Annotated in this window: 416 protein-coding genes, 2 tRNA genes, 1 other RNA gene, 7 pseudogenes and 1 riboswitch (1 of these 427 running past the window's edge); of the genes and pseudogenes, 242 read left to right on the top strand and 184 right to left on the bottom strand. The window is 58.6% G+C overall.

The window, feature by feature from the left end; translation table 11 throughout:
- Both betC and choX read left to right on the top strand, forming a co-directional pair.
- A protein-coding gene (betC, locus tag BMZ10_RS20755) for a choline-sulfatase (RefSeq protein ID WP_093466756.1) crosses the window boundary here: on the top strand, window positions 1–831 show its 3' portion. It extends 675 nt beyond the left edge of the window; 831 of the gene's 1,506 nt are visible here — the last part of the coding sequence; the start codon falls outside the window, past its left edge; it ends in the stop codon at window positions 829–831.
- A 38-nt stretch (window positions 832–869) separates the two neighbouring features.
- Window positions 870–1,796 (top strand): choline ABC transporter substrate-binding protein, encoded by a 927-nt coding sequence (gene choX / locus BMZ10_RS20750; RefSeq protein WP_093466579.1) that lies wholly within the window; start codon window positions 870–872, stop codon window positions 1,794–1,796.
- Window positions 1,797–1,849: 53 nt separating this feature from the next.
- Here choX and aroE read toward each other — a convergent pair whose 3' ends face one another.
- Together aroE and hemF are read right to left on the bottom strand one after the other, a co-directional pair.
- On the bottom strand, window positions 1,850–2,674 hold the full coding sequence (gene aroE, locus BMZ10_RS20745; protein ID WP_093466577.1) for a shikimate dehydrogenase: 825 nt from the start codon (window positions 2,672–2,674) through the stop codon (window positions 1,850–1,852).
- Window positions 2,675–2,762: 88 nt separating this feature from the next.
- Window positions 2,763–3,689: an oxygen-dependent coproporphyrinogen oxidase gene (hemF, locus tag BMZ10_RS20740; protein WP_093466575.1), complete on the bottom strand. Its 927-nt coding sequence runs from the start codon at window positions 3,687–3,689 to the stop codon at window positions 2,763–2,765.
- 208 nt (window positions 3,690–3,897) lie between these two features.
- Between hemF and BMZ10_RS20735 the strand changes: the two genes are divergently transcribed.
- A complete protein-coding gene (locus BMZ10_RS20735; RefSeq protein ID WP_093466573.1) occupies window positions 3,898–4,875 on the top strand; it encodes an NADPH:quinone reductase in 978 nt (325 codons plus the stop codon).
- A 125-nt stretch (window positions 4,876–5,000) separates the two neighbouring features.
- Here the strand turns inward: BMZ10_RS20735 and BMZ10_RS20730 are convergent, their stop codons facing one another.
- The 3 genes from BMZ10_RS20730 to BMZ10_RS20720 form a co-directional block, all read right to left on the bottom strand.
- Window positions 5,001–5,558 (bottom strand): L-threonylcarbamoyladenylate synthase type 1 TsaC, encoded by a 558-nt coding sequence (locus BMZ10_RS20730; RefSeq protein ID WP_093466571.1) that lies wholly within the window; start codon window positions 5,556–5,558, stop codon window positions 5,001–5,003.
- Between the two features lie 39 nt (window positions 5,559–5,597).
- On the bottom strand, window positions 5,598–6,725 hold the full coding sequence (gene dprA, locus BMZ10_RS20725; protein WP_093466569.1) for a DNA-processing protein DprA: 1,128 nt from the start codon (window positions 6,723–6,725) through the stop codon (window positions 5,598–5,600).
- A 124-nt stretch (window positions 6,726–6,849) separates the two neighbouring features.
- Entirely contained in the window at window positions 6,850–7,875 is a 1,026-nt protein-coding gene (locus tag BMZ10_RS20720) for a LysM peptidoglycan-binding domain-containing protein (RefSeq protein ID WP_093466567.1), read from the bottom strand.
- A 142-nt stretch (window positions 7,876–8,017) separates the two neighbouring features.
- Between BMZ10_RS20720 and def the strand changes: the two genes are divergently transcribed.
- The 5 genes from def (at window position 8,018) to BMZ10_RS20695 (ending at window position 12,796) form a co-directional block, all read left to right on the top strand.
- Window positions 8,018–8,524, top strand: coding sequence for a peptide deformylase (gene def, locus BMZ10_RS20715; RefSeq protein WP_093466565.1), 507 nt, complete (start codon window positions 8,018–8,020; stop codon window positions 8,522–8,524).
- 133 nt (window positions 8,525–8,657) lie between these two features.
- Complete coding sequence (gene fmt / locus BMZ10_RS20710; RefSeq protein WP_093466564.1) at window positions 8,658–9,617, top strand: methionyl-tRNA formyltransferase; 960 nt, start codon at window positions 8,658–8,660, stop codon at window positions 9,615–9,617.
- Window positions 9,614–10,936: a 16S rRNA (cytosine(967)-C(5))-methyltransferase RsmB gene (gene rsmB, locus BMZ10_RS20705; protein WP_093466562.1), complete on the top strand. Its 1,323-nt coding sequence runs from the start codon at window positions 9,614–9,616 to the stop codon at window positions 10,934–10,936. The genes fmt and rsmB overlap by 4 nt, the downstream gene beginning before the upstream one ends.
- A gap of 161 nt (window positions 10,937–11,097) precedes the next feature.
- Window positions 11,098–12,471: a Trk system potassium transporter TrkA gene (gene trkA, locus BMZ10_RS20700; protein ID WP_093466560.1), complete on the top strand. Its 1,374-nt coding sequence runs from the start codon at window positions 11,098–11,100 to the stop codon at window positions 12,469–12,471.
- Between the two features lie 34 nt (window positions 12,472–12,505).
- Window positions 12,506–12,796, top strand: coding sequence for a hypothetical protein (locus BMZ10_RS20695; RefSeq protein ID WP_177182182.1), 291 nt, complete (start codon window positions 12,506–12,508; stop codon window positions 12,794–12,796).
- A gap of 119 nt (window positions 12,797–12,915) precedes the next feature.
- Here BMZ10_RS20695 and BMZ10_RS20690 read toward each other — a convergent pair whose 3' ends face one another.
- Complete coding sequence (locus BMZ10_RS20690) at window positions 12,916–13,803, bottom strand: lysophospholipid acyltransferase (RefSeq protein WP_093466556.1); 888 nt, start codon at window positions 13,801–13,803, stop codon at window positions 12,916–12,918.
- 395 nt (window positions 13,804–14,198) lie between these two features.
- On the opposite strand from BMZ10_RS20690, the gene BMZ10_RS20685 reads away from it, so the two are divergent.
- Both BMZ10_RS20685 and BMZ10_RS20680 read left to right on the top strand, forming a co-directional pair.
- Window positions 14,199–14,714 (top strand): DUF2778 domain-containing protein, encoded by a 516-nt coding sequence (locus BMZ10_RS20685; RefSeq protein WP_093466554.1) that lies wholly within the window; start codon window positions 14,199–14,201, stop codon window positions 14,712–14,714.
- Window positions 14,695–15,222, top strand: coding sequence for a hypothetical protein (locus tag BMZ10_RS20680; RefSeq protein WP_093466551.1), 528 nt, complete (start codon window positions 14,695–14,697; stop codon window positions 15,220–15,222). The genes BMZ10_RS20685 and BMZ10_RS20680 overlap by 20 nt, the downstream gene beginning before the upstream one ends.
- 73 nt (window positions 15,223–15,295) lie before the next feature.
- On the opposite strand, the gene BMZ10_RS20675 is transcribed toward BMZ10_RS20680, so the two are convergent.
- A complete protein-coding gene (locus tag BMZ10_RS20675) occupies window positions 15,296–15,847 on the bottom strand; it encodes a DNA-3-methyladenine glycosylase I (protein ID WP_093466548.1) in 552 nt (183 codons plus the stop codon).
- 82 nt (window positions 15,848–15,929) lie between these two features.
- Between BMZ10_RS20675 and glyQ the strand changes: the two genes are divergently transcribed.
- From glyQ to BMZ10_RS20655, 4 genes are read left to right on the top strand one after another with little or no spacing between them, the layout of a single operon-like run.
- Window positions 15,930–16,877 (top strand): glycine--tRNA ligase subunit alpha, encoded by a 948-nt coding sequence (gene glyQ, locus BMZ10_RS20670; protein ID WP_093466546.1) that lies wholly within the window; start codon window positions 15,930–15,932, stop codon window positions 16,875–16,877.
- Entirely contained in the window at window positions 16,874–18,928 is a 2,055-nt protein-coding gene (gene glyS, locus BMZ10_RS20665; protein WP_093466544.1) for a glycine--tRNA ligase subunit beta, read from the top strand. The genes glyQ and glyS overlap by 4 nt, the downstream gene beginning before the upstream one ends.
- 23 nt (window positions 18,929–18,951) lie before the next feature.
- A complete protein-coding gene (gene gmhB, locus BMZ10_RS20660) occupies window positions 18,952–19,503 on the top strand; it encodes a D-glycero-beta-D-manno-heptose 1,7-bisphosphate 7-phosphatase (RefSeq protein WP_093466542.1) in 552 nt (183 codons plus the stop codon).
- A gap of 55 nt (window positions 19,504–19,558) precedes the next feature.
- On the top strand, window positions 19,559–20,329 hold the full coding sequence (locus BMZ10_RS20655; RefSeq protein WP_093466540.1) for a lysophospholipid acyltransferase family protein: 771 nt from the start codon (window positions 19,559–19,561) through the stop codon (window positions 20,327–20,329).
- Between the two features lie 179 nt (window positions 20,330–20,508).
- Here BMZ10_RS20655 and BMZ10_RS20650 read toward each other — a convergent pair whose 3' ends face one another.
- Window positions 20,509–21,690 (bottom strand): MFS transporter, encoded by a 1,182-nt coding sequence (locus BMZ10_RS20650; protein ID WP_093466538.1) that lies wholly within the window; start codon window positions 21,688–21,690, stop codon window positions 20,509–20,511.
- 66 nt (window positions 21,691–21,756) lie between these two features.
- Window positions 21,757–24,402, bottom strand: coding sequence for an MGH1-like glycoside hydrolase domain-containing protein (locus BMZ10_RS20645; RefSeq protein WP_093466536.1), 2,646 nt, complete (start codon window positions 24,400–24,402; stop codon window positions 21,757–21,759).
- 501 nt (window positions 24,403–24,903) lie between these two features.
- Between BMZ10_RS20645 and BMZ10_RS20640 the strand changes: the two genes are divergently transcribed.
- A complete protein-coding gene (locus tag BMZ10_RS20640; RefSeq protein ID WP_143070315.1) occupies window positions 24,904–26,106 on the top strand; it encodes an acyltransferase family protein in 1,203 nt (400 codons plus the stop codon).
- A 66-nt stretch (window positions 26,107–26,172) separates the two neighbouring features.
- On the opposite strand, the gene gyrB is transcribed toward BMZ10_RS20640, so the two are convergent.
- Genes gyrB through dnaA form a run of 4 tightly spaced genes read right to left on the bottom strand, consistent with a single transcriptional unit; the run spans window position 26,173 to window position 32,394 of the window.
- Complete coding sequence (gene gyrB / locus BMZ10_RS20635) at window positions 26,173–28,590, bottom strand: DNA topoisomerase (ATP-hydrolyzing) subunit B (RefSeq protein ID WP_093466531.1); 2,418 nt, start codon at window positions 28,588–28,590, stop codon at window positions 26,173–26,175.
- A 4-nt stretch (window positions 28,591–28,594) separates the two neighbouring features.
- Window positions 28,595–29,698, bottom strand: a complete 1,104-nt coding sequence (gene recF / locus BMZ10_RS20630) for a DNA replication/repair protein RecF (RefSeq protein WP_093466529.1) — start codon at window positions 29,696–29,698, stop codon at window positions 28,595–28,597.
- Between the two features lie 15 nt (window positions 29,699–29,713).
- Window positions 29,714–30,817, bottom strand: a complete 1,104-nt coding sequence (gene dnaN, locus BMZ10_RS20625; protein ID WP_093466527.1) for a DNA polymerase III subunit beta — start codon at window positions 30,815–30,817, stop codon at window positions 29,714–29,716.
- Window positions 30,818–30,852: 35 nt separating this feature from the next.
- Entirely contained in the window at window positions 30,853–32,394 is a 1,542-nt protein-coding gene (dnaA, locus tag BMZ10_RS20620; protein ID WP_093466754.1) for a chromosomal replication initiator protein DnaA, read from the bottom strand.
- A 585-nt stretch (window positions 32,395–32,979) separates the two neighbouring features.
- Between dnaA and rpmH the strand changes: the two genes are divergently transcribed.
- The 21 genes from rpmH (at window position 32,980) to glmS (ending at window position 53,190) form a co-directional block, all read left to right on the top strand.
- Complete coding sequence (gene rpmH / locus BMZ10_RS20615) at window positions 32,980–33,114, top strand: 50S ribosomal protein L34 (RefSeq protein ID WP_002551315.1); 135 nt, start codon at window positions 32,980–32,982, stop codon at window positions 33,112–33,114.
- Window positions 33,115–33,130: 16 nt separating this feature from the next.
- Entirely contained in the window at window positions 33,131–33,529 is a 399-nt protein-coding gene (gene rnpA / locus BMZ10_RS20610; protein ID WP_093466525.1) for a ribonuclease P protein component, read from the top strand.
- Complete coding sequence (gene yidD / locus BMZ10_RS20605) at window positions 33,522–33,767, top strand: membrane protein insertion efficiency factor YidD (protein WP_062386233.1); 246 nt, start codon at window positions 33,522–33,524, stop codon at window positions 33,765–33,767. Before rnpA ends, yidD begins: the two co-directional genes overlap by 8 nt.
- A 2-nt stretch (window positions 33,768–33,769) precedes the next feature.
- On the top strand, window positions 33,770–35,449 hold the full coding sequence (yidC, locus tag BMZ10_RS20600; protein WP_093466523.1) for a membrane protein insertase YidC: 1,680 nt from the start codon (window positions 33,770–33,772) through the stop codon (window positions 35,447–35,449).
- Window positions 35,450–35,527: 78 nt separating this feature from the next.
- On the top strand, window positions 35,528–36,898 hold the full coding sequence (gene mnmE / locus BMZ10_RS20595) for a tRNA uridine-5-carboxymethylaminomethyl(34) synthesis GTPase MnmE (protein ID WP_093466521.1): 1,371 nt from the start codon (window positions 35,528–35,530) through the stop codon (window positions 36,896–36,898).
- 509 nt (window positions 36,899–37,407) lie between these two features.
- A complete protein-coding gene (mnmG, locus tag BMZ10_RS20590; RefSeq protein WP_093466519.1) occupies window positions 37,408–39,306 on the top strand; it encodes a tRNA uridine-5-carboxymethylaminomethyl(34) synthesis enzyme MnmG in 1,899 nt (632 codons plus the stop codon).
- Window positions 39,303–39,947, top strand: a complete 645-nt coding sequence (rsmG, locus tag BMZ10_RS20585) for a 16S rRNA (guanine(527)-N(7))-methyltransferase RsmG (protein WP_093466517.1) — start codon at window positions 39,303–39,305, stop codon at window positions 39,945–39,947. Before mnmG ends, rsmG begins: the two co-directional genes overlap by 4 nt.
- An 18-nt stretch (window positions 39,948–39,965) precedes the next feature.
- Window positions 39,966–40,760, top strand: a complete 795-nt coding sequence (locus tag BMZ10_RS20580) for a ParA family protein (RefSeq protein ID WP_093466515.1) — start codon at window positions 39,966–39,968, stop codon at window positions 40,758–40,760.
- 9 nt (window positions 40,761–40,769) lie between these two features.
- Complete coding sequence (locus BMZ10_RS20575; protein ID WP_093466513.1) at window positions 40,770–41,642, top strand: ParB/RepB/Spo0J family partition protein; 873 nt, start codon at window positions 40,770–40,772, stop codon at window positions 41,640–41,642.
- Between the two features lie 146 nt (window positions 41,643–41,788).
- Window positions 41,789–42,196 (top strand): F0F1 ATP synthase subunit I, encoded by a 408-nt coding sequence (locus BMZ10_RS20570; RefSeq protein ID WP_093466511.1) that lies wholly within the window; start codon window positions 41,789–41,791, stop codon window positions 42,194–42,196.
- A gap of 16 nt (window positions 42,197–42,212) precedes the next feature.
- Window positions 42,213–43,082, top strand: coding sequence for a F0F1 ATP synthase subunit A (gene atpB / locus BMZ10_RS20565; RefSeq protein WP_093466509.1), 870 nt, complete (start codon window positions 42,213–42,215; stop codon window positions 43,080–43,082).
- Window positions 43,083–43,218: 136 nt separating this feature from the next.
- Window positions 43,219–43,476: a F0F1 ATP synthase subunit C gene (atpE, locus tag BMZ10_RS20560; protein ID WP_002555987.1), complete on the top strand. Its 258-nt coding sequence runs from the start codon at window positions 43,219–43,221 to the stop codon at window positions 43,474–43,476.
- 57 nt (window positions 43,477–43,533) lie between these two features.
- Entirely contained in the window at window positions 43,534–44,004 is a 471-nt protein-coding gene (locus BMZ10_RS20555) for a F0F1 ATP synthase subunit B (protein ID WP_062386210.1), read from the top strand.
- A 12-nt stretch (window positions 44,005–44,016) separates the two neighbouring features.
- Window positions 44,017–44,553 (top strand): F0F1 ATP synthase subunit delta, encoded by a 537-nt coding sequence (locus tag BMZ10_RS20550; RefSeq protein ID WP_037016920.1) that lies wholly within the window; start codon window positions 44,017–44,019, stop codon window positions 44,551–44,553.
- 21 nt (window positions 44,554–44,574) lie between these two features.
- Complete coding sequence (gene atpA, locus BMZ10_RS20545) at window positions 44,575–46,119, top strand: F0F1 ATP synthase subunit alpha (RefSeq protein ID WP_062386207.1); 1,545 nt, start codon at window positions 44,575–44,577, stop codon at window positions 46,117–46,119.
- Between the two features lie 50 nt (window positions 46,120–46,169).
- Entirely contained in the window at window positions 46,170–47,030 is an 861-nt protein-coding gene (gene atpG, locus BMZ10_RS20540; protein WP_093466507.1) for a F0F1 ATP synthase subunit gamma, read from the top strand.
- A gap of 28 nt (window positions 47,031–47,058) precedes the next feature.
- Window positions 47,059–48,435 (top strand): F0F1 ATP synthase subunit beta, encoded by a 1,377-nt coding sequence (gene atpD / locus BMZ10_RS20535; protein WP_062386203.1) that lies wholly within the window; start codon window positions 47,059–47,061, stop codon window positions 48,433–48,435.
- A 44-nt stretch (window positions 48,436–48,479) separates the two neighbouring features.
- Complete coding sequence (locus BMZ10_RS20530) at window positions 48,480–48,905, top strand: F0F1 ATP synthase subunit epsilon (RefSeq protein ID WP_043192055.1); 426 nt, start codon at window positions 48,480–48,482, stop codon at window positions 48,903–48,905.
- Window positions 48,906–49,026: 121 nt separating this feature from the next.
- Entirely contained in the window at window positions 49,027–50,394 is a 1,368-nt protein-coding gene (glmU, locus tag BMZ10_RS20525; protein ID WP_093466505.1) for a bifunctional UDP-N-acetylglucosamine diphosphorylase/glucosamine-1-phosphate N-acetyltransferase GlmU, read from the top strand.
- 180 nt (window positions 50,395–50,574) lie between these two features.
- On the top strand, window positions 50,575–51,345 hold the full coding sequence (locus BMZ10_RS20520; RefSeq protein ID WP_177182181.1) for a DeoR/GlpR family DNA-binding transcription regulator: 771 nt from the start codon (window positions 50,575–50,577) through the stop codon (window positions 51,343–51,345).
- Window positions 51,346–51,354: 9 nt separating this feature from the next.
- Window positions 51,355–53,190 (top strand): glutamine--fructose-6-phosphate transaminase (isomerizing), encoded by a 1,836-nt coding sequence (gene glmS / locus BMZ10_RS20515; protein ID WP_093466501.1) that lies wholly within the window; start codon window positions 51,355–51,357, stop codon window positions 53,188–53,190.
- A gap of 75 nt (window positions 53,191–53,265) precedes the next feature.
- Here the strand turns inward: glmS and BMZ10_RS20510 are convergent, their stop codons facing one another.
- Window positions 53,266–54,189: a LysR substrate-binding domain-containing protein gene (locus BMZ10_RS20510; protein WP_093466497.1), complete on the bottom strand. Its 924-nt coding sequence runs from the start codon at window positions 54,187–54,189 to the stop codon at window positions 53,266–53,268.
- 184 nt (window positions 54,190–54,373) lie between these two features.
- Window positions 54,374–55,297: a DMT family transporter gene (locus BMZ10_RS20505; protein ID WP_093466495.1), complete on the bottom strand. Its 924-nt coding sequence runs from the start codon at window positions 55,295–55,297 to the stop codon at window positions 54,374–54,376.
- 153 nt (window positions 55,298–55,450) lie between these two features.
- Between BMZ10_RS20505 and gcvA the strand changes: the two genes are divergently transcribed.
- From gcvA to BMZ10_RS20460, 8 genes and pseudogenes are all read left to right on the top strand, one after another.
- Entirely contained in the window at window positions 55,451–56,359 is a 909-nt protein-coding gene (gene gcvA / locus BMZ10_RS20500; protein ID WP_093466488.1) for a transcriptional regulator GcvA, read from the top strand.
- Window positions 56,360–56,750: 391 nt separating this feature from the next.
- Complete coding sequence (locus BMZ10_RS20495; RefSeq protein ID WP_093466485.1) at window positions 56,751–57,194, top strand: cupin domain-containing protein; 444 nt, start codon at window positions 56,751–56,753, stop codon at window positions 57,192–57,194.
- Window positions 57,194–58,702 (top strand): methionine--tRNA ligase, encoded by a 1,509-nt coding sequence (locus BMZ10_RS20490; RefSeq protein WP_093466482.1) that lies wholly within the window; start codon window positions 57,194–57,196, stop codon window positions 58,700–58,702. Before BMZ10_RS20495 ends, BMZ10_RS20490 begins: the two co-directional genes overlap by 1 nt.
- An 18-nt stretch (window positions 58,703–58,720) precedes the next feature.
- Window positions 58,721–59,845: an NAD(P)/FAD-dependent oxidoreductase gene (locus tag BMZ10_RS20485; RefSeq protein WP_093466480.1), complete on the top strand. Its 1,125-nt coding sequence runs from the start codon at window positions 58,721–58,723 to the stop codon at window positions 59,843–59,845.
- Window positions 59,842–60,789 (top strand): ABC transporter substrate-binding protein, encoded by a 948-nt coding sequence (locus BMZ10_RS20480; protein ID WP_093466478.1) that lies wholly within the window; start codon window positions 59,842–59,844, stop codon window positions 60,787–60,789. Before BMZ10_RS20485 ends, BMZ10_RS20480 begins: the two co-directional genes overlap by 4 nt.
- A 52-nt stretch (window positions 60,790–60,841) precedes the next feature.
- Window positions 60,842–62,200 (top strand): SidA/IucD/PvdA family monooxygenase, encoded by a 1,359-nt coding sequence (locus tag BMZ10_RS20475; protein WP_093466476.1) that lies wholly within the window; start codon window positions 60,842–60,844, stop codon window positions 62,198–62,200.
- Window positions 62,197–64,216 (top strand): annotated as a pseudogene (gene sbnA, locus BMZ10_RS27750) (2,3-diaminopropionate biosynthesis protein SbnA). Before BMZ10_RS20475 ends, sbnA begins: the two are co-directional and overlap by 4 nt.
- Window positions 64,207–66,024, top strand: a complete 1,818-nt coding sequence (locus tag BMZ10_RS20460; protein ID WP_093466467.1) for an FAD/NAD(P)-binding protein — start codon at window positions 64,207–64,209, stop codon at window positions 66,022–66,024. The pseudogene sbnA and the gene BMZ10_RS20460 overlap by 10 nt, the downstream one beginning before the upstream one ends.
- A gap of 87 nt (window positions 66,025–66,111) precedes the next feature.
- Here BMZ10_RS20460 and BMZ10_RS20455 read toward each other — a convergent pair whose 3' ends face one another.
- From BMZ10_RS20455 to BMZ10_RS20440, 4 genes are all read right to left on the bottom strand, one after another.
- A complete protein-coding gene (locus BMZ10_RS20455) occupies window positions 66,112–67,395 on the bottom strand; it encodes a hypothetical protein (RefSeq protein WP_093466464.1) in 1,284 nt (427 codons plus the stop codon).
- 15 nt (window positions 67,396–67,410) lie between these two features.
- Window positions 67,411–68,715 carry a hypothetical protein gene (locus tag BMZ10_RS20450; protein ID WP_177182174.1) on the bottom strand — a complete coding sequence of 435 codons (1,305 nt, stop codon included), beginning with the start codon at window positions 68,713–68,715 and terminating at the stop codon, window positions 67,411–67,413.
- A 483-nt stretch (window positions 68,716–69,198) separates the two neighbouring features.
- A complete protein-coding gene (locus BMZ10_RS20445; RefSeq protein WP_093466461.1) occupies window positions 69,199–70,818 on the bottom strand; it encodes a glucan biosynthesis protein D in 1,620 nt (539 codons plus the stop codon).
- A 180-nt stretch (window positions 70,819–70,998) separates the two neighbouring features.
- Complete coding sequence (locus tag BMZ10_RS20440; RefSeq protein WP_093466458.1) at window positions 70,999–71,628, bottom strand: LysE family translocator; 630 nt, start codon at window positions 71,626–71,628, stop codon at window positions 70,999–71,001.
- Between the two features lie 133 nt (window positions 71,629–71,761).
- On the opposite strand from BMZ10_RS20440, the gene BMZ10_RS20435 reads away from it, so the two are divergent.
- Window positions 71,762–72,253: an Lrp/AsnC family transcriptional regulator gene (locus BMZ10_RS20435; RefSeq protein ID WP_093466456.1), complete on the top strand. Its 492-nt coding sequence runs from the start codon at window positions 71,762–71,764 to the stop codon at window positions 72,251–72,253.
- 61 nt (window positions 72,254–72,314) lie between these two features.
- Here BMZ10_RS20435 and lpdA read toward each other — a convergent pair whose 3' ends face one another.
- Window positions 72,315–73,715, bottom strand: a complete 1,401-nt coding sequence (lpdA, locus tag BMZ10_RS20430; RefSeq protein WP_093466453.1) for a dihydrolipoyl dehydrogenase — start codon at window positions 73,713–73,715, stop codon at window positions 72,315–72,317.
- Window positions 73,716–73,932: 217 nt separating this feature from the next.
- A complete protein-coding gene (locus BMZ10_RS20425; protein ID WP_093466450.1) occupies window positions 73,933–74,541 on the bottom strand; it encodes a hypothetical protein in 609 nt (202 codons plus the stop codon).
- Window positions 74,542–74,821: 280 nt separating this feature from the next.
- On the opposite strand from BMZ10_RS20425, the gene hflK reads away from it, so the two are divergent.
- The 5 genes from hflK to cfaB all read left to right on the top strand — a co-directional run bounded on the left by hflK (window position 74,822) and on the right by cfaB (window position 82,294).
- Window positions 74,822–76,786 carry a protease modulator HflK gene (hflK, locus tag BMZ10_RS20420; RefSeq protein WP_093466447.1) on the top strand — a complete coding sequence of 655 codons (1,965 nt, stop codon included), beginning with the start codon at window positions 74,822–74,824 and terminating at the stop codon, window positions 76,784–76,786.
- Window positions 76,787–76,797: 11 nt separating this feature from the next.
- Complete coding sequence (gene hflC / locus BMZ10_RS20415; protein WP_093466444.1) at window positions 76,798–77,823, top strand: protease modulator HflC; 1,026 nt, start codon at window positions 76,798–76,800, stop codon at window positions 77,821–77,823.
- Window positions 77,820–78,887 carry an SPFH domain-containing protein gene (locus BMZ10_RS20410; RefSeq protein ID WP_093466441.1) on the top strand — a complete coding sequence of 356 codons (1,068 nt, stop codon included), beginning with the start codon at window positions 77,820–77,822 and terminating at the stop codon, window positions 78,885–78,887. Before hflC ends, BMZ10_RS20410 begins: the two co-directional genes overlap by 4 nt.
- Window positions 78,884–80,827, top strand: a complete 1,944-nt coding sequence (locus BMZ10_RS20405; protein ID WP_093466438.1) for a cation-translocating P-type ATPase — start codon at window positions 78,884–78,886, stop codon at window positions 80,825–80,827. The genes BMZ10_RS20410 and BMZ10_RS20405 overlap by 4 nt, the downstream gene beginning before the upstream one ends.
- 282 nt (window positions 80,828–81,109) lie before the next feature.
- Window positions 81,110–82,294: a C17 cyclopropane fatty acid synthase CfaB gene (gene cfaB, locus BMZ10_RS20400; protein WP_093466435.1), complete on the top strand. Its 1,185-nt coding sequence runs from the start codon at window positions 81,110–81,112 to the stop codon at window positions 82,292–82,294.
- A gap of 123 nt (window positions 82,295–82,417) precedes the next feature.
- Here the strand turns inward: cfaB and cls are convergent, their stop codons facing one another.
- A complete protein-coding gene (gene cls, locus BMZ10_RS20395) occupies window positions 82,418–83,857 on the bottom strand; it encodes a cardiolipin synthase (protein ID WP_093466432.1) in 1,440 nt (479 codons plus the stop codon).
- A 172-nt stretch (window positions 83,858–84,029) separates the two neighbouring features.
- Between cls and BMZ10_RS20390 the strand changes: the two genes are divergently transcribed.
- Window positions 84,030–84,551 carry a DUF3617 domain-containing protein gene (locus BMZ10_RS20390; protein WP_093466429.1) on the top strand — a complete coding sequence of 174 codons (522 nt, stop codon included), beginning with the start codon at window positions 84,030–84,032 and terminating at the stop codon, window positions 84,549–84,551.
- Window positions 84,552–84,791: 240 nt separating this feature from the next.
- Window positions 84,792–86,033, top strand: coding sequence for an N-acetylmuramoyl-L-alanine amidase (locus tag BMZ10_RS20385; RefSeq protein WP_093466427.1), 1,242 nt, complete (start codon window positions 84,792–84,794; stop codon window positions 86,031–86,033).
- Between the two features lie 35 nt (window positions 86,034–86,068).
- On the opposite strand, the gene BMZ10_RS20380 is transcribed toward BMZ10_RS20385, so the two are convergent.
- Window positions 86,069–86,470 (bottom strand): glutamine synthetase, encoded by a 402-nt coding sequence (locus tag BMZ10_RS20380; RefSeq protein WP_093466424.1) that lies wholly within the window; start codon window positions 86,468–86,470, stop codon window positions 86,069–86,071.
- Window positions 86,471–86,557: 87 nt separating this feature from the next.
- Between BMZ10_RS20380 and zigA the strand changes: the two genes are divergently transcribed.
- On the top strand, window positions 86,558–87,760 hold the full coding sequence (gene zigA, locus BMZ10_RS20375) for a zinc metallochaperone GTPase ZigA (protein WP_177182173.1): 1,203 nt from the start codon (window positions 86,558–86,560) through the stop codon (window positions 87,758–87,760).
- 37 nt (window positions 87,761–87,797) lie between these two features.
- Here the strand turns inward: zigA and BMZ10_RS20370 are convergent, their stop codons facing one another.
- On the bottom strand, window positions 87,798–88,169 hold the full coding sequence (locus BMZ10_RS20370) for an NADH:ubiquinone oxidoreductase (protein ID WP_093466418.1): 372 nt from the start codon (window positions 88,167–88,169) through the stop codon (window positions 87,798–87,800).
- A gap of 53 nt (window positions 88,170–88,222) precedes the next feature.
- On the opposite strand from BMZ10_RS20370, the gene BMZ10_RS20365 reads away from it, so the two are divergent.
- Window positions 88,223–89,185: a CobW family GTP-binding protein gene (locus tag BMZ10_RS20365; protein WP_093466415.1), complete on the top strand. Its 963-nt coding sequence runs from the start codon at window positions 88,223–88,225 to the stop codon at window positions 89,183–89,185.
- A gap of 20 nt (window positions 89,186–89,205) precedes the next feature.
- Here BMZ10_RS20365 and BMZ10_RS20360 read toward each other — a convergent pair whose 3' ends face one another.
- Window positions 89,206–89,598, bottom strand: coding sequence for a DUF3301 domain-containing protein (locus BMZ10_RS20360; protein WP_093466412.1), 393 nt, complete (start codon window positions 89,596–89,598; stop codon window positions 89,206–89,208).
- 133 nt (window positions 89,599–89,731) lie between these two features.
- Here BMZ10_RS20360 and pdxY point away from each other — a divergent pair, with 133 nt between their 5' ends.
- Window positions 89,732–90,598, top strand: coding sequence for a pyridoxal kinase PdxY (gene pdxY, locus BMZ10_RS20355; RefSeq protein ID WP_093466409.1), 867 nt, complete (start codon window positions 89,732–89,734; stop codon window positions 90,596–90,598).
- 151 nt (window positions 90,599–90,749) lie between these two features.
- On the opposite strand, the gene BMZ10_RS20350 is transcribed toward pdxY, so the two are convergent.
- Window positions 90,750–91,235 (bottom strand): acyl-CoA thioesterase, encoded by a 486-nt coding sequence (locus BMZ10_RS20350; protein ID WP_093466406.1) that lies wholly within the window; start codon window positions 91,233–91,235, stop codon window positions 90,750–90,752.
- A 309-nt stretch (window positions 91,236–91,544) separates the two neighbouring features.
- Between BMZ10_RS20350 and BMZ10_RS20345 the strand changes: the two genes are divergently transcribed.
- Window positions 91,545–93,308: a cation:proton antiporter gene (locus BMZ10_RS20345; protein WP_093466404.1), complete on the top strand. Its 1,764-nt coding sequence runs from the start codon at window positions 91,545–91,547 to the stop codon at window positions 93,306–93,308.
- Between the two features lie 31 nt (window positions 93,309–93,339).
- Here the strand turns inward: BMZ10_RS20345 and BMZ10_RS20340 are convergent, their stop codons facing one another.
- From BMZ10_RS20340 to uvrD, 3 genes are all read right to left on the bottom strand, one after another.
- Window positions 93,340–93,747 carry an SMI1/KNR4 family protein gene (locus tag BMZ10_RS20340; protein WP_093466402.1) on the bottom strand — a complete coding sequence of 136 codons (408 nt, stop codon included), beginning with the start codon at window positions 93,745–93,747 and terminating at the stop codon, window positions 93,340–93,342.
- A gap of 130 nt (window positions 93,748–93,877) precedes the next feature.
- Window positions 93,878–94,729 (bottom strand): Tim44 domain-containing protein, encoded by an 852-nt coding sequence (locus BMZ10_RS20335; RefSeq protein ID WP_093466400.1) that lies wholly within the window; start codon window positions 94,727–94,729, stop codon window positions 93,878–93,880.
- 448 nt (window positions 94,730–95,177) lie between these two features.
- Complete coding sequence (gene uvrD, locus BMZ10_RS20330) at window positions 95,178–97,361, bottom strand: DNA helicase II (protein ID WP_093466398.1); 2,184 nt, start codon at window positions 97,359–97,361, stop codon at window positions 95,178–95,180.
- 223 nt (window positions 97,362–97,584) lie between these two features.
- On the opposite strand from uvrD, the gene BMZ10_RS20325 reads away from it, so the two are divergent.
- From BMZ10_RS20325 to BMZ10_RS20315, 3 genes are all read left to right on the top strand, one after another.
- Window positions 97,585–99,624 carry a putative bifunctional diguanylate cyclase/phosphodiesterase gene (locus BMZ10_RS20325; RefSeq protein ID WP_093466396.1) on the top strand — a complete coding sequence of 680 codons (2,040 nt, stop codon included), beginning with the start codon at window positions 97,585–97,587 and terminating at the stop codon, window positions 99,622–99,624.
- Between the two features lie 145 nt (window positions 99,625–99,769).
- On the top strand, window positions 99,770–100,636 hold the full coding sequence (hexR, locus tag BMZ10_RS20320) for a transcriptional regulator HexR (protein ID WP_074754821.1): 867 nt from the start codon (window positions 99,770–99,772) through the stop codon (window positions 100,634–100,636).
- Window positions 100,637–100,862: 226 nt separating this feature from the next.
- Complete coding sequence (locus BMZ10_RS20315; RefSeq protein ID WP_093466393.1) at window positions 100,863–101,093, top strand: PA3496 family putative envelope integrity protein; 231 nt, start codon at window positions 100,863–100,865, stop codon at window positions 101,091–101,093.
- Here the strand turns inward: BMZ10_RS20315 and BMZ10_RS20310 are convergent.
- Complete coding sequence (locus BMZ10_RS20310) at window positions 101,047–101,997, bottom strand: LysR family transcriptional regulator (protein WP_093466389.1); 951 nt, start codon at window positions 101,995–101,997, stop codon at window positions 101,047–101,049. The genes BMZ10_RS20315 and BMZ10_RS20310 overlap by 47 nt on opposite strands.
- 195 nt (window positions 101,998–102,192) lie before the next feature.
- Here BMZ10_RS20310 and BMZ10_RS20305 point away from each other — a divergent pair, with 195 nt between their 5' ends.
- The gene (locus BMZ10_RS20305) at window positions 102,193–103,608 is read left to right on the top strand and encodes an acetyl-CoA carboxylase biotin carboxylase subunit (RefSeq protein WP_093466386.1); all 1,416 of its coding nucleotides are present in this window, start codon (window positions 102,193–102,195) and stop codon (window positions 103,606–103,608) included.
- Between the two features lie 11 nt (window positions 103,609–103,619).
- Entirely contained in the window at window positions 103,620–105,428 is a 1,809-nt protein-coding gene (gene oadA, locus BMZ10_RS20300) for a sodium-extruding oxaloacetate decarboxylase subunit alpha (protein ID WP_093466382.1), read from the top strand.
- Window positions 105,429–105,541: 113 nt separating this feature from the next.
- On the opposite strand, the gene BMZ10_RS20295 is transcribed toward oadA, so the two are convergent.
- The 4 genes from BMZ10_RS20295 to BMZ10_RS20280 form a co-directional block, all read right to left on the bottom strand.
- Window positions 105,542–106,141 carry a hypothetical protein gene (locus BMZ10_RS20295; protein ID WP_093466379.1) on the bottom strand — a complete coding sequence of 200 codons (600 nt, stop codon included), beginning with the start codon at window positions 106,139–106,141 and terminating at the stop codon, window positions 105,542–105,544.
- 129 nt (window positions 106,142–106,270) lie between these two features.
- Window positions 106,271–106,942, bottom strand: coding sequence for a GNAT family N-acetyltransferase (locus BMZ10_RS20290; protein ID WP_093466376.1), 672 nt, complete (start codon window positions 106,940–106,942; stop codon window positions 106,271–106,273).
- An 18-nt stretch (window positions 106,943–106,960) separates the two neighbouring features.
- Window positions 106,961–107,407, bottom strand: a complete 447-nt coding sequence (locus tag BMZ10_RS20285) for a GNAT family N-acetyltransferase (protein ID WP_093466373.1) — start codon at window positions 107,405–107,407, stop codon at window positions 106,961–106,963.
- Window positions 107,400–108,041 carry an FMN-binding negative transcriptional regulator gene (locus BMZ10_RS20280; protein ID WP_093466370.1) on the bottom strand — a complete coding sequence of 214 codons (642 nt, stop codon included), beginning with the start codon at window positions 108,039–108,041 and terminating at the stop codon, window positions 107,400–107,402. The genes BMZ10_RS20285 and BMZ10_RS20280 overlap by 8 nt, the downstream gene beginning before the upstream one ends.
- A gap of 89 nt (window positions 108,042–108,130) precedes the next feature.
- On the opposite strand from BMZ10_RS20280, the gene BMZ10_RS20275 reads away from it, so the two are divergent.
- Both BMZ10_RS20275 and BMZ10_RS20270 read left to right on the top strand, forming a co-directional pair.
- Window positions 108,131–109,690, top strand: a complete 1,560-nt coding sequence (locus BMZ10_RS20275) for a MocR-like pyridoxine biosynthesis transcription factor PdxR (protein WP_093466367.1) — start codon at window positions 108,131–108,133, stop codon at window positions 109,688–109,690.
- 141 nt (window positions 109,691–109,831) lie between these two features.
- Window positions 109,832–111,043, top strand: a complete 1,212-nt coding sequence (locus BMZ10_RS20270) for a YeeE/YedE family protein (protein ID WP_093466364.1) — start codon at window positions 109,832–109,834, stop codon at window positions 111,041–111,043.
- Between the two features lie 120 nt (window positions 111,044–111,163).
- Here the strand turns inward: BMZ10_RS20270 and tkt are convergent, their stop codons facing one another.
- Window positions 111,164–113,260 (bottom strand): transketolase, encoded by a 2,097-nt coding sequence (gene tkt, locus BMZ10_RS20265; protein ID WP_093466361.1) that lies wholly within the window; start codon window positions 113,258–113,260, stop codon window positions 111,164–111,166.
- Window positions 113,261–113,443: 183 nt separating this feature from the next.
- On the opposite strand from tkt, the gene BMZ10_RS20260 reads away from it, so the two are divergent.
- Complete coding sequence (locus tag BMZ10_RS20260; RefSeq protein ID WP_093466358.1) at window positions 113,444–114,322, top strand: bestrophin family protein; 879 nt, start codon at window positions 113,444–113,446, stop codon at window positions 114,320–114,322.
- A gap of 176 nt (window positions 114,323–114,498) precedes the next feature.
- On the opposite strand, the gene BMZ10_RS20255 is transcribed toward BMZ10_RS20260, so the two are convergent.
- From BMZ10_RS20255 to BMZ10_RS20245, 3 genes are all read right to left on the bottom strand, one after another.
- Window positions 114,499–115,503 (bottom strand): asparaginase, encoded by a 1,005-nt coding sequence (locus BMZ10_RS20255; RefSeq protein WP_093466355.1) that lies wholly within the window; start codon window positions 115,501–115,503, stop codon window positions 114,499–114,501.
- Between the two features lie 30 nt (window positions 115,504–115,533).
- A complete protein-coding gene (locus tag BMZ10_RS20250) occupies window positions 115,534–116,988 on the bottom strand; it encodes an alanine/glycine:cation symporter family protein (protein ID WP_093466352.1) in 1,455 nt (484 codons plus the stop codon).
- A gap of 252 nt (window positions 116,989–117,240) precedes the next feature.
- On the bottom strand, window positions 117,241–118,665 hold the full coding sequence (locus BMZ10_RS20245) for an aspartate ammonia-lyase (protein WP_093466349.1): 1,425 nt from the start codon (window positions 118,663–118,665) through the stop codon (window positions 117,241–117,243).
- Window positions 118,666–119,003: 338 nt separating this feature from the next.
- On the opposite strand from BMZ10_RS20245, the gene BMZ10_RS20240 reads away from it, so the two are divergent.
- The 5 genes from BMZ10_RS20240 to BMZ10_RS20220 all read left to right on the top strand — a co-directional run bounded on the left by BMZ10_RS20240 (window position 119,004) and on the right by BMZ10_RS20220 (window position 122,780).
- Entirely contained in the window at window positions 119,004–119,915 is a 912-nt protein-coding gene (locus BMZ10_RS20240) for a LysR substrate-binding domain-containing protein (protein ID WP_093466347.1), read from the top strand.
- A gap of 211 nt (window positions 119,916–120,126) precedes the next feature.
- Window positions 120,127–120,618, top strand: a complete 492-nt coding sequence (purE, locus tag BMZ10_RS20235; RefSeq protein ID WP_074754780.1) for a 5-(carboxyamino)imidazole ribonucleotide mutase — start codon at window positions 120,127–120,129, stop codon at window positions 120,616–120,618.
- Between the two features lie 7 nt (window positions 120,619–120,625).
- The gene (locus BMZ10_RS20230; RefSeq protein WP_093466345.1) at window positions 120,626–121,708 is read left to right on the top strand and encodes a 5-(carboxyamino)imidazole ribonucleotide synthase; all 1,083 of its coding nucleotides are present in this window, start codon (window positions 120,626–120,628) and stop codon (window positions 121,706–121,708) included.
- A gap of 211 nt (window positions 121,709–121,919) precedes the next feature.
- Window positions 121,920–122,165 carry a GlsB/YeaQ/YmgE family stress response membrane protein gene (locus tag BMZ10_RS20225; RefSeq protein WP_093466343.1) on the top strand — a complete coding sequence of 82 codons (246 nt, stop codon included), beginning with the start codon at window positions 121,920–121,922 and terminating at the stop codon, window positions 122,163–122,165.
- Window positions 122,166–122,243: 78 nt separating this feature from the next.
- Entirely contained in the window at window positions 122,244–122,780 is a 537-nt protein-coding gene (locus BMZ10_RS20220; protein ID WP_093466341.1) for a DUF3299 domain-containing protein, read from the top strand.
- A gap of 80 nt (window positions 122,781–122,860) precedes the next feature.
- On the opposite strand, the gene BMZ10_RS20215 is transcribed toward BMZ10_RS20220, so the two are convergent.
- Window positions 122,861–123,772, bottom strand: coding sequence for a D-hexose-6-phosphate mutarotase (locus BMZ10_RS20215; RefSeq protein ID WP_093466339.1), 912 nt, complete (start codon window positions 123,770–123,772; stop codon window positions 122,861–122,863).
- Window positions 123,773–123,871: 99 nt separating this feature from the next.
- On the bottom strand, window positions 123,872–124,273 hold the full coding sequence (locus BMZ10_RS20210) for an acyl-CoA thioesterase (protein ID WP_093466337.1): 402 nt from the start codon (window positions 124,271–124,273) through the stop codon (window positions 123,872–123,874).
- Between the two features lie 381 nt (window positions 124,274–124,654).
- On the opposite strand from BMZ10_RS20210, the gene BMZ10_RS20205 reads away from it, so the two are divergent.
- The 8 genes from BMZ10_RS20205 (at window position 124,655) to BMZ10_RS20165 (ending at window position 135,228) form a co-directional block, all read left to right on the top strand.
- A complete protein-coding gene (locus tag BMZ10_RS20205; RefSeq protein ID WP_093466335.1) occupies window positions 124,655–125,947 on the top strand; it encodes an MFS transporter in 1,293 nt (430 codons plus the stop codon).
- 142 nt (window positions 125,948–126,089) lie between these two features.
- Complete coding sequence (locus BMZ10_RS20200) at window positions 126,090–127,061, top strand: phosphate ABC transporter substrate-binding protein PstS family protein (protein ID WP_093466333.1); 972 nt, start codon at window positions 126,090–126,092, stop codon at window positions 127,059–127,061.
- A 194-nt stretch (window positions 127,062–127,255) separates the two neighbouring features.
- Entirely contained in the window at window positions 127,256–129,541 is a 2,286-nt protein-coding gene (locus BMZ10_RS20195) for an ABC transporter permease subunit (RefSeq protein ID WP_093466331.1), read from the top strand.
- Window positions 129,542–129,556: 15 nt separating this feature from the next.
- Complete coding sequence (gene pstA / locus BMZ10_RS20190; RefSeq protein WP_093466328.1) at window positions 129,557–131,227, top strand: phosphate ABC transporter permease PstA; 1,671 nt, start codon at window positions 129,557–129,559, stop codon at window positions 131,225–131,227.
- 109 nt (window positions 131,228–131,336) lie between these two features.
- Window positions 131,337–132,170 (top strand): phosphate ABC transporter ATP-binding protein PstB, encoded by an 834-nt coding sequence (gene pstB, locus BMZ10_RS20185; protein ID WP_093466326.1) that lies wholly within the window; start codon window positions 131,337–131,339, stop codon window positions 132,168–132,170.
- A 54-nt stretch (window positions 132,171–132,224) separates the two neighbouring features.
- Window positions 132,225–132,983: a phosphate signaling complex protein PhoU gene (gene phoU / locus BMZ10_RS20180; protein ID WP_093466324.1), complete on the top strand. Its 759-nt coding sequence runs from the start codon at window positions 132,225–132,227 to the stop codon at window positions 132,981–132,983.
- A gap of 186 nt (window positions 132,984–133,169) precedes the next feature.
- A complete protein-coding gene (locus tag BMZ10_RS20175; protein ID WP_093466322.1) occupies window positions 133,170–134,066 on the top strand; it encodes a response regulator in 897 nt (298 codons plus the stop codon).
- A gap of 253 nt (window positions 134,067–134,319) precedes the next feature.
- The gene (locus BMZ10_RS20165) at window positions 134,320–135,228 is read left to right on the top strand and encodes a peptidoglycan DD-metalloendopeptidase family protein (protein ID WP_093466318.1); all 909 of its coding nucleotides are present in this window, start codon (window positions 134,320–134,322) and stop codon (window positions 135,226–135,228) included.
- A gap of 89 nt (window positions 135,229–135,317) precedes the next feature.
- Here BMZ10_RS20165 and BMZ10_RS20160 read toward each other — a convergent pair whose 3' ends face one another.
- The 3 genes from BMZ10_RS20160 to phoB all read right to left on the bottom strand — a co-directional run bounded on the left by BMZ10_RS20160 (window position 135,318) and on the right by phoB (window position 138,796).
- Window positions 135,318–136,658, bottom strand: coding sequence for a hemolysin family protein (locus BMZ10_RS20160; RefSeq protein ID WP_093466316.1), 1,341 nt, complete (start codon window positions 136,656–136,658; stop codon window positions 135,318–135,320).
- A 98-nt stretch (window positions 136,659–136,756) separates the two neighbouring features.
- Complete coding sequence (gene phoR, locus BMZ10_RS20155; RefSeq protein WP_093466314.1) at window positions 136,757–138,058, bottom strand: phosphate regulon sensor histidine kinase PhoR; 1,302 nt, start codon at window positions 138,056–138,058, stop codon at window positions 136,757–136,759.
- Window positions 138,059–138,106: 48 nt separating this feature from the next.
- Window positions 138,107–138,796 (bottom strand): phosphate regulon transcriptional regulator PhoB, encoded by a 690-nt coding sequence (gene phoB / locus BMZ10_RS20150; RefSeq protein WP_062379821.1) that lies wholly within the window; start codon window positions 138,794–138,796, stop codon window positions 138,107–138,109.
- A gap of 172 nt (window positions 138,797–138,968) precedes the next feature.
- On the opposite strand from phoB, the gene BMZ10_RS20145 reads away from it, so the two are divergent.
- Window positions 138,969–139,349, top strand: coding sequence for a COG4315 family predicted lipoprotein (locus tag BMZ10_RS20145; protein ID WP_093466312.1), 381 nt, complete (start codon window positions 138,969–138,971; stop codon window positions 139,347–139,349).
- A gap of 31 nt (window positions 139,350–139,380) precedes the next feature.
- Here the strand turns inward: BMZ10_RS20145 and ubiA are convergent, their stop codons facing one another.
- Both ubiA and BMZ10_RS20135 read right to left on the bottom strand, forming a co-directional pair.
- Entirely contained in the window at window positions 139,381–140,271 is an 891-nt protein-coding gene (ubiA, locus tag BMZ10_RS20140; protein ID WP_093466309.1) for a 4-hydroxybenzoate octaprenyltransferase, read from the bottom strand.
- Window positions 140,271–140,846 (bottom strand): chorismate--pyruvate lyase family protein, encoded by a 576-nt coding sequence (locus tag BMZ10_RS20135; RefSeq protein ID WP_093466307.1) that lies wholly within the window; start codon window positions 140,844–140,846, stop codon window positions 140,271–140,273. The genes ubiA and BMZ10_RS20135 overlap by 1 nt, the downstream gene beginning before the upstream one ends.
- Before the next feature lie 425 nt (window positions 140,847–141,271).
- On the opposite strand from BMZ10_RS20135, the gene BMZ10_RS20130 reads away from it, so the two are divergent.
- The 4 genes from BMZ10_RS20130 (at window position 141,272) to BMZ10_RS20115 (ending at window position 143,748) form a co-directional block, all read left to right on the top strand.
- On the top strand, window positions 141,272–141,439 hold the full coding sequence (locus BMZ10_RS20130) for a rubredoxin (RefSeq protein WP_093466305.1): 168 nt from the start codon (window positions 141,272–141,274) through the stop codon (window positions 141,437–141,439).
- A gap of 33 nt (window positions 141,440–141,472) precedes the next feature.
- Window positions 141,473–142,621, top strand: coding sequence for an NAD(P)/FAD-dependent oxidoreductase (locus BMZ10_RS20125; RefSeq protein ID WP_093466303.1), 1,149 nt, complete (start codon window positions 141,473–141,475; stop codon window positions 142,619–142,621).
- Between the two features lie 189 nt (window positions 142,622–142,810).
- Entirely contained in the window at window positions 142,811–143,122 is a 312-nt protein-coding gene (locus BMZ10_RS20120; RefSeq protein ID WP_093466301.1) for an HU family DNA-binding protein, read from the top strand.
- A gap of 251 nt (window positions 143,123–143,373) precedes the next feature.
- Window positions 143,374–143,748, top strand: a complete 375-nt coding sequence (locus BMZ10_RS20115) for a helicase (RefSeq protein WP_093466299.1) — start codon at window positions 143,374–143,376, stop codon at window positions 143,746–143,748.
- A 176-nt stretch (window positions 143,749–143,924) separates the two neighbouring features.
- On the opposite strand, the gene BMZ10_RS20110 is transcribed toward BMZ10_RS20115, so the two are convergent.
- The 6 genes from BMZ10_RS20110 to exbB all read right to left on the bottom strand — a co-directional run bounded on the left by BMZ10_RS20110 (window position 143,925) and on the right by exbB (window position 150,657).
- Complete coding sequence (locus tag BMZ10_RS20110) at window positions 143,925–145,319, bottom strand: HDOD domain-containing protein (protein ID WP_093466297.1); 1,395 nt, start codon at window positions 145,317–145,319, stop codon at window positions 143,925–143,927.
- Between the two features lie 86 nt (window positions 145,320–145,405).
- Window positions 145,406–147,481: an ATP-dependent DNA helicase RecG gene (gene recG / locus BMZ10_RS20105; RefSeq protein ID WP_093466295.1), complete on the bottom strand. Its 2,076-nt coding sequence runs from the start codon at window positions 147,479–147,481 to the stop codon at window positions 145,406–145,408.
- A gap of 8 nt (window positions 147,482–147,489) precedes the next feature.
- A complete protein-coding gene (locus BMZ10_RS20100) occupies window positions 147,490–148,419 on the bottom strand; it encodes a hydrogen peroxide-inducible genes activator (RefSeq protein WP_093466293.1) in 930 nt (309 codons plus the stop codon).
- A gap of 91 nt (window positions 148,420–148,510) precedes the next feature.
- The gene (locus BMZ10_RS20095; RefSeq protein WP_093466291.1) at window positions 148,511–149,254 is read right to left on the bottom strand and encodes an energy transducer TonB; all 744 of its coding nucleotides are present in this window, start codon (window positions 149,252–149,254) and stop codon (window positions 148,511–148,513) included.
- Window positions 149,251–149,676, bottom strand: coding sequence for a TonB system transport protein ExbD (gene exbD, locus BMZ10_RS20090; RefSeq protein ID WP_093466289.1), 426 nt, complete (start codon window positions 149,674–149,676; stop codon window positions 149,251–149,253). Before exbD ends, BMZ10_RS20095 begins: the two co-directional genes overlap by 4 nt.
- 3 nt (window positions 149,677–149,679) lie before the next feature.
- On the bottom strand, window positions 149,680–150,657 hold the full coding sequence (gene exbB, locus BMZ10_RS20085; protein ID WP_093466287.1) for a tonB-system energizer ExbB: 978 nt from the start codon (window positions 150,655–150,657) through the stop codon (window positions 149,680–149,682).
- Between the two features lie 210 nt (window positions 150,658–150,867).
- Between exbB and BMZ10_RS20080 the strand changes: the two genes are divergently transcribed.
- The gene (locus tag BMZ10_RS20080; RefSeq protein WP_093466284.1) at window positions 150,868–151,725 is read left to right on the top strand and encodes an NAD-dependent epimerase/dehydratase family protein; all 858 of its coding nucleotides are present in this window, start codon (window positions 150,868–150,870) and stop codon (window positions 151,723–151,725) included.
- A gap of 144 nt (window positions 151,726–151,869) precedes the next feature.
- On the opposite strand, the gene BMZ10_RS20075 is transcribed toward BMZ10_RS20080, so the two are convergent.
- The 6 genes from BMZ10_RS20075 to BMZ10_RS20050 all read right to left on the bottom strand — a co-directional run bounded on the left by BMZ10_RS20075 (window position 151,870) and on the right by BMZ10_RS20050 (window position 157,246).
- On the bottom strand, window positions 151,870–152,607 hold the full coding sequence (locus BMZ10_RS20075) for a hypothetical protein (RefSeq protein ID WP_093466282.1): 738 nt from the start codon (window positions 152,605–152,607) through the stop codon (window positions 151,870–151,872).
- A gap of 62 nt (window positions 152,608–152,669) precedes the next feature.
- The gene (locus BMZ10_RS20070) at window positions 152,670–153,050 is read right to left on the bottom strand and encodes a RidA family protein (RefSeq protein WP_093466280.1); all 381 of its coding nucleotides are present in this window, start codon (window positions 153,048–153,050) and stop codon (window positions 152,670–152,672) included.
- A 24-nt stretch (window positions 153,051–153,074) separates the two neighbouring features.
- The gene (gene spoT, locus BMZ10_RS20065; protein ID WP_093466278.1) at window positions 153,075–155,183 is read right to left on the bottom strand and encodes a bifunctional GTP diphosphokinase/guanosine-3',5'-bis pyrophosphate 3'-pyrophosphohydrolase; all 2,109 of its coding nucleotides are present in this window, start codon (window positions 155,181–155,183) and stop codon (window positions 153,075–153,077) included.
- 60 nt (window positions 155,184–155,243) lie between these two features.
- Window positions 155,244–155,507: a DNA-directed RNA polymerase subunit omega gene (gene rpoZ / locus BMZ10_RS20060; protein WP_025257879.1), complete on the bottom strand. Its 264-nt coding sequence runs from the start codon at window positions 155,505–155,507 to the stop codon at window positions 155,244–155,246.
- Window positions 155,508–155,748: 241 nt separating this feature from the next.
- A complete protein-coding gene (gene gmk, locus BMZ10_RS20055; protein ID WP_093466275.1) occupies window positions 155,749–156,369 on the bottom strand; it encodes a guanylate kinase in 621 nt (206 codons plus the stop codon).
- A 13-nt stretch (window positions 156,370–156,382) separates the two neighbouring features.
- Window positions 156,383–157,246 (bottom strand): YicC/YloC family endoribonuclease, encoded by an 864-nt coding sequence (locus BMZ10_RS20050; protein WP_093466273.1) that lies wholly within the window; start codon window positions 157,244–157,246, stop codon window positions 156,383–156,385.
- Window positions 157,247–157,538: 292 nt separating this feature from the next.
- Here BMZ10_RS20050 and rph point away from each other — a divergent pair, with 292 nt between their 5' ends.
- Entirely contained in the window at window positions 157,539–158,261 is a 723-nt protein-coding gene (gene rph / locus BMZ10_RS20045) for a ribonuclease PH (protein WP_093466271.1), read from the top strand.
- 49 nt (window positions 158,262–158,310) lie between these two features.
- Window positions 158,311–158,679 (top strand): DUF4870 domain-containing protein, encoded by a 369-nt coding sequence (locus BMZ10_RS20040; protein ID WP_177182172.1) that lies wholly within the window; start codon window positions 158,311–158,313, stop codon window positions 158,677–158,679.
- 112 nt (window positions 158,680–158,791) lie between these two features.
- Here the strand turns inward: BMZ10_RS20040 and BMZ10_RS20035 are convergent, their stop codons facing one another.
- Window positions 158,792–159,571, bottom strand: a complete 780-nt coding sequence (locus tag BMZ10_RS20035) for an exodeoxyribonuclease III (RefSeq protein ID WP_037016693.1) — start codon at window positions 159,569–159,571, stop codon at window positions 158,792–158,794.
- Window positions 159,572–159,653: 82 nt separating this feature from the next.
- On the opposite strand from BMZ10_RS20035, the gene pyrE reads away from it, so the two are divergent.
- Both pyrE and BMZ10_RS20025 read left to right on the top strand, forming a co-directional pair.
- Window positions 159,654–160,295 carry an orotate phosphoribosyltransferase gene (pyrE, locus tag BMZ10_RS20030; protein ID WP_093466265.1) on the top strand — a complete coding sequence of 214 codons (642 nt, stop codon included), beginning with the start codon at window positions 159,654–159,656 and terminating at the stop codon, window positions 160,293–160,295.
- 22 nt (window positions 160,296–160,317) lie between these two features.
- Window positions 160,318–160,932, top strand: a complete 615-nt coding sequence (locus tag BMZ10_RS20025; RefSeq protein WP_177182171.1) for a DUF4124 domain-containing protein — start codon at window positions 160,318–160,320, stop codon at window positions 160,930–160,932.
- An 82-nt stretch (window positions 160,933–161,014) separates the two neighbouring features.
- Here BMZ10_RS20025 and argB read toward each other — a convergent pair whose 3' ends face one another.
- The 4 genes from argB to coaBC form a co-directional block, all read right to left on the bottom strand.
- Window positions 161,015–161,920 (bottom strand): acetylglutamate kinase, encoded by a 906-nt coding sequence (argB, locus tag BMZ10_RS20020; protein ID WP_062379782.1) that lies wholly within the window; start codon window positions 161,918–161,920, stop codon window positions 161,015–161,017.
- A 23-nt stretch (window positions 161,921–161,943) separates the two neighbouring features.
- Window positions 161,944–163,341 carry a phosphomannomutase/phosphoglucomutase gene (locus tag BMZ10_RS27850; protein WP_218147270.1) on the bottom strand — a complete coding sequence of 466 codons (1,398 nt, stop codon included), beginning with the start codon at window positions 163,339–163,341 and terminating at the stop codon, window positions 161,944–161,946.
- 1,311 nt (window positions 163,342–164,652) lie between these two features.
- Complete coding sequence (gene dut, locus BMZ10_RS20010; protein WP_093466258.1) at window positions 164,653–165,108, bottom strand: dUTP diphosphatase; 456 nt, start codon at window positions 165,106–165,108, stop codon at window positions 164,653–164,655.
- Window positions 165,109–165,114: 6 nt separating this feature from the next.
- Entirely contained in the window at window positions 165,115–166,323 is a 1,209-nt protein-coding gene (gene coaBC, locus BMZ10_RS20005; protein ID WP_093466255.1) for a bifunctional phosphopantothenoylcysteine decarboxylase/phosphopantothenate--cysteine ligase CoaBC, read from the bottom strand.
- A 133-nt stretch (window positions 166,324–166,456) separates the two neighbouring features.
- Between coaBC and radC the strand changes: the two genes are divergently transcribed.
- Window positions 166,457–167,134, top strand: a complete 678-nt coding sequence (gene radC, locus BMZ10_RS20000; protein WP_093466252.1) for a RadC family protein — start codon at window positions 166,457–166,459, stop codon at window positions 167,132–167,134.
- Between the two features lie 54 nt (window positions 167,135–167,188).
- Here radC and BMZ10_RS19995 read toward each other — a convergent pair whose 3' ends face one another.
- Complete coding sequence (locus BMZ10_RS19995; protein WP_093466249.1) at window positions 167,189–168,778, bottom strand: ABC transporter substrate-binding protein; 1,590 nt, start codon at window positions 168,776–168,778, stop codon at window positions 167,189–167,191.
- 363 nt (window positions 168,779–169,141) lie between these two features.
- Between BMZ10_RS19995 and rpmB the strand changes: the two genes are divergently transcribed.
- Window positions 169,142–169,378, top strand: coding sequence for a 50S ribosomal protein L28 (rpmB, locus tag BMZ10_RS19990; RefSeq protein WP_037016669.1), 237 nt, complete (start codon window positions 169,142–169,144; stop codon window positions 169,376–169,378).
- Between the two features lie 11 nt (window positions 169,379–169,389).
- A complete protein-coding gene (rpmG, locus tag BMZ10_RS19985; RefSeq protein ID WP_062379766.1) occupies window positions 169,390–169,545 on the top strand; it encodes a 50S ribosomal protein L33 in 156 nt (51 codons plus the stop codon).
- 131 nt (window positions 169,546–169,676) lie between these two features.
- Here rpmG and BMZ10_RS19980 read toward each other — a convergent pair whose 3' ends face one another.
- On the bottom strand, window positions 169,677–170,039 hold the full coding sequence (locus BMZ10_RS19980; RefSeq protein ID WP_093466246.1) for a cupin domain-containing protein: 363 nt from the start codon (window positions 170,037–170,039) through the stop codon (window positions 169,677–169,679).
- A gap of 266 nt (window positions 170,040–170,305) precedes the next feature.
- Here BMZ10_RS19980 and BMZ10_RS19975 point away from each other — a divergent pair, with 266 nt between their 5' ends.
- Together BMZ10_RS19975 and BMZ10_RS19970 are read left to right on the top strand one after the other, a co-directional pair.
- On the top strand, window positions 170,306–171,799 hold the full coding sequence (locus BMZ10_RS19975) for an aldehyde dehydrogenase (RefSeq protein ID WP_093466244.1): 1,494 nt from the start codon (window positions 170,306–170,308) through the stop codon (window positions 171,797–171,799).
- A gap of 136 nt (window positions 171,800–171,935) precedes the next feature.
- Window positions 171,936–173,081: an MFS transporter gene (locus tag BMZ10_RS19970; RefSeq protein ID WP_093466242.1), complete on the top strand. Its 1,146-nt coding sequence runs from the start codon at window positions 171,936–171,938 to the stop codon at window positions 173,079–173,081.
- Here BMZ10_RS19970 and BMZ10_RS19965 read toward each other — a convergent pair.
- Window positions 173,078–174,655: a phospholipase D family protein gene (locus BMZ10_RS19965; RefSeq protein WP_093466750.1), complete on the bottom strand. Its 1,578-nt coding sequence runs from the start codon at window positions 174,653–174,655 to the stop codon at window positions 173,078–173,080. The genes BMZ10_RS19970 and BMZ10_RS19965 overlap by 4 nt on opposite strands.
- Before the next feature lie 59 nt (window positions 174,656–174,714).
- A complete protein-coding gene (locus BMZ10_RS19960) occupies window positions 174,715–176,142 on the bottom strand; it encodes an aminotransferase-like domain-containing protein (RefSeq protein WP_093466240.1) in 1,428 nt (475 codons plus the stop codon).
- 178 nt (window positions 176,143–176,320) lie between these two features.
- Between BMZ10_RS19960 and BMZ10_RS19955 the strand changes: the two genes are divergently transcribed.
- The gene (locus tag BMZ10_RS19955; protein WP_093466748.1) at window positions 176,321–176,554 is read left to right on the top strand and encodes a DUF1127 domain-containing protein; all 234 of its coding nucleotides are present in this window, start codon (window positions 176,321–176,323) and stop codon (window positions 176,552–176,554) included.
- Window positions 176,555–176,687: 133 nt separating this feature from the next.
- On the opposite strand, the gene BMZ10_RS19950 is transcribed toward BMZ10_RS19955, so the two are convergent.
- Window positions 176,688–177,998, bottom strand: a complete 1,311-nt coding sequence (locus BMZ10_RS19950; RefSeq protein ID WP_093466238.1) for an NAD(P)/FAD-dependent oxidoreductase — start codon at window positions 177,996–177,998, stop codon at window positions 176,688–176,690.
- 141 nt (window positions 177,999–178,139) lie between these two features.
- On the opposite strand from BMZ10_RS19950, the gene BMZ10_RS19945 reads away from it, so the two are divergent.
- A complete protein-coding gene (locus BMZ10_RS19945) occupies window positions 178,140–178,493 on the top strand; it encodes a YkgJ family cysteine cluster protein (protein ID WP_093466235.1) in 354 nt (117 codons plus the stop codon).
- Between the two features lie 63 nt (window positions 178,494–178,556).
- Here BMZ10_RS19945 and dadR read toward each other — a convergent pair whose 3' ends face one another.
- Window positions 178,557–179,045 (bottom strand): transcriptional regulator DadR, encoded by a 489-nt coding sequence (gene dadR, locus BMZ10_RS19940; protein ID WP_093466232.1) that lies wholly within the window; start codon window positions 179,043–179,045, stop codon window positions 178,557–178,559.
- Between the two features lie 156 nt (window positions 179,046–179,201).
- Here dadR and dadA point away from each other — a divergent pair, with 156 nt between their 5' ends.
- From dadA to BMZ10_RS19905, 7 genes are all read left to right on the top strand, one after another.
- Complete coding sequence (dadA, locus tag BMZ10_RS19935) at window positions 179,202–180,503, top strand: D-amino acid dehydrogenase (RefSeq protein ID WP_093466229.1); 1,302 nt, start codon at window positions 179,202–179,204, stop codon at window positions 180,501–180,503.
- Complete coding sequence (locus tag BMZ10_RS19930; RefSeq protein WP_093466226.1) at window positions 180,475–180,828, top strand: RidA family protein; 354 nt, start codon at window positions 180,475–180,477, stop codon at window positions 180,826–180,828. The genes dadA and BMZ10_RS19930 overlap by 29 nt, the downstream gene beginning before the upstream one ends.
- A gap of 146 nt (window positions 180,829–180,974) precedes the next feature.
- A complete protein-coding gene (alr, locus tag BMZ10_RS19925) occupies window positions 180,975–182,048 on the top strand; it encodes an alanine racemase (RefSeq protein ID WP_093466223.1) in 1,074 nt (357 codons plus the stop codon).
- 160 nt (window positions 182,049–182,208) lie between these two features.
- Window positions 182,209–182,757 carry a cupin domain-containing protein gene (locus BMZ10_RS19920; protein ID WP_093466220.1) on the top strand — a complete coding sequence of 183 codons (549 nt, stop codon included), beginning with the start codon at window positions 182,209–182,211 and terminating at the stop codon, window positions 182,755–182,757.
- Window positions 182,758–182,937: 180 nt separating this feature from the next.
- A complete protein-coding gene (locus BMZ10_RS19915; RefSeq protein ID WP_093466217.1) occupies window positions 182,938–183,357 on the top strand; it encodes a c-type cytochrome in 420 nt (139 codons plus the stop codon).
- A gap of 32 nt (window positions 183,358–183,389) precedes the next feature.
- Window positions 183,390–183,692 carry a DUF2845 domain-containing protein gene (locus tag BMZ10_RS19910; RefSeq protein WP_093466215.1) on the top strand — a complete coding sequence of 101 codons (303 nt, stop codon included), beginning with the start codon at window positions 183,390–183,392 and terminating at the stop codon, window positions 183,690–183,692.
- 155 nt (window positions 183,693–183,847) lie between these two features.
- Window positions 183,848–185,773, top strand: a complete 1,926-nt coding sequence (locus BMZ10_RS19905) for an acetyl-CoA hydrolase/transferase C-terminal domain-containing protein (RefSeq protein ID WP_093466211.1) — start codon at window positions 183,848–183,850, stop codon at window positions 185,771–185,773.
- Window positions 185,774–185,902: 129 nt separating this feature from the next.
- On the opposite strand, the gene BMZ10_RS19900 is transcribed toward BMZ10_RS19905, so the two are convergent.
- From BMZ10_RS19900 to rep, 4 genes are all read right to left on the bottom strand, one after another.
- Window positions 185,903–186,718, bottom strand: a complete 816-nt coding sequence (locus BMZ10_RS19900; RefSeq protein WP_093466208.1) for a sulfite exporter TauE/SafE family protein — start codon at window positions 186,716–186,718, stop codon at window positions 185,903–185,905.
- Window positions 186,719–186,781: 63 nt separating this feature from the next.
- On the bottom strand, window positions 186,782–187,666 hold the full coding sequence (locus BMZ10_RS19895; RefSeq protein WP_093466205.1) for an MBL fold metallo-hydrolase: 885 nt from the start codon (window positions 187,664–187,666) through the stop codon (window positions 186,782–186,784).
- A 156-nt stretch (window positions 187,667–187,822) separates the two neighbouring features.
- Window positions 187,823–188,395, bottom strand: coding sequence for a xanthine phosphoribosyltransferase (locus BMZ10_RS19890; RefSeq protein ID WP_093466202.1), 573 nt, complete (start codon window positions 188,393–188,395; stop codon window positions 187,823–187,825).
- A 69-nt stretch (window positions 188,396–188,464) separates the two neighbouring features.
- Entirely contained in the window at window positions 188,465–190,474 is a 2,010-nt protein-coding gene (gene rep, locus BMZ10_RS19885) for a DNA helicase Rep (RefSeq protein WP_093466199.1), read from the bottom strand.
- A 203-nt stretch (window positions 190,475–190,677) separates the two neighbouring features.
- Between rep and BMZ10_RS19880 the strand changes: the two genes are divergently transcribed.
- Window positions 190,678–192,348, top strand: coding sequence for a putative bifunctional diguanylate cyclase/phosphodiesterase (locus BMZ10_RS19880; RefSeq protein WP_093466196.1), 1,671 nt, complete (start codon window positions 190,678–190,680; stop codon window positions 192,346–192,348).
- A 17-nt stretch (window positions 192,349–192,365) separates the two neighbouring features.
- On the opposite strand, the gene BMZ10_RS19875 is transcribed toward BMZ10_RS19880, so the two are convergent.
- Window positions 192,366–193,748 (bottom strand): NorM family multidrug efflux MATE transporter, encoded by a 1,383-nt coding sequence (locus BMZ10_RS19875; protein ID WP_093466193.1) that lies wholly within the window; start codon window positions 193,746–193,748, stop codon window positions 192,366–192,368.
- Window positions 193,749–193,904: 156 nt separating this feature from the next.
- Between BMZ10_RS19875 and BMZ10_RS19870 the strand changes: the two genes are divergently transcribed.
- The 3 genes and pseudogenes from BMZ10_RS19870 to BMZ10_RS28375 all read left to right on the top strand — a co-directional run bounded on the left by BMZ10_RS19870 (window position 193,905) and on the right by BMZ10_RS28375 (window position 197,007).
- A complete protein-coding gene (locus BMZ10_RS19870) occupies window positions 193,905–194,825 on the top strand; it encodes a LysR substrate-binding domain-containing protein (RefSeq protein ID WP_093466190.1) in 921 nt (306 codons plus the stop codon).
- 205 nt (window positions 194,826–195,030) lie between these two features.
- Window positions 195,031–196,104, top strand: a pseudogene (locus tag BMZ10_RS28380) (Cache 3/Cache 2 fusion domain-containing protein); the annotation flags it as partial.
- Window positions 196,105–196,146: 42 nt separating this feature from the next.
- A complete protein-coding gene (locus BMZ10_RS28375) occupies window positions 196,147–197,007 on the top strand; it encodes a methyl-accepting chemotaxis protein (protein WP_371266024.1) in 861 nt (286 codons plus the stop codon).
- Window positions 197,008–197,446: 439 nt separating this feature from the next.
- Here BMZ10_RS28375 and BMZ10_RS19860 read toward each other — a convergent pair.
- Window positions 197,447–198,742, bottom strand: a pseudogene (locus BMZ10_RS19860) (YifB family Mg chelatase-like AAA ATPase); the annotation flags it as partial.
- Between the two features lie 510 nt (window positions 198,743–199,252).
- On the opposite strand from BMZ10_RS19860, the gene BMZ10_RS19855 reads away from it, so the two are divergent.
- From BMZ10_RS19855 to BMZ10_RS19840, 4 genes are read left to right on the top strand one after another with little or no spacing between them, the layout of a single operon-like run.
- The gene (locus BMZ10_RS19855; RefSeq protein WP_093466181.1) at window positions 199,253–200,584 is read left to right on the top strand and encodes a tyrosine-type recombinase/integrase; all 1,332 of its coding nucleotides are present in this window, start codon (window positions 199,253–199,255) and stop codon (window positions 200,582–200,584) included.
- Window positions 200,581–202,215, top strand: coding sequence for a hypothetical protein (locus BMZ10_RS19850; protein ID WP_093466178.1), 1,635 nt, complete (start codon window positions 200,581–200,583; stop codon window positions 202,213–202,215). Before BMZ10_RS19855 ends, BMZ10_RS19850 begins: the two co-directional genes overlap by 4 nt.
- Entirely contained in the window at window positions 202,212–204,278 is a 2,067-nt protein-coding gene (locus tag BMZ10_RS19845; RefSeq protein ID WP_093466175.1) for a hypothetical protein, read from the top strand. Before BMZ10_RS19850 ends, BMZ10_RS19845 begins: the two co-directional genes overlap by 4 nt.
- Complete coding sequence (locus BMZ10_RS19840; RefSeq protein WP_093466172.1) at window positions 204,238–204,693, top strand: hypothetical protein; 456 nt, start codon at window positions 204,238–204,240, stop codon at window positions 204,691–204,693. The genes BMZ10_RS19845 and BMZ10_RS19840 overlap by 41 nt, the downstream gene beginning before the upstream one ends.
- Window positions 204,694–204,899: 206 nt before the next feature.
- On the opposite strand, the gene BMZ10_RS19835 is transcribed toward BMZ10_RS19840, so the two are convergent.
- Window positions 204,900–205,241 (bottom strand): hypothetical protein, encoded by a 342-nt coding sequence (locus BMZ10_RS19835; RefSeq protein ID WP_093466167.1) that lies wholly within the window; start codon window positions 205,239–205,241, stop codon window positions 204,900–204,902.
- A gap of 350 nt (window positions 205,242–205,591) precedes the next feature.
- Here BMZ10_RS19835 and BMZ10_RS19830 point away from each other — a divergent pair, with 350 nt between their 5' ends.
- Window positions 205,592–206,656 carry a beta family protein gene (locus tag BMZ10_RS19830; protein ID WP_093466164.1) on the top strand — a complete coding sequence of 355 codons (1,065 nt, stop codon included), beginning with the start codon at window positions 205,592–205,594 and terminating at the stop codon, window positions 206,654–206,656.
- Here the strand turns inward: BMZ10_RS19830 and BMZ10_RS19825 are convergent.
- Complete coding sequence (locus tag BMZ10_RS19825) at window positions 206,653–207,282, bottom strand: sce7726 family protein (protein ID WP_177182170.1); 630 nt, start codon at window positions 207,280–207,282, stop codon at window positions 206,653–206,655. The two genes, BMZ10_RS19830 and BMZ10_RS19825, sit on opposite strands and share 4 nt — an antisense overlap.
- 558 nt (window positions 207,283–207,840) lie before the next feature.
- Here BMZ10_RS19825 and BMZ10_RS19815 point away from each other — a divergent pair.
- From BMZ10_RS19815 to nhaA, 9 genes are all read left to right on the top strand, one after another.
- Window positions 207,841–208,104, top strand: coding sequence for a hypothetical protein (locus BMZ10_RS19815; RefSeq protein ID WP_093466155.1), 264 nt, complete (start codon window positions 207,841–207,843; stop codon window positions 208,102–208,104).
- Entirely contained in the window at window positions 208,101–208,853 is a 753-nt protein-coding gene (locus BMZ10_RS19810; RefSeq protein WP_093466152.1) for a hypothetical protein, read from the top strand. Before BMZ10_RS19815 ends, BMZ10_RS19810 begins: the two co-directional genes overlap by 4 nt.
- A 100-nt stretch (window positions 208,854–208,953) precedes the next feature.
- On the top strand, window positions 208,954–210,552 hold the full coding sequence (locus tag BMZ10_RS19805) for an ATP-dependent nuclease (RefSeq protein ID WP_093466149.1): 1,599 nt from the start codon (window positions 208,954–208,956) through the stop codon (window positions 210,550–210,552).
- On the top strand, window positions 210,545–211,633 hold the full coding sequence (locus BMZ10_RS19800; protein WP_093466146.1) for a UvrD-helicase domain-containing protein: 1,089 nt from the start codon (window positions 210,545–210,547) through the stop codon (window positions 211,631–211,633). The genes BMZ10_RS19805 and BMZ10_RS19800 overlap by 8 nt, the downstream gene beginning before the upstream one ends.
- A 571-nt stretch (window positions 211,634–212,204) precedes the next feature.
- Complete coding sequence (locus BMZ10_RS19790) at window positions 212,205–213,125, top strand: Abi family protein (protein WP_093466140.1); 921 nt, start codon at window positions 212,205–212,207, stop codon at window positions 213,123–213,125.
- A 1,503-nt stretch (window positions 213,126–214,628) separates the two neighbouring features.
- Window positions 214,629–214,690: riboswitch (Fluoride riboswitch) on the top strand.
- A gap of 138 nt (window positions 214,691–214,828) precedes the next feature.
- Complete coding sequence (crcB, locus tag BMZ10_RS19780) at window positions 214,829–215,212, top strand: fluoride efflux transporter CrcB (protein WP_093466137.1); 384 nt, start codon at window positions 214,829–214,831, stop codon at window positions 215,210–215,212.
- Between the two features lie 10 nt (window positions 215,213–215,222).
- The gene (locus tag BMZ10_RS19775; protein ID WP_093466134.1) at window positions 215,223–215,576 is read left to right on the top strand and encodes a DUF190 domain-containing protein; all 354 of its coding nucleotides are present in this window, start codon (window positions 215,223–215,225) and stop codon (window positions 215,574–215,576) included.
- A gap of 2 nt (window positions 215,577–215,578) precedes the next feature.
- Window positions 215,579–216,109: an inorganic diphosphatase gene (gene ppa / locus BMZ10_RS19770; RefSeq protein ID WP_093466131.1), complete on the top strand. Its 531-nt coding sequence runs from the start codon at window positions 215,579–215,581 to the stop codon at window positions 216,107–216,109.
- A gap of 308 nt (window positions 216,110–216,417) precedes the next feature.
- On the top strand, window positions 216,418–217,620 hold the full coding sequence (nhaA, locus tag BMZ10_RS19765; protein ID WP_093466128.1) for a Na+/H+ antiporter NhaA: 1,203 nt from the start codon (window positions 216,418–216,420) through the stop codon (window positions 217,618–217,620).
- Between the two features lie 112 nt (window positions 217,621–217,732).
- Here nhaA and BMZ10_RS19760 read toward each other — a convergent pair whose 3' ends face one another.
- From BMZ10_RS19760 to BMZ10_RS19750, 3 genes are all read right to left on the bottom strand, one after another.
- Complete coding sequence (locus tag BMZ10_RS19760; protein WP_093466125.1) at window positions 217,733–218,266, bottom strand: NUDIX hydrolase; 534 nt, start codon at window positions 218,264–218,266, stop codon at window positions 217,733–217,735.
- A 92-nt stretch (window positions 218,267–218,358) separates the two neighbouring features.
- Entirely contained in the window at window positions 218,359–219,210 is an 852-nt protein-coding gene (locus BMZ10_RS19755) for a universal stress protein (RefSeq protein WP_093466122.1), read from the bottom strand.
- Window positions 219,211–219,221: 11 nt separating this feature from the next.
- The gene (locus BMZ10_RS19750; RefSeq protein ID WP_093466119.1) at window positions 219,222–220,709 is read right to left on the bottom strand and encodes a SulP family inorganic anion transporter; all 1,488 of its coding nucleotides are present in this window, start codon (window positions 220,707–220,709) and stop codon (window positions 219,222–219,224) included.
- Between the two features lie 470 nt (window positions 220,710–221,179).
- On the opposite strand from BMZ10_RS19750, the pseudogene BMZ10_RS19740 reads away from it, so the two are divergent.
- Both BMZ10_RS19740 and BMZ10_RS19735 read left to right on the top strand, forming a co-directional pair.
- A pseudogene (locus tag BMZ10_RS19740) lies at window positions 221,180–221,505 on the top strand (multidrug efflux SMR transporter).
- Between the two features lie 21 nt (window positions 221,506–221,526).
- Window positions 221,527–222,078 (top strand): arsinothricin resistance N-acetyltransferase ArsN1 family B, encoded by a 552-nt coding sequence (locus BMZ10_RS19735; RefSeq protein ID WP_093466746.1) that lies wholly within the window; start codon window positions 221,527–221,529, stop codon window positions 222,076–222,078.
- Window positions 222,079–222,101: 23 nt separating this feature from the next.
- On the opposite strand, the gene BMZ10_RS19730 is transcribed toward BMZ10_RS19735, so the two are convergent.
- From BMZ10_RS19730 to BMZ10_RS19700, 7 genes are read right to left on the bottom strand one after another with little or no spacing between them, the layout of a single operon-like run.
- Window positions 222,102–223,178: an ArsO family NAD(P)H-dependent flavin-containing monooxygenase gene (locus BMZ10_RS19730; protein ID WP_093466116.1), complete on the bottom strand. Its 1,077-nt coding sequence runs from the start codon at window positions 223,176–223,178 to the stop codon at window positions 222,102–222,104.
- 29 nt (window positions 223,179–223,207) lie between these two features.
- Window positions 223,208–223,630 (bottom strand): arsenate reductase (glutaredoxin), encoded by a 423-nt coding sequence (gene arsC / locus BMZ10_RS19725; protein ID WP_093466114.1) that lies wholly within the window; start codon window positions 223,628–223,630, stop codon window positions 223,208–223,210.
- Between the two features lie 20 nt (window positions 223,631–223,650).
- Entirely contained in the window at window positions 223,651–224,364 is a 714-nt protein-coding gene (gene arsH, locus BMZ10_RS19720; RefSeq protein WP_093466111.1) for an arsenical resistance protein ArsH, read from the bottom strand.
- A 47-nt stretch (window positions 224,365–224,411) separates the two neighbouring features.
- Window positions 224,412–224,882, bottom strand: coding sequence for an arsenate reductase ArsC (locus tag BMZ10_RS19715; RefSeq protein WP_003395039.1), 471 nt, complete (start codon window positions 224,880–224,882; stop codon window positions 224,412–224,414).
- A 16-nt stretch (window positions 224,883–224,898) separates the two neighbouring features.
- Window positions 224,899–226,182, bottom strand: a complete 1,284-nt coding sequence (locus tag BMZ10_RS19710; protein ID WP_093466108.1) for an arsenic transporter — start codon at window positions 226,180–226,182, stop codon at window positions 224,899–224,901.
- Between the two features lie 24 nt (window positions 226,183–226,206).
- Window positions 226,207–226,551: a metalloregulator ArsR/SmtB family transcription factor gene (locus tag BMZ10_RS19705; RefSeq protein WP_174244831.1), complete on the bottom strand. Its 345-nt coding sequence runs from the start codon at window positions 226,549–226,551 to the stop codon at window positions 226,207–226,209.
- A gap of 8 nt (window positions 226,552–226,559) precedes the next feature.
- Window positions 226,560–226,982, bottom strand: a complete 423-nt coding sequence (locus BMZ10_RS19700) for an arsenate reductase ArsC (RefSeq protein WP_093097704.1) — start codon at window positions 226,980–226,982, stop codon at window positions 226,560–226,562.
- A gap of 140 nt (window positions 226,983–227,122) precedes the next feature.
- Between BMZ10_RS19700 and arsN2 the strand changes: the two genes are divergently transcribed.
- The 4 genes from arsN2 (at window position 227,123) to BMZ10_RS19680 (ending at window position 230,358) form a co-directional block, all read left to right on the top strand.
- Entirely contained in the window at window positions 227,123–227,572 is a 450-nt protein-coding gene (arsN2, locus tag BMZ10_RS19695; protein ID WP_256214540.1) for an arsenic resistance N-acetyltransferase ArsN2, read from the top strand.
- A gap of 87 nt (window positions 227,573–227,659) precedes the next feature.
- A complete protein-coding gene (locus BMZ10_RS19690; RefSeq protein WP_086793504.1) occupies window positions 227,660–228,007 on the top strand; it encodes an ArsR/SmtB family transcription factor in 348 nt (115 codons plus the stop codon).
- Window positions 228,008–228,044: 37 nt separating this feature from the next.
- Entirely contained in the window at window positions 228,045–229,130 is a 1,086-nt protein-coding gene (locus BMZ10_RS19685) for a flavin-containing monooxygenase (protein ID WP_093466099.1), read from the top strand.
- Window positions 229,131–229,167: 37 nt separating this feature from the next.
- Window positions 229,168–230,358, top strand: a complete 1,191-nt coding sequence (locus tag BMZ10_RS19680; protein ID WP_093466097.1) for an MFS transporter — start codon at window positions 229,168–229,170, stop codon at window positions 230,356–230,358.
- 182 nt (window positions 230,359–230,540) lie between these two features.
- Here the strand turns inward: BMZ10_RS19680 and BMZ10_RS28370 are convergent, their stop codons facing one another.
- From BMZ10_RS28370 to BMZ10_RS19655, 5 genes are all read right to left on the bottom strand, one after another.
- Entirely contained in the window at window positions 230,541–230,807 is a 267-nt protein-coding gene (locus BMZ10_RS28370) for an antitoxin Xre/MbcA/ParS toxin-binding domain-containing protein (protein WP_093466093.1), read from the bottom strand.
- A 134-nt stretch (window positions 230,808–230,941) separates the two neighbouring features.
- Complete coding sequence (locus BMZ10_RS19670) at window positions 230,942–231,571, bottom strand: HAD family hydrolase (protein WP_093466090.1); 630 nt, start codon at window positions 231,569–231,571, stop codon at window positions 230,942–230,944.
- 81 nt (window positions 231,572–231,652) lie between these two features.
- Window positions 231,653–232,150 carry a hypothetical protein gene (locus BMZ10_RS19665; protein ID WP_093466087.1) on the bottom strand — a complete coding sequence of 166 codons (498 nt, stop codon included), beginning with the start codon at window positions 232,148–232,150 and terminating at the stop codon, window positions 231,653–231,655.
- A gap of 98 nt (window positions 232,151–232,248) precedes the next feature.
- Window positions 232,249–232,566, bottom strand: coding sequence for a hypothetical protein (locus tag BMZ10_RS19660; protein WP_093466084.1), 318 nt, complete (start codon window positions 232,564–232,566; stop codon window positions 232,249–232,251).
- A gap of 75 nt (window positions 232,567–232,641) precedes the next feature.
- Entirely contained in the window at window positions 232,642–233,376 is a 735-nt protein-coding gene (locus BMZ10_RS19655) for a metallophosphoesterase (RefSeq protein WP_093466081.1), read from the bottom strand.
- A gap of 176 nt (window positions 233,377–233,552) precedes the next feature.
- On the opposite strand from BMZ10_RS19655, the gene BMZ10_RS19650 reads away from it, so the two are divergent.
- Complete coding sequence (locus BMZ10_RS19650) at window positions 233,553–234,029, top strand: helix-turn-helix domain-containing protein (protein ID WP_093466079.1); 477 nt, start codon at window positions 233,553–233,555, stop codon at window positions 234,027–234,029.
- A gap of 52 nt (window positions 234,030–234,081) precedes the next feature.
- Here BMZ10_RS19650 and BMZ10_RS28045 read toward each other — a convergent pair whose 3' ends face one another.
- A complete protein-coding gene (locus BMZ10_RS28045) occupies window positions 234,082–235,278 on the bottom strand; it encodes a hypothetical protein (RefSeq protein WP_256214539.1) in 1,197 nt (398 codons plus the stop codon).
- A 311-nt stretch (window positions 235,279–235,589) separates the two neighbouring features.
- Window positions 235,590–235,796: pseudogene (locus tag BMZ10_RS19640) on the bottom strand (magnesium chelatase domain-containing protein); the annotation flags it as partial.
- A gap of 50 nt (window positions 235,797–235,846) precedes the next feature.
- Between BMZ10_RS19640 and BMZ10_RS19635 the strand changes: the two are divergent.
- The gene (locus BMZ10_RS19635) at window positions 235,847–237,085 is read left to right on the top strand and encodes a heparin lyase I family protein (protein WP_093466076.1); all 1,239 of its coding nucleotides are present in this window, start codon (window positions 235,847–235,849) and stop codon (window positions 237,083–237,085) included.
- 134 nt (window positions 237,086–237,219) lie between these two features.
- On the opposite strand, the gene BMZ10_RS19630 is transcribed toward BMZ10_RS19635, so the two are convergent.
- On the bottom strand, window positions 237,220–237,483 hold the full coding sequence (locus tag BMZ10_RS19630) for an accessory factor UbiK family protein (RefSeq protein ID WP_093466074.1): 264 nt from the start codon (window positions 237,481–237,483) through the stop codon (window positions 237,220–237,222).
- A gap of 419 nt (window positions 237,484–237,902) precedes the next feature.
- Here BMZ10_RS19630 and glnK point away from each other — a divergent pair, with 419 nt between their 5' ends.
- The 4 genes from glnK (at window position 237,903) to sutA (ending at window position 240,715) form a co-directional block, all read left to right on the top strand.
- Window positions 237,903–238,241: a P-II family nitrogen regulator gene (gene glnK / locus BMZ10_RS19625; RefSeq protein WP_002555808.1), complete on the top strand. Its 339-nt coding sequence runs from the start codon at window positions 237,903–237,905 to the stop codon at window positions 238,239–238,241.
- A 33-nt stretch (window positions 238,242–238,274) separates the two neighbouring features.
- A complete protein-coding gene (locus BMZ10_RS19620; RefSeq protein WP_093466071.1) occupies window positions 238,275–239,612 on the top strand; it encodes an ammonium transporter in 1,338 nt (445 codons plus the stop codon).
- A gap of 248 nt (window positions 239,613–239,860) precedes the next feature.
- Window positions 239,861–240,292: a secondary thiamine-phosphate synthase enzyme YjbQ gene (locus tag BMZ10_RS19615; RefSeq protein WP_093466068.1), complete on the top strand. Its 432-nt coding sequence runs from the start codon at window positions 239,861–239,863 to the stop codon at window positions 240,290–240,292.
- A gap of 93 nt (window positions 240,293–240,385) precedes the next feature.
- Window positions 240,386–240,715: a transcriptional regulator SutA gene (sutA, locus tag BMZ10_RS19610; RefSeq protein ID WP_093466065.1), complete on the top strand. Its 330-nt coding sequence runs from the start codon at window positions 240,386–240,388 to the stop codon at window positions 240,713–240,715.
- Window positions 240,716–240,981: 266 nt separating this feature from the next.
- On the opposite strand, the gene BMZ10_RS19605 is transcribed toward sutA, so the two are convergent.
- Genes BMZ10_RS19605 through BMZ10_RS19580 form a run of 6 tightly spaced genes read right to left on the bottom strand, consistent with a single transcriptional unit; the run spans window position 240,982 to window position 245,579 of the window.
- Window positions 240,982–241,677, bottom strand: a complete 696-nt coding sequence (locus BMZ10_RS19605) for an HAD family hydrolase (protein ID WP_093466062.1) — start codon at window positions 241,675–241,677, stop codon at window positions 240,982–240,984.
- On the bottom strand, window positions 241,667–242,572 hold the full coding sequence (xerC, locus tag BMZ10_RS19600) for a tyrosine recombinase XerC (protein ID WP_093466060.1): 906 nt from the start codon (window positions 242,570–242,572) through the stop codon (window positions 241,667–241,669). The genes BMZ10_RS19605 and xerC overlap by 11 nt, the downstream gene beginning before the upstream one ends.
- A 2-nt stretch (window positions 242,573–242,574) precedes the next feature.
- On the bottom strand, window positions 242,575–243,312 hold the full coding sequence (locus tag BMZ10_RS19595) for a DUF484 family protein (protein ID WP_093466057.1): 738 nt from the start codon (window positions 243,310–243,312) through the stop codon (window positions 242,575–242,577).
- A 13-nt stretch (window positions 243,313–243,325) separates the two neighbouring features.
- On the bottom strand, window positions 243,326–244,156 hold the full coding sequence (dapF, locus tag BMZ10_RS19590) for a diaminopimelate epimerase (protein WP_093466054.1): 831 nt from the start codon (window positions 244,154–244,156) through the stop codon (window positions 243,326–243,328).
- A 4-nt stretch (window positions 244,157–244,160) separates the two neighbouring features.
- Complete coding sequence (gene lysA / locus BMZ10_RS19585; RefSeq protein ID WP_093466051.1) at window positions 244,161–245,408, bottom strand: diaminopimelate decarboxylase; 1,248 nt, start codon at window positions 245,406–245,408, stop codon at window positions 244,161–244,163.
- A gap of 9 nt (window positions 245,409–245,417) precedes the next feature.
- Window positions 245,418–245,579, bottom strand: coding sequence for an LPS translocon maturation chaperone LptM (locus BMZ10_RS19580; protein WP_037016591.1), 162 nt, complete (start codon window positions 245,577–245,579; stop codon window positions 245,418–245,420).
- Between the two features lie 239 nt (window positions 245,580–245,818).
- Between BMZ10_RS19580 and cyaY the strand changes: the two genes are divergently transcribed.
- Both cyaY and BMZ10_RS19570 read left to right on the top strand, forming a co-directional pair.
- Window positions 245,819–246,175, top strand: coding sequence for an iron donor protein CyaY (gene cyaY / locus BMZ10_RS19575; RefSeq protein ID WP_093466048.1), 357 nt, complete (start codon window positions 245,819–245,821; stop codon window positions 246,173–246,175).
- A complete protein-coding gene (locus tag BMZ10_RS19570) occupies window positions 246,175–246,393 on the top strand; it encodes a DUF1289 domain-containing protein (RefSeq protein ID WP_093466046.1) in 219 nt (72 codons plus the stop codon). The genes cyaY and BMZ10_RS19570 overlap by 1 nt, the downstream gene beginning before the upstream one ends.
- Before the next feature lie 149 nt (window positions 246,394–246,542).
- On the opposite strand, the gene BMZ10_RS19565 is transcribed toward BMZ10_RS19570, so the two are convergent.
- From BMZ10_RS19565 to argH, 4 genes are all read right to left on the bottom strand, one after another.
- On the bottom strand, window positions 246,543–249,392 hold the full coding sequence (locus BMZ10_RS19565) for a class I adenylate cyclase (protein WP_093466043.1): 2,850 nt from the start codon (window positions 249,390–249,392) through the stop codon (window positions 246,543–246,545).
- Between the two features lie 203 nt (window positions 249,393–249,595).
- The gene (locus BMZ10_RS19560; protein WP_093466040.1) at window positions 249,596–249,844 is read right to left on the bottom strand and encodes a TIGR02647 family protein; all 249 of its coding nucleotides are present in this window, start codon (window positions 249,842–249,844) and stop codon (window positions 249,596–249,598) included.
- Between the two features lie 541 nt (window positions 249,845–250,385).
- On the bottom strand, window positions 250,386–250,679 hold the full coding sequence (locus BMZ10_RS19555) for a hypothetical protein (RefSeq protein WP_093466037.1): 294 nt from the start codon (window positions 250,677–250,679) through the stop codon (window positions 250,386–250,388).
- A 60-nt stretch (window positions 250,680–250,739) separates the two neighbouring features.
- A complete protein-coding gene (argH, locus tag BMZ10_RS19550) occupies window positions 250,740–252,134 on the bottom strand; it encodes an argininosuccinate lyase (RefSeq protein ID WP_093466034.1) in 1,395 nt (464 codons plus the stop codon).
- Between the two features lie 143 nt (window positions 252,135–252,277).
- On the opposite strand from argH, the gene BMZ10_RS19545 reads away from it, so the two are divergent.
- From BMZ10_RS19545 to rsd, 8 genes are all read left to right on the top strand, one after another.
- Window positions 252,278–253,360 (top strand): sensor histidine kinase, encoded by a 1,083-nt coding sequence (locus tag BMZ10_RS19545; RefSeq protein WP_093466031.1) that lies wholly within the window; start codon window positions 252,278–252,280, stop codon window positions 253,358–253,360.
- Window positions 253,357–254,103: a LytR/AlgR family response regulator transcription factor gene (locus BMZ10_RS19540; protein WP_093466028.1), complete on the top strand. Its 747-nt coding sequence runs from the start codon at window positions 253,357–253,359 to the stop codon at window positions 254,101–254,103. The genes BMZ10_RS19545 and BMZ10_RS19540 overlap by 4 nt, the downstream gene beginning before the upstream one ends.
- A gap of 255 nt (window positions 254,104–254,358) precedes the next feature.
- The gene (hemC, locus tag BMZ10_RS19535) at window positions 254,359–255,300 is read left to right on the top strand and encodes a hydroxymethylbilane synthase (RefSeq protein ID WP_093466025.1); all 942 of its coding nucleotides are present in this window, start codon (window positions 254,359–254,361) and stop codon (window positions 255,298–255,300) included.
- Window positions 255,297–256,070, top strand: a complete 774-nt coding sequence (locus BMZ10_RS28040; RefSeq protein WP_256214538.1) for a uroporphyrinogen-III synthase — start codon at window positions 255,297–255,299, stop codon at window positions 256,068–256,070. The genes hemC and BMZ10_RS28040 overlap by 4 nt, the downstream gene beginning before the upstream one ends.
- A 51-nt stretch (window positions 256,071–256,121) precedes the next feature.
- Window positions 256,122–257,264 carry a uroporphyrinogen-III C-methyltransferase gene (locus tag BMZ10_RS28035; protein WP_256214537.1) on the top strand — a complete coding sequence of 381 codons (1,143 nt, stop codon included), beginning with the start codon at window positions 256,122–256,124 and terminating at the stop codon, window positions 257,262–257,264.
- Complete coding sequence (locus BMZ10_RS19525) at window positions 257,261–258,508, top strand: heme biosynthesis protein HemY (RefSeq protein WP_093466022.1); 1,248 nt, start codon at window positions 257,261–257,263, stop codon at window positions 258,506–258,508. Before BMZ10_RS28035 ends, BMZ10_RS19525 begins: the two co-directional genes overlap by 4 nt.
- A 251-nt stretch (window positions 258,509–258,759) precedes the next feature.
- Window positions 258,760–259,287, top strand: a complete 528-nt coding sequence (locus BMZ10_RS19520) for a disulfide bond formation protein B (RefSeq protein WP_093466019.1) — start codon at window positions 258,760–258,762, stop codon at window positions 259,285–259,287.
- Window positions 259,288–259,470: 183 nt separating this feature from the next.
- On the top strand, window positions 259,471–259,929 hold the full coding sequence (gene rsd / locus BMZ10_RS19515) for a sigma D regulator (RefSeq protein ID WP_093466016.1): 459 nt from the start codon (window positions 259,471–259,473) through the stop codon (window positions 259,927–259,929).
- 94 nt (window positions 259,930–260,023) lie between these two features.
- Here rsd and BMZ10_RS19510 read toward each other — a convergent pair whose 3' ends face one another.
- Window positions 260,024–260,701 carry an FKBP-type peptidyl-prolyl cis-trans isomerase gene (locus tag BMZ10_RS19510; protein WP_093466013.1) on the bottom strand — a complete coding sequence of 226 codons (678 nt, stop codon included), beginning with the start codon at window positions 260,699–260,701 and terminating at the stop codon, window positions 260,024–260,026.
- A 180-nt stretch (window positions 260,702–260,881) separates the two neighbouring features.
- Between BMZ10_RS19510 and BMZ10_RS19505 the strand changes: the two genes are divergently transcribed.
- The gene (locus tag BMZ10_RS19505) at window positions 260,882–262,006 is read left to right on the top strand and encodes an AlgP family protein (RefSeq protein ID WP_093466011.1); all 1,125 of its coding nucleotides are present in this window, start codon (window positions 260,882–260,884) and stop codon (window positions 262,004–262,006) included.
- Here BMZ10_RS19505 and BMZ10_RS19500 read toward each other — a convergent pair.
- Window positions 262,003–262,476, bottom strand: coding sequence for a TIGR02444 family protein (locus BMZ10_RS19500; protein ID WP_371265992.1), 474 nt, complete (start codon window positions 262,474–262,476; stop codon window positions 262,003–262,005). The two genes, BMZ10_RS19505 and BMZ10_RS19500, sit on opposite strands and share 4 nt — an antisense overlap.
- A 40-nt stretch (window positions 262,477–262,516) precedes the next feature.
- Here BMZ10_RS19500 and BMZ10_RS19495 point away from each other — a divergent pair, with 40 nt between their 5' ends.
- From BMZ10_RS19495 to BMZ10_RS19480, 4 genes are all read left to right on the top strand, one after another.
- A complete protein-coding gene (locus tag BMZ10_RS19495) occupies window positions 262,517–264,427 on the top strand; it encodes an ATP-binding cassette domain-containing protein (protein ID WP_093466007.1) in 1,911 nt (636 codons plus the stop codon).
- On the top strand, window positions 264,427–265,029 hold the full coding sequence (locus BMZ10_RS19490) for a mechanosensitive ion channel family protein (RefSeq protein WP_093466005.1): 603 nt from the start codon (window positions 264,427–264,429) through the stop codon (window positions 265,027–265,029). Before BMZ10_RS19495 ends, BMZ10_RS19490 begins: the two co-directional genes overlap by 1 nt.
- Window positions 265,030–265,137: 108 nt before the next feature.
- Window positions 265,138–265,764, top strand: a complete 627-nt coding sequence (locus BMZ10_RS19485; RefSeq protein ID WP_093466003.1) for a LysE family transporter — start codon at window positions 265,138–265,140, stop codon at window positions 265,762–265,764.
- A 370-nt stretch (window positions 265,765–266,134) separates the two neighbouring features.
- Window positions 266,135–266,584 (top strand): YaiI/YqxD family protein, encoded by a 450-nt coding sequence (locus BMZ10_RS19480; RefSeq protein WP_093466001.1) that lies wholly within the window; start codon window positions 266,135–266,137, stop codon window positions 266,582–266,584.
- A gap of 54 nt (window positions 266,585–266,638) precedes the next feature.
- Here the strand turns inward: BMZ10_RS19480 and elbB are convergent, their stop codons facing one another.
- On the bottom strand, window positions 266,639–267,319 hold the full coding sequence (gene elbB / locus BMZ10_RS19475) for an isoprenoid biosynthesis glyoxalase ElbB (protein WP_093465999.1): 681 nt from the start codon (window positions 267,317–267,319) through the stop codon (window positions 266,639–266,641).
- 188 nt (window positions 267,320–267,507) lie between these two features.
- Between elbB and BMZ10_RS19470 the strand changes: the two genes are divergently transcribed.
- Window positions 267,508–268,746 carry a sterol desaturase family protein gene (locus BMZ10_RS19470; RefSeq protein ID WP_093465997.1) on the top strand — a complete coding sequence of 413 codons (1,239 nt, stop codon included), beginning with the start codon at window positions 267,508–267,510 and terminating at the stop codon, window positions 268,744–268,746.
- Here BMZ10_RS19470 and BMZ10_RS19465 read toward each other — a convergent pair.
- The gene (locus BMZ10_RS19465; protein WP_256214536.1) at window positions 268,724–269,341 is read right to left on the bottom strand and encodes a DedA family protein; all 618 of its coding nucleotides are present in this window, start codon (window positions 269,339–269,341) and stop codon (window positions 268,724–268,726) included. The two genes, BMZ10_RS19470 and BMZ10_RS19465, sit on opposite strands and share 23 nt — an antisense overlap.
- Window positions 269,342–270,043: 702 nt before the next feature.
- Between BMZ10_RS19465 and ppk1 the strand changes: the two genes are divergently transcribed.
- The gene (gene ppk1, locus BMZ10_RS19460; RefSeq protein WP_371266022.1) at window positions 270,044–272,215 is read left to right on the top strand and encodes a polyphosphate kinase 1; all 2,172 of its coding nucleotides are present in this window, start codon (window positions 270,044–270,046) and stop codon (window positions 272,213–272,215) included.
- Here ppk1 and ppx read toward each other — a convergent pair.
- The 5 genes from ppx to BMZ10_RS19435 form a co-directional block, all read right to left on the bottom strand.
- Complete coding sequence (gene ppx, locus BMZ10_RS19455; RefSeq protein ID WP_093465993.1) at window positions 272,202–273,704, bottom strand: exopolyphosphatase; 1,503 nt, start codon at window positions 273,702–273,704, stop codon at window positions 272,202–272,204. The two genes, ppk1 and ppx, sit on opposite strands and share 14 nt — an antisense overlap.
- Before the next feature lie 501 nt (window positions 273,705–274,205).
- The gene (locus BMZ10_RS19450) at window positions 274,206–274,940 is read right to left on the bottom strand and encodes an amino acid ABC transporter ATP-binding protein (protein ID WP_093465991.1); all 735 of its coding nucleotides are present in this window, start codon (window positions 274,938–274,940) and stop codon (window positions 274,206–274,208) included.
- Complete coding sequence (locus tag BMZ10_RS19445) at window positions 274,927–275,577, bottom strand: amino acid ABC transporter permease (RefSeq protein WP_177182180.1); 651 nt, start codon at window positions 275,575–275,577, stop codon at window positions 274,927–274,929. The genes BMZ10_RS19450 and BMZ10_RS19445 overlap by 14 nt, the downstream gene beginning before the upstream one ends.
- A complete protein-coding gene (locus BMZ10_RS19440) occupies window positions 275,574–276,239 on the bottom strand; it encodes an amino acid ABC transporter permease (RefSeq protein ID WP_093465987.1) in 666 nt (221 codons plus the stop codon). Before BMZ10_RS19440 ends, BMZ10_RS19445 begins: the two co-directional genes overlap by 4 nt.
- A gap of 41 nt (window positions 276,240–276,280) precedes the next feature.
- On the bottom strand, window positions 276,281–277,066 hold the full coding sequence (locus BMZ10_RS19435) for a transporter substrate-binding domain-containing protein (protein ID WP_093465985.1): 786 nt from the start codon (window positions 277,064–277,066) through the stop codon (window positions 276,281–276,283).
- Window positions 277,067–277,323: 257 nt separating this feature from the next.
- On the opposite strand from BMZ10_RS19435, the gene BMZ10_RS19430 reads away from it, so the two are divergent.
- From BMZ10_RS19430 to BMZ10_RS19400, 7 genes are all read left to right on the top strand, one after another.
- On the top strand, window positions 277,324–278,028 hold the full coding sequence (locus BMZ10_RS19430) for a FadR/GntR family transcriptional regulator (RefSeq protein WP_093465982.1): 705 nt from the start codon (window positions 277,324–277,326) through the stop codon (window positions 278,026–278,028).
- Window positions 278,029–278,195: 167 nt separating this feature from the next.
- Window positions 278,196–278,525, top strand: a complete 330-nt coding sequence (gene trxA, locus BMZ10_RS19425) for a thioredoxin TrxA (RefSeq protein WP_093465979.1) — start codon at window positions 278,196–278,198, stop codon at window positions 278,523–278,525.
- 228 nt (window positions 278,526–278,753) lie between these two features.
- Window positions 278,754–280,013: a transcription termination factor Rho gene (rho, locus tag BMZ10_RS19420; protein ID WP_027979976.1), complete on the top strand. Its 1,260-nt coding sequence runs from the start codon at window positions 278,754–278,756 to the stop codon at window positions 280,011–280,013.
- 91 nt (window positions 280,014–280,104) lie between these two features.
- A complete protein-coding gene (locus BMZ10_RS19415; protein WP_093465976.1) occupies window positions 280,105–282,066 on the top strand; it encodes an acyltransferase family protein in 1,962 nt (653 codons plus the stop codon).
- A gap of 73 nt (window positions 282,067–282,139) precedes the next feature.
- Entirely contained in the window at window positions 282,140–283,606 is a 1,467-nt protein-coding gene (gene ubiD / locus BMZ10_RS19410) for a 4-hydroxy-3-polyprenylbenzoate decarboxylase (protein WP_093465973.1), read from the top strand.
- Window positions 283,606–284,574: a CDP-6-deoxy-delta-3,4-glucoseen reductase gene (locus BMZ10_RS19405; protein WP_093465970.1), complete on the top strand. Its 969-nt coding sequence runs from the start codon at window positions 283,606–283,608 to the stop codon at window positions 284,572–284,574. Before ubiD ends, BMZ10_RS19405 begins: the two co-directional genes overlap by 1 nt.
- 186 nt (window positions 284,575–284,760) lie before the next feature.
- Window positions 284,761–285,435 carry a gamma-glutamylcyclotransferase gene (locus BMZ10_RS19400; protein ID WP_093465967.1) on the top strand — a complete coding sequence of 225 codons (675 nt, stop codon included), beginning with the start codon at window positions 284,761–284,763 and terminating at the stop codon, window positions 285,433–285,435.
- Window positions 285,436–285,534: 99 nt separating this feature from the next.
- On the opposite strand, the gene glpT is transcribed toward BMZ10_RS19400, so the two are convergent.
- Window positions 285,535–286,884 carry a glycerol-3-phosphate transporter gene (glpT, locus tag BMZ10_RS19395; RefSeq protein WP_093465964.1) on the bottom strand — a complete coding sequence of 450 codons (1,350 nt, stop codon included), beginning with the start codon at window positions 286,882–286,884 and terminating at the stop codon, window positions 285,535–285,537.
- A gap of 328 nt (window positions 286,885–287,212) precedes the next feature.
- Here glpT and BMZ10_RS19390 point away from each other — a divergent pair, with 328 nt between their 5' ends.
- Complete coding sequence (locus BMZ10_RS19390) at window positions 287,213–287,818, top strand: energy transducer TonB (protein WP_177182169.1); 606 nt, start codon at window positions 287,213–287,215, stop codon at window positions 287,816–287,818.
- Window positions 287,819–287,936: 118 nt separating this feature from the next.
- Here BMZ10_RS19390 and BMZ10_RS19385 read toward each other — a convergent pair whose 3' ends face one another.
- Window positions 287,937–288,914: an NADPH:quinone oxidoreductase family protein gene (locus BMZ10_RS19385; RefSeq protein WP_093465958.1), complete on the bottom strand. Its 978-nt coding sequence runs from the start codon at window positions 288,912–288,914 to the stop codon at window positions 287,937–287,939.
- A 135-nt stretch (window positions 288,915–289,049) separates the two neighbouring features.
- Here BMZ10_RS19385 and BMZ10_RS19380 point away from each other — a divergent pair, with 135 nt between their 5' ends.
- Window positions 289,050–289,460, top strand: coding sequence for a flagellar basal body-associated protein FliL (locus BMZ10_RS19380; RefSeq protein WP_093465955.1), 411 nt, complete (start codon window positions 289,050–289,052; stop codon window positions 289,458–289,460).
- Between the two features lie 84 nt (window positions 289,461–289,544).
- On the opposite strand, the gene BMZ10_RS19375 is transcribed toward BMZ10_RS19380, so the two are convergent.
- Window positions 289,545–289,994, bottom strand: coding sequence for an EVE domain-containing protein (locus BMZ10_RS19375; protein WP_093465953.1), 450 nt, complete (start codon window positions 289,992–289,994; stop codon window positions 289,545–289,547).
- Window positions 289,995–290,188: 194 nt separating this feature from the next.
- Between BMZ10_RS19375 and BMZ10_RS19370 the strand changes: the two genes are divergently transcribed.
- On the top strand, window positions 290,189–290,338 hold the full coding sequence (locus tag BMZ10_RS19370; protein ID WP_093465951.1) for a hypothetical protein: 150 nt from the start codon (window positions 290,189–290,191) through the stop codon (window positions 290,336–290,338).
- Window positions 290,339–290,464: 126 nt separating this feature from the next.
- Here the strand turns inward: BMZ10_RS19370 and BMZ10_RS19365 are convergent, their stop codons facing one another.
- From BMZ10_RS19365 to BMZ10_RS19350, 4 genes are all read right to left on the bottom strand, one after another.
- A complete protein-coding gene (locus BMZ10_RS19365; RefSeq protein WP_093465949.1) occupies window positions 290,465–291,091 on the bottom strand; it encodes a 5-formyltetrahydrofolate cyclo-ligase in 627 nt (208 codons plus the stop codon).
- A gap of 99 nt (window positions 291,092–291,190) precedes the next feature.
- Window positions 291,191–291,369: non-coding RNA, 6S RNA (gene ssrS / locus BMZ10_RS19360), on the bottom strand.
- Window positions 291,370–291,400: 31 nt separating this feature from the next.
- A complete protein-coding gene (locus BMZ10_RS19355) occupies window positions 291,401–291,718 on the bottom strand; it encodes a cell division protein ZapA (protein ID WP_093465947.1) in 318 nt (105 codons plus the stop codon).
- Window positions 291,715–291,924 carry a TIGR02449 family protein gene (locus BMZ10_RS19350; protein ID WP_062379587.1) on the bottom strand — a complete coding sequence of 70 codons (210 nt, stop codon included), beginning with the start codon at window positions 291,922–291,924 and terminating at the stop codon, window positions 291,715–291,717. Before BMZ10_RS19350 ends, BMZ10_RS19355 begins: the two co-directional genes overlap by 4 nt.
- 149 nt (window positions 291,925–292,073) lie before the next feature.
- Between BMZ10_RS19350 and BMZ10_RS19345 the strand changes: the two genes are divergently transcribed.
- The 8 genes from BMZ10_RS19345 to gcvH all read left to right on the top strand — a co-directional run bounded on the left by BMZ10_RS19345 (window position 292,074) and on the right by gcvH (window position 301,128).
- Window positions 292,074–292,628 (top strand): YecA/YgfB family protein, encoded by a 555-nt coding sequence (locus BMZ10_RS19345; RefSeq protein WP_093465945.1) that lies wholly within the window; start codon window positions 292,074–292,076, stop codon window positions 292,626–292,628.
- A 79-nt stretch (window positions 292,629–292,707) separates the two neighbouring features.
- Complete coding sequence (gene pepP, locus BMZ10_RS19340) at window positions 292,708–294,042, top strand: Xaa-Pro aminopeptidase (protein WP_093465943.1); 1,335 nt, start codon at window positions 292,708–292,710, stop codon at window positions 294,040–294,042.
- The gene (ubiH, locus tag BMZ10_RS19335; protein ID WP_093465941.1) at window positions 294,039–295,226 is read left to right on the top strand and encodes a 2-octaprenyl-6-methoxyphenyl hydroxylase; all 1,188 of its coding nucleotides are present in this window, start codon (window positions 294,039–294,041) and stop codon (window positions 295,224–295,226) included. Before pepP ends, ubiH begins: the two co-directional genes overlap by 4 nt.
- Before the next feature lie 49 nt (window positions 295,227–295,275).
- Window positions 295,276–296,496 (top strand): 2-octaprenyl-3-methyl-6-methoxy-1,4-benzoquinol hydroxylase, encoded by a 1,221-nt coding sequence (locus BMZ10_RS19330; RefSeq protein WP_093465939.1) that lies wholly within the window; start codon window positions 295,276–295,278, stop codon window positions 296,494–296,496.
- A 187-nt stretch (window positions 296,497–296,683) separates the two neighbouring features.
- Window positions 296,684–297,685: an extracellular solute-binding protein gene (locus BMZ10_RS19325; protein WP_093465937.1), complete on the top strand. Its 1,002-nt coding sequence runs from the start codon at window positions 296,684–296,686 to the stop codon at window positions 297,683–297,685.
- Window positions 297,686–297,825: 140 nt separating this feature from the next.
- Window positions 297,826–299,442, top strand: a complete 1,617-nt coding sequence (locus BMZ10_RS19320; RefSeq protein WP_093465935.1) for an ABC transporter permease — start codon at window positions 297,826–297,828, stop codon at window positions 299,440–299,442.
- A 155-nt stretch (window positions 299,443–299,597) separates the two neighbouring features.
- Entirely contained in the window at window positions 299,598–300,680 is a 1,083-nt protein-coding gene (gene gcvT, locus BMZ10_RS19315) for a glycine cleavage system aminomethyltransferase GcvT (protein ID WP_093465933.1), read from the top strand.
- A gap of 64 nt (window positions 300,681–300,744) precedes the next feature.
- Complete coding sequence (gcvH, locus tag BMZ10_RS19310) at window positions 300,745–301,128, top strand: glycine cleavage system protein GcvH (protein ID WP_093465931.1); 384 nt, start codon at window positions 300,745–300,747, stop codon at window positions 301,126–301,128.
- A 122-nt stretch (window positions 301,129–301,250) separates the two neighbouring features.
- Here the strand turns inward: gcvH and BMZ10_RS19305 are convergent, their stop codons facing one another.
- The 4 genes from BMZ10_RS19305 to BMZ10_RS19290 all read right to left on the bottom strand — a co-directional run bounded on the left by BMZ10_RS19305 (window position 301,251) and on the right by BMZ10_RS19290 (window position 304,090).
- On the bottom strand, window positions 301,251–301,568 hold the full coding sequence (locus BMZ10_RS19305; RefSeq protein ID WP_074754503.1) for a DUF2388 domain-containing protein: 318 nt from the start codon (window positions 301,566–301,568) through the stop codon (window positions 301,251–301,253).
- 79 nt (window positions 301,569–301,647) lie between these two features.
- Window positions 301,648–302,094, bottom strand: coding sequence for an NfeD family protein (locus BMZ10_RS19300; RefSeq protein ID WP_093465929.1), 447 nt, complete (start codon window positions 302,092–302,094; stop codon window positions 301,648–301,650).
- Between the two features lie 2 nt (window positions 302,095–302,096).
- The gene (locus tag BMZ10_RS19295; protein WP_093465927.1) at window positions 302,097–303,035 is read right to left on the bottom strand and encodes an SPFH domain-containing protein; all 939 of its coding nucleotides are present in this window, start codon (window positions 303,033–303,035) and stop codon (window positions 302,097–302,099) included.
- Between the two features lie 146 nt (window positions 303,036–303,181).
- Window positions 303,182–304,090, bottom strand: coding sequence for a LysR substrate-binding domain-containing protein (locus BMZ10_RS19290; protein WP_093465925.1), 909 nt, complete (start codon window positions 304,088–304,090; stop codon window positions 303,182–303,184).
- A 162-nt stretch (window positions 304,091–304,252) separates the two neighbouring features.
- Here BMZ10_RS19290 and BMZ10_RS19285 point away from each other — a divergent pair, with 162 nt between their 5' ends.
- On the top strand, window positions 304,253–305,023 hold the full coding sequence (locus BMZ10_RS19285) for a glucose 1-dehydrogenase (protein ID WP_093465923.1): 771 nt from the start codon (window positions 304,253–304,255) through the stop codon (window positions 305,021–305,023).
- A 14-nt stretch (window positions 305,024–305,037) separates the two neighbouring features.
- Window positions 305,038–306,084: an L-idonate 5-dehydrogenase gene (locus BMZ10_RS19280; protein WP_093465920.1), complete on the top strand. Its 1,047-nt coding sequence runs from the start codon at window positions 305,038–305,040 to the stop codon at window positions 306,082–306,084.
- 121 nt (window positions 306,085–306,205) lie between these two features.
- Here BMZ10_RS19280 and BMZ10_RS19275 read toward each other — a convergent pair whose 3' ends face one another.
- On the bottom strand, window positions 306,206–307,990 hold the full coding sequence (locus BMZ10_RS19275) for a type IV pilus assembly ATPase TfpB (RefSeq protein WP_093465916.1): 1,785 nt from the start codon (window positions 307,988–307,990) through the stop codon (window positions 306,206–306,208).
- Window positions 307,991–308,099: 109 nt separating this feature from the next.
- Entirely contained in the window at window positions 308,100–308,447 is a 348-nt protein-coding gene (locus BMZ10_RS19270; protein WP_093465913.1) for a hypothetical protein, read from the bottom strand.
- Window positions 308,448–308,608: 161 nt separating this feature from the next.
- Here BMZ10_RS19270 and BMZ10_RS19265 point away from each other — a divergent pair, with 161 nt between their 5' ends.
- Complete coding sequence (locus BMZ10_RS19265) at window positions 308,609–309,079, top strand: Lrp/AsnC family transcriptional regulator (RefSeq protein ID WP_093465910.1); 471 nt, start codon at window positions 308,609–308,611, stop codon at window positions 309,077–309,079.
- 196 nt (window positions 309,080–309,275) lie between these two features.
- Here the strand turns inward: BMZ10_RS19265 and BMZ10_RS19260 are convergent, their stop codons facing one another.
- Window positions 309,276–310,643, bottom strand: coding sequence for a CYTH domain-containing protein (locus tag BMZ10_RS19260; protein WP_093465907.1), 1,368 nt, complete (start codon window positions 310,641–310,643; stop codon window positions 309,276–309,278).
- A 166-nt stretch (window positions 310,644–310,809) separates the two neighbouring features.
- Between BMZ10_RS19260 and argE the strand changes: the two genes are divergently transcribed.
- On the top strand, window positions 310,810–311,958 hold the full coding sequence (argE, locus tag BMZ10_RS19255; RefSeq protein WP_093465904.1) for an acetylornithine deacetylase: 1,149 nt from the start codon (window positions 310,810–310,812) through the stop codon (window positions 311,956–311,958).
- Between the two features lie 142 nt (window positions 311,959–312,100).
- Window positions 312,101–313,399 (top strand): amino-acid N-acetyltransferase, encoded by a 1,299-nt coding sequence (argA, locus tag BMZ10_RS19250; RefSeq protein ID WP_093465901.1) that lies wholly within the window; start codon window positions 312,101–312,103, stop codon window positions 313,397–313,399.
- Window positions 313,400–313,499: 100 nt separating this feature from the next.
- On the opposite strand, the gene gshA is transcribed toward argA, so the two are convergent.
- The 3 genes from gshA to BMZ10_RS19235 all read right to left on the bottom strand — a co-directional run bounded on the left by gshA (window position 313,500) and on the right by BMZ10_RS19235 (window position 318,005).
- On the bottom strand, window positions 313,500–315,086 hold the full coding sequence (gene gshA, locus BMZ10_RS19245) for a glutamate--cysteine ligase (protein WP_177182168.1): 1,587 nt from the start codon (window positions 315,084–315,086) through the stop codon (window positions 313,500–313,502).
- Window positions 315,087–315,297: 211 nt separating this feature from the next.
- Window positions 315,298–315,681 carry a PaaI family thioesterase gene (locus BMZ10_RS19240; RefSeq protein ID WP_093465897.1) on the bottom strand — a complete coding sequence of 128 codons (384 nt, stop codon included), beginning with the start codon at window positions 315,679–315,681 and terminating at the stop codon, window positions 315,298–315,300.
- Window positions 315,681–318,005 carry a Tex family protein gene (locus BMZ10_RS19235; protein WP_093465895.1) on the bottom strand — a complete coding sequence of 775 codons (2,325 nt, stop codon included), beginning with the start codon at window positions 318,003–318,005 and terminating at the stop codon, window positions 315,681–315,683. Before BMZ10_RS19235 ends, BMZ10_RS19240 begins: the two co-directional genes overlap by 1 nt.
- Window positions 318,006–318,286: 281 nt before the next feature.
- Here BMZ10_RS19235 and ompR point away from each other — a divergent pair, with 281 nt between their 5' ends.
- Both ompR and BMZ10_RS19225 read left to right on the top strand, forming a co-directional pair.
- Window positions 318,287–319,027: an osmolarity response regulator transcription factor OmpR gene (gene ompR, locus BMZ10_RS19230; RefSeq protein ID WP_093465893.1), complete on the top strand. Its 741-nt coding sequence runs from the start codon at window positions 318,287–318,289 to the stop codon at window positions 319,025–319,027.
- Window positions 319,028–319,193: 166 nt separating this feature from the next.
- A complete protein-coding gene (locus tag BMZ10_RS19225; protein ID WP_093465891.1) occupies window positions 319,194–320,507 on the top strand; it encodes an ATP-binding protein in 1,314 nt (437 codons plus the stop codon).
- Between the two features lie 116 nt (window positions 320,508–320,623).
- On the opposite strand, the gene rimK is transcribed toward BMZ10_RS19225, so the two are convergent.
- Genes rimK through BMZ10_RS19210 form a run of 3 tightly spaced genes read right to left on the bottom strand, consistent with a single transcriptional unit; the run spans window position 320,624 to window position 322,794 of the window.
- Window positions 320,624–321,529: a 30S ribosomal protein S6--L-glutamate ligase gene (gene rimK, locus BMZ10_RS19220; protein WP_093465889.1), complete on the bottom strand. Its 906-nt coding sequence runs from the start codon at window positions 321,527–321,529 to the stop codon at window positions 320,624–320,626.
- On the bottom strand, window positions 321,526–321,981 hold the full coding sequence (locus tag BMZ10_RS19215) for a retropepsin-like aspartic endopeptidase RimB (RefSeq protein WP_177182179.1): 456 nt from the start codon (window positions 321,979–321,981) through the stop codon (window positions 321,526–321,528). The genes rimK and BMZ10_RS19215 overlap by 4 nt, the downstream gene beginning before the upstream one ends.
- A gap of 42 nt (window positions 321,982–322,023) precedes the next feature.
- Window positions 322,024–322,794, bottom strand: a complete 771-nt coding sequence (locus BMZ10_RS19210) for a S6 modification regulatory phosphodiesterase RimA (RefSeq protein WP_093466740.1) — start codon at window positions 322,792–322,794, stop codon at window positions 322,024–322,026.
- Between the two features lie 118 nt (window positions 322,795–322,912).
- On the opposite strand from BMZ10_RS19210, the gene BMZ10_RS19205 reads away from it, so the two are divergent.
- Window positions 322,913–323,314, top strand: coding sequence for an RNA-binding S4 domain-containing protein (locus BMZ10_RS19205; RefSeq protein WP_093465886.1), 402 nt, complete (start codon window positions 322,913–322,915; stop codon window positions 323,312–323,314).
- A gap of 98 nt (window positions 323,315–323,412) precedes the next feature.
- Here the strand turns inward: BMZ10_RS19205 and BMZ10_RS19200 are convergent, their stop codons facing one another.
- Window positions 323,413–324,222, bottom strand: coding sequence for a phosphatase PAP2 family protein (locus BMZ10_RS19200; protein WP_093465884.1), 810 nt, complete (start codon window positions 324,220–324,222; stop codon window positions 323,413–323,415).
- Window positions 324,223–324,320: 98 nt separating this feature from the next.
- On the opposite strand from BMZ10_RS19200, the gene hslO reads away from it, so the two are divergent.
- The 3 genes and pseudogenes from hslO (at window position 324,321) to BMZ10_RS19185 (ending at window position 327,840) form a co-directional block, all read left to right on the top strand.
- Window positions 324,321–325,223: an Hsp33 family molecular chaperone HslO gene (hslO, locus tag BMZ10_RS19195; protein WP_093465882.1), complete on the top strand. Its 903-nt coding sequence runs from the start codon at window positions 324,321–324,323 to the stop codon at window positions 325,221–325,223.
- 192 nt (window positions 325,224–325,415) lie between these two features.
- Window positions 325,416–326,957 (top strand): phosphoenolpyruvate carboxykinase, encoded by a 1,542-nt coding sequence (locus tag BMZ10_RS19190; protein ID WP_093465880.1) that lies wholly within the window; start codon window positions 325,416–325,418, stop codon window positions 326,955–326,957.
- Window positions 326,958–327,196: 239 nt separating this feature from the next.
- Window positions 327,197–327,840, top strand: a pseudogene (locus BMZ10_RS19185) (hypothetical protein).
- 312 nt (window positions 327,841–328,152) lie between these two features.
- Here the strand turns inward: BMZ10_RS19185 and BMZ10_RS19175 are convergent.
- The 3 genes from BMZ10_RS19175 to BMZ10_RS19165 all read right to left on the bottom strand — a co-directional run bounded on the left by BMZ10_RS19175 (window position 328,153) and on the right by BMZ10_RS19165 (window position 330,451).
- Window positions 328,153–328,578 (bottom strand): DUF1493 family protein, encoded by a 426-nt coding sequence (locus tag BMZ10_RS19175; protein ID WP_093465875.1) that lies wholly within the window; start codon window positions 328,576–328,578, stop codon window positions 328,153–328,155.
- A 164-nt stretch (window positions 328,579–328,742) separates the two neighbouring features.
- Window positions 328,743–329,459 carry a hypothetical protein gene (locus BMZ10_RS19170; protein WP_093465873.1) on the bottom strand — a complete coding sequence of 239 codons (717 nt, stop codon included), beginning with the start codon at window positions 329,457–329,459 and terminating at the stop codon, window positions 328,743–328,745.
- Window positions 329,460–329,641: 182 nt separating this feature from the next.
- On the bottom strand, window positions 329,642–330,451 hold the full coding sequence (locus tag BMZ10_RS19165) for a hypothetical protein (RefSeq protein WP_093465871.1): 810 nt from the start codon (window positions 330,449–330,451) through the stop codon (window positions 329,642–329,644).
- Between the two features lie 244 nt (window positions 330,452–330,695).
- Here BMZ10_RS19165 and BMZ10_RS19160 point away from each other — a divergent pair, with 244 nt between their 5' ends.
- Together BMZ10_RS19160 and BMZ10_RS19155 are read left to right on the top strand one after the other, a co-directional pair.
- Window positions 330,696–332,630 (top strand): RecQ family ATP-dependent DNA helicase, encoded by a 1,935-nt coding sequence (locus tag BMZ10_RS19160; protein WP_093465869.1) that lies wholly within the window; start codon window positions 330,696–330,698, stop codon window positions 332,628–332,630.
- A 64-nt stretch (window positions 332,631–332,694) separates the two neighbouring features.
- Complete coding sequence (locus tag BMZ10_RS19155; RefSeq protein WP_093465867.1) at window positions 332,695–333,123, top strand: acyl-CoA thioesterase; 429 nt, start codon at window positions 332,695–332,697, stop codon at window positions 333,121–333,123.
- Window positions 333,124–333,180: 57 nt separating this feature from the next.
- Here BMZ10_RS19155 and BMZ10_RS19150 read toward each other — a convergent pair whose 3' ends face one another.
- From BMZ10_RS19150 to yrfG, 5 genes are all read right to left on the bottom strand, one after another.
- Entirely contained in the window at window positions 333,181–333,654 is a 474-nt protein-coding gene (locus BMZ10_RS19150; protein ID WP_177182167.1) for a glycine zipper domain-containing protein, read from the bottom strand.
- 375 nt (window positions 333,655–334,029) lie between these two features.
- Entirely contained in the window at window positions 334,030–336,360 is a 2,331-nt protein-coding gene (locus tag BMZ10_RS19145) for an FdhF/YdeP family oxidoreductase (RefSeq protein WP_177182178.1), read from the bottom strand.
- Between the two features lie 2 nt (window positions 336,361–336,362).
- Window positions 336,363–337,202 carry a formate dehydrogenase accessory sulfurtransferase FdhD gene (gene fdhD / locus BMZ10_RS19140; protein WP_093465861.1) on the bottom strand — a complete coding sequence of 280 codons (840 nt, stop codon included), beginning with the start codon at window positions 337,200–337,202 and terminating at the stop codon, window positions 336,363–336,365.
- Window positions 337,203–337,297: 95 nt separating this feature from the next.
- Window positions 337,298–338,185: a LysR family transcriptional regulator gene (locus BMZ10_RS19135; RefSeq protein WP_093465858.1), complete on the bottom strand. Its 888-nt coding sequence runs from the start codon at window positions 338,183–338,185 to the stop codon at window positions 337,298–337,300.
- Window positions 338,186–338,311: 126 nt separating this feature from the next.
- Complete coding sequence (yrfG, locus tag BMZ10_RS19130; RefSeq protein WP_093465856.1) at window positions 338,312–338,974, bottom strand: GMP/IMP nucleotidase; 663 nt, start codon at window positions 338,972–338,974, stop codon at window positions 338,312–338,314.
- A gap of 96 nt (window positions 338,975–339,070) precedes the next feature.
- On the opposite strand from yrfG, the gene nudE reads away from it, so the two are divergent.
- Together nudE and cysQ are read left to right on the top strand one after the other, a co-directional pair.
- Window positions 339,071–339,637: an ADP compounds hydrolase NudE gene (nudE, locus tag BMZ10_RS19125; RefSeq protein WP_093465854.1), complete on the top strand. Its 567-nt coding sequence runs from the start codon at window positions 339,071–339,073 to the stop codon at window positions 339,635–339,637.
- Window positions 339,634–340,476, top strand: coding sequence for a 3'(2'),5'-bisphosphate nucleotidase CysQ (gene cysQ / locus BMZ10_RS19120; protein ID WP_093465852.1), 843 nt, complete (start codon window positions 339,634–339,636; stop codon window positions 340,474–340,476). Before nudE ends, cysQ begins: the two co-directional genes overlap by 4 nt.
- 411 nt (window positions 340,477–340,887) lie before the next feature.
- Here the strand turns inward: cysQ and BMZ10_RS19115 are convergent, their stop codons facing one another.
- The 7 genes from BMZ10_RS19115 to rfbB all read right to left on the bottom strand — a co-directional run bounded on the left by BMZ10_RS19115 (window position 340,888) and on the right by rfbB (window position 348,007).
- On the bottom strand, window positions 340,888–341,358 hold the full coding sequence (locus BMZ10_RS19115) for a YiiD C-terminal domain-containing protein (protein ID WP_093465850.1): 471 nt from the start codon (window positions 341,356–341,358) through the stop codon (window positions 340,888–340,890).
- A complete protein-coding gene (locus BMZ10_RS19110) occupies window positions 341,345–342,724 on the bottom strand; it encodes a sigma-54-dependent transcriptional regulator (protein WP_093465848.1) in 1,380 nt (459 codons plus the stop codon). Before BMZ10_RS19110 ends, BMZ10_RS19115 begins: the two co-directional genes overlap by 14 nt.
- Window positions 342,721–344,535 (bottom strand): sensor histidine kinase, encoded by a 1,815-nt coding sequence (locus BMZ10_RS19105; protein ID WP_093465846.1) that lies wholly within the window; start codon window positions 344,533–344,535, stop codon window positions 342,721–342,723. Before BMZ10_RS19105 ends, BMZ10_RS19110 begins: the two co-directional genes overlap by 4 nt.
- Window positions 344,536–344,635: 100 nt before the next feature.
- On the bottom strand, window positions 344,636–345,517 hold the full coding sequence (rfbD, locus tag BMZ10_RS19100; protein ID WP_093465844.1) for a dTDP-4-dehydrorhamnose reductase: 882 nt from the start codon (window positions 345,515–345,517) through the stop codon (window positions 344,636–344,638).
- Window positions 345,514–346,059 carry a dTDP-4-dehydrorhamnose 3,5-epimerase gene (gene rfbC, locus BMZ10_RS19095; RefSeq protein ID WP_093465842.1) on the bottom strand — a complete coding sequence of 182 codons (546 nt, stop codon included), beginning with the start codon at window positions 346,057–346,059 and terminating at the stop codon, window positions 345,514–345,516. The genes rfbD and rfbC overlap by 4 nt, the downstream gene beginning before the upstream one ends.
- On the bottom strand, window positions 346,056–346,931 hold the full coding sequence (rfbA, locus tag BMZ10_RS19090; protein ID WP_093465840.1) for a glucose-1-phosphate thymidylyltransferase RfbA: 876 nt from the start codon (window positions 346,929–346,931) through the stop codon (window positions 346,056–346,058). The genes rfbC and rfbA overlap by 4 nt, the downstream gene beginning before the upstream one ends.
- Window positions 346,928–348,007, bottom strand: coding sequence for a dTDP-glucose 4,6-dehydratase (gene rfbB, locus BMZ10_RS19085; protein ID WP_093465838.1), 1,080 nt, complete (start codon window positions 348,005–348,007; stop codon window positions 346,928–346,930). The genes rfbA and rfbB overlap by 4 nt, the downstream gene beginning before the upstream one ends.
- A gap of 281 nt (window positions 348,008–348,288) precedes the next feature.
- On the opposite strand from rfbB, the gene BMZ10_RS19080 reads away from it, so the two are divergent.
- The 7 genes from BMZ10_RS19080 (at window position 348,289) to BMZ10_RS19050 (ending at window position 356,590) form a co-directional block, all read left to right on the top strand.
- Window positions 348,289–351,207 (top strand): aminotransferase, encoded by a 2,919-nt coding sequence (locus BMZ10_RS19080; protein ID WP_093465836.1) that lies wholly within the window; start codon window positions 348,289–348,291, stop codon window positions 351,205–351,207.
- 154 nt (window positions 351,208–351,361) lie between these two features.
- Window positions 351,362–352,468, top strand: coding sequence for an agmatine deiminase (gene aguA / locus BMZ10_RS19075; RefSeq protein WP_093465834.1), 1,107 nt, complete (start codon window positions 351,362–351,364; stop codon window positions 352,466–352,468).
- A gap of 177 nt (window positions 352,469–352,645) precedes the next feature.
- Window positions 352,646–352,861, top strand: coding sequence for a hypothetical protein (locus BMZ10_RS19070; RefSeq protein WP_093465832.1), 216 nt, complete (start codon window positions 352,646–352,648; stop codon window positions 352,859–352,861).
- Between the two features lie 254 nt (window positions 352,862–353,115).
- The gene (locus tag BMZ10_RS19065; RefSeq protein ID WP_093465830.1) at window positions 353,116–354,384 is read left to right on the top strand and encodes an OprD family porin; all 1,269 of its coding nucleotides are present in this window, start codon (window positions 353,116–353,118) and stop codon (window positions 354,382–354,384) included.
- A gap of 122 nt (window positions 354,385–354,506) precedes the next feature.
- Complete coding sequence (locus tag BMZ10_RS19060; RefSeq protein WP_093465826.1) at window positions 354,507–355,283, top strand: AraC family transcriptional regulator; 777 nt, start codon at window positions 354,507–354,509, stop codon at window positions 355,281–355,283.
- Window positions 355,284–355,416: 133 nt separating this feature from the next.
- On the top strand, window positions 355,417–355,590 hold the full coding sequence (locus BMZ10_RS19055; RefSeq protein WP_093465824.1) for a DUF1427 family protein: 174 nt from the start codon (window positions 355,417–355,419) through the stop codon (window positions 355,588–355,590).
- A 40-nt stretch (window positions 355,591–355,630) separates the two neighbouring features.
- Window positions 355,631–356,590: a quinone oxidoreductase family protein gene (locus BMZ10_RS19050; protein ID WP_093465822.1), complete on the top strand. Its 960-nt coding sequence runs from the start codon at window positions 355,631–355,633 to the stop codon at window positions 356,588–356,590.
- 39 nt (window positions 356,591–356,629) lie between these two features.
- Here BMZ10_RS19050 and BMZ10_RS19045 read toward each other — a convergent pair whose 3' ends face one another.
- Together BMZ10_RS19045 and BMZ10_RS19040 are read right to left on the bottom strand one after the other, a co-directional pair.
- Window positions 356,630–357,379, bottom strand: coding sequence for a substrate-binding periplasmic protein (locus BMZ10_RS19045; RefSeq protein WP_256214535.1), 750 nt, complete (start codon window positions 357,377–357,379; stop codon window positions 356,630–356,632).
- Window positions 357,380–357,514: 135 nt separating this feature from the next.
- A complete protein-coding gene (locus tag BMZ10_RS19040; RefSeq protein ID WP_093465820.1) occupies window positions 357,515–357,835 on the bottom strand; it encodes a hypothetical protein in 321 nt (106 codons plus the stop codon).
- 322 nt (window positions 357,836–358,157) lie between these two features.
- Here BMZ10_RS19040 and BMZ10_RS19035 point away from each other — a divergent pair, with 322 nt between their 5' ends.
- The 4 genes from BMZ10_RS19035 to BMZ10_RS19020 all read left to right on the top strand — a co-directional run bounded on the left by BMZ10_RS19035 (window position 358,158) and on the right by BMZ10_RS19020 (window position 362,841).
- Window positions 358,158–359,069 (top strand): LysR family transcriptional regulator, encoded by a 912-nt coding sequence (locus tag BMZ10_RS19035; RefSeq protein ID WP_093465818.1) that lies wholly within the window; start codon window positions 358,158–358,160, stop codon window positions 359,067–359,069.
- Window positions 359,070–359,175: 106 nt separating this feature from the next.
- Window positions 359,176–360,369, top strand: coding sequence for a CaiB/BaiF CoA transferase family protein (locus BMZ10_RS19030; RefSeq protein WP_093465816.1), 1,194 nt, complete (start codon window positions 359,176–359,178; stop codon window positions 360,367–360,369).
- Window positions 360,366–361,304, top strand: a complete 939-nt coding sequence (locus tag BMZ10_RS19025; RefSeq protein WP_093465814.1) for a hydroxymethylglutaryl-CoA lyase — start codon at window positions 360,366–360,368, stop codon at window positions 361,302–361,304. The genes BMZ10_RS19030 and BMZ10_RS19025 overlap by 4 nt, the downstream gene beginning before the upstream one ends.
- 199 nt (window positions 361,305–361,503) lie before the next feature.
- A complete protein-coding gene (locus tag BMZ10_RS19020; RefSeq protein ID WP_093465812.1) occupies window positions 361,504–362,841 on the top strand; it encodes an MFS transporter in 1,338 nt (445 codons plus the stop codon).
- Between the two features lie 77 nt (window positions 362,842–362,918).
- On the opposite strand, the gene BMZ10_RS19015 is transcribed toward BMZ10_RS19020, so the two are convergent.
- Entirely contained in the window at window positions 362,919–363,287 is a 369-nt protein-coding gene (locus BMZ10_RS19015) for a DUF3597 family protein (protein WP_093465810.1), read from the bottom strand.
- Between the two features lie 538 nt (window positions 363,288–363,825).
- On the opposite strand from BMZ10_RS19015, the gene BMZ10_RS19010 reads away from it, so the two are divergent.
- The 4 genes from BMZ10_RS19010 (at window position 363,826) to BMZ10_RS18995 (ending at window position 366,975) form a co-directional block, all read left to right on the top strand.
- Window positions 363,826–364,212, top strand: a complete 387-nt coding sequence (locus BMZ10_RS19010) for a hypothetical protein (protein WP_093465807.1) — start codon at window positions 363,826–363,828, stop codon at window positions 364,210–364,212.
- A 278-nt stretch (window positions 364,213–364,490) separates the two neighbouring features.
- Window positions 364,491–364,916: a DUF1493 family protein gene (locus BMZ10_RS19005; RefSeq protein WP_093465804.1), complete on the top strand. Its 426-nt coding sequence runs from the start codon at window positions 364,491–364,493 to the stop codon at window positions 364,914–364,916.
- An 89-nt stretch (window positions 364,917–365,005) separates the two neighbouring features.
- Window positions 365,006–366,349, top strand: a complete 1,344-nt coding sequence (locus BMZ10_RS19000) for a DUF6861 domain-containing protein (protein ID WP_093465802.1) — start codon at window positions 365,006–365,008, stop codon at window positions 366,347–366,349.
- Window positions 366,350–366,366: 17 nt separating this feature from the next.
- Window positions 366,367–366,975 carry a GAD-like domain-containing protein gene (locus BMZ10_RS18995; RefSeq protein ID WP_093465799.1) on the top strand — a complete coding sequence of 203 codons (609 nt, stop codon included), beginning with the start codon at window positions 366,367–366,369 and terminating at the stop codon, window positions 366,973–366,975.
- Window positions 366,976–367,148: 173 nt separating this feature from the next.
- Here the strand turns inward: BMZ10_RS18995 and BMZ10_RS28365 are convergent.
- A pseudogene (locus tag BMZ10_RS28365) lies at window positions 367,149–367,328 on the bottom strand (hypothetical protein); the annotation flags it as partial.
- A gap of 346 nt (window positions 367,329–367,674) precedes the next feature.
- On the opposite strand from BMZ10_RS28365, the gene drt3a reads away from it, so the two are divergent.
- Together drt3a and drt3b are read left to right on the top strand one after the other, a co-directional pair.
- Window positions 367,675–368,940 (top strand): antiviral reverse transcriptase Drt3a, encoded by a 1,266-nt coding sequence (gene drt3a, locus BMZ10_RS18990; protein WP_093465797.1) that lies wholly within the window; start codon window positions 367,675–367,677, stop codon window positions 368,938–368,940.
- The gene (drt3b, locus tag BMZ10_RS18985; RefSeq protein WP_093465795.1) at window positions 368,937–370,919 is read left to right on the top strand and encodes an antiviral reverse transcriptase Drt3b; all 1,983 of its coding nucleotides are present in this window, start codon (window positions 368,937–368,939) and stop codon (window positions 370,917–370,919) included. Before drt3a ends, drt3b begins: the two co-directional genes overlap by 4 nt.
- Before the next feature lie 1,172 nt (window positions 370,920–372,091).
- On the opposite strand, the gene BMZ10_RS18975 is transcribed toward drt3b, so the two are convergent.
- The 6 genes from BMZ10_RS18975 to BMZ10_RS18950 form a co-directional block, all read right to left on the bottom strand.
- Window positions 372,092–372,167 (bottom strand) — tRNA-Thr (locus BMZ10_RS18975).
- A 295-nt stretch (window positions 372,168–372,462) separates the two neighbouring features.
- Entirely contained in the window at window positions 372,463–373,668 is a 1,206-nt protein-coding gene (locus BMZ10_RS18970) for a methyltransferase (RefSeq protein ID WP_093465789.1), read from the bottom strand.
- Window positions 373,669–373,766: 98 nt separating this feature from the next.
- Window positions 373,767–374,456 (bottom strand): ABC transporter permease, encoded by a 690-nt coding sequence (locus BMZ10_RS18965; RefSeq protein ID WP_093465787.1) that lies wholly within the window; start codon window positions 374,454–374,456, stop codon window positions 373,767–373,769.
- Window positions 374,453–375,148: an ABC transporter permease gene (locus BMZ10_RS18960; RefSeq protein ID WP_093465785.1), complete on the bottom strand. Its 696-nt coding sequence runs from the start codon at window positions 375,146–375,148 to the stop codon at window positions 374,453–374,455. Before BMZ10_RS18960 ends, BMZ10_RS18965 begins: the two co-directional genes overlap by 4 nt.
- 67 nt (window positions 375,149–375,215) lie before the next feature.
- Window positions 375,216–375,980, bottom strand: a complete 765-nt coding sequence (locus BMZ10_RS18955) for an ABC transporter substrate-binding protein (RefSeq protein WP_093465783.1) — start codon at window positions 375,978–375,980, stop codon at window positions 375,216–375,218.
- Window positions 375,981–375,993: 13 nt separating this feature from the next.
- On the bottom strand, window positions 375,994–376,767 hold the full coding sequence (locus BMZ10_RS18950; RefSeq protein WP_093465781.1) for an ABC transporter ATP-binding protein: 774 nt from the start codon (window positions 376,765–376,767) through the stop codon (window positions 375,994–375,996).
- A gap of 422 nt (window positions 376,768–377,189) precedes the next feature.
- Between BMZ10_RS18950 and gabP the strand changes: the two genes are divergently transcribed.
- Window positions 377,190–378,581, top strand: coding sequence for a GABA permease (gene gabP / locus BMZ10_RS18945; protein WP_093465778.1), 1,392 nt, complete (start codon window positions 377,190–377,192; stop codon window positions 378,579–378,581).
- Window positions 378,582–378,708: 127 nt separating this feature from the next.
- Here the strand turns inward: gabP and BMZ10_RS18940 are convergent, their stop codons facing one another.
- Entirely contained in the window at window positions 378,709–379,251 is a 543-nt protein-coding gene (locus BMZ10_RS18940) for a cytochrome b (RefSeq protein ID WP_093466736.1), read from the bottom strand.
- A gap of 95 nt (window positions 379,252–379,346) precedes the next feature.
- A complete protein-coding gene (locus BMZ10_RS18935; RefSeq protein ID WP_093465775.1) occupies window positions 379,347–379,838 on the bottom strand; it encodes a hypothetical protein in 492 nt (163 codons plus the stop codon).
- A gap of 503 nt (window positions 379,839–380,341) precedes the next feature.
- Between BMZ10_RS18935 and BMZ10_RS18930 the strand changes: the two genes are divergently transcribed.
- From BMZ10_RS18930 to BMZ10_RS18900, 7 genes are all read left to right on the top strand, one after another.
- Window positions 380,342–381,277, top strand: a complete 936-nt coding sequence (locus BMZ10_RS18930) for a hypothetical protein (protein ID WP_143070312.1) — start codon at window positions 380,342–380,344, stop codon at window positions 381,275–381,277.
- A gap of 113 nt (window positions 381,278–381,390) precedes the next feature.
- The gene (locus tag BMZ10_RS18925) at window positions 381,391–381,744 is read left to right on the top strand and encodes a hypothetical protein (protein WP_143070311.1); all 354 of its coding nucleotides are present in this window, start codon (window positions 381,391–381,393) and stop codon (window positions 381,742–381,744) included.
- Between the two features lie 782 nt (window positions 381,745–382,526).
- Window positions 382,527–383,030 (top strand): transglycosylase SLT domain-containing protein, encoded by a 504-nt coding sequence (locus BMZ10_RS27845; RefSeq protein ID WP_218147269.1) that lies wholly within the window; start codon window positions 382,527–382,529, stop codon window positions 383,028–383,030.
- 31 nt (window positions 383,031–383,061) lie between these two features.
- A complete protein-coding gene (locus tag BMZ10_RS18915) occupies window positions 383,062–386,727 on the top strand; it encodes a transglycosylase (RefSeq protein WP_218147268.1) in 3,666 nt (1,221 codons plus the stop codon).
- A gap of 77 nt (window positions 386,728–386,804) precedes the next feature.
- A complete protein-coding gene (locus BMZ10_RS18910) occupies window positions 386,805–387,245 on the top strand; it encodes a phage protein Gp13 family protein (protein ID WP_093465767.1) in 441 nt (146 codons plus the stop codon).
- Window positions 387,246–387,253: 8 nt separating this feature from the next.
- Window positions 387,254–387,829, top strand: a complete 576-nt coding sequence (locus tag BMZ10_RS18905) for a virion core protein, T7 gp14 family (RefSeq protein ID WP_218147266.1) — start codon at window positions 387,254–387,256, stop codon at window positions 387,827–387,829.
- Between the two features lie 286 nt (window positions 387,830–388,115).
- Window positions 388,116–388,667, top strand: coding sequence for a Rha family transcriptional regulator (locus tag BMZ10_RS18900; protein ID WP_093465764.1), 552 nt, complete (start codon window positions 388,116–388,118; stop codon window positions 388,665–388,667).
- A gap of 167 nt (window positions 388,668–388,834) precedes the next feature.
- Here the strand turns inward: BMZ10_RS18900 and BMZ10_RS18895 are convergent, their stop codons facing one another.
- Complete coding sequence (locus BMZ10_RS18895; protein WP_093465762.1) at window positions 388,835–389,968, bottom strand: hypothetical protein; 1,134 nt, start codon at window positions 389,966–389,968, stop codon at window positions 388,835–388,837.
- Between the two features lie 400 nt (window positions 389,969–390,368).
- On the opposite strand from BMZ10_RS18895, the gene BMZ10_RS18890 reads away from it, so the two are divergent.
- Window positions 390,369–390,998 carry a recombinase family protein gene (locus BMZ10_RS18890; protein ID WP_093465760.1) on the top strand — a complete coding sequence of 210 codons (630 nt, stop codon included), beginning with the start codon at window positions 390,369–390,371 and terminating at the stop codon, window positions 390,996–390,998.
- A gap of 269 nt (window positions 390,999–391,267) precedes the next feature.
- Here BMZ10_RS18890 and BMZ10_RS18885 read toward each other — a convergent pair whose 3' ends face one another.
- From BMZ10_RS18885 to BMZ10_RS18865, 5 genes are all read right to left on the bottom strand, one after another.
- On the bottom strand, window positions 391,268–392,998 hold the full coding sequence (locus BMZ10_RS18885) for a site-specific integrase (protein ID WP_256214534.1): 1,731 nt from the start codon (window positions 392,996–392,998) through the stop codon (window positions 391,268–391,270).
- Window positions 392,999–393,103: 105 nt separating this feature from the next.
- Window positions 393,104–393,179, bottom strand: a tRNA-Phe gene (locus tag BMZ10_RS18880).
- A 101-nt stretch (window positions 393,180–393,280) separates the two neighbouring features.
- Window positions 393,281–393,553 (bottom strand): oxidative damage protection protein, encoded by a 273-nt coding sequence (locus BMZ10_RS18875; protein WP_093465758.1) that lies wholly within the window; start codon window positions 393,551–393,553, stop codon window positions 393,281–393,283.
- Window positions 393,550–394,617: an A/G-specific adenine glycosylase gene (gene mutY / locus BMZ10_RS18870; RefSeq protein WP_093465754.1), complete on the bottom strand. Its 1,068-nt coding sequence runs from the start codon at window positions 394,615–394,617 to the stop codon at window positions 393,550–393,552. Before mutY ends, BMZ10_RS18875 begins: the two co-directional genes overlap by 4 nt.
- 103 nt (window positions 394,618–394,720) lie before the next feature.
- Window positions 394,721–396,949: an AsmA family protein gene (locus tag BMZ10_RS18865; RefSeq protein WP_093465752.1), complete on the bottom strand. Its 2,229-nt coding sequence runs from the start codon at window positions 396,947–396,949 to the stop codon at window positions 394,721–394,723.
- Between the two features lie 477 nt (window positions 396,950–397,426).
- Between BMZ10_RS18865 and BMZ10_RS18860 the strand changes: the two genes are divergently transcribed.
- The 7 genes from BMZ10_RS18860 (at window position 397,427) to BMZ10_RS18830 (ending at window position 403,626) form a co-directional block, all read left to right on the top strand.
- Window positions 397,427–399,088, top strand: coding sequence for an OFA family MFS transporter (locus tag BMZ10_RS18860; RefSeq protein ID WP_093465750.1), 1,662 nt, complete (start codon window positions 397,427–397,429; stop codon window positions 399,086–399,088).
- A 284-nt stretch (window positions 399,089–399,372) separates the two neighbouring features.
- Window positions 399,373–399,966: an imidazoleglycerol-phosphate dehydratase HisB gene (gene hisB / locus BMZ10_RS18855; RefSeq protein ID WP_062379429.1), complete on the top strand. Its 594-nt coding sequence runs from the start codon at window positions 399,373–399,375 to the stop codon at window positions 399,964–399,966.
- Complete coding sequence (gene hisH, locus BMZ10_RS18850) at window positions 399,966–400,604, top strand: imidazole glycerol phosphate synthase subunit HisH (protein ID WP_093465747.1); 639 nt, start codon at window positions 399,966–399,968, stop codon at window positions 400,602–400,604. The genes hisB and hisH overlap by 1 nt, the downstream gene beginning before the upstream one ends.
- Window positions 400,604–400,861, top strand: coding sequence for a DUF2164 domain-containing protein (locus BMZ10_RS18845; RefSeq protein WP_093465745.1), 258 nt, complete (start codon window positions 400,604–400,606; stop codon window positions 400,859–400,861). Before hisH ends, BMZ10_RS18845 begins: the two co-directional genes overlap by 1 nt.
- Window positions 400,862–400,957: 96 nt before the next feature.
- Complete coding sequence (gene hisA / locus BMZ10_RS18840; protein WP_093465742.1) at window positions 400,958–401,695, top strand: 1-(5-phosphoribosyl)-5-[(5-phosphoribosylamino)methylideneamino]imidazole-4-carboxamide isomerase; 738 nt, start codon at window positions 400,958–400,960, stop codon at window positions 401,693–401,695.
- Window positions 401,696–401,813: 118 nt separating this feature from the next.
- Window positions 401,814–402,584 carry an imidazole glycerol phosphate synthase subunit HisF gene (gene hisF / locus BMZ10_RS18835; RefSeq protein WP_093465740.1) on the top strand — a complete coding sequence of 257 codons (771 nt, stop codon included), beginning with the start codon at window positions 401,814–401,816 and terminating at the stop codon, window positions 402,582–402,584.
- Between the two features lie 286 nt (window positions 402,585–402,870).
- Window positions 402,871–403,626: a substrate-binding periplasmic protein gene (locus BMZ10_RS18830; RefSeq protein WP_093465738.1), complete on the top strand. Its 756-nt coding sequence runs from the start codon at window positions 402,871–402,873 to the stop codon at window positions 403,624–403,626.
- Between the two features lie 49 nt (window positions 403,627–403,675).
- Here the strand turns inward: BMZ10_RS18830 and BMZ10_RS18825 are convergent, their stop codons facing one another.
- The 5 genes from BMZ10_RS18825 to gpmI all read right to left on the bottom strand — a co-directional run bounded on the left by BMZ10_RS18825 (window position 403,676) and on the right by gpmI (window position 411,127).
- Entirely contained in the window at window positions 403,676–405,637 is a 1,962-nt protein-coding gene (locus BMZ10_RS18825) for an acyltransferase family protein (RefSeq protein WP_218147264.1), read from the bottom strand.
- Window positions 405,638–405,954: 317 nt separating this feature from the next.
- The gene (locus BMZ10_RS18820; RefSeq protein WP_093465734.1) at window positions 405,955–406,755 is read right to left on the bottom strand and encodes a divergent polysaccharide deacetylase family protein; all 801 of its coding nucleotides are present in this window, start codon (window positions 406,753–406,755) and stop codon (window positions 405,955–405,957) included.
- Window position 406,756: 1 nt separating this feature from the next.
- Entirely contained in the window at window positions 406,757–408,088 is a 1,332-nt protein-coding gene (locus BMZ10_RS18815; protein ID WP_093465732.1) for a S41 family peptidase, read from the bottom strand.
- Between the two features lie 30 nt (window positions 408,089–408,118).
- A complete protein-coding gene (locus tag BMZ10_RS18810; protein WP_093465730.1) occupies window positions 408,119–409,429 on the bottom strand; it encodes a murein hydrolase activator EnvC family protein in 1,311 nt (436 codons plus the stop codon).
- Between the two features lie 162 nt (window positions 409,430–409,591).
- Window positions 409,592–411,127: a 2,3-bisphosphoglycerate-independent phosphoglycerate mutase gene (gpmI, locus tag BMZ10_RS18805; RefSeq protein ID WP_093465728.1), complete on the bottom strand. Its 1,536-nt coding sequence runs from the start codon at window positions 411,125–411,127 to the stop codon at window positions 409,592–409,594.
- Window positions 411,128–411,272: 145 nt separating this feature from the next.
- Here gpmI and BMZ10_RS18800 point away from each other — a divergent pair, with 145 nt between their 5' ends.
- The 3 genes from BMZ10_RS18800 to secB are packed head-to-tail and all read left to right on the top strand — an operon-like array spanning window position 411,273 to window position 412,466.
- Window positions 411,273–411,686, top strand: a complete 414-nt coding sequence (locus BMZ10_RS18800; protein ID WP_093465726.1) for a rhodanese-like domain-containing protein — start codon at window positions 411,273–411,275, stop codon at window positions 411,684–411,686.
- Window position 411,687: 1 nt separating this feature from the next.
- Complete coding sequence (gene grxC, locus BMZ10_RS18795; RefSeq protein ID WP_093465724.1) at window positions 411,688–411,942, top strand: glutaredoxin 3; 255 nt, start codon at window positions 411,688–411,690, stop codon at window positions 411,940–411,942.
- A gap of 38 nt (window positions 411,943–411,980) precedes the next feature.
- The gene (secB, locus tag BMZ10_RS18790; protein ID WP_093465722.1) at window positions 411,981–412,466 is read left to right on the top strand and encodes a protein-export chaperone SecB; all 486 of its coding nucleotides are present in this window, start codon (window positions 411,981–411,983) and stop codon (window positions 412,464–412,466) included.
- A 223-nt stretch (window positions 412,467–412,689) separates the two neighbouring features.
- Here secB and trmL read toward each other — a convergent pair whose 3' ends face one another.
- A complete protein-coding gene (trmL, locus tag BMZ10_RS18785; protein WP_093465720.1) occupies window positions 412,690–413,145 on the bottom strand; it encodes a tRNA (uridine(34)/cytosine(34)/5-carboxymethylaminomethyluridine(34)-2'-O)-methyltransferase TrmL in 456 nt (151 codons plus the stop codon).
- On the opposite strand from trmL, the gene BMZ10_RS18780 reads away from it, so the two are divergent.
- Complete coding sequence (locus BMZ10_RS18780) at window positions 413,144–413,584, top strand: hypothetical protein (RefSeq protein ID WP_093465718.1); 441 nt, start codon at window positions 413,144–413,146, stop codon at window positions 413,582–413,584. The genes trmL and BMZ10_RS18780 overlap by 2 nt on opposite strands.
- Window positions 413,585–413,903: 319 nt before the next feature.
- On the opposite strand, the gene tauD is transcribed toward BMZ10_RS18780, so the two are convergent.
- From tauD to tauA, 4 genes are all read right to left on the bottom strand, one after another.
- Window positions 413,904–414,737 carry a taurine dioxygenase gene (tauD, locus tag BMZ10_RS18775; RefSeq protein ID WP_093465716.1) on the bottom strand — a complete coding sequence of 278 codons (834 nt, stop codon included), beginning with the start codon at window positions 414,735–414,737 and terminating at the stop codon, window positions 413,904–413,906.
- A gap of 65 nt (window positions 414,738–414,802) precedes the next feature.
- A complete protein-coding gene (tauC, locus tag BMZ10_RS18770) occupies window positions 414,803–415,651 on the bottom strand; it encodes a taurine ABC transporter permease TauC (RefSeq protein WP_093465714.1) in 849 nt (282 codons plus the stop codon).
- Window positions 415,648–416,439: a taurine ABC transporter ATP-binding subunit gene (gene tauB / locus BMZ10_RS18765; RefSeq protein WP_093465712.1), complete on the bottom strand. Its 792-nt coding sequence runs from the start codon at window positions 416,437–416,439 to the stop codon at window positions 415,648–415,650. Before tauB ends, tauC begins: the two co-directional genes overlap by 4 nt.
- Window positions 416,440–416,493: 54 nt before the next feature.
- On the bottom strand, window positions 416,494–417,471 hold the full coding sequence (gene tauA, locus BMZ10_RS18760; protein WP_093465710.1) for a taurine ABC transporter substrate-binding protein: 978 nt from the start codon (window positions 417,469–417,471) through the stop codon (window positions 416,494–416,496).
- A gap of 813 nt (window positions 417,472–418,284) precedes the next feature.
- Between tauA and BMZ10_RS18755 the strand changes: the two genes are divergently transcribed.
- The 7 genes from BMZ10_RS18755 to BMZ10_RS18725 all read left to right on the top strand — a co-directional run bounded on the left by BMZ10_RS18755 (window position 418,285) and on the right by BMZ10_RS18725 (window position 425,341).
- Complete coding sequence (locus BMZ10_RS18755; RefSeq protein ID WP_093465708.1) at window positions 418,285–419,649, top strand: OprD family outer membrane porin; 1,365 nt, start codon at window positions 418,285–418,287, stop codon at window positions 419,647–419,649.
- 181 nt (window positions 419,650–419,830) lie between these two features.
- The gene (locus tag BMZ10_RS18750; RefSeq protein WP_093465706.1) at window positions 419,831–420,469 is read left to right on the top strand and encodes a peroxiredoxin; all 639 of its coding nucleotides are present in this window, start codon (window positions 419,831–419,833) and stop codon (window positions 420,467–420,469) included.
- Between the two features lie 408 nt (window positions 420,470–420,877).
- Complete coding sequence (locus BMZ10_RS18745) at window positions 420,878–421,843, top strand: sulfonate ABC transporter substrate-binding protein (RefSeq protein WP_093465704.1); 966 nt, start codon at window positions 420,878–420,880, stop codon at window positions 421,841–421,843.
- Window positions 421,844–421,870: 27 nt separating this feature from the next.
- The gene (gene ssuC / locus BMZ10_RS18740; protein WP_093465702.1) at window positions 421,871–422,659 is read left to right on the top strand and encodes an aliphatic sulfonate ABC transporter permease SsuC; all 789 of its coding nucleotides are present in this window, start codon (window positions 421,871–421,873) and stop codon (window positions 422,657–422,659) included.
- A complete protein-coding gene (gene ssuB / locus BMZ10_RS18735; RefSeq protein WP_093465700.1) occupies window positions 422,656–423,465 on the top strand; it encodes an aliphatic sulfonates ABC transporter ATP-binding protein in 810 nt (269 codons plus the stop codon). Before ssuC ends, ssuB begins: the two co-directional genes overlap by 4 nt.
- A 51-nt stretch (window positions 423,466–423,516) precedes the next feature.
- Window positions 423,517–423,732 (top strand): TOBE domain-containing protein, encoded by a 216-nt coding sequence (locus tag BMZ10_RS18730; protein WP_062379390.1) that lies wholly within the window; start codon window positions 423,517–423,519, stop codon window positions 423,730–423,732.
- A gap of 265 nt (window positions 423,733–423,997) precedes the next feature.
- Window positions 423,998–425,341 (top strand): hypothetical protein, encoded by a 1,344-nt coding sequence (locus BMZ10_RS18725; protein WP_093465698.1) that lies wholly within the window; start codon window positions 423,998–424,000, stop codon window positions 425,339–425,341.
- Here BMZ10_RS18725 and BMZ10_RS18720 read toward each other — a convergent pair.
- The gene (locus tag BMZ10_RS18720) at window positions 425,312–425,971 is read right to left on the bottom strand and encodes a TetR/AcrR family transcriptional regulator (protein WP_093465696.1); all 660 of its coding nucleotides are present in this window, start codon (window positions 425,969–425,971) and stop codon (window positions 425,312–425,314) included. The genes BMZ10_RS18725 and BMZ10_RS18720 overlap by 30 nt on opposite strands.
- Before the next feature lie 150 nt (window positions 425,972–426,121).
- Window positions 426,122–427,498 carry a glutamine synthetase family protein gene (locus BMZ10_RS18715; protein ID WP_093465693.1) on the bottom strand — a complete coding sequence of 459 codons (1,377 nt, stop codon included), beginning with the start codon at window positions 427,496–427,498 and terminating at the stop codon, window positions 426,122–426,124.
- A gap of 277 nt (window positions 427,499–427,775) precedes the next feature.
- Here BMZ10_RS18715 and BMZ10_RS18710 point away from each other — a divergent pair, with 277 nt between their 5' ends.
- The 8 genes from BMZ10_RS18710 to BMZ10_RS18675 all read left to right on the top strand — a co-directional run bounded on the left by BMZ10_RS18710 (window position 427,776) and on the right by BMZ10_RS18675 (window position 437,194).
- On the top strand, window positions 427,776–428,570 hold the full coding sequence (locus BMZ10_RS18710) for a gamma-glutamyl-gamma-aminobutyrate hydrolase family protein (RefSeq protein ID WP_093465691.1): 795 nt from the start codon (window positions 427,776–427,778) through the stop codon (window positions 428,568–428,570).
- 42 nt (window positions 428,571–428,612) lie between these two features.
- Window positions 428,613–429,971, top strand: a complete 1,359-nt coding sequence (locus BMZ10_RS18705; protein WP_093465689.1) for a glutamine synthetase family protein — start codon at window positions 428,613–428,615, stop codon at window positions 429,969–429,971.
- Window positions 429,972–430,043: 72 nt separating this feature from the next.
- Window positions 430,044–431,408, top strand: coding sequence for an aspartate aminotransferase family protein (locus BMZ10_RS18700; protein ID WP_093465687.1), 1,365 nt, complete (start codon window positions 430,044–430,046; stop codon window positions 431,406–431,408).
- Between the two features lie 265 nt (window positions 431,409–431,673).
- Window positions 431,674–432,771: a polyamine ABC transporter substrate-binding protein gene (locus tag BMZ10_RS18695; protein WP_093465684.1), complete on the top strand. Its 1,098-nt coding sequence runs from the start codon at window positions 431,674–431,676 to the stop codon at window positions 432,769–432,771.
- Window positions 432,772–433,093: 322 nt separating this feature from the next.
- On the top strand, window positions 433,094–434,191 hold the full coding sequence (locus tag BMZ10_RS18690; RefSeq protein ID WP_093465682.1) for a polyamine ABC transporter substrate-binding protein: 1,098 nt from the start codon (window positions 433,094–433,096) through the stop codon (window positions 434,189–434,191).
- A 56-nt stretch (window positions 434,192–434,247) separates the two neighbouring features.
- Window positions 434,248–435,390, top strand: coding sequence for a polyamine ABC transporter ATP-binding protein (potA, locus tag BMZ10_RS18685; protein ID WP_093465679.1), 1,143 nt, complete (start codon window positions 434,248–434,250; stop codon window positions 435,388–435,390).
- Window positions 435,387–436,307 (top strand): ABC transporter permease subunit, encoded by a 921-nt coding sequence (locus BMZ10_RS18680; RefSeq protein ID WP_093465677.1) that lies wholly within the window; start codon window positions 435,387–435,389, stop codon window positions 436,305–436,307. The genes potA and BMZ10_RS18680 overlap by 4 nt, the downstream gene beginning before the upstream one ends.
- The gene (locus tag BMZ10_RS18675; protein WP_093465675.1) at window positions 436,304–437,194 is read left to right on the top strand and encodes an ABC transporter permease subunit; all 891 of its coding nucleotides are present in this window, start codon (window positions 436,304–436,306) and stop codon (window positions 437,192–437,194) included. The genes BMZ10_RS18680 and BMZ10_RS18675 overlap by 4 nt, the downstream gene beginning before the upstream one ends.
- Before the next feature lie 379 nt (window positions 437,195–437,573).
- Here the strand turns inward: BMZ10_RS18675 and BMZ10_RS18670 are convergent, their stop codons facing one another.
- The gene (locus tag BMZ10_RS18670) at window positions 437,574–439,961 is read right to left on the bottom strand and encodes a penicillin acylase family protein (RefSeq protein ID WP_093465673.1); all 2,388 of its coding nucleotides are present in this window, start codon (window positions 439,959–439,961) and stop codon (window positions 437,574–437,576) included.
- 173 nt (window positions 439,962–440,134) lie between these two features.
- Between BMZ10_RS18670 and BMZ10_RS18665 the strand changes: the two genes are divergently transcribed.
- Window positions 440,135–441,049: a ParB/Srx family N-terminal domain-containing protein gene (locus BMZ10_RS18665; protein WP_093465671.1), complete on the top strand. Its 915-nt coding sequence runs from the start codon at window positions 440,135–440,137 to the stop codon at window positions 441,047–441,049.
- A 15-nt stretch (window positions 441,050–441,064) separates the two neighbouring features.
- On the opposite strand, the gene BMZ10_RS18660 is transcribed toward BMZ10_RS18665, so the two are convergent.
- The gene (locus BMZ10_RS18660) at window positions 441,065–441,649 is read right to left on the bottom strand and encodes a DUF6436 domain-containing protein (protein WP_093465669.1); all 585 of its coding nucleotides are present in this window, start codon (window positions 441,647–441,649) and stop codon (window positions 441,065–441,067) included.
- A 107-nt stretch (window positions 441,650–441,756) separates the two neighbouring features.
- Between BMZ10_RS18660 and BMZ10_RS18655 the strand changes: the two genes are divergently transcribed.
- A complete protein-coding gene (locus tag BMZ10_RS18655) occupies window positions 441,757–442,704 on the top strand; it encodes a phospholipase BipL (protein WP_093465667.1) in 948 nt (315 codons plus the stop codon).
- Between the two features lie 33 nt (window positions 442,705–442,737).
- On the opposite strand, the gene BMZ10_RS18650 is transcribed toward BMZ10_RS18655, so the two are convergent.
- Entirely contained in the window at window positions 442,738–443,478 is a 741-nt protein-coding gene (locus BMZ10_RS18650; RefSeq protein ID WP_093465665.1) for a DUF2059 domain-containing protein, read from the bottom strand.
- Between the two features lie 194 nt (window positions 443,479–443,672).
- Between BMZ10_RS18650 and BMZ10_RS18645 the strand changes: the two genes are divergently transcribed.
- Together BMZ10_RS18645 and BMZ10_RS18640 are read left to right on the top strand one after the other, a co-directional pair.
- Complete coding sequence (locus BMZ10_RS18645) at window positions 443,673–444,311, top strand: 2OG-Fe(II) oxygenase (RefSeq protein WP_093465662.1); 639 nt, start codon at window positions 443,673–443,675, stop codon at window positions 444,309–444,311.
- A 190-nt stretch (window positions 444,312–444,501) separates the two neighbouring features.
- Complete coding sequence (locus BMZ10_RS18640) at window positions 444,502–444,939, top strand: DUF4399 domain-containing protein (RefSeq protein ID WP_093465658.1); 438 nt, start codon at window positions 444,502–444,504, stop codon at window positions 444,937–444,939.
- A 76-nt stretch (window positions 444,940–445,015) separates the two neighbouring features.
- Here the strand turns inward: BMZ10_RS18640 and serA are convergent, their stop codons facing one another.
- Entirely contained in the window at window positions 445,016–446,245 is a 1,230-nt protein-coding gene (gene serA / locus BMZ10_RS18635) for a phosphoglycerate dehydrogenase (RefSeq protein WP_093465655.1), read from the bottom strand.
- A 204-nt stretch (window positions 446,246–446,449) separates the two neighbouring features.
- On the opposite strand from serA, the gene BMZ10_RS18625 reads away from it, so the two are divergent.
- The 4 genes from BMZ10_RS18625 to BMZ10_RS18610 all read left to right on the top strand — a co-directional run bounded on the left by BMZ10_RS18625 (window position 446,450) and on the right by BMZ10_RS18610 (window position 450,687).
- A complete protein-coding gene (locus BMZ10_RS18625) occupies window positions 446,450–447,844 on the top strand; it encodes an FAD-binding oxidoreductase (RefSeq protein WP_177182166.1) in 1,395 nt (464 codons plus the stop codon).
- A 48-nt stretch (window positions 447,845–447,892) separates the two neighbouring features.
- Window positions 447,893–448,558, top strand: a complete 666-nt coding sequence (locus BMZ10_RS18620) for a fumarylacetoacetate hydrolase family protein (RefSeq protein ID WP_093465647.1) — start codon at window positions 447,893–447,895, stop codon at window positions 448,556–448,558.
- Between the two features lie 183 nt (window positions 448,559–448,741).
- On the top strand, window positions 448,742–449,665 hold the full coding sequence (locus BMZ10_RS18615) for an SdiA-regulated domain-containing protein (protein WP_093465644.1): 924 nt from the start codon (window positions 448,742–448,744) through the stop codon (window positions 449,663–449,665).
- A 113-nt stretch (window positions 449,666–449,778) separates the two neighbouring features.
- The gene (locus BMZ10_RS18610; protein ID WP_093465642.1) at window positions 449,779–450,687 is read left to right on the top strand and encodes an SdiA-regulated domain-containing protein; all 909 of its coding nucleotides are present in this window, start codon (window positions 449,779–449,781) and stop codon (window positions 450,685–450,687) included.
- 103 nt (window positions 450,688–450,790) lie between these two features.
- On the opposite strand, the gene rpiA is transcribed toward BMZ10_RS18610, so the two are convergent.
- On the bottom strand, window positions 450,791–451,462 hold the full coding sequence (gene rpiA / locus BMZ10_RS18605; protein ID WP_093465639.1) for a ribose-5-phosphate isomerase RpiA: 672 nt from the start codon (window positions 451,460–451,462) through the stop codon (window positions 450,791–450,793).
- A 250-nt stretch (window positions 451,463–451,712) separates the two neighbouring features.
- Between rpiA and BMZ10_RS18600 the strand changes: the two genes are divergently transcribed.
- Window positions 451,713–452,363 (top strand): pyridoxal-phosphate dependent enzyme (locus BMZ10_RS18600; RefSeq protein WP_143070309.1); only part of this gene is annotated, 651 nt, incomplete at its 3' end.

Below are 452,363 nucleotides of genomic sequence, written 5' to 3'. Positions count from 1 at the left end.
GACCCGCACTCCCAGCGCCTGCTCAAGGTTTATGACCTGTGGGACAAGCCGCTGCCGGAGAACAAGATCCGCGATGCGCGCCGTGCCTATTTCGGCGCGTGCAGCTATATCGATGACAACATCGGCAAGCTGCTCAAGACGCTCGAAGACACCGGCCTTGCCGATGACACCATCATCGTATTCTCGGGCGATCATGGCGATATGCTTGGGGAACGCGGTCTCTGGTACAAAATGCACTGGTTCGAGATGTCGGCTCGCGTACCATTGCTGGTGTACGCTCCGGGTCAGTTCAAGGCCGGTCGGGTGAAGGCCGCCGTGTCCACCGCTGACCTTTTGCCGACGTTCGTTGCGTTGGCCGAAGGCGAACTCGAGCCCGGTCTGCCGCTGGACGGGCGCTCGCTGCTGCCGCATCTGCAGGGCGCACCGGGCCACGACGAGGTGTTCGGTGAGTACATGGCCGAAGGCACCCACAGCCCGCTGATGATGATTCGTCGCGGGGCTTACAAATTCATTTATTCGGAACAGGACCCATGTCTGCTGTATGACGTGTACAACGATCCGAAGGAACAGGAAGAACTGAGCCATTCAGAGGCTCATCGCGACCTGTTCAACGCGTTCCTGGCCGAAGCAAAGGCCAAGTGGGACATTCCGGCGATACACCATCAGGTGCTCGCCAGCCAGCGTCGCCGGCGTTTCGTCGCGCAATCGCTGGCCCTCGGCAAGCTGAAGAGTTGGGATCACCAGCCGCTGGTAGACGCCAGTCAGCAATACATGCGCAACCATATCGATCTAGACGATCTGGAGCGCAAGGCCCGTTATCCACAACCTTGAACCCTGCCAACACCTAGAAAACCAAAAAGGGGCACACCATGAATAAGTTGTTCGCTACGCTGGCGGTTGGGGTCATGAGCTTGAGCAGCGTCATTGCATACGCCGCTGACGCAAGTTGCAGCACAGTGAAGATGGCCGATCCGGGTTGGAGCGACATCGCCGCGACCAATGCCACGGCAGGTTTCCTGCTCGATGGCATGGGTTACAAGACCAAGGTGGATACGCTGGCAGTACCGATTGCCTATGGTGGTCTCAAAGACGGGCAGATGGACGTGTTTCTGGGCAACTGGATGCCCGCGCAGCAGGGTTTCTACGACAAGTTCATCGCCACGGGCGATGTCACCCAGTACGCCAAGAACCTGGAAGGCACCGAATTCACGCTGGCCGTGCCGGACTATGTCTACGACGCCGGCGTGCATGACTTTGCCGACCTGAGCAAATTCGCCGACAAGTTTCACAAGAAGATTTACGGCATCGGTTCAGGGGCTCCGGCCAACGCATCGATTCAGGAAATCATCAAGAAGAACGAGTTCGAGCTGGGCGACTGGAAGCTGGTGGAATCCAGCGAGCAGGCGATGCTGGCCGAAGTGCAGCGCAACGTGAAGAAGAAGGAGTTCGTGGTTTTCCTGGGCTGGACGCCGCATCCGATGAACGTCCAGATCAAGGGCATGCACTACCTCAAGGGCGGCGAGAAGTACTTCGGTGACACCGGCAGCGTTTACACCGTGACCCGCAAGGGCTACGCCGAAGCCTGCCCGAACGTCGCCAAGCTGTTCTCCAATCTGACGTTCACGCAGGATATGGAAAACACCATCATGAAAAACGTGGTGGACAACAAGATCAGCAACACCGAAGCGGTAAAGGCGTGGATCAAGGCAAACCCGGCCGTGCTTGAGAAGTGGTTGAGCGGCGTCAAAACCATCGACGACAAAGACGCACTGGCGGCAGTCAAGGCCAAGCTTTAAGCGTCCTCCCACCTTGAGATCGATTCGATCTCAAGGTGGCTGATCGACGTGGATCAGGCCTCAGCCATCAAGCGCCGCAACTCGGCCAGCACCGGGGCCGAGTCCGGGCGCACGCCGCGCCACAGGAGAAACGCTTCGGCAGCCTGTTCCACCAGCATTCCCAAGCCATCTACCGCCCGTCCGGCGCCGTGCTCGGTCGCCCAGCGGCAGAACGCGGTCGGCTCCTTGGCGTACATCATGTCGTAGCAAAAGGTCTGGCCTGGCTGAATCAGGCTCGGCGCGATCGGTGGGACCGCCCCCGATAAACTGGCGGACGTTGCGTTGATGATGATGTCCACCGGCTCTTCGAGCCAGTCGTAACCTGCAGGCAGTACCGGCCCGAGCTCGGCAAATTCCTGCGCCAGCTGCTCAGCTTTTTCCACCGTGCGATTCGCGACGACAAGCACATAAGGCCCTTCGGCCAGCAGCGGTTCCAGCGCCCCACGTACAGCCCCGCCCGCGCCCAGCAGCAGCACGCGCTTGTCCTTGAGTGTCACGCCATGGTTGACCTTCAAGTCACGCACAAGCCCTGCGCCGTCGGTGTTATCACCCAACAAACTGCCGTCCGCCTGTCTTGCCAGGGTATTTACCGCAGCGGCGCGACGGCCGCGCTCGGTCAGTTGATCTGCCAGGCGATAGGCTTCTTCCTTGAACGGCACGGTGACGTTGGCGCCACGGCCTGTGGCGAAAAACTGTCTGGCGAACTCGGTGAAGCCCTCAAGCGGAGCCAGTGCTGTCTGGTAATCCAGTAACTGACCGGTCTGCTCGGCAAACAGGCGGTGAATCAGCGGCGACTTGCTGTGCGCGATCGGGTTGCCGAAGACGACGTAGTGGTCCATGCGTATTCCAGAACTGGAGTCAGCCTCCAGAGAGCGGTGGTCTGTGCAGCCCTGCTCGCGAACTAGCTCGCGAACAGGGCGATGAGTTTCAAGCCGACGGCGGCAGCAGGCCCAGCCAGTCGCGGTCCTGTAGGAAATACTCGGTCAGGCGCGCTTCCTCGCTGTTCGGCGCAGCTTTCCAGTCGTAGCCCCAACGAACGTGAGGCGGCAGCGACATCAGGATCGACTCGGTGCGGCCGCCCGACTGCAAGCCGAACAACGTGCCGCGGTCGTAGACCAGATTGAATTCCACGTACCGGCCACGACGGAATTCCTGAAACTCCCTTTGCTGCGGCGTGTAAGGCGTCCCTTTGCGGCGCTGCACGATGGGCAGGTAAGCCTCCACGAAGGCATCGCCGATTGCCCGCAGAAACGCAAAGCTGGTGTCGAAGTCCCACTCGTTCAAATCGTCGAAAAACAGACCGCCGATTCCGCGCGGCTCATTGCGATGCTTGATGTGGAAATAACGGTCGCACCAGGCTTTGTAGCGTGGGTAAACGTCGGCACCGAACGGCGCACACGCCTGCTCCGCGATCCGGTGCCAATGCACGCAGTCTTCTTCGACGCCGTAGTAGGGCGTGAGGTCGAAGCCACCGCCGAACCACCAGACCGGCTCTTCACCATCTTTTTCAGCGATAAAGAAACGCACGTTGGCGTGGGAGGTCGGAACATGTGGGTTGTGCGGATGCATGACCAGTGAAACGCCAAGGGCCTCGAAGCCACGTCCGGCAAGCTCGGGACGGTGCGCGCTGGCCGAGGGAGGCAGACCAGCCCCGAACACATGGGAGAAGTTGACTCCGCCTTTCTCGATAACGTGGCCGTTTTCGATCACGCGCGTGCGGCCACCGCCACCTGCAGGGCGCTCCCAGGCGTCTTCCACAAAACGGCCGCTGCCGTCTTCGTGTTCCAGAGCGGCGCAGATCCGGTCTTGCAGATCGAGCAGGTAGGCTTTGACAGCATCGGTGCGACAGGACATGGCAGTACCTTGAAGGTGAAACGGGGTTTTGAGCGGGCCGCGTACGTTGCCGGGTTGCAACAGCTGCCGCTGAACAAAACGCGACTGCGAAAATTGGCGCGTAGTCTATCACTGGCTAGCCGGGTGCCGCAGTTGACGAACATCAAGCGAAGGAGTCCGATAGAGCCCTTTCGCATTTTCTTGTTTCGATCCATGACGGAGAAAGCAAATGGCAAAGCGTATCCAGTTCCGCAGCTACGGCGGCCCTGAAGTTCTTGAGTACGTCGATTTCGAACCGGCCGCGCCGGGGCCGAACGAAGTGCTCGTGCGCAACAAAGCAATTGGCGTCAACTTCATCGAAACCTACTTCCGCAGCGGCTTGTACCCCGCCCCGGCCTTTCCTTCAGCGCTGGGCAATGAAGGTGCGGGCGTGGTCGAGGCTGTCGGCAGCGACGTCACCCACGTCAAGGTCGGCGACCGCGTGGTATACGGCACTGGGCCGCTGGGCAGTTATGCGGAGCTTCACCTGATACCGGCGGCGAACCTTGCGCTGCTGCCTGACGAAATCAGTTTCGAGCAGGGCGCGGCGGTCATGCTCAAAGGTCTCACGGTGCAATATCTGTTTCGCCAGACCTACGAAATTCGTCCTGAAGAAACCATTCTTTTCCATGCCGCCGCCGGTGGCGTAGGCTCCATTGCCTGCCAATGGGCCAAGGCTGCGGGCGTCAAGCTGATCGGCACGGTCAGCTCGCCGGAGAAGGCCGCGCACGCCAAGGCGCTCGGGGCATGGGAAGTGATCGACTACAGCAAGGAAGATGTCGTCAGCCGCGTGCTGGAATTGACCGGCGGCAAAAAAGTGCCGGTGGTGTACGACGGCGTCGGTAAAGACACTTGGGAAACGTCACTGAACTGTCTGGAACTGCGCGGACTGCTGGTCAGCTTCGGCAATGCATCGGGTGCCGTGTCTGGCGTGAATCTCGGCATTCTGGCGCAGAAGGGCTCGCTCTACGTCACGCGTCCTACGCTTGGCTCCTATGCCAACAGCCCGGAAACCCTGCAGGCCATGGCCGACGAGGTGTTCGGGATGGTTTCGAGCGGCAAGGTCAAAGTCGATGACATCCGTAAATTCGATCTGAAAGATGCGGCACAGGCGCATACCGAACTGGCGGGACGTCGCACGACCGGCTCAATCATTCTGGTGCCTTGAGCCTCGTTCCCGTCTGAAGAGCCTGCTCGCGAAGAAGCCGGTCCATCCGACACAACGTGTCGGCCTCTGCCTCGGCATTCGCGAACAGGCTCGTTTTCAGCGGGATGATGAGTCTAACCGTTAGCTCACCCCGCCCGCACAACCTCAGCCGTCACCAGATCACGGATCACACTGGGATTACGACGCCCGCCGAGCGCGCCGCCGAGCACCATGTCCACCTGCTGATGAAAGTACTGCTCGACGCGAAGGCGTGACCGCGCGGCGGGTCGACCGGCAGGGTTGGCGGAGGTGGAAACCAGAGGGCCGGTCAACGCGCACAGCTCGCGCACCTGCGGATGATCGCTCACACGCAGCGCGACAGTGTCGTGTTTGCCGGTGATCCATTCGGGCAGAAGACCCTGATGCGGGACCAGCCAGGTGTTCGGGCCCGGCCACGTACTGGCCATGCGGTCGATCCACAGCTCGGGGAAATCTTCGAACAGAAAATCGAACTGGCGAATGTTGTCGGCAATGAGGATGAGCCCTTTATCCACAGGACGCGCCTTGATCGCCAGCAGACGGTAGACCGCCTCGGCATCCCAAGGATCGCACCCCAGCCCCCAGACCGCTTCGGTTGGATAGGCAATGACCGCCCCGGCCCGAACCTCTCGTGCGGCTTGTTGCACTCGCCAACTGCTGACCATCGTTCACTCTCCAAAATAACGCTGATCGGCAGTTTAACCTCAGCGCGCCCGGGCAAACCATCGTCCCGCTTCACACGACACGCTGCTGTCCAGCTCAAGCTCCGTCAACGCGGCCAGCACTTTGGGCAGTGGCCAGCCGCTGCTGATCGCCAGCGCCTCCCCCGTCTGCGGTGCGGCGTGCAACAACGCGAGCAAGGGGTGCGATGTGGCGGGCACGGTTTTTTGCGTCGGCTCCGGCGGTGTGGCATTTGAAGAACCGATGTTCTTCCAGCCTTGCAAGGCCTCGAGGATGTGATCGATCGTCTCCACCAGCACGGCGCCTTCGCGAATCAACTGATGACATCCCCGGGCGCCGGGATGATGAATCGAACCCGGAATCGCATACACCTCACGTCCTTGCTCGGCGGCAAGGCGCGCCGTGATCAGGGATCCGCTGGCAACGCTCGCCTCAACGACCAGCACGCCGAGGGACAGTCCGCTGATGATCCGATTGCGTCGGGGAAAGTTGCTCGCATGGGGACCGGCGTCCAGCGGCAACTCGGAAATCACAGCGCCACCCTGCGCCAGCATTGCCGCTGCCAGTTGACGGTGCCGCTGTGGATAAAGTTTTTCGATGCCCGTCCCAAGAACACCAATCGTGGCTCCATTGACGTCAACTGCTCCTTGGTGAGCGGCACCGTCGATACCCAGAGCCAACCCGCTGGTGATGACAAATCCGGCGCCCGCCAGACTCCGGGCGAACGCGGCAGCGGTATCGAGTCCGGGGCGCGAAGCGCGTCGACTGCCCACCATTCCGAGCTGGGGCCGATCAAGCAATGACCGATTTCCGGCGACAAACAACAAAGGCGGCGGATCTGCAATTTCTGCGAGCAGGGCGGGGTAGTCAGGGTCGTCCCACATCAGCAAATGCTGGCCCGGCCGCTCTAACCAGGCCAATGCGGCGCTGGCGCCGTCGCGTACTTCAGGGCTGCGTCGGGCCTCGGCGCTGGCCGCGGGCAAACGCAAAGATCGCCACGCGGAAGCCGGCGCGCTCAATGCGGCAGACGCGCTGCCGAATGCCTGGATGAGAGACTGAAAACGTTTGGGGCCGATTTCCGGCAAGCGATGGAGTCGCAAACGCGCTTCCAGCTCGGCAGGGGACTGACCGGCTTTCTCGAACAGCGGCATGAGATCTTCCTTGATCCGCGGCCCGCTCTATCGAGCGGGCCAACCTGTGGATAACTCTGTTGACAACAATTTGATAAGTGAAGCATGCCGGTGGAGAAAAGTGTTTTACAGCTGATACATAGCATTACGGATTGCTGACTTTATCCATCACCGCCAAAGATCTGGACGCCTGCAGCACCATCGCATAGCTGAGCCTGTCGTAAGTGCGGAACACCATGAGCAAGCCTGAGCGCTCATCCGGGATTTTCACAGGCTCCCCGGTAATGCGATCGCGAACAGTCTCTCCGGTCTTGAGAATTGCGAGGACATTGCCTTCTTCAAGGCCGTCCAGACGGCCACGGTCAAGGGTTACCACGTCAAATTCACCGATCTGCGTCACGCCCCGCGGGACATCGATGATCATGCCGTTCACCGGCTGCCGAGGCTCGCTGGGGACAAACGTTGAATTGATGCCGCGCTCTTCGCTGACGAACAGCCGGTCACCCAGGCGCACTTCCTGAGTCGATCGCTGCATTTGCAACGTCGCGACATCGCCTTCGCTGGCGATCACGTCGCCGCTGCCGATGTCATCGGCATTGATGCCCAGCAACGTGCCGGTGTCCGGATCCACATAGCTCTTGCCTTTGCGGAAAATTCCGTAGGACACATGGCCCGGTTCGAAATACCCGCGCGCATAGATCCGGTCACCGGCGCCGCTGAGCACTCGCTCGCCGTTGCCGGCAACAATGTATGGCGCGGTGTCGAATTGCTCGGGCGTGTCCACGATCCGGTTATTGAGCAGAAATGCATTGATTGCGCCCAGAGGAATGGTGGGGATTGCTTCGGCAATCGGCGTGCTGCGCACACGCGGTGACAATTTGATGGTGCCGCGGGATTCGCCGCGGTTCACGACAATTCTTGGCTGACCGTCGACGTAAATCAGGTTCAACGTGTCGCCGGGGTAGATCAGATCTGGGTCATGGACCTGAGGATTGGCACGCCAGATCTGTGGCCATTTCCAGGGCTGGCTGAGAAATTTGCCGGAAATGTCCCAGAGTGTGTCACCGGCGACAACGGTGTAACTCTGTGGATGACCTTCCCTGAGTTGTACTTGCGCCTGGGCAAAGCCTGTTGCGGCCAGCAGCAGCAGGGCGAGTAGTGATTTCCTCATGCGGTGAATCCCTTTATCATATTGGCTTCGCGTGAAACATAGAGTCTTGCGAGACTTCGGTTTTACAAGGGCTGCCCGCTCGTGACGTCCCTAGCCTAGCAGCCGATTTTGACTTTACCCTACAAGTGCAGCTCAAACGTATATGGCCATTTTAAACATTCTCGAATTTCCAGATTCGCGCCTGCGCACCATCGCCAAGCCGGTGGCCGCTGTGGACGACGGCATTCGCCAGTTGGTCGACGACATGTTTGAAACCATGTACGAAGCGCCTGGCATCGGCTTGGCGGCGACGCAGGTTAACGTACACAAGCGTGTCGTGGTCATGGACCTTTCCGAAGACCGCAGCGAGCCTCGGGTCTTCATCAACCCTGAGCTCGAGCCACTGACTGACGAGATGGATCAGTATCAGGAAGGCTGCCTGTCGGTTCCCGGGTTCTATGAAAACGTCGACCGTCCGCAGAAGGTCAAGGTCAAGGCGCTGGACCGTGAGGGTCAACCTTACGAACTGATCGCCGAAGGCCTGCTCGCGGTGTGCATCCAGCACGAGTGCGATCACCTGAACGGCAAGCTGTTCGTCGACTACCTGTCGAACCTCAAGCGTGACCGGATCAAGAAGAAGCTGGAAAAACAGCACAAGCAGAACGCCTGATCCGGCCGTCTCTCATTATCGTGCAGGAGCGCGCTGACCCGCGATCGCGACATGTCCGTGACACCTTCGTCGACTGACACAACGCAATCGCCGGCCGGCGCGCTCCTGCAGTCATTTTCAGAACGAGAAGTCCATGACTGAGCCACTGCGCATCGTCTTCGCCGGCACCCCGGAATTTGCGGCCGAACACCTCAAAGCCCTGCTCGACAGCCCATACGAGGTGATCGCGGTCTATACCCAGCCCGACCGCCCGGCGGGCCGCGGCCAGAAGCTGATGCCCAGCCCGGTCAAGCAACTCGCTCTGCAACACGACATTCCCGTGTTTCAGCCGCCGACCTTGCGTGCACCCGAAGCACAGGCCGAACTCGCTGCGCTCAAGCCTGACCTGATGGTCGTGGTCGCTTACGGGCTGATTCTGCCGCAAGTGGTGCTCGACATCCCGCGGCTGGGGTGCATCAACAGCCACGCCTCATTGCTGCCTCGCTGGCGCGGTGCAGCGCCTATCCAGCGTGCGGTACAAGCCGGTGATGCTGAAAGCGGCGTGACCGTGATGCGCATGGAAGCCGGCCTGGACACTGGCCCGATGCTGCTCAAAAGCACCACAGCGATCACCGCCGAAGACACAGGCGGCACCTTGCATGACCGCCTGGCAGAACTGGGCCCAGTCGCCGTGCTGAAGGCCATCGCCGGCCTGGCAGATGGCTCCCTGGTCGGTGAAGCACAGGACGACTCCCAAGCAACTTATGCGCACAAGCTCAATAAAGACGAAGCGCGTATCGATTGGTCGCGGCCCGCCGACGAGCTTGAGCGTCTGGTGCGCGCCTTCAATCCGTGGCCGGTCTGTCACAGCACGCTCAACGGCGAAGCCTTGAAAGTGCTGGCCGCTGAGGCGAGCGAAGGCGAGGGCGAACCGGGCACAATTCTCAGCGCCAGCAAAGATGGTCTGATCGTGGCCTGCGGGCAAGGGGCCTTGCGCCTCACGCGCCTGCAATTGCCAGGCGGCAAACCGCTGGGCTTCGCTGACCTGTTCAACAGCCGTCGTGAGAAGTTCGCGACGGGGACGGTGCTCGGCGCACTGGCGGACAGCCAATGAATCCGCGCCTGGCCGCAGCCAAGGCGTTGGCAGCCGTGCTCAGCGGCAAGGCTTCGCTGAACAGCTCTTTGCCCGCTCAATTGGATAAGGTCGAGGACCGTGATCGCGGCCTGACTCAAGATCTCGCGTTCGGCACTGCACGCTGGGAGCCTCGATTGTCCGCATTGGCGGCCAAGTTGCTGCAGAAGCCGTTCAAGGCTGCCGATACCGACGTTCAGGCGTTGCTGCTGGTCGGTCTTTATCAGTTGTTCTACTCGCGCATTCCCGCCCATGCGGCAATTGGCGAAACCGTGGGCTGCGCCGACAAGTTGAAGAAGCCGTGGGCCAAAGCCCTGCTCAATGCGGTCCTGCGCCGCGCGCAGCGTGAAGGTGAAGCGCTGCTGCTCGAGCTGGAACACGATCCTGTCGTGCGCACCGCGCATCCACGCTGGCTGCAAAAAGCATTGAAAGCCGCATGGCCGGAACATTGGGAAGGCATCTGCGCGGCCAACAACGCGCACCCGCCGATGATTCTGCGGGTCAACCGCCGTCACAAGACGCGTGATCAGTACCTTCAGCTGTTGCAGGACGCAGGCATTTTCGGCGTTGCCAGCACGTTCAGCCAGGACGGCATCGTGCTGAACGAGCCTGGTGATGTTCGCGCGCTTCCCGGCTTTGCAGAGGGCTGGATCAGCGTTCAGGACGAGGCGGCGCAACTGGCTGCGGATCTGCTGGAGCTGGCGCCAGGTCAGCGCGTGCTCGACGCGTGCTGCGCGCCGGGCGGCAAGACGTGCCACTTGCTGGAAGTCCAACCGGGTCTGGCGGGTGTCGTCGCTGTGGATCTGGAGGCCAAGCGCATGGTGCGGGTCAGAGAGAACCTTGATCGCCTGGGCCTGAGCGCAGAACTTATCGCCGCCGATGCCCGCGCCACTGATCAATGGTGGGACGGCAAGCCGTTCCAGCGCATCCTGCTCGACGCACCCTGTTCGGCGACCGGCGTCATTCGTCGTCACCCGGACATCAAGCTGACACGGCAAGCGGACGACATTCCGGCACTGGCGACACTGCAGGGCGAACTGCTCGACGCACTGTGGCCGACGCTTCAAGTGGGCGGCATGCTGCTTTACGCGACCTGCTCGACACTGCCGACCGAAAACACGGAAGTCATCGATGCGTTTCTCGCCCGCACCCCCGGCGCTCGGGAGCTGGACATCGCCGGTCAGCAAGGTAATCCGCCGCCGGGGCTGAAGCAGCCTCACGGGCGTCAACTGCTGGCTCAGGAAGGCGGGCATGACGGGTTCTATTACGCGAAGTTGATCAAGATCGCGGCAGCGTCATAATCCCTGTCTGCCGCGTGCGCGGCAGCTGCAATGACGGGTTTTCGACCAAGGCTGTCGAACCCGGTTTCACTCATTACTGCCACTTGGCGGCAGATCGCGGGACGAGCCACGTTCCTGTACAGGGGATGTGGCGCAGCGGCATCAATTCAAGGAGAGATTGATTGAAGATCATCATTCTCGGTGCAGGACAGGTGGGCGGCACCCTGGCGGAGCATCTGGCCAGCGAGGCCAATGACATCACTGTCGTGGACACCGATCAGGATCGCTTGCGTGCACTGGGTGATCGCCTGGATATTCGCACCATTCATGGACGAGGCTCATTTCCCACGGTTCTGCGTCAGGCCGGTGCCGACGACGCTGACATGCTGGTTGCCGTGACCAGCAGCGATGAAACCAACATGGTTGCCTGCCAAGTCGCCCACACGCTTTTCCACACGCCGACCAAGATCGCACGGGTGCGTGAGTCGGCCTACCTGACGCGATCCGGTCTTTTCAACAACGACGCCATCCCTGTGGACGTGTTGATCAGCCCCGAGCAAGTTGTCACCAATTACATCAAACGCCTGATCGAGTACCCAAGCGCTTTGCAGGTGATCGACTTCGCCGAGGGTAAAGTTCAGCTGGTCGCGGTGAAAGCGTATTACGGCGGGACGCTGGTCGGTCAGCAACTGCGCCAGCTGCGCGCCCATATGCCCGACGTGGATACCCGGGTGGCGGCAATCTTCCGGCGTGATCGTCCGATCATTCCGCAGGGCGATACAGTCATCGAAGCCGACGACGAAATCTTTTTCATTGCGGCCAAAGCCGATATCCGGGCAGTGATGGGAGAAATGCGTCGGCTGGAGCAAAGCTATAAACGCATTGTCATCGCGGGCGGCGGGCAGATCGGTGAGCGTCTGGCCGAGGCCATCGAAAACCGCTACCAGGTGAAGATCATCGAGATGAACCCGGCGCGCTGTCGCTATCTGTCGGACACCCTAGACAATACGGTGATCCTGCAGGGCAGCTCTTCCGACCGCGACTTGTTGATGGAAGAGAACATCGACAACGCAGACCTGTTTCTCGCGCTCACTAACGATGACGAAGCCAACATCATGTCGTCGTTGCTGGCCAAGCGCCTCGGCGCGAAAAAAGTGATGACGATCATTAATAATCCCGCCTACGTGGATCTGGTGCAGGGCGGGGAGATCGACATCGCCGTCAGCCCTCAGCTAGCCACCATTGGCACATTGCTGGCGCACGTGCGCCGCGGCGACATCGTCAGCGTGCATTCACTGCGCCGCGGTGCAGCGGAGGCTATTGAAATCGTGGCGCATGGCGACGCGAAGTCGAGCAAGGTGATCGGCAAGGCAATCATGCATATCAACCTGCCGCCCGGCACTACCATCGGCGCGATCACACGGGATGAGCAGGTGATCATCGCTCACGACAGCACCGTGATCGAATCCGGCGATCATGTGGTCATGTTCCTTGTGGATAAGAAATACATCCGCGACGTAGAGCGGCTGTTTCAGGTGGGGTTGAGCTTTTTTTAACGAGGAGATCGGCGTGCTCGAATCGCTGGAAAAAATGCTCGCCAAGGGCATGGACAACGCGCTGCTGCGCTTCGGCCTGGGCAAGGGTTATCTGGACTTGGGTGACAGCGCCAAGGCGATCGAACACCTTCAGTGCTGCGTCGAATTCGACCCGAAATATTCGGCAGCGTGGAAGCTGCTCGGCAAGGCATGGTTGGCGGCGCAAGACGCTGCTCAGGCGCGACAGGCGTGGGAGCAAGGCATTCAGGCCGCAATCGGCCACGGGGACAAGCAGGCCGAGAAAGAGATGACAGTGTTTCTGAAGAAGCTCGGTCCGCAGGGCTGACACATGTGATTGTACCTACGCTCTGCGTGGGTACGCAGCCCGGGCGCTCCGCGCCCATGTGACGCAGAGCGTCACGGGAGGTGTTCCCACGCGGAGCGTGGGAACAATCAAAGGGTGAATCAATACCAGCGCTTCTCGCCTTCGGGCCGCTTCTTGAAGCGCTTCATGGTCCACATGTACTGGCTCGGATACGCCCGCACATATTTCTCCACCACCTTGCTCATCGCCGCGGCCGAGGTTTCGGTGTCGGTGCTGTACATGTCTTCAGGCGCAGCCTCCAGCACCACTTTATAGCCCGAGCCATCGTCCAGGCGCATGGCATGCAGGAAGACGCCGACGGCCTTGCCGCCTGCCAGCATATTGGGTACGAATTTGCTCGTCAGTGCCATGGTCCCGCAAAACGGCACGAATACACCGGCAGATTCAGCAGGCTCAGGATCAGCAGGAATCCCGACCGAACCGCCTTTGCGCACCTCCTTGATGACACTGAGGATGCCTTCCTTGGTCGACGCCGCGACGCGATTGCCCAGCTGTACGCGCTGTTTGCGCAATAATTCATCGACGGCTTTGAGCTTGGGCGGACGATAGAAAATGATCGGCTTGCACTGGCTGCAATAGAAGTGGTTCAACACTTCCCAGTTCCCCAAGTGGCTGGTGATACCCACAACGCCTTTGCCGGACGCCAGTGCGTCCTTCAGCACCTGCAGGCCTTCGACTTCGCGCACCAGATTGATCGATTTCTGAGCAGGCCAAATCCAGGCGCAGGCGCTTTCAGTCAGCGTCTTGCCGATGTCCATCAAGCTACGGCCGACCAAAGCCTCGAGCTCGGTGGAGCTCAACTCGGGAAAGCATTTGGAAAGGTTGATCCGCGCGACCTCGCGAGAACGGTTGGGGAGCTTCCACATCAGCCAGCCAATGCCGGTCCCAACCCATTGCACGGCGCGCCACGGCAGCAGCGCAAACAGTCGCAACGCCCCAACCATCATGGCGCCTTTGAACTTATCCACTGATCACTCCTGAATCGATGAGGCAGGCATTGTAACCGTCAGTTGCCCTCATGAGGGGAGTTGCAGCCCTATTGCAAGACCGCACTCGTCCGCCCTCAACCACCCACCGGCAACCTCAATGGTGCCAATCCACCGCAATCACGGGCACGCGCGCCCTACAGACACGCGTCAACCCCCAAGCTCGGCTTGAAGAATCGGGCTGACAGCCCATGACACGGAATACGACTACAGGACCAGCGGAATTCTCTGATTGTCTCCGTGCACCATCGATCCCCAGACTCTCGCTGACTCCCAAAGGCTGATGCAAGGAAGCATGCAAACGGGAATACAAAAGACATCGGCAAATAACTCATCAAGCCTGAAATCTCAAAAACACACGCAGGGAGCAAGCAATCATGGCAATGGAAGGTCATTTTTTTATGAAGGAAGCGCTGTTCGGTGATTTGACTTTTCCGGAGCTTGGTACATTTCAGGCATTCTCTGGAAAAGGTACATACAGGAACCGCGGTGGATGTCGCGCCATTCCAAACGGAGGTCCTATACCGCCAGGTAAATACTGGATCGTCGATCGAGCCGAAGGCAGCGTTTCATCAAGAATACAAACCGGTTTGAAAGACATGTACAACCGCGTCATGAGGGATGCCAATTTTACTCACGACGAGTGGTTCGCGTTATATCGAGCCGATGAAAAGATTGATGACTGGACGTGGATTGACGGAATCCGACGGGGATACTTTCGGCTGCACCCTGGCAGAATTTCAGAGGGCTGCATAACCCTGCCCAATGATGGCGACTACACGACGATCCGAAACACGCTGCTCCAAACCCCAAAGACGCTAATTCCCGGTACGAACAATCTGATGACTTACGGAACGATAGAGGTCATTTCTCATGATCGAAGCTGTCTTTAAATCAGCGGGGAAATTCCTGCTACTCTCAGGGTTGTTCGCAGCACTCGCGATGTTTTCGTATCAATTTTCCGATTGCTTGGTTGATCGTTATATTTCACTCGAAGACGCGATGATCATCTCAACGTTTTTTAACGGCGATCAAATATCAGAGGCTTTCGATGTGACACGCGACTACTTGGCGTTTTTGATCAACCTGTCGTTTAGCATCATTATCTACAGTGCGATAAAGGCAATGCATGCGAAGTTTATACACCGCAATACCCCCCAGGAAAACCGTCCTCGGCTGACTAATGTTCTTGTCTACGCAACAATGCTTCGGTTGATCAAAGCACTGTTTGTGTTGGGTATATTCTGGGCATTGCTTAAGTTTCTGCCCTACAAACATTTCATAGTTGAGCGCGGTGCACTGCCCCCGCAAACGGTGCTTACCATAGGCTTGACGAATGCGTTCTCGACCGTGGCCATCTATCTAGGGGTGAAGCGCCTTTGGGGAAAGAAATTTCCTTGATTGCGACGCAGAAACCGGTCAACCGCGAACCGGTTTCAAGTGTCAGAAACACAGCCCAGAAGAGGCCTCTTCATTACCCCGCCAGCTCGGCGTATCGATCGCAATCCACCGTGTGGTCCATGACCATGCCGGTGGCCTGCATGTAGGCGTAGCAGATGGTGGGGCCGACGAAGGTGAAGCCGGCCTTTTTGAGGGCTTTGCTCATCGCTTCGGCTTCCGGTGTGATGGCAGGCACTTCGCTGCGGTCCTTGAAGTGGTTGATTCGGGGCTGGCCGCCGACGAAGGACCAGACGAACGCGACCGGATCCTCCAGCCGTAACCAGGCCTGGGCGTTTTTGCGCGCGCCGTTGAGTTTCAGCCGGTTGCGCACGATGCCAGGCTCTTGCATCAGCGTTTCGATCTCGGCATCGGTCATGGCGGCGATGCGCTTCACGTCGAAGTCGAACATCACCTCACGGTATCGCTCCCGCTTCCTCAGGATCGTGATCCACGACAGGCCAGCCTGGAACCCTTCGAGCAATAGAAACTCGAACAGCATCTGCGCGTCGCGCAGTGGCACGCCCCACTCCTGATCGTGATAGTCCATGTAAAGCGGATCTTCGTTGCACCAAAAGCAGCGTGGCATAGGGCTCCCAAGGGTGGAGGCGCTGCTGAATCGGGTATACTCCCGCTCTTTAAATCGCAGCCCCCCAGTACAGGTGAATTTCGTGAGCCAGCCTACGCCAGCCGTGCGTACCTTCCAAGACTTGATCCTCGCCCTCCAGCAATACTGGGCTGAGCAAGGTTGTGTGGTACTTCAGCCCTACGATATGGAAGTGGGCGCCGGCACTTTCCACACTGCCACGTTTCTGCGCGCCGTCGGCCCGGAAACCTGGAACGCAGCCTACGTACAACCGAGCCGTCGTCCTACCGATGGCCGCTATGGCGAAAACCCCAACCGCCTGCAGCATTACTACCAGTTCCAGGTCGTCCTGAAGCCTAACCCGGACAACTTTCAAGAGCTGTATCTCGGCTCGTTGAAGCACGTGGGTCTGGATCCTCTGGTGCACGATGTGCGCTTCGTCGAGGACAACTGGGAATCGCCGACCCTTGGCGCCTGGGGCCTGGGTTGGGAGATCTGGCTCAACGGCATGGAAGTCTCGCAATTCACCTACTTCCAGCAAGTGGGCGGCATCGAGTGCTATCCGGTGACCGGCGAAATCACCTACGGCCTCGAGCGTCTGGCGATGTATCTGCAAGGCGTGGAATCGGTCTATGACCTGGTCTGGACAGACGGCCCTTTCGGCAAAGTCACTTACGGCGATGTGTTCCACCAGAACGAGGTGGAGCAATCGACCTACAACTTCGAGCACGCCAATGTCGACAAACTGTTCGAGCTGTTCGATTTCTATGAAAGCGAAGCGGTACGCCTGATCGAAGCCGAGCTGCCATTGCCGAGCTACGAAATGGTCCTCAAGGCCTCGCACACCTTCAACCTGCTCGATGCCCGCCGCGCGATCTCCGTGACGGCGCGTCAGCAATACATCCTGCGCGTACGCACCCTGGCCCGTTCCGTGGCTCAGGCGTACCTGATGGCCCGGGCCCGACTTGGCTTCCCGATGGCCGCACCCGATATTCGCGATGAAGTGTTGGCTAAGCTGGAGGCTGCACAATGAGTGCTCAAGATTTCCTGGTTGAACTGGGCACCGAAGAACTGCCACCCAAGGCACTGAATACCTTGGCCGAAGCATTCCTGGCCGGTATCGAAAAAGGCCTGCAGGCCGCTGGCCTGACTTACAACGCCAAGCAGGTTTACGCAGCACCGCGTCGTCTGGCCGTGTTGATCACCGAGCTTGCGACCCAACAGCCCGATCGCAGCGTCAACCTGGACGGCCCGCCGCGTCAGGCTGCATTCGACGCCGACGGCAATCCGACTCAAGCGGCACTGGGCTTTGCCAAGAAGTGCGGCGTTGACCTGAGCGAAATCGACCAGAGCGGCCCGAAACTGCGCTACAGCCAGAGCATCGCTGGCAAGCCGACCGCCAGTCTGTTGCCGACCATCGTCGAAGACTCGTTGAACGATCTGCCGATTCCCAAGCGCATGCGCTGGGGCGCGCGCAAGGAAGAGTTCGTGCGGCCGACCCAGTGGCTGGTAATGCTGTTCGGCGAACAGGTCATCGACTGCACGATCCTCGCTCAGACAGCGGGTCGTGAATCGCGTGGTCACCGCTTCCATCATCCGGAAAGCGTGCGCATCACTTCGCCTGCAAGCTACGTCAGCGACCTGCGTGCCGCCCACGTGCTCGCGGATTTCAACGAGCGTCGTCAGCTGATCAGCAAGCGCATCGACGAGTTGGCGACTCAGCACGAAGGCACCGCAATCGTGCCGCCGGCACTGCTCGACGAAGTGACCGCGCTGGTCGAATGGCCCGTGCCGCTGGTGTGCTCGTTCGAGGAGCGTTTCCTTGAAGTGCCGCAAGAAGCCCTGATCACCACCATGCAGGACAACCAGAAGTATTTCTGCCTGCTGGACGCCGAAGGCAAGCTGTTGCCGCGTTTCATCACGGTCGCCAACATCGAGAGCAAGGATCCCTCGCAGATCGTCCTGGGCAACGAGAAAGTCGTTCGTCCTCGTCTGACCGATGCCGAGTTCTTCTTCAAGCAGGACAAGAAGCAGAAACTGGAGACCTTCAACCAGCGTCTGCAGAACGTCGTGTTCCAGGCGCAACTGGGCACCGTGTTCGACAAAGCCGAGCGGGTTTCCCGACTGGCCGCGTTCATCGCACCCCGCATTGGCGGCGACGCTCAGCGTGCCGGCCGTGCGGGCCTGCTGTCCAAATGCGACCTGGCGACCGAAATGGTCGGCGAGTTCCCGGAAATGCAAGGCGTGGCGGGTTACTACTACGCGCTGGCCGACGGCGAGCCACAGGACGTCGCACTCGCGCTGAACGAGCAATACATGCCGCGCGGTGCAGGCGCTGAACTGCCATCCACATTGACGGGCTCGGCGGTAGCCATCGCTGACAAGCTCGACACGCTGGTCGGTATCTTCGGCATCGGCATGCTTCCAACCGGCAGCAAAGACCCGTATGCACTGCGTCGTGCAGCGTTGGGCATTCTGCGTATTCTGATCGAGAAGAAGCTGGACCTGGATCTGATCAAGACCGTGCAATTCGCCGTCACCCAGTTCGGTGCCAAGGTGAAATCAGCCGGTCTGGCCGAGCAGGTCCTGGAATTCATCTTCGACCGCCTGCGTGCGCGTTACGAAGACGAAGGCGTCGACGTGTCGGTGTACCTCTCGGTGCGTGCCCTGCAGCCAGGTTCGGCGCTGGATTTCGATCAGCGCGTGCAAGCCGTTCAGGCGTTCCGCAAGTTGCCTGAGGCCGCTGCACTGGCCGCGGTGAACAAGCGTGTGTCGAACCTGCTGAGCAAGGCCGAAGGCAACATTGCCCAGACCGTCGAGCCAAAGTATTTCGACAACGCCAACGAGTTCTCGCTGTATTCGGCGATTCAGCAGGCTGACCAGGCCGTAGCGCCGATGTCCGCAGGCCGTCAGTACAACGAAGCGCTGGCACGTCTGGCTGCATTGCGCGAGCCTGTCGATGCGTTTTTCGAGGCTGTAATGGTCAACGCGGAAGATGCAAGCGTGAGAGCCAACCGTTATGCGTTGCTGGCACGTCTGCGTAATCTGTTCCTCGGCGTCGCTGACATTTCCCTTCTGGGTTGAGCCGCTGAGGCAGGAGAACAGCTTTGAAACTGGTGATTCTCGATCGGGACGGGGTGATCAACGAAGATTCCGACGCTTACATCAAGTCGGTGCAGGAGTGGATTCCGATTCCCGGCTCGATCGACGCAATCGCGCAACTGAGCAAAGCCGGCTGGACGGTGGCAGTGGCCACCAACCAGTCCGGCATCGCTCGCGGTTACTACGACCAGGCCACTCTCGATGCCATGCACGCGCGTTTGCGCGAACTGGTGGCGGAGCAGGGCGGCGAGGTCGGTCTGATCGTCTTCTGTCCACATGGCCCGGACCAGGGTTGCGATTGCCGCAAACCTCGGCCGGGCATGTTGAAGACCATCGCCGATCATTACGGTGTGGCATTACGCAACCTCTGGTTCGTCGGTGACAGCAAGGGTGACCTGGAGGCGGCGGCAGCCGTCGACTCTCAACCCGTTCTGGTCATGACGGGCAAAGGTCAGAAGACGCTAGGCGGTCCGCTGCCTGGGGGAACGTTGATTTTTGACGATCTGGCGGCAGTTGCCGCAGAACTTATCCACAAAAGCGCCACGTCTACCGACTGATCGTCGGCCTACGGTGCGCTACATCCGGGCAACGCCCGTAACGGTAAAAGCAGCTATGTCGATAGTGCAGGCCATCAGGATTTTCTTCTTTTACCTGCTGCTGGGCACCAGCGCCCTGCTATGGTGTTCGTTGAGTTTCTTCGTCGCGCCTTTCCTGCCTTTCCGCATTCGTTATCGCTTCATCAATGTCTATTGGTGTCGCTGCGCGGTATGGCTGACCAAGGTGCTGCTCAACATCCGAGTCAATGTCACCGGCCAGGAAAACGTCCCCAAGACGCCCTGCGTCATTGTTTCGAACCATCAGAGCACGTGGGAAACGTTTTTCCTTTCGGCGCATTTCCAGCCTTTGAGCCAAGTGCTCAAACGCGAACTGTTGTACGTACCCTTTTTTGGGTGGGCCATGGCGATGCTGCGTCCGATCGCCATCGATCGCAACAACCCCAAAGCCGCGCTCAAAGTAGTCGCCAAGAAGGGCGATGAGTTGTTGAAAGATGGTGTCTGGGTGCTGATCTTTCCTGAGGGAACACGCGTGCCTTATGGCCAGATCGGCAAATTCTCACGCAGTGGATCAGCGATGGCGGTCAATGCGGAGCTCCCGGTGCTGCCAGTGGCGCACAACGCGGGCAAATATTGGCCAAGAGAAGGCTGGGCCAAAAAGCCAGGCACCATCGAGGTCGTCATCGGCGAACCGATGTACGCCGAAGGCACAGGCCCTCGCGCAATCGCTGCGCTCAATGACCGAGTGGCCGCTTGGAACGAAGAAACGCAAAAGGCATTGGGCTCACCGGTCACACCAGCAGCCGTACCCGAGAAATCACCGGTGTGAATTGTGGATAACCTGTGCACCAAATGTGTGAGATTTTTGAGAATCTGAGCTAAGTCATTATTTCTATTACTTATTTCTGACAGCGACAAACGGCACCCAAACGTGCATAAGTTTTTTTGAGCCTACGTTTGATCCGCTGAAAACATCGGTCTTGAGCCTTCTTGGTCAAGACCGATTTTTTATGCCTGAGCGCTTGCTTGGCGCACGCTGCACAACGTCGCTATTCCGATCAAGACCAATCCTCCGCAAGCGGCGGCGACAAACCCCATCGAAGGCGACACATTGTCGATCGCGAAACCTACCAGCGGCATAGATAGCGTCTGTCCCATCCGGTTGGCCGAATCTTGCAGACCCATCACCTGACCACGCACGCTAGGAGGCGCCAGCTCAGCGACCGCTTCAGAGCTCGCAGCGAGGGTCGGCGTACACAGCAGGTTGGTCGGCAGCAACGCCAGCAATAGCCACCACCAGACATGGTCGAAGAACGCCACGGGGAGCAGCAACACGCTCATGGTCACGGCCAGTCGCGTCAATGACCAGGAGCGGTGAACGATGCCGTGGACAAAGCCACCGGCGATTGAGGCGATTGAGGTGGCGGCGATAACATAACCGGTGAACGCAATTTCCCCGTTTTCGCGCAGCACCGCAATCAAGGCCAGCTCTGTGCCGAACAGCACGAACAGCGCCCCGGAGCTCACCAGCAAGACGCCGATCAGCCGGGCACTCAACCACTCCCGCCATTTCAACCTGACCGGCTCTTCAACTGCAACGGCTTCATGGGGATTGCGTATCGGCCAGTTCAACAGGTAAAGCGCGACGTAGGACAACGCTCGCCATACGCCGATACCCACCAGCATCGAGGTCGCTGAGTAGTGTGTGATCAACAGAATGCCCACGGCGGGCGTAATCACGAAAGACAGCTCCATGAGCATCGTGTTGAGCGAATATGCAGCCCGGCGGTAATCTTCCGGCACCAGGCTGGCGATGAACTGACGCGACAGGGATCCCGTCGGCACGGTGAACATACCGGCAGCGAATGCCAGCGCCACGAAGAGCGTGAAATCCACCAAAGGCAGCGTGACCCACGCAGCGGTAGATACCGTTCCGCAAACCGCAACCACGGGACGAAGACCGTGACGGTCCATCATGCGGCCCAACAGCGGCGAGCCCACTGCGAATCCCAATGCAGTGGCGGTGCCGACCAGCCCCGCATCGAAGTAACTGCGGCCCATTTCATTGAGCACGTGAAGGCTAAGGGTGAGGGTCATGATCGTAAGCGGCAAGCCTGCAACGAACATGAACAGCGTTGCGGACATCACACGAGGGATGCCCAGCACTTTCTGATACCTGCGAAACGACATTGGTTACAGCTCCTTGAACCCGTTTCTTTCCTGTGGGTAAACATATCGCCAGGCCAACCGCCCGGCTTATTCCTTCGGTTGCAGCAGCAACGCAACCAACGCACTCCAGCCAGTCTGATGAGACGCCCCTAGACCCCGGCCGTTTTCTCCATGGAAGTACTCGTGAAACAGCACCAGGTTCCGGCTTTGCGGGTCCAGCTCCAGCTGTGGATAACCGGCCATTGACGGACGGTTTCCCTGCTCATCACGTAGAAAGAGCCTGCAAATGCGTAGGGCCAGTCCGTCAGCCACTTCTCCCATTGAGGCCAGATAACCTGAGCCGGTGGGGTATTCCACGGAGAAATTCGTATCGTAATAGCGATGAAACTCACGCAGTGACTCGATCAGCATGTAGTTCAGCGGCATCCAGACAGGGCCGCGCCAATTGGAGTTCCCGCCAAACAGCCGGGAATCGGACTCCGCGGGCTCGTAGTCTGCGCACAAGGTGTTGCCGTTAATGTGCATGCTGAACGGCTGATCGGCATAATGCCGCGAGAGCGAACGCACGCCGAAGGTCGAGAGAAACTCGGTCTCATCGAGCATGCGCCTGACCAGATCCTTGGTCCGCTGACCACGCAGCAGGGCGAGCAGTAATCGGTTGCCCTTACCTGGTTCTGTCCACCGAGAGACCAGTGCGGCGAGATCCGGTCGGTGTTGCAGGAACCCCAGCAGTCGCTCGCGCAGCCCGCTCAACCCCTCATGTTCCCGCTGTTCGAGCACGCGAACGGCGAACAACGGGATGAGCCCGACAAAAGAGCGCAGTCGCACTGACTCACGCAGTCCGTCTGGGCGATGCAGTACGTCATAAAAGAAGCCGTCATGATCGTCCCAGAGGCCTGCGACATCTTGATTGTCGACTTGATTGATCGCGCCCGCGATGTACAGGAAGTGCTCGAAAAACTTCACCGAGATATCCACATACACCTCATTGTGCTGCGCCAGCTCCAGCGCGATCCTCATCAGATCCAGCGCGTACGCGGCGACCCACGCGGTGCCGTCTGCCTGATCGAGCTGATAGCCCGGGGCGAGGGCGGCAGAACGATCAAACAGTCCGATGTTGTCGAGCCCAAGGAAACCGCCCTGAAATATATTGTGGCCTTCCGTGTCCTTGCGATTCACCCACCATGAAAAATTCAGCAGCAGCTTGTGGAAAACCCTCTCCAGGAAAGCCAGGTCGCCTTCGCCTCGCTGAGCTTTTTCCATCTGATAGACGCGCCAGCAGGCCCACGCGTGCACCGGCGGGTTGGCATCGTCGAAGCGCCACTCGTAAGCAGGCAGCTGCCCGTTCGGGTGCATGAAGCGATCTTTGACCAATAGCAGCAACTGATCCTTGGCGAAATCTGGATCGATCATCGCGAACGCAACTGCCTGAAATGCCAGATCCCATGACGCATACCACGGGTATTCCCATTTGTCCGGCATCGACACAATGTCGAAGTTGCACAGATGCCGCCATTGGCTGTTACGAACATCGGCACGCTGAGCGGGCACAGGATCGTGGGTCGCATCACCTTCCAGCCAGGCTTTGACGTCGAAGTGATACAGCTGCTTGGACCACAGCAATCCGGCCAGCGCCTGACGTTGAACGTTGCCGGCGTCATCATCTTGAAAGCCGTGTTGCAGCACGCCGAAGTACTCGTCCGCTTCAGCGCGACGTTGTTCAAACAATGCCTTGGCGTTGACGCGGGGCGAGCCGACGGGGGCGAAGCGAAGATACACCGCCTGCGATTCTCCCCCGGCCAGATTCAGAACGAAGTGTGCAGCTGCCTTGGTCCCGGCATCTCGCCGGACGGCCTGGGAATCGGCTCCCACGAGGCATTCGTTTATGCCGTCCTTGAACGGGCCATCGGCGGGCTTGCCGAAAAGCTTGGGCATGTTGGTGGCGTTCTCACAGAACAACCATTCACACGCCTCGCGTCCCCAGGCAGCGACTTCCTTGTCCGCCTCGCGAGGATGGCGCGCAATGATTCGGGTTTCATCCAGCGTAAGGGCAGGGCGCTCACATGCTTCGCGATTCCAACTCCATATATCGCGCGCCCAGATCTGCGGTAAGACGTGGAGACTCGCAGCGCATTCGGACCGGTTGACCACCGTCACGCGCATGAAGATATCGTCAGCGGTGTGCTTGGCGTACTCGATGCTGATATCGAAATAGTGGTTGTCATTGAATACGCCGGTATCGAGCACTTCATACTCTGGATCGTTCAGCCCCCTGCGAGCGTTTTCCTCGACGAGGTCGGCATAGGGAAAAGCCGCGTGCGGGTATTTGTACAGCATCTTCATATAGGCATGGCTGGGCAGTCCGTCGACGTGAAAATACAGCTCCTTCACATCTTCCCCATGATTCCCCTCGACATTGTTGAGTCCGAACAGCCGCTCTTTGAGAATCGAGTCGCGGCCGTTCCATAGCGCCAACGCGATGCACCAATGTTGCGATTTATCCGAGAAACCGGCCAGCCCGTCTTCGCCCCATCGATAGGCCCGGCTGCGCGCATGATCGTGCGGGAAGTAATCCCAGGCATTGCCGTCCGGGCTGTAGTCCTCGCGAACGGTGCCCCACTGACGATCACTGAGATAGGGCCCCCATTCACGCCACTGCGCTGCATCCGGTCCTTCAAGGCGCGTGCCTTCAACCGTGTCCTTCAAATTCTGACGTCTCGAATCATCGGGCATGTCGACTTCCACACTTAACGGACGCGCACGACGCTGATATTTCAAAATCTATCGATCAGCGACGTCGGTCAAATTATTGGCTAGCACGTTATTCACCTGCCCATTACCGATGGCAATTAGACGGGCCATACCTCAGGTGTATTGTCTCAAGGTCGAAACACGGTTTTGGTAAAGCAAGTTGTCAGGACGAGCAGCACCACCGCGGTGAATGGATCGAAACGTTGTCGGCCGGATCGCGAGAGGCGGTATGAGTATTGGGTGACCTTACCTCCAGGCAAAACAATAACGTCAATCTGATCCAGATGCTCGCTGCAAGCGCGTTATGTTTTCACGGTAGTCCAGTCGACAGCGGCACCCATACTGTTGAACCGCCTTGCCGCGCCATTCATTGAACAGCCTGCGATGTCGGATGGCAGGTTTTTGCAGCGTATTTCGCATCACGGCTCAACGGGTTGACGGCGTTTAGGGTGGGAGCAGGGAAGGGCACCGCATGAAGGCTCATTGACGAAAAGCTGTGCCAAAACCCAACAGGATATTGCAGGGAAGGAAGTAGGCATGAAGAGGTTCCAGGTGCTGGACAGTTTCCGCGGGCTGTGTGCGCTTAGCGTCGCGATCTACCATGTGCACATTTCACAAAGCTTCGGCGAGTGGGCGTTCTTTCGCAATGCTCATTATCTGGTCAGTTTCTTCTTCGTACTCAGCGGCTTCGTCATGTGTCACACATACGGTCGACGGCTGAAAGCGAACGGGCAGTTCCGGCATTTTTTCATAACGCGAACCATGCGCCTCTACCCCTTGCATGTCTTTGTGCTTGCGCTCGCTATCGGCCTCGAGTGCGTCAAACTGGCAGCCGAACATTCAGGGCTTACGTTCAATCAGGGCAGCTTTACAGGACAGCGAGCGCCGCAGGAAATCATTCCAAACCTATTGCTCTTGCAATCATGGTGGCCGGGCTTCAATCCGCAGTCCTTCAACTTCCCGGCGTGGAGCATCAGCGTCGAGTATTACATTTACATGATCTTCGCCGGCATTCTGCTGCTTTCGCCCGCTTCAGCGTTCAAGATTTTCGCCGTGATGTCACTCATCGCGACGGTCATGCTTTTTTTCGGCAGTGCGCCTCTGGCCGAACCGGTGCTGCAAGGACTCTCCTGTTTTTTTGCCGGCGTCATGACCTACCAAATCTACCTGATGATTCAGGAATGGCGTGGCTCCGCATGGTTGTACACCGTGGCGGAAGCCACCGCGATCATACTCGTGACCATCGCCATGGTTTCAGATCTGCCACAGAAACAGATCATGCTGACTCTGCTGTTCTGCGCGGTGATTCTGATGTTTTCGTTCGAAGGCGGTCTGTTGTCGAAGGCATTGAAGGCAAGGCCCTTTGAGCAACTGGGAACGCTGTCTTACTCGATCTACATGACGCACGCGATGATTCTGTTCACCGCTACGCTGAGCCTTCTTATGGTTGGGAAGTTCACCGGGCAATCCTGGGTGACTTACACAACCGAAGGGCCCGGACCTTACCTCTCGTTCAGTAATCCGATTCTGAACAACCTGCTGTTGGTGACCTTGCTGGTGGTCATCATTGCACTCTCTGCATTGACGCACCACTTTGTCGAGTTGCGCGGGATTCGATGGGGGAAACGTTGGGCCAGGAAGGGTGATTTGATGCCTGGCGCAAAGCCGGCCAATACGCCGGTTTAGTCAGTGCACAACAAAAAAGCCCCGAATGACGCGAGTCATTCGGGGCTTCTGTTGACGCATCCGGGATCAGAAATCCAGGTTGGAAACCGCCAACGCGTTGGCTTCGATGAAGTCGCGACGTGGCTCGACCGCATCGCCCATCAAGGTGTTGAAGATCTGGTCCGCTGCGATAGCGTCTTCGATCGTGACCTTGAGCATACGGCGAACAGTTGGGTCCATGGTGGTTTCCCACAGCTGATCCGGGTTCATTTCGCCCAGCCCTTTGTAGCGCTGGATGGTGTGGCGCTTGGTACTTTCCGCCATCAGCCAGGCCAGCGCTTCCTTGAACTCGGTCACTGGTTTCTTGCGCTCGCCACGCTGAACGTAAGCGCCTTCCTCCAGCAGGGTGCTGATCTGAGCGCCCAAGGCAGTGACTGTTTTGTAGTCATTACTGCCGAAGAAGTCGCGGTTGAACGTTACGTAATTCGACAAGCCGTGGGAGATCAATTCGACCTCTGGCAGCCAGACATTCCGCTCACGGTCTTCACGCAGGCTGGCCTTGTATACCAGACCGGACTTCTCGCCGACGCGCAGACGCTCGTCAAACTTGGCGAGCCAGTCCTGCATCGCAGCGTGATCAGACAGTTGCTCCATGGCCACAGGTGGCAGGTACACGAAATGCTCGGTCAGCTCCTGCGGATACAGGCGAGACAGACGCTTGAGCGTTTTCATCACCATCCGAAAATCGTTGACCAGTTTCTCCAATGCGGCGCCAGAGATACCAGGGGCGGACTCGTTCAGGTGCAGGCTTGCATCTTCCAGGGCCGACTGCGTCATGTATTCTTCCATGGCGTCGTCGTCTTTGATGTACTGCTCTTGCTTGCCCTTTTTAACTTTGTACAACGGCGGTTGCGCGATGTAGATGTAGCCGCGTTCAACCAGCTCCGGCAACTGACGGAAGAAGAAGGTCAGCAACAGGGTACGAATGTGCGAACCGTCGACGTCAGCATCCGTCATGATGATGATGTTGTGATAACGCAGTTTGTCGATGTTGTACTCTTCGCGGCCAATACCGCAGCCGAGCGCAGTGATCAACGTCCCGACTTCCTGCGAGGAAATCATCTTGTCGAAACGGGCTTTCTCAACGTTCAGGATCTTGCCCTTGAGCGGCAGGATCGCCTGAGTCTTGCGGTTGCGCCCCTGCTTGGCCGAACCGCCAGCAGAGTCACCTTCCACGAGATACAGTTCAGAAAGGGCAGGGTCTTTCTCCTGGCAGTCAGCCAGTTTCCCCGGCAGGCCAGCGATATCCAGAGCGCCTTTGCGGCGTGTCATCTCGCGCGCCTTGCGAGCCGCTTCACGTGCGCGGGCGGCGTCGATCATCTTGCCCACGACGGCTTTGGCTTCGTTCGGATTTTCCAGCAGGAAGTCGGAGAAGTATTTACCCATCTCCTGTTCAACCGCGGTCTTCACTTCGGACGAGACCAGCTTGTCTTTGGTCTGGGAACTGAATTTCGGATCCGGCACCTTCACCGAAATGATAGCGGTCAGACCTTCACGAGCATCGTCACCGGTGGTGGCGACTTTATGCTTCTTCGCCAGACCTTCCTGCTCGATGTAGTTGTTCAGGTTGCGAGTGAGCGCCGAACGGAAACCAACGAGGTGAGTACCACCGTCGCGCTGAGGGATGTTGTTAGTAAAACACAACAGGTTTTCGTTGAAGCTGTCATTCCATTGCAGGGCAATCTCGACCCCCACGCCATCGTCACGCTGAACGTTGAAATGGAATACCTGGTTGACCGCAGTCTTGTTGGTGTTGAGGTATTCGACGAAAGCGCGCAAACCGCCTTCGTACTTGAACAGCTCTTCCTTGCCGCTGCGCTCGTCCTTGAGAACGATGCCCACGCCGGAGTTCAGGAAGGACAGTTCGCGAATACGCTTCGCAAGAATGTCCCAGCTGAAGTGAATATTCTTGAAGGTGTCGGCAGATGGCTTGAAGTGGATCTGCGTGCCGGTGGTGTCGCTGTCACCCACGATTTTCATCGGTTCCTGTGGAACACCGTGAACGTAGGTTTGCTCCCAGATTTTCCCGCTTCGACGCACTGTCAGTTTTAGCTCTTCCGACAGGGCGTTCACAACAGAAACGCCGACACCGTGAAGACCGCCAGACACCTTGTACGAGTTATCGTCGAACTTACCGCCCGCGTGCAGGACCGTCATGATGACTTCTGCTGCCGAAACGCCTTCTTCTTTATGCACATCCACCGGGATGCCGCGACCGTTGTCGCGTACGGTGATCGACTCGTCCGGATGGATGATGATGCTGATGTCATCGCAGTGACCTGCGAGCGCTTCATCGATCGAGTTATCCACCACTTCAAAAACCATGTGGTGGAGACCGCTGCCATCGTCCGTATCGCCGATGTACATACCGGGACGCTTGCGTACGGCATCAAGTCCTTTCAGCACCTTAATGCTGGACGAGTCGTACGTTTGATTTTCGCTCATGCATTCACTCCCGATGGTCGTGGGTCTGGGTGATACAGCCGTGTTCCACGTGGAACAAAGCAACCGGCGTATCCGTCTGCCAGCCTTCCCTCAACAATTCATGATCTACACAGGTGATGAACACCTGGCAGCGTAATTCTTCCAGCAAGCGACATAACGCGCTGCGGTGATGCTCGTCGAGTTCTGAAGGCAGATCATCGACGAGATAAATACATTGGCCGCGGCGGGCCTGGCTCACTAAATGGCCTTGGGCAATACGTAGCGCGCAGACCACCAGCTTCTGCTGACCGCGCGACAGGATATCCGCTGCGTTGTGACCGCCGAGCCGCAGCCGCAAATCAGCCCGCTGAGGTCCCGCCTGGGTATGGCCGATCTGCTGATCCCGATGAAGAGACGAAGCGAGCACCGAGCCGAGATCTTTCTCTTTGTCCCAGCCGCGGTAGTAACTAAGGGTCAAGCCCTCGAGCTGGACTAACTCGCTAAGGGTTTGCTCAAAAACCGGCTTGAGTGCTTTGATGTACGCGCGCCGAAATTCGTCGATGTCATCGCTCGCCAAACACAGTTCTCGGTCCCACGCAGCTTGTGAAGCAACGTCAAGTGTACCATGTCGAAGCCACGAGTTTCGCTGCCTCAGGGCCTTCTGCAAGCGCTGCCAGGTGGCCATAAAACGAGGTTCCACGTGGAACACTCCCCAATCCAAAAACTGCCGACGGATCTTCGGGGCGCCTTCCAACAGTCGAAAACTGTCAGGATTGATCAACTGGAGTGGCAGGGTTTCCGCGAGCTGCGCTGCGCTTTTGGCGTTCTGCCCGTCAATGCGGATTTGAAATTCGCCTTGGCGATCGCGCGAGATTCCAAGACTGCTATGCCCACCTTCGGCTAACTCGACCTGTCCAAACACGGTGCAGGCAGGCTGCTCATATTGAATGACGGGTTGCAGGCGTATGCTTCGAAATGATCTGGCGAGACCAAGCAGATGTATGGCTTCAAGGACACTGGTTTTACCACTGCCATTGGCGCCATAAAGGATGTTGATTCGGGGAGAAGGAGAGAAGGTCACCGGTTGCAGATTGCGCACCCCGGTGACCGAGACGCGACTGAGAGACATCTATCGTCTGCTGATTTATAGGCGCATCGGCATAACGACATAAGCCGAATCGTCGTTGCCGGATTCTTGCACCAACGCGCTGCTGTTCGAGTCGGACAGAATCAAACGCACTTGCTCGGTGGTCATGACGCCCAATACGTCCAGCAGGTAGCTGACGTTGAAGCCGATCTCCAGAGAACTGCCATTGTAATCGACGCTGATTTCTTCTTCCGCTTCTTCCTGTTCAGGGTTGTTCGCCTGAATCTTCAGCTGACCGCTTGCGAGCTGCAGGCGAATACCGCGGTACTTCTCATTGGAGAGAATCGCGGTGCGGCTGAACGCTTCGCGCAGTGCCTGGCGATCGCCAACAACCAGCTTGTCGCCACCCTTAGGCAACACACGTTCGTAGTCGGGGAATTTGCCGTCCACCAGCTTTGAGGTAAATGTGAACTCACCCGTCGTTGCACGAATGTGATGCTGACCCAGGACAATGCTGACCAAGCCATCCTGCTCGGTCAGAAGACGCGCGAGTTCCAGGATGCCCTTACGTGGAACGATCACCTGATGACGATCGGCCTGCTCGATTTCCGCCGCCATCGAACACATTGCCAGGCGGTGACCATCAGTTGCGACCGCGCGAAGAACGCCCGACTGCACTTCAAGCAGCATGCCGTTGAGGTAGTAACGGACGTCCTGCTGGGCCATCGCAAAGCTGGTGCGTTCGATCAAACGACGCATCTTGCTCTGCACAAGGTTGAAGGTCAGTGAGCCCGGGCCTTCTTCAACCGTCGGGAAATCGTTGGCTGGCAGCGTGGACAGGGTGAATCGACTGCGACCTGCTTTGACAACCAGCTTCTGTTCATCGACTTTGACGTCGATCAGCGCGTCGTTCGGCAGGCTTTTGCAGATGTCCATCAGCTTGCGCGCAGGGACAGTGATTTCGCCCGGTTCTGCAGGCTCTTCCAGTTGGACACGACCTACCAGTTCGACTTCCAGGTCAGTACCCGTCAAGGACAGTTGCTGGCCCTCGACGACCAACAGCACGTTCGACAGAACCGGCAAGGTCTGGCGGCGTTCGACAACGCCTGCGACCAGTTGCAGGGGTTTCAACAGGGCTTCGCGTTGAATGGTGAAATGCATGGTCTAGTCCCTTGCCTTGATAAGCTGCGTCGGCATCACGTAGTCAAAGTACGCAGCAGGTTCTTGTAGTCCTCGCGGATGTCCGCATCGGATTCTTTAAGCTCGTTGATCTTGCGGCATGCGTGCAGCACGGTGGTATGGTCGCGGCCGCCAAACACATCGCCGATCTCCGGGAGACTGTGGTTGGTCAATTCCTTGGACAACGCCATCGCCACCTGCCGTGGCCGCGCGACCGATCTCGAACGACGTTTCGACAAAAGGTCGGAGATCTTGATCTTGTAGTACTCAGCGACTGTACGCTGAATGTTATCCACGCTCACCAGCTTGTCTTGCAATGCCAGCAGGTCCTTGAGGGACTCGCGGATTAGTTCGATGGTGATGTCCCGGCCCATGAAGTGCGAGTGAGCGATGACGCGCTTGAGCGCACCCTCGAGCTCACGCACATTGGACCGGATCCGCTGGGCGATGAAAAACGCGGCGTCGTGGGGCAGTTCGACCTTAGCCTGATCCGCCTTTTTCATCAGGATTGCCACGCGAGTTTCCAGCTCGGGCGGTTCCACAGCTACCGTCAGTCCCCAGCCGAAACGCGACTTGAGACGTTCCTCGAGCCCTTCGATTTCTTTTGGATAACGGTCACTGGTCAGGATCACCTGCTGACCACCCTCAAGCAACGCGTTGAAGGTGTGGAAAAACTCTTCCTGAGAACGCTCCTTGCGCGCGAAGAACTGGATATCGTCGATCAGCAATGCGTCGACAGAGCGGTAGAACCGCTTGAATTCGTTGATCGCGTTCAGCTGCAGCGCCTTGACCATGTCGGCAACGAAGCGCTCGGAATGCAGATAGACAACCTTCGCGTTCGGATTCTTCTTAAGCAGATGATTGCCGACAGCGTGCATCAAGTGCGTCTTACCCAGGCCAACACCGCCATAAAGGAAAAGCGGGTTATAGCCATGCTTGGGGTTATCCGCTACCTGCCAGGCGGCCGCACGGGCCAGCTGGTTGGATTTACCCTCGACGAAATTCTCGAAGGTAAACGTGCGATTCAGGTAGCTGGTGTGCTTGAGCGCGCCTTCAACCTGAACATTACGCTGCTCGGCACGCGCCGGAGCCTGCTGAGAGCTGGCACCCGCCATAGGGTCGAAGCTTGCGCGCGAAGGCTCGTCATCCACATCCAGAGAGGCTTGAACGGTAGGAGCAGGGGCCACAACGGGTGCAGTGACAGGCGCAGAGGCGCTGACTTCGCTGCTCGCGGCGGCCTGCGCGGCTTGAGCCTGAGAAGCAGCGGCGGCGGCAGCCAGTGGTGCGTTGGGCGCAGCCCGGGGCGCAGAACTGCGTTTGCTGCCTATTAATAAGGAAAGCGCAGGCGCGATGCCCTGACCGTGCTCACCCAGCAATTCAAGCAGCCGGCTCAGGTACTTCTCGTTGACCCAATCGAGCACAAAACGGTTGGGCGCGTAGACACGCAATTCGTCGCCTTCGGCTTCGACCTGTAGCGGACGGATCCAGGTGTTGAATTGCTGGGCAGGCAGCTCATCGCGCAATAGCTCTACGCACTGCTGCCAAAGTTCCACTGACACGGACATCCCCTAAGTTCAAAAGCCGGTGAGGCAAAATCAAGCGCCCATTGTAACCACCCGACGTGGACTTATCCACATGTAGGACGCTAAGAGATACCTCAAAATCAAGCGTTTATCGAAAAGAAAGCCGACAAACGGCACGCTCGTAAGCTATGTGGATAACTCGATCTCAGGGCTTTGCATAAGTCGGGGTTGAAATCTGTGGATAAGCGCGCTGTGGATAAATAGCCTTTTCACCCACAGGTTTTCCGACTGCGGAGCACAGCCGCCGCACCGCTTGTGGACAGAGTTTAGTTTCTCTGTACATCAGGCACAATGGGACTCTCAGAATGTTATCAACAGACCGGCGGTGCCTAAGCTTTTATAAGCTTTACAGAAAAGCTTTAAATACTCTCCTTCTTTATTTCTATGTCTATGTCGTGTTCGGGGTGCGCTCGGTTTGCAGCGGGCCTCAGAATCCCTATAAGAAGTAAATGCAGGAAACGCTGGTTGGAAATTGACCTACGGGCGTGCTTTCTCTAGAATCCCCGGTCTCTTAAAACGGGGGCCATTCCGGCCCGTTGTGGACGAACCAGGTAACACGCCATGAAACGTACTTTCCAACCCAGCACTATCAAGCGCGCTCGCACCCACGGTTTCCGTGCTCGCATGGCCACCAAGAACGGTCGCGCAGTTCTGTCGCGTCGTCGCGCCAAAGGCCGTAAGCGTCTGGCAGTTTGATTAATCGGCACAGGTGGTGAGTCGAGACTTCAGTCGGGAAAAGCGTTTGCTGACACCCCGGCATTTCAAGGCAGTCTTTGACTCCCCTACCGGCAAGGTTCCGGGGAAAAATCTCCTGCTCCTTGTGCGCAACAACGACCTTGATCACCCCCGTCTCGGATTGGTGATCGGTAAAAAGAGCGTCAAGCTCTCCGTCGAGCGCAATCGCTTGAAGCGCCTGATGCGCGAATCGTTTCGCCTCCACCAGGACAACCTGGTTGGTTGGGATATCGTCGTTGTCGCGCGTAAAGGCTTGGGTGATATTGAAAACCCCGAATTGATTCAGCATTTCGGCAAGCTCTGGAAACGTCTGGCGCGCAGCCGGCCAACAGAAGTCAAAACCGAAACTGCGGGGGTAGACAGTCCTGATGCGTAAACTGGCGCTCGTTCCGATCCAGTTTTACCGCTATGCCATTAGTCCCCTGATGGCCAGTCATTGTCGTTTCTACCCCAGTTGCTCCTGCTACGCGTACGAAGCCATCGAAAATCATGGCCTGGTACGCGGCGGCTGGCTGACCTTACGTCGCTTAGGTCGCTGTCATCCGTGGAATCCCGGTGGTTTCGACCCGGTTCCACCAGCTCCCACCTCCCGTTCCTCTTCGATGGCCGAGTAATCATGGATATTAAACGCACGATCCTGATCGTCGCCCTGGCAATCGTGACCTATGTCGGTGTCCTCAAATGGAACCAGGACTACGGTCAGGCAGCCTTGCCGACTCAGAATGTTGCTGCCAACACCAATACATCCGCTATTCCCGATGCTCCACAAGGTTCTACTGCTGCAAATGCAGACGTTCCAAGTGCCACCGGAGAAGTCGCTGCGCCAGCTGAAACCCCTGTGGTTGCCAGCAAAGATCTCATCCAGGTGAAGACGGACGTTCTGAATCTGGAAATCGACCCGGTCGGCGGTGACGTGGTGCAGCTTCGCCTGCCGCTTTACCCACGCCGTCAGGACCATCCTGAGATTCCATTTCAGTTGTTTGATAATGGTGGCGAGCGCGTTTTCCTCGCGCAGAGCGGTTTGACAGGTGTTAATGGTCCTGATGCCCGTGCCTCTGGTCGCCCTGTTTACGCCGCCTCTCAGAAAAGTTATCAACTGGCCGATGGTCAGAATGATCTGGTCGTGGATCTGAAATTCAGCGATGCCGGCGTCAACTACATCAAGCGATTCACGTTCAAACGCGGCTTGTATGACCTGACCGTCAGCTATCTGATCGATAACCAGAGCGCTCAGGCCTGGAACGGCAATCTGTTCGCGCAACTGAAACGCGACGCCAGTGCCGACCCTTCGTCCACCACTGCCACCGGTACCGCTACTTACCTGGGTGCTGCCATGTGGACACCTTCGGAACCTTACAAAAAGGTTTCGATGAAGGACATCGACAAAGGCTCCATCAAAGATACCGTTCAAGGTGGCTGGGTTGCCTGGCTGCAGCACTATTTCGTGACCGCCTGGATCCCGAACAAGGCTGACAACAACACTGTCACCACGCGTAAAGACAGTGCCGGCAATTACATCATCGGTTTTACCGGCCCGGCAGTGACCGTAGCGCCTGGCGCCAAGGCTGAAACAACGACCACGTTGTACGCCGGTCCTAAAAGTCAGGCTGTCCTGAAAGAGTTGTCCCCAGGTCTGGAGTTGACCGTCGACTACGGCATTCTATGGTTCATTGCCCAGCCTATTTTCTGGCTGCTGCAACATATCCACAGCATTGTGGGTAACTGGGGCTGGTCGATCATCTTCCTGACCATGCTGATCAAAGGGCTTTTCTTCCCTCTGTCGGCCGCCAGCTACAAGTCGATGGCCCGCATGCGTGCTGTTGCACCTCGTCTGGCCGCACTGAAGGAGCAACATGGCGATGATCGTCAGAAGCTTTCTCAGTCGATGATGGAGCTGTACAAGAAAGAGAAGATCAACCCGCTGGGCGGCTGCTTGCCGATTCTGGTTCAGATGCCAGTGTTCCTCTCGTTGTACTGGGTACTGCTGGAAAGCGTCGAGATGCGTCAGGCGCCTTGGCTGCTGTGGATAACCGACCTGTCGATCAAGGATCCGTTTTTCATCCTGCCGATCATCATGGGTGCGACCATGTTCATTCAGCAGCGACTGAACCCGACACCGCCGGATCCGATGCAGGCCAAGGTGATGAAGCTGATGCCGATCATCTTCACCTTTTTCTTCCTGTGGTTCCCTGCAGGTCTGGTGCTGTACTGGGTTGTGAACAACACCTTGTCCATCACGCAACAGTGGTACATCACCCGCAGCATCGAGGCGAAAGCCAAGAAAGCCGCTGCCTGATCTACCCTGTTGATAAGTAAATCAGAACGCCCCCTCGTGGGGCGTTTTGCTATCTGACAGTTATTCAGGAGCAGGACCATGAACGTCCCTCGTGAAACCATTGCAGCGATCGCGACTGCCCAAGGCCGCGGCGGCGTGGGCATCGTGCGTATATCCGGTCCGTTGGCCAGCACGTGCGCCAAAGCGATCGTGGGCAAACAGCCCCAGCCGCGTCACGCGCATTACGGCCCTTTCCACGACCAGCAAGGCCAGGTGATCGATGAAGGGATTGCGCTTTATTTCCCGGGTCCGAATTCTTTCACCGGGGAAGACGTCCTTGAGCTGCAAGGGCATGGCGGACCCGTGGTGCTCGATATGCTGCTGCAACGCTGCGTACAGCTGGGCAGCCGACTGGCGCGTCCGGGAGAGTTCAGTGAGCGAGCCTTCCTCAACGACAAGCTCGACCTGGCTCAGGCGGAAGCCATCGCGGATCTGATCGAAGCAAGTTCTGCACAGGCGGCCCGTAATGCGCTGCGATCTCTGCAGGGCGCCTTCTCCACCCGTGTGCATAACTTGACCGAGCAGCTGATCAGCTTGCGGATCTATGTAGAAGCGGCGATTGATTTTCCTGAAGAGGAGATCGACTTCCTTGCAGATGGCCACGTCCTGCGCATGCTCGATGACGTGAGGGAGCAGTTATCCACAGTCGTGCGCGAAGCCAGTCAAGGCGCCTTGCTGCGTGACGGCATGACCGTGGTGATTGCAGGGCGACCCAACGCCGGTAAGTCGAGCCTGCTCAATGCCCTGGCAGGCAGGGAAGCGGCGATCGTCACGGAAATCGCGGGCACGACGCGGGATATCCTCCGTGAACATATCCACATCGATGGCATGCCCCTGCACGTCGTTGACACTGCCGGCCTGCGCGACACTCAGGACCAGGTCGAACGGATCGGCGTCGAACGCGCATTGAAAGCGATCGGTGAAGCTGATCGCATTCTGCTGGTCGTTGACGCGACCGCGCCGGAGGCCACCGATCCATTCGCGTTATGGCCGGAATTTCTTGATCAACGCCCTGATCCGTCGAACGTTACGCTCATTCGAAACAAGGCAGATCTGAGCGGTGATCCAGTAGGTCTGCTAGTGAGCAGCGATGGTCATGTGACGATCAACCTGAGCGCCAAGGCTGGCGGTGAGGGCCTTGAGTTGCTTCGTGAGCATTTGAAGGCCTGCATGGGTTATCAACAGACCTCTGAAAGCAGCTTCAGCGCACGTCGACGTCATCTGGAAGCGCTCAACAGGGCCGGTGCGTCCCTCGAACATGGCCGGTCTCAACTGACGCTTGCAGGCGCCGGTGAGCTGTTGGCCGAAGATCTGCGACTGGCCCAGCAATACCTGGGTGAAATTACCGGCGCGTTCAGTTCCGACGATCTGCTGGGACGCATCTTCTCCAGCTTCTGCATCGGCAAATAAGTATCCCCTCCTCAGCAGGCCCACATCCCGGGCCTGCTTTCTTTCTCCTATGACGCCCTGTTCGCCAGCTCCATGGCTGAGGACGTCTGCACGTTTTTTTTGACTCACCCCGAAATATCCACCGCAGGAGCCCTGTGCATAACCGGCATTCAGCTCAGTTGATAACCGGCCTACGGACCTGAGGATAATCGGGTCTGTGGGTAACCCTCCATTTAATCCACAGGCTTAAACATGTTATCCAAGCCCCTCATGCTGAGCTGACCACAGGCTTTTGATTCTCTGTACATAACGTATCTTAAGGCTTGTAGCTGTTTATCCACAGTTATCTGCCTCTCTAAACATAAACATAAAAACAAAGATTTTATAAATTTCTTTCTTTTTTACTTTTTTAACCGCCTTTCATCCACAGCTGGTTAAATTTTGCGCAAAAGGTTCCTTTCAGGGGGGCGAAGTCCCTATACTTGCCGCCAATTTCCTATTCCCCCCAAAAAACAGGCACGAGGTGCGTGGTGGATTTCCCTTCCCGTTTTGAAGTGATCGTCATCGGCGGCGGTCATGCCGGTACCGAGGCAGCACTTGCGTCTGCTCGCATGGGTGCAAAGACCCTGCTGTTGACGCATAACGTGGAAACCCTCGGGCAGATGAGTTGTAACCCCGCCATTGGTGGCATTGGTAAAAGCCATCTGGTTAAAGAAATCGACGCCCTGGGCGGTGCGATGGCAACGGCTACCGATTTGGGCGGCATTCAGTTTCGCGTGCTCAATAGCCGCAAAGGCCCGGCTGTGCGCGCTACGCGTGCACAGGCAGACCGCATTCTCTATAAGGCGGCGATTCGCGAGATCATCGAGAATCAGCCGAATCTGTGGATATTCCAGCAATCCTGCGATGACCTGATTGTCGAGCAGGACCAGGTCCGTGGCGTTGTGACTCAGATGGGCCTGCGTTTCATGGCGGATTCCGTGGTGCTGACGACCGGAACCTTCCTCGGTGGACTTATCCACATCGGTTTGCAGAATTACTCCGGTGGTCGCGCCGGCGATCCTCCGTCGATCGCGCTTGCTCGTCGCTTGCGTGAACTACCGTTGCGCGTTGGCAGGCTGAAAACAGGTACACCTCCGCGCATCGACGGTCGCTCTGTGGATTTCTCGGTAATGTCCGAGCAGCCTGGCGATACACCGATTCCGGTGATGTCGTTTCTGGGTTCCAAAGAACAGCATCCGCGCCAGGTCAGTTGCTGGATCACCCACACCAATGCCCGAACGCACGAAATCATCGCCGCGAATCTTGATCGCTCGCCAATGTATTCCGCAGCCGGGGAAATCGAAGGGGTCGGTCCTCGCTACTGCCCGTCGATCGAAGACAAGATTCATCGGTTCGCCGACAAGGAAAGCCATCAGGTTTTCATCGAACCGGAAGGCCTGACCACCCATGAGCTGTACCCGAACGGCATCTCGACGTCGCTGCCGTTCGATGTCCAGCTGCAGATCGTCCGTTCGATCCGCGGGATGGAAAACGCGCACATCGTGCGTCCGGGCTACGCCATCGAATACGACTATTTCGATCCTCGAGATCTGAAGTACAGCCTGGAAACCAAGGTCATCGGCGGTCTTTTCTTCGCCGGACAGATCAACGGCACCACTGGTTACGAAGAAGCCGGTGCGCAGGGTCTGCTCGCCGGGGCCAACGCCGCTTTGCGCGCCCAAGGCAAGGAAAGCTGGTGCCCGCGCCGGGATGAGGCTTACATCGGCGTGCTTGTGGACGATCTGATCACGCTGGGCACACAAGAGCCTTACCGCATGTTTACCTCACGGGCCGAATACCGTCTGATCCTGCGCGAGGACAATGCCGACCTGCGCCTGACCGAGAAGGGCCGCAAACTGGGCCTGGTCGATGATGCGCGCTGGGCAGCGTTCTGCGCCAAGCGCGAAGGCATCGAACAGGAAGAGCAGCGTTTGAAATCCACCTGGATTCGTCCGGGGACCGAGCAGGGTAATGCGGTTTCTGCCCATTTCGGAACACCGCTGACTCACGAGTACAACCTGCTCAACCTGCTGAGCCGTCCTGAAGTGGACTACGCCAGCCTGGTAGAACTGACCGGAAACGGCTCGACCGACCCACAGGTCGCCGAGCAGGTCGAGATCAAGACCAAATACGCCGGCTACATCGACCGCCAGCAAGATGAGATCGCTCGGCTGCGCGCCAGCGAAGACACCAAGCTGCCTGTCGATATCGACTACACCGGTATTTCGGGACTTTCCAAAGAGATCCAGAGCAAGCTGGGGATAACTCGTCCGGAGACCCTCGGTCAGGCGTCCAGAATCCCGGGCGTCACGCCTGCGGCAATTTCTCTGTTGATGATTCACTTGAAAAAACGCGGCGCGGGCCGTCAGTTGGAGCAAAGCGCTTGAGTTCGTTGGTCACCCCGCAGCACGCAGAAGAACTGACCCGAGGCGCCCTCGAACTGGGCGTCGAGTTGAGCGACAGCCAGCATAGCCTGTTACTTGGCTATCTGGGCTTGCTCATCAAATGGAACAAGGCCTACAACCTGACCGCCGTCCGCGATCCCGATGAAATGGTCTCGCGTCATCTGCTCGACAGCCTGAGCGTCGTGCCCTTCATCGAGGGCGAGCGTCAACTGGACGTCGGCAGTGGCGGCGGTATGCCCGGTATTCCTCTGGCCATCCTGTTCCCGGACATGAACGTCACCTGTCTGGACAGCAACGGCAAGAAGACCCGCTTTCTCACCCAGGTCAAGCTTGAGCTCAAACTCGCAAACCTGGAAGTTATCCACAGTCGTGCGGAAGCCTTCCAGCCCGAGCTGCCGTTCACAGGCATCATCTCCCGCGCATTCAGCAGCCTTGAAGACTTCACGCAGTGGACTCGTCACATGGGCGACGGCAAAACGCGTTGGCTTGCGATGAAAGGTCTGCATCCGGCGGACGAACTGGTAGCATTGCCCGCAGATTTTCATCTGGAAAGCGCGCAAGCCTTGGCCGTACCGGGTTGCCAAGGTCAACGGCATCTGCTGATACTGCGCCGCACGGCATGACAGGGAACACACGCAAGAATGGCTAAGGTATTCGCGATAGCGAACCAAAAAGGGGGGGTGGGTAAAACCACCACCTGCATCAACCTCGCTGCATCGCTGGTGGCTACCAAGCGTCGGGTGTTGTTGATCGATCTCGATCCACAGGGCAACGCCACGATGGGTAGCGGTGTGGATAAACACGCGCTGGAACACTCTGTCTATGATTTGCTGATCGGAGAATGCGACCTGAATCAGGCCATGCATTTTTCGGAGCACGGCGGTTATCAACTGTTGCCTGCCAACCGCGACCTCACTGCAGCGGAAGTCGTTCTGCTGGAAATGCAGATGAAAGAAGCGCGGCTGCGCACGGCGCTGGCGCCGATTCGCGATAATTACGATTACATCCTCATCGACTGTCCACCGTCGCTGTCGATGTTGACGCTTAACGCATTGGTCGCCGCAGACGGCGTGATCATCCCCATGCAGTGCGAGTACTTCGCACTCGAAGGTCTGAGTGACCTTGTGGATAACATCAAACGCATCGCCGAACTGCTTAATCCACAGCTGAAGATCGAAGGTCTGCTGCGCACGATGTACGACCCGCGTTTGAGCCTGATCAACGACGTGTCTGCGCAGTTGAAAGAGCATTTCGGCGATCAGCTGTATGACACCGTGATCCCGCGCAACATTCGGTTGGCCGAGGCTCCGAGCTTCGGTATGCCTGCTCTGGCGTATGACAAGACTTCCCGTGGCGCGCTCGCATATCTGGCGCTGGCCGGGGAAATGGTCCGCCGTCAGCGTCGCTCTTCACGCGCCGCAGCGCAGCCCACTTAAGGAAATCCCATGGCCGTCAAGAAACGAGGACTCGGACGTGGGCTGGACGCACTCCTGAGTAGCCCCACCGTCAGTGCGCTGGAAGAACAGGCCGTACAAGCCGATCAGCGCGAGTTGCAACACATCCCGCTGGACCTGATTCAGCGTGGCAAGTATCAGCCGCGCCGCGATATGGATCCGCAGGCGCTGGAAGAACTGGCCAATTCGATCAAGGCTCAGGGCGTGATGCAGCCGATCGTGGTGCGACCGATCGCGGACAATCGTTTTGAAATCATTGCGGGTGAGCGTCGTTGGCGAGCCAGCCAGCAGGCGGGAATCGATACCATTCCTGCCATGGTGCGCGATGTGCCGGACGAAGCGGCCATCGCCATGGCGCTGATCGAAAACATCCAGCGCGAAGACCTCAATCCGATCGAAGAAGCCATCGCGCTGCAGCGACTGCAGCACGAGTTTCAGCTCACCCAGCAACAAGTCGCCGAGGCTGTGGGCAAGTCCCGTGTGAGCGTGGCGAACCTGCTGCGCCTGATCGCCCTGCCTGAAGTCATCAAGACGATGCTTTCCCACGGCGATCTTGAAATGGGCCATGCCCGCGCTTTGTTGGGATTGCCGGAAGATCAACAGATTGAAGGGGCGCGACACGTTGTCGCACGTGGACTGACCGTGCGCCAGACCGAGGCGCTGGTTCGTCAGTGGCTGAGCGGCAAACAGGAGGCTGCGGCCCCGGTCAAAGCCGACCCGGACATCACTCGCCTGGAGCAGCGTCTGGCCGAGCGCCTAGGCTCTGCGGTGCAGATCCGCCACGGACAGAAGGGAAAAGGCCAGTTGGTTATTCGTTATAACTCGCTGGATGAACTCCAGGGTGTCCTCGCTCACATTCGCTGAAACATATCGTCCTTAACGCGTAGTCGGAAATCACTACCCGGCAGTTGAATAGGGGCTGAACCGCCCCTATACTCTGCGCGCATTTTGTCGGCACAAATTATGCCAAGTTATTGATTTTGGCGGCCGGCTTACGAGGAGCCCATGTGATGGAGACACGCACGCCAAACCGCTTGCCGTTCCATCGTCTGGCTGTTTTCCCGGTACTGCTGGCTCAAGTGATTGTCCTGCTGCTGGCAGCAGTGGCGCTCTGGCAGTGGCACGGAGTCGTAGCTGGATACTCAGGACTTTGCGGAGGCCTGATAGCGTGGCTGCCCAATGTGTATTTTGCCCATAAGGCTTTCCGGTTTACCGGTGCCAGGGCAGCGCAAGCCATCGTTCGGTCGTTCTACGCCGGCGAGGCGGGCAAACTGATTTTTACGGCAGTGCTGTTTGCACTGACCTTCGCAGGTATAAAGCCGCTGGCTCCGCTGGCGGTTTTTGGCGTGTTCATGCTGACCCAGTTGGTCAGCTGGTTCGCACCCCTGCTAATGAGAACAAGACTTTCGAGACCTTAGGGCGTTTGAGGCAACCATGGCAGAGCAGACAGCTTCGGGCTATATCCAGCACCACTTGCAGAACTTGACCTTCGGTCATTTGCCTGACGGCACTTGGGGCTTCGCGCATTCCGCAGCAGAAGCAAAAGAAATGGGCTTTTGGGCTTTCCACCTCGATACTCTCGGCTGGTCGGTGGCTCTGGGTCTGATTTTCGTCCTGATCTTCCGCATGGCAGCCAAGAAGGCGACCTCCGGTCAGCCTGGCGCTCTGCAGAACTTCGTTGAAGTGCTCGTCGAGTTCGTCGATGGCAGCGTGAAAGACAGCTTCCACGGTCGCAGCGCCGTCATCGCCCCGCTGGCGTTGACCATCTTCGCCTGGGTGTTCCTGATGAACGCCGTCGACCTCATTCCGGTCGACTGGATTCCTCAGTTGGCAGTCATGATCTCCGGTGATCACCACATCCCGTTCCGCGCGGTGTCGACCACCGACCCGAACGCGACACTGGGTATGGCGTTGTCCGTTTTCGCTCTGATCATTTTCTACAGCATCAAGATCAAGGGCATTGGCGGCTTTATCGGTGAACTGACCCTTCATCCTTTCGGCAGCAAGAATATTTTCGTTCAGGCGCTGTTGATTCCGGTCAACTTCCTGCTTGAATTCGTGACTCTGGTTGCTAAACCGATCTCTCTGGCACTGCGTCTTTTCGGCAACATGTATGCCGGTGAGCTGGTGTTCATCCTGATCGCGGTCATGTTCGGCAGCGGCCTGCTCTGGCTGAGTGGCCTGGGCGTGGTCCTGCAGTGGGCTTGGGCTGTGTTCCACATCCTGATCATCACCCTGCAAGCGTTCATCTTCATGATGCTGACCATCGTTTACCTGTCGATGGCTCACGAAGATAACCATTAAGACACGCCTGGCGAGTCTGATGATCCCCTCGCCAAGGTGAGGGGGTGCCCGCAAGGGCTGATGTAAAAAACGATTTTGTTTTACCGCTTTAATCTAAGAAAACCTAACCAATACGACGTAAAAGTCGGGAGGAAAGATGGAAACTGTAGTTGGTCTAACTGCTATCGCTGTTGCACTGCTGATCGGCCTGGGCGCTCTGGGTACCGCAATCGGTTTCGGCCTGCTGGGCGGTAAATTCCTGGAAGGCGCAGCGCGTCAGCCAGAAATGGTTCCAATGCTGCAAGTTAAGATGTTCATCGTGGCTGGTCTGCTCGACGCCGTAACAATGATCGGTGTTGGTATCGCTCTGTTCTTCACTTTTGCGAACCCCTTCGTTGGTCAACTCGCTGGCTGATCGCTCGAATTTTCGAGTTGATTGGTGTGATGGACAACGAACGAGCGAGGTGTTGGCGTGAACATTAATGCAACCCTGATTGGCCAGTCCGTTGCGTTCTTCATTTTTGTGCTGTTCTGCATGAAGTTCGTGTGGCCTCCGGTCATCGCGGCTTTGCACGAACGTCAGAAGAAGATCGCGGATGGACTGGACGCTGCCACCCGAGCAGCTCGCGACCTGGAGCTGGCCCAAGATAAAGCGGGTCAGCAACTGCGCGAAGCAAAAGCTCAGGCAGCTGAAATCATTGAGCAGGCCAAGAAACGCGGTACTCAGATTGTCGACGAAGCCCGTGAACAGGCTCGTGTCGATGCTGACCGCATCAAGGCTCAGGCTCAGGCCGAGATCGAGCAGGAACTGAACGGCGTCAAAGACGCGCTGCGCGCCCAACTGGGCAGCCTGGCAGTCAACGGCGCAGAGAAGATCCTGGGTGCCACAATCGATCAAAACGCGCACGCGGAGCTGGTTAACAAACTGGCTGCAGAAATTTAAGCGAGGGCGATCATGGCAGAACTGACCACGTTGGCCCGACCTTACGCTAAGGCAGCCTTCGAGCATGCCCAGGCCCACCAGCAGCTGGCCAATTGGTCAGCCATGCTCGGCCTGGCTGCTGCAGTGTCGCAAGACGACACAATGCAGCGCATGCTCAAGGCCCCGCGACTGACGAGCGCAGACAAGGCCGCCACTTTTATTGAAGTGTGCGGCGACAAGTTCGATGCCAAGGCACAGAATTTCATCCACGTCGTTGCTGAAAACGACCGTCTCCAGCTTCTGCCGGAGATCTCCGAACTGTTCGAGCTGTACAAGGCCGAGCAGGAAAAATCGGTAGATGTGGATGTGACCAGTGCTTTTGCATTGAACCAAGAACAGCAAGACAAACTCGCCAAGGTTCTCAGTGCACGGCTCGGCCGGGAAGTGCGCCTGCACGCTGCGGAGGATGCTGCCCTGATAGGTGGTGTCATCATCCGCGCCGGCGACCTGGTTATCGATGGCTCAGTTCGCGGCAAACTCGCGCAACTAGCCGAAGCATTGAAATCTTGAGTTTGAAGGGGCAGCAGAGCAATGCAGCAACTCAATCCTTCCGAAATAAGTGAAATCATCAAGGGTCGCATCGAGAAACTCGATGTGGCTTCCCAAGCCCGTAACGAAGGCACTGTCGTCAGCGTGTCTGACGGTATCGTGCGGATTCACGGTCTGGCCGACGCTATGTACGGCGAAATGATCGAGTTCCCGGGCGGCGTTTACGGTATGGCACTGAACCTGGAGCAAGACTCCGTGGGTGCGGTGGTACTGGGCGCTTACACCTCTCTGGCTGAAGGCATGAGTGCCAAGTGCACCGGCCGCATCCTGGAAGTTCCGGTTGGTAAGGAACTGCTGGGTCGCGTTGTCGACGCACTGGGTAACCCGGTCGACGGCAAAGGTCCGCTGAACAACACCGAGACCGATGCGGTCGAGAAAGTTGCTCCAGGCGTGATCTGGCGTAAGTCGGTAGACCAGCCTGTACAGACTGGCTACAAGGCTGTCGATGCGATGATCCCTGTCGGCCGTGGCCAGCGTGAGCTGATCATCGGTGACCGTCAGATCGGTAAAACCGCTCTGGCGATCGACGCGATCATCAACCAGAAAGACAGCGGCATTTTCTGCGTCTACGTAGCTGTTGGTCAGAAGCAATCGACCATCGCCAACGTGGTGCGCAAGCTGGAAGAAAACGGCGCTCTGGCCAACACCATCATCGTGGCTGCCAGTGCTTCGGAATCTCCTGCGCTGCAATTCCTGGCACCTTATGCCGGTTGCACCATGGGCGAATACTTCCGCGACCGCGGTGAAGACGCGCTGATCGTTTATGACGATCTGTCCAAGCAGGCTGTGGCTTACCGCCAGATCTCCCTGCTGCTGCGTCGTCCACCAGGACGTGAAGCTTACCCAGGTGACGTGTTCTATCTCCACTCCCGTCTGCTGGAGCGCGCATCCCGCGTTTCGGAAGAATACGTAGAGAAGTTCACCAACGGCGCAGTGACCGGCAAAACCGGCTCCCTGACCGCACTGCCGATCATCGAAACCCAGGCTGGCGACGTTTCCGCGTTCGTTCCGACCAACGTGATTTCCATCACCGACGGTCAGATCTTCCTGGAATCGGCCATGTTCAACTCCGGCATCCGCCCGGCAGTGAACGCCGGTGTTTCGGTATCCCGTGTGGGTGGTGCCGCTCAGACCAAGATCATCAAGAAGCTGTCCGGTGGTATCCGTACCGCTCTGGCTCAGTACCGTGAACTGGCGGCATTCGCCCAGTTCGCTTCTGACCTGGACGAAGCGACCCGCAAGCAACTTGAGCATGGTCAGCGCGTTACCGAGCTGATGAAGCAGAAGCAATACGCGCCAATGTCGATCGCTGACATGTCGCTGTCGCTGTATGCCGCTGAGCGTGGGTTCCTGACTGACGTCGAAATCGCCAAGGTCGGCAGCTTTGAACAAGCGCTGATTGCTTACTTCAACCGCGATCACGCCGATTTGATGGCCAAGATCAACGTGAAGGGTGACTTCAATGACGAAATCGATTCTGGCCTCAAAGCCGGTATCGAGAAGTTCAAGGCCACCCAAACCTGGTAAGCCGCAGCGGGAGCCGCGAGGCTCCCGCTTGCTAACCTGATAGGTGTTACATGGCAGGCGCAAAAGAGATTCGCAGCAAGATTGCGAGCATCAAAAGCACGCAAAAGATCACCAGCGCCATGGAAAAAGTGGCGGTCAGCAAAATGCGCAAGGCTCAAATGCGCATGGCTGCTAGCCGTCCTTACGCGGAGCGCATCCGCCAGGTGATTGGTCATCTTGCCAACGCTAACCCGGAATACCGCCACCCGTTCATGATCGACCGCGAAGTAAAGCGTGCCGGTTATATCGTGGTGAGCAGTGACCGTGGTCTTTGCGGTGGCTTGAATACCAACCTGTTCAAGGCTTTGGTCAAGGACATGGCGAAGAACCGTGAAAACGGCGTAGAGATCGATCTGTGCGTGGTCGGCAGCAAAGGTGCGGCGTTTTTCCGCAACTTCGGCGGTAACGTCGTCGCTGCGATCAGCCACTTGGGCGAAGAGCCATCGATCAACGATTTGATCGGCAGCGTCAAGGTGATGCTGGATGCCTACCTGGAGGGCCGTATTGACCGCCTGTCCGTGGTATCCAACAAGTTCATCAACACCATGACTCAGCAGCCAACGGTGGAACAGTTGATTCCGTTGGTCGCCACCCAGGATCAAGAACTCAAGCACCACTGGGATTACCTGTACGAACCCGACGCCAAAGAGCTGCTGGACGGCTTGATGGTCCGTTACGTGGAGTCGCAGGTCTATCAGGCGGTGGTCGAGAACAACGCGGCTGAACAAGCTGCGCGGATGATCGCAATGAAGAACGCCACTGACAACGCCGGTGACCTGATCAGCGATTTGCAGCTGATCTACAACAAGGCGCGTCAGGCAGCGATCACCCAAGAGATCTCGGAAATCGTCGGCGGCGCTGCCGCGGTTTAACGGTTCAAATATTCAGAGGATCCAGCTAATGAGTAGCGGACGTATCGTTCAAATCATCGGCGCCGTGATCGACGTGGAATTTCCACGCGACAGCGTACCGAGCATCTACAACGCGCTGAAAGTACAAGGCGCGGAAACTACCCTGGAAGTTCAGCAGCAGCTGGGCGACGGCGTAGTTCGTACCATTGCGATGGGTTCCACCGAAGGCTTGAAGCGCGGTCTGGACGTCATCGACAGCGGCGCAGCCATCTCCGTACCGGTCGGTAAAGCGACGCTGGGCCGGATCATGGACGTTCTGGGTAACCCGATCGACGAAGCCGGTCCGATCGACACCGAAGAGCGCTGGGGCATTCACCGTCCTGCGCCTTCGTTCGCTGACCAGGCAGGCGGTAACGACCTGCTGGAAACCGGCATCAAGGTTATCGACCTGGTTTGCCCGTTCGCCAAGGGCGGTAAAGTCGGTCTGTTCGGTGGTGCCGGTGTCGGCAAGACCGTAAACATGATGGAACTGATCCGTAACATCGCCATCGAGCACAGCGGTTATTCCGTGTTCGCCGGTGTGGGTGAGCGTACTCGTGAGGGTAACGACTTCTACCACGAGATGAAGGACTCCAACGTTCTGGACAAAGTGGCACTGGTATACGGCCAGATGAACGAGCCGCCGGGAAACCGTCTGCGCGTTGCTTTGACCGGTCTGACCATGGCCGAGAAATTCCGTGACGAAGGTAACGACGTTCTGCTGTTCGTCGACAACATCTACCGTTACACACTGGCCGGTACCGAAGTATCCGCACTGCTGGGCCGTATGCCTTCGGCAGTAGGTTACCAGCCGACTCTGGCTGAGGAGATGGGCGTGCTGCAAGAGCGCATCACTTCGACCAAGGAAGGTTCGATCACCTCGATCCAAGCGGTATACGTACCCGCGGACGACTTGACCGACCCGTCGCCAGCGACCACCTTCGCCCACCTGGACGCCACCGTCGTTCTGTCCCGTGACATCGCTTCCCTGGGTATCTACCCGGCGGTTGATCCACTGGACTCCACTTCGCGCCAGCTGGACCCGAACGTGATCGGCCAGGACCACTACGACACCGCTCGCGGCGTTCAGTACGTTCTGCAGCGTTACAAAGAGCTGAAAGACATCATCGCGATCCTGGGTATGGACGAGCTGTCGGAAACCGACAAGCAGTTGGTATCCCGCGCTCGTAAGATTCAGCGCTTCCTGTCGCAGCCGTTCTTCGTGGCTGAAGTCTTCACCGGTGCATCGGGTAAATACGTTTCCCTGAAAGACACCATTGCTGGCTTCAAAGGCATCCTCGCCGGTGAGTACGACCATCTGCCAGAACAAGCGTTCTACATGGTCGGCGGCATCGAAGAAGCGATCGAGAAAGCCAAGAAACTGTAATCCAGGCGCCCGGCAACGGGCGCTAATCAGGTTGAGGCAGGCAAATGGCTATGACAGTCCATTGCGATATCGTCAGCGCGGAAGGAGAGATTTTCTCCGGTCTGGTCGAGATGGTGATTGCACACGGTAACCTGGGTGATATCGGTATTGCTCCAGGTCACGCGCCGTTGATCACTGATCTGAAGCCAGGTCCGATCCGTCTGATCAAGCAGGGTGGAGAAGCCGAGGTGTTTTACATCTCCGGTGGTTTCCTTGAGGTTCAACCGAACATGGTCAAAGTGCTTGCCGATACCGTGCAACGCGCTGCCGACCTGGACGAAGCCTCTGCTCAGGAAGCCGTCAAGGCGGCCGAGAAAGCCCTGAATGAAAAAGGCGCAGATTTCGACTACGGATCTGCTGCTGCACGTCTGGCGGAAGCCGCAGCCCAGCTGCGCACCGTTCAGCAAATTCGCAAGAAGTTTGGCGGCTAAGGCCGGCAGCTTTCATGCGCGATTGAGTAAAAGGGTAGCCTCGGCTACCCTTTTTCTTTTTTGGCTTTCTTCTGAATACCAGCCCGGATATTGCCGCGGCTCGCCTGCCTGGAATCTCTTCATGTCACTCGATATCGTCATTCTCGCGGCCGGTCAGGGCACTCGTATGCGCTCCGCTTTGCCCAAGGTTCTGCATCCTGTTGCTGGCAACAGCATGCTCGGCCATGTTATCCACAGCGCTCGCCAGCTTTCGCCTCAGGGTATTCACGTCGTCATCGGTCATGGCGCTGAACGAGTGCGCGAACAGCTGGCAGCCGAGGACCTGAATTTCGTGCTGCAGGATAAACAGCTGGGCACTGGCCACGCCGTGGCTCAAGCGCTGCCGGTGTTGAGTGCGGACACTGTGCTGATTCTTTACGGCGACGTGCCGCTGATCGAAGTGGAAACCCTGCAGCGTTTGCTCACCCTGGTGAATGACCGGCAGCTGGGCCTGCTGACCGTCAGCCTCGATGACCCTACAGGCTATGGCCGGATCGTCCGCGATGAGCAAAACGATGTTTCGGCCATTGTGGAGCACAAGGACGCAACCGAGGCGCAGCGGGCGATCAAGGAAGGCAACACCGGCATCCTGGCGGTGCCTGGCAAGCGCCTGGCCGATTGGCTCGGTCGTCTGTCGAACAACAATGCTCAGGGTGAGTACTACCTGACGGACGTCATCGCGATGGCCGTCAATGATGGTTTGAGGGTCGCGACAGCCCAGCCGCATGATGCGATGGAAGTGCAAGGCGCCAATGACCGCAAGCAATTGGCCGAGCTCGAACGTCATTATCAGCTGCGCGAGGCACGCCGTCTGATGGCGCTAGGGGTCACGCTGCGTGATCCGGCTCGTTTTGATGTACGCGGAGAAGTCACAGTCGGTCGAGACGTGATGATCGACGTGAACGTGATTCTCGAAGGTCGTGTGGTCATCGAGGACGACGTCTCCATTGGCCCGAACTGCGTGATCAGGGACTCGACGCTGCGCAAAGGCTCGATGATCAAGGCCAACAGTCATCTGGAAGGTGCTGTCGTTGGAGAAGCAGCCGATGCGGGCCCGTTTGCCCGACTGCGACCGGGCAGCGTTCTTGAAGCGCGAGCGCATGTGGGTAACTTCGTCGAACTCAAGAATGCTCACCTGGGCGAGGGCGCCAAGGCCGGGCATCTCACTTATCTGGGAGACGCAGTGATCGGAGCGCGAACCAACATTGGCGCCGGCACCATCACCTGCAACTATGACGGCGCTAACAAACACAAAACCGTGATGGGCGAGGATGTGTTCATCGGCTCCAACAATTCACTGGTAGCGCCTGTGAATATCTCATCCGGCGCCAGCACGGCTGCGGGCTCGACCATCAATCAGGACATCGCGCCCGCGCAACTGGCCGTGGCCCGTGCTCGTCAACGCAACATCGACGGCTGGAAGCGGCCGGTCAAGATCAAGAAAGACTGACTTATCCACACGCGAATCTGGCCTGACCCCAGTTATGCACGTCAGGCCTATTCACCTCCCAGCCGGATCGTAAGTTATTCACAGCCGTCCGCTGAGCATAATCGCCCCCTCGACACTTGACGAATACCATTCGATAGGTTTCTATTGCCTTCGTTATCTTTCGAAACGAAACTTAAGCTCATCATGTCGAAACGCAATACGCCCCAGCGTCGCCATAACATCCTCGCGCTGCTTAACGAGCAGGGCGAGGTCAGTGTGGATGAACTGGCCAAGCGTTTTGAAACCTCCGAAGTTACGGTTCGAAAGGATTTGGCTGCGCTGGAGAGTAATGGCCTGCTACTCAGGCGTTACGGCGGCGCGGTGCCCATGCCTCAAGAACTGATCGGCGAGCCTGGCCAGCCGGTTTCTCGCCATAAGCAAGCCATCGCCCGGGCTGCTGTTGCCCGAATCCGCGAACATGCTCGAATCATTATCGACAGTGGCAGCACGACCGCCGCAATGATTCCAGAACTGGGGTTGCAGCCGGGCCTGGTGGTGATGACCAACTCGTTGCACGTCGCCAATGCGTTGGGCGAGCTGGAGCATGAGCCGGTGTTGCTGATGACGGGAGGCACCTGGGACCCGCATTCGGAGTCGTTCCAGGGCCAAGTCGCCGAGCAGGTGTTGCGTTCCTACGATTTCGATCAGTTGTTCATTGGCGCCGATGGAATCGATCTGGCGCGTGGCACCACCACCTTCAACGAGCTGTTGGGTCTTAGCCGCGTCATGGCTGAGGTCGCCCGCGAAGTGATCGTGATGGTCGAAGCCGACAAAGTCGGCCGCAAAATTCCCAATCTGGAGCTGCCCTGGAGCAGCGTCCATACCCTAATTACCGATGATCGCCTGCCTCAGGAGGCGCGCGACCAAATTCAGGCTCGCGGCGTGACGTTGATCTGCGCCGCTGTTTCCTAGGAGAAGACCATGTGTGGAATTGTCGGCGCCGTCGCTGAACGTAATGTCACTGCCATCCTGCTCGAAGGCCTCAAGCGCCTGGAGTACCGCGGCTACGATAGCGCCGGTGTAGCGCTGTTCAGCAACGCCGGTGTGCTTGAGCGCCGTCGCCGCGTGGGCAAGGTCAACGAGTTGGAGCAGTCGCTGGCGGGCGAACCGCTGGGCGGCCGTCTTGGCATCGCGCATACCCGCTGGGCCACTCACGGCGCGCCGGTTGAACACAATGCTCACCCGCATTTTTCCAGCGGCGAGCTGGCTGTCGTCCACAACGGCATCATTGAAAACCACGAGCCACTTCGTGAGCGCTTGAAGGGATTGGGCTATCTGTTCACTTCCGACACCGACACCGAAGTCATCGTGCATCTGCTGCACCATAAGCTGCAGGACACGCCTGATCTGACTGCCGCGCTGAAGGCGACGGTCAAGGAACTGCATGGTGCTTATGGCCTGGCGGTGATCAGCGCCAAACAACCGGATCGTCTGGTTGCAGCGCGCAGCGGCAGCCCGCTGGTGGTGGGCCTGGGGCTGGGCGAAAACTTTCTGGCATCGGATCAGCTGGCGTTGCGTCAGGTGACTGACCGCTTCATGTATCTGGAGGAGGGCGACATTGCCGAGATCCGCCGCGACAGCGTGCAGATCTGGACCGTTGCGGGCCTGCCCGTCGAGCGTGAAGTCGTGCAGTACCGCGAAGGTGCCGAAGCCGCCGACAAGGGCGAGTTCCGCCACTTCATGCTCAAGGAAATCCACGAGCAGCCAAAAGTCGTACAGCGCACGCTGGAAGGACGTCTGGGTCAGCAGCAGGTGCTGGTTCAGGCGTTCGGCCCGCAGGCGGCGGAACTGTTCGCCAAAGTGCGCAACGTGCAAATCGTTGCCTGCGGCACCAGTTACCACGCCGGGATGGTCGCGCGTTACTGGCTGGAAGGGCTGGCGGGCATCCCATGCCAGGTCGAAGTCGCCAGCGAGTTCCGTTATCGCAAAGTCGTGGTTCAGCCGGACACGCTGTTCGTGTCGATCTCGCAGTCGGGTGAAACCGCCGACACGCTGGCAGCGCTGCGCAACGCCAAGGACTTGGGTTTCCTGGCCAGCCTCGCAATCTGCAACGTCAGCATCAGCTCGCTGGTTCGTGAGTCCGACCTGACACTGCTGACTCAGGCCGGACCGGAAATCGGTGTCGCTTCAACCAAAGCCTTTACCACCCAATTGGTTGCGCTGATGCTGCTGACGCTGTCGCTGGGTCAGGTCAAAGGCACGCTGGCTGCCGGCGTAGAGGCGGAACTGGTCGAGGAGCTGCGTCGCCTGCCGACGCGTCTGGGCGAAGCGCTGGCGATGGACAGCACTGTGGAAAAAGTGGCCGAGCTGTTCGCAGAGAAAAACCACACGTTGTTCCTGGGTCGCGGCGCGCAGTTCCCAGTGGCGATGGAAGGGGCGCTGAAGCTCAAAGAGATCTCCTACATTCATGCCGAAGCCTACCCCGCCGGCGAGCTGAAACACGGCCCGTTGGCATTGGTGGACAGCGACATGCCGGTGGTGACGGTCGCCCCGAACAACGAACTGCTGGAAAAGCTTAAATCCAACCTGCAGGAAGTCCGCGCCCGTGGCGGCGAACTCATCGTGTTCGCCGATGAACAAGCTGGCATGATCAACGGCGAAGGCACCCACGTCATCTCGATGCCGCACATCCTCGATGCCCTGACACCGATCCTGTACACCATCCCGCTGCAGCTGCTGTCGTACTACGTCGCCGTGCTCAAAGGCACGGATGTGGACCAGCCTCGCAATCTGGCGAAGTCGGTGACGGTGGAGTGAGTTATCCACAGTGAGGGAATGAAGGAAAAAAAAGCCCACCATAAGGTGGGTTTTTTTCACCTGTGGATAAACCCGTCACGCGACCTGTCCCACCTCACGTACCGGCCCGTTTGCGGTTTTTCCTGCCTGTAACACCGCCCATTTCATGAACTCGACAATCGCCCATTCCTCGCGCCGCTCTTTTGCGCAGTACACGAAATAGTCGAATTTCAGCTCTGACGTCGCATTGGTGACTTGCACCAGGCGTTTGGATTGCAAGGCTTCAGAGGCGAATACGTTGTTGACCAGAGCGATGCCTTGCCCCGCGCAGGCGGCACTTATCAACAGCGATTCGTCGCCATAACTTGAACCCTGGATCATTTTGCGGTTATTCATCCCGAATGCATTCATCCACACCTTCCAGTAGTTGCGTTCGGTGTCCTGCAGCAAAGGGAAAGTCAGGCAGTCCTGCGGGCTTTCGATATTGCGCTGTTTGCTGAGCAGCTCGGGGCTGCAAACGGGGATGAGATAGGACGACCAGAGCCGAGTGGCGTGGTTGTCCGGGCTGGCGGCCATTTCGCGCTGGATGGAGATATCCACATGCCCGTGCTTGAGGTCCGACAGACCGTTGCAGATCTGGATGGAAATTTCGACGTTCGGACAGCGTGCCTTGAAATCGCCCAAGGCCGGAATCAACCAGGAACTGGCGATGGTGGAGGTCGTGCTGATGACCAGACGGGTTTGCCGAGTCTGTTTAAGCGACGCGCCTGACCAGGCTTTCTCGATCACGTCGAATGTGTCTGCAAGCTCGTCGTACAGAGCACGGCCGCTGGCAGTCAGCTGAATGCCTTTGGCGTCGCGCTCGAACAGGCGCTTGCCGATCTGATCCTCCAGACCCTTGATCTGCTGGCTCACGGCAGCAGGCGATACGCACAAATGGTCAGCCGCGCGCTTCATGCTGCCGACTTTGCACACTTCCACGAAGGTGCGAAGGGCTATCAACGGGATCGCTCTGCTCATCCTGCATACTCCGCCGAAGTCTCACAGCCCATTTGCCGAGGGATCAACGCGCTTGTGTGTGTCGCCATGTCAGTCTTCCGAAAGCCTGTTCATGTCCCTGTCGACGCTTTTCGAGGCACAGCCATGCCCCGTCTGGTCAACGCCACCAGACAACTGCGTATCAACATTGTGGATAAGTTTTGAATCAGGTGGTCGCAGGCGTGTCCTGCGTCTGGGGTGCCGGTTTGGGTTTGCTCTTGCTTAGCACGAACCAGACCGCCAGGCATATCAGCCCGCCGCCGTAGAGGTGCCCGGCAGACAGACTTTCGTGAAGAAACATCACGCCCCAGAGCACGCCAAAAGGCGGGATCAGGAATGTCACGGTCAAGGAGCGAACAGGTCCGATGTCGGCGATCAACCGGAAGTACAAGATGTAGGCGCAGGCCGTGCAGATGAAGCCAACTGCAGCGAGCGACATCCAGACGGTCGCGTCACCCCAACTGGCAGGCGGATTGACCGTTGCTGAAATGGCGAAGAAAGGCGCCAGGAATAACGTTGCTCCGATCTGACTGCCGAACGCGACCAGCTTCGCATCCAGTCCGCCCTTGTCGGCAATCCACTGACGCGTCAGGAATCCTGCGGCGCCGTAGCAGCTGGTCGCAACCAGACACGCCAATGCGCCCATCACGACGGTGCTGGTGAAAGTCATCGGCCCTGTGGTGGTCAATAATGTGATGCCGACCAGACCGGTCAGTACACCTGCCGCTTTCTTCGGCGTCAGCGAGTCATTGAAGAACATCGAGCCAATCAACACACCCATCAACGGCGTCGTGGCATTGAGAATCGCCGAGTACCCGGCGGGCAGTAACATTGCCGCCATGCTGTACATCAAAAACGGAATGCCAGAGTTGATCACGCCGAGAATAAGCGTCGCTCTGAGTTTCCCGTGGAATTCGTGTCGGGTTTTCAGAATGGCCAGAATGACCAATAGACCGATGGCGCCGAGTAATACCCGGAAGAATGCGGTAGGTAAGGCGCCGAGCACAGGGGCGGCAACGCGCATGAACAAAAAACTTGCTCCCCAGATAGCGGCGAGGACAAGTAGTCGAACATAGTCGGATAATTTCATCGCACTTCCCTTTGAATCACTTCGTCGAACCCTCGCCGCAAAGTTGTCGATTGACGCTTGTCGAGGCAGGGTGTGATGATTTGAGCAGTGTCTGAAGCCGTGCTCAAGCGAGCTTTTCTAACGCACATTAGATTTTCTTAACTGAGGACAGGCATGAAATTCCCGCCCCTTTACGCGCTGTTGTGTTTTGAAGCGACGGGGCGTCACGCCAGCATGAAAGGCGCGGCGGGGGAGCTTTTCGTCACGCCGGCGGCAATCAGTCAACAAATCGCCAAACTGGAAAAAGCCGTCGGTGTCACGCTGTTCATCCGCAACACCAAGCGCCTGGAACTCACGCCTGAGGGGAAGATTTACCTGCGCGCGATTCGCCCTGCGCTAGGGCAGATTTCCGATGCCACCCAGCGACTCATGAATGACAACGGGCCGAACACCATCACCGTCAGTTGCACCAGCGGATTTGCGATGCAGTGGTTGCTGCCGCGTTTGCCGGATTTTCAAGCCATATGCCCAGGCATCGAAGTGCTCATCAGCACGACAAACCGGCTCGTTGACCTATTGGGCGACGGCGTCGATTTTGCCGTGCGGCATGGCTTGGGTCGCTATCCGGGGCTTGAGGTGGAAATGCTCATCAATGACCGGCTGCAACCCGTATGCAGCCCGAGCCTGCTCCCGGATTCACGCTATCTGTCATCGCCCATCGACCTGAAGAGCTACAACCTGCTGCACGATGAGCACCGTGAAGATTGGGCGTTGTGGTTGCGTGCAGTGGGTATCGAAGATGGTGAAGCCGCAGTGCATCGAGGGTCGGTTTTCGTCGACTCCAACGGCGTGATCGAAGCCGCTCTGGCGGGAATGGGCATCGCGCTGGTGCGCCGTTCGCTGATACGCGAAGAACTGGCGTCGGGGCGCTTGGTCGTGCCGTTTCGCGCCACCATCGATACACCGATCGCGTACTACCTGGTTTACGACGAAACCGCGATTCTCCCGAAATCCAGCCGCCAATTTCGCGACTGGCTGGTGTCTCAGGCAATTGCCAGCCAGCGGGAATTCACCACGCGCTGATCTGCACGCACGTTCGATGCACATGTGGTCGAGATTATTCAAACGGCGTTGTTGCGTCTGACCAGGCGCTACCGACAGCGGACTTTACTGCTGTATGACAAGAAGCCGCTGACTCCATCGACTGCTGTTTATTACTGTTAATCCCAGCAGTTAAGTCCTACTTCAGTGTCCGGTGGCGTAACACAATCATTGGTCAAATCATTTAACTGATTGATAAATATCCCGATTAAGAAAAGTTCGGTTAAGTCAGACTTAACCGTCGATTGCGTATTTCTAGTTTGCTCGCTTTCGTGATTTTCTTCAGTTTATCCCTCAACCGGCAGGCGTCGATTGGTACTCGCTGACGCCAATAAACAACGAGCAAGGATGCTCCGGGCTGAAGGAGAACCTCATGACTGAATTCCAAATATTACGCCCCATGGCCTGGGACAAACTGGTTCATGAATATGATCTGGACGGGTCCAGGCTCTTGCCGTGGGATGGCTATCCAACGCCAATTGGCGGCGGTTGGTGTGTGGTCCGGCCACACACTAAATCGCTGTCGCACACCCAGATTGACCAGGAATTTTTCATTGGTATCAAGGGGACAGCCAAGTTGGTGGTGGGGGATCAGACGTACCCATTCACCATGGGCGATATCGCCGCCATTCCCAAGCACACTGATCACTATGTGCTTAACGACACCGATGAGGACTTTCATTTTTACGTGGTGTGGTGGGATCGAGATTCTGCCAACCGGTTTCTCGATGAAGACGCCCAACAAGCTGTCGCCTTGAATGAGTTTGCGTTGCAGAAGGCGACGATTCACGACGTGTCCGATCAGAGGGCTTCGTAATGGGTAAGTTGCTTGTCACCATCACGCCGCCGACGCCAAACGGCGACTTGCACATCGGTCATATGGCCGGTCCATTCCTGGCCGCTGACATCTACACCCGCGCACAGCGCCAGCGCGGCCACGACTGCACGCTGGTCTCCTATTCCGACGACTATCAGTCCTACATGCTTCGCCGCGGCATTGAACTGGATCGCCCAGCGCAAGAGCTGGCGCTGGAGAACACCGACAAGATCAACGACACGTTGAAGAAGATGGGTATCCAGGTCGATTTCTGGATGCGGCCATACCGCAACAACTACTTCAAGAGAGCCGTCGAAGAGATGTACGAATTCGCGGTGAAAGCCGGGGCGATCTACAAGAAAGTCAGCCAGGAACCCTACTGCGAGCATTGCGATAAATGGGGTTACGAAGCGTTCGGGCGTGGCAACTGTGATCACTGCGGGTCCGACTCCGACGCCAGCCAGTGCGAAGAATGCGCGCACACGCCCAATGCCTCGAAGATGTCCCAATTCCGCTGCAAGCTGTGCAGCGCGCACATGATCTGGCGCCCTGTAGAACGTGAATTCCTGGCGCTGTCGAATTTTCGCAGCCATCTGAAAAACACATTCGAACATGCGCCGCTGCGGCCTTTCATCCGCCGCTTTCTCAATGAAGAGTTCGAAATCGGGCCCGTTGACTGGGGCATCACCCGCCCTCACGACGGCGGTCTGGACCTCAAGCCCGATGGCAGTCGGCGTATCCACACCTGGGTCATGGGACTCTCGGGCTATCTGGCGGCTTTCCGTGAATACCTGAACGAGCACAAACACGCGCCCTGGGAGTACGACGAATACTGTCGTTCCGGTAAAGGGCGGCTGGTGCACTTTCTGGGATACGACTGCGCATTCAGTCACATGATGGTGTATCCGTCGCTGCTGCAGACCATGCACGGCTACCGCATGCGCCAGACCTTCTACACCAACCAGTTTCTGACACTGAACGGCAAGAACCTGTCCACCAGCCGGAATTACGCCATCTGGGCGCGGGATCTTGTTGCACAAGCCTGTACCGACAGTGCCCGTTTTTATCTGGCGCTGATCGCACCCGAGCAGGACACGGACGATTTCGACGTCGAGAAATTTGCTGCCTGGCGTGAACAGACCTTCAACGAGGTGCTGGTCAAGCTCGCGGCGCAGGCCGAACGCGAACGCGTGGACGGCGACAGCCTGAAAGTGAGCTCGGCGGATGCGGCCGCGATCAAGATTCTCGTGGCGCGCTGGTTTGAAGTGACCTCCGTGGATCACTTCAGCATGAAAGGGCTGGCGGTGCTGCTATCGGACGTGATCAACGCCGCACGAGACCGCCAGTTGCTGGGCAAGCGGATCCTGCCGTTCATGGCATTGATCGGTGCCATTGGTGCTCCGGTATTCCCGGATCTGGCCCGGCAGATCCTGCGTTACTGCCGCTTTACCGAAAACGAAGTGTTTCACCAACTGGTTTACGTCAGTGCCGTCGAGTACGAAATCTGATCGGGGAGGTGCACGGTGATGAAAACTTCATTCGATGTGATCGTGATCGGCGCCGGTGTCATGGGAGCTTCGATTGCCGCTGCACTGGTTGAAAACGGTCTCGATGTCGCCCTGATGGAGAAGGGAGTCGCCGCAGGCCAGGGCGCAACCCGTGACACCGGCGGCATTGTCCGGGGGCTGGAGTTGGACCCCGCGCTGCGTCCTCTGACACGTCGCGGCGCGCATCATGGCAGCACCGGCATCGTTCACGCGATGTTCGAGCAGGCGCTGAGCCGCAGTGGCGTTGCCTACATCGCCAGCGCCGAGGTCTGCGGCAAATACCTGGAAGCATTCGGCAACGAAGGTTCGGAAAACATCGAGCTGCACGCGTCGGTGGATGCTCTGGATAACGGACGTTATTCAGCGTACTGCCCCGGCGAATGCCTGCTCATTGAACGCAGCGGCGGGACCGTCGATGCACGCACCGCCGTGTCGAATCTCTCTCGGTACGTCAGCGAGAAGGCCACTTATCTCGATCATCTGGCGGTTGATCGGTGTGTCGAGCTGGACGGTCATGTGCAGGTCCATGCAGGCAAGCTCTGCCTGGAGGCAACATGGGTGGTGGATGCCTGCGGCGCCAGCGGACCGCTTACTCGGCCGCGTAATGCCGTGCATGCACGCACGATTCCTTTCACGCGGTTCGGCTGTGACCAGGCGCCGAGTATGCCGATCATTGCTCACAATCTGAACACCTACCTGCTGCCGCTCGGGCGCAACCTGGTTCAGGTTGGAGGTCAGCGCCGTCAGCGTGCCGCCCACGCCGATCAGCTCAACCTGGCGCCACTGGATAATGAGCAAGACGTGATGGATCGCGTCGCCCGGCTCGGCTATGACAAACACCACAGTCTGCCGGTGGTGACGCAGATAGCCTGGGACGCTTACACCGATGACGGCCGGCCGCTGATTGGCCGCTCCAGTGCCAGAAGCCACATTTATCTGGCAACAGGCTTCTGTGGCATCGGCTTCAAGATGGCGCCCAGTGTTGCAGAGCTACTTGCATTTGAACTCGGCGGACTGATGGCAGGTTTGCCAATGGACGCCGACCATCGTTCGATCATGGAGGCGTTTTGCCCGTCACGGTTCGCTGAGGTGGCGTTGTCATGATGCGAATAGGCATATGCGCAGCGCTGGACGTCGGCACGACCTTGCATGCTCGCAGCTTCCTGCGCGGGGTATACCTCTCCAGTCACTTGTTCGGCAATGTTCGCCGCGCGCGACATTTTTATTTCGACGACGGCGCGAGCGCGGAGGGTGGCCGTGCAGCGGCCAGGCATTTCATCGATGCCCAAGTGGACGCCGTCATTGGTCACTTCGCTTCCGACTCCGCCGCTGCTGTTGTCGAAAGTTATGCACAGGCAGGCATTCCCCTTATTCTGCCCGCTTCCACCTGTGCAGCTTTAACGCAGGACGGCAGCACAACATTTCGCGTCTGCGCATCGGACAAAGTGCTCGCGGAACGGTTATTGAGCTTCGCCCAACAGCAAGGCCTCATGCGGCTGGCGTTGTTTGCAGACGCCAGCCTGCATGGACAGCAGCAAATGCACGAAATACAACAGGCGCTGAAGTTATCCACAGTGCAGCTGGCTGGGAAGCTGGAACATGCTGACGCTGTAGTGTTCTGCGGGCGACTGAAGGCCAGCCATCAGTTCCTTGTGGAAAACCGCGCCGCCGGTTGTGGATTACCGATGATTTTCACCGATGACGCGGCCTCGCCCGCACTCGTCAGTGGACTTGAGCAGACCGGCACGGTGTATGTCATCAGCTTTCCGGTCGCCAGCGATTTGCCCGAAGCGCAATCAGCAGAGCTGGCGTACCACCGCCTCTATGGCGAGCCCGCGCCAGTTTACGCCATCGAAACCCTTGCGGCCTTTGCCCTTGTGGAGGGTGCCGCCGGCCAGCGTCGCGGCCTGCTTCACGCCCTGCGTTTCAATCAGTTTTCCACACCTGCCGGCCCCGTCAGTTTCAGCAACGGGGAGAACGATCATGCCCGGGTTTCGTTGTGGGTCTACGCCGACCAGCACGTCCGTGAACGACGTCTGCTGTGTTGAAACGGGCCACTTCAGGGCTCGCCACGTCTTTGTACTTTCAGGAAGGACCACCATGAATCAGTTTGAAATCGAGGGTTTGCGCCAGGAGCTGGACGTCATCTCGGTCGGCTTCGGCCCCGCCGGTATCGCACTGGCGTGTGCGCTGGAAGACGAGGCGGAGGACAACGGCAAGAAGCCGTTCCAGCGCGTGCGTTTTTTCGAGAAGGGTCGGGATTCCACGTGGCATGGCGCGTTTCTTCTGGCAGGGACCGACATCAACCATCATGTGTTTCGTGATCTGGTCACGCCTCGCAATCCTCGCAGCCGTTTCTCCTTCGCGATGTACTTGAAGGAGAAAGGCCGCCTGTACAAATTCGGTCTGTTGGGGCGGCCAGCCAGTCGCGTGGAATGGTCGGATTACATTTCCTGGGTGGCGGGGCAGCTCAAGGAATATGTCTCCTACGACGAAGGTGTCCTCGAGGTTCTGCCGGTGGCGGAAAAAGGGACCTTGCGCGCAGTCGATGTCGTTACCTCGCAAGGGACTTATCGCACGCGGCGTCTGGTGCTGTCCCATGGCAGCCTGCCAAGAATTCCTGAAGCGTTTGCGCCTCACCTTGGCGGCCGGGTTTTCCACACCTCTCAGTACTTGAAAAACATCCACCTTGGCGGTGGTCCTATCGCGCAGCGCTGGCTCGTACTGGGCTCGGGCCAAAGCGCCGGCGAGGCCGTTACGCACCTGCTCGGCGCCGCGCCGACGACGCAGGTGCATTCGGTTCATCGCGGTGTCGGTTTCCGCGTCGGTCAATTGGGGCAGTTCCCCAACATGGCCTTCCTCCCGGAGCAGGTGGACTATTTCCATCAACTGCAGCCGGCGAGCCGCAACAGAGTCTTCGAGGCAATTCGTTCGACCAACTACGCAGGCATCGACGCCGATGAGAGCCAGGCGCTCTACTCATTCATGTACGAAGGTGAGGTGAGTGGGCACCAGCGGCTCAACCTGCATACATGGTCCAGCGTGCAGAGCGTAGAGAAGGTTGGTGACGCTTACTCGGTGGTGCTGCGGGACAGCAACACAGGCCTTGAAACCACGCTTTATGTCGACGGCATCGTGCTGGGCACGGGTTACGAACAGCTCGCGGTGCCACCTTTGCTGACCTTGCTGCAGCCTTGGCTATTGCGCGATGAAGACGGCAGCCTGGCAGTGGACCGGCACTATCGCGTGGGCTTGCAGAACAGTGAAGGCCTACAGATTCTGGCCAACGGGACGTCGGAGAAGACTCACGGCATCAGCGATGCTCAGTCGTTTTCCATGGTCGCCCTGCGTGCGCAGCACCTGACGGACGCTTTGCTCGCCACCCAGCCTCGGCAGCTCGCGCCTGTCGTGGCGCATCCGGCGTTATCGATGCCTGCACGCGTGGAGGCACGGCCATGAACTTCATCTCCCACATCGTAGGCGACTCGAACTTTGTCCGGCTCAAGGGGCTGGGGTTCGAAAACCTGCATTTGAAGCTCGAATCATGCAATCCGGCGGGCTCGATCAAGATGAAGACTGCGATCGGCCTGATCGATTCCTACGCCGAGCGCCGACTTATCCACAAGGACACCGTGTTGATCGAGTCATCGTCGGGCAACCTCGGCGTGGCGCTGGCGATGATCTGCGCAGAGCGTGGCTACAAGTTCTGCTGCGTGGTCGATCCCAACACCAACCTGCACAACATCAAGATGATGGAGGCTTTCGGTGCGCAGATCGTGATCGTCACTGAGCGCGACGACAACGACGGGTATCTGGGCACCCGGATCCGCTATATCCGTGATGCAGTCGCCCGCGATCCGCGTTACCTGTGGCTCAATCAGTACAGCAACCCTGCCAATGCGCGTACTCATGAACACACCACGGCGCGTTCGATTCACATCGCCTTTCCGGCGCTGGATTACCTTGTGGTGGGCGCGGGCACGACAGGTACGCTGATGGGCTGTGTGCAGTACTTTCGCAAGCATTCGCCTCGCACCAAAATCATCGCGGTCGACAGCGTGGGGTCCGTGACGTTTGGCCAGGCGCCGGGCAGCCGCTTCATCCCAGGGCTGGGTTCCAGCCAGATGCCGCCGATCTTCCGCGCCAACCATTTACACAAACAGCAAGTGGTGGATGAGAGGGCAACCGTCGCCATGTGTCGCTGGCTGGCGAAGTCCAATGGCGTGCTGGCGGGCGGCTCCACCGGGACGGTGGTCGCGGGGCTGGCGGCACCCTCGCTGGGCATTCCGAAGGATGCGGTGGTGGTAGCAATCTCTCCGGATGCCGGCGAGCGGTACCTGGAAACCATCTACAACGATGAGTGGGTCATGCAGAAGTTCGGGCGCGCCGAACTCGTCGCGCTGGGCAGCCAACCCATCAGCCGCTATCTGAGGAACTACGTCCACACCTTCGAAGGGGAAGCCGTCAATGCCTGACTTCCACGTCATTCCCGGCGCTGTGATCAAAGAGATTCTGGAACGCCATGCTGACAGCATGGTTGCGCGAATCGAACACGTCTATCTGCAGCATCATGATGGGCAAACCCTCAATCCCGACAGTTACTTTTTGCGTTTTCCACAGCAGCCCGCCAACCGGATCATCGCGCTACCTGCGGCGCTCGACGGAGACGACGCAGTGGCTGGCATCAAATGGATCTCCAGCTTCCCAGGCAATGTGGCGCATCAGCAGCCGCGTGCTTCGGCTGTGGTCATCCTCAATGATCGCCAAACCGGTTATCCCTACGCCTGCCTGGAAGGTGCGCAGATCAGCGCAGTCAGAACCGCAGCGTCGGCCGTGTCAGGCGCGTACTGGCTCAACGGTCAGTCAAGAAAGGCGCGATCTGTAGGATTCGTCGGCGCCGGAGTGATTGCGCGCAACATCGCTCGAATGCTTTGTGTAGAGGGCTGGGAATTCACCGACGCAGTCGTGCATGACTTCGACGCAGCATCGGCAAATGCGCTTACAGGCTTCATTGAGCAGAACGACTTATGCACAGCCCGCATCGGCTCCCTCGAGCAAGCGCTGGCGGCGGACCTTGTCATTTTCGCAACGACAGCGGGTGAGCCTTATGTGCGTGCGCCGATGGTCTTCAGGCCGGGTCAGGTGGTATTGAACATTTCGCTTCGCGACATCGCGCCAGAGCTGCTGCTCAAGGCCAACAACCTCTGCGATGACGTTGAGCACTGCATGAAGGCCAACACATCGCCTCATCTGGCTGAACAGCTCACCGGCAACCGTTCGTTCATGAACGGCACGTTGGCCGGGCTGATCCGCGGGGAAGTCGAACTGGATCCGGCCAGGCCATCCATTTTCTCGCCTTTCGGCCTGGGTGTGCTGGACCTTGCGCTGAGTAAATTCATCGTCGACATGGCGCTGTCGGAATCGCGCGCAGTCGTCATCGATTCGTTCTTTGGAGAGACACTGAGATGGAACTGAGCCCGGCACTGCCCATAGAGAAGTTATCCACATCAGGCGCGCCGAGCACGCCATCGATCAGAGTGGGTATTGTTGGTTGCGGCTCTCGGGGTCTCACCGTTCTCGAGCGGCTGTGTGCACTGGCTGGTGATATCGGGCGTCAGGTCGAAATCAGCGTATTCGATCCTCAAACGCCGGGACCGGGGCTGCATTCGGTCGATCAACCCGACTATCTGATGCTCAATACCGTCGCGTCGCAGATCTCCATGTTTCCCGACCCAGCCGCACTGGCGGGCCTGACCGGCCGACGCGGACCCAATTTCTATGAGTGGTGCCTGCGTTACAAGTCCGCGGAGCGCAGCGTCAGGCCGAACGAGTTTCTGCCCCGCCGGTGGCTCGGCGAGTACCTGCGCTGGACGTATGCGGAGGTTATCCGACACCTGCCCGCCAATGTGACGGTCAGGCATCATGCCTGCGTTGTGGATAACGTTGAGCACACCGATATGGGCGAGTTCATACTTTCCACAGGGAGTGCGGGAAAGCATCCGGTCGACTGGCTGCTGATCACCGTCGGGCACTCGCAGCCGGCTCCGAGTGTGGAAAACAGCTCAGACTCGGATGTGATGGCTCCTGTTTATCCACAGTTACACGATCTAACCAATATTTCATCCACAGACGCGATTGCTATACAAGGCCTGGGCTTATCGGCAATGGACGCGGTTGCGACACTGACGGTGGGGCGAGGAGGTCGCTTCGTGCACGGGCCTCAAGGGCTTGAGTACGTGCCCAGCGGGCATGAGCCGCGGCTGTTTCTGTACTCGCGGAAGGGTCTTCCCTATCGCACGCGCCCTGATATAGCTGCTCATCGAGTGAATCCTCCCGCTTTGATTTTTACCCTGTCGGCGGTGGCCGCACTTCGAGCTGATCATCCAGAAGGCCTCGATTTCGAGGCGCAGGTGCTACCGCTCATCAAAGCAGAAATGCTCGCCGAATATTTCGGTATGTTCGCGTCGCTCAAAGGTGAGTCGCCTCAGCGAATCAAATCAGAAATCGCCCATGCCTTCCTGGTGGGAGACGTGGATAGAAGAGCTGGCGAGTTAGCCGCACGGTTTTCCGCTCCAAGCCTGGACGAGGCTGTGTATAACCCTCACTTTCAACGTCCACCGATGGAAAACTATGGTGCATGGATGCGTGGCTTCATAGAGCGCGACATCGCTGAGAGTATCGCTGACCTTGACCACAGCCCTCTTAAGGCTGCCGCAGAAGTGTGGAGAAGCTGCCGGGAACAGATTCGTCGCGTTGTGGATAACGGAGGTCTGAAGCCTGAATCCCATCGCATTTTCTTTTTGGAATACGCCCCACTGGTCAACCGCATGGTCGCCGGGCCGCAAAAAGAACGCCATCAGGAGCTGCTGGCATTGTCCAACGCCCGCCTAGTCGAGTGGGTGCACTGCGCTCAAGTTATCCACAATGAAGCGGCTGACGTGACATTTATAGAGCTCGGCTCGGGAGACAGAGTGAAGCTGACACAGGTCATCAAGGCTCATGTGAGCAGCAACTCAAAGGCTGACACCCAGCCGGTGGTCATCAGGCAACTGCGTGAGACTGGAATTATCCACAGCCTCGACGGTTCCGGAAACGGCATTCACGTCGACAGCCACGGCAGGGCGCTACCGAACTTGTGGATAACTGGACCGGTCGTGGAGGGCGCCACGTATTACAACCACTATGTGCCTTCTGCTGGCAGCTACTCCCGAGCCTTCATCGACGCCGACCGAATCGCCCGAGAAATGCTGGGCGTTCATGTGCAGGCTGGGGTGGTTGCGTAAGTTCCTGTCGAGAGGCCGCATTTGGTGGCTTAGTAGAAACAAAAAAGCCCGCGCTGACTACGTCAGGCGGGCTTTTGCAGGGCGGGATCAAGGGTCGGGGCTTGCCCGAATGATCTTGGGAAACTCATCGAGCGTCACGGACGTCGCGCATCGATCAGCGTTGCACGACCAGTGTTGCTGGGTTTCGGTCATGCCTTTGTCTGCAGACTGAGTGTCCAGCGCGGTGACGGGGCGGTTGTTCATTGCCTGGGCGGTGATCTGTACGTCTCTCGCCCGGCCCAACGCCCAGGCCACCCATATGCGTTCGCTGCCATGGGTAAAGGCCAGTGTGTAGATGCCGTCTTTTTGCAGGCTGTTGGCAGGGTCGTACGTAAAGTCCCGTACGTAGGGGCTGATGGCTTTGAGCACCGAATACGCCGGCTTTGCGCTCAGGTCGCTGTTGAGCAGTCCGAAGTTGTGCTCCTGTTCATCCCGAGCGTCGCCATCGTTAATCAGGTCGTACCACCACATGCCTTTGACGTTGGGCAGGGTGCGAACCAGAAAGTAGGTTCGCGCCAGATACGCCGATTGACGAACGACGCTGATGCCACAGTTTCCATCATGGCTGGGCCAGCTCATCTCGGTCAGATAAAGCGCGATTGGCTTGCCGGCTTTGGAGCTGATGCTGTGGTCCACATCGCGCAGCCACGTAATCCAGCTTTCCGGGGTGTTGCGGTCTGCGCCTTCACAGTGCACATAAGGGTGAAGCGAAATCCCGTCGGCATCCTTGAACACACCCGCGGCCACCATGCGGTCGACGAATCCTCCCTTGATGCCTGCTGTCGTCACCGCGCCGGCCAGCACCTTGGCCTGTGGATTGTTTTTGCGAATGATGGGCGCGGCATCGCGGACCAGCTTCACGTAGTCCGTGCTCAGGCGAGAGTCGGTCGGACTGTCCAGGTCCCACTCGTTCCAGACTTCATAGAACTTCACCGGGCTGCCTAACTGACGGGAGATGTAATCCACATAATTCAGATAGGGCGCTTTGACTTCAGGCGTGCGCGGTTTCACATTGCCGGTGTACGACGTGCCGTAGCCCAGGATGATCATCGAGCTCATGTCCAGCCCTTTCGCCGTCCCCAGCCACGCGCGCCATAGCGGGATGATGCGGTGTTGATTGCGCTCCGGTTCAGAAGTCGACCAGAAGGCATCATCGCGCACCGAGGCAATGCCGGCGGCTTTTGCCAGCTCCAGGCTGCGCAGTGGCTGCTGTGAATTGTTCATCGAATGGGTCGCGACGCCGACGATGAACGGTTCGGCGAACGCGGTGCTGGCCAATGACAGCGCCAGCAACATGGACAGGCTGACACCGCGGCAGATTGAAAAGCGCATGCGTGTGATCCCTGTTCAGCTCAGCCCCGGCAGCGGGTTCCATCGCGGCAGCTCAAGTGGCTTTGGGAGGGCGTTTCTCACTTGCGACTTCACGGCCAGCACATGCCCTACGGCCATTCCGAGGAAGAGGTTGGCCAGGGTGACTTCCAGCGTGTCGGTGGTCCAGCTGACGATGCAAATGCAAAAGCTGGTGCCCAGCATGGCGCGGCCATAACGCGTGGTGCTGTCGGCGAGGATGAAGAACAGAGGAATGTGCAGAGCGTATAAAAACAGCCCCGCCAGGCCGAAGATCGCCCAAAGATAAACCACGGTACTGTCGGAAATCATGAAGACGTCCGCGTCTATGACCGGGAACGCCGCCACAGAGCTGCCTACCAGCCCGAAGCCTGCGCCGGTGATCGCACGGTCTTCACTGATCAGCGCCTTGATCACATTCGGCCAGGTGTTGATCAGCCGGTCGTAAATGGACGCAAGCGCACTGGTCGCGGAGATCTTGTTGGGGTCGAAGTCGACCATCAGTGCAAGGAACGGCAGCGAAATCCCCAGTACGACGGCCACGACAACGGCCGCGCGAGTGGTCCAGCGGAACCGGCAGATCATCAGCAGACCCACAGCGCCGATGAAACCCAGTGCCGGCGCTTTGCTGGTGGTCAATATCACGCCCCCCAACCCGATCGCGCAGACCAGCAGGCCAAGCAGCCTGGAGCGCAAGGTCGCGATCAGGTACAGGCTGAAGATCGAGATGATGATCGCCAGCGCGCTCGAGATTCGCGCAAACCCTGCCGGCCGGTCCGCATCCTCCGCTGCCCACGCGGTGTTTGCGCTCAGCTCGGTGCCGGCGATGGTGTAGCTGTAGCCCTTCCATGGCAAGTTGATGTAGCGATCCAGGGCGATACCCGCCAGCGAAGCCATCAGGCAGAACGCGATAGCCCACATGAACAGGCGCTTGTGGCGAATGATCTGGTCGCCACAGGCAAGGCCGAACAACAAGGGGCTGATGCCATACAGTGCGAACGCGAAGTTGCCCGCGCCTGCACCGTTGAGTCCCGCCCACGCCGCTGACAGGAGCAGCCCCAGCAGGCACAACCACACCGCCGGACTTGCCTTGAAGTTGCGCAGTTCCAGAGCAAACAGAATGAGGCAGGCGACCTTCGGGCCGTACAGCATCACCGAAATGCCGGCCTGATCCAGATAGAAACGCAAAGCGCCGGAGAAGGTTTCGACCACCATCAGGCTGATCGCCACCAGGACGATTGCTGTGGATTTGTCAAAAGAGAGCAGGGACGGTTTTTCAACGTAAACGGGGGAAGTCGACATCATGGTACAGCCCCTCGGGAGCGTTTGAGCGGAGAGTGAATCGCAAGACTTTTCGCGTGGAACGCGCACTGCGTTACGGCAAAGCTACCGCCAGCCGATGTCGGCAATGGCCGTCGGTCCGCATGTGAATTTGCCGTGATCAATAGGCCGTCGAGAGAGAGCAGAAGGCCGAAAGGCCTGCTGTCGAACGGCGAGACAAGGGATATATCAGCCGCAGACGTGGGGGCTGTCAATCAAATAGTCAAAGTTTCGGACATGATTTCACACTCAAAAAAATCCATGTTCATAACTGATTGATTTAATTGATGGATAGAAAATTGACGCTGGCTTATGGGGTATCGGGCGGGCGTTTAAAGCGACCCTCTATGACTCATTTCTGGTACACAAACCGCTGCTGTGAGCAAAAAATGATCAATTGAGAACGCGATAGAAACGTGAGGTCACCCATTTTTCTGAGTGACTTCACGTCTTTCACGGCTCCGTCGCTTAGGTGTAGCGACGCTTGTCGGGCGCTGGCGGGAAGTACTGATACAGCCAGGTCTCGCTGAGCGTGCGATCACCGGTCTTGATGAACATCCGCATTTCCACAGGATCGACCGAATCGCTCGTCGGATACCAGTCAAACGTGACCCTGAAGCCTTTGATATCGGGCAATACCAGCACATTGAAGTCTTGCACTTTGCCATTTGAAACGGTCACCACAGGCTCGATGCCAGACCCTTCGGGCAAGCGATCAATACCGCCGCCGTTGAAGTCCACAGCGAAGCGCCGCGCCCAGACGTCCGGATAGTGCTCGCCCGGCGCCCAGCCTTCGATGAAGCCACCCATGCCGGAGCGCGTTGCGTGGACTTGAGCCAACGGCGTGCTGACCGGTGGCAGAGGGCTCCAGTACAGTTTGTAGCCGTAATTCATCGACATCCCGGCTTTGACCGGCACTTTCGGGTTCCAGAACGCGACGATGTTATCCAGGGTTTCGCCGGTGGTGGGCAGTTCCAGCAGATCGATCGAGCCTTCGCCCCATGCCGTGGTCGGCTCGACCCACAGGCTCGGCCTGCGGTGGTACCAGTCGACGGTGTCCTGATAGGTCTTGAAGTCGTGGTCGGTCTGGACCAGGCCGAAGCCTTTGGGGTCCTTATCGGCGAATGCGTTGAATTGCAGCTTGGCGGGGTTATTCAGCGGACGACAGATCCACTCGCCGTTGCCGCGCCACATGGCCAGACGGTCGGAGTCATGGATTTCCGGGTGAAGGGTGTCGCACATGCGGCGTTCGTGGGTGCCACAGCTGAACATGCTGGTCATGGTCGCGATGCCGAGTTGTTCGATGTCGGCGCGCGCATTGATGTGCGCGTCGATATCCATCACCACGCGGTCAGCCTGGCAGTCGATATCGAAACGATAAGCGCCTGTCGCACTCGGCGAGTCGAGAAGGGCATAGACCACGAAGCGGGTGGCGTCCTTGGTCGGCTTCTCGAACCAGAATTTGGTGAAGTCGGGGAATTCTTCAGGGCGATGGGCGTAGGTGTCGATCGCCAGCCCGCGAGCCGAAAGACCATACTGTTTGTTGCTGTCGATCGCCCGGAAATAGCTGGCGCCCAAGAACGACAGAATGTCGTTGATCGCGATTTCCGGCGCCTTGAACAGTTTGAACCCGGCGAAACCCAGATCGCCTTTGAGCTGCGACTGGTCGATACGACTGGCTTCGTAGTTGAAAAGCTCAGGTCGGAAATGCACTTCTCGCGCTTCCTGGCTGGCGGGGTCGACGCTGTACATGCGCACGGGCGTCTTGAAGCCGGCGCCGACGTGGAAAAAGTGCACGTCCAGCTGACCCTTGACGTCATTCCACAGGGAATGACCCGCGTCGTATTTGATCGCATTGAACTGCTGAGGCGTCATGTTCGCCAAGGTAGGTGGCAAGTTCTGCTTGGTGCTCACATAAGGCTTGCCGGCCAGCTGTTTTGCGGTTTGTTGCAAAGTCTTGAAGTCGAAATGTTCAATCTCGCCATCGGCCGCCGTAGCCAGGGCACGCGCCGCATACAGACCCGAGGCTGGCAGCGCGCTATAGGCTGCCAGCGCCATGGAAGCTTTCAGGAGATTCCTGCGATTCATAAGGTGAAGCCTCTGAAGAAATGCTGTGCCTTCCTGCACGAAAAAGTGCGCTTTCCCAATCCTTGCCGAACGCAAATTACCAACAAACAGATAACAAACTCGGCATCTTGTTCGCAAAAAAGATAAAAAATCGTTTCAGGTCGCGACTTGGGTGTCTTCAGAGTGTTACGAGTTAGGTGTTCATGCCTGCTGGATGAGCGCCAGGCGCACAGCGAAGCCAATCAGCAGGCTGCCAAAAAGCCATTGCTGGACGCGTTGTGCAGCATGACTGCGAGCCAGCCAGCGACCCAGCCAACCGCCCGTCATGGCGTAAACGCTGTCGAATGCCAGCCCGAGCGTCACCAGAATCACGCCTAACTTCAAAAACTGACCCATCACCGAGCCATCCTGCAGATCGATGAATTGCGGCAGCAGCACGGAGCAGAACAGCAGCGCTTTCGGATTGAGCAAGTTGGTGAACAGGCCACGCAGAATTGCGGTTCCCCATGAAATCCCGAGTTCACTCGAAACGCCCGGGACGGATGAATCCGTTGAACCGGCGCGGAACATTTTCAAGCCCAGCCAGAGTAGATAACCAGCGCCCATGACGCGCACCACTTCGAACGTCCAGGGCGAGACTTTGAACAGTGTCGCAAGACCCGAGGCCGCCAGCGCAACGTGAAGTCCCCGCGCAATGGCGAGGCCAACGGCAGTCGCCAGCGCCTTGCCTCGACCCTGCCGTGCGCCGGTTTGTAGCAGCAGAATCATGTCCGGACCCGGCAGAAGCAAGACCATCGACAGGGCAACAATGAACAAGGCGATGCCTTCCATGTTTCAGCTCCAGAGCGAAAGTGATGGAAGAAATTCTACGGCCGAAGGGTGAAGCAGGTGCTTGCGTCTTCAACTACAAAAGCGATAACTATTGGCATGTCCTGCCACTTTCAGCTTGCAAAAGGTACCGCTTATGCCAACTTCACTCACTTCGCGTCTCGATGCTTATGATCGGCGCATTCTGACCGCACTGCAGCGGGATGGTCGTTTGACGAATGTCCAATTGGCCGATGAAATCGGACTTTCGGCATCGCCATGTCTGCGAAGGGTCCGCAATCTGGAAGAGGCGGGCGTGATCCGCGGCTATCAGGCAACGCTCGATGCCGAGGCGTTGGGATTGGGGCTCACGGTGTTCGTCGGGGTGAAAGTCGATCGCCATCACGAAGATGAAGCGCAGAAATTTCACCAGGCGGTGTCGACACTGCCTGAGGTGATTTCGGCCTATCTGGTGTCAGGAGAGTCGGATTTTTTACTGCACGTTGTCGTACCGGACCTGCGTGGCTACGACCAGTTTTTGAGCGACACGCTGCTGAAAATGCCAAGCGTCAGGGATATCCGCAGCAGCTTCGCCATCCGCACGCTCAAGGCGCAAGGGCCTTTGCCGCTGGGGCATTTGCCGGTTTGAGCGCCGCACTCCTGCAGGCGTGAGCACGCTCACGCCTCAGTTCATTTCAGGGCATCGGAAACTACGCCTGCGTCGTGTGGCCACCAGCACCCATCGCTGCCTGACGTAAGGCCTCCGAACGCGTCGGGTGAGGGTGGCAGGTCAGGGCGATGTCCTCGGCGGAAGCGGCAAACTCCATCGCAACGCAGTATTCGGCGATCATCTCGCTGACACTCGGGCCTACCAGATGAACACCAAGGATTTCGTCGGTCTTTTCATCGGCCAGTACCTTGGCGAAACCGTCGGTCTCGTGATTGACCTTCGCCCGGCTGTTGGCGCTGAAAGGAAATTTTCCTACCTTGTATGCGCGGCCTTCTTCCTTCAACTGCTCCTCTGTCTTGCCCACGCTCGCCAGTTCCGGCCAGGTGTAAATCACGTTGGGGATGAGGTTGTAATTGAGTTCGCCCTTCTTGCCGACGATACGTTCGACGCACACTCCCGCTTCGTCCTCGGCTTTGTGCGCGAGCATCGGCCCGGACGTCACGTCGCCGATCACCCAAATGCCGTCCACGGCCGTGCGATGACCTTTGTTGGCCAGCACCCCTCGTTTGTCGACTTCCAGGCCGACTGTTTCCAGGCCCAGCCCCTTCGTAACAGGCCGACGGCCGATGGAGACCAGCACGTAATCCGCTTCGATGACTTCTGCTTCGCCACCGGCTGCAGGTTCCACGGTCAGACTGACACCCGCATCGCTGGCGACGGCGGAAGTGACTTTCGAGCTGAGCTTAAAATTCATGCCCTGACGCGACAGTGAGCGATGCAGCGTTTTGCCGGCTTCCAGGTCCGATCCATGTGCCACGTGGTCGAGGAACTCCACGACAGTGACTTTGGCGCCGAGCCTGCGCCAGACCGAGCCCAGTTCCAGACCAATGACGCCTGCGCCAATCACTACCAAATGCTTCGGTACTTCGCTCAACGACAGCGCGCCGGTCGAGTCGAGGATGCGCTTGTTGTCGATGGTCACACCTGGCAGCGGCGTCGGCTCAGAGCCGGTAGCGATGATGATGTCCTTGGCGGTGAGTTCGGTCTCGCTGCCACTGGCGTCGGTGACGATGACTTTGCCGGGGCCAGCGAGACGCCCCCAGCCTTTTATCCATTCGGCTTTGTACTTGCGAAACAGAAATTCGATGCCCTTGGTCAGGCCGGTCACGCTCTCGGCTTTCTGCGCCATCATCTGCCCCAGATTCAGAGTGGGCGTGACCTCGATTCCCAGCTTTTTAAATTCATCTCCGGTGGCGGCTTCATACAGTTCCGAAGCGTGAAGCAGCGACTTGGAAGGGATACATCCGACGTTCAGGCAGGTACCACCCAGTGTTTCCCTGCCCTCCACGCACGCGACTTTCAGACCTTTCTGACCTGCATGAATGGCCGCGTTGTAGCCGCCTGGGCCGCCGCCAATGATGACCACATCGTAATTACTCATGAAGCGCACTCCTGGAGAGAAAATCGACAATGGAGGGAAGCGTAGACCGCTCTTCGGAAAAGTCCCGGAAGACCGGAATTGGCAATATTATGATCATAATATTCTCTGTTCGGCAAACGGTGCCGTATGCAGTGGCTGCAAATGAACCCTGTGGATAAATTGTTAGCAGTGTGTATGCAAGATCATTGAACAGAGCAGTGAGGTGCCGATTCGCCATTTATGAGGTAGGCGCCGGCGGCGTGACTTCATGCAGCGCGTGACGGATCCGTCTGCCGATCGTTATCACCAGCAACACGGCCATAACGGCCAGCACGATATTGATTGCGGCCGTGGGCAGGTACCCAAGCGCCAGAGTGGTCCCGAACACGGCGAATATCAGCAGTCGAATGCTGCCAGGCAGAGGCCCCTCCCGACGCCGTGAAGCCTTGACAAGGGGACCGAGCAAGCCAGCGAACTCACTCAGGATCGACAGCCATGCCACGAGCAGGACCAGCAGCAGACTGATCTTGGGCACCACTGAAAACGGCAGTGCCAGAGCCGTTTCAGCCACCACGCGGCTCAGTTCGCGGGCGCAGGTGGCTGCCCTGGATGATTGGCCGAACTCACTCACCAGCTGTGTTTCGATGACGCCGAAAATCATGCGGATGACGATCCAGATCGGGATTAACGCGAAGATCCATAGGTGAAAGGCGAACGCTGCCACGAGCGCGCCCACGGCCACTGAAATCAGTCCGGCGCAGAGCGTGACATGCACGGCGCGGACACCGTCGTCGAACAACATTCTGGCCAGCGGATGCAGCCATTTCTGCAGCGTGGCGGTTGTCATCGCAGGTCTGCTCCCTGTGGATAACTTTGTGGCAGCTTAGTGCAGATTTCCGAGGATTTCTGCGTGACTGATGGCACTTTGAATCTTGTAGTCAAAGGGCACCTGTCTGCTTGCTGTCCGCCGCTGAAATTTGAGGGCTAACCCGGGTAATCAGGACGAAAATTTCACGATTTTTGTTATATCGTAACGCCCCTATTCAAGTGTATCGGCGTGTTTCATCAATGCAGCATGGGTGGCAGGACAGTAATGACAACAGCGGTTAGCGGTTTATGGAGTATCGATGCGGGTTGATCTTGATAACGAGGACGTATCGCCTGTCAGTCTGCCGCGATTTCAGCGCGCTGCTTTCCATGGCAAACGGCTTTCTCGTCTGACGCTGATCCTTGGCGCCATGGGCATGCTGGGCCTGGTAGTGTCGCTGTTCGTTGATCTTTTTTCCCCCGATTCTCTGTGGACTGCCGTCATCACCAACAGCGCCGCGAGCCTGCTGGTGCTTGCATCTGCGCTGCAGTCGGCAGAAGTGGTCAGCCTCTGGCGCGCCCGGGTCATCTCGCCTGAGCAGTCGCCGGAAGGTCCGCAGGACGGATTGCTTGAAGGCCCGGAGCCGGGTTGGTACGACCGGTTGCTGGGACGCATCAGCGAGTCGGGTACTTCAATGATCGGGCAGATCGGCTTGCCGGTTTTCTGGCTGGCCGGTTGGACGTTGCTGGCCCTCATCAGCATCCTGATGGTCTGGAATTTCTCGCTGGTCGGCAGCAATGTCGGCCTGGTGGGGAATGTGGTCGGCGGGCTGTTGCTGCTCATCGGCTTCGGGCTGCTGGTGATCGAGCGTCAGCTCAGCAACGAGGCAAAGGCCAGTTGGCCCGAGGCAGAGCAACTGGGGCAGATCACGCGAATGGCTATTGGCACGCTCCTGATCGCAGCGTTCTGCCTGTTTTTCGCCTCGGCTGATCGCGTCTGGCCGACTCGCCTGGCGGTGTTGATCGGCGTGCTGCCTGGGCTGGTTGCGGTCGAACTGTTGCTGCGCGCGCTGCTGTCGATTTTCAGTCCGCGCAACGAACGCATGGAGCCTCGGTTTGTCGCGCACAGCTTCGTGGCAGGGTTGCTGCGCTGGCCGCCGCAACCACTGACCGCGCTGCAGGACGAACTGCACAACCGTTTCGGCATCGACTTGCGGCAGATCTGGGCGTTTACCTACATGCGCCGGGCCTTCCTGCCGGTGTTTGGCGTCATCCTCGCGCTGGGTTGGGCGTTGAGCGGCGTGCACGAGATACCGATGCAGGGCAGGGGCATCTATGAACGCTTTGGCAAACCCGTGGAAGTCATGGGGCCAGGCCTTCACGCTGGGCTGCCCTGGCCCTTCGGGACAGTGCTGCCAGTAGAAAACGGCGTGGTTCATGAATTGGCGACCAGCACTGAAGGCGGCGCAACGACGCAGACGCTTAATCCGGCCGAAGGTCCGCCTCCGGCCATTGCCAATCGTTTATGGGACGCCACCCACATCAACGACAAATCTCAGGTGATCGCCAGCGGCTCCGGGGACAAGCAGAGCTTTCAGATCGTTAACATGGACGTGCGCTTCGTCTACCGCATCGGTTTGACCGATCAGGCAGCCCTGGCGGCGACCTACAACAGTGCCGATATTCCAAGCCTGATTCGCAGCACTGCCAGCCGGGTGCTGGTGCATGATTTCGCTTCCCGGACGCTCGACGAGTTGCTGGGTGAGCAGCGAACCGATCTGTCCGCCGACATCGGCGACGCCGTACAGCGCGATCTGAAAAAGCTCGACAGCGGCGTGGAAATTCTTGCGACAGTCGTGGAGTCCATTCACCCGCCCGCCGGAGCGGCCAATGCTTATCACGCTGTCCAGGCCGCCCAGATCAGTGCTCAGGCATTGATTTCCCGCGAGCGCGGCGCCGCTGCCGATCAGGCTAATCTGGCGCAGTTGCATGCCAGCGTCGCTCACGATCAAGCGGCTGCCAGTTCTCGCGAGGTCATGGCCACCGCGCAAAGTGCAGACTTGCGCTTCAGCGCGGAACAGCAAGGTTATGCCAAGGCCGGCCAGGCGTTTCTGCTCGAGCAGTACCTGAGTCAGCTCACTCAAGGCCTGACCCACGCCAAAGTGCTTGTCCTCGACCACCGCCTCGGTGGCAGCAGTGCCCCCACCATCGATTTGCGTACCTTCACTCTCCCGGCCGACCCAGCGGCGTCGCCTAAAGCGATTGACCAGCCACTGGCTGAATAAGGAGTCGTCCCTTGAGTCTGTTTCATTCCCACGATCATCACGACCATGCCGGTCATAGCCACGGCGGTCATCACCATGGCCATCATCACGACGACGCGTCCAGCCCGGTCGGATTCCCCTGGCGCCGTGCTGCGCTGGCGGCGGTGCTCATTGCCTTTGCCGTTGCGGCCGCCAGCCTGGTGCAGGTGCGCTCGGGGGAGGCAACCGTTGTCACGCGCTTTGGCAATCCCGCGCGGGTGTTGCTCGATCCTGGCCTGAGCTGGCGCTGGCCTGCGCCGTTCGAAGCGGCGATCCCGGTCGATCTGCGTCTGCGCACGACCTCAAGCGGTCTTCAGGACGTCGGCACGCGGGACGGGTTGCGCATCATCGTTCAGGCGTATGTCGCCTGGCAGGTCCAGGGTGATCCGGACAACGTGAAGCGCTTCATGCGTGCCGTGCAAAATCAACCTGACGAAGCGGCGCGGCAGATCCGCACCTTCGTCGGCTCGGCTCTTGAAACGACGGCCGCCAGCTTCGATCTGTCCAGCCTCATCAACACCGATTCCAGTGAGGTGCGCATCGCCGATTTCGAGAACCAGCTGCGCCAGCAGATCGATAAGCAGTTGCTGACGACCTATGGTGTGCGCGTCCTGCAGGTGGGGGTCGAGCGCCTGACACTGCCCTCTGTGACCCTCAATGCAACCGTCGACCGTATGCGCGCCGAACGTGAAACCATCGCCACCGAACGTACGGCGATCGGCAAGCGCGAGGCGGCGCAGATCCGCTCGGCAGCCGAGCGCGACGCTCGTATCGTCGAGGCTGACGCGACCGTCAAAGCTGCGGACATCGAGGCGCAGTCCCGTGTTGAGGCCGCGCAGATTTATGGCCGCGCGTACGCAGGTTCGCCACAGCTCTATAATCTGCTGCGCTCGCTGGACACGCTGGGAACGGTGGTTGGACCGAGCACCAAGTTGATTCTGCGCACCGATGCCGCGCCTTTCAGAGTGCTGGTCGACGGCCCGCCGACCCTGGACGGCAAGGCTGGAACGCAACCATGAGTGAGCAGGACTCGGTGCAGATCGATCGTCCGGTGGTCAACAGCCCTTGGCTGCAAGCCAGCCGGTTGGCTTTTCTGGGGTTGTACGTGGTGACACTGCTGGCGGCGCTCGGCTGGGCGGTTTCCAACGTCAGGCAAATCGATCCCCAGAACCGCGCCGTGGTGTTTCGTTTTGGCGAACTGGATCGTGTGCAGAATGCCGGATTGTTGCTGGCCTGGCCGCAACCCTTCGAACAAGTGGTGCTGCTGCCGTCGGCAGATCGGGTGATCGAACGTCACGTGGAAACGCTGTTGCGTTCGCCCACTGCGCTGGCCGCCGACAAAGTCACCAGTTTCGCGACGCCGATGAGCGACGCGCTGGCAGGCTCCGGCTATTTGCTGACCGGAGATGCCGGTGTCGTGCAACTGGATGTCACCGCTTATTACAGGGTCACCGACCCTCGGGCGTATGTGCTTCAGGGCGAGCATGTGCTGCCGGCGCTGGACCGTCTGGTCAATCGCAGTGCGGTCAGCCTCACGGCTGCGCGGGATCTGGACACCATCCTGGTCGCGCGGCCCGAGCTGGTGGGCTCCGACAGTCAGTCCGCCGAACGCCGTGAGCGTCTGCGCGGCGATCTCGTTCAGGGCATCAACGCGCGTCTGAGCGACCTGACTCAAACCGGCGCAGGGCTGGGCGTGGAGATCGTGCGGGTGGACGTGCAATCCAGCCTGCCTGCCGCTGCCGTCAATGCGTTCAATGCAGTCCTGACCGCCAGCCAGCAAGCCGATCAGGCGGTCGCGAACGCTCGCACCGACGCCGAAAAGCTCAAGCAGACGGCGAACCAGCAGGCTGACCGCACGTTGCAAGTGGCGCATGCACAGGCATCGGAGCGACTGGCCAAAGCCCAGACCGACACCGCGACGGTCACCGGGCTGGCGCAATCGATCCAGAACAAGAGCGATCCAGGCCTGCTGCTGCGCATTTATCGCGAGCGTGTTCCGGGCATTCTCAGGCAGGCAGGTTCGGTGACCACAGTCGATCCCCATGACGATTCACGCCTGATCATTCAGGGAGCTGACAAATGAGTGGCGAAGCCGTTCACACACACGACCATACCCACGACGATGCGCCTGCTCAGGCAAGCATGCTCACGCGCAGCGAACAGCGCAGCGCCGCTCGCCAGTTGACCCTCGCGATGCTGGCGCTCGGTTTGCTTGCGCTGGGGCTGGTGTGGCGCTTTTTCGCGCCTGAGCAAGTGGGCGTCAGCCAGCTGCTGCTTGGCGCCGCATCGCTGCTCGTCGCCATTCCCGTCGTCAGCGCCGGCTGGCATAGCCTGCGTTATCCGAGTCTGCATGGCATTACTGATCAACTGATTGCTCTGGCCATGCTTGGCGCCTGGGCGACTGGCGATCTGATGACCGCGGCACTGCTGCCGATCATCATGATTTTCGGCCACGTCCTCGAAGAGCGCAGCGTGATTGGTTCACAGGAAGCGATCCAGGCGTTGGGAAAACTGACCCGCAGTCACGCGCGTCTGATTGCGGCCGATGGCTCGATTCGTGAGGTCGACAACGGATCGCTGGTGGCAGGTGATCGGGTGGAGGTGCGAGCCGGTGATCGTGTGCCCGCCGACGGCCTGGTGATCTCCGGTCAGGCGAGCCTCGACACTGCGCCTATCACTGGCGAGTCGGTGCCGCTGGAGGCGCGCGCGGGGATCGAGGTGTTCGGCGGAGCGATCAACCTCGATGGTCTGCTGCGGATCGAAGTGACGCGCATCGGCAATGAGTCCACGCTGGGCAAGGTCATTGCGCTGATGCAGAGCGCCGAGCGCTCGAAGCCACCGATCACCCGGCTGCTGGAGCGCTATGCAGGCAGTTACATGGTGTTGGTTTTGCTCATCGCGGCTGTCACCTGGTTCATCACCAATAATGCGCAAGCGATGCTGGCGGTGCTGGTGGCGGCGTGCCCGTGCGCGCTGGTGCTGTCGGCGCCCGCCACGGCGATTGCCGGCATTGCAGTGGCCGCGCGACACGGCATTCTGATACGCAGCTCGGCGTTTCTCGAAGAACTGGCCGACCTCACGTCATTGGTGGTCGACAAGACCGGCACGCTGACCTACGGCAGCTTGCGCCTGCAATCGGTTCAGGCCGAGGAGGGCGCCGATGACGATCTGACCGCGCTGGCAGCGAGCCTCGGATCGGCAAGCAGCCATCCCGTCAGCCGGGCGCTTGCCGGGTTGGTCGAGAAGGATCGGTTACTGGCGCTTGAAGACATTCGCGAGCGGCAGGGGCTGGGTGTCGTAGCGCGGACCCCGCGTGGCGAGGCGGCGCTGGGGCGGCCCGAGCTGTTCGCACAGTTGGGTATCGTCACCTCGCCAGTGCCCAGCCACGACGGTCCGATTGCAGGCCTTGCGGTCAACGGCGTGTTCCAGGCGTGGTTGCTGTTGGCTGACAGCCTCAAGCCCGAAGCTCGTCAGGCCTTGAGCGAGCTGCGTGAGCTGGGCATGGGACGTCAATTGCTGCTGACCGGCGACCGCCAGAGCGTCGCCGACAGCCTCGGCCGCGAGGTCGGTATCGGTGATATCCATGCTCAGGCGCTGCCTGAAGACAAACTCAACCGCGTCATGGGTGAGATCAAAAGCGGTTTTCGGCCGATGGTGGTCGGTGACGGCATTAACGACTCCCTCGCCTTGAAGGCCGGGGTCGTTGGCGTGGCCATGGGCGCAGGCGGTGCCGATATCGCGCTGGCGTCCGCCGATATCGTGCTGATCGGCAGCGACCTGCGTCGCCTCGGTACGTGCGTCCGCCTGAGCCGTCAGTGTCGGCAGACGCTGCAGGTCAACGTCATCATCGGCCTGGGCTGGACGCTCGCCATCGTCGCCTTGGCTGCATTCGGCGTTCTGGGTGCTGCCGGCGCCATGATTGCGGCTGTGCTGCATAACCTCAGCACGCTGCTCGTTCTGGGCAATGCCGGCCGTTTGTTGCGTTTCCATGAGCCCATCGGAAAATTTCACAATCCCTCGTAAGCCTTGAAACCCGGCGCTTACGCTGAGAGCGGCGGGTTAGAGGTGCCGGCTAAGTATAAAAATTCGCTTGAGCTTTGAAGGACTCTGTAACAAATTAAGATTCAGTCATGAAGAGGGTGCTCCATCGCAGGCTTCAAATTGGCTCGAATTCCGGGGAGCAGCGCAGTACCCGTTTCAGATTCGTGATCTTCATTTGCAGTAAGCCGATTGCCTGACGGTTCCTACTCTGGAGCCGGTTTTGGACTACCCTTTTCCGTGTTTCTGGATCAGGGGGATTTCTCAATGCTCGCGCAACTTCCACCGGCGTTACAGAAGCTTCATCTACCACTGCGGCTCAAGCTTTGGGATGGCAACGAAGTCGAATTGGGGGCCGACCCCAGCGTCACGATTGTCGTCAAGGATCCCTCGCTGGTGTCCGATTTCACTCACCCAAGCCTGGACCTTCTGGGCAGCGCGTTCGTTGAAGGGCGGCTTGAGCTCGAAGGCTCGATCAGCGAAGTCATGCGGGTCTGCGACGAGTTGACTGCCGCGCTGGTGGACGAGGACGACGACGTCGCGCCGGTCCGGACCGAGCACGACAAAGAAACCGACGCCAAGTCCATCTCCTACCACTACGACCTTTCCAACGATTTCTACCAGCTATGGCTGGACAAGGAGATGGTCTATTCCTGCGCCTACTTCAAGACCGGCAACGAGACGCTTGAGCAGGCGCAACAGGATAAATTTCATCATCTGTGCCGCAAGCTGCGTTTGAAGCCGGGCGAATATCTGCTGGACGTCGGCTGTGGCTGGGGCGGTCTTGCGCGCTTTGCGGCGCGTGAATACGGCGTCAAAGCGTTCGGCATCACCTTGAGCCGCGAGCAACTGGCGCTGGCGCAGGAGCGGGTCAAGGCCGAAGGTCTGGAAGGTCAGGTTGAACTGCAACTGCTCGACTATCGCGATTTGCCCAAGGATGGCCGGTTCGACAAAGTCGTCAGTGTCGGTATGTTCGAGCACGTGGGCCACGCCAACCTCGACCTGTACGCCAAGTGCCTGTTCGACGCAGTGAAGGAGGGCGGCCTGGTGATGAACCATGGCATCACGGCCAAGCACACGGATGGTCGTCCTGTCGGGCGCGGCGCAGGGGATTTCATTGATCGCTACGTTTTCCCTAACGGTGAATTGCCTCATCTGTCGATGATCACCGGTTTCATCAGTGAAGCAGGACTGGAGGTGGTGGACGTGGAAAGCCTGCGTTTGCATTACGCCAGGACGCTCGATCACTGGAGCATGCGGCTGGAAGAAAAGCTCGATGTCGCTGCGGCGATGGTGCCTGAGCAGGCGCTGCGGATTTTCCGCCTGTACCTGGCCGGGTGTGCTTACGCGTTCTCCAAGGGCTGGATCAATCTGCACCAGATTCTTGCAGTCAAACCGCGCGCCGATGGCGGCCATGACCTGCCCTGGACGCGAGACGATCTTTACGCCTGATACGTCGGCCATGAGTTCAAGCGGCAGTCAGCTTCAGTCGTGAGGGGATGCACAGTCGACCGAAACGGTTCGGCTGTGCTCCGGCAACGCGGGAAGCGCTCCTGCCGCTGACCCCTCAAGCCATCAGAGAATCGGCGATATCAAGCGTGCCACGCGCATCCCCAATTGCTGCAGATGGTGAGTCTCCTTGCTTTCCTCGATCGAGATTTCGTGCGCTTGGGCGAAGTCATCGCTGAGCATCGCCTCTACCTCGCGGGCGAAATCTTCATCGACCGTCAGCAGCATCAGCTCGAAATTCAGCCGGAATGAACGATTGTCCAGGTTGGCGCTGCCGATCGCCGAGATCGCGTTGTCTACCAGCACTACTTTCTGATGCAGGAATCCTGGTTGATAACGAAACATCCGCACACCTGCTCGCACGGCTTCGAAGGCGAACAGGCTGGAAGCGGCGTACACGGTGTAATGATCGGGGCGCGAGGGCAGCAACAGGCGCACATCGACGCCTCTGAGCACTGCCAGGCGCAATGCCGCTGACACGGCCTCGTCTGGAATGAAATACGGCGTGGTGATCCACACGCGCTCCGTGGCGGCATGAATCGCCTCGACAAAGAACAGTGAACAGGTTTCCTGCGCGTCCGCCGGCCCGGTTGCAAGGAACTGGCACAGCACGCCATCCTCCGGATAGCTGTCCGGCAGTATCAGCGGCGGCAACTGGCGGGTTGCCCAGAACCAGTCTTCGGCGAACGACTCTTGCAGACATGCCACCACCGGACCGACGACCGCCACGTGGGTGTCACGCCAAGGCGCCAGCGGCGGCTTGAGGCCCAGATACTCGTCGCCCACGTTATGCCCGCCCACGAAGCCCTTCACTCCGTCCACCACGACAATCTTGCGGTGGTTGCGGAAGTTGATCTGGAATCGATTGAGCCACCCGCCGCGTGTGGCAAAGGCTTTGATCTGGACACCGCCGGCGCGAAGTTTTTCCACATACTTTGCCGGCAGCGCATGACTGCCGATCCGGTCATATAGCACGAAGATTTCAACGCCTTCTGCAGCCTTTTCCAGCAACACGGTTTGCAAACGACGTCCGAGGTCATCGTCATGAATGATGAAAAACTGTACGAACACCGCTCGTTTAGCGGCACGGATAGCGTCGAAAATCGCGGCGAAGGTCGCTTCACCGTTGATCAACAGTTTCACTTCATTGTTGGCCAGGCACGGCATGCGCCCCAACTTGGGCATCGCGCGCAAGGAGGCATAGGCGTCCGAGCGTCTGGCGGCCACCGCTTCCTCGATCCAGGGTTTCCAGTTGAAGTCGACAATGGCGTTGCGCATCTCGTTGTTCGCCTGACGACGCGCCTTGATGTACGCATCGAATGTGCTGCGGCCAAAAACCAGATACGGAATAAGCGTGATGTAGGGGATGAATATCAGCGGCATTGCCCAAGCGATCGATCCTTGAGCGGTGCGCACCGTCAATAGGGCGTGTATCGCTGCTACGATGCCCAGAAGGTGAGTGAAGCCAATCAAATAGCCAAAGAAATACGGGCTGTGATAATCCATGCGCAACCTTGAGCTTATGGCGTATTGGTGTTTAACAGACCACAGTGCGCGGGGATTGTCGCTATTTTCTTGGTGCTGCAACTGGTTATCCGATTCGTCGTCTAAAGCTCATCGTCCGACGGCTCCAATGGGCCGCGTTGAAACTGCCTCAGAGCAAAAAGGAATCCGATTCATGAAAAAGCGCGTATTGGCGTTGATGGTATGTCTGGCTGCGCCGTTCGCTCAAGCGCAGGTGCTGCAGCCGGGACTGTGGGAGCTGACCTCGAGCAACATGCAGGTCGATGGGCAACAGATGCCCGACATGCAGGTCATGCTCGCTCAGCTGCAAATGATGGCGCCGCAACAACGAGCGGCTATGGAACAAATGCTGGCAAAACAAGGGATTACGCTCGGTGGGCAAGGCGTTCGCGTTTGCTTGACTCCTGAGCAGGTGAAAAATGAGCAGATTCCCCTGACAGATCCCAAGACCGGCTGCACGCAGCAGATCACCGACAAGAATGGCCCGACCTGGAAATTCAAATTCAGCTGCCCACGTGCTCAGGGTACGGGCACTGCGCAGTTCTTGAGTGATCGCGCGTTTAACACCCACGTCGTTGGCTCTTTCAACGCTACGGGTCAACAGCAGAATGGCAGCATGGATACCAAGGCCGTCTGGCTGGGGCAAAACTGCGGCACTGTCAAACCTCGCACCTAATTATTCACACCGATCTGCGCCCCGCCAGCCGGGGCGTCTTAGCTTCTATCCCGGCCGTGTTCCACGTGGAACATCTTGTTGTTTTATCTGATGTTTTACCCGTTACTCATTGTTTGATCGGCTAAAACAGGCCCCATTTCTGTAAAAAGCTTCATCTTTGGCCTTGTCTCGGCATGTTATATTATTACTAATAATGACCTGCTTATTCGAGCCTGATGCTCACTTTGTCTGGAATGTGTCATGCATCGACGTCAAATGCTGCTCAACATGCTCTTAGCCAGCGTTGCTTGTGCGCTCCCGTTTTCAGTCAACGCAACGCAGATTCGCAGCGCACGACTCTGGCGCTCCGATAGCAAACTGCGGCTGGTCTTCGACCTGAGCGGTCCTGTGCAGTACAAGACCTTCACCCTCAGCGCGCCCGAGCGGATCATCATCGACGTCAGTGGCGCACGGCTTGAAGGCAACTTCAGTCAGCTGGCACTGGAGAACACCCCCATCAAAGCGATTCGCTCGGGCCATTTTGGTCAGGGTGACACGCGCATCGTCCTGGACCTGCAGTCGCCGGTGCAGCTCAATAGTTTTCTGTTGGGGCCAGAAGGCGCGCAGGGCAACCGTCTAGTATTGGATCTTGGAAGTGACGCGGCCGCTCATTCGCCCGTTCAACTTGCGGCTGCCGCGCCGCTGGTCAAGCAGCCATCTGCTCCCGTCGTCGACAAACAGCACCCCAAGCGCGACATCATGGTGGTGGTCGATGCGGGTCACGGCGGAAAAGATCCTGGTGCCGTGGGCTCAAAAGGCGAGCGTGAGAAAGACGTCGTGCTGTCTATCGCGCAACTGCTGGCCAAGCGATTGAAGCGCGAAAAGGGCTTTGATGTGCGGCTGGTGCGCAATGATGACTTCTTCGTGCCGCTGCGCAAACGCGTGGACATCGCCCGCAAATATAACGCCGACATGTTCATCTCCGTGCATGCGGACGCTGCACCTCGGCTCACGGCGTCGGGTGCTTCTGTATTCGCGTTGTCCGAGAATGGCGCCACCTCGGCGACGGCGCGATTCATGGCGCAGCGTGAGAACGGCGCGGACCTCATCGGGGCGAACAGCCTGTTGAACCTGAAAGACAAAGACCCGATGCTGGCGGGGGTCATCCTCGACATGTCGATGAACGCCACTATTGCTGCCAGCCTGCAACTGGGACACACCGTGCTCGGCAGTCTGGAAGGCGTCACCACGCTGCACCAGAAACGCGTGGAACAGGCCGGATTTGCCGTGCTGAAATCACCGGATGTTCCGTCCATCCTGGTTGAAACCGGATTCATCTCCAACAGCCGGGACAGCCAGCGACTGGTCACCGCACGGCATCAGCAGGCCGTTGCCGACGGCTTGTTCGAGGGCATGAAGACGTATTTCGAGCGCAATCCTCCGGCGGGGTCCTTCATCGCCTGGCGCCAGGAACAAAAGGCCGCTGAGCAAGCCATCGTCTGATCAGCGTACGGCCACGCTTCGAATTGGGCTGGTGTTCAGCGACAGCCCGTCACGCGACTGCAAGTGATCTTGCTCCGGCTGCCGCTGGAGCTTGAGACTCGGCTGACTGTGGTCCAGCCGACCTTCAGGGTGTATCCGACCCAGACTTCGCCATCCGAGGCGAGCCCGGTGAAAAACGTCATCGAGCCATAGCGGCTGTTGGTCTGCGCCCAGCGGCGCTTGGCTTCGCCTTCATAACCGCGCAAAAACATCGTTTCTCCCGACATCGCCACGCTGTAGCTGTTGTCGTAGGCATCGGCACACGCCAGCAGCGTTGCCGTGCGAGTGCACAGCGCCTGATCGAGCCGAGCCGATGGCACTGCGGCTGAAACCTGCGTGCCTGAGAGCACGGTCAATGCCGCCATCATTCCCGCCACAACACCTGAAACCCTGAGCATCGCATCAACTCAAAAAAGTATTAGCACGTTTGTATTGTTATACTATAACGTAAAAAGCGTCCCAACCTGCTATCTGATGAGATGCCCATGAATCGCCTTCCTGTAACCGTGCTGTCCGGCTTCCTGGGTGCCGGCAAAAGTACGCTGCTGAACTATGTGCTGCGCAACCGTGAAAATTTGCGCGTCGCTGTCATCGTCAATGACATGAGCGAAATCAATATCGACGGCAGCGAGGTGCAGCGCGATGTCAGCTTGAACCGGGCCGAAGAAAAGCTCGTGGAAATGAGCAACGGCTGCATCTGCTGCACCCTGCGTGAAGACTTGCTGGAAGAAGTGAGCCGGTTGGCGCGTGACGGCCGTTTCGACTACCTGCTGATTGAATCGACCGGGATTTCCGAACCGCTGCCCGTGGCCGAGACCTTCACTTTTCGAGACGAGGAGGGACGCAGTCTGGCGGACGTCGCTCGGCTCGACACCATGGTGACCGTTGTTGATGGGTTGAATTTCCTTCAGGACTATCAGGCTGCGGAAGGCTTGGCGACGCGCGGCGAAACATTGGGCGAAGAAGATGAACGTTCCATCACTGATCTATTGATTGAGCAGGTCGAGTTCGCGGATGTGATTCTGGTCAGCAAGATCGACCTGATCAGCGCCGCCGATCGGCAAGAGTTGATGGCAATCCTCAAGCGCCTCAACAGTCAGGCGCACATTCTGCCGATGGTCATGGGTGCCGTGCCGCTGGGCAGAATCCTCGACACCGGGCTGTTCGACTTCGAGCGCGCGGCACAAGCGCCAGGATGGCTGCGGGAACTGCGTGGTGAACACACGCCGGAAACTCAGGAGTACGGCATTGTATCAACGGCCTATCGCGCACGTCGACCTTTCCATCCACAGCGCTTTTTCGACTTCATCAACCAGCCGTGGACCAACGGCAGGCTGTTGCGCTCCAAGGGGTTCTTCTGGCTGGCGAGCAAGCATCAGGACGCTGGCAGCTGGTCACAGGCGGGAGGGCTGATGCGTCACGGATTTGCCGGGCGCTGGTGGCGTTTCGTGCCCAGGGCGCAGTGGCCGCAGGACGACGAAAGCACGCAAGTGATCATGCGAAGCTGGACCGCTCAAACCGGAGACTGTCGTCAGGAGCTGGTCTTCATTGGTCAGCACATCGATTTTGGTCTGCTTAAAGCGTCGCTGGATGACTGCCTGCTGACCGACGCGGAAATGAGCAGGGGCGTCGAGGGCTGGAGTGAGTTCGCCGATCCGTTCGGTGACTGGTATGGCGAGGTGGCCTGACGCCGACGGCTGCGGTGGGTCGTGTGGCAAGCGATAGTTACTGTTCTTTCCACACGCCCTTGCTCTGTTGCTCGCAAAACGGCTTGAGGAAAGCAGCGTCGCTCGCTACGCCGTAATAGTGAATGTTCTGCCGATAAGGCATATTGGCGACTTGCGCGTTGCTGCACTGGCCGAATGAGCCGGTCGGGCATTGCTGCATGTAAGTGACTTCGACTTCCTGATCCTTGAGCTGCGGTTTGCAGAAGCCATCGTGGAACAGGTCCGCCGGAATGGTCAGGTTCTCCTGACACACCTTGACGTCCAGTCGCTCGCCCTGACTGTGCACGACGCACGACTCGGAGTGCGCCTGAACTGAAACGGCTGCCAATACCACCAATGTCAGCCGCACGGGCAGCCAGTTTGCTCGCATTTTTACCTCCGTCTTCGCTCGGTTTCGTGAGCGACGTTCAACAATGGCCGGACATGCTGCAGAACATTCCCACACATGTCATTGCTGGCCCTTTGGGTGCAGGCAAGACCAGTCTGATCAGACAACTGCTGGCGCAAAAGCCTGCTGGCGAGCGCTGGGCAATCCTCATCAATGAATTCGGCCAGATCGGGCTCGACGCTGCGCTGTTGACCACCGCGCAGGATGGTATCGCACTTGGCGAAGTGGCTGGCGGGTGTCTGTGTTGCGTCAATGGCGCACCCTTCCAGATCGGCTTGGGTCGCCTTTTGCGCAAAGCCCGGCCGGATCGTCTGTTCATCGAGCCTTCCGGGCTGGGCCATCCGGTTCAACTGATGGCGCAGCTGCGGGAAGCGCCGTGGGTCGGCGTGCTGGCAATTCAGCCCAGCGTAGTGGTGCTGGACGCTCAGGCGCTGGCGAGCGGCAAGCCATTGCCACGATCCCAGCAGGAGGCGCTGAGCGACGCAGGGTTGCTCGTGCTGAATAAGTCGGCGGGACTCGCGCCTGTTCAGCGCAAGACGATCATCGACGCCTTACCGTCTCGACAGCTGCACTGGACCGAGCAGGCGTTGCTGCCCCTTGAACGACTGCCAGGCATCAACTCGCGGGCCAATGAGGGTGTGGATAACTTCGTCGCACCGAAAACCTTGGCGCAACTGCCTGCGGACTGGTCCGATCCGATGCAGCCGATCTGCTTGAGTCAGCATCAGGCCGAGGGCTGGAGCATCGGCTGGCGCTGGCATCCGGACAGGGTGTTCGACGCAGCAAAGGTCGAAACCTGGCTGCAAGGCCTTCAATGGCGCCGCGCCAAGCTGGTGATTCACAGTACGTCGGGCTGGCGGTCAAGGAATGCGCTGGAAGGGGAGGAATGGGCCTGGCGTACGACTGAGTGGCGCAAGGATTCGCGTCTTGAACTCATCTGCAGCGAACCTCACGATGCTGCGCAACTTACCGCGCAGCTCGCGGCCTGTCTGGCCTAGCGCGGCTTATCCACAGCGCGTTATTGCTTCCATTTGTTGTGTTCCTGGCGCCACTCACTGAGCTGGATGATCTCGGCCGTCGGCTTCGGATTCTTGATCTCGAAGGGGTAGGGCGCCAGTTCGATCTGCGCCGTGTGTGCGCCGAACATCGTGATCGAGCCCGGATGACGCTGTTCGCCGGTTACCGTGAACTCAAAGTTATACACCCGCGCCAGACGCTTGCGGCCGTCGTTGTCACGTTTGAACGTGATACGCCGCAGCGCGACGTTGCCGTCCAGTAACTCGATGTCCAGCTTGGCACAATGTTGTTTGACGCGTTCAAGTGCACGCTCACGCAGACCGTGGGAATGCCACAGCCAAGCGCCGGCGGTGGCCAGCAGCATCAGGACGAAAATGTTGCCCAGGGTCAGCATGCAAGAGAGCTCCAACAGAAGGTGTTCAGCTTAACTGCGTCGGGTGATCGACAGCCATACTCCGAAAGCTTAATTTCGCTTCACTTCGTCCGGCATCGCTACTACTGTGCTTTCCCGGCCTCAGGAACCTGTCATGAAACGCTCGCCTCATCTTCTCGCCATCCAGTCCCACGTAGTGTTTGGCCACGCCGGCAACAGCGCTGCGGTGTTCCCTATGCAGCGTATCGGCATCAATGTCTGGCCGCTGAATACCGTTCAGTTCTCCAACCACACTCAGTATGGTCATTGGGCAGGCGAAGTGTTGGCGCCGCAGCAGATTCCTGCGCTGGTCGAAGGCATTGCCGCGATCGGTGAGTTGGGCAACTGCGACGCCGTGCTCTCCGGTTACCTGGGCAGCGCGGCGCAGGGACGGGCTATTCTCGACGCCGTTGCCCAGATCAAGCGCGCCAATCCTCGCGCGCTGTACTTGTGCGATCCCGTCATGGGACACCCGGAGAAAGGCTGCATCGTGCCGCAGGAGGTCAGCGATTTTCTGCTCGACGAGGCCGCTGCGGTCGCCGATTTTCTCTGCCCCAACCAGTTGGAACTGGACAGTTTTTCAGGTCGCAAGCCGAGCTCCCTGCTCGACTGCCTGAGCATGGCGCGTGCGTTGCTGGCCAGAGGCCCGAGGGCGATCGTGGTGAAACATCTGGATTACCCTGGCAAACCTGCCGATGGTTTCGAGATGCTTTTGGTCACGCAGCACGAGAGCTGGCATCTGCGCCGTCCGCTGCTTGCGTTTCCACGCCAGCCGGTGGGCGTGGGCGATCTGACGTCAGGGCTGTTTCTGTCCAGGGTGCTGTTGGGAGACGACCTGCGCACTGCCTTCGAGTACACCGCGTCTGCAGTGCATGAGGTGCTGCTGGAAACCCAGGCGTGCGGCAGTTACGAGCTTGAGCTGATCAGGGCGCAGGATCGTATCGCGCATCCGCGAGTGAAGTTTGAGGCGACTCGCCTGTAACTGAGTGTGCAAAAACGTGGCGTGTCCAGCGATCGACGGGGCACCTGCGGCACGCTCGACTGAGCACACAACGTTCCGCTACGGCTGCCCGGCAGATCACCGGGCACGCCGCGTTCTTACAGCGAGCTCGCTTTGGACTTAAGTCTGACGATCAAACGCCGTCTTCTCTGATTTCGCGATACCGCTTTTCCAGTTCTTGACGAATCTGACGACGCTGCTGCGCCTGGACATAGCGACGCTTGTCTTCGCTCGTGGCGGGAGTCAGGGGCGGCACGCTGGCCGGTTTGCGTTGGTCGTCCACGGCAACCATCGTGAAGAAGCAGCTGTTGGTGTGACGAACAGAGCGCTCGCGGATGTTCTCGGTCACAACCTTGATGCCCACTTCCATGGATGTGTTGCCGGTGTAGTTCACCGAGGCCAGGAAGGTCACCAGCTCACCTACATGGATCGGCTCACGAAAAATCACCTGATCCACGGACAGGGTAACGACGTAGCGACCGGCGTATCGGCTCGCGCATGCGTACGCAACCTCGTCCAGGTACTTCAAGAGTGTGCCGCCGTGCACGTTGCCAGAGAAGTTGGCCATGTCCGGGGTCATCAATACAGTCATCGACAGCTGGGCGTTTCCGGGTTCCATAGCATGCTCACGGTCATTTGAGTCAATTTGGCACCTTGTGTAGGTGCTCGGATGCAGATCGGCTTTAAAACCGACGATATCGGGACGCCGGCAGCGGGTTCGCCGTCACGCACTCGCCTATCTGTTTCCATATATTGCACCGGCTTTATCCGCTTTTGTGCGGTGTTAACCTGCGAAAACCCTTGGATTGGGTAATTCCTGCGCTTCTTCCGGAAATTTCTGGCTTCGCTGATGATATTTCGTACAGCCATCATCGATCTTTCAGGCAGAAGCGCGCATTTTCGCTGTCGTCACAAGGAGCCCGCGCCCATGCATGCCATCAGTTTCATTCAGGATCTGGCAGTCATCATGCTGGTCGCAGGCGTGGTGACAGTCGTCTTTCATCGGCTCAAGCAGCCCGTTGTACTCGGTTACATCGTCGCCGGCTTCATCATTGGGCCGCATACCCCGCCGTTCGGCCTGATTCATGATGAAGACACCATCAAGACCCTTGCCGAACTCGGTGTGATTTTCCTGATGTTCTGTCTCGGACTGGAGTTCAGTCTGCGCAAGCTGTTCAAGGTCGGTGCGACGGCCTTCATTGCCGCTTTCCTCGAAATCATGCTGATGATCTGGATCGGCTATGAAATCGGCCAGTTTTTCGCGTGGAACACCATGGATTCACTGTTTCTGGGTGCGATCCTCGCCATTTCCTCGACCACGATCATCGTCAAGGCACTCAATGATCTGAAGATGAAGAACCAGCGTTTCGCACAGCTGATCTTTGGTGTGCTGATCGTCGAGGACATTCTGGGTATCGGCATCATTGCGTTGCTGTCAGGCATCGCGGTCAGCGGTACGGTCAGCTCGGGCGAGGTGTTCTCCACCGTCGGCAAGCTCTCGCTGTTCATGATTGTGGCGCTGGTCATCGGCATTCTGGTGGTGCCGCGACTCTTGGCGTATGTGGCGAAGTTCGACAGCAACGAAATGCTATTGGTCACGGTGCTGGGACTGTGTTTCGGTTTCTGCCTGCTCGTGGTCAAGCTTGAATACAGCATGGTGCTCGGGGCGTTCCTGATCGGCGCCATCATGGCCGAATCCAGACAACTGGCAAAAATCGAGCATTTGGTCGAGCCGATTCGGGACATGTTCAGCGCGATCTTCTTCGTTGCCATCGGTTTGCTGATCGATCCGCAGATCCTGCTCGATTACGCCTGGCCGATCGCAGTCATCACGGTGGCGGTGGTGTTGGGCAAGATGCTGTCCTGCGGGCTCGGCGCATTTATCGCCGGTAACGACGGCAAAACTTCACTGCGCGTGGGAATGGGGCTGTCACAGATCGGCGAGTTCTCGTTCATCATCGCGGCCCTGGGAATGACACTTCAGGTCACCAGCGATTTCCTGTATCCGGTGGCGGTTGCAGTATCGGCGATCACAACCTTGCTCACGCCTTATCTGATCCGGTCCGCTGATCCGCTTTCCCACAAACTGGGCAGTATCGTGCCGACGAGAGTCGCCCGGGTTTTCGGCATGTACGGAGAGTGGCTGCGCAGCATCCAGCCACAGGGCGAGGGCGCGCTGCTGGCTTCGATGATCCGTAAAATCCTGCTGCAAGTCGGCGTGAATCTGGCACTTGTCGTGGCGATCTTCTTCTGCGGGGCATTTTTCGCCGAGCGCATCGGCGAGTATTTCAGCGAGTGGGTCACCGAAGTCGGACAGCAGAAAGCCTGGATCTGGGGTGCGTCGTTGTTGCTGTCGTTGCCGTTTCTGATCGCGGCGTATCGCAAGCTCAAGGCGCTGTCGATGCTGCTGGCGGAGATGGGCGTGAAGCCCGAAATGGCCGGGCGGCATACCGCGCGGGTCAGGCGTGTGATTGCGGAGGTCATCCCATTGGTGTCGTTGCTGGTGATCTTCCTGCTGATCGCTTTGCTGTCGGCGAGCATGCTGCCCACCAGTGAGTGGCTGCTGTTGATCGTCGCGGTGGCGGGGGTGGTGGCGGCCGTGTTGTGGCGCTGGTTCATCCGGGTGCATACGCGCATGCAGATCGCGCTGCTGGAAACACTGGGTAATCATCAGGAGCCTTCAGAGCGTTAAGCTCCGAAGGCTTAGCTGCTGCGGGACGGTTTCAGCTTTCGAGCCAGACGTCTCGCGCCCAGTGCCAGACCGATTCCCAGCTCTCTTCGGTGACGATTTCTTCCTCGCCCGACCACAGCACGACCGTGCCGTCCTCCTCGACGCAATAGTAATCTTCACCGTCCTGACAGATCGGGATCAGCTCGCGCGGAACGCCGATGTCCCAGGCGTTCGCCGCCACATCCGGCAGATAGGTGTGCGATTGCGGGTCGGTGACGGTCACCGGCTCCAGGCTGCCGTACACCACGTCGCTGACGGTCAGCAGAAATTCTTTGAAGACAAAGGGGATGTTGATGAACAGCTGCTCTTCGATTTCGACGAGCTGATCTTCGTCCGGCAGCTCCAGCGGGACGGGAACTGGCTCATTGGCTTCACGGAGTTGTTCGATGACTTCTTCCACGACGTGGATCCTCTAACGATTTACGCGGGTTATACAGTAGCTCAAAGGCATCGCCAAATTAACCGCGGGCTCAGAAAAACAAAACCCCGAACAGTGTCGGGGTTCTGGATTAACCATGCCGCAAAGCGTTTCAGCCGTTCTGGCGGATACCGGCAACCAGCCAAGGCTGGTTTTCGCCCGGTGCGCGTTCCATGTTCCAGCTCTCGCTGAACACTTCGCCCTGGTCGAAGCGGGACGTTTTGGAGACACCCGAGAACGTCAGGGTCGCGATGGTCTTGTCGGCGCGATCATCCAGGCCGTCCAGCTGCACGGTCAGGTTGTCGATGTAGGTCGACTGGAAGCCGTCGCCCAGATCCGCACGTTCCTTTTTCAGGAATTGCAGCATCTGCGGGGTCACGAACTCGGCGATCTTGTCCATCTCGTTAGCATCCCAGTGCTGCTGCAGCGACTGGAAGTGCGTGCGAGCGGCTTCAAGGAAGCGTTCTTCGTTGAACCAGGCTGGCGCATTGATCACAGGGCGAGCTGCCGCAGCAGGCGCAGCACCACCGAAGATCGAAGTGTTCTGAGCCGGCTGCTCGAACGTTTCACGCTGGTAAGGCGCGCCAGCGGGTGCCATGTGCGGCTGTTGCTTGCGTCGACGTGCCGCGATGAAGCGGAAGATCACGAATGCGATGACCGCCATGATCAGGATGTCGAAGAATTGCATGCCCTGGAAACCACCGCCCATGAACATGGAGGCCAGCAGGCCACCGGCGGCGATACCGGCCAGTGGGCCCAGCCACTTGGAAGCACCGCCTGCAGCAGGCGCAGGACGACCGGCGGCATTAGGTGCAGCGGCAGGAGCAGAAGGAGCTGTCTGGCGCGCCTGGTGACTTGGCGCCGAGCCCATGCTCTTGCCACCACCGAAACGCGCGGCGTTGGCATCCAGGCTCATGGTGAGACCGATGACCAGCGCCAAAGCGATGCTTAGAAAACGTTGCATATTGGGAATTCCCGTTTGTGGATTGCACGCGCGCCATGTTGCACAGGACAAATGTGTCTGACCAGCAGCCATATGTTTCTGGCTTTTGCGTGGATCTCAACAGCGCCCGTACTACTTGGGTTGTGGGGCGATGGAGAAAGTTCTGTAGGAAAGATGGGGGCCCGATGTAGGAATGCAAGAGCGCAGGGGTTTAAGGCCATTGGTTCTCCACCGTATGCGCGGCCTCTTCCCGGCTAAAAGCTAATCCTACAGACGCCGCGAGCTTTCCCTGTCCGGCTGAATCCGGCCCTCCAGACGCTGAAAGCTTTTCTTCCCGGCTGAAGCCGGTCCTACAAACGCTGGGAGCTTTCGTAGGACCGGCTTTAGCCGGGAAGGCGTCAGGTGTTGCGACGGTGATCGACAGGGGCGGTAAGACAGTCAGCTCACACCTGCAACATACTGGGCAGGATCAGACGGGTTCCAACTTTGCGTAGCCCAGCATCAGCCATTTGCTGCCTTCGGCAAAATTCACCTGAACCCGAGCCTGTGCACCTGAGCCCTCGAAATTGAGGATCACGCCCTCGCCAAAGACCGCATGTTGCACGCGCTGGCCCAGCGAAAACTGGCTTTGCGGGATACCTTCACCGTCGAACAAGCGGCTTGGCGCCATCGTTTTGGAGCCACCGAAAGGACGCGTCACGCTGTTGGAGAGACGCACTTCCTGAATCAGATTCGGTGGGACCTCACGTACGAATCGTGAAACCTTGTTGTAGGTCTCGCTGCCGTACAGGCGCCGGGTTTCGGCGTAGGTCAGGACCAGATGCTGCATCGCGCGTGTAATGCCGACGTACGCCAGGCGTCGCTCTTCCTCAAGACGACCCGGTTCTTCCAGGCTCATCTTGTGCGGGAAAAGGCCTTCTTCCATGCCTACGAGGAACACGTAGGGGAACTCAAGACCTTTGGCGCTGTGCAGCGTCATCAGCTGAATGCTGTCTTCGTGCTCGTCCGCCTGCGTGTCGCCTGCTTCAAGCGACGCGTGGCCGAGGAACGCGGCCAATGGCGTCAGGTCTTCCTCTTCTTCGCTGTTCTCGAAGGCGCGGGCGGCGCTGACCAGTTCTTCAAGGTTTTCCACCCGTGCCTGGCCTTTCTCACCCTTTTCTTCCTGGTGATACGTGATCAACCCGGATTGCTCGATGACGGTCTGAGTCATCAAGTGCAGCGGCATCTCCATGACTTTGGCAGAAAGGTTTTCGATCAGCTCGATGAACGCGCCCAGCGCACTGGCAGCACGTCCGGTGAGACCTTTGTTTGCAACCAGCTGACGCATGGCTTCCCACATCGAGACATCGGCGTGGCGGGCATGCTCGCGTATTGCCTCGACGGTCTTCTCGCCGATACCACGGGGTGGCACATTGATGACCCGCTCAAGCGCGGAATCGTTGCCGCGACCGTCGAGCAGGCGCAGATAAGCCATGGCGTTCTTGATTTCGGCGCGTTCGAAGAATCGCTGACCGCCATAGATGCGGTACGGAATCCGCTCACGCAGCAAGGCCTCTTCCAGAACCCGCGACTGGGCGTTGGACCGATAGAGAATCGCGATATCGCTGCGCGACAGGCCTGTCTTGATGGCGCTTTCGATGGTTTCAACCACATAACGCGCTTCGTCGTGCTCGTTGAAGGCCGCGTACAGGCTGATCAACTCGCCGTCGCCGACATCGGTCCACAGCTCTTTGCCCAAACGGCCGCTGTTATTGACGATCAGGCCGTTGGCCGCTTTGAGAATGCTCGCCGTGGAGCGGTAGTTCTGCTCAAGACGGATGACCTCGGTGTCCGGGAAGTCATCGGAATACTGATGAATGTTCTCGATCTTGGCGCCGCGCCAGCCGTAAATCGACTGATCGTCATCGCCCACCACCATCAGGCTGTCGCCGCCCTTGGCCAGCAGACGCAGCCAGGCGTACTGCACGGCGTTGGTGTCCTGGAATTCGTCCACCAGCACATGGCGGAAACGCCGCTGATAGTGTTGAAGCAGGCCTGGATGGTCCCGCCACAAGTCGAGAGCGCGCAGCAGCAGTTCGGAGAAGTCAATGACGCCGGCGCGCTGGCAGGCCGCTTCATAGGCTTCGTAAATGCTGCGCATGGTTGCCAGGAACAGGTCGCCACTGGCCTGAATGTGTTGCGGGCGAAGCCCTTCGTCCTTCTGGCCGTTGATGAACCACTGCGCCTGACGCGCAGGCCAGCGCTGTTCATCCAGACCCAGCTCGCGGATCACGCGTTTGACCAGACGTTGCTGATCATCGCTGTCGAGGATCTGGAAGCTCTGACTCAGTCCCGCTTCCTGCCAGTGCGCGCGCAACAGGCGATGCGCCAGACCGTGGAAGGTGCCGACCCACATTCCGGCCGGGTTGATACCCATTAACTGCTCGATGCGGTGGCGCATCTCGGCAGCGGCCTTGTTGGTGAATGTCACCGACAGGATCGAGTGCGGCGAGGCATTTTCGACCTGGATCAGCCAGGCGATACGATGCACAAGCACGCGGGTTTTGCCGGAACCAGCGCCGGCCAGGACCAACTGACGACCCAGCGAGGCGGCTACGGCCTGACGTTGGGCATCGTTGAGGGAATTAAGCAGAAGGGAGAGATCATCGCGCATCGGCGCATTCTAGGGTGCCGGGGTGGAGTGGGCAAACTCTTACGCCGGTCGGTCGCAAAGTCAGACCGTCACTCGCACAGAATGCGGTGTCAGACTGCGGATCTGTTGTTCGATGAAAAGCGCGATCCGACCGTCCATACAATTTATTTTTCTGACTGTTTGGTCTGTTGGGTGGCTTGTGTATGCTCCGCTGACGCTCAAGGCCCTAACTATAAGAACTGCCATGATCTCCAGCTCCGAAGCCCCGGCCGACTCTGTGGCGACACGACGTGTCATCCGCAGCCAGTTCGCTACCCAGCTTGCAGTCGAGCGCACACGCCTTCTATATCAAGGGTCGCTGCTGCCGACTCTGTTCATGTTCATCAATGGTCTGCTGTGCGCCTGGCTGCTCTGGAGCCCGGAACGCTACGTGCTGGTCAGCGTCTGGCTCGGCTGGCTGTCGGCGCTGGTCTGTCTGCGGGTGCTGCAGGTGGCGGCGTTTCGCGCGGCTTCGCCGCAGCGCCAGGCGCATCCGGTCTGGACGCGCATGTTTCTGGCCGGCGCCTGCGTCAGCGGGCTCACGCTGTCGAGTGCGGCGCTGGCGCTGGTGCCTGTGGAAAACTTTATTCAGCAAGCGTGGGTGTTCGGCCTGATCGGTGCGGCGACACTGTCAGCCAGTGTGGCGTACGCCGTGAGCATCCCGGCGTTTCTGACCTTCGCCGTGCCTTGTCTGCTGCCTCCGATCATCTATCTGTTCTGGGGCGCAGAGGTGCCGATGCGGGGTTGGGGCTGGCTGGGCCTGATCCTTCTGCTGGCGCTCATCGTCGTGGCCATTCAGGTCAACAGGCTGATTCAGCGCGGCCTCATCCGCCGTTTTCAAAACCTTGCGCTGATCGAGCACCTGCAACAGGCGCAGGCGAAAAGTGATGAGCTGAATCGCGAGCTGGCGCGACAGTACGAAGAGCGCACGCGATTCCTCACTCATTACGACGAACTCACCGGGTTGGCCAATCGTGCGCTGTTCAACGAGCGTCTGCGCGAGGCTAACCAGCGCGTGCGGCAGGGCGGTAAGAACCTGACGCTGCTGCACATCAACCTTGATCGCTTCAAATTGCTCAATGACAGCCTGGGTCATGACATCGCCGATCAGCTACTGCGCTTGGTCGCTCGGCGCTTGAGCGCGGAATTGGCCGGCGCCGACACCGTCGCCCGGCTGTCTGCTGATGAATTTGCGGTAATCCTCGACAGTCACGCAAATCTGACCACGCTGGCGCGGCTGACCACGCGACTGCTCAGCAAATTGCGCTCGCCGATCACGGTTTCCGGACATGATCTGGTGATCAGTGCGTCGATCGGGATCGCGCTGTTGCCTGACTCGGCGCGTGACCTGGCGGCTTTGGTCAGTCAAGCGAACATGGCCATGCAATACGCCAAGCACTTGGGCGGCAACAACGTCCAGTTCTATACGGAAAGTCTGCAGGCGCGCACGCTCGAGCGTTTGCAACTGGAAATCCAACTGCGCCGCGCGATTGAAGACGGCCAGCTTGAGGTGTTCTATCAGCCCAAACTGGAATTGGTCTCCGGACGAATGAACTCAGCAGAGGCCCTGGTGCGCTGGCGCCATCCTGCGCGCGGTATGGTGCCGCCCGGCGAATTCATCGGGTTGGCGGAAGAAACAGGACTGATCGCCGATATCGGCGAGTTCGTGTTGCGTCAGGCTTGCCGCCAGGCGTGTGAGTGGGTGCGGGACGGAATCGCGCCGATCCGGGTGTCGGTCAATCTGTCGGTGCATCAGTTGCGGCAGGGCAAGCTCGTCAGCCTTGTGCGTCAGGTGCTGGATGAAACCGGGCTGCTGCCCGAATACCTAGAGCTTGAGCTGACCGAGAGTCAGTTGCTCGATAGCGTCGAGCACATCATCACGACCTTCCAACAGCTGCGTGAGCTGGGCGTAAAACTTGCGATCGACGACTTCGGCACGGGCTATTCATCGCTGAGTTACCTCAAGCGTTTCCCGGTCGATTACGTGAAGATCGATCAGTCATTCATTCGCGGCCTGAGCGAGGGCACGGAGGACGCAGCGATCACCCGGGCGATCATCGCGATGGCGCATAGCCTTGAGCTCAAAGTGGTGGCAGAGGGCGTAGAAGACTGCACACAGCTGGACTTCCTGAAATCCCATGGCTGCGATGAAGTGCAAGGTTATTTGATCAGTCGTCCTGTCGAAGCCGACGCGATGGGCGAGGTGTTGCGTAATCGGGTGGGCGAGGCCTGGAGTCCCGTGTAAAAAGTCCTACACTGCAAGGCGACCTGTCATTCAGCTGTGATCGGTTTGCCGACGGCGAGCTCGTTTAGCTGTGCGGTTTGCAGGTCATGTAGTATAACTACAAAAAAGCTACAGCCCGGCCCATCCTTCTATTGAGTCCTGTCCTTTGAATCTGTTGCAGCACATCGCCCAGTCACGCCATCTCTTACGCAAGTCGGAGCTGAAAGTAGCAGACCATGTGCTGCTCGATCCGGCGGCCGTGATGCACAGCTCCATGGCCGATCTGGCCCACAGCGTCGGCATCAGCGAGCCCACTATCGTGCGGTTTTGCCGCGCCATCGGTTGCACCGGTTTTCAGGATCTGAAACTCAAGCTGGCCCAGAGCCTGGCCGCAGGCGCGAGTTTTGGTCAGTTTGCGATCCATGAAGATGACTCGGTTGCCGACTACAGCCTGAAGATTTTCGACACCACGCTGCACACGCTGATGGAAGTGCGTGAAAAGCTCGATCCCCATGCGTTGCAGGCTGCTGTCACGGTGATGGCGGCAGCGCATCGCGTGGAGTTCTACGGATTCGGTGCATCGGGCGCAGTCGCTGCCGACGCTCAGCATAAGTTCTTCCGATTGTTGCTGACGGCGGCTTCCTACTCTGATCCGCACATGCAGGCGATGTCCGCAGTGACGCTCAAGCCAACCGACGTCGCCGTGTGTATCTCGCAGTCGGGCCGCTCGAAGGATCTGCTGATCACCGCCAATCTGGTGCGTGAGAGCGGCGCCAATTTGATTACGCTCTGCCCGAGTCAGACACCGCTGGCCGAATTGTCGACAGTCAATCTGGCGATCGATGTGCATGAGGACACAGAAATCTATACCCCGCTGACCTCGCGCATTGCCCATCTGGTGGTCATCGACGTACTGGCGATGGGCGTTGCCATGGCCCGCGGCCCGAGTCTGGTCAACCATCTCAAAAGCGTGAAGCGCAGCTTGCGCAGCCTGCGGTTGTCGCCGAAGTCGATCAAATCCGCTGAGGATTGAGCGATCTGTTCAGCATCGATTCTGTGGGAACGAGCTGGCTCGCGAAGGCGCAGAGGCGAGCGGCGAAGGTGTAAATTTCCAGGCATCTTCGCCAGCAAGTTCGTTTCCACAGGCGATGCATCGATCGGCCGGTCTTCAGCGTTCACCAACTTGTAACCCACGCGCCACCTGATCGTCACGGCTCAGGGCCACTCTGTACTCCCGCACACGCAATGGGAGACAGGATATGCCTCGGCACTACGATGACTCGCAGCAGCACAGCAGCTCAAGCGCCAAAACCCGCCGTCAGCAGGAAGATCAACGCCGCATGGCGTTTCGGCGTGCGATCGAAACCTACTCCGAAGAGCGCCGCTTGAATCAGGAGCTCTCAGACTACCTCGATGCCGCGTCGGCCAATTTCTGGCAGAGCGCTAACGTTTCGGAAGGCGGCCATCAAAGCGCGCGACCAGCTCGCTGATCTGCGCCCGCTCGGTGCGAATGAACGCAAGGAATGCGTGAGCCACCGGCGACAACCGCTTTTCTCGCGCCTGGACCACGCACCAGCTCCGATACAGAGGCAACTCGGCCACTGGCAACTCTTTGAGCGTGCCCGTGGCCAGTTCCAGGCTCAGCGCATGCCGGGTCAGCAGCGCGATACCCAATCCCGCCACCACACACTCACGCTGCGCCTCGGCTGAGGACACCTCCAGCGAGTGTTCAAAGTGGATGCGCTTCTCCTTGAAATACTCCTCGCACGCCTTTCGCGTCCCCGAACCCGATTCGCGGATAACCAGCGTATGACCTTCCAGGTTCTTCAACGAAGGGTTGTCCAGCTGTGCCAGCGGATGATCGGGTCTTGCGACCGCAACGATCGGGTTATTCAGAAAAGGCAGGAATTCCAGGTTCATGTCCTGTGGGACCATCGACATCACCACCAGGTCATCCCGGTTATCGGACAGTCGACGGATCACCTGCGCTCGGTTGACAACTGTCAGGTTGAGCATGACTTCGGGATACTGGCGCCTAAAAGCGGCGAACAGGTGTGGAACGAAGTACTTTGCACTGGACTCGATCGCAAGCTTCAGTTGACCCTGCAGTGAGCCCTGCATGTCTGAAAGCTGCATGTCGAGGTTTTCCAGCCGGCCAAAAATGTCACGGCTTGCCATCTGCAGCGCCTCAGCGGCCTCGGTCAGGTAGAGCTTTTTACCGACGTATTCAAAAAGCGGCTGGCCGATCAGTTCTTCCAGTTGCCGAATCTGCAGGCTGACGGCAGGTTGCGTCAGCGACATTTCCTCTGCCGCACGGCTGTAGGAGCGCAAATCGCAGACCTCATTAAAGATTCGCAATTGCCGCAATGTCATACGCATCAATGACTTACGCATGATTCACACTCTCCCGAGTCATCTCGAACAAGCACTATAAGGTTTTACTTATGTTTAACCCAATTTTTACTCATTTTTATTAATTGATGATTGGTCTTAGGGTGGCTTCATCGCAGCGGCGTAACACTCGGTAACGGTTGTCGCTACGAACTGACCGGTTTCCGGTCCGTCTGCTCATCGGTCGAGGAAATGCCAGTGATAACAAAAATCCTGATCGCCAACCGCGGAGAAATTGCTGTCCGGATCGTGCGAGCCTGCGCAGAAATGGGCATCCGTTCGGTGGCGATCTATTCCGACGCGGACCGCCACGCGCTCCATGTAAAGCGCGCGGATGAGGCTTACGGCATCGGCGCTGAACCGCTGGAGGGTTATCTCAACCCGCGCAAGCTGGTGAATCTGGCTGTCGAAACCGGCTGTGATGCGCTGCACCCAGGGTATGGTTTTCTTTCGGAAAACGCCGAACTGGCGGAAATCTGCGCCGAACGCGGGATCAAGTTCATCGGCCCCTCCGCGGAAGTGATCCGCCGCATGGGTGACAAGACCGAAGCGCGCCGCAGCATGATCAAGGCTGGCGTACCGGTCACACCCGGCACCGAAGGCAATGTGGCGGACGTCGCCGAAGCGTTGATCGAAGGGGATCGCATCGGTTACCCGGTGATGCTCAAGGCCACTTCTGGCGGCGGTGGGCGCGGTATTCGGCGCTGCAACAGCCGCGATGAGCTCGAACAGGCGTTTCCCAGGGTCATTTCCGAGGCGACCAAGGCGTTCGGCAAAGCGGAAGTCTTCCTCGAAAAATGCATCGTCAATCCCAAACACATCGAGGCGCAGATTCTTGGCGACAGCTTTGGCAATGTCGTGCACCTGTTCGAGCGCGACTGCTCGATTCAGCGCCGCAACCAGAAGCTCATCGAAATCGCGCCAAGCCCGCAACTGACCCCGGAGCAGCGCGCCTATATCGGCGATCTGTCGGTGCGCGCAGCCAAGGCGGTGGGCTACGAGAACGCCGGCACCGTGGAGTTTCTGCTCGCCGAGGGCGAGGTGTACTTCATGGAGATGAACACCCGCGTGCAGGTTGAGCACACGATTACCGAAGAAATCACCGGGATCGACATCGTTCGCGAACAGATCCGTATCGCCTCGGGGCTTCCGCTGTCGGTCAAGCAGGAAGACATCATTCATCGCGGCTTCGCGTTGCAGTTCCGCATCAACGCGGAGGACCCGAAGAACAACTTTCTGCCCAGCTTCGGCAAGATCACCCGTTACTACGCGCCCGGCGGACCTGGCGTGCGGACCGACACGGCGATTTACACCGGCTACACGATTCCGCCGTTCTACGACTCGATGTGCCTGAAGCTGATCGTCTGGGCGTTGACCTGGGAGGAGGCGATGGACCGTGGCTTGCGTGCGCTGGATGACATGCGTCTGCAAGGGGTGAAGACCACCGCCGCCTATTACCAGGAAATCCTGCGTAACCCGGAATTTCGCAGCGGCCAGTTCAACACCAGCTTCGTTGAAAGCCACCCTGAACTGACCAATTACTCGATCAAGCGCAAACCCGAAGAGCTGGCCTTGGCCATCGCCGCCGCCATTGCCGCCCATGCAGGCCTGTGAGGAACACGTAAATGTCCAAGAAGATCTTCGTTACTGACACCATCCTGCGCGACGCCCACCAATCGCTGCTGGCCACCCGCATGCGCACCGAGGACATGCTGCCGATCTGCGAGAAGCTCGACAAAGTCGGCTACTGGTCGCTGGAGGTCTGGGGCGGCGCGACATTCGATGCTTGCGTACGTTTTCTGAAGGAAGACCCTTGGGAGCGCCTGCGTCAGCTGCGCGCCGCGCTGCCGAACACCCGTCTGCAGATGCTGCTGCGGGGTCAGAACCTGTTGGGATATCGCCATTACAGCGACGATGTGGTGAAAGCGTTCGTCGCCAAGGCTGCGGTCAACGGCATCGATGTGTTCCGCATCTTCGATGCCATGAATGACGTGCGTAACCTGCGCGTTGCTATCGAGGCGGTGAAAGCGGCGGGCAAGCATGCTCAAGGCACCATCGCTTACACGACCAGCCCGGTGCATACCATCGAGGCCTTCGTAGCGCAGGCCCGGCAGATGGAAGCCATGGGCTGCGACTCCGTCGCGATCAAGGACATGGCCGGTCTGCTGACCCCCTATGCGACAGGCGAGCTGGTCAAGGCGCTCAAAGCCGAGCAGTCACTTCCGGTCTTCATTCACTCTCACGACACGGCCGGTCTGGCTGCGATGTGCCAGCTGAAGGCTGTTGAGAACGGCGCCGACCACATCGACACCGCGATCTCCAGCTTTGCGTGGGGCACCAGCCATCCAGGCACTGAGTCGATGGTCGCCGCTCTCAAGGGCAGCGAGTTCGACACGGGGCTGGACCTGGAACTGCTGCAGGAAATCGGTCTGTATTTCTACGCCGTGCGTAAGAAATATCATCAGTTCGAAAGTGAGTTCACCGCCGTCGACACGCGCGTGCAGGTCAATCAAGTGCCGGGCGGGATGATTTCCAACCTCGCCAACCAGCTAAAAGAACAGGGCGCACTCAACCGGATGGGCGAGGTGCTGGCTGAAATCCCACGCGTGCGCAAAGACCTCGGTTATCCGCCTCTGGTGACGCCGACTTCGCAGATCGTCGGCACGCAGGCGTTTTTCAACGTGCTGGCGGGCGAGCGTTACAAGACCATCACCAATGAAGTGAAGCTTTACCTCACTGGCGGCTACGGCAAGGCGCCGGGTCAGGTGGACGAAAAGCTGCGTCGTCAGGCCATCGGTAATGAAGAGCTGATCGACGTCCGTCCAGCGGACCTGCTGAAACCGGAAATGACCAAGTTGCGCGGTGAAATCGGCGCGCTGGCAAGATCCGAGGAAGACGTGCTGACTTATGCCATGTTCCCTGACATTGGGCGCAAGTTCCTCGAAGAACGCGCTGCGGGCACCTTGTCACCAGAGCCGCTGTTGCCGATCCCTGAGCCTGGCACAGTCGCCAAGGCGGGCGGCGAGGGCGTGCCGACCGAGTTCGTGATTGACGTTCACGGCGAAAGCTACCGCGTCGACATCACTGGCGTGGGCGTCAAAGCCGAAGGCAAGCGTCATTTCTACCTTTCCATTGATGGCATGCCGGAAGAAGTGGTGTTCGAGCCGCTCAACGAATTTGTCGGCGGTGGCATCGGCAAGCGTGCGCAGGCAAGCAAACCGGGCCATGTCAGCACCACCATGCCTGGCAATATCGTCGAGGTGCTGGTCAAGGAAGGCGACACCGTCAGAGCAGGTCAGGCAGTCTTGATCACCGAGGCGATGAAGATGGAAACCGAAGTGCAGGCAGCGGTTGCTGGCAAGGTCGTGGCGATCCATGTCGCCAAAGGCGATCGCGTGAATCCAGGCGAAATCCTGGTCGAGATCGAAGGTTGATCTCGATGCTCAAGAAATGAACAGCCTCCTGCGCCTTGACGCAGGAGGCTGAGGTTTACCTCTGGGGGAGCACTCGTTGCTCCCCTTTTTTTGCCTGTCGAACAGGCTGACTGTTAGTGCGGCTTGTAGTGTTTCTGAAATACGTGCAGCACTTCCTTGAACGACATTTTGCCCTTGCCGATCTCCACCATCTGGTCTTCAGGCAAGTAGCTGAATTTCACGTAGAGCATCTTGCCTTTGGCTTTGTCCGAGTGACTCAGCCCGTTGATGGCTTTCTTCAGGGCTTCGAGCTGCGCGGGAGCGCCAATGATGTTCGTCCAGTCCGGTGCGGGAATCAGGCTTCCGAGAAAGCCTGCGACGGCGGACAGCAGTTCGTTGGCCGGAAACACCCCAGAGAAGCGCTGATTGGGCGCGTACGGGCTGATGCCCATGTAGAGCTTGGGCAGGGTTTTGATCTGCGATTCCAGACCGCGTTGCGGGTGGGCGAGCAGGAACTCGACGACTTGCACGGCGGTACCGACGATGACCAGAGACTGGACGCCGGCTCCCGTCTCGGAAAAAAGGTAGTGATTATTCGAACCGGCAACTGCTTTTTTCAGCTGCCCCCGGTCGATGATGATGCTTCCATACTTGCCCGATTTCAGAACGGGTTCAGGAACGCGCCATGGATTTTCAGGCGCTGCGGTTGCACGGAATTGATTGAGATCTTGCATGGGACTCTTCCTTGAATGAGTAGGGACATTCACTTCCTGTGAACATCCTTAAAGTAGGCCCGGAAGCGTCTCCGCGTGGCCATCCTGCACGATTTTCGGAATCGTCCGACCCGTGTGCGAGATCGGAAGCTACGCCGATCGCAACTGCGCCAGGGTCTTGATCTGCTCGCCATCATTGAAATTATCCACATCCAGCCAAGCCTTGAACGCCTTTCCTAATGCCGGCCACTCGCTGTCGATGATCGAGAACCACGCCGTATCTCGGTTTGCCGCTTTGACCACCATGTGCTGACGGAACGTGCCCTCGAAGGTAAACCCGAACCGTTGCGCGGCCTTCATCGAGCGTGCGTTGTCAGCGTTACATTTCCATTCGAGCCGACGGTTGCCGAGCGCGAACGACTCCTTGGCCAGCAGATAAATCGCCTCGGTGCCTTTGGGTGTGCGTTGCATGGACGCGCCGAACGTCACGTGACCGATCTCGATACGGCCTTGGGCGGGGACAATGGACATCAGGCTCAGAAAACCATCGATGGTCCCGGTTTCCTGATCGATCACGGTGTAGAACCACGGATCGGTAGAGTTCTGCAGTCCGGACAAGTAATCACCAAACACGGCGCGCTCGGCAAACGGTCCCACAGCCAGGTAATCCCACAGTTTGGCGTCTGAGCCAGGGCCTTGCAACGCTGCCCAGAGCCCGTCGCCATGGCGCGCAGCGTCGAGCTTTTCAAGACGAATGAAACGTCCGTCCAGTGTTCGTGCGTCTGGCAATTTTGCCGATTGCCAGTGTTCAAGATTCGACATATTTATGATTCCCGGGCCTTACAACGGTTTGCGAAACTGGATGAAACCTGGACGCTCGGCGATGCGCTCGTAGAGCTGTATGGCGGTGGCATTGCTCTCATGAGTCAGCCAGTGAACCTTATCGGCGCCCGCTGCCCTCGCGACCGCGTACACGTATTCGATCAGCTTGCGACCGACGCCGGTGCCACGCTGCTCCGGCACCACCAGCAGGTCCTGCAGATAGCACGCGTTGTGGATGCTCCAGTTAGAGCGGTGATAAATGAAGTGAACCAGGCCGACCGCTTTGCCGTCCTGCCAGGCGAGCGCCGCGTTAGTCGGTTCGCTGCTGTCCAAAAACCGCTGCCAGGTGCTTTGCGTCACGGCATCGGCCAATTCGGTTTTGTAGAACGTCAGGTACGCCTCCCACAGCGGCAGCCAGGCGTGTTCATCGGCGGCCGTCACCGTCCGGATGTGTAAATCAGACACTGGATTCTCCTTGGCTCATCAATCGAGCGATTTCCTGATCATTGGGGTCCTGGCTGCCGGCCAGCCCTTGGCTTACGCCGGCGATGTCTTCAGGGCTGCGGTTTTGATTGAGTTTGCGCTTGCCCTCGAGCCGCTCGATGGGAATGGCAAAGCCAACGATGCCGCTGAGCATTTTCTGGATGTAATCGGCAGGGGCGTCGCTGACCGCCCAAGGCTCGGACCGCACCGCTTCGTGCTTGTCCGTCAGGCCGGACACGATCCGCAACAGGCGCTCGGGGTCAGAAAAAACCTCTGGCCGGCCATACGCATGGATCGCCACATAATTCCAGGTAGGCACCACTTTGCCGTGCTCGGCTTTGGCGGCGTAGAAGGACGGGCTGATGTAGGCGTCCGGCCCCTGAAAAATCAGCATCGCTTCGGCGCCTGAAGCGAGGGCTTTCCACTGCGGGTTTGCCCTGGCGAGATGGCCGGACACCGTGCCGTTGGGTCCTTCTGCCGCATTCAGTAACACCGGGATATGGCTGGCCTGCAGCCCGGTTTCGTCGAACGTGACCAAGGTTGCCAGGCGCGCGTTGTCGATCTGCCGATGGAGGCTGGCGAGATCCTCGTCTTTGAAATAGTTGGGCGTATACATGATATTTCCCTTGGCGACTGAGCTAATCGTAGGCAGCCTATTGGTTCGATGTAAGAGCCATTAATGGTCGATTTCATAGAGCCAATGACATGCCTGATGTGACGCCGTCTCTCACGTTCGACTTCGCTGGCATTGAGCTGGACCGGCGCCACGGACTAAGTCGTCAGCTCTATCTGGCGCTGCGCCAGCGAATTCTCGATGGCCGTTTAAGCAGCGGTACGCGGCTGCCTGCGAGCCGTGATCTCGCCGGGTCTTTGTCGATTTCGCGCAACAGCGTGATGCGCGCATACGATCAACTGTACGCGGAGGGTTTCACCCAGGGGCGCATTGGTGATGGGACCTATGTCGCGCTTCTGCCGGAAGAATCTACAGCCGCCAAGTCGCAGTCGCAAAAACTATCCACAAAACTGTCCACAGGCTTATCACCAAGCTTATCAACAGGTTTATCCACAAAATCCGCAGAAATGGCTGGTGATTTATCCAGTGAAGTTATCCACAGTGTTTCCATGGAGAGGCTGAAAACCCATCATCTGACGGTACCTAAAGCCGGCCTTCCTTGCGCATTCCGAGTAGGAGTACCCGCATTCGACCTGTTCCCATTCGACGTATGGAGCAGGCTGCACGCGGCTTTCTGGCGCAAGCCCGGGCTGAATCACTTGGGTTACGGAGACCCGGCGGGTGAGTGGCGGCTTCGCGAGCTGATCGCTGTTTATTTGAGAACTTCCCGTGACTTACAGTGCACCCCTGAACAAATTGTGATCACCAGTGGTGCGCAGCAGGCAATTACCCTTTGTGCACAGCTGTTGTTGAACCCCGGCGATGCGGTCGCGATCGAGAATCCGGGTTACCGGGCCGCCGGCCATGCATTCGCCATGGCGGGTGCAACGTTGCGCGGCATGCCGGTGGATGTCGACGGCATGCGAAGTCCCGATGTCGACGACCTCAGTTGCAGATTCGCCTACGTCACGCCGTCCCATCAGTATCCGCTGGGTGTAACCATGAGCCTGGCGCGGCGGCTGGAATTATTGGCGTGGGCTGAGCGCACTCAGGGCTGGATCGTCGAAGACGACTATGACGGTGAATACCGCTACAGCGGTGCGCCTCTCACGCCGCTGGCCGCACTGGATCGGAACGGTCGAGTGCTCTACGTCGGCACGTTCGGCAAAGTGGCCTTCCCGGCGTTGCGTCTGGGGTATCTGGTGCTGCCGCGAAATCTGGTCAAGCCTTTCAGCCAGCGGCGCGCCGTGGACATGCGCCACTCTGAGGTTGGCACGCAGATGGTCATGGCCGAATTCGTTGCTGCCGGCCACTTCCAGCGGCACATCCGCCGCATGCGTCGCGCGGCCCTGAATCGTCGCGATGCATTGCTTGCTGGATGGCCGCAGGACTTGCCTGGCTGCGGCCCGATGCCCAAGCCGTTGGCGGGTCTGCATGTGTCCGTGAAGGTCGACAGCATCGAGCGCGAACGGGAACTGATCGCCAAGGCCCAGGGCGTGGGGGTCGAGGTGTCGGCGTTGAGCGATTATTGGCTGCCCGACTCAGAAACGCCTGTGGATAACCGCGCGGGATTAGTATTGGGATTTGCGGCGGTGCCCGAGGCGGATATTGCTTCGGCGCTTGAAAGGCTTCGCAGTGTCTGGCGGGATTAATGCCCGATCTGCCTGGCGCATTGACTGACCCGCGAGTGCATTGAGCCGTTGAGTGTCGGACTGTGCAGTGGGCATATTGCTTAAACCCCCGCATTGACGGGCGTATACTCGCGCCATTGCAACCTTCCTTGAGATACGTCCATGAGTCTTCCCCTTTCTGCGACGCCGGAACGCAAGTTCGGCACGCCGTTGATTGCTTTCATCTTGCTTGTCGTGGGTGCGCTGTTCCTTCAGTCCGCCGTGGGTGGCAAGCAGGTCCTGTTGCTGATCGTCGGTGCGGCACTGGGCCTGACCCTGTACCACGCGGCATTCGGTTTCACCTCGGCGTGGCGGGTGTTCATCAACGAGCGTCGTGGCGCCGGTCTGCGCGCACAGATGGTCATGCTCGCCATTGCTGTCGTGTTGTTCTTCCCAGCCTTGGGCGCGGGCACGTTATTCGGCAACCCGGTCACTGGACTGGTCGCGCCGGCCGGCGTGTCGGTAGTGTTCGGCGCGTTCATTTTCGGCATCGGCATGCAGATGGGCGGTGGCTGCGCGTCTGGCACGTTATTTACGGTGGGCGGCGGCAACGCCCGAATGCTGGTGACCTTGCTGTTCTTCATCATCGGCTCGGTCATCGCCACTCATCATGCTGACTGGTGGTTTTCGCTGCCGTCGTTTCCGGCGACTTCCATCGTCAAAACATTCGGCGTGTTTCCTGCGTTGATTATGAGCCTGGCGCTGTTCGCGGTGATCGCCCTGATCACCGTGAAGCTAGAAAAGCACCGCCATGGTGAACTGGAAGCTGCCGTCACCAGTGAGCACGTCGGGTTGCGCCGTTTCCTGCGCGGTCCCTGGCCGCTGGTATGGGGCGCGATTGCACTGGCGTTGTTGAACTACGCCACCCTGGCACTGGCAGGGCGTCCGTGGGGCATCACGTCGGCCTTTGCCTTGTGGGGCGCGAAGGTTGCGAGCGCGATGGGCGTGGACGTTGGCAGCTGGGTATTCTGGCAGATGCCGGCGAATGCCAAGGCTCTGGCCGCCCCTGTGTGGGAGGACATCACTACGGTCATGGACATCGGCATCATGTTGGGTGCGGCAGTGGCCGCGGGTCTTGCGGGACGTTTCTCGCCAAGCCTGAAGATTCCGACCCGATCCTTGATCGCGGCGGTATTAGGCGGGTTGCTGCTCGGTTATGGCTCGCGGCTGGCGTACGGCTGCAACATCGGCGCGTACTTTAGCGGCATCGCATCCGGCAGCCTGCATGGCTGGCTGTGGCTGATCGCGGCATTTGCGGGCAACGCAGTGGGCGTGCGCATTCGCCCGTTCTTCTTTGAAGGCGAGCGTCGTCCGGTTGCGCTGACGGGCTGCTGAGCTCAGTTCAAGGCGATCTCTACAGGCGCGCGCCTGCCCGCGATGGCGGTGTGTCGATGACGGGTTTCCCGCCTGACACAACGCGAACGCGGGCGAGCGCGGTTCTGCAAAGAAACCGCATTAACCCTTCAATTGATCTTTCGCTACTTTTGCGATGTTCTCGGCTGTAAACCCGAATTTCGCCTGCAGCTTGTCGATCGGAGCGGAAGCGCCGAAGGTGTTCATGACAATCTTCGCGCCGCTCTGGCCCACGTAACGATCCCAGCCCACGGGTCCAGCCTGTTCCACTACAACGCGTGCGGTAACGCTCGGCGGGAAGACGCTGTCGCGGTAGGACTTGTCCTGATCTTCGAACAATTCCCAGCTCGGCATCGACACGACGCGCGCGGCAATCCCTTCGGCCTTGAGCTTCTCGAACGCTTCGACGGTCATGCCGACCTCACTGCCAGTGGCGATCAGAATCACCTCCACTTTGTCCTTCACGGCATCGGCCAATACATACGCGCCTTTCGCGACGTTCTCGGCGCTGGCGTACTTCGAGCGATCCAGTGTTGGCATCGGCTGGCGCGACAGGATCAGGCTGCAAGGGCGATGCGTCTGCGCCAGCGCGACTTTCCACGCTTCTGCGGTCTCGTTGGCGTCACCCGGACGCAGCGTCACCAGACCCGGCGTGGAACGCAGTTGCGTGAGGTGCTCGATAGGCTGGTGAGTGGGACCGTCCTCTCCAACGCCGATTGAGTCGTGGGTAAACACGAAGACCACCGGCAGCTCCATGATCGACGCCAGGCGGATCGGCGGCTTCATGTAATCGCTGAACACCAGGAAGGTTGAGGTGTAGGGGCGGATGTAGGAGAGCGCCAGACCGTTCGCAATCGAACCCATGGCATGCTCACGCACACCGAAGTGCAAGTTGCGGCCGCCGTAGCTGCCTGCTTCGAAGCTGCCTGCACCCTCAAAGGTGAGATTGGTTTTGGTGGACGGAGAAAGGTCCGCCGATCCCCCGATCAACCACGGAATCTGCTGGGCGAAACCGTTGAGAACCTTACCGCCGGACGCACGTGTGGCCTGGCCTTTTGCATCCGCTTCAAAGCTCACCGCCGTGTTACGCCATCCCTCCGGCATCTCCCCGGCACGCATCCGCTGCAGTTCATCGGCCAGCGCCGGATCATCTTTCTCGAAGCGGGCGAAGGTCTCCTGCCAGGCCTTGAAGTCGCCGCCGTTGCGCTCCAGCAATGCGTCCCGCAACACGTGACGGGCTTCTTCAGGAACCAGAAAACTGCTGTTTTCATCCCAGCCGTAGGCTTTCTTGGTCAGCTTGATTTCGTCCTCGCCCAAGGGTTCGCCATGGGCGGCAGCCGTGTTGTGCTTGTTCGGCGAACCATAGCCGATGACGCTGTCGACCACGATCAGCGTGGGTGCATCGTCGGTGCGCTGGAATGTCCTGATGGCCTCGGCCAGCGCCGCGGCATCGTTGGCGTCCTTCACGTGAAGGGTTTTCCAGCCGTAACCTTCGAAGCGCTTCTGCGCATCGTCGCTGTAAGCCAGCTCGGTGTGACCTTCGATGCTGATGGTGTTGTTGTCGTAGATCCAGCAAAGGTTGGAGAGCTTCAAATGGCCCGCAATCGAAGCCGCCTCTGCCGTTACGCCCTCCATCATGTCGCCGTCGCCGCACAGGACGTAAACGTTGTAATCGAACAGCGTGGTGCCCGGTTTGTTGAAGCGTTCGCCCAACCAGCGCTCGGCCATGGCCATCCCCACGCTGTTAGCGCAGCCCTGACCCAGCGGACCGGTGGTGGTCTCGACCCCGGTGGTCATGCGGTATTCAGGGTGACCAGGCGTTTTGGAGTCCAGCTGGCGGAACAGCTTGATGTCTTCGAGACTGACGGCAGGTTTGCCGGAAGGTGTGCCGTGGGCATCGATCTCCACCACCCCGGCCAGGTGCAGCAAGGAGTAAAGCAGCATCGAGGCATGCCCGACAGACAGTACAAAGCGATCGCGGTTTGGCCAGTCAGGATGTTCCGGGTGATAACGCAGGAAATCTTTCCACAGCGTGTAGCCTACTGGCGCCAAGGCCATGGGCGTGCCGGGGTGACCGGAGTTGGCCTTTTGCACAGCGTCCATCGCCAAGGTACGAATCGTATTGATGGTCAATTGGTCGCGGTCGGTGTGCGCTGTGATAGGTCGGTCGGTGGAGTGAGAGGTGGCAGACGAGCTCATTAACTTTCTCCTCGTGACGTAGGGCTTGAACATCCAGATAGGTGTTGAGCCCGATGAGGCGCCGTTCGTTCCATGAATAATCTGTCAGCTGGACGGCGAACCAACCGGTCCATTTGTTCTCGAACCTTTGGGGTTTGTGCATGTTGCCGTCCCGCAATTCAGAACCGGTATCGGGGGTGGCTTTTGCAGGAAACGATCATCAGGAAGTATCGAGCCATGATCAGGACTTTCACCTACATCGGTTGGTCACTGTTCTGGCTTCTGATCTGGGACGTCATCGTCACCGTTGATTTCATGCTGTACCTGGAGCGCAAGATAACCTTGCCCTCCATGCCTCTGACCCTGCTGGGTTCGGCGCTTGTGGTACTGACCAGTTTTCGCAACAGCAGCGCGTACAACCGATGGTGGGAAGCGCGCACGCTTTGGGGTGCGCTGGTGAATAATTCCCGCAGCTTCGCCCGGCAGGTGCTGACGCTGATCGACGATGAGGATGAGCTCAATCCGGTCAAAGCCGTACTGCTGCGCAGACATGTGGCTTTCGTCGAATGCTTGTCCGCCCATTTGAAAGGCAGCGAATGCGGTGAAGACATCACCGCCATGATCCCGCGTGACGAGTACGAACGACGCAAGCGTACCAACAACTTTCCCAACTCGATCCTCAATGAATCCGCCGCCATCATCGCTGCCGAATACAAGGCAGGCCGGCTGGATAGCATTCGCCTGGAGCGGCTTGAAGCCACACTCGTGGAAATCTCCAATTGCCAGGGCGGCATGGAGCGTATCGCAAACACACCGCTGCCTTACCCGTACGTGACCTTCCCGCGATTGTTCATCACGTTGTTCTGCATCATCGTGCCCATCGGCCTGGTTGAGACCTTGGGCTGGTTCACGCCTCTGGCGTCGACAGTCGTAGGATTCATGCTGCTGGCCATCGAGAAGATCGGCACGGATCTGCAAAGCCCGTTCAAGGCTTCCGAGCATGAGATCCAGATGAAAGCGCTGTGTGAAAACATCTCCGGCAACCTCAACTCCATGCTGCAGGACGCCATGGAAAAGCGATAAGCCGGGATTGCGCAAGGACCGTTCAGATCTGCAGGCGCTGGCCTGCGGATCTGGACGCAGATGAGTCAGCAGCCCATGCGGACAGATGCGCGATTGCATTGCTGGTTGACATCGTACTGCGAGACTGCGGAAAGAATCGCGATCGGTACTGCGTCTGGTTTTGAGCGCTGACGCCGTTAGCGCAGTTCACCACAGACATCCAGCTCTACCAGCCGGCGGATTTCGTCTTTGGCCAGTCCCGCGCCGAGCAGCGCGTGCAGTTTGCCGAGCGCGGCTTCGCGCGTCATGCCGCCGCCGGACAACACGCCGGCGCCGCGCAGCCGACTGCCGGCTTCGTAGATGTCCAGCTCCACGCCACCTTCGTGACACTGAGTAATCGCGACCACCACGATGCCTTGACGATGCGCCCGTTGCAGGCTTTCGAGGAAGGCCGGATTGTCGCTTGGCCCTGTGCCGCTGCCGAAGCATTCCAGGACCAGACCCTCGATGCCGCTGTCGATCAACGCGTCCAGCTGAGCGGCACTCATGCCGGGAAACAGCGGCAGCACCGCGACATTTGCCAGTGTTTTCGGCTGCCGGTAGTCCAGCGCTGCGGGCAGCGCGGACACTGCCTCGCCGCCCCGGGAGCGATTCAGTGCCGCGAAGGGATTGCGCCCAAAGCTGCGAATTTTCGCGCAGCGCGTGGGTTCAAGCACTTCGCCATGAAAGTACAGGTGCACCCCCGACGTCAGGCCTTTGCCCAATGCTTGCAGCGCGCCGTTGACGTTCTCCCATGCATCGCTGTCAGCCACACCGGCAGGCAACATGGACCCGGTGAACACCACTGGCGCCGTCAGGCCCAACAGCTGAAAGCTCATGGCGGCCGCGCTGTAGGCCAGCGTATCGGTGCCGTGCAGGACGAGCACGGCATCGCAGCCCTGAGCGTCGACCGCATCGACGACCGCTTCGCGCAGGCGCTGCCAGTAGGCAGGCGTCATGTTGGCGCTGTCGATCAGGGGCGACATTTCGCGAAAAGTCCACTGCGGCACCGTAAGCCCAGGCAACGCCGCGAGCTGTCCGGCCATGCGGGACTCGAAGCCGGACGCCGGCGCCAGCCCATTTTCGCTGGCCTGCATGCCGATCGTCCCGCCGGTGTAGAGCACCATGACCTGCCGGGCCGCCGTGAGTTTTTCGCGATTCATGCCTGTCTCCCTGGACTGACTGTCAACAGATTAAGGTGTTTCAGTGGCCGGCTTGCCGCTCGCAGCCGCAGGCGTGGCGACCGGTTGAGCGTGGCCGGGCTTGGGCCAGGCTTGCAAGTCCAGATCCAGATCCGGGAACTGACTGGAATCGAAGACCGGCGTATCGATGCCTGCCTTACGCTGTGCATCGTAGTCCTGCAGGATACGCAAACCGACTTTGAACAGCATTGCCAGGGCGATCAGGTTGACGAACGCAAGCAGTGTCATCGTGATGTCGGCGAATGCAAACACGGTTCCAAGGTCCTCGACCGCACCCCACAGGATCAGCGCCAGGACCAGCGCGCGATAGCCTATCAGCGCCTTGCGGTTTTCACCGAGCAGGAAGCGCAGGCTGTTTTCGCCCAGGTAGTAGTTGTAGAGGATCGAGGTGAACACGAACAAGGCCAGCGCCACGCTGATGAACAGCTTGCCCCAGTCACCAACAACGGCTGCCAGCGAGTTCTGCGTCAGCGCGATGCCGTCGCCCTCGAAGCCTGGCGTGTAGAAGCCCGACAGCAGAATCAGTAAAGCGGTACAGGTGCAGATCACGAATGTATCGAGGAACACGCTGAACGCTTGAACCACACCTTGCGCAACCGGATGCTGAACCTCAGCCACCGCCGCGACGTTGGGCGCGCTGCCCAGGCCTGCTTCGTTGGCGAATACGCCGCGCTTGACGCCCATGACGATAGCGCTGCCGATCAGGCCGCCGAATACTTCATCTAGCCCGAATGCACTTTTGACGATGGTCATCAGCATCTGCGGGACGTGTTCGAACTGCACGCCGATCACATAGAGCGTCACGGCGATGTAGACCAGCGTCTTGATCGGAACCAGCAGATCGGCCACCGCCGCGATACGTTTGATACCGCCGATGAAAACCAGGCCCAGCAGCACCGCCAGGCCGATACCGGCATAGCCCGGGGAAATCTTGAACGCGTCATTGAGCGAGTGGGTGACGGCGTGGGACTGCAGGCCATTGAAGGCGAAACCGAATGTCACCAGCAGCAGGACAGCCATGACCATGCCCAGCCAGCGTTTGCCCAGCCCGTGCTGGATGTAATACGAAGGTCCGCCGCGATACTGGCCTTCTGCGTCGCAGCGTTTATACAGCTGGCCGAGGGAACATTCGAAGAAACTGCTGGCCATGCCGACCAGAGCCGTGACCCACATCCAGAACACTGCGCCAGGTCCGCCGAGGGTGACCGCAATGCCAACGCCGGCGATATTGCCCGCGCCGACGCGCCCGGCCAGGCTGAGCATCAGGGCCTGAAACGAGCTCAGCTGTCCCGAGCTGCTGCGCAGGCTCTCGCGAAAGACCGCGAACATGTGGAAGAAGTGGCGTAACTGAACGAAGCGCGAGCGAATTGTGAAGTATCCACCGAGCCCGACGATGAGCACGATGAGCAGTTTTCCCGAGAGGAAGTCGTTGATGACTTCAAGCATTGAATGTTCCTCGCTTTTTTAGAGGGGCCGCACTATACCGGTGCGCGTTATTGGAGTCTGTAAACCATTTCCTGCTTTGCGGGCGCACATTGCCCTTCAGAAGGCCGCAGGCAATTGTGACTCGCGTGAAGTTGAACAATTCCGGGCAAAAAAAAGGGCCTGAAGTGTTTACTTCCGGCCCTCAAAAGGGTGAGGGGTGTCTAGGCCCTCAGCCTGGTGATCGTGTTGCAGTTAAAGCGTCAGCGTCCGGAATCAGGCCTTCAGAGGCACCAGTCTCGGCGCGATCATGTTTTCGGGGCGCAGAATGTCGGCGAGCATGACGTCGTCGAGCAGGCCTTCTTCACGCACCAGTTCCAGTACACCGCGGCCTGTTTCCAAGGCAACGCGGGCGATACGCGTGGCGTTTTCATAGCCGATGTAAGGGTTCAGTGCGGTGACCAGGCCAATCGAGTGCTCGACCAGTTCACGGCAACGGACTTCGTTGGCGGTGATGCCGACGATGCAATGTTCGCGCAGCATGTCCATGGCGCGTTGCAGCAGGCGGATCGAATCAAAGATCTTGTAAGCGATCAGTGGCTCCATCACGTTCAGCTGCAGCTGGCCGCCTTCGGCTGCGACAGTGAGCGCCAGATCGTTACCCATGATTTCGAACGCGCACATGTTCACGGCTTCCGGAATCACCGGATTGACCTTGCCCGGCATGATCGAGCTGCCCGGCTGGCGCGCTGGCAGATTGATTTCGTTAATACCGGTACGCGGTCCGCTGGACAGCAGGCGCAGGTCGTTACAGATCTTCGAGAGCTTGACGGCTGTGCGCTTGAGCATGCCCGAGAACAGTACAAAGGCGCCCATGTCCGAAGTCGCTTCGATCAGGTCAGCCGCAGGGACCAGCGGCTGACCGCTGATGGTCGCCAGACGCTGTACCGCCAGATGCTGATAACCAGGGTCGGCGTTGATGCCCGTGCCGATCGCGGTACCGCCCAGGTTGACCTCGGTCAGCAATTCAGGGGCCAGACTGCGCAGGCGGTTGAGGTCCTCGGTCAGCGTGGTGGCGAAGGCCCGGAATTCTTGGCCCAGCGTCATCGGCACGGCGTCCTGCAACTGGGTGCGGCCCATTTTCAGGACGTGGTTGAATTCCTGACCTTTGGCCGCGAATGCCTGAATCAGGCTGTCGAGGCTGGCGAGCAAGGCGTCGTGACCCAACAGCAGGCCCAGACGGATCGCCGTCGGGTAGGCGTCATTGGTCGACTGCGCCATGTTCACGTCGTTGTTGGGGTGCAGGTATTTGTATTCGCCTTTGGCATGGCCCATCGCTTCAAGCGCGATGTTGGCGATGACTTCGTTGGCGTTCATGTTGGTCGAGGTGCCAGCGCCGCCCTGAATCATGTCGACGACGAACTGCTCGTGGAAATCGCCCCGTATCAGGCGAGCACATGCTTCGCTGATTGCCGCGTGCTTCTCGTTGCTCAAATGCCCCAACTGATGGTTCGCATCGGCAGCCGCTTGCTTGACCATCGCCAGTGCCACGACCAGCTTGGGATAGTGCGAGAGCGGAACGCCGGACAGGTGAAAGTTGTTCACCGCACGCAGGGTCTGAATGCCGTAGTACGCTTCAGCGGGTACTTCGAGGACGCCAAGCAGGTCTTTTTCGATGCGAAATGATGCAGCGCAGGACATGATAGAGAAAGTCTCAAGAGAGGCACGGACTAAGCCGGAACGCCTTTAATACTAGGCCTGTGGACGATTGCGAACCAATGCTGTTAAGCGCTAGCCTATGCGCAAACGGCATAATGCGGATGTGACGTTCGGATTGTGACGAGCGTGTTAACGGATATTCAGAATGCTCTGCGGTCCTGTGGGCGTGAGCTTGCTCGCGATTGCTGTTTGCCTGCAACGAGTGGGTTGTCTGGCAGACATCCATCGCGAGCAAGCTCACTCCTACAGCCGGCGCATTCCGACCGAATGACACGGCGTGCAGCGAAACTCGCCGAGACCGGTAGCCTCTGGAGAACACGATGAACCTGGAAAGCAAATGGCTGGAAGATTTCAGCGCACTGGCCGCGACCCGCAGCTTCTCCCAGGCGGCAGAGCGGCGCTTCGTCACACAGCCGGCGTTCAGCCGACGCATTCGTAGCCTTGAGGCCGCGCTTGGGCTGACGCTGGTCAACCGGTCGCGCACTCCGATCGAGCTGACGGCGGCCGGGCAATTGTTTCTGGTCACTGCTCGCACTGTAGTCGATCAGTTGGGCGAAGTGCTGCGCCACCTGCATCATCTGGAAAGCGGGCAGGGCGAGGTCATGCAGATCGCCGCCGCACACTCGCTGGCGTTGAGCTTCTTCCCGCGGTGGATCGCGCAGTTGCGTAACGAGGGATTGAACATTGCGACCCGTCTGGTCGCCACCAACGTTGGCGACGCGGTGCACGCGCTGCGCGAAGGCGGCTGCGACCTGATGCTGGCGTTCTATGACCCGGACGCTGCGTTGCAGATGGACGCCGAAATATTTCCGTCGCTGCACCTTGGCATGACCGAAATGCTGCCGGTCTGCTCGGTCGACGCCGACGGCCAACCGTTGTACGACCTGGAAAGCGAACAGAGCGTACCGCTGCTGGCCTACAGCGCGGGGGCGTTTCTGGGGCGTTCGGTCAACTTGCTGTTGCGTCAGCGCGCGCTGCGCTTCACGACGGTGTACGAGACCGCCATGGCCGACAGCCTGAAGGGCATGGCGCTGCAGGGTCTGGGTATCGCATGGGTGCCCCGACTCAGTGTCACTGCCGAGCTTGAACGCGGCGAGCTGGTGATCTGCGGCGGCCCACAGTGGCACGTGCCACTGGAGATCCGCCTGTATCGCTGCGCGCTCGTGCGCAAGGCAAACGTGCGCCTGCTGTGGCGCAAGCTTGAGGGCGGCGCATCACAACCCGGCGTTTGACCTTAGAGTCAGTAAATACGCGGGATCCGGCCCTTGATGATCGGCTGACAGGAGGTCGTCAGCGTTCTGTCAAACAGCACTCTTTGCGGTATACTGCGCGGCCTTTGGCCGGTTCGACTGGTCATAATTCGTACGACAAGCCACGCCGGTCCTCCCGCGTGGCTTGTTGTTTTTAGACGCGCCTGCGGGCGCCCGATGAAGAGGCACGACGATGAGCGCACTGGTTGGCGTGATCATGGGCTCCAAGTCCGATTGGTCCACCCTTAGCCACACCGCCGACATGCTGGAAAAGCTCGGCATTCCGTACGAAGTCAAAGTGGTTTCGGCTCACCGCACGCCGGATCTGCTGTTCCAGTACGCCGAAGAGGCCGAAGGCCGTGGCATCGAGGTGATCATCGCCGGTGCCGGTGGCGCCGCCCACTTGCCGGGCATGTGCGCAGCCAAGACCCACCTGCCGGTGCTGGGCGTTCCGGTTCAGTCTTCCATGCTCTCGGGCGTCGATTCGCTGCTGTCGATCGTGCAGATGCCAGCAGGCATTCCGGTTGCCACTCTGGCCATCGGCAAGGCAGGCGCAATCAACGCTGCGCTGCTCTCGGCGAGCATCCTGGGCGCCAAACACCCGCAATTCCACGCGGTGCTGAAGAAATTCCGCACTGAGCAGACAGACAGCGTTCTGGACAATCCAGACCCACGCGAGGCCTGAGGTTTTCATGAAGATCGGCGTAATCGGTGGCGGCCAGTTGGGCCGCATGTTGGCTCTGGCGGGCACACCGCTGGGAATGAACTTCGCTTTTCTCGACCCCGCGCCGGACGCTTGTGCTGCCGCACTGGGTGAGCATCTGCGTGCCGATTACGGCGATCAGGATCATTTGCGTCAGCTGGCTGACGAAGTGGATCTGGTGACCTTCGAATTCGAAAGCGTGCCGGCTGAAACGGTCGCGTTTCTGTCGCAGTTCGTGCCGGTCTATCCGAGTGCAGAAGCCCTGCGTATCGCCCGTGATCGCTGGTTCGAAAAAAGCATGTTCAAGGACCTGGGCATTCCGACGCCTGCGTTCGCCGACATCCAGTCCCAGGCGGATCTGGACGCGGCGGTGGCCAGTATCGGCCTGCCTGCCGTGCTGAAAACCCGCACACTGGGTTATGACGGCAAAGGGCAGAAAGTCCTGCGCGAGCCGCAAGATGTAGTCGGCACCTTCGCCGAGCTGGGCAGCGTGCCGTGCCTGCTCGAAGGCTTCGTGCCCTTCACCGGCGAAGTCTCGTTGATCGCCGTACGCGCGCGTGATGGCGAGACCCGTTTCTATCCGCTGGTGCACAACACCCATGACAGCGGCATCCTGCGCCTGTCCATCGCCAGCACCGATCACCCGTTGCAGGGATTGGCAGAAGACTACGCCGGCCGTGTGCTCAAGCAGCTGGACTACGTCGGCGTGCTGGCTTTCGAGTTCTTCGAAGTCGACGGTGGCCTGAAAGCCAACGAGATTGCCCCACGTGTGCATAACTCTGGGCACTGGACCACTGAAGGCGCCGAATGCAGCCAGTTCGAAAACCACCTGCGCGCTGTGGCTGGCCTGCCGCTGGGCTCGACGGCCAAGGTGGGCGAGAGCGCAATGCTCAATTTCATCGGCGAAGTGCCTGCAGTGGATAAAGTCATCGCCATCGAAGACTGTCACCTGCATCACTACGGCAAGGCGTTCAAGACAGGCCGCAAGGTCGGTCACGCGACCGTGCGCAGCAAAGACCGCGCAACCCTGGATCAACAGGTGAAGCAGGTCGAGGCGCTGATCAAAAACTGACCAGCGCAGTGCTAATGATAGAAGCGCGCTTGCCCGAGACAGGGGTGGGTCAGACACCCACAAGTTTGACCCTTATCGCAGCCCAGGCAAGCCGCACTCCTGCAAGTCCGCGTTCATTGCGTTGAACCATTCCTCCCCCGCGCCCCTCTCATAGCGTGTTGCCGATCGCCGACCAGGCTTTGGCATATTCATTCAAACAGAGGGACATGGCATGGGAATCATTGGAACCATCTTCATCGGCCTGATCGTGGGTCTGCTCGCTCGTTTTCTGAAACCGGGCGACGACAGCATGGGCTGGATCATGACCATTATTCTGGGTATCGCCGGCTCTCTGGTCGCGACCTATGGTGGTCAGGCGCTGGGTATTTATCAGGCAGGCGAGGGTGCTGGCTTCCTCGGCGCGCTGGTGGGCGCAATTGTGCTGCTGGTGATCTACGGCCTGATCAGAAAGAAATGAAAATGACGCTGGCCCTCTGCGTTATTGCGGCGCGGAGGGCTAGAATGCCCGGCACATCATCCTCAGCCGAGCCTCTCAATGCGTCGCCTTCTTCTCGTTTCCCTGCTGCTGGTCTGTGGACTGGCACGCGCCGCTGAACCGCCTGAAACCGACTGGCTGGAGCTGATGCCCAAGTCGGACCAGAAAGCCCTCGAAGCCATGCCCGAAATCGACCACAACTCCCCGGAGGCTCAAGGGACGTTCGACAGCAAGGGCGGTTTGAAACAGAGCAAGGGCTTGCCTGCGGTCATGTATTCGACCAAAACCGTAGCTGCCATGAATGACAAAACCATTCGTCTGGGCGGTTACCCGGTGCCGCTGGAAACCGACGCCAAAGGCCACAGCACGCTGTTTTTTCTGGTCCCTTATCCTGGGGCCTGCATCCACGTACCGCCTCCGCCGCCAAACCAGCTGGTCCTCGTTCGATATCCCAAAGGCCTGAAGATCGACGATATCTACACGCCGCTGTGGGTGATCGGCACCTTGAAGGTCGAAAAGGTCAGCAACGACCTGGCCGACGCCGCCTATGCGTTGGATGCATCGAAGGTGCGAGTGGTGACCGAGGCGGATTTGTAACGCTCTCTGGCAGAAGTTGCAGCTGGGGCAAACCTGTGGGAGTGAGCACGCTTACTCCCACAAAGCTGATCAGCGTCTGATCAATCGTCTGTCAACGGCTCTGCCCAGATGCTCACGCTCATCACATGCATGTCGTTGGGCTTGAGCGTCACGATGTCGCCCATGACGTTCGCGGTTTCGACACATACCATGTTCTGCCAGCCGTCAGCCTCCATGTCACTGAAGGTCTTGGTTTTCTCGATCCACGGGTTCCATACCACCGAAGAGTTCGAACCGATGGTTTGAATCTGGATTCGGCGTTTCCACGCGGGATCGACAATGGAAATCAGGTCGGGTGTGTCTTGATAGATGCGGTCTGTTTCGCCAGTGAAGGTGATGTCACCTGCCTGCACATTCTGTTTTTCCCAGCTTTCCAGCGTGTTCAGGTAGCTGACGCCGTCCAGGCCTTCGATGCTGACCTGTTTGATGTCGCTGATGGCGAAATAACTGTGCAGCGCCTGGCTCAGGGTGACGTCTTCGGAGCCCGCGTTAAAGCTGACCAGGCTGACGTTCAGTGCTGCATCAAGGCGAATCTGCAGCTTCAGGCCGACGGTGTGCGGCCAGCCGGGCAGCTGCCCTTCAGCCTTGGGCTGAATGAACTCGACGATCAGCGCTTCGCCGTCTTCGCCCATGCCCATCAATTCCCAATCGATCGCGCGGACCTCACCGTGGGCGTTCGCTGGTTCGCTACTCTGGCGCATGGCCTGAACGCTTTGCGGGTTACGCTGGAAGTTGCCGAACCAAGGCCAGCAAATCGGCATGCCGCCACGAATCGCCTTACCTTTGTGGAAGACTGCGCCCGGATTGGACCAGATCAAAGGCTGATCGCCATCGACCTGGTAGCTGACGATGTGCGCGCCTTGCTGGGCGACAACCAGTTCGGCCGTGCCGTGGCTGATTCGCCAGCAATTAAGCTCACCGAGCTGGATGGATTCGACTTGTGGCGTAGGCATAGGGGCTCTCACTCAAAGGACAGTGACTGAATCAGACTGTGCCAAGCTTGATGAGTTTAATGCCCAAAGCCAAGTGCCGCGCTGCTGAAGCGTGATCCGTCAGCGCCGCGCAGGAACCGAGCGGGTGCGGCCGCTACCGTCGATGGCCACGAATACAAACACGGCCTCGGTGACTTTGCGCCATTCGCTGGACAGCGGATCGTCGCTCCAAACCTCCACCATCATCTGGATCGAGCTGCGGCCGATTTCCAGTGTCTGGGTATAAAAGGACAGTTGTGCGCCCACGGCGACTGGCACCAGGAACGCCATGCGGTCGATCGCGACGGTTGCAACGCGCCCGCCCGCCACTTTGCTGGCCATGGCTGTACCGGCCAGGTCCATCTGGGCCACCAGCCAGCCACCAAAAATGTCGCCGAAGCCGTTGGTTTCGCGCGGAAGCGCGGTGATCTGCAATGCCAGATCGCCTTGCGGAATAGGATCTTCTTGTTCGAGCTCAATCATGCCGGGGTCCCTCTGACCCATGACTCTCAAGTCTTCATTACGTTGAAAAGGGAAACTCTGCGAAAACGACTTGTTGAAAAATGGCTTCGCACAATTTCCCTGAATGATGGGTGGAGTCGCGGCTGGCAAGTATATCGGCCGATGCCCCGAGACACGACCGTTGGGTTCCCATTTAATCTCTCTCTCATTGCAATCCATGTGCACCTGCACACAATTTGCTATCGTGCCGAACCGATTTGGCACACTAAGCCTTTATTGGTACGCAATTTTGATGCCCGATTGCACAGTCGAGTCGATAAATCGCGTATGGAGCCGTTACCCGCGGCCTTTTTCGCTGTTGATCATTCGTCTCAAGAGAGCCTCAAAAGAGAAGTCATTGTCATGTCCTCTGTGTCTTCAAGTGCTGCGCAACCCTCGCGCCCACTGACCCGTAACGATTACAAAACCCTGTCGCTGTCCGCACTGGGCGGCGCGCTGGAGTTCTACGATTTCATCATTTTCGTGTTCTTCGCGGCAGTGGTGGGCAAGCTGTTTTTCCCCGCGGATATGCCGGAATGGCTGCGTTTGATGCAAACGTTTGGCATTTTTGCCGCGGGTTATCTGGCTCGACCGCTGGGCGGCATCGTCATGGCGCATTTTGGCGATCTGCTGGGTCGCAAGAAAATGTTCACGCTCAGTATCTTTCTGATGGCAGTGCCTACGCTGATCATGGGCTTGCTGCCGACCTACGAACAGATCGGAATGTTCGCACCGCTTTTGCTGCTATTGATGCGCGTCATCCAGGGTGCTGCGATCGGAGGTGAAGTGCCGGGTGCGTGGGTATTCGTTTCCGAACACGTTCCCGCACGTAACGTCGGTTACGCCTGCGGTACCCTCACTTCCGGACTGACTGCCGGCATTCTGCTCGGTTCACTGGTCGCCACCTGGATCAACAGCATCTATACACCGGCTGAGGTTTCGGATTACGCATGGCGTATTCCTTTCCTGCTGGGCGGTGTATTCGGTCTGATGTCGGTTTACCTGCGCCGCTGGTTGCACGAGACGCCGGTATTCGCTGAGCTGCAACTGCGCAAACAACTGGCTGAAGAAGTCCCGCTCAAGGCCGTGCTGCGTGATCATCGCGGTGCTGTGGTGTTGTCGATGGCACTGACCTGGCTGCTGTCGGCGGGCGTTGTCGTGGTCATCCTCATGACGCCGACGCTGCTGCAAACCAACTTCGGTTTCGCGCCGGCGGTCACGTTGAAGGCCAACAGTCTGGCCATCGTCCTGCTGAGCCTGGGCTGCATCGGCGCGGGCGCACTGGCGGATCGTGTTGGCGCAGGCCTCGTGTTCCTGGTCGGCTCGCTTGGGCTGTTGGTCACGTCGTGGACCTTCTATCACACCGTTGGCGATCATCCAGACTTGCTCTATCCGCTCTACGCACTGACCGGCCTGTTCGTTGGCACCATCGGCGCGGTGCCATTCGTGATGGTCAAAGCCTTCCCACCAGTTGTTCGCTTTTCCGGACTGTCCTTTTCCTACAATCTGGCCTATGCAATCTTCGGCGGACTGACCCCGATGGTGGTACAGGGTATGAACAAGGTGAACCCGATGGCGCCCGCCTGGTATGTGGCCATTCTGTGTGCATTGGGAATGGTGATCGGGGTGTATCTGCTAAAAAATAAAATCGCCTGAAATCTTTAGTGCAGTTAAATGGCTGATCAAGGCCGCCACCTGAAAAGGATGGCGGCCTTTCATTTTTTTGTCATACATCAGTCATAGAGTAGTCACATGGCCATCACCCCGGCCAGCACCCTAATCTCGCCAGGAGCAAGGCATGACACTCAAGCGTTTGATGACCGCACTGACTTTCGTCGCTGCTGGCTTTACCGCCGCGGCAGCGATTGCTGCTGTTGATCCGGCGATCAAGGCGTACGAAAAAACCAGCGGGGTGTCGGGCAATCTGTCCAGCGTCGGCTCGGATACGCTGGCGAACCTGATGACGATGTGGGCTGAGGCCTACAAGAAAGAATACCCCACCGTGAACATCCAGATTCAGGCTGCCGGTTCCTCGACAGCGCCGCCTGCGCTGACCGAGGGCACGGCAACGCTCGGCCCGATGAGCCGCAAAATGAAAGACGGCGAGCTGTCTGCGTTCGAGCAGAAGCATGGGTACAAGCCGACTGCCATTCCGGTTGCGGTGGATGCGCTTGCGGTGTTCGTCCATAAGGACAACCCGATCAAAGGGCTGACGCTGCAGCAGGTCGATGCGATCTTCTCGGCAACCCGCTTGTGCGGCGCCAAACTCGATGCGAAGACCTGGGGCGACGTGGGCGTGACGGGTGACCTTGCGGGTAAGTCCATCCAGCTGTTTGGCCGCAATTCGGTGTCCGGGACCTACGGGTATTTCAAAGAAGAAGCGCTGTGCAAGGGTGACTTCAAACCCAACGTCAATGAGCAACCGGGCTCGGCTTCGGTCGTCAGCTCGATCAGCAGTTCGCTGAACGGCATCGGTTATTCGGGGATTGGTTATAAAACGTCCAGCGTGCGCACCGTGCCGCTGGCGAAAAAACCCGGTGGCGAGTTCGTCGAGGACAACGAAGCCAATGCGCTCAATGGCACGTATCCACTGGCGCGCTTCCTTTATGTTTACGTCAACAAGGCGCCCAATAAACCGCTCAATCCTCTTGAGGCGGAGTTCGTAAAACTGATGCTGTCCAGACAAGGTCAGGAAGTTGTCATGAAAGACGGGTACATTCCTTTACCAGCCAAGGTCGTCAGCAAGGCATTGGCTGATCTGGGGCTATAACAATGGGCTGCGCGCCGTGCAGCCAGATAACCCTGAGCGGGGTGACAGGTTCGTCCCGCATGAAACCAGAAAGGCCTTATGGAACGAGGCTTGCGAGACAATGAACAGTCCGTTGCCACACACCTGAGGCGACGGGCTTTTTTGCGTCACCACGTTGTAATGTATTTGTCATACAGAGCGACTAGGGTGTGCGCATGAATGATTTGGCCAATTCATCGATGACCGAAAAACCCCATCCCGAGCGCATTGATTTCAACGCGCCCGAGCTGCAACGCAAGCGTCGTATTCGTGCGCTCAAAGACCGTCTGACGCGCTGGTACGTGTTGGTGGGTGGTCTCGCCGTGCTGGCCGCAATCACCCTGATTTTCTTTTATCTCGCTTACGTCGTGGCGCCCCTGTTTCAAGGGGCCAGGCTGACGGTCGCGGACGCGCAAACCCCCGCATGGTTGCAGACTGCCGGCAAACCCATGGTTCTGGTCATCGAGGAGCAGAACCAGGTCGGCATGCGTGTGTCGGACAGCGGCGAGGCAGTGTTCTTCGCCCTGGAGGACGGGCATGAATTGTCCCGCGTCAGGCTGCCGGTTCCCGATGGCGCCCGTGTCACGTCAGTCGCTCAGGATCAGCCGGGCAAACCCCTGATCGCGGTGGGCCTGTCCAACGGACAGGTGCTGGTGTTCAAACATGCCTATCCCATTACCTATCCCGGCAACAAGAAGACCATTACACCGACCATTACCTGGCCATATGGCGACACGCCGCTGTTGCTGGATGAGGAAGGGCGGGCGCTCGAGCACGTCAACCTCAACGCCAGCGATTCGACGCTGATTCTGGCAGGTGCTACGGGCACCCAGCTGCACGTGCTGGCGCTGACGCAAGCTGAAAACCTGATGACTGGCGAGGCTGCCAGCGAGCTGACCCGTATCGATCTGCCGCAACTGTCGGCCGCGGTGAAGGCGATCTACGTCGATCCACGGCAGCAATGGTTGTACGTGATCAACGGTCGTGCGCAGGCCGACGTCTTCGACCTTCACGACCGAACGCTAAACGGCCGTTACAAACTGCTTGAAGACGCCAACGCCGAAACCACCGCCAGCGCGCAGCTCGTTGGCGGGATATCGTTGGTGATCGGCAGCTCCAAGGGCAACATCGCTCAATGGTTCATGGCCCGCGATGTCGATGGCGAGATGCGTCTTCAGCACATCCGTGACTTCAAGATGAATGGCGCGCCGATCGCGCAGATTACTGCCGAGCAGCGCCGCAAAGGCTTCATCGCGATGGACACCTCCGGCAAGCTCGGCGTGTTCCACAGCACGGCTCATCGCACGCTGTTGGTAGAGCCTGTCGCCAGCGGCCCTGCCGTGATGGGGATGTCGCCCCGGGCAGACCGCATCATTGCCGAAGACAGCGGCAGACTGCTGCCGATGACCCTGAAAAATCCGCACCCCGAAGTGTCCTGGAGCGCTCTCTGGGACAAGGTCTGGTACGAGAATTACGACGAGCCCAAGTACGTCTGGCAGTCGACCGCCTCCAACAGTGACTTCGAGCCCAAGCTCAGCCTGGCGCCGCTGACATACGGCACGCTCAAGGCTGCCTTCTACGCCATGCTGCTCGCCGCGCCGCTCGCCGTCGCCGCTGCCATCTACACCGCGTATTTCATGGCCCCGGGCATGCGTCGCAAGGTCAAGCCGGTGATCGAGCTGATGGAAGCGATGCCGACCGTGATCCTGGGTTTCTTCGCCGGCTTGTTTCTCGCGCCCTACCTTGAAGGCCATCTGCCAGGCATATTCAGTCTGCTGATCTTCACCCCGATCGGCATCCTGCTGGCAGGGTTTTTGTGGACGCGCTTGCCAGATTCGATTCGCCTTCGTGTGCCTGATGGGTGGGAGAGCGCGATCCTGATTCCGGTCATTTTGCTGATCGGCTGGGTCTCTCTGGGCATGAGCTCGCACCTGGAGAACTGGTTCTTCGGCGGCGACATGCGCTCCTGGATCACCAACGATCTGGGCATCGCCTACGATCAGCGCAATGCACTGGTCGTTGGTCTGGCAATGGGCTTCGCTGTCATTCCCAATATCTACTCCATCGCCGAAGACGCGGTGTTCAGCGTGCCGCGCGGTCTGACGCTGGGCTCATTGGCGTTGGGCGCAACTCCATGGCAAACCCTCACGCGTGTTGTGATCCTGACCGCCAGCCCAGGGATTTTCTCGGCATTGATGATCGGCATGGGTCGCGCCGTGGGTGAAACGATGATCGTGCTCATGGCCACCGGCAATACGCCGATCATGGACATGAACCTTTTCGAAGGCATGCGCACGCTGGCGGCCAACGTCGCCGTCGAAATGCCGGAGTCGGAAGTGGGTGGCAGCCATTACCGCGTGCTGTTCCTGGCTGCCCTCGTGCTGCTGATGTTCACGTTTGTCATGAATACCTTGGCAGAGCTGATCCGTCAGCGCCTGCGCAAGCAGTATTCGTCTCTCTAGGGCAGGTAGAAACAGATGAAAAAAACCTCCCTCAAGCGTTGGTTCAAAAGTGGCGGCCCCGGCGTCTGGCTCAGCGCGGGGGCTGTTTCCGTTGCCGTCATCATGACCATCGGCCTGCTGGCGGTTATCGCCGTGCGTGGTCTGGGGCATTTCTGGCCCGCAGACGTGATCTCTGCCCAATACGATGTGCCAGGTCAGGACCGCCACGTATTGGTCGGTGAACTGGTTGAGTCCGAAGAAGTGCCGCGCGCACGGCTTAAGGGCGCGGGCCTGCCTGTCCCGGACAAAGGACCGGAATTCATGACCCGCGACCTGTTCAAGGTCGGCAATCGGGACATCAATGCCACCGACTTCAGCTGGATCATCGGCGAATGGCTGACGGATCAGCGCAAACCGGCAGAGTTGATGACGCTCGAGCGTCGGGAGTGGGGCAACTTTTACGGTTACCTGGTCAACGTCAAGGAGAACGGACAGGTCGTAGCGCAAGGTGAGGCGGCATGGCCGCAATTGCAGGAGCGCATCAAGCGCATCGAGAAAATCTCCGATGAGCTCGATAGCCTTGAGAAGTCGGACATTGGTGCGATCAACCACGGCATCGAGCGCTTGCGCCTGCGCACGCGTCAGCTTGAGCTCGACGGCAAGCTCGATGCTGCCGCTCAGGCTGATCTGGCGACTGAACGTGCCGAATACGACGCGCGTTACAAGGACATCGAAGCGCGTCTTGGCGCGCTGCGTGCCGACTTCAACCGCGACAGCCTGACGGCCCGCGATGCCAATGGCAAAGAGGTCGAAATTGCGCTGGGTAAAGTTGTGCACGCCTACCAGCCCAATGCGATGGGCACGTTGACCAAGCTGGATTTCTACTTCCAGAAGCTGTGGGAATTCTTGAGTGACGACCCGCGAGAGGCGAACACCGAGGGCGGGATTTTCCCGGCGATCTTCGGCACCGTGATGATGACCCTGATCATGGCGATCATCGTCACGCCGTTTGGCGTGCTCGCTGCTGTGTATCTGCGCGAATACGCGCGTCAGGGGCCGATGACGCGGCTGATCCGCATTGCCGTGAACAACCTGGCAGGCGTTCCGGCGATCGTCTACGGCGTCTTCGGGCTGGGCTTTTTCGTCTACGTTTTGGGCGGCTCGCTTGACCGGCTGTTCTTCCCCGAAGCGCTGCCAGCCCCGACCTTTGGAACGCCTGGTCTGCTCTGGGCCTCGCTGACCCTCGCATTGCTGGCGGTGCCGGTAGTGATCGTGGCGACCGAAGAGGGGCTGGCGCGCATTCCGCTGACCCTGCGTGAAGGTTCGCTTGCGCTGGGTGCGACAAAGGCCGAGACGCTCTGGAAGATCGTCCTGCCGATGGCAAGTCCCGCGATGATGACCGGACTGATTCTGGCTGTGGCCCGGGCGGCCGGTGAAGTCGCGCCGCTGATGCTGGTGGGTGTGGTCAAGATGGCGCCATCGCTGCCGGTGGACGGCAATTATCCCTACCTGCATCTGGATCAGAAGATCATGCACCTTGGCTTCCATATTTATGACGTTGGCTTTCAGAGCCCCAACGTCGAGGCTGCGCGACCGCTGGTGTATGCCACGGCGCTGTTGCTGGTGCTGGTCATTGCCCTGTTGAACCTGTCGGCGGTGACGATCCGTAACCGCCTGCGCGAGAAGTACAAAGCGCTGGAAGAATGATTGAAAGCCGCAAGCGGCGAACCACACGCGGCCAGTAAAACGCCGCACGCCGCTTCTGCTCGAACTGGCGGCTGCAGCTCGATGCTGCGGCTACGAACGGAGTGAGACCATGCAGCAAGAACCCCACACCCACGGCATCAACATGTCTGCCTTGGGTCGCAAGCGCCAGGGGCTTGATCTGGCCAGCGAAAACGTCGCTCTGGAAGTGCCGGGCCTGAACCTTTTCTATGGGGAAAAGCAGGCGCTGTTCGACATCCAGATGAATATCCCGAAACAGCGGGTAACGTCGTTCATCGGGCCGTCGGGCTGTGGCAAGTCGACCTTGTTGCGCACGTTCAATCGCATGAACGATCTGGTGGACGGCTGCCGCGTGCAGGGCGAAATCAAGCTCTACGGGCACGACATCTATACCAAGGGCGAGGATGTGGCAGAGCTGCGTCGTCGCGTCGGTATGGTGTTCCAGAAGCCCAACCCGTTTCCCAAGACCGTCTACGAAAATGTGGTCTATGGCCTGCGGATTCAGGGCATCAACAAAAAGCGCGTGCTCGATGAAGCGGTCGAGTGGGCGTTGCGTGGCGCCGCTCTGTGGGACGAGGTCAAGGACCGCCTGCACGAATCGGCGCTGGGGCTTTCCGGTGGTCAGCAGCAGCGTCTGGTGATCGCCCGCACTATCGCCGTCGAACCCGAAGTCCTGCTGCTCGATGAGCCGTGCTCCGCGCTCGACCCGATTTCGACGTTAAAAGTCGAAGAGCTGATCTACGAACTGAAATCCAAATACACCATTGTGATCGTTACCCACAACATGCAGCAGGCGGCGCGCGTGTCGGACTACACCGCGTTTCTGTACATGGGCAAGGTGGTCGAATTCGGGGACACCGATACGTTGTTCACCAATCCGACCAAAAAGCAGACTGAAGACTACATAACCGGTCGTTACGGCTAGCACGTGTTTCGTCAGCCCTGAACCACCGCGCAATCAATCGGACGGACACTCAGCATGATCAAAGACAGCCATACACATCACATCTCCCAGCAGTTCAACGCTGAACTGGAAGAAGTTCGCAGCCACCTGCTTGAAATGGGTGGTCTGGTCGAGAAGCAGGTCAACGACGCGGTCACCGCGCTGATCGACGCCGACTCGGGCCTGGCCCAGCGGGTTCGCGAAGTCGACGACCGCATCAACCAGATGGAGCGCAACATCGATGAAGAATGCCTGCGCATTCTGGCTCGTCGTCAGCCCGCCGCCTCCGACCTGCGTCTGATCATCAGCATTTCCAAATCGGTGATCGATCTGGAGCGCATCGGTGATGAGTCCACCAAGATCGCCCGTCGCGCCATTCAGCTGTGCGAAGAAGGCGAATCGCCGCGCGGCTATGTGGAAGTGCGCCACATCGGCGATCAGGTCCGCAGCATGGTGCGTGACGCCCTGGACTCCTTCGCCCGCTTCGATGCGGATCTGGCCTTGTCCGTTGCGCAGTACGACAAGACCATCGACCGCGAATACAAGACCGCTTTGCGGGAACTGGTCACCTACATGATGGAAGATCCACGTTCGATCTCCCGCGTGCTCAATGTCATCTGGGTGCTGCGTTCGCTTGAGCGGATCGGCGATCATGCCCGCAACATTTCCGAACTGGTGATCTACCTGGTGCGCGGCACCGACGTGCGTCACCTGGGCCTCAAGCGCATGCAGGAAGAAGTCAAAGGCCTGTCCGCCGAAAAGCCTAATGTTCCGGACGCTCCTGACGATAAATAAGATTGCCTGATAAAAAACGCCTGGCGAACGCCGGGCTTTTTTTTGGGAGAAAAGGCCGTTTTCAAGGCCACCTAATTCCTAAGTCACCCGCGAATAAATGTCCCGGTGTCGTCAAACAGTTTGGCAGCTGGCTACCCGCCAGCGATATGCTCGCCATTTGCGGTGCACACGCCATCAGGAGCGTCGATGAGTAAAGTCAGTGTTTTGGTGGTGGATGACGCGCCGTTCATCCGCGACCTCGTCAAGAAAGGGCTGCGCAACGCTTTCCCCGGAATTCACCTCGAGGATGCAGTCAACGGCCGTAAAGCCCAGGTATTGCTGACCCGTGAGGTCTTCGACCTGGTGTTGTGCGATTGGGAAATGCCGGAAATGTCCGGGCTTGAGCTCCTGACCTGGTGCCGTCAGCAGGACAGCCTGAAAACCATGCCCTTCATCATGGTCACGAGCCGTGGTGACAAAGAAAACGTGATTCAGGCGATCCATGCCGGCGTTTCGGATTTCATCGGCAAGCCGTTCACCAACGAACAATTGCTGACCAAGGTGAAGAAAGCGTTGCACAAAGTGGGCAAGCTGGATGCGTTGATGAGCAGCGGTCCTGCGCGCGCGAACGCAGCGTTCGCCAACGACTCCCTCAGCGCCTTGACCGGCAACCGTCCAGAGGTCGTGAGCGCCACGCCAACCGCGTCGGCGCCGGCTCAACCGCTGGTCAAGCCGATGGCCAAACCGGCAGCACCGTCTGAGCCGACAGGACGTGGTCAGGGTCAGCTGCGGCTGTCCAGTGGCAACCAGCAGTGTGTGATCAAAGCGCTGACGCTCAAGGAAGCGCTGCTGGTGGTGCGTCGCGGTGAAGTGCTGCCGCAGATTCTCGACAGCGCCGTGCTGGATCTGGAGCAGGGCGACAATGCCGAGGTCGCGCGCTTGAACGGCTACCTGCACGCCATCGCGGCGTTCGAGCAGAAACCCGACAGCGACTGGCTGCAACTGACGTTCCGCTTCGTCGACCAGGACACCCAGAAGCTCGACTACCTGTCGCGCCTGATTGCCCGCGGCACGGCGCAAAAGCATTTCGTGCCTGGCGCATAAGCTCGCCACAACCCCCTGTAGGAGCGCGCTTGCCCGTGAATGCGGCTCAACGCAAAGCGCGCTCCCACAATGGCTCCGTCTCTGCCTGACGAAGCGCATCCTCATCCTGCATAGAATTTGCAAATTGCTTCGCAGCTGACCCTGACGCGATTTCCTTGACGCTTCGTCTATTACCGATTGATACGGATGAGTCCTTTTCCATCGGCATCGCTGCTAGGCTTGCCCCCATTGTCTTCATACCAGGCCTATCCAGATGTTAGAGCGCTTGCTGGTTGTCTGTGCATTGCTGCTGGCCGCGCAGACTGCTGCAGCTGTGACCATTTACAGATTCACCGATGCCAATGGAGTGGTTTCGTTTACCGACCAGCCCGTTCCTGGCGCCCAGGTGATGAAACTGCGCGAGCGCATGGTCGAACGCATCGACAGTCAGGTCCGGCTCAACGTCAAGAAAACCAAGGGCGCCGACAATCTATACGTGCGTAATGATCTGTTCGCGCCTGTGGAGATCGAGCTGCGCCTGTCGGGCGTGAAAAACGTTGTCGGCGTTGCCGATCAGGTGATCCGTCGGACCATTCCTGCCCGCAGCAACGAACGCCTGATCGCGCTGAGTCCGCAGATTCCAAGCAGGGCGATGGCTTACAAACCGAGTCTTCGCTCGATCATGGGCGACCCGCAGCGCAGCGTGAGTGCAAGCGGCCTGGGTTATCGCTATCCGTTGCCTTGGGTCGGCGGACCGTTTCGTATCAGTCAGGGCGCAAACGGCTCATACAGCCATGTGGGCGCCAAGAGCCGTTATGCGATCGACATCGCCATGCCTGAAGGCACGCAGATCATTGCGGCACGGGGCGGGACCGTGATCAAGACTGAAAACACCCAGTCCGGACGCGGCGCGAATCCATCCGGCAACTTCGTGCGCATCCTGCACGACGACGGCACCATGGGCGTCTATCTGCACCTTCAACAGGGTTCGGTGAGCGTCAGGGAAGGGGATAAAGTAACCGTCGGCACCCCGCTCGGACGGTCAGGCAATACCGGCAACAGCACCGGGCCGCATCTGCACTTCGTGGTGCAGCGCAATGTCGGGTTGGCGCTGGAATCGATTCCTTACGAATTCTCGCAGCCGGTCCAAAGCCTGCCGAACTTCGCCATTGGCGGGAATTGATTCAACGACCGGATCGTTCGCGTAGCGCTCCTGGCTGAACTCCTACGGCCTGCGGCCAGAATCAAATGCGACGCTGGCCAGGCTGTTGATCAATCCAGCTTCAACACCTTCGCCAGCACGATCTTCGGGCCTTTCATCTTCTTGATGATGATTCGCAGGCCTTCGACCTCCATGACTTCCTCTTCCTCAGGCACGCGCTTGAGGCTGTCATAGATGAGGCCTGCAAGGGTTTCGGCCTCTACATGGTCCAGATCAATGCCCAGCAGGCGCTCGACCTTGAACAACGGCGTATCGCCCCGCACCAGCAGCTTGCCGGGCTGGTAGGCGAGAATCCCGCGTTCGGCCTTACGGTGCTCATCCTGAATGTCGCCGACCAGCACTTCCAGCACGTCTTCCATGGTCAGATAGCCGATGACTTTGCCGTCCGCTTCCTCGACCAGCGCAAAGTGCGCGCCGCCTTGGCGGAACTGCTCCAGCAGCCGTGACAGCGGCATGTGCTTGGACACGCGTTCGAGCGGGCGAGTCAGCTCCGCGAGGTTGAACGATTCGGGAATGTGATCCAGCGCCGCCAGCTCTAGCAGCAGGTCCTTGATGTGCAGCAGGCCTACGAATTCGCCGCGATCGGCGTCGTACACCGGATAACGGCTGAATTTGTGCCGGCGGAACAGCGCCAGGATCTCTTTGAGTGGCGCATTGAAATCCAGCGTCACGAGGTCTTCGCGGGAGTTGGCCCAGTCCACGACCTCCAACTCACCCATCTCAACGGCAGACGCCAGCACGCGCATACCCTGATCGCTCGGGTCCTGACCCCGGCTGGAGTGCAGGATGAGTTTGAGTTCTTCGCGGCTGTAATGATGCTCGTGATGCGGCCCGGGCTCGCCCTGGCCGGCAATGCGCAGGATACCGTTGGCACTGGCGTTCAGCAGGTAGATCGCCGGATACATGACCCAGTAAAACAGGTACAGCGGCACCGCGGTCCACAGCGACAACAGTTCAGGCTTGCGGATGGCCCAGGATTTAGGAGCCAGCTCACCGACCACGATGTGCAGGTAGGAAATGAGGAAGAAGGCCGTGAAGAACGACACGCCCTTGACCACTTCAGGCGAATCCACGCCCAGGGTCTCCAGAAGCGGCGCCAGCAGATGGGCGAAGGCGGGCTCACCGACCCAGCCAAGACCCAGGGAGGCCAGCGTAATACCCAGCTGACACGCCGACAGATAGGCGTCCAGTTGGCTGTGTACCGTGCGCAGGATACGGCCGCGCCAGCCGTTTTTCTCGGCGATCGACTCGACACGAGTGGAGCGCAGCTTGACCATGGCAAACTCTGCGGCAACGAAGAAACCGTTGAGCAGGACCAGAATCATTGCGAAGAGAATCATGCCGAAGTCGGCGAAAATTGAAGCCAGGCTAATACCAGGGGAAGGGTCCATGATGGAGTTTTGCAGGTTCCGTATTACAGAAGAATGAAATAAACCCTCACGAATGGAGGGCATAAGCGACGCAATTTAGCCGCTATCCGTGGGCTTGCCTAGGCCTTGGTCATCTGGATGGGAGCGAAGTTGCAGATGAACACGCTGCCTTTGCCCGGAACGCTGTTGATTTCCAGCGTTGCGCGATGACGCAGCAAGACGTGCTTGACGATCGCAAGGCCCAGCCCGGTGCCGCCAGTGTTCGACGCGCGGCTTGAGTCGACGCGGTAAAAGCGCTCGGTCAGGCGAGGAATGTGCTTGCTGTCGATGCCGATACCCGAGTCCTGCACGCTCAGATGCGCGCCACGCGCGTCGGCCCACCAGCGGATGCGGACCTTGCCTTCGGCGGGCGTGTATTTCACCGCGTTGAAGATCAGGTTGGAGAACGCGCTGCGCAACTCCGCTTCACTGCCCTTGAGGCTGTAGTCGCTCTCGAGATCCAGGGTGATCTGCTGATTCTTGCTGCCCGACAGCGCCTGGGCATCGTTCTTGATGCTCTGCAGCAGCGTCGGCACGTCGACGGGCTGGTTGTCCGATGGATAATCGGTGGCTTCCAGCTTGGCCAGCAGCAACAGGTCGTTGAGCAACGTCTGCATGCGGCCGCCTTGTTGCTGCATCTGCTGCAGCGCGCGGACCCAGCGCGGGTTTACGTCATCGACGTTATCCAGCAGGGTTTCCAGATAGCCACAGATCACCGTCAGCGGCGTTCTCAACTCATGGGAGACGTTGGCGACGAAGTCTTTGCGCATCTGCTCCAGTTGATGAATGCGCGTGACATCACGCACCAGCATCAAGTGTTCGTTATTCCCGTAGCGGGTGATGAGCATCTGAATGCGCAGGCGGTCGTTGACCGGCGAAGGAATCTCCAGCGGCTCGGCGTAATTGGCGTGTTCGAAATACTCCTTGAAACGCGGATGACGCACCAGGTTGGTCACCGGCTGGCCGCTGTCTTGAGGCGTCTTGAGCCCCAGCAGCGTCTCGGCGGCCCTATTCCACCACTCCAGATTGCCTTCGCTGTCGAGCATGATCACCGCGTCTCTCAGCGCCGCCGTGGACTCCTGCACCCTGTCGATAACTGCTTGCAGGCGTCCGCGCACACGTTGATCGCGCTTTTGCAGATGATAAATGCTGTCGAAGACATCGCCCCACAATCCGTAGCCATCCGGCGGCGGCTCATCGGGTTTGTGGTGGCGGAGCCAGTCATGCAGGCGCAGCAACTGCTTGAGGGTCCAGGCCAGGTACAGACCCAGACCGATAGCCAGGCACCAGCCGTAATGGCCGCTGATAAGGCCGGCCAGCAGCGAGGCCGTGACCAATAGCAGCAGGTGGCGGATCAGAGTGCCATGCCAGTTGTGGTTCAATTAACGCGTCCTTGTTTTCAGCGGTCTGAGTCGCTGCCAAACGCTTTTTCAGCTTTTGGTGGAGAAACGGTAGCCAGTACCGCGGACGGTTTGTACCAGATTTTCATAAGCGTCGCCGAGGGCTTTGCGCAGACGGCGGATGTGGACATCGACCGTGCGCTCCTCGACGTATACGTTGCCGCCCCAGACCTGATCGAGCAATTGGCCGCGGGTGTAGGCGCGCTCCTGGTGGGTCATGAAGAATTGCAGCAGGCGGTATTCGGTCGGCCCCATTTCAGCAGGCTTGCCGTCGATGGTCACGCGATGGCTGATCGGGTCTAACAGCAGGCCGCCGACTTCAATCGGCGATTCGCCATCGTTAGGGCCTGCGCGACGCAGTACCGCCTTGAGGCGCGCTACGAGTTCGCGAGGAGAGAAGGGTTTGGTGATGTAATCATCGGCGCCGACTTCAAGACCCTGGATCTTGTTGTCTTCCTCGCCCTTGGCAGTCAGCATGATGATCGGAATGTCGCCGGTCAGTTCGTCGCGTTTGAGGCGGCGGGCCAGCTCAATGCCGGATGTGCCCGGCAGCATCCAGTCGAGAAGAATAAGGTCAGGCTTGCGGTCGACGATGACGGCATGGGCTTGCTGCGAGTTCTCTGCCTCCATGCAGTCATAGCCAGCCATTTCCAGTGCGACGGCAATCATCTCGCGAATGGGCGCTTCGTCGTCGACGATCAGAATGCTCCTGCCAACCATGCCTCGAACCTCATGTCATTTAACTGTCTTGGGGCGCATTAGATAACGGAATTATTGCAGTCGTGTGACAGGTTAGTTCGGGCTAGGCGTATTGCTGGGTCTAGCGCTAAGCTTGTCGACTTGTCCTACAAAGAATGTCCATAAAAACGACTTACAAAAAGAGGATTGATCTATGGCTAAAATTTCTTCCGCACTGATGAGCCTGTTGGCAGCCGCGGCGCTCGCATCCTCGGGCATGGCTTTCGCTGCCGCGCCTGCCATGACCACCGGTGGCGTGCTCACTACCCATGACGGCATGACTCTCTATACCTTCGACAAAGACACGTCCGCCGGCAAGTCCGTGTGCAAAGACCAGTGCGCGACCAACTGGCCGCCACTGACCGCAGGCGCAGAGGACAAGGCCGAAGGCGACTGGACCATCATCAAACGCGAAGACGGCGCATCCCAGTGGGTCTACAAAGGCAAACCGCTCTATACCTTCAAGGACGACAAGGCCGCTGGTGACAAGACTGGCGACGGTAAAGGCGACGTCTGGCACGTAGCCAAACCCTGACTGATCGTGTGCTGCGTTGACCGTATGACGGTCATCGCAGCGCGTAATCGACCACAATCCCCACGAAGATCGCCAGTCCCGCCCAATGGTTGTGCAGGAAAGCCTTGAAGCACGCCTGCGGCTCCTTGTTGCGGGTCGACCAGAACTGCCACGCAAAGCATCCTGCGGCCACCAGCAATCCGAGGAAGAAATACAGACCCAGCTCAAAGCGCGACCCGGCCAGCATCAGGCAGAACAGCGCCAGCCCCTGCAGCGTCAGGATGATGACCCGGTCGGCATCGCCGAACAGCACGGCCGTGGATTTCACGCCGATCTTCAAGTCATCTTCGCGGTCAGTCATCGCGTAGTAGGTGTCATACCCCACCGTCCACAACAGATTGGCGATGTACAGAAGCCAGGCAGCGGCAGGCAGTTCGCCGGTCTGCGCAGTGAACGCCATCGGCATGCCCCACGAGAACGCAGCGCCCAGCACCACTTGGGGGTAATAGGTATAGCGCTTCATGAAGGGGTAGCAGGCCGCCAGCGCCAAACCACCGAACGACAGCCAGACGGTCGTCGAGTTAGTCAGTAGCACCAGTAGAAAGCTCAGTCCCACCAGCACCGCAAACAGCACCAAGGCCTCTTTCGAGCTGACCTTGCCGCTCACCAGAGGGCGCTGCTCGGTGCGTTTGACGTGACCATCGACCTTGCGGTCAGCGAAGTCGTTGATCACGCAACCTGCAGCCCGCATCAGAAACACGCCGATGATGAAAATCAGGACGTTGCTCAGAGAGGGCGAGCCCTTGCCTGCGATCCAGACCGCCCAGAGCGTCGGCCACAGCAGCAGATAGATACCGATGGGTTTGTCGACACGGGTCAACTGAATGAAATCCCAGGCGCGCGGATGCAGGCGGTTGAGGGATTTGAGCAACGACAGATACATCAACGGCGCTCCTGGTTCGTCGAATCGGCGGCATCAATGGCTCGCCACACGGTTGGCAGAAAAACCTCTGCGACCAGAATGCTCAGCGCGGCGCGGGTGAAACACGAGCGGCGTCCCCACAGACCTTGATCCCGATCTGCCGACGGCAACCACGATGCGGGGTAATGGCAAATCTGCAACGGCCCTCGGCTGAACGCTTTGTCGCTGAACAGCAATTCACCCAGCGAACGGGTGCCCAATTCGTCCATGTGCAACCCGTCCTGCTCCAGTGCGCTGCGTGCCGCGACGCTGCGCGCGAACACCCACTGTTCGCCGTGCCCCAGCAAGTAGACTTCGCGCACCCAGCCCTCGCTGCTTTCAGGCAGCTGCAGCGCCGCGCACTCGTCGGCCCGCAGGCATTGCCATCCCTCGAACAGCGGCAGAACGCTGAAACCTTCGTTGGAAAGCCGAGTCAGCCGTCGAGTCAGGGAGTCTTCGTGGAACAGCCATTCAAGAACAACAGGCTCTGGTGCGTCGATCAGTTCTTCGCGCGAACGCCATTCAGGCAGCGCACATGCTGGTTTTTGCTGGATCACGGTCTGCAGATATTGGCGGCAATCGAGGCGGCGAGCTTAACATGATTGCGGATTCTGGCCGACGACCGGAGCATTCACCCTCTTTGCGTTGAGGCACCCTGAGTCTTCCCGGCTATAGCCGGTCCTACGGGGCGCGGGCAGTGGGTGGTAGGTAGGACCGGCTTCAGCCGGGAAGAGGCCGGGGTGAGCGTCATCCATTTGCGGTGTTGCCACGGGCGCCTTCCCGGCTATAGCCGGTCCTCCCAGGACATGCGGCGTTAGTAGAACTGGCAAAACCAGCGCTCACCGGAAAAGTGCAGCGGCTGTGAATCGATGAAACTTGCGTCATGGCGCTGTGATCAGTAAAAGGCCTGACCCATTCGATAAACTTCGCGACGACAGCGAAGCGTCTGGGACGTCCAGCCTGAAACCAAGAGAACCGAGCGATGAAAAAGTGGCAATGCATTGTCTGTGGCCTGATTTACAACGAAGCAGACGGGTGGCCGGACGACGGTATCGCGCCCGGCACTCGCTGGGAAGATGTGCCTGAAGACTGGCTGTGCCCCGACTGCGGCGTGGGCAAAATGGACTTCGAGATGATCCAAATCGGCTGAGAAGCTGCTTTCCCCAACTGTATGGAGAAATGAATGAGCGCACCTGTCGTGATCGTCGGCACCGGCCTTGCCGGCTACAACCTGGCGCGAGAGTTTCGCAAGCTGGACAGCGAAACACCGTTGTTGCTGATCACCGCCGATGACGGCCGCTCCTACTCCAAACCCATGCTTTCGACCGGCTTCGGCAAGAACAAGGAAGCCGACGGACTGAGCATGGCCGAGCCCGGCGCGATGGCTGAGCAACTCAACGCAGAGGTGCGCACCCACACCCGTGTCAGCGGTATTGATCCGGGACACAAACGTCTGTGGATCGGCGAGGAGTCGGTGTATTACCGCGATCTGATTCTTGCCTGGGGCGCGGAAACCGTGCGCGTTCCGGTGGACGGCGATGCAGCAGACGCGATCTTCCCGATCAACGATCTGGAAGACTACGCGCGATTTCGCGCAGCAGCCGCTGGCAAACGTCGCGTGCTCATTCTGGGCGTCGGCCTGATCGGCTGTGAGTTTGCCAACGACCTCATGCTGGGCGGCTACGAAGTCGACCTCGTTGCGCCGTGTGAGCAGGTCATGCCGACGTTGTTGCACCCGGCTGCGGCAGGCGCTGTAAAGGCCGGGCTGGAAAGTCTTGGCGCGCGTTTCCACCTCGGGCCAGTGCTGACGCGGCTGGCGCGCGTTGAGGACGGTCTTGAGGCGCATCTGTCCGATGGCGAGGTGTTGCGCTGTGATCTGGTGGTCTCGGCCATCGGCTTGCGGCCTCGCACCGATCTCGCCGCCGCGGCCGGCCTGGAAATCGGGCGTGGCGTTGTTGTTGATCGTCATCTCAAGACTTCCCACGCCAACATTTACGCCTTGGGCGACTGTGCCGAGGTCGATGGGTTGAATCTGCTCTACGTGATGCCGTTGATGAACTGCGCTCGCGCCCTGGCACAAACCCTTGCTGGCACCCCGACACCTGTGAAATACGGGCCGATGCCGGTGACGGTCAAAACGCCGGTTTGCCCGTTGGTCGTGTCGCCGCCCCCTAAGGGCTCGGCGGGCGAGTGGAGCGTTGAAGGTGAGGGCGCCGACATCAAGGCCCTGTGCAGGGACAGCAGCGGGAATCTTCTGGGATACGCGCTGACCGGCGCCGCTGTCATGGAGAAACTCGCGCTCAACAAAGCCCTGCCTGCCTTGTTGGCATAAATAACGGTCGTTCTGTCGGATAAGCCACGTTTTTGATCAAACAAACGTGGCCCACGTACTGGCGCGGGCCTCGGCGGCATGCCATCCTCATTCCCGTCTGCCGCAACGTAGAGCCGTTGCGGCACCTGCTCGCTGCCCTTCATCGGCAGCACGGGACATAAAAACAAAAAACCGTAAAAGAGGCTTTATATGCGTAAACCAGAACTCGCAGCCGCTATTGCTGAAAAAGCAGATCTCACCAAAGAACAAGCCAATCGTGTTCTCAATGCCGTACTCGATGAAATCACAAACGCCTTGCACAAAAAGGACAGCGTGACTCTGGTTGGCTTCGGTACCTTCCTGCAGCGTCATCGCGGGGCGCGCACCGGTAAAAACCCTCAGACGGGTGAGCCCGTCAAAATCAAGGCCAGCAACACGGTGGCATTCAAGCCTGGGAAATTCCTGAAAGACAGCGTCAACCCCGAGACGGTGAAAAAAGCGCCTGCGTCGAAGAAAAAATAAATCGCTGCACGCCTTGCGGAGGGCGAACAGCATGAAATGGGCACGCCAATCGAATTGGGTGCCCAATTTTATGCCTGCGATACAGGCGTTATCTCGCCAGCGCAGGGCGAGATAACTACCGCGACATCATGCTGAGGACGCGTCTGGCTCGCCATTTTGCGACCGGCCGGTTCTCCTCGTTCGTGTCACGTCCAAGCTCGTTACACTGCCGCCTGTGCGCTGTCCGCACGTGATCGCATGAGGCGTCGAACATGAAATTTCGCTTTCTACTCTGGATGCTCGGCCTGCTGATGGTTCGCGCCAGCCGCAGAAACCCGGCTTTCCAGCAACAACTGGTGGGCAAAGACCTGGTTTTCCAGTTGCAGACCACCGACGGAAAGGTTGCGCGCCATTACGTGGTGCGCGACCAGCGCGTCAGCAGCCACGGCGGTACAGTTCCGTCGCCCGCGTTTGCAATCTCGTTCAAGGACGCCGCTTACGGCTTCGCCACGATGCAGGCCAAAAACAAGCAGCTGGCATTCATGCAGGGCATTCAAGACAAAAACATCCAGATCGTCGGCAATACCGGGCTGGTGATGTGGTTTCAGGGCTTGATGAAGTATTTGCAGCCGAGGAAGAAGAAGTAGCGCTTAGGGCAACGCCAGCGGGTCACTCGCCGGTTTGCGCTGGGCGCACGGCGTGTGCGGGGCAGGGTTGCTCGCGACGGGGCAAGCACATCTGACGAGGATGTGTCGCTCATGCCGCCGCCTTCGCGAGCAGGTGTTTCCAACCGCCAGGTATCACAGACGGTTGGCTAAGACGCTCAATGAAACTGAGAAGCCAGTTCGCGCAGCAACACTTCGGCTTCAAGCACCTTCTGCACAACATCCTGAGCTTTTTCGCGCGGCAGTTCGAGGCGCTCGAACAGTTCGTCCGGAATGCTTTCCATCGGGCCTGATCCGATCCCTTCCTTGCGCAGCATGCGCACAGCCAGGCAAACCAGGTTCGCATACTCGTAATGCTCGCCCGTGTAATGCGGATCGTGCTGGAAGCGCAGCGCGGTGGCCAGCTCTTCTGGCATGTCCCAGTTGCGCATCAGCCAGGAGCCGATCTGTTCCCGAGTGATGCCCAGCAAGTGCTGCTCGACAAAACTGTGATGCAGGTGCGGGTTCACCTCGATCTGACGGCAGATCAGCGAAAAATGAGGTGGGAACACATGCGCCAGCAGCAGGTAGCCGAAATTGTGCAGCAGACCCGCCAGGTACGTCAGGCCGCTTTCAGGGCGCTTGGCGCGTGGCATGGCGCGGGTCAGGCCTTCGATGACCGCTGCGGTGTAGATCGACTGCTGCCAGTAAGGCGTTGCGTGCTGCGGATGGTCCTTGGGCAGCGCCAGGGTTTTGCCCAGCGCCAGACCCAGCGCGAGATTGATGACCAGATCAAAACCCAGTACGCGAACGATGGCGTCTTCGACCGAGCGAATCTTGCCGGCAGAGCCGTAATAAGGCGAAGCCGCCCAACTGACGACTTGGGCAGCGAGCGCCGGATCGGTTTCCACGACGCCCGTGATGTCATCGATCGTGGCGTCCGGATCGACTCGCAGCTTGATGATTTTCTGCGCCGTGTCGGCCAGTGGCGGAATCTCCACGGTCGCTTCCAGGCGCTGCTGGATGCGTCGGGCAGTGAAGTTCTGCACGGCCTTGGTGATTTCTTCGCGGTCGTCATCAGGACGTGTCAGGTTTGGCTGCACCAGCGTGACTGGCTCGCCGAACGTGGCGGCGCTGGCTTTGGTCAACAGGCTCTTGAAATCGTCTTTGCCGATCTCCAGCAACAGGCCCGGTTCGCCGGAATCGATCAGTACGCAAGGTTCCTGCAGAATGCGCTCTTCATACAGGCAAGGGGAGCTGGTCAGTGCCGGAAGGGCGGGCAGGGTGTGCAGGTTGTTCTTGCCGAGCATCTGGTCCAGGTGCTCTTGCGACACGGCGGTCAACTTGCGCCCGGTCAGTTCAGTGATGCGGTTGAGGTCCAGCAGCTGGTTTTGCGGGAACAGGATCAGCAGCGCGCCGACAGAGTCATGCACCAGAATGGCCTGCACTTTCTGTGCGGATGGCAGCGATTCGTCGTCCATGACTTCGCGGTAGTTGATGGCAGACTTGCCAAGCAACTGCCGGATGACAGACGGGGCGTGTTGGGCGGCGTCGATGTGGGCAACTTCTGTCATGGCTGTATCCAGATTCCTACAATTGCTGAAGTATAACCAGCTTAGTTGTTATATAGGTGAGACACTCGTTTATAGCGCAGACTGCTTCACACTTGCCCGTATTGCTGGCCGTGGCGCAACCAGCGCTCCAGCAACGGGCTGACATGTTGAGGCCAGCGTTCAAGCAAAGCCTGGGCTGCATCCCTCACTGCCGGGAGTAGATCGGCATCGCGCATCAGGTCGGCGACCTTGAACTGTAGCAGACCGGTCTGTCGTGTTCCGAGCATCTCTCCAGGCCCGCGAAGCTCCAGGTCTTTCTCGGCGATTACAAAGCCGTCGTTGGTTTCGCGCATGATCCCCAATCGCTGGCGACCGATCTGGGAAAGAGGAGGATGGTACAACAGTACGCAATGGCTGGCAGCACTGCCGCGCCCCACTCGACCGCGTAATTGGTGGAGCTGCGCCAGGCCAAGTCGCTCCGGGTTTTCAATGATCATCAGGCTGGCGTTGGGCACATCGACGCCGACCTCGATAACAGTGGTCGCCACCAGCAGCTGCAAATGGCCTTGCTTGAATTCAGCCATGACCGCCGCCTTTTCCGCAGGCTTCATGCGCCCATGGATCAGGCCGACTTTAAGCTCGCCCAAGGCGCTGGTCAGCTCTTCAAACGTGGTTTCCGCGGCCTGACAGGTGAGTTCTTCAGACTCCTCGATCAGAGTGCAGACCCAATAAGCCTGGCGGCCTTCGGCACAGGCATTTCGCACCCGCTCGACCACTTCGATGCGACGGCTGTCGGCCACCAGCACGGTGTTGACGGGCGTGCGGCCTGGCGGCAGCTCGTCGAGAATCGAAGTGTCGAGATCGGCATACGCACTCATTGCCAGCGTGCGTGGAATCGGCGTCGCCGTCATGATCAACTGGTGCGGGCACATCATCCCGCCCACGCCTTTCTTGCGCAGGGCCAGACGCTGCTGAACGCCGAAACGGTGCTGTTCGTCAATGATCACCAGCGCAAGGTTTTTGAACTGCACTTCGTCCTGGAACAGCGCGTGCGTGCCGACGACCATGGGCGCGCCATTGGCTATCTGCTCCAACGAGGCGGCCCGGGCTTTGCCCTTGAGTTTGCCGGCGAGCCAGGCTGTCTCGATGCCGAGCGGCTCCAGCCAGCGGGTGAAGTTGATGAAGTGCTGCTCGGCGAGGATCTCGGTCGGTGCCATCAGTGCGACTTGATAACCCGCTTCGAGGGCTTGCAACGCGGCAAGCGCCGCGACCACCGTTTTGCCTGCGCCCACGTCACCTTGAATCAGCCTGAGCATCGGCTCTTGCTGACTGAGGTCGTAGGCGATTTCCTTACCGACACGCTGCTGAGCGCCGGTCGGCGGAAAACCCAGGTTGGCGAGAAATTGCTTCGGCAAGCGTTTGGCGAGCGGCAATGCGGGCGCCCGCTGTGACCGCAGGCTTTCGCGCAGGCGCTGCTGGGAAAGCTGATGCGTGAGCAGTTCTTCGAACGCCAGTCGGTGCTGCGCCCAGTGATGACCCAACGCGAGTTCCTCGACGTCGGCATCGGCGGGCGGGTTGTGCAGGTAGTGAATAGCGTCAGCCAGCGGCGCCAGTTGATAGTCCCGCGCCAGCTCATCCGGCAGCCAGTCAGGCAGGCTTTTAGGGCCCAGCATGCCGAGGCTTTGCTGGCACAGCTGGCGCAGGCGTTGCTGCGTCAGCCCCTCGGTCGTTGGGTAAATCGGCGTGAGCGTCTGCTCCACGGCGACATGTTCATCGCCAGTGATGGCGCGGTATTCCGGATGATAGATCTCCAGACCTGACGCACCGGGGCGCGCTTCGCCGTAGCAACGCACGTGCGTGCCGCGTTTTAGGCCATCCTTCTGCGCATTGCTGAAATGATAGAAACGAAGACTCAGCACGCCGGTCCCGTCGCCCAGCCTCACCAGCAGGCTGCGGCGCTTGCCCATTACCACATCAGCGCCGCTGACCACCCCTTCGATGACCGCATCCTGTCCGGGGCGCAGCGCACCGATCGGCACCACGCGGGTGCGGTCCTGATACCGCAACGGCAGGTGGAACAGCACGTCCTGAATATTCTCCAGGCCGACCTTCGCCAGCTTTTCGGCCATTGCCTCGCCGACGCCCTTGAGCGCCGTAACCGAGACGTGGGACAGCTCCGTCATACCGCCACTTAGCTCGCTTGCGCCTGGGCTTTAGGGCGAGCGACTGAACACAGACGAATCGAATCCGCGAGGATTTCGATGGCTTTGGGCCGAGGGAAGCTGGCGCGCCAGGCGATGGCGACGGTGCGGAAAGGCACCGGCGGCGACAGCGGGCGGACTTCGATCACGCCAGGGGCGTAATGATGGCTGTCGACGGCGGACATCGGCAGAATGGAAACGCCCAGACCCGAAGCAACCATGTGGCGAATGGTTTCCAGCGAGCTGGATTCGACCGTGGTGTGCTTGGCACTGTCGCCGCCTTTGACCAGCGTCGGGCAGGCTTCAAGCACCTGGTCCCGGAAGCAGTGGCCTTCACCCAGCAGCAACAAGCTCTTGTCGTTGAGCGCCGAGGCGTCGATGGTAGCTTTCTGAGTCCAGGGATGGTCGGCCGGCATCAGCACATAGAACGGCTCGTCGTACAGCGACATCGTCAGTACGTCGGCTTCGTTGAACGGCAGGGCAATGATGATCGCATCGAGCTCACCGTTGCGCAGCTTGTCACGCAGCACGTGGGTGAAGTTTTCTTCGATGTACAACGGCATTTGCGGGGCGACCCGATGTAGTTGCGGAATCAGATGAGGAAACAGGTAAGGACCGACGGTGTAGATCGCGCCGACTTTCAGCGGAGCCGTCAGTTGGTTTTTGCCGGTTTGAGCCAGCTCGCGAATGCCTTGCGCCTGTTCGAGCACTTTCTGAGCCTGAGCCACGATGCCCTCGCCAACCGGCGTAAGGCGTACCGCACTCTTGCTGCGCTCGAAAATCAGCACACCGAGTTCATCTTCCAGCTTCTTGACGCCCACCGACAAAGTCGGCTGGCTGACATGGCAGCGCTCGGCCGCGTGGCCGAAGTGCTGCTCTTGAGCGAGGGTAACGATATAGCGCAATTCTGTGAGGGTCATAGCGTGCGTCCATGAAGTTGCGGCCCCAGCATAGCGGGTGCAATCGATAGACGCACGTTATCAGACCCTCTGATAACACAAAATCAGCGTTTCAACGTTTATCCAGCGAATAAACGAAGGGCGCGACCACTTCCAGCGTGCCATTGTTGAGCAGTTCTGCAGGCGGCTTGGGCAAGGGTTGTGCTCGGCGAATCATCTCCAGCGTTGCGCGATCCAGCGCTGCGCTTCCTGAACCCCCGGCGATTTCGTAGGACAACACCCGGCCCTCCGCATCGACCACAAAACGCAATCGGTTAATGCCTTGCATCCCCCGACGACGAGCGTCTTCCGGATAACGCTTGAATTTACTCAAATGGCGCAACAGGTCACCCTGCCAGCTTGGCAATGCCGTGCTCGGCGGCGTAGGTGGCGCGGGTTCCGGTGCAGCCGATTTCTCAGGCTTGGCATTCGACGGTGGCGTATCCACTGGCTTCTCGTCAGCGGGCTTTTCCTCCTTCGGTGGCTCAACCTTCTTCACAGGCTTGGGCGGCTGTGGTTTGGGCTTAGGCTTGACCGGCTTGGGAATCGCAATTTCCGGCTTGGGCGCTTCGGCGATCGGCGGAATCGGCAATTCTTCTTCCGGCGCTGGCGGCTGCGGCGATTGCACCACTTGAGGTGGCGGAGGCGGAGCGGGCTCGGGTACGGGCGCCAGTTCGACCATCATCGCTGCCGGCGGCAGCTCGATGGCCTGCGAGGAGGGCCAGCGCAGCGCGACGACAATCGCAATGGCGTGCACCGCCAGCACCAACAACAGACTACCGCTATAGCGCGTCAGTTTTTGGCGCGTATTGATCATTTCTTACCAACCGTCTCAAGACCCACCAGACCGACCTTCAGATAGCCGGCGCCTCGCAGCGCGTTCATCACGTCCATCAGGTCGCCGTAATCAACGCCCTTGTCAGCCTGGAAGAAGATCGTTGTGTCCTTCTTGCCTTTGGTCTTGGCGTCCAGCACCGGCCCAAGCTGCTCTCGAGCGACTTTGTCGTCGCCCAGGTACAGGCTTTGGTCAGCCTTGACGCTGAGGAAGATGGGTTTCTCGGGTCGGGGCGCCGGCTTTGCCGTGGAGGCAGGCAGGTCGACCTTGATATCGACCGTGGCCAGCGGCGCTGCCACCATGAAGATGATCAACAGCACCAGCATGACGTCGATGAACGGCGTCACGTTGATTTCGTGGTTCTCGGCGAGGTCGTCGCCACCTTCGTTAAGATGCAGGCCCATGGCTTACCCCATTTTTACCATGTGCGGCTGTTGGCTACGATCGGCGGCAGGCTGGTGATCCAGATCGCGGCTGACGAGCAACAGAACTTGCGCCGAGGCGTCCGACACTTGAGCCTTATAGCCTGCGATAGAGCGGGCGAAGACGTTGTAGATGACCACCGCAGGAATCGCTGCGACGAGGCCCAAAGCCGTTGCCAGCAACGCCTCGGCGATACCGGGCGCAACGACCGCAAGGTTGGTGGTTTGGGTCTTGGCGATACCGATGAAGCTGTTCATGATGCCCCACACCGTACCGAACAGACCCACGAACGGGGCGGTCGAGCCGATCGTCGCGAGCACGCCGGTGCCCATGCTCATGTTGCGGCCGCAAGCTGCAACCAGACGCTCGAGGCGGAAGCTCACACGCTCTTTGATACCCTCGCGCTCGCGGCTGTTGACCGACAGGTGCATTTCTTCGAGGGCGTCATGCACGAGTAGATTGGCCAGCGTGCCTTCTTTTTTGGCGCCGGCACTGGCTTCATCCAGGGTGCGCGCGCGCTTGAGGGCCGCGATTTCGCCTTTCAGGCGACGCTTGGCGCCCAGCAGTTCGAAGCCTTTGGCGATCCAAATGGTCCAGGTGATGATCGACGCAATAGCCAGACCGATCATGACGGCTTTAACAACGACGTCGGCATTTTTGTACATCCCCCACGGCGACAGGTCGTGTGACATGCCGAGGCTGTTGTCTTCGGCAGCCGCCTCAAGTGTCTCGGTCGGCGTGGTTGAAGAAGCGTCTTGAACCGCCGGAGCGGCCGTGGAGTCAACAGGAGTGGCCGCAGGCGCAACGGATTGTGTCGCGGGAGCGTTCTGCGCCGGAGCATTGGAGTCAGCCATCGCCACCGGCGTCAGCACCAGGCTGAACAGCAAGGCGGCAATGACGCGCCCTGCGCGTGGCAGACCTTTAGACGTGATAGACGAAGCAGGGGATTGGATAGGTGTCATGCTGGCCCGACCTGAGATGAAAATAGGTGTTCGTTCTAAGTGCGTCACGCTGGCGCGAGGCGAGCGGAGGAGAACAAAGGGTCGTTATTATTGCAAGTAATTCTTGTTAACAAAAGTAATAGAGTATCTTTTTTCCGTAGAGCGCGTTCCAACGGTCGTCTGAAGCGCCGGTTTTACGGGTCCGAACGTATTTTCATGTGGAGATTGTTCATGGCAGGGCCTTCCGTTTTGATTGCTGGATGTGGAGATATCGGAGGTCGGCTGGCCACTCAACTGCTGCCACTGGAGTGGACGGTCTATGGCTTGCGCCGGTCTGTGGGGAAGCTGCCCAGGGGCGTGCTCGGTGTGAGTGGCGATCTGTTCGACGCCCGCATCCCGGATCAGTGGCCTGAAGGGCGCATCGATTACCTCGTGTATTGCGCCACCCCGACCCAGCGTGACGAGGCCGGATATCGCGCTGCATATATAGAGGGCCTGCAGCATGTCCTTGGATGGACTCAGCGCAGCGGCCAGCGGCCCAAGCGCGTCGTGTTCGTCTCAAGCAGCAGCGTGTACGGACAACAGCAGGGCGAGTGGATCGATGAGACCTCGCCTGCACACGCCACTGGATTCTCCGGGCAAGTCATGCGGGAAGCGGAGCAAGTGGCGCTCACCAGCGGGCTTCCTGCCACGGTCGTCAGGCTCACAGGTATTTATGGACCAGGGCGCAGTGACCTGATGAACCGTGTGCGTCAAGGGTACAGCGTTGCCCAAGAGCCGCCGCTGTATGGCAATCGGATTCATGCGGACGACGCTGCCGGTCTGCTGGCATTTCTGCTGCAGGCAGCATCGGAAGGCGCGACGCTGGATGACTGTTATTTGGGCGTGGACGATGCGCCTGTGCCACTGTCCGAGGTCGTCGACTGGATGCGCCAGCGTCTGGGCGTCACGCAATGGTCGGACGAAAACAGCGTCCGCCGCGCGGGCAGCAAGCGTTGCAGTAATGCCCGGGCCCGCGCGCTGGGATGGGCGCCGCGTTATGCGAGCTATAGAGAGGGGTATGAAGCGATGTTGGCTCAGGAGCATTGAGCCCGCTTGCGACCTGTTGATTTCGGCCGGCACCGGTGGGGTCAGCTTGCTGACGGTTGCAGCGTATCTGTCAGTGACATTTGTCTGAGCTGACAGATTCGTGAGCAAGCCCACCCCACAGGTCGTCGTCGCGGCTGCTTAGGACTAGTTTTTCTCCAGCACCCAATGCCGCTCGCCGGGACGCAAATCAGGCATTTCGCTAGGCTGCGCGTTATTAACGGCCTGGAAAATTTCCAGCTGTTTGCCGTTGCGAACAAAGATCCACGGATTGCCGCGCTCGTTACGTTCCAGCCACATGCTGTCGTATTCCCCGCTCATGGCCGCGCAATCGCCCGCAAGGCAAAGCGCGTAGCGATCATTGCCTGGCAGGCCGCTTACGCTGCCGTCGGGTTGAAACTCGACGGTGCTGCCTTGGCCTTCACCGCTGACGATGTTCCATTTCCCGCCCAAATAAGCGGTATAGAGCGCCCGCTCAAAACTGGTGCCGGGCTGGGCACCCGCTGGCGCGGCTTCCTTGGGCGCCCGGAAATGCTGCTCGGGGCCGGTATCGCTCGCACTCTGCACCAGGTCGTCGCCCTTGAGTGCCAGCGTTTCGGAGGAGTTGCCGTAGAAATCGACCCGCAGCGCGCCTTCGGCGTTGCTGGCAATCTTGCCTTCGCTCAGCTCGAAGCCATTGGAAGCGGTAGCCTGACCGGCTTTGGTGTTGATGTTCCATTCCAGGTTCGGGCCGTACGCCAGCAGTGCCTGACGCAGGTTGCCGCCTTCGGCTGCGGCGTCGATGGCGGCCTGATTGATCCAGGTGCCGTCCGGGCTTTTATTGGAGTGGCTGGCGCAGCCGCTGAGCAGCGCGGCCAGCAGTGAGAGGGCGAACGCAACGCGCATAAGCGGAGTCCTTCCTTTTTCTCTGAGGAGATGGCGGAGCGTGGATGCGCTCCGCAAGACGATTACTCGATGACCAGGATCGCGTCCATTTCAACCTGAGCGCCGCGAGGCAGAGCCGCTACGCCGATGGCCGCACGAGCCGGGTAAGGCTGTTCGAAGTACTTGCCCATGATCTCGTTGACCTTGGCGAAGTGGCTCAGATCGGTCAGGAAGATATTCAGTTTGACGATGTCCTTGAACGAACCGCCTGCCGCCTCAGCCACCGCTTTCAGGTTCTCGAACACCTGGGTCGTCTGAGCCTCGAAGCCTTCGACCAGCTCCATGGTTTTCGGGTCCAGCGGGATCTGCCCGGACATGTAGACGGTATTGCCAGCTTTGATCGCCTGAGAATACGTGCCGATGGCGGCAGGGGCTTTGTCGCTGGAGATGACGGTCTTGCTCATGAAGAACTCCTGTTTGCGGTTTGGCTACGCGCGCATCCGTGTGATGCGGATCACGCCGGTGAGGGCGCGTAGTTTCTTGATCACGCGGGCCAGATGCACACGGTCGTGCACGCTGACAACCAGTTGAACCACGCTGATGCGGCCATCGCGTTCGTCCATGCTGATTTTTTCGATGTTGCCGTCGGCGGCGTTGACGCTGCTGGCCAGCAGTGCGATCAGGCCGCGCTGATGTTCCAGCTCCACACGCAACTCGACGTTGAACTCGCCTGTGACGTCTTTGGCCCACGACAGCTGAATGCACTTTTCCGGGTTATGACGGATTTCACTGATGTTCCGGCAATTGTCCAAGTGCACGACCATGCCCTTGCCGGCAGACAGATGACCGACGATCGGATCACCGGGAATCGGCGTACAGCATTTGGCGTAGCTCAGCACCAGACCTTCGGTGCCGCGGATTGCCAGCGGGCCTTCAGCGCTCGGCAATTCGTCACCTTCGCTCGCAAGCAGTCGACGGGCAACGACATACGCCATGCGGTTGCCCAGCCCGATGTCTTCGAGAAGGTCCTCGATAACTTCTACCCGGTACTCGGCAAGAATCAAGCGCACCCTTTCAGTCGGGATCTTGTCCAGGCTGCTGTCGAAACCGTTGAGAACCTTGTTCAGGAGGCGCTCGCCCAGGCTGATGGACTCGGAGCGGCGTTGCAGCTTGAGCGCGTGACGAATATGCGTGCGTGCCTTGCCGGTGACCACGAAATTGAGCCACGCAGGATTTGGCCGAGCGCCGGGGGCACTGACGATCTCGACCGTCGAGCCGCTTTGCAAGGGTTCGGAAAGCGGGGCGAGCCTGCGATTGATCCGACAGGCAATGCAGCTGTTGCCGACGTCTGTGTGCACGGCGTAGGCAAAGTCGACGGCCGTGGAGCCTTTGGGCAGCTCCATGATTCGGCCTTTGGGCGTAAAGACATAGACCTCGTCCGGGAACAGGTCGATCTTCACGCTTTCGATGAATTCCAGCGAGTTGCCGGCGCGCTGCTGCATTTCAAGCACGCCTTTGACCCACTGACGTGCGCGAGCATGGGTGCCTTTCGGTTGCTCATCGCCGGAAGATTTGTACAACCAGTGCGCCGCGATGCCGTTGTTGGCCATCTCTTCCATTTCGCGCGTGCGAATCTGGATTTCGATCGGGACGCCGTGCATGCCGAACAGTGTCGTGTGCAGCGACTGATAGCCGTTGGCCTTGGGGATCGCAATGTAATCCTTGAAGCGGCCGGGCAATGGCTTGTACAAATTATGTACAGCGCCGAGTACGCGATAACACGTATCAACCTTGTCGACGATGATCCGGAACGCGTAGACGTCCATGATCTCATTGAAGGCGCGACGCTTGCCGCGCATTTTCTTGTAGATGCCGTACAGGTGTTTCTGGCGACCGCTGACCTCGCCTTCGATGCCGTCAACGGCGAGGCAGTGGCTCAGCGACTCTTCAATCTTGTTGACCAGTTCCTTGCGATTGCCACGAGCGCGTTTCACGGCCTGGCCAATGCGGGAGGAGCGCATCGGATACATCGCCTTGAAACCCAGATCCTCGAATTCGATACGCACGCTGTGCATGCCAAGGCGATTGGCGATGGGGGCGTAGATTTCGAGAGTTTCTTTGGCAATGCGGCGGCGCTTCTCGCCGGACAGGACTTCGAGCGTGCGCATGTTGTGCAGGCGATCGGCGAGCTTGACCAGGATCACGCGAATGTCGCGCGCCATGGCCATGGCCATCTTCTGGAAGTTCTCGGCCTGCGCTTCGGCCTTGGTCTCGAAATTCATCTGGGTCAGTTTGCTGACCCCGTCGACCAGTTCAGCCACGGTTTCGCCGAACTGCGCACAAAGCGCTTCCTTGGCGATGCCGGTGTCTTCGATCACGTCATGCAGCATCGCGGCCATCAGGCTTTGATGGTCCATGTGCATGTCGGCAAGGATATTGGCCACCGCCAGCGGATGCGTGACGTAGGCTTCGCCGCTGCGACGGCGCTGGCCGTCGTGGGCTTGTTCGGCGTAGAAATACGCTCGGCGAACCAGATTGACCTGGTCTTTGCCGAGGTAGGTCGACAGGCGATCGGCGAGGGCGTCTATGCTCGGCAAGATAAGACTCCTTGCCGATGGCGTTGACCCTGCGCCTTGCTACGTCGACCGGGCATAGGCTTAGACGGCCTCGCTGGACTCGTCCTCGAACGCTGCGAACAATGGTTCATCTTCAACGATTTCAGCTTCTGCGATGACAGCGTAATCCATCAGGCCCGCTGCGATTTCGCGCAGGGCAACAACGGTAGGCTTGTCGTTTTCCCAGGCCAGCTTTGGCTCTTTGCCGCCGGTCGCCAGTTGACGCGAACGTTTGGTGGCGAGCATGACCAGCTCAAAGCGGTTATCTACATGTTCCAGGCAGTCTTCAACGGTCACGCGGGCCATGGGTATTCCTCGTAGCAAATGCGATATGCGCGGTGCCCGGATGGGCGAGCGGACTCGGTAGTTTACAAGCGGAGCGCTCAAAGCTTCAAGCGGCATGCCACGAGCGGTCGGTTTTGGCGCTGTTTCGATGCGCTTTGTACCGTCCCTGTAGGAGCGCGCTTGCCCGCGATGGCGGTATGTCTGGCAATGAACGTGTTGAATTTACCGACGCCATTGCGGGCAAGCGCGCTCCTGCACTTGATTATGCAAGGAGCTGTTTCAGCAACTCGGTGTGGCGCTGCTGTTGGTGTTCCTGGCTAAGCAGGTTGGCGCGGAAAATCGCTTTCAGATCTTCAAGGGCGGTGGCGAAATCGTCGTTGATCACGATGTAATCGTATTCGACATAGTGGCTCATTTCGCTGACGGCTTCGCGCATACGGCCTTCGATGATTGCATCGCTGTCCTGACCACGGTTGGTCAGGCGCTGACGAAGTGCCTGCTGAGTCGGCGGCAGGATGAAGATCGATCGTGCGTGCGGCATCAGTTTGCGCACCTGCTCGGCGCCCTGCCAGTCGATCTCCAGGATCAGGTCGTGACCCTCGTCCAGCGTCTGCTGCAGGCGGCTTTGCGAAGTGCCGTACAGGTTGCCGAATACTTCGGCCTGTTCAAGAAAGTCGCCGTGCTCAATCATGCGCACGAATTCTTCGCGGTCGACGAAGTGGTAATTCACGCCGTCCGCTTCACCCGGGCGCATGGCCCGAGTGGTGTGGGAAACGGAGACGCGAATCTGTGGCTGAGCATCGATCAGGGCCTTGACCAGGCTGGTCTTGCCCGCGCCCGATGGGGCGGAAATGATGTACAGGGTGCCGGTGCTGTGGGTCATGTCGGGGTAGGCCTTACTCAATGTTTTGCACTTGTTCGCGCATCTGCTCGATCAACACCTTGAGGTTGACCGCGGCTTGCGTGCTTCGAGGATCGAAGGCTTTGGAGCCCAGTGTATTGGCTTCTCGGTTGAGTTCCTGCATCAGGAAATCCAGGCGGCGCCCAGCCTGTCCACCGGCTTTGAGCACGCGGCGCACTTCAGTGACGTGAGTGCTCAAGCGGTCGAGTTCTTCGGCGACGTCGCTTTTTTGCGCGAGCAGCACCATTTCCTGCTCCAGTCGTTGCGGATCCAGCTCGGCCTTCATGTCGGCAAAGCGGTCGAGCACTTTCTGGCGCTGGGTCGCGAGCATCTGCGGCACCAGGGTGCGCAGCGTGGCCACTTCGGTTTTGATCGAGGTGAGCCGTTCATCGAGAAGTTTCGCCAGATCGGCACCTTCGCGGGCGCGTCCGGCCTTGAGCTCGTCCAGTGCCTGGTTGAACAGCGAAAGCGCGTCGTTGTTCAGCGCTTGAGGATCGGCTGCATCGGCGACCAGAACACCCGGCCAGGCAAGCACCTCGAGCGGATTCAGCGCGGCAGGTTGCTGGATCAGGCTGGCAACGAGCTCGGCCGCAGCGACCAGTTGCCCGGCGCGTTCTCGATTGACCTGCAACGGCTTGCCGGCGGTTTCCTCGGTGAAGCGCAAGGTGCATTCGATCTTGCCGCGTGATAGCCCCTGACGCAGTGCTTCACGCACGGCGCTTTCCAGATCGCGAAATGATTCCGGCAGACGCAGGTGGGGTTCGAGGTAACGATGGTTGACCGAGCGCAGTTCCCAGCTCAGCGTGCCTTGTGGGCCTGCTCGTTCAGCGCGGGCAAAAGCCGTCATGCTGTGCACCATGGGAAGGACCTCTATAAAGTCAGGCGTTGGAAATAGCCTGCTCGGGGCGGTGATCTGCCCGGTTGAGTGTCGTGAAAAAACGACAGGCTATAAAGGCGCAGGATTGTAGCTCAGTGCGAGGTTGGCGCCCAAATGCAGCATTGTCGCAAGCGATGCGCGGTGCCGCGGCTTCACTGCCTGGTCGCGCGTTTTCGCGCGGCCGATGGTCATCGATCGCGCATTAGATGCCCCAAGGGCATGCTTGCGCCTCTATAATGCACGTCAGTTTTCCGTCTCAGTACAGGTATCCCGAATGAAACGTCCAAGTGGTCGCGCTGCCGATCAGCTCCGCTCGATCCGCATCACCCGCAACTACACCAAGCACGCCGAGGGTTCTGTGCTGGTCGAGTTTGGTGATACCAAAGTCATCTGCACCGTCAGCGTCGAAAACGGCGTTCCGCGTTTTCTGAAAGGTCAAGGTCAAGGCTGGCTGACCGCCGAGTACGGCATGCTGCCGCGTGCGACAGGTGAGCGTAACCAGCGCGAAGCCAGCCGTGGCAAACAAGGTGGCCGTACCCTGGAGATTCAACGCCTCATTGGTCGTTCTCTGCGCGCCGCGCTGGATATGTCCAAGCTCGGCGACGTCACGCTGTATGTCGATTGCGACGTGATCCAGGCCGACGGCGGCACTCGCACCGCGTCGATCACAGGCGCCATGGTTGCGCTGGTCGATGCGCTTAAATCCATCAAGAAGCGCGGCGGCCTCAAGGGCGGCGACCCGCTCAAGCAGATGATCGCCGCTGTGTCGGTGGGCATGTACCAGGGTGAGCCGGTGCTGGATCTGGACTACCTGGAAGACTCGGCTGCCGAAACCGACTTGAACGTCGTCATGACCAGCGCTGGCGGCTTCATCGAAGTTCAGGGCACCGCCGAAGGTGCGCCGTTCCAGCCAGAAGAGCTGAACGCGATGCTGGCTCTGGCACAGAAGGGCATGAGCGAGCTGTTCGAGAAGCAGCTTGCTGCACTGGCCGACTGATTGCCGTTTCAGCGAGTCTTTTGAATACCGTCATAACAGGGAAAGCATGATGATTGACAGTCAGCCGCCGCTACCGGCACCCGGCAAAGAAGTTCGTCAATGGGCGATGCTGTGCCACTTTTCAGCGTTTTTCGGACTGATCTTTCCGTTCGGCAATCTGTTGGGGCCGCTGATTGTCTGGCAGCTGAAGAAGGAGGCTGACCCCTTCATCGACGCGCAAGGCAAGGAAGCGCTGAATTTTCAGATCACCGTGGCCATTGCCGCGATGATCTGCTTCCTGCTGATGATCGTCGTGATTGGCTTTCCGTTATTGATGCTCGTGGGCGTAGGCGCGCTGGTGCTGACGATCATTGCAGGCATCAAGGCCAATGACGGGGTCGCGTATCGTTATCCGTTTACCTGGCGGTTGATCAAGTAGTCCTTGCCTGATCGGACGCTTTCGCGAACCGGCCCGCTCCCGCAGGTAAACGTTCAGGGCGCAGAAAAACAAAAGCCGACTTCACGTCGGCTTTCTTTTGAGCAACTGAACGTCAGATGGTCAACGTCCAATCGTAGTCCACGATCAGCGGCGCGTGCTGGGAGAAGCGCGGCTGGCGTGGCAGGCGTGCGCTGCGGACGAAGCGGCGCAGACCCGGGGTCAACAACTGATAGTCGAACCGCCAGCCCAGATTGAGCATCTCGGCCTGTTCGTTATCGGGCCACCAGCTGTACTGGTCGCCTTCACGGCTGACTTCGCGCAGGGCATCGACGTAGCCCATGTTGCCCACGATCTCGTCCATCCAGGCACGTTCAGGTGCCAGGAAGCCCGGAGATTGCTGGCTGTCGCGCCAGTTCTTGATATCCAGTTTCTGCTGCGCCACGTACAGCGAGCCACAATAAATGTACTCGCGACGCTTGCGCCGCTGCTTGTCCAGATACTTGCCGAAATCGTCCATGAGCTTGAATTTCTGATTCAAGTCCTCATCGCCGTTCATCCCGGACGGGAGCAGCAAAGTCGCAATACTGACTTTATCGAAATCTGCTTGCAGGTAACGCCCGTAACGGTCGGCTGTCTCGAAGCCGAGACCGTTGATTACCGCCTTCGGTTGCAGCCGCGAGTAAAGTGCCACGCCACCTTGGGCAGGGACTTCGGCATCGCAGGCATATAGGAAGTAGCCGTCCAGTTGGAAGGCTGGGTCGTCCAGTTCAAAGGCGGAGGCGCGGGTGTCCTGAAGGCAGATGACGTCGGCATTCTGGGCTTGCAGCCAACTGAGCAAACCACGCTCGACTGCAGCCTGAATACCATTAACGTTCACACTGATGATCCGCATAAATGGCCCCAAAAATCACGTGCGTGTATGATACCCGAGCTCTACCTAATTAGCTAAATCCGTGGTATTCGGGGCTTTTTTCATGCAGGCGTATCAGCGCGATTTTATTCGTTTTGCCATCGATCGCGGGGTTTTGCGCTTCGGTGAATTCACTTTGAAGTCAGGGCGCACCAGCCCTTACTTCTTTAATGCCGGTCTTTTCAACAGCGGTTCGGCGCTTGCCCAGTTGGGCAAGTTCTATGCGGCCGCGGTCGTCGAAAGCGGTATTTCGTTCGACGTTCTGTTCGGGCCAGCCTACAAGGGCATTCCGCTGGCGGCCGCGACCGCCGTGGCGTTGGCCGATCATCACAACCTGGACCTGCCGTGGTGTTTCAACCGCAAAGAGGCCAAGGCTCATGGTGAAGGCGGCAGTCTGGTCGGCGCGCCGTTGACCGGCAATGTGCTGATCATCGACGACGTGATCACTGCCGGCACCGCGATCCGTGAAGTGATGCAGATCATTCAGGCCCAGGGCGCCAACGCGGCAGGCGTATTGATTGCGTTGAATCGTCAGGAACGTGGCAATGGCGAGCTTTCCGCGATTCAAGAGGTCGAGCGCGACTTCGGCATTCCTGTGGTGAGCATCGTTTCGTTGAATCAGGTTCTCGAGTTCCTGGCCGATGATCCGCAGCTCAAACAGCACTTGCCAGCGGTCGAAGCCTATCGCGCGCAGTACGGCATCTGAGTCGTCTAGGGATCTCGCTTTTATGCTCAAGCTGGGCACATTAGGTCTTTGTCTGTCGCTGGGTCTGGGCTGCGTCACTGCCGTTCACGCTGATGATGCGCCGGGTATCGTGTTCTATCGCTACGTCGACAGCCGTGGAGTGACGGTCCTCGATCGGCAGGGCGTACCTGCTGAATACGCCGGCAAAGGTTATGAGGTGCTCAACCAGCGCGGCCGTGTGGTTCAGGTCGTTCCGCCAGCGCCGACAGCCGATCAGGCGCGTGAAGCTCAGGCCGCCGCCCAGGCTGCGAAGCTGCAGGCTGACGCGGACGCCCAGTTGCTGCATCTTTACAGCAGCGTTGCCGATGTCGACCGCGCCAGAACGCGCAAACTGGCTGAGCTGGACGCGCTGATTTCCGTGGCGCAAGGCAACATTCAGGGGCTGACGACCCAACTCGGCACGCTTCAGAGCCAGGCTGCGGATCAAGAGCGCGCAGGGCATCCGGTGTCCCAGAACCTGATCGATCAGATGAACGACGTGCGCGATCAGCAGCAGAACCTGAAAGTGGATATCTTGCGCTATCAGACCGCGCGGCAGCAGGCTGATCGTGATTTCGCGCAGGATCGGGCGCGCTTGCAGCAGCTGATTCCGCAATAACGGCCGTCGTCTCCGAGGTCGTAAAATGAAAAGGCCCCGCCGGTTGTCGCCGACGGGGCCTTTCTCATTCTGCTTGGTGCGATCAGTGACGCTTGCGGTTGCTGATCAGCGTACCGACGCCGGTATCGGTGAAGATTTCCAGCAGCACGGCATTCGGCACGCGACCGTCGATGATGTGCGAGGTGGTCACGCCGCCCTGTACCGCTTCAAGCGCGCAGCGAATCTTCGGCAACATGCCGCCGTAGATGGTGCCGTCGGCGATCAGGCCATTTACTTGCTCGGTCGTCAGCCCGGTCAGAACCTTGCCTTCCTTGTCCATCAGGCCGGCGATGTTGGTCAGCAGCATGAGCTTTTCGGCCTTCAGCGCTTCAGCCACTTTGCCGGCGACCAGGTCGGCGTTGATGTTGTAGGACTCGCCGTCTGCGCCCACGCCAATTGGCGCAATGACTGGAATGAAATCGCCCTTGACCAGCATGTTCAGCAGGTCGGTATTGATGCCCACGACTTCGCCGACGTGGCCGATGTCGATGATTTCAGGCTTGGTCATTTCCGGCGTCTGGCGAGTGACATTCATCTTCTTGGCGCGGATCAACTGGGCATCCTTGCCGGTCAGGCCGATCGCACTGCCGCCGTGGCGGTTGATCAGGTTGACGATGTCTTTGTTGACCTGGCCGCCCAGGACCATTTCGACGACGTCCATGGTCTGTGCGTCGGTGACGCGCATGCCGTCGATGAAGTGGCTTTCGATGGACAGACGCTTGAGCAGATCGCCGATCTGTGGACCACCGCCATGAACCACGACCGGGTTGATGCCTACCGCCTTCATCAGCACGATGTCGCGGGCAAAGCCGGTCTTCAGCTCTTCGCTTTCCATGGCGTTGCCGCCGTACTTGATGACCAGCGTCTTGCCGACAAAACGGCGAATGTAGGGCAACGCTTCGGAAAGAACCTTGGCGGCATTGGCTGCGGCATCACGTTCGAGGGTCATTTGGGCTCCACTCAAAAAATTGGTCAAAAAGGAAGTTCTAAGTCCGGTGCTACGTTGTTCAGCTGGGCGCGGAACACATCCTTGATCCGCTGCAGTTCGGCTTCGGTTTCGGCTTCGAAGCGTAATACCAGCACTGGGGTGGTATTGGAAGCGCGAACCAGACCCCAGCCTTTCGGATAGTCGACGCGTACGCCATCGATGCTGGTCAGGTTGGCGTTGCCCCACTGTGCATCGCGCTCCAGAGCCTCAATGATGCTGAATTTGCTGGTTTCGGTGACGTTGACATTGATTTCCGGAGTCGACAGATCGTTGGGAAACGTTGCGAACAGTTCTTCGGCGCTGAGTTTTTCCTGGCTGAGGATCTCCAACAGACGTGCAGCACTGTAAATTCCGTCGTCGAAGCCGAACCAGCGCTCCTTGAAGAAGATATGCCCGCTCATCTCACCGGCCAACAATGCGCCGCTTTCCTTCATCTTCTTCTTGATCAGCGAGTGACCAGTTTTCCACATTACAGGCCGGCCGCCGTATTCCTGGATCAACGGTATCAGTCGGCGTGTGCATTTCACGTCGAAGATGATGTCGGCACCCGGATTGCGCTTGACTACGTCGCGGGCGAACAACATCAGCAGGCGATCGGGGTATACGACGCTGCCTGCATTGGTGACGACACCCACGCGGTCGCCATCGCCATCGAACGCCAGCCCCACATCCGCGCCGGTTTCCTTGACCCTGGCGATCAGATCCTGAAGGTTTTCCAGCTTGCCCGGATCGGGATGATGGTTCGGAAAGTTGCCGTCCACTTCGCAGAACAGCGGGATGACTTCGCAGTTCAGGGCTTCGAGCAATTGCGGCGCAATCACGCCAGCCGCGCCGTTACCGCAGTCGACCACCACTTTCATGCGGCGAGCGAGAACCACGTCATTGGTGATCTGGCCGGCGTACAGGTCGAGGATGTCGACCTGCGTGATGCTGCCTTTGGCGGACGGCAAATGGTTGCTTTTGATCCGCGCATGCAGTGCCTGAATCTGCTCGTTGGCGAGCGTGTCGCCAGCGATCACGATCTTGAAGCCGTTGTAGTCCTTCGGGTTATGGCTGCCGGTCAGCATGACCCCGGTTCTGCCCGCCAGAACGCAGGCCGCGTAATACAGAGCAGGCGTCGGGACAAGACCGATGTCGCTGACATGGCAGCCGCTGTCATACAGACCTTTGATCAACTGGGCCACGAGCGTCGGCCCTGACAAGCGACCGTCGCGGCCGACGGAGACGTTCGGTTCGCCTTGCGCCAGACTCTGCGCCCCCACGGCGCGTCCGATCCAGTAGGCGGTCTCGGCCGTCAGCGTTTCGCCCACGATGCCGCGGATGTCGTATGCGCGGAAGATGCTGTCCGGAAACTCCGGTGCGATGGAAACGGTGCTGCTCATAGCGTGAAAATGCTCCGACTCCGGCAGGTCTTGTGGTTCATCGAGCAGGTCGATGTCGAGAATGTCGGTGTCTTGAAACAACGGGTCAGTCAGGTCGCTTTCTTCTGAGATCACGGACGAAAAAGTCGCGGCGTCGCTTGTTGAGCCCGGTGCTGTGGTGGGTAAGGTGTTGTCTGCCGACAGAGTGGTTGTCGCAGGCCCTGCTGCGCGCAACGAGAATCTGGCCATGCTTTGCGCCAGTCCGTTCAGGGCCGGCAAGCTGAGGCCGAAGGCTTTGACGGCTTTGCCACCGGAGAGTTCTTGCAGCAATTGCTCCAGCTGCCGGGCATCGGCGGCGACGCGGCGCTTGATCGCGCTTTCATTGAGATAAAGCCCCAGCAGCACGCTGCCAATGGCGACCAACAGCGCCAGCAGCAACATTAACCAGGGTGTTGAGCCTTGCAGCGCGGGACCGGCCGCGAACGTCAGCTTCCAGTTGGGGTAGCCGGTGGCGAAGTCGACCGCTGGACCACCGTCGCTTTGCCCTCGCGTCAGGAAGATTTGCGCCGCCGCTGTGCCGAATTGTTGGCCAAGGACGATCTGGCCCACATCTGCAGGTGCGTCCGGCAGCGCGCTGGTCAGACGTTGAAGGTTGTAGGCCAGCAGCAGTGTGCCGGTGATCGGGGCGTCCGGCGCGCTCCGCAGCGGTGCAACGCTGTAAATCAGCCAGGCGTCGCCGACCTTGCGCGCTTCAGGCGCTGGCGTTTCGCCTTTGCCGGCCTTGGCGAGCATGTCAAGCGTGGCGAAGCTGACAGGAATCGCGCCCTGGTTGTCGACGTTGTTGAACCCCGGCGGATTCAGGCGGGCGCCGACCACGCCGTCTCTGAAGCGCAAGCGATTCTGAGCGCTTTCGACTGTCGTCGGATCGCTGTTTTGCAGCGCCTGCGCGAGTGTGCCGTCGGTGGCGGCAGCTTGGGTTTCGGCGTTGATCTGGCGCAACGCTCTGTTCACTGCGCCAGCCTGCGTGCTGCCCCAGGCTTGCAGCAGTTGGTCATGCTGTTGCGGCTGGCTCTGAATGGCAAGCCAGACGAGCACGGCGGAGGCGAGCAGGCCGATGAGCGAAGGAACGAGGCCCGGGCTTGCCAGGCTCAGACTGGGGTCCTTGCCTGGGGTGTCAGGGGTGTCCTGAATGGAGGTCGCCTTGGCTGTGCGCTTGATGCCTTTCAAACTTCACTCTCCCTGCTCGATCTGCCTTAGGTGGCCTTGAGTTCTCGCATTCGCTCAAGACCTGAACGGCCATGAGCGATTGTTGCCAAGGTTAAGTCGGGTCAATCAATGGCTGCCAGAGTGACCGAAGCCGCCAGCACCGCGCTGGCTCTCGTCGAATTCCTGGACGATGTCGAAATGCGCCTGAACCACCGGCACCAGGACCAACTGCGCAATACGTTCGCCGATGGAAATCTTGAACGCCGTCTGGCCGCGATTCCAGCAGGAGACCATCAGTTCGCCCTGGTAATCGGAGTCGATCAGGCCAACCAGGTTGCCCAGCACTACGCCGTGCTTATGGCCCAGGCCTGAGCGCGGCAAAATCAGCGCGGCAAGGCCCGGATCTGCGATATAGATCGACAGTCCGGTCGGAATCAGAAGGGTCTGACCCGGTTCGAGCACCGTGTCCTCTTTGAGCATGGCGCGCAGGTCCAGGCCGGCGGAGCCGGTAGTGGCGTAGGCGGGGAGTGGAAATTCGCTGCCAATGCGAGGGTCGAGGATCTTGGCTTGTAGAGCATGCATGCGTGATTAAACCTGGTTCATACGATCAGCGATAAAAGTCACCAGCTGGCGGGCTATCTTGGCCTTGCTGGTCTGGGCGAAGAGCGTTTCCTGCAACGCTCGGTCGATCACGCTGCACGCGTTTTCTTCGCTGTTGAAGCCAATGCTGGGATTGGCCACGTCATTGGCGACGATCAGGTCCAGGTTTTTATCCTTGAGCTTGCGTGCGGCGTAGTCGAGCAAGTGTTCGGTCTCGGCGGCAAAGCCGACACTGAACGGGCGATCTTCACGTTGGGCGATGGTGGCGAGAATGTCCGGATTGCGGACCATCTGCAGGAGCAGGCCATCACCGTTGGTAGGATCTTTCTTCAATTTTTGTGGCGCAACGACTTCCGGGCGGTAGTCGGCAACCGCAGCAGAGGCGATGAACAGGTCGCAGGGCATGGCCGCCTCGCACGCGGCGAGCATGTCGCGGGCGCTGACGACATCGATGCGCGACACGCGATCCGGGGTCTGAAGATTGACCGGGCCGGTGATCAGTGTGACCCGCGCGCCCGCTTGCGCAGCCGCCTCGGCCAGGGCAAAGCCCATTTTTCCGGAACTGTGGTTGGTGATGTAGCGCACCGGATCGATGTTTTCCTGCGTTGGCCCGGCCGTGATCAGGACGTGCTTGCCGGTCATCGTCAGGCGCTGAAAACAGTCGGCAGCCGACTGTGCAAGATCATTGGGCTCAAGCATGCGTCCGTAGCCCACATCGCCGCAGGCCTGGCTGCCACTGGCCGGCCCGAACATGCGAAAGCCACGTGTTTCGAGGGTTTGCAAGTTGGCTTGTACCGAAGGATCGCGCCACATGGCCTGATTCATGGCAGGCGCTACCGCCACAATGGCGTCGGTCGCCAGTACCACGGTGGTCAGCAGATCATTGGCGATGCCTTGGGCCAGACGCGCGATGAGGTCGGCGGTGCCCGGGGCGATCAGCACCATGTCCGCCCATTTCGCTAGTTCGATGTGCCCCATGGCCGCTTCAGCTGCAGGGTCGAGCAAGTCCAGATGCACCGGGTGCCCGGACAATGCCTGCATAGTCAGTGGGGTGATGAACTCGGCTCCGCCCTTGGTCATGACGACCCGGACCTCGGCACCGTGGTCGCGTAACCGGCGGACCAGTTCGGCGCTCTTGTAGGCCGCGATGCCTCCGCCGACGCCGAGAACGATGCGTTTCCGATACAGCCGCTGCATAGGCCTGCCTTTTGGTCGAGTTAACACGCGGCAATCATGACGCCTCCCCAGGCCTGAATGTCGCGTTGAAAAGAGGGCTAAGATAGCACAGCGACCGCACGGGAACAGCGGCGCCCACATACAGGGAGGTGCTATGAGTATTCGTGATTGGCCCATGGCTGAACGGCCGCGGGAGAAGCTGCTCGAGCGAGGAGCCGCGAGTCTGTCGGATGCCGAATTGCTGGCGATTTTTCTGCGCACCGGGGTCTCGGGGAAAAGCGCGGTCGATCTGGCCCGGCACCTGTTGAATCAGTTTGGCAGCCTGCGATCCTTGCTCGAGGCGAACCTGACTGCGTTCAGCAAAGAGTTGGGGCTGGGCCCCGCCAAGTACGCGCAGTTACAAGCGGTCATGGAAATGGCCCGGCGCAACATGGGTGAAGACCTCAAGCGCGATTCGGTCTTGGAAAACCCCAGTCAGGTCCGCCGCTACCTCAAGGCGTTGCTGCGACACGAACCCCATGAGGTGTTCGGGTGCCTCTTCCTGGACAGTAAAAACCGCGTGCAGGCGTTCGAGGTGCTGTTCCACGGAACGATCAACATGGCTCACGTGCATGCCCGCCAGGTCGTCAAACGCGCGCTGGCGCACAATTGCGCGGCCCTGATCCTTTGTCACAATCATCCGTCCGGCGTGCGCGACGCCAGCGAGGACGACATCGAGCTTACCCGGCACCTGAAACAGGCGCTGGCGCTGGTCGATGTGTTGGTGCTGGATCACCTGATCATTGGCGACGGCGATCCGCTGTCGATGGCCGAGCATGGCCTGATCCGGTAGAGGAGGGCGATGACTTGAAGCAGCCCGATGGCGGAACTGCTTCAAGGTGCTGGCTTATTTGAGGCTTACTTTCGAGAAGTCCTGACGCCCGAACGGGCTGACAATGTAGTTCACGACGTTCTTGCGCGTGAGGGCGAAGGCGGTCGGGTGCGCGAGTGGCAGCCAGAGCGCCTGCTTCTGGATCTGCTCCTGGGCCTGGTGATAAAGCTTGGCGCGCTGACCCTGGTCGGTCACCGCTTTGCCCTGGCTGATCAGCTTGTCCAGGCCGTCATCGCAATAGCGGGCAAAGTTGGTACCCGACTTGACCGCCGCGCACGAGAACTGCGGCGTAAGGAAGTTATCCGGGTCTCCGTTGTCGCCTGCCCAGCCCATGAACAACAGGTCATGCTCGCCTGTTTTGGCGCGACGGATGAGTTCACCCCATTCGATGACCTTGATCTCCGCCTTGATACCCACGGCCGCCAGATCGTTTTGCAGCAATTGCGCGCCCGCGCTCGGGTTCGGATTAAGCAGGCTGCCGGAAGGGCGAGTCCAGATCGTGGTTTTGAATCCGTCTTTCAACCCTGCGCTGGCGAGCAATGCCTTGGCCTTGGCCACGTCGTGCTTGTAGCCGGGCAAGTCGCTGGCGTAGCCCCAGGTGTTGGGCGGGTACGGGCCGTTGGCCGCTCTGGCAGAGCCCTCGAAAACTGCTTTGAGGTAGGTGTCCTTGTCGAACGCCAGGTTGATCGCCTGACGAACCTGCGGCTTGTCGAGCGGCGGGTGCTGGCTGTTGATCGCCAGGAATGCGGTCATGAAAGCGTCGGTTTTTTCGACTTTGAGGTTCTGATCCTTGCCTGCTTCAGCCACGTCCAGCGGCTTGGGGGACAAGGCAATCTGGCACTCATTCTGGCGAAGACGCTGCAAGCGCACGTTGGCGTCCGGTGTGATCGCGTAGATCAGCGTGTCGACCGCCGGCTTGCCCGCGAAATAATCCGGGTTGGCCTCGTAACGCACCACCGAATCCTTCTGAAAACGCTTGAAGACGAACGGGCCGGTGCCGATTGGCTGGCTGTTGAGCTTCTCAGGCGTGCCGGCTTTCATCAGCTGGGCTGTGTATTCAGCAGAATAAATAGAAGCGAAACCCATGCTCAGGGTGGCAAGGAATGTCGCGTCCGGGTGATCGAGGGTGATGCGCACGGTATTGGCGTCGGCTGCTTCGATTTTCTTGATCAGCGACGGCCACTGCATCGACTGCGCGTGCGGGAAGCCCTGCGCGGCGACCTTGTTCCACGGATTGGCCGGGTCGAGCATGCGCTGGAAGCTGAACACGACATCTTGCGCGTCGAGCGCACGAGTCGGTGTGAAGTAGTCGGTGTGATGGAATTTCACGCCTTGGCGCAGCTTGAAGTCATACGTGAGGCCGTCGGGCCATACGCTCCAGCTTTCAGCCAGGCTCGGGACCAGCTTTCCGGTCTGGGCGTCGTAGTCCACCAGCCGGTTCATCAGCACATCTGCCGATGCGTTGGTGGTGGTCAGCGAGTTATATTGCACCACGTCGAAGCCTTCGGGGCTGGCTTCCGTGCACACGCTCAGAGCCGTTGCCGCCTGAGCCATCAACGGCGCGGACAAGGACGCGAGCAAAAAGGGTAAAACGGCTAGGCGCATGGCGATTTTCCTTTCAGAGATAGCCCATCTGCCGGCGCAGTCTGGTGAGGGAGTTACCCTAGACCATGGATAGGCGCAGGACAATCGCTGCGGCGCGACGAGTGGTATATTTCCCGTCGCGCCCGATGCTGCTGGCGCTGCCAGACTAAAAGCCCTGAGTTTCTTGCAGGTAATTCGTCGTTTCTGTTGTTGCACCCGAGGCTTTCTGGTATAAAGCAGCGCTCTTTTCTAGGGGCCCGCTGCCTTCACCGCAGGTGTGGCCGGTAAGACCCCTGAAGAAACGCGGCGCCTGGCGCCAAATGACTGAGAGATTAAGCGGCCAACCCATGCCGGGTTGGGCATGTGGTTTTAGAGGGCTGAGGCATGTCGAGAGTCTGTCAAGTTACCGGTAAGGGTCCGGTAACCGGGAATAACATTTCCCACGCGAACAACAAAACCCGTCGTCGTTTCCTGCCAAACCTGCAGCATCACCGCTTCTGGGTTGAAGAAGAGAAACGCTTTGTACGTCTGCGCGTATCTGCCAAAGGCATGCGCATCATCGACAAGCGTGGCATCACGGTCGTTCTGGCCGAAATCCGCCGCGCTGGCGCTAAGGTTTAAGGGAGAGAATCATGCGTGAATTGATCCGTTTGGTGTCGACCGCTAACACCGGCCACTTCTACACCACCGACAAGAACAAGCGCACTACTCCGGATAAAATCGAAATTAAAAAATTCGATCCGGTTGCTCGCAAGCACGTGATCTACAAAGAAGCCAAAATCAAGTAATTGATTTTCGCCTCTTACGAAAAAGCCCGCAGTGATGCGGGCTTTTTTGTGGGCGATGTTTTCGCGTTGCGATGGCGCTGTCTGGGTCAACGCGCAATCGCGACACGCATGCTCCGCAGTGAAAGCTCGCTTCATGCCTTCTGTTCGAACACCACATAAATCTTGCGGCACGGCTCCAGCACTTCCCAGGTGCCCTTGAATCCGGCCGGAATCACAAAACGGTCGCCAGCGCGCAGAGTCTTCGCACCTCCGGCCTCGTCACGCAGCACCGAAACGCCCTGAACGATTTCGCAATATTCGTGTTCGGTGTAGTTGACCGTCCACTGTCCGATTTCACCTTCCCAGACGCCCGCATTCATCTGCCCGCACGGGCTGTTGTAATGGTTGTAGATCGTTTGTCCAGGGTCACCTTTCAGGATCTTCTCGTGGGCGGGCTTGAAACGCTCCGCTGGCGTGGTGGCTTCGCTGAAATCGACGATGCTTTCGATGCTCATGTCCCATGGCTCCTGGATAGACGATGCGAGATTTCGTTAGACGGAAATCGGCGCGGAGAGTGCCGACGCTGGTTTCTCGGGCTGTTGAATAAAATGCACGATCTCGCGCCGTTTTACCCGTTTTTGTCCAATATATTGGAAATTACCGGTGTGCTGGTTTAGGGTGACGAATGCCTTTGGCCGAGTCCGTCGTGCTTCGGACGGCGTTCTGTCGCAGTCGTCACGCGCGCCAGGGCGGGCCCCATTTCATAAGAGGAGGACATTTCATGACCACCCTGACTCATGCTGACTGGGAAAAACGCGCCCAGGATTTGAAGATCGAAGGTCGCGCTTTTATCAACGGTGAATACACCGCCGCCGCTTCCGGCGCCACGTTCGACTGCATCAGCCCGGTCGATGGCCGCTTCCTCGCCCATGTTGCCAGCTGCGATGCCGCCGATGCGCAACGCGCGGTCGAAAACGCTCGCGCTACCTTCAATTCAGGCGTCTGGTCGCGTCTGGCGCCCGTCAAGCGCAAGGCGGCGATGATTCGCTTCGCCGCGTTGATCAGAGAAAATATCGAAGAACTGGCGCTGCTCGAAACCCTCGACATGGGCAAGCCAATCAGTGACTCCTACGGCATCGACATCCCGGGCTCCGCGCAAGCGTTGAGCTGGAGCGGTGAAGCCATCGACAAACTGTATGACGAAGTCGCTGCGACCCCACACGACCAACTGGGCTTGGTGACTCGCGAACCGATTGGCGTCGTCGCGGCCATCGTGCCCTGGAACTTCCCGCTGCTGATGGCTTCCTGGAAGCTGGGCCCGGCGCTGTCCAGCGGCAATTCCGTGATTCTCAAACCTTCGGAAAAATCCCCGCTGACAGCCATCCGCGTCGCTCAATTGGCCATCGAGGCCGGTATCCCGGCAGGCGTGCTGAACGTTTTGCCAGGTTACGGCCACACCGTTGGCAAGGCCTTGGCGCTGCACATGGACGTCGACACCGCCGTGTTCACCGGCTCCACCAAAATCGCCAAGCAGCTGCTGGTCTACGCGGGCGAATCGAACATGAAACGCGTCTGGCTGGAAGCGGGCGGCAAGAGCCCGAATATCGTCTTTGCGGATGCACCGGATCTGCAAGCGGCCGCCGAGTCCGCCGCCAGTGCCATCGCCTTCAACCAGGGCGAAGTGTGCACGGCCGGTTCGCGTCTGTTGGTCGAGCGCTCGATCAAGGACACATTCCTGCCGATGGTGGTCGAAGCACTGAAGGCGTGGAAGCCCGGGAACCCGCTGGATCCGGCTACCAATGTGGGCGCGCTGGTCGACACGCAGCAGATGAATACGGTGTTGTCCTACATCGAGGCCGGTCACAGCGATGGCGCCAAGCTGGTCGTGGGCGGCAAGCGCATTCTGCAGGAAACCGGCGGCACGTATGTCGAGCCGACGATTTTCGACGGCGTGACCAACGCCATGAAAATCGCTCAGGAAGAGATTTTCGGCCCGGTGCTTTCGGTGCTGACGTTCGATACCGCTGAAGAAGCGGTGCAGATAGCCAACGATACGCCGTACGGCCTGGCGGCTGCGGTCTGGACGGCGGATCTGTCCAAGGCGCATCTGACGGCGAAGGCCCTGCGAGCCGGCAGCGTGTGGGTCAACCAGTATGACGGCGGTGACATGACTGCGCCGTTCGGCGGCTTCAAGCAGTCGGGCAACGGTCGCGACAAGTCGCTGCACGCGTTCGACAAGTACACCGAGCTGAAAGCGACCTGGATCAAGTTGTAAGTCCGCAGGGCATCGCCCGGCCATAGCCGGGTCAGACCCTGGAACTCGACTCAAGCACTTCAGCTGCATCAGACAGCCGGGTTTTCGAAGAGCCCGGCTGTTTTGTCTCAAGCCTTTGAGCCACAGGAGCGTGGTAATGCGTTGGGGAAGCTATTTCGCCGTGCTGGCGTCGGTCTTGAGCGTCGGCCTGGCGCTGGGCGTCAGCATGCCGCTGGTCTCGCTGCGGCTGGAAGCCTGGGGCTACGGCGCGTTCCCCATCGGCGTCATGGCGGCGATGCCGGCAATCGGCGTGCTGCTGGGTGCAAGCCTCGCCAACCGGCTGGCCTCGATGCTCGGCACGGCAAACCTGATGCGCTTGTGCTTGTGGGGCGGTTCCGTTTCGGTCGGTTTGCTCGCGTTGCTGCCCGATTACTGGGTCTGGCTGGTCCTGCGGCTGATGCTGGGCGTGATTCTGACGATGGTGTTCATTCTCGGTGAGAGCTGGATCAATCAACTGGTCATCGAGCGTCTGCGCGGCAAGCTGGTTGCGCTCTACGGCAGCAGCTATGCACTCAGCCAACTGGGCGGGCCTTTGCTGTTGGGCGTGATCGGTACCGAGGCCGATTACGGCTTCTGGGTGGGTGCGGCGTTACTGGCGATTTCGCCGTTTCTTCTGCTGGGCAGATCCGGCGCGCCGAGTGCGGAGGCCAGCCACGTCTCGCTTCGGGATTTGGGCGGGTTCTGTCGCGGGCTTCCGGCAATCGCGTGGGCAATTGCGCTATTTGCAGGGTTTGAAGCGATGATTCTCACCCTACTTCCGGTGTATTGCCTGCAGCAGGGTTTCACGCCGGAAATTGCGCTGGCGATGGTCAGTACGGTTGTGGTGGGTGACGCGCTATTACAGCTGCCGATCGGCGCGCTGGCAGACAGAATGTCCAGACGTCGCCTGTTCTCTGGCTGCGCTCTGTTGCTGATGTTGTCGAGCCTGGTCATTCCGCTGCTGGTCGACACGATCCTGATCTGGCCGTTGTGGGTGCTGTTCGGTGCCAGTGCGGGCGGGCTGTTTACCTTGTCGTTGATCCTCATCGGGGAGCGTTACCGCGACGACGCGCTGGTACGCGCCAATGCCCACGTCGCTCAGCTGTGGGGCATCGGATGCCTGCTGGGGCCGCTGGCGGCCGGGGCGGGAAGCCAATGGGTGAGCGGTCAGGCGCTGCCGCTTTTGATGGCGGCCGGTGCTTTTGGCCTGGTGTTATTGTCGCGCCGTGAGCGCGCGTTCGGTGCGCAGCCCGTGGCCGTCTAGAGCATTCTTTCCAGACCTACCGCGCTGCTGAACCAGGCGTTCAAGCGTCGCCACCAGTCGCCCGGCTCTTTGTACAGCGTGTGTATCTTGCCGTTGTCCTCGGTCACCCAGACGACTCTGTCGTTCTCCAGTCGCGCCTGATAACTGATGGCCGGCGCCATACCCTGCAAGGCCAACTCGCGCAGGTATTCGGTCAATTCCGGACTGTCCACCAGCACCCCCACTTCGGTGTTCCAGAGCACCGAGCGGGGGTCGAAGTTGAATGAGCCAACGAAGGTTTTCTGGCGATCAAAGATCATCGCCTTGCTGTGCAGGCTCGATTCGGAGCCGCCCTTGAGTGTCCGGGTGCGCAGGAATGCCGGGCCGCTGCCTCGATTGCTTGGATCACCCGGCTGACGCCGCAGCTCGAACAACTTCACTCCGTGCTCGAGCAGCGCCTTGCGATAAGGCGCATAACCGCCATGCACCGCAGGCACGTCCGTGGCCTCCAGAGAGTTGGTCAACAAGCTTACCGACACGCCCTTGTCGGACAGGCCGGTCAGGTAAGTGAGACCTTGCGGGCCCGGCACGAAGTACGCCGAAATCATCATCAATTCCTGGTGCACGTTCAGCAGATCAGGGCTCAGTTGGGTGGTGAGCAGCAGATGCGGGTCCGGCTCACCGCGAGACAGCACTTTCGTGGGAGCGTCCCACAGCGCCTGGTTGTGCGCCCAGATCAGCTCGTTGAGCCATGTTTTCATGCGCGGCTGGGTCTTGTAGGCCATCAGTCGCTCGTACAAATCCTTCTTTTCTACATGCGCCTCGTTGAGCGAATGGGTCAGCCGCTGGCGGGCTTCGGCCAGGTCTTTGGCGTCCGGCGTCCAGTACATGAAATCATCGATGGGCTTGCTCAGCGTGCTGTTCCAGTACTGATCGAAGCTGTGGCTCAACTGCTCGGCAACCGGGCCAACGCTGAGCATGTCGATGTCGGTGAAGTTCAGATTCGGCTCGGCGTCGAAGTACTCGTCGCCCAGATTCCGCCCGCCGACGATGGCCACTGCGCTGTCTGCCAGCCAAAGCTTGTTGTGCATGCGTCGATGCTGTTGCGACAGATTGAACAGCCGCCCCAGGCTGCGCGTCGCGCCAGTGCTGCGACCCAGATTGAGGGGATTGAACAGGCGGATCTGAATGTTCGGGTGTGCAGCAAGGGTGGCGATGACTTCATCCAGGCCGTCACTGGTGGTGTCGTCCAGCAGAATGCGCACGCGAACGCCGCGATCGGCGGCCTGCAGCAATTCATCGATCAGCGCGCGGGTGCTGAGCCCGTCATGCACGATGTAGTACTGCAAATCGAGGCTGGTTTTGGCATTGCGGATCAGTTCGGCCCGAGCCATGAACGCTTCGGTGCTGTTGGGCAGCAGGCGAAAACCCGAGCGGCCGTCGTGTGGTGCCGCCTGGGCCATGATCGAGCGGCCGAACGACGACTGCGCCGAGGGCAGCGCCTGGCTCGGTTTGTCCGCAACGGGCGCATGCGCGCAGCCGCCAACGCAAAGGGCTAATGCCAGAAGGAAGGGCAGCGCCCATTTATTCGTCAACGCAGTCATCCGGAAGTCAAACCATGGCGATATGACCGCACATTCTGCAAAAGGTTATGTCAGGCGGAATCGGCGTGTGCCAGCAGTTGTTTTGCCGCTGCGCCGACTTTGCGAACCGCGTCTTCGATTCGGGCTGTCGGCTTGGCTGCGAAGTTCATGCGCAGGCAGTTCCGGTATTTGCCCGACGCGGAAAAGATGCTGCCGACCGCGATCTGGACTCCCTGACCTTGCAAGGCGCGGTTGAGCTTCAGCGAGTCAAAATCTTCCGGCAGTTCGACCCAGAGCATGAAGCCGCCCTGTGGCCGGCTGACCCGAGTGCCTTCGGGAAAATAGCGCGTCACCCAATCGGTCATGACGTCCCGGCTGCGCTGATATTGCCCGCGCATGCGGCGCATGTGCGGCTCGTAATGCCCGGCCTGAAGAAACTCCGCGATCGCGAGCTGCGGTTGAGTCGCGGTGGAGCCGGTGCTGATGTATTTCATGTGCAGCACGCGATCCAGATAACGGCCCGGCGCTACCCAGCCGACGCGCAGGCCGGGCGCCAGGGTTTTCGAAAACGAGCTGCACAGCAGGACGCGGCCGTCTTCGTCGAAGGATTTGATCGTGCGCGGGCGCGGATAGGTGTAGGCCATGTCGCCGTACACGTCGTCTTCGATGATTGCCACATCAAAGCGCTGCGCCAGAGTCAGCAACGCGCGCTTGCGCTCCTCCGGCATAATGTAGCCCAGCGGGTTATTGCAGTTGGGCGTCAGCTGTATGGCTTTGATGGGCCACTGTTCGAGTGCCAGCTCCAGCGCGTCCAGGCTGATGCCGGTAATGGGGTCTGTCGGGATTTCCAGGGCTTTCATGCCGAAGCCCTTAAGCGCTTGCATGGCGCCATGAAAGCTCGGGGAATCCACTGCCACGATATCGCCCGGCTGACAGATAGAACGGATGCTCACGGCGAGCGCCTCTTGAGCGCCGGTCGTGATGACCAAATCTTCGGGATCGATGTTGGTGCCTGAGTCCAGCAGCAGCCGGGCGATCTGTTCGCGCAGGCATTGAGTGCCATGAATGTTGTCGTAATACAGGCCCGGCATGTCCATGCGGCGGCTGATCTTGCCCAGTGCCTGTGTCAAGGGACGCAACGTCGGGCTGGTGATGTCCGGCATGCCGCGCGCCAGTTGCACGACGTCAGGGCTGGGAATGGCTTCCGCCAGCTCAAGCACCTGTTCCCACTGCGAGATATCCACAGGGCGCTGCGCGGGACGTCCGACAGCGGGCAGCGCCGGCGTGGTGCGTCCGGCTGGCACGAAGTATCCCGATTTCGGACGTGGCGACGCCAGGCCGTTGTCTTCCAATAACCGATACGCCTGCTGCACGGTGCTCAGGCTGACCCCGTGTTCAAGGCTCAGGGCGCGAACCGAGGGCAGTCGATCGCCCGGCCGGTAAAAGCCGTTCTCAATACGAGTGCCCAGCAGTTCGGCAAGATTGACGTAAAGGGTCATGGCGTACTCCAAGGATTCAGTCTGGGGGGCTGACCAACACAGATAGGGCGAAAATACAGCATTCAGGCGCCACTGTGCGGAATCTGTATGCAAAAAATTGGAATTCTTTGGATCTGTAATGGTTTTGAGTACAGACGCATCATGGAATCACACGAAACCCATGATGAGGTGTCTGGAAATGAGCGGTATAAGCGATGTTCGGTTAAGTCTGTATGCAGGCGAACTTCAACGCGGCCAGGAAGACGTGGTCAAGACTAACGCCCCCCGCGGGCTGGGACTCTGGGGGTTGTACCAACATCGCCGCAGGACGCGGCAAGCATTGTTGAACCTGAGCGCCGACCAGCTCAAGGACATCGGTCTGAGCTACGAGCAGGCGCGCCAGGAAGGGCTCAAGCCGTTCTGGAGGGAGTAATACCAATGAGTTTTTCAGCGTGAATTGCAGTTCTTGTGAGAGCGAATGCACTCGTGAACGACTGTCCGCAACGATGCAGGTCCATGTCCGACGTAGTGTCGTAAAGGCATTCGTTCTCACGGATGAGCCGGGATTACAGCAGCTCTTTCATCCGGTGCCACAGCATTCCCAGGGCCAATAACGGGGAGCGCAGATGCTTGCCGCCGGGGAACGTCATGTGCGGGACCTTGGCAAACAGGTCGAAGCCGCCGCTGTGCTGGCCGCTGATGGCTTCACCCAGCAATTTACCCGCCAGATGCGTGGCATTCAGCCCATGCCCGGAATAGGCCTGAGCGAAATACACATTCGGATGACGCTGCAGTCGCCCGATCTGCGGCAAGCGGTTAGCGCCAATGCCGATCATTCCGCCCCATTGATAATCGATCTTCACATCCCTGAGCTGCGGAAACACATTCAGCATCTTGGGCCGCATGTACGCGCCGATGTCTTGCGGGTCGCGCCCCGAATAGTGACAGGCCCCGCCGAACAGCAGCCGCCGGTCCGCTGAAAGGCGGAAATAATCCACCGCCACTCGCTGGTCGCACATCGCAGTGTTGCGCGGGATCAGTTGCCGGGCGAGCTCTTCTCCAAGCGGCTCGGTGGCGATGACGTAACTGCCGGCCGGCAAGACTTTTCCGCTCAAATCGGGATCAAGCTCATTGAGATATGCGTTGCATCCCAGCACCAGGGTCTGCGCCCTGACCAGACCTTGTGCCGTGTGAATCCTGACCTGCGCGCCATACTCCAGGCGCGTCACGGCTGAGTGCTCAAACAGCTGCACCCCCAGAGACTGCGCGACGGCGGCTTCGCCAATGGCCAGGTTCAATGGATGTAAATGCCCCGAGCCCATGTCCAGCATCGCGCCTGCATAGTTGTTCGAGCCGATGACGCTGCCAAGTGCTTTGGCGTCGATCAGTTCCAGCTCATGGCGATACCCCAGGCCCCGCAGTTCCTGGGCATCTTCGGCAAACCCGTCGAATTCTCTGGGCTTGTTAGCAAGGTCGCAGTAACCCCATGTCAGATCGCAATCGATCTGGTGCCGAGCGACGCGCTGACGAACGATTTCCACCGCTTCAAGCCCCATCAGCTTGAGTTCGCGAACCCCTTCGCTGCCGATCACGTTCTGGAAGCGCTCGACATGGTGGCCGACGCCGCGGATCAACTGCCCACCGTTGCGTCCGCTGGCGCCCCAGCCGATGGTGCGCGCTTCGAGCAACACGACGCTCAGCCCTCGCTCGGCCAACTCGATGGCGGTGTTCAACCCCGAAAACCCGCCCCCTACCACGCACACATCGGCGACGACTTCGCCTAGAAGCACCGGATAGGCAGGTTGAATGTGACTGCTGGCGGCGTAGTAGGACGCTACGTGGCTGGATGAGCCGGGCTGCGGAGGCCGAGCATTCATGTTGGATATCCCGAGAGCACTGTTTGGAAAATTTTACGGAGGGTAGCCGCGCTGCGCTGGAGGGGCAAGGAACGCCGGCGACTGTCGAGCTGGGCGACAGTGGGGCACAATGACGGCTCAAGCACAGGGAAAAATCACGCAATGGGCTGCAACAGCCAGAAAATCCGCGATCTGCGGCGACAGATTCCATCGTTCGAATGCGTGCCCGGCTGCCACGATTGCTGTGGTCCAGTGACCACGTCGTCTGAAGAAATGGCTCGACTGCCGCGTAAGACAAGGGCAGAGCAGGACGCTGCGCTTGAGGCGTTGAACTGCGTTCACCTGGGGCCCGACGGATGCACTGTCTACGAAGAGCGACCGCTGATCTGCCGTCTGTTCGGAACCACGGAACGCCTGCCATGCCCCAATGGGCGCCGCCCGGAAACGCTGATCCATCCGCGAGTCGAGAAACAGGTGCATGAATTCATCGCATCGACGCGGCAGGTCCTGGTTTGATGCATTGAAGGCGGAGCAGCCCTTTCTGTGGGCGCGAGCCTATCCTGTTGTTCGCAGGGGCCGTCACTCCGGGATTGGCAGGCTCAGGCTCTCTTTCACTTCTTCCATCACGATGTAGCTCTTCGATTCACGCACGTGCGGCAGCTTCAGCAGGATGTCGCCCAGCAGTTTGCGGTATGAAGCCATCTCCGAAATTCGAGCTTTCACCAGATAGTCGAAATCTCCCGACACCAAGTGGCATTCCAGCACATGCGGGAGCTTCAGGACCGCCCGGCGGAATTCCTCAAAGGTGTCGCCCGATTTGTAATCCAGACTGATCTCGACGAAGACCAACAGGCTAGCCTTCAGGTTCTGCGGATTGAGCCGGGCGTTGTAGCCCATGATGATGCCCTCACGCTCCAGCCTGCGGACGCGTTCAGTGCATGGCGTGGTGGACAGGCCCACGCGCTCGCCCAGCTCGGTAAAGGAGATTCTGCCGTCGCTTTGCAGGATGCGCAGGATGTTGCGGTCGATCTTGTCGAGTTCACGCTTTGATTGATGCTGAGTGCGCATCGAACTACCTCCTCTGCCAAAACGATGGTTGCCAAGATATAAATCCGAATATAGGCGTTTATATAGTGAAATGCACTGCTCGATGCTTTTTATACTGCGCACATTCTTGCTTTAAATATCAAAACGTCAGCGGATATCCGCGATGAGGGAATCAACATGCGCGTTCTGGTCCTTGGAAGTGGCGTAATCGGTACCACCAGTGCTTATTATCTGGCTCGTGCAGGCTTCGAAGTGACTGTCGTGGACCGTCAACCAGCCGCAGCCATGGAAACCAGCTTTGCCAACGCCGGCCAGGTTTCGCCGGGTTATGCGTCGCCCTGGGCTGCTCCGGGTGTTCCCCTCAAGGCCATCAAGTGGTTACTGCAACGCCACGCGCCGCTGGCGATCAAGGCGACTGCCGATATCGATCAGTACCTGTGGATGGCGCAGATGTTGCGCAACTGCACGCAGAATCGCTACGCGGTGAACAAGGAGCGGATGGTGCGTCTGTCCGAGTACAGCCGCGATTGCCTCGACGAGTTGCGTGCCGAGACCGGCATCGCATACGAGGGGCGTACGCTGGGCACGACTCAGCTGTTCCGCACGCAGGAGCAACTGGACAACGCGGCCAAAGACATCGCCGTGCTGCAGCAGGCGGGCGTGCCTTACGAAGTGCTCGACCGCGCGGGTATCGCGCGCGTCGAACCCGCTCTGGCCAGTGTCAGCAATATTCTCGCTGGCGCCTTGCGTCTGCCCAATGATCAGACCGGCGATTGCCAACTGTTCACCACTCGCCTGGCCGAGATGTGCGTGAATCTGGGCGTCGAGTTCCGGTTCGGGCAATCCATCGAGTCGATCGATTTTGCCGGCGACCGCATCAACGGTGTGCGCATCGACGGCAAGCTGGAAACGGCCGATCGTTATGTGCTCGCCCTCGGCAGCTACTCGCCGCAGTTGCTCAAGCCGCTGGGGATCAAAGCGCCGGTTTACCCGCTCAAGGGTTATTCGCTCACCGTGCCGATCACCCGGCCTGAGATGGCGCCGACCTCCACCATCCTCGATGAAACGTACAAAGTCGCGATCACCCGTTTCGACAACCGCATTCGCGTAGGCGGCATGGCGGAAATCGCGGGCTTCGATCTGTCGCTCAATCCTCGCCGGCGCGAAACGCTGGAGATGATCGTCAACGACCTCTATCCTCAGGGCGGTGATCTGGCCCAGGCCAGTTTCTGGACCGGCTTGCGGCCGACGACGCCGGACGGCACGCCGATTGTGGGTGCCACGCCGTATCGCAACCTGTTCCTCAATACCGGGCACGGTACGCTTGGCTGGACGATGGCCTGCGGTTCGGGCCGATTGCTGGCCGACCTGATCGCGCGCAAGAAACCTCAGATCAGCGCCGAAGGCCTTGATATTTCTCGTTACGGCAATTCCAGGGAGATCGCAAAACATGTCAATCCTGCGCCAGCTCACCAATGAGCGCATGAGTCAGCTCGTTGTCCACAACGGCACCGTTTACCTTGCCGGGCAAGTGGCTAACGATCTGAATGCGGGAATCGAGCAACAGACCCGCGAAGTGCTGGGCAATATCGAGCGCCTGCTGGATCTTGCGGGTACCGACAAGAGCCGGCTGTTGTCGGTGACGATCTACCTGAATGACATCGGCACGCAATTCGCCGCCATGAACGGCATCTGGGACACATGGTTGCCGAAGGGGTTCGCGCCTGCCCGGGCCACCGTCGAGGCGAAGATGGCCGCGCCGAATGTGCTGATCGAGATGTCGGTCATCGCCGCATTGCCTTGAATCGCTGACCCAACACCGCCCTGTGGGAGCGAGCTTGCTCGCGAAGGCGTGCTGAGAGACGACGCGGATGCGTTGTCCTCCTTGCCGCATTCGTGAGCATTCTCACTCCAGCAGGTTCTCAACTTCCTTCACAGAATTTCACCGCCATGCGTCCAGCTCGCGCCCTTATCGATCTCTCCGCCCTGCGCCACAACTACCAACTCGCTCGCGAAACCACAGGCGCAAAAGCGCTCGCCGTGATCAAGGCCGACGCCTACGGGCATGGGGCGGTGCGTGTGGCGCAGGCTCTGGAATCCGAAGCGGACGGTTTCGCCGTGGCGTGTATCGAAGAGGCGCTGGAGCTGCGTCAAGCGGGTATCAACGCGCCGGTTCTGCTGTTGGAGGGCTTCTTCGAGGCCGATGAGCTGGCACTGATCGTCGAGCACGACTTCTGGTGCGTGGTGCATTCGCTGTGGCAGCTTGAAGCCATCGAAAAAACTGCGGTCGGCAAGCCGCTGAACATCTGGTTGAAGATGGATTCGGGGATGCATCGCGTCGGCATTCACCCTGACGACTATCAAGCCGCCTATCAGCGCCTGCTGGCGAGTGGCAAGGCTTCGAAGGTCGTGCTGATGACCCACTTCGCCCGTGCCGACGAGCTGGACAGCGTGAGAACCGAAGAGCAGGTGGCGATTTTTCAATCAGCCCGCGGAGCATTAGCGGCGGAAGTCAGCCTGCGTAATTCGCCGGGTGTCATGGGCTGGCCGAATGTACCGAGTGACTGGGTTCGCCCGGGCATCATGCTGTACGGCACAACGCCCTTTGATCAGCCGCAGGCGGTTGCGGATCGACTTCAACCTGTCATGACGCTGGAATCCAGTGTCATTTGCGTGCGCGATCTGCCAGCCGGCGAGCCGGTGGGCTACGGCGGTGCGTTCGTTGCCGAGCGCACTATGCGCATCGGCGTTGTGGCCATGGGCTATGCAGACGGCTATCCCCGTCAGGCACCGACCGGAACGCCCGTCATGATTGACGGACATCGCAGCCAGTTGTTGGGTCGAGTGTCGATGGACATGCTCTGCGTCGACCTGACCGACGTACCGGGCGCAGGCTTGGGCAGTCGCGTGGAATTGTGGGGCAAGAACGTGCTGGCGAGCGATGTCGCAGCCCGTGCCGGCACCATCCCTTATCAGATATTGTGCAATCTGAAACGCGTGCCGAGGCTCTATTCCGGGGCTTGACCACGCGCGCGCGAGCTGACTGTTGTTCACCTTCGGCGGCGCATGGCGGCCGCTAGTCCCTTTGCTGATCGGGTAAGGGGCTCAAGTGTTGTAAATACTGAACGCTGTTGCGATGATGGCGACCACTTGACCCCACTCGATCATCAGGAGGACTCCAGCATTGGACGTCGGTGAACGACTGCAATCCATTCGTAAACTCAAAGGTCTGTCCCAGCGTGAACTCGCCAAACGAGCGGGCGTGACCAACAGCACCATTTCAATGATCGAGAAGAACAGCGTCAGTCCCTCGATCAGCTCGCTGCGCAAGGTGCTGGGCGGCATACCGATGTCCATGGTGGAGTTCTTTTCCGAAGAGCTCGAGCCAGAAAATCCGACCCAAGTGGTCTACAAAGCCAGCGAACTGATCGATATCTCCGACGGCGCTGTCACCATGAAACTGGTGGGCAAATCCCATCCGGGCCGCGCCATTGCGTTTCTATCCGAGGTCTATCCGCCGGGCGCCGACACCGGCGACGAGATGCTCGTGCACGAAGGCGAGGAGACCGGAATTCTGGTGGAGGGCCGACTCGAACTGGTGGTGGGCCTCGATACTTATGTGCTCGAGGCGGGCGACAGCTACTATTTTGAGAGCACCCGACCGCACCGCTTCCGCAACCCGTTCGACGTCCCGGCGCGTCTGATCAGCGCCGCCACGCCGGCGAACTTCTGACCCGCATCACCTTGCATGCTCGGGCCTTAAGGCAGGCCTGGGCATGCGAAGCCTCTGGTCGCGGCGCCGATAACCCTGCTGGTTTCAGGGACGTTGAGGCCGCCGGGCGACCCGCTATACTTTCGCAACCTGCCGATACCGTGGCCGCGGGCGCTGTATAGCCACCATGAGGGTGAGAGCGTGAACATAACTAATAAGATCCTGGCTGTCGTGGCACTCCTTTCGTTCTGGGCATTCGCGGTCCAGGCCGCCACCCGTGATGACCTCGCCAAACGGCTCGAACCTGTCGGACAAGTCTGTGTTCAAGGCAAGGAATGTCCGGGCATGGATGTCGCCGCGACCGCAGGTGGCGGTGGCGCAAAAAGTCCGGACGATGTCATCGGCAAACACTGCAACGCCTGTCATGGCACCGGTCTGCTGGGCTCGCCGAAAATCGGCGACAACGCGGACTGGGGCAAGCGCGCCAAGGAGCAGGGCGGGCTCGACGGGCTGCTGGCCAAAGCCATCACCGGTATCAACGCCATGCCACCTAAAGGCACCTGCGCCGATTGTTCGGATGACGAGCTCAAGGGTGCGATCAAGAAGATGTCCGGGCTGTAACACGCCGGGAATATCACCAGAAATGAGGCTGCATGTTCAGAAAATCACTGCTGCTGTCGGGGCTTTCGTTGCTGATGTTCACAGGCGTTGCCAGCGCGACCATGCGCTGCGGGACAGCGCTGGTCAGCCTGGGAGACACGGCGAGCGTCGTGCGCGAGAAGTGCGGGGCGCCTGATCGCAGCGAGGACCAGAATCCGGTCGCCCGAGTCAACGGAGTGCCCAAGCTCAATGCCGTAAAGGTCAGTTTCTGGGTCTACGGGCCACGCAACGGCGCCTCTCAACATCTCAAATTCATTGAAGACAAGCTGGTGGCGATTGATACCCGCCGGGATTGATGCACCAACTGTTCGACGACGGTCCTGCGCCGCAGGGTGAGTTGCGCGTGCGCAAGCCACCCGGAATCAAATCCGCTTTCCTCCCTGGCAGTTTGCAGCAAATCCCGCCGATGCCCGGTCCAAGCACCATCGAATAACAAACCAGGAGAGGCCGGATGCCGCATTCCTGCTCGATCGAGCAAGCTGTCGATCATGTACTGGCCGAGCTACCTGCGCATATTCGTCTGGGCATGCCGCTGGGACTGGGCAAGCCCAATCGGTTTGCCAACGCGCTTTACGCGCGCATCAAAACGCTTCCCGAGCGGCAACTCACGATCTATACGGCGTTGTGTCTGGGTCGCCCGGATGCGGGCGATGGCTTGCAGGGCCGGTTTCTGGAGCCTTTTCTGGAGCGGGTGTTTGGCGACTACCCCGAACTCGACTTTCTGGCCGATCTGCGCAAGGACAACCTCCCTTCCAACGTCCAGGTCGAGCAGTTTTTCATGCAGCCCGGCAGCCTGCTCAATAGCGCGTCGGCGCAGCAGAACTATGTCAGCAGCAACTACAGCCACGCGGCCCGGGACATCAATGCCAACGGTTTGAATCTCGTTGCGCAACTGGTGGCGGCCGACCCGGCACGTCCGGACACCCTTAGCCTGAGCTGTAATCCGGACATCACCCTCGACCTGCTGCCGATGCTGGAAAAGCGTCGAGCGGCAGGAGAAAGCATTTTGCTGCTGGGTCACGTTCATGCCGATCTGCCTTACATCCCGGGTGATTCGGAAGTCGATATCGACACGTTCGACCTGCTGATCGAGCACGAAGAACGCAGCACGCTGTTTTCGACGCCGAATATGCCCGTTGGTTTTCAGGACCATTTCATCGGTTTGTACGCCAGTACGCTGGTGCGCGATGGCGGCACCTTGCAGATCGGCATCGGTTCGATGGGCGATGCGTTGACCGCCGCGCTGCTGGCACGTCAGGCAGACAACGAAACCTACCGCGCATGCCTCGCCGAGCTGGACGGCATTTCCACATGGCGGCCGCTGATTGAAGCGCAGGGCGGGGTGATGCCATTCGCCACCGGCCTTTACGGCTGTAGCGAGATGCTGGTGAACGGGCTGTTGGTGCTGCTCGACGCCGGGATCATTCGGCGCAAGGTTTACCCGGACGTCGCGCTGCAGCAACTGGCAGACAGCGGTGTGCTGGACGAATCGGCGCATCCGGAGGGCGTGCTGATCCACGGCGGATTCTTTCTGGGGCCGCGCAGTTTCTATGAGCGATTGCGCGAGCTGCCCAGCGCGCAGTTGGCGCAGATCAACATGACGGCCATCAGTTACATCAATGAGCTGTATGGCGATGAAGCGCTCAAGCGTGCGCAGCGTCGCGATGCACGGTTCATCAACAGCGCCTTCACAGTCACGCTGCTGGGCGCGGCGGTGTCGGATCAACTGGCCGATGGGCGAGTGGTCAGCGGCGTCGGCGGGCAGTACAACTTCGTCGCTCAGGCCCATGCGCTGGAAGGTGCGCGGTCGGTGCTGATCCTACGCAGCTGGCGCGAATCTGCCGGGGAAGTCAGTTCGAACATCGTGTGGGATTACGCGCACACCACCATCCCTCGGCATCTGCGGGACATCGTCGTCACCGAGTACGGCATTGCCGACCTTCGCGGGAAAACCGACGCAGCGGTCATTGAGGCGCTGCTCAATATCAGCGATTCACGCTTTCAGCCCGGCCTGATCGATCAGGCGCAGAAGGCTGGCAAGTTACCAAAGGGTTTCCGTCTCGACCCGCTTTTTACGCAGAACACGCCGGAGCGTCTGAAAGATATTCGTGGCCGGTTTGCCTCGCTGTTCATCGAATATCCGCTGGGCACAGACTTCACGCCCGAGGAGCGTGATTTGCTGCGCGCTTTGAACTGGATCAAAAGCAAATTCAAGCTCACTGAAATCATCGAGCTGGGTAAAGCGACGCTCGAAGCGCCCGAGGGTGAGGCGTTTCCCGAGCACTTGCAGCGCATGGGGCTGGATCGGCCACAGGGCTTGCGCGAGGAGCTGTACCAGCGCCTGTTGCTGGCAGGGTTGCAGGCCACTCATGTCTGAATTTTCCCCGCACCCGTAGGAGCGACCGGCGTGGCAATCCACCTTGCCCGCGAATGCGATATCTCAGTCAACGAGGCTGTGACAGACATGCAATCATCGCGGGAAGCGCGTTCTTACCGATGTGGAGGATCAGGACAGGGTCTTGATGATCAACAAGACCGCCGCGCAGAACCCGCTGATCGCAAACAACTGCTGTAGCCGAGGGCCTGCCAGAAAGCCTGCCAGCTGCCGTCCAGCCAGCAATCCAGCCACTGCGCCTGCGGCGAAGGGCAGGCCGACGGTCCAGTGCATGACGCCACTGACGCTGGCGGTCACAACACTGGCAGTGGAGACCAGGGCAATCACGGTCAGCGACGTGGCGACGATGCTTTTGACGTCCAGATCGGTGTAACGGGTCAATGCCGGGACAATGACAAATCCGCCGCCGACGCCCAGCAATCCGGATAACACGCCCGAGCACACGCCCGTGATTGCCAATGAGCGGGCGCAAGGCAGCGTCCAGCGCAGTCGGCCTTCAAGCGGGTTCAGCACGCAAGGCAGGAAATCCGCTCGTTCCTGCGGCTTGCCGTGACGCAGTTCATGAGCGGCCTTGCGATAAATGCGGCTGCACGCGTACGTCAATATCAGCGCAAATCCCAGCGCCAGCGGCGCATTCGGCACCTGATGGGCGAGCCACAGCCCCAAAGGCGCAAAGCAAATACCGATCATCGCGATGAACAGCGCGGCACGATAACGCACGATGCCCTGGCGCAGGCCGAGCAGCGCGCCAACCGCCGCGGCCAGCCCCACCGCCAGCAGTCCCACCGGGGCGGCTTCGACCATCGACAAATGCAGGGCAAATACCAGCAGCGGAACCGCAAGAATGCCGCCGCCTGCGCCGGTCAGTGCCAATATCGCTCCGATGATCGTGCCGAGGCCGGCTCCGATCAGTTCGTGTTCATCCATAGTTGAGAGAGACTTTCAGGTGGGCGATGACAAGGTTATTCAATCGGTCTGTACGCCAGTTATTCACAACGCGTTGATCGGAATCTTCAGATAGCGCACGCCGTTGTCCTCGGCTTCCGGCAAATGACCTGCACGCATATTGATCTGCACCGAAGGCAAGATCAGCACCGGCATCTCAAGCGTAGCGTCGCGTTTTTCGCGCATTTCGACGAACGCATCTTCATCGATGCCTTCGCGGATATGGATGTTGCTGGCGCGCTGCTCGGCGACGGTCGTCATGTACATCAGCTCCCGGCCGTTTGGCAGGTAGTCGTGGCACATGAACAGCCGTGTCTGCGGCGGCAGGCTGAGTATCCGGCCGATCGAGCGATACAGCGTGCGGGCGTCAGCGCCCGGGAAGTCGCAGCGGGCGGTGCCGTAGTCCGGCATGAACAGCGTGTCGCCGACGAACGCGACGCTCTCATCTTCGGTCTCGATGAGGTACGTCATGCATGCCGGCGTGTGACCGGGCGTGTGCATCGCCTTGCCCCGAAGCGTACCGATGCCGAACGAGGCGTCGTCTTCCAGCAGTTGGTCGAACTGGCTGCCGTCGCGTGCGAACTCACCCTTCGCGTTGAACAGCGTGCCGAAGACCTTTTGCACGCGGGTGATATGGCTGCCGATGGCGATGCTGCCGCCGAGCTGTTCCTTCAGGTAAGCAGCAGCAGAGATGTGATCGGCATGAACGTGGGTTTCCAGTATCCACTCCACTTCAAGCGCCAGTTCACGCACGCGAGCAATGAGCTTGTCTGCGGATTCCGTACGGGTACGGCCGGATTTCGGATCGTAATCCAGCACGCTGTCGATCAGCGCGGCTTTGCCTGTCGAGCGGTCGATGACCAGGTAGCTGATGGTCGAGGTCTGCGGGTCGAAGAAGGCTTCTACGCTCAGTTTTTCGCCGATGTTCATAAGCTATCTCCAGTTCTACTTGCTACACAGGACCTGAGGGGCCGGGTGTGCTCACGAAGGGACCGTTACGTTCACAGATGCGTCAGCGTCCGAAGGCCAGCTTTCGTGAGCTACTTCCCTCACACTGGGTGTGAGGCGCTGTACGAGCGCGGGGTATCATTCGACGAAGGTGACTACCCCACCGTTCAACGATTTCACCCGCGCGAGCGATTCCACGCGGTAGCCCTGCGAATCCAGCTCGGCACGGCCACCCTGGAATGACTTCTCGATCACAATGCCCAATCCGGCGACCGTCGCACCCGCTTGTTTGATGATCGAAATGAGCGCCTGCGACGCCTTTCCGTTGGCCAGAAAGTCATCGATGATCAGCACGCGATCACTGCTGTTCAGGTGACGGGTGCTGATCGCGATGGTGCTTTCCGTCTGTTTGGTGAACGAATACACCGTTGCCGAAAACAGGTTTTCGGTGAGCGTCAGCGACTGATGCTTGCGCGCGAAGATCACCGGAATGCCGAGCTTCAGACCGGTCATTACCGCTGGCGCGATGCCTGAGGCTTCGATAGTGACGATCTTGGTGATCCCTGAGTCTGCGAACAACGTGGCGAACTCGTCACCGATCTGCTGCATCAGGACCGGATCGATCTGATGGTTGAGAAACGCGTCGACCTTCAATACCTGGTCGGAAAGTACGATGCCTTCCTCGCGAATTTTCTTGTGCAGTGCTTCCACGTGGGTGGTCCTCAGGGCGCAAATGCGCGAAATAAAAATTTGAACGGTGGTTTTGGGGTCTGTCAAAGCTTAGCGTTTGAGCATGGCCCGTATGTCCGCCAGCGCAGTGTTGCCGCGTACGGCTTTCACTTCGGTCGGCGTATCGTCGTTGCCCTCCCAGGCGAGGTCATCCGGCGGTAACTCGTCGAGAAAACGGCTCGGCAGGCAGTCGATGATTTCCCCGTACTGCTTGCGTTTGGCGGCGAATGTGAACGCCAGCGTCTGACGGGCGCGGGTGATGCCCACGTAGGCGAGACGACGTTCTTCTTCAATGGTGTCGGCCTCGATGCTGGAGCGGTGCGGAAGGATTTCTTCTTCCATGCCCATGATGAACACGTAGGGGAATTCCAGGCCCTTGGACGCGTGCAGGGTCATCATTTGCACACCTTCGGCGCCATCTTCCTCTTCCTGCTGACGTTCGAGCATGTCGCGCAGGACCAGTTTGCCGATCGCCTCTTCGATGGTCATGCCACCTTCTTCGTCCTTCTCCAGCGTGTTCTTCAACGCTTCGATCAGGAACCACACGTTACCCATGCGGTAATCGGCGGCCTTGTCGCTGGAGCTGTTCTGACGAATCCAGTTTTCGTAGTCGATGTCCATCACCATGCTGCGCAGCGCCGCAATCGGATCCTGGGTCGCGCATTGCTGACGCACACCGTCCATCCAGTGTTTGAAGCGCTTGAGGCGGTCGGTGAAACGGCTGTCCAGGTGTTCGCCAAGTCCGATTTCGTCCGTGGCGGCGTACATCGACACTTTGCGCTCGGTGGCGTAGTTACCCAGTTTTTCCAGTGTGGTCGAGCCGATTTCCCGGCGCGGCACGTTGATCACCCGAAGGAACGCGTTGTCGTCATCCGGATTGACCAGCAGGCGGAAGTAGGCCATCAGGTCCTTCACTTCCTGACGCCCGAAGAAGCTGTTGCCTCCCGACAGGCGATAGGGAATCTGGTGGTGCTGCAGCTTAAGCTCGATGAGCTTGGCCTGATAGTTACCGCGATACAGAATGGCGAAGTCGCTGTAAGGGCGGTCGGTGCGCAGGTGCAGACTGAGAATCTCGACCGCCACGCGCTCGGCTTCGGCGTCTTCGTTCTTGCAGCGGATCACGCGGATTTCATCGCCGTGGCCCATTTCGCTCCACAGCTGCTTCTCGAACGCGTGAGGGTTGTTGGAGATCAGCACGTTGGCGCAGCGCAGAATGCGGCTGGTCGAACGGTAGTTCTGCTCCAGCATCACCACTTTGAGCGACGGATAATCGTCCTTGAGCAGCATGAGGTTTTCTGGCCGCGCACCACGCCATGCGTAGATCGACTGGTCGTCGTCGCCCACCACGGTGAACTGGCAACGCGTGCCGATGAGCATTTTCACCAGCAGATACTGGCTGGCGTTGGTGTCCTGGTATTCGTCCACCAGCAGGTAGCGGACCTTGTGCTGCCATTTTTCGAGGATGTCGGCGTGTTCCTGGAACAGCTTCACCGGCAGCAGGATCAGGTCGTTGAAGTCCACCGCGTTGTACGCCTTGAGCGTGCGCTGGTAGTGGGTGTAGACGATGGCGGCGGTCTGCTCCTTGGGGTTGCGCGAGTTGGCCAAGGCTTCTGCAGGCAGGATCAGATCGTTTTTCCAGGAATCGATCATGTTCTTGATCTCGTCGACGCCGTCGTCGCCCGAGTATTCCTTCTGCATGATGTCGGTCATCAGCGCCTTGACGTCAGTTTCGTCAAAAATCGAGAAACCGGGCTTGTAGCCCAGGCGTGCGTGCTCCTTGCGGATGATGTTCAGACCCAGGTTGTGGAACGTCGACACTGTCAGGCCGCGCCCTTCGCCGCTGCGCAGCAGGGTGCCGACCCGCTCTTTCATTTCGCGCGCCGCCTTGTTGGTGAAGGTCATGGCCACGATGTATTGCGCGCGAATGCCGCAGTTCTGGATCAGGTGAGCAATCTTGCGCGTGATCACGCTGGTCTTGCCGGAGCCTGCACCGGCGAGCACCAAAAGAGGGCCGCCGACGTAGTTCACGGCTTCTTGTTGCCGGGGATTGAGTCGGGACATGAGGAAAAATGGGATCGCTTGTAAAAAGGGCGGGCATTTTAACAGGGTCGGCGGATTGTGCAGCGACCGTCCGCCACTGTGATGCGTCACGCTATCTATATTTCGCCGTTTTGTTACATTTGCGCATCGCGCGATTCATACTCGCGTTTGACGACCCTCGTTTGAGGTCTCGCCAATGTCTTTCGTTTGTGTGGGGAGCTAGCTTGTCTACGCCTGTCGAACCCTTGCGTTTGCTGCTTCTGGCGGAATCGCCCGAATGGCTGGCATTGCTGCGCGAGTGCATGGCGCCGCTTGGAGACGCCGCGATCCTTGACTGCGCGTCGAGCTGGGAAGCTATCGCCCATCCAGACGAGTCCCGTCAATCGCGCATTCTGCTCACCACCGTGGCGTTGCAGCCGGCCGCCGGCCAATGCAATTGGCCGACAGTGCTGCTGCTCGATGATGAACCCGATCACGATCCCATCGGCGTCAGCGACTGGCTCGTACGTGACACGCTCACGACTCAAAGCCTGCGGCGCTGCCTGCGTCATGTGCGCGAGCGCGGTGTACTCGAAAACACGCTCAATCGCCTCGCCGAGCAGGATCCCCTGACCGGCATCGCCAACCGGCAGGGCTTTCAGACGCTCCTCGCCGCGCGCCTGGCCGAATTCAATGGCCGTGGCCTGGCATTAGGGCATCTGGATCTGGATAACTTCCGCCGTGCGAATGATGCGCTGGGTCATCAGGCGGGCGATCGTTTGATTCTGCAGGTGGTCGCGCGCCTGAAAAGCCAGCTGGAAGCATGCGATCAACTGGCCCGTCTGGGCAGCGATGAGTTCGCCCTTTTGATCGACACGCGACGCGCGTCAGGCCGGGCCGAATGTGTCGCCGAGCGTATCACCGAGGCATTGTCAGAGCCTTACTGGGTCGATGGAGAAAGCCTTTTGATCGGCTGCAGCCTGGGCATCGCTCACGCTCGCGCCGATGGCGGTGCCGACCCGCTGATGTGGCACGCGCACATCGCGATGCAACAGGCCAAGGGGATTCAAGGCTGCACGTTTCATGTCTTCAACGAACGCATCAACCGTAACGCCCGCAGTCTTGCCGATCTGGAGGGTGAGTTGCGTAGAGCGCTGCGTCGCGACGAGCTGGAGCTGCATTATCAGCCGCGGCTGTGCCTGAAAACCGGGCATATCCTGGGGCTGGAGGCGCTGGTACGTTGGCGCCACGCAGAGAGAGGCCTGCTGCCGCCCAGCGAGTTCGTGCCGCTGGCCGAGCAGAGCGGGCTGATCGTTCCGTTGGGATACTGGGTCATTTCGCGCGCGCTGCGCGACATGCAGACCCTGCGCGAGAAAGGCCTGCCGCCGCTGCACATGGCGATCAATCTGTCGTTCCGCCAGTTCCAGGACAACCAGCTGCTAGCTACGTTGAGCCGGCTGATAGCCGAACGCGGCATCGACGCGCAATGGCTGGAGTTCGAGCTCACTGAAACGGCAGTCATGCGTCGCAGTGATCTGGTCAAACAGACCATGGACGCGTTGGGCAGACTGGGCGTGCGTTTCTCGCTCGATGATTTCGGCACCGGTTTCTCGTCGTTCGTCCACTTGAACAGCCTGCCGATCACGCTGTTGAAGATCGACAAAAGCTTCGTCGGGGAAATGGAGCAGCGCGAGGAAAACCGCAAGCTGGTGCACGCCATGATCAACCTGGCGCATAACCTCAGTCTGGAAGTTGTCGCCGAGGGCGTCGAAACACCCCAACAACTGGCGCTGCTGCGCAGCTTCAACTGCGATCAGGCCCAGGGTTATCTGATCAGCCACCCGCTGGCGCTGCCGGAACTGCTCAACTACCTGATGTTCGATCAGGGCAAAGCGCGGTTGAGTCAAGGCTTGTAAGCCCTGCCGTTCGTGTGTCAGCCCATCACGACTACGCCCGTGGCTTCTTTGCGCAGTAATTGCGCGCTCTTGCGCTCGAACGCGTAGGTCAGCGCCACCGCCGAGCACAGCAGGCCCACCGCCAGACCCCACCAGACGCCAACCGCGCCTTGATGAGCGGGAAACCCGAGGCCCCACGCCAGCGGCGCGCCGACCATCCAGTAGCTCGCCAGCCCGATCAGGAAGGTAGTCTTCGCATCCTTGAAGCCCCGAATCGCGCCCATTGCGATGGTTTGTGTGCCGTCCAGTATCTCGAACCAGGCGGCAATCGCCAGCAGCTTGACCGCCAGTTCCACCACGCCTTGATAGGTTGGGTCATTGATGTCCACGAACAGGCCGATAACCGCATGGGGCGCTACCCAGAAGAGCAGCCCAAACAGCAGCATCAGCAATCCGCCGAAGCCGATCCCCATACGTCCCGCCGTGCGCGCGAGCAGCAGATTGCCCGCGCCGTAATGCAGTCCGATGCGCATGGTAACCGCGTAAGAGATACCCACGGGAACCATAAATGCCATGGACACCGATTGCAGTGCGATCTGGTGAGCAGCCATCTGCGTGCTCCCCATGGCACCCATGCAGAACGCAGCGAAGGTGAAAAGTCCGACTTCTACCGCATAGGTGCCGCCAATCGGCAGACCCAGCCGCCACAGTTCTTTGAGGCAAGTGCGTGACAGATTCATCAGACCCTTGTGAATCGGGTACGCGGCGTAAGCATCGTGGTAGCGGATATGCAGCGCGAGCGCCAGTGCCATGCTGTTGGTGACAATGGCCGTGACGAGGCCAATGCCCATCAGGCCCCAGTGCGGCAGGCCGAACAGGCCATGAATGAAGGCATAGTTCAGGCCGAAGTTGACGGCGACGCCCACCAGACTGATGACCATGACTGGCGTGGCGCGTCCCAGAGCGCTGGTGAAACCCCGCAGCGCCATGAAGCTCAGCAGGCCCGGAAGCGCCAGCGGCAACGTGATCAGGAACTGGCTGGCCATGTGAACGTTCGCTTCGTCCTGACCGAAATTAAGCAGGATCGGCTCCAGATTCCAGAGAATAAGTGCCGCGATCAGCGCCATCCCCCATGCCAGCCACAGCCCGGCCTGCGTCAGGCGGGTTGCCCCGGCGGCATCGTTGGCGCCGTGACGAATAGCCACGAGCGTACCGACGGCTGCCATCACGCCCACGCAAAAGAATGAGACAAAGTTGTAGCTGGCTGCGCCCAGGCCGCCGCCGGCCAGCGAGTCCGGGCCAAGCTTGCCCATCATCACTGTGTCCGTGAAGACCATCAGCATGTGCGCCATCTGCGATGCAATCAGCGGCCCGGCAAGACGCAGGATGATCCACAGTTCTTTGAAAGCGTGCTGATGCATGTTTATGGCGCTCAGGAAGAAGGCGTTTTAGAGCAGCCCATTCTGGTGATTCGGGCGCCAATGCACAAAGGGATAAATACGATCATTAGCATGAGTAAAACTCATCCTGGAATTTTGCGTTAGAGTCTTGGCCTGCCGAATCAGAAGGAGAGCCACATGTCCCGCAGTCTTCCGCCGCTCTATGCACTGCGCGCCTTCGAAGCGGCCGCGCGACATGCATCCTTCACCCGCGCCGCTGAAGAGTTGTCGATCACGCAGAGCGCGGTCAGTCGGCATATCCGCACGCTGGAAGAACACTTTGCCTGCCGTTTATTTCGTCGCAACGGGCGCAACCTTCAGTTGACGGAGGCCGCCCGGGAGTTGCTGCCGGGGATACGCGAAGGTTTCTCTGCGCTGGAGAGGGCCTGCAGCGCCTTGATGGCCGAGGAAGGCATTCTGCGCATGAAGGCGCCGTCGACGCTGACCATGCGTTGGCTATTGGCGCGCCTGAGCCGGTTTCGTCACCTTCAGGTCGGCAATGAAGTGCAGCTGACCAGCGCCTGGATGGACATCGACAATGTCGATTTCACGCAGGAGCCGTTTGACTGTGCCGTGCTGCTCAGCCGAGGGCACTTTCCGCCGGACTGGGAGGCGACCTATCTGTTCCCGGAATTGCTGATCCCTGTGGGGGCGCCCAATTTGCTGGATGACAGCCCCTGGGATGTCCAGCGTCTGGCGAGCGCCGAGCTGCTGCATCCCACGCCAGACCGTCGCGACTGGCGCAGCTGGCTTGAACGCATGGGGTTGTCCGATCAGATCTCGCTCAAGGGCGGTCAGGTTTTCGACACGCTGGAGCTCGGTATGATCGCTGCGGCGCGAGGCTACGGCGTCTCTATGGGCGATCTGTTGATGGTCGCAGAGGACGTGCTACAGGGTCGCCTCAGCCTGCCTTGGCGAACGGCGGTCGTCAGCGGCGAGAATTACTACCTCGTCTGGCCAAAAACCCGGCCCGGCGGCGAGCGTCTGCGTCGGTTGAGCGACTTTTTGCAGGGTGAAGTGCAAGCGATGGAGCTGCCGCAGGTTACGATTCTGCAGTGATGGCCATTAGGCAGTTAAAGCGCTGCAAAATACGGTTACACCTTTTGTCCTAAGACCACACGTAGGACTCAAGTATTTCTTGCGTCAGCCGAATGTGTAATTGCAGACCGATTGTTCTGATCGGTTCATCGATTTCATCTATCAGAAAAGATCCGAATGGTGTTCCTGAGATCAGGATGATCCGGTCCTTCGGAAAGGAGCTTCCATGCCACAGCCTCGCGCCCGAATTGCTTCGCAACTGGGTATCGCCCTGGCCGTAATCCTCGCCGTCGTCATCAGCGGCAGCACCTTGTTCGCTTTGCGCTCCCTGGATTCGGCGAACCTCACCATTCGCGAAGAGCACATGGGCAGCGAAGCCCGGTTGCTGGCGGATCAACTGAACACGTTCCACAGCACGTTGCGCGACAGTACCCAGCGCCTGAGCGGGCTGTTCGAAAAGCGCTTCGGCAGCGGACTGACCGTTCAGAACGATCAACAGATAGCCGTCGCGGGTATGCAGACGCCCGCGTTGCTCCTCAATGGCAATGCGCTGAACAACGATTTCGCCGAGGTCGACGATTTCCGGAAGATGACCGCGGGTGTCGCGACGGTTTTCGTGCGCAATGGCGATGACTTTGTCCGGATCAGCACTTCCCTGAGCAAACAGGACGGCTCCCGTGCCATTGGCACCGTGCTCGATCACAAACATCCGGCCTATGAACGCCTGCTGGCGGGGCAGGGCTATGTGGGTCGTGCTTCGCTGTTCGACCGTTTATACATGACCCAATACACCCCGGTGCGTGACGCGAGTGGCAAGGTCATCGCGGTGCTGTTCGTAGGCTTCGATTACACCGATGCCCAGAAAGCCCAGTTCGACAATCTTAAGAGCTTCCGCATCGGTTCGACTGGCTCGTTGGCGTTGCTGGACGAGCAGAACAAATGGCTCGTGCCGCCTGCAGGCGTGAAGGATCTGGACCGGGCAAGCAATACCTTGGCTGACCTCGTCAAAACGCCCGGTAAAGGCCAGTTCTGGGAAGACGGCGGCGAGCAGTTCTACACCGTCGCCGAGCCCTTCGCCGGTGGGCCATGGTCGATCCTGGCGATCATGCCGAAGGCTGAAATCAGCGCGGTCACATGGAATGTCGGTACCCAACTGGGGATTGGCAGTCTGCTGGCGATGTTGATCGCCGTCGGCGCTGCGATCTGGTTGCTGCGCAGCAAGCTGCGTCCGCTGTCGGAACTGGTGAATCAGGCCGAAGCGCTGGGCGCGGGTAATCTCAGCGTGCGCCTGAACGTTTCCAGCCACGACGAGATTGGTCAGCTGGCGAACAGCTTCAACAAAATGGGGCAAGCGCTGGAGACCATGGTTTCGCACATTCGCACTGCTGCGCAGGAAGTCAGTGGTCGTGCGCATGCGCTGTCCGGACTGTCCGGCGGTGCATATGAAGGCATGGAGCAACAGTCGGGCGAGATCACCAGCATGGCGGGTGCCGTCGAGGAATTCAGTGCCACGGCGCTGACCATCGCCGACAACATGGGCAGCACCGAGCGCATGGCCCAGGGCAACGCGCAGCAAACCCGTATCGGTCGTGCATCCATGGAAGAGGCGTCCGCGTCGCTGGAACAGATTGCAGGGTCGCTGGGCAGCACGGCAGCCGTCATCGACACGCTGGGTCAGCGCTCGCAGGAGATCGGCGGCATCGTCAGCGTGATTACCTCCATTGCCGAGCAGACGAACCTGCTGGCGCTCAACGCGGCCATTGAGGCAGCGCGTGCGGGCGAGCAAGGGCGCGGTTTTGCCGTGGTTGCCGACGAAGTACGCAGCCTCGCGTCGCGCACACGCCAGGCCACTGATGAAATCTCCGGGATGATCTCCAGCATTCAGCAAGAGACCAGCAATGCCATCAGCACCATGGAGCAAGGCAATGCGCTGATGCAGGAAGGCCTGGCGCGTAACGCCAAGGTGGCTGCAGCGCTGGCACAAATTGATGAGCAGAGCCGCTCGGCAGGCGAGCAGTTCGCTTCGATCACCACGGCGACCCAGGAACAAAGCAACACCGCGACCTTGCTCAGCGCAAATCTGCAAAGCATCGCACTGGCGAACAGCGAGCAGCGCGAAGTGGTGTCGAACCTCGCCGTCACGGCTCAGGAACTCAATGCGCTGGCGGCAGACTTGCGTAAGGAAGTGGATCGGTTCCGGTGATTACCCTACCAGGAAAAGGCCACTGAGGCGTTGATCGCCTAGTAAATTGTGGGAGCGAGCTTGCTCGCGAAGAGTGATTATCATCCGCTGAAGTTGCAGCGAATGTGCCGGCATCTTCGTGATCATGCTCATCGCTACCTATTTCGCCGGTGGTACAGTCTGGCGAAACACAACAAACCTTGTGGGAGCGAGCTTGCTCGCGAAGATTGCGCTGCCTCTGTACAGCATGTACCGGCTTCTTCCCGGCTGACGCCGGTCCTACAGATGCTGCAAGTTTTTCGTAGGACCGGCTTTAGCCGGGAAGGCGTCGGGTGTTACGCCGTTGGTCGAAGGTAGGTTCATAGGCACTTGGCTCACTCCCCAAGAGCACGGTAGTTGTGGGCCCATGGTAGTCCAGTAGCTCCTCCATATGCGGCGCCGAACCCAAAGAGCCTTGATCTCAGTCCGTCGAGGGCCGGTACTGCAAAGCCTCGGCGATGTGACTTCGGGATATGGCATCCGCTTGCTCCAGATCGGCGAGCGTGCGCGCGACCTTCAGCAGTCGATGGGCCGCACGTAGGGAGAGGTTCAAGCGTTCGCAGGCGTTTTCAAGCCAGGCCTCGTCCTCTGGCTGCAACGCGCAATGCTGGCGCAGGGCCGGAAGATCGAGAAACGCATTGGCGCAGCCTTGACGCTTGTATTGTCGTTCGCGCGCGTCGGACACCACCTGCGCCGCGCTGGCGCTGGTTTCCCCACCTTGCGTCACGGCTGCAAGCGACGTGGTTTCCCGTGCGACGGTCAGGTGCAGATCGATCCGGTCAAGCAGCGGGCCAGACAACTTGTTGCGATACCGCTGGATCTGGTCGGTTGAGCAGCGGCAACGGCCGGTCGGCTCGCCGTGATAGCCGCATGGGCAGGGATTCATCGCAGCGACCAGTTGAAAGCGCGCCGGAAACCGCACGCGATCGCGCGCGCGGGAAATGACGATATGACCCGATTCCAGAGGCTCTCGCAAAACCTCCAGCACGCGGCGGTCGAATTCCGGGAGCTCGTCGAGAAACAGCACGCCGTGATGAGCCAGGGTGATTTCGCCCGGTTGCGGCCGGCTACCTCCTCCCACCAGAGCAGGGCCGGATGCCGAGTGATGAGGCTGACGGAAAGGTCGCTGCGGCCAGCTCGTCAGCGGCTCATGGCTGGCGACCGATTGGATCGCCGCGACCTCCAGTGCCTCGAACTCGTCGAGCGGGGGCAGCAACCCCGGCAGGCGACTGGCGAGCAGCGTTTTACCCGTGCCCGGAGGGCCGCTGAACAGCAGATTATGGGCGCCCGCTGCCGCGATCAGCAGAGCGCGTTTGGCGGCGGTCTGTCCTTGTACCTCGCTCAGGTCGGGATAGGGTTGCGTCTTGAGAATCAAACCGTTGGATTTGTACGGCGGAATGACGGTGTGGCCATTCAGATGGGCCACCAGCTCAAGCAGATGACTGACCGCGATCACTTTGAGACCGGACGCCAGGCACGCTTCTTCGGCATTGACGGCTGGCACGATCAACGTGTGCCCGGCAGCCCGTGCAGCCAGCGCGGCGGGTAAAACGCCTTGAACGGGGCGTATGGCGCCTGACAGTGCAAGCTCACCCAGGCATTCGACGCCGTCCAGGGCGAGGGTTGGCACCTGCGCGCTGGCGGCAAGAAGTCCGAGAGCGATGGCCAGGTCGAAACGCCCGCCGTCCTTGGGCAGATCGGCCGGCGCCAGATTTACAGGTCAATACCGGGGTATGGACATCTAGAGTACAAATGTCCATATGGACGTCTTCCAGCCCAGCCTTAATTAACCAATAAAGTTTCGATGATCCCAAGGGATTTCCAGTGACCCAAACTGAAGTGTTGTCGCTGCGATAACTGGCAGCTTTTGCTGGAGATGAGGATCGAGATGACCCAGCAAGCAGATCTAAGAAGCTCTGTAGATGGGTTGGGGGTGCGGAGGGCAAATATCGTCAGGGTCGACGAGCTTCCTAGCGAAAGCCGCGTGCCTGAATTCTGGATGGCTACTGCACAAAGGCGGCGAGGCGGGGGAGCGTAATGGGAATGCGGAGCGGCATATCAGGCTTTTCTCAAGCCAAACCCTTGATTTTGATATAGAAGTCAAGGGAATTACAAGATTGACGAGGAGTGAATCTGGCGTAAAATACACGTTTCTTTGGTCGAGAAAATGCCTCCAGAATCGACCGGATAACTTAATAGTACGGTAAGGGTATGGCGTTGTCAATATATGGCTAAAGGTTCGAAATGCGTGGCTTACGTGGAGTTCATTACCCTCACCCTTTTTCACATCACAGTGGCTCCAGGTGTCGCCTCCTACGCCCTTCCATTCGCGCATGACCTCAAGCGGCAGAAGAATTACGTCGTCCTAGGGTTCCCGATCCTGCGGTGGTCGACAGGCGGGTTATGGGATGAGGCGAATCTTTGGCTAGGTGCTCTTGCCCAAAGCATCCCTACTCAGGGCATACGAATTAAGTCTATAAGGTCTTTGGCCTATGCCCTGATAACTTTTATGCGATTTGTAGAGAGCGAAGGGCGCCCATGGAATTATCTTCCCTTGATTCCTGCAGATAGGACAATAAACAGGTACAGAAAGCACCTGATCGACGCCAGAGAGAGCGGTGAGCTAGCACCATCAACTGTCTCCGCAAAAATGTCTGTCGTGCTGCGCTTGTTTAGATGGGCTCAGATAAACAAGATCATTAGCGCCGTTGCTTTTGAGGTAACCGGAGTTAAGGTAGTTAAGGTTCCTGACCAATATGGCCGGGAGTTAGCCGTAAGTGTAAGTTTTTCGAACTTGGCTATTCCTAATCGCAAAGCCTCGGCAGATCGAGTTGAAGGCGGGCTGATGCCAGTTTCGATAGACTATAGAAATGAGCTGATTGGTTTTGCGCGCGATCATCTAAGTTATGACCTATATCTAATGCTTAGAATTGCGTTTGAATCTGGTCTACGGATTGAGTCGATCTGTAATTTAAAAGTCAATACTGTCAACTGGGGCACTCCTGATTTTTTTGATGCGGAGCTGTCTTGGTTACAGGTGGGGCCCAATGTGGATGGCGCGCCTGTTGCAACTAAGTTCGGGGTGCAGGGGGCCGTCATGATTGGCACAGCGCTTTTAGATGAGCTGAAAGAATATTGCAAATCCATACGGCGAATCACTAGAGAAAATAGAGCATCTGAGGATTGTGGCGAGCTGTTATTCATAACAAAAAATGGAAACTCCTACGGTCGTCGTTCGGATACTGAAGGCAGCGCCATAAACTCTCTTGTTTTTGCGGCAAAAGAAAAGGCGAGAAAGATGGGTTTGAACTTCGATGATTTTCACTTCCATCGAGCTCGTGCAACCTTCGGTGTGGCGATAGTTCAGTGTGGGATGGAATGCGAACCCAGCATACCACTGTCAGATATCTTGAGCTTCGCAAGAGACTGTCTTCTCCATAAAGACGTCGAAACCACAATGAAATACGTTAGGTTTCTGCAAAATTCAAAAATCAAAGCCAAATATGCCAATGAATACACTGCAGCAATGATGGGCAGATATAACGAGCGCAGTAAATGATAGACGATCTTGAATTTGACGGTGTGGTTTATGGGGAGGAGCGAATCCCACTGACGTTGAGGTCTTGCCTTTACGTGAATGGCGCTGGCTGCCATACAAAGAAATTTGAAGAATATCGTCTGGGTAACGTCCTTGGGCTCGTGGTGACTGCACGCATCCCGCTCGTCTACGCCCTTCATTCGGAATTGAACGGGATTGTTTCATCAGGGGGTAGTCCCAGAACTTTGGAAGGCGGTGTGTCTCGTGTACGGGCTTTTTATATGTACAGTGACGGACTAGGTATCGACCCAACCAAGGCAAATGCTTGCAGCCTATATTGTGGATGGGTCAAAAGCCTCTATAAAAGTGTTAATAGCGGTGATGCTAAAGAGGACGGCTGTTACGGGAAAGCTAGTGGCATGGCGACGTTGCTCGGAAACGCTACAGGCCTGGGCCGGGAATTTTTTGTATTAAATGCTGGGCTAACGGCCCCTAGCAAAAAAAATGCATTCCCCCAAATAGATAAGCAAAACCTTGGCAATGCTAAGCGCTTTATCGATGACTTGATGGATATTCGTAACTGCTTAGGAGTCGAAGCATTTCAGCGACCTCTGCCAGCGCAGCTTAAGATGTCAAATGGTCAGGAGATAATGCTGTACAGTGGCCTAACTCAGCATGAACAATTACTGGCTGATAAGCTTGCAAATGTAAGTTTAAGAGTTCGGTATGCCTTATATAATGTCCGAGTGGAAACTGAATTGATGTTATTTATAAGTCAGACGTCCATGAACTTGTCGGACGCTGCAGGGCTCAAATTTCAGGAGCTAAAGTTCTACACAGTTGGTGCCAGTTTTGAAGCGCGCACATACAAAGGCCGAAAACAAGGCGAAGTTATATTCACGGCTTACGGTGAGTATAAGCCTTATTTCTTGGATTTTCTTGCGTTCAGAAAAGCGCTGGGCATCAGCGAACATACCAACCTGTTATTCGGTAAGTTGCCACAGGCCGGAAGAACTGTTAGCGACAATCCTAACCCTCGTTCACTAATTCGTTTGATGAAGAAGCTGGAGCGTCCGTTTGTTATAGCGGGAGAGCTCCGGAAAACCCGGCAGAACTGGTTAGCCCGAAAAGCAGGTGACCCCGCCCTCGCCGCTGAGATAGGCCAGCATGATTTGGAAACTTTCGGTAGATATTATGAGCGCCCAAATCACCAGACAGCGACCACTGAGTGGTCGAACTACTATAGAAGTAGTGCGAAGGCTAAGCGTGCTGCACTCGTGGGAGAATGTACTGGCCAGCCTATTCCTGTAAAAGAATTACCAGCGGGTTTTGAGGAACCAAATTGCGTCAATCCGAATCTTTGCATTTTCTGTATTAGTTACAAAGGCATAAAAACATATTCTTATATATGGTCTATTGTTTCTTATAAGGTTTTACGCGAGCGTGAAAAGTTGGTTTCTCTGCGCAGTCATGCGGATGTTTCTGGGTTGGAATCTGCAATAAGTCGCCTTGACCAAATCATTGGCGCGTTTGAGACCGCTGGAAAGAAATGTGCGGGATGGTTAGCAAAAGCTGCGCAGCAGACGCAGATGGGAAATTACCACCCTCGGTGGAGCGGCTTTATTCATTTGTTAGACGTGGCCAGTTTATGAGTGCGTTAGATCCTGAGTTGTTCGATAGTCTTGAAAGCCCAGAAAGCCCAGAAAGCTCGGAAGGTCTAGAGAGCCTGGAAGTCTTGCAAGGCATGGGGATAGGGCTCAAGTTTCCGCTAGATAATGACTATCCTATTTTGGTGAAAAAGGATGAGTCCACGGGACAGGATCAGGTGCTTGTCACCTATAGTCAAGATCGATGGGATTTTTCAAGTGTGTCTGGAACAATTAAAAACTTCTATTTCTATAGGGTTTCAAATTCAGCGAAGGGGGAAATTTCTGCTTCGGGATGGAAAGCATTTAAGATGGTAATGGCGTACTTGTGGATTAACCGTGGGCACTCGATCTCGATTGAGACTTACAGCTACTACTACAAGCAGTTTCGTGCCCTTTTCGTCATAATGACTTCGCATAATGTGGATGTGCTTGAAGCCCCAATGAATGAGGATCAGGCCTACAAGGTGTTTGGGCTCCACCGTCGCGCTAGCGTGATGCTTCAGCTCATTGCCGTTTTGTATGTTGGGCGTAGTCGCTTAGGCTTTTATTTTTTGGCACCGTGGGAGAGCACCTTGGTGCAGCGAATGCTTGAGCCAGTAGAGTTTCAACAAACGCCATGTATTCCATGGCGGATTTGGGAGTACCAGAAAGATCGGCTTAAGGAGTTTATGGATGATTTCATCTCGTCATCAGAGCGGCTAGATAGGCTCCAAAACCGTTTGATCGATCTTTACGAAGGGTCTGATTATAAGCGAAAGCGGGTTAAGGGGCGCGTCACCAGCGACACGCATAATATCAAACCATTGGGTAAAGATGGTCATAGGTATTTAACCTTTCACCATTATTCTACTTTCTATAGATTGTCTCCGTTATTGAGAAAGTGGATGGTACCTTTTGGGAGAGATCTTGATACGATTATCTCTCAAGATGGGGCGAGAATTTTTTCATCATATTTGACCGCTGTTTCTTATGTGGGCTTGCTCTATCTTGCTAACTATTCCGGCATGCGAAGAGGCGAGCTTTCTAAGTTGAGAGCAAACTGCTTTATTTCAGATGATGATGAAGTTCTAGGTAAGGCTTACTTTCTTTGTGGCGGCACATCAAAGACAATCAATGACCCCAATGCTCTTTGGGTAACTGATGAATATAGTGGTGAGGTCGTAAAGGCGCTGGGTGCCGTTTCAGCAATGAGATTGAGGTGCGCAAAAATTTTTAATCGGGGCAATGTCGTAGGCGCCGATATGCTCAACCCTCTTCTGCTCCTACGTGCTTATGAGCCTTGGGGCCGTGCTAGGGGTGAAGCATTAGATAAGAGCGTCGAACTCTGTAAGGATTTTTCCTACAATGGCTGGCAGGGGGTATGCCCTAACCTTTTTGATACAAGAGTGCTTACTATTACTGAAGAAGACTTCCTGTTGGCCAAAAAATATACCCCGTCATTGGACATACAAGAATTTGCCGTTGGTAATATTTGGCCTTTTGCTCTTCATCAGCTGAGACGTACGCTACTGATAGACGCCACTGAATCTGGGGTAAGCAGGTCATCAACTCAGTATCAAGCGAAACACCGGGATACATCGATGACTCGCTATTATATATCAAATTTTCAGAGCAATCTTAGCGCTGAAATGCGTAAGGGCTTAATGGCTGAAATTGTTGCAAGTTTATCAAGAGCTGCTGTGGGCCTTAAAGAGAACCATTTTGTTTCTGTCTATGGTCAGGAGCATAAAGCGAAGCTCATCGAATTCGTAGATTTGACCGACATCAAAGACCTGGGCGAGACTGCCGACACAAGGTCTTTTTCGATCCGAGAAACATTCTTCGGTATATGTTTGAAAAAAGGCTATTGTTCATCAGGTGGAATTACTTTTGTAGGCGATTGCGGTACCTGCGCAGAGGGTCTGGGGGATAAACGTAAAGTTGCTGTATTAGTCGCTCTTAAAGATGACCTAACTTCTCGCCTCGTTGATTTCAAGTCAGGTGATTTGGATTATATTTCCATGGAGTTCCAAATTAAGGCTATAGATGCAGCCCTCAAAACTCTCCGGGGTGATGATAATGGGTAAGGCGGAGCTTGGTTTCAGTGCGTCCTTCGAGAGGCTTAAGTATGGAAACACCCTGATCCTTCCACCCGGCAGCCCGGTCTCTCAGAATAACGTTGCTAGGGAGGCCGGGAGAGACCCTTCTGCCTTGAGGAAGTCGCGATATCCTAAGCTTGTCGCAGACATCCAGGCTTGGATTGTAATGAAGGCCTCCATAACGACGGGCACGTCCACAAAGGTGGTGATTGCGGAGGAGAAGGATCCACATTTTGAATCCCAGCTAGCGGATGCAATGCTCCAACTGGACTCCCTTCGAGAAGAACGCGACCTACTGCTGTCCAAGCTTTTGATAGCAAATGACAGAATCCTACTTCTGACATCAAAAATCAAAGAAGACGGCAATGCGAGCAAAGGCTCGGCTCCTATTGTGTTCACCTAGGTTATGTCGAGTGCGCCAACCGACAAGGTGAGTGATACCGACTTGCCGTCCAGATCCGTCCAGCTGTGCCGCTCGAAGGAGGCGCAGAGAGTTTCGCAGCAAGGCCAGCTGACGGCACTTGTGGCCGTCAGGCCTGATTCATCTGGCTGAGCCGTCCGAGCGTCCTGCCATACCGGACAGGAAGCTTTTCCCGATAGACTCAGAGGTCAAACAGGCAGCGTCATCTGTACCAGCCAGACAAGAGCCTCCAGGGCTTGTGTGTGGTAGGAGGCGAGGATCAGCAAGGCCGCGCCATTCAGATATCTCCCAGCCGCGATGCCTGCCTTCCACGTAGGCTTCACCTTGAGGCCATGCTCACGCTTCAGTCGTTTGATCAGCTGCTTCTGAGGCCGCTTTGACAAGGCAGCCAAACGCGAGAGCCCCAGGAACACCACCGCGAGCAACTGCATGTGGTCGCTTAAGTAGCGTTCGCCGGCGCCGAAGCCTTCAGGCAGGAAAGGCGGGGGCCCCGAGAAGGTGGCTGTAACCGTGAGGGTCGCGATCAGCACCCAAACGCTGCCTCGGCATCCTGACCAGTACGTCACCCTCCCTTTGAGATCTTGGATGGTGACCTCATGATCGGACTGTTTGGTGAACTCCCCTATGAGTAACTCACCGACTCATCGGCCATAGGCGCACCCCATATCCCAAAATAGCGCATTAAAGCTTTTATTGAGTGGCCAAGTGCTATCTTACTAATCTCCACCTGCCGTCCCGCTGAAAGCATGACGTCGCCAGTGGCAGTGAGCAAAACCGATATGTTCCGCATGTCGACGCTCGCTGATCGCCGGGGCCCTTTACTCGCTATGCAAACAGCGTCACGGCGAAGCCGTTTTTCACAGCATGCAAGGAGTGCAAGATGCAATACGTGGCTTGTTTACGAGTTGGTCAGAACGACGTTAAGGCTCTGATAAATCTGGAAGACCACAGGCGGGACGTGGTAGCTCCGCTTTTGGACATGCGAGGCGACGAGGACAGACACCTACAAACATTCCTGGCGAATTGGACTGAGCATCCTTTTTTTCTGGACGTTTCAAGAGTGGCAAAGGACGTTGCTGAGGCCTTCATTACTACGAATGACCTGCATAATCCTCATGGTGCCTTTGAGAACAAACGTCAATTCTTCTCAGATGTGGCAGGCATCAACCAGAACGTTATACCAGTGGTTTCCTGGGTTGATGATGACCCCCAACGAGCAGTCATCCAAAGTGCACTCGCTCTTCAACGCGATTTCCCACAAATAGCTATCAGGGTTACCTGTCCGGAAAACCCGACTGCGACTTCGTGGAACAGATTACTATCAATCCTGGATGCTCTTGAAAGCCCAGACACCGCGACGGTGATTTTGGATTTCGGCGCCACAGCCCCGGCCAATACTGCCTCAGGTTCGGATTTCAATGTATCGTTGCGTCAACTGAATACCTATCAGATACCGAATCTGGTTCTGATGAGCACCTCCTTCCCTATCGATAAGCCGGCCTCAAACACTTCACGTTCCTCCGCCTGTTACGACGTTGCGTGGCAAGCAAGGGTCGATACCAGCGGCATAGCCTCGGATATTGTCTATGGGGATTACGCCGCCACTAATCCAACCGCCTCGATGGAATACATACGAGGCATGCCTGTGCTTCCTTTCGCCTGCTATTACACACCAACAGAATGGTGGCAACGACGCAAAGGTTCGGACAAGGAATTTGTGCGGTACATTGAAATCGCCCAAGAAATCAGAGGGCTGCCGGGTTACCACGGTGATGATTTTTGCTGGGCTACTCGTGAGTACAGCAGAATTGTCGCCACATCTACCGGCTACGGGAACAACGGAACATGGAATGGATACAGGATCAATCAGCATATCTGCGCCATGATCCAGTCCATCGTAGATACTGACGGCTTCGATGACCTCGATGCCGATGACTTGCTCTAACGGTAACGTTGTTTCAGGCTGACCAATACATGTGACCTGATCACATTCATGGGGAGGGCGTCGCTGAGCTGGCGGCGCACTTCTTTTATGAGGTCGCGACTTTTCGTTGGCACCCCATGCTGGTTCGCGAGTGCGTCCAACTCACTACGCCATAAAAACCCCGTAAGGTGGAATTTATCCTGGAGCTTGTTGGGCTTCGCCTTTCGAATCATCGCCATGCCGGAATAGTCATCGACGACGAGTACGCCAACATGCGGCAGACATGACTCAAGAGCCTTCACCAAGTGCTTTGAATGGCAGCATAGCCAGACTTCGTCAAAGCACGCCATATAGGCCCGCTGCTGACCCTCCCAGCGTGTCAAGGTGTCAGCATGGGACTTGATTTCGAAAGCGGTTAGCTTCCCATTGGCATGAACGAGATCGGCGCGTCTGGCCTTATCGATGAAGCACAGCTCCTCGATGAAGACGTCACTCTCTTCATGGGGCATCGCTTTCGCGACCCACTGCTTGAGGATTGGGCGGATTTCGGTTGGATTCAACATGCGCGGATTATAGACAGACAGTTGAGGCTTCTCACGCGAAAAAGCATCCGGTCGTCGACGGCCACAAGCCCGTACCTGCATCATGACCATTTTGCCAGAGGTTGGGGCGCCCGATAGAAGCTTGGGCCAGTGTTTACTATCCTCACCTGCTCATCCCTGGCCGACCTTACTCAGTGATGCTGCGCACCGCTAGGCATGGCACGCTCGCGCCGAAATAGCTGGACTCATAGGGGCCATTGATTCGAAATTATTTGCCATCATAATGGCACCACCTGCGGAAGCAGCCCAAAGGTCTGCTGTTGCTTGCTGTAAGAAACCCGCTACCTATCCCTCGCTGCCGTGCATTTAGGGAATAACATCGAACAAGGACGCTTTATGACTGCAAACCAAGAACTAGCACACGCCCTACGTATGCGATTCGGCCTTCCACCTACCCAGCCTACAGACTCTCAGCTTGCCATCATCAAAGCTGCTATCAAGCGGATCAAGGATCAAGGGCGGACAGCTACTCAGACAGATTGGGCTGAAGTGGTTAAGACGTACTGCCCTGGGTTCGGTGAATGGGCCTATCGGGGTGCGGACAACTCAGACCTTAACACGTTACTCGCCCTGGCACTGGCCGACGCGAGGAGGGGGTAGCCCATGGAGGCCAACAACCTGGCGGCGTTCAAAGCCAAGATCGAAAGAATTCTTCATCCGTGGCAATGGAATCCGGCTCTAGATCAACTGGCCCGTCTGGCAGCAGATTTTGCTCAAAAGGCCCCTAAAACACAGATACAGGCTTTAATCATCTTTCAACGGCATTTTCCTGGCCACAAGTTTTTAGCCGTTGGTGGAGCTGACAATTCGGACTACAACACACTACTAACTTTGGCACTTGCCGATGCCAAGGCAGCATCAAGATGACCAAAGAGCAAGAAGTAGTTGGAATTCGTGCAAAACTCAGCGAGTTTCGGAGCGATGTAATGACCTCACTACATCGCTTTCTTTCTGAAGACCGAACCAACAAGAGCAAAAAACGCGATGCTCTTCTGGACTATCAGAGAACAGCTACAGCCTATTTCAACAGCGCTGAAACTTTTGTAGGCGACAGCGAACTGTTAGGTGCAAGGGAAAGCAAGCACTGGGCCCAGGGTTTTGCGGAAGATTGCTTTGCAATACTCGAATCGATACCGCAGCACCTAGAGCTTCTTAGAACTGAATTTAAAAATTTCGGATTAAACGACCTTTCTAGCATAGAGCCAACTCCAACAGCTTATGCCAACATGCAAAGAATGGTCTGCCTGTATCTTACGCCCGACAAAAAAGAAGCACTGTATAATAAATTTAAAGACAACCAACTCCCAGTGTACGGCTTTGAACAAAAGGCAAAAAACTTTATCATGGTAGACAAAATTCTGGCGTTTTTCTTTGGCGCCATTTTCCTAACCGCCATTCTGGTAATCGCACTATTTGTCCCTTCACCGACAGATTTTCAATACAACGTCTTTAGGACTACCCTAGCGTTGGCAGGTGCAGGTATAGGCGCAGTGATCCCAGGCTTTATGGAAATTCGCTTTCAAAAATGGCTACGGGCTGGCGGTGCTCTGGCTGTTTTTGCTGTGTTGTACTTCTTCAGCCCAGCGAATTTGGTTGTCCAAGCAGCTGTTTCTTGACACTGGCTTTTAACATCATGCAAAGCGCATGAGAAAATTAGAGATCTGAAATCAAGACACCCTAACTCCCAGTCCTCCACTCACCGCCTAAGGACAGCAGATGATCACGAAGATCAAAATCCAGGGCTATCGGATCTACGGCGATTTCACGCTGCTGCCCAACAAGGATCTCAACATCCTTGTGGGCGGTAACGACGCGGGGAAGTCGACTCTGATGGAAGCGATTGGTCTCGCGCTAAACGGGCGTATCGGTGGTCGCTCCGCTCAAGAGGAGCTGAACCCGTATTGGTTCAACAAAGAGCTGGTTAATCAGTTCCTGGAAGACTGCGCCTGGGATGAAAAACCAGCGCTGCCAGAGATCCTGATTGAGCTGTTCCTAGAGAATCGGCCTGAGCTGCAATTTCTCTGTGGCGCGATCAATAGCGATAGGAAGACAAATGCCTGCCCGGGCATCTCATTCAAGGTCATTCCCAACCCTGAGTATGACGACGAACTTACCCAGTGGCGTATCAATCCCAGCACGCTGATCCCCGTCGAGTACTACAAGATTGAATGGCGTACCTTTGGGGATGAGGTACTGACTAGGCGCCCCCGGCAGCTCGCCGTTGCGACTATCGATTCCCGTACCGTCCGCTCGACCTCAGGCGTCGACTACCACTTGCGCCAAATCCTAAGTGACCATTTGGAGCCGGGCGAGAAAGCCAAGATCTCCCAGCATTACCGCGAGATCAAAGAGTCCATGACTTCTAACTCCCTGGGTGGCGTGAATGATCGCCTCAAGGATATTCGAGCGCCACTGGATAACCAGGTGATGGCCCTGGCCATGGATCAAAGCGCTCAATCCTCCTGGGAGGGGTCGGTCACACCACATGTGGATCATGTGCCTTTCGCGCTGGCAGGCCAAGGGCAGCAAGCCTCGATCAAGATATCGCTGGCCATGCAGCGCCTGTCCGAGCAGACCAGCATCGTGATGATTGAAGAGCCAGAGAATCATCTGTCACATACAAGCTTGACCACGCTGCTGTCGCGCATCGAGGAGGCTGCAGGTGAGCGTCAACTGTTCATCTCGACCCACAGTGCCTATGTGCTGAATCGCCTCGGCCTGAGCTCCTTGCTCCTCCTGCATCGCGGCAAGGCATCTCACATAGAAACGCTTGATCCGGACACCGTCGGCTATTTCCAAAAGCTCCCAGGCTTCGACACGTTGCGGATGGTGCTGGCTCACAAGCTCGTCCTAGTGGAAGGCCCCTCGGACGAGATCTTGTTTGAGCGCTTCTTCAAAGACCTCTACGGTAAGCACCCGATGGAGCTGGGGATTGATGTGATGAGCATGCACGGACTGACATTGAAGCGCTGCCTGGAACTGTGTACTGCCATCGATCGCCCAGTTGCAGTGCTTCGAGACAACGACGGGGAAGACCCAGAAACCCTTAAGGAAACTGTCAGCGAACTGCTCGAAACAGGAAAGCGCGAACTCTTTATTGGTGCAAAGGAAGCGGGCAGGACGTTGGAACCACAATTGAGGGCGTGCAACAGCGAAGAGTCTCTGCGCAAGATTCTTGGAGCCACTGATAGGGCCAGCCTTGAGAAATGGATGTCGAGAGAGAAAACGGAAGCAGCACTTCTCATCGCCAAATCCAAGGAGACGGTCACACCGCCACCATATATGGCTGCGGCTGCGGCGTTCATTCATGGCTAAAAACTACCTGACCCTGGCAGTTGCGGGCGCTCGCAAGACTCAAGGCCTGGTGGAACATTGCAAAGCATTAGCAGCCGATCGCAAAGTTCTGCTCATCACCTTCGCCCAGGCCAATCAGATCGAGTTGCGCGAGCGCGTAAGGCGGTATGCCGGCGATCGACCCGGCTTGGAAGTCTCTGGCTGGTTCAGCTTTTTGCTGCGTCATTTCGTCAAACCCTTTGTCCCATTCGCATTCCCCGGCAAGCGCTGCAGGGGCTTCAATTTCGAAGGTGATCCAGGACGATATGCCAGCGGTGAGAATCGATTTTTCGATTCGTCGGACAGTGTGTATGCGAAGGAATTAGCACGCTTGGCCCACCAACTGATTGGCCAAAGCGGCGGGGCCTTGATTCAACGCCTCGAATGCCTTTACGACGAAATACTCATCGACGAGGTTCAGGATCTTTCAGGTTACGACTGGGACATCCTGGAGGCGCTGTTCGGCACAAGCATTGAGATACGGCTCGTCGGGGATGTCCGGCAGGCAGTCTTGTCCACCAATCCTCGTGGTCAAATGAAGAAGGCCTTTGCCTACTCGAAATCCATTGCATGGTTCAAAAAACAGCAGAAAGCAGGCCGCCTGGAAATCAACTACAGCTCTGTTACGTGGAGGTGCTGCCAGACAATAGCTACCTTTTCCGACACCATCTTCGAGGCAATCTGGGAGTTTCCGGAAACGACCTCACAGAATCACGCGATCACACCCCACGACGGCGTTTTCCTTGTGAAGAAGACTCACGTCCATCAGTACGTTGAGACATTCCAACCCCAGTGCCTGCGCAACAGCATTCGCTCGGGGACGGAGTTCGACCTCAACTACATGAACTTTGGGGTATCCAAAGGGCAGACCTTCAACCGCGTGCTGATTTATCCAACCGAACCTATCGGCAAGTTCATCAGCAAAGGGGAGTATCTCCTGCCCCTCTCCGCAGCCGATTTCTATGTGGCGGTCACACGGGCCGAGCAAAGCGTGGCGATTGTCTTGGATAAGCCAGGGGCATCACAGATCCCCTACTGGCATCCAACTGTCGCCGCTGGGTAATTGCATGGACTTGACGACCCACTTGCATACGACTTGACCAGTCGTTTGCGTCGGATTGACCAGTCCGCTGGTCGACCCTGATCGGCCAAATGCAGACGTTGAGCTCCGGTAGCTTGACCTTTCGTGCGGTGCTTGATCAGCACATATCAAAGCCTTAGAGCGCCAGATTCGACGTGGCGAGCGCATTGTCTACACGATTGAGTGAAGGCAGCTGAGAGTGATCGGCACCGCATTCTGAGGTTGGACGCGAGAAAAGCAGCATCTCGTCGCCCACCGAGAGAGGCTTAAAATTGATTCGGTTTGATTTGAACGCAAACGACTGTGAGAGATTGTTCAGACCTCGTGTGGTCACCGACGCAGTCAAGAACATGGGGAGGGTATACGCCAGAAACGAAAACCCCGGCTCTAGGCCGGGGCGGATGTTTCGTGGTCTTTGCAAAGAGTCGTAAGCTTTCGCTCATTGGAGCTCAGTGCCAACCGTAAATCGTAAATCTGGGATCAATGTTACAGACGGGTTGACACTCGCGTCAACCCCCCTTTATACAGGCGCCTCGCCAGAAGGAAGCCGAGCATGCCTCACACCGTCCAGTATAGACCGATTCTGATCGATCAGTTGATCAGCACCAATCGAATTGCAAGCTACAGCAGGGTATTTTCCACACAGAATGATGCCGAATTGGTGGGTGCTTATCTTTGGAATTCGCACGTTTGCTCAGCGTTATACCCTCTATTGAGCGCGGTAGAGGTCACCCTCAGAAACTCGATAGATGCTGCTCTGACGGCGGATCTCGGTAAATTTTGGTGGAAAAAAGGGAAATTGCAGTACAAGAGCTTCGCCCTTGGTGCTGCTAAAGCACCTTATCCCGTGGATTTTCTGGCTAATAATTTTTCTTCGGCCTTCAACACCGCAAAAAAAGAGCGATCGAAACGCACAGGGCAATCCTTCTACGCCTGCGTCCCAGATCATCACGAGGTTGTCTCAAAAACCGAGTTCTCGACTTGGGAATTCATCCTTGAGGATGAATATATGGGCAATAACCTGATCTGGCCGAAAAATTTGGGTCAAGCATTCAGGGGGGCATGGCCTACAAGCGCAAACATGCTGTTGACCTGCAAGGATCGTGTCTCACTCGTCCGGAATTTCCGCAATCGGGTCTTCCATCACGAGCCGGCCTGGAAACGCTATGGCGTCACCAATGAGCAGCAGGCAGTGAGTCATCTGCATGAAAAAATCGGCAAAATTACCGAACTGATTTCTTGGATTTCGCCGGAAAAAATCGACCTGCTCGAAAAAAGCGGCGTGGTCAAAACTGCCTACCGAGCATGTTCGGTCGCGGAGATTGAACGCTTCAAGTATCAATCAAAGCCAAGCACGATCAACAGTATGGCCAAGCTCATTAAGGTCACTGATGCCGCTAGCTTTGGCAACGAGGCGTTCAAAATCGCGGTTTATGGCAAGCGCAAGTCGGTCTACACCCTCCAGCCGGCATGACAACGATGACGATAGCCGGGAATGAACACCCTTCTTCCTAGGTGCCGTGCATCCCTCACCCATGGAGTTCGCAGAAATGATGCAAGAATTCAGCGAAGCGGGCGAGTGGATGTCCGCACAGCTGCCATCGAAGTCGGGCAGAGAGGCCGACACGACTGATGACGATCAGGATCGTATCAACCCAATGGTCGACTAAGTGTCTCAACAGGACAAACTCAAAGCCCCAGGTCTGCCGCAAAACTCTGGTCGCGGATTGAAGCAGGGGCATGCCCATCGATTATCAGCTTCTGCTGCAGATGGCGTACGAGATGCCAAGCCAAAGGTTCACGGATTTCCAAGCAACCGTCGAGCTGATGGAAACCATTGGAGCGCTGTGTAACAAGGGCCTCTCGAAGCGCTGTAAAGCCATCAACGCCGATAACCGACCTGTGAACACGGATAGGATTATTCAGCCCAGGACGACGCTCGTAGGCGCTTAAAAGCGATCGAAGGATTACAGGGAGATCATACCCATAGGCTTCGCAGGCAAGAGACCAGAGCTGACCATCAGACAGTGGGGTCATAGGATCCGATGTCGGGCTCGCATTATCCATAAATTGGCAACATAGCCCCAAGCGCGGCCCGAATCCAGATCCACCTGTAAACCAATTTTTTGACGTGTTAACCGCCGGGGTTTACAGATTAAGAATTTAGTTTACAGAACCGAATTTTCGAAGCGCGCAGCAGGTCACCGAGTGCGTCTTGCTAGAACATTGAAGGCGACGAACGCTAGCCGAGCCTGTTGTCCGAGACGGGTGGGATTTCAGACGGACTGATCCCAGCAAAAGAGCCCTATTGGCTTGACGTCAAAGCGTAAGCAGCAGCCTGCGGCTGCAAAGGAAAGCGATTTCTCCTTGGCCCCCGGCCCACCCATTCCAACCTCAGCTTCACACCAGACCCTCAAACCGTGTGATCTAGAAGCCGTAAATATCAGACCTAAAGCCGGTGGGATCCTGTGAGAAAAGCGGTGCCTGGGCCACTGCCGCTTTTATCTTGCTCTCAAATATAAGAACTCCGTCTCGCTTAAAAATTTTCAAGAGGGGGGGGATGAAAATAAAATGGACATTGCCGACGAACGGTAAATAAATTGCCTATTTGTCAATCTGAGTTTTCACTCAAAAATCCTCGAAAACCTATAAAAAATGCTTTAAATCAGGCTAAAACGCTAACATTTATGAGTTTCGATTCACCAAATTCGAATTTTGATCGCCTACAACCGCGCCCAGTAGCAGATACATTGGCCATGTCGATCATTTGTAACCGTCCGGCCAACTCACTTTCCTATCCACAATTGCTGGGACACAAATCAGCAATCCTCCCTGGGTCAATTTTCAATCGGCAGGATGGGTCAGTTTTCAATCAGCGCCAACAATCAAACATCTTGCCTAGCCAAAAGGGCCTTCAGATCGCTTGCATGCAGCTGCTCTTAATGCCTATTGATACCATTGGCGCTGACGCTATAGGATCAGATCAGGAGATGGCATTCCTCCTTTAACCGCCTTCGTGCTGATGATGCCTACGTGAACCCTGGACAGGGTGCGTAGGTGCGCCTCCCTGTCCTCCATTTTAGGACAGGCTATGATCTTACCCTCCGAGTTTCCCTTTTCTTTCGGCGCGAGCCGCTTGCGAGTTAGTCCACTCAGGTCTGATGAGGTGGGCTCGCCATGCTGAAGTCATTAATGGTCATCGCCGTTGGTGCTTCACTTGGAGCCTGGTTGCGATGGATATTGGGCATGAAACTGAATGCTCTGTTTCCTACGATTCCCCCAGGTACTGTGGTCGCGAACATGGTTGGGGGCTACATCATCGGCCTGGCCATCGCCTTCTTGGCCGCTTCCCCTACCCTCAGTCCAGAGTGGCGTCTCCTAATCATCACGGGCTTCTGTGGTGGGCTTACCACCTTCTCTACATTTTCAGCCGAAACGGCTGCCTTGATTCAGGAAGGCAGACTGGTCTGGGCGCTTGGCTCAATTTCGTTGCACGTTGCAGGCTCGTTGGCGATGACCGCTGCGGGGCTTCTGTCCTACCAAATGATTGGTACTCGCTGAGGAGATAGAAATGAAAGGCTATATGGTCGTTTTCTTCACCCAACAAAACCGTCGTTATCAGGGAAAGATGCTAGGCGAATGGATCGTCGACGTGTCTAAAGAAATGGGGTTGCGAGGCGCCACGCTCTGTACTGGAATCGAAGGGTTTGGGCACACCGGAAAACTGCATTCATCGCACTTTTTTGAGCTGGCGGATCAACCCACGGAGATTCGCTTGGCAATCACGGAAGATGAGGCAGAACGGTTGTTCACACGACTGGACTCCGAGGAGATATCGGTGTTTTTCACTAAGACGCCAATCGAGATGGGCACCCTTGGAAAAACGCCTTCCAGCGGAGCCCCCTCCACAACTTCGGAGCTGTGAACATGAGCTACGCGGACATCCCAGCTGGCAACGCCATCCCCGATGACTTTTTCACCGTTATCGAGATTCCTGCAAACCACTCGCCGATCAAGTACGAGGTGGACAAGTCGAGCGGACAAATTTTCGTTGACCGCTTCCTCAGTACACCGATGTTCTATCCGGCCAACTACGGGTTTATCCCGAACACGCTGAGCGACGATGGCGATCCGCTGGACGTCCTGGTGGTTTGTCCATATCCCGTCTCACCTGGAGTTGTTATCCGCAGTCGCCCGGTTGGTGTGATGTACATGACTGACGAAGCCGGAGCCGATGCCAAGGTGATCGCAGGGCCTCATGAAAAACTCAGCTCCATGTACATCGACGTAAAGGAGTGCTCAGACCTCCCTGCGTTACTCCTCGCACAGATCCAGCACTTCTTCGAAAACTACAAAGCATTGGAACCGGGTAAGTGGGTGAAGATGGGCCGCTGGGGCAGCGCCGATGAAGCGCGGGAAGAGATTCGCAAGTCGGTAGCTGCGTATATCCCCAAATAGACTTACGCCAGATTCAAATGCCTGTGTCGGAGGATCGCGCTGAGGTTCTTGCATTATGCTGGGCCTCAGTTGCTCCGATCATCAAATATCCGAGGAGCCACACGCCTGTAAAGAAGGATCGATGCTCGCTCGCCTAGGAGGCTATGTGCATGGAGCGCGCTCCTGCGTTTCATGAGCGAGCCCGTGCCGGGGAACACACTGAAGGCTGATTAAGGCTCGGTGTAAATCGTTACAGGCTATGTGCCCTGCCGCGCTGGTAAACCTCGGATGTTAAAATAATCGCTTTGGATCAAAGCGCAAGGACACTGATGACTCATAGTAGAGCTCCCGCAGAAACCCCTAGAGCAGCCGCGATTCTGGCTCGCTTCCTATCGTCGGAGTCCGCTGGCGGTCTTGTATTGATGGGCGCAGCACTCGCGGCCCTGATCGTCGCGAACTCGCCTCTCTCGCAAGGTTATTTTGCCGCCTTGCACAGTGTCTGGTTGGGCATGTCTGTGGAGCATTGGGTCAATGATGGCCTCATGGCTATCTTCTTCCTGATGGTCGGCCTAGAGATCAAAAGAGAGGTTCTGGCAGGTGGGCTTTCCACTTGGGGCCAGCGCGCCCTGCCGGGGTTTGGTGCTTTAGGTGGCATGGTTGTGCCTGCGCTGATCTACATCGCAATCAACTGGGGTAGTTCTGAGACTTTGAAGGGGTGGGCTATCCCAGCCGCTACCGACATCGCATTCGCCTTGGGCGTCTTGTCGTTGCTGGGGAAGCGAGTCCCTACGTCGCTGAAGGTCTTCCTCGCCGCCCTGGCGATCATTGACGACCTGGGTGCTGTAGTCATCATTGCCTTTTTCTACACCTCTGGTCTTTCCATGCCGATGTTGCTGGCATCGCTCGCAACCCTGGTCATTCTGATCGCAATGAATCGATTGGGCGTCAGACGATTATTCCCATATTTGCTGGTCGGTGGTGTGCTGTGGTTCTTCGTGCTGCAGTCGGGGGTGCATGCCACTCTTGCGGGTGTTGCCGTTGCACTGTGTGTCCCAATGGGTAAGCCAGAAGAGGAAGCCAGGTCTCCACTGCTCTTCCTAGAAGAGAAGCTGCACATGTGGGTAGCATTCGCTGTGGTGCCGATTTTCGGCTTCGCCAATGCGGGTGTTTCATTGGCCGGTATTTCGATGGAAAACCTAGTCGATCCGGTTCCGCTGGGTGTTGCGCTCGGCTTGTTGGTGGGCAAGCAGATTGGCATCTTCCTATTGGCTGCTCTGGCCATCCGTATGGGCTTGGCCAAACTGCCGGAAGGCAGCAATTGGGCACAGCTTTACGGCGTTGCGCTCTTGTGTGGCATCGGCTTCACCATGAGCCTGTTCATCGGAAACCTGGCGTTTGCTGGATCAGCTCACCTGATCGATGAGGTAAAAGTCGGCGTGTTGATTGGTTCGACCCTGGCTGCAATCGGTGGAGTCCTGATTTTGCGACGCAGCGCTGCGCCCGCCATTATCGCCGCCACTGTTTCTAAATAAGCGTAAGCGAGCCGGCCACGGAGTTTCTCCCTGACAGAAATCCTGTGGCCGGAACAACGTCTCGCGAAGCGAGGTCATCGTGTTTTACGCCACAAGTTGCTGAGATATCCCCTCAAAGGCTGATTGGCGGCATCAACTCGGACGCGACTTTTTTCAGCATGAACGTTTCGCGCTGAATTGACTGCCCCATCGACAACTCCTGACGCTGCATCACGGCTTCGTTGTGCGATATGGCCTCATACAGGTTGATCCAGACGGGCCGCATTCCATTAGCGATTTCGTGGTTTTCCATCCTGACTGGCTCTAGCTGAGTCGCTACTTCGCATAGATAAAAATGCGACGTCATGTGCATCAGGTCATATTGTGGCTTCCAGTAGGGCCGGTACTCCTCAATGTAACCGTAGTGCTGGAGCACCTGAATTTCACGAGCACCAGTCTCTTCCTCAAGCTCGCGCTTCAGGCCTGTGACAATGTCCTCGCCGGCATCAAGGCCGCCGCCAGGAAAGCTAAAGTCGTTATAGCGCTCCGTGAACAACAACAGGATCTGGTCGTCCCGCAACACGATGCCGCGTGCGGCATGACGTCGGAACACTCTGCCTTGTATAGATTTTAGCTCTGGGTGAACTATTTCAGTTATGAGTTGCATGTGGTTTCGTTACCGCAAGATCAGTTAGTCATCGTCCAGGGTGACCACGGCATTTCCGCAGCTCTGGAAATACTGTGGCCAGTGGCACTGGCTCAGCGAAGCAGCAATACGGGTAAAGTGGATGTTCGCAGCATCGTCGTGGTCGTGCTGCCCACCAGAAACTGCCTGATGCGTGAGTGCCCGTACGCCCCCATGACCAAGAGGTCAATGCCGTGCTCTGCCTGATACGCATGCAGCACCGAGTCTACTTCGCCTGGGCGGATCTCGGCATGCACCAGCGAGCCAGAAGAGGCAAGTGTGGTTCGTGCTTTCTCCAGCTCATTCTGGTTTTCTTTAGAGTCCGTACCAACCATGACGATATGAATTGGCAGGCCTTCGCACAGCGGGCTCGAAGTAAGCATCTGTACGGTCTTGTGGCCTGTAGCGCTGCCGTCAAATGCCACCATGACCGTTTCAGGTTTCCTGAAATGGCTGGTTGTAATCAGGATGGGGCGGTGGATAGTTCGGACTACCGCTTCAATCTGGCTGCCAAGACTTTGGGCACTGCGCGTGCTGTCCTCTCCGGCTCTTCCGATCACCAGTAATCGAATATCGTTTTGGAGATCGCTCAGGCTCTCGACTAGATGTCCATGGCGCTGCTTCAGATCAGGTGACATGGCGCCAGAGATGACTGTTCGTTCGCGAGCTTTTTCAAGCATGTGCTGCCCATGCTCCAAGGCCAGTTTTGCCCGCTGCGCATCCAGCGTGGCCAACTCTTCCAGTAGATGTTCTCTGCTACCGAGACCGATATTGCCGCTGAGGTCAGCGGATGCAGGATATTTCTCCTTATCCAGCACATGAAGCAAGGTCAGGGGAGCGCTGAGTCGTTGCGAGGCCCATGCTGCGTAATCGCAGACCGCCAATGAGGATTGTGAGTTATCAATGCATGCCATTACGTAGGTCATTGTCGTTTTCCTTAGTGGCTCATGAGCTTGTCGATGGCACCGGGTTTGTCATGGACGCCGAAACGGTCAACGATTGTCGCGCTGGCTTCATTGAGACCGAGCACTTCAACCTCCGCGCCTTCACGGCGGAACTTGATCACGACCTTATCCAGCGCTGCGACGGCGGTGATATCCCAGAAATGCGCCTGTGTGAGATCGATGGTGACTTTGTTGAGAGCTTCCTTGAAGTCAAAAACTTCAGTGAACTTGTCCGCAGAGCTAAAGAACACCTGGCCCACGACGTGGTAAGTCCGATGCGATTCCGTCTCTTCCAGAGTGCTCTTGATATCCAGGTAGTGCCCAACCTTATTGGCAAAGAACAGCGAAGCCAGCAGCACACCTACCAGTACGCCGTAGGCTAGGTTGTGAGTGGCCACGACGACCACGACGGTCGCCACCATGACGAGGTTGGTCGACAGCGGATGCTCTTTCAGATTGCGCAAGGAATCCCAGCTAAAGGTGCCGATGGACACCATAATCATCACAGCCACGAGTGCCGCCATAGGGATTTTTGAGAGCCATTCGCCAAGAAATACCACCATCAGCAGCAGGAAAACGCCGGCACACAATGTCGAGAGACGGGTGCGGCCACCAGACTTCACGTTGATGATCGACTGGCCGATCATGGCGCAACCTGCCATGCCGCCAAGCATGCCGGCAGCGATGTTGGCCACACCCTGGCCTTTGCACTCGCGGTTTTTGTTACTGGTGGTATCGGTCAGGTCGTCGACGATGGTCGCGGTCATCATTGATTCGAGTAGACCCACCACTGCCAACGCAGCCGAGTACGGGAAAATGATGCGCAGGGTTTCAAAATTCAGCGGAACTTCAGGCCAGAGGAAGATCGGGAGAGTATCAGGCAGTTGGCCCATGTCACCGACGGTGCGGATATCCAAACCGAGGTAAATGGCGATGGCAGTCAGCGTCAGAATGCACACCAATGGAGAGGGAATCAGCTTGCCGATCTTCGGTACGTATGGAAACAGGTAGATGATCCCGAGGCCCGCTGCCGTCATGGCGTAGACGTGCCAGGTGACATTCGTAAGTTCCGGCAACTGCGCCATGAAAATCAGAATCGCCAATGCGTTTACGAAACCGGTGACTACCGACCGTGAAACGAACCGCATCAACGAGCCAAGCTTCAGGTAGCCGGCAAGGATTTGAAGTACGCCACATAGTAGAGTCGCTGCCAGCAGGTACTGGAGTCCATGCTCTTTTACCAGCGTAACCATCAGCAGTGCCATGGCGCCTGTCGCCGCCGAGATCATCCCGGGACGCCCGCCGACAAAGGCGATAACAGCACAGATACAGAAGGAGGCGTAGAGACCGACTTTGGGATCTACCCCGGCGATGATGGAAAAGGCGATGGCTTCCGGGATCAGCGCGAGTGCGACCACCAGCCCCGCGAGCACGTCGCCACGGACGTTGTAAAACCACGTTTGTCTAAGTTTTTGCAGCATAGAAAATATCCAAGGCAAAGCATCGCGCACGCCAAGGGAATGGCGAGCGAATCGATACAAATTCAAATTTTGAGGATTTTTTTGCTGTGTGCTTTAGGTGTAAAACCAGGCGTACAGCAGTGCGCACCCGCGAGCGAGGCTAGCGGAAGCAGGATGTTGCGAGGGGGCGTAGCGCTAAGGCGGCGTAGGCTGCCAGTAGATCGTTTGGAGTACAGTCATGCTGATGTTCCTGTAGCTCAAAGGTAAGGCTGAGCAATAAGTATACAGCCGAGTTATCGTCGATTGCCACCCGCCGACTCGATTTGGTTGGTTTCCCTAGCGCCCGCCCTGATGAACCAGATTGAAAAGCAGCGCCAAGCGGAACCGCTGCTGCGGTGTGCACCGTGAGCTGGGGTTGGGTACCATCATCGGGCCTGCCAGTAACTTTTCATCATGAATCGAGGGCATAATTTTCAGTAAGGATGGTATTTGTGGGTTGGATTTTTTTGTTACTAGCCGGCGGTTGTGAGATTTTTTACGCAGCTGCTATGCCGCGTACCGATGGCTTTACCCGGCTCTGGCCGAGCATCTTTTGTGCAGTTTCATTTGCCTGAGCATGTATCTCCTGTCATTGGCAACCCGCACTATTCCGGTCGGTACAGCCTACGCAGTATGGGTTGGGATCGGAGCGTTAGGTACGGCTGTGTATGGGATTTTGGTGCTCGGCGAGGATCGCAGCGCAATGCGAATCTTCTGTTTTTTTCTGATTTTGGCCGGAATTGTTGGACTCAAATTTCTTTCGGCAAAAGAACACTAAATTGAAACGGGGATGACCTGCATGGCTTTGAAAATCCGTACGGCAGCGGTAGCAGATGCTGTAGCTATCCAAGGCATTTACGCTCCCATCGTTTCGACAACGGCGATCTCGTTTGAAGAGACTCCGCCAAGCGCTGAGGAAATAGCTCAGCGGATAGCCACGACACTTCAGACATATCCCTACCTTGTAGCCGAAGAAGATGGGGAGATCAAAGGCTACGCCTATGCAGGCCAGCACCGCGCACGTCCGGCCTACCGATGGGCAGTTGACGTGACGGTGTACATAGCAGAGTCAGCTCGCCGTCAGGGTGTTGGCCGTGAACTCTATGAGACCTTGCTTCCGACTCTTGATAAGCAGAGATTTCGCGCAGCGTACGCCGGAATTGCGCAGCCAAACGAAGGCAGTGTGGGCCTGCACGAGTCGCTGGGCTTCGTCCACATCGGCACCTATCCGGAAGTAGGCTTCAAACTTGGGAAATGGCACGACGTCGGCTATTGGCGGCTCGGGCTGTGTCCGGCAACTCCTCCACTGGAGCCTATTCTCTTTCCTGAGCTTGAAGTCGCATCACAGTAGTCCACTGGAATTCTGGGCGTGAGCTATCGTGCTGCATCTGTGAGATAGCTTTGCACTTGCTTGACTACATCCCGAGCGGTGCGGGTTACTCCGATCAATGTCGCAGAGGCGAGCCCCGTCCAATCGCCGTAACCCACCAGCCACAAATTGGGTGACGCAACACTTCGATTTTCGTCCACAGCCACTTTACCGTCCAGGCCTACAACGCCCAGGCTGCTCAGGTGGTCGAGCGCGGGAGAAAATCCCGTGCACCAGATGACAACGTCCACCTTTGTTTCGTCTCCTGATGACCACACAACGCCTGTCGAAGTGAAGCGCTTGAATGGTCGTACGGCATTCAGCACGCCGCGTTCGCGAGCGTCCCTGACCGACGGAACCATAACGATGTCTCCGAGCCCTCCTGGCGGCTGCTGAGGTTCCAGGCCCTCCTGCTGCGCCTTCAATCGAGCAGTAGCTCGCTCGAACAGGACGCGGCCATCGACCTCATCAGGCAGAAACTTCGGGGCCTCTTGAGTTACCCAGGTTGCCTGAGCCACTTTGGAAACCTCGGCGTAAATCTGGGCTCCCGAGTTGCCACCACCGACGACAAGGACAGTTTTCCCCTCAAACTCATCCGGCCCAACGTAATGAGCGGAATGAAGCTGCTGCCCTAGAAACAATTCCTGTCCGGGATAGCTTGGTATATATGGGCGGTTCCAGGTGCCTGTTGCACTGATAACCGCTTTGGCCTCCCAGGCTCTGCCCTCGGAGACAACCCGTAATCCGTCTTCGATTTTCTCGACACGGTTTACCCGCGTGGATCGGATGATGGGAAAGTCATATCGACGCTCGTACAGAGTTAGATAGTCGATAACATCGTCCCGCCCAGGAGTCCCCCCGGATACTGCTGGCATGGGCCAGCCGGCAATAGAGCTCCAAGCAGACGGCGAGAATAGTAGGAGAGAATCCCACCCATGCCGCCAGGCCCCTCCCGGTGCTGACTCGGCGTCGAGTAATACATAGGAAAGGCCTGTACGCCTCAAGAAATAGGCTACGGTGAGCGCGGATTGGCCACCGCCAATGACCACTACATCAAATTTCGAGTTTTGATTCACCAACATCCCCCCAGGCCCATCTGCTTTACATCGGTTTAAACCCTACGGCCATTCTCATCAATGACGACTTGTCCGTCTTCTTTGACGAAGCTGCCGCGCTGCTCTTGCGGCAGAAGGTCGAGGACGGCCTCTGACGGACGACACAAGCGTGTGCCCAAGGGCGTCACGACGATAGGACGATTGATCAGGATGGGGTGAGCCATCATGGCATCGATGAGCTGATCATCAGTAAGTGACGTATCGCCCAGTCCCAACTCCTCGTAAGGAGTGCCTTTGATGCGAAGCAGGGCCCGCACCTCAATACCCATATCCTCGATCAACCTGACAAGCGTGGTGCGGTCAGGTGGGGTCTGTAGGTACTCGATAACAGTCGGCTCTTCTCCGCTGTTGCGGATCAGCTCCAAGGTGTTGCGAGAAGTGCCGCATTCGGGGTTGTGGTAGATCGTGATCTGACTCATATCGCTTCCTCGTGCTGACGTTAGATGGAGCGCTGGTTGACCCGCTTCGAAAGCTCTTCGGCGGACTCTTTACGCTCGGAGTACCGATCAACCAAATAATCCTGGCGATCCCGCAGCAGCAGGGTGAACTTCATCAGCTCTTCCATCACGTCCACCAGTCGGTCGTAGTACGAGGAAGGCTTCATACGGCCTGCCTCGTCGAACTCGGTGAACGCCTTGGCCACCGAAGATTGATTTGGGATGGTGAACATGCGCATCCACCGCCCCAATACCCGTAGTTGGTTGACCACGTTGAAAGATTGCGAGCCGCCACAGACCTGCATTACTGCAAGGGTCTTTCCTTGCGTAGGTCGAACAGCACCAATCGCAAGCGGAACCCAGTCGATCTGGGCCTTGAATACTGCGCTCATGGAGCCGTGCCTTTCAGGCGAACACCACACCTGTCCTTCAGACCATTGCATGAGTTCGCGCAACTCCGCGACCTTAGGATGTGTATCCGGAGCATCGTCCGGCAGCGGCAAACCCGAGGGATCGAAGATTTTGGTATCGGCGCCAAACTCTTCCAACAAGCGTGCTGCTTCCTGAGTCACCAACCGGCTGAAAGAGCGCTCTCGCGTCGATCCATACAGAAGCAAGATTCTAGGCTTATGGAGTGACGGTGTACGCGGCTCCAGTTGTTCCAACGACGGAATGTCGATCAGGTCGGCGTGTACGTTCGGCAATGTGTCTTGCATATAAACTCCTACGGCGGCGCCAGATTGGGCACCGCCTCGGTTGATCTTTAAAGCGAACCGATGCGATTCAGTTCAGCTTTCAACTGTTCAGCGCTGATGGTCTTCAGTGGCAGCGCAAGAAATGCGCTCACGCGCTCGTGAATTTTGGCCAGTGTGGTTTCAAACGCTGCGGTGATCTCGGCTTCCGACCCGCTAGCGTCAGACGGGTCGGCCAGACCCCAATGCGCCTTCAAAGCTGGCCCAAAGAAGATTGGGCATGCCTCACCCGCTGCCCGGTCACAGACAGTGATCACGATGTCTGGAGGCGAGCCTTCAAAAGCATCCGAAGCCTTGCTGCTCAAGCCCGCAGTGGAGATACCCGCCGCCTCCAGCGTTTGCAATGCCCGTTGATTCACCCGGCCACTGGGAAAGCTTCCTGAGCTGACCGCTTCTACACCCTCGGGCGCCAAGTGGTTGAAAAGCGCCTCGGACAGAATGCTGCGGCAGCTGTTGTGGGTGCACATGAACAAGACTTTCATCAGGCGATTCCTTGATTCAGAAACTGAGGCGCAGTGCCAGGGCGGACAATGTGGCGACGAGGATGGGCACGGTCAGCACGATCCCGGTCTTGAAGTAATAACCCCAACTGATCGTTATGTTTTTCCGTGCGAGCACGTGCAGCCACAACAGAGTTGCCAAGCTCCCAATTGGGGTGATCTTCGGGCCCAAGTCGCAGCCGATGATGTTGGCGTAAATCATCGCTTGCTGGACTACACCATCGACTTCAGCGGCATGAATGGATAAGGCGCCTACCAGAACGGTGGGCATGTTGTTCATGATCGAAGACAGCAACGCTGTTAGCAGCCCTGTACCAAGGGACGCGCCCCAAACGCCATAACCGGCGAACACGTTCAGGATCTGTGCAATGTGGTCGGTCAGGCCGGCGTTCTTCAGACCATAAACAACCAGGTACATACCCAAAGAAAAGATCACTACCTGCCATGGCGCCTCTTTGAGTACCTTGCTTGTATTGATGGCGTGACCACGAGCCGCGATGACGTAAAGAATGAATGCACAGACTGCTGCAATGGCGCTGATTGGCACCCCCAGTGGCTCAATGACAAAGAAGCCGATCAGGAGTAGTGCCAACACCCACCAACCGGCTACAAAAGTGGCCCGATCGTGGATGGCCTCGTCCGGATTGTCCAGTTGGTTGAGGTCATAGGTCTTTGGTAAATCTTTGCGGAAAAACCACAGCAGCATGGCTAATGTCGCCGCCACGCTGACGATGTTTACCGGCACCATGATCGAAGCATATTCGTTGAAGCCGATATCGAAGTAGTCGGCAGAAACGATGTTGACCAGGTTGGAAACCACCAGCGGTAAGCTCGCCGTATCCGCGATAAAACCGGCTGCCATGACGAATGCCAACGTAGCAGCAGGAGAAAAACGCAACGCCAGCAACATCGCGATCACAATGGGTGTGAGGATCAACGCTGCTCCGTCATTAGCGAACAGGGCAGACACCGCTGCGCCCAGCAGGACGATAAATGCGAACAGCTTGCGGGTGCTCCCGCCTCCCCATCGGGCCACATGCAGCGCAGCCCACTTGAAAAAACCTGCCTCATCAAGCAGCAGACTAATGATGATGACCGCGATGAAAGCCCCAGTGGCATTCCAGACAATGCGCCAAACCTCTGGTATGTCGGCAAGGGTAACGACACCTGCCAGCAACGCCACGATGGCACCGAACATCGCACTCCAGCCAACCCCAAGCCCCTTGGGCTGCCAGATGACAAGGACGATGGTGGCGATAAAGATCAATACGGCAATCAGCATTTCATTAATCCGGTTGGGCGTGAATCAGCTACACACGGCTTGGTTGATCGGACGGTCGTTCATGCTGCAGAGGCGCTTAGCCTCGGTTTCCAGCCATTGCTGATTGGCGTCTACCACTTCCTTCAAAACTGCAGTCACCCACGCGGGCAAATCAGGATTCAGTCGGTAGTACACCCATTGGCCTTGGCGACGATCCAACAACAAACCGGCAGAGCGCAGCAGCGCCAAATGACGAGAAATCTTCGGCTGACTTAGGTCGAGTGCTGCCGTTAGCTCGCAAACACACAGCTCACCTTCACTCACGACGAGCAGCGAAATTTTTGCTCGGGTGTCATCCGCCAGGCACTTGAATAAGGTGGTGGGGTTCATGGGTTCTGTCACAGATCCTCCAGGTGTTTGGTCTTGACCAAAACGAAGAGCTTGATGCGCTCGTGGATGTCGTGGAGCGTGTGGCGAAATGCGCCAGGATCATCGCTGGTTACTGGGTCAGGAAAATCCCAGGCAATGACTTCACCTGCATTGGGCATTGGTAGGCACTCGCTTGCGGATTTATCACAAAGAGTGATTACGTAATCGAATCGATCAGCTTGAAACTCGCTGAGGGACTTGCTGCGCAGGCCCGTTGCATCGACTCCAACTGCCTCCAATGCCTGAGTCGTGCGCGGATCAACCTCAGACGGTTCAGATCCTGCGCTGAAGGCCTCGAAGCGCGGGTCGGTGTGCCGCAGCAAAGCCTCTGCAAGCAGGGAGCGGGCTGAGTTGGCAACGCACACGAAAAGCACTTTGATAGCAGGGCTCATGGTGGAACTCGATGCATATGGAAAATCGAATATACGTTTCAGCGAATATTCGGTAAAGCGAATATGATGTCTGCTGTTTGGCATGTGCCCTAACGTTCCATGCGTGTCGGCATAAAGGAGATGAGAGGATGGAGGGGAAGATGATGATCCAGGCAAAGGAAATAGCCGGAGGACAGTGGCAGCGCTTTCGCGATGCGCTGAAATCTGCTGACCTTCCAGCAGACGATATTGATCTTCCAGGCCGAACCTTTTTTGAGTTCTCACGGGATGGTGAGACTGTTGGATGGGGAGGGTTTGAAACGCATGGGACAGATGGATTGCTGCGCTCCATGGTCGTAGAACCGGCGTACAGATCGAAAGCGGTTGGGGCTGAAGTGCTTCGAGTCATTGAAGCAATAGCTGCCGAGCAGGGAATCGCTCGATTTCATTTGCTGACAACAACTGCTTCAGGCTTTTTTAAGCAGCAGGGCTATGCAGTAAATCAACGAGGCTCTGCGCCACCTCTTATTTCTCAGACGGAGCAGTTCAGGGGGCTTTGCCCTGGCTCGGCTTGCTACATGTGCAAGGCGTTACCATTCGACAATGGCTGATAGTCTGCCCATCCGATAGCCTGGGAGGTAGTGTCCAGTTTCGACCTAGCCTTTACATGTGCACATACATGCACATATAGTTCCTTTATGACTACATCACTAACCCGAACCCAAGCCATTGAGGCCGCCATCGAATCGTTGGACGGCGCATTCTTCAAGGCTCTGTGTGAGCCACCGCGAATCGCCGTGCTGAAGCGAGTCATGCTATTAGGTCGCGCTGATGTAACTGAAATTGCGGCTGAGCTGCCTCAGGAGCGTTCGGTTGTATCTCGTCATCTTCAGGTGCTACTGGAAGCAGGGATTGTTCGAGCTGCTAAGGTAGGGCGCCAGATGTTCTATGAAGTGGACGGCCCAGCCATTATCAAACGTCTAGAAGCCATCCTCCTCCACACCAAAAGCATCGCCCCGCTGTGCTGTCCAGGCAAAAAGGACTGATCCTTTTTTGTATAAATACGTGCATGAGTGCGCATATATGAACGCAAAAAATCAGATGTTTGATGTTGTTGTCATTGGTGCTGGCCAAGCAGGGTTGGCTAGCGGTTGGCACCTGAAGCAGCAAGGCCTCAATTTCCTTATTTTTGATGAGCAACCGCAGCCTGGGGGGAACTGGCGTAATTACTACGACAGCCTTGAATTGTTCTCACCAGCAGCATATTCCTCTCTTCCGGGGCTTCCTTTCCCTGGAGCAGCAGGTCACTACCCTACTAGAGATGAAGTCGTGCGTTACCTCGAACGGTATGCCGACTTCTTCCGGTTACCTATTCTCCAAGGGATTAGGGTCGCAAACGTATGTCAGGAAGGCGAAGGATTTCGGATCACTGCCACGAACGGACAATGCTTTTCGGCGAGAGCAGTTGTCGTGGCTTCAGGAGCCTTCAGTCGTCCCTACGTACCCGATATCCCTGGGCTCAAAAACTTCAGCGGCACTCAGCTTCACAGTGCTCATTATCGGAATGCAGAAGCATTTAGTGGGCAACGCATCGTCGTAGTTGGCGCTGCTAACTCCGCTGTACAAATCGCTTACGACTTATCCATCGTTGCAACAGTGACTCTGGCCACGCGAGAGGCGATTCGATTCGCGCCACAACGGATATTAGGAGCAGATTTTCATACTTGGTTGAAATGGACAGGCCTAGAGAAAACTAAGTGGCTAAACGATCAAAGCACGCCTGTACTGGACGACGGCACGTACAGAAAGGCTCTGAGATCCGGATACTTCAATCAAGCAGCAATGTTCTCCGAGGTCACTTCAACAGGCGTGATTTGGGCCGAAGGTCAGCATGAAACCGTTGATAGCCTCGTTTTTGCCACTGGCTTTCGTCCGAACCTGCCATTTCTCCAAGGCCTTCCAGTAACGGATGAGCAGGGACGAGTGGCGCAACGCCACGGGCGAGCAGTTCATGTCCCAGGCTTGTACTTTGTAGGCTTGCCCAAACAACGCAACTTCGCCTCTGCAACCCTACGAGGCGTGGGGCCTGATGCCGAGCACATACTCCCGTATTTGCTAAAGCGAGTTCGAAATTTGGAAGCCGCTCCCACGCCTGTAACGCAAAACTGAGCAGCTTACGTCTGAAAAACACAAGAGCCCGTAGCTAGTGAAAAACCTAGAAAGCAGCCAGCAACCTATCAACCGACTCAGACTTGTGTGGGCATTAGGCATCGCACAAATTCTCGCTTGGAGTTCGACCTATTACCTGCCAGCAGTTCTTGCAACACCAATCACCAAAGAAACAGGATGGTCAGTTACGAGCGTAGTGATTGGATTGTCTTGGGGACTGCTGGTCGCAGGAGCTTGCTCGCCCATGGTGGGACGATGGATCGATCAAAATGGGGGACGCCCCGTGTTGGCAGCTAGCTCGTTATTTTTGGCGATGGGTATGCTGTTGATGGGCTTGGCCAGTAACTTGGCCGTTTATTACCTAGCATGGACGCTGATCGGCGCGGGTATGGCTGCTGGCCTTTATGACGCAGCGTTTTCGACACTCGGACGACTACTTGGCGACCACGCACGCGCCTCGATGACTGGTCTAACCTTGCTAGGTGGGTTTGCCAGCACCTTAGGCTGGCCACTGATCGCAGGCCTAGAGCACCAGATCGGGTGGAGGTACAGTTGCTTTGCCTTAGCCGCAATGCACCTGGTAGTTGGACTACCAATCCATCTTCTGACAATTCCCAGCGAGAAAGGCCCCCCAGCCGAATCTGCACCTCTTACAAGTTCCCCGTCCATTCCTAGTTACAGCAAATTAACCAATCGCATATTTATCCTGCTGGCAGCGCTGCTGACATTCCAGTCGCTGGTTATTTCTTCCGTCTCAGTCCACCTACTTGATGTGCTAAAACTGCTTGGCATCGCAACTTCAACAGCACTGGCCATAGGAATGATCATTGGGCCATCTCAAGTCATGGCACGCCTTGCAGAGTTTTCGATTGGGCGAAACTTACACCCTACCTGGTCGGCTCGTATCGCCATCCTGCTATGCGGGGTGGGTATTGCGCTGCTGTTACCGGCCATCCCGTGGCTGGCCTTCGTAGCCTTGGCGCTTTACGGAGCAGGTAATGGAATTCTGACCATTGCTCGCGGAACATTACCCTTGGCTCTATTCGGCGCGGATGGCTACGGAGCACGTATGGGGCTGCTGGCTCGCCCGATGCTGATTGGCCAGGCTGTAGGCCCCATAGCAGCAGCACTTGCTCTAGAAAGATTTGGATCAATTCCGCTGTTACTTGGAATGTGCACTCTAGTAGCAATAAGCTTTATTACGAGCCTTGCTCTCCCAGCCAAATGACTTCTTAAGCCTGACGCAAATTTGTTCGCAGAAAATCCGCCTCTATCTTCCCTAGCAAACCGTTACTTACAACCAGATCGGAAAAATGCGGCAGTGAGGCTCGGCACACATGATCACAAATCGCATAGCTTCTGGGATGGCGACCACTAACTCGATAGAGAGCAACAGCGGGCTAGATGGGATTAGGCACGTATGCCGTGATCAAGCCGCATAATCTCGTCATGGATAATTGTGAATCCCATAGGTGTGCACAGCACCCTGCAGGGTGTCTGACGGCCTACACCTACTACAGATTTTACAAGCCATCGCTGCGCCTTCTTTCGGCTTCCAAACACTTCCAGCGCGATTGAGAAGACCTGCTCGTAACGCGTCTGAAAACAGCGATGCCTAGCACTCCAGCAGCCGATCGGGGAGCGAACGCATCGCCCGACAATCCTAAGCTCATTCATGCTTCACCCTCTGGTGATACTGGTCTGGTCGCCCCTCGTACTCTGTGCAAGGGGCATCCCGGCAGGGCCACCTCGTGGCGCGGCCCTTTAGCTCAGACGCAACGCTTACCATCGAATTGAAGATCTGCTCGCAGCTACCTATCACTCAGCACTGATCGTGCAAAGTGGGAAAGATTGGAAACCCCGTCTCCATTCCTGCGCAACAGGTAACCCTTGATACCAACATGGCCAGGCCCATCCCGATCACACCTTTCTGAGTCGCCAATCATGACGATCCGCCTCTGACCGCAGAGCTCATTTTCTGGCCGGACATTAAGCAGATCGCAGGTGTGCTGGTAGATGGCGGCTTGCGGTTTCATAACACCAACGCGATAGCTGAAACCATAGGCCCCAAGGTGCGGGAAAATCCTTTCCACTACGGGGCCGTAGGCCATTGCCAGGTTTGAACATACGGCCAGTCTCACCCCTGCAGCTTGCAGTAGCCCAACGGCCTCAACCGCGTCTGGATAAGGCTGAATGCTTGCCAGCTCTTCCTCCAAGCATTGATCAAGAAATGCGAGTTGGGAGGGCGAGATCTTGATACCAAAGGCCAGCGCAGCCTCGCTTAGAGAAAGGCAACGGGTCATGATCGTTCGAATGTCATCAGCGCGAGGCAAGCGGCCTTGGCGTCGCCCCTCTCGAAGCAACTGTCGAAACGGATGTGTCGGCTGCTGTATCTCGACCAGCGTTCCGAAGGCGTCAAAGATAACGACATTGGTCTTCATCTGAGTTTCCTTCGCTGTTCAGCGTCCGCAAGACAGCCAGCCACTCTAACGAGAATCAAGTTCAACAACCAAAAAACCAAGCTACCGAAGAGTAACGCCAAATTTTGAAAAATCATCCACCAGCGTTTTTCGACCCAGCATTTTCGGAAGCTTGAAGACGTTCCTGTACCCATACCACAAAAACATAGGAATAATGACAAGCCCAACTCCAAAGGTTGCCGTTGCAGCAATAATTCCAGCTGGAACCGCTGCTAGCGAAATAACCACACCCTTTACCAAAGTCGACCTTGCAATAATTCGCAGATCATCCAAGTCGCACTCAACTTTCCCACCAGCCTTCTCAAAAGCGACAACAATTATCGATTTCTTTGAGGCATGCTTATAGTACCAAGTTCGCGGAACATCAGTCGCCAAAGCACCATGCTTCACAAGGTACTTCAGCATCACAACCTCTTTGAAATAGAGCGTAGCGCCGTGTTCATCTTCATATCTAACACGTCGATAGAGAGCGTCTAGATCACCGCTCGCTTGAGCATCATAGTTCTTAACAGTCAATGTCAATTTCTTTAACTCGGACATGCTTCTTCCCTTAAACACACATTAACTATTAATGGAGTAGATGACGGTGGGGCCTAATGAAGCAGGCTGAGACAGCGGCCTCGACGACGCGGGGGCACTCAAGCGGCGGCAGGCAATCGGCTGACCATGACGTAATGATCGTTGCCTGACACTGTCCGCAATAACGCCATGCCTTCAACCTCCGCTATCACCTCACTAGGTGGTGTGACAATTGTCATCCCATCAACCAGTTGCCCTGAAAGATCGCCATACACATACGCAACGAAACGATCGCCAACTTCAGCTGCATCTACCAGGTACGCGTCCACTAGTGCACCCCAATCATGGGCCTGCGCGATCGCCAACTTAGCTGACACCAGACTGGGCAGTCGTATTACGCCCTCAACCATCCAGTCCTGGGAATTCAGACAACTCATGGATTCTCCATCACGTTCGAATTTGAAACCTACTCACTTACTGAAAAAGCTAAACGACGGCAGCCAAATCAGTCTTCATACACTGACAACTAGGTCTGGCCGAAAGCCAGTTTCTTCGGTGGGATAACCACGAGGATTACTCACAAACCGGACGCCATTAACAACCTCATCCACAGCTTCGTGGGTATGGCCAAAGATCCATAGATCGATCTTGAAATCCATCAGGCCATCCCAATTGTTTCCATAGGCTGCTCGCAAGTGAGGATCGGCTCCTTGGTCACTCACGAACTTCATAAGGGGCGGATGGTGAGTCACAACTACACGCTTACCGTTGAATGGCAGCGACAGCTGAGCCTCTAACCACTCCTTCGTCTCTCGATTTCTCGCGATCAGGTCGTCAGGGCGCAAACGCCGATACTGTTCACCGACACGGATAGCGCGAAAGTCATTCAGTGAGCCACGAGCACACCAAGAAGCAGCTACTGGGTCTCCGGTTGCGGCCAGGCTTGTCCAAGCCGTAGCGCAGAGAAACTGCACATCACCGTACTCTAAAATCTGATTTTCCAAGACGTGGACGTGCTCCTCAGCAGCGTCAAGCAGCTTGCTGTGGGTTCGATCTATATTCCCGCTGTAGTGCTCATGATTGCCCATGGCATATACGACAGGCGTGCTGAAGGTCAGGCTGGCCCATCTGGCCCCCCTGGACTTCACATGGATGTCGCCGGCTAATACGACCACGTCACAGTCCACCACAGGGGGGACGAAATCGGCGAACTCACAATGTAAATCAGACAGTATGTGAAGCTTCATCCCTAGCCTGCTGACGTCGACTTTCTAATAAATTGATCACTCCCTGGCCGGTCGCCCGGACGCGGCGAGGCTGTCATCTGTAGGCCCACGATAAACGATGACCGCCATTATTGCCAGCTTTCGATATTTATAGACGCATGGCGCTGTGGCCCTATTCTTCGTTTTGAGCGCTCAGCATGCAGAACGAGATAGCAGCAATAGTCCGAGCTCTGCGCGACCTTAGAGGATCGGCCCAGGAGGAGCTCGCCGAGATCAGTTCCCAAGCCAATCTGTCGCGATTGGAGCAAGGGAAAACGCAGGTCTCTTTGGTCAAGCTGAGCAAGATCGCGCTGACCCTAGATTTCGACCTCGTGGCTCTGGTCGCACTGTGTCAGGCCCTCCAAGATGGGTCATCACCTATCGATGTCATGGCGAAGGCTTCGCAGGATTTGGAGGGCTTCATAGCCCTGGGAGGCTTGCAGGGCCTGAAGAAGCACTGGGACGCTGGTGAAGGGCTGGTAAAGCGCACGCGAGGCAAACCCAGCAGCCCAGATCGAATCCGAGCCGTGCTAGAGCTCAAGGCCAGTGGCATGTCGAAGGCGGAGGTGAGTCGAGCGCTGGGTTTGCCTGAAGCGACTGTCAGGCGTTACTGGCTCAAAGAACTGCCTGGCTAGAAAGGGAGTTGTGGGGTACGAGCAGAGAAGCTCTCCACTTGTCCGATTCGATTTAGCGCGGCGGCATATCCGTGAAGCGCAGCCTCGGATAGATGCGCCTTTCCTCAGCGCATTTGGAAATTTGGAAGAACGCTGACAGCAGTGCATCTTCCGAAGGGCAGTGGCGGGTCATGACCTCGAACTCATTGTAATCGAAGGCTAGGACGCGGACACCGACCTCATCCATGAACTTCAAAATCATGGTGCTGTATTCATCGTAGTTGTCGATAAAAAACTCTCTGACCACGACAACTCCCACTAGGGGGCGTGCAGCAAGATCAATATCCAAGGGCGTGCCGTCCACAAGCGCCAAGGCTGGATTGCCTTCTCGCCTGATCGTTGAGATAGCACCGCGTAGTTGCTGAAGGCCGTTCTTCAACTGACCTATGGCCTTCTTCCGCTTTCTCTCAAGCGTTGTGTTCATCATCGCTGGCGTATTGGGACTGTCCTTCGCCTGCAGCAATAAAGTCACTTCATCGCCCATCACCACTACGTCAGCCAGCTCCTCGCCATCGGAGACCTTCAAGGGGCCATGGATGATCCGCTTGGAGGTATATGCCCGCTGGAGCAGATAGATGATATCTAGCTCCTGAAAGGTACCCGGCTCAGTGCGCTCCAACTGTGTATTGGAGAAGCCTTTGGAGCCTCGAAAGTCCTGGCGGGTAAGGTCGGTGATCAAATAGTCCGAAGGGAACAGATCCTCCTCTAGGAACACCGTTGTGGCACGAGCGTCGTCCTCATAGGTCGTGAGGCTGAACCATCTGTCCGCCTGCTCATACATCTTGGGCCAGTGATCTGCACCAATGGGGCTGAGTGTACCGAGCTCCTTGCGGAGCTGACCAAGCTTCGCCTGGGCCTTACAACTGAACAGCTCACGGTTGTGCTCGTCGAAAAAGCACACACTGAACTCGTCAGGGAGGCTCTGCAGTGCCTCGGTGAGAGGGTCACCAGGGATGAGTGGGGTTTTGATCAATAGCGGGCTTTGTGGGTCATCAAAGCAGGCAGTGAGAAGCGTAAGTCCCGTCGTTTCGTCTGCCTTGTATGGCGCGAGGTAAAGCTTCAGTTCACGCCTTTGCTGAGCGGCCAGGATCAGCTCTTTCCCTGCCTTGATTACCAGCACGGAGCCCTCAGGGCCTTCAACGATCCATAACCCACGGGCTAATACAGCGATTTGCTGAAGCGCTTGTGGCTTCATGATCGTGAGGTACATGTGAATTCCTTGACGGTTGCCTGATTGCGTCCTGCATAACCTGAAGCCTACGCTGGAGGTCGCCCGAGAGATAGCAGCTCACTGGTACATCAAGATCGAAGTAGCCACTTGGAGCAGGCGTGCCCGGCTATGCCTACCTGAAGGATGTGTTGACGCGCCTGCCTACGCAGCGAGCTAGTGAGATTGGCTATCTCAATATTACAGAAATCAGCGTGGACGTCGCCGCAGCCATTGACGTCCATACCTAAGATGCTACGGCCCCTGAGTGCGGGCTCAAAACCGTGTCCATACCCCCTCATTGATGACCTTTAGACGTTCAAGGTGATGCGCCGCGCCGGGAATTCCAGTCGACAGTTGACGATGGCGCTGCGCACCCGATCCTTGCTCTCCTTGACTGCGCCCTCGGGTAAACCCACCAGCGTCAGCGTCGGCAAACCGTTGGCCAGGTGCGTCTCGACTGTGACGGCGGGAGCCTCGACGCCGACTTGGGCGCGGCTCAGAACGATAGCGAGCGACATGACTTTCCTTGATAACGGCACCGCGTCCTGCGGCGTGTTGAAGGATAACCATGACCAGCGGGCCGGGCTGCGAGGCGCATCCTACGGCGTGTGTCCGAATCGGGAACCAGAGCAGCGGAACAACCACTCAATTCCCACAGCGCGTTGTCTGCTCAGACGTAGGCAGCTTCCGATTCCTGCGACAGGACAAGATCATGAATTCAATAACCCCATCGATTCGCACAACGCCGCTCGATCTGTCGAGTACTCAGCCACGACCCTCTGCTGACCAGCAGCCTGGAAGCAGGTTGGCTGGAGGGACAGGCAATGCGGTTTCCTTTATGTCCCAGCCTCAGAACTCACAGATCAATTTCGGACCAGCCAACGCGCTGCAACAGCCTCAGAGCAGCAATGCACTGGCAAGCGGCGCTCAGACCGATCTGCTGACGCAGTTGGTCTCGCTGATTCAAGAAATGATTCAACGTCTGCAGGCGCTGATGCAGGGTGGGACGAGTCCCGCCGACGGTCAGGGTTCGGGCCTCAAAGGCGTCGGTGGCAATGGTGGGGGCGGCAGTGGCGCGGGCCAGATCGGCGGTGGCTCAGGGAGCCATTTCTCCAGCAAAACAGCCGACCCAGAAGGCGCCTCGCCGACGGGCAAGAGCAGCGGCGTCAGCCCGGCAAGTGGCAATTTCTCCGAGCATTCGCTGGGCAACCAACTCAGTGTCCAGAAGTCTCCCGAAGACCATATCGCAATGGCCAAAGACCCTGAGCGCGGCGACGTGATCAAGGTCGACTTCAATAAAGGCCATTACACCGAACACTCAACCAGTCCGCGCGCCGAGATCAAGGACGGCACAAAGCTCCAGGAAGGGCAGCCGTACAGCTTCAAGTTCGGGATGAAGCGCGAATCGAATAACGACGGCACTTTTTTCCAGGTGCTCGACCATAACAATGCCAAACCCAGTCCGCGCGCGTGGCTGGCAACCAAGGACGGGCAGTATCAATTGCACCTCAAGACCAGTGAAGACAGCAATGCGCCGTCCAAGGTGTTCAACATCGGCAAGCCGGGGGATGCCGCGAAGGACGTGGGTAAGTGGGCGGACTTTCAGATTGATTTCAAACGCGGCGTCGGCAACGGTGAAATCTCGGTCAGCAAGAACGGCGAGAACGTCTTCGACAAGAAGGGCATCTCCACCATGTTCGATACCCACAGCAGCGATTCGTACGCCAAATTCGGGCAGTATCGCAATGAAGGCGATCACAACCCGGCGACAAGTCTGTTTTCTGGGTTCAGTGTGGCAAAAGGCTGAGGCGAGGCCCCGCAATTGGCGGCTTGAGCGATCATGAGCCACGCGGGAACGACCATAACGGCGCAGGCTCGACGCGTGGCGCACTGCGCTTGAACACACCGACATGCCCGGCCGCGCCGGTGCATGTCTTGGCATCACTCCTTCGGTTGCGCCGCCAGTTGCGCTTCCAGTTCAGCCATCTTTGCTTCCAGTGCCTCAAGTCGGGCACGGGTGCGGGCAAGGACGATCATCTGGCTGTCGAATTCTTCCCGGCTGACCAGATCGAGCTTGCTGAAGCCGCTCTGGAGCAGCGCCTTGAACTGGGTTTCGAACTCATTGCGTGGGACCGGGGTTTCGCCGTTGAACAGACGCGAGGCGTGGCCGCTCAGGGCATCGAGAAAAGCTTTGGGCGCGAGCATGGTCATATTCCAGAATCAGATGGGCGGCAGTGTAGCACGCAGCGTCTACAGTCTTTTTGCCCTGGAAATGTTGCACGGTTTTCGCGCATCGAGTCGTGCACGTGCGCACTGTTGTTGTGCGGGCACAATGCATGGTGGCGATCTATACGTGCATGACTGCGATCAACGCGCCGTAATTCGCGGGATTTCACGAAATGGCAAGCTTTCTGCTTAGTGGCTTATGACCCATGCACTGATGCAGTCGCTGTGACGAATGCAGTGCGGCAGGCGGAGCGGGGAAGTGTTTCGTCAGAAGCGGTTTTCTGGAGTTGGTCAGGTCTGTTTCGGGCCATCGACGCGTTACAAAGCCAGACACTGCGCTTAGACTTGAGTCGGGTTTGTTTTCCTGGGGCAAGTCCACCAATTCGGGAGAAAGTTTCATGAAGCTAGTCACTGCCATCATCAAGCCGTTCAAGCTGGACGACGTACGCGAGTCGTTGTCCGAAATCGGCGTGCAGGGCATCACGGTAACTGAAGTCAAAGGCTTCGGACGTCAGAAAGGCCACACCGAGCTGTATCGCGGTGCGGAATATGTAGTCGACTTCCTTCCCAAGGTGAAGATCGATGTTGCGATTGATGACAAGGATCTGGACCGCGTTATCGAAGCGATAACCAAAGCGGCCAACACCGGCAAGATCGGTGACGGAAAGATCTTCGTGGTCAATCTGGAACAGGCTATCCGCATCCGTACCGGCGAAACCGATACCGACGCAATCTAAGCCGCCCAACACAACGCCCCAGGAGAAAACAATATGACTCTGCGTCAACTCGCAGGGCTAGGAGCCCTGTTGTCCCTCGTAACCCCTGGCCTGGCCATGGCGGCAGACGAAGTGGCAGCCCCTGTACTCAACTCAGGCGACACCGCCTGGATGCTGACTTCCACAGCTCTGGTTCTGTTCATGACCGTTCCAGGCCTGGCGCTGTTCTACGGCGGCATGGTCCGCTCGAAAAACGTTCTTTCGGTAATGATGCAGTGCTTCGCCATCACCGGCCTGATCAGCATCCTCTGGGTCGTCTACGGCTACAGCATGGCGTTCGACACCACCGGTATGGAAGCCAACGTCGTTAATTTCAACTCCTTCGTGGGCGGTCTGTCGAAGGCGTTCCTTGCAGGCGTCACCCCTTCAAGCATCACCGGCGCTGCAGCTCTGTTCCCGGAAGCTGTCTTTGTGACCTTCCAGATGACATTCGCAATCATCACTCCGGCCCTGATCGTCGGTGCATTCGCAGAACGCATGAAGTTCTCCGCGATGCTGATCTTCATGGCCATCTGGTTCACTCTGGTCTACGCGCCAATCGCGCACATGGTCTGGAGCGGCGTGGGCGGTCTGTTGTGGGACTGGGGCGTACTCGATTTCGCGGGCGGCACCGTTGTTCACATCAACGCCGGTGTGGCCGGTCTGGTAGCGTGCCTGGTACTGGGCAAGCGTAAAGGTTTCCCCACCACTCCGATGGCTCCGCACAACCTGGGTTACACCCTGGTCGGCGCAGCGATGTTGTGGGTAGGCTGGTTCGGTTTCAACGCCGGTTCCGCCGCTGCGGCCAACGGCACTGCCGGCATGGCAATGCTGGTCACCCAGATCGCCACCGCCGCCGCTGCGCTGGGCTGGATGTTCGCTGAGTGGCTGACCCACGGTAAGCCAAGCGCTCTGGGCATTGCCTCGGGTGTGGTTGCCGGTCTGGTTGCCATTACGCCAGCCGCCGGTACCGTCGGTCCGATGGGCGGTCTGATCATCGGTCTGGCTGCAGGCGTGGTCTGCTTCTTCTGCGCCACCAGCCTGAAACGCAAGCTGGGCTACGACGACTCCCTGGATGCCTTCGGCGTCCACGGTATCGGCGGTATCCTCGGCGCGATCCTGACCGGTGTCTTCGCAGCACCGTCGCTGGGTGGTTTCGGTACTGTCACCGACATCGCCGCTCAAGTCTGGATTCAATGCAAAGGCGTAGGCTTCACGATCATCTATACCGCGATCGTGACCTTCATCATCCTCAAGGTGCTGGACGCGGTCATGGGCCTGCGTGTCACCGAGGAAGAAGAAGCGGTGGGTCTGGACCTTGCGCAACACAACGAGCGTGGCTACAACTTGTAATCACGGCTGTAAAAAAATGCCCGGTTCTCCGGGCATTTTTTTGTCTGGCGTTTGTCGATAGGGAGATCGGTCAGCAGAGGCGTTCAAGCCTTCAGCAAGCGTGCTCGTTTTCGGGTCGTCGCGGCTTTATTCAAGGTCTTGCGCTGCAATTGCTGTCCGTGTTCCGGGCGTGTTGAAAACGTCACTCATTGCACGCTTTGTTTTTTTTTTCAGCGCGTTAGAATGCGCGCCGAAGGGCGGAGAAGCGTATGTGGCAACAGACCAGAATCACGCTGCGGGCAAGGCCTCGCGGATTTCATCTGGTAACCGACGAGATCATTGCAGGCCTTCCGGGTCTGAGGGATTGTCGGGTTGGGTTGTTGCACCTGTGGCTGCAACATACTTCGGCCTCGTTGACCATCAATGAGAATGCCGACCCGGCAGTGCGTCGCGACTTCGAGCGTTTCTTCAACCGGCTGGTGCCTCAGGGCAATGGCGGTTATGAACACGATGACGAAGGTCCGGACGACCTGCCAGCGCACTTCAAAGCCAGCCTGCTGGGTTGTCAGCTGCTAGTACCGGTAACGGACGGGCGCCTGGCGATGGGAACCTGGCAAGGTGTTTATTTAGGAGAGCATCGCGATGCAGGCGGTGCGCGTAAAGTCCTCGCCACCCTTCAGGGAGAGGGGCAAGACCGCTGATTGTCGGCGGTGGTTGAATTTTTTCCGGCTGTCTTAGAAATTAAGCGCAGCTGGGCTATAACTAATCTGCTTTCGCAAGTCATGAGGTAGAACATGAGCGACGATGACAACGACGATCTGGTTGAAGACGGTCTGGAAGACGAAGAGGACGGTGAGGAGCTTGCTGCTGCTCCCGATGACGACGTCGCGGACATAGAAGACAGCCCCGAAGCTGCGGCTACGCCAGCCAAAGGCAAGGCCAAGGCCGCTGTCTCGGTCGATGAGTTGCCCAGCGTTGAAGCCAAAAACAAAGAGCGTGATGCTCTGGCTCGCGCAATGGAGGAATTCCTCGCGCGTGGCGGCAAGATTCAGGAAGTGGAGGCCAATGTGGTCGCCGATCCGCCCAAGAAGCCTGACAACAAGTACGGCAGCCGCCCTATTTAAGGGTGTTGGCTACCTGCTGAAAGAGGCCCGCTGTCGCTGCGGGCTTTTTTTTGGCCGGGTGTTTGAGGGCAGCGTTTTGCTTCTCGGGTTTGAGGTTCTGGATTTTCGGATTTCAGCTTGGAATGCTTACTTTGATGCCCTGCGGGCCATTCGCGAGCAAGCTCGCTCCCACATTTTTTGCACCGTGCCATGGCTTGATGCACCGGGTTGCCAGCCCTTGCACAATGACTTAAATGGTTTGTCGCCTCGAGAAGAACCCCAACCCGTCATCCCCAGCGCGCCAGAACATCGGGCAGTTGCGTCAAACTGCTGATCTGCGCGTCAGGCAATGCGTCCGCTTCCCACGCCTTGCCGCCCGGGTTGTACCAGATCGCGCGCAAGCCCGCTTGTTGCGCCCCGGCAATGTCATCGCCAGGATGATCGCCCACATGAACGGCATGGCGCGGGTCGGCATTGCCGCGCTTGAGCGCTTCGAGAAACGGCGCCGGGTCCGGTTTGCCGATGCCCAGATCCTCCGCACAGAGCGCGAAGGCGAAATAGTCGGCCAGACCCAGTCGACGCACGTCGGCGTTGCCATTAGTCACAACGCCCAAAGTGTAGGACTTGGCCAGGATTTCCAGCGTCGGCACGACTTCCGGGAAGATATCCAGCTGGTGACGCCCTTGCAGAAACACTTCGAAACCCTGATCCGCCAGGTCCTGGGCCTCTGCGTGGGCGTATCCGGCGCCTTCCAGCGCGTGAAACAGCACGCGGCGGCGCAGTGCGCTGATGCGATGCTTGAAGCTCGAATCAGCCTCCACCAGCCGGGAGCGGATTTCCCACAAGTGCTCAACGGGCACCGGTCCCAGTTTCGGCGCGTGTTCAGCCAGCCACTCGCGCAGCATGGTTTCGGCGCCGACGATCGCAGGTGCGGTTTCCCACAGCGTGTCGTCCAGATCGAACGTGATCAGCTTAATGCTCATTGTCAGAAGAACCTTTGCGTTTGGCCCTTGGATGGGCGCTGTCATACACCGTGGCCAGGTGCTGAAAGTCCAAGTGGGTGTAGATCTGGGTCGTGGCGATGTCAGCGTGCCCGAGCAGTTCCTGCACGGCACGCAGGTCTTGCGATGACTCGAGCAGGTGGCTGGCAAAAGAATGACGCAGCATGTGCGGGTGCAGGTTTTGCCCCAGCTCGCGCTTGCCTGCGGCTTTGACACGCAGTTGAATCGAGCGAGGCCCCAGGCGCCGGCCTTGCTGGCTTATGAATACCGCATCGTCCTGAGGATTGGCCAGCGCTCGCAGCTTCAGCCATTCTTCCAGCGCTTCTCGGGCTTTCTTGCCGACCGGCAACACTCGCGTCTTGCTGCCCTTGCCGAGCACCTGGACGAGGCCGTCGGCCAAGTCGAGCTGCTCGCAGTTCAGTCCTGTCAGCTCGGACAGGCGCAACCCGGAGGAGTAAAACAGTTCGAGAATCGCCTGATCGCGCCGCGCAAGGAAATCATCTTCCACGCCACCCTCCAGCAACTGAAGCGTGCGGTCGGCGTCGAGTGTCTTGGGCAGCCTGCGTTCGCCTTTGGGCGGCGACAGGCCGTTGGCCGGATCGTGATCGCAAATGCCTTCGCGGTTCAGATAGTGATAAAAGCCCCGCACCGCAGACAGCAGGCGCGCCAGACTGCGCGACGACTGGCCCTGCTGATGCAGGCGCGCAACGAGGCTGCGCATGGCCTGAATATCCAGCGCCTTCCAGCTGTCGATGTGGTGTTTTTCACAAAACGCCAGAACCTTGCTCAGGTCCCGGCGATAAGCCTCAAGCGTATGTCCCGACACTTGGCGCTCACTGCGCAAGTGCGTGCAGTAAGCATCCAGCTGCCGTTCCATGACTAGCGGACCGAGCGCAGCGAATTGGTGAAGCGCGGCAGCAGACGGCTCAACACGTCAGCGATGTAGCTGAGGAACAGCGTGCCCACCGAGCTTTTATAGTGCTGCGGATCGCGGCTGCCGATGGCGAGCACGCCGTGCAGACCTTGATGGCTGAGGGCTGCGATCGCGGTCGAGCCGACTTCCTTGCTCTGTTCGCTGCCGAACAGGAATTCCAGCTCATGCTCGCGCAGTGCGCCGCTGACGGTTTTGCCGCCGGAGATCAATCCGCCGATGGCTTTCTGGGCATCGGCGCCGGTCACCCAGCGGCCTACCGTCATCGGGTTGTCGCTGAACAGAATCAGGCTGACGAAGGGCACCTGAAACTCCTGGCGAAGGCTGTCTTCCACAGCGATGACGATTTCTTCCAGGCTTGTAGCGTCCATCAGGTCGAGGATCAGGCGGCGGGTTTTCTCGAACAGGCGATCGTTGTCCCTCGCCACGTCCATCAATTGCGACAGCCGATGGCGCATCTCGATGTTGCGCTCGCGCAGCAGTTTCAGCTGACGCTCCACCAGCGAAACCGTGTCCCCACGCTGATGCGGGATGCGCATGCTGGTGAGCAGCTCGTCGTGCTCGGCGAAAAAATCCGGGTGTTGCTGCAGCCAGGCCGCGACTGCCTCGGCTTCAAGGGCAGGCACTGCTTTGTCAGCGTCAGGAGCGCCGGGCGTGTCGGTTGAAGTCTGAGGCTGGTCGGTCATTGGATATGCTCACTCATAGACGTACTTGGCCTTCGTAAACCCGAACGGCCGGGCCTGTCATCACCACCGGATGACCAGGGCCGGCCCACTCGATGGTCAGGCGCCCGCCGGGCAGGTCGATCAACAGGGGTGAATCCATCCAGCCCTGACTGATCGCGGCGACCGCGGCAGCGCAGGCGCCAGTGCCGCAGGCCTGGGTTTCCCCGGCGCCGCGCTCCCAGACGCGCAACTGCGCGCGCTGACGATCGACGACATGAAGGAAGCCCACGTTCACCCGTGCGGGAAAACGTGGATGGTTTTCGATCTTGGGGCCCAGAGCGTGCACCGGCGCATTGTTGATGTCGTAAACGCGCAGGACCGCATGGGGATTGCCCATCGACACGGCCGCCAGCTCGACGCGTTCGCCTTCGACGTCCAGCGTGTAGCTGGTCGCCTGCTGCGGTGCATCGAACGGAATGTCGGCAGGGACCAGACGTGGCGCACCCATGTCGACGCTGATCTGGCCGTCGTTGCGGACGTCCAGCTCGATGATGCCGCTTTTGGTCTCGACGCGAATCTGCTTCTTGGCGGTCAGGCGTTTGTCCAGCACGAACCGGGCAAAGCAGCGCGCGCCGTTGCCGCACTGCTCGACTTCGGAGCCGTCGGAATTGAAGATTCTGTAACGGAAATCGACGTCCGGGTTGCTCGGCGCCTCAACCAGCAGCAACTGATCGAAACCGATCCCGGTGTGGCGATCGCCCCATTGCTTGGCATGCTTGGGCAGGATGTGCGCGTGCTGGCTCACAAGGTCCAGCACCATGAAGTCGTTGCCCAGCCCATGCATCTTGGTAAAACGCAGCAGCATGGGATTACTCCGGCAGCAGGCTTTCGCCGGCAAACAGCTCAGTCACGGTTTCACGACGACGCACTTCAAAGGCTTGATCGCCATCGACCAACACCTCAGCGGTACGGCCGCGGGTGTTGTAGTTGGAGCTCATGACAAACCCATAGGCGCCAGCGGAGTGCACGGTTAGCAGATCGCCTTCGGCCAGCGCCATTTCGCGCTCTTTGGCCAGGAAGTCGCCGGTTTCGCAGATCGGGCCGACGATGTCGTAGGTGCGAGCTGCGCCATCGCGCGGCTTGACGGCCTTCACATCCATCCATGCCTGATACAGCGCGGGCCGGATCAGGTCGTTCATGGCCGCGTCGACAATGGCGAAATCCTTGTGCTCTGTGTGCTTGAGGTATTCGATGCGGGTCAGCAGCACGCCGGCATTGGCGACGATGAAGCGGCCTGGCTCGAACATCAGCCCCAGATCGCGGCCTGCCAGACGCTCGCGCACGGCCTTGATGTAATCGCCGGCCAGCGGCGGCTCTTCATCGCGATAACGTACGCCCAGGCCACCGCCCAGATCGAGGTGGCGCAGCTGGACGCCGCATTCGCTCAGGCGATCGACCAGGTCGAGCAGGCGATCCAGCGCGTCAACGAATGGCGATAGCGTGGTGAGCTGAGAGCCGATGTGGCAATCGACGCCGATGACTTCCAGGTTCGGCAGCTGGGCGGCGCGGATGTACACGTCTTCGGCGTCGGCAATGGCGATGCCGAACTTGTTTTCTTTGAGACCGGTGGAGATGTAAGGGTGCGTACCGGCGTCGACGTCCGGGTTGACGCGCAGGGAAATCGGCGCGCGGACGCCCATTTCGGCGGCAACCACTTGCAGGCGTTCCAGCTCGTCGGTGGATTCGACGTTGAAGCAGTGCACGCCGACTTCTAGGGCGCGGCGCATGTCATCGCGGGTCTTGCCGACGCCGGAAAACACGATCTTGTCCGCCTGACCACCTGCGGCCAGCACGCGCTCTAGCTCACCACGGGAAACAATGTCGAACCCGGCGCCCAGACGCGCCAGCACATTGAGAACGCCCAGATTGGAGTTGGCTTTGACTGCGAAACAGACCAAGTGCGGCATGCCACTCAGAGCATCCGCATAAGCGCGGTATTGCGCCTCGATATGGGCGCGGGAGTAGACATAGGTCGGCGTACCGAAGCGCTCGGCAATGGCAGACAATGCAACTCCCTCCGCGAACAGCTCACCGTCGCGGTAGTTGAAGGCGTCCATGGCTGATTCCTAGTAAGTCGAGGTCTGGTGCTTGTGCGAGTGCGATTTGGTCTGGCTGCTGCCATCGGACGAATCATCGTCGGGCAGGTACAGCGGACCTTTTTGACCGCAGGCAGAGACCAGGCACGCGACAGCGAGGAGCGCGGCCAGGGAGGAAATCAGGCGCTTCATGGCGAAATCCTTTGTATAAGCATTAATTGCGCCCGAGTATACCGGCCACCCGTGAGATTGCCTATGCGCCACAGTTCCCGTCCGGCGGGGCTTTGACGCAACTGCTGTATATGCGTGCTGCCAGCGAGCGGATTTTTGGCGCAGGGCACGGCAGTTGGGCGGGTATGCTTTGCAATTGCCGGGAAGCGACCGTATCTTGCGTCGCTGCGCCATCCGTAGACACTTTCGAGGTTCCTGCAATGAGTTTGACCGAAGCCCGCTTTCACGACCTGGTAGATGCCACCCAAGAAAAGCTCGAGGACATCTTCGACGAGAGCGATCTGGATCTGGACCTTGAGAGTTCGGCCGGTGTGCTGACCGTGAAATTCGAGAACGGCACTCAGTTCATCTTCAGTCGTCAGGAGCCTCTGCGTCAGCTATGGCTGGCGGCCGTGGCCGGCGGTTTCCATTTCGATTACGACGAAGAAGAGAAACGCTGGGTGTGCGACAAGAGCGAAGAGTTGCTCGGCGAGGTGCTGCATCGCCTGGCCTTGCAGCAGGCCGGGGTCGAAATCGAGTTCGACGCTGTCGACGGTCACTCCGACGGAAACCGGTAGTGAGCGGTACTGCCCCTGTCAAAGCGCCCAAGCCGTTGTTCAGCAACGTCAGCCCGGCGGTCCCATCGCCCTGCATCAGCGTTTGCCGGCTGGATGAACAGAAGGTGTGCACAGGCTGTCTGCGTCACGTCGAGGACATCCGTGAGTGGCGCGCGGCCACGGACGAGCGCAGACGAGAGATTGTGCAGCAGGCCGATCAGCGCCGGGCGCAACGCTGAATCTTTCGGATGAATTCGCCCCCTGTAGGAGTGAGCTTGCTCGCGAAGACTGACTTTGGCCTCTGAACATCTATTGGATGCGCCGGCCTCTCGCGAGCAAGCTCACTCCTTCAAGGTCTTGTCAGGCATGATGCTGAATCGAGCGCCCCTCAAGCCTCATCCATCGCCTCATTCAGCGATTTCTCCAGCTCCGCTTTGTAGCGCAGGAACAGAATCGTCTGCCCGCGCGTATCGCCCAGTATTCCTGAAAGATCCAGGTCCGTGATGTAACAGCGATAACGTTGCGGCTCGCGGCGTTGCTCGAGGATTTGTCGCGCCACGACGCTGAACAACTGCTCGCCGAATTCGAGCTCGGAATATTCCATTCCATCGCAGTACAGCGTCACGCTGACCTGACCGGGCGATGCTTCCTCGATGATTGCCTGAACGTCATAAAACGGTTTGTCGGTAGGCGTCACCGGCGTCAGTCGCTGCTCGATGCGCCGCGCCCTTGCGCCGCCATCGGGAGAAATCCGGTAATACAGCGTCTCCAGTGATGACGGTTCCAGCGGGTTGTCCAGCGGCAGCAGCGCGCCGCGCCTATACATCAATGACTGCAGAAAGCGCTGCAGCGGCATCAGCAGGCTGGGTTCGTCGTGGTAAGGCAAGCGTTGATGCCACAGCGCGTTGTGTTCATCGAGAACATACAAGTCGGCGTGCGGCTCGTTGATCCGGAAGAACACCTGGATGCACTCAGGCTGGCCATGGGGAATGATCAGCGACAGATCCGAGTCGTCCAGTGCCTGCGGATCGAGATGAATCGGGCTGTACGCGGGCAGTTCTTCGCCCAGATAGTCGTAAAGAGCAGTCAGGCTGTCGAGTGCAACGTGGCTGATCTGGCCTGGAACCATCTCCAGCACGTGATAGTGCTGCTGGACTTGAATGAGATAACGGTGATTCAGGCGACGCTCGAGCAACAGTTGCGCGGTGCTGACCAGTTCTTCGACCCGCTGGGCAATCGCCTGTGCCCGGTTGTGACAGAAACAGCGCACGCGGATGACCGGTTTGCTGCCAGTTGCCGGCAGGCTGTTGAGCAGTTCGGTCAGGCAGTCGAGCAGCGCGTGCGGGCCGTCGAAACGGTTGACCAGCACTTCATTCCAGCTGTTGAGCGTGATCTGGTCGAAGGTCAGCACCAGATTTTCCCGCACACCGGCGTAACTGAGTGAATCAGTGCGTTCGGTGGTCATCAGGATGTTCAGGTCTTTGTGGTGCTTGAGCGGATCGACGCCGACATTGACCAGCAACAGAATCTCACTCGGCACGCTGGGCTTGAGCAGCGCAACTTCGTCGACCATGCCCAATGGCAGGGCGATTGACTGCTGCAGCGCACCCTGCAGGTTGAACAGCTCGAATTCGCTCAGGTCGCTGGCGCCGGGATGCAGCGCCAGTCGGGTACTGCTGTCGATGATGTTGTTGCGATGACACCAGGTCAGTAATTCAAGCAGTTCGCGGCTGCGCTTGATCGGCGCGAAAGCCTCCCACTCATGCACGCCGAGGTTGCCGTTGTACAAGCCCCACTGATATTTGCCGGGTTCGCGCTTGTTCGGCGATTGCACCAGCGTCAAGGTGTCCTCGGCAAGGTCGGGTGCAATGCCCGGATTGACGAACTCGACCTTGCCCGCCTTGCGCTCGAACGCAGCGTACAGGCGACGTCCCAGCACATTCAGGTCACGCTTGTTGATCGAGCTGGCGGCATTCTGCGTGCGGGCGAATTGAGTCAGGAACCGATAGCTGTAGTTGAGCTCGCCCACCAGGGTCCGACGCTCGCTGGAGACCTGGCGCACTTTCCACTGGCTGCGGCTGTCGAGCAGCGCGAGCTGACGTTCGTCCCATTGCCACTCCTTCACCAGGCGCTCCAGCAACGAGCGTTGCCAACTGGCGTTGCGCAACCGCGAGGCGCCAGTGAGCTTTTTGTTCACCTTCAGGTACAGGCTGCGACGCACCAGCTCAAGTCGTTCCGGCTCGCCCCGGGCGATGAGGTATTCCTCGATCCGCCGGTACACCATCATGTAAGGGTCAAGCTCGTCGAGGTCGACCCGGTTGGCGAATACCTGCTTCTTAAGCCGCATGCTCAGACACTGCACCTGTGGGTGCTCGCTGGCGTAGACCTCGGTCAGGAGGAGTTTGAGCACTGACTTGTAGGGCGATTCGATGCCTTTGAACAGTTGCCAGAGTCCCGCGCCGATGAATTCTCCCGGCGGGATGTGCGACATGTTTCCCAGGTCGAGGACTTCATCGGCCCGAATGAAACGCTTGGACAGCAGTGTGTGGGTGTATTCGGCGTAGCGGCTTTCTTCATACACCGGCACCAGCCACCACATGGGCGTGCGCCCGGCGAGCCAGATCGCGGTTCGATAGAACTCGTCGAGCAGCAGGTAATGCTGAGTCGTGCCGCAGTCATCGCCACTGAGCTGCGCGTCGCGTTCGCCAAGGACAAAACGCTGGGGGTCGATCAGGAAGAAATGCGCTTCGGCGCCTTGCGTGGCCGCCCAGGTTTCCAGGGCCTGGCATTTTTTGCGCAGTTCCTGGACGTCTTCGGCCGACAATGCCGAGTCGTGGCAGATCCATACGTCCATGTCGCTTTGATCGGCTTGCGCCAGCGTGCCCAGGCTGCCCATCAGAAAAATGCCGTGAATCGGTTGGGGCGGATTGCCTCGACGCGGTTTGTAGGAAAAAGACCGGGTCAGCCGCTGGGCTTCTGCCAACGCATGGGCATCGGGTTCATAGTGAGAAACGCCCGCCGGCGTGGCGCTCGACACGTAGCCGGGCAGCAGCGGGTGATTGACGTGAAAAAACAGCGGCAGCAGCGTCAGCACGCTTTGCTGGCGCGTGGACAGTCCGTCGTTGGCGCGACTCAGTCGCCCTTCGTTAAGGGTCAGAAAGCGGTTGCGCAGCTGGCTGAGAACCTTGCGGTCAATGCCCTCATCCAGGTCGGGGCGAATTTCGAAACTACGCGTCATCGCGACTCGAAGCCGGCGAGCGGCACTACTTGGGGTGGCGAACAGGGCAACAGTAAAGGAAGGGCACCATCGGGCTTCGGGGCTCAGGTGGCTGCGTGTCTTTTTTCTGGCGCCATAATTTTATCGGCGCAGCATCTTACAAAAGAAGGGTTCGCGAAACCTTTATTTCACGCTTCCTGGCGAAGGTTTCGCGAGCGGCCATATCAAGCCGCTTCCTGACTCACGGCGAGAATGGTCAACAGTGATTGGGCGTGCTCAGCGGCGTCCAGTCCGAGACTGGTCAGATAGCCTCCGTCGACCTGAGTGGTCAGGCCTTTTTCAAAAAGTCGTTTGGCGGCCGCGATGGCCGAGGGCGCAGCGACGTGGTGGACCTTCAAACCCTCCTGGGTATTGCTCAGATTGAACAGTGACAGGATTTCCAGTTCAGCAACCAATTCCGGGGTAAACGACATAGGTGCTCCAGACTTTTTCTATTTGAATGACGCGACGAAGGAATCGCAGACATGACGGCCCCGTGGTCAAGCGGCAGCGAGGCATCTGGAGTGTAGTAAGCGTCTGGAGGTTTTGCAGAAAGTATCTGGCCGGTCGTCAGATCACGCCGGAAGATGATTGCCGCAGCTCGGAATAATGGGTTGATGCGGATCGTTGGGGGTGAGCCATCCGTCTCCAAAGCCCCCTTCGATCTACGGCGTAACACCCAATGCCTTCCCGGCTAAAGCCGGTCCTACGAAAAACTCGCGGCGTCTGTAGGACCGGCTTCAGCCGGGAAGAGGCCGGTGCACGCGGTGGAGAGGTAACGTCTGGAACTCAGTCTTCGCGAGCGAGGTCGCTCCCACAGGTTTTGGGGGCGGCCCCGAAACCTGCAGCGCTACAAATCCCGGTGGGAGTGAGCTTGCTCACGAAGAGGCCGGTACATCCACAGCCTATGCAGCATCTGTGCACCAGACTTTGCGAGCACAGGGGATCGGGCAAACCATACAAAGCGGCGGGGCGTTACTCGTCTTCTTCCAGCTTCACGCCTGGCGGCAGTTCTGGCAGCGCGCGCAGGGCTTGTTCGTACCACTCGGTGTTGAACGGACGGTCCTCTTCCAGGATGCCGTCGATTTCCACCGCCAGCACGTGAGCCATCATCACCAGGATTTCCTCGCGCTCGTAGCCGACCAGTGTCAGCTTATTGAACGTGGCCTTGGCCGCTGGTGGGTTATCGCTTTCGATCTGGTTTTCAATGGCTTGGATCAGGGTCGACTCAGCGAACTCTTCTTCGTCGTTTTCGATCTTGTCGCTCATGATGTTCTCGATGTCCTGACAATGAGGGCCGCTCGATGACAACGGCCCGTTTGATGGGGCTTAGCGGCTGGCGAGCAACTGCTGGCCGCGGACCACGGCAGCCTTGACCTGCGCTGGCGCCGTGCCGCCGATGTGGTCACGCGCGTTGACCGAGCCTTCGAGGGTCAAAACGGCGAACACATCCTGCTCGATCTGATCGCTGAACTGGCGCAGCTCGTCCAGCGTCATCTCGGCCAGATCCTTGCCGGTCTGGACGCCGTATTTCACGGCATGTCCAACGATCTCGTGGCAATCGCGGAATGGCAGACCGCGGCGAACCAGATAATCCGCCAGGTCGGTCGCAGTGGAGAAGCCGCGCAGGGCAGCTTCACGCATGATCGCGTGCTTAGGCTTGATCGCCGGGATCATGTCAGCAAACGCGCGCAACGAATCGCGCAGAGTGTCGGCGGCGTCGAACAGCGGTTCCTTGTCTTCCTGATTGTCCTTGTTGTAGGCCAGAGGCTGGCCTTTCATCAGGGTCAGCAGGCCCATCAGCGCGCCGAATACGCGGCCGCTCTTGCCGCGCACCAGTTCCGGGACGTCCGGGTTTTTCTTTTGCGGCATGATCGAGCTGCCGGTGCAGAAGCGATCCGGCAAATCAATGAACTGAAATTGCGCGCTGGTCCACAGCACCAGTTCTTCAGAAAAACGCGACAGGTGCATCATCGCAACGCTGGCCGCGGAGCAGAATTCGATGGCGAAGTCGCGATCGGACACGCTGTCCAGAGAGTTGCCGCCGACCGCTTCGAAGCCCAGCAACTGACACGTCAACTCACGATCGATCGGGTAGGTCGTGCCCGCCAGCGCAGCGCTGCCCAGTGGCATGCGGTTGGTGCGCTTGCGGCAGTCGACCAGACGCTCGTAATCACGGCTGAGCATTTCGAACCAGGCGAGCATGTGATGGCCGAAGGTTACCGGTTGCGCGGTCTGCAGGTGCGTGAAGCCCGGCATGATGGTTTCGGCTTCGCGCTCGGCCAGGCCCAGCAGACCTTCTTGAAGGCGGGTGATCTCGGCCAGGATCAGATCGATTTCATCGCGCAGCCACAGGCGAATGTCGGTTGCGACCTGATCGTTGCGGCTACGGCCGGTGTGCAGCTTTTTGCCGGTGATGCCGATGCGGTCGGTCAGACGCGCCTCGATATTCATGTGCACATCTTCCAGATCCACACGCCAGTCGAACGTACCGGCTTCGATTTCGCTCTGAATAGTCTTCAGGCCGTCGATGATGGTGTCGCGTTCGGCATCGGTCAGCACGCCGACTTTCGCCAGCATCGTAGCGTGGGCAACGGAGCCCATGATGTCGTGGCGATAAAGGCGCTGATCGAAAGTGACGGAGGCGGTGAAGCGTGCGACGAAGGCGTCGACGGGTTCACTGAAGCGGCCGCCCCAGGACTGGTTGGTCTTGTCGGTGCTCATGGATTCGCTCGCTGCTCTACTGGTTACTGTGCTGATGAAAGTGGCGTGGCCGATTTAAAAGGCGCGGGCGATGATAACAGCATTGCCGGTTTTTTATTCCGGGCTGCTTGCCCGAACGGGTACGAGCGCGGAGACTCTGAATCATGCAAATCGAGCGCAATACACCGGGCCAGAGCGCCTCGCCCGGCAAAGAGTTCTTCCTGCCGGAACTGTGCCTGCCTCAGGCGCTGCTGGTGCTGGTCGTGCTCGCCGAACTGCTGGTGCTGGTTCTGGTGCTCATCGAGCCCATGCATCCCGACTTCAATTGGGTGCGGCTGGCGCTGATATCGATGTTCGTGCAATGGATCGTGCTGCTCTCTGCCGCCTTGCTCTGCGGATTGCGGCCATGGCTGGCGCGTCTGAAGGCCGGCGTGGCAGGCGCTATCGGCTGTCTGCTGGTGGTCGCGGTGACGCTGGCCTGCACGGCGGTCACTGACTACTGTCAGGTGACGGCGGCCACGTCTCTGGATGGCGTGATCGAGCGCTATATTCGCTATTCATTGATTGCGCTGATCATGTCTGCGCTGATGTTGCGCTACTTTTATCTGCAGAGTCAGTGGCGCAAGCAGCAACAGGCCGAGTTGCGGGCGCGGATCGAGTCGTTGCAGGCGCGAATCCGGCCGCACTTTCTGTTCAATACGCTCAACAGCATCGCCAGTCTGGTCACCAGCGATCCGGCGAAGGCCGAGCAGGCGGTGCTGGACCTTTCCGACCTGTTTCGGGCCAGTCTGGGCAAGCCCGGAAGCCTGACTACGTGGGGCGAAGAACTTGAGTTGGCCAAACGATATCTATCGATTGAGCAATATCGACTTGGCGAGCGTCTACAGTTGGACTGGGACGTCAATGCAATTCCCGACGATTTGCCGATTCCCCAGCTAACCTTGCAGCCATTACTTGAAAACGCGTTGATTTACGGTATCGCGCCCCGTGTCGAAGGAGGCGTGGTCAGAGTCGAGGCGGACTACGAACGGGGAGTATTCATATTGCGTGTCAGTAATCCCTACGACGAGGTCGCTCTGCGACAGACTTCAAACGGCACCCAGCAGGCATTGGCAAATATCGGCGCCCGGATCACGGCACTTTTTGGACCTCACGCGAGTCTGAGCGTGGAGCGCCGTGACGGTCGTCACTTCACCTGTCTACGCTATCCTTGTGCGAGACTCACGCAGGAAGCCAGAGCAATATGAATGTCCTGATCGTTGATGACGAACCCCTAGCCCGCGATCGCCTGAGCCGTATGGTTGGAGATCTTGAGGGTTATCGGGTCCTTGAACCCAGCGCCACCAATGGCGAAGAAGCCTTGACGCTGATCGATAGTCTGAAGCCCGATGTGGTGTTACTCGATATCCGCATGCCGGGGCTGGATGGGCTGCAAGTCGCAGCCAAATTGTGCGAGCGTGATACGCCGCCTGCCGTGGTGTTCTGCACTGCGCATGACGAGTTTGCCCTTGAGGCCTTTCAAGTCAGTGCCGTGGGCTATCTGGTCAAACCGGTGCGTCCGGAAAACCTTCTCGAAGCCCTTCGCAAGGCCGAACGGCCCAATCGTGTGCAGCTTGCAGCGATGACCCGTCCGGCTGCTGAAAGCGGTAATGGTCCGCGCAGCCACATCAGTGCCCGGACCCGCAAAGGCATCGAGCTGATTCCGCTGGATCACGTGATCTATTTCATTGCCGATCACAAGTACGTGACCCTGCGTCATGAGGACGGCGAAGTGTTGCTGGATGAGCCACTCAAGGCACTGGAAGATGAGTTCGGTGATCGTTTCGTGCGAATTCACCGCAATGCGCTGGTGGCCCGCGACCGTATCGAACGTTTGCAACGCACGCCGCTTGGGCATTTCCAGCTGTTTCTCAAAGGTTTGAACGGTGATGCACTGATCGTCAGTCGCAGGCACGTGGCGGGCGTGCGCAAAATGATGCAGCAACTTTGACTGATCGCTTACCACTGTAGGAGCGCGCTTGCCTGGGATTGCGAAGTATCTCAGACAAGACTCTCGACTGAGACGATGCGCTTGCGGGCAAGCGCGCCCCTGCAGGGAGATCTGACAAGCCCGGCGAGCGACACGCCGCCGCATGGCGTCCATCCCGTGATTGAGATCATGATGCGTGCAGATTGAATACAGTCATTCGGCCCTGTGAGGCCGAGCTGTTATTATCCGCCGCATTCACTCAGTACGGATTGATTCATGTCTTCTCGCAAGATCCGCATCGCCACCCGCAAAAGCGCCCTTGCCCTATGGCAGGCCGAGTACGTCAAAGCCCGGCTGGAGCAGGCGCATCCTGGGCTTCTCGTCACGCTGGTGCCGATGGTCAGCCGTGGCGATAAACTGCTCGACTCGCCGTTGTCGAAAATCGGCGGCAAGGGTCTGTTCGTCAAGGAGCTGGAAACCGCGCTGCTCGAGCACGAAGCCGATATCGCCGTGCATTCGATGAAAGACGTGCCGATGGATTTCCCGCAGGGGCTGGGCCTTTTCTGCATCTGCGAACGCGAAGACCCGCGCGATGCCTTCGTTTCCAATACCTTTGCCAGCCTCGATGAACTGCCCGCCGGCAGTGTAGTGGGTACATCGAGTTTGCGCCGTCAGGCCCAGTTGTTGGCCCGGCGGCCGGATTTGAAGATCCATTTCCTTCGCGGCAACGTCAATACGCGTCTGGCCAAGCTGGATGCCGGCGAGTACGACGCAATTATCCTCGCGGCTGCCGGCCTGATCCGTCTGGGATTCGAAGACCGGATCACCGCGCCTATCAGTATCGAACACAGCCTCCCCGCCGGCGGGCAAGGCGCCGTCGGCATCGAATGCCGCAGCGTTGATGTGGAGCTGCACGCGTTGCTTGCTCCTCTGCATCATGCCGACACCGCCATGCGAGTGACCGCCGAGCGTGCGCTGAACAAACACCTCAACGGCGGCTGCCAGGTGCCAATCGCCTGTTATGCCGTGTTAGAGAACGATCAGCTATGGCTGCGTGGACTGGTGGGCGACCCGAGCGGCAGCGTGTTGCTGCGCGCTGAGGCCCGCGCTCCTCACGTCGACGCGCAGGCGCTGGGTGTTCAGGTTGCCGAGGAGTTGCTGGCGCAGGGCGCCGCCAAAATTCTCAAGGCGGTTTACGGCGAGGCGGACGAAGAGTGAAGGGTTGGCGCCTGCTGCTGACCCGGCCGGCAGAAGAATCACAAGCCGTCGCCGACGTGCTGGCCGAGCAGGGCGTGTTCAGCTCCAGCCTGCCGCTGCTTGAGATCGAACCCCTGCCGGTGTCTGAAGAAAGTCGCTCGATCATCTACAACCTTGCCACTTACTGTGCAGTGATTGTCGTCAGCAAACCTGCCGCCCGGCTCGGGCTTGAGAGGGTCGATGAAGTCTGGCCGCAGCCACCGATGCAAAAATGGTTCACCGTCGGTGCAGCCACGGCGCAGATCCTCGACGACTATGGCTTGCAAGTGTTCTTCCCCGAGCACGGCGACGACAGCGAAGCGCTGCTTGAGCTCGCGCAACTGGAACAGGCTATTTCCGGCTACGACCCCAAGGTGCTGATCATGCGTGGCGAAGATGGCCGAGAACTGTTGGCAGAGCGCTTGCGCGAGCGAGGTGTTACTGTCGATTATCTGCCGCTGTATCGCCGAAACCTGCCGCGTTACCCCGCTTCGACGCTGGTGCACAGAGTTGGGGCGGAACGCTTGAACGGGCTGGTGGTCAGCAGTGGACAGGGTTTTGAGCATCTGCGTGAAATGGCCGGCGACGCTTGGCCTGTGCTTTCGCAGTTGCCGTTATTCGTACCGAGCCCCCGGGTTGCTGAACTGGCACGTGCTGCCGGCGCTTCGACCGTAGTGGACTGCCGGGGCGCCAGCGCTTCGGCCTTGCTGGCAGCGTTGCGGGAAACGCCCGCACCTGCCTCACAGGCGTAATGATCGACGAGTCGGATTACGCGATTACGCCCAAATGCAAAGGATGGATACGTGAGCGAAACAGTCTTGCCAAAAGATGACGTTGAACCGGTGCAGGCCCACTCCGAGCCCGTGCCTGATCCAGCGCACAAAGAACCGTCCAGCCGCCGCAGCAGTAATGGTCTGGCAATCCTGGCCCTCTTGCTCGGCGCAGCAGGTGTCGCCGTTGGAGGCTGGAGCGTGTGGCAGTTGCGCGCGATTCAGGCCGGCACCCAGCAGCAGTCTGGCCAGTTGCAGGACATCGGGTCGCAAACCCAGATGCTCAAGCAAAGCGAACAGCAACTGTCAGCTCGGCTGGCGCAGCTGCCGCCGGCTGAAGAACTGGAAGACCGGCGTCGACTGGTCACGCAGTTGCAGGGCGATCAGCAGCGTCTGAGTCAGCGTCTGGAAACAGTGCTGGGCGCGAGCCGCAAGGACTGGCGTCTGGCAGAGGCCGAGCATTTGCTGCGTCTGGCGACGCTGCGCCTGTCTGCGTTGCAGGACATCAACAGCGCGCAGGCGCTGGTGCAGGGCGCCGATGAGATCCTGCGCGAACAAGACGATCCAGGCGCATTTGCCGCGCGCGAGCAGTTGGCCAAGAGCCTCGCGGCGCTGCGCAGCGTCGATCAACCGGACCGCACGGGATTGTTCCTGCAACTGGCTGCTTTGCGCGATCAGGTTGGTGAGTTGAACGCCCTGGCTCCGGAATACAAAGACAAGGGCGACTCTCTGTTCAGCCTTACTGACGGCAGCGAAGACAGCTACTGGGCGAAGTGGTGGGACAAGATCTCTCAGTACGTGCGCATCGATTTTCATGCCGATCGCAACATTCGTCCTCTGTTGGCGGGACAGAGCCTGACCCAGGTACGTCTTGCGCTGAGTCTTGCGCTGGAGCAGGCGCAGTGGGCAGCCTTGAATGGAGAGGCGCCGGTTTACAGTAAAGCGATTGCTGAAGCGCGAAGCGTGCTGGATACCAACTTCAACCGCGACAATCCGCAGAGCAAAGTCATTGGCCAGCGCCTCGACGAGTTGGCCGGCAAACCCGTGTCTGTCGTCACGCCCGATCTGAATCAAAGCCTCAGCGCGGTTCAGGCCTATCTGCAGCAGCGCCACTCGCCGGTGGGGGGCGCGCTGGACAACCAGGCTGACGGGGCGCAGCCGGGGAGTCGCCCATGAAGCGCGCCTATGTGATCGTCTTCGTACTGATCGTGGTCGCGGCGTTGATCGGTCTCGCTATTTCGCATCATGCCGGGTACGTGTTGATCGCTTACGATACGTTCCGCTATGAGTCCAGCCTCTGGGCTGCGCTCGCCTTGCTCGTCGCGATCGGCTTCATTATCTGGTTCGTTCGCGGCCTGATCCGGCTGCTGACGACCTCTGGTGGCGTAGTCAATCCGTGGTCCCGTCGTAATCGCAGCCGCCGTGTGCAGATCGCGATCGAACAGGGCCAGATGGATCTTGCCGAAGGTCGCTGGGCCAGTGCGCAAAGGCACCTGCATCGTGCCGCCGAGGCCGATAGCCAGCCGCTCTTGTATTACCTCGGCGCTGCCCGCGCGGCAAACGAACAGGGCCGTTATGAGGAGAGTGACAACCTGCTGGAACGCGCGCTGGAGCGTCAGCCGCAAGCCGAGCTGGCAATCGCGCTGAATCATGCACAACTGCAACTTGATCGCGGCGACAGTGAGGGTGCTCTGGCGACCTTGCAGGCCATGCAGGAACGTCACCCGCACAACCCGCAGGTGTTGCGTCAGTTGCAGCGGCTTTATCGTCAGCGCGGCGAGTGGTCCGAGCTGATCCGCCTGATGCCGGAGCTGCGCAAAGACAAAGTGCTGCCCGCCCAGGAGCTGGCCGAACTCGAGAAGCGTGCCTGGGGTGAAAATCTGTCCCTGGCGGCCTATCGCGGGGCGGACGGCGAAGCGGGAGCGACCGGATTGCCTGCGTTGGAGAACGCCTGGCAGCAACTGTCGTCCGCCCAGCGTCAGGAGCCTGCGTTGGTTCTGGCCTACGCCGAGCAACTGCGTCGCCATGGTGCCGACGTTCAGGCCGAAGAAGTGCTGCGCAACTCGCTTAAACGTGAATACAGCAGCCATCTGGCGCGTCTCTACGGGCTGGTCCGCGGCAGCGATCCCGGCAAGCAATTGCAGACCGCGGAAGGTTGGCTGAAGAACCATCCCGACGATCCAGGCCTGTTACTGACCCTTGGACGGCTGTGCCTGCAAAGCAGTCTGTGGGGCAAGGCGCGGGACTATCTCGAGAGCAGCCTGAGGTTGCAGCGCAATCCTGAAGCGTGTGCCGAACTGGCGCGCCTTCTTGGGCAGCTGGGTGAAACTGATCGCAGCAATCAGTTGTTTCAGGAAGGCCTCGGATTACTGGATGAGCGTTTACTGGCAAGACCGTTGCCGGCATTGACCAGCGTCTGATCGAGCGGGTCGCCTTCACAGAACTTAAGGCCCCATCAGGGGCCTTTTCTGTATTGCTTTGTTGGAGATGTGGGAAGTTTCCTAATGTTATGTAGGGCTTTAGAATGCGTTCCGCGATGCCGGTATAACGTCTTAGGGCGAGCGTCGGGATTTCCCTACACCAACTAAGAAATATCCTCCGCTGGTTGCCTTGAAAGCGACTCTCGCTTTCCTCTACCGTAGCCGCCTTCGTCTTTTGTTACGGATTTTCCATGCATCTGGCTCGCACGCGCTCCCTGTTCTTTCTGGCGTTTCTGGCCTGTGCATCGATTACAGGAGCGGTTGTCTATCTCGGCTTCACATTGACCTTCGCGCCTTGTCCGCTGTGCGCTCTGCAACGCGCGCTGCTGATGACCTTCGCGGGCGTTTGCCTGATCGCCGCCTGTCATGCGCCAGCTCGCACTGGTTGGCGAATCTATTCCGCCACGCTCCTGCTGCTTTCACTGATCGGTGCATCAGTTGCCGCCCGGCAAGTCTGGTTACAAGCATCGCCTCCGGAAAACATGTCGGCGTGTCTGGAGAACCTTCACTACCTGCTGGATACGCAACCGTACGCGAAGGTTCTTTCCCTGGTGCTGGCTGGCAATGCAGGGTGCTCTGAAATCACCTGGTCGTTGTTTGGCATCAGCCTGCCGGAGTGGAGTCTGCTGGCGTTTTCGGGCATGAGCCTGTTCGCGCTGTACTGCCTTTTGATCAAGTTTCGTCGATTCGGACCAATGGAATCGGGCAGCTCTGATTAAACACTTGTATGAACTTTCTCTCCTGCGTACCTTGAAGGCCTCGTCATGCGGGCATAATCTGGGCCGCACGCATCATCGGAATAATGCTGCCATCGACGGTTTTTCTGAGCCGGTTTTCATACGCATCGGCCGGATCGCCAGGCGATTCAAGGCAGCATGCCCCTGAAGGGAAGAGAGAACATCATGCTGGAAAGTTGTCAGAATGCTCAGGAACGCTGGGGCGGAGTTCACAAGCTGATCGATCGCTGGCTGCAAGAACGCAACGAGCTGATCAAAGCCTACGATGTGCTTGGTGCAGAGCCAGAAGCGTTGTCTGAAACACGCAAGCAGCTGCAGGAGTTCTGCGGCACATTGGTCGATTACGTATCGGCCGGTCATTTCGAAATCTACGAGCAGTTGACGGGCGAAGCCAAGGCTTTCAACGATCAGCGCGGTCTCGAACTCGCAGACACCCTCTATCCCCGAATCGACGTCATCACTGAGAAGCTGCTGGCGTTCAATGATCTGTGCGATGAAGGGAAATGCGTGGCAGAGAAATTCAAAGAATTAGGCGGCTTGCTGCATGAGCGCTTCGAGCTTGAAGACTGCCTGATCGAAGTGTTGCATACCGCACACAAAGACAAGCTGGCTGTTCAGGCCTGACCCCGTTCAGGTCGCAAAAAAGGGTGCCTCGGGGCACCCTTTTTTATTGCTTTGCGCACAGCGGCTCTCCACTGATGCGTGCCCGAATCCGACGTTATTGGGACACTGCGATCAGCTCGATCTCGAACACCAGCGGCGTGTAGGGATCAATCAGGTCGCCTGCGCCCTCAGCGCCGTAGGCCTGGGCCGACGGAATCACCAGACGCCACTTGGCGCCTACGGGCATGTCCACCAGCGCGGTGGTCCAGCCGGCGATTACGCTGTCCAGTCGAAACCATTGAGGCTGCTGGCTCTGGTCGAAGATGGTGCCGTCAGGCAGTTTGCCGACGTACTTGACCTGAACGCGACCATTGATGTCAGGCTTGGGACCGTTACCGGGCGCCAGCTCGGTCATCAGGATTCCGTCGGCCAGCTGACGAACGCCTGGCTTGGCTTTTTCGGCCTCCATGAATCGACGTTCTTCCTTCAGCGCAGCCTCGGTCTGTGGCTCGGATTGCCCGGAATTTTCAGCCTGAGCGAGCGCGGCATCGTGGTCACTGAGGATCTGTTCCATGCGTTCCGGCTTGATCGCCAAAGGCTTGTTCTGATACGCCTGCTGAAGACCTTCGATCAGCGCAGGCAATTGCAGATCCGGCGCTTCCTGACGCAGACGTTCGCCAAGACTGGCGCCCAGGCTGTATGCCAGGTCGTGTGCGTTATCGGACGGCGGGGCATCGGTCGCGTGAGCAAGGGGTACCAAGAGGAACAACGACATAAACAGGTAGCGCGACATGAATGCTCTCCGGCCTGGGAAGTGAGCGATTATGCCAGCGCCGCGCGCCGAATGTGATGGGGAATGCAGCGATTTTGCCCGACTTGCAACAGACCGCGAACGGTAGTGTCAAGATGCCCTAGCGGCGGTGCGGGCAGAGGTCTAGTATGAGCCGCATTCAAATCAGCCAGGAGGTAAGTCATGTCGGCCACCAAGAAGCCAGTAAACACTCCGTTGCATTTGCTCCAACAACTCTCGGGCAGTCTGCTTGAGCACCTTGAAAATGCCTGTTCTCAAGCGCTCGCAGACGCCGAAAAATTGCTCGCCAAGCTGGAAAAGCAACGCGGCAAAGCCCAGGAAAAACTGCATAAATCCCGCATCAAATTGCAAGACTCTGCCAATGCCGGTAAAGCCAAAGCACAGACCAAAGCCAAGAGCAGCGTTGCTGAGCTTGAGACCCTGCTCGATGCATTGAAAGATCGTCAGACCGAAACTCGCGCCTACATCCTCAACCTCAAGCGTGACGCGCAGGAAAGCCTGAAGCTCGCGCAGGGCGTGGGTCGCGTGAAAGAAGCTGTTGGCAAAGCGCTGAGTGATCGCGCGGCCAGAGCTGCCACCGAGAAGACTGCCGCCAAGGCTGCTGTCAAAGCATCCAGCAAGCCGGCTGGCAAAACGACGGTCGCCAAGCCCGCTGTCAAAACTGCAGCTGCCAAGCCTGCCGCCAAAGCCCCGGTGAAAGCCTCCGCCAAGGCTGTTGCTAAATCTGCGGTCGAAGCGCCGGTTAAAACCGCTGCTGCCAAACCTGCCGCAAGCAAGACGCCGGTTGCCGCAAAACCAGCCGTCAAAGCTGCAAGCAAGCCAGCCGCGAAACCCGCTGCGAAGGCGCCGGTCGCGAAGGCTCCCGTCAAGACCGCGGCCGCCAAGCCTGCCGTTAAGCCTGCTGCGAAAACCGCTGCAGCCAAGCCGGCGGCCAAAGCACCTGCTGCAAAACCTGCGGCTACCAAAGCGCCTGCCAAACCTGCCACGGCCAAGCCTGCTGCCAAGGCGACTCCGGCTGCCAAGCCAGCGGTAACCAAACCTGCTGCTGCCAAACCTGCCGCCACCAAAGCCGCCAGCAAGCCTGCGGCAGCCAAGCCCGCGGCAAAGCCTGCCGCCGCCAAGCCTGCCGCGAAACCTGCGGCCAAGCCTGCAACGCCGGCTGCCGCGACTGCCGCCAAGCCAACGGGTCCAGCATCAGTAGCACCCGCATCGACTACCGCCACAGCGGCGCCTGCCGCTCCTGCAGCGACGCCGTCGACTGGCACGACCTCGAACAGCGCTTCCTAAGCAATCTCGGTCCCGGCGCGCAACAAAACCTGAAGCGCGTCGGGACTTTCGTTCGCCGCTCGCCCTGCGAGCGCCGCCAGCCAGGCGCCTGTCTGGCTCGGGCCGTCTTCCGGCCAGTCTTTGGTCAAACGCTCAAGCCTCACCAGCAGCTCGCGCTCGGCATCCAGCTCAAGTGTTTTCACCCTGTCGCGCAGTGCCTTGAGCTCCTCATCGTTCGTTGAATCGGCTTTCCAGCGTGTGCGAACCGCTCGCAATGGCCCCACCACCTGATCGTGCCACGGGGTCGCCAATTGTCCGATTTCCTCGGCACGTCGCTGATCGAATGGAACGCCGCGTTGGTCCATCCAGACGCCGCACAGCAGCGCACAAACGTTGGCGCCGCTGGCCTGCAGCGTCAGGCAGGCTTGCTCGACACCCGCTCGGGCATAGAAATCCAGGGTGAAACTCCATAGGTCGCAAGGCATAGTCATCTACCTGTTCCGGACGAAGCTGGTAGACTCCGCCGCCATTATGATCAGACTTCAAAGCCTTACCTTACAGCGTGGTCCGCAACGTCTGCTAGAAGACGCCGAGCTGACGCTGCACGCCGGCCAGAAAGCCGGCCTGATCGGCGCGAATGGCGCCGGTAAATCCAGCCTGTTCGCACTGTTGCGGGGTGAGCTGTCTCCCGACAACGGTGACTGCTCGCTGCCTGCAGACTGGCGTATCGCGCACATGCGTCAAGAGGTCGACACCCTTGACCGTCTGGCTGTGGACTATGTGCTCGACGGCGATCTGCGTTTGCGTCAGGTGCAGCGTGATCTTGCGGCCGCTGAGGCCGCACACGACGGCGCGGCTCAGGCGCGATTGCATTCGGAGCTCGACAGCGCCGACGGCTACACCGCGGACGCACGGGCCCGCAAGTTGCTGGCCGGTCTGGGCTTTACCAATGAACAGATGGAGCGGCAGGTAGGAGACTTCTCCGGCGGCTGGCGGATGCGTCTGAACCTGGCGCAGGCCTTGATGTGCCCATCGGACCTGTTGCTGCTCGATGAGCCAACCAACCACCTGGATCTCGACGCCATCCTTTGGCTTGAGGACTGGCTCAAGAGCTATCCCGGAACACTGCTGCTGATCTCCCACGACCGCGATTTTCTCGACGCTGTGGTCGATCACGTCGCTCATGTCGAGCAAAAGAAAATCACGCTTTATCGCGGCGGTTACAGTGCCTTCGAGCGTGCCCGTGCCGAGCGTCTGGCGCAGCAGCAACAGGCGTATGAGAAGCAGCAGGCGCAGCGCGCGCACATGGAAAAATTCATTGCGCGCTTCAAGGCACAAGCCACCAAGGCTCGTCAGGCGCAGAGCCGTATCAAGGCGCTGGAACGCATGGAGGAGCTGTCGGCGGCGCATGTCGATTCGCCATTCGATTTCACCTTCCGCGAGTCCGACAAGATTTCCAGCCCGTTGCTGGATCTGTCTGATGCGCGCCTGGGCTACGGCGAAAAGGCCATCCTGCAGAAGGTCAAGCTACAGCTCACGCCGGGCGCTCGCATTGGTTTGCTGGGCCCGAACGGCGCGGGTAAATCCACGTTGATCAAGAACCTTGCTGGCGAGCTTGAGCCGTTGAGCGGTCGCCTGGTTCGTGGTGAGAACACAGTTGTCGGTTATTTCGCCCAGCATCAACTCGATTCACTTGATGCCAAGGCCAGCCCGCTGCTGCACCTGCAGCGTATTGCGCCGACCGAGCGGGAGCAGACGCTGCGTGATTTCCTGGGTGGCTTCGATTTTCGTGGCGCTCGGCTGGATGAGCCGGTCCTGAATTTCTCGGGTGGCGAAAAGGCCCGGCTCGCGTTGGCGCTCATCGCCTGGGACAAGCCGAACCTGTTGCTGCTCGACGAGCCCACCAACCACCTCGATCTGGAGATGCGCCTGGCGCTGACCATGGCGCTGCAAGAGTTCAGCGGCGCGGTGCTGGTGGTCTCTCACGATCGCCACCTGCTCAAGAGCACGACCGATAATTTCCTGCTGGTCGCCGATGGCGTCGTACAGGAATTCGACGGTGACCTGGACGATTACGCCCGCTGGCTGGTGGATTATCGCTTGCGCAACGCGCCGGTGAGCACATCGCCGGTCAATGCCGACAAGACCGACAAGAAAGCCCAGCGTCAGCAGGCGGCTGCGTTGCGCCAGCAACTGGCGCCGCACAAGCGCGAAGCCGAGAAGCTGGAGAAAGAGCTGGGGACGCTTCACGAAAAGCTGGCGAAGATCGAGTCCGCTTTGGGCGACAGCGCCATTTATGAAGCGGCCAATAAGGACAAGCTACGCGATCTGCTTGCGGATCAGGCGAAGCTCAAGGTCCGTGAATCCGAGCTTGAAGAAGCCTGGATGGAAGCCCTGGAGTTGCTCGAATCGATGCAGGCCGAGCTGGAAGCGTTGTCCTGATGGAATCGCTGGCACTGCCTGTTCCCGCTTATTGGATCGAGCCGATTCTGGTCGGCCTGCAGATTCTGTTGATTCTGCTCGTTGGCTACACTCTGCAGCGCATCGTCGCGCGTTTTCTGACGGGGTTGGCCGAGCGCTATCCGCTGTTACCGCCAGAGTTGCTGGTGATGCTGCGCGGCGGCCTTCGCTGGTTGATCATGGGCACTGCGTTCGTTGCGGTGCTGGGCCGGCTGGGGGTTTCGGCCTCGGTGTTGTGGGCGGCGCTGTCCGGCTTCGTTGCGGTCGCCGCCGTCGCGTTTTTCGCGATGTGGAGTGTGTTGTCCAACCTGCTCTGTGCGGTGTTCATCTTTACGATGGGGCCGTTCAGGATCGGGGATATGGTCGAGCTGGTAGACACTACGGACAAGCCTGGCATCAAAGGGCGCGTTACCGCGATCAATCTGATGTTCACCACCTTGGTCGAGCCCGCTGAATTGGGCGGCACATTGGTGCAGGTGCCCAACAGTCAGTTTTTCCAGAAGTCGATCCGCCGCTGGCGCGGCAATGACGGCACTCCGATCATCTCCGGTGAAAAGCGCGCTGGCGAACCCGCACAGCACTGACGACGACCTGCACAGCTATCTGCGAAGTCACAGCAACAGTTAGAAATAATTGGTTTTTGAAGCGCATAAACCTTAGGTTAAGCGAAGATTTTCGTCGCCGAGGTGCATATGTCGCTTGAAACATGGCTGGCTTTCTTTGCAGCTTGCTGGGTCATCAGCCTGTCGCCGGGCGCCGGTGCCATTGCATCGATGTCCAGTGGTCTGCAATACGGATTCTGGCGCGGCTACTGGAACGCACTGGGTCTCCAACTGGCGCTCATCGTTCAAATCGCAGTCATCGCCGCTGGCCTGGGCGCGGTGTTGGCGACGTCCGCGCTGGCGTTCACGCTGATCAAATGGTTCGGTGTAGCCTATCTGGTCTATCTGGGCGTCAAGCAATGGCGCGCGCTGCCCGGCGACCTGTCAGATGATTCGGCGATTCGCCCGATCGGCAAGCCGCTCGCGTTGGTGGCGCGAGGTTTTCTGGTCAACATCAGCAACCCCAAAGCGCTGGTGTTCATGCTCGCGATCCTGCCTCAGTTCATCGACACGCACCTGTCCCTGATGCCTCAGTACCTGACCATCATGGCGACAATGGTCAGCGTTGATCTGGTCGTGATGGCCGGCTACACGGGGCTTGCCTCGAAGGTCCTGCGCCTGCTGAAAACGCCCAAGCAGCAACGGCGCATGAACCGCACGTTTGCCGGGTTGTTCGTCAGCGCAGCGGCGTTCCTCGCGACATTGCACCGTGCGTAACTGATCGCCCGTTGGTCTGACTGAAGCAGTGGGTGAGCCAATCTGAGCGCTCCCTGTGTTTTCATCGCGCGCAACAGCTGGAGAACGGCGATCCATTCACGCATCATCATCGCTCCGTGGTCTTGCGGATTCTTGATCGTTCATCCATTCGGGCAACCCGGATTCGACATCGATCAAATGCACCTGCATGAGGTGCAGCAAGGCTTGAGCGCCAACACTGCCGCAGGAACAATGGCCGCTTCTTGCTCCCGTATGTCGAGCCAGGCAGCTTTCGAGCCCGTCAGCGCTTGGCGGCGACAACGTGATACCAAGTGATCCCTCAGCAAGACGGCTGCGGGATGGTCTCAAACCTGATTGCGGAGTATGAGTCATGCGCGTCTGGATCGATGCCGACGCCTGTCCGAAGGCGGCCAAGGACCAAGTCATCAAATTTGCCCTCAAGCGGCAGTTCGAAGTCGTACTGGTTGCGGGTCAAAGTCAGATCAAGCCAAGCTTCACCCTGGTCAGGCTGATCGTCGTGCCTAGTGGGCCTGATGCTGCCGATGATTATCTGGTGGAACATGCCGTGCCGGGCGAGCTGGTGATCTGCAGCGACGTGCCGCTGGCTGACCGGCTGGTAAAAAAGGGCGTGTCGGCTCTGGACCCCCGAGGCAAGGAATTCGACGCACAGAACATGGGCGAGCGGCTTGCCGTGCGCAACCTGTTCACCGATCTGCGCGAGCAAGGGCAAGCGAGCGGCGGGCAGGGCGCTTACGGCGACCGGGAAAAACAGGCGTTCGCCAACTCACTGGACAGGATTCTGACCCGACTCGCACGTTGAGCGGCTTGCGCTGAGTGTCGAACTGCAGCGGTCAGCGATCAGGCGATGCGCGAATCAGGCGGTGACCTGTTCTTCGTTTTCCTGAACCAATTCCAGTATGCGGTCCACCAGCTTGTTGATCCCGGACGCCGCTTCGCCGATCGACTTGGCGACCATGTAAGCGGGGGTACTCACCAGCTTGCGGTCTTTGTCTTCGACGATGTCGCTGACGTCGCATTCCTGATGGGTGCCTCCCATTCGGGTGATCGCCGCGGCGGTGTCCGCGTCGTTGCCGATGGTGCAGGTGACGCCCGGGCCATAGATTTTCGCGGCTAGAGCCGGTGATACGCAGATCAGACCCACCGGTTTGCCCGCTTCAGCAAACGCCTCGGCCATGGCCAGCACCTGCGCCTGTACCTTGCAGCCAGCGCCTTGTGCGGCGAAATCCGAGAGGTTTTTCGCAGCGCCGAAGCCGCCTGGGATGATCAGCGCGTCGAATTCGGTGATGTCGGCTTCGCGAATGTCTTCTATGGCGCCGCGGGCGATGCGCGCCGACTCAACCAGCACATTGCGCGTTTCCGGCATTTCCTCACCCGTCAGATGATTGATGACGTGATGCTGCGCGATGTTGGGTGCAAAACACTTCACCTGAGCGCCGCGTTGGTCCAGGCGCAGCAGGGTGAGCACGCTTTCATGAATTTCCGCGCCGTCGTAGACGCCGCAGCCGGAAAGAATAACGGCAACTTTTTTGCTCATGCGTGTGCTCCCTCTCTTGGGCGACCCGGCTGCACATCCGGGCGCCGGTTCTGTCGTTTTCCATGGCGCTGCGCAGCCAGCCGCGTCGCCAACGATGTCGTCAAATGTCTACTAATTTGTCATTCGGTGCCATAGGGTTTTGCCCGGAGCACGCCTAGTCTTCGATGTTTCGTCGCCAGGTGACGTTAATGAATTTCATTCTGTACGCAGTGCCTTTTTTCTTCGTGCTGATCGCAGTTGAGCTGCTTGCGGACCGTTGGCGAAAGGTCAGCAATTACCGTGTCGCAGACGCAATCAACAGCCTCAGTACCGGTGTTCTGTCGACCACGACCGGGCTGCTGACCAAAGGCGTCGGACTCGTCACCTACGCCTTTGCCCTCGAGCATCTGGCGTTGTGGCAGTTGCCGGCGCAAAGCCTGTGGGTCTGGGTCTTTGCGTTCGTGGCGTATGACCTCTGTTACTACTGGCTGCATCGAATGGGGCATGAGCGGAATATTCTCTGGGCGGCTCACTCGGTGCATCACCAGAGCGAGGACTACAACCTCTCCACTGCCTTGCGGCAGACCAGCACGGGTTTCCTGCTGAGTTGGATCTTCTACCTGCCGCTGGCCGTGATCGGCGTGCCGCTGGCGGTGTTCGTCGCGGTGGCATCGCTCAACCTGCTGTATCAATTCTGGGTGCATACCCGGCACATTCCCAAGCTTGGCTGGTTCGAGCAGGTTTTCGTCACGCCGTCCAATCATCGAGCCCACCATGCGCAGAATCCTATCTACATGGATCGCAACTATGGCGGGGTGTTCATTGTTTGGGACCGGCTGTTCGGCACATTCCAGGAGGAGCTGGACAGTGATCCTCCGGTTTTCGGCGTGACCACGCCGTTGCGCAGCTGGAATCCGGTCTGGGCGAACCTGCAGTTCTATGCCCGGCTGGCCTCGGACGCGCGCCACACTGCATCGTGGAAAGACAAGCTGAGGATCTGGTTCATGCGCACCGGTTGGCGGCCAGCGGATGTGGCGCAAATGCATCCAATTGAAATGTTTGACCTCGGTCATTTCTGCAAATACGAAGTGCCGATAAGCCTCGCCCGCCAGCTGTATGTGGGCGTGCAGTTTTCGCTGTACACGTTACTCGGCAGCTATCTGCTGTCCAACGGCGAAAAGCTGCCATCACCTGCGTTGATGCTCGGATGGGGCTGGGTGGCATTCGGTTTGTTTGTTTTCGGCGCCGCGCTGGAGGACCGGCCGTCTGCGGTGAAGCTGGAAGGATTGAGGCTGGTGGCGCATCTGCCACTGATGGCTGTGGCGCCCCTGGTGGGCCTTTGGCAAGTCAGCGCGCTCGGCTGGGCGATGACGCTGACTTACATGGCACTGAGCGCAGCCGCACTGTATGGCGCCCGAGTGCGCTTCACTCGTCTGGAGGGTTCTTGACGTCGGCATTCGCCGCAACGGCGAGCCTGGCTTCTTTGGCGATTCGCGCGTTCTTGATGCGGCGCCGGATCCAGAGCAGCACGCCAATGACCAACAACAGGCTCAGCACCCACAACTCGTATTTCTTGACGTTGCCCAACAGGCCCTCAAGCACGGCACCGAATTTGTAAGCGGCCGCGCCCAGTGCCGCTGCCCAGACCGCCGCGCCGATACCGTTGAGGAGCAGGTAACGGCCTGGCGGATAGCCCGAAAGGCCAATGGCGACTGGCATGACGGTGCGCAGGCCGTACACGAAACGGAAACTCAACACCCAGATGTCGGGGTGACGGCGGATGTGTTCCAGCGCGCGATCGCCCATCATTTGCCAGCGTGGCTTGCGTGCCAGTAGCTTGCGGCCATGCTTGCGTCCCATGAAGTACCAAAGCTGGTCGCCTGCGTAACTGCCAAAAAAGGCGACGACGACGACCAGATTGATGTCCATGTATCCACGGAACGCAAGAAATCCGGCGAGAACCAGAATGGTCTCACCTTCGAAAAAGGTCCCGAGGAAAAGGGCGAAGTAGCCAAATTCTTGTAAAAAATGCTGGAGCATCATGTAGGTGCTGGCGAAATGAACGCGCAGCCTAACTCGCCGAAGACATTCAGGAAAGTGTGGAAATGTGTCTCCTCGTTAAAGTTTCCTACAGGTTTGAGGGAATGATCGTCTGGAAAGCAGGTTTGAGTCCTGCAAGATAAGTCGGAATCATAGCTGTCACACAAGCGTCATACTCCCAGCTTATAAATGTCACGCTTGCCCGTATGCATGGGCCCGGGAGCATTCCGTGCGCGTTGCCCTCATCCTCCGATCACCGCCTTTCGAGTCGTCAGGCCACGCCGATCTGTTCTGCCGAACGGTTCCAAGGAACCGGCTTTCGGCGCTTACGCCTTGCTTCCTCCGATCATCGGCTCACCTCATGGAGTCGGCCGAGCAACCGCTCGTCGCGCTGCCGATGGCCCGTTTGGGGTTGCAGGCCGCGCAGAAATGCGTAGCGTGGGGAGTCATCGTGCGTACTTCGTCCCTTGGGCAGGCCCACCCCGTTTTTACGTTCGTGCCGCTTACTGCCCGATCCTGGCGTCACCCTACTGATGGCGTGACCGGACCGGGACGCTGGACGTCACCATCGTTGTGGCGCACACGGCACGTCGATCGGATTCGCCGTTTGCGCGGCCCAACTGTTACAAGGCCAATTGCCTTACAGGATTATTCATGAGCACCGAAGGATCTACCGAAGCAGCAGTTGAACTTGACCCCCAGGCCATGACGCAGGAAATCACTGCCGTGGTCGAGCCGAGCATTGAAGTGCTGCCGGCCATCGAGCCGCATCCTCCTGCCGCGCCAGCCGTGGTGATTCCCAATCTGGATGACAGCAGCCTCTACATTCATCGCGAGCTGTCGCAGCTGCAGTTCAACATTCGTGTGCTGGAGCAGGCGCTGGACGAGTCCTATCCGTTGCTCGAGCGGCTCAAGTTCCTGCTGATCTTTTCCAGCAATCTGGATGAGTTCTTCGAAATCCGAGTAGCGGGCCTGAAGAAGCAGATTACATTCGCCCGCGAGCAGGCGGGGGCCGATGGTCTGCAGCCGCATCAGGCGCTGGCGCGTATCAGCGAACTGGTGCACGGGCATGTTGATCGCCAGTACGCGATCCTCAATGACATCCTGCTGCCTGAGCTGGAAAAACATCAGGTGCGCTTCATTCGTCGCCGGGCCTGGACGACCAAGCTGAAAACCTGGGTGCGGCGCTATTTCCGCGATGAGATTGCGCCGATCATTACACCGATCGGCCTGGATCCGACGCACCCGTTCCCGTTGCTGGTCAACAAGTCGCTGAACTTCATCGTCGAGCTGGAAGGTGTCGATGCGTTCGGTCGCGACTCGGGCCTTGCAATCATTCCGGCGCCCCGCTTGCTGCCGCGCATCATCAAGGTGCCGGAGGACGTCGGTGGTCCTGGCGACAACTACGTGTTCCTGTCGTCGATGATCCATGCTCACGCCGATGACTTGTTCCAGGGCATGAAGGTCAAGGGCTGCTATCAGTTCCGCCTCACCCGCAACGCCGATCTGGCGCTGGACTCCGAAGACGTCGAAGACCTGGCCCGCGCGCTGCGTGGCGAGTTGTTTTCCCGGCGTTATGGTGACGCCGTGCGCCTGGAAGTGGCCGATACCTGTCCCAAGCACCTGTCGGACTATCTGCTCAAGCAATTCAACCTCAGTGAAACCGAGTTGTATCAGGTCAATGGTCCGGTGAACCTGACCCGGCTGTTCAGCATCACCAGTCTGGACAGCCATCCGGAGCTGCAGAACGCGCCGTTCACACCGGCGATTCCCAAGCTTTTGCAGAACAGCGAGAACATCTTCAACGTCATCAGCAAGCAGGATATTTTGCTGCTGCACCCCTTCGAGTCGTTCACCCCGGTGGTCGACCTGCTGCGTCAGGCCGCGAAGGACCCTCACGTTCTGGCCGTGCGCCAGACGCTCTATCGCAGCGGCGCCAACTCGGAGATCGTCGACGCGCTGGTGGATGCTGCGCGAAACGGCAAGGAAGTCACTGCCGTCATCGAACTGCGCGCGCGTTTCGATGAAGAGTCCAACCTGCAGCTCGCCAGTCGCCTGCAAGCAGCCGGCGCGGTGGTGATTTACGGCGTCGTCGGCTTCAAGACCCACGCGAAGATGATGCTGATCCTGCGTCGTGAGGCCGGCGAGATCGTGCGTTATGCGCATTTGGGTACGGGCAATTACCATGCGGGCAACGCGCGCCTGTACACCGACTACAGCCTTCTGACCTCCGATGATGCGTTGTGCGAGGACGTCGGCAAGCTGTTCAGTCAGCTGATTGGCATGGGCAAGACGCTGCGCATGAAAAAGCTGCTGCACGCGCCGTTCACGCTCAAGAAAGGCATGCTCGACATGATCGCCCGCGAGACGCAGTTCGCGGCCGAGGGCAAGCCTGCGCACATCATCGCCAAGTTCAACTCGCTGACCGATCCCAAGATCATTCGCGCGCTGTACAAGGCCAGTCAGACCGGTGTGAAAATTGATCTGGTCGTGCGCGGCATGTGCTGCCTGCGTCCTGGCGTGCCGGGCGTTTCCCATAACATTCAGGTGCGCTCGATCGTCGGCCGCTTCCTTGAGCACACGCGGGTGTTTTATTTCCTCAATGGCGGCGACGAGCAGATGTTCCTGTCCAGTGCCGACTGGATGGAGCGCAACCTCGACAAGCGTGTGGAGACTTGCTTCCCGGTCGAGGGCAAGAAGCTGATCCTGCGGGTTAAAAAGGAGCTGGAAGGGTATCTGACCGACAACACCCACGCCTGGCTGCTGCAACCGGACGGGCGCTACATCCGCAGCACGCCGACCGGCAACCAGAACGCCCGCAACGTGCAGGCGATGTTGCTTGAGAAGTTGAGCAACCCTGTCCTCAGCGTACGCTGAGGACGATACCGACTCGGGTCAGCCACTCCGCTTCCAGCGCGAAGTCGGCCTGAGTCAGTTGGTTGTTTTCCAGCCAGCCATCGGGGAAAAGGATGTCCAGATGGTTATCGTTGGCAGTCAACACAGGCTGCGGCATCTCTTGAGTGCCGCGAATGTGATGGAACAGAATCGCAAAGCGCAGCAGCACGCACAGCCGAATCAACTTCACGCCTTCATCGCCGAACTCGGCGAACTTGTCCTTGGGGATATTGCGACGGTGTCCACGCACCAGTAGCGCCAGCATCTGCTGATCCTCGCGCGAAAATCCCGCCAGATCCGAATGCTCGATCAAGTAAGCGCCGTGCTTGTGGTAGTGATAGTGGGCGATGTCCAGCCCCACTTCATGCACCTTGGCGGCCCATCGCAGCAGTTCGCGGTACAGATCGTCTTCCAGCTCCCAGGCCTTGGCCACCTGCTCCAGCGCGGACAACGCCTTGCGCTCGACGCGTTCGGCCTGTTTCAGGTCGACATGGTAGCGATCCATGAGCGAGCTGAGCGTGCGCTCGCGGACGTCTTCATGGTGATGACGCCCGAGCAGGTCATACAACACGCCTTCACGCAGCGCGCCTTCACAGTGATCCATGCGGTTGAGTTCCAGCGCGTCGAAAATCGCTTCCAGAATCGCCAGACCCGCCGGGAAGATTGCGCGACGGTCCGGTTTGATGCCGTCGAAATCGATCTTGTCGACCTCTCCAAGCTTCATCAGCTTGCGTTTGAGCCAGGCAAGGCCGTCCGCATTGACTTCGCCGTTGCCGTGTCCGCCGGCCTTGAGCGCCAGGCCGATGGCCCGAATGGTGCCCGATGAGCCGATGGCTTCATCCCAGGTCAGGCGGTGCAGGGCGTGCTCGATGCTCATGATCTCCAGCCGCGCTGCCGTGTACGCCTGGGCGTACCGAGCCGGGGTGATCTTGCCGTCTTTGAAGTAACGCTGAGTAAAGCTTACGCAACCCATCTGCAGACTTTCGCGCAGCAGGGGTTCGAAGCGTTGCCCGATGATGAATTCGGTACTGCCGCCACCGATGTCGGCCACCAGACGTTTGCCCGGCGTGTCCGCCAAGGTGTGAGACACACCCAGATAGATAAGGCGCGCTTCTTCGCGACCAGAAATGACTTCAACCGGGTGCCCGAGGATTTCTTCGGCGCGATGAATGAATTCGTTGCGGTTACGAGCCTCGCGCAGGGCGTTGGTGCCGACGATCCGTACGGCGCCGGGCGGCATACCGTTGATCAGTTGGGCAAAACGCTTGAGGCAATCGAGCCCGCGCTGCATGGATTCTTCGTTGAGACGGCGCTCATCGTCGATCCCGGCGGCCAGCTGCACTTTTTCGCCCAGCCGCTCAAGGATGCGTATCTCCCCTTGGTGGGCTTTGGCGACGACCATATGAAAGCTGTTGGAGCCCAGGTCGATCGCGGCGATCAGCGAGAGGTTTTTGGCTGTTGAGTGCGGCATGGTCAAAAGATCTCGGTCGATAACCCCGACATCGTGCCACGATCCATCACTGCCGCCAAACCGACAACACCTTGCCGACACTGTTGCACGGCATGTACGACCGGCATCAGCCGGGAAGAACTACGTGCGCCATCGATTTGCGGTAAGGCCACTGACGTCTTCCCGGCTAAAGCCGGTCCTACAAAGCGCCCTCGTTAGGTAGATGGGTAGGACCGGCATCAGCCGGTAAGAGGCCAACGTGTGCGCCATCGATTCGCGGTGGGCGACTGACGTCTTCCCGGCTAAAGCCAGTCCTACAAAGCGCGCGGTAGAAAGGTAGGACCGGCATCAGCCGGGAGGCAGTGTGTGCGCCATCGATTTGCGGTGGGGCGACTGACGTCTTCCCGGCTAAAGCCAGTCCTACAAAGCGAGCGGTAGAAAGGTAGGACCGGCTTCAGCCGGGAAGAGGCCGGTATGTACGCCGTCAGTCACGGGTTGGCTGCAAACATCAGCCGCCAGAAGTCACGCCTGCTCAACCGACCCAATGAAATTCGCCAGCTCGGGCGTCTTCGGGTTGGCCATCAATTCCCGCGGGTCGCCCACCTCGTGCACCTTGCCTTGGTGCATGAACACCAGCTTGTCGCCAACCTCGCGGGCGAAGCGCATTTCGTGGGTCACCATGATCAGGGTCATGCCATCTTTGGCAAGCTGACGCACGACGCTGAGCACCTCGTTGACCAACTCCGGGTCCAGGGCCGAAGTGATCTCGTCGCACAGCAACACCTTCGGCGACATTGCGAGCGCGCGAGCGATCGCCACGCGTTGCTGCTGTCCGCCTGACAGACGGTCAGGGAATGCGTCGAATTTCTCGCCCAGCCCAACGCGATCGAGCATTTCTTTTGCCAGCCGGGCGGCTTCAGCCTTGGACGCCTTCTTCACAACTTGCGGCGCCAGCATGACGTTCTCGCCCACCGTCAGGTGAGGAAACAGGTTGAATTGCTGAAAGACCATCCCGACCTTCTGCCGCAGGGTGCGCAGGTCGGCACGGGCTGCGTCGAGGTACTCGCCGTCGACCTCGATCACGCCGTCGTTGATCGACTCCAGCCCATTGAGCGTGCGCAGCAGCGTGCTCTTGCCCGAGCCGCTGCGACCGATGATCGCCACGACCTGACCTTCCTCGACGCTCAGGTCGATCCCTTTGAGGACGTGGTGGTCGCCATAATATTTGTGCAGGGCGGAAATTCTAAGCAGAGGCATGAAGTCTCCTTTCCAGGTAGCGCGCGCTGAGTGACAACGGGTAGCAAAGCAGGAAGTAGCCCAAGGCAACGAAGCCGTAGACCATGAAAGGCTGGAATGTGGCGTTGGCCAGCATGCCGCCGGTTTTGGTCAGCTCGGTAAAGCCGATGATCGAGGTCACGGCGGTGCCCTTGACGACCTGCACCGAGAAGCCGACCGTCGGCGCGACCGCAATGCGCAGCGCTTGCGGGAGGATCACGTAGCGCAGTTGCTCCAGAGGCGTCAGCGCGAGGCTCGCGGACGCTTCCCACTGACCATTGGAGATCGACTCGACGCAGCCACGCCAGATCTCCGCCAGATAGGCACTGGTGAACAGCGTTAGCGCAAGCGCTGCGGCGAACCACGGTGAAATATCGACGCCCATCAGCGCGACACCGAAGAACACCAGAAACAGCTGCATCAGCAGGGGCGTGCCTTGAAACAGTTCTATATAGCCACGCGCGACGCTGCGCCAGAACGAAGTGCTGGAAATGCGCATTGTCATGACCAGCAGGCCAATCACGCCGCCGCCGATGAACGCCACCAGCGACAGGGCCAGCGTCCATTGCAGGCCCGTGAGCAGATTGCGCACGATGTCCCATAGAGTGAAATCCATCAGCGACTCCTCGCGATGTAACGTCGGCCGACCCACGCCAGCAACTGGCGGATGAGCAGCGCCATGGCCAGATAAATCAGAGTGGTGACGATGTAGGTCTCGAAGGCGCGGAAATTACGCGACTGGATGAAGTTGGCGGCGAAGCTGAGCTCCTCCGTCGCAATTTGCGAGCAGACCGCCGAACCCAGCATGACGATGATGATCTGGCTGCTCAGTGCGGGCCAGACCTTGCCAAGGGCGGGGATCAGCACCACGTGACGGAAGGTTTCGTAACGGGTCATCGCCAGCGCAGCCGATGCTTCGAGCTGACCGCGTGATATCGCCTGTATGCCGGCGCGGATGATTTCCGTCGAATACGCGCCCAGGTTGATCACCATCGCCAGCACCGCGGCCTGCCACTCGGAAATCTGCAGCCCGAGCGAGGGCAGGCCGAAGAAGATGAAGAACAGCTGCACCAGAAACGGTGTGTTGCGTATCAGCTCGACGTAAACCCCGAAAAGCGCCGAGAACGGCTGAATCTTCCAGGCCCTGACAATCGCGCCGACGACGCCGACGCTTACGCCCAACAGCGTTCCGATGGCCGTCAATTCCAGTGTGAACAGCGCCCCGCGCAACAAAATATCGGCGTTCTGCAGAACCGGAACGAAGTCGAACTGATAAGCCATCTAAATCCCTCGAATCAGGTGGGTTTGCCGGAGAACGGCGATCAGAGATCGGCAGGCAGCGGCTGCTTGAGCCAAGTCTGCGAGTTCTTTTCCAGCGCGCCGTCTTTCTTCGCCGCTTCAAGGATTTCGTTGACCTTGGCCAGCAGTTCGGGCTGACCTTTGTTGACACCGACATACACCGGTGAATCCTTGAGCTTGACCTTCAGGGCCGGGATACGCTTCGGATTCTTCTCGCTGATGGCAACCATCACCACGTTGCCGCTGGCGATCAGGTCAGTCTGGTTGGCCAGATAAGCTGCGATGGTGGAGTTGTTGTCTTCGAAGCGTTTAATAGTGGCTTCCTTGGGCGCAACGGCGGTCAGCTCGATGTCTTCAATGGCGCCGCGGGTCACGCTGATGGTCTTGCCTTTCAAGTCATCCACGCCGTTGATGGAAGCATCAGGCGGCCCGAATACAGCCAGATAAAAGGGCGCGTAGGCACGGGAAAAATCGATGACTTTTTCGCGATCCGGGTTCTTGCCGAGGCTGGAGATCACCAGATCGACCTTGCCGGTGGTCAGGAACGGGATGCGGTTAGTGCTGTTGACTGGCGTCAGCTCAAGCTTGACCTTCAGTTGATCGGCGATCAGCTGTGCGGTGTCGATGTCCAGCCCGCGCGGCTTCATGTCAGGACCGACTGAACCAAACGGCGGGAAATCCTGGGGAACGGCGACCTTGAGCGTGCCCCGCGCAGTCACGTCTTCCAGGCCATTGGCCTGAGCGGGGGCCTGGCCGAGCATCAGGCTGGCAAACAAGGCAGCAAGCAGAGCGTTGTAACGCTTGGTCATGTGACGTCTCCGGATCGATCGTAGGGTTAGGCGGATGCCGGACGACATTTGCACAGCCCATGCCACCCACACGGACGCGACCACAGAATGCGGGCTGCAGCGCCGAGGCGGTCTAACTGGTCTGAACAGTCGGTCGATGGTTCGCCCTCCTTTGGCGCGCTGCAAAGCCCCGGCGCCCCTTGCCTGGGCGTGACTTGCCGAATCCGGTGGATGACTATAAAAGAGGAATTTCCAACCGTTATCGCCTCCGGACAGTCATGCATCCGAGTCCCATTGCAGTACCTGAAGCAGCCTTTCAGGCGATCCGCAAACTGATCGTCGAGCAGGGCTACGCGCCCGGTGACAGCCTGCCATCGCAGCGGGATCTGGCGGTTCGCCTCGGCGTGAGCCGTGCCTCACTGCGAGAGGCGTTGTCGTCTTTGAGCGCGTTGGGCGTTGTCAGTGTGCAGCCCGGGAAAGGCGTTTTCGTGCAGGCCGTTTCTGAACCAGAACAGCGCACGAGCGGTTTTTCATGGCCTTATGCGGCCCACGCGTCGCCGTCAGAAACCTTCCAGTTGCGCTACGCGCTCGAAGGCTTCGCCGCAGGCCTCGCTGCGGTGACATTGACGGCCGATGAGCGCGATGTGCTTGAAGACAATGTGGAGGCCATGCGTCTGGAGCTGAAGGCCGGTGACTTCGATTGCGCCGCCAGGCTCGATTTCGACTTCCATCGACGCATTCTGGTGGCCAGCGGCAATCAGGCGATTCTCAGCATCATTACTGCGAGCGCAGACATTTTTCTCGAGAGCCAGAAACTGCCCTTCATTCGCGCGGGCAGGGCCATGGAAACCTGGCAGGAGCATCGCAAAATCCTCCGCGCGCTGGCCCGAAACGCCTCAGGTCCGGCGCAGAAAGCGATGCAGGAGCACATAAGAGGTGCGGCGTTGCGTACCGGAATCGTATTCGTCGCGCCTTCTGCATGAGGGAGCCATTTCCTTCAGGCAGTCGGGCCGTGTAAAGGTGCCGCGTCACTTCAATAAAGCTAGTCATTGATGTTCATAGCAAGAGACAATCGCCCGCGCCTTCCTGTCACGGCGTGACACAGTTATGATGGTCCACGTTTTTTTGCCTATGACCTCGGAGAAATCTCATGAGTAGCGACCTTATCAAACACGTCAGCGACGCGAGCTTCGAAGCCGAAGTCCTGAAGGCTGCTGGTCCTGTGCTGGTTGATTACTGGGCTGAGTGGTGTGGCCCGTGCAAAATGATCGCCCCGGTTCTGGACGACATCGCCGGCACCTACAAAGGCAAGGTGACCATCGCCAAGCTGAACATCGACGAAAACCAGGAAACTCCGGCCAAGCACGGCGTTCGTGGTATTCCGACGCTGATGCTGTTTAAGGACGGTGAAGTGGCTGCCACCAAGGTCGGCGCCCTGTCCAAGTCTCAGCTGCAAGCGTTTCTGGACGCCAACATCTGATGGCGCTAAAGCCCCGCAAATAGCGGGGCTTTTTTCTGGCGTTGCACTAGACGCTTGGAAAATCAAGTGGTACATTCGGCCCCGCAACGGCTTCTCCGTTGCCCCCTGCTAGCCGTCGCCGACGCTCTCCTTTCGATTTGTACGCGATCCTGTCGCCTTCTCTGCGGCGCGGCCTCATTAAGCCAAAAGCTTAATTTCCCCCTCCATACATGATTACGTCATTCCTATATGAACCTGACTGAACTCAAGCAAAAGCCTATTACCGATCTGCTCGAAATGGCCGAACAGATGGGCATAGAAAATATGGCCCGTTCGCGCAAGCAGGATGTGATCTTCTCCCTGCTGAAAAAGCACGCTAAAAGCGGCGAGGAAATCTCGGGTGATGGCGTGCTGGAGATCCTCCAGGATGGCTTCGGCTTCCTCCGCTCTGCAGACGCCTCCTACCTCGCCGGCCCAGACGACATCTACGTCTCGCCGAGCCAGATCCGCCGCTTCAACCTTCGCACGGGCGACACCATTGTCGGCAAGATCCGCCCGCCGAAAGAAGGCGAGCGTTACTTCGCACTGCTCAAGGTCGACACCATCAACTTCGACCGTCCAGAAAACGCGAAGAACAAGATCCTGTTTGAAAACCTGACGCCGCTGTTCCCGACCGTGCGCATGAAGATGGAAGCCGGTAACGGTTCCACCGAAGACCTCACCGGTCGCGTGATCGACCTCTGCGCCCCGATTGGTAAAGGTCAGCGTGGTCTGATCGTTGCTCCGCCAAAGGCGGGCAAGACCATCATGCTGCAGAACATCGCGTCGAACATCACCCGTAACAACCCTGAAGTCCATCTGATCGTTCTGCTGATCGATGAGCGTCCGGAAGAAGTGACCGAAATGCAGCGTACCGTGCGCGGCGAAGTGGTCGCCTCCACATTCGACGAGCCACCGACCCGTCACGTGCAAGTCGCCGAAATGGTGATCGAAAAGGCCAAGCGTCTTGTCGAGCACAAGAAGGACGTGGTCATCCTGCTCGACTCCATCACCCGTCTGGCGCGCGCCTACAACACCGTTATTCCGAGCTCCGGCAAGGTATTGACCGGTGGTGTCGACGCCCATGCACTGGAAAAGCCAAAGCGTTTCTTCGGTGCGGCTCGTAACATCGAAGAAGGCGGCTCGCTGACCATCATCGCCACCGCGCTGGTTGAAACCGGCTCGAAGATGGACGAAGTGATCTACGAAGAATTCAAAGGCACCGGTAACATGGAACTGCCTCTGGATCGCAAGATCGCTGAAAAGCGCGTCTTCCCGGCCATCAACATCAACCGTTCCGGCACGCGCCGTGAAGAGTTGCTGACTGCCGATGACGAGCTGCAGCGCATGTGGATTCTGCGCAAGCTGCTGCATCCGATGGATGAAGTGGCTGCCATCGAATTCCTGGTCGACAAGCTGAAACAGACCAAGACCAACGATGAGTTCTTCCTGTCGATGAAGCGCAAGTAAAGCGCTCCACCGAACCGGCTGTAAAAAAATGGTGTCCCTTGGGGCACCATTTTTTTAGTTTTCATTCGCACATCAGGAGACAGGGAGCGTCATGCATACGTTTGGCAACCGTCGTGACATCGACGGGTTGAGGGCTCTGGCCGTAATACCGGTCGTGCTCTTTCATTTCGGCCTTGGTTTCAGCGGGGGGTTCGTCGGTGTAGACGTATTCTTCGTCATTTCCGGCTATCTGATCACCTCCATCATTTTTCGTGAGATCAGCGCGGGGCGTTTCAGCTTCGTCGATTTCTGGGCAAGACGTGCGCGTCGTATCCTGCCGGCGCTCAGTGTGGTGCTGCTGGCCTGCCTTGTCGTGGGCTGGCTGTTACTGACCCCGAAGGATCTGTCGCAGTTGGGAAGGGCGGTTCGTTATCAGGCCACCTTCATGTCCAACATTCTGTTCATGAGGCAAGACGGTTATTTCAATCCGGCTTCGGATTTCAAGCCACTGCTGCATACGTGGTCGCTGTCGGTCGAAGAGCAGTACTACGTGTTCTTCCCGATGCTCATGGTCCTGCTCACCCGCTTCTTCAAGCATTGGCGCATGGTCCTCGGCGGCCTTTTGCTGCTGTCCTTCGGCCTGAATATCTGGATTATCAATCGCAACCCCGACGCTGCTTTTTTCCTGCTGCCGATGCGAGCATGGGAGCTGCTGTGTGGCGCGATGCTCGCGGTCGTCCCGGCAACCTCCACTAAGCTGCGGCCTTGGGTCTACGAGGCGGTGAGCTGTCTGGGGCTGTTGTCGGTGCTGTATGCGATGTTCGCGCTGGACAAATTCACGCCGTTTCCCGGGAAGGCTGCGCTGCTGCCGGTACTGGGCGCAGCAGCAATGATCTGGGCCAATGGTCATCGCAGCACGGTAGTGGGCCGCGTGCTCAGCCATCCGGCGCTGGTGGGTGTCGGGCTGATTTCCTACTCGCTGTACCTGTGGCACTGGCCGGTTTTCGTTTATGCGAATGCGATATCGGTAGACGCCATGGTGTGGAGTGAGTCAGTGCTCTGGATTGCGTTAAGCGTGATGCTGGCCGTCCTGAGCTGGAAATTTGTCGAGCTGCCGTTCCGCGACAGGCGTGTGCTGGCCACTCGTAAATCGATATTGGTCGGCGGGCTGGCGGCGATTGTCGTGTTAGGCACGACCGGGCAGGTCATTCGCTCGGCCGATGGCGTACCGGACAGGCTGTCCGGGCTTGCCAAGGCGTATGCCGATTCCCGCGAGTGGCAGGCAGGTCAGCTACAGTGCCTGATGGACAGCGACAGCAGAGAGCCGATGAAAGTGTGCCGTTTCGGTCCCGAGTCGCACGATACCCCTGAACAGCTGGTGTGGGGCGACAGCCATGCGGCGCACTTGCTTCCTGCGATCAAGTCGGACGCAGAACTGTACAACCAGCCGGTCTGGCTCATATCGCTGTCCGGGTGCCCGCCGATTCCGGGCAAGGTTTCTCGAAAACAATGCGCGGACTTCAACAAGCGGGTGGCGAGCCTGATTCAGGAAAAGCGTATCCACGACGTGGTTCTTGCCGCGCGCTGGAGTCTGTACCTCTACGGTGCCGAGGACGGTGACATGCGCAACGCCATCTATAAGCATGAGAGCCGCGAGGTTGCCGAGCAGCGAGTGTCAGCGCAGATTCGCGAGACCGTCGCCAGCATTCGTCAGACCGGCGCCCAGGTATGGCTGGTCAAGGAAGTACCTTTGCAGCGTCAAGGGACGATCGCGCGGCTGAGCAGCCTGGCGATGGTGGGGCGATCGGCGGCGGACGTGGGTCGCCCGATCACCGATCACCTGGCTCGACAGCACTTCATCAGCGAGTTGTTCGCCAGCCTCAGCGCGGCCGATCCGAACGTGCATGTACTGGACCCTGCACCGATCCTGTGTCCGGACGGCATCTGTCGTGCTGCGCTTAAAGGGGTTTCCCAATACAAGGACGAAGATCACCTGTCCGATCACGGTGGAGAGCGCATGAAGCCGCTGCTGGCGCCGGTCTTCCTTGGTGAAAACACGCTTCGGGGCGGCTGATTGCGTGTTCGACAGCTGCTGTCGGCCGCCAGAGCAGGTAGGATGTGCATCTATTTGTTAAGTGGCCGGGTTAATGAAATTCAAGGATCTACGGGATTTCGTGCAGCAGCTTGAGCAGCGCGGAGAGTTGAAACGCATCCAGGTACCCATTTCCCCTGTGCTGGAGATGACCGAAGTCTGCGACCGGACCTTGCGTAACAAGGGCCCGGCACTATTGTTCGAGAACCCGACCGGCTATGACATTCCGGTGCTTGGCAACCTCTTCGGCACGCCCGAGCGTGTCGCGATGGGGATGGGCGCCGAATCCACCGAAGAGCTGCGGGAGATCGGCAAGCTGCTGGCCTTCCTCAAAGAGCCCGAGCCTCCGAAAGGCCTGAAAGACGCCTGGTCGAAGTTGCCGATCTTCAAGAAAGTCATCTCCATGGCGCCGAAGGTCGTCAAGGACGCGCCGTGTCAGGAAGTGGTCATCGAAGGCGATGACGTCGACTTGGGCATGCTTCCCGTCCAGACGTGCTGGCCGGGAGATGTCGGTCCTTTGATCACCTGGGGACTGACCGTCACCAAAGGCCCGAACAAAGAACGCCAGAATCTGGGTATCTACCGTCAGCAGGTCATCGGCCGCAACAAAGTGATCATGCGCTGGCTGAGCCATCGTGGTGGCGCGCTGGACTTCAAAGAGTGGTGCGACAAGCATCCGGGTCAGCCATTCCCCGTCTCCGTGGCTTTGGGCGCAGACCCTGCGACCATCCTTGGCGCCGTCACGCCGGTGCCTGACAGCCTGTCCGAGTACGCGTTCGCCGGTTTGCTACGTGGCAATCGGACCGAACTGATCAAATGCCGTGGCAACGATCTTCAAGTGCCGTCCAGCGCCGAGATCGTCCTCGAGGGCGTGATTCACCCCGGCGAAATGGCTGACGAGGGTCCCTATGGCGACCATACCGGTTACTACAACGAGGTCGACAGCTTCCCGGTGTTCACCGTCGAGCGCATCACCCACCGCATCAAGCCGATTTACCACAGCACTTACACCGGCCGTCCACCGGATGAGCCCGCGATTCTGGGTGTGGCGCTGAACGAAGTGTTCGTGCCGATCCTCCAGAAGCAGTTTCCGGAAATCACTGATTTCTATCTGCCGCCAGAGGGTTGCTCGTATCGCATGGCGGTCGTGACCATGAAGAAGCAGTATCCCGGCCACGCCAAGCGCGTGATGTTGGGTGTCTGGTCGTTTTTACGACAGTTCATGTACACCAAGTTCGTTATCGTCACCGATGACGACATCAATGCTCGTGACTGGAATGACGTCATCTGGGCGATTACCACGCGCATGGACCCCAAGCGCGATACGGTGATGATCGACAATACGCCTATCGATTACCTCGACTTCGCCTCGCCGGTCTCCGGCCTGGGTTCGAAAATGGGACTCGATGCCACCCATAAATGGCCAGGCGAGACCACCCGGGAATGGGGGCGCGCCATCGTCAAAGACGACGCCGTGACTCGCCGGATCGATGACATCTGGAATCAGCTGGGAATAGATTGATGCGCGTAACCTTGCAGCCGTCGGGCGCAGTAATCGAAACGTTGCCTGGCGAGCGGATCCTCGACGCCGCTCAGCGCCTGGGCTACGAATGCCCGCAAAGCTGTCGCAACGGCAACTGCCATATCTGCTCGGCACTGCTGGTCGAAGGCCGCGTGCTGCAGGCGGGTGAAGTGCTTGAGCACGGCGAAATCTACACCTGCCTGGCGGTGCCGCAGGCGGACTGCGTGGTCCTCTGGGACAGCGTTCTGGCCCTTGGTGAATTGCCGGTGCGCACGTTCGCCTGTCAGGTCAGCGAGTGTGTCGAGGTAGGCGGCGATGTCTGGCGTGTCATGCTGCGTGCCCCGGCCGGCAAGCCGCCGCGCTATCACGCGGGTCAGTATTTGATGATCGAGCGGGACGACGGCGAGAAGTCGGCGTTTTCCATGGCATCGGCGCCTGAGAGCGGTCGCGATCTTGAATTTCACGTGCTGGCGAGAGAAGCCAGCGCTCAGAATCTGATCAAGCAGTTGCAACGCGAGGGCATGGCGCGCGTCGAGCTGCCCTTTGGCGATACACACCTGGGCGAGCTCCCGGACGGTCCGCTGGTATTGATCGCCGCCGGCACCGGCATGGGGCAGATGCACAGTCTGATCGAGCACTGCCGGGCCAAAGGTTTTCCGTATCCGGTGCATGTGTATTGGGGCGTTCGCCGTCCGGAAGACTTTTACGAGCTCAAGCACTGGGATGAGTGGAAGACGCTGCCCAACCTGCATCTGCACAAGATCGTCAGTGACCTGTGTAGCTGGGAAGGACGCTGCGGGATGCTGCACGAAGCCGTGTGCGAGGATTTCAAGGACCTCAAGTCGATCTACGTCTACGCCAGCGGTTCGCCGGCGATGGTCTATTCCACGCTTGATGCGCTGGTGCTGGCCGGGATGGACGCGCATCAGATGCGTGCTGACGTATTTGCCTACGCGCCGCGCGCCTGACCGTCCGCCCAATGGCGGCAGCCGTGGAGAGTTAATTGCATCAGAATAGGTGCGGGGTCGGTTTTTCGGCGTCACGGCCCGCACGTTGCTCGCAACAGTGTCTGAATGTTGATTCGCTGTTGCGTGAGTCGCTTCAAGCAGTACTTAGCACTACGCTGGCGTCATATTGGCCAGCGGGGGAGCCAGATGGGGAATCAAATCAATAGCTTGGTGGAAGCTGTACACGACGGCCTCGGGTTGTCATATCCACCCGTTATCGACCTTGGGCCTAAACTGACCCGCGAGCAACTTCTCGCCTCCATGCATGCCACCATGAGCCGCCACAAGGGCGGGCCTGTCTGGCTGTTCGCTTACGGCTCGTTGATCTGGCGTCCGGAATGCTCCGCCGTGGAGCGTCAGCGCGGTCGCGTGCATGGTTACCATCGCGGCCTCTACCTCTGGTCCCATGAGCATCGCGGTACCCCGGAGCAACCCGGTCTGGTTTTCGGTCTTGATCGCGGCGGTTCGTGCAGCGGTTTCGCTTATCGCTTGCCGGATGAGAACATCGAGGAATCGTTGCTGGCATTGTGGCAGCGAGAAATGCCGTTTCCGTCCTATCGTCCTCATTGGCTCAGTTGCCGCCTGGAGGATGGCACCAAGGTGCAAGCGCTCGGATTCGTGCTGGATCGCCACCTGCCCAGCTACGCAGGCAATCTGCCGGACAGCGTGCTGACCCAAGTGTTGGCAAGCGCCAGCGGCCGCTATGGCACGACGTGGGAGTACGTTGAACAGACCATCCACGCCTTGCGCAGCCACGCAATGCCGGACTTGAGCCTGGAAGAGCGGTTCAAACGGTGCAAACCGATTTTGCTGGCGGTTTAACAGCTGGTTGCGAAGGCTGTTTTCATGCGATGCCGATGAGGGTTTTCGCCCGCCGGCTTGATAAGCGTTGAAGCCTATCAAGCCGTTCTTCCGGATGTTTTACGCCGCAGCCTCACGCGACTGACTCGCGACTCGTGTGTGCTTGAGTGTCGGCGCCAGGAACACGATGGACAGCACGCACGCAGCCACCAGCATGATGAAACCGCCGTTCCAGCCGAAGTGGTCCACGGTGTAACCCATCAATGCGCTCGCAGCTACTGAACCGCCCAGATAACCGAACAGCCCTGTAAAGCCCGCCGCGGTGCCTGCTGCCTTTTTTGGAGCGAGCTCGAGCGCTTGCAGGCCGACCAGCATGACCGGTCCATAGATGAGAAAGCCGATGGAGATCAATGCAATCATGTCGATGGTCGGGTTGCCCGGCGGGTTAAGCCAGTAAACCAGAGTGGCGACGGTCACCAACAGCATGAACACAATGCCGGTCAGGCCGCGGTTGCCCCGGAATATCTTGTCCGACATCCAGCCGCACAACAGCGTGCCGGGGATGCCTGCCCACTCATAGAAAAAGTACGCCCAAGACGTCGTGTCTACCGTGAAATGCTTGGCTTCCTTGAGGTAGGTCGGTGCCCAGTCCAGCACGCCATAGCGCAGCAGGTAAACGAACACGTTAGCCAGCGCGATATACCAGAGCATCTTGTTGCGCAGCACGTATTTGACGAAGATTTCCTTGGCGCTGAATTCTTCCTCGTGGCTCGCATCGTAGCCTTCCGGGTAGTCGTTCTTGTACTCCTCAACCGGCGGCAAGCCGACCGATTGCGGGGTGTCGCGCATGGTGATGAAAGCAAACAGTGCAACGAACAAGGCCACCGCCGCAGGGACGTAGAACGCCGCATGCCAGTCGTTGGTCCAGCCCAGACCCAACAGGAACAGCGGGCCGATCAGACCGCCGCCGACGTTGTGGGCCACGTTCCATACCGACACCACGCCGCCACGCTCTTTCTGCGACCACCAGTGCACCATGGTCCGGCCACTCGGCGGCCAACCCATGCCCTGAGCCCAGCCGTTGATGAACAGCAGAATGAACATGATGGTCACGCTCGACGTCGCCCAAGGCGCGAAACCGAAGACGAACATGACCAGCGCGGAAATCAGCAAGCCGAACGGCAGGAAATAGCGCGGATTGGAGCGGTCGGACACCAGCCCCATCAGAAACTTCGACAGGCCGTATGCGATGGCAATGGCCGAAATCGCCACACCCAGCTCGCCACGCGTATAGCCCTGATCGATCAGATAAGGCATCGCCAGCGAGAAGTTTTTGCGCAGCAGGTAATAGCCCGCGTAGCCGAAGAAAATACCGGCGAAGATCTGCCAGCGCAGGCGACGGTAGGTTTTATCGACGCGCTCGGCAGGCAGCGGAGCCTGATGCGCGGCTGGGCGGAAGAAGGCAAACATCGAGACACTCCAGTTTTTGTATTGTTATGCGAAAGTGAATATTACATTTTCATTACAGAAAATAGGAAGGCTTCTCATCGGGAAATGTCCCGATTTCAGGCGGGTTGGCGTGTTGGATTACGAACATGGCGCGGATGTGTAACTGGGTGTTCGGCGTTTAGGATCGGTCCTACTCGCGTACAGGAATCGATAACCTTAACCGGGCGCCAGGGAGCGCCTACCATCGCCGCCGTCTGCCGAAAGGTGTCTGGATGTCGAGAAAGCTGTGCGGTTATTAGCGTTCATTCTGTTGTTGCTTTGCGCCTTGGAGGCTCACGCACGGGAGCCATTGACTGCCGTATTTGCCCCCAAGCCCGAGTTTCCTCCCGATCTGGCAGAAGCTCGTTACGCCGGCAAGGTCCGGGTCAGGCTCACCGTGGGGCCGAGCGGCACCGTGCAGGCCACACGTGTCGTCGAGAGCGGGCATCCCGAGCTGGCCCTCGCCGTTCAGCGGGCGGTGGTGCAATGGCGCTTCAAATCCTGGAATGCACAGGGCAGCGGACCCAATAAAGAGGAATTCATGGTACTGGTCCTGTTCGGCGCTCGCGGCGTCGAGCCTTTCTCGCGCGAGATCACGGTCGGCCTGAACCAGACGCTCTGCGCCTACCTGAACCATGAGATCAAGGCCAGCAAACGAGACTTTCCCGAGGCGCCGCTGAGCGACGTTGACGTCTTCTGGTACATGGCTGAATTTCTTGCCAGCGACTACGTGGCGTCGAGAGTGCCGGATGAAAACCAGCGCAATGCGTTACTCGTGCAATTCAAGAAGTCGATTCCACAAGTCGCCACCCTCTGTCGGGGCAAGCCGAACAGCCGCTATGCCGATCATTTGCCCGAGGCCATTCGCAGGTTGATCGTAAATCTGCAAATCGATAAGGCAATCATCGATAAATAGGGCGTTGCAGCGTCAGCGGTTTAAATCGGGGGCGGACTGGGTAAAAGATTAATGACTCAGCTCGAATGTCTGCAGGGCTGACCCCACACATTGGCAGGGCCATTTTGGCAGGTATCAGTTATCGAATCCCAATCACCACCTTCCCAACCGCCTTCCTCTGACCCAACGAATCAATCGCTTCCCCTGCCTGTTCCAGCGGATAAACCTTCGATACCAGCGGCTTTAACTTCCCTTCGCTATACCACTTGAACAGTTGTTGAAAATTAGCCGCGTTGTCCTGGGGCTGGCGCTGGGCGAATGAGCCCCAGAACACGCCGACCACGGAGGCGCCTTTCAGCAAGGCGAGGTTGGCGGGGAGTTCGGGGATTCGCCCGCTGGCGAAGCCGACGACGAGGAGGCGGCCATTCCAGGCAATGGCGCGGATGGCCTGGTCGAAAAGGTCGCCGCCAACGGGGTCGTAGATGACGTCGACACCGTTGCCGTTGGTCAGGCGCTTGAGTTCGTCCTTGAGGCTGGATTCGCTGTAATTGATCAGCTCGTCTGCGCCTGCGTTTCGGGCGACTTCGAGTTTGTCGGCGCTGCTGGCGGCGGCGATGACGCGGGCGCCCATGGCTTTGCCAATTTCCACTGCGGCCAGGCCGACTCCGCCTGACGCGCCGAGCACGAGGAGGGTTTCGCCTGGCTGCAGGTTGGCGCGTTGTCTGAGCGCGTGCATCGACGTGCCGTAAGTCATGCTGAAAGCGGCAGCTGTAGTGAAGTCCATTGCCTGTGGAATTGGCAGGACGTTGTACACGGCGACGGCGATCTGCTCTGCGAAACTGCCCCAGCCCGTGAGGGCCATGACTCTGTCGCCGACTTTCAGGTGACTTACCTTCTCTCCTACGGCGGCCACGACGCCGGAAGCTTCTCCGCCTGGTGAGAAGGGGAAGGGCGGTTTGAACTGGTATTTGCCTTCGATGATCAGGGTGTCCGGGAAGTTGACCCCGGCAGCGTGCACGTCCAGAAGGATTTCGTTTTTCTTCGGTTCAGGCGCCGGAATGTCTTCCAGCACCAGATTTCTGGCAGGACCGAAGGCTTTGCAGAGCACGGCTTTCATCGAGGGCTATTCCTTTTCCGGTGATGGCCGATAAGTGTAGGTAGCGGGGTTGTCGGGTCAATGAGCATGCCCCGGCCTGATAGGTGTGCATAAGCTGCAGTAAGCTATGCGTCGAATCGGATTGAGGAGTGGACTGTGAAAGCGTGGATTCTGATGTTGTTGGCGTTGTCGATGCCCGTGGTGGCAATGGCCGAAGAGGGCGGTGAGAAGGATGACCCGAACAAGGTCTCTTACGTGGCGCTGACGCCACCATTCGTTGGCAACTACGCGTTGGATGGCAGTCCGAAGCTGCATGTCTACAAAGCCGACGTCGCATTGCGCGTGACGGGCGCCGAGGCGCAGAAACTGGTGAAACAGAACGAGCCGCTGATCCGCAATCAACTGGTCGCGCTATTCACACAGCAGACGGTCGACAGCATGAGCAATGTCGAAGCCAAGGAAAAGCTGCGTCAGGAAGCCCTCAAGCAGACGCAGGAAGTACTGACCCAAGAGACCGGCAAGCCTGTCGTTGACGATCTGCTGTTCAACAACTTTATTGCGCAATGACCCACTCAGTTGTGTAAGCGCCCCTGATGGGATAAGCAACGAGGCGGTCAGCGTGTTGCTGCTGGCACCGAGCGTTCAGGCCCCTCAGCGCAATGCCAGCACTGCGGCCCATTGATCGGCCGTCACTGGCATGACTGATAGCCGACTGCCTTTTTGCACCAGCGGCAACTGTTCGAGCGCGGTCTGTTGTTTCAGAAAACCGAGGCTGAGAACGCGTGGAAAGGTTTCGACGAAAGCCACGTCGATGGCGCTCCAGGGATTCTTTTCCTGAGATGCTTTGGCGTCGAAGTAGTGGCTCTTGTCATCAAGTGCGGTGGGATCCGGATACGCGGCCTGGATGATTTTGCCGATGCCGGCGATGCCTGGCTCCGGGCAGCTTGAATGATAGAAAAAGAACTCATCACCCACTGCCATCGCGCGCAAAAAATTACGTGCCTGATAGTTGCGGACGCCGTCCCAGCGGGTCTGGCCAAGTTTTTGCAAACCGGTAATCGAGAGCTCATCGGGCTCGGATTTCATCAGCCAATAGGCCATTTTTGTGGCTCCTGAATGGGGTCTGGACAGTTTGTCCTACGCTTTTATGACAACCCGACGGTCGGTTGACGCCAGTATTTGCGTGTTGCGTCACGTTGTCGGAGAATGCCGGGATTTTAAGGGCTACACCGTTACGCGGCCCACTCAAAACGTCGCGAACGTCGAGTTTTTGATTCGCTAAAGGGGAGCAATCAATGCAACGCAAGCCGGATTTACTATGGATTTTGGCTATTTTGTTCGGCTTGGGTATTGTCACCACCGGTTACGCGCAGAGTCTGTGGGCCGCGAAGGCGGATGCGCCGGTTGAAGTCACTCAGCAACAGCAGCAACAGTCCCGCCGCTAGTTCTCTCAGGCATTCCTTTCTTGTAGGAGCGCGCTTGCCCGCGATGGGGCCCGCGCGTTTGCCGCACGTATGCTGCCCGAGCGATGTTTCGAGGGCTGGCGCGCGCCTGCAAAATCAAAATCTGGATCAGGCCATGTACCAGCGCTTGTCCGACACCGTTCCCTGCAGCGGCACATCCCAACTGGCGACGGCCAGTCTTGCGACCTTCTGACATTCATGAGCCAGACCGAGTAACACCGGTTTCTGCCAGGCCTTGCGTCGGCCCTGATAGGCCAGGCTGCGATCGTAGAAGCCGCCGCCCATTCCGAGTCTGCCGCCCTGATCATCGAACCCCACCAGCGGCATCAGAATCAGATCCAGCGCCCAGATTTTGCGCTGCTGTCGGGGATTGATGTGCGGCTCCGGAATCCGGAAGCGATTGGGTCGCAGCTTCTCGCCACGACGCACGCGCTGAAAGACCATCTTGGTCCGTGGCCATGCGCTGAGCACTGGCAGATAAGTCGCTTTGCCACGGCGTTGAGCTTCACGCAGCAGCAGCTGCGGGTCTATCTCGCCGTCCATCGGAAGATAAAGAGAAACATGCCGTGCGCGACGAAAAAGCGGGTTTTGCGCAAGCTGACGATACAAGCCTTCAGCCGCCTGTCGCTGTTGTGAGCGCGTCAATGCACGACGAGCCTTGCGTAATTGGCGTCGCAGTTGAGGGCGGGTAAGGCTGGAAACATCGGTCAGGGAGTCGGCGCCAGAAGAAGTCATGCAGGCGGGTCCGTGAGACATTTAAGGGCGAGGGGTGAATCAGGGCCGATTCACGATCCCACCGCCAGACATGGCGTCTGGCGTTGGGTAGAAGATTCGAGACTCCCCGACGAACCGCTGTCGGTGTAGCCCTTGAACCCGAAAGTTCAAGGTGGAGATTGCAGGAGGCTTTAAGGCTTTCCGTCGAGCGGACATGCACACCAACCCCAACGTGCAACCCCCGTGGTTGTGCGTATCGGCTCAGGGACATGACCGACTGGCAAGCACTCCAGGGAGCGGTCGCAAGTATACCGAATCATGTCGGAACAATCAGCCTTGTGCTTTTGGCTCATCCGTGGCAAGGACCAGATCCACACGGTCCAGAAGGTCGCGCACCTGCTCGCGGGTCGAGCCGCTGGTCTGCGCTTCAGGCAATTCCTGCTTGTGCAAGAGATCGTGGGTGATGTTCAGTGCAGCCATCACTGCAATTCGGTCGGCACCGATGACTTTGCCGCTGCTGCGAATTTCGCGCATTTTGCCGTCCAGATAACGCGCAGCGCTGACCAGATTGGTGCGCTCCTCTTGTGGGCAGATGATCGAATATTCTTTGTCGAGGATTTGCACGGTGATGCTGTTGCCATTACTCATGAGTCTTGCTCCAGGGCCTTGAGGCGCGAAATCATGGACTCGACCTTCTGCCGGGCGATTTCGTTTTTTTCAATGAGATGAGCGCGTTCCTCGCGCCAGGTTTTTTCCTGAGCTAATAGGAGTCCGTTTTGACTTTTTAGTTGCTCGACACGATTGATCAATAACTCCAGTCGAGCCATCAGCGCTTGCAGGTCGTTGTCTTCCATTGTTTTCCACTGATTACTTTCAGATGAGTGGTGCAGGAGCTGGCGTCTGGACCGCCTTGGAATATCGCCGGATAGCTTGGGCGCGTCTGCCGGTGCTACGATACAAGGCCTTCATTCTAGACATTGCGCCGCTTGGCGCCTAGTTGCCCATGCCTAATCAGAATTCCCCGTACAACGCATTCGCCACTCTGCTCAAAAGCAGTGGCCACCCTGTCTCTCCTGCCGAGCTGCACGGCCTGTTGCTGGGCCGCAGTTGCGCGGGTGCAGGCTTCGACGCAGAAGGCTGGTTCGCGGACGCGTCCATGCTGCTGGAGAAGGAGCCTGAGGATAACGTGCGCCAGGCGCTGATTGGCCTGCAAGAGATGGTCAAAGGCGAGTTGACCAGCGATGACATGACGGTCGTGCTGCTGTTGCCCGGCGACGATGAGCCGCTGACCACCCGCGCTGCGGCGCTGGGTGAATGGTGTCAGGGCTTCCTTGCCGGCTTCGGACTGGCAGGCGGCAATAACTCGCTCAGCGCCGAGGCCTCCGAAGTGCTTCAGGATCTGGCAGCCATCGCACAGGTTCAGGACGCGCTGGAAGAGTCCGAGGACGGCGAAAGCGACTACATGGAAGTCATGGAGTACCTGCGCGTTGCCCCCTTGTTGCTGTTCACCGAGTTCAACAAGAAAGCGGTCCCTGAAGCGAAGCCTTCTTTGCATTGATCGCACTCGTTACCAGCCGGTCGGCGTCGCTCGCCAGCGCCTCCGGCCGGATAGCCCACCCGGAGGACCGCAGTTGCCCATGATCCGCATCCCGAAAGCCGAATACGCCCGTCGTCGCAAGGCGCTGATGGAACAGATGGAGCCCAACAGCATTGCTATTCTGCCAGCAGCTGCAGTGGCTATTCGTAATCGTGATGTCGAACATGTGTACCGCCAGGACAGCGATTTCCAGTACTTGAGCGGCTTTCCCGAACCTGAGGCAGTGATCGTGCTGATCCCGGGCCGGGAATATGGCGAGTACGTGTTGTTTTGCCGTGAACGCAATCCCGAGCGTGAGTTGTGGGATGGCCTGCGAGCCGGCCAGGACGGCGCGATCCGTGACTTCGGCGCCGACGATGCCTTTCCGATCACGGACATCGACGACATTCTGCCGGGCCTGATCGAGGGCCGGGATCGTGTGTACTCGTCGATGGGCAGCAATCCCGAATTCGACCGCCATGTGATGGAGTGGATCAACGTCATCCGCTCCAAGGCGCATCTGGGCGCTCAGCCGCCGAAGGAATTCGTTGCGCTGGATCACCTGCTGCATGACATGCGCCTGTATAAATCGGCGGCGGAAGTGAAGGTCATGCGCGAAGCGGCGCAGATATCGGCGCGAGCACATGTGCGCGCCATGCAGGCGAGTCGCGCCGGCTTGTATGAGTTCAGTCTGGAAGCCGAACTGGATTACGAGTTTCGCAAGGGCGGCGCGAAGATGCCCGCCTATGGTTCGATCGTCGCTTCCGGTCGCAATGCCTGCATCCTGCACTATCAAGAGAACGACGCAGCACTCAAAGACGGGGATCTGGTGTTGATCGACGCCGGCTGTGAAATCGACTGTTACGCCAGCGACATCACGCGGACCTTCCCGGTGAGCGGCACGTTTTCCGCTGAACAGAAAGCGATCTACGAGCTGGTTCTCAAGTCTCAGGAAGCTGCTTTTGCGGCGATCAGGCCCGGTAATCACTGGAACCAGGCGCATGAGGCAACGGTGCAGGTGATCACCGCCGGGCTGGTGGAATTGGGGTTGCTGCAGGGCGAGGTCGATGAACTGATCGCCGCCGAAGCGTACAAAGCTTTTTACATGCACAGGGCCGGGCACTGGCTGGGCATGGATGTGCATGATGTCGGCGAGTACAAAGTCGGCGGCGAATGGCGAGTGCTTGAGGTTGGCATGGCGCTGACGGTCGAGCCCGGGATTTATGTGTCGCCGGACAATCAAAGCGTCGCTAAGAAATGGCGTGGAATCGGCGTACGAATCGAGGACGATGTCGTGGTGACCAAAAAAGGTTGTGAAATCCTGACAGGCGACGTACCCAAGACCGTCGCCGAAATCGAGGCCCTCATGGCCGCAGCCCGAACTCAAGCCGCATGAGCCGTTTCAATCTGGCAATTGTCGGCGGTGGCCTGGTTGGCGCCAGTCTCGCTCTGGCCCTCCAGGCCGGGGCGAAAGAGCGAGGCTGGAAGATCGTGATGATCGAACCGTTCGCTCCCGGCGACACGTACCAGCCCAGCTATGACGCCCGTTCTTCGGCGCTGTCGTTCGGGGCTCGGCAGATTTACGAGCGTCTCGGCTTATGGCAGCAGATCAGCCGCCGGGCCGAGCCTATTCTTCAGATCCAGGTGTCCGACAAGGGTCGATTCGGCGCGGCTCGTCTATCGTCGATGCAGGAAGGCGTGCCGGCGCTGGGTTACGTCGTCGAGAACGCCTGGCTGGGCCAGTGCCTCTGGCAGGGCCTGGACAGTGATGTGATCAGTTGGCGCGTGCCGGCCGAGGTGAAACAGATGCAGGCGCTGGCCGACGGTTATCGCCTCACGCTCAGCGATGAAACCCAGGTGGACTGCGATTTGGCAGTGCTTGCCGACGGCGGTCGTTCCAGCCTGCGCGAACAGCTGGGTATCGGCGTTCGGACCACGCCTTATGACCAGAGCGCGTTGATTGCCAATATCACGCCGGGCGAAGCCCACTGCGGTCAGGCGTTCGAACGCTTCACTGAGGAAGGCCCGATGGCGTTGCTGCCGCTGCCGGAAAACCGCTGCGCGCTGGTCTGGACCCGCACCGGTAACGACGTGCAGCGGCTGATGGCGCTGGATGATCGTAGTTTTCTCAACGAATTGCAGGGCGTGTTCGGCTACCGGTTGGGCGCGCTGAAACAGGTGGGCGTGCGCCATGCTTATCCGCTCTCGCTGATCGAGGCTGAGGAGCAGGTGCGCTCGCATCTGGTGGTTCTGGGCAACGCCGCACACAGCCTTCATCCAATTGCCGGACAGGGCTTCAATCTCTCCCTGCGCGACGCTGCTTCCCTCGCCGAGGCGCTGCTGGCCAGCGATGCGACGCCGGGTAATCTGGCGACTTTGCAGAACTACCGCGAGCGCCAGCGTCTGGATCAAAAGCTGACTGTCGGCTTCTCCGACCAGGTCACACGCCTGTTCGGCAGCCAGCAGCCTGTAATCACCGCGGGTCGCAATCTGGGGCTTCTCGGTCTGGACCTGTTGCCTTCCGCCAAGAGCTGGTTTGCTCGCCAAGCCATGGGCCTGGGAACGCGAGCCGATGTCTGAGCCCTTCATCCATACGTGGCACTTGCCCAACGCGAGAACGATTTAAAGCATGGAAACGCGCGCAGATCTGCTGATTGTCGGGGCCGGAATGGTCGGTAGCGCACTTGCGCTGGCGCTGCAAAACAGCGGATTGAACATCCTCGTGGTGGACGGCGGCCCGCTGACCGTGAAGCCCTTCGATGACAACGCCGCTTTCGAACCGCGTGTCAGTGCATTGTCTGCTGCCAGTCAGCGGATTCTCGAGCGATTGAACGTGTGGGAAGGCATTGTCTCGCGCCGCGTCAGCCCTTATGCCGACATGCACGTCTGGGACGGAAGCGGCACAGGCAATGTGCACTTCTCCGCCTCCAGCGTGCACGCCGACGTGCTGGGGCACATTGTCGAAAACCGTGTCGTGCAGGACGCCCTGATCGAGCGCCTGCATGACAGCGATATCGGCCTGCTTGCGAATGCGCGGCTGGAGCAAATGCGTCGTTCCGGCGACGACTGGCTGCTGACGCTGGCGGACGGTCGCACCTTGCGCGCGCCCCTGGTGATCGCTGCCGATGGTGCGAACTCGACGGTACGACGCATGACCGGTACTGCAACGCGCGAATGGGACTACATGCATCACGCTATTGTCACCAGCGTACGCACGGCTGATTCCCACCGAAAAACCGCGTGGCAACGCTTCACCGATGACGGCCCGCTGGCCTTTTTGCCACTCGAGCGCGAGGGCGAACATTGGTGTTCGATTGTCTGGTCGGTGACGCCCGACGAGTCAGAGCGCTTGATGAAGCTGGACGACGAGGCTTTTTGTCGTGAACTGGAGCAGGCGTTCGAGGGATGCCTTGGGCACCTCATTTCAGCCGACCCGCGCCTGTGTGTTCCCCTGCGTCAGCGGCACGCCAAGCGCTATGTCGCTGAAGGCCTGGCGCTGATTGGCGATGCGGCGCACACCATTCACCCACTGGCGGGACAGGGCGTCAACCTGGGTTTCCTCGACGCCGCAGTGCTCGCCGAAGTGCTGCATGCCGCAGCTGGGCGGGGTGAGCGGCTGGCTGACGAGCGCGTGCTGAGTCGCTATGAACGTCGACGCATGCCGCACAACCTGGCATTGATGGCGGCGATGGAGGGCTTCGAGCGGCTGTTCCAGGCCGACGCCTTGCCTGTGCGCTGGCTGCGCAACACGGGCCTGAAACTCGTCGATCAGTCTGCAGAAGCCAAGGCGATGTTCGTGCGCCAGGCGTTGGGGTTGAGCGGGGACTTGCCAGCGTTGGCCCGGATCTGAATGGGTTGCGGCACTGGCGATGGCGGAAGCACTGAAAAATCGGAGAGCAAGCTCGTTCCATCAGAGATGCATTGCAGGGCATTTGGCGAGAACAGCGCGTTTCGTAACATCTGGTAACGGCTAGGTCCGGACTTCGTTGATGCGATTCACTACCATTTCGCCTCATTTCTCAAAGACGAGGCCCCGCATGCTGGCGAGCAAGCGTATTCTGGCTGCCCTGGTACTGACCGTGCTCGGCGGAACCGCTCAGGCCGCGGACGACATCGTGGTGTATTCCTCTCGCATCGACGAGCTGATTAAACCGGTGTTCGATGCTTACACCGCCAAGACCGGCGTGAACGTGAAATTCATCACCGACAAGGAAGCGCCGCTGATGCAGCGCATCAAGGCCGAGGGGCAGAACGCGACGGCCGATCTGCTGCTGACCGTCGACGCGGGCAACCTCTGGCAAGCGGAACAAATGGGCATCCTGCAGCCCTTCACCTCGCCTGTCATCGACGCAAATATCCCGACGCAATACCGATCTTCCACCCACAGCTGGACTGGCCTGAGCCTGCGCGCTCGTACCATTGCGTACTCGACCGACCGCGTGAAGCCTGAAGAGCTGACGACGTATGAAGCGCTGGCGGACAAGCAGTGGGAAGGGCGTTTGTGCCTGCGCACAGCGAAGAAGGTCTACAACCAATCGCTGACCGCGACGCTGATCGAAACCCACGGCGCCGAGGCATCGGAAAAGATCCTCAAAGGTTGGGTCAATAACCTTTCCACCGATGTGTTCTCTGACGACATAGCGGTGCTTGAGGCGATCAACGCCGGTCAGTGCGACGTCGGTATCGTCAACACGTATTACTACGGCCGCCTGCACAAACAGAACCCGGATCTGGCTGTGCGTCTGTTCTGGCCGAATCAGTCGGATCGAGGCGTGCACGTCAACCTTTCAGGCATCGGCCTCACCAAATACGCGCCGCATGCGGAGGCGGCCAAAGCGCTCGTCGAGTGGATGACTTGGCCGGAAGCACAGGCGATTTTCGCTGGCACCAACCAGGAATTCCCGGCCAACCCTAAAGTGGCGCCTTCCGAGGAAGTGGCCAGCTGGGGCGCGTTCAAAGCCGACACCATTCCCGTGGAAGTCGCCGGACGGCGTCAGGCCGAAGCGATTCGAATGATGGATCGTGTGGGCTGGAACTGACTCCGTACGCTACCCAACGGTAGGAGTGAGCTTGCTCGCGATTGCTTTCGTTCAGTGCCAACTGCATTGATTGACATGACCCAATCGCGAGCAAGCTCACTCCTACAGGTTCGTAACCAAGCCAAATCGAGATTCTCCCCTTGGCCCATCCCGCCCAGCGTCGCTGGTATCCGTTGGTCTTCACCATTGCTGCACTGGTGCTGCTGCCTCTGAGCGTGCTGCTGTTCTCCTGGCAGACCATCGACCACGAAATCTGGTCGCATTTGTGGGCAACCCAGATGTCGCGGTTGTTGGGCAACACGCTGACACTGGTCGTCGGGGTCGGGCTTGGCGTGACGCTGCTGGGTGTGAGCCTGGCCTGGCTGACTGCGTTGTGTGAGTTTCCGGGGCGGCGCTGGCTGGACTGGGCGTTGATGCTGCCGTTCGCGATTCCGGCCTATGTGCTGGCATTCGTTTTCGTCGGGCTGCTCGACTTTGCCGGCCCCGTGCAAACCCTGATGCGTGAATGGTTTGGCAGCGGAATTCGCCTGCCGCGTGTGCGTTCCACCGGTGGCGTGATCATCGTGCTGGTGCTGGTCTTTTACCCTTACGTTTACCTGTTGGCGCGCACGGCGTTTCTGGCACAAGGCAAAGGCCTGATGGAAGCAGCGCGCGTACTGGGTCAATCGCCGTGGCAGGCGTTCTGGCGTGTTGCGTTGCCCATGGCGAGGCCTGCGATCGGCGCCGGGGTTGCGCTGGCGCTGATGGAAACCCTCGCGGATTTCGGCGCCGTGTCGGTGTTCAATTTCGATACCTTCACCACGGCGATCTACAAGACCTGGTACGGCTTCTTCAGCCTGTCGAGCGCGGCTCAACTCGCGAGCTTGCTGCTGCTGGCGGTGATGCTCGTGCTGTACGGCGAACATCGGGCGCGAGGTGCAAGTCGGCCAGTCAACGAGCGCCCGCGCGTCAAGGCGCTGTATCACCTGCACGGCATCAAGGCGATCGCGGCGAGCACAGGGTGTGGTCTGGTGTTCGCCTGCGCATTTGTGGTGCCTTTGCTGCAACTGATCGTCTGGGTCTGGCAGCGTGGCCGCTTCGACCTGGATGAGCGTTATAGCGGACTCATTGTGCATACGCTTTATCTGGGCGGGATCGCGGCGCTGGTGACCGTCGGCGTCGCCATGATTCTGGTATTCGCCCGGCGTCTGGCGCCCACCCGGGCCATACGCTCGGGGGTAAGTCTGGCCAATATCGGCTACGCACTCCCGGGATCGGTACTCGCTGTGTCCATCATGCTGGCGTTCAGTTACCTCGACCGAGAGGTGGTCGTCCCGCTGTCCCAGTGGACGGGCGGAGCAGGCAGGCCATTGTTGCTCGGCAGCCTGGCGGCGCTGGTGCTGGCCTATCTGGTGCGTTTCATTGCAGTCGCGTATGGCCCGCTCGAAAGCAGCCTCTCCCGCATCCGGCCGTCGTTACCCGAGGCGGCACGCAGCATGGGCGTCAGCGGCCCGCGATTGTTTTTCAGGATTTATCTGCCGCTACTGGTTCCAGGCACGCTGAGTGCGGCGCTTCTGGTGTTCGTCGATGTGCTCAAGGAAATGCCTGCCACCCTGCTGATGCGCCCGTTTGGCTGGGACACGCTGGCCGTGCGCATTTTTGAAATGACCAGTGAAGGCGAGTGGGCCCGCGCCGCATTGCCGGCCCTGACACTGGTGCTTGTCGGTTTACTCCCGGTGATTGGCTTGATCAGACGTTCGGCAAGACCGATCGGCTAGGTGCGGGGTCACTACCTTGCGGCTACAATGCGCCGCAATCGACGTGGTCTGTCAGATAATTCCGCAAATTAGCAGAGGTATGAGACCCCAAGTCACGGGGGATTTGCCGATGTCGTGTCTGACTGCGTCTTCGCCAAGCCCGGAAGGAGAAACCCATGGGACAGCGTACGCCCCTCTTTGACCTGCACCTCGCGCTGGGCGCGAAGCTGGTCGATTTTGGTGGTTGGGATATGCCGTTGCACTACGGCTCGCAGGTTGAGGAGCACCATCAGGTGCGCCGGGACTGTGGGATTTTCGACGTGTCGCACATGCACGTCGTCGACGTGTCCGGCAGCCAGGCCAAAGCCTGGTTGCAGCACCTGCTGGCCAACGACGTCGGCAGACTGCAGCACACAGGGCGCGCGCTCTACAGCGCGATGCTCGACACCCGGGGCGGTATCGTCGACGACATGATCGTCTACCTGACCGACGCGGGTTACCGGCTGGTGGTCAACGCCGCTACCGGCGCTAAGGACTTGGCGTGGATGAAGGCTCATCTCGACGGTTTCGACGTGCATCTGACGCACCGATCCGAATTGGCGATGCTGGCGATCCAGGGCCCCAACGCCCGGCAGAAGATTGCCGAACTGGTCAACCAGTCCCGTGCTGAACTGATCCACACCCTGCGACCGTTCGAAGGTCAGCAAGAAGGCGACTGGTTCATCGCGCGCACGGGGTACACCGGCGAAGACGGCCTGGAAATTATCCTGCCTGCCGAGCATGCCTGCAGTTTTTTCAACGACATGGTTGGCGCCGGTATTTCGCCGATCGGCCTGGGCGCGCGTGACACGCTGCGTCTGGAGGCCGGTATGAATCTGTACGGTCGGGAAATCGACGAACAGGTGTCGCCGCTGATTTCCAACATGGCCTGGACCATCGCCTGGCAGCCCGAAGACCGTGACTTCATCGGCCGTACCGCGCTCGAGTCCGAAAAAGCCAGCGGCGTCGCCTCACGGCTTGTGGGTTTGGTGCTCGAAGAACGAGGTGTTCTGCGCGCGCATCAGGTTGTCCGAATAGCGGAAGTTGGCGAAGGAGAGATCACCAGTGGTAGTTTCTCTCCTACGCTAAGCAAGTCGATTGCCTTGGCGCGTGTCCCGATGGCGACCGCCGACCGTGCCGAGGTGGAGATTCGCGGCAAGTGGTACCCGGTTCGTGTGGTTCAGCCAACGTTCGTGCGCCATGGCAAGGCCCTGATTTAATAACCGTTCAAAGCAACCCCTGGCGGGTTCTCCGCTGACCTGATGATGTAGAGAGGATAAAAACATGAGTGATATTCCCGCCGAACTGCGTTTTGCCGAAAGCCATGAGTGGGCCAAAAAAGAAGGTGGCCTGATCGTTGTCGGTATTTCCGATCACGCGCAGGAAGCGCTGGGCGACGTGGTATTCGTAGAGCTGCCGGAGATCGGTAAGGTTTTCGCGGCTGGCGATGCTGCTGGCGTTGTGGAATCTGTAAAAGCCGCCTCCGACATTTATTCTCCAGTCGCCGGCGAAGTGGTTGAAGTCAACGAACGCTTGGGCGAATCGCCGGAAGAGCTCAACGACACGCCTTACCAGTCGTGGATTTTCAAGGTCAAGCCAAGCAATGCTGACGCCGACCTGGCCAAGCTGCTGGACGCTGCCGGTTACAAGGCCGCCATCGGCGAATAAGCCAATGCGCCGCGTGCCGATAGGCGATGATGGCTGAAACAAAAATGCCGCCCCTGAGGGCGGCATTTTTTATGAAACGATGATCCTGGTGTGGCGAGCAAACGAGTTCGCGCTTGACGGGATCACTGCTCGGCGACGAGGTTCTTTGCCAGAATCGCGTTGGCCAGATCCATGTCCGAAGCATTCAGGCCAGGGTTGTCTTTGCGTACTTGATCCATGGCTGCTTCCAGGTACGGGCCACGAATGGCGCCGTTGCTGGCGACGAAGCTGCCTGCGTCATCCTGAGCGGCAACGATCAGTTTGTGATGCCGAAAGGTGAGGTAGGTAGAGCCGGTGGTCGCACCGGAAGAGATGACGTCGCGCAGGAAGCCGTCAGCCATTGCTGAACCGACAGGCAGGGAAAGCAGAGCTAACGTGGCTACAGCAAGTTTTAGACGCATGACGGGGTACTCCGACTTTTGGGTTGTTCTGACACGATTTGATACGTCCTCCTGCGAGGTAGTTCCGTGGCCCGGTGACTCACGCCGCTTCGACCTTCAAAATAACGCCGTCCTGCGAGACCACGCGCACGTGCGCGCCTGCCGGAGCATCAGGCCCGGCGACCATCCAGACACCATCGCCGACCTTGATTTTGCCGCGTCCGCTGACAATCGCGTCGTGCACCACGAAGGTCCGGCCGATCAGTTCCGAGCCGCGCAGGTTCAGTCCCGGCTGATCCGACTGGCGCAGCACGTTGCGCTGGCGCCGCCACCAGTACAGCGCGGTCAGCACCGACAGCACGGCGAACAGCAGAAACTGCAGCTCCCAACCCATGTCCTGAAACACATACGTGAGAATGCCGACGCCGGCGGCGGCCACGCCGATCCACAGCAGGTAACCGCCTGCGCCGAATACTTCCAGAATCAACAGCACGGTGCCTAGTCCGAGCCAGTCCCAGAACGACAGACCGTGAAGATATGCCCACATGGTCAGACTCGCTTTCCGGTTTCGGGCCTGGGCGTGTCGAAGGTGGCCTTGACGATTTCGCCGATCCCGCCAATCGCGCCGATCATCTGGCTGGCTTCCAGCGGCATCAGGATCACCTTGCTGTTATTGGCTGAAGACAGTTTGCCCAGCGCATCGATGTACTTCTGCGCGACGAAATAATTGATGGCCTGTACGTCGCCGGCGGCAATTGCTTCGGAGACCACTTGCGTCGCCCGAGCCTCGGCCTCGGCCTGCCGCTCCCGTGCCTCAGACTCGAGGAACGCCGCCTGACGTTCGCCTTCGGCTTCCAGGATCTGTGCCTGCTTCTTGCCTTCGGCAGTCAGAATGGCCGAAGCCCGTAGGCCTTCTGCTTCGAGAATCTGCGCGCGTTTGATGCGCTCGGCTTTCATCTGGCCCGACATCGCTGCCATCAGATCGGCAGGCGGGCTGATGTCCTTGATCTCGATGCGGGTGATCTTGATGCCCCAGGGCGCCGTCGCTTCATCGACGATACGCAACAAGCGTTCGTTGATCCCGTCGCGTTGACTGAGCATGGCGTCCAGTTCCATCGAGCCCAGCACGGTGCGGATGTTGGTTTGAAGCAGATTGCGAATCGCATGCTGCAGGTTGTTGACCTCATAGGCCGCTTGCGCGCAGTTGACCACTTGATAGAAGCACACGGCGTCGATCTGCACCGTGGCGTTGTCCGAGGTGATGACTTCCTGCGGCGGGATGTCCAGCACGGTCTCCATCATGTTGATCTTGCGCCCGATGCGGTCCACGACCGGCACGATGATGTTCAGACCGGGCTTGAGCGTGTTGGTGTACCGTCCGAACCGTTCGACCGTCCATTGATACCCTTGCGGCACGACCTTGACGCCCATGTAGACGATGGCGAGAGCCAGCCCCACGAACAGAAAAACCACAATACCGATTTGCATGACCTGTCCCTGTTGATTGCTGCTGCGTGAATGGTGTGCTGCACCATAAGCCGCCCGGAATTCGCCGCGCGAATGTTTCGTGTATCAAATCACATCACCGGCGCCTCCAGCGCAGTTGACCCTTGAGCCGCTTCAGTGGCGCATGATCAGACGGCGACGGAATCCGCCTGGCCGTGGATGAAGAATAGCTCGCGCATGAGCTCGAAGACCGTGCTCTTCACAGCGGTGTCGAGTGACGTCCACGCCAGGCCTGTCGCTGCTCGATAATTCCCCAGTCGCAGTGGCCGCGATACGACATTCGGGGGCAGGGCGCTGGCGGCGAGATGAGGCAGCAAGCCAATCCCCAGTCCCGCCGAGACCAGCGCCAGCATGGTGGTGAATTCGCCCAGTTCGTCAGCAACTTCCAGCCGACTGCCCTGTTCGGCGATCGCCCGCATCACGCCATCGTGAAAGCCCGCCGCGTAGCGACGCGCCAACACCAGCACCGGCCATTGCGCGAGCGCGTCGACGTCGATGACCTGATGGTCAAGCAGTGGGTGGTCGCGGGGCAGCGCCACGACGATCGATTCTTGCAGCACCACGCGCGTCTGGACGCCCGCGTGTGGCGCGGGGAGGCGCAATAGGCCAAAGTCCAGCTGGCCGTTTTTCAGGGCATGAATCTGATCCGGGCCCGGCATGTCCTTGAGCTCCAGTGCGATGCCGGGAAACCGCTGATGTGCCGCGCGGATCAGCGTGGGCAACAGTTGCGGCAGGACCGACGATACAAAACCCAGCCGGACTCGCCCTGACTCTCCTCGGCCAAGCCCTCGCGCCACGTCAGCGCAATGCTGTGCCTGATGCAGCGTCACTCGCGCCTCTTCGAGAAACAGCTGACCGACTTCTGTCAGCGACACCGAATGACGATTGCGATCCAGCAGCCGCACGCCAAGCCAGCTTTCGAGCGCTTTGATTTGCATGCTCAATGCCGGTTGGACGATGGCCAGCCGCTGCGCAGCCCGTCCGAAATGCAGCTCTTCAGCCAGCGTGACGAATGCCCGTAAATGCTTGAGTTCCATATCCGCTCGTTCGGTCATCAAAATCGATGATCAGGCTATCAGTAATGAGCATTGGACGACGCCCGCTGCCTGAGCTGAAGTTGATCCGTCCGATGATGCGTCGTCATCCGCCTCATCACAACAGATGATCCAACCCATAGCCGCATGAAAAGGGGTAATCACATGGCTGTTCTGGAGAGATTTCGACTGGACGCGAGGGTCGCGCTGATCACCGGCTCAAGTGCCGGAATCGGTCTCGCTATAGCACGCGGACTGGCCGAGGCGGGCGCAACCGTGGTGCTCAACGGGCGCAATGCGGACACGTTGCAATCAGCGACAGCCGCATTGGCGGGTGAAGGCCACGACGTCCACTCGCAATGCTTCGATGTCACCGACAGTGCAGCCGTCAGCGCCGCGATACTGGACATCGAGAGCCGAGTCGGTCCGCTGGATATTTTGGTGAACAACGCCGGCATGCAGCGGCGCGGACCGCTGGAGCAGTACGCTGAAACCGACTGGCGCGAGTTGATGCGGACCAATCTGGACAGCGCATTTCTTGTGGGGCAGGCCGTCGCACGCTGCATGATTCCACGTGGCCGCGGGCGCATCATCAATATCTGTTCGGTGCAGAGTGAACTGGGCCGGCCCGGCATTGCGCCCTACGCTGCGAGCAAGGGCGCGTTGAAGATGCTGACCAAGGGCATGGCCATCGATTGGGGGCCGGCTGGCTTGAACGTCAACGGAATCGGCCCGGGCTATTTCAAGACTGAACTGAACGCGGCCCTGGTTGCCAACCCTGAATTCAGCGACTGGCTCGTCCAGCGCACGCCCAGTCGCCGCTGGGGCGAGGTGTCTGAACTCGCGGGAGCGGCGGTTTTCCTGTCGTCCGACGCCTCGAGCTTCGTCAACGGCCACATTCTTTACGTCGACGGCGCTATCACGGCGTCGCTGTAAACCGGAGATACTTCATGCAAGCCATTGTTTGCCACGCCCCCAAGGACCTTCGCATTGAAGATGCGGGTGACGCGTTGCCGCTCGCTCCCGGTCAGTTGCGCGTGCGCGTGGCCCGAGGCGGGATCTGCGGTTCGGATCTGCATTACTATCAGCATGGCGGTTTCGGTGCGGTACGCCTGAAGGAGCCGATGGTGCTCGGCCATGAAATCTCGGCGGTCATCGAAGAAACCGGCAGCGCACTGGAGCGCTTCACGGCAGGGCAGCGGATTTCCGTTTCGCCTTCGCGACCTTGCGGGGGTTGCAAATACTGTCACGAGGGGATGCCGAATCATTGCCTGAACATGCGGTTTTACGGCAGCGCCATGCCGTTTCCGCACATTCAGGGCGCTTTTCGCGAGAGCCTCGTGATCGAAGCCAGCCAGGCTCACCTGCTCGCGCCGACGACGACCCTGGCCGAAGGCGCGCTGGCTGAGCCGTTATCGGTGGGTCTGCACGCGATTCAGCGAGCGGGCGGCGTATTCGGCAAGCGGGTGCTGGTGACCGGGTGCGGTCCGATCGGCAATCTGCTGATTGGCAGCTTGCAGGCAGCGGGTGCGTCGCAGATCGTCGCGGCGGATCTGAGCGACAGCGCTTTGGAATGCGCCCGACGGATGGGCGCCAGCGAGACGCATAATCTGCGCGACGAGCCCCAGGCACTGGCGCGCTACAGCGCCGAGAAAGGCCATTTCGATGTGATGTTCGAGGCCTCCGGCAGCGCCCAGGCGTTGCGCGACGGCCTGACCTGCGTTCGTCCGCGAGGCGTTATCGTCACAGTGGGTTTGGGAGGCGATGTTTCCATTCCATTGAATCTGGTCGTGGGCAAAGAGATCGATGTGCGGGGCACTTTCCGCTTTCATGCCGAGTTCGCTCAGGCGGTCGATCTGCTCAACCGCAAACTGATCGACGTGACCCCGGTGATTTCCCACACCCTTGCGTTCGGCGAAGCCGTGCAGGCTTTCGAGCTGGCGGGCGACAAGCAGCAGGCCATGAAGGTTGTGCTGGATTTCGGAGTGCCCGATTAATCGGCGGACTCTGCCCGTAAGCTGCGAGCGCGCTTGTCCGCGATGGCGACGTGTCAGGCAACGAATTGTGCCTGACAATGCGATGGCGGACGTTGTGCGCTGACCGGTCATCGACGCTGGATCAGCGCTGTTCGCTTTGCGGCGTGACGCGCAAGACTTCCTCGACCGTCGTGAGCCCGACCGCGACCTTCTGCGCGCCCGATAGCCGCAAACTGCGCATCCCGTCCTTGAAACCTTGTCGGCGCAGGGCCGTCAGGTCCAGATCGGCAGCGATCAGCGATTTCACCGCGTCGGACATCAGCATGATTTCGTAAACGCCCGCGCGCCCTCGATAACCGGTGTCCCGGCATTCCGCACATCCCACTGCGCGATGCGCTCCGGTGGGCACCGGCGCTTGCCAGGGCCGCGTCAGGGTTTGCCAGTCGGTCTCGTTGATGTCAACAGGGGCTTTGCAGTGCGGGCACAACGTACGCACCAGACGCTGCGCCATCACGCCCAGAATCGTCGCTTTGAGCAGATAGTGCGGCACGCCCAGTTCCAGCAGACGACTGATTGCGCTGGGGGCATCGTTGGTGTGCAGCGTCGACAGCACAAGGTGACCAGTAAGTGCGGCCTGAATTGCCATTTCGGCTGTCTCCAGGTCGCGAATCTCGCCGATCATGATGATATCCGGATCTTGCCGCATCAACGCGCGCACGCCGCTGGCGAAGTTGAGGTCGATGTTGTGCTGCACCTGCATCTGATTGAACGCGGGTTCGACCATTTCAATCGGGTCTTCGATGGTGCACAGGTTCACCTCCGACGTCGCCAGCTTTTTCAGCGTGGTGTACAGCGTCGTGGTCTTGCCGGATCCGGTGGGACCGGTTACCAGAATGATGCCGTTTGGCTGATGCACCATGCCTTCCCAGCGTCGCAGGTCGTCACCGGAAAAGCCCAACTGATCGAAGTCCTTGAGCAGCACCTCCGGGTCGAAGATCCGCATCACCATCTTCTCGCCGAACGCGGTCGGCAGCGTGGACAGGCGCAGTTCCACTTCGCCGCCATCGGGCGTCTTGGTCTTGACCCGGCCGTCCTGCGGCTTGCGCTTCTCGGCCACGTTCATCCGGCCAAGGCTTTTCAGGCGACTGGTGACGGCCATCGTCACCTGTGGCGGAAATTGATAAACGTTGTGCAGCACGCCGTCGATGCGAAACCGCACGGTGCCGGCCTCGCGACGAGGCTCGATGTGGATATCGCTGGCGCGCTGCTGATAAGCGTACTGGAACAGCCAGTCCACGATATTGACGATATGCGCGTCATTCGCATCAGGCTCCTGATCGCTTGCACCAAGCTTGAGCAACTGCTCGAAGTTGCCCAGATTGCTTACTTTTTGATCACTTGCGCTGGCGCCGCTCACCGATTTCGCCAGCCGGTAGAATTCGACGGCCAGTTTCTGCACGTCCACCGGATTGGCGACTACACGCTTGATCGGCATCTTCAGGACGTGAGTCAGATCTGCTTCCCACGCATTAACGTAGGGCTGCGCGCTGGCGATGGTGACGGCGTCGCGATCAACGGCGACGGCCAGAATCTTGTGCCGCTGGGCGAAGGCATAAGACATCAACGGCGTCACGGCCGCGACGTTGATCTTCAGCGGGTCGATGCGCATGTAAGGCTGGCCAGCCTGTTCGGCGAGCCAGGCGGTGAGGGTTTCCAGATCGAGCTTCTTGCCCGGCCGCTTGAGATTGTCGAATTGCTGGACGCCGATGAATTCAAGCGGGTGAGTGTGCACGTTCTGCGCGGTTCGGCGCAGATTCAACGCAAAGTCGGCGTTATCCTGGTCCAGATAACCTTGGGCGACGAGGTCGCGCAGCAGTTCGTTCAGGTCCAGCCAGCGGTCCTGGGAGGATGGGGCGAGGACGGACATGCGGGCTCCTTTGGACGATACGGCTTACTTCGGTAAGCAAGAGTAGTCCCAAGCGTGCCAGTTGTTGCGTCCTGCAGGTAGCGAAGCGTTGCCAATATTTTCGGCGCGCTCAACCGACAGCGAGTGAGACGGGCTCGGTTAGGACGTTGAAATCGCCCATCGGTTCCAGATCGACTGAGCAGACATTGACCAGGTTGCGCATTTTTTCGCCAATCACTTGCGCGCGATGCCACGTCATCCCGCCGACCTCCACTTGGATCATCAACATGTCTTCCTGTTGCAGAACGCTGACTTGCTGAGGAATCAGGTACTGCATCGCGAACAGGTTCAGCACTCGGCAGATCAGGTCGGGCTCGGCTTCGGCCAGGATCTGGTAGCGCGACAGGCACAGGGCGTTATCGACGGACCAGGCGTCGTGGCGGAGCGGGGGGCAGTTGACGGCTTCAAGATGCGGCATGCTGGTCTCTCCGGTTCAAGACGGCTGCGCAGGAGCAGCGGCGAGCGATTGGTGTGGGAGAAATCTTTACATGACAGAAAAGAAATTTCTGATCCAACTTCGGCTGTATTACGCTTGATAAGACTTGTTGATGCGCAATGGTTGATAATCAGGAATAAATTATGCAAATCGAGCTGGACGCATACGATCGGAAGATTCTTGCTCTGTTGCAGGAAGACGCCTCGCTTTCCAGTGCCCAGATTGCCGAGCAGGTCGGGCTGTCCCAATCGCCGTGCTGGCGCAGGATTCAGCGGCTCAAGGATGAGGGGGTGATCCGGCGGCAGGTTACGCTGCTGGATCGCAAGAAGATTGGGCTCAACACGCAGATTTTTGCGGAGGTCAAACTCAACGCTCATGGTCGGTCGAACTTCACCGAGTTCACCGAGGCGATTCGCGGATTTCCGGAGGTTCTGGAATGTTACGTGTTGATGGGCTCAGTCGACTTTCTGCTGCGCATCGTCACGCCGGACATCGAGGCGTATGAGCGATTCTTCTTCGAAAAGCTGTCGCTGGTGCCGGGGATTCAGGAAGTGAACTCCACAGTGGCCCTGTCGGAGATCAAATCGACAACGAGCTTGCCGATCGTGAGGTAGGAAGCCATGCACATCGACCAGGGCCGGCGATGAGCCTGTCGATTAGGAGGTCGGGAGTCGCGCACATCGAGCATGACCGGCTTTAGCCGGGAAGGCGTCGGTAGGCCCACCATAAAACTAGTGGTGGTCAAACCGGCCTCTTCCCGGCTAAAGCCGGTCCTACCGAAATATCAGGCCTGTCCTGCTGACAGGGGCCTTACAACTTCATCAGTGTCTTCCACGCGCGGCTTTGCAGCACGGTGATGGTCTGCTGAATGCGGGCTTCGAGGATTTCGTCGCTGATATCCAGATGCGCCAGTTGCTCCAGCTTGTTCAGCTCGCCATACAGACGGTCTAGCTCGGGCAGATCCAGTGCCTGACGGGCGTAATGCAGCCAGACCTGTATGCGTTCGATGCGCGGCAGTTGTTCGGCGAGGTCTTCAGGCTGCTGCTGGTAGCGCGCCAGATTCAACGCGGTCGCCTCGTCACCCAGGAAGCGCGGAACCCAGCTGCTGACCATCGCGTGGCCCTGGCGGTTACCCCGGTTGTTGCGCTCGACCGTCCAGCTGCGTTCCATCAACCAGCGCGATGTCGTCAACGAAAACAGGCCCCAGCGTGGGTCTTCCAGTTCCTCGATAAACTGCTCATGAGCCGCAGCACGAACATCGCTGTCTTCCTGACCGGCCTGAACCAGCGTGCGCCAGTCTTCGAGCAGCGCATCAAGGGCTGCGCGCAGGTCGTGAGTCGTCGCGCGAGGCGCGGCCTGACCGAGGCTGCCGGTCAATGCGCGCAACTCGGCGAGCACCTCGACCCATTCCTGCAGCAGGCTCCAATGACCATTGAAGCGGTATTGTTCCGCCAGACGCTGGCTGCTGCCCAAGAGGAACCACGCCAAGGCGCTGTAGGCATCGTCCACCGACATCTCGGCGTGGAGCTCCGGCGTCGGCAGTTTGATCGAATAACTGCTGGCGTCGAACAGGCGATACCCACGTTCTGCCTTGCTGATGTCACACGGCATCAATGCCAGTTTCTCGGCAAGCTCGGCGGCCAGTTCGAGCAAGGCAGCGGGTTCGCCTTCGCGCAGCTCCAGCTCCAGCTCACAGATTTCTTCTTTCTGCTTGCCGACGATGACGTTGCCCAGATCCAGCGCTGCTTCAATCACGACCTTGGTCTTGCCACGGCCCCATGCGATCTCCGCCTTTTCGCGGACAAAGTCAGTCGTGAACAGAGGTTTGATGGTCTTCTTGTCCAGATCGGCCAATTGCTCGGGCCAGCAATCGCCATCGAGTTTCTTCAGGTCCAGTTTGGCTTTGGGAACGTCCCAGTTGTATTCGTTACGCTCGGACAGCCCGGCAACGCTTTGGCCGCGTGTTTTCAGCGTCTGGATGATGGCGTCGCCGTCACGACGCAGGCGCAGCGCGACTTTGGCCTGAGCCAGCTCACGCTCAGGCGTGTCGAAATACTGGTTGAACAGCTCAAGCCGCTCCCAGCCACTTTTATTGCGCTTCTTCAGCAACGGGTGCTCGCGCAGGGCAATGAGGGTTTCGCGGCTGACGCGGAGTTTGATTTCGGTTTCTTTCTGCATGGCCGGGAATCCAGGCGCTCTATCGCTGATAAACGTTGGGCGCAGCCGGAATCGACACAGCTGCGTGGGTCGTGCAGTGTACAGGACATCAACCGTGACAGTTTATTCCTGCAAGCCAATGACCCTATCATGGTCCGCGTGTCGTATCCGCACCGAGGAGTCGCTTATGCCGTTACCGTCCATGAAAGAGCAGTTCGCAGCGTTGATTGCTGCACCGTCGGTGAGTTGCACGCAACCCTCGCTGGATCAATCCAATCGTCCGGTCATCGATCTGCTTGCCGGCTGGCTCGGCGATCTGGGTTTCGCTTGTGACATCCAGCAAGTCAGCCTCGGCAAGTTCAATCTGGTGGCGACCTACGGCACCGGTCCTGGCGGCCTTGTGCTGTCTGGTCACAGCGACACTGTTCCGTATGACGACGCCCTGTGGAAGACCGATCCTTTGAAGCTGACGGAAGTGGACGGCAGTTGGGTAGGGCTGGGCAGTTGCGACATGAAGGGGTTTTTCGCGCTGGCGATCGAGGCGCTGCAGCCATTGCTCGATCAGCCTTTCAAGCAGCCGCTGATCATTCTGGCGACCTGCGATGAGGAGAGCTCGATGTCGGGCGCCAAGGCGCTTGCCGCAGCGGGCGCTCCGCTGGGGCGGGCAGCGGTGATTGGCGAGCCGACCGGGCTCAAGCCGATTCGCTTGCACAAAGGCGTGATGATGGAGCGCATCGACATCCTCGGGCGAAGCGGCCATTCGTCGGATCCGAGCCTGGGCCACAGCGCGCTCGAAGCGATGTACGACGCGATCGGCGAGCTCAAGGGGTTGCGCCGCGAATGGCAGGAGACATTCCGGAATCCGCAATTCAGCGTGCCCCAACCGACCATGAACTTCGGTTGCATCCACGGAGGCGACAACCCGAACAGAATCTGCGGCCAGTGCTCGCTGGAGTTCGATCTGCGGCCGCTGCCGGGCATGGATCCCGAGATGCTCCGCGCTGCCATTCGCCTGAAGCTTCAGCCGCTGGCCGAGCTGCATCAGGTGCAGATCGACTACGCGCCGTTGTTTTCAGAAGTCGCGCCGTTCGAGCAAAACGCTGACGCGGAACTGGTGCGGGTTGCCGAGCGTCTCACGGGTCATACGGCCGAAGCAGTGGCATTTGGCACCGAAGCGCCTTATCTTCAGCGCCTTGGTTGCGAAACCATCGTGTTGGGGCCGGGAGATATCGCCTGTGCGCACCAGCCCGGCGAGTATCTGGAAATGTCACGTTTGCAGCCTACAGTGCGTCTGCTACGTCAGTTGATCGAACACTACTGCCTGAATACCCATTGAGTGCTGTCGAGTGAGACGGCGCCATTATTAAGAATCACACCAGAAGGAGAGTACGCGTGTTGCGATGCCTGTTCCGACGATAAAGCTCACGCCGTTTTGAGCGTTTCACCCTTCGTCCATCTTCTTACAGGCTTTTTCGGATATGCCCGATTACGTTAATTGGCTCCGCCACGCGTCTCCTTACATCAATGCCCACCGGGACTGCACCTTCATCGTCATGCTTCCGGGCGACGGTGTCGAACACCCCAACTTCGGCAATATCGTTCACGACCTCGTGTTGCTGCACAGTCTGGGCGTTCGCCTGGTGCTGGTTCATGGCTCTCGCCCGCAGATTGAAAGCCGCCTGGCTGCACGCGGGCTGACGCCGCATTTTCATCGCGACATGCGCGTCACTGACGCGGCAACACTGGAGTGCGTGATCGATGCGGTCGGCGCGCTGCGCGTGGCCATCGAAGCGCGCCTGTCGATGGACATGGCGGCCTCGCCGATGCAAGGCTCGCGTCTGCGCGTGACTGGAGGCAACTTTGTCACCGCCCGGCCCATCGGCGTGCTGGAAGGCGTCGATTATCAGCACACCGGCGAAGTGCGCCGGATCGACCGCAAGGGCATCAACCGTCTGCTCGATGAGCGCTCCATCGTGCTGCTGTCACCGCTCGGTTACTCGCCCACCGGTGAAATCTTTAACCTCGCCTGCGAAGACGTCGCCACGCGTGCGGCTGTCGACCTTGGGGCAGAGAAGCTGCTGCTGTTCGGCGCCGAGTCAGGCTTGCTGGACGAGCAGGGACGTCTGGTGCGCGAGCTTCGTCCGCAGCAAGTCCCGGCGCATCTGCAGCGGCTGGGCAACAATTATCAGGCCGAACTGCTCGACGCCGCCGCCCAGGCCTGTCGCGGCGGCGTGGCGCGCAGCCATATTGTCAGTTATGCCGAAGACGGCGCACTGCTGTCCGAGCTGTTCACCCGTGCCGGCGGCGGTACGCTGGTGGCGCAGGAGCAGTTCGAACTGGTGCGCGAGGCGTCGATTGGTGATGTCGGCGGCCTGATCGACCTGATCACGCCGCTTGAGGAGCAGGGCATCCTGGTGCGCCGTTCGCGTGAGGTGCTTGAGCGCGAGATCGAGCAATTCAGTGTGGTCGAGCGTGAAGGGCTGATCATTGCCTGCGCAGCGCTGTATCCGATTGCCGATTCTGAAGCGGGCGAACTCGCGTGCCTGGCCGTGAACCCTGAATACCGCCACGGCGGGCGTGGCGATGAGCTGCTTGAACGCATTGAGGAGCGCGCGCGGGCTCAGGGCCTCAAGACCCTGTTTGTCCTCACCACGCGCACCGCTCACTGGTTCCGCGAGCGTGGCTTCGAACCAAGCAGCGTTGATCGCCTGCCCAGCGCGCGGGCCTCGCTGTACAACTATCAGCGCAATTCGAAGATCTTCGAGAAGGCGATTTAAGCTCCCGGCAGATCGTGAGGCCTGTGCTACTCCAGTCGATCGGACGCTTCAGAAACAAAAACGGCGCGCCTCAGGCGCGCCGTTTTTATTCATGTGCGGATCAGTTACTGATCGCCAGAATGCTCGCCTGATAAGCACCGACGAAGGTGTCGAAATCCACCGGTTCTTCGGTCTGTTCCAGCTCGGACTGTTGCGCCAGGGATTCCCGCGCTTTGGTCTCGAAGCCGGTTTGCTCCTCTGCGCTCAAAGGGCGGCTACGGAAATACTCGGCGTGAGCCTGCGCCTGACGCAGAGAGAACGCCGTAAAGCCCTCCTTGTGCTCCGTCATGCTGGCCAGCACCTGCGCTGATGGCGTCAGCGCCGGGTCGGCGACCTTGGCACGCTGAGCGTCCAATGACCGGGCGTGTTCATCGATACCTTGGCTCTTGTCCAGCAATTGGCTGATCGGCGCAATCTTGTCGAGCAACTCATTGGCCCATTCCTTCAGGTCGATGGTCTCGGTATTGCGGCTCAGCTGCAGCCCCGGCCGACGACCTTCTTTGACCACGGTCAGGAAGTTGGTGCTGGCGTTGCCGCACTCGCAGTCGGCCAGTTGCGAGCTTTCCTGCAGCGCGCAAAACAGGATGAACGCATCGATGAAGCGCGACTGTTGCAGATCGATGCCGACCGGCAGGAACGGGTTGATGTCCAGGCAACGAACTTCCACGTACTGCACGCCGCGCGCCATCAGCGCCTGAATCGGACGCTCGCCGGAGTAGGTCACGCGCTTCGGGCGAATGGTCGAGTAGTACTCGTTTTCGATCTGCAGCACGTTGGTGTTGAGCTGAATCCACTCGCCGTCCTTGTGCGTGCCGATCTCGACATAGGGCGCGTAAGGCGTGGCAACTGCGCGACGCAGGCTGTCGGTGTAAGTCAGCAGATCGTTGTAGCAAGGCGTCAGGTCGGCTTGAGCGCTGCTCTGATAACCCAGATCACTCATGCGCAGACTGGTGGCGTACGGCAGATACAGCGTGTCGGCGTCGAATTGATCGAGCTGATGAGAGCGGCCGCGCAGGAAGCTGGCGTCCAGCGCTGGCGAGGCGCCGAACAGGTACATCAGCAGCCAGCTGTAGCGACGGAAGTTGCGGATCAGACCAATGTAGCTTTCTGACTGGAAATCTCGGTCGCTGCCTTCGAAGTTGGCGGTGTGCTTGAGCAGCGGCCAGACCGCTTCAGGCAAGGAAAAATTGTAGTGAATTCCGGCAATGCATTGCATCGTCTTGCCGTAGCGCAGCGCCAGGCCCTGGCGGTACACGTACTTGAGCTTGCCGATATTGGATGTGCCGTAATAGGCGATCGGGATGTCTTCCTCGGCCGGCAGCGGGCACGGCATCGAAGGGCTCCAGATGTATTCGCTGCCCAGCTTGCTGTAGGCAAAGCGATGGATTTTCTCGAGACTGTCCAGCGTGTCGGCGGGATTGGTCAGTGCAGGCGTGATGAACTCCAGCAGCGACTCGGAATAATCCGTGGTGATCTGTTCGTTGGTCAGTGCAGACCCGAGCGCTTCGGGGTGCGGGGTCTGGGCCAGACGACCTTCGCCTGTAACGCGCAGGCATTCGCGCTCGATACCATGCAAGCACTTCTCCAGAAGGGAGAGGTTGGAGTGCTCGCCAAGCAGAGCCAGGCGGCGGTTGAGAAGTTCGCTCAAGTTGGATTCCTTCACGCGTCAGTCGGCCCTATATGGGGGCGATATGGCGGTCTACAAGGGTGAAGAAAGGAACTGGCGTTTTCGCCTCGTTTTTAGCCCTAACGCCGACGCCTGTCGCCTGGTCATTCAATAGGCTGCCATCAGTCAAACAGGCAGTTGATTTCGACACTGTCGAACAGTGCCGAAATTAACCCATATCGGTATCGGACAGCTAGACGATCGCGAACGTGCCTTGTGCTTTAGCGACCAGCTTGTCGTCCTGGCGAACCTCGGCCTCGACCACCAGCGTGCGGCGTCCGGCATGCAGCACGGTGCTGGTGCACAGGACCTCGCCTTCGGACACGGCGCGCACGTAGTTGATCTTGCATTCCACGGTCACGCTGCGCTGATCGAAGCCGTGGGAACTGGAGCAGGCCAGCCCCATGGTGATGTCCACCAGGCTGAACAGCGCGCCACCGTGCATCACGTTGCCGCGATTGCGCAGGTGCGCTTCCAGCGGCAGGGCGACTTGCGCGACGCCCTCGTCCAGTCGCACCACCCGGCAGCCAAGGGTCTTGAAGTAAGCGCTTTGGGTCAGCTCGTCTGGAATATCCATCAGCGTTTCTTCAGTTGCTTGGCGTTGGCGAACAGAGAAGCCATGGCGTTATTGGCCGGGGCGGCTGTCGCGGTTTCCTTGCGCGGGGCGCTGCTCTGCTGCTGACGAGGCGCTGCGCCAGGGCGAGCACCCCGAGCGCCGTCGACTTTCTCACCCGGCGTGTCGCTCATGCGCATCGACAGTCCTACACGCTTACGCGCGATGTCGACTTCCATTACCTTGACCTTCACCACATCACCGGCCTTCACGGCTTCACGCGGGTCCTTGATGAACTTCTCGGAAAGCGCGGAGATATGCACCAGACCGTCCTGATGCACGCCGATGTCGACAAATGCACCGAAGTTGGTGACGTTGGTCACGACACCTTCCAGAATCATGCCCGGTTGCAGGTCCTTGAGATCTTCGACGCCATCCTGGAACTCGGCGGTCTTGAACTCGGGACGCGGGTCGCGGCCAGGCTTTTCGAGCTCCTGAAGAATGTCGGTCACCGTCGGCAGGCCAAAGGTCTCGTCGGTGAACTTCTTCGGATCAAGGCGCTTGAGGAAGCTTGCATCGCCGATCAGCGAACGAATGTCGCGGTCGGTTTCAGCCGCGATGCGCTGCACCAGTGGATAAGCTTCCGGGTGAACCGCAGAAGAATCCAGCGGGTTGTCGCCGTTCATGACGCGCAGGAATCCTGCGGCCTGTTCGAAGGTTTTTTCGCCCAGACGCGCCACTTTCTTCAGCGCGGCGCGGGTTTTGAACGCGCCGTTCTCGTCGCGGTGCGAAACGATGTTCTGCGCCAGCGTGGTGTTCAGGCCGGAAATCCGCGCCAGCAAGGCGACAGAGGCAGTATTCACATCGACGCCAACGGCGTTCACGCAGTCCTCTACGACCGCATCCAGGCCGCGCGCCAGCTTGAGTTGCGACACGTCGTGCTGGTACTGGCCGACACCGATGGATTTCGGATCGATCTTCACCAGCTCCGCGAGCGGATCCTGCAAGCGGCGAGCGATCGACACCGCGCCACGGATCGAAACGTCCAGATCCGGGAATTCTTTGGCTGCCAGTTCCGACGCCGAATACACCGACGCGCCAGCTTCGGAGACCATGACCTTGGTCATCTTCAGGCCTGGGTATTTTTTGATCAGTTCCGCTGCCAGTTTGTCGGTTTCGCGGCTGGCGGTGCCGTTGCCGATCGCGATCAGGTCCACCGAATGTTTGGCGCACAGCGCGGCCAGTACCGCGATGGTCTGATCCCACTGGTTCTTCGGCACGTGCGGATAGACCGTGGCGTGATCCAGCAATTTGCCTGTCGCATCGACCACCGCGACCTTGCAACCGGTACGCAGGCCCGGGTCCAGGCCCAGTGTGGCGCGAGGTCCGGCAGGCGCGGCCAGAAGCAGATCGTGCAGGTTATGAGCGAACACGTTGATCGCTTCGGTCTCGGCGCCGTCGCGCAGTTCGCCCAGCAGGTCGGTTTCCAGATGCGAGTACAGCTTGACCTTCCAGGTCCAGCGCACGACTTCGGCGAGCCACTTGTCTGCAGGACGGTTCTGATTCTGCAGCCCAAAACGCTCGCTGATCATCATTTCGCAGGGATGAAGCGCCCCCGGCAGCTCTTCGCCGACTTTCAGCGCCGAGCTCAACACGCCTTCATTGCGGCCCCGGAAGATCGCCAGCGCGCGGTGCGACGGCATGCTCTTCAGCGGCTCGTCGTGTTCGAAATAGTCACGGAACTTGGCGCCTTCTTCTTCCTTGCCAGTCACCACCCGGGCACTGATCACAGCCTCCTGCTTGAGGAAACTGCGCAGTTTCTCCAGAAGGGTGGCGTCTTCGGCGAAGCGCTCCATGAGGATGTATTTGGCGCCTTCGAGCACTGCCTTGACGTCGGCAAAACCTTTTTCGGCGTCGACGAAACGGGCCGCCTCGGTTTCCGGGTTCAGGTTCGGATCGTTGAACAGACCGTCGGCGAGTTCGCCAAGGCCGGCTTCCAGCGCGATCTGGCCTTTGGTGCGGCGCTTCTGCTTGTATGGCAGATACAAGTCTTCAAGGCGGGTCTTGGTGTCGGCCAGCTTGATGTCGCGAGCCAGTTCGGGGGTCAGCTTGCCTTGCTCCTCGATGCTGGCAAGGATGCTGATGCGGCGCTCATCGAGCTCGCGCAGATAACGCAGGCGCTCTTCCAGATGACGCAGTTGCGTGTCATCGAGGCTGCCTGTCACTTCTTTACGGTAGCGAGCGATGAAAGGCACGGTAGAGCCTTCATCCAGTAGCGCGACGGCCGCTTCGACCTGTTGCGGGCGGACGCCGAGTTCTTCGGCGATGCGGCTGTTGATACTGTCCATAAAACCACCTGGCAAATGTGTGTGCAAAAAATCCAGCTGCTGGCGAACCGCCTTGAGCGGGTGCTGCCTGACCTTGAGGGCGGCGCATTATACCCAGCGAACCCTGATTAGGGGATCAGCCGATCATATGGCCCGAATCAGTGCATCGCACGGTGGCGATCCCCTCCCTCAGCAGCGAGGGAGAGCGCCAGTGTGTACTCAGGAAAAATCTGCTAACAATGCACACGGTGCGCATCGCAGCAGCTACGCCATAATGCGCGCCGAGATCAAAGGAGCTTCCAATGAGCAGCACTGCACAAACGGCTGAAGGCGAGAAAATCCTCATCGTTGATGATGACCCGGGCTTGAGCAGCCTGTTAGAACGCTTTTTCAACAGCAAAGGCTACCGCGCCCGCGCTGTGCCCAACGTGGAGCAAATGGACCGTCTGCTGGCGCGCGAAGTGTTTCATCTCGTGGTGCTGGACCTGATGCTGCCAGGCGAGGACGGCTTGTCCGCTTGTCGCCGTCTGCGTGCCGCGAACAATCAGGTGCCCATCATCATGCTGACCGCCAAGGGCGATGAGCTGAGCCGGATCAAGGGTCTGGAGCTGGGCGCCGATGATTACTTGGCCAAACCTTTCAACCCCGATGAACTGATGGCCCGCGTGCGTGCCGTGCTTCGTCGTCAGGCCGCCCCGGTGCCTGGCGCACCGGCCAGCGAAGAAGAAACCGTCACCTTTGGCGATTATGAATTGTCTCTGGCTACCCGCGAGCTTAAACGTGGCGACGAAGTACACATGCTCACCACCGGTGAATTCGCGGTGCTCAAGGCGCTGGTCATGCATGCGCGCGAGCCGCTGACCCGCGACAAGCTGATGAATCTGGCCCGCGGACGCGAGTGGGACGCTCTGGAGCGCTCCATCGACGTACAGATTTCTCGTCTGCGCCGCCTGATCGAAGTGGATGCCGCCAAGCCGCGCTATATCCAGACCGTATGGGGCGTGGGTTATGTGTTCGTTCCAGACGGTGCCAACAAGCAGTAACAGCAAGTCCGACAGTCAATTGCCGGGTGTCCGACGCCCGCAACGTTAGCCAGTCACCTCGGTGTTCGCCATCAGCGAACATCGTCGTGACTGGTTTTTGCTGTCTCTTGTGTTCCGCGAATTTCGCGAGCCTGAACTCGCTCCTGCAAAGTGTGTAGCTGCTGTTATGAAGACACCGCTCTGGTTCCCGCAAAGTTTTTTCTCCCGCACGCTCTGGCTGGTGCTCATCGTCGTGCTGTTTTCGAAAGCACTGACGCTGGTCTATCTGCTGATGAACGAAGACGTTCTCGTGGATCGTCAATACAGCCACGGTGTTGCGCTGACTTTGCGGGCTTACTGGGCGGCCGATGAAAGCGACCGGCAGACCATCGCAGATGCGGCGGGCCTGATCCGCGTGGTCGGCGGTGGCGTCCCGGAAGGCGAGCAGCACTGGCCCTATTCGGAAATCTATCAGCGTCAGATGCAGGCCGAGCTTGGCGCTGATACGGAAGTACGGTTGCGCGTGCATGCTCCACCCGCGCTGTGGGTACGCGCGCCGAGTCTGGGCGATGGCTGGCTGAAGGTGCCGCTGTATCCGCACCCGCTGCGCGGCCAGAAAATATGGAGCGTGCTCGGCTGGTTCCTGGCGATCGGGCTGCTGTCCACCGCATCGGCCTGGATCTTCGTCAGCCAGCTCAATCAGCCGCTCAAACGTCTTGTCTTCGCGGCGCGTCAATTGGGACAGGGGCGCAGCGTCCGGTTGCCTGTCGGCGATACACCCAGCGAAATGACCGAGGTCTACCGGGCCTTTAATCAGATGGCCGAAGACGTCGAACAGGCCGGTCAGGAACGGGAGCTGATGCTCGCCGGTGTGTCCCATGATCTGCGTACGCCGCTGACACGGCTGCGTCTGTCGCTGGAGCTGATGCCGGCCAACAATGAATTCATGGAAGGCATGGTTCGCGACATCGAGGACATGGATGCCATTCTCGATCAGTTTCTGGCGTTCATCCGGGATGGGCGCGACGAGGAGGTCGAAGAGGTCAATCTGGTCGAGCTGGTGCATGAAGTCGTTGCGCCCTACAACAGCCCCGTTGAGCAGGTGCGACTGTGTCTGGAGTCTATCCCTCCGTTTCCGCTGCGGCGGGTCTCGATGAAGCGCTTGCTCAATAACCTCATCGGTAACGCCATGCATCATGCGGGCGATGGTGTTGAGGTCGCGGCGTATGTGTCAGGTGACAGCGGGGCGCCCTACGTGGTGCTGAGCGTACTGGATCGCGGGATGGGCATTGATCCTTCGGAGCTGGAAGGCATTTTCAACCCGTTCATCCGGGGCGATCGCGCCCGAAGCGGCAAGGGCACAGGATTGGGGCTTGCGATCGTCAAGCGTATCGCGGCGATGCACGGTGGCAATGTCGAACTGCGCAATCGCTCCGGTGGCGGACTGGAAGCGCGCGTTCGATTGCCACTGGGCTTGATGTTGCCCAGGGACGCAGACTGATCTCATGCCGTCGCGCTGAGTTCGCAGGCTTCGAAGCGGCGAGCCTGCTCAAAGAGCGTAAAGGCTGATTCGCCGCGAGTGCGAGCCCGCGGCTGGTCCCATTGGCGGGCGTTCCGTCAGCCTTTGCCCTTGGTTCGGGTCATGTGCGGCCCGCCGTTCTTTTCGATGTACTGAATGATCATCCCGGCGACGTCCTTGCCGGTTGTCGCTTCAATACCTTCCAGTCCCGGCGAAGAGTTCACTTCCATCACCAGTGGGCCGTGGTTGGAGCGCAGGATATCCACGCCGGCAACGCTCAGCCCCATGACCTTGGCAGCCCGGATGGCCGTCATTCGCTCTTCGGGCGTGATTTTGATGAGGCTGGCGGTTCCGCCGCGGTGCAGGTTGGAGCGGAATTCACCGGGCTTGGCCTGGCGCATCATTGAGGCGATGACCTTGTCACCCACCACGAAACAGCGGATGTCAGCGCCGCCTGCTTCCTTGATGTATTCCTGAACCATGATGTCCTGCTTGAGGCCCATGAAGGCCTCAATCACCGATTCCGCTGCCGTCGCCGTTTCACACAGCACCACACCAATGCCCTGAGTGCCTTCGAGCACCTTGATGACCAACGGGGCGCCATTGACCATCTGGATGAGGTCCGGGATGTCGTCAGGCGAGTGTGCGAAGCCGGTCACCGGCAGACCGATCCCCCGACGTGACAACAGCTGCAGCGAACGCAGCTTGTCGCGGGAGCGGGCAATGGCGACCGATTCGTTGAGGGGGAACACACCCATCATTTCGAACTGGCGCAACACCGCGCAGCCGTAGAACGTGACGGACGCGCCGATCCGCGGGATGACCGCGTCAAAGCCTTCCAGTGGTTTTCCTCGATAGTGAATCTGCGGCTTATGACTGGCGATGTTCATATAGGCGCGCAGGGTATCGATCACCACCACCTCGTGACCGCGCTGGATGCCAGCTTCGACCAGTCGGCGGGTTGAATACAGACGCGGGTTTCGCGAAAGCACAGCGATCTTCATGCAGCACCTGTGGCAGAGGAATTTGAAGCCGGGAAGACCGGCTTGTCCTGAACATATGTAATACCCGGGTTGACCACCAACTGGCCGTCAATCAAGGCTTTGGAACCCAGCAGCAACCGATAGCGCATGGCTTTGCGACAAGCCAGGGTGAACTCCACGGGCCAGACCCGATCACCCAGCGCCAGCGTGGTGCGGATCACGTAGCGCACCTGAGCATGCCCGTTGGAGCTTTTGATGGTTTTCATCGCCACCAGTTGCGCTTCGCAGCGTCGATGGCGCAATTGCACCACGGTGCCCAGATGTGCGTTGAAACGCACCCATTTCTCGCCGTCGCGTTCGAAGGGTTCGATTTCCGTGGCGTGCAGGCTGGAGGTGCTCGCCCCGGTGTCGATTTTCGCGCGCAGACCAGCTACCCCTAAATTGGGCAGCGCCACCCATTCGCGAAGGCCGATGACTGTCAGATGGTCGAATGTCTTCAAAGCGGTTCCGTACGTTTACGCGTTCTGCCAGACGCCAGGGTCGATCTGCGCCAGTGCCTTGAATGCAGGTTTGGCGAACCAGTAGCCCTGCATCAGATAAATTCCGGAGTCAGCCAGAAAGTCTCGTTCTCCGGCCTCCTCGATGCCTTCGGCGACGACTGTAACGCCCAACTCCGTACACATTGTGACAACCCCGCGAACGATAGCCTGACGCACGCGATCTCGATGGATATCGCGCACCAGCGCCATGTCCAGTTTGATGAGATCAGGTTGAAAGTCCGCCAGCAATGTCAGCCCCGAATGCCCGGCACCGAAGTCGTCGATCGCCGTCTTGAAACCGAATTCGCGGTATTCACGCAGAATGTGAGTCAGATGACGACTGTCCATGTGCTCGCTTTCGACCGTCTCGAATATCAGTCGGTCAAGCGGGAAGTTGTGCAAGCGAGCGGCCTCCAGCGTGCTGCGGATGCACAGCTCCGGACGATAGACGGCATTGGGCAGGAAGTTGATGGACAAGTGCTCGGTCATGCCCAGCCTGGCGGCAGTTGAAATTGCCCTGGTCCGGCACAATTGATCGAATCGATAGCGGTTACTGTCGTCGACCTGGCTCAACACCGAGTGCGCACCCTCACCGGCGACTCCGCGCACAAGCGCCTCGTACGCGAAAATCGACTGGTCCCGCAGATCGACGATCGGCTGGTATGCGAAATCGAAATCGAAGGTCAGCTCAGGGCTTTCTTTGCAGCCCTTGCAGCCACCGGTCAACGACGTTGGGAAATCTGTCACGGCGTACTCCAATGTCGGCGCCATTTATGTTGGCAGGCAGTTTAAACGAGGGCTCGTAGAACTGCGTGCCCCGCGTGACGTAGTACAGTTCTGACTATTACCAGATTGAGGAATTCAGATGACGCAAAAGTCAGACGAGGACGACAAAGTTCGTCTGGACAAATGGCTCTGGGCAGCCCGGTTCTTCAAGACCCGTGCGCTGGCGAAAGCCGCAATCGAGAGTGGCAAAGTGCACTGCCGGGGCGAGCGCTGCAAGCCAGGCAAGGAGCCGCGCGTCGGCGACGAGCTGCAGATTCGCGCAGGCTTCGATGAGCGCACCGTCGTGGTTCAAGCCTTGTCCATCGTGCGGCGCGGCGCCCCGGAAGCCCAGTTGCTATACAGCGAAACGCCTGAGAGTCTTGCAAAAAGGGAGCAGGCGGCGCAGATGCGCAAGGCTGGCAGCCTAGGCGTGACCACTGACGGCAAGCCGACCAAGAAGCAGCGCCGTCAGTTGTTTCACTTTCGATCCGGAGATGACTGAGGGTTCCTGGCCGGAGCGCGCGCGTCCAGATTTGCTGCGAGTCGCATGACACCGGCGGACTGCTCAAACGCATCGTGCACGCGTGCTCCCGCAGACGCTTATCCCCGCGCGCCGGGCTTCATGATGCTCAGGCAGTTGAGCAGCGGCACCTTGGCGAAGACGTTGAAGATAGGTGCCGTCATCCGCAGCAGGAAGCCGGTGACTGCGGCAACGAACGGGGTGTAGCAGCTCCAGGCCAAGGCGAGCAGCGCGATCATCACGCCGCCGATGTAGTCGTCCTGGCCCCAGTGTGCGCCCGCGACAAGGCGCGGCATCATGAACACAAGCGCCAGTACCCAGATGATCACGCGCTGACCGACAGTGCGGCTGAACGCGGTCATGAACATTGCCCAGATCAGCAAAACCGAAGCGTGGTCGCCGGGAAAGCTCTGGCTGGAGCGGTCTTTGAGCTCCCACTTGTCTTCCAGCGTCGGGAATATATCGCTGAGTTTGATCGCGTCGGGAATGACCATCGAGGCGCTGTCGTGTTGAAGCGACGTGTGATCGATAATTTTGGAAAACACCGTCCGGATGACCAGCAGCAGGATCAGCGTCAGGACAAAGCCGATCAGCGCGGCGCGCGTCTGCACTGCTTTGAAGACCCAATCGCCTTTGATCAGCAACGCCAGAAGGATCAGGCCGACGACGATATCGAAGGGGCGCATGCTGGCAATCGTCCAGATCCACAGCCACACTTTGTTCTGCTCGAGCGGACGGTTGAGCAGATGAAACAGCCACTCATCGAATTGAGTGAAAGCGGCATGCCCGGTCGGCCATACCCAGACCAGAAGCAGCGCCAGGGCCACCAGGTTGCACAGCAGGAATTTTTTGGCGTTCCACTTGGGTTGGAACAGCGCGGGATAGTCCATAAAATGCCCCCATCGGCATGACAACGCACCAAGCGGTGCTAAACCGCGTTTTATAGGCGTTTGTCATCAACTTGTCATCACTTCAGATACCTATTTCTATGCATGATTTCCCGGATATCGATTACACCCAGCGTTTCATCTTCGACGAGAGCGACGTGCGCGGTGAGCTGGTCGCGCTCGAGCGCAGCTACGCCGAGGTGCTTGCCAAGCATCCTTACCCTGAGCCGGTCGCGCAGTTGCTCGGCGAGATGCTCGCCGCCGCGGCCCTGTTGGTCGGTACGCTGAAATTCGACGGATTGCTGGTGCTTCAAGCGCGCTCTCTCGGGCCGGTTTCCCTGTTAATGGTCGAGTGCTCCAGCGAGCGTGAGATCCGTGGCATCGCCCGCTACGACGAGAGCCTGATCACGCCGGACGCCACGCTCAAAGAGCTGATGCCCGACGGCGACCTCACGATGACCATCGATCCGCGTCAGGGTAAGCGCTACCAAGGCATCGTCGGGCTGGATGGCGTCGACCTGTCGGCCTGCCTGTCCGAATACTTCGTTATGTCCGAGCAATTGCCTACGCGCTTCTGGATCAAAGCTGACGGCAAGCGCGCACGTGGCCTGCTGCTTCAACAGCTTCCGCCTGCACGTCTCACCGATGCCGAGGAGCGCGAAGCCAGCTGGCAGCACGTCAACACCCTCGTCGACACGCTCACGGCCGAGGAATTGCTGAGTCTGAACAACGAAACCGTGCTGCATCGGCTGTTCCATGAAGACCCTGTGCGCATGTTCGATGTGCAGCCTTTAGTATTCCGTTGCAGCTGCTCGCGCGAACGTTCTGCCAATGCGCTGGTCAGTCTTGGTCTGGAAGATGCACAGCAATTGGTAATCGAACATAACGGCACCGTTGAGATCGATTGCCAGTTCTGCAATCAGCGCTACCTTTTCGATGCAACCGATGTCGCGCAGCTGTTTGCAGGGGGCGGAGTCGATACTCCTTCAGATACCCGCCATTGATGTAGTGCCGATGTCGGGCTGAATGGTTTCCGCCCGGCCGGCTTGGTTCTTCATTATGTAGTTCTGACAGGAGGGCCCTACCTTTTCTGGGCTTTTCTGGCATAATCCGGCCCACTTTTTAGCTGTAGTAGTTTGGGTTTTTCTACTACAAAACGTTTGGAGCACTCGGCCAGCGGGCCGACGGGGAATCTCATGACGCAAGCCAACAATGCCGTTTACACCGATCTCAGTGTCGACGAACTGGTTAAAGAAGCCCTCAAACGCGAAGAAGGCGTACTGTCCGATACCGGCGCGCTCGTCGTCGAAACCGGCCACCGCACTGGTCGTTCGCCAGTTGACCGTTTCATCGTCGATGAGCCGAGCACCACGGCTGCAATCGCCTGGGGCCCGATCAACCGCAAATTCCCTGCTGATAAATTCGATGCCTTATGGGCACGTGTCGAAGCGTTCAACAATGCTCAGGAACACTTCGTTTCCCACGTCCACGTAGGCGCGGCGGCCGACCACTACCTGGCGGTCAAGATGACCACTCAGACTGCCTGGCAGAACCTGTTTGGCCGTTGCCTGTTCATCAACCCGGCTCAGTACAATCCTGCCGGTCGTCAAGAGTGGCAAGTGCTGAACGTTGCCAACTTCGAATGCGTGCCAGAGCGTGACGGCACCAACTCCGATGGTTGCGTCATCATCAACTTCGCCCAGAAGAAGGTTCTGATCGCAGGCATGCGTTATGCCGGCGAGATGAAAAAAGCGATGTTCTCGGTGCAGAACTTCCTGCTGCCGGCCGCCGACGTACTGCCTATGCACTGCGCGGCCAACATTGGCGAGGAGGGCGATGTCACGCTGTTCTTCGGTCTGTCCGGCACAGGCAAGACCACGTTGTCCGCAGACGAGAGCCGTTACCTGATCGGTGACGATGAACACGGCTGGGGCGAAGGTGTTGTGTTCAACATCGAAGGCGGTTGCTATGCCAAGTGCATCGACCTGTCCGAGAAGAACGAACCTGTCATCTGGAAAGCCATCAAGCACGGCGCAGTGCTGGAAAACGTCGTTCTGGATGCCGCTGGCCACGCTGACTACGCCGACAGCAGCCTGACTCAGAACAGCCGCGCCGCCTACCCGCTGGAGCACGTCGAGAAGCGTTCAGAGAAGAACCTGGGCGGCGAGCCGAATGCCGTGATCTTCCTGACCTGCGACCTGACCGGCGTTCTGCCGCCAGTCTCGATCCTCAGCGAAGAACAGGCGGCTTATCACTTCCTGTCCGGTTACACCGCGCTGGTCGGCTCCACCGAAATGGGTTCCGGCGCTGGCATCAAGTCCACGTTCTCCACCTGCTTCGGCGCACCGTTCTTCCCGCGCCCTGCCGGCGAATACGCTGAACTGCTGATCAAGCGCATCCGCGGCTTCGGCTCCAAGGTTTACCTGGTCAACACCGGCTGGACCGGCGGCGGCTACGGCGTCGGCAAACGCTTCAACATCCCGACCACGCGGGGTGTCATCGCGGCCATCCAGAGCGGCGCGCTGATCGGTGCAGAAACCGAGCACCTGGACACCGTCAACCTGGACGTGCCGAAGTCAGTACCCGGCGTCGACACCGCACTGCTCAACCCACGCAACACCTGGGCTGACAAAGCGGCCTACGACGAAGCGGCCAAAGCACTGGCCGGTCTGTTCATCGAGAACTTCAAGAAGTTCGAAGTGAGCGACGCGATCAAGGCAGCGGGTCCGAAGCTGTAAGATCGGTTTACGCCGAACAGAAACCGCCCTTCGGGGCGGTTTTTTTATGCGTTAAAAATGTAAGAAATTAAACGCGCATGTTTAGCGATGTTCAATATGAGCAGTGCTATGACTATGGCCGTATAATTTAAGACTGTTTGAGTATTGTCGAAATTAATGTTTTTGGAACGACAGATAATTAATAAAGTATCTTCATGGTATGCTGTGATATCAGAAACCTACATCAAGGATGACTATAGATGGACGAGTTTTGCGATACCCTTACCAACGATAGCCCAACGTGGGGACTGCTTGATGTGCTCAGATGGAAGATGCTACCGGACTCCTTCGGCGGTGGCCTGAGCTACATACAGAATTTTAAAGACGCGTGGGTATCTCATAATAAACAGATTATTAAAGAAGCAGCGATCAGGCACGCGATACCGATCCAACTCCTCGCAGGGGTTTGCTGGATCGAGACGGGCGGAGATCCCAATTTTGTTGATAGAGTCGCTTTTGAAGTGCGGGTCTTTGATCATTTCGGAAATTTGCCGACAGTGATAACCAGTCCGCCGTCTAAAACCAGCTTCGGGTGGGTCAGTATACAGCTGCGAACGGCGGCTCACACGATAGGCCTAAAGCCGGAAGAGATGAGTGTAAGCCAGTTGCGCACTTTGTCTAGTTGTCTTGAGCGTGATGTCTACAATATTGAAATCGCTGCGAGGCATTTGCGGATGCTTGCCGATCACGATAATTATACCTTGATTGGCTTGAGGAGGTTCGAGTCATCGGAGCTCGCTACAACCGAGGTATGGAACTGCCTCTGGATAAGATAAAACAGAACACCCGGTATGGTGATTTTATTGTAAAGAATTGGTCGCGCTTCAATCGGCTTGTTATGTGAATGCTATGAATAAAAGAAAAGTGTTTTTTCGCGTTTTTTTGATTGCTATCTATTCTGCTTTCTTGCTCATCTATGCCGCGTTCTATGGATCTAAATATGGTTGGATGGATCACGGTCAGTTTGACTCTCAGTCTTCAGCATTCATAGAGAATGGCTCGGGCAGTCGGTCGGTTTTGAGAGGTATTGTGGTGACGTTATGGCTTGGTGTGCAGATAGTCATTGTGCGGTGCCTTTCCAGGCGTGAGGCTGTGCTGACGATGGTCTTGTTTGCGGTGGTGATAGTAGCTTATTAAAGGTCATTAGGTCCGCCACTTACAGTGGCGGGCTTTGTGATGGGCGTCTAATAATTCTGTTTTTATCATGCGAATGATCGCTAGCTCTTCGCCCCAGAGCCTCGATTTCCTTCGTCACCCAGCGTCCCTGCACAATGGCGTGACGTAGCATTGCGAAAGTCAAAGGGATGTTTCCATGCCGGTCAGCTTTGCGAAGCCACTTCAGCAGGTCATACCCTTCTGGTTTGAAGTATCGATACGCGTCGTAATCCTCGAACTTGATCGTAAACAGCTCGCCGAGTTCTGCCATCAGCTCCGCTGCATCGTCGCCATCGCATCCCAGATCATGATTGATGGATGTGCTCAAAAAGAGTTTTTCATAGCCCAGCGCACCAATGTGACCGACCAGTAGCGTCAGCAAGTTCGTTGTGTGTTCATCGGAGGGAAGTGTCTCAAGCAATTTCATCGTAATAAGGCCCGGTCTAGATCGCTTTGCGCTAGGTCGCACGTAACGTATGCCTGGTCTGAGATCCTATTACGATGAATCATTTTGCACGGCCCGATTCGGCCACGCCTGATGTAGGAGGGTTCCGAAAATCCGATCGGAAGAGGATTTCCGGACCTCGTTACTCACCCCGCCTTGGCCGTAACCGGGAAATCCTGGGTGATGTCAAAGCTGCCCTTGGCCACAACGCTTTTGGCGTTGCACAGTTTGGCGTCGAAGCCCGGGTGGCGTTCGCCGTGCTCGGCGGCGTAGGCGGCGGACTCTCGCGTGCATTCGTCGTTGGGTTGCTCAGGTGAAAGCGCGGCGTTGAATTGGAAAGTGCCGACGAGGCGGTAGCGCTCCAGCAATGTGTTTGAGGATTCCAGCTTTTCTATTTTGCTGAAGTCCAGTCGTACGTTGCTGTTCGCGCCGCTCTTGTCGGTATCGAAGTACTGGTAATAGGAGCCAGTGTCGTAGGACGCGCTGTTTTCGTCGTGGGCAACTTCCACGCGACCGCCCTGAAACATGATCGCTTGCTTCTCCTGATCCGGATTGTCGAAGGAGAACCCGAGAATCGGTCCGATGCTGACCTCGTTGCGATCGCCTTCTGCTTCCTGGTCTGCACTCAAGGTCAGCCAGTTCGAACCGGGCAACTTGCCGGGCAGAAATCCTACGCCGACCTGGTCGCCTTTGGCTTCGTAATGCAGATTGAGCGCCCCGCTGACATCCACCGTCATCGACTTTTCCAGACCGCGCGCCGCGCCGGAGGCACTCGTGGTTTTTCCAGCTTCCTTATCGCCGCATCCGGTGAGCGTTGCGATCAGGGCTGTGAGGACTAACGGCAGGTAGCAAGTGCGGGTCATGACGGTTTCCTGAAGTGAGCGGCGTTGAAAGCCTCTGCCTGGCGGAAGGTATGACCATCAGAATCAGTTTTTGTCGACGCGAGCGCGCAAAATCTTCTTCGCAGATTCGGCAATCCAGCGCCCAGGGTGAGGTGCGCGCGTTGCATGTCTTCAGTGCAAATGGGGGCTGCTCGGCGCCCGGATCACGGCTGATAGGCGCGGGTTGCCTCGCAATATTGCTCTTGCGCCAGTTTGTTCTTCTCGTTTTTGTCCTTCGCCACTCGTTTGGTCCAGTCGCTGCACATGTCCTTGAAGTAGGGCACCGCCGCGCGGCGGCATTCACGGTATTCGGCGCTGTCTGTCATGAAATTCATGCAGACGCTGCTGGTTTCGATGTGGTTGTTGTAGATGCGGTAGCGCGCTTCGTAGCGGTTGCGACCATCGATTTCTCGGATGAAGACGCCTGCGACTTCGTAACGACGGCCTGAGTCGGATTTGGGCTTTGTCGCGCCGGCTTTGTACTGCGCCAGGTATTGCTCCGAGACCATGCCTCTGGCGCGCGGCGCGTTGTAATCAGTGGTTTGCTGCGTTTCACCGAATCGACAATTAATGACGTCGCGGTCAATGACGTTGCCGTCTTTCAGGCAGTTATTCAGCGAGCGTGCCGGTGGTGTTTCTTGCGTTTGCTCCTTGGGCGCGACGTAGACGACCTGCTCGACGGTGCGCACTTGCGGCGTTGGCATCGTTTGCGCTGGCTCGGCGACTATTTCCGGTTTCAGAGGCCCGGCAACAACCACTGCAGCAGGCCTGGATGTGTGAAACATCTGAAAGATCAGAAAGATGATTGCCACCAGCAATGCCAGACAGATCAGAATACTGCTGAGCGGCCAGTTACCGGTGGCAGGTGCGACCTTTCGTTTTGCTGGGTGAGAACCCAGGACGACATCGAAATGGTCCGGTTTCAGACGCTGCATGACGAGCCCGTCATCTTCGGGCTTTGGCTTGGCTTGCATTGCCTCTCCTTGGCGAGTCGTCTGACGTGGGCCGGTAACTGGGCCTACACGTGCGAACGACTGGTAATACGGATGTTGATTGCGGCGAGATTAATAGCCGCGATTGTGTTTTGCCAGCACTGCGTATCGACGTCGTATCAGGGATGTATGCTGTTCGACATTTCTGTAACGGTTCAGGTGTATTGCGCCCGGGCCCATCGCGCTAACGTTCATCCCCTTGCGACGGTCAATGGAGTGGCAGCACATGCATCAAACCCTTGAGCAGGTTTTCGGTTATCGGCAGTTTCGTGACGGACAAGAGGCCGCCATCAGCGCGGTTTTGGCGGGGCGTTCGGCGGCAGCGATTTTTCCCACGGGCTCTGGCAAGTCCCTGTGCTATCAATTGCCGGCGCTGTTGCTGCCGCATCTCACACTGGTCGTATCGCCATTGCTGGCGTTGATTCAGGATCAATTGGCCTTTCTTCAACGCCACGGCATTGCGGCTGCCAGTATCGATTCGGCGCAGAGTCGAGACGAGGTGGCGGATGTCATGGCTCGTGCACGCTCCGGCGAGTTGAAGATTCTGATGATCTCGGTGGAGCGCCTGAAGAATGAGCGCTTTCGGCATTTCATTGCGCAGGTGCCGATTTCGTTGCTGGTGGTGGATGAGGCGCACTGTATTTCCGAGTGGGGCCACAATTTCCGTCCTGACTATCTGAAGCTTCCGGACTACCAGCGCGAGTTCAACATCCCACAAGCACTGCTGCTTACGGCGACAGCGACGCCTCATGTCATTGCCGACATGCAAAGCAAATTCGCCATCGCCCCAGACGACGTCGTCACCACCGGCTTTTATCGGCCGAATCTTCATCTGTGGGTCGAGCCAATTGCCGGGCGTGACAAGCGCCGGCGGCTGGTTCAGTGGTTCACAGAGCGAGCGGGGCAGCCGAGCATCGTTTATGTAACGCTGCAAAAGACCGCCGAATTCGTGGCCGCGCATCTGGCCGAGAGCGGTGTTCCGGCGCAGGCCTATCACGCCGGTCTGCCGCACGATAAACGCGAGGCGATCCAGCGACAGTTCATGGAGGGACGGCTCAATTGCATCGTTGCGACCATCGCGTTCGGCATGGGCATCGACAAAAGCGACATTCGTAACGTCGTGCATTTCGACCTGCCCAAGTCCATCGAGAATTACAGCCAGGAGATTGGCCGGGCAGGGCGTGATGGCGCGGGGTCACAGTGTCTGGTGCTCGCTAACCGCGACAGCCTTAATGTGCTGGAAAACTTTGTGTACGGCGATACGCCAGAGCGTGAAGGCATCCAGCACGTGCTCGAGGATTTGCAGAGTGCGCGCAACGATGGTCAATGGGAGTTTCTGCTGACGCCCCTGTCGGACGCGAGCAACATTCGTCAGTTACCTCTGAAGACGCTGCTCGTGCAGCTTGAGTTGCGCGGCATCATCGCGCCGCGTTACTCATATTTTGCCGAATATCGTTTCAAATACCTGATCGAACGCCAAGACCTCGTGCGGCGTTTTCAAGGTGAGCGTCAGCAGTTTGTGGCAGCGATTGTCGAAACGTCGAGCCGCGCCCGCACTTGGGCGACGGTTAATTTCGATGCGATGTACCAGCAGCATCAGGCCGAGCGCGGGCGCGTGGTGACCGCGCTGGATTTCTTTCAGGAAAAAGGCTGGATCGAGTTGGAAAGCAAGCAGATGACGGAGGTTTACAGCTTGCTCGCCGCGGACTTCGATGCAGGGGCATTGAGCGAAGAGCTGCATGATTATTTCGTGCACCACGAAAGCACCGAGATTGCTCGCATTCACGCCATGCTTGATCTGTTTGCCAGCGAGGATTGCCTGAGCCATCGGCTGGCGCAGTATTTTGGCGATGCCCGAGCACCGACGCGTTGCGGGCATTGCTCCGTGTGTGCCGGGCATGTCGCACGTCTGCCGGAGCCACCGCCGCTTACGCCTCTGGATCAGTATGACTTTGCTGACGTTTGTGGCGAGTTCGTCGCCAGGCATCTTGAAGCGAGAGGCCATGACCCAAGCGCTGAATGCCTGACGCGATTCCTGTGCGGAATCAGCGTGCCGTTGTTCACACGACTCAAAGCAAGGAACATCGCAGGGTTCGCTGTCCTTGAAGATCATCCCTATGCAGCGGTACGCGACTGGATCAGGTCAAGGATCGAGGTTTGATCAGCACAGCCTGTGTTCAGCGCGCCAACCTGCCAGCCACTTCTTGAAGCCGAAGAGGACCACTATGAGTGATACCCCGCAACGCGCCGATTACCGGCACTTTCAGCCAATTACCACGCGCTGGCACGACAACGACATCTACGGCCACGTGAACAACGTCACGTACTACAGCTTTTTCGACAGTGCGGTGAACAGCTATCTCATCGAGCGCGGCGGCCTGGACATTCATGACGGCGAGGTAGTGGGTTTCGTGGTGAGCTCGTCCTGCGACTATTTTGCGTCCATTGCCTATCCCGACAGGATCGAAATAGGTCTGCGTGTGGGCAAGTTGGGCAACAGCTCGGTGCAATACGAGCTGGCCGTCTTCAAAGCCGGGGAAGAGGAGGCTCGGGCAGCGGGACGCTTCGTGCATGTGTTTGTGGATCGTGCTTCGAATCAGCCGGTGCCGATTCCGGCGAGCCTGCGCCTGGCGCTGGAGCAATTGCTGGCCTGAAATGAAAACCGGCCGCGAGTTCGGCGGCCGGTTGTGAAGCAGGTGGTGCGACGCGGGTCAGCGGTGACGCCAGTCGCGACCATGTTTGCGGTGACCATAGGCGTGGCCGCGGCCGTGATGGTAATCGTGGCGGTCGCCACGGTAGCCACGGCGGCGATCATCGTCGTGACGGCTTTCGTCGCCCATGTAGTTACCCAAAGCGCCGCCCGCGCCGCCGCCTGCTGCTGCACCGATCAAGCTGCCAGTGCTGCCACCGACGCTGCGACCGATAACGTTGCCGCCTGCAGCGCCAAGACCGCCGCCGATGGCCGCTTCAGTGCGGTTGCGTCGGTTTGCGCCTACTGCGCCACCGGCCGCGCCGCCCAGGCCTGCGCCAATTGCCGAACCTGTGCTGCCACCAATCTGTTGGCCGACAACTGAACCGAGTACCCCACCCAATGCGCCGCCCACGCCGGCCGTCACGTTATCGCCTGCGCAGGCGAAACCAGTGGCCAGGGAGAGAGACAACAACAGAATCGAGGAATACTTCATGTATGAATGCTCGTAGGGAAGACGAGGCGATCCTGCAATCATGAAGAAAATGTCACAATCGAAATCCGACGAATAGCACGACGTGTATACAAATCCCTAAGTTATTGTTTTTAGGCGGGAACTTAGTGTATTTATTTCAGTCCTACGCTACTTCACACAGGCCCGAATCATGCGATTCGGGCCTTTTTTGTGGCCGGGTTATAAGACTGCTGCGCAGCCGATCGCGGGCAAGCGACGCTCCCGCGCCTTCGGCAGAGTTAAAAGCAATGCCAGCGGGCATCAGACGGATTCTGGAGCTGCACGCAATCGCGCTGCTGCCGGGCACCGGCAGCAAGGCCGGTGCACGCGGTGGGCGTCTGACGCTCCGAAGGCCGGTCAGATGATCCGGGCCACTTCGCTGTGTCGCTCCAGCTTGATCGCCACGAATTTCGACGTCGGAGTGTGGCTGCCGTCGCCGACGCTTTCCAGTGGCACCAGCGGGTTCACTTCGGGGTAATACGCTGCGGCCTGGCCAGCCGGAATGTCGAACGGCAAGAGCGTGAAACCCTTGACCCGACGTTCCACCTCATCACCCCAGATCGACACGATATCGGCCTTCTGGCCCGGCACGAAACCCAGACGGATGATGTCCGCCTCGTTGAGGAACATCACGTCGCGTTGACCTTTCACGCCACGATAGCGGTCATCCAGGCCATAAATCGTCGTGTTGTACTGATCGTGCGAGCGCATTGACTGCATGATCAGGTCAGGCACGATACCGGTGCCCCGAATGCTTTCGTGCAGCAGATCGTTCGGCAACGCGTTGGGTTTGAAGTTGGCGCGCGCACTTGGCGTATTCCAGCGACGCGCACCGGCAGCGTTCCCCAGATAGAAGCCGCCCGGATTCTTGATCTTCTCGTTGAAGTCCTGGAACGACGGAATCGTCTCCGCAATCAGGTTGCGAATGCGGCTGTAGTCGGCGACCAGCCAGAGCCAGTCCACCGGCTGCTTGCCCAGTGTGGCGTTAGCGATGCCCGCCAGAATCGCCGGTTCCGATCGCATGTGCGGCGACAGAGGTTTGAGCTGGCCGTTAGAGGCATGAACCATGCTGAACGAATCCTCAACGGTGACCGCTTGCGGGCCTTCGGCCTGAATGTCGATGTCGGTGCGGCCGTAGCACGGCAGAATCAGCGCCTCTTTGCCATGCATCAAATGGCTGCGGTTCAGCTTGGTGCTGATCTGCACGGTCAGGTCGCAGTTGCGCAACGCTTCAAACGTGCGCGGGCTGTCCGGCGTCGCTTGAGCGAAGTTGCCGCCCAGACCGATGAAAACCTTGGAGCGGCCTTCGAGCATGGCGTGGATGGCTTCAACGACGTTGTGGCCATTTTCACGAGGGACTTTGAACTGGAAGCGTTTTTCCAGTGCGTCCAGGAAAAACGCCGGCGGACGCTCATTGATGCCCATGGTGCGGTCGCCCTGCACGTTACTGTGGCCGCGTACCGGGCACAGGCCAGCGCCCGGCTTGCCGATGTTGCCGCGCAGCAGCATCAGGTTGGCGACTTCCTGAATCGTCGGTACCGAATGACGATGCTGGGTAATGCCCATCGCCCAGCACATGATCACGTTCTTGCCTTTGACGTACATGCGCGCTGCGCGCTCGATGTCGTCCAGCGGCAAGCCCGATTGCTCGACGATGAACTCCCAGGTGGTGTCATCGATAGCGGCCAGATACTCCGAAATACCGTTGGTGTGTTCGTTGAGGAACGCGTGGTCGAAGATCGCCGGCTGATTGTTCGCCTGTGCCTCGCGCTCCCATTGCAGCACGAATTTGGCCATGCCGCGCAGCAGCGCCATGTCGCCGCCCAGCGCCGGGCGGAAGTAAGCGGTGTTGGTCGGTTCGGAGCCGTTGCTGAGCATCTCGATCGGGTGTTGCGGATGCTGGAAGCGCTCCAGGCCACGCTCTTTGAGCGGGTTCACGCAGACCACCTGAGCACCGCGCTTGACCGCCTCACGCAGCGGCTCAAGCATGCGCGGGTGGTTGGTGCCCGGGTTCTGGCCGAGGACGAAAATGGCATCGGCGTGTTCGAAGTCATCGAAGGTCACGGTGCCTTTGCCGACGCCCACGCTTTGCGACAGCGCCACGCCACTGGCTTCGTGGCACATGTTCGAGCAGTCGGGGAAGTTGTTGGTGCCATAAGCGCGCACGAACAGCTGATACAGATACGCTGCTTCGTTGCTGGCCCGACCCGAGGTATAGAACTCGGCCATATTCGGGCTGGGCAGGTTGTTCAGGTGCTTGGCGATCAACGCAAACGCGTCGTCCCAGGCAATCGGCTTATAGCGGTCGGATTCAGCGTCGTAGACCATCGGCTCGGTCAGACGGCCCTGATACTCCAGCCAGTAATCGCTTTGCTCAAGCAGGGAGCTGACGCTGTAACGCGCGAAGAAGGACGGGTCGACACGGCGCTTGGTGGCCTCCCAGTTAACCGCCTTGGCGCCGTTTTCGCAGAACTTGACCATGCCGCTTTCCGGCGAGTCGCCCCACGCGCAGCCCGGGCAGTCGAAACCGCCGTTCTGGTTGGTCTTGAGCATCATGCGCAGGTTTTTCAGCGCGTTGTCACTGGTCAGCCAGGCTTGGGTAACGCTGATAAGTGCGCCCCATCCACCGGCCGGACCTTTGTAGGGCTTATAGCGTGGGACTGGGGTCTTGTCGGCTTGTTTGTGCATGCTCACGCTTTGTTCTCCAAGGCAGGGCTATAAACCCGTGGCGCGCTGTGTTTAGGCAAATGGATCAGATTGAGGTTGTGACGACGTGCCCATTGCAGCGCCAGGCCCGTAGGCGAGGACAGGCTGACAAGGGTCTGAATGCCGGCACGCAAGACTTTTTGAATGAGCTCCAGGCTGCAACGGCTGGTGACCACGGCCAGGCCGCCAGAGGTCGGGATGTTCTGACGGATCAATGCGCCAATCAGTTTGTCGAGGGCGTTGTGGCGGCCGATGTCTTCACGCCCCAGCAACAGTTGGCCCTGATCGTTCATGAACATGGCCGCATGGACCGCGCCGCAATGCTCGCCCAGTGGTTGAAATTCACTCATGCGTTCGCGCAGCCCTTCCAGCCAGTGGGCCGGAGGCAAAGGCGCGCCGGGCAGCACGTTGAGTTCGGGAAGCGCCTGTTCCACCGCCTCTACGCCACACAGACCACAACCGCTGGTGCCAGCGAGCTGTCGACGCTGGGTTTTCAGGTACCAGAATGCGCGGCTGGCGATCTCGACTTCTGCTGTTTGCGCAGAGCCGCAGCCGCCGAGCTTGATGTCGTAGATTTCGTCTGCCGATTCGATGATGCCGCTGCCAATGCTGAAGCCGACGATGAAGTCTTCCAGATCAGTCGGGGTTACCAGCATCACCGCCTGACTGATGCCGTTGAAGGCAATAGCCAGCGCCACCTCTTCGGCAAGCACGTTCGGCTCGCAGGTGTCGTGGGCAAGATTGGAGTAACTGTACGAATGGCTTGCGGCGGGCGCGGGCAGTTGTTTTGCGGGCGCCGTGGTCTCCGTGTGCTTGGCTTGCATCAGGAATTACCGGCAGATTATTCAAGCCCTAAGCCTAGGCCTCTGCTTGCATAACGTCTAATCGCTAGTACTGATGCCGCGATAGATGACGTCGATCAAGAAGGCTCGATCATTTTCTGGTACAGCGCAAAGCTGGCTTCGGCCAGCGCAGAGCGGGGCGCCGAGCGGCGCATGATCAGGCCCAGGCGGGCCAGCGTCTGAGCCTGTTCGATGGGCTGCAGCCGCAGGTGCTCGGTGAGCGTTTCCAGGCCGCCATACAGGGGCATGATTGCGCAACAGAATCCGCCATGAACCGCCTGCAGCAGTTGATGCACTGCGTCGGTCTGAAGGATGGGCTGCGGATGCAGGCCGCGGCTGTGGAAATTATGATCGATCGACTGGCGAAAATGCATGCCGCTGGTGAGCATGCCCAGCGGCAACTCGATGAGGCTTTCCCAACTCAGCGGCTCTTCGCCGAAGCTGAAATAGCGCTGGTCGTACATCAGTCCCATGCGTGTTTCTGCCAGCTCCAGCGAGTCGAAGCGCTCGGTATCGAGACGGTCCAGATAGGAAACGCCCAAGTCCAGACGGTTGCTCGCGAGCTGGTCCAGAATCTGCTCGGAACTGAGCGCCGACAGCTCGAAGCGCATGTTCGGATGAGTGCTGTGCAGGCGTTGCAAGAGTGGCAATGGATCGAAGTTGGACAGCGGCACCACGCCCAACCGCAATGTGCCGACCAGATGACCTCGACAGGCAGCGGCTTCAGCCTGCAAGCCGTCGTAGGCTGCCAATACAGTGCGGGCCCACGCCAGCACGCGTTCGCCCGGCGCGGTAAACCCTTCGAAGCGCTGCCCCCGGTTGACCAGCGGCAAGTCCAGTTCTTCCTCAAGGCTGCGCAGCCGCATGGACAGGGTTGGCTGAGTGATGTGGCAACGTGCGGCGGCCTGTCCGAAGTGACGGGTTTCGTCGAGGGCGATCAGGAATTTCAGCTGTTTGATGTCCATTGTCACTCCGCAAGGCACAGGGCTGGCCCGGCGATTCTAGCGCGGCAGGATGTCGCATGGGGTGCTGATTGCCGCCAGCTGCGTCAGTTGCGCGCGAGCAGCGTTACCCCCGCAATGCGCCGCGCCTTACAAACCCTGAATCAGCTGGCGGTAATCCTCTACCGCCGCGAATTCCTCGGTGTCCTTCGGCCCCTTGCGGCTGTCGGGTTCCCGGACCGCCAGCAGGTGTTTGACGCCATAGCGTCCCGCGCTGCGCAGGATCGGCAGGGTGTCATCGATGAACAGGCTGCGCGCCGGATCGAAGTTGATGTCGGCGTGCAGCGCGTCCCAGAACTGCGGGTTCTCCTTGGGGAAACCGTAATCGTGAGAACTGATCAGGCGCTCGAACCAGGGCGCCAGTTGCAGACGCTCCATTTTCAGCGACAGCGAGTCGCGATGGGCGTTAGTGATCATGATCACGCGTTTGCCGGCCTGATTGATGGCCGCCAGAAAGGTCTCCGCGTCGGGCCGTAACGCGATCAGATGGGCAATTTCGGCCTTCAGGTCCTTCACCGACAGCTTGAGTTCCGCACTCCAGAAATCGGTGCAATACCAGTTCAGCGTTCCAGCGTTCTTTTCGAACAGTGGCATGAGTTCCATCTTTGCCAGGCTCAGGCTCACGCCGTGCAGCTGCGCATAGCGCTGGGGCAAATGCTCCAGCCAGAAATGGTTATCGAAATGCAGATCCAGCAGCGTTCCGTCCATATCCAGCAAAACGGTGTCGATATCGCGCCATGGCAAAGAAGGCATAAAGGTCCTCGGCATTGAAAAAGTCGCGGTGGCTATCCGACGACGACTTTCGGAAAACCCGCGGTATAGTACCCCGTCTACGCCAAGGAGCCTGTCATGCGCCAGAAACCCACCGTGCTTGCCCGCGAAATCGTCGCCAGTAGTCGTCTGTTCCGAGTCGAAGAAGTGCAGTTGCGCTTCTCCAACGGCGTCGAGCGTGTGTATGAGCGTCTGGTCGGCCGCGGCAACGGTTACGGCGCCGTGATGATCGTGGCCATGCTCGATGCAGAGCACGCGGTACTGGTCGAGGAATACTGCGGTGGCACCGATGAATACGAGTTGTCGCTGCCCAAGGGCCTGGTCGAGCCGGGCGAAGATGTGCTGGCCGCCGCCAACCGGGAGCTCAAGGAAGAGGCCGGATTCGGGGCGCGCACGCTGGAACATTTGACCGAACTGTCGCTCTCGCCTGGTTATATGAGCCAGAAGATTCAGGTGGTGCTGGCCACCGATCTGTATGAAGAGCGCCTGCCCGGGGACGAGCCTGAGCCGATGCGAGTGGACAAGGTCAATCTGCGCGAGTTGTCGAGTCTTGTGCAGCACCCGCAATTCACCGAAGGGCGGGCGCTGGCGGCGCTGTACCTGGCGCGCGACCTGCTCGCCCAGCGTGGGGATTTCAAGCCATGAGCCGAGCGTTCGCCGATTTTCCGCACCCATTGATGGCCCCCGTCATGGAGCTTTGTCGTCGCGCGGGCGAGGCGATTCTGCCGTTCTGGCGCGCCGATGTGCACGTGATGGCCAAGTCTGATGATTCGCCTGTCACGGCTGCTGATCTGGCGGCCCACGACGTGCTGGCCGCCGGTTTGAAGGCGCTGGCTCCGGACATTCACATTTTGTCTGAAGAAGACGCCGACATCCCGTTGAGCGAGCGCGGGCAGTGGCAGCGCTGGTGGCTGGTGGACCCGCTGGATGGCACCAAGGAATTCATTTCGGGCAGCGAAGAATTCACGGTCAACGTCGCGCTGATCGAAAACGGTCGCGTGGTGTTCGGCGTGGTGTCGATGCCGACTACCCAACGCTGCTACGTCGGCGGCGCCGGGCTGGGCGCGTGGCGCAGTGACGATGACACGCACCTTGCGCCCATTCGCGTGCGCGACGTGCCGCCGAAGGGGGAGGCGTTCACGGTGGTCGCCAGCCGTCGTCACTCAAGCCCCGAGCAAGAGCGATTGCTGGCCGGGCTGTCTGCCGCAGTTGGCGAATTGCAACTGACCAACGTCGGCAGCTCGCTGAAATTCTGCCTGCTGGCCGAAGGTGCTGCCGATTGCTATCCGCGTCTGGCGCCCACGTCGCAGTGGGACACTGCCGCGGCGCAGGGCGTGCTCGAAGGCGCAGGCGGTGTGGTGCTCGATCTGGCGGGAAATACGTTCGACTATCCGGCGCGCGAGTCGCTGCTCAACGAGTTTTTTCTGGCGTTGCCGGCAGAGGCCGCATGGCGCGAGGCGTTGGTCGAGTTGGCGAAGGGCTGACACTGCGTGTCGCCCAGGCGTAGATCCTGTGGGGAGGAGCTTGCTCGCGAAGCCTGATTTCCACCCGCTGCATCTCTATAGCATGCACCGGCCTCTTCCCGGCTAAAGCCAGTCCTACGGACGCCGCAAGCTTTTCGCAGGACGGGGTGCGGCCAGTCCTACGGACGCCGCAAGCTTTTCGCAGGACGGAGTGCGGCCGGTCCTACGGACGCCGCAAGCTTTTCGCAGGACGGGGTGCGGCCAGTTCTACGGACGCCGCAAGCTTTTCGCAGGACGGGGTGCGGCCGGTCCTACGGACGCCCCAAGCTTTTCGTAGGACCGGCTTTAGCCGGGAAGGCGTCAGGTTTGTCGCCGTGGATCAAATGGGGCATTAACACAGTTGGCTCACGCCCAGAAGTGTTCGCAGCACAGTCAGCGATGCAATACATACTGGCCGACAAACTCCACCGCCGACTCTTCCGAGTCCTTCGCCACAATGCGGGTGTTCAGCGACAGCCGCGCGCGCCCTCGGCGCTGATACATCTTCACGAACCTCTCCCACGTCGCATCATCCGGCGCTTCGCAGATCGCCACGCCATCGCGCTTGACCGGGAGGGGATAGCTGATCTGCCCCTCCTGAATCACGATATGGCCGTCGTCGATGCCGGCTTCCTTCAGGCGCAGATACAGCCAGCCCCAGCCCGCCAGCACGGCGCCGCAATACAGGCTGCCGCCGAACAGTGTGCTCTTGTGGTTGATGTTCTGTGCCAGCGGCAGATGCAGGCGCAATTGATGGTTTTGCCAGCTGATCACCTGCATGCCCATGTCGCGGGTCAGGGGAATGTCCTGATGCAGGACCTCCTGCAGCTCGCGGGCTTTCGAATCTGGATCAATCGTTGTCATCGGAACCGCCACCACTGAACGTCAGACCATGTTTACGCAACTTGTCGTGCAGGGTCTTGCGGGGCACGTCCAGCGCTTCGGCCAGGCTGCGAACGGAGCTGTGCGGGCGGGTCAGTTCGGCGGCGATCAGGGCGCGCTCAAACGCCTCGACCTGCTCGCTCAGTCCCCCGCCGGACGAAGGCAGGTCATCCCGCGGACCGCCTTCAAGCTCAAGCTCGAGTCCCAGGGCAAAGCGCTCGGCGGCATTTTGCAGCTCGCGCACATTGCCCGGCCAGGTGTGTCGCAGCAGCATCGCCCTGTGCCCCGGCTGCAGTTCGTGGCGCGGCAAGCCGTGGCGCAGGCTGGCACCATCGGCGAAATGCTGGAACAGCACCAGCGCATCTTCGCCCCGTTCGCGCAACGGCGGAATACGCAGCGGCGCGACGTTGAGCCGGTAGTACAAGTCCGGCCGGAATCTGCCCTGATCAGCGGCTTGCCGAAGGTCTTCCTTGGTCGCCGCAATGACACGGATGTCCAGCGGGATCAGTTGATTGCCGCCGAGCCGCTCGACCACCCGCTCCTGCAACAGGCGCAGCAGCTTGACCTGCACGTCCATGCTCATGCTCTCGATTTCGTCGAGAAACAGCGTGCCGCCGTTGGCGAATTCGAATTTGCCGATACGGCGCTTTTGCGCGCCCGTGAACGCGCCGGGTTCGTGACCGAACAACTCGCTTTCAACCACCGACTCGGCCAGCGCACCGGCGTTGATCGCCACGAACGGGCCATTCCGGCGGTTGGACAGATCATGCAATGCGCGCGCGACGACTTCTTTGCCGGCGCCGGTTTCACCCAGAATCAACACATCGGCCTTGGTGGCGGCGAGTGCGCCAATCTGATCACGCAATCGCTGGATCGACGGGCTGAGGCCGACGAGGCGCGTGCTCAATTGCTGGCGGTCGCTGAGCTCCAGACGCAGGCTGCGGTTGTCCAGCACCAGACGGCGCAACGCCAGGGCGCGCCGCACGCTGTCGAGCAGGGCGTCGCTGGCGAAAGGTTTTTCAAGAAAATCGTACGCGCCCGCACGCATCGCCTGTACCGCAAGCGGCACATCGCCGTGCCCGGTGATCAGCAATACCGGAAGATCAGCGTCCTGCGCGTGCAACTGGTTCAGCAGTTCAAGGCCGTCGATGCCGGGCATGCGAATGTCGCTGACGATCACGCCCGGCCAGTCGCGCTCGATGCGGGCCTGCACACCTTTGGCGTCACTGAGCGGCAGAATTTTCAGGCCGGCCAGATCCAGGGTCTGGCTCAGCGCCTGGCGCAAGTGCGGGTCGTCGTCGATCAGCACAACCTGTATGCGGCTGTCGATGGCGGTGTCCGTGGTCATGCAGATAGATCCTCCGGCGGTTGAAGGTTGACTCCCGAGGCACCGGTGCGCATACGTAAGGTCAGCAGCGCGCCGCCTTCGGGATGATTGGCGAACAGCAACTCGCCGCCCAGTGCGCGCATCAGCGTATCGCAGATCGCAAGCCCGAGCCCCAACCCCTGTGTGCGGGTCTTGGTGGTGAAAAACGGTTCGCGGGCGTGTTCCAGCGCCTCCCTGGAAAAGCCCGGACCGTTGTCCCGAATGTACAGGCTGACGCCCTCGGCGTTGTGCTCGGCACTGATCCACAGTTTGCGCGGCGGGCCTTTTTCGGTCAGTGCATCCAGCGCGTTCGCGAGCAGATTGCCCAGCACCTGGCGCAAGCGCGTCTCGCCTGCCTGGACCCACAACGTGGCGTCGGGCAGGTCACGGATCAGCTCCACTTCCATCGCCCGGCGACGCTTGGCAAGCAGTGCCAGTGCATCGTCCAGCGCTGGCTGCAGCGCCACGCTTTCAGGGGCATGACGATCCCGCCGCGCAAATGCGCGCAAATGAGCAATGATCGAGGCCATTCGCCCGGTCAGTTCGCTGATCAGTTTCAGATTGCCCCGGGCGTCGTCAGTGCGCTGATGATCGAGCAGCACTTCGGCGTTCTCTGCGTAGCTGCGGATCGCCGCCAATGGCTGGTTGAGTTCGTGGCTGATGCTGGCCGACATCGTCCCCAGCGCCGACAGCTTGCCTGCCTGAACCAGCTCGTCCTGAGCACGGAACAGCTCTTGTTGCGCCTGTTCGCGCTCCAGCACTTCCTGACGCAGGCGTCGGTTGAGCCCTTCCAGATCGCTGGTGCGCTCGATCACCCGGGCTTCCAGCTCACGCCGTGCCCGCGCCTCGAAGTCGATCCGGTCCAGGTAATGCCGGCGCCGCTGCATCATGATGCCCAGCAGCAGCATCAAAACGAGCAGGGTTGCGCCACCAATGGCGACAACCGTGCGCACAGGCCGTGACACCAGCACCTTGGGCGCCAGAATGTTCACGCTCCAGCCGGTTTCATCGATCTGTTGGGTCTGCGTCAGCCAGCCGTTTTCGTCCAGTTGCAGCGGCCGGGGATCTCGGGTCGGGTAGGGCTGAATGGCGATGATCGCCTGCTTTTCTTCCTCGCTCAGCGGGCGCGTGGCCCTGAAGCGCCAGCTGGGGTTGGAGGTCAGAATCACCACACCGTTGTGGTCGGTGACCAGCAGTTGCTCAGGGGTCTTGCCCCACAGCGTTTCGGTCAGGTCCAGATCGACCTTGACCACGAGCACGCCGATCACGGTGTTGCCGTCGCGCACGGCGGCGGCGAAGAAGTAACCGCGTTTGGCCGACGTGGTTCCCAGACCAAAGAAACGGCCGAGATTGCCTGCCATCGCGTTGCTGAAGTAGGGGCGGAACGCGAAGTTGCGGCCGACGAAACTGTCGCGTTTGTCCCAGTTCGAAGCGGCAAGGGTGTCGCCGTTCGGCGCCATCAGGTAGATGACTTCGGCACCGGTCTGGCGCGCGGTATTCATCAACAGCTGGTTGGCGCTGTCCTGGGTGTGTTTGTCCTGAGGGTTGGCGAGCATGGCGCGCAGGCCGGGAAGGTCGCCCAGAATTTGCGGCAGGACTTCGTAGCGGTGCAGGGTGCCGAGCAGGTTGGCGACGTACAGATCGAGTGTCTGGCGATTCTGGCTCAACAGTTCGTTGCGATAGTAATGTTCGGCCAGACGTTCGAGCGGCCACAGCAGCGGCGCCAGGCACAGTGCAAGCAGGGCGAGGCTGCGCCATCGGGGACGGCGTGGTAGAGAGGAAGTGCTGGTCATTGAATCGCCCGAGGGGTCCGTTGCGATGCCTGGTTCGTGCTGTTCAGGCGCTGCAGTGTGCTCGGCCCGGCTGCCCTGGCATCGGTTGGCGCCATTATGCCTAGCGCTGCTGCGCTAAGCACTCCAGCAGTGCATCGTGCCAGTCCGGTTGGCTCACCCCCCACTCACGCTGCAGGCGACTGCAATCCAGACGCGAATTGAGCGGGCGAACGGCAGGGGTCGGGTAGGCGCTGGATGGGATGGGCTCAAGGACCGCGCATGGCTTGCCGTCTTTGACCAGTTGCTCGCCAATGGCTTGAGCGAAGCCGAACCACGAAGTCTCGCCACTGGCCGTCAGGTGATACACGCCCCAAGCGCCGGGCCTGCCTTCGCGCCAGCGCTCGATCAACTGCCGCGTGCTCTGGGCGATGGTGCCTGCCCACGTCGGCGCGCCGATCTGGTCAGCAACGATGGTGAGCTTCTCGCGCTCCTGCAGCAGGCGCTGCATGGTCAGCAGAAAGTTGCGTCCTGTCAGCGAATAGACCCAACTGGTGCGCAGAATAAGTGACTGCCCGCCCGCTGCCGAGATCGCCTGTTCGCCCGCCAGCTTGCTCTGGCCGTACACCCCGAGAGGGTTTGGCGCGTCATGCTCGTTCCACGTTCCCTCTTTGCTGCCATCGAAAACATAGTCGGTGGAGTAGTGAATGAACGGGATCCCCAGCGCTGCGGCTTCTTGAGCAAAAACGCCCGGCGACGTCGCATTGATCGCGAAGGCCAGATCCGGTTCGCTCTCGGCCTGATCCACCGCCGTGTGCGCGGCAGCGTTGATGATCAGATCCGGCTGAATGCGGCGGACCACCTCGCCGATAGACTCGGGCCGGCTCAGGTCCAGTTGATCGCGGCCCAACACGATCAACTTGCCCAGATCCTTCAGGCTCTGCTGCAACGCCTGCGAGACCTGCCCGTGCTGTCCGCTGATCAATATCCGCAGCGATGCACTCATTCGAAGACGTCCGCGTCTTTAAGGGTTTTCCCGACCTGATCCTTGGCCGACAGCTTGGGCGGCTCCGTCAGGCCCCAGTCGATGGCCAGTTCTTCATCGTCCCAGCGAATGCAGCGCTCGGCCGACGGGGTGTAGTAGTCAGTGGTCTTGTACAGGAATTCGGCGTAATCGCTCAGCACCAGAAACCCGTGGGCGAATCCTGGCGGAATCCATAGCTGCCTGGCGTTCTCGGCGGACAGCTCAAGCCCGAACCATTTGCCGAAATGGCTGGAGCCGCGACGGATATCCACAGCGATGTCGAGCACCTTGCCCGCCGTGACCCGCACCAGTTTGCCCTGCGGGTTTTCGATCTGATAATGCAGGCCGCGCAACACGCCTTTCTGCGAGCGTGAATGGTTGTCCTGCACAAACTGCGCGTCGACCCCGGTTGCCTCGGCGAAGGCCTTGGCATTGAAGCTCTCGTAGAAGAAGCCACGCTCATCGCCGAACACCCTGGGTTCGATGATGAGGACTTCTGGCAACTCAGTCTCGATGACGTTCACTGACTTTCCCCTGCGACTTTGAACAGGTACTGACCGTAGCCGGTCTTGCCGAAATAGTCAGCCCGTTTGAGCAGGTGCGCGCGGTCGATCCAGTCATTCTGGAACGCGATCTCTTCAAGGCATGCGACCTTCAGGCCTTGTCGGTGCTCGATGGTCTGCACGTATTGCGACGCATCGAGAAGGCTGTCGTGAGTCCCGGTATCGAGCCAGGCGAAGCCGCGGCCAAAGCGCTCTACGCGCAGATCTCCGCGCTTGAGGTAGGCGTTGTTGACGTCAGTGATCTCCAGCTCGCCGCGGGGCGATGGCTTGACGTTCTTGGCGATCCGGATCACTTCGTTATCGTAGAAATACAGCCCGGTGACGGCGTAGCTGGACTTCGGCGCCTTGGGTTTTTCCTCGATAGACAATGCGTGCCCGTCCTTGTCGAAGTCGATCACGCCAAAGCGCTCCGGGTCTTTGACCCAATAGCCGAACACAGTGGCGCCAGCTTTCTGTTCTGCTGCGCGCTTGAGTTGGTCGCTGAAATGCTGACCGTGGAAGATGTTGTCGCCCAGAATCAGGCAGACCGAATCATCACCGATGAATTCTTCCCCGATCAGAAACGCCTGCGCCAGCCCGTCAGGTTTGGGCTGCTCGGCATAATGGAAGTGCACGCCGAACTGGCTGCCGTCGCCCAATAGCGCTTTGTATTGGGGAAGGTCCAGCGGCGTCGAGATAATCAGGATTTCTTTGATGCCCGCCAGCATCAATACCGAGATCGGGTAATAGATCATCGGTTTGTCGTAGATAGGCAGCAGTTGTTTGGAGACCCCGAGGGTGATGGGGTGCAAACGGGTGCCGGAGCCACCAGCCAGTACAATTCCCTTAGTCATGCGATCAGATCCTTCACGTTGGTGCCCAAGCGTTCACCTTGATAGCTGCCGTCCTGCACGTTGCGGCACCATTCCAGGTTGTCCAGATACCACTGCACGGTTTTGCGCAGCCCTGATTGGAAAGTCTCTTGCGGTGTCCAGCCCAGCTCGCGCTCGATCTTGCTGGCGTCGATGGCGTAGCGCATGTCATGGCCCGGTCGATCGGTCACGTAAGTGATCAGGTCGGCATAGTGCGCGACACCTTTGCGTTGATCAGGCGCCAGCTCTTCGAGCAACGCGCAGATCCCGCGCACGACATCGATGTTCTTCTGCTCGTTGTGGCCACCGATGTTGTAGGTCTCACCGACCTTGCCCTCGGTGACGACCTTGAGCAGTGCGCGGGCGTGGTCTTCGACGAACAGCCAGTCACGCACCTGCAAGCCGTTGCCATAGACAGGCAGCGGTTTACCGGCCAGGGCATTGAGGATCACCAGCGGGATGAGCTTTTCCGGAAAGTGGAACGGACCGTAGTTGTTCGAGCAGTTGGTCACCACCACGGGCAGGCCGTAGGTGCGCTGCCAGGCCCGGACCAAGTGGTCCGAAGCAGCCTTGCTGGCCGAATATGGCGAGCTTGGCGCATAAGGTGTCGTCTCGGTGAACAGGTCGTCGACCCCGTGCAGGTCGCCATACACTTCGTCGGTCGAGATGTGATGGAAGCGAAAGGCCGCGCGTTCGGCTTCAGGCAAGGTCTGCCAGTAGCCACGGGTCGCTTCGAGCAGGCTGTACGTGCCGACGATGTTGGTCTGAATGAATTCTGACGGTCCATCGATCGAGCGGTCGACATGCGATTCGGCCGCCAGGTGCATGATCGCATCGGGTTTGAAGCGCGCCAGCACTTTGCTGACGCCGGCCTGATCGACGATGTCCTGCTGAACGAACTCATAACGAGTGTTGGTTGCGATGCTCTGCAGCGATTCGAGGTTGCCTGCGTACGTCAGTTTGTCGAAGTTCAGTACGTCATGGTCGGTGTTGTTGATCAAATGGCGGATCAGCGCAGAACCGATAAAACCGGCGCCACCGGTGACAAGTATTCGCATAGCTAAACCTTCTTCCCTGGATGGACGTCAAGATACGAAGCATAGCTTGTGGGCGGGCGGTGCCCACGCGCAAGGCGCAAAGCGCCCATCGGCCATGAAATTAATTGATTGCCAAGCCCTGAAAGCGTCATAAAACCGCCGCGACTGTTTCACGGGCTTAACGGCTACACTATCTATCGATCAGGTCTGGTTTTTCTTTATGGCACCTCGCGATGGGGTTGCCTAAAACCCGTGCAACTGGCGATATTGCCTGCTTCCTCTCGTCTACAGGGCTTTCGCTCATGCCGCTTGCCACCTTGATACGTCGATCCAGTCTTCCGTGCCCGGAAATCAGCGCTGTGCAAGCTGCCGGATTGCTGGCGACGTATTACGGGCTGTCGGGAACGTTGAAGGAGCTGGGCAGTCATCAGGATCGCAATTTCCTGCTCGATTGCGGGGACGGGCGGCGTTTCGTGCTGAAAATCTGCCACGGCGATTACTCGACGGTAGAACTGCAAGCCCAGCATGCCGCATTGGCGCACCTGCGCAATCGACCTGACGTGCGAGTCCCGGCGGTGCAGCGCACGCTGGAAGGCCAAGACTTGCTATCCATCGACGTCGACGGCAATGCGGTGCACGCCCGGTTGCTGGAGTTCATCGACGGCCAGCCGCTTGCTCATGTCTCGCACCTGAGCCCCCACGTTGCTACCCGGTTGGCCGAGCTTTGCGCCAGAGCCGACAGGGCGCTGGCCGACTTCGAACACCCAGGGCTTTCGCGCATTCTGCAGTGGGACCCGCGCCACGCCAGTGCACTGATCAAACACCTGCTCCCGGTGATCGACAGCGCCGAGAAGCGCGCTTGCATCGCCGAAGCAGCCGAGCAGGCGCACGCCCATCTGTTGCCGTTAATCAGCGCGCTGCCGGTGCAGGCCATCCACATGGACATCACCGAGTACAACGTGGTCTGGGAGCGCGACGCTCATCATCAATGGCAACTGAAGGGTCTGATCGACTTCGGCGATCTTGTCAGCACCTGGCGCATCGCCGACCTGTCGGTGACTTGCGCGGCGTTGCTGCACCATGCCGAGGGCGACCCACTTTATATAGTGCGGGCCGTCAAGGCGTATCACGCGATCAACCCGCTTGGCCGCGCAGAGCTGCAAGCGTTGTGGCCGCTGATCGTGGCGCGTGCAGCCGTGCTGGTGCTCAGCAGCGAGCAGCAGGCGAATATCGAGCCGGACAACGCGTACATACAGGCCAACCTCGCCAGCGAATGGAACATCTTTGATGTGGCGACTTCGGTCCCGGTAGCGCTGATGCAAGCGGCGATTCTCGACGCCGTGGGCCAAGGTGCGGAAGAGAACGTCATCGAGACGTTTTCTCCCTTGTTGCCGAGTCTGAGTGGCCAGCCTTTCACGCTGGTCGATCTGGGTGTGCTCAGCGAACATTTCGATGCGGGTAACTGGGAGCAGTCCGGAATCGATGAGCGGTTACTCAAGGAAGCTGCGCAGCGCCATGGCCTGACAGCGAGCCGCTACGGCGAATATCGGCTGTCGCGAACCCTGGCCGACAGCGCGAAAGAGCCGGAGACATTCGCCCTGCATGTGGAATTGCAGATTCCCCATGGCACTGCCGTGCATGCGCCGTTCGCCGGCTCGCTGCGCCACACCGCGGATGGTGCGCTGCTGCTGAAGGGCGCTGAGTCGAACCTGCGTCTCTGGGGCGTGCGTTCGGACTTCGATTCGGGCGTCGAATTCGGGGCCGGCGACGTCGTCGGGCAGGGCGGCGGTTCGCTGATCGTGCAGCTGTGTTCGCTCCCGGATCTGAGCCCGCCGTTGTTCACAACACCTTCGCGCGCGGCCGCGTGGCGCACGCTGTGCCCGTCACCCAAGCGCTTGCTGGGTTTTGACTGTGACGCCCCGGCGCTTGAAAACCCGGATGAGTTGCTGGCGCGTCGGGATGCCAGCTTTGCCCGATCGCAAAAGCACTATTATCAGGCGCCACCACAGATCGAGCGGGGTTGGCGCAACCATCTGATCGACATGCAGGGCCGCTCCTATCTGGACATGCTCAACAATGTCGCGGTGCTCGGTCACGGTCATCCGCGCATGGCCCAGGTCGCGGCGCGGCAGTGGTCATTGCTCAACACCAACTCGCGTTTTCACTACGCGGCCATCGCTGAGTTTTCCGAGCGGCTGCTGAAGCTCGCGCCTGCGGGCATGGATCGGGTATTTCTGGTCAACAGCGGCACCGAAGCGAACGATCTGGCCATCAGACTGGCGTGGGCTTACAGCGGCGGGCGCGATGTGCTGAGCGTATTGGAGGCCTACCACGGCTGGTCGGTGGCGACCGATGCGATCTCCACTTCCATCGCTGACAACCCGCAAGCCCTGAGCACGCGCCCGGACTGGGTTCATCCGGTGGTTGCGCCCAACACCTGGCGTGGCGAATTCCGAGGCGCCGACAGCACACCGTTTTATCTGAAGAATGTCGAGGCGCACCTGAGTCGGCTGGCCGAACAGGGACGCCAGGTTGCCGGATTCATCTGCGAGCCGGTGTATGGCAATGCCGGCGGCATTTCGCTGCCGCCCGGGTATCTGCAGCAGGTCTATCAGAAGGTGCGCGAGCAGGGCGGCGTGTGCATCGCCGACGAGGTGCAAGTCGGCTATGGCCGTCTGGGCCATTATTTCTGGGGCTTTGAGGAACAGGGCGTGGTCCCGGACATCATCACCATGGCCAAAGGAATGGGCAACGGCCAGCCGCTCGGCGCTGTCATCACGCGTCGCGAAATTGCCGAGGCGCTGGAGGCTGAGGGGTATTTCTTCTCGTCTTCGGGAGGAAGCCCGGTCAGTTGCCGGATCGGCATGGCTGTACTGGATGTCATGGAAGAGGAGCAGCTTTGGGAGAACGCGCGGTCGGTGGGCGATTACTTCAAAGAGCGGCTGATGGCGCTCGTTGATCAACATCCTCTGGTCGGCACAGCTCATGGTTCGGGCTTTTATCTGGGGCTGGAGTTGGTGCGTGATCGCCAGACCCTGGAACCTGCCACCGAAGAAACCACATACCTGTGCGATCGGTTGCGCGAGCTGGGGATATTCATGCAGCCGACTGGCGATTACCTGAACATCCTGAAGATCAAACCGCCGATGGTGACCACCCGTCGCAGCGTGGATTTCTTCGTGGATAACGTGTCGAAGGTGCTGAGCGAGCTTGAAGGTTGAGCGTCCCATGAGTCGGCTGCCAGATTATTATCCGCCCTGATTTGAAATCTTCGAACCAAAGAGACAGGAAATGGCTTTTTTATTCGATTTTTATCGGCTATAAGGTGCGTTCTCTGCCGCTAAGCTTCGACGAACAGATGGAGTCCTGAATACTGTGACCACTCTCAACAGCACACCCCGCGTCGATGGCTTCTACATGCCAGCCGAATGGGCCCCGCAAACCCAGACCTGGATGGTCTGGCCCGAGCGTCCGGACAACTGGCGCCTGGGCGGCAAGCCGGTGCAGAGCGCCCATGTCGCGGTGGCCAAGGCGATCGCCCGTTTCGAGCCTGTGACTGTCGCGGTGTCCGCGGGTCAGTATGACAACGCCCGGGCGCGTCTGGATGTGCCGAACATTCGTGTCGTCGAGATCAGCAACGACGACGCATGGGTGCGCGATACCGGCCCGACCTTTGTCATCAACGACAGCGGCGAAGTACGGGGCGTGGATTGGGACTTCAACGCGTGGGGTGGTTTCGACGGCGGCCTGTATTCGCCGTGGAACCTGGACTCCGCGCTGGCAAGCAAGGTGTTGGAAATCGAGCGCTGCCCTCGTTATGCCACTGAAGGTTTCGTGCTCGAAGGCGGCTCGATTCACGTCGACGGCGAAGGCACGCTGATCACCACTGAGGAATGCCTGCTCAACCGCAATCGCAACCCGCACCTGAATCGTGAAGAAATCGAAACGGTGCTGCGCGATTATCTGTCGGTCGAGAAGATCATCTGGCTGCCGGACGGTCTGTACAACGACGAAACAGACGGCCACGTGGATAACTTCTGCTGTTACGTGCGGCCTGGCGAAGTTCTGCTGGCCTGGACGGATGACCCGAAAGACCCGAACTTCCCGCGTTGCCAGGCGGCGATGGGTGTTCTGGAAAACGCCCGTGACGCAAAAGGTCGGCCTTTCATCGTGCACAAAATGCCGATTCCGGGTCCTTTGTTCGCCACGCAAGAAGAGTGCGATGGCGTTGATCAGGTGCACGGCAGCCAGGAGCGCAACCCTTCGGTGCGTCTTGCCGGATCGTATGTGAACTTCCTGATCGTCAACGGCGGAATCATTGCTCCCAGCTTCGATGATCCACTGGACGAAACTGCCCGCCAGATCCTTCAGAAATTGTTCCCGGAGCATGAGGTCGTGATGGTGCCGGGCCGCGAGCTGCTGCTGGGCGGTGGCAATATTCACTGCCTGACCCAGCAACAGCCGGCGCCACACCGCCGCTGAGTTGGTTCACTTCTTGCTGTCTTGAAGCCCATCGAACGATGGGCTTTTTTGTGGGTAGCGTTTTCTCGAGTGTGCCGCGACACAGCGCCATTGCGTTACCTGAACAGTTACCCGGTTCGTTCGTCTGTAACAAAAGCACCGTAAATTTCGCGGTCCAAGACGCAAGAGGTTATCCCAATGAACGCAGGTCATGAGTTGCAAGTGACTCGAGGTTTGTCTGCGAGCAGTGAAGCACGGCAGATGATGGCGGACTGGTTACGGATAACCCAGGCTCCCCGTTCACAGGAGCAGGCACAGGCGCCCGATTACCGGGACATGCTGGTCAAACGCTATCCGCGCGGCCTGATCAACGATGCGGAACTTGAGGCGCTGCTGGGCATTCTTCACGGCTGAAACGCGCGCCGTTCCCCAGTCGGGAAGGGCGTGAGCCGTATGTCTGTTCGGGGTTCATCAAATTGACATGCCTGTATGTGGCGGATAGCATTCGCGCCTCCACCGCCTGTGGCCAAGCGCCATGTACGTGCATCAGTAGTCCACTGCGATGATTTCGTGCTGGCTTCCGGAGTGTTTTTTCGTTCCGGGAGACGCAATTACCTGTCCGGGTATTTGCCACAGCGTGCGATTAATCTGCTCACAAGGACAACAAGATGAAACAGCGTATCGGTTTGCTCGCTCTGGGCATCTTCGCCGCCAGCCACGCCATGGCGGATGGCCAGGCAGACGCCAACGGCTTTGTCGAAGACAGCAGCCTGAAGGTCAATCTGCGTAACGCGTACATCAATCGCGATTACAAGAACGGCCCTCAAGACCGCGCCGAGTGGGGCCAGGCGTTCATGGCCAACTATTCGTCCGGTTTCACCCAGGGCACCGTGGGCGTGGGCGTCGATGCGTTCGGCCTGTACGCGGTACGTCTGGACGGTGGCAAGGGTAAGAGCGGTGCCGGCGGTATCGACTTCTTCAAGCAAGGCGACAGCGGCAATGCTGCCGACGACCTGCAGCGCTTCGGCGGCGCGGTCAAATTCCGTATCTCCAACACCGTGCTCAAATACGGCGACATGATGCCCGAGCTGCCGGTGCTGAGTTACGACAACTCGCGTCTGCTGCCAGAAACCTACACCGGCACCATGATCACGTCCGAAGAGATCAAAGACCTCAAGCTGGTGGCTGGCCGTTTCACGGGTCTGACCCGCAAGAGCGCCGAAGGCCGTGACAGCGGCGACCTGAAGAGCATCAACGTCTACGGTGCCGCCTACAAGTTCACCGACGCCCTGAGCGGCGCGTTCTACGCCTCCGACGACGAAGACACGCTGAAGAAGCAATACGTGAACCTGAACTACGTTTGGGCACTGCCGAAGGATCAGTCGCTGACCTTCGACTTCAACGGCTACAAGACCAAGCTGGACAAGGACGTTGCGGTCAATGACGACCGTGACAACAAGATCTGGTCCCTGGCCGCGACGTGGGCTGTGGGCATCCACTCCTTCACCCTCGCGCACCAGCGCAGCACCGGTGAAACCGGCTACAACTACGGCGGCTACCGTAACAACGGCGGTTTCAGCGATGGCGGCAACACCATTTACCTGTCCAACTCCTACTGGTCGGACTTCAACGGCAAGGATGAGCGCTCCTGGCAGGCCGGCTATGGCGTGAACCTGGCCACCGTCGTCACGCCTGGCCTGAGCTACAAGGTTGCTTACGTTCGCGGCGACAACATCGACGACGGGTCAGGCCGTGGTCGTGGCGAAGAGCGCGAACTGTTCAGCCAACTGAGCTACGTCGTGCAAAGCGGTCCGGCAAAAGACCTGTCCGTGCGTCTGCGCAACTCGTTCCTGCGCGTTTCCAACGATGTCGATCAGTACAACGTTGGCGGTAACGAAACCCGCATCTTCATCGACTACCCGATCAACGTTTTCTGATGTTGAACGGCTGTTGAGCTGACGTTGCAAAGAGCGCCCCGGTCCCGTGACCGGGGCGTTTTTGTTTCGTCGGTCGATCTTCCGTTAACATCGCAACTTTCCCACTTCCGCCGGTCACCGTCATGGCCCTAGCCGCGCCGCCCGATCTCTCCGACACCGCCGTCGCCGTGCAGCCTCTGTCCCGAACGTACCCGCGCGGTTTGTACATCGAGCCGCACGAACACGACTGGGGGCAGGTGCTGTACGCGATGTCGGGCGTGATGTGGGTGGAAACGCCGCATGAGGCGCTGGTCGTGCCGCCGCAACGCGCCGTGTGGTTGCCGCCCGGCGTGCCCCATGGCATTCGGGTCGTCTCGGACCTGGAAATGCGCAATATCTACCTGCGTCCCGCGTTGGCTCACACGCTGGACACGACGGTTCAGGTGCTGGAAGTCGGCCGACTACTGCGCGAACTGATCGTTGGCCTGGTCGCCGAACAGGACAAGGACTCCGAGTATTACGACGCCCTGGCCGGGCTTGCGCTGCTCGAGCTCAAGCGGGCCAGGCGCTCGCTGTTGAAGGTGCCAATGCCCGATGACAGTGACCGCCGGCTGATGAATGTCTGCCAGGCGGTGATGATCGAGCCCTCGATTGATATTCCGTTCGAGCAGCATGCGGAAAATGCGGGAGCGAGCGTCCGGACGCTGTCGCGCCTGTTTCTGGCCGTACTCGGCATGGGATTCGCGGAGTGGCGGCGGCAGGTGCAACTGGCGACTGCGGTGGCCGAGATCATTCAAGGCGTGCCGGTCAGCGTGATCGCCCGATCCATGGGTTACTCGCCCAGCAGCTTCAGTGACATGTTCCGCCGCGAACTGGGCATGGCGCCGTCGCAATACCCTCTGGGAGAGCAGGCAGGCTGACGCCGCTGATCACTGTCCGAAATTCAGAAGTACTTGGCCGGTAGCCTTTTCGGCCTCTCCTTACACTCTGGTTATCGCTTGACGCCGCCGCGCCGCAATTGTGCCGCGCGCCGCCAGATTTCCGGAGTTTCCCATGAGCTACATCATCTCCCTCACTATCGGTATCGCCGTCGGATTGCTGTACGGCGCCCTGGATTTTCGCTCACCGGCGCCGCCTCTGGTCGCGCTTGTCGGCCTGCTCGGCATGCAGGCAGGCGAGAAGCTGTGGCCGATGGGCCGTCAGTTGTTCGCCAACCTGATTTCTTGAATCGACCCGAATCTTCCGTCTGACACCTGGATTTGACGCTATGAAAGCACTGCAATTTTCCCGAACCGGCGACCTGGCTGCGCTGGAAGTCGTCGAGCTGCCAACACCCGTGCCTGCAGAAGGTGAGGTGCTGGTGCAGATCAAAGCGGCGGGCTTGAACCCCAGCGACGTCAAGAACGTGCTCGGGCGTTTCCCGTACACCACGCTGCCTCGGGTTCCAGGCCGCGATTTCGCCGGCGTGGTGATTGAAGGCCCGCAGGAGCTGGTCGGCCAGGAGGTCTGGGGCACCGGCAATCAGATCGGTTTTTCGCGCAATGGCTCTCATGCCGGTTACATCACGCTCTCGGCCAAAGGTGTCGCACTCAAACCCAAGTCCTTGAGTTTCGTTCAGGCCGCCAGCCTCGGCGTGCCTTACACCACGGCGTGGGACGCGCTAGAGCGCAGCCTCGTGGGCGCCAAAACACGCTTGCTGGTGATCGGTGCCAATGGCGCGGTCGGCAGCGCGGCCATCGCCTTGGCGCGGGTTCGGGGTGCGCAGGTGCTGGCGGCGGTGCGTCGACCCGAGCAGCTCAACGCGTTGCGCGAACAGGGCTTCGAGGCGATTCTCCTCGACACACCTGAACAGCTGGGCGCGCAGGTCAATGAAGTGTTTCCGGGCGGCGCCGATGTGATTTTCGACACCACTGGCTTCTGGCTGCCGGCCGCGGTTCCAGCGCTTGCGCAGTTCGGCCGCATCGCGATCATTGCGGCACCGGTGGACGGCCATGTGCAACTGCCGGCGCTGGCGCTCTACCGCAAGGGCGGCTCGGTGGTGGGCATCAACTCGCTGCTGTATGGCGTTGAGGCCTGCGCGCGCATGCTCGAGCAGTTCGGCAAGCTGTTCGACGACGGCACGCTGCCGCTGCCCAACGGGCTGATCGAGTCCCCTCTGGACGACGGCCTGGCGCGTTACACCCAGGTGAACGCAGGCGCAGCCGAGAAAGTCATTCTGCTGCCCTGACCGGTAATCGCCGGCAGGCAGACAGCGTCTGTCCGGCGTTCACCAGGCCGGCAGACCTTTCAGGTACGAGGCCTCGATGCGAGCAGCGGTGCCATCGCTCTGCAACGTGTCGAGCGCCTTTCGCAGGCTCTCTACCATCTGTGAGTCGCACTCTTTCGAGCAGGCCAGATACAGGTTTGCAGTCATCAGAACGCGGCTCATCACCAGCGGCCGGTCGCTGATCTGCTTCCAGATGTAGCGCGTTTCCGGCACCCCGTTGAACCACGCATCGACGCGCCCTTTGACCAGCATCTGCGCCGGGTTGTCACCGATTTTCAAGGGATAGATCTGCGAGGCCGGGAAGCCTTCTTCGCGCAGCCGGGTTTCCTGCGCGCTTCCAATGCCGACGGCGATCAACTTGAAGGCCTTGCGCGCCTCGTCGAAGCTGTCGACCCGGCGATCGAGGCTGAAGAATGTCCGGTCCATCGTCAGAAGCGGAGCAATCCAGGTAAAGCTGTTCTCGCGGCTTTGAGTGCGGGTCAGCGGCGCGATCAGCAGGTTCTTGCCATTGGCCACATCGCGCTGCGCCCTGGGCCAGGGCGGGGAGAGAAAGGTCGCTGAGTAACCGGCCATGTCCATCGCCTTAAGCGCCAGATCACCGGCGATACCGTGTCGGTCGCCGTCGTTGAGCATGGTCAGAGGCGGGGCTTCGGGAACGTAAACCGGAACGCTCGGTGCTGCGAACAGCGCAGACGACCCCATCACCAAAGCGCCAGTCAGGTGACGGACCCAGCAGAAAATCCATTTCATGGCAGTCGCGCTCAAGGTAAATGCCGGGCCTGTCTGGCAGGCCGCGTGCCTGGCTCATGTCATTGCCGCATGGCCGTCTGTGTCGCCAATATCCGCGCCTGTGGCGAGGTCATCCTGAATGCAGGCTTTCGCCGATCAGGTCTTGTTGTGTTCGTTGGTGTAGCGGCCGCTCAGCTCCCAGCCGCATTCAAGCAGCATGTCGATCCAGTCTTCATAAGAATCGTCGACATCGAGCAGATTCATGAACTGATCTTCGATGTGGCAGCGGAAGGTCTGCTCTTCAACGTTCCACTCAACGTCGCGAATGCGCCAGGCGCGCTGATCGGGCAGCTGGATGTTCAAGCCATGGAACGGGACGAACGGCAACTCCACTTCGAACAGCAGTTTGGACCATTCAGAAGAAATTTCGGGGGTCTGATGGGTCCATAAATATTTGATCAGTCTGACTTTATGCACGGGGTGACCTTCTATCGTGTTGCGGGGTTGCAGCGCTTTGTCTCCTCGACAAGCGAAACAGGCCGACGGCTATGGCTATACGTTACTCGAAGGATACGAAATCGGGGAGGGGGCGTCTGGATCAATATGATGCCCGACGGCGCCGGTGGGCGGCGCGGTTCTTTAGCCAGGAAGCCAGTTACGGGTGCAAAGGCGAGGAGACCGTCTGGCGGAATGGCGGGTAGCGATGCCGTTCATGCGAGTCGCTCAGCCGAGCGCGCTGGGCTAACGCAGCGCCGATTGCGTGTATTCTTGGGCGCTCGCTGCTGTCGGGACCCTCCTAATGCTTCATAAGAATCTGATCCGTCGTCTCGACCTGATCACCCTCAAGCTCTTCGTCGCCGTGCACGAGGAAGGCACCTTGACGCGCGCGGCTGCACGAGAGGCGATTGCCGTTTCGGCCGCCAGCAAGCGGCTGATGGAGCTTGAGGAAGTGCTGGGCATCGGCCTGTTCGTGCGCAATGCCAAGGGCATGCTGCTCACGGCGGCAGGCGAAACGCTGCTGCATCACGCCCGCCGCATGCTCTCTGATCTCGAAAAAATGGGCCTCGAACTCGATGAGCATCTTCAGGGCATGCGCGGTTATGTGCGGATGCTGGCGAACCTCTCGGCGATCATTCAGTTTCTGCCTGAAGACCTGCACGACTTCACCACCAGCCATGAACGGGTGAAGGTCGACCTCGAAGAGCGGCCCAGCACTGGCGTCGTTCAGGGGTTGATCGATGGCGTCGCGGACATCGGAATCTGTTCCGAAGACACCGACGTTCAAGGCTTGCACAGCGTGGCGTACCGGCGTGACGAACTCGTTGTGGTCATGCGCGCGGACCATCCGCTGGCGGGCCTTGAATCCGTTGCGTTCGAGGACACTCTTGGCAGCGACTACATCGGCCTGCACGCCGCCAGCTCGATCAACATGCGCACCCAGAATGCAGCCCGCTCTCACGGCAAGCCTCTGCGCGTGCGTATCCACGTGCCAGGCTTCGACGCGATGTGCCGAATGGTTCAGGCCGACATGGGCATTGGCGTGCTGCCGCGCAAGGCGTTCGACCTGCTCGGTACGCCCCTCGGCCTCTCTGCCGTGTCGCTGAGCGACGCATGGGCCCGTCGCACGTTGATTCTCGTGGTGCGCGACCGGGCGACGCTGTCACCGGTCAGCGCGTTGTTGTTCGATCACTTGCGTGGGACCTTTCGCTAGAGCGTTCGCGGTTTGCGAACGCCTCTTGCCAACAAACGGTTGGATTTGCGGATTCGCCGTCCTCTAGTCTTGGTACAAATTCCAAGAAACACTCGAGGTATCCGCTATGACAGGCCCCCTGAACGGTGTGCGCGTAATTGAAATCGGCACACTCATCGCAGCGCCTTTCGCCGCTCGCCTGATGGGCGAATTCGGCGCTGAGGTGATCAAGATCGAATCGATGGGGCAGGGCGACCCTCTTCGTAAATGGCGAAAGCTGCACGAAGGGACTTCGCTGTGGTGGTACCTGCAGTCGCGCAACAAGAAATCCCTGTCCCTGAACCTCAAATCCGCTGAAGGCATCGAGATCGTCAAACGCCTGGCTGAAAGTGCCGACGTGTTGATCGAAAACCTGCGCCCCGGCGCGCTGGAGAAACTCGGTCTGGGCTGGGACGTGCTGCACGCCCTCAATCCCAAGCTCACGCTGGTGCGCATATCGGGTTACGGCCAGTCCGGCCCTTATCGCGATCGTCCGGGTTTCGGCGCCATCGGCGAGGCCATGGGCGGCATTCGGTACACCACCGGCACGCCTGGCTCGCCGCCCGCGCGCGTTGGCGTCAGTCTGGGTGACTCGCTGGCTTCCATGCATGCGGTCATGGGCGCGTTGATGTCCCTGCTGCGCGTGAAGACCGGGCAGGGCGATGGTCAGATCGTCGACGTTTCGCTGGTTGAAAGCGTGTTCAACCTCATGGAAAGTCTGGTGCCCGAGTACGACATGCTCGGCCATGTGCGTGAGCGCAGCGGCGGAGCGTTGCCTGGCATCGCGCCTTCCAACACTTACCCGACTGCAGATGGCGCCTATGTGGTGATCGCGGGGAACAGCGACCCGATCTTCAAGCGGCTGATGCAGGTCATTGGCCGGCCTGATCTGGCTGACGCGCCCGAGTTTGCGCAGAACGATGGCCGCGCGGCACAGAGCGACATGCTCGACGCGGCGATCAGCGGCTGGTCGTCAAGCCTGCCGATCGAGGACGTGCTGCGCGCGCTGGAACAGGCTGAGGTCCCCGCCGGCCGGATCTACAACGTCGCCGACATCGTCGCCGATCCGCATTATCAGGCCCGCGAGATGATTCTCGACGCCGAGCTGCCCGGCGGCGCTCAGGTCAAAATGCCCGGCATCGTGCCCAAACTGTCCGAAACGCCGGGCTCCGTGAACTGGCAAGGCCCCGCATTGGGCCAGCACACCGACAGCGTGCTAGGCGCGCTGGGCCTGACGGCGGCCGATATCGCTCAACTCAAAACCGATGGGGTGGTGCAATGATCACTGACTTTTCAGAGCGCCTGATCGTTCAGGAAGTGTCGCCCCGCGACGGCCTTCAGATCGAACCGAAGTGGGTCGAAACCGCTGACAAGATCGACCTCATCGACCAGCTTTCTCTGGCCGGTTTCAGCCGCATCGAAGCCGGCTCTTTTGTATCGCCCAAGGCCATTCCCGCATTGCGCGATGGTGATGAAGTGTTTCGCGGCATCAAGCGGCAGCCGGGCGTGATCTATGTTGCGCTCATCCCCAACCTGCGCGGTGCGCAGCGGGCGATGGACGCCGGCGCCGATGAGCTGAATCTGGTGATGTCCGCCAGCCAGACCCACAACCTGGCGAACATGCGCATGCGCTGCGAACAATCGCTCGACGCATTTGCCGATGTCGTCTCGCTGGTGGCGGGCAGTTCTCTCAGCCTCAACGGCTCCATCGCCACGACATTCGGCTGCCCCTTCGAAGGCAAGATCGATGAAGACCGCGTGCTGCAGATCGTCGACGCGTACCTGGAACTGGGCATGCAGGGCATCTCTCTGGCCGACACCACCGGCATGGCGAATCCGCGTCAGGTGCACCGCTTGGTGCAGCGCGTGCTGACTCGCCTCCCGGCGTCTGCGCTCACGTTGCATTTTCACAACACGCGCGGCCTGGGCCTGAGCAATGTGCTCGCCGCTTACGAAGCGGGTGCGCGGCGGTTCGATGCATCGCTGGGCGGGCTGGGCGGATGTCCTTTTGCGCCCGGCGCGTCGGGCAACATCTGCACGGAGGATCTGGTGAACCTGTGCGAAGAGATGGGCATCGACACCGGCATCGACCTGCTGCACTTGCTCAAGCTCTCGCGTGGCTTGCCTGCGCTGCTGGGACACGAAATGCCAGGCCAAGTCGCCAAGGCGGGCCGCAACTGTGATCTGCATCCGGCACCGGAGAACCTGGCCACCTGAATCCTGGCGCGCCGTAAATCCTGTAGGCGTGAGCCTGCTCGCTAAAGCAGATGAACTGTCCGCATCCCTGTGGCAGACCTGACGCCATCGCGAGCTCGCGCGCTCCTTCACATCCAGAACGAATGCGCTCGAAGGTGCATTCGTCCAGACAACAAAAACAATAGGGCTCCCTTTGGGAAGTCCAGCTGGAGTAACCGCAATGACTATCTCTGTTCTGAACCCGAACAGCAGCCTCGCCGAGGTTGTCAGTGCCGAAAAGGCGCTCATCCGCAAAGTCGCATGGCGCCTGATGCCGTTGATCATGGTCTGCTACCTGTTTGCATTCTTCGACCGCATCAACATCAGCTTCGCCAAGTTCCAGCTGCAGACCGACCTCAGCCTGAGCGATACCGCGTACGGCCTGGGTGCGAGCCTCTTCGTCATCGGTTACGTGCTGTTCGAAGTGCCGAGCAACATCATGCTGTACAAGGTCGGCGCGCGGCGCTGGATCGCCCGCATCATGATTTCCTGGGGCGTGGCCACCGCGCTGATGGTCTTCGTCAACGCCGAATGGCAGTTCTATGTGCTGCGTTTCATCATCGGCGCGATGGAAGCCGGTTTCGCTCCGGGCGTGCTGTTTTATCTGACGCTGTGGTTTCCGCAGACCTACCGAGGGCGCATCACGTCCACGCTGTTTCTGGCCTCCGCGTTCGCCGGCTTGCTGGGTGCGCCGATCTCGGGTCTGGTGCTCGGCGGCATGGACGGCGTGATGCAGATGCGTGGCTGGCACTGGCTGTTCCTGCTGGGCGGCCTGCCGTGCATCGCGCTCGGCTTCGCAGTCTTGAAAATCCTCAAGGACCGCGTGGCCGACGCTCACTGGCTGACCGATGCCGAGAAGACCTACCTGTCCAGCCGCATCGCCCAGCACGAGCCGAACAAGCACGGCGGCTCGCTGCTGACCGCTTTGAAGATGCCCGGCTTCCTCATGCTCGGCCTGATTTACTTCCTCATTCAGGTTGCGTCCTACGGCCTCAACTTCTGGGCACCACAGCTGATTCGCAGCGCCGGCGTCGAAAGTCCGGTCATGATCGGCCTGCTCACGGCAATCCCGTACATCTGCGGCGCGATCAGCATGGTCGTGATCGGGCGTCTGTCGGATGCCAGCGGCGAGCGGCGCAAGTTCGTGTGTGGTCTTGTGGTGCTCGGCGCTGTCGGGTTCTTCTGCGCCGGCATCTTCGCCCAGCACACCAGCATGCTCGTCCTGTCACTCGCCATGCTTGGCGGCGGCATCGTCGCCTCGATTCCGGCCTTCTGGACCCTTCCGCCCAAACTGCTGGCCGGTGCAGGCGCAGGCGCTGCGGGCGGCATCGCGCTCATCAATACGTTGGGTCAGTTCGGCGGCATCGTCAGCCCCGTGATGGTCGGCCACATCAAGGACATCACAGGCAGCACCACGCCTGCCCTGTATGTCATCGGCGTGAGCACTGTGATTGCGGCGGGATTGTTACTGTGGGCGTTGCCCGAGAAACTGCGCACCCTCGACAAGAGCCACGATTGAGCCCTGCATGCTGCGCCTGAAGTCAGGCGCAGCTTCGCAGGCTGCGACAGTGAATGACGCGACCCGGACGGTTCGCGTTATTGAGATGCTTTCTGCAGCACAGCTTTGTGCAGTTCAAGATTCTGCTCCGCCGAGCCCTCATAAGGATCGATGCCGACTTCCTTCGCCAATTCCTTGCGATGCTCGAAACTGCTGTCCAGGCCCAAGGCCTTCAACAAGTCCACGATCGAGTTCTGCGGTTTGAGCTCCGGATGAGCCTGCGACAGAGATTCAAGCTTGGCAGTGACCTGATCGGCACTCGGCGCTGCAGGTGCGCCAGCAGGTGTCCCGGTGGAGGACGCCGTGCTTCCGGTAGGCGGAACGGCCGACGGCTCAGGCGCTGCCTGCGGCGTCGCGCTGGCCGACCCAATCCCGAGTTTTTCAAGAATAGTGCTGAGAATGCTCATGTTAATTCCTTATTTTCAGTGATTGTTCTTCAGGGCGACCGACAGGCGAATGCCCGACTGCGCATCAAGCCTTCCCCTTCGTCGCGGCAACCGACGTCTCGTCACACATGCCCTCACCGACACCAGAAACACAAAGCGACAGCCACCACCCCACGCGGATCCTGGCCGTGAAGTCGAGGCATGAATGGGGACGGTCGAAAAGGCATCCGTTACCGGAAATGGGATCGTCACTGCCTTGTGCGCTGGAACGGTCCATGACGTGCGGCAGATCAGTCAGCATGCAGCGTAGCCGCTATGTACTTGAGTTGCGGGCTAAGGGTTCGGTTCCGGGGGATGTGGGGTGGTGCGGGATATCGGACGAGTGGTGGGGAGGTGGGTGGGGCAGTGGATTAGTAAGCGGGTAGGAAATTACGTCGTTCGATACGGAGCTTTCCTACGTGTTAGTGAGACATGGCTAACGAGTGGTACGAACCAGACGCGTCATTCTGCTGAGACGGTTCGTCCCCTCAACCAAGGCTACCTATAGGAGACTGTTGTAATGAGCCCTGATGTTTTGGGCATCATCAGCGGAGTCATCGGCATCCCTATGATGCTTATCGCGATATGGTTGATCTACGTTGTTCACGCATATACCGAGAAGTCTGAACGCATGATGCCGAAGAGTAGTTTTGTGAAAGCAAACATCGATACTTTCTCTCAAGCAGGCTTGCCTGGAAAAGTGATTCGTAATGGCTTTCTGACGATGGTGCTGTTGACGCCCGAGTACTCCCACAAAAGGGGTATCGTCGACCTCGCTGAGGTTAGAGATTTCCCAGCGGGGCTGAAGCGCATCCTGATCATGACCTGGGGGGCGTGTGGTTTTATTTTTTTGGCTTTGGTTTCGTTCGGTGTTTATATCAAGTACTGGAGGCTAATGGCGGCTTGATTCAGGTGATAGCTTTTTCGGCGGTCAGTCTTGAGCTATGAAATCTAACCAAAGTATTCCGCTAAGTGTTGATTGTTGTGATGGATCCGCACGCCTGCGAACTATAGCAACGTCCATTAACTTAGAACTCAGTGTCTCCCTAAGGCTGACGCGGGCTAGACGTGCCATTCTGCTGGTGCAACCTCCATCGTATACCGCGGCGGAGCTAGGCTTGAAAGGTTACAAAACAATTGTCACATCTAACTTCATAGTGAGCACCGAAGATCCGGTTTTCCAGCATGAATGTTTTTTCTGACTACAAAATTATGGATAGTATTGTCATCTGCATTCAAGATGCTGTTGGTTTTGGACGCAAGGCATTTGAGACCTTCAGCTTAGCAACCGACATCGCAAGAGACCTGGGTATTGATGGTGATGATTCAAATGAGTTGATGGTCGAGTTCTTTGATAAGTTTTCTATCGATCTTAACGATTACGATCCCTATCGGTATTTTTTGGAAGAAGGGTTCAATTTTTTCTCCGCCAAGCCCGCGATTGATAGACGCGGAAACATACCCCTAAGAGTAGGGATGCTGTATTTAGCTGTGAAAGCGAAGCGCTGGGATACACAAGATTTTGAAAAAGCTGAATTCAGTACTGCTCCGTTATACGAGCGTACAAAAGACATCCCGATTGATGGCTACAAGATTAAAAGTCGCTGGTAGGCGTAACGGGAACATGCCTTTCTCAGATCTCGATCAAAAAAAGCGGACTATTTCTCGGTTAAGCAGGCAAATTGTCAGGGAGACATTGAGTGTTTTTATGGCGTACCGTGCCCTCGTGGCAGCAGATTGAAGATCGGATAATGGATGAGATGGGCTATCAAAGTGGAGCTCAGTATCGAAACCATTGGGGCGAACCTGCCCCGTCCCTCAGCCTAAATCTCCGTCGCGTCGCTAGCGTCCGATCTGCGTTTCATCAGGCTGAATGGCGAGTAAGCGACTTACTTCGCCAACGTTTCGCCGATCTGGACATTTCCATCATCCTCAAAGACTTGATCGATGTCGTCACTCAGATGGCAATGATCGTCGCGGGCACCACTTTGGTCGGAGGTGCCATCGGTGCCGGTGCAGGCGCGTTATTGGGAGGTGCTGGTGCCGTTCCCATGGGGGCTGCCGGTGCTACCATGGGGTTGCAGGTCAGCAGCTGGATACTAGGGATGCTTGGTCTGCAATCAATTGCAGAGTTCTTCGTCGAGGAATTGCCGCGCATTGGCAGTTATTATTTGGCAGGAATTACAGCTGCATGGGAAGGAGCACGAGGTGAGGAAGGTACAACTCCCTTCAGCCATGATGATCCCCTGGCGGTTGGCAGCGCGGCCCATAACATTGCGCTAGGCCACGTTGAAGTCGTCATTTTGTTGCTGGGCGCTATTGTTGAATACTTGACCCGTGGGCGAGGTAACGCTGGCAGGTTAGCCCTAGAGATGCGAGCCAGTCCGAAAGGCGCAAGGATTGGCCACTGGATGGTTGAGCATGAAGATGCATTGAAGGGCAGACCTGACCTGCAAAAGAGTGCGCCGCATAGAGGGCCGGGAGCGGGCCAGGAGCCACCTCCGAACCGCTCAGAAGGAAAAGGCAATGAGCCCGTCAAGGGTAGGTCAAACGCCATGCCGCTGCATGAGGTTGAGTGCTTCAAAGCAGATAAAATGCCAGCCTCCAAAATCGGCGAGTTCGAGCGGCAATTGAAAGGGCAGAAGGAGGGGCTGAATAGGCTGACGATTGAGGAGTATTTAGGAAATATAGCCAGCCCCGTGAAGCGTAGTCAAACGGCTGCGAGAGCTGCTCGCATAGACTTACAAAAGGCTTTGCAGGATCGATTTCAAAGGCAATTCCAGAAAGAGATGAGCCCGTTGGATGCGGAAGAGGCGGCAGTCAAAGAAGCTGCAAAAACGATGTCGACTCTTGCAGGGCTACACAATCCTGATTTGAGGGCGGGAGGGAAAGATATCATTGCGGATTTTGGAGATCGGCAAGTTAACTCCAGCATTGGGCCTCAATGGAGGCCAAAAATTCAAAACCTGAAAGTGGCTGCAGAGAAAGTGCCCGAGCAGATGCGTGGCTCAACTTTCCTTAACGTGAAATTGCATAAGTGTTGACCCACAAGGAGGCATCAGTGGATAAGGTATTTGCTCGATTTCTAGAAAAATTTGGTGATCCTGTTGATCGTCGGGAGGTGCCAGTATCAAGCATCGAGGCTTATCGAGGTAAATTGCCTGATCAATTGCTGGAATACTGGGCTGAGCACGGCTGGTGCGGATATGGCAATGGGATCTTTTGGATAGTGAACCCGCAAGAGTACGAGGGTGTAGTAGCCTCTTGGATTGAGGGGACGCAATTCGAAAAGCGCGATACTTATCATCTGATAGCACGTGGTGCCTTTGGCGACCTTTACCTATGGGGTGAAAAAACAGGATTTTCGCTGAAAATCACCAGCGTCTTTTCCCGTTGTGTAGTCCATGATTTTGAAATTACAAGCGACGAAATGGACAGAGCATTACAGGGCTTTCTGTTATGCAGAGATGTGAAATCTAACGATTTAGAAGGCTTGTTCGATAGGGCAAGAAAGAAATTTGGAACTCTCCGCCACGACGAAATGTATGGTTTTGTTCCAGCATTGATGCTTGGAGGAGAAGCGACCCTGGATCATCTGGAAAAGCTCAAGGCGGTAGAGCATTTAATACTGCTTTCACAGCTGAGCGAGCTTGAGCCTTACCATTTTTAATTTAACCATACGGACATTGCGCGATCTTATCGAATCAGGAGCAGTCGGTACGGTACCACTACTGGGGCTGCGCTCCGCCATTCGAGATTGCGCTCGCTCCCCGTCCTCTATCCACCCTACGCCCCGGTGAAATCGAATAGCTCGCGTATTTCTGGTCAGCACCGGAAGGGTTCGCCTTTGCGGCCGTTGAGCTGCACAAGCAGATAGAGCTTATCGCCGTCGTAGAGCATGTACTCGCGTTCGCGGGGCCTCGTCGTGCGGTAGGCCGGGACAGTGAGCGGTGCCGAGGTGCAAGCACTAGGGTACGTTCCAACATCGAGTTGGTGGTAACCCTTACGACCGCTGGCGGTCACCGGAATCCGACGGCGCTCCAAACCAATATCCGCCAGAAAGCGGGTTACCAGAGGTTTCAAGGGTTTTCATAGTCTTCTCTGGAGCATTCTACGGTGCGGCACCAGAAGTCGAATAATTTATTAACTATCTGATTTAAATGAGATTTCTGGCTTGGTGTGAGGAAAGCTATCCCTTCGGCTATTTTCAATCTGCTATGCAGCGACCAGATACTAGGACCTCCTTATGCGACCTAATAGCCATGGACGAGGTAGTGGCTTTTTGATACGTTGCTTGGGGGGCTGTTTCTTGGTGTCAAGACTCAGTCAAACTAATGAATACTTGTGGTCGTGGTTGTGAGTCGCAGTCATGATGATAGAAATACCGTACACAGCCAAAAATCTTGCTGAGTGTATAAGTTTTCAAGATATTATTAAACTCCCGCATTTGCAAGATCGAGCGCAACGTGCTGAGCTTGCTAAGAAGTCATTAAGTCTTATTGCGCGTAGTCAGTCCTTTTTAGGCTGCTTGAATCGTATAAGAATTGGTGGTGATGACGGTTATGTATTTAATTCCCTCAGGTCAGAGCTGGTCGCGCGACTTGCCTCAAGAAATATAAAGGCAAATTATGGAGTAAAGCAGTCTGACAGACAAACAATTATTGCAAATGCGATGACACTCTTTAAGGAGGGTACGCCGTTTGATGTTTATAGATTTGACATTAAGAAGTTTTATGAGAATGTGGATTTAAAGATACTTTTCGAGCGTTTGATGCTTGATGGGAAGTGCTCTTGGCAAACTCTTGTTTTGGTGGATCAGTTTTTTAAAACGCTTTCGGCTAGTGGTGTTTCAGGTTTGCCTCGTGGCTTGAGTATAAGTGCTACACTCTCCGAATTCTATTTGAAAGAATTTGATCTAGCCATATCATCAATGAGTGAGGTGTTTTACTATGCAAGATTTGTTGATGATATTTTAATTGTCGCATCGGGTAGTTCGTCTAGAACGGATTTTGAAAAGAAAGTTGAAGATAATTTACCGCAAGGTTTAGAGTTTCATGGCGGTGGAAAGCGAGAGTACATCCCCGTGGCTCGCTTGACACAGGGAAGCGGTAAAATCCTTAAGAAATTTGATTACTTGGGCTATGGCGTACAAATCTTTAACGAAGCTTCCCACGAGACTGTAAATGGAATTCAGCGGCGTAAGGTTGTTTGCGATATCTCGGATGTAAAAGTTGCCAAAATAAAAATGAGGCTTCTCCAGTCGTACACAAGCTATCTATCAAGCTATCAATACCCTAGTGACTTTTTGTTGTTAAAAAATAGAATTAGAGCTCTGGCTGGTAATTTCTATATTGTCGATCCTATGACTGGGGTGGATATTAAAACTGGGATATATTTTAACTATATCCATAAAAATTCAATAGGGCGTTGCGCCCTCGATGAATTGGACTCCTTCTCAAGGGGTATTCTTTTTTCTAGTAAACATAAATTGTCTCGGCGAATTTCGGCGGCCCTGTCTTTGAGTAAGCGTAAAGAGTTGGCCGGTTTTAGCTTTAGGACCGGGTTTGAAAAGGCGCGATTTCACTCCTTTAAATATGACGTGCTTAAGAAAATAAAGGAGTGCTGGCGTAAATGAAAGGTGGATTTAGGCGTGTCAAGAAAGAAGATTTTTCAAGGGTGGTTTTGACGGAGACCTGTCCATATGAAGTACCTATAATATTTAGTAACCTAGGCTTTTACTGGCATCTGAAAAAGCATGAGACAGGTGAGGGGCTTTTCCCAGATGTTATGGGGCACTTGTTCTGTCGTGACTTGAGTTCGGACTATACGATCCCATTAAGTTATAAAATTCGCAAAGATGAGAACTCATTTAGAACACTATCGCTTCTGCATCCTCGCGCGCAATTCAGATTTGTTGAATTTTATAAGACGTTCGGTGAGCAGGTCATATTTTCGTGTACTAAAAGCTCGTTTAGCATCAGGCATCCAAGTGGTGTCGCCAGCAAGTATTACACCAAAAGTGAGAATGATAACATAAGTAAATATCGGTCTAGTCAGGTGGTTGTCTCTTCTGCTGAGTCGCGTACAAAATACCTGTCATCTTATTTTTCTTATTCTGGTTATACACGATTATATCGTTTTTTTGAGTCTTACGATTTTTTGCAGCTAGAAAGGCAGTACTCATCTTTTTGGTCAGTCGATATCTCTAAGTTTTTTGATAGTATTTACACTCACTCTATTACCTGGGCTTTGAAAACCAAAGAGTTTTCAAAAAACCACTCCGCCGTCAAAAATTCTTTCGGGGCTGTATTTGATCGCCTGATGCAGGCCTCTAATTATAATGAGACGGCAGGGATTGTTATTGGTCCAGAGGTTTGCAGGGTATTTGCTGAAGTCATTTTTCAGCAGATCGATAGTGATATTCAAGGAGAGCTAAGTTCAAAAGGTTTAGTTGTCGGGCGTGATTACACCGTGCGGAGGTATGTTGATGATGTCTTCATATTTGCAATTAGTGATCACGTCGCAAGCAATGTGTATCATGCTGTTGAGATTCATGCGAAGAAATACAAGCTCAACATAAATAAAGAAAAAACCGTAAAGGCCACAAGGCCATTTGTTACTGAAAAAACGAAATCGCTGAAAGCAGTAAAGTACGCGCTCGCTAAGCTTATTGAAAGACTTCTACCCAAGACTGATTCAGATGAGGATGGAGTTTATGTGCCTCATAGGCTTTATAATAGAAGACGAGTAGCAGTTGACTTTATTGGGGAGGTGAAATCTGCATGTATAGGTGATCCAGAATCTTATGGTGTAATGTGTGGTTACTTGATGTCGGCGCTAACTAGGGTTTTGACCCAAGTAACGGAGAAAAATATTTCTCGCTCATTCAATAGTTCTGAAGTTGGTCATAAGTTTTTCGGGTTTTATCATGTGCTAATTGAAATAATATTTCACTTATTCACGGTGAATCCTAGTCATGTCGGATCGGTGAAAATATTTATAGCCTCAACACTGTCATGTTCTTTCTTTGAAGCGCATCTGCCAGGTGAATTAAATTCGATAAAAAGTAAGATATATACTTGTTGTCGAGATTTTTTCGAAAGCAGTGAGTATGCAAAAATAGCTGAGGGTAATAATGATCACGCTATGCTTGAAGCATTGAACTTGCTTGTTGTGCTTAAAGGGCTTGGGGGCAATTATTTGCTGCCGCGTGATACGTTGCAGAGAATCGTTAATTTCTCGGCTGGTAGGCAGTTGTCATATTTTGAAATTGTTGTATTGCTTTATTATGTTGAGAGCATCCCTTCCTATGCCGCGATAAAAAAACTTTTGTTGGCGTCTATAAAGGAAAGGCTTGATGATCTTTCTGATATTAGATCGAGCGCAGAGAAGATTTATCTATTTTTGGATGTTATGACTTGTCCCTTTGTTGAGGATAAAGTTAAATCGAGATTTGCGGTGGCCTTGTATAAGCAGATTAACGAAAAAAATCCAACGCCGTCACAAGCTTCAGATCTTATGTTGAGGCTGAGTAAGTATCCATGGTTTGTTTCGTGGAAAGACACTGATTTTCTTTCATCGCTAGAGAAGAAAGAGTTGCTAAAAGGGTATTAGTAATATAGATTTCTTATCTGCAGGGTGTACCGGTCAGCTTTACAGTCTGATTTTAGACTGGCTAACCGAAACCGATTCCGCTATCAGTCCTGGATGGACTCATTTCGGGGGGAGGGGAAGGAATCATTTGCTTGTAAGGGAATGGCGGGTAACCGCACACACTATACTGATTGGATGCCCTGCCCTAATTTCTGATTATTCTGATCCTCCGTAAGGTCCCTGTATCCTCAGGGAACACGTGTATCTGGGTATCTTCGTTTAGATATTGATGTGTTCATCAGAACTTCACTCCCCTAACCTAGCCATTGTCCCCACGTCATCCCGCCAAGAATGCTGAGTGTTATCAGGGATCAAGGCCCCTGCGACCTGTGGGGATGTCCTCTAACGCGGGACTGGCGGCTCCTTACGTCCGGGAGCAAGGGCATCTCATCATCTGGCCTCCTGAACACCGTTACCGGTGGGCGGGTGGAGGCTGCATTGGCTGACGAGACCAGTGCCGCGAGATCCTGAGTCGGGTGAACGCAGCAATGCGATGACCGAGGCATGCCTGACTGTCAGTCAGGTGCAGTCCATTCCCTGGGTCTACCGCACCATCATCCATATGGCAGTTGTTGGTGGCATCTGCGTTTGTCACGAGGGGAAATGCTACAAGGAAATGTGGGCTCAGAACCTGGAGTAACGTCAAGGGCACCCCATTTCTTCGCGGCAGAAACAGGCGGGGGCAGTTTGGCATTGATTGCCCTTATCTCGCGATCACACTCAAAGCGCGTGTCCGGCAGAAAGCTTTTCGTCGCGACGTCCTGCAGTTGGAACCTGTATCCCTTCGGGCGGAAGTGGCCGACGTAAGACGCGTACTTGAGGGCCTCGCCGTCATCTTCGATTTGGAGACCCTGGGCTTTGAGCTTGGCGAGGAGTGACAGGGGAGTCAGCGAGGTTTCGCATAGGGATTCTTCGCAGGTTTAATCGCCGTCCTAGCCGTGGTCAACTCCGGGCAAAAAAATCGCCTTTTGCACGCCAGCTACTGGCAGCACCCTATCTGTTGGGTAGGACGTGTGGCGAGTGTGTCGTGTTCGGGGTAATGAGGGTGGGACCGTCAATCAAAAACTGTGACCCGTTACGTCGAGCACAAACAAAAAAGGCCCACCTTTCGGTGAGCCTTTCTCGCTGAGTCATGGTGCCGGCACCAGGAGTCGAACCCGGGACCTACTGATTACAAGTCAGTTGCTCTACCAACTGAGCTATACCGGCGTGTGGGCGCTGATTATAGGGATTTGATCGATCGAGTAAAGCCTTAATTTCAGTTTTTTTGCGTTGCTTATGCCATGCCGTGCTGACCGTTATTCACAATGGGCCCGTGGGGCGGGCGCTGAGGACCGATTTTGTAAAATTTTGCGGGTTCGTTCGCAAGCTACTGTTTTTACGAAAATTTAACAGCTGTATAAAAAGTGAACAAATTGTTAAATCGGCTGCAAAGCGCGTTTTATGTACGTTCACCGGAATTTCTTCAACAGAGTTATCCACAGGGCAGGACGCTTGAAGTGTTTCATTTTCGCTCGGCGAGGATGAGCAGATTGCGCGGGGTGATCTGGCTTTCGCAGAAGGTGCCGATGCGTACGTGGTAATCGCGCTGCTGTAGATAAAGCGCGCGGTCAAGGATCAACCAAAGCTCTAACGGCCGGCGAAAGAGGTTGCGCAGCAGTTCGAGGTTGCGCACTTCGGCCAGTCGCTGCCATCCGGCCGCTTCAAGGGCATCCCAATTCTGGTGAGCAGGCGGCGGCAGTCGTTTGAGTGCGGCGAGGTCGCGGCAGTAGTCCGCGAATGGTTTATCCAGCCAGGCGATGGGCAGAGAAGGGGTGGGCAGGTACTCGTCGGTGCCGCGCAGTTGCCGCTGCAGCAGGTCGAACGCCAGGCGCCGGGCCATTGAGTGGTCGCGCTGGCGTCGGACGCGTGCCCCAGCGGTGACAGTTTCGCTGAGTGGCACGCCCAGGTCATCGATGGAGAGTTGCAGCGCGGAGGTCTGGCCCTCTGCAGAAAGCGGCTGATAGTGATCGCAGGCGATGCGGTTATAGCAGCAGGGGGCGATGGCGATGTTTTGGCAGCCGGCGTCGCTGGCGAGTTGCATGAGGCGCACGTGGAGGTCGCCGCAGGCATGAAGCGCAACGGGCGTGTGCGCGGATTGCAGCCGAGTCGCTGCTTGCGCAGCCATGACGTCCTGATGCACATGCAGGGCAGGTACGCCCAGCTTCTGGCTGAGCCGCTCGCCGGCGTCTACCAGCTTCGCATCGTACTCAAGGCAGGTCAGCGCTTGGCCATCGTGAGCAAGGCGTCTGCCGAGATGGCCTTTGCCGGCGCACCAGTCGAGCCAGTGCGTGGGTGTGTTCCTGAAGCTGAGGCTGCTGGCGAACGCTTCGATCTGCTGCCATTTACGGCCGGGAACGTCGACGCTCATGCGCGATGACACGTTCACCAGATCGATGCGAGGCAGGGCCTCTACTTCGCTCAGCGCTTTCGATTGTCTGGCGATCTGCGCGAACGGCTCTGGCGCGTCGAGTTGTTCCGGGTGGTTGTGCGCCGCTTCTGCCTGTTCCAGCGAGCGCTGCCGTAACCAGCTCGACAATTGCGGATGGTGCGCTTCCCATGGCAGATGGCGATGGGTGAAGGGTTTCGGGCGCCAAAGGTCTTGGTGCGCGAGCAGGAAGGCGTCGAGCGCGTGGAAGCGGGATTTCAGGTCGGCGGCGTGAAGAGGCATGGTTGGGCGGCGGTCTGGGCTGTGGGGCAAGCTTACGGGCTTTGCTGCCTGGGCGGCAGCCTTCGTGCGCAAGCTCGCATTCACAGGCCTGGGTCAGATCATCGCCCTTGACTGGCATCCACGCGCAAGTACCGCTCCAGCAGCTTGAAGCCCTGCACCAGCACGAAGGACATCACCAGATAGATCATGCCGGCAATGAAGAACGTCTGTTCGGGCATGTAGGTCCGGGCGTTGATGGTGCGGGCCATGCCGGTGATGTCGAGCAGCGTGACGGTGCTCGCCAGTGCGCTGGCCTTGAGCATCAGAATGACCTCGTTGCTGTAGGCTGGCAGGCCGATACGCGCTGCGCGAGGCAGGACGATATAAAGCAGCGCCTTGCCTCTGGACATGCCCAGGGACCGCGCTGCTTCGATTTCGCCCGGCGGAACGGCCTGAATCGCGCCGCGCAGGATTTCGGCGATATAAGCGGTGGTGTGCAGGGTCATGGTCAGCGCAGCGCAGAAAAACGGATCGCGCAGATAGGGCCACAGCGGGCCAAGCCTCACGGCCTCGAACTGCGCCAGCCCGTAATAGACGAGGAACAGCTGGACGAGTAACGGCGTGCCGCGAAAGAAGAAGATGTAGGCATAAGGCAGCGCTCGCACATAGGCGTTCCGCGAGGCGCGCGCGATGCCCATCGGGATCGCAAGGATCAGGCCGGCAACGACGGCGATGGCCACCAGTTCCAGCGTCAGTGTGGCGCCCTGAAGCAATTTGGGCAGCCATTTGAGGACGAATTCCCAGTTCATGAAGCGCTCCTCGCGTAGCCGACCGATGCGCGCTTTTCCAGCCACGCGAGTCCGATCATCGACAGCGCAGTCATGCCCAGATACATAAACGCAGCGACCAGATAGAAAGTGAACGGCTGTTTGGTGGTGGTCACGGCGATCTGCGCATGGCGCATGACTTCTTCCAGGCCGATGACGGACACCAGCGCGGTATCCTTCATCAGAATCATGAACAGGTTGCCCAGCCCCGGCAGCGCGATGCGCCACATCTGCGGCAAGACCAGTTTGATGAAAATCCGTGCTCGCGACATGCCCAGTGCCACCCCGGCCTCGCGGTGCCCTTTGGGAATCGACAGCATCGCACCGCGAAACACTTCGGTGGCGTACGCGCCGAAGCACAGACCCAGCGCGATGACGCCTGCAGCGAAGGCGCTCAGCGACAGGTTGGGGATGCCGAACAGATGGCCGATGGCGCGCATGCTGCTGACCGTGCCGAAGTAAATCAGCAATACCCACAGCAGTTCAGGGATGCCGCGCACCAGTGTCGAATAAGCACCGCCCAGCCATTGCAGCGCCCGGTTAGACGAGGTTTTGGCCAGCGCGCCGAGCAGCCCCAGCACGAGGCCAAGGCACAGGGCGCAAAGGGCGAGTTGGATGGTCATCAGCACGCCAGCCGCGAGGGCGGGGCCGAATCCTTGTAAATCAAGGTTCATGGCTTTGCTTGGTCAGAGGACAGAAACCGCCGCGCTGATGGAGCCGCGACGGTATCGGTCGGGCAGATCAGAGGATGCTGAAAGGGAAATACTTGTCGTTGATCTTCTTGTAGGTGCCGTCTTCGATGATGCCCTTGAGGGCTTCGTTCAGCTTCTCGCGCAGAGGGTCACCTTTGCGCAGGGCAATGCCGATCTTGTCATCCTCAGACAACGGTTCACCCTTGAACTCGAAGTTCTGGCCTTCTTTGCTTTTCAGCCATTCGTAGCTGGCGTATTTGTCGCCAAGCAGCGCGTCGACACGACCGGAGGCCAGATCGAGGAAGGCGTTCTCCTGGGAGTCGTAAGTCTTGACGGTAACGGCGTCGCCCCAGTTGTCTTCCAGCCAGGTGCCCGACAGGGTTGCGCGCTGGGCGCCGATGGTCTTGCCGGCGAGTGCCTGCTTGATGGCGTTGACGTCACCGCTCAGGTTCGTCGTCTTCGGTGCAATGAATTGCAGCTTGTTCGAATAGTACGGGTTGGTGAAATCGACCGCTTGCTTGCGCTCTTCGGTGATCGACATCGAAGAAATCAGGAAGTCGAACTTCTGTGCATTCAGGGCTGGAATGATGCCGTCCCAGTCGGAGGTGACCACTTCACAGGTGACCTTCATCTTGGCGCACAGCGCGTTGCCGATCTCGACGTCGAAGCCTACGACCTGTCCGCTGGCGTCCTTGTTGTTGAACGGCGGGTAGGCACCCTCGACACCCATTTTCAGGGTCTCGGCAGCAAAGGCGCTGGAGGCGACTGCCAAGGTGGCGGCAGCGGCCAACAGAAGATTTTTCAGGGTCTGCATCGGTGTTGCTCCGTTAGCGATTGCTGGACATGAATTGTTTGCAGCGCGCCGACTGCGGCTCATCGAAGACCTGCTGCGGCGATCCTTGTTCCTCTACCCGCCCTTGATGCAGGAACACCACTTCGCTGGAAACCTGCCGGGCGAAATTCATTTCATGAGTCACCATCAACATGGTGCGGCCTTCCTGCGCCAGACCACGAATCACATTAAGCACTTCCTGCACCATCTCCGGGTCGAGCGCCGAAGTCGGCTCGTCGAACAGGATGACTTTAGGCTGCATCGCCAGTGTACGGGCGATGGCGGCGCGCTGTTGCTGACCGCCCGATAGTTGCGCCGGATACGCATGGCGTTTGTCGGCGATCCCGACCTTGGCCAGCAATGCTTCTGCCATCTCGATTGCTTCGGCCTTGCTTTGCCCCCGCACACGGCGCGGCGCCTCGATGATGTTATCGAGCACTGTCATGTGAGGCCATAGATTGAAGTTCTGGAAAACGAAACCGATCTCGCTGCGCAGGCGATTGATCTGACGGTTGTCGGCCGCGATCAGTTCACCCTTGCGCGAAGCTTTGAGTTTCAGCGCTTCTCCTGCCACCAGAATCTCACCTTGATGCGGATTCTCCAGCAGGTTGATGCAGCGCAACAGCGTGGATTTCCCGGAACCGGAGGAGCCTAGAATCGAAATCACGTCACCATCACGCGCGCTCAGCGATATGCCCTTGAGCACCTCGAGCTGACCGTAGCGTTTGTGCAGATCGCGGATTTCCAGGGCGGGCGTGGCCTCAGCCATGTGCAGTCCTCTGTTTTCAATAACTGGCTGGCGCACGGGAACCGAGCTGCCTTTGCGCAAAAAGGGCGCGATGGTGCCAGCTTTAAACGCCGTGGGGAAGGGTATTTCGGCCAGCGACGGGTTCGATGGTCGAATAAATGCGCTTATTTGGTGCTAATCAGTCGCGTGTGTGTATTTTCGGTGCGACAAAACGTCTCTATCCTGTTGCGCTCGGTAACAATTCCTACAGGAGTGGCTAAATGCTATTCCGTTCAGGGACTTACTAGACGCCTCTGCAACGGGCATATCCACGCACGACGTCGCTTTTGAAATATTTTGGCGTAGTTTTTGCGTAAAAAATAAATAACAGGACTGTTGTCTTCTCTTTACGAACGGTCGCTTCACGTCCTGATCCGTATGAAAACTCCTCAAAGGTCGCTTCCATGAGCAGTACCCCAAATTCTTCAAACCTCGATCAGGGGCTCAAATCGCGGCATATCACAATGCTCTCGATTGCTGGCGTGATTGGCGCCGGGCTATTTGTCGGCTCCGGCCATGCCATTGCCGAAGCGGGCCCTGCCGTGCTGCTGGCATACGCCGCAGCGGGCACTCTGGTGGTTCTGGTGATGCGCATGCTCGCGGAGATGGCGGTCGCTTCGCCTGACACCGGTTCCTTTTCCACCTACGCCGATCGCGCGATCGGTCATTGGGCGGGTTTCACCATCGGCTGGCTGTACTGGTGGTTCTGGGTGTTGGTGATTCCGCTGGAAGCCAACGCCGCCGCCACGATCCTGCACGCATGGTTCCCTGACGTCGCAATCTGGGTCTTCACCCTCGTGATCACCCTGTTGCTGACGGCAACCAACCTGTTCAGCGTGAAGAACTACGGCGAGTTCGAGTTCTGGTTCGCGCTGATCAAGGTGCTGGCGATCATCGGCTTCGTTATCCTGGGCGTGGCCGCGGTCTTCGGCCTGCTGCCTGCCAGCCAGGTCAGCGGCGTCAGCCATCTCTACGATACTCAGGGCTTTTTGCCGAACGGCATGGGCGCTGTGCTGGCTGCCATGTTGACCACGATGTTCTCGTTCATGGGCACTGAGATCGTCACCATCGCGGCTGCCGAGTCGAAGAACCCGGGCCAGCAAATCACCAAAGCCACCAACTCCGTGATCTGGCGGATCTGCCTGTTCTACCTGGTCTCGATCTTCCTGGTCGTGGCGCTGGTGCCTTGGAACGACAGCCGTCTGGCCGAGGTGGGTTCATACCAGACGGTCCTTGATCTGATGGGCATTCCGAACGCCAAGCTGATCGTCGACCTGGTGGTTCTGGTGGCGGTGACCAGTTGCCTGAACTCGGCGCTCTACACCGCTTCGCGCATGCTGTTCTCGCTCGGCAAGCGCGGCGACGCACCTGCCGTTTCCCAGCGCACCAGCAAAGCCGGTACGCCGTACTGGGCGGTGCTGCTGTCGACGGCGGCAGCCTTCGCGGCGGTGTTTGCCAACTACGTTGCGCCAGCTGCGGTGTTTGACTTCCTGCTGGCAAGCTCCGGCGCCATCGCGCTGTTGGTGTATCTGGTGATCGCCGTTTCTCAGCTGCGCATGCGCCGCAAGCGCGAAACCGAAGGCCAGGCCATCGACTTCCGCATGTGGCTCTTTCCGGGGCTGACCTGGGCTGTGATCGTGTTCATCGTCGCCGTGCTGACGATCATGCTGTTCCAGGAAGGCCATCGCATGGAGATCATCGCGACCGGCTTGCTGAGCATCATCGTCGTTGCGGCCGGCCTGATCGTGTCGAACCGCCGCAAGGCGGTGAAGACGGGGAAAGTCGTGCTCAATTGAGACGAGAATGAGCCGGTTTTGCCGGCAAAATAAAAGCGGCTGCCCTCAGAAATGAGGGTGGCCGTTTTTTTGTGCGCACATTGTGTAACGATGCAGCTGCGATGAGGTGGGAGCCACTCGGTCGTGATCACCTTTCTGGGCGCATTCTTCCCAGCACCGATTTCCCTCGCACTTGATGCATCACCACTGCCGACAGATGCAGCGCCACCAATCCCGCCAAAACCGCGCACAGCACGTGATGCAGGTCATGCAGCCGCAGCAGGGCAGTCTTCGATTGGATCAGCTGTGGCAGCGGTATGAGCGTCAACAGCGTGACCGGATGGCTCATCATCAGCACGCCAGTGATCAGCACCCCGGACACTGCTGCGTAGATCAGCGTGTGCGCCGCACTGGCCAGCCATTCCTGCGGTTGGCGAGGGCGATGAGGTCTGGCCCGGAGCGCCAGCCAGGTTCGCCAGGCAAAGAAGGGAATGAAGAGGCTCGTCAACTGAGGATTGAAAGATTCCACCCACTGCCGAAACGGATGATTCGCATCCAGAAGCGCGACGCCGAAGCCACTGATGGTCGCCCAGAGGATTACGACAGCAGACAGCCAATGCAGAAGAATCCGGGACGTCGTGTAGTGGTGAGCGTCAGACGCAGTGGGCGCTGGAAGGAAAGGATGGGGCATGGTCAAAACGGGAGCCTTGTTGAGAAGGAGTTGCATTCTCGTGGTGGCGCAAAGCTACCGTCTTGACCGGTGTCATGCAAATAAAAAACGCAGTATCAGCGGCGGCCTGCGTCTCGCGCATTCTTGCGCTGCAGGATGTCAGACGCTTCGTTGTAGGCGTCCTGAAATTCGTCGCTGCCCAGCCACTCGACCGTCACGTCCTCTTCTTCATCGTGGAAGATGCCGCGATAGGTGATCAACAGCGCCATCAGGAAATCTGTCGCCGGGTCTTCTTCTTCCTCGGCAATCACAAGCTCGAGCACCGGGTATTGCAGAAAAACCACGCACATCGCCAGCAGGCTGATGGCCTCGGCCTTCTGCATCGCCTGGAACAGGTCGTCGTAGTCAGCCGGCTCGAAGCCGTTTTCCATGATGTCCTTGAAGTCGAATTTCGCCAGATCCAGGAAAACATCGTCAAAGGGCTCATTCACGAACGCGTGGTTGAGCACCGGATGAACCGGGCTCGGCTTGCCCTTGCCGGAACGGTTCTGCTTGGCCTTGGCTTTGGCCCGCTGGGCGCGTTTCTGCTGTTTGTCTGGGGAGGCCATGCGTGTTCGGTCCTTATGCAGGCGAGGGTGGTTTCGCGAGGGGCTATTGAATCTCAGCTCTGGTTTTTTACCAAGCGCGGCGGGACGAAACAGAGCTGAATAAATCGCGCCCAATAAAAAACCCCTGAATCTTTCGATGCAGGGGTTTTTCGGTATTTGGTGCCCAGAGACGGAATCGAACCGCCGACACGGGCATCAGTGCCGTAAACCCAATAAAATCAAGGGGTTAAAATCCCTTGGGTTGGACGAAGTGTACTCATTCAGTGTACTCGAAGCAATCGACGGCTTTTGAGAGTTGATGCCTTGGCGATTAAGCGTCTCAGGGCGCATTGAGTTGAGCACGCGGGCGCAATGGGCCCTGTATATTTGCTGACAACGCATTTATGGGTGGACGGAAATTGGTGGCTGGACTGTTGGATACCGTGTTAGCTAACCCCTATCACTTCACGCGAAATGGAATTTATTACTTGCGGCTTAGGGCTCGGGGGGCTACGTCTGACGCCGTGACTATTTCTCTGCGCACTTCTGTCAGGGAAGTAGCTTTGAGGGTCACCAAGGACATCCTGAAATGTCTGGCGGCTTTCCACTTCGGGAATCCCTCAGCGACATGGAAGCAGATCAAAGTCCAGTTCGATGCCATTGCGCCGGAATGTGTAGCTAAGGCTCAAGGCGATGTCTCAATAGCGGCCTATGGTAACGCTCATGAGGAAGCAATTTCCTCGAATGCTTTTGACAAGCCCGAGAGCCAAGGCAAGGCTTCGACGGGTGAGTCGGCCTGTGAAAACCCTCCTACAGGAAGGCGTCTTGAGAAAGTCCCTGTATTTAACGCGCCTCGTTTTGGAATACCTCTGAGCAGGCTTCGTTTCTCCGTTACCGTCGTCAGTGGTACCAACAAGTCAGGCATCTTAATGCTTCATCCTCAAGCGTTTGAGTTCAAGCTGGGGCGGGATCCAAGCGGTAAAGATGTGAATGCACTTTGGTACTCGATAGACGGTGATTTACTGACCGTCACGGAGGATAGCTTCCCTATAGAGGCTCCTGAGGAACAATGGGACGAGATGTTGACGAACCTCCTTGAGGTGCAAGGCTGTACGAAATTTCCGGACAGGATTGCTCCGGCTCCCCCGCCCGGTAAGCAGCGGGAAGAATGGAATGCCACACGCATGGCGCGTGTCGATGAACTCCTTATCTCTTTTACAGAGCGACTCAAACTCAAGGAGCGTACAAAATTCGTTTTCAAAATGGCTGACGTTACAGGACCCATTGAATTGACTCTGATGAAGGCTGGAGATAAAGCATGGAGGCAGGCGTCAGAACCATCAGACCCTGATGCGCCCAATGCGAGGATAAATGACCCTGTGACGCCGCTGGGCGGACGGCATCTATCCAAGGACGCCTCCAAGGCTTCCCACCGGGCTTCGACCGCCTGTGCGGATTAAGAGAGACTTTTTGTGTGTGAGTAGTATTCGTTGACTCGTCCTCGGAGGGTACGTAAAGTGCGTGGCGAGATAGGTGAGTACTGCTCACATACATTCAGAGGACGCCCCGCATCATGAATACCCAAAGCATTTCAAACCGCCCAATGACAGCCGCTGCGATGGCTCTGATAGGCAGCTTCTCGGCGACCTCAGAGCCCGCTATTTATATCTCTATGGAGTACAGCGACGACTACGATGACTACCACGGTAAAGGCTCGTGGAAGTGGGTAGCTAAACGTTCATGGACCAGCGGCGGGGCTACCCGAACCGAAATGCTTGAGGTTCCTCAGGGCGCTGAAGGTGCCGATGGGGAGAATGTTCAGAGCTTGATTCGGGCCCTTACCCGGGAGCCCGCAGGTAGCAATGTGCAATACGCCGTATCCCGCTCAGATGAGGAACCAAAGTACATAGCGGTTCGTATCGGGTAACCCTAAGGCATCGTAAGGCTAAGCAGGCAATCACAACTCGCTCTGAAAGTAATTCTGTGTCTACGAGCAGTGGTCGTATATCTTGAGTGGCCTAACGCTTCCCGAGTGAGACCACAATGCCTGCTCCGCGCTTTATAACTGACAGCCTCTCCATTGCCAAAGCGACACCTAAGAGGCGTCACGTTGACCTCCGGGCGAGTCTAAATGCTGCTCTTGCCGAGTTTGTTGAACTGGGCCTGTTCGAATCCACCATCGATGCTGAGGGTTTGACCATTTGGCGCATCGCGGGTGGTCCCGTCGTTGCGCGGGAAGCTATCTACGAGGACACCCTTAAGCGGCCTTTCCTTTTTACTCAGCTAACCCGTGATGCTGCGTTGGGTGTAGTTCTTCGGGCAAGGCACACAGGCGACCGAGCGGCAATTATTAAGGCTATCCAAACGGCCTGACACGTGGTGAAGCCCTAATCACTTTCGGCATCTGAGGGCCTCTAAGGGTTCACCAAGGAATCGTCACGCCCCAGGAAAGATCATTTCCATTTCGGAATCTCAAAGCCCAGTTGCTATCTCAGGTCCATAAGGCCTCAGTAGCGCTGGGCTTCTTCGTCTGCAGTTAAAAACCCCCACTAAAACCATCCCCCTTCAAGCCCCTCATAGGCCCGACAGCCTTAGGTGGCCCTTAAAGCTTCTTCCTGTCTGCTTTCCGAACCAAGCCGGTGCCCTGACTGTGGGCGCCTTGGATTGGTTTTGAATGTGGGCAGGAGGTCAGACAAAGGAAATCACTCAATGACTAAATATACGGAAAGAGGTTACGCAGCCGTCAAAGCGGCAGGCACACCCTACGACGCCATGATTCGCCAAGAGGCAGACCGTCAAGGCATCTCATACGACTTCATGCACAAGCTGATTTTCAACGAGTCCAGTTTCAACCCTTCCGCAGAATCCCCTAAAGGACCCCTCGGGCTCGGGCAGTTCACCGAGATGACCGGGCGGGCCTATGGCCTGATGACCCCTGAAGACCGGATGAACCCAGTTAAGGCAATCCCCGCTGTGGCGAAGGCACTGAAAGACCTGAACGCCACCTACAAGGGCGACTATCTGAAAACCGCACTCGCCTACAACCAAGGACAGGGGCGTTTAGGCGCTCCTCAATTGGCCGCACTGGATCAAGGGGACTTCAGCAAGATCAGCCCTGAAGGTCAGAACTACATGCGCAAGCTGCTGGACGTATCTGGCGATTCGGCCTCGCGCCGATTCTTTGATGCTCGGGAGGTGACCAATAAAGGCTGAGGCCGTCCAGTTCGAGGATGCCACTCGTGGTGTGACGGCCCCTGTCAGAGTCGGAAAGGAACTGCCGGAGCTGGGTCACCTCGACCTTCCCGGCGGGACCACCCCTCAGACTCAACAAGACTTTCAAACACTGTCCAACATCATCGGGGAGAAACCGAAAGGGACCTTTGAGGGTCTGGGGGACGCCGTTGAGGCCAACCTTGCGACATCTCCCGTAGGGTCCCTTCTGCGCTACGGAACGATGGAAGACGCGGACCCGCTGGAATGGGTAAAGCCGAACGATACTTCCAATTGGACCGCCGAAGATTACGACATGATTCGGCGCGAAGGGGTAGACCCTCAGTTCTTTTCGTTCGTGCAGGACTTCGCAAAGGGCAACAGAGCGAACCTGCCGAATGCCATTGCGATGGCGAAGGAAAATCAGGAGTACCAACGCAAGATCAACGGTGCGGGAACCGGTGCCCAGATCGTTGGCGGTTTCGCCGGTGCGGGCCTTGACCCACTGACATACGCGCCAATTCCGGGAGCCACTGGGGCGCGCTTGATATCCCGAGTCACCCAAGGCGCTCTGTACTCTGGTGCCGCCGCTGTGGCCTCTGAGGGGCTGCGCGAAAACGTGACCGGCATTGAGGGCCATTACGGGACCGCTCTGGTAGGTGGTGCGCTGTTTGGCGCTGGTGCAACTGCCATTTTTGACAGGGCACTGAGAACAGCCCCGAAAGCCCCTGCCCGTCCCGAAATGGCTGATGCCGACCTTGAGTCAATCCTTGCGCGACATGGTGAGTCTGCCCTGCCAAACAAGAACGTCGATATGGACCTGGACCTATTGGCGTCCGCACGGAAACCGAAAGAAGCCCCTGAAGCGGATGACAGCGAACTGGAGGCCATTCTTGCCCGTCACGGCGAACGGGGCCCTCAGAACGACGGTCGGTCTATGTCGGAAGACGACTACACGAATCTCTTCGAGAAACACGGGGAATCGTATGACGCCAACGAGTTCGCCGCCCCGAGCCTCCGCTTAGAGGCCCGAGAGACAGCCCGCCAGCTTGGTGAGGAGGACCCAACGCGTATGCCTTGGCGTGAAGGCGAACAGCCTCAGACGGCTGCTGGTGTTGAGTATGTTGACCATCCGAGTGAGCCCGGCGCGGTAAGGCTTCAGGACGGGTCCATTCTTTCTGCAAACAACCCTCTGAATCCTAAGCTCATCGCTGAGGCTGCTGAGGTGATGCCTAAGCGAGCGGCTAAAGGCGTCTCAATGGGCGGCTTTACGGAGATTGGTTACACGCTGAATCGCTCCGATAACCCTGAAGTTCTGGACATCGGCAATAAGCTGTTCCGATCAACGACAGGGACTGTCAGCGGGTCAAATGGTCGCTTCGGGGCTACTGCCTCAGACATCATTGAGCGCATTCAAGGACAGGACCATGTGAGCTACAACGCGATGGCCGATCAGGTCCTTGAGGCAATCAAAGACCCGTCCTATGCGCTGACTGCTGGAGGCCGTGAGGTTCATGTTGATCGGGCGTTCCGACGTGTGGCCGAAGCCATCGAGGACCAGTCCGGCAACAAGCTGGCTCAACTCACCGAGGGTGAACGGAAGCTGATGGACACGGTGCGCAAGCACTACGACCGCAAAGCTGACCTGCTGGCGTCGCCGGCTCAATTTGGTAACCGCAATGCTCGCTCAGTCTTGCCCGAAACACGACACGCAGGCTCCTACATTCCAAACGTGTACAGCGGGGCGGCAAAGGCCCTGCAAGTTCAGCGCATGGGAGGTGAGGAAGGATTGCAGCACGCCATCACGGAATCGTGGCTTGCCAGCTATGCGGCTCGCCCACACGTAAAGACCCGAGTCGATAAGTTCCTAACGGAGCGGGCAGCGCGTGACGGTGTGAAGTTGGAGGCTGACAAGCTTGCTGAGGCAGTCGAGGAGTATGCACGTAGCAAAGCTTACGGCATCGCCAAAACAGAGGACCATAACAGCACCACCTTGCTGGGTCTGGACGGACAAGGAAGTGTCCCCGAAAGCGCTGGCCTTGGGGTCAATAACTTCCTTGAAGGTCGCCACCTCTTCGACTCGGATTTGGCAATCCCGTTATCTGACGGGGGCACCTTCGCGGTCAACGATCTTCGTGAGTTCAACCTGTCCCGCATAACGCCAAGCTACGACAGGCGTGTGAATGGTGACATCGGGATCATGGGCGCCACTGGCCGAAGTACAGCGGAACTCGTTAACGACATTGGCCGGGTCAAGGTGAGCAATAAAGCCGAGAAAGCGGCCCTTGAAGATGCCGTGAAGATTCTGACGGGACGAGCCCGACGCGACGTAGAGGGAACCCTTGCGACGGCTGCGCGTGCACTGGCTGACATCAGCTTCTTCACGAAGAACGCTTATATGGGCGTGCAGTCAATCACTGAGGTTGCCGGGATGGTGACCAAAGGGCACACCCACATGCTCCTCAAGGGCGTTCCGCTCCTCAGGGAGATGGCTCAGTGGGGCTCAAAGATCAGCGCTAAGGACCTGTCGGACATGCACTCTATGGTGTTTGGCCGTGAGCTGGATAACCACATTCGGCCTTCCCGCTCGGACATCATTGAGCGCTTACGAGACCAAGCCGGTGCGAGCCCACTTGCGGCCAACGTTGTGGGGTCCATCAAGTTCGCTACTCAGGAACTGTCAACACGATGGACTCCATTCACTTGGCTGCTCACCGAATCGTCCAACTACATCGCAGACGCTGGCCGTCAGGGCGTCCTTTCAGACCTCGTTGACCACGCCATTGCGGGCAAGGCATCGCGCCTGTTCGAGCCTCAACGTTTGAAGTCAATGTCGATCACCCCCGAGCAATTCGAGGGAATGAAGGACCTCATCAAGACCTTCGTGACGAAACAGAAAGACGGCACCTACAAGCTCACCGACCGGGCAGCGTTTCAGCGTGATCCTCGGACGATGGACCTGTGGCGGATGGGCGACAAGATCGCCGATGAGACGATTCTTCGCCCTCACAAGCTGTCGTCTGCTGACACGGTCGCCTATGGCGCTGGCGTTAAGACGGCCATGCAGTTCAAGAACTTCACCATGCGTTCGGTCAACTCTCGGTTAATCCGTGGGTTCCATGACGCCACGAAGAACGGCAGGGCCATTGATCAGACCATGCAGGTGGTCATCTCCACGGGCTTGGCTCTAAGCACCTACATGGCTCTGAAGTACAGCCAAGCGGCAGGAATGCCTAAGGACCAGCGTGAGCCATTCCTGAAGCAAGCCCTTGATCCAAAGATGCTGGCCTACGCGGCGGTGTCCCGAAGCTCTCACATCGGGGCTCCTCTGGGTCTGGCGAACATCGTCGCGGCTCCTCTGGGATTCGATCAGGCCGCAATGGTCCGCTCTTCGATTCTCCCTCGGGGCCCTAAGGAACAGCGTGAGCTTGGTGCATTGAAGTACAGCCCTACGACCGACTCCCGGATTACTGGAGTCCTCGGAAAGGTGGCCGAACAGGTCCCCGCCTACGGTGTTCTCGCGAACGTCGGCCAAGTTGGCTACAACGCCTTCGGGGCTGCTGGTACGGACTCCCGCCGTGCCGATCAGGAATACATGACAGGCGTGTTCAACGGACTGCGTGGGCTCGTGCCAAACGACCCTGTAAGTCAAAAGCTTCTGCTGATGATCATGGAATCACAGGGCGTAGAGATTCGCTGACACCCACTAAAACCACCCACTATAAGCAGGATGCCATCAAGGGTCCTGCCTTCGTTCGTTCAAACAAAGAGGTGAAAATGCAAAAGATGAAAGCAACGATTCAAGACCTGCACAACGCAGCGATGAACCTTTCCAAAGGAGACCTCGCGGACCTTGATGCTATGCAGGCTGGGCGAAGTCCCATCGAAGTATTTGCAAAGGCGCTGGATGAAACCACCTATGCAATAAAAATCGATGGCAAACTTTTAGCAGTTGGTGGTCATTCGAATGGCGGCATCTGGTTTGTAACGACTATTTTAGTTGGCGCCTTGTCAGTCGGGCAAAAGTTTCGTTTCTATCGAATCCTCAAGAAGCATTTATTCGCTATCAAAAATGAGTCACCTGATATTCAACTAAGTAATTGGGTGTCGATGGGGAATAGGCCTCACATCCGGCTCTTAGAGTCGCTGAATGCAACATTCGAAGCAGGTGTTTCATTAAGCCCCTCAGGGCGTCCTTTTAAAAAGTTCTGGCTATAGGAGTATCTATGTGTGATCCAACTGGCGGCGTCGCCTCAATGACAATCCTCGCGGCAGCAAGCGCCGCCATGGGAGCCTCGGAAAGTGCAAAGGCTAAAGGCCAACTGACCGACAACGAGCGCAAGCAACAAAACGAAGTGGTCAAGCAAGCCAACTTTGCAGACAACGACCTGAAGCTACAGACCGCCGACAAACAGGACGAAGCCCGTAGGCAGCTCACTGAGGTGAACCTACAGCGCATTCGCAATGAAGGCACCATCAGTGCAGCCATCGGTGAATCTGGTCTTTCAGGAAACTCTATGGATCGGCTCAAACGATCCGTCGCAAACGACTCTTCCGCCCAAGCGATGAACATTACGGACAACTACACGCGTGACTATCAAGCCATCTTCGCGAATCGCGTGGGCAGCTCTGAGAACGCGAAGTCTGCCGTCCGTGGTCTCGGAGGTAACAAGTACAGGGTCAACAACATTGCGAATGCGCTGAACATTGTTTCGGCAGGCGCTGGAGGCTACGCAACGGGCGAAAGCTTGGCAGCGGCTCGCAAGGCTAAGAGTGCACCAAGAGGCGACACAGTCGGATGACCGGTCAATTCCAATATCAGATCCAAAAACACCCACTATAAGCAGAGGGGCCGAAAAGTTATCACTCGAGGGATCTTCCTGGGGTGTGTTGACTGGATGCGTTATGGGGAGATTACCAATAACCATCCCTTCTCTATCTGGCTCTAAGCCTTCGAAGCGTACGCCCGTCGCTTGGCGTCCATTCCATCAAGTCCTACAGCGCTTTCAATGCCAAGCCCGTTCCCTTGTCTGGGTCTGGATGACCAGCTAAGGGCGACCTGAGGGCACTACCAAAGGAAAACAGATAATGAGCATGACCAAGAACGACATAGCTTCAATCTTCTCGAATATCGCTGAGGCCGGGTTAGCCAGCTCAACTACCCTCAACGGCCTACCCGGTATGTCCTCCTTGGAGATCGCCGAGGTGACAGGAAAGAGTCACAAGCATGTCCGTCGCGATATTAAGAGGATGCTGAATGAGATCGGTCCACATTTGGGCCAATGTCAATTTGCCGAAACTCAGGCACCTGATGGCTATGGTCGTAGTCAGCCATTGATAGTCCTCGATAAGGAGTTGACTTTTACGGTCCTGACGGGCTACAGCGCCACGTTGCGCTTGCTAATAATGCGCCGCTGGTTAGAGCTGGAGGGCGTCGGTTTTGAACGTGTACATGTACGAGAGGCCATCGTTCATCTCGTGGAGCGCGAAAAAGATAATTACCGCGACGCTATGCGATTCATCAAGCGGTCTCCTCGAAGCCGGGGGCCCGCAGCCAAAGCACATCTCTCCGAGAAGGCCGAAAGGGAGAAATTAGGGCGACTGGTGCGAGCCAACATGAACGCCGCTGGTGGCCAGTGAGGACCTTTGGAGCGGTAATGTGTGCGCTGGTGACACAGCGGTGTACTTACAGACTCCTCGGGCTCCTGCTGGTGACCTTTGGCGTCAGTCAAGGAGGCCCACTGTTAGAAGGCTTTGGAAATGTCGTCTGCGTTATTCTTGGTGGTTGCGTTGAATGAATGAGTGGCCTATTTCATGTGATTACGCTCACTTGCCATTCTAACATTGCCTACAATTCGCATAACCGTCGCCTCGCACGCGTTAAGCTCATCATATCGGGGGTCGTCTACTTCTATCTCGGTGCGTTGATCAAATATCTCGTTGTTAATTTTGATCAGCATCGACAAATATCGTTCTGAATCGGCTAACTGAGCTACGTCGTGACGGCTCTCAAACGTAGCCTCAAGGAGCCTGTATGAGTCCGGCAGTAGCCAATTCTTAGTGTCATCTCTGAGGGAGTCAACCTGAAACAACAGGTCCTGCAATGCCTGAAGATCCGTGACTGAGCGGTAAACTACGTAGCCCCGCAAGCGCCTGCACTTCATAAGTGCGTCCTTTACGTATCTGGTGACTCCGTGGTTCAAACCATCAAACGGCGCATTGCCAGTGAACCGTAAATATATGTTGTAAATCCATTTCATGCGGTTGAGGGCCTCATGGAGGGAGTAAATATTGACTCCAATATTCAGACCCGCCATCACAACATCCCCGTCATCAGGTTCCCCCACCCACTCAAACCCTAAGTCAGAATTAATTTCAAAGAGCAGGCCCGCTAATTCGTAAGCGTCTTGCGTGCTAAATTCTGCCTTTTTGATAAGCTGATCCAGCATTTCAAAACGAACTTTTAGAGCTCCTAAAAGATTCTCTGAGGTTTCGGACACGTCGGGGGCGACTGCAAGGAGGAGTTTCGCAGGGCCATTGTCGGGGAAGAGCCCATAATAAAGATTTTCGGGGTTCCGGAAGCGGATCTTATGCTCTAAGCGAGATTGTATTTCCCCAAGTCGCTCGCTAAAAACTCTGCGATGGCTCAGAAATTTTTCGAAGGTGAGTGTTTCGATTTGCCATGCGACGAACTGTTGTTGCTGCCTGTTCTGTTGAGCAAGGAATAAAAGAGTTGCAAGGGTCGCGACCGCACCAATGCACGATCCAAAGCCCCCCAGTAACGCCCCGAAGACATTCCAATCGTCTCGAACGCCCGTGATGGCTGGAAAATAGTGCCCATAGAGACCAAACAGTAAGCCACCAGATGATGTACACAAGACGAACACTGCGAAGGCATACCAGAACCATGAACCTGTCGACTCGCCTTTATCATTTGCCATACGGGGCGTCCCTACCAAAACTTACATGCTATCAGGGCCCCGTTGAGAATCTGACAGAAAAATCTGAGTGACCACCTCACTACGGGTGCGTCCGCGCATCCCCCGTGGGTGCCCTCGCATGTGTCTTATCGCATCCGCATCGGGTCCTTAATCGCGGGCCCATTTTCCCTACTGGCTGAGGACGTGGAAGGGTGCCGTGGAATGGTCACGTTAAGACGCTGGCTCATTGTGGTTTCCGCTCTGAGCAGGCGAGGGAAGTGAGATGGCGCGTGGCCCTTTGGGTACACCTCAGCGGCTACGGCGAGGACCCTGTGAGAGTGTGGTTGTTTGGTTGGTGTTGACCATTATAACGACTACACCTATAGTGACCACACCTTAACGACTACGGGACACCTTCTCGATGTTCATCCGTGCTTACCTTCGAGCTTCTACCACTGACCAAGACGCCCACCGGGCTAAGGACCAGCTTACGGCCTTCGCACAGGATCATGGTCAGCGAGTAGCCGCCTACTACATCGAGAACGAGAGCGGAGCCACCCTTAAGCGCCCTGAGCTGTTCCGGCTGCTGTCTGACGCTCATCCCGGTGATGTCCTCTTGGTAGAACAGGTAGACCGGCTCTCGCGCCTCACGGACCCTGACTGGCAGAAGCTCAGGGGGATCATCAAGGACAAGGAGGTCCGTGTTGTCTCGCTTGATTTGCCTACCTCTCACCAGTTCATGGCACAGGGAAGTGGAGCACTGGACACCTTCACCTCTCGGATGCTTGGAGCCATTAATGACATGCTCTTGGACATGCTCGCAGCCGTCGCCCGGAAGGACTACGAGGACCGTCGCCGTCGTCAGATGGATGGCATCAAGAAAGCTCAGGGACAAGGTGCCTACAAGGGCCGTGGGATCGATCAGGACAAGCACCAGCGCATTCTGGGCTGTCTGAGCAAGGGCATGGGCCTACGGGAGACCTCAAGGGCTACAGGGGTCAGTACTGCCACCGTTCAGCGAGCTATGAAGCTCAAGGCTGGTGACCTCTGACGGCTGGTGTCCCTCCATACCGAATCTCGGTAGGGTCCCATGCGCAGGGCAGGCAGCGAGCCAGTCAGGGGCCTTGCAGACGGGTAAACAATTAAAACCACCCACTATAAGCGGAGGGGACTTAAGGTTACTCAGCTTGGTCCTTCTTTAAGATGCCCCATCGTCAGCTTTCTGGTGATGGCTACAATGAACAATCCCCCTCTCATCAACTGACAGGCAAGCCCAGAGATGACCCACCGCCTACTCTCTGGTGCCCTTATCTGTAATCGTTAGGATCGATCAGGCAGAAGCCCTGCAAGGATCGCAATGTGTGGCAAGCGGGCCAACTGTTCTTGTTGGGTCTTAAGCAAGTGACGCTCACCATAGCTCCTACTCACTGAGCCATCGTCATGCCCGGTGATGGCATCGTGTATCTCCTCCGGAATACCCGCCTCTCGACACATGGTCTTGAAGCTATGACGGAATCCGTGAGAAGGGCTCACAGGCGTCTCAAGCTCTGCGACCTCACGAAGGTAGATCCCCCAGCGCTTACCGAAGTTATGTCCGTACCAGCCCGTAGGGTTAGGCTTGAGGTCCGGAAAGAGCTGTCCAGATACGGGCAGACTCTCGACATACTCAATGAAGCCAAGGTCGATCAGGTCTTGATGAATGACAACCAAGCGATGGCTACCTTTGGTCTTCAAGGTCCTATCGTCGTCTGTGCCATCCTCAGAGACGCCAAGGAGGTCCAGATGCCATATGCCGTCCTCGGACTTACGGACCTCGCTGGCTTTCATTTGAGCAATCTCCTCCCTTCGTGCGCCCGTGTAGCAGAGCAAGAGAGGTAACCACTTCCAAGCTTCTCCAAACGAGGCCCGAGGAGCGACCCATTCCCCCTTGAAGAACGGGCTTGAGAAGACCTGAATGAGCTCCGCTTGGGTGTAGCCTTTGCGGGTGGCTGTGCGAGATTGCTTAGCGCTCGCTTTGCGCAGGGACTTCGTGATACCCGAGGCGACCACTGGGTTCTCTGTGATGTATTCCATCTGCACTGCGTAGGCCAGGACCGAAGAAAGGCCCATCAGCTTGTTCTTGATCGTTGCGCTACTCAGCAGGGGCAAATCATGCTGCTTCGCTCGGGCAATCTGCTCGTGAGCGTTGAGCGCTTTGAGGCCCTCGCCCTTGGATGGCATCTGACGAAGCAGGTTGTAGAACTCTTCAATCGTCCTGCGCTTGATTTGTTTAACTGGAAGGTCGCCCAGCAGCTCTACGAATCGGACGATGGTGGTCTGATATTCCCCAGCGGTCTTCTCCACGTCGCGCTTCCCATCACCCATGTGACGATGATTCCGAGCCCAGTGCTCAAAGACCAAGGAAAGGGTCTCGCTTGGGCCCTCTGTCTTCGCCTTGTCGATGCTCAAGGGAGCTTCGTGGGGTAGCTCAAAGATCGCAGAGTAGTCGCCATAGTGACGCTTGTAGGCAATCTCGGACAGCTCCAGATGCTGCGCCAAGAATGCTTCGTACAGGTACTTGTAGAAAGGCGTGCCGGGCAAGGGCATTGGCAGTGAAACCTTCGCCAGCTCATCGGCTACCGTTTGATCGAGGTGCTTTCGAGCCCGTGACTCCAGACCATCAGGGCCCAGTAGTGCTTTCGGGCTTCTGACGCTGAAGTGATCTCGCAGGGTCTCGTGGCCTACATCTTCCGAGCCGATGAGATATCCCTCAAATCGTCCGGTGGATTCCATATGATCAAGCTCAGCCTTCGCCCATCTCGCGGCAAGCTGAATAGCGTCTTGAAGGGTAGGGGTGTGAGTGCCGGAAAGCTGGAGACGCGTGTTCAGGAAGAACTGTTCTGATTGACCCCATGCAGCGGCGAAACGGGTCTTGGCCTCGCGGACATCTTTTGTGCCCAGCGTGCGCTTGTAGGTCTCACCTGCGTCAGGAAGGAGTGGCCTGATGTCCTTCGGGATACGACGGCGGATGTAGTAGGTCCCAGTGCGGGGATCTTTCCAAGGTTGAGCCATGAATGCCATCGTGTACCCGCCGTGTGTACTCATACGTGACGGGTTACAGCTACTCCAGATAGTAAAAACCCCCGAGACCTTTCGGAATCAGGGGTTTTCGGTATTTGGTGCCCAGAGACGGAATCGAACCGCCGACACGGGGATTTTCAATCCCCTGCTCTACCGACTGAGCTATCTGGGCAACGGGGCGCATTAGACGTGTTTTTCCGGAGGTCGTCAAGCGTGTTGTTGAAAAAATTTGAATTATTTCCTCCGCTTACGATGAACACTGTCTGCAAAGGGTTATTCGGACGGCGGAACGTAGCCTTCGGCCTTGGCGTATTCCTCGCCCGAGAGGTACTTGTCCATCTCGGTCTGCAGAAACTTGCGGTCTTCGGCGTTCATCATGTTCAGACGGCGCTCGTTGATCAGCAGTGTCTGGTGCTTCTGCCAGTCAGCCCAGGCTTTCTGCGAGACGTTATTGTAGATGTCCTCACCTTTGGCGCCCGGGTAGGGTGGGCGTTCCAGGCCTGGCAGTTCTTCTTTGTACTTGCGGCACATTACGGTGCGGGTCATGACGACTCTCCTGCATTCAATACGTCGGCTGCATGTTTGAGCAGCTTCTTGACCGGGGCGGCGAGGCCCAGGCGCGGCGGGGTGGCGAGGTTATACCAGAGCCAGTCGTCCTCGGCCACGTGATGGGCGGACTCCTCGACCCGGACCAGCCAGGGCTCGATGGTCAGCTGGAAATGGCTGAAAGTGTGCACCAGCCCCGGCAATGCCTGGTGCTCGCCCATCGCCAGCGAGTGCTGATCGGCCAGATGCTGCATGTCATCGAAGCCTTCCAGTTCCGGCAAACTCCACAACCCGCCCCACAGGCCTGTCGAGGGGCGACGGTACAGCAGGATTTCGCCCTGATCGTTGGCAAACATCGGCATCAGAGTTCGCTTTTGCGGCACGGTCTTGCGCGGCTTGGGGATCGGGTAACGTGTTTCCTGACCCAGCATGTGCGCCTCGCAGCCTCGCTCCAGCGGACACAACAGGCAACTGGGCTTGCTGCGTGTGCAGAGCGTGGCGCCCAGATCCATCATCGCTTGAGTGTAGTGATTGACGCGGCTGTGCGGGGTGAAGCGCTCTGCGGTGATCCACATCTGCTTCGCGACCTTGGGCTCGCCCGGGTAGCCCTCCTGAGCAGTAAAGCGCGCCAGTACGCGCTTGACGTTGCCGTCCAGGATCGGTGCCCGCAGGCCCATGCTGATGCTGGCGATCGCGCCGGCCGTCGACAGGCCGATACCCGGCAGTTCGGTGAGCTTTTCAACGTCCCGCGGGAATTCCCCGCCGTGCTCGGCAACGACGATCTTCGCGGCCTTCTGCAGGTTGCGGGCGCGGGTGTAGTAGCCCAGCCCAGTCCACAGGTGCAGCACTTCGTCTTCGGGCGCGTCGGCCAGCGCCTGCACGGTCGGCAGCGCCTCCATGAATCGGTCGAAGTAGTTGAGAACGGTGCTGACCTGGGTCTGTTGCAGCATGATTTCCGATACCCAGACGCGATAGGGCGTGATGTCGTGTTGCCAGGGAAGATCGTGGCGACCGTGCCTGTCGTACCAGTCGAGGACGGCGGTGGAGAACTGCTCGGGTTGCATCGTGGTTCCGGACTGAGAGAAATGGCGCATCCATGTGTAGGAACCCGGACTACTGCGGGAGCGAATTCATCCGCTCCCGCAGAAGATACGCGGGCTGGCTATCTTACCGCTTGAACAGTCCCTTGATGGCGTCCTTGAGTTCGGGACTGACCTTGTCGCCGAGTTTTTCATCGATTTTGTCACCGATCCGGTCCGTCGCCAGTTTGGCAGCGACGCGGCCCAGGCCTTCGTTATCCAGTCGGCAGGCCTTGGCGCCCAGCTCCAGCGGGCCTCGGCATAGGATCGGCCATTCAATGCCGACAAAGCGTGGATTCACTTCACACGCCGGGTCCGGCATGTCGCTCTTGTCGCCTTCGATGATCACGCCGACGCGGTAATTCATGCCCATCACGCGCAGGTCGATGTCACCGTCGCCGTTGACGGTCAAGCCGGGTGTGCGGACCTTCAGGTCCGGATTGCTGGCCACGCCGTTGCGCAACACCAGGCTGCCGTTGAGCTGTTGGAACGGCGTGTCCTTGCCCCGAGGTTCGCCGCTGAGGGTTTTGCGATTGAGGGTCGAAATGCCTCGACACAGCTGCTGTTCCAGATTGGCGTTAACCAGCACGCCATCATTCAGGGCAAAGCTGGCCGTGCCGTTGAGGCTTTCCACCAGCGCCTTCTCGCTGTTGCCCTTGGCGGTGACGTCGCTGGTCAGGTTCATCAGGCCGCGCAATGGTGGTGCAGTGCCCTGGCTCTGAATGAAGTGCTCGACCGGCACTTTGACGATGCGGGTCTGCACGCTGGCAAGCGGAACCTCTGGGCGCACATCCAGATCGCCCTTCACCTCGAAGTTGCCGTTGTAGAGATCGCCACGCAAGCTGTCGAGCCGGACGACACCGTCCAGCGCCGACGTTTTCAGGGCGGCATTCTGGATCGGCAGCTTCTCGACGGTCAGCTTGCCGAACGTCAGATCTGCATCGACGTCGAGTTTGCGCATGCGCTCCAGTGGAAGCAGTCGTGCGTCGCTCCAGGCGACCTGCGTTGGCTGGTTCGGCAGCGGCGAAGTGCCCGACGCGGCCAAGGCCTCGGCTTCGCCGCTCTGGACCTCGGATTTGCGCGCCGCACCGGCATTCTTCGCCTGTTCGCTTTGGGGCGGACGATAGCGGTCGGCGTCGAGGGTGTCGGCGCGTAATTGCAGTCGCAGCGACTGTCTGGCGAAATCTTCGACCGCCACGCGGCCGGTGACCGTGCTGTCATCCAGCCGCAGCGTCAGGTCATCCAGCGACACGCTGCTCGGCGTGGCGGCAATGCGGCTGACCATTTCGAACTTGCTCAGGCTGCCCTCGCCAAGCGTCGGCACTGGCTGGCCGATGTTTTCGAGGAAGTCGCGCAGGTTGAACTGAGCGATGGAGATGCCGCCGCTCAACTGAGGCGTCTTGTCCAGGTCTCGCACATGCAGCTCGCCGAGGGCGCGCAGCTGGTTGGCGGACAGTTTCAGATTTGTCCATTCGGCGACGTTCGCCGTCATGTCCGCGAGCAGCTGACCCTGGGCCGAGAACGTAAGCGTCTTGCCCTGCAGCGGATCGCCCGCCGCCTCGCCGCTGAAGCGCATGTCGTCGAGTTGGTAGCGCTTGAGCGCCCGGTCGAATCGCAGTTTGCCGGTCAGCTCGGTTTTGGTCCGCACCACCGGCTGGTTGGTGCTGAGAAATGCCGTCAGCTTGACCGGAATGTCGGTGGCGTTATGAATCGGGCCGGTGCTCAGCTGAATGCTTTCGGCCGTGAATTGCCGCGCTTTGGGCATGTCGTTGAAATCGATGCGGGCGTTGTTCACGGTCAGGCTGTCGATGTCCAGCTTGAGCGGCTGCCAGGGCTTGTCGGGCTTGGCCGCTGCCGAATCGGCGGTGGCCTCGGGCTTGCTTTGCGTCGCCGATGGCGCGTTGGTGCTGGCGGGGACCTTGCCGATGTCTTCCCAGTTGCCGTGGCCATTTTCATCGCGGGTCAGCGTCAGGTTCAGGCCCTCGACACGCACGTCGCTCATTTGCACTTCTTTGCGCAGCAGCGGCAGGACCCGAACGGAAAGCCCGAGCATCTGCAGGTCAGCGAACGGTTTGGTCGGCTCGCTCAAGGTGGCGACGCTGGCGTCATGTAACTCCAGACCCAGCCAGGGGAACAGGCTCCAGCCGATGTCGCCGTTGAGCGTGAGCTCGACGTGGGCGCGATCGCGGACCAGTTTGCGAATCTCGTCTTTGTAGTCGTTGGGATCAAACAGATGGGTCAAGGCAAAGCCGAGAGCCACGATGATCAGCAACAGCCCGAGAATGAAGAGTCCCAGGATTTTGCCGAACGCTTTCATGGGCGAGTCCTTGTATTCGAGTCGTTCAAAATTTAGCCCGCGAGTATAGCGTTCTCATGGGGACGTCGGGTTCTGCGGCGGCATTCGCGCGCAAGCGTAGCCAATGTGAACACAAAAAAGGCGTCAGCTGCGCAGCTCGTTCCGCGACTGGCGAGAACATCGTCGCAAGGCTTCACACGCTGGGGCGCCTGATACTGCGATGTGCTGGATTCACGACTGCTTACAACCGATGACGAGGAGCGACGTTCGATTGGGCTGCTTGAGGCTGACAGATGGCATGAAAAAGGTAGTAGCAGAATGCTTTCTGTCACGTCTCAAATGGTAATCTTCCGCCGTTCGCCAGTCTTGCTGTGTCGAATTGTCACGTAATGAGACTTTCTGCCGATAAAACCGCCAGTGCCTGCGTGCATAAGAGGGGTGGCAGAAAGATGTCGCTGTTCTTGCGGGACACCACTATAAAATTAGGGGCATTAATCAATGACTACAAGCACTGCTCTGGGCGGCACTGTCGCTCAGCCTGCGTTCTTGTCCAAAGAGCGCATCATCGCCAAACGCGGTTTCAACCGCTGGCTGGTTCCGCCGGCGGCACTGGCCATTCACCTCTGCATCGGCATGGCCTACGGCTTCTCGGTGTTCTGGCTGCCGCTGTCCAAGGCCATCGGCATCAAGACCGCCGTCGCTTGCGCACCGGACATGGGTTTCTTCGAACAAGTGTTCTCGTCCAGCTGTGACTGGCCGATCTCGATGCTTGGCTGGATCTACACGCTGTTCTTCATCTTCCTGGGCTGCTCGGCGGCGATCTGGGGCGGATGGCTGGAACACGCCGGTCCACGCAAGGCGGGTGTGGTTTCCGCACTGTGCTGGTGTGGCGGTCTGCTGATTTCGGCGCTGGGTGTCTACACCCACCAGATCTGGCTGATGTGGATCGGTTCGGGCGTTATCGGCGGTATCGGCCTGGGCCTGGGTTACATCTCGCCGGTCTCGACGCTGATCAAGTGGTTTCCGGACAAGCGCGGTATGGCGACCGGCATGGCAATCATGGGCTTCGGCGGTGGCGCAATGGTCGGCGCTCCACTGGCGACCGCGCTCATGAGCCACTTCGCCACGCCGGACAGCGTGGGTGTATGGCAAAGCTTCGTGGCCATGGCCGCGATCTACTTCGTCTTCATGATCGGTGGTGCGCTGGCGTACCGCGTTCCGCCAACCGGCTGGAAACCTGAGGGCTGGACGGCTCCGGCGAAAAAAACCAACAGCGCGATGATCACCAACCGTCACGTGCACGTGAGCGTCGCCTGGAAAACCCCGCAATTCCGTCTGGTCTGGCTGGTGCTGTGCCTGAACGTTTCGGCCGGTATCGGCATCCTCGGCATGGCCTCGCCGCTGCTGCAGGAAGTGTTCGGCGGCAAACTGCTGGGCAGCGATCAGGGCTTCGCGCAACTGGATGCCTCGCAATTGGCGGCCATCGCCGCTATCGCCGCAGGCTTCACCGGTCTGCTGAGCCTGTTCAACATCGGCGGTCGTTTCTTCTGGGCGTCGTTCTCCGACTACATCGGCCGTAAAGCCACCTACTTCGTGTTCTTCGCGCTGGGCTTCCTGCTCTATGCGGCCGTTCCGACGTTGGGTCATCTGGGCAGCGTTGCGCTGTTCGTGGCGGCGTTCTGTGTCGTGTTGTCGATGTACGGCGGTGGCTTCGCGACCGTTCCGGCTTACCTGGCCGACCTGTTCGGTACTCAGATGGTAGGCGCGATCCACGGTCGTCTGCTGACTGCATGGGCAGCGGCTGGCGTGCTGGGTCCGGTACTGGTGAACTACCTGCGTGAGTATCAGCTGAGCCACGGTGTTGCGCGCGCCGATGCTTACGACATCACGCTGTACATCCTTGCCGGCCTGCTGGTACTGGGCTTCATCTGCAACATGCTGGTGCGCCCGGTGGCCGACAAATACTTCATGACCGACGCTCAGCTGAAAGCCGAGCAGGCAATCGGTCACGATGCAGGCGCCGACCACACCACTTCCCTTGAGTGGAAAGCCGACGCAAGCACCAAGCCTCTGGCGATCCTAGCCTGGCTGGCAGTGGGCATTCCACTGGCATGGGGCGTGTGGATCACCCTGCAGAAGACTGCGGTGCTGTTTCACTAAGTGGCTTTCGGTGTCGGTCTGATTGGGCCGACATCGAAACTGTAGGAGCGCGCTTGCCCGCGATTGCAGGTTGTCTGGCATTAACTGACTGTCTGACACACCGTAATCGCGGGCAAGCGCGCTACTACAGGATTTGGCGTCATCTCGTATGTGCTTGTATGCACATGTCTAACGCTCGCGGCGCTGGATTCAGCCCGTCAGTGATCTCACCCTTCGTGTTTCTGTTTCCCCGCCACACGCCTATAATGTCCGCCTTTTCGCCCAATGATTTTGCGGAGCTGGTGATGGCCGAACGTAAGGCGTTCGTCGAGCGCGACACCCTGGAAACTCAGATCAAAGCCTCGATCAACCTGGATGGCACCGGAAAGGCCCGATTCGATATCGGCGTTCCTTTTCTTGAACACATGCTCGACCAGATCGCCCGTCACGGGCTGATCGATCTGGATATCGAGAGCAAGGGCGACCTGCACATTGACGACCACCACACCGTGGAAGACGTCGGTATCACCCTGGGTCAGGCCTTCAGCAAAGCCATCGGCGACAAAAAAGGCATCCGTCGCTACGGTCACGCCTACGTCCCGCTGGATGAAGCGCTGTCGCGCGTGGTCATCGACTTCTCCGGTCGTCCTGGCCTGCAGATGCACGTGCCTTATACCCGTGCCACGGTCGGCGGCTTCGACGTGGACCTGTTCCAGGAATTCTTCCAGGGCTTCGTCAACCACGCCAACGTCACCCTGCACATCGACAACCTGCGCGGCCACAACACTCACCACCAGATCGAAACCGTCTTCAAGGCGTTCGGCCGCGCGCTGCGCATGGCAGTTGAGCTGGACGACCGCATGGCCGGCCAGATGCCTTCGACCAAGGGCGTCTTGTAATGCAGACCGTTGCAGTAATCGACTATGGCATGGGCAATCTGCACTCCGTGGCCAATGCGCTGGAGCACGTTGGCGCCGGACGGGTGCTGATCACCAGCGATGCCGACGTCATCCGTGAGGCCGACCGCGTGGTGTTCCCCGGCGTTGGCGCGATCCGCGACTGCATGGCAGAGATCCGCCGTCTGGGTTTCGACGCGCTGGTGCGCGAAGTCAGCCAGGATCGTCCGTTTCTGGGCATCTGCGTCGGTATGCAGGCGCTGATGGACCGCAGTGAAGAAAACGACGGCGTGGACTGCATCGGCGTGTTTCCAGGCCAGGTGCGCTTCTTCGGCAAGGACCTTCACGAAGACGGCCAGCACCTGAAAGTCCCGCACATGGGCTGGAACGAGGTGACGCAGGCGGTGGATCACCCGTTGTGGCACAGCATTCCGGACCAGGCCCGATTTTATTTCGTGCACAGCTACTACATCGACTCGCCGAACCCTCGGCAGATCGTCGGGCGCGGTCATTACGGTCGTGATTTTGCTGCGGCGCTGGCCGATGGCTCGCGCTTCGCGGTGCAATTCCATCCGGAGAAGAGCCACACCCATGGCCTGCAATTGCTGCAGAACTTCGCCGCGTGGGATGGCCGCTGGTAATGAGCAAGAAGAACAAGGCGCCGATCCTGACCCTCACTCCCGAGCAGGAGAGTGAGGCGTGTCACAAGATCAAGCGCTTCATGGAGGACCGCTTCGAACTGGACCTGGGCTCATTCGAAGCGGCTGAAATCCTGGAACTGTTCACTCGCGAAATTGCGCCGCATTACTACAACCGGGCGATTTTCGATGTGCAGGCGCATTTGAAAGAGCGCTTCGAAAGCATTGAAAGCGACGTCTGGGCGTTGGAAAAGAACTGAGGGCAGCTTCGACACGCAAGCTGCAACAATGATTGACGCGCGCCTGCTTGCAGCTTTCAGCTCGCAGCTCGCAGCTCTTTTGACGAAGGAAAAAGCATGCTGATTATCCCCGCTATCGACCTCAAAGACGGTGCCTGTGTGCGCCTTCGCCAAGGCCGCATGGAAGATTCCACGGTGTTTTCCGACGATCCGGTGAGCATGGCTGCCAAGTGGGTCGAAGGCGGTTGCCGCCGTTTGCATCTGGTCGACCTCAATGGCGCGTTCGAAGGCCAGCCGGTCAACGGTGATGTGGTTACCGCCATTGCCAAGCGTTATCCGAACCTGCCGATCCAGATCGGCGGCGGCATTCGCTCGCTGGAGACCATCGAGCATTACGTCAAGGCGGGCGTGAGCTACGTGATCATCGGTACCAAGGCGGTCAAAGAGCCTGAATTCGTGGCCGAGGCCTGTCGCGCGTTCCCCGGCAAAGTGATCGTCGGTCTGGACGCTAAAGACGGCTTCGTCGCCACCGATGGCTGGGCGGAGGTCAGCTCGGTTCAGGTGATCGATCTGGCCAAACGTTTTGAAGCGGACGGCGTCTCGGCCATCGTTTATACCGACATCGCCAAAGACGGCATGATGCAGGGCTGCAACGTCCCGTTCACGGCCGCGCTGGCTTCGGCCACGAAGATCCCGGTCATCGCGTCCGGCGGAATTCACAACCTGGGCGACATCAAGGCGCTGCTCGACGCAAAGGCACCGGGCATCATCGGCGCCATTACCGGCCGCGCGATCTACGAAGGCACGCTGGATGTGGCTGAAGCCCAGGCGTTCTGTGATCAGTACTCGATCTGAACTGTGGGACCGCGCTTGCAAGCGATAAAACCGTGTCAGGTATACATCTGTCACAGTCAGAACGCTTTCGCGGGCAAGCGCGCTCCTGCAGGTGTCCAAACTTTCGGAGATTAGGCCCATGGCCCTCGCCAAGCGCATCATCCCTTGCCTCGACGTCGATAACGGCCGCGTGGTCAAGGGCGTGAAGTTCGAGAACATCCGCGACGCCGGTGATCCGGTAGAGATCGCCCGTCGTTATGACGAGCAGGGTGCCGATGAAATTACCTTTCTCGACATCACCGCCAGTGTCGACGGTCGTGACACCACGTTGCACACCGTCGAACGCATGGCCAGCCAGGTGTTCATCCCGCTGACCGTGGGTGGCGGCGTACGTAGCGTTCAGGACATCCGCAACTTGCTCAACGCCGGCGCCGACAAGGTGTCGATCAACACCGCGGCCGTGTTCAACCCCGAGTTCGTCGGCGAGGCGGCTGCGCGTTTCGGTTCGCAGTGCATCGTCGTTGCCATCGATGCCAAGAAGGTGTCCGCGCAGGGCGAAGCGCCGCGCTGGGAAATCTTCACCCACGGCGGTCGCAAGCCGACCGGGCTGGATGCGGTCATGTGGGCGAAAAAGATGGAAGGCCTGGGTGCCGGTGAAATCCTGCTGACCAGCATGGATCAGGACGGCATGAAAAACGGCTTCGATCTGGGCGTCACGCGCGCCATCAGCGACGCGCTGGGCATCCCGGTCATCGCTTCGGGTGGCGTGGGCAATCTGCAGCATCTGGCTGACGGTGTGATCGAAGGGCACGCGAGCGCCGTGCTGGCCGCGAGTATTTTCCACTTTGGCGAATACACCGTGCCGGAAGCCAAGGCGTTCATGGCCAGGCAAGGCATCGTGGTTCGCTGATAGCCGCGGGCGTTTGTGCCGGTCAGTGAATGATCGCTCCCACGCGCTGCGTGGGAGTGACTTACGTGACTCTGCGTCACAGGGATGCGGAGCGTCCTCCCCTGCATTCCCACGCAGCGCGCGGGAACGATCAACGCGGAGCGCTGGCGCAATCAAAGCGCTGAACCCCCGCACTAGACGCTTCGAGATAGCTCTGTCCTGAAAGCGACCACACCCATTGCCGAACTGGACAACGCCCAAGGTTAGCGGCACTCTCTTGCCGTCGTCAGGATCAGGTGCCAGGGATATGTTCAAAGGTGTTTTTCTTGCGCTGATCAGCGTGGCTGCATTGCTGTCAGGAACTGCCCGTGCAGACAATGCGCCGGGTTATTCAATGGTGCTTCTCACCGAAAACTTCCCGCCTTACAACATGGCGACCGACGGCAAGAATTTCGCCCAGGAAAGTAATATCAAGGGCATCGCCGTCGAGATCGTCCGCGAAACCTTCAAGCGGGCCGGCATCGGCTACAACATGACCCTGCGATTCCCGTGGGATCGAATCTACAAACTCGCCCTGGAAAAGCCCGGTTACGGCGTGTTCGTGACGGCGCGTCTGCCTGAGCGCGAAAAACTCTTCAAATGGGTCGGCCCGATCGGCCCCGATGACTGGATCATGCTGGCGCGCGCGGACAGCCCGATCCAGCTGTCCTCGCTGGACGAAGCGCGGCAATACAGAATCGGCGCTTACAAGGGCGATGCCATCGCCGAAGAGCTGGACCGTCAGGGCATGAACCCGATTACGGTGCTCAGTGACAAAGACAACGCCAAAAAGCTGGTCGATGGTCAGATCGATCTCTGGGCTACGGGTGATCCCGCTGGACGTTATCTGGCCCGTCAGGAAGGCGTGACCGGCCTGAAAACCGTGCTGCGTTTCAACAGCGCGGAATTGTTTCTGGCGCTCAACAAAGACACCCCTGATGATGTGGTTGCCAAGCTGCAGGCGGCCCTCGATCAACTGCGCAAAGAGGGCCTGGTCGACAGCATTCTCGGCAAGTACCTCTGACGAACGCTCCGTCAGCTATGTCGACGCCAGCTGAAGGCGCCTTCAGGCATCACTCGGCAATCGCCATCTTCAACGGCTCGCTCAACAGCTTGGCGCCCGAAGCACTCAGGTGGTTGTCGTCCAGGTAATAGAAGCTCTTGTCCTTGCCGATCTCACAGCTGGTTGCGTTGCAGAAATACTGTTTGGTGCGGATGACCTGCAGCTGACCGTCGTTGGTTTCTTGATCGAGCATCGCCATTTCCCCTGCGTCCCAGGCGTCAATAGCCGTTCTGGGCACGTTGTCGCCCAGCGCGCTGACCACCGCTTTGACGTGACCGAACATCTGGATATCGGGCACTTGCTCCAGAATGAACAGCTTGCTTTCGGGGGTTGTACGGGTGAAGAACTTCACCGTCGAATCGACGCCTCGGGCAACGACCTGTTGCGGTGTCAGGCCCTGCTCACCTGTTTCAAGCTGCAGAAGGTGATGCTTCTTCTGCAGAACGTTTTTCTTCTGCCAGCCATGCATGTACAGCGTCCAGCGGCCGACCAGAATGATCTTCTCCGGCTGCAGATTGGCGACTTGTTCGGCATACCGCGCGAGCTGTCCCGGCTTGTCGCAGTTGGAGCTGTTGCCAATGCCGTCGTAGCGCTCAAGCCCGACCAGCGGCGGGCAGCCGGGAATCGAGACGAACATGTACGTCATGCCCGCGTCTTCGCTGAAGGCATCCACCAGCGGCAGGACGTGCGAGTCGCCGAACAACACCACCAGCCGGCTGCCCGTGCCGATCTTCTTGCAGACCAGTTCCGAACCGCCCGAATCGTAGCCATCGCAGTCCTGCACATTCACGGCCATCGGATCGACCTGCGGTTTGAACACCGTGTTCAGCGTCCCGCCGATCGCCAGCAGCAGCACGATGCTGGCCACGGCCCACTTGAACACGCCAGCCTGGGAAATCCTGTTCTTGTAGCGAAACGGCGCTTCGATGTATTTCCAGCTGATCCAGGCCAGCCCGAACACAGCGATGATCAGCAGCGGAAATATCGCTTCGTCGTAGTTCGAGAACTGCAACGGCGACAGGCGATACAGCGCGAAAATCGGCTGGTGCCACAGATAGGCGCTGTACGAGAGCAGCCCGATCCAGACCATCGGCTTGAGCGACAGCACCCTGCCGGTCACGCATTGCGGCGAGGCGAACAGAATGATCAGGCAGGTGCCCAGCACAGGAATGACGGTGTAGAGACTGGGGAAGGGCGTGGTTTCTTCGAAGCCGAAGATCGAATACAGCACCATGCCGACACCGATGATTGCCAGCGCTGCCTTGTAAGGTTTGAACCCCACTGCGGGCGCTGCGACGCCGGAGGTGCGGAACAGCACCATCGCCGTCAGCGAGCCTGCCAGCAGCTCCCACGCACGGGTCGGAAGCAGGTAGAAATTGATCGCCGGATGGTATGTCGCGCCCCATTCCGCCAGCGCCAGCGACCCGCAGGTGATGCACAGAATGAACAGCGTCAGGCGCGGCTTCTTGAGTTTCCAGGCCAGCAGCAGGAACAGCGGAAAGAAGATGTAGTACTGCTCCTCGACGGCCAGGCTCCACGTATGCAATAGCGGTTGTTCGCCCGCCGCGGGATCGAAATAGTCGGTGTTGCGCCAGAAGAACAGATTGGACGCAAACACGGCCACTGACATGATGCTGCGTCCCAGGTTCTGGAGGTCGCTGTCGAGCATCCAGGCCAGTGCGAACGGCAGCGTGGCGATGATCACGAAGAACAGCGCAGGTAAAATCCGGCGTGCCCGTCGCTCGTAGAATTTGAGAATGGAAAAATGCCCCTGCGCGATCTCCGCCGCCAGGATGGACGTAATCAGATAGCCCGAGATCACGAAGAAGATATCGACACCGACAAAGCCGCCGGAGAAGAACGTGAAGCCTGCGTGAAACAGGATCACCGGGAGCACGGCTACCGTCCGCAGCCCATCAATTTCAGGCCGGTATTTCAATACGCGATCGGGTTGGGCGAGAGTCGGATTCATGAGCGCCTTGATCGAAGTAAGGGTGGATCGGGGGTGGCACTCCAATACGGGGCGCTGCATCCATTCGAGATCCAACATAAAGCAGCGCCGGTTTCTGTCAAATTAATGACCTGAATCGGAGGCTGTTTTGATAGCGTGTTTGATGGTGCCAGAAATACGACGATTGCTCGGAAGCGTCCGCAAACAAGGACTTGCGACACACCCAAGTCAGGAGCGGGGAAGGTAACGGGTTAACCGGATGCGAGAGAACCGACGAACGTAGCCGGTCGGCAGGCGCCAACGAGTGCCGTCACTTCAAGAACGGCAAGCGGCGAGTTCTAGCGGTACACGCCGTTCTTGCCATGCCCGGTCATCGCTTGGTTGCCCCGAATGCTGATCATGTGGCGCAGTTCGATCCAGTCGATGCCCTGCGACTTGAGTTTGGGCAGCTCCCGTTCGAGCACGTCCATCGTCACAGGGTACGGATGGCCGATCATCACGGCAGAGCCCTGCTTGTGTGCCAGTTTGATCGCAGTCTGCAGCTGAGTGCTGATGGCCTCGGCGGTGCGTTCATCGTCCAGGAAGACGTCGCGCGAGACGCTTGCCAGACCGATCTTCTGTGCCTCGGCGGCGGCGACTGTCTTTGCGCTGGTGCGGCTGTCGACCAGAAACAGATGCCGGCGCTGCAGTTCGCCAACCAGCCAGCTCATCGCCACCGGCTCGGCGGTCATGCGGCTGCCTTCGTGGTTGTTGATGCCTGCGGCATACGGCACTTTCAGCAGAGCTGCGTTCAGGCGCGACTCCAGTTCGGGCAGTGCAAGATCGGGTCGCCACGCATAGGGTCCGGTGGCCGGATCCATCGGCATATGCAGCATGACTGTTTTGCCCGCCTTGTGCGCCTGACGCGCGAAGTCGGTGGCGTGCGGCGTGTCCGGCATGATCGCGAGCGTCACCGGGCCGGGGAGGGCCAGCGCTCGGCTGTCTTTCTCCGGGCTTTGTCCGAGATCGTCGATGATCAGGCTAAGGTACGCGACCTTCGGCTTTTTACCGTCGTTTGCAGGGGATTCGGCGGACGTCGCCTGCGCGACGCCCGTCATGACAGCGAGGGCGCAGAAGAGCCCGGTCAGGCAGAGGCGCATATCAATTGCCGCGTGTGACACTCAATCCCTTGAGCAGACTGAGGGCCTGATTCAACTGGTAATCGTCGTCCTGCGGACGCGCCTTGCCAGCCTTGGCTTTGGTGGTCGGTTTGTCCGCGCCGCCATTACCGTTGCCCAGATGGCCGAGCAGGTCGGCCTCTTTGTAGTTCTCGCCGTCGGCTTCTGCCGTGACCTTGGCGCGTTTGACTTCGATGTCCGGGTTGATGCCCTGCGCCTGAATCGAACGGCCATTTGGCGTGTAATACAGCGCAGTGGTGATCTTCAGCGCGCGATCGTTGGCGAGCGGCAGCACCGTCTGCACCGAACCTTTGCCGAACGAGTCGGTGCCCATCAGGATGCCGCGTTTCTGATCCTGCAATGCGCCGGCGACGATTTCGGACGCCGAGGCACTGCCACCGTTGATCAGCACCACCAGGGGGGCGCCTTCGCTGGCGTCGGCCGGATCGGCCGAGAAACGCAGTTCGGAATTGGCGATGCGGCCCTTGGTGTAAACGATCAGGCCCTTGGTCAGGAAATGGTCGGCCACTTCGACGGCCGCTTGCAACACACCGCCCGGGTTGTTGCGCAGGTCCAGGATCAGGCCGTTCATCTTCTTGCCGTTGTCCTTGCGCAGCTTGGCCAGCGCCTTGCCGACTTCCTCGCCGGTCTTGACCTGGAACTGCGTGATGCGGATGTAGCCGTAGCCCGGCTCCAGCATCTGCGACTTCACGCTCTTGACCTGAATGGTGGCGCGCGCCAGCGTCACGTCGAACGGGTTGCCGCCATCGCGTACCAGCGTCAGGGTGATTTTCTCGCCGATCTTGCCGCGCATCTTGTCGACCGCTTCCTGCATGGTCTGGCCTTGGGTCGGCGTGCCGTTGATCTTGACGATCAGGTCGCCGGCCTCAATGCCCGCCTTGGAAGCCGGTGTGTCATCGATGGGCGAGACGACTTTTATGAAGCCGTCCTCGACACCCACTTCGATACCCAGACCGCCAAACTCGCCGCTGGTGCTTTCCTGCAGTTCCTGGAAGTCTTCCGGGCCCAGGTAAGCGGAGTGCGGATCGAGGTTGCTGAGCATGCCTTTGATGGCGTTTTCCAGCAGGGTCTTGTCATCCACCGGCTCGACGTACGCGGCTTTGATCCGGTCCATCACCTCGGCGAAGGTGCGCAGCTCGTCGAGCGGCAGCGGGGCCTTGACGGTCGCGGCGTTGGCCGGCACTGACGCGGCAGGCGTTGTCGCCGGAGCGGCACCGGCGGCGTGCGCCAGAGGAGCGCCGATAACCACGGCGATAGTCAGGGCCAGCGAGGTGAGGCGGGACGAAAACAGCATGTCTTACGAACTCCTGAGTGAGGTGTCGACTTATCCTTGAGTGCGACACCATTGGGCCGGATCACTAGGGCGACCCTGCTGACGAATAGCGAAATACAGAGCCGGAGTGTCCTGACCGCCACCACTGTTGCCGACGGTGGAGATCGCCTCTCCGGCTTTTACAACGTCACCAGCCTCTTTCAACAGACTCTGGTTGTGACCGTACAAACTCAAATAACCGTTGCCGTGATCGAGAATGACCAGAAGGCCTGCGCCACGCAACCAGTCGGCAAAGACCACACGACCACCATGCACAGCATGTACCTGACTGCCTGCGGCAGCGCTGATCATCACGCCGTCCCACTTGGTCCGCTCGTCATCGCCGCGGGTTTCACCGAAGCGCGCCAACAATCGACCATCGACAGGCCAAGGAAGTTTTCCTTTTGCTTGTTCAAAAGGTCCGCCATAGGACTGCCCTGCGCTGGAAACCATGGCGCCGGGCGCTTTTACCGGCCGACGCGGCGCTTCGTCGCTGTCATCTTTGCCGCGACTTTTGGCCAGTGCTTCCTGCTCGCGCTGGCGCTTCTCCGCTTCCTGCTGAGCGAGCAGCGCTTTCTGACGCGCTTCTTCTGCTTCGCGGGCTTGTCGGGCGAGGGTTTCTTCGATGGTCTTGAGGACTTTAGTCAGGTCCGCCTGATCCTGCTGGCGTGCCTGTAGCTTCTGGTCACGTGCCTTGTAGTCCTGATTCAGCTTGGCAAGTGCGACCTGACGCTCTTGGCGAACGGTCTCGAGCTGGGATTTCTGGTCGTCCAGCGAGCTTTTCTGCACGAGCAACTGCGCCTGTTGCAGGTCGATGTCTTTCTCGACCTCCGCCAACTGACGCAGGGTTTCATTGAAATTGCGCAACTGCTCCAGGCGCGCCTGGCTCAGGTAGTCGTAATAGGTGAGGGTGCGGGCGAATTTCTCGGGGTTCTGCTGGTTCAGCAGCAGCTTGAGGTATTCCTGCCGGCCGCTTTGATAGGCCGCGCGGGCTTGAATCGCGATCAGGCGTTGCTGTTCAACGCGTGCGCTCTGGAGTTTTTTTTTCTCACCGTCGAGCCGTTGAAGCTCGGTTTCACTCTTTTTTAGTTCTTTTTGCAGGGCCTCCACCTGCTTTTCCAGCTTGCCCATTTCGGTTTCGGTAGAGCGCAGATCTTTCTGAACGCCGGACTTTTCTTCCTGCAGCTGACTCAAGGCCTTCTTCAGCTCGGTAATGTCCTGACGTGTGGCATCCAGCTGTTTCTGGGTTTGTGCGCGCTCATCATCGGCAAAGGTCGGATTGAGCAGACAAATCAAAGCAAAGGCGATCAGGGCGCGAAGCATGAGGTTGGGCGATACCGGGAGTGAAGACGGGCCTAGTATGCCCGCCAGTGGCTGCAAAAAAAACGCTCTGTGGACGAGCCTTTCAGACATTTCATACAAATATAGGCGCTTGCACCGATAGGAACCGGCCTGTCAGTCGCTGACAGGCCGGTTCCGAGCGCCTTACTTGGTGATCAGAATCGAGGTGCCGGTCATTTCTTTCGGAATGTCCATGCCCAGCAACGTCAGCATGGTCGGCGCGACATCCGCCAGCACACCACCTTCACGGACTTTCAGGTCACGCTTGCCGACGTAGACGAATGGCACCGGCTCGGTGGTATGCGCGGTGTGCGCCTGACCGGTCGTGTCATCGGTCATTTGCTCGACGTTGCCGTGGTCGGCTGTGATCAGCGCTTCGCCACCCACTTTTTCCAGCGCCTCGGTGATGCGACCCACGCACACGTCCAGGCATTCAACCGCCTTGATTGCGGCCTCCATGATGCCGCTGTGGCCGACCATGTCGCCGTTCGCGTAATTGACGACGATCACGTCATAGCGCTGATTTTCAATGGCGTCGACGATCTTGTCGGTCACTTCCGGCGCGCTCATTTCCGGCTGCAGGTCGTAAGTGGCAACTTTCGGAGAAGGAATCAGGATGCGCTCTTCGCCGGGGAACGGCTCTTCGCGGCCGCCGGAGAAGAAGAACGTCACATGGGCGTATTTCTCGGTTTCGGCGATGCGCAACTGGGTCTTGCCGTTGTTCGACAGGTACTCGCCGAGCACGTTATGCAGACCTTCTTTGGTGAACGCAGCAGGTGCCGGAATGCTCGCGGCGTACTGCGTCAGCATCACGAAGCCGGCCAGTTTTGGCTGGCGAGCGCGGGCGAAGTCTTTGAAGTCATCCTCGACGAACACGCGGGTGAGTTCGCGAGCACGGTCGGCGCGGAAGTTCATGAACACGACGGCGTCACCGTCTTCGACCTTGACCTGCTCGCCGATGCGTGTGGCTTTGACGAACTCGTCGTTCTCGTCACGCCCGTACGCTGCATCCAGCCCGGCCTTGGCGGTCTCGGCCTGGAATTCAGACGTGCCATCGACGATCAGGTTGTAGGCGGATTCGACGCGGTCCCAACGGTTGTCACGGTCCATGGCGAAATACCGGCCAATGATCGTGGCCGTACGACCTTTGCCCAGACGCTTGTAGGTCGTCTCCATGGTGTCGAGGTATTTGTGGGCGCTGCGCGGCGGAGTATCGCGACCGTCCAGGAAGGCGTGCAGGTAAATCTTGTCGGCGCCACGTCTGGCTGCCAGTTCGACCATCGCCACCAGGTGGTCTTCGTGGCTGTGCACGCCACCGTCAGACAGCAGACCCAGAATGTGAACCGCCTTGCCTGCGCCAACGGCCTTGTCCACAGCGGTGCAGATGGCCGGGTTCTCGAAGAACTCGCCGTCGCGGATCGCTTTGGTGACGCGAGTGAAATCCTGATAAACCACGCGGCCGGCACCCAGGTTCATGTGGCCGACTTCGGAGTTGCCCATCTGCCCGTCGGGCAGACCGACGTCCATGCCGGAACCGGAGATCAGGCCGTTAGGCATGGTCTTGTAGAGGCGATCGAAGACCGGCATCTTCGCTTCGTAGACCGCGTTGCCGTGATGGCTGTCGCTGTGACCGAAGCCGTCCAGGATGATCAGAACCAAAGGTTTAGGCGTGGTAGTCATGAATCCCACTCTTGGCAAATAGGTGAAGTAGAAAAAAGATCGACAGTTTAGGTTGAAGTTCAAACGGCGTCACTGCCGTACGGGCTTTGGCCGACCTTGGGGGCTGTGTATACTGGCCGACATTTTAACGCCCTGGAACCTGATGATGGTTGCTCACCTGATTGAATTTGCCACTAACCACTATTTACTGGCTGGCGCTTTTGTCATCCTGCTGGCGCTGTTGATTGCAACGGAGCTTAGCAAAGGCGGCCGTAGCCTGAGCACCGGTGAGCTGACCGCACTGGTCAATCGCGATGAAGCGGTTGTCATCGACGTACGGGCCAAGAAAGATTACGCCACCGGGCACATCGTCGGCGCGCTGAACTTCCCTCAGGACAAGGTGCTGACGCGCACCTCCGAGCTTGAAAAATACAAGTCCAAGACCCTTATCATCGTCGATGCCGCAGGCCAGCACGCGGGTCACACCGCTCGCGAGCTGCTCAAGGCCGGCTTCACCGCCGCCAAGCTGTCGGGCGGCATTTCGTCGTGGCGTGCTGACAACCTGCCGCTGGTGAAGTGAAATGGCTGAAGTCGTCGTCTATTCCAGCGATTATTGCCCTTATTGCTCCCGCGCCAAGTACCTGCTGGCGAGCAAGAATGTCGACTTCGAAGAGATCAAGGTCGACGGCAAGCCCCAGCTTCGCGCTGAAATGACCAAAAAAGCCGGGCGTACCTCGGTTCCGCAGATCTGGATCGGTTCGGTCCACGTCGGCGGTTGCGATGACCTCTTTGCACTGGAGCGCGCCGGCAAGCTCGACGCGCTGCTGAGCGCCTGAATTCGAACCCTACAAGACCTCAAAAGTAAGGATCTGAGATGACCGATCAACCGAATAACGGCGCCACTTCCAACGAAGAAGCCCCACAGTTTTCCCTGCAGCGCATCTACGTTCGCGACCTGTCGTTCGAAGCGCCGAAAAGCCCGGCGATCTTCCGTCAGGAGTGGACCCCAAGCGTGAGCCTGGACCTGAACACTCGCCAGAAGCAGCTGGAAAACGATTTCTATGAAGTCGTGCTGACCTTGTCGGTCGAAGTGAAGAACGGCGACGAAATCGCGTTCATCGCGGAAGTCCAGCAGGCGGGTATCTTCCTGATCAAGGGCCTGGACGACGCGTCCATGAGCCACACCCTTGGCGCCTTCTGCCCGAACATTCTATTCCCGTACGCTCGCGAAACCATCGACAGCCTGGTCGTGCGTGGCTCGTTCCCGGCGCTGATGCTGGCGCCGGTGAACTTCGACGCACTGTACGCACAAGAGCTGCAACGCATGCAGGAAGCGGGCGAGACCCCGACCGTCCAGTAAGCATTCGCTGCAACGAAAAAGCGCCCCTATGGGCGCTTTTTTTATAAAGGCGAATGCTGAAGTGGTAGGAGCGCGGCTTGTCCCGCGATCGGCGGGGAACCCGTCGTGAAATCGTGTGATGCGGTGAACTGGATGCACCGTGAACCTTGCATTTGCTGCCAGTGCCCGGCAGATCGCGGAACAAGCCACGCTCCTACAGGTGTGGATTGCACGCCCTTCAAGGTCATTTGAACCCCAATTGCCGCCAGCCCTCGTAAACCGCAACGGCCACGGTGTTCGAGAGGTTCAAACTGCGGCATCCTTCACGCATTGGCAAACGCAGGCGCTGTTCGCTGGTCAACGGGTCCAGCACCTCCGGTGGCAGGCCGCGGCTCTCCGGGCCGAAAAGGAACGCATCGCCTTCCTGAAACGCCACATCGTGAAAGGGTCGCGATCCCTTTGTGGTAAAAGCGAACAGCCGCGGTTGACCGATGCTCTCCAGGCAACTCGCCAAATCGGCGTGGCGGTGCAGCGTGGCGTACTCGTGGTAATCGAGGCCGGCACGACGCAGTCGCTTGTCATCGAGTTCGAAACCCAACGGTTCGATCAAATGCAGGTTGCAGCCGCTGTTGGCGCAAAGCCTGATGATGTTGCCGGTATTCGGCGGAATTTCTGGTTGAAAAAGGATCACGTGAAACATGCACGGCTCCGAACATAAGGATGGGGTGCATTCTACCCCCGAAGAGGACCCGAGGCCGAAGCTATGGCCTCGTGTTTTAGGCTCCATCGCGATTATCGGCTTCATGGTCGGCTTGATGATCGGTCGGCTGACCACGCCCGATCCCGTGGCATTGCAGCAGGTAGAGGTGCTGCAAGATGGCGTTGCGGTGTGGTTCAACCGCGAGCCACAGCTGCATGGCGAACACATCGACGGCGCAGTGGCCTTGCTGTTCAACGCCCAGGGGCAAGCGCAGCACGGCGAGCTCAAGCTCAACGGCAAAGACGTGCGCTGGAGAGTGCAACGAAGCGATAAGGGATTGTTGCTGAACCTGCTGGCGGCCCGTCCGTTGCACGGCCAATGGCGCGGTGCAACTCAGGACGGGCGCTGGAGACTCGAGGTGAGTCTGCGGGAGGAATAAAAGAGGGGAATCCCCGGCCTGCCTGTACCAAGGTCCCCAAAACTGGTGATGCTTAAGCTATTGCAGGCAGCGTGCCAGTTTTGAAAATCCCTCGCAGGGAAAGGTAAAAGCGTCTCGTAAGGCTCCGATTTAAAGCCTTAATCCCGCTGTGCTGTACCCACAACCCGGTTTTCTCGTTCGTTACCGCGTTCAGATTCGGGTGTTTAGTGATCAGATTTGCACGCTATTCGCGCATTTTCAGGTGCCAGGTAACCAAAGTGATGCACGGCTCGGCGTTCGAAAGTGAGCGTGCAGACGAGGCGCGGCGTCGAGTGCCCTATCAGAACGGCGCATCTCCCAGAATCGTGGCGCGATGCATCACCCGGCGTTGCGGGCGGTAGTCGTCCACCGCGTAATGCTGCGTCACGCGGTTGTCCCACATCGCCACGTCGTTTTCCTGCCAACGCCAGCGAATGGTGAACTCCGGCCGCGTGGCATGGGCGAAGAGCATTTTCAAAATGGCTTCGCTTTCTGCGGGTTCCAGTTCGTTGATCCGTGTTGTGAAACCGTCATTCACGAATAGCGCTTTACGCCCGCTGACCGGATGCGTGCGCACCACCGGGTGCGACAGCGGCGGATTCTTGCGCCGGGTTTCCTCCCAGCGCGCGAGGTCTTCGGGCGTGCTGCCAAAGCGTTCCAGAGGAAATGAACGAGTGAAGTCATGGGTGGCGGTCAGGCCGTCGAGCAGCGATCGCATCGGCGCCGACAACGCCTCGAACGCCGCGATACCGCTCGCCCACAGCGTGTCCCCACCATAGGCCGGCAGCTGCTTGGCGCTGAGTACCGCGCCCAAGGCCGGGGTCGGCAGAAACGTGACGTCGGTGTGCCAGATGGCGTTATCGCGCACGTCCGTCACTGCCGTGTCGAGGATCAGCACTTCTGGCTGCTCAGGGACGTTCGGGTAGATCGGATGAATATGCAGGTCGCCGAAATGGGCCGCGAAGCGCGCCTGTTGTTGCGGCGTCACTGGCTGGTCGCGGAAGAACAGCACCTGATGTTCGAGCAAGGCGCGTTCGATGGCATCGCGTTCTGCGCTCGTCAGGTCCCGGCTCAGGTCCACGCCGCTGATTTGCGCGCCCAATGCCGGGCTGAGCGGGGTGATATGAATGCTCATGTGGGTTCTCGTGTGTTGGGCGCCGAAGTGTCGGCGTGGTCAGTCATCGGGTTCGGTCGTCGGGTTCAGTGATTCTGGCCGTGCCACGGCACCAGCTTGCGCTGCAGTGCGCGCAGGCCCATTTCCAGCGCGAAGGCGATGAGGGCGATCACGAGGATTCCCAGCAGCACAACGTCGGTGACCAGAAACTGCGCGGCTGACTGAACCATGAAGCCCAGCCCGCTGGTGGCTGCGATCAATTCGGCTGCGACCAGTGTCGACCAGCCGACGCCCAGCCCGATGCGTACGCCGGTGAGGATGTCGGGTAGCGCACTGGGCAAGATGACGTGGCGAATCAGCTGCCAGCGGCTGGCACCGAGTGATTGCGCGGCGCGTATTTTTGCGCTGTCGACAGTGCGCACGCCGGTCGCGGTGGCGATCGCAATTGGCGCAAAGATCGCCAGATAAATCAGCAGGACCTTGGAGAATTCGCCGATCCCGCACCAGATCACGATCAGCGGCAGGTAGGCCAGCGGAGGGATCGGACGATAGAACTCGATCAGCGGATCGAAAATCCCGCGAGCGATCCGGTTATGACCGATGGCGATTCCCACGGGAATGGCCGTGAGCACCGCGAACAGCAGCGCCAGACCAATGCGCTGCAAACTCGCCCCCAGATGCTGCCAGAGTGTGGACTCCATGTAGCCTTTGGTCATCAGCAGCCAGGCTTTTTCGAGCACGGCCGATGGCGGCGGAAGAAACAAGGGTTCGACCCACTCCAGTGCGGTTACCAGCCACCAGCTGCCTAGCAGAACAGCGAGCGTCAGCACGCTGATGCTGCGAGTGCTTAGGTAGATGCCCGATGCTCGATGGGGCTTGCCTGGCAGACTGGCCGGGATCGTTTCGGCCGGGCTGGGCGTCTGGAAGCCACTCATGCCAGTTGCTCCCGAGTTGTCTGACGCTGGGAAAACACTTTGGCGAGCACATGCTCGCGGGTTTCGATAAAGCGTGGGTCCGACTTGATCGCGCGTGCCGACTCACCCGCACTGTAACGTTGGCCGAAGTCCAGCTGCAGGTGCTCGACGATTTGCCCGGGATCAGGTGCCAGCAGAATCAGGTCGGTCGCCAGAAACACGGCTTCTTCGATGTCGTGGGTAATCAGAAAGACGGGTTTGGCGCTGCGTTGCCAGACTTGCAGGAGCAGTTCCTGCATTTGTTCGCGAGTGAATGCGTCCAGCGCGCCGAAAGGCTCGTCCATCAACAGGACTCGTGGATCGGCAGCCAGCGCGCGCGCCAGGCCGACGCGCTGCTTCTGCCCGCCGGACAACTGCCAGATGCGGCGCTTGTCGAAGCCTGCGAGGTCAACCAGCGCCAGCATCTCCCGCGCTCTGGCTTCCCGCTGTTCGCGGGGCACGCCTGCCAGTTCAAGACCAAACGCGACGTTGGCCAGCACGTCTTGCCAAGGCAGCAGCGCGTCATCCTGAAAAACCACGCCGCGCTCCGCGCTTGGGCCTTCAACCGGAACGGTGTCCAGGGTGATGCGCCCTGCGCTGGGCGGAACGAACCCGGCAATCAGATTGAGCAGTGAAGTCTTGCCGCTGCCGGATGGCCCGAGCGCCACCAGCAATTGCTTGGGGCCAAGACTCAGGGAAATGTCCGACAGCACCGGCTTGGCCGCACCGGGATACTGTGCGCTGATGCGCTCCAGCTGCAATAAGGCCATGGCAATGACTCCGCTTCTATATAAGTGTGTGCTACGTGGGGCAGGGCACGCCGCTTACTGCGTCACGAACTTCGAGCTCACGTATGGGGTGTAATCAGCCAGCACTGCGTCGACCTTGCCTTGCTCTTTCAGGAACGCAGCAGTTTTGGTGATCGCCTCGGTGGTGGGGGCGCCCAGCTCTGTGGCCTGATCGGCTGCCAGCGGATAGACGTTGCCTTGCAGCAGGCCGGGGATATCGGTCGGTTTGGCGCCGGACAGTTTCACCAGCTTGTCGACATTGCTGCTGTCGGCCAGCCACGCTGCAGGATCCTTGCGGTATTCGGCATAAGCATCAAGCGTGGTTTTGGCGAAGGCTTTGACGATGTCGGGGTGTTTGTCGGCGAAATCCTTGCGCACGATCCAGGCGTCGAATGTCGGTGCGCCGACTTTGGCGAGCTCACCGGAGGTGATCAGTACCTTACCGGTTTCCTTGGCAACGCCCAGCGCGGGATCCCACACATAGGTTGCGTCGATGTCGCCGCGCTTCCAGGCAGCTGCAATCGCGGGTGGCGCAAGGTTAACGATCGTCACTTTCGCCGGGTCGATGTTCCAGTGTTTCAGCGCTGCCAGCAGGCTGTAGTGGCCAGTGGAAACGAATGGCACGGCCACTTTTTTACCGACCAGATCCTGAGGGCTGTTGATGCCGGAGTCGTTTCGCGCCACCAACGCTTCGGCCGCGCCAATTTGCGTGGCGATCAGGAAGGTCTCCACCGGCACCTTGCGCGTCGCTGCCGCCGTCAGCGGGCTTGAACCGAGGTAGCCTATCTGCACGTCGCCACTGGCGATCGCAGTGATCACGTCAGCACCGTTATCGAACTTGCGCCAGGAAATGTCTGAACCCGTGGCTTTTTCGTAGGCGCCATCGGCCTGGGCAACTTTGGCGGGATCCACGGTCGTCTGGTAGGCCACGGTGAAGTCCGCCGCGTGGGCAAGCCAAGCTGAACCTGCCAATGAAAGCGCAGCGAACAGGCGAAGGGGTTTAAGCAGTTTCATGATGACGCTCCGGATCAGGGCAGGCCGAGGACTGGTATCGCGGAGCGTAAATGATCTAAGAATCCGAAAATAAATAACGTTTTCGCATTTGCTTAGAGGAAATTTTCCAGGTGCTGCAGCACACGACCACAAAAAATTCAAAAGTTGCAATCGCTTGACGAGATTTCATCGAAATGTCACAAACTGTAAATAGGATCGCGAGGTCCGTTCCAGGGATGCTTTTGCCCTACACCCGCACGCGTTGCATAGCAAGGCTGGCGCAGGGGCCATCATGGATTTTCACGCGAGAGAAATCAGCCGGTTGGGGTTCTTGGTCAACTGACGATTGTTCTCTCGCTCTCTTGAAAAAAAGAGACGAATAGCAGGGTGACAACTGTAACAATTGCGTCTACGCGGCTATAAATGTCTTGCTTTTCAAAGAGTTGATTTGGTGTTTCTCATGTTATTTCGCAAGCTGCCTGTGACTGGGCGGTCAAGAACCGGTCGTACGATGTGGCAAAACTTATCGATCTGACGAACGGGGTAGAAATATTTTTTGGGAATTAGCTTTCGAGGCCGATACACTCCGCATCGGACGGCTGAAACGACTTGTGACATATAACTGCTTAGCATAAAAGCAGGTCAAACAGGTCTTTTTAGGTTTAAAGGATTTCCCTTACCTTGCAGCCAGCTGAAAATGCGGTCTAGTCAATTAGTCTTGGGGCCATTGACTCGCCGAGTCAGGTCCAGCGCTAATCGCGCATCCGCGGTCTTGAGCCTTCGGTCTCAGAGCCAAGGAAATACAAAAATTAGATTCAAGAGGAGCGATACACAATGAAGAAGTCCACCCTGGCCTTGGCCGTATCTGTCGGTGTCATGGCCACTCAGGCTGGTGCTGCTGGTTTCCTGGAAGACAGTAAGGCGACGCTCAGCTCGCGTACCATGTATTTCGAAAGCGACAACCGTGATGGCGGTGCAGACCAGCGCGAAACCGCTGAAGGCCTGCTGTTCAACTTCATCTCTGGCTACACTCCGGGCACCGTCGGCTTCGGTCTGGATGTGCAAGGCATGACCGGTATCCATTTGGGTGGCGGCATTGATGGCCACACGCCTACTACTGCCAACACTTTCTTCCCTACCGACACTGACGGTTCTTCGGTTGACACATGGTCGCGCCTGGGTGCGAACGCTAAGGTCAAGCTCTCGAAAACCGAGGTTAAAGTAGGTAACGCTCTTCAGCCTAACCTGCCGATCCTGGTTGCCAACGACGGCCGTCTGCTGCCTCAGACGTTCTCCGGCGGCACTATCCAGTCCAAAGAAATCGACAACCTGACCATCAACGCCGGTAAGTTGGAGCACCAAGCGGCTCGTGCTTCCAGCAACTACTCTGGTCTGTCGGTTAACGGTGCCTATAAAGATTCGAACAACTTCATGTTCGCGGGCGCTGACTGGAAGGTAACTAAAGACCTGACGCTGCAGGCTTACCACTCCGAACTGGAAGACTTCTACAAGCAGACTTTCCTGGGTCTGGTACACGTATTCCCGATTGCTGACGATCAGTCCTTCAAGACTGACCTGCGGTATTTCGACAGCAGCTCTGACGGCAAAAACGGTCAAGGCGCTGCGGGCTACACCTTCAACAACAACGGCGGTTATGCAAAAAACGCTGGCGAAGTTGACAACAAAACCTGGTCCGCAATGTTCACCTATACCTTGGGTGGCCATGCTCTGATGCTCGGTCATCAGCGTGTGAACGACGACGGCGGCTTCGTCTGGTTGAACCAGGGCGGCGTTACCAAGAATGGTCAGCCAGCGAACGCTGCCAACCATATCGACGGTCAGGGCGGCTCGAGCTTCTATCTGTTCACTGACTCGATGATCAACCAGTTTGCCCGTGCTGGTGAAAACACCACCTTCGGTCAGTACTCGTATGACTTCGCCCGCGTCGGCGTACCAGGCTTGAAAGCGGCATTCGCTTACCTGCACGGTACCGATATCAAGGCTGTCGCCACTGCTGCCGATCAGAGCCATGCTTCGGAGTGGGAACGTGACATGCGTATCGACTACGTCTTCCAGGATGGTTTCCTGAAAGGCTTTGGCGCTACTGTGCGTCGTGCGAACTACCGTGGCGACGCTCCTGGTATCGCAAACCAGGACCAGACCCGCGTTATCTTCAACTACACCTACGCGTTCAAATAAGCGTAGCGAGTCGTTGAGTTGAAAAGAGCCCCGCTTCGGCGGGGCTTTTTTATGCCCGTCCATTAGCATCGCTACTTTTTTTATACCGGAAAGGCTGCTCGCCATTGCCATTCGGTCTTTTGTTTTTTCCACGCAGGCATGCACAGTAGGGCGATAAAACACCACCAAAGGAGCTGACGACATGGGCCTAAAACTTGGCGATATCGCCCCTGACTTCGAACAGGATTCCAGCCAGGGACGCATCAGGTTTCACGAATGGCTTGGCGGCAAGTGGGCCGTGCTGTTTTCTCACCCGGCCGATTTCACGCCCGTTTGCACCACCGAGCTGGGCTTCACCGCAAAGCTCAAGGACGAATTCGACAAGCGCGACGTCAAAGCCATCGCGCTCTCCGTGGACCCGGTCGATTCACACCTGAAATGGATCGATGACATCAACTCCACGCAAAACACACTCGTCAATTTCCCGATTCTGGCGGACGCCGATCGCAAGGTGTCCGAGCTCTACGACCTGATTCATCCCAACGCCAGTGAGACGCTGACGGTTCGCTCGCTGTTCGTGATCGACCCGAACAAAAAAGTGCGCCTGTCTATTACCTATCCCGCCAGCACTGGGCGCAACTTCCATGAAATCCTGCGGGTGATCGACTCGTTGCAGCTGACCGACAACTACAAAGTCGCAACGCCTGCGAACTGGAAGGATGGCGAGGATGTGGTCATCGTCCCCTCGATCAAGGATGAGGACGAGATCAAGCAGCGTTTTCCGAAAGGCTATAAAGCCGTTACTCCTTACCTGCGTCTGACGCCTCAGCCCAACCGCTGATCCACCGTTTCAACCACGACATTCGGGCCGATTTATCGGCCCTTTTTTTTCGGAGGTCGAAATCGTCGTTTGAGCCAAGCGCCGCCAACCTGGGGTTGAGCGTGGTCAAGTTGTATTCAACGTGGGTGCACCGGACTGTTGATGAGCAGGCCCACTTCCCCAGGCAGCAACCGGCCTTGGTTGCTGTGATCGGGTCGGTTGCCTGGCTTGGGGCTCATCCGAGACTGTTATGCATATTCAGTTTGGTACTAACCAAATGAATAAATATGATTTTAGTGAATAACAAAGCCCTGTTAAGGTCTGTCCGTCTCGCTGAAATCGCGGGCAATGAATCCCACTCAACACCTCACTGGTCCGCCATCGGACGAGCAGGTGCAACCTGTTAGCTACACAGCAAAGGAGCGTGCCATGGGCACCGTCATTTTGCGTCGAGGCCTGGTCGCTCTGTTTGCTGCGGCGGTCACTTTCGGCGCCCTCACCCAAGCTCAAGCCGACACCTTGCGGATCGGCTATCAGAAATACGGCACGCTGGTTCTGCTCAAAGCCAAGGGCTCACTGGAGAAGAAACTCGCGGATCAGGGCGTCCAGGTGCAATGGACCGAGTTTCCAGGCGGACCGCAATTGCTCGAAGGGCTGAATGTCGGCTCGATCGATTTTGGTGTCACCGGCGAAACGCCACCGGTGTTCGCGCAGGCCGCCGGAGCCGACCTGCTGTACGTCGCCTCCGAGCCGCCCGCGCCAACCAGCGAGGCGATTCTGGTTCCCAAGGATTCAACGATCACGTCGGTCAAAGACCTCAAGGGCAAAAAGGTCGTCCTCAATAAAGGCTCGAACGTGCACTACCTGTTGGTGCGGGCGCTGGAAGAGGCAGGCCTCAAGTACACCGACATCCAGACCGTGTTCCTGCCGCCGGCCGATGCGCGGGCAGCGTTCGAGCGTGGCAGTGTCGATGCGTGGGTGATCTGGGACCCGTATCAGGCTGCCGCCGAGCAACAACTTCAGGCGCGCACCTTGCGTGATGGCAAAGGCATCGTCGACAACAACCAGTTCTACCTGGCAACCAGGCCATACGCGCAACAGCACCCGAAAGTCATCCAGACCCTGGTTGAAGAAGTGCGGGCAGTGGGCGAATGGTCCAAGGCCAACCCGGACGAAGTGACCAGACAAGTTGCGCCTCTGCTGGGCTTGCCCGAAGACATCACGAAGGTTTCAGTCAAGCGCCAGGGCTACGGCGCATTGTTCATCACCCCTGAAACCATCGCCGCCCAACAGAAGATCGCCGACACGTTCTATCAGCTCAAGTTGATTCCCAAACCGCTCAGCATCGCCGATGTGATCTGGACGCCACCCGCCGCTGTCGCGAAAGCGCAGTAAGCCAAGGCAATAAGAGGAGACAACTCCATGAGCGTGGAAAAAGTGACACACAAACTGGCGCCCTGGCTGCTGCCCGTCTTGTTGCTGGCGATCTGGCAACTGGCGGTCAGCGCGGGCTGGCTGTCCACCCGGATCCTCCCAGCGCCGAGCGCTGTGATCGAGGCGGGCGTGACGCTGGTCAAGAGCGGCGAAATCTGGAACCACCTGGCCATCAGCGGCTGGCGCGCAGGCATCGGTTTTGCCATCGGCGGCGGGATCGGTCTGGCACTGGGCTTCATCACCGGTCTGTCGAAATGGGGCGAACGCCTGCTCGACAGCTCCGTACAGATGATTCGAAACGTTCCGCACCTGGCGCTGATTCCGCTGGTGATCCTGTGGTTCGGCATCGATGAAAGCGCGAAGATTTTTCTGGTCGCGCTGGGAACCTTGTTCCCGATTTATCTGAACACCTATCACGGCATTCGCAATATCGATCCGGCGCTGGTGGAAATGTCGCGCAGCTATGGCCTGTCCGGATTTGCCTTGTTCTGGCATGTGATTCTGCCCGGCGCTATGCCTTCGATTCTGGTCGGCGTGCGCTTCGCGCTGGGATTCATGTGGCTGACGCTGATCGTCGCGGAAACCATTTCCGCAAGCTCCGGCATTGGCTATCTGGCGATGAACGCCAGGGAATTTCTGCAGACCGACGTCGTGGTACTGGCGATCGCTCTGTACGCCGTACTCGGCAAATTGGCAGACCTCGCGGCGCGCGGTCTGGAACGGGTCTGCCTGCGTTGGCACCCGGCGTATCAAGTGGCTAAAGGTGGCGCCCGATGAGCAATCTCCAACAACCGGCAAACCTGTTGCGTGGGATTCCCTTGCAAGTGCGCAAGCTGAAAAAGACATTCGGCTCGCGAGAAGTGTTGAAAGACATCGACCTGCACATTCCGGCCGGGCAGTTCGTGGCAGTGGTCGGCCGCAGCGGCTGCGGCAAAAGTACTTTGCTGCGCCTGCTGGCAGGTCTCGATCTGCCCACCAGCGGTCAACTGCTGGCGGGCAACGCGGCGCTGGCCGATGCGCGCGAAGATACCCGGCTGATGTTTCAGGAGGCCCGGCTGCTGCCCTGGAAAAAGATCATCGATAACGTCGGTCTGGGCCTGAGCGGTGACTGGCGGGGCAAGGCTCTGGAAGCCCTGGATGCCGTCGGCCTGGCCGAGCGCGCCAACGAATGGCCGGCTGCCTTGTCGGGCGGCCAGAAGCAACGGGTCGCACTGGCTCGTGCGTTAATTCACCAGCCGCGGCTGTTGCTGCTGGATGAACCGCTCGGCGCGTTGGACGCACTCACCCGTATCGAAATGCAGCAGTTGATCGAACGACTCTGGCAGCAGCATGGCTTCACGGTGTTGCTGGTCACTCATGATGTCAGCGAAGCGGTCGCCATCGCCGACCGTGTTCTGTTGATCGAAGAAGGCCGCATCGGTCTCGATCTGCAAGTCGACCTGGCCCGGCCGCGTGCTCGCGGTTCCTATCGTCTGGCGGCTCTGGAAACCGAAGTGCTCAACCGCGTGCTGTCGATTCCCGGCAGCCCGCCAGAACCCGAACCCACCTCACCACTGCCCACGCAGCTGCGTTGGGCGAACTGAATCCAGGCGCAATGTCGCGCCCGGCACTGATCTCAAAAAGGAAGCCATACCATGACAATCAAAGCCATCAACGTCCGTAACCAGTTCAAAGGCACCATCAAGGAAATCGTCACCGGCGACGTGCTGTCCGAAATCGACGTTCAGACCGCGTCGGGCATCGTCACCTCCGTGATCACCACCCGCTCGGTCAAAGAGCTGGAGCTGGTCGTGGGCAGCGAAGTGATTGCGTTCGTGAAATCGACCGAGGTGTCGATCGCCAAGTTGTGATCGATGCGTTGTGAACAACCCTGAAGGGCGCGAGCCCTTCGGGGTTTTTTGCTGTCTAGGTGAGGCATTTCTCATGCTACATCAAGCTTTCTTCAGATGATGGCCCCGCGCCTCCTGTCATTTCTGCCAACTAGGCAGCGCATCGAATACCGCATAGCCTGAGTGTCTCCGACAGATGTATCGCCGTGCTCAACGAAGCCAAGCAGGTCTTTTGCGAATTGATCGGACTCAAACGACTTGGCTTCATTTCAGGAAGAAAAAGATCATGGATAAAAGCGAAAAAGTGGCCGTTTCGAAGATTTTCGAGGTTCCATTCTCTGTGTCCTCGTACAAGCAGCATGAAACGAACACAGCGTTAAACGCGATCAAGGACAAGTTGTACGTGACAGATTGGAGGTGGGATCCGCCGTCGGTATATGTAGCGCGGCTCGGGCTGGACGGGGTTGTAGACAACGGGTTTGGCGGTCCTGATGGGTGGCGGGTCGAAACGCTGCCCGGGAGCTGGGCATATCAAGCCGGATTCGTCTCCAGAGGTTCAAATTCGGATGAGGGAGTCATTGCCGGCCTGCAAAGGGAGGACGCGCTGGGACTGGTTTGCTTTAGTGCTGATGGAACGCTGAATGCAGGCTTCGGCATCGGCGGAAAAATGGTGCATAAGATTCGCACGCCCACTGCAGGCAATGGCAATGCTGATACAGATGCTACCGATCGTAATAACAAGGATCAGATTAATGGCAGCGCAGGCGGATTGGCTGAAGCCGAAGACGGAATGTTTTACGGTTTGATCGGTCACCGGTTTGCCAGCTCCGGTACATTGATGCGCATCTTGGAAAATGGTGAGTTAGATGAGGCGTTTGGTGAACACGGGATGGTGGTTGTCAAATACCAAGACAAAGCCACGGGGCCTGTCGGGATGGTCTGGAACGGGAAGGGCCAGGGAGTGACAGTGGTCGGAACCATCGGCAACAGGGGGTCAGGATTTGAGTTGTTTCTCGCCCGCTATTCTTTTGATGGCCAACTGGACGAACGTTTCGGAGAAAAAGGATTCGTATTGTTCCGTTCTGCCGATCTGGGCCTGCCCGGCAACCCTTTTCAGATGGAGTTCAACCACGTCGCGCGTCACCCGGACGGTGGGTACTTCGTGGGCGGTTATGTGATGGATGACTGGACGTCGGGTCTGGTCGTGCGCGTAGACATCAATGGCCAGGCGGTCGAAAAATTCAACGATGGCAAGCCTGTCATGTTTCAGGTACCCAACCCCGCCGACCCCGAAGCTTATCTGGATACCAGTTTCCTTTCCGGGGGCATGAGTGTTCAAGTCAACGGCAAGCTGGTCATCGGTGGATCCGTTGACGACCGCTCCTCGGGTTATGCCCGGGAGGTGCTCTTGGTGCGTTTTACAGATGAAGGGAAAGTCGATACGTCCTTCACGCCAAACAGATGGCTGAGTTTCAGGCCGCTTATTCCTTCCATCGGTGAAGCCAAAGTAACTTTCTTGAGCAATGTTGTGCTTCATTCCCCAAACGACGAAACAATCTACGTATCGGGAGACGGCGGGCCGGACGATAGTGTGGCCTCGCTACGAGGCTTCGTCGCGGAGATCAAATAGCTGCCTCGTTTTAGCCAAAAACGGCGGCAGGTAAAGCCCGAGGTAGGCGTCAAAGACTCGCTGGCCTTCTTCGGCCATGCGAGGGGTGATTGCGCTGTGCAGTTGCACCGAGCGTGCATAAACGCGGTCGGCGAGTTCGAGGGCGAGGGCGAACACTTCGATGTCGTCTGGCAAGGCCGGCAGCTGGAAGTGTCTGGCGAACAGCGCGTGCATGAGGTTGCCCAGTTCGACGTCGTGCTGACGATCCGCCTGAGTGACTTCGGTCAAGCCGTGTTGAGCGAGAATCAGCTGTCGAGCGGCGGCGTCTTCGCTATAGATCGTGAGCATGCGCGTCTCGACCAGTCGCGACAGGTCATGCCAGGTGTTCAGCTGCGCGTGATCGATAGGCTGCTGCAGACTCTCGCGGAAGGCGCCGTGAATGTCTGCCGTCAACCCTTCGAGCAGCGCCGGAACGCTGGCAAAGAAGTGATAGACCGAAGACGGCGGAATCCCTGCGCGTTCAGCCACGCTATAGATCGACAGGCTCGCCACACCATCGGACGCCAGCAGTGTGCGTGCGGCATCGAGGATCGAATCGATCCGTGCCTGACTGCGTGCGCGGGGTTTGCGGGGTGTGGCGGGGCGGGTCATCGCTAGCTCTCTCGGACTGGGCCGGGGGCATTCTACAGCGGTGCCGGGCAGAATGCAGACCTTGCCGAAGCTGCCGTCCAAAATAAAAAACGCCCCGGATCCTTGCGAATCGGGGGCGTTCTTTTTATTTCACACCGATATCTCAAACCGTCAGACCGTGTGCAGATACCAGTTGTATTCGAGGTCGGAGATAGAGTGTTCGAACTCTTCCAGCTCACTTTCCTTGCACGCGACAAAGATATCGATGTACTTCGGATCGATGTACCTGGCCATGATTTCGCTGTCGTCCAGCTCGCGCAGCGCATCGCGCAGGTTGTTCGGCAGGCTCTGTTCGTGCTGCTCGTACGAGTTGCCTTCGACGGGCGCGCCGGGCTCGACCTTATTGGTCAGGCCGTGATGAATGCCCGCCAGCACCGAGGCCATCAGCAGGTAAGGGTTGGCGTCCGCTCCGGCAACCCGGTGCTCGATACGCACGGCATCGGCAGTGCCGGTTGGCACGCGCACGGCGACGGTACGGTTATCCAGACCCCAGGTCGGCGAGTTGGGAACGTAGAACTGAGCACCAAACCGGCGATACGAATTGACGTTCGGGCAAAGGAACGCCATCTGCGCCGGTAGGGTCTCGAGCACACCGCCGATCGCATGACGTAATGCGGCGTTCTGCTCGGGATCCTCGCTGGTGAAGATGTTCTTGCCATCGCGATCGAGGATCGAGATGTGGACGTGCAGACCATTACCCGCCTGGCCAGGATACGGCTTGGCCATGAAGGTCGTGTCCATTTCATGGTCGTAGGCAATGTTCTTGATCAGACGCTTGAGCAGTACCGCGTAGTCGCAGGCTTTCAGGGCGTCAGCGGTATGGTGCAGGTTGACTTCGAACTGCGCAGGCGCACTTTCCTTGACGATCGCGTCGGCCGGAATCCCTTGCTCTTTCGCGCCTTCCAGAATGTCCTGGAGGCAGTCGACGTATTCGTCCAGGTCATCGATCAGGTAAACCTGAGTCGAGTGCGGACGTTTGCCGGAAATCGGCGAGCGCGGCGGTTGAGGGCGACCGTTCACGTTTTCCTGGTCGATCAGGTAAAACTCAAGCTCGAAGGCCGCGCAGATAGTCAGGCCCATCTCGTCGAACTTGGTCACGACCTGACGCAGCACTTCCCTTGGATCGGCGAAGAAAGGATCGCCTTCCAGTTCGTGCATGGTCATCAGGAGTTGAGCGGTAGGGCGCTTCTGCCAGGGTTCGTTGCAGAGCGTGTCAGGGATGGGATAACAGATTCGGTCAGCGTCACCGATGTCCAGACCCAGGCCGGTGCTTTCCACCGTCGAGCCATTGATATCCAGTGCGAAAAGAGAAGCTGGGAGGTTGATGCCTTTTTCGTAAACCTTATGGAGGCTGGTGCGTTCGATGCGCTTGCCGCGCACCACTCCATTCATATCTGCAATCAGAAGGTCAACGTATAGAACCTCAGGATGTTCCTTAAGGAACGCGTTCGCTTCGTTGAGCTGAACGGCACGCGGGGGTACCGACATGATGCAACACCTTTGTTGTTGAAAATATCAATCATCGAGCATTACGGGTTTCAGTCAATCCGAAAGCCCTGACGAAGTCAAGAGAGCCCTGTTTTGCCCTAAAAGGGCGCCGAAACGCCTTTTTTGCCGCAGTTTAGGGCAATTATTACGCGTCGGAAGAAGGGCGAAGCGCGGGCTTGAGCGAGGCGTGTTTTATTTTTTACGGGGCTGTTGTGTAAAAAAATGAACAACGCTAAGCTCGATTGCAACCCATAACAGCAATAATACCGGGGGTCACATGGCTCGCCTTCCGCTGATCGGCGTCACCGCCTGCACTCAGCAAATTGGCTCGCATGCCTACCATATCAGTGGCGATAAATACGTCCGGGCGGTAGCAGTAGCCGCAAAGGGCCTGCCGTTGATCCTGCCATCACTGGCCGAGCTGATCGACCCGGCGGACATCCTCTCCACAGTCGATGGTCTGCTCTTCACCGGTTCTCCATCCAACGTCGAACCCTATCATTATAGCGGTCCTGCCAGCGCGCCTGGCACGGCTCACGATCCTGCGCGCGACGCCACCACCTTACCTCTTATTCGCGCCGCTGTGGCCGCGGGCGTGCCGGTGCTGGGAATTTGCCGGGGATTTCAAGAGATGAATGTCGCGTTTGGCGGCAGCCTCCATCAAAAGGTTCATGAGACCGGAACCTTCATGGATCATCGCGAGCCAGACAACGAACCCGTTGAAAATCAATACGCTGCGAGCCATGCCATGCACATTGCCGCGGGCGGCATTTTGGCAGGTCTGGGATTGCCAGAAGAAATTCGTGTCAATTCAATTCATGGTCAGGGAATCGAGCACCTTGCGCCGGGTCTGCGCGTGGAAGCGACTGCGCCGGATGGTCTGATCGAAGCGATCTCGGTCCCCGCGGGCGCGGCTTTTGCTTCAGCCGACGTATTCGCACTCGGCGTACAGTGGCATCCGGAGTGGCAAGTGACACAGAACCCCGACTATCTTTCAATCTTCGAGGCATTTGGCGATGCCTGTCGAAAACGGGCAACACAACGCGACGCACAAGCGTCCAAAAGCGCCTGACGATCATGATGATCATCAGAGTAATGAACCCCTGAGGTATTTATGAGTACCAACCTCGACCAGCTCACCGATTGGTTGAAAGAACACAGGATTACCGAAGTCGAGTGCATGATCTCCGACCTCACCGGTATCACGCGGGGCAAGATTTCACCGACCAACAAGTTCATTGCCGAAAAGGGCATGCGCTTGCCGGAAAGCGTACTGCTCCAGACCGTAACCGGGGACTATGTCGAAGACGACATTTATTACGAATTGCTGGACCCTGCAGACATTGACATGTTCTGCCGCCCAGACCAGAACGCGGTGTATCTGGTGCCCTGGGCCATAGAGCCCACCGCGCAGGTGATTCACGACACCTACGACAAGCAAGGCAACCCCATCGAGTTGTCTCCGCGCAACGTTCTCAAGAAAGTACTCAAGCTCTACGCCGATCAAGGCTGGCAGCCCATCGTCGCGCCGGAGATGGAGTTCTATCTGACCAAGCGCAGCGACGACCCCGACTATCCGTTGCAGCCACCGGTTGGCCGCTCCGGGCGTCCGGAAACCGGGCGTCAGTCCTTCTCTATCGAAGCCGCCAACGAATTCGACCCTTTGTTCGAAGACGTCTACGACTGGTGCGAGCTTCAAAACCTGGACCTGGACACGCTGATTCACGAAGACGGCACGGCACAGATGGAAATCAATTTCCGTCACGGCGATGCGCTGTCGCTGGCCGATCAGATTCTGGTGTTCAAACGCACCATGCGCGAAGCAGCACTCAAGCACGACGTGGCCGCCACCTTCATGGCCAAGCCCATGACCGGTGAGCCTGGCAGCGCCATGCACCTGCACCAGAGCATTATCGACATCGAAACCGGCAAGAACATCTTCTCCAACGAAGACGGGACCATGAGTCAGCTGTTCCTGCAGCACATTGGTGGCCTGCAGAAGCTGATCCCCGAGTTGTTGCCGCTGTTCGCGCCAAACGTCAACTCGTTCCGGCGCTTTCTGCCGGACACCTCGGCGCCGGTGAACGTGGAGTGGGGTGAAGAGAACCGTACCGTCGGCCTGCGCGTACCGGATGCCGGCCCGCAGAACCGCCGCGTGGAAAACCGCCTGCCCGGCGCGGACGCCAACCCGTATCTGGCGATCGCCGCCAGTCTGCTGTGTGGCTTCATCGGCATGGTCGAGGGCATCAACCCGAGCGCGCCGGTGGTCGGTCGTGGTTATGAGCGCCGTAACCTGCGCCTGCCGTTGACGATCGAGGACGCCCTCGAGCGCATGGAAAACAGCAAGACGATCGAGAAATACCTCGGCCAGAAGTTCATCACCGGCTATGTCGCGGTCAAGCGCGCCGAGCACGAAAACTTCAAGCGTGTGATCAGTTCGTGGGAGCGGGAATTCCTGCTCTTCGCCGTCTGACGATTCCGGGCGCCGTGGGCTTTTCAAGGCCAGCGGCGTCCGACACGCGATACCCAGTCAATGGAGTGCTTCATGAGTTCCAACAACCCGCAAACCCGCGAATGGCAAGCCCTCAGCAGCGATCATCACCTGGCGCCGTTCAGCGACTTCAAACAGCTCAAAGAGAAAGGCCCGCGCATCATCACCAACGCCAAGGGCGTCTATCTCTGGGACAGCGAAGGCAACAAGATCCTCGACGGCATGGCCGGCCTGTGGTGCGTGGCGATCGGTTACGGTCGTGACGAACTGGCCGAAGCCGCCAGCAAACAGATGCGTGAGCTGCCTTATTACAACCTGTTCTTCCAGACCGCTCACCCACCGGCGCTGCAGTTGGCCAAGGCGATTTCCGTGATCGCGCCGGAAGGCATGAACCACGTGTTTTTCACCGGATCAGGTTCCGAAGGCAATGACACCGTGCTGCGCATGGTTCGTCACTATTGGGCCGTCAAGGGCAAGCCGGCCAAAAAGGTCATCATCAGCCGCATCAACGGCTATCACGGCTCCACCGTTGCCGGCGCGAGCTTGGGCGGGATGACCTACATGCACGAACAGGGCGACTTGCCGATTCCGGGCATCGTGCACATTCCCCAGCCTTACTGGTTCGGTGAGGGTGGCGACATGACGCCGGACGAGTTCGGCGTATGGGCCGCCGAGCAGTTGGAGAAGAAGATTCTCGAACTGGGCGAGGAGAACGTCGGCGCGTTCATTGCCGAGCCGATTCAGGGCGCGGGTGGCGTGATCGTGCCACCGGAAACGTACTGGCCGAAGATCAAGGAGATTCTCGCCAAGTACGACATCCTGTTCGTCGCCGATGAGGTGATTTGTGGCTTCGGTCGCACCGGTGAGTGGTTCGGTAGCGATTTCTACGGCCTCAAGCCTGATCTGATGACCATCGCCAAAGGTCTGACTTCCGGCTACATCCCGATGGGTGGGGTCATCGTGCGCGACGAGGTAGTGAAGGTCCTCAACGAGGGCGGTGACTTCAACCACGGCTTCACCTACTCCGGTCACCCGGTGGCGGCGGCGGTGGGTCTGGAGAACATTCGCATCCTGCGCGAAGAGAAGATTGTCGAGCGGGTCAAAGCGGAAACGGCACCATACTTGCAAAAGCGTTTGCGCGAGCTGAGCGATCATCCGCTGGTGGGCGAGGTGCGTGGCATCGGGATGCTGGGCGCCATCGAGCTGGTGAAAAACAAAGCAACTCGTGAGCGCTATGTCGGTCAAGGTGTAGGCATGATCTGCCGCACGTTCTGCTTCGATAACGGGCTGATCATGCGCGCGGTGGGCGACACGATGATCATTGCGCCGCCGCTGGTGATCAGTTTCGCGGAGATCGATGAGTTGGTGGAAAAGGCACGCACATGCCTGGACCTGACCCTTGAGGCGTTGCAGCGCTGAAGGTGAGGTGATCGTGCGGTAAACGATCATCTTTTGTAGGAGTGAGCTTGCTCGCGATAGCGTCGGCACATTCGACATCGTCGGTGCCTGACGATACGCAATCGCGAGCAAGCTCACTCCTACAGAGTTCGATGCGCTGGCGTGCAGATGAAATCTTTGAAAGCTATGCAATAAGGCAGGCCGCTTCGCTTGTAAGCCCGCCCAGGAAATTGCCAGACTATCGGCGGTTTGGTTGCCGCTAACATAAAACACTGGAGCTGTAAGAATGAAGAAATTTGGCAAAACCCTCCTCGCCTTGTCCCTGATGGGCGCAGTGACCGCAGCGGCACACGCCGACGACAAAGTTCTGCACGTCTATAACTGGTCCGATTACATCGCGCCGAACACCATTGCCGATTTCGAAAAAGAGTCGGGCATCAAGGTGGTGTACGACGTCTTCGACAGCAACGAGACGCTGGAAGCCAAATTGCTGGCCGGTAAGTCGGGTTACGACATCGTCGTTCCGTCGAACAACTTCCTGGCCAAACAGATCAAAGCCGGTGTTTATCAGGAACTGGACAAGTCCAAGCTGACGAACTACAAAAACCTCGACCCTGCGCTGCTCAAAGCCGTGTCGGTCAGCGACCCGGACAACAAGCACGCCTTCCCGTACATGTGGGGTTCGATCGGTATCGGCTTCAACCCGGACAAGGTCAAGGCTGCGCTGGGCGCAGACGCTCCAGTCAATTCCTGGGACCTGCTGTTCAAGCCTGAAAACGCGGCCAAGCTGAAATCATGTGGCATCAGCTTCCTCGATTCGCCGACCGAAATGCTGCCAGTGGCGCTGCATTACCTGGGTCTGCCAACCGACAGCCAGAAGAAAGAAGACATCCAGAAAGCCGAAGATCTGTTCAAGAAAATTCGTCCTTCGGTCACCTATTTCCACTCGTCCAAATACATCTCGGACCTGGCCAACGGCAACATTTGCGTAGCCGTCGGTTACTCGGGTGACGTGTATCAGGCCAAGGCGCGCGCTGAAGAAGCAGGCGGCAAGGTCAAGGTCAGCTACAACATTCCGAAAGAAGGTGCTGGCAGCTTCTATGACATGGTTGCCATTCCCAAAGACGCCGAAAACGTCGAAGGCGCCTACAAGTTCATGAACTTCATCCTGCAGCCTAAAGTGATGGCCGAGATCACCAACGCCGTGCACTTCCCGAACGGCAACAAGGCAGCGACCGAGTTCGTGGACAAGGACATCACCTCCGATCCAGGCGTTTACCCACCTGCGGACGTGCTGTCCAAGCTGTACGCGATTGCAGACTTGCCAGCAGCCACTCAGCGTCTCATGACCCGCAGCTGGACCAACATCAAATCGGGCAAATAAGCCTGGTCCGAACGTGCCCTCCATGACGGCACGTGCTTAAGCTGTGTAGGAGTGAGCTTGCTCGCGATTGCACCTTGTCAGAAATGGAAATGTCGACTGACACAGCGCCATCGCGAGCCAGCTCACTCCTACAGGATCGGTGTCTACCGACTGCCGAGAGATGTTCCAGATTCCAAGGTCAGGATTTACCGCGCACGCGTCACGAAAAATTATTTTGCGAGAAGGGTTTATCGAAGGTAAGTTGCGCGCCGGATTTGTCACAGGCAGTCGGTACTGTCGTCGGCACGGGCAACGGCCCACCTACTAAAAAAGGACTGCAATCGTGTCTATCTCTTTATTTTCCAAAGGCTTGCTTATCGGAGCCGGCCTGACGCTAGCCGTTGGCGCCTACGCGGAAAGCTCCACTGTCCGCATTTATAACTGGTCCGATTACATCGGCACCTCGACGCTGGCGGATTTTGAATCCACCACCGGCATCAAGACCAAATACGACGTCTTCGACTCCAACGAAACCCTGGAAGGAAAGCTGCTGGCCGGCCACACCGGCTATGACGTGGTAGTCCCTTCCAACCACTTCCTTGGCAAGCAGATCAAGGCCGGTGCGTTTCAGAAACTCGACAAGTCGCAACTCCCCAACTACTCCAACCTCGACCCCGAACTGATGAAGCGCCTGGAGAAGAACGATCCGGGCAATCAGTACGCCGTGCCGTACCTGTGGGGCACCAACGGGATCGGTTACAACGTCGACAAGATCAAAAAAGTGCTGGGCGTCGACACCATCGATTCCTGGGCCGTGCTGTTCGAACCTGAGAACATGAAAAAGCTGAAGCAGTGCGGCGTCGCGTTCCTGGATTCGGCGGACGAAATGCTGCCTGCAGTGCTCAACTACATGGGCCTGAACCCGAACAGCACCGACGAGAAAGATTATAAAAAGGCTGAGGAAAAGCTGCTCAAGGTGCGTCCGTACGTCACGTACTTCAACTCCTCCAAATACATCACTGACCTGGCCAACGGTGACATCTGCATCGCGGCAGGTTTCTCCGGCGACATCTTCCAGGCCAAGGCGCGTGCCGAGGAAGCAGGCAAGGGCGTCAACATCGCTTACTCGATCCCCAAAGAGGGCGGCAACCTCTGGTTCGACATGCTGGCGATCCCCGCCGATGCGCCCGACGTCAAGGCGGCTCACGCGTTCATCAACTACATCCTCAAGCCTGAAGTGATCGCCAAGGTCAGCGATCAGGTTGGTTACGCTAACCCGAACCCTGCGTCGGGTGAACTGATGGATCAGGAAATCCGCAACGACGAATCGGTCTACCCGTCCAAAGAGGTGCAGGAACGTCTGTACGTCAACTCTGAACTGCCGCCCAAGATTCAGCGTGCCATGACGCGCAGCTGGACCAAGATCAAAACCGGTAAATAAAGACCAAGGCGCCCGGCCCTGTCGGCCGGGCGCAAAAACAGTTGGGAGTTTCACCCATGGCAGTTGCCTCCGGCGCCTACAAAAAAGCCCTTGAGGGTGGTCAGCAACCGAAACCGGTGCTGGTCAAAATCGATCGGGTCACGAAAAAATTCGACGAGACGGTTGCTGTGGACGATGTGTCTCTGCAGATCAACAAGGGTGAAATCTTCGCCTTGCTCGGCGGATCCGGCTCGGGGAAATCCACCTTGCTGCGCATGCTTGCCGGTTTTGAACGGCCGACCGAAGGCCGCATATTTCTCGATGGCGTCGACATCACCGACATGCCGCCATACGAGCGTCCGATCAACATGATGTTCCAGTCCTACGCGCTGTTCCCGCACATGACCGTGGCGCAGAACATCGCGTTCGGCCTGCAGCAGGACAAACTGCCCAAGGCCGAGATCGACGCACGCGTCACTGAAATGCTCAAGCTGGTGCAGATGACCCAATACGCCAAGCGCAAGCCGCATCAGTTGTCGGGCGGTCAGCGTCAGCGTGTGGCGCTGGCGCGCTCACTGGCCAAGAAGCCGAAACTGCTGCTGCTCGATGAGCCCATGGGCGCGCTGGACAAGAAGCTGCGCTCGCAGATGCAACTGGAGCTGGTGGAAATCATCGAGCGCGTGGGCGTGACCTGCGTCATGGTGACCCACGATCAGGAAGAAGCCATGACCATGGCTCAGCGCATCGCGATCATGCACCTGGGCTGGATCGCTCAGATCGGCAGTCCGGTGGACATCTACGAAACACCGACCAGCCGGCTGGTCTGTGAATTCATCGGCAACGTCAACCTGTTCGACGGCGAAGTCATCGAAGACATGGAAGGCCACGCACTGATCCGCAGCCCGGAGCTGGAACGCGAGATCTATGTCGGTCACGGCATCAGCACCTCGGTCGAAGACAAGCACATCACTTACGCGATTCGCCCGGAAAAGCTGTTGATCACCACCGAACAGCCCGCCTACCAATACAACTGGTCGCGCGGCAAGGTCCACGACATCGCCTATCTGGGCGGTCACTCGGTGTTCTACGTGCAACTGGCCTGCGGGAAGCTGGTGCAGTCCTTCGTCGCCAACGCCGAGCGCCGCGGTGCGCGTCCGACCTGGGACGACGAAGTGTACGTATGGTGGGAAGATGACAGCGGCGTGGTGCTTCGCTCATGAAAATCCGCAAGATCAAACGCGCGCTCAACCGCATAACGCCCAATGGCCGTCAGGCGGTCATCGGCGTTCCGTTCCTGTGGCTGTTTCTGTTCTTCGCGCTGCCATTTCTGATCGTCATCAAGATCAGTTTCGCTGAGGCCGACGTCGCGATTCCGCCCTACACCGAGATCTTCACCTACGCCGAGCAGAAGCTCGACATCGTGCTCAATTTCGCCAACTACGCATTGCTGACCGGCGACGATCTGTACATTTCGGCGTATCTGGGCTCGTTGAAGATGGCCTTCTTCAGCACCTTACTGTGCCTGTTGATCGGCTACCCGATGGCATACGGCATCTCCATCGCGCGCAAAGAAATGCAGACGGTGCTGCTGCTGTTGATCATGATGCCGACCTGGACGGCCATCCTGATCCGCGTTTATGCGTGGATGGGGATTTTGAGCAACAACGGTCTGCTCAACGCCTTCCTGATGTGGCTGGGCGTGATCAGTGAGCCGCTGCAGATTCTCAACACCAACCTTGCGGTGTACATCGGCGTGGTCTATTCGTACCTGCCGTTCATGATCCTGCCGCTGTACGCCAACCTGGTGAAGCATGATCAAAGCTTGCTGGAAGCTGCCTCCGACCTGGGTTCGAGCACCTTCAACAGTTTCTGGAAAATCACCGTTCCGCTGTCCAAGAACGGCATCATCGCCGGTTGCATGCTGGTGTTCATTCCGGTGGTGGGCGAGTTCGTCATCCCTGAATTGCTCGGCGGTCCCGAGACGCTGATGATCGGCAAGGTCCTGTGGCAAGAGTTCTTCAACAACCGCGACTGGCCGGTGGCATCTTCGCTGGCGGTGGTCATGCTGCTGATCCTGATCGTGCCAATCATCCTGTTCAACCGCAGCCAGGCCAAAGAACTGGAGGGCAAAGCATGAGAGGCTTCCGATTCTCGAACCTGATGCTGATACTCGGGCTGACGTTCATCTACGCGCCGATGGTCATTCTGGTGATCTACTCGTTCAACGCCTCCAAGCTGGTGACCGTGTGGGGCGGCTGGTCGGTGAAGTGGTACGTCGGTCTGCTGGACAACACCCAACTGATGAGTGCGGTCATGCGCTCGCTGGAAATCGCGCTGTACACCTCGATCGCGGCCGTGGCCCTGGGGACGATGGCCGCCTTCGTGCTGACCCGCGTCACCCGTTTCAAAGGGCGTACGTTCTTCGGTGGTCTGGTCACCGCGCCGCTGGTCATGCCGGAGGTCATCACCGGTCTGTCGCTGTTGCTGCTGTTCGTGGCCATGGCGCAGTTGATCGGCTGGCCGCAGGAGCGGGGCATCGTCACCATCTGGATCGCCCACACGACGTTCTGCGCGGCGTATGTGGCGGTTGTGGTGTCAGCACGCCTGCGTGAGCTCGACATGTCCATCGAGGAAGCCGCGATGGATCTGGGTGCGAGGCCGTGGAAAGTGTTCTTCCTGATCACCATCCCGATGATCGCGCCGTCGCTGGCGGCAGGTGCAATGATGTCCTTCGCCTTGTCGCTGGACGACCTGGTACTCGCCAGCTTCGTGTCCGGACCGGGCTCTACCACGCTGCCGATGGAAGTCTTCTCGGCGGTGCGACTGGGCGTCAAGCCTGAGATCAACGCGATTGCGAGCTTGATTCTGCTGGCCGTGTCGATCGCGACCTTCCTGGTCTGGTTCTTCAGCCGCCGCGCCGAAGAAAAGCGCAAGAAGGCCATTCAACAAGCCATCGAAGAAGCTGCCGCAGACGGCTGGAAACAGCCTGATGTACGACGCGCGAAAGTGGTCGAATCGGTTTGATCAGCGCAGGTTCAGTGGGAAGCATCCCACTGGATGCACGCGATGTTTGTCGTAGGGCCGGCTTCAGCCGGGAAGAGGCGGGTGTGAGCGCTGAGATTCTGCGGTGTGACGCCTTCCCGGCTAAAGCCGGTCCTACGGTTTGGAACTCCAGAGTCTTCCCGGCTAAAAACCGGTCCTCGGGTTGGCATTCCAATAGGTCCCGCTGAATGTACGCGATGTTTGTTGTAGGACCGGCATCAGCCGGGAAGAGGCTAGTGTGAGCGCTGAGATTCTGCGGTGTGACGCCCGACGCCTTCCCGGCTAAAGCCGGTCCTACTGGTTAGAATGCCAGCCTGTCTTACACGTTGGGGACTGCGGTGGGGCTGCAGGTCTGACGGGGTTATCGCCCTGGCACCAACTTCAATACCGCCTCGCTGTTCCCCTCCACATCCTTTTCGCTGGATCGCTCCGGCACATATTCGCCGTTGATGTAGCGCGTTGCCTGATCGGCATAGTGCTTGTCGAAGAGCACGCCGCTTTGCCCGACCGGGTTGATACCCAGCGCGTGTGCCGGCTCGGCGAAGTCGATCAGTCGTCGCGTTGAAGGCCCATAGCTCACAGGCCATGGCGCATTGCCGATGCCGGCCGAGAGGTTGTTCGGCACTTCATGGGTGCCCGGTGCAGCGAACGGGCCGACGTTGAACAGCATGTCCAGCGGCGGCTGACGGCCCAGCGGATGTTCGTGGGTCAGCGTGTGCGCCTTGCCCCAGGTCCATTCGTCCGGGTTCACGCCGTAGAGAGATTTAAGATGCGAAACCGTCGCATGCCAGGCCACTTTCACGGTGTTGTCACGGCTTTCGGGTTCGTTCGAATTGCGATTGTTCCACCACACAGAATTCGCATCAGCGGCCAGTCGCGGCAGCGCCATGTCGATCATTCGGGTTGACAGCAAGGTCGTGAACAGGCCGTCGCCCAGTTCGTCATGGAACGCCTGATCGCTCAGATTGAACAGGAACTGGTTGAACAGCGTGGCCCCTACCGAATCCACCGGGTAGTCACCCTTCCAGGCTGCGAGGCGCTCGATCAGGTCGTGCTCTTCGGGGGCGCTGATGACCCGTCGCAGCACCGGAATCAGTGGCTTCAAGATCTGCGCTGCGTAGTCAGTCGTCGTGCCCAACTGTAAGGCTTTACTCTTCTCCAGCGTCCACTTCACCTCAGGGTCGCTCAGCTGTTTGTCGAGCTGACGGCCGCGCTCGGCAAGGTTGTAATAGCCTGGAATTTCAATGCCGGTCGGCGAGACCGGCTGGAAATTGGCCGAGACGATATAGCCACGTGCAGGGTTTTCTTCCTGCGGATTGGCTGTGAAGGGGTAAAAGTCATTCTTGTCGGCCTGATCGCTGCTGCCGTCGAGTATGAACGTCGGATTCACGCCCGCCGGACGCACGGGCAACTGAGCGGCGGCCCACCAACCGATGTCGCCGCGGGCGTTGGCGTAGACCACGTTAAGGCCCGGTGACTGGATCTTTTGAGCGGCAGTGCGCATCTTTTCCAGCGTGTCGGCGCGGTTCGCCTCGTAGAAGCCCTGAAGGATCGGGTTCTCCGACTCCAAAAATGACCACCACATCGCAACAGGCGTGTCGGGCGCAGCGTTGCCGAGCGCGTCATTGACGATGGGACCGTGTGGGGACTGACGCAACATGAACGTAACAGGCTCTTGGCCTTTGACCTTGATCTGCTCCTGGCGCGATGTCATGTCCGCCCAGGCGCCGTGATACCAGACTTGACCGGGATTGTCGGGATTGGTCTTTTCGGCGATCAAGTCCAGGTCGTCGTTCTGGAACATGGTCAGGCTCCAGCCGAAATCCATGTTGTGGCCCAGCAGCGCGAAGGGGTTGAGCGCCTGGAAGTGACCATAGAGCTCGAAACCGGGCGCCGACAGCTGCGCCTCGTACCACACCGCGGGCACTGAAAAACGGATGTGCGGATCACCCGCCAGCAGCGGCTTGCCACTTTGTGTCCGACTGCCCGACACAGCCCAGGCGTTGCTGCCCTCGAACTCCGGCAGGCCGGCTTTTTCCAGGGTCTGATAGCTCAGTAGCGCAAGATCACCCAGACCTTGCCAGTCCCTGTCACTCAAGACGGCAGCCTGCGTCAGTGCGCCGTCGGGCTGCCAGGGCTGGTCGAAAACCTTGAGGTAATCCGGGCCGAGCCGATCACGCACGAACGTCATCAACGGTTCGGTACGAAAAGCTGCCGCAAAGCTGTAAGCCAGATAACCGCCGATACTCAGCGTATCCTGCGCCGTGAACGGACGCTTTTCGATGCCGAGCACGTCGAATTCGATGGGGCTGGAATGCGTGTCTTGATACTGGTTCACGCCATCCAGGTAGGCCTGAAGTGCTTTCCACGCCGGGGTGTTCTTGTCCTGGCGGGCAACGTACTCGTCTGCGTGCTCGCGGATACGCAGGCTGCGGAACAATTTGTCGTTATTGACCAGCTTCGGACCGAGGATTTCAGCCAGCTCGCCGCGCGCCAGCCTGCGCAGGATTTCCATCTGAAACAGGCGATCCTGCGCATGCACGTAGCCCAGCGCGCGGTACAGATCGTCTTCGTTATCGGCCTTGATATGTGGCACGCCGCGCTCGTCGTAGCGCACGCTGACCGGCGCGTTCAAGTGCGCCAGCTTCATCTCGCCGTCGCGCACCGGTTGCTTGCTGTGGACGTACCAGGCGCCGCCGCCTGCCACGAGGACAAGCACGACGGCAATGACGTAGAAACTGCGTTTCATGCGGGACTCAAAAAAGGATCGAGAAGGATTGGCAGGCTACAGATTTGTCGCCTGGCTGGGTAGAAGATGATCACCGCGAGCGTCTTGATGCGCTGGCGTGGTCCCGCCGCGTGCGGGTTGTGTCAGGTGGTTATTGCATTAAGCTGAGCCGACGTCCTCGAGAGTCCCGAACCATGCGCATTCAATCCTGCAGGCTTACGATCTTTTTGCTGCTGCTCTCGGCTCAGGCGTTTGCCTTCACTGGGCCCAAGCCGGGTGACGTCGTTGAGGTCACGCTTGATCAAGTCCACCCCACGCAGGCGGTGATCGGCTTCGATCAGGTTTATTACAAACTGGAGCGTTTCGCCAAAGACCGACAGACGCTGTTCGACGAAATCTGCGAGAGCAATGGCCAGGTCAAAGCCCGGCCGGTGAGCGAGTCTGCCGACCCTTTGAAGCCGGAAAGCTTCACCTGCAAGGACGAGCCTAACGCCCACCCGCAACAGATGAAGACCGTGGTCGTGGGGCCGGGCGGCGATTTGTATCTCACCGACGGACACCACACATTCAGTGCGCTGTGGGAACAGCCCGGCGCAGGTCCGCAGATGAAAATGAAGGTACGCATCACCGATGTCTTCAGCGACAGCGCCGACATGCCTGCCTTCTGGGCGCGCATGCAGCAGGCACGCAAGGTCTGGCTCAAGGACGGCAACGGTCAGGCCATCGCTCCCGATCAATTGCCGGCCCATGTCGGCCTTAAATCCATGCAGAACGACATCCTGCGCAGCATTGTGTACTTCGTGCGTGGCGCTGCCTACGACAAGCCAAAGGCAGGCGAGGTGTCGCCCGAATTTCTGGAGTTCTACTGGGCAGACTGGCTGCGTGACCGGCTCAAGTTGGCGGACTTCAACCTCAGCGAGCGCAGCGGCTATCACCAGGCGTTGCAGGCTGCGAGCGATCTGATGGTCAAACCGCCGTCGAGCAAGTCGGTGGGCGACGGCATGACGGCCAGGCAGCTCGGTGGATTCAAGTCGGTCAAGCGCAAGGTCTTGACCAAGACCGCCAGTGAAAAGCTGCCCTATGTGATCGACTACAAAAGCACGCACTGACCACGGCAGGGCGTTTCAGTCGGGGGTTTGCCATGGGCAATAACACCCCACCGCCATGGTGTGTGTGGCGTTGACCGGACGATTGGCGCTGAGCGCTCGAAGAATGGGCTCGACGAAGCTGTTCTGTGAATTGCACACCAACCCTTCACTGTAAGGGCCGAAATACGCCAGTTTGCCTTGGCGATCCCAGATGGCAATGGCCGGGCTGGATGTCATTCGCTCGGCGCCGGGCAGGTGACTCAGCGGTTTGATCGCGTTCAGCGTGACCGGCAATTGCCCGCGAGTGCCTGGTTTTTGCACCGCGTAAAACTCCACGCCGCCGACCCCGGCGTAATGCGCGACCAGTTCGCTCAGGTGCTCCTGATTACCGACGTTGCACGGGCAGGCAGGGTCCCAGAAATGCACGACACGGATCGGCCCGGGGCCGGCAAGCTGTGGCGGTAGCCTCAAGCTGTCTCCGGCGAACAAGGCGGTCGTGTCACTGAACGTCCGAAGGTATCGACCCTCAAACCACGTGAAGCCAAACCACAGAATTGCCGCGCAGGCGAGGGCGATCAGCGCGATGACAGTGCGGCGTCGAATGCGGGAATGAGCAGTCATGAGGCGGCTTCGATTTGGATGCCGTAGCTTGCCACGCCTTGACGGACAGAAGAAACTCGCAAGCAGCGGCGCCTTTGAACCCTAAACCTGCCTGATCTGGAATACCGATGTCCGACACGTTCGACCCCGATCACCTGCGCGCCGGGCTTCAGCCGCTCAGTGCAAATCTGGCGCTTTCCGAAGAAGGTCTGGCGTATCAGCGTTTCTACAACATGCTGGGGCTGGGCCGCGAGGGCGCGGTAAACAGCCGGCTGGGGCGTTTCGAAATTGGCGGCTACGAAATCGTCACTCAGCTGTGGATGCCGGAACGGCCTGTGGCAACCCTCGTGCTGGTGCATGGTTTCTACGATCACATGGGGCTGTATCGCCACGTCGTCGAATGGGCGCTGGAGCTGGGATTTGCGGTGATTTCCTGTGACTTGCCAGGCCATGGCCTGTCCAGCGGAACGAGGGCGAGCATTACTGATTTCGCCGAGTACCAACTGGTGTTGGAGCGTCTGTTCCTCGAAGCGGCCACACTGCGGTTGCCCAAGCCGTGGCACCTGTGCGGGCAAAGCACCGGCGGCGCGATCGTCATCGATCATCTGCTCAGCCGCGGTAATGAAAGTCCGGCGCAAGGCCAGTCTATTCTGCTAGCGCCTTTGGTGCGCCCACGTGGCTGGACGTTGTCCAAGGTCAGCTACTACCTGCTGCGCGCCTTTGTAAAAGGCATCGACCGGCGTTTCAGCGAGAACTCCAACGCGCCCGCTTTTCTGCCGTTTCTGATGGCCGACCCGCTGCAGCCCAGGCGCTTGCCGACCGCGTGGGTCGGCGCGTTGGCCAAGTGGATCGAACGCATCGAAAGCGCGCCGCGCAGCCGCCGCAGCCCTTTGATCATTCAAGGCGAGTCGGACATGACAGTGGACTGGAGCCACAATCTGGCCGTGCTCAACGACAAGTTCGAACAGCCGCAAGTATTCATGCTGCAGGAGGCGCGGCATCATCTGGCCAATGAGCTGCCGGAGTTGCGGGCGCAGTTTTTCGAGTTCCTGACGCAGCGGATGAAGCAATCCTGATTGCTTGGCGTTGAAAGGTTTCGGCGTGCAGCGTCACTTCACGTTCTGACCGACCGCCAAGCCTGCACGGATCGCGGCCAGTGCGGCTTGATAATAAGCCTTGCCTTCGCTGGATTCTGCGAACGTGGCGAACTCATCCAGCTCCGCGTCGGACAAGTCCCGATAGACATACAGCAGCGTGTTGTTGAGGTCATTGCCGATCTGCGCCATCAGGCGCTGGCGCTGGCCGTCGAGCATGGCCTGGGTCGAGCCGCTTCCCATCAATCCGGGAATCATCGAGCTCAGGCTGTCGGCAGCGACGCCGGCGATGGCCAGGCTCACTTCTGCACCAGCCTCGCGAGCGGGCAGGGCGTTGGCCAGATGGCCGATGATCAGCGTGCGATTGTCATCGGCCTGAATGTGCGGGAGTCCTTGAGCGTTTTTGGCCAGTTGATCGGGGCGGGTTGCCGTCAGCTCGGCATTGACGATCTTGCGGCCCAGCGGCGACTGGAAAAACTGCAGTGCGGGGTTGGCGTCCTGCAGGCTCTGGCGCAATTTCTGTTCGGCGCGCTGATCCATCGCTTGCGCCGCAAACCGCTGATTGCTGTTGTTGACCAGAGCATCGAAGACCGCCGGCGGCAGGCTGTTGCGGTAGCGCTGCTGCGCGGCTTTGAGGGCGTCGGTGAAATGCGCGCGTTGTTCTGGCCAGCCGGCGACCTTGTACAGCTGGTCGTGGCCGTCTGCCCAAGCGGGCAGGGTGCAGAACATCAACAGCAGGAAAAACAGACGGCGCATTAGAGACTCCTGTCGGCAGGCCGCTATTCTCGGCGGGGCGGCGGGGATTTGTCGAGTTAACAGTTGCCAGACCCCAAGAAAACCCGTGGGTTCGGCCGTTTTCGTGTCGGTGTGCAGCGGGTTTTCCCCGGTGACAAAATATTCTTGTTCCGGCAGACCGCGGGCTCTGTCGGATTCACCGGCGTATGGATACTATGCGCGCCATGCACATATCCCCCGATCACCCGTTGCTGTTGCGAATCGTCGACGACCTGGCCGAGCGTGGCTGGTCGCAGCAGAACATCTTCCTGCCCGACAGCCTGACCCGCGAGCTGGCGCTTGAGTGCCGCACGCGCGCAGCCGAAGGCGAGCTTGCGCCTGCTGCCGTCGGACGCGGGCCAGCTCAGGAGGTTCGCGAAGGCATTCGCGGTGATCACATTCAGTGGCTGGAGGCCGGTCAGGCCGAGCCTTGCGATCGTTATCTGGCACTGATGGACAGCTTGCGTCAGGCCCTCAATCGCGGCTTGTTTCTGGGGCTTGAAGACTTCGAAAGCCATTTTGCGCTGTACCCGCCAGGCGCTTTCTACCGTAAGCACGTCGACCGCTTTCGCGATGACGACAAGCGCATGGTGTCTGCGGTGATCTACCTCAACGACGCCTGGTTGCCCGAGCATGGCGGTCAGTTGCGCATGTACCTCAAGGATGGCGTCGAGTACGACGTGCAGCCCACCGGTGGCTGTCTGGTGGTGTTTCTGTCGGGCGATATGCCGCACGAGGTTTTGCCGTCCACGCGTGAGCGCCTGTCGCTGACCGGCTGGTTCCGCCGGCGTGGCAATGATCCGCTGGAGCTCTGACGGCCGCCGCTGCAACGGCATTGCCCGACGACGGCGTTTGCAAAGATGAAATCTTCTACATAAATCCGTTCGCCCGACGTGCCCATGGCCGGATAGCGCTAAGGTAAAGACCGTACCTGAGCGTTCCCTGCCTGCCGAGCCGAGCTTCCGTCAGCACTGAGCGCCTATGAAATCCAGAACGGGAGAGATCATGAAGACCTTATTCGCAAAAACTGCCTTTGCCGCGCTGTTGCTCGGGGCTGCATGTGTGGCTCAGGCGGCGGATGTCCCGCGCACGCCGTCGCCTGCCGGTGCCGAGGTGTACATCATCTCGCCCAAGGACGGAGCGACGGTAAACGGCACCTTTAAAGTGCAGTTCGGCTTGAAAGGCATGGGCGTCGCGCCGGCGGGCGTCGATGTGCCCGAGACCGGTCATCATCACTTGCTGATCGACGTCAAAGACCAGCCTGACATGAGCGCACCGTTGCCCACTACCGACAACATTCGCCACTTCGGCAAAGGCCAGACCGAGACCGAGCTGAACCTCACTCCGGGTCAGCACACGCTGCAGCTGCTGGTGGGCGACAAGAATCACGTGCCGCTGAACCCAGTGGTTGAGTCGCAGAAGATCACGATCACCGTCAAATAACACGTCGATCCTCGCCAATCGCCACGCACAAAAAAAGGAGACCCAAGGTCTCCTTTTTTGCGCCCTTCAAGAGGGCTTAGAACAACACGCGGCTGCGGATGGTGCCTTTGATCTGCTGGAGCTTTTCTTGCGCCAGATCGGAGTATTCGGCGTCGACGTCGATCACCACGTAACCGACATTCTCGTTGGTCTGCAGGAATTGACCGGAGATGTTGATGCCGTTTTCCGCGAACACCTTGTTGATTTCGCTGAGCACGCCCGGAATGTTTTCGTGGATGTGCAGCAGGCGATGCTTGCCCGGGTGAGCAGGCAGGGCCACTTCAGGGAAGTTGACCGAAGACACCGACGTCCCGTTGTCGCTGTACTTGACCAGTTTTTCCGCGACTTCCAGACCGATGTTGGCCTGGGCTTCGGCAGTCGAGCCACCGATGTGCGGGGTCAGGATGACGTTATCCAGGCCACGCAACGGGCTTTCGAACTCGTCGTCGTTGGAGCGCGGCTCGACCGGGAACACGTCGATGGCGGCGCCGATCAGGTGCTTGTCCTTGATCGCGCCGGCCAGTGCGTCGAGATCGACCACGGTGCCACGTGCAGCGTTGATCAGGATGGCGCCTTTCTTCATGGCGCGGATTTCGGTCTCGCCAATCATCATTTGGGTGGATGGCAGCTCAGGCACGTGCAGGGAGACGATGTCAGCCAGACCCAGCAGCTCATGCAGGCTCGGAACCTGGGTCGCGTTGCCCAGCGGCAGCTTGGTCAGTGGATCGTAGAAAAACACCTGCATGCCCAGGCCTTCGGCCAGAACCGACAACTGCGTGCCGATCGAGCCGTAACCGATGATGCCCAGCTTCTTGCCACGGATTTCGAACGAGTTGGCCGCGCTCTTGATCCAGCCGCCACGGTGGCAGGACGCGTTTTTCTCCGGGATGCCGCGCAGCAACAGGATCGCCTCTGCCAGCACCAGTTCGGCGACCGAACGGGTGTTGGAGTAAGGGGCGTTGAACACGGCAATGCCGCGCTCGCGGGCTGCGTTCAGATCAACCTGGTTGGTGCCGATGCAGAAGCAGCCCACTGCGACCAGTTTCTTGGCGCTGTCGAACAGTTCTTCGGTCAGTTGGGTGCGGGAGCGGATACCGATGAAGTGAGCGTCGGCAATCTTTTCCTTCAGCTCGGCTTCCGGCAGAGACTTGGTGTGGTACTCGATGCTGGTGTAACCGGCGGCCTTGAGGACGTCGACTGCGGATTGATGGACGCCTTCGAGAAGAAGGAACTTGATCTTGCTCTTGTCGAGGGAAGTCTTGCTCATCTGCGTAAACCTGTGTCCCGGAGAAAAAATGGCAGGGAATGGTCAGCCTCAAAGCTGGCCTCACGGCGCAACGGCGCCTCCGCAGGTCGGCCTCAGGCACGTCTCTGCGGGGGCGGTATGCTAGCATATGTGCCCCGCTAAATACCCGCTCCTGCGACGTGAGCCGTTCTCAGGATCACCATGAATTGTTCGAGAGTTCTGTCGATGACACATCCTGCCCTGATTGATGAACTGAAGACCCTGGTTGAGCCTGGCAAAGTACTTGCCGATGCCGATTCCCTTGAGTTTTACGGCAAGGATCACACCAAGCACTTCGCGCCTGCGCCGATGGCAATCGTGTTTCCGAAGACCACCGAGCAGGTTCAGGCCATCGTCCGCTGGGCTAACGAACGCAAGGTCGCACTGGTGCCATCGGGCGGCCGGACCGGGCTCTCGGCGGCGGCCGTGGCGTCCAATGGCGAAGTGGTCGTTGCGTTCGATTACATGAATCAGGTGCTGGAGCTCAATCTCACCGACCGTACCGCTGTCTGCCAGCCTGGCGTGGTCACCAAGCAGTTGCAGCACCTGGCGGAAGAGAACGGCCTTTATTACCCGGTCGACTTCGCCTCGTCCGGTTCGAGTCATATCGGCGGCAACATCGGCACCAACGCGGGCGGGATCAAGGTCATCCGTTACGGCATGACCCGTAACTGGGTCGCTGGCATGAAGGTCGTCACGGGCAAGGGCGACATTCTCGAGCTGAACAAGGACCTGATCAAGAACGCGACCGGCTACGACATGCGCCAGTTGTTCATCGGCGCAGAAGGCACGCTGGGCTTTGTGGTCGAAGCGACGATGCGTCTGGATCGCGCTCCGAAAAACCTGACGGCGATGGTGCTCGGCACCACTGACTTCAACGCGATCATGCCGGTGCTGCACGCCTTCCAGAGCAAGCTGGACCTGACCGCGTTCGAGTTCTTCTCCGACAAGGCGCTGGCCAAAGTCATGGCGCGAGGCGATGTCCCGTCGCCGTTTGCGACCGAGTGCCCGTTCTATGCGCTGCTCGAATTCGAAGCCACGACCGAAGAGGTGGCCAACCACGCACTGGAAACGTTCGAGCACTGCGTCGAGCAGGGCTGGGTGCTGGACGGCGTGATGAGCCAGAGCGAGCAGCAGCTGCAGAATCTGTGGAAGCTGCGCGAATTCATTTCCGAGACCATCTCGCACTTCACCCCGTACAAGAACGACATCTCCGTGACCGTGTCGAAAGTCCCGGCGTTCCTGGCCGATGTCGACGCCATCGTTGGCCAGCATTACCCGGACTTCGAGATTGTGTGGTTCGGTCACATCGGCGACGGTAACCTGCACCTGAACATCCTCAAGCCTGAAAACTTGAGCAAGGATGAGTTTTTCGCCAAATGTGCGACGGTGAACAAGTGGGTGTTCGAGATCGTTCAGCGCTACAACGGCTCCATCTCCGCAGAACACGGCGTGGGCATGACCAAGCGCGACTATCTGGAGTACAGCCGCTCGGCTGTGGAAATCGAATACATGAAGGCAGTTAAAGCGGTGTTCGATCCGAACGGCATCATGAACCCGGGCAAGATCTTCGCGGTTTAAGCGACGGTTCTCACCTATAACAAGCCGATCTCGTATTCAGGAGCGCTCATGAGCTACCAGCACAAGTATGTCGACGGAACGAAGGTGCACTTTCCACTGGGCAAGGTCGTCTGCATCGGCCGCAATTACGCCGAGCACGCCAAGGAACTGGACAACCCGGTGCCGACCGAGCCGCTGCTGTTCATCAAGCCCGGCAGCTGCGTCGTCGAGCTCGAAGGCGGGTTCAGCATTCCGCAGGATCGCGGTTCGGTGCATTACGAAGCCGAAATCGTGGTGCTGATCGGTAAACCGCTGAGCAAGAATCCGAGTCGTGAAGAGGTGCTGGACGCCATTTCCGGCTTCGCACCGGGACTGGATCTGACGCTGCGCGATGTGCAATCCCGGCTCAAGGAAAAAGGTCTGCCGTGGGAAATCGCCAAATCCTTCGACGGCGCAGCAGTCATCGCTCCGTTCGTCTCGGCTGACCGTTACCCTGACCTGACCGATATCGCCATTCGGCTGAGCATCAACGGTGAGGTTCGTCAGGATGGCAACAGCAGCCAGATGCTCAACCCTATCGTGCCGATGATTCAGCACATGGCCTCGCAGTTCTCCTTGCAAGCCGGCGACTTGATCATGACCGGTACGCCCGCTGGCGTCGGGCCGTTCAACGTCGGCGATCAGATCGTGCTGGAGCTGCCTGGCCACAGCCGTTTCGAAAGCGACGTGCGCTGATCGATCCGGACCGGCCAGTGAGGGCCGCCTGCGAAACTTTGCAGGCGGCCTTTTTGTTTTACCCGGTTGAATGCCTGTTCCAGCCCGATGCGTTGCCGTTTTTTTCACAAACGATCTGGATAATTCCTCGCCGACCGCGGCGCCGCGCTGTGCCCATGGACGTACTTTCTCAGGATTGCCTCGATGGCCGTTAATGCTCAAACGCTGACCCCAACCAAGAGCCGCCGGCGCGTGCGCTGGGCATGGCTACTGATCGCCGTTCTGGTGATCCTGGCCGGCCTGTCGTTCGCATGGGACTGGAATGACCGGGGTCTGTTGTGGTTGCGTGAGCGCAGCGTAACGCCGGCCGAACGGGCGGCCAGCGTCTGGCTGCCGGATTATCAGGTCGACATCGACGCCAAGCCGCTGGCGGGGATGGAAAAGGACGAGGCGTCCGATGTGTCCTACGACCCGGCGAGCAAGACGCTGTATGCGGTCATGGGCAAAAATGCATTCCTGTCGCAATTGACCCTGACAGGCGATGTCATCCGCAAGATTCCGCTCGTTGGCTGGAGCAATCCGGAGGCCCTGGCTGTTCTGGGTGATGGCCGGATCGCGATCGTCGACGAGCGTCAACACCTGGTGACTGTGGTCACGGTGACGCCGGACACCAAGACGCTGAACATTGCTGACTTCCCCAAATATGACCTTGGCCCTTCGAAGGATCAGAACAAAGCCTTCGAAGGGATCGCCTGGGATCCGCGCAACCAACAGTTCCTGTTTGGCGAGGAGCGGCCGCCGGCGCTGTACAGTCTGAAGGCTGACGTCAGCGGCAAAGTGGACGGCACGAAGAAGAAACTGATCAACGACAACCTCATCGTGCGCAACCTTTCCTCGCTGTATGCGCACCAGAAGACCGGGCATCTGCTGGTGCTGTCTGCCGAGTCGCACATGCTGCTGGAGCTGGACGAGAAGGGGAATCAGGTGAGCTTCATGACCCTGCTGCACGGCTTCAATGGATTGAGCGAGACGATCCCGCGCGCAGAAGGCGTGACGATGGATGAAAACGGCACTCTTTATATGGTGAGCGAGCCGAACCTGTTTTACTCGTTCAAGAAAAAGCAGTGACCTGACGGCACTGTTTTTTTTGTGTCCGCCGGTTACCTCAACGGCGGTTGTTAAGCCAGGCTTCATCGGAAAGTGGTATTAAAGCGGCCCCTTTTCGATGCTGAGCTGTCCGCATGACCCGTTTGTCGCCCCTCAAGAGCATCCTGCTCACCTTGCTCGTCGTGGTTGTGCTTGCGGCGTTGTACTTCACCGCCCGCGAGTACCGCGTCATCGAGCGGCTTTGGTTCAACTGGCATGTGTTCTGGCAATCCACCGACGCACAGGCGCTGGGGCTTGATGAGTTCGAAGTGGTGGTCGAAGGCAAAGTCATTGAGGGGCTCGACGACGTTTCAGCGCTAAGCTACGACCCGCAGCGCAAAACCCTCTTCACGGTCACCAATAAACACCCGGAACTCGTCGAGCTGAGTCTTGACGGGCAGGTGCTGCGGCGCATTCGTCTGACCGGGTTTGGCGATGCCGAAGCGGTGGAGTACATCAGCCCCGGCACTTATGTGATCAGCGATGAGCATGGTCAGCGTTTGATCAAGGTGCAGGTCGACGACACCACCGTCGCCCTCGATGCCAGGCAAGCCGAGCAGCTGACGTTGGGAGTGGGCGCGGGCGGCAACAGCGGTTTTGAAGGGTTGGCCTATGACAACCAGGGTCAACGTCTGTTTGTGGCCAAGGAGCGCAAGCCGGTGCAGATCATCGAAGTGCGCGGCTTCCCCCGCGCCAATGCCGATCCCACCAATATTCTGGAAGTCACTTCGAGCAGGCAGCGCGATGCCGGGCTGTTCGTGCGCGACCTGTCCAGTTTGCAATTCGATGAGCGCAGCGGGCATTTGCTGGCGCTGTCGGATGAGTCGCGGCAGATTCTCGAGCTCGATACCCAAGGGCGGCCGGTGGCCAACGTGTCGCTGAGCAAAGGCAGCATGGGCCTTGAACGCAGTGTGCCCCAGGCCGAGGGCATTGCGATGGGTGATGACGGCACGCTGTACGTGGTGAGCGAGCCGAACCTGTTTTATGCGTTCAGGAAGAAGTAAGCCGCTCAGTCACGCTCTTCCGCGCGCCTTGAGCAGTGGCAGCGAGGCTGGTCACGAAGGTCGTGATTCCTCAACTGCCACGACGCGTGGGGGATGCTGATGATCAGCGCGTCAGGGTTTTCACGCCTTCCTGAGTGCCCAAGAGCAGCAGATCGGCTGAGCGCGCTGCGAACAGGCCGTTGGTGACCACGCCCACGATGGCGTTGATCTGTGCTTCAAGCTCCGCCGGACGGGTGATGTTCATGTTGTGAACGTCGAGGATGATGTTGCCGTTGTCCGTTACCACGCCTTCGCGATAAACCGGATCACCGCCCAGTTTCACCAGTTGCCGCGCCACATGACTGCGTGCCATCGGGATGACTTCAACGGGCAGCGGGAACGCACCCAGCACCGGCACCAGCTTGCTGCCATCGGCAATGCAGATGAATGTCTTGGCGACCGCCGCGACGATTTTTTCGCGGGTCAGTGCTGCGCCGCCGCCCTTGATCAGGTTCAAGTGCTCGTCGCTTTCATCGGCGCCGTCGATGTAGAACTCAAGGTCGCTGACCGTGTTGAGTTCATACACCGGAATGCCGTGGCCTTTCAGGCGCGCTGCGGTGGCTTCGGAACTGGCGACCGCGCCGTCGAATGCGCCTTTGTGTTGTGCCAGCGCATCGATGAAGCAGTTGGCGGTGGAGCCGGTGCCGACGCCCACGATGCTTTTGTCGTCGAGCTTGGGAAGGATGAAGTCGACGGCGGCCTGGGCGACGGCCTGTTTGAGTTGATCCTGGGTCATGCGGGGTTTGGCTCCAGTGAAAAATGTCCCCTGCACAGCGCGTTTGCCCACAACGGCATTGTGCCTATGACCAATGGATCGGCTGGCACTGCACGTTCGCGGGCAAGCGCACTCCTGCAAGGGATAGCGATATGCCGAGGGCGGGCATTATAGCGACATGCCGTCGTTAAAGCCTGACTCTTGGTGTGGTCGTGCGTCGGGACGCGGGGTAGACTTCCCGGTCTTGCCCTTTCGCCAGTGATGCTTTCCGATGCTCGAACAGTACGTGAAGAAAATCCTCACCTCCCGCGTCTATGACGTCGCCGTGGAAACCCCGCTGCAGGGCGCTCGTCAGTTGTCCGAGCGACTGGGCAACCAAGTGCTGCTCAAGCGCGAAGACCTGCAGCCGGTGTTCTCCTTCAAGATTCGCGGTGCGTACAACAAGCTGGCGCAACTGAGCGCCGAGGAACTTGCCCGCGGCGTGGTCACGGCTTCGGCGGGCAACCACGCGCAGGGTCTGGCGCTGGCGGCCAGAAAGCTCGGCATCAAGGCCACTATCGTCATGCCCAGGACGACGCCGGAGATCAAGGTCGAAGGCGTGCGCTCGCGCGGCGGCAAAGTGGTGCTGCACGGCGACTCTTTCCCCGAGGCGCTGGCGTATTCCCTGAAGCTGGTCGAGGAAAAAGGCTACGTCTACATTCACCCTTACGACGACCCTGACACCATCGCCGGACAAGGCACGGTCGCCATGGAAATCCTGCGTCAGCATCAGGGCAAGCTCGACGCGATCTTCGTGCCGGTCGGCGGTGGCGGGCTGATCGCCGGTATCGCGGCGTACGTCAAATACCTGCGCCCCGAGATCAAGGTGATCGGCGTCGAACCGGACGACTCCAACTGCCTGCAGCAGGCCATGGCCTACGGC

The organism is Pseudomonas sp. NFR16, from assembly GCF_900108875.1.
Classification (GTDB): Bacteria; Pseudomonadota; Gammaproteobacteria; order Pseudomonadales; family Pseudomonadaceae; genus Aquipseudomonas.
Note: the sequence above shows the minus strand (reverse complement) of the source record. Positions and strands in the feature narration are given on the sequence as shown.

What these genes read in the sequence shown, in the direction of transcription:
- hflK (WP_093466447.1), top strand. Translation starts at nt 74,822, where the DNA reads ATGCGGGTTGATCTTGATAACGAGGACGTATCGCCTGTCAGTCTGCCG.
- aroE (WP_093466577.1), bottom strand. Translation starts at nt 2,674, where the DNA reads ATGGACCACTACGTCGTCTTCGGCAACCCGATCGCGCACAGCAAGTCG.
- BMZ10_RS18820 (WP_093465734.1), bottom strand. Translation starts at nt 406,755, where the DNA reads ATGCGCCTCTGCCTGACCGGGCTCTTCTGCGCCCTCGCTGTCATGACG.
- BMZ10_RS18865 (WP_093465752.1), bottom strand. Translation starts at nt 396,949, where the DNA reads ATGAAAGCGTTCGGCAAAATCCTGGGACTCTTCATTCTCGGGCTGTTG.
- BMZ10_RS19470 (WP_093465997.1), top strand. Translation starts at nt 267,508, where the DNA reads ATGAATTTCATTCTGTACGCAGTGCCTTTTTTCTTCGTGCTGATCGCA.
- BMZ10_RS20295 (WP_093466379.1), bottom strand. Translation starts at nt 106,141, where the DNA reads ATGCAAGATCTCAATCAATTCCGTGCAACCGCAGCGCCTGAAAATCCA.
- BMZ10_RS20215 (WP_093466339.1), bottom strand. Translation starts at nt 123,772, where the DNA reads ATGCCTACGCCACAAGTCGAATCCATCCAGCTCGGTGAGCTTAATTGC.
- BMZ10_RS19800 (WP_093466146.1), top strand. Translation starts at nt 210,545, where the DNA reads ATGGCTAAAAACTACCTGACCCTGGCAGTTGCGGGCGCTCGCAAGACT.
- BMZ10_RS19580 (WP_037016591.1), bottom strand. Translation starts at nt 245,579, where the DNA reads ATGAAGCGCCTGATTTCCTCCCTGGCCGCGCTCCTCGCTGTCGCGTGC.
- BMZ10_RS20225 (WP_093466343.1), top strand. Translation starts at nt 121,920, where the DNA reads ATGGGAATCATTGGAACCATCTTCATCGGCCTGATCGTGGGTCTGCTC.
- BMZ10_RS20550 (WP_037016920.1), top strand. Translation starts at nt 44,017, where the DNA reads ATGGCAGAACTGACCACGTTGGCCCGACCTTACGCTAAGGCAGCCTTC.
- BMZ10_RS18725 (WP_093465698.1), top strand. Translation starts at nt 423,998, where the DNA reads ATGGATAAAAGCGAAAAAGTGGCCGTTTCGAAGATTTTCGAGGTTCCA.
- hisH (WP_093465747.1), top strand. Translation starts at nt 399,966, where the DNA reads ATGCAGACCGTTGCAGTAATCGACTATGGCATGGGCAATCTGCACTCC.
- BMZ10_RS20110 (WP_093466297.1), bottom strand. Translation starts at nt 145,319, where the DNA reads ATGACAGAAGTTGCCCACATCGACGCCGCCCAACACGCCCCGTCTGTC.
- BMZ10_RS19155 (WP_093465867.1), top strand. Translation starts at nt 332,695, where the DNA reads ATGAGTGATACCCCGCAACGCGCCGATTACCGGCACTTTCAGCCAATT.
- gpmI (WP_093465728.1), bottom strand. Translation starts at nt 411,127, where the DNA reads ATGACTACCACGCCTAAACCTTTGGTTCTGATCATCCTGGACGGCTTC.
- crcB (WP_093466137.1), top strand. Translation starts at nt 214,829, where the DNA reads ATGCTGAAGTCATTAATGGTCATCGCCGTTGGTGCTTCACTTGGAGCC.
- pstB (WP_093466326.1), top strand. Translation starts at nt 131,337, where the DNA reads ATGCAGCAAGAACCCCACACCCACGGCATCAACATGTCTGCCTTGGGT.
- trxA (WP_093465979.1), top strand. Translation starts at nt 278,196, where the DNA reads ATGAGTAGCGACCTTATCAAACACGTCAGCGACGCGAGCTTCGAAGCC.
- BMZ10_RS19060 (WP_093465826.1), top strand. Translation starts at nt 354,507, where the DNA reads ATGGCCCTAGCCGCGCCGCCCGATCTCTCCGACACCGCCGTCGCCGTG.
- BMZ10_RS18780 (WP_093465718.1), top strand. Translation starts at nt 413,144, where the DNA reads ATGCACGGCTCCGAACATAAGGATGGGGTGCATTCTACCCCCGAAGAG.
- BMZ10_RS19710 (WP_093466108.1), bottom strand. Translation starts at nt 226,182, where the DNA reads ATGCTGATTGCCGTATTGATCTTTATCGCCACCATCGTCCTTGTCATC.
- gyrB (WP_093466531.1), bottom strand. Translation starts at nt 28,590, where the DNA reads ATGAGCGAAAATCAAACGTACGACTCGTCCAGCATTAAGGTGCTGAAA.
- BMZ10_RS19605 (WP_093466062.1), bottom strand. Translation starts at nt 241,677, where the DNA reads ATGAGCATTAAGCTGATCACGTTCGATCTGGACGACACGCTGTGGGAA.
- hslO (WP_093465882.1), top strand. Translation starts at nt 324,321, where the DNA reads ATGCATGATTTCCCGGATATCGATTACACCCAGCGTTTCATCTTCGAC.
- drt3a (WP_093465797.1), top strand. Translation starts at nt 367,675, where the DNA reads ATGATGATAGAAATACCGTACACAGCCAAAAATCTTGCTGAGTGTATA.
- BMZ10_RS20440 (WP_093466458.1), bottom strand. Translation starts at nt 71,628, where the DNA reads ATGGAAGGCATCGCCTTGTTCATTGTTGCCCTGTCGATGGTCTTGCTT.
- glmU (WP_093466505.1), top strand. Translation starts at nt 49,027, where the DNA reads ATGTCACTCGATATCGTCATTCTCGCGGCCGGTCAGGGCACTCGTATG.
- argA (WP_093465901.1), top strand. Translation starts at nt 312,101, where the DNA reads ATGCCCGATTACGTTAATTGGCTCCGCCACGCGTCTCCTTACATCAAT.
- BMZ10_RS20025 (WP_177182171.1), top strand. Translation starts at nt 160,318, where the DNA reads ATGCTCAAGCTGGGCACATTAGGTCTTTGTCTGTCGCTGGGTCTGGGC.
- BMZ10_RS20345 (WP_093466404.1), top strand. Translation starts at nt 91,545, where the DNA reads ATGCATGCCATCAGTTTCATTCAGGATCTGGCAGTCATCATGCTGGTC.
- pyrE (WP_093466265.1), top strand. Translation starts at nt 159,654, where the DNA reads ATGCAGGCGTATCAGCGCGATTTTATTCGTTTTGCCATCGATCGCGGG.
- BMZ10_RS20350 (WP_093466406.1), bottom strand. Translation starts at nt 91,235, where the DNA reads ATGGAACCCGGAAACGCCCAGCTGTCGATGACTGTATTGATGACCCCG.
- BMZ10_RS18935 (WP_093465775.1), bottom strand. Translation starts at nt 379,838, where the DNA reads ATGGCCTCCCCAGACAAACAGCAGAAACGCGCCCAGCGGGCCAAAGCC.
- tauA (WP_093465710.1), bottom strand. Translation starts at nt 417,471, where the DNA reads ATGAAACTGCTTAAACCCCTTCGCCTGTTCGCTGCGCTTTCATTGGCA.
- BMZ10_RS19490 (WP_093466005.1), top strand. Translation starts at nt 264,427, where the DNA reads ATGGAATCGCTGGCACTGCCTGTTCCCGCTTATTGGATCGAGCCGATT.
- rph (WP_093466271.1), top strand. Translation starts at nt 157,539, where the DNA reads ATGAAACGTCCAAGTGGTCGCGCTGCCGATCAGCTCCGCTCGATCCGC.
- BMZ10_RS19015 (WP_093465810.1), bottom strand. Translation starts at nt 363,287, where the DNA reads ATGAGCATTCTCAGCACTATTCTTGAAAAACTCGGGATTGGGTCGGCC.
- oadA (WP_093466382.1), top strand. Translation starts at nt 103,620, where the DNA reads ATGTCCAAGAAGATCTTCGTTACTGACACCATCCTGCGCGACGCCCAC.
- BMZ10_RS19975 (WP_093466244.1), top strand. Translation starts at nt 170,306, where the DNA reads ATGACCACCCTGACTCATGCTGACTGGGAAAAACGCGCCCAGGATTTG.
- BMZ10_RS20570 (WP_093466511.1), top strand. Translation starts at nt 41,789, where the DNA reads ATGGAGACACGCACGCCAAACCGCTTGCCGTTCCATCGTCTGGCTGTT.
- rpmH (WP_002551315.1), top strand. Translation starts at nt 32,980, where the DNA reads ATGAAACGTACTTTCCAACCCAGCACTATCAAGCGCGCTCGCACCCAC.
- glmS (WP_093466501.1), top strand. Translation starts at nt 51,355, where the DNA reads ATGTGTGGAATTGTCGGCGCCGTCGCTGAACGTAATGTCACTGCCATC.
- ubiA (WP_093466309.1), bottom strand. Translation starts at nt 140,271, where the DNA reads ATGTATCTGTCGTTGCTCAAATCCCTCAACCGCCTGCATCCGCGCGCC.
- BMZ10_RS18615 (WP_093465644.1), top strand. Translation starts at nt 448,742, where the DNA reads ATGGCCGTTAATGCTCAAACGCTGACCCCAACCAAGAGCCGCCGGCGC.
- BMZ10_RS19760 (WP_093466125.1), bottom strand. Translation starts at nt 218,266, where the DNA reads ATGCAACTCATAACTGAAATAGTTCACCCAGAGCTAAAATCTATACAA.
- BMZ10_RS19620 (WP_093466071.1), top strand. Translation starts at nt 238,275, where the DNA reads ATGACTCTGCGTCAACTCGCAGGGCTAGGAGCCCTGTTGTCCCTCGTA.
- BMZ10_RS19855 (WP_093466181.1), top strand. Translation starts at nt 199,253, where the DNA reads ATGGCTAAAGGTTCGAAATGCGTGGCTTACGTGGAGTTCATTACCCTC.
- BMZ10_RS18695 (WP_093465684.1), top strand. Translation starts at nt 431,674, where the DNA reads ATGAAGAAATTTGGCAAAACCCTCCTCGCCTTGTCCCTGATGGGCGCA.
- BMZ10_RS20200 (WP_093466333.1), top strand. Translation starts at nt 126,090, where the DNA reads ATGACACTCAAGCGTTTGATGACCGCACTGACTTTCGTCGCTGCTGGC.
- BMZ10_RS19070 (WP_093465832.1), top strand. Translation starts at nt 352,646, where the DNA reads ATGAACGCAGGTCATGAGTTGCAAGTGACTCGAGGTTTGTCTGCGAGC.
- BMZ10_RS20360 (WP_093466412.1), bottom strand. Translation starts at nt 89,598, where the DNA reads ATGCTGACCCTGGGCAACATTTTCGTCCTGATGCTGCTGGCCACCGCC.
- secB (WP_093465722.1), top strand. Translation starts at nt 411,981, where the DNA reads ATGACCGATCAACCGAATAACGGCGCCACTTCCAACGAAGAAGCCCCA.
- BMZ10_RS19750 (WP_093466119.1), bottom strand. Translation starts at nt 220,709, where the DNA reads ATGCTGCAAAAACTTAGACAAACGTGGTTTTACAACGTCCGTGGCGAC.
- BMZ10_RS20050 (WP_093466273.1), bottom strand. Translation starts at nt 157,246, where the DNA reads ATGGTGCACAGCATGACGGCTTTTGCCCGCGCTGAACGAGCAGGCCCA.
- BMZ10_RS19945 (WP_093466235.1), top strand. Translation starts at nt 178,140, where the DNA reads ATGGGCTGCAACAGCCAGAAAATCCGCGATCTGCGGCGACAGATTCCA.
- BMZ10_RS20425 (WP_093466450.1), bottom strand. Translation starts at nt 74,541, where the DNA reads ATGACAACCGCCACGCTGCAGAAATGGCTGCATCCGCTGGCCAGAATG.
- BMZ10_RS20580 (WP_093466515.1), top strand. Translation starts at nt 39,966, where the DNA reads ATGGCTAAGGTATTCGCGATAGCGAACCAAAAAGGGGGGGTGGGTAAA.
- BMZ10_RS19650 (WP_093466079.1), top strand. Translation starts at nt 233,553, where the DNA reads ATGCAGAACGAGATAGCAGCAATAGTCCGAGCTCTGCGCGACCTTAGA.
- BMZ10_RS19660 (WP_093466084.1), bottom strand. Translation starts at nt 232,566, where the DNA reads ATGAGTTGTCTGAATTCCCAGGACTGGATGGTTGAGGGCGTAATACGA.
- BMZ10_RS19350 (WP_062379587.1), bottom strand. Translation starts at nt 291,924, where the DNA reads ATGGAAGACAACGACCTGCAAGCGCTGATGGCTCGACTGGAGTTATTG.
- atpB (WP_093466509.1), top strand. Translation starts at nt 42,213, where the DNA reads ATGGCAGAGCAGACAGCTTCGGGCTATATCCAGCACCACTTGCAGAAC.
- rfbD (WP_093465844.1), bottom strand. Translation starts at nt 345,517, where the DNA reads ATGAGTGCATCGCTGCGGATATTGATCAGCGGACAGCACGGGCAGGTC.
- BMZ10_RS19005 (WP_093465804.1), top strand. Translation starts at nt 364,491, where the DNA reads ATGAATGTTTTTTCTGACTACAAAATTATGGATAGTATTGTCATCTGC.
- drt3b (WP_093465795.1), top strand. Translation starts at nt 368,937, where the DNA reads ATGAAAGGTGGATTTAGGCGTGTCAAGAAAGAAGATTTTTCAAGGGTG.
- BMZ10_RS19930 (WP_093466226.1), top strand. Translation starts at nt 180,475, where the DNA reads ATGTCAATCCTGCGCCAGCTCACCAATGAGCGCATGAGTCAGCTCGTT.
- BMZ10_RS18925 (WP_143070311.1), top strand. Translation starts at nt 381,391, where the DNA reads ATGAATACCCAAAGCATTTCAAACCGCCCAATGACAGCCGCTGCGATG.
- choX (WP_093466579.1), top strand. Translation starts at nt 870, where the DNA reads ATGAATAAGTTGTTCGCTACGCTGGCGGTTGGGGTCATGAGCTTGAGC.
- pstA (WP_093466328.1), top strand. Translation starts at nt 129,557, where the DNA reads ATGAAAAAAACCTCCCTCAAGCGTTGGTTCAAAAGTGGCGGCCCCGGC.
- glpT (WP_093465964.1), bottom strand. Translation starts at nt 286,884, where the DNA reads ATGTTTGCCTTCTTCCGCCCAGCCGCGCATCAGGCTCCGCTGCCTGCC.
- BMZ10_RS18965 (WP_093465787.1), bottom strand. Translation starts at nt 374,456, where the DNA reads ATGAACTGGGAATTCGTCCTCAAATGGCTGCCCAAATTGCTTCAGGGC.
- BMZ10_RS20245 (WP_093466349.1), bottom strand. Translation starts at nt 118,665, where the DNA reads ATGTCCTGCGCTGCATCATTTCGCATCGAAAAAGACCTGCTTGGCGTC.
- BMZ10_RS19045 (WP_256214535.1), bottom strand. Translation starts at nt 357,379, where the DNA reads ATGAAATGGATTTTCTGCTGGGTCCGTCACCTGACTGGCGCTTTGGTG.
- BMZ10_RS19440 (WP_093465987.1), bottom strand. Translation starts at nt 276,239, where the DNA reads ATGGCTTATCAGTTCGACTTCGTTCCGGTTCTGCAGAACGCCGATATT.
- ssuB (WP_093465700.1), top strand. Translation starts at nt 422,656, where the DNA reads ATGAGCAATCTCCAACAACCGGCAAACCTGTTGCGTGGGATTCCCTTG.
- rho (WP_027979976.1), top strand. Translation starts at nt 278,754, where the DNA reads ATGAACCTGACTGAACTCAAGCAAAAGCCTATTACCGATCTGCTCGAA.
- BMZ10_RS20115 (WP_093466299.1), top strand. Translation starts at nt 143,374, where the DNA reads ATGAAATTTCGCTTTCTACTCTGGATGCTCGGCCTGCTGATGGTTCGC.
- BMZ10_RS19540 (WP_093466028.1), top strand. Translation starts at nt 253,357, where the DNA reads ATGAATGTCCTGATCGTTGATGACGAACCCCTAGCCCGCGATCGCCTG.
- lysA (WP_093466051.1), bottom strand. Translation starts at nt 245,408, where the DNA reads ATGGACGCCTTCAACTACCGCGACGGTGAGCTGTTCGCGGAGGGAGTT.
- BMZ10_RS19225 (WP_093465891.1), top strand. Translation starts at nt 319,194, where the DNA reads ATGAAGACACCGCTCTGGTTCCCGCAAAGTTTTTTCTCCCGCACGCTC.
- BMZ10_RS18730 (WP_062379390.1), top strand. Translation starts at nt 423,517, where the DNA reads ATGACAATCAAAGCCATCAACGTCCGTAACCAGTTCAAAGGCACCATC.
- BMZ10_RS19955 (WP_093466748.1), top strand. Translation starts at nt 176,321, where the DNA reads ATGAGCGGTATAAGCGATGTTCGGTTAAGTCTGTATGCAGGCGAACTT.
- BMZ10_RS19165 (WP_093465871.1), bottom strand. Translation starts at nt 330,451, where the DNA reads ATGCAAGCCAAGCCAAAGCCCGAAGATGACGGGCTCGTCATGCAGCGT.
- BMZ10_RS18905 (WP_218147266.1), top strand. Translation starts at nt 387,254, where the DNA reads ATGTGTGATCCAACTGGCGGCGTCGCCTCAATGACAATCCTCGCGGCA.
- BMZ10_RS19845 (WP_093466175.1), top strand. Translation starts at nt 202,212, where the DNA reads ATGAGTGCGTTAGATCCTGAGTTGTTCGATAGTCTTGAAAGCCCAGAA.
- BMZ10_RS19635 (WP_093466076.1), top strand. Translation starts at nt 235,847, where the DNA reads ATGACCAGCGGGCCGGGCTGCGAGGCGCATCCTACGGCGTGTGTCCGA.
- BMZ10_RS19850 (WP_093466178.1), top strand. Translation starts at nt 200,581, where the DNA reads ATGATAGACGATCTTGAATTTGACGGTGTGGTTTATGGGGAGGAGCGA.
- BMZ10_RS20250 (WP_093466352.1), bottom strand. Translation starts at nt 116,988, where the DNA reads ATGCTTGAAGTCATCAACGACTTCCTCTCGGGAAAACTGCTCATCGTG.
- BMZ10_RS19950 (WP_093466238.1), bottom strand. Translation starts at nt 177,998, where the DNA reads ATGAATGCTCGGCCTCCGCAGCCCGGCTCATCCAGCCACGTAGCGTCC.
- BMZ10_RS19450 (WP_093465991.1), bottom strand. Translation starts at nt 274,940, where the DNA reads ATGCCTCTGCTTAGAATTTCCGCCCTGCACAAATATTATGGCGACCAC.
- BMZ10_RS20145 (WP_093466312.1), top strand. Translation starts at nt 138,969, where the DNA reads ATGGCTAAAATTTCTTCCGCACTGATGAGCCTGTTGGCAGCCGCGGCG.
- BMZ10_RS27845 (WP_218147269.1), top strand. Translation starts at nt 382,527, where the DNA reads ATGACTAAATATACGGAAAGAGGTTACGCAGCCGTCAAAGCGGCAGGC.
- BMZ10_RS18960 (WP_093465785.1), bottom strand. Translation starts at nt 375,148, where the DNA reads ATGAACCTTGATTTACAAGGATTCGGCCCCGCCCTCGCGGCTGGCGTG.
- alr (WP_093466223.1), top strand. Translation starts at nt 180,975, where the DNA reads ATGCGTCCAGCTCGCGCCCTTATCGATCTCTCCGCCCTGCGCCACAAC.
- BMZ10_RS19525 (WP_093466022.1), top strand. Translation starts at nt 257,261, where the DNA reads ATGAAGCGCGCCTATGTGATCGTCTTCGTACTGATCGTGGTCGCGGCG.
- gcvT (WP_093465933.1), top strand. Translation starts at nt 299,598, where the DNA reads ATGGGACAGCGTACGCCCCTCTTTGACCTGCACCTCGCGCTGGGCGCG.
- BMZ10_RS20485 (WP_093466480.1), top strand. Translation starts at nt 58,721, where the DNA reads ATGAAAACTTCATTCGATGTGATCGTGATCGGCGCCGGTGTCATGGGA.
- glyS (WP_093466544.1), top strand. Translation starts at nt 16,874, where the DNA reads ATGAGTGCTCAAGATTTCCTGGTTGAACTGGGCACCGAAGAACTGCCA.
- cfaB (WP_093466435.1), top strand. Translation starts at nt 81,110, where the DNA reads ATGCTCGCGCAACTTCCACCGGCGTTACAGAAGCTTCATCTACCACTG.
- BMZ10_RS18715 (WP_093465693.1), bottom strand. Translation starts at nt 427,498, where the DNA reads ATGTCGGTACCCCCGCGTGCCGTTCAGCTCAACGAAGCGAACGCGTTC.
- BMZ10_RS19480 (WP_093466001.1), top strand. Translation starts at nt 266,135, where the DNA reads ATGCGCGTCTGGATCGATGCCGACGCCTGTCCGAAGGCGGCCAAGGAC.
- rsd (WP_093466016.1), top strand. Translation starts at nt 259,471, where the DNA reads ATGCTGGAAAGTTGTCAGAATGCTCAGGAACGCTGGGGCGGAGTTCAC.
- rpoZ (WP_025257879.1), bottom strand. Translation starts at nt 155,507, where the DNA reads ATGGCCCGCGTGACCGTTGAAGACTGCCTGGAACATGTAGATAACCGC.
- BMZ10_RS20230 (WP_093466345.1), top strand. Translation starts at nt 120,626, where the DNA reads ATGAAGATCGGCGTAATCGGTGGCGGCCAGTTGGGCCGCATGTTGGCT.
- BMZ10_RS19805 (WP_093466149.1), top strand. Translation starts at nt 208,954, where the DNA reads ATGATCACGAAGATCAAAATCCAGGGCTATCGGATCTACGGCGATTTC.
- BMZ10_RS19685 (WP_093466099.1), top strand. Translation starts at nt 228,045, where the DNA reads ATGAACGCAAAAAATCAGATGTTTGATGTTGTTGTCATTGGTGCTGGC.
- rsmB (WP_093466562.1), top strand. Translation starts at nt 9,614, where the DNA reads ATGAATCCGCGCCTGGCCGCAGCCAAGGCGTTGGCAGCCGTGCTCAGC.
- exbB (WP_093466287.1), bottom strand. Translation starts at nt 150,657, where the DNA reads ATGACACCTATCCAATCCCCTGCTTCGTCTATCACGTCTAAAGGTCTG.
- BMZ10_RS20095 (WP_093466291.1), bottom strand. Translation starts at nt 149,254, where the DNA reads ATGATCAATACGCGCCAAAAACTGACGCGCTATAGCGGTAGTCTGTTG.
- BMZ10_RS19055 (WP_093465824.1), top strand. Translation starts at nt 355,417, where the DNA reads ATGAGCTACATCATCTCCCTCACTATCGGTATCGCCGTCGGATTGCTG.
- tauC (WP_093465714.1), bottom strand. Translation starts at nt 415,651, where the DNA reads ATGAGTGGCTTCCAGACGCCCAGCCCGGCCGAAACGATCCCGGCCAGT.
- BMZ10_RS20480 (WP_093466478.1), top strand. Translation starts at nt 59,842, where the DNA reads ATGATGCGAATAGGCATATGCGCAGCGCTGGACGTCGGCACGACCTTG.
- hemF (WP_093466575.1), bottom strand. Translation starts at nt 3,689, where the DNA reads ATGTCCTGTCGCACCGATGCTGTCAAAGCCTACCTGCTCGATCTGCAA.
- phoU (WP_093466324.1), top strand. Translation starts at nt 132,225, where the DNA reads ATGATCAAAGACAGCCATACACATCACATCTCCCAGCAGTTCAACGCT.
- BMZ10_RS19995 (WP_093466249.1), bottom strand. Translation starts at nt 168,778, where the DNA reads ATGCGCCTAGCCGTTTTACCCTTTTTGCTCGCGTCCTTGTCCGCGCCG.
- BMZ10_RS20650 (WP_093466538.1), bottom strand. Translation starts at nt 21,690, where the DNA reads ATGTCGTTTCGCAGGTATCAGAAAGTGCTGGGCATCCCTCGTGTGATG.
- BMZ10_RS19415 (WP_093465976.1), top strand. Translation starts at nt 280,105, where the DNA reads ATGCATACGTTTGGCAACCGTCGTGACATCGACGGGTTGAGGGCTCTG.
- BMZ10_RS18910 (WP_093465767.1), top strand. Translation starts at nt 386,805, where the DNA reads ATGCAAAAGATGAAAGCAACGATTCAAGACCTGCACAACGCAGCGATG.
- fmt (WP_093466564.1), top strand. Translation starts at nt 8,658, where the DNA reads ATGACTGAGCCACTGCGCATCGTCTTCGCCGGCACCCCGGAATTTGCG.
- BMZ10_RS20165 (WP_093466318.1), top strand. Translation starts at nt 134,320, where the DNA reads ATGTTAGAGCGCTTGCTGGTTGTCTGTGCATTGCTGCTGGCCGCGCAG.
- BMZ10_RS19485 (WP_093466003.1), top strand. Translation starts at nt 265,138, where the DNA reads ATGTCGCTTGAAACATGGCTGGCTTTCTTTGCAGCTTGCTGGGTCATC.
- BMZ10_RS19115 (WP_093465850.1), bottom strand. Translation starts at nt 341,358, where the DNA reads ATGACAACGATTGATCCAGATTCGAAAGCCCGCGAGCTGCAGGAGGTC.
- BMZ10_RS20435 (WP_093466456.1), top strand. Translation starts at nt 71,762, where the DNA reads ATGCCAACTTCACTCACTTCGCGTCTCGATGCTTATGATCGGCGCATT.
- BMZ10_RS19065 (WP_093465830.1), top strand. Translation starts at nt 353,116, where the DNA reads ATGAAACAGCGTATCGGTTTGCTCGCTCTGGGCATCTTCGCCGCCAGC.
- BMZ10_RS19035 (WP_093465818.1), top strand. Translation starts at nt 358,158, where the DNA reads ATGCTTCATAAGAATCTGATCCGTCGTCTCGACCTGATCACCCTCAAG.
- BMZ10_RS20490 (WP_093466482.1), top strand. Translation starts at nt 57,194, where the DNA reads ATGGGTAAGTTGCTTGTCACCATCACGCCGCCGACGCCAAACGGCGAC.
- BMZ10_RS20385 (WP_093466427.1), top strand. Translation starts at nt 84,792, where the DNA reads ATGCATCGACGTCAAATGCTGCTCAACATGCTCTTAGCCAGCGTTGCT.
- BMZ10_RS19715 (WP_003395039.1), bottom strand. Translation starts at nt 224,882, where the DNA reads ATGAAAGTCTTGTTCATGTGCACCCACAACAGCTGCCGCAGCATTCTG.
- gmk (WP_093466275.1), bottom strand. Translation starts at nt 156,369, where the DNA reads ATGACCCACAGCACCGGCACCCTGTACATCATTTCCGCCCCATCGGGC.
- rfbA (WP_093465840.1), bottom strand. Translation starts at nt 346,931, where the DNA reads ATGACTAAGGGAATTGTACTGGCTGGTGGCTCCGGCACCCGTTTGCAC.
- rfbB (WP_093465838.1), bottom strand. Translation starts at nt 348,007, where the DNA reads ATGCGAATACTTGTCACCGGTGGCGCCGGTTTTATCGGTTCTGCGCTG.
- dadA (WP_093466229.1), top strand. Translation starts at nt 179,202, where the DNA reads ATGCGCGTTCTGGTCCTTGGAAGTGGCGTAATCGGTACCACCAGTGCT.
- BMZ10_RS19160 (WP_093465869.1), top strand. Translation starts at nt 330,696, where the DNA reads ATGCATCAAACCCTTGAGCAGGTTTTCGGTTATCGGCAGTTTCGTGAC.
- BMZ10_RS20310 (WP_093466389.1), bottom strand. Translation starts at nt 101,997, where the DNA reads ATGCGTAAGTCATTGATGCGTATGACATTGCGGCAATTGCGAATCTTT.
- BMZ10_RS20290 (WP_093466376.1), bottom strand. Translation starts at nt 106,942, where the DNA reads ATGTCGAATCTTGAACACTGGCAATCGGCAAAATTGCCAGACGCACGA.
- BMZ10_RS18670 (WP_093465673.1), bottom strand. Translation starts at nt 439,961, where the DNA reads ATGAAACGCAGTTTCTACGTCATTGCCGTCGTGCTTGTCCTCGTGGCA.
- argB (WP_062379782.1), bottom strand. Translation starts at nt 161,920, where the DNA reads ATGACCCTCGAACGTGATGCCGCAGCCAATGCCGCCAAGGTTCTTTCC.
- BMZ10_RS20455 (WP_093466464.1), bottom strand. Translation starts at nt 67,395, where the DNA reads ATGCGCTTTTCAATCTGCCGCGGTGTCAGCCTGTCCATGTTGCTGGCG.
- BMZ10_RS18655 (WP_093465667.1), top strand. Translation starts at nt 441,757, where the DNA reads ATGTCCGACACGTTCGACCCCGATCACCTGCGCGCCGGGCTTCAGCCG.
- BMZ10_RS19430 (WP_093465982.1), top strand. Translation starts at nt 277,324, where the DNA reads ATGCATCCGAGTCCCATTGCAGTACCTGAAGCAGCCTTTCAGGCGATC.
- BMZ10_RS18645 (WP_093465662.1), top strand. Translation starts at nt 443,673, where the DNA reads ATGCGCGCCATGCACATATCCCCCGATCACCCGTTGCTGTTGCGAATC.
- BMZ10_RS19960 (WP_093466240.1), bottom strand. Translation starts at nt 176,142, where the DNA reads ATGACCCTTTACGTCAATCTTGCCGAACTGCTGGGCACTCGTATTGAG.
- dnaN (WP_093466527.1), bottom strand. Translation starts at nt 30,817, where the DNA reads ATGCATTTCACCATTCAACGCGAAGCCCTGTTGAAACCCCTGCAACTG.
- BMZ10_RS19465 (WP_256214536.1), bottom strand. Translation starts at nt 269,341, where the DNA reads ATGATGCTCCAGCATTTTTTACAAGAATTTGGCTACTTCGCCCTTTTC.
- serA (WP_093465655.1), bottom strand. Translation starts at nt 446,245, where the DNA reads ATGAGCAAGACTTCCCTCGACAAGAGCAAGATCAAGTTCCTTCTTCTC.
- BMZ10_RS20315 (WP_093466393.1), top strand. Translation starts at nt 100,863, where the DNA reads ATGCCTCGGCACTACGATGACTCGCAGCAGCACAGCAGCTCAAGCGCC.
- ppa (WP_093466131.1), top strand. Translation starts at nt 215,579, where the DNA reads ATGAGCTACGCGGACATCCCAGCTGGCAACGCCATCCCCGATGACTTT.
- phoB (WP_062379821.1), bottom strand. Translation starts at nt 138,796, where the DNA reads ATGGTTGGCAGGAGCATTCTGATCGTCGACGACGAAGCGCCCATTCGC.
- BMZ10_RS18745 (WP_093465704.1), top strand. Translation starts at nt 420,878, where the DNA reads ATGGGCACCGTCATTTTGCGTCGAGGCCTGGTCGCTCTGTTTGCTGCG.
- BMZ10_RS19365 (WP_093465949.1), bottom strand. Translation starts at nt 291,091, where the DNA reads ATGACTTCTTCTGGCGCCGACTCCCTGACCGATGTTTCCAGCCTTACC.
- BMZ10_RS19970 (WP_093466242.1), top strand. Translation starts at nt 171,936, where the DNA reads ATGCGTTGGGGAAGCTATTTCGCCGTGCTGGCGTCGGTCTTGAGCGTC.
- BMZ10_RS19345 (WP_093465945.1), top strand. Translation starts at nt 292,074, where the DNA reads ATGCCTAATCAGAATTCCCCGTACAACGCATTCGCCACTCTGCTCAAA.
- BMZ10_RS20380 (WP_093466424.1), bottom strand. Translation starts at nt 86,470, where the DNA reads ATGCTCAGGGTTTCAGGTGTTGTGGCGGGAATGATGGCGGCATTGACC.
- BMZ10_RS20530 (WP_043192055.1), top strand. Translation starts at nt 48,480, where the DNA reads ATGGCTATGACAGTCCATTGCGATATCGTCAGCGCGGAAGGAGAGATT.
- BMZ10_RS19190 (WP_093465880.1), top strand. Translation starts at nt 325,416, where the DNA reads ATGACGCAAGCCAACAATGCCGTTTACACCGATCTCAGTGTCGACGAA.
- BMZ10_RS19305 (WP_074754503.1), bottom strand. Translation starts at nt 301,568, where the DNA reads ATGCGTCTAAAACTTGCTGTAGCCACGTTAGCTCTGCTTTCCCTGCCT.
- BMZ10_RS20680 (WP_093466551.1), top strand. Translation starts at nt 14,695, where the DNA reads ATGATCGAAGCTGTCTTTAAATCAGCGGGGAAATTCCTGCTACTCTCA.
- dprA (WP_093466569.1), bottom strand. Translation starts at nt 6,725, where the DNA reads ATGCCGCTGTTCGAGAAAGCCGGTCAGTCCCCTGCCGAGCTGGAAGCG.
- potA (WP_093465679.1), top strand. Translation starts at nt 434,248, where the DNA reads ATGGCAGTTGCCTCCGGCGCCTACAAAAAAGCCCTTGAGGGTGGTCAG.
- BMZ10_RS18885 (WP_256214534.1), bottom strand. Translation starts at nt 392,998, where the DNA reads ATGGCTCAACCTTGGAAAGATCCCCGCACTGGGACCTACTACATCCGC.
- BMZ10_RS19010 (WP_093465807.1), top strand. Translation starts at nt 363,826, where the DNA reads ATGAGCCCTGATGTTTTGGGCATCATCAGCGGAGTCATCGGCATCCCT.
- BMZ10_RS20685 (WP_093466554.1), top strand. Translation starts at nt 14,199, where the DNA reads ATGGCAATGGAAGGTCATTTTTTTATGAAGGAAGCGCTGTTCGGTGAT.
- BMZ10_RS18610 (WP_093465642.1), top strand. Translation starts at nt 449,779, where the DNA reads ATGACCCGTTTGTCGCCCCTCAAGAGCATCCTGCTCACCTTGCTCGTC.
- BMZ10_RS19145 (WP_177182178.1), bottom strand. Translation starts at nt 336,360, where the DNA reads ATGCACAAACAAGCCGACAAGACCCCAGTCCCACGCTATAAGCCCTAC.
- dut (WP_093466258.1), bottom strand. Translation starts at nt 165,108, where the DNA reads ATGCATGCTCTACAAGCCAAGATCCTCGACCCTCGCATTGGCAGCGAA.
- BMZ10_RS20040 (WP_177182172.1), top strand. Translation starts at nt 158,311, where the DNA reads ATGATTGACAGTCAGCCGCCGCTACCGGCACCCGGCAAAGAAGTTCGT.
- atpA (WP_062386207.1), top strand. Translation starts at nt 44,575, where the DNA reads ATGCAGCAACTCAATCCTTCCGAAATAAGTGAAATCATCAAGGGTCGC.
- BMZ10_RS20100 (WP_093466293.1), bottom strand. Translation starts at nt 148,419, where the DNA reads ATGACCCTCACAGAATTGCGCTATATCGTTACCCTCGCTCAAGAGCAG.
- glnK (WP_002555808.1), top strand. Translation starts at nt 237,903, where the DNA reads ATGAAGCTAGTCACTGCCATCATCAAGCCGTTCAAGCTGGACGACGTA.
- nudE (WP_093465854.1), top strand. Translation starts at nt 339,071, where the DNA reads ATGCGCCAGAAACCCACCGTGCTTGCCCGCGAAATCGTCGCCAGTAGT.
- pdxY (WP_093466409.1), top strand. Translation starts at nt 89,732, where the DNA reads ATGAAACGCTCGCCTCATCTTCTCGCCATCCAGTCCCACGTAGTGTTT.
- BMZ10_RS18710 (WP_093465691.1), top strand. Translation starts at nt 427,776, where the DNA reads ATGGCTCGCCTTCCGCTGATCGGCGTCACCGCCTGCACTCAGCAAATT.
- BMZ10_RS19300 (WP_093465929.1), bottom strand. Translation starts at nt 302,094, where the DNA reads ATGTGGGCATATCTTCACGGTCTGTCGTTCTGGGACTGGCTCGGACTA.
- BMZ10_RS19815 (WP_093466155.1), top strand. Translation starts at nt 207,841, where the DNA reads ATGGAGGCCAACAACCTGGCGGCGTTCAAAGCCAAGATCGAAAGAATT.
- BMZ10_RS28045 (WP_256214539.1), bottom strand. Translation starts at nt 235,278, where the DNA reads ATGTACCTCACGATCATGAAGCCACAAGCGCTTCAGCAAATCGCTGTA.
- BMZ10_RS20655 (WP_093466540.1), top strand. Translation starts at nt 19,559, where the DNA reads ATGTCGATAGTGCAGGCCATCAGGATTTTCTTCTTTTACCTGCTGCTG.
- BMZ10_RS19400 (WP_093465967.1), top strand. Translation starts at nt 284,761, where the DNA reads ATGGGGAATCAAATCAATAGCTTGGTGGAAGCTGTACACGACGGCCTC.
- BMZ10_RS19705 (WP_174244831.1), bottom strand. Translation starts at nt 226,551, where the DNA reads ATGAACCCCACCACCTTATTCAAGTGCCTGGCGGATGACACCCGAGCA.
- BMZ10_RS20120 (WP_093466301.1), top strand. Translation starts at nt 142,811, where the DNA reads ATGCGTAAACCAGAACTCGCAGCCGCTATTGCTGAAAAAGCAGATCTC.
- BMZ10_RS20510 (WP_093466497.1), bottom strand. Translation starts at nt 54,189, where the DNA reads ATGAGCAGAGCGATCCCGTTGATAGCCCTTCGCACCTTCGTGGAAGTG.
- BMZ10_RS18800 (WP_093465726.1), top strand. Translation starts at nt 411,273, where the DNA reads ATGGTTGCTCACCTGATTGAATTTGCCACTAACCACTATTTACTGGCT.
- BMZ10_RS28375 (WP_371266024.1), top strand. Translation starts at nt 196,147, where the DNA reads ATGGGGCAAGCGCTGGAGACCATGGTTTCGCACATTCGCACTGCTGCG.
- BMZ10_RS20220 (WP_093466341.1), top strand. Translation starts at nt 122,244, where the DNA reads ATGCGTCGCCTTCTTCTCGTTTCCCTGCTGCTGGTCTGTGGACTGGCA.
- exbD (WP_093466289.1), bottom strand. Translation starts at nt 149,676, where the DNA reads ATGGGCCTGCATCTTAACGAAGGTGGCGACGACCTCGCCGAGAACCAC.
- BMZ10_RS20720 (WP_093466567.1), bottom strand. Translation starts at nt 7,875, where the DNA reads ATGAGGAAATCACTACTCGCCCTGCTGCTGCTGGCCGCAACAGGCTTT.
- BMZ10_RS19870 (WP_093466190.1), top strand. Translation starts at nt 193,905, where the DNA reads ATGTCCCGCAGTCTTCCGCCGCTCTATGCACTGCGCGCCTTCGAAGCG.
- argH (WP_093466034.1), bottom strand. Translation starts at nt 252,134, where the DNA reads ATGAGCACCGACAAGACCAACCAGTCCTGGGGCGGCCGCTTCAGTGAA.
- BMZ10_RS19175 (WP_093465875.1), bottom strand. Translation starts at nt 328,578, where the DNA reads ATGAAATTGCTTGAGACACTTCCCTCCGATGAACACACAACGAACTTG.
- BMZ10_RS19285 (WP_093465923.1), top strand. Translation starts at nt 304,253, where the DNA reads ATGGCTGTTCTGGAGAGATTTCGACTGGACGCGAGGGTCGCGCTGATC.
- BMZ10_RS20575 (WP_093466513.1), top strand. Translation starts at nt 40,770, where the DNA reads ATGGCCGTCAAGAAACGAGGACTCGGACGTGGGCTGGACGCACTCCTG.
- BMZ10_RS18970 (WP_093465789.1), bottom strand. Translation starts at nt 373,668, where the DNA reads ATGCCTCTTCACGCCGCCGACCTGAAATCCCGCTTCCACGCGCTCGAC.
- BMZ10_RS19080 (WP_093465836.1), top strand. Translation starts at nt 348,289, where the DNA reads ATGCCGCTTGCCACCTTGATACGTCGATCCAGTCTTCCGTGCCCGGAA.
- BMZ10_RS20175 (WP_093466322.1), top strand. Translation starts at nt 133,170, where the DNA reads ATGAGTAAAGTCAGTGTTTTGGTGGTGGATGACGCGCCGTTCATCCGC.
- BMZ10_RS20410 (WP_093466441.1), top strand. Translation starts at nt 77,820, where the DNA reads ATGAGTGAGCAGGACTCGGTGCAGATCGATCGTCCGGTGGTCAACAGC.
- BMZ10_RS19295 (WP_093465927.1), bottom strand. Translation starts at nt 303,035, where the DNA reads ATGCAAATCGGTATTGTGGTTTTTCTGTTCGTGGGGCTGGCTCTCGCC.
- hisB (WP_062379429.1), top strand. Translation starts at nt 399,373, where the DNA reads ATGGCCGAACGTAAGGCGTTCGTCGAGCGCGACACCCTGGAAACTCAG.
- BMZ10_RS18830 (WP_093465738.1), top strand. Translation starts at nt 402,871, where the DNA reads ATGTTCAAAGGTGTTTTTCTTGCGCTGATCAGCGTGGCTGCATTGCTG.
- BMZ10_RS19170 (WP_093465873.1), bottom strand. Translation starts at nt 329,459, where the DNA reads ATGACCCGCACTTGCTACCTGCCGTTAGTCCTCACAGCCCTGATCGCA.
- BMZ10_RS19330 (WP_093465939.1), top strand. Translation starts at nt 295,276, where the DNA reads ATGGAAACGCGCGCAGATCTGCTGATTGTCGGGGCCGGAATGGTCGGT.
- BMZ10_RS18950 (WP_093465781.1), bottom strand. Translation starts at nt 376,767, where the DNA reads ATGGCTGAGGCCACGCCCGCCCTGGAAATCCGCGATCTGCACAAACGC.
- BMZ10_RS19025 (WP_093465814.1), top strand. Translation starts at nt 360,366, where the DNA reads ATGATCACTGACTTTTCAGAGCGCCTGATCGTTCAGGAAGTGTCGCCC.
- BMZ10_RS18675 (WP_093465675.1), top strand. Translation starts at nt 436,304, where the DNA reads ATGAGAGGCTTCCGATTCTCGAACCTGATGCTGATACTCGGGCTGACG.
- BMZ10_RS19665 (WP_093466087.1), bottom strand. Translation starts at nt 232,150, where the DNA reads ATGTCCGAGTTAAAGAAATTGACATTGACTGTTAAGAACTATGATGCT.
- BMZ10_RS18625 (WP_177182166.1), top strand. Translation starts at nt 446,450, where the DNA reads ATGACACATCCTGCCCTGATTGATGAACTGAAGACCCTGGTTGAGCCT.
- cyaY (WP_093466048.1), top strand. Translation starts at nt 245,819, where the DNA reads ATGAGTTTGACCGAAGCCCGCTTTCACGACCTGGTAGATGCCACCCAA.
- BMZ10_RS19260 (WP_093465907.1), bottom strand. Translation starts at nt 310,643, where the DNA reads ATGCAGAAAGAAACCGAAATCAAACTCCGCGTCAGCCGCGAAACCCTC.
- cysQ (WP_093465852.1), top strand. Translation starts at nt 339,634, where the DNA reads ATGAGCCGAGCGTTCGCCGATTTTCCGCACCCATTGATGGCCCCCGTC.
- atpG (WP_093466507.1), top strand. Translation starts at nt 46,170, where the DNA reads ATGGCAGGCGCAAAAGAGATTCGCAGCAAGATTGCGAGCATCAAAAGC.
- BMZ10_RS20255 (WP_093466355.1), bottom strand. Translation starts at nt 115,503, where the DNA reads ATGAATCGCGAAAAACTCACGGCGGCCCGGCAGGTCATGGTGCTCTAC.
- BMZ10_RS19020 (WP_093465812.1), top strand. Translation starts at nt 361,504, where the DNA reads ATGACTATCTCTGTTCTGAACCCGAACAGCAGCCTCGCCGAGGTTGTC.
- mnmE (WP_093466521.1), top strand. Translation starts at nt 35,528, where the DNA reads ATGAACGTCCCTCGTGAAACCATTGCAGCGATCGCGACTGCCCAAGGC.
- dapF (WP_093466054.1), bottom strand. Translation starts at nt 244,156, where the DNA reads ATGCTGCTGCGTTTTACCAAGATGCATGGGCTGGGCAACGACTTCATG.
- gabP (WP_093465778.1), top strand. Translation starts at nt 377,190, where the DNA reads ATGAGCAGTACCCCAAATTCTTCAAACCTCGATCAGGGGCTCAAATCG.
- purE (WP_074754780.1), top strand. Translation starts at nt 120,127, where the DNA reads ATGAGCGCACTGGTTGGCGTGATCATGGGCTCCAAGTCCGATTGGTCC.
- BMZ10_RS19405 (WP_093465970.1), top strand. Translation starts at nt 283,606, where the DNA reads ATGCGCGTAACCTTGCAGCCGTCGGGCGCAGTAATCGAAACGTTGCCT.
- rep (WP_093466199.1), bottom strand. Translation starts at nt 190,474, where the DNA reads ATGTCCCGACTCAATCCCCGGCAACAAGAAGCCGTGAACTACGTCGGC.
- ppk1 (WP_371266022.1), top strand. Translation starts at nt 270,044, where the DNA reads ATGACGCAGGAAATCACTGCCGTGGTCGAGCCGAGCATTGAAGTGCTG.
- BMZ10_RS19565 (WP_093466043.1), bottom strand. Translation starts at nt 249,392, where the DNA reads ATGACGCGTAGTTTCGAAATTCGCCCCGACCTGGATGAGGGCATTGAC.
- BMZ10_RS19670 (WP_093466090.1), bottom strand. Translation starts at nt 231,571, where the DNA reads ATGAAGACCAATGTCGTTATCTTTGACGCCTTCGGAACGCTGGTCGAG.
- zigA (WP_177182173.1), top strand. Translation starts at nt 86,558, where the DNA reads ATGAATCGCCTTCCTGTAACCGTGCTGTCCGGCTTCCTGGGTGCCGGC.
- BMZ10_RS20195 (WP_093466331.1), top strand. Translation starts at nt 127,256, where the DNA reads ATGAATGATTTGGCCAATTCATCGATGACCGAAAAACCCCATCCCGAG.
- BMZ10_RS19355 (WP_093465947.1), bottom strand. Translation starts at nt 291,718, where the DNA reads ATGAGTAATGGCAACAGCATCACCGTGCAAATCCTCGACAAAGAATAT.
- BMZ10_RS18620 (WP_093465647.1), top strand. Translation starts at nt 447,893, where the DNA reads ATGAGCTACCAGCACAAGTATGTCGACGGAACGAAGGTGCACTTTCCA.
- BMZ10_RS20070 (WP_093466280.1), bottom strand. Translation starts at nt 153,050, where the DNA reads ATGAGCAAGACCGTCATCTCCAGCGACAAAGCCCCTGCCGCCATCGGC.
- BMZ10_RS20275 (WP_093466367.1), top strand. Translation starts at nt 108,131, where the DNA reads ATGCCTGATGTGACGCCGTCTCTCACGTTCGACTTCGCTGGCATTGAG.
- BMZ10_RS19595 (WP_093466057.1), bottom strand. Translation starts at nt 243,312, where the DNA reads ATGACCGACCAGCCTCAGACTTCAACCGACACGCCCGGCGCTCCTGAC.
- tauB (WP_093465712.1), bottom strand. Translation starts at nt 416,439, where the DNA reads ATGGCCTTATTGCAGCTGGAGCGCATCAGCGCACAGTATCCCGGTGCG.
- BMZ10_RS18845 (WP_093465745.1), top strand. Translation starts at nt 400,604, where the DNA reads ATGAGCAAGAAGAACAAGGCGCCGATCCTGACCCTCACTCCCGAGCAG.
- BMZ10_RS19655 (WP_093466081.1), bottom strand. Translation starts at nt 233,376, where the DNA reads ATGAAGCTTCACATACTGTCTGATTTACATTGTGAGTTCGCCGATTTC.
- ubiD (WP_093465973.1), top strand. Translation starts at nt 282,140, where the DNA reads ATGAAATTCAAGGATCTACGGGATTTCGTGCAGCAGCTTGAGCAGCGC.
- BMZ10_RS19270 (WP_093465913.1), bottom strand. Translation starts at nt 308,447, where the DNA reads ATGCCGCATCTTGAAGCCGTCAACTGCCCCCCGCTCCGCCACGACGCC.
- BMZ10_RS20240 (WP_093466347.1), top strand. Translation starts at nt 119,004, where the DNA reads ATGAACCTGGAAAGCAAATGGCTGGAAGATTTCAGCGCACTGGCCGCG.
- BMZ10_RS19435 (WP_093465985.1), bottom strand. Translation starts at nt 277,066, where the DNA reads ATGACCAAGCGTTACAACGCTCTGCTTGCTGCCTTGTTTGCCAGCCTG.
- coaBC (WP_093466255.1), bottom strand. Translation starts at nt 166,323, where the DNA reads ATGCAGCGGCTGTATCGGAAACGCATCGTTCTCGGCGTCGGCGGAGGC.
- ompR (WP_093465893.1), top strand. Translation starts at nt 318,287, where the DNA reads ATGAGCAGCACTGCACAAACGGCTGAAGGCGAGAAAATCCTCATCGTT.
- atpE (WP_002555987.1), top strand. Translation starts at nt 43,219, where the DNA reads ATGGAAACTGTAGTTGGTCTAACTGCTATCGCTGTTGCACTGCTGATC.
- BMZ10_RS19735 (WP_093466746.1), top strand. Translation starts at nt 221,527, where the DNA reads ATGGCTTTGAAAATCCGTACGGCAGCGGTAGCAGATGCTGTAGCTATC.
- BMZ10_RS20335 (WP_093466400.1), bottom strand. Translation starts at nt 94,729, where the DNA reads ATGCAACGTTTTCTAAGCATCGCTTTGGCGCTGGTCATCGGTCTCACC.
- BMZ10_RS19200 (WP_093465884.1), bottom strand. Translation starts at nt 324,222, where the DNA reads ATGGACTATCCCGCGCTGTTCCAACCCAAGTGGAACGCCAAAAAATTC.
- BMZ10_RS18650 (WP_093465665.1), bottom strand. Translation starts at nt 443,478, where the DNA reads ATGCGCCGTCTGTTTTTCCTGCTGTTGATGTTCTGCACCCTGCCCGCT.
- BMZ10_RS20390 (WP_093466429.1), top strand. Translation starts at nt 84,030, where the DNA reads ATGAAAAAGCGCGTATTGGCGTTGATGGTATGTCTGGCTGCGCCGTTC.
- BMZ10_RS19690 (WP_086793504.1), top strand. Translation starts at nt 227,660, where the DNA reads ATGACTACATCACTAACCCGAACCCAAGCCATTGAGGCCGCCATCGAA.
- gcvH (WP_093465931.1), top strand. Translation starts at nt 300,745, where the DNA reads ATGAGTGATATTCCCGCCGAACTGCGTTTTGCCGAAAGCCATGAGTGG.
- BMZ10_RS19205 (WP_093465886.1), top strand. Translation starts at nt 322,913, where the DNA reads ATGACGCAAAAGTCAGACGAGGACGACAAAGTTCGTCTGGACAAATGG.
- BMZ10_RS20450 (WP_177182174.1), bottom strand. Translation starts at nt 68,715, where the DNA reads ATGATGTCGACTTCCCCCGTTTACGTTGAAAAACCGTCCCTGCTCTCT.
- BMZ10_RS19290 (WP_093465925.1), bottom strand. Translation starts at nt 304,090, where the DNA reads ATGGAACTCAAGCATTTACGGGCATTCGTCACGCTGGCTGAAGAGCTG.
- rpmB (WP_037016669.1), top strand. Translation starts at nt 169,142, where the DNA reads ATGTCGAGAGTCTGTCAAGTTACCGGTAAGGGTCCGGTAACCGGGAAT.
- BMZ10_RS18705 (WP_093465689.1), top strand. Translation starts at nt 428,613, where the DNA reads ATGAGTACCAACCTCGACCAGCTCACCGATTGGTTGAAAGAACACAGG.
- BMZ10_RS18860 (WP_093465750.1), top strand. Translation starts at nt 397,427, where the DNA reads ATGACTACAAGCACTGCTCTGGGCGGCACTGTCGCTCAGCCTGCGTTC.
- arsH (WP_093466111.1), bottom strand. Translation starts at nt 224,364, where the DNA reads ATGCAAGACACATTGCCGAACGTACACGCCGACCTGATCGACATTCCG.
- BMZ10_RS18750 (WP_093465706.1), top strand. Translation starts at nt 419,831, where the DNA reads ATGGGCCTAAAACTTGGCGATATCGCCCCTGACTTCGAACAGGATTCC.
- BMZ10_RS18665 (WP_093465671.1), top strand. Translation starts at nt 440,135, where the DNA reads ATGCGCATTCAATCCTGCAGGCTTACGATCTTTTTGCTGCTGCTCTCG.
- arsN2 (WP_256214540.1), top strand. Translation starts at nt 227,123, where the DNA reads ATGATGATCCAGGCAAAGGAAATAGCCGGAGGACAGTGGCAGCGCTTT.
- ubiH (WP_093465941.1), top strand. Translation starts at nt 294,039, where the DNA reads ATGAGCCGTTTCAATCTGGCAATTGTCGGCGGTGGCCTGGTTGGCGCC.
- BMZ10_RS20210 (WP_093466337.1), bottom strand. Translation starts at nt 124,273, where the DNA reads ATGATTGAGCTCGAACAAGAAGATCCTATTCCGCAAGGCGATCTGGCA.
- BMZ10_RS19755 (WP_093466122.1), bottom strand. Translation starts at nt 219,210, where the DNA reads ATGACCTACGTAATGGCATGCATTGATAACTCACAATCCTCATTGGCG.
- BMZ10_RS20460 (WP_093466467.1), top strand. Translation starts at nt 64,207, where the DNA reads ATGGAACTGAGCCCGGCACTGCCCATAGAGAAGTTATCCACATCAGGC.
- BMZ10_RS18720 (WP_093465696.1), bottom strand. Translation starts at nt 425,971, where the DNA reads ATGACCCGCCCCGCCACACCCCGCAAACCCCGCGCACGCAGTCAGGCA.
- BMZ10_RS19980 (WP_093466246.1), bottom strand. Translation starts at nt 170,039, where the DNA reads ATGAGCATCGAAAGCATCGTCGATTTCAGCGAAGCCACCACGCCAGCG.
- tauD (WP_093465716.1), bottom strand. Translation starts at nt 414,737, where the DNA reads ATGAGCATTCATATCACCCCGCTCAGCCCGGCATTGGGCGCGCAAATC.
- gcvA (WP_093466488.1), top strand. Translation starts at nt 55,451, where the DNA reads ATGAAATTCCCGCCCCTTTACGCGCTGTTGTGTTTTGAAGCGACGGGG.
- BMZ10_RS18895 (WP_093465762.1), bottom strand. Translation starts at nt 389,968, where the DNA reads ATGGCAAATGATAAAGGCGAGTCGACAGGTTCATGGTTCTGGTATGCC.
- BMZ10_RS19825 (WP_177182170.1), bottom strand. Translation starts at nt 207,282, where the DNA reads ATGATGCAGGTACGGGCTTGTGGCCGTCGACGACCGGATGCTTTTTCG.
- BMZ10_RS19370 (WP_093465951.1), top strand. Translation starts at nt 290,189, where the DNA reads ATGCAACGCAAGCCGGATTTACTATGGATTTTGGCTATTTTGTTCGGC.
- BMZ10_RS18810 (WP_093465730.1), bottom strand. Translation starts at nt 409,429, where the DNA reads ATGCTTCGCGCCCTGATCGCCTTTGCTTTGATTTGTCTGCTCAATCCG.
- BMZ10_RS20205 (WP_093466335.1), top strand. Translation starts at nt 124,655, where the DNA reads ATGTCCTCTGTGTCTTCAAGTGCTGCGCAACCCTCGCGCCCACTGACC.
- xerC (WP_093466060.1), bottom strand. Translation starts at nt 242,572, where the DNA reads ATGGAACGGCAGCTGGATGCTTACTGCACGCACTTGCGCAGTGAGCGC.
- BMZ10_RS19910 (WP_093466215.1), top strand. Translation starts at nt 183,390, where the DNA reads ATGTTCAGAAAATCACTGCTGCTGTCGGGGCTTTCGTTGCTGATGTTC.
- trmL (WP_093465720.1), bottom strand. Translation starts at nt 413,145, where the DNA reads ATGTTTCACGTGATCCTTTTTCAACCAGAAATTCCGCCGAATACCGGC.
- yidC (WP_093466523.1), top strand. Translation starts at nt 33,770, where the DNA reads ATGGATATTAAACGCACGATCCTGATCGTCGCCCTGGCAATCGTGACC.
- BMZ10_RS19105 (WP_093465846.1), bottom strand. Translation starts at nt 344,535, where the DNA reads ATGACCAGCACTTCCTCTCTACCACGCCGTCCCCGATGGCGCAGCCTC.
- BMZ10_RS19905 (WP_093466211.1), top strand. Translation starts at nt 183,848, where the DNA reads ATGCCGCATTCCTGCTCGATCGAGCAAGCTGTCGATCATGTACTGGCC.
- BMZ10_RS19545 (WP_093466031.1), top strand. Translation starts at nt 252,278, where the DNA reads ATGCAAATCGAGCGCAATACACCGGGCCAGAGCGCCTCGCCCGGCAAA.
- BMZ10_RS20160 (WP_093466316.1), bottom strand. Translation starts at nt 136,658, where the DNA reads ATGGACCCTTCCCCTGGTATTAGCCTGGCTTCAATTTTCGCCGACTTC.
- BMZ10_RS20505 (WP_093466495.1), bottom strand. Translation starts at nt 55,297, where the DNA reads ATGAAATTATCCGACTATGTTCGACTACTTGTCCTCGCCGCTATCTGG.
- BMZ10_RS20730 (WP_093466571.1), bottom strand. Translation starts at nt 5,558, where the DNA reads ATGGTCAGCAGTTGGCGAGTGCAACAAGCCGCACGAGAGGTTCGGGCC.
- lpdA (WP_093466453.1), bottom strand. Translation starts at nt 73,715, where the DNA reads ATGAGTAATTACGATGTGGTCATCATTGGCGGCGGCCCAGGCGGCTAC.
- BMZ10_RS19235 (WP_093465895.1), bottom strand. Translation starts at nt 318,005, where the DNA reads ATGGACAGTATCAACAGCCGCATCGCCGAAGAACTCGGCGTCCGCCCG.
- BMZ10_RS18755 (WP_093465708.1), top strand. Translation starts at nt 418,285, where the DNA reads ATGAAGAAGTCCACCCTGGCCTTGGCCGTATCTGTCGGTGTCATGGCC.
- BMZ10_RS18700 (WP_093465687.1), top strand. Translation starts at nt 430,044, where the DNA reads ATGAGTTCCAACAACCCGCAAACCCGCGAATGGCAAGCCCTCAGCAGC.
- BMZ10_RS20735 (WP_093466573.1), top strand. Translation starts at nt 3,898, where the DNA reads ATGGCAAAGCGTATCCAGTTCCGCAGCTACGGCGGCCCTGAAGTTCTT.
- yrfG (WP_093465856.1), bottom strand. Translation starts at nt 338,974, where the DNA reads ATGCCTTCTTTGCCATGGCGCGATATCGACACCGTTTTGCTGGATATG.
- BMZ10_RS20325 (WP_093466396.1), top strand. Translation starts at nt 97,585, where the DNA reads ATGATCTCCAGCTCCGAAGCCCCGGCCGACTCTGTGGCGACACGACGT.
- BMZ10_RS20675 (WP_093466548.1), bottom strand. Translation starts at nt 15,847, where the DNA reads ATGCCACGCTGCTTTTGGTGCAACGAAGATCCGCTTTACATGGACTAT.
- rpmG (WP_062379766.1), top strand. Translation starts at nt 169,390, where the DNA reads ATGCGTGAATTGATCCGTTTGGTGTCGACCGCTAACACCGGCCACTTC.
- yidD (WP_062386233.1), top strand. Translation starts at nt 33,522, where the DNA reads ATGCGTAAACTGGCGCTCGTTCCGATCCAGTTTTACCGCTATGCCATT.
- argE (WP_093465904.1), top strand. Translation starts at nt 310,810, where the DNA reads ATGCCGTTACCGTCCATGAAAGAGCAGTTCGCAGCGTTGATTGCTGCA.
- BMZ10_RS19520 (WP_093466019.1), top strand. Translation starts at nt 258,760, where the DNA reads ATGCATCTGGCTCGCACGCGCTCCCTGTTCTTTCTGGCGTTTCTGGCC.
- BMZ10_RS20405 (WP_093466438.1), top strand. Translation starts at nt 78,884, where the DNA reads ATGAGTGGCGAAGCCGTTCACACACACGACCATACCCACGACGATGCG.
- BMZ10_RS20495 (WP_093466485.1), top strand. Translation starts at nt 56,751, where the DNA reads ATGACTGAATTCCAAATATTACGCCCCATGGCCTGGGACAAACTGGTT.
- BMZ10_RS28370 (WP_093466093.1), bottom strand. Translation starts at nt 230,807, where the DNA reads ATGAATGAGCTTAGGATTGTCGGGCGATGCGTTCGCTCCCCGATCGGC.
- grxC (WP_093465724.1), top strand. Translation starts at nt 411,688, where the DNA reads ATGGCTGAAGTCGTCGTCTATTCCAGCGATTATTGCCCTTATTGCTCC.
- BMZ10_RS18940 (WP_093466736.1), bottom strand. Translation starts at nt 379,251, where the DNA reads ATGCCCCATCCTTTCCTTCCAGCGCCCACTGCGTCTGACGCTCACCAC.
- BMZ10_RS19730 (WP_093466116.1), bottom strand. Translation starts at nt 223,178, where the DNA reads ATGTTGGTGAATCAAAACTCGAAATTTGATGTAGTGGTCATTGGCGGT.
- BMZ10_RS20645 (WP_093466536.1), bottom strand. Translation starts at nt 24,402, where the DNA reads ATGCCCGATGATTCGAGACGTCAGAATTTGAAGGACACGGTTGAAGGC.
- arsC (WP_093466114.1), bottom strand. Translation starts at nt 223,630, where the DNA reads ATGAGTCAGATCACGATCTACCACAACCCCGAATGCGGCACTTCTCGC.
- BMZ10_RS19150 (WP_177182167.1), bottom strand. Translation starts at nt 333,654, where the DNA reads ATGAAGTATTCCTCGATTCTGTTGTTGTCTCTCTCCCTGGCCACTGGT.
- BMZ10_RS20445 (WP_093466461.1), bottom strand. Translation starts at nt 70,818, where the DNA reads ATGAATCGCAGGAATCTCCTGAAAGCTTCCATGGCGCTGGCAGCCTAT.
- BMZ10_RS20035 (WP_037016693.1), bottom strand. Translation starts at nt 159,571, where the DNA reads ATGCGGATCATCAGTGTGAACGTTAATGGTATTCAGGCTGCAGTCGAG.
- sutA (WP_093466065.1), top strand. Translation starts at nt 240,386, where the DNA reads ATGAGCGACGATGACAACGACGATCTGGTTGAAGACGGTCTGGAAGAC.
- BMZ10_RS18640 (WP_093465658.1), top strand. Translation starts at nt 444,502, where the DNA reads ATGAAGACCTTATTCGCAAAAACTGCCTTTGCCGCGCTGTTGCTCGGG.
- hemC (WP_093466025.1), top strand. Translation starts at nt 254,359, where the DNA reads ATGTCTTCTCGCAAGATCCGCATCGCCACCCGCAAAAGCGCCCTTGCC.
- dadR (WP_093466232.1), bottom strand. Translation starts at nt 179,045, where the DNA reads ATGCGCACTCAGCATCAATCAAAGCGTGAACTCGACAAGATCGACCGC.
- BMZ10_RS18875 (WP_093465758.1), bottom strand. Translation starts at nt 393,553, where the DNA reads ATGACCCGCACCGTAATGTGCCGCAAGTACAAAGAAGAACTGCCAGGC.
- BMZ10_RS18660 (WP_093465669.1), bottom strand. Translation starts at nt 441,649, where the DNA reads ATGACTGCTCATTCCCGCATTCGACGCCGCACTGTCATCGCGCTGATC.
- BMZ10_RS18890 (WP_093465760.1), top strand. Translation starts at nt 390,369, where the DNA reads ATGTTCATCCGTGCTTACCTTCGAGCTTCTACCACTGACCAAGACGCC.
- BMZ10_RS19560 (WP_093466040.1), bottom strand. Translation starts at nt 249,844, where the DNA reads ATGTCGTTTACCCCGGAATTGGTTGCTGAACTGGAAATCCTGTCACTG.
- BMZ10_RS19135 (WP_093465858.1), bottom strand. Translation starts at nt 338,185, where the DNA reads ATGGACATCAAACAGCTGAAATTCCTGATCGCCCTCGACGAAACCCGT.
- BMZ10_RS19030 (WP_093465816.1), top strand. Translation starts at nt 359,176, where the DNA reads ATGACAGGCCCCCTGAACGGTGTGCGCGTAATTGAAATCGGCACACTC.
- BMZ10_RS19895 (WP_093466205.1), bottom strand. Translation starts at nt 187,666, where the DNA reads ATGAACATCGGCGAAAAACTGAGCGTAGAAGCCTTCTTCGACCCGCAG.
- BMZ10_RS19700 (WP_093097704.1), bottom strand. Translation starts at nt 226,982, where the DNA reads ATGAGCCCTGCTATCAAAGTGCTTTTCGTGTGCGTTGCCAACTCAGCC.
- BMZ10_RS19875 (WP_093466193.1), bottom strand. Translation starts at nt 193,748, where the DNA reads ATGCATCAGCACGCTTTCAAAGAACTGTGGATCATCCTGCGTCTTGCC.
- BMZ10_RS19375 (WP_093465953.1), bottom strand. Translation starts at nt 289,994, where the DNA reads ATGGCCTATTGGCTGATGAAATCCGAGCCCGATGAGCTCTCGATTACC.
- BMZ10_RS19555 (WP_093466037.1), bottom strand. Translation starts at nt 250,679, where the DNA reads ATGAGCGACAAGATCGAAAACGACGAAGAAGAGTTCGCTGAGTCGACC.
- BMZ10_RS20280 (WP_093466370.1), bottom strand. Translation starts at nt 108,041, where the DNA reads ATGTATACGCCCAACTATTTCAAAGACGAGGATCTCGCCAGCCTCCAT.
- BMZ10_RS19050 (WP_093465822.1), top strand. Translation starts at nt 355,631, where the DNA reads ATGAAAGCACTGCAATTTTCCCGAACCGGCGACCTGGCTGCGCTGGAA.
- BMZ10_RS20075 (WP_093466282.1), bottom strand. Translation starts at nt 152,607, where the DNA reads ATGCGCGTTGCGTTCGCCCTCTCACTGCTGGCCGCGCTGCTCAGCGGC.
- uvrD (WP_093466398.1), bottom strand. Translation starts at nt 97,361, where the DNA reads ATGCGCGATGATCTCTCCCTTCTGCTTAATTCCCTCAACGATGCCCAA.
- BMZ10_RS20130 (WP_093466305.1), top strand. Translation starts at nt 141,272, where the DNA reads ATGAAAAAGTGGCAATGCATTGTCTGTGGCCTGATTTACAACGAAGCA.
- rimK (WP_093465889.1), bottom strand. Translation starts at nt 321,529, where the DNA reads ATGAAGATCGCTGTGCTTTCGCGAAACCCGCGTCTGTATTCAACCCGC.
- pepP (WP_093465943.1), top strand. Translation starts at nt 292,708, where the DNA reads ATGATCCGCATCCCGAAAGCCGAATACGCCCGTCGTCGCAAGGCGCTG.
- BMZ10_RS19280 (WP_093465920.1), top strand. Translation starts at nt 305,038, where the DNA reads ATGCAAGCCATTGTTTGCCACGCCCCCAAGGACCTTCGCATTGAAGAT.
- atpD (WP_062386203.1), top strand. Translation starts at nt 47,059, where the DNA reads ATGAGTAGCGGACGTATCGTTCAAATCATCGGCGCCGTGATCGACGTG.
- BMZ10_RS19110 (WP_093465848.1), bottom strand. Translation starts at nt 342,724, where the DNA reads ATGACCACGGACACCGCCATCGACAGCCGCATACAGGTTGTGCTGATC.
- BMZ10_RS19495 (WP_093466007.1), top strand. Translation starts at nt 262,517, where the DNA reads ATGATCAGACTTCAAAGCCTTACCTTACAGCGTGGTCCGCAACGTCTG.
- fdhD (WP_093465861.1), bottom strand. Translation starts at nt 337,202, where the DNA reads ATGCAAGCCAAGCACACGGAGACCACGGCGCCCGCAAAACAACTGCCC.
- BMZ10_RS27850 (WP_218147270.1), bottom strand. Translation starts at nt 163,341, where the DNA reads ATGAGCAGCACCGTTTCCATCGCACCGGAGTTTCCGGACAGCATCTTC.
- BMZ10_RS19630 (WP_093466074.1), bottom strand. Translation starts at nt 237,483, where the DNA reads ATGCTCGCGCCCAAAGCTTTTCTCGATGCCCTGAGCGGCCACGCCTCG.
- hisA (WP_093465742.1), top strand. Translation starts at nt 400,958, where the DNA reads ATGCTGATTATCCCCGCTATCGACCTCAAAGACGGTGCCTGTGTGCGC.
- ppx (WP_093465993.1), bottom strand. Translation starts at nt 273,704, where the DNA reads ATGCCGCACTCAACAGCCAAAAACCTCTCGCTGATCGCCGCGATCGAC.
- rpiA (WP_093465639.1), bottom strand. Translation starts at nt 451,462, where the DNA reads ATGACCCAGGATCAACTCAAACAGGCCGTCGCCCAGGCCGCCGTCGAC.
- radC (WP_093466252.1), top strand. Translation starts at nt 166,457, where the DNA reads ATGAGTATTCGTGATTGGCCCATGGCTGAACGGCCGCGGGAGAAGCTG.
- BMZ10_RS19510 (WP_093466013.1), bottom strand. Translation starts at nt 260,701, where the DNA reads ATGTCGCGCTACCTGTTTATGTCGTTGTTCCTCTTGGTACCCCTTGCT.
- def (WP_093466565.1), top strand. Translation starts at nt 8,018, where the DNA reads ATGGCCATTTTAAACATTCTCGAATTTCCAGATTCGCGCCTGCGCACC.
- BMZ10_RS19505 (WP_093466011.1), top strand. Translation starts at nt 260,882, where the DNA reads ATGTCGGCCACCAAGAAGCCAGTAAACACTCCGTTGCATTTGCTCCAA.
- recG (WP_093466295.1), bottom strand. Translation starts at nt 147,481, where the DNA reads ATGACGGAGCTGTCCCACGTCTCGGTTACGGCGCTCAAGGGCGTCGGC.
- BMZ10_RS19385 (WP_093465958.1), bottom strand. Translation starts at nt 288,914, where the DNA reads ATGAAAGCCGTGCTCTGCAAAGCCTTCGGTCCTGCCAGAAATCTGGTG.
- BMZ10_RS19275 (WP_093465916.1), bottom strand. Translation starts at nt 307,990, where the DNA reads ATGTCCGTCCTCGCCCCATCCTCCCAGGACCGCTGGCTGGACCTGAAC.
- BMZ10_RS19900 (WP_093466208.1), bottom strand. Translation starts at nt 186,718, where the DNA reads ATGGATGAACACGAACTGATCGGAGCCGGCCTCGGCACGATCATCGGA.
- BMZ10_RS20370 (WP_093466418.1), bottom strand. Translation starts at nt 88,169, where the DNA reads ATGCGAGCAAACTGGCTGCCCGTGCGGCTGACATTGGTGGTATTGGCA.
- BMZ10_RS20695 (WP_177182182.1), top strand. Translation starts at nt 12,506, where the DNA reads ATGCTCGCCAAGGGCATGGACAACGCGCTGCTGCGCTTCGGCCTGGGC.
- BMZ10_RS19500 (WP_371265992.1), bottom strand. Translation starts at nt 262,476, where the DNA reads ATGACTATGCCTTGCGACCTATGGAGTTTCACCCTGGATTTCTATGCC.
- elbB (WP_093465999.1), bottom strand. Translation starts at nt 267,319, where the DNA reads ATGAGCAAAAAAGTTGCCGTTATTCTTTCCGGCTGCGGCGTCTACGAC.
- BMZ10_RS19840 (WP_093466172.1), top strand. Translation starts at nt 204,238, where the DNA reads ATGCAGCCCTCAAAACTCTCCGGGGTGATGATAATGGGTAAGGCGGAG.
- BMZ10_RS20475 (WP_093466476.1), top strand. Translation starts at nt 60,842, where the DNA reads ATGAATCAGTTTGAAATCGAGGGTTTGCGCCAGGAGCTGGACGTCATC.
- BMZ10_RS19265 (WP_093465910.1), top strand. Translation starts at nt 308,609, where the DNA reads ATGCAAATCGAGCTGGACGCATACGATCGGAAGATTCTTGCTCTGTTG.
- BMZ10_RS19810 (WP_093466152.1), top strand. Translation starts at nt 208,101, where the DNA reads ATGACCAAAGAGCAAGAAGTAGTTGGAATTCGTGCAAAACTCAGCGAG.
- BMZ10_RS19615 (WP_093466068.1), top strand. Translation starts at nt 239,861, where the DNA reads ATGTGGCAACAGACCAGAATCACGCTGCGGGCAAGGCCTCGCGGATTT.
- BMZ10_RS20270 (WP_093466364.1), top strand. Translation starts at nt 109,832, where the DNA reads ATGAGTCTTCCCCTTTCTGCGACGCCGGAACGCAAGTTCGGCACGCCG.
- tkt (WP_093466361.1), bottom strand. Translation starts at nt 113,260, where the DNA reads ATGAGCTCGTCTGCCACCTCTCACTCCACCGACCGACCTATCACAGCG.
- BMZ10_RS19240 (WP_093465897.1), bottom strand. Translation starts at nt 315,681, where the DNA reads ATGGATATTCCAGACGAGCTGACCCAAAGCGCTTACTTCAAGACCCTT.
- recF (WP_093466529.1), bottom strand. Translation starts at nt 29,698, where the DNA reads ATGTCTCTCAGTCGCGTCTCGGTCACCGGGGTGCGCAATCTGCAACCG.
- BMZ10_RS18900 (WP_093465764.1), top strand. Translation starts at nt 388,116, where the DNA reads ATGAGCATGACCAAGAACGACATAGCTTCAATCTTCTCGAATATCGCT.
- BMZ10_RS19775 (WP_093466134.1), top strand. Translation starts at nt 215,223, where the DNA reads ATGAAAGGCTATATGGTCGTTTTCTTCACCCAACAAAACCGTCGTTAT.
- BMZ10_RS19325 (WP_093465937.1), top strand. Translation starts at nt 296,684, where the DNA reads ATGCTGGCGAGCAAGCGTATTCTGGCTGCCCTGGTACTGACCGTGCTC.
- BMZ10_RS18680 (WP_093465677.1), top strand. Translation starts at nt 435,387, where the DNA reads ATGAAAATCCGCAAGATCAAACGCGCGCTCAACCGCATAACGCCCAAT.
- ssuC (WP_093465702.1), top strand. Translation starts at nt 421,871, where the DNA reads ATGAGCGTGGAAAAAGTGACACACAAACTGGCGCCCTGGCTGCTGCCC.
- hisF (WP_093465740.1), top strand. Translation starts at nt 401,814, where the DNA reads ATGGCCCTCGCCAAGCGCATCATCCCTTGCCTCGACGTCGATAACGGC.
- BMZ10_RS19790 (WP_093466140.1), top strand. Translation starts at nt 212,205, where the DNA reads ATGCCTCACACCGTCCAGTATAGACCGATTCTGATCGATCAGTTGATC.
- BMZ10_RS19830 (WP_093466164.1), top strand. Translation starts at nt 205,592, where the DNA reads ATGCAATACGTGGCTTGTTTACGAGTTGGTCAGAACGACGTTAAGGCT.
- BMZ10_RS18815 (WP_093465732.1), bottom strand. Translation starts at nt 408,088, where the DNA reads ATGCTGTTTTCGTCCCGCCTCACCTCGCTGGCCCTGACTATCGCCGTG.
- nhaA (WP_093466128.1), top strand. Translation starts at nt 216,418, where the DNA reads ATGACTCATAGTAGAGCTCCCGCAGAAACCCCTAGAGCAGCCGCGATT.
- cls (WP_093466432.1), bottom strand. Translation starts at nt 83,857, where the DNA reads ATGGATTATCACAGCCCGTATTTCTTTGGCTATTTGATTGGCTTCACT.
- BMZ10_RS20125 (WP_093466303.1), top strand. Translation starts at nt 141,473, where the DNA reads ATGAGCGCACCTGTCGTGATCGTCGGCACCGGCCTTGCCGGCTACAAC.
- BMZ10_RS20365 (WP_093466415.1), top strand. Translation starts at nt 88,223, where the DNA reads ATGCTGCAGAACATTCCCACACATGTCATTGCTGGCCCTTTGGGTGCA.
- BMZ10_RS18955 (WP_093465783.1), bottom strand. Translation starts at nt 375,980, where the DNA reads ATGCAGACCCTGAAAAATCTTCTGTTGGCCGCTGCCGCCACCTTGGCA.
- mutY (WP_093465754.1), bottom strand. Translation starts at nt 394,617, where the DNA reads ATGCAACCCGAGCAGTTCTCCACCGCCGTCCTCGACTGGTACGACAGG.
- BMZ10_RS18825 (WP_218147264.1), bottom strand. Translation starts at nt 405,637, where the DNA reads ATGAATCCGACTCTCGCCCAACCCGATCGCGTATTGAAATACCGGCCT.
- BMZ10_RS20080 (WP_093466284.1), top strand. Translation starts at nt 150,868, where the DNA reads ATGGCAGGGCCTTCCGTTTTGATTGCTGGATGTGGAGATATCGGAGGT.